The sequence below is a fragment of the Williamsia sp. R60 genome (assembly GCF_054063855.1).
Map to the genome: position 1 here is coordinate 403,009 of NZ_JBSSGR010000004.1, position 424,347 is coordinate 827,355.

Here is a 424,347-nt window from a genome sequence, read left to right on the forward strand (position 1 = left end):
TCAACTTCCGTACGAGGGGATAGGGGGGCACCAGCGCGTAGTCCAGGGGAGTGCCCACGGCCGTGACCGATCGGACGGGCAGGGCGGGATCTGCGGCCACGGTGAGCAGGCTGATCGTTCCGCCAAGACTCCATGCGACCAGGTCCACCTGGCCGGGGCCACCGGTGCGGCTCGAGATGTCCTGATCCGCGGCATAGAAGTCACTCTGCGCGCGGGTGATCGCCTGCGGGACGATGTCGTCGAAGAAGTCCTCGAAACCGAGGTGTCGGTCGCTTCTCCTGATTTCGCCGATGTCGAGCACGTACGGAATGCGTCCGGTCTGGAGCAGATGCTTGACCAACGAGTGATCAGGATCGAGGTCGTAGCAGCTCGCGGGTGCGGCAATCGGCGGAACGAGCACCACCGGCGGGTGCCCGGCGAGGCGGGCGGCACGCAGCTGCTCGGTGTTTCCGAATCGGCGCAGACGGCGGTGTGGTTCGTCGTGCAGCACCACGTTCTCGGTCGACACCTCATCCCGGATCCCGTCACCGAGAGTCAGTGCGTAAAGGTTCCGGAGCCGATCGGGAAGCAGACCCTCTCGTGGAGTCTGTTGGTTGGTCACGATGATGAAACCCCGTCCCGGCTGAGAATTGTCAGTGTGTGCGATCCACATCTAACACGAGGCGCTGAACGCGGTTCACGAGGCCATCAAGGCGGTCGGGTGGGCATTCGCACAGGTCACACGGTCCTCCGACACGCGCGCACCGGCAAAAAACTTCGAAAAATCCCGGCGCGGAACACCCGTCACAGCAGCACCACGGATGTGACCTACGTCATGATGCTCGACATTTCCGTTGTGTGCTTCGAATGCCGTTGTCGGGCAACGCCATTCGCCGGATCAATCAGATACTAGACAGATTTAACTGCCACTGATGCGGGACGGCGGAAAAGCTCGTTCGAAAGGCTTACAACACCCGTTTTAGTGGGGGAATGCCGGGGTCGGGGTCGCAAAAGGCGACGTGCGTGGGTACGGTCGCTTTCGCTGCCTCCCCACAGAGGCGGACGCCCTGACGCCACCGGCGCGGGGCAGAGAATCACACAGACGAAATCGGAGGAACCGTGGCCCTTCCCCAGTTGACCGACGAGCAGCGCGCCGCTGCATTGGAGAAGGCAGCTGCCGCTCGCCGGGCCCGTGCGGAGCTCAAAGAGCGCCTGAAGCGAGGCGGCACCGATCTACAGCAGGTTCTCAAGGATGCTGAAAACGACGAGATCCTTGGCAAGATGAAGGTGTCGGCACTGCTCGAGGCATTGCCGAAGGTGGGCAAGGTCAAGGCGCAGGAGATCATGACCGAGCTCGAGATCGCGCCGACCCGCCGTCTGCGCGGCTTGGGTGATCGCCAGAAGAAAGCGCTTCTGGCCAAGTTCGACTTTGCCTGATCGCTCATCACAGTGAGCCCAGAACAACGGCAGAGGGGCCGGCTTCTCGTATTGGCCGGCCCTTCTGCTGTCGGAAAGTCCAGCGTGGTCCGGCGGCTGCGCGAACTGCTGCCCGACCTGATGTTCAGCGTCTCTGCGACCACCCGCGCCCCGCGCGCCGGTGAGGTCGACGGACGCGACTACTTTTTTGTCACCCCGGGTGAGTTCGATCGGTTGATCGCCGACGGCGAACTGCTGGAGTGGGCCGAGATCCACGGGGGACTGCAACGTTCGGGCACACCCTCGCGGCCGGTGTTCGAAGCGATGGAGCAGGGTAGGCCCACGCTCGTCGAGGTCGATCTGGCCGGAGCCCGCAACATCAGGGCAGCGGTACCCGAGGCCGTGACAGTGTTCCTCGCGCCGCCGAGCTGGGACGAACTGGTGTCCCGGCTACGCGGCCGCGGGACCGAATCCGACGAGGTGATCGAGCGGCGACTGCAAACCGCGAGGGCCGAATTGGACAGTGCCGACGAGTTCGACCACGTCGTGGTGAACGACGAAGTCGACTCGGTGGCCAAGCACTTGGTATCCTTGCTGGTTGAATCCCATTTGAATAATTCGTAGGAGCAATGTGAGCAGCTTGACCACCCCAGACGAGTTCATCGGCGAGGTCGACGCAACCGCGTACGACACACCCCTGGGCATCACGAACCCGCCGATCGACGAGCTGCTGGAACGCGCTTCTTCGAAGTACGCGCTGGTCATCTACGCCGCCAAGCGTGCGCGTCAGATCAACGACTACTACAACCAGCTCGGTGACGGCATCCTCGAGTACGTCGGTCCTCTCGTCGAGCCGGGCCTCCAGGAGAAGCCTCTCTCCATCGCCATGCGTGAGATCCACGCGGACCTTCTCGAGCACACCGAAGGCGAATAGCTTCCCTTTACCCGGTCCGGAGGCGAGAGTTCGTGGGCGAGAACGTCGGTACGACGCGTAAGAACATCGTCATCGGGGTCGGTGGCGGCATAGCCGCGTACAAGGTCGGCTCGGTGGTGCGTCACTTCACCGAGGCCGGCCATCACGTGCGTGTCATCCCCACCGAATCGGCGTTGAAGTTCGTCGGTGCGGCAACATTCGAGGCGCTCAGCGGTAACCCCGTCAGCACCGAGGTGTTCGCCGATGTGCCGCGCGTGCCTCACGTCCGTCTCGGTCAGGAAGCGGACTTGGTGTTGATCGCGCCGGCGACCGCCGATCTGATGGCTCGCGCTGCGAGTGGGCGCGCCGACGATCTGTTGACGTCGACGTTGTTGACCGCGCGATGCCCGGTCCTGTTCGTCCCGGCGATGCACACCGAGATGTGGGAGCACCCGGCCACGCAAGCGAATGTGAGCACCCTCCGGGAGCACGGCGCCACCGTGATGACTCCCGCATCGGGCCGTTTGACCGGTGTCGACACCGGGGCCGGACGTCTGCCCGATCCGCAGGAGATATCGCTGCTGGGTGAGCTGCTGCTCGATCGCCCCGACGCCCTCCCGTACGACCTCGCCGGGGTCAAATTCCTGATCAGTGCCGGCGGCACGCGCGAACCCCTCGATCCCGTCCGCTACCTCGGTAATCGCAGCTCCGGGAAGCAGGGGTACGCCCTCGCCCGTGCCGCTGCCCAGCGAGGGGCTCAGGTGACCATGGTCGCCGGTGCCACCTCCAACCTGCCCGATCCCGCGGGAGTGGAGATCATCCGCATCGCCACCGCAGCGCAGCTGGCCGACGAGATTGGAAAGCGAGCCCCCGAGACCGACGTGGTGATCATGGCCGCGGCCGTCGCCGATTTTCGGCCCGTGCAGGTCTCCGACGCCAAGATCAAGAAGTCGGACAGCGGACCGGCCCCCATCGAATTGACCACCAATCCGGACATCCTCGCCGGTCTGGTCGCCGCTCGCCGCAGCGGCTCGGTCCCACGGTCGACGGCCATCGTCGGCTTCGCTGCCGAAACCGGCGACCTCCAGCACGGGGTTCTCGACCACGGCCGGGCAAAACTGGCCCGCAAAGGATGCGACCTCTTGGTCGTCAACGCGGTGGGCGAGGGCAAGGCATTCGGCATGGACCACAACACCGGTTGGATCCTGGCCGCAGGGGGCGAAGAAACTGCCCTGCCACTCGGGTCGAAAACACTCATGGCGACCCGAATACTTGACGCGATCAACGCTGTACGCACAGATGGTGTTGGCGCAGAAGGTCGATGTCCGTAGCTCGACCCACGTGTGTAATTTGAGGTCCGCGGGTAGTCGCGCACCGTACCGAACTCTTCAGGACCACCGCCTCCGAGAGGAAAACATGACCGATACCCGTTTGTTCACCAGCGAGTCCGTCACCGAGGGTCATCCCGACAAGATCTGTGACGCGATCAGCGACTCGATCCTCGACGCCCTGCTGACCGAGGATCCGCGTGCCCGGGTTGCGGTGGAGACTTTGGTCACCACCGGTCAGGTCCATGTGGCGGGTGAGGTGAACACGACGGCGTACGCCGACATCCCCAAAATCGTGCGCGAGAAGGTCCTGGAGATCGGCTACGACTCGTCGGCCAAGGGATTCGATGGCAACTCCTGCGGTGTCAACGTCGCCATCGGCGCGCAGTCCCCGGAGATCGCCCAGGGTGTCGACAACGCGTACGAGTCGCGCGTGGAAGGCATCACCGAGGACGAGATCGCTCGCCAGGGTGCCGGCGACCAGGGCCTGATGTTCGGATACGCGACCAACGAGACCCCTGAGTTCATGCCGGTTCCGATCGCGCTTGCGCACCGTCTCGCCCGTCGCCTCACCGAGGTACGTAAAGAAGGTGTGCTCCCATACCTGCGGCCGGACGGTAAGACCCAGGTCACCATCGAATACAACGGTGACAAGCCGGTCCGCCTCGACACCGTGGTGGTCTCCACGCAGCACGCCGCCGACATCGACCTCGAGAACCTCCTCACCCCCGACATCCGCAGCAAGGTCTTGGATTCGGTGTTCGCCGATCTCGATCTGCCGTTCCTCAACACCGATGATGTCCGTCTGCTGGTCAACCCGACCGGCAAGTTCGTCCTCGGCGGGCCCATGGGCGACGCCGGACTCACCGGGCGCAAGATCATCGTCGACACCTACGGCGGCATGGCCCGTCACGGTGGCGGCGCCTTCTCGGGCAAGGACCCGTCGAAGGTCGACCGCAGTGCTGCATACGCCATGCGCTGGGTCGCCAAGAATGCAATCGCGGCAGGTCTGGCCGGTCGCATCGAGGTTCAGGTCGCCTACGCCATCGGCAAGGCTGCCCCCGTGGGCTTGTTCGTCGAGACCTTCGGCACAGAGACCGTCGACCCTGCCAAGATCCAGTCGGCCATCTCCGAGGTCTTCGACCTGCGTCCGGGCGCGATCATCCGCGACCTCGACCTGCTTCGGCCGATCTACGCCCCGACGGCCGCCTACGGACATTTCGGTCGCACCGACATCGATCTGCCGTGGGAGCACACCGACCGGGCAGACAAGCTGAAGGCTGCTGCCGGCGCGTGAAACCAGAGCGGCAGCTCGCACCTGAACTGCCGGTCGCGCGTGTTCTGCCGATGCTCGGGCTGGCCCATCTGGACCGGCCGTTCGACTACCAGGTACAAGATGCCCAGCACCTGGACGCCCAGCCGGGTGTCCGGGTGCGGGTGCGTTTTTCCGGCCGTCTCGTCGACGGGTACATACTCGACCGCATCGAGGCCAGCGACCATCCCGGCAAGCTCGGGTGGCTCGAGAGGGTGGTCTCGCCGGAACCGGTCCTGACCTCGGAGTTGGCCACGCTGGCGCGGGCGGTCGCCGATCGGTACGCGGGCACCATGACAGATGTCCTGCGGCTGGCCATCCCGCCCCGCCATGCGCGCACCGAGCAGACCGTGGGTGCCCCGCCAGGCACCCCCAGGCCCCCGACCGTCGATGTAGACGGATGGGAACCATACGAGCATGCAGAGTCGTACCTTGCTGCTGTCGCTGATGGCAAAGCCGCGCGGGCGGCATGGCAGGCGGTGCCCGGGGAGGACTGGCCCCGGCGACTGGCCGAACTCGCATGCCACACGGTGGTCGCCGGCCGCAGCGCCATCATCGTGGTGCCCGACCAGCGCGATCTGGTACGGCTCGAAGCAGCGTGCGAACCGATCTTGGGTGACCGGGTGGTGTCCTTGTCCGCGGGATTGGGCCCTTCGGCACGGTATCGGCGGTGGTTGCGAGCACTGCGCGGGCAAGCCTCGGTGGTGATCGGCACCCGGAGCGCAGTGTTCACGCCGATTCCCGACCTCGGACTGATCTGTGTGTGGGACGACGGGGACGACAGCCTGTGCGATCCCCGTGCGCCGTACCCACATACCCGCGAAGTGGCGGTCCTGCGGTCGCACAGCGACAAATGCGCACTGGTCCTCGGTGGTGTCGCTCGTACGGCCGAGACCCAAGCCCTCGTCGATGCCGGCTGGGCTCACGACCTCACCGCGTCACGTTCGGTGGTCCGTGAACGATCCCCTCGCATCTCGGCGCTCTCCGACGAGGACAACCGGGTGGTCCGTGATCCGCTTGCTCGCTCGGCCCGAATCCCGGCCGTCGCGTTCGATGCGGCCCGCGCCGCCTTGTCCGCCGACGCCCCCGTGCTCTTCAGCGTGCCCAGGCGCGGTTATCTACCGTCGCTGGCCTGTGAACGGTGCCGTTCGCACGTACGTTGCCGTCGATGCCACGGACCGATGCAGGCAGACGGCCCGGTGCCGACCGATGGTGCCGGGCCCGACAGCAACTCGGTGGGTTTGTTGAGCTGCCGGTGGTGTGGTCATCCCGACGCCGACTTCCGCTGCACCGAATGCGGTTTCACCAAGGTGAGGGCGCTGACGACGGGGGCTCGCCGGACGGCCGAGGAGCTGGGCCGCGCATTCCCGGGGGTTCCCGTCCTGACCTCGGGCGGAGACAAGATCGTCGACAGCATCGGCAGCGGTCCCCGTGTTGTGGTCAGTACCCCGGGCGCCGAGCCCGTTGCCGAAGACGGTTACGGCGCCGCCATCCTGCTGGACACGTGGGCGCAGCTCGATCGCACCGAACTGCGAGCCAGCGAAGAGGCGGTTCGCCGCTGGCTGTCCGCCGCCATGCTCGTACGTCCCCACGGACGTGGGGGAGCAGTGGTGATCGTCGCCGACGCGGGACTCGGCCCGGTGCAGTCGGTGATCCGTTGGGACCCCGTCGGCTTCGCCGAGAACGAGGTGGCGCAGCGGACCGAACTCGGGTTCCCGCCTGCGGTCACGATGGCCTCGATCGACGGCGCCGGTCCGGCCATCGTCGCCTTTGCCGAAACCGTCCACCTCCCGCCGGGTGGTGAGGTGCTCGGTCCGGTGGAACTACCCGCCGGCGTGCGGTTGCCCTCTGGCCTCAATCGCGACGAGATCTCCGATCCGCAGCGAATACTGCTGCGGTGTAGAAGATCTCAAGGTCGAGAACTGGCTGCGGCGCTCCATGCAGCGCAGGTCGGCCGGAATGCACAACACGATTCACAGCCGATCAGGGTGCAGATGGATCCGCCCACCATCGGCTGAGGCTTCTGGGTGGCTAGGCTGTTGGTCGGCCGCGAACACGCGGACAGAACTCGGAGATTGGGGTACTACATGCGGGTGGTGTTCGCAGGCACGCCCGAACCCGCGGTTGCGTCTCTCGAGGCGTTGATCGAGTCGCCCCGCCATGAGGTCGTGGGCGTGATCAGTCGGCCCGACGCAGCAGCGGGCCGGGGACGGAAGATCACCCGGTCACCGGTGGCTGCCCTCGCCGACGAGCACGCCATCCCCGTGATCACTCCGAGAAGGCTCAATGATCCCGATGCTGTCGAGCAATTACGAGAGTGGGCGCCCGACTGCGCCCCGGTGGTGGCCTACGGCGGACTGGTACCGCCGGAGCTGCTGGATCTTCCCACCCACGGCTGGGTCAATCTGCATTTCTCGTTGTTGCCGTCATGGCGCGGCGCTGCACCGGTGCAGGCGGCGATCGCTGCGGGCGACGAGATGACCGGCGCCAGTACCTTCCGGCTCGAAGCAGGTCTCGACACCGGCCCGGTCTTCGGCGTGGTCACCGAACGGATCCGCGACACCGATACCGCCGGCGACCTGCTGGGTCGGCTGTCCGAGACAGGGGCGCACCTGCTGGTGACCACCCTCGACGGCATCGAGGACGGCTACCTGGAAGCCAAACCGCAACCGGCCGACGGCATCAGCACGGCTCCGAAGATCACCATCGACGACGCACGCATTCGCTGGGACCTACCGGCGCACCTGATCGATCGGCACATCCGGGCGATGACACCCCACCCAGGTGCCTGGACCACGCTGGATGATCTGCGGGTCAAGGTGTTACGTGCGTCGATGGTCACCGAACCGGTCGATGTGACGCCGGCTCCGGGCGAGCTGGCCGTGACGAAGAAGGCCCTGTACGTGGGTACCAAGACGGTGCCGATTCGACTCGATTCAGTTCAGCCGCAAGGCAAAAAAGCAATGGCCGGTCCCGACTGGGCGCGCGGGGCCAGGCTCACCGATGGACAGGCACTCACATGAACCGCCCCGTTGACGATCAGGAACACACCCCGATAGATCCGGCCCGGCAGGCTGCCGTGGAGGTGCTGGCCGCTGTGCGTGAGCGGGACGCCTACGCCAACCTGGTACTGCCGAAGATGTTGCGGGACCGCAAGATCACCGGCCGCGACGCTGCCCTGGCCACCGAACTGACCTACGGCACCAGCCGTGCGGTGGGGTTGCTCGACCAGATCATCTCCGACGTCGCGAAAAGGCCCGTCGAGGAGATCGACGGGGCAGTCCTCGATGTGCTGCGGTTGGGTGCATACCAACTGTTGCGGACGCGGATCGGCGCGCATGCCGCCGTCTCGACGTCGGTGGACCTCGTCCGTTCCCGCGCCGGTCACGGACCTGTGGGTTTCGCAAACGCAGTGTTGCGCAAGATCTCCCAGCGCACCGAAGAGCTGTGGGTGGACGCGCTCGCACCGCCGATCAGTGAGGACCTCATCGGTCATCTGGCATTTCAGTACGCTCATCCGCGCTGGATCGCCGAGGTGTTCGACAACGCGCTCGGTGGTTCGGCGGGTGCTCTGCAGGCCGCACTGGCGGCGGACGACGAACGCCCGTCGACCCATCTGGTCGCCCGGCCGGGCATGATCACCGCCGACGAACTCGCCGCCGTCACCGGAGGTGACGTGGGCCGCTACTCGCCCTACTGCGTGTACCTCGACAGCGGCGATCCAGGCGACATCGAACCGATCCGTGAAGGTCTGGCCGGCGTCCAGGACGAAGGCAGTCAGTTGGTGGCCCGCGCACTCGCGATCGCTCCTCTCGACGGCGACGACGCCGGTCGATGGCTCGACCTGTGCGCCGGTCCTGGTGGCAAGGCGGCCCTGCTCGGCGCTCTTGCCGACATAGACGGTGCGCGGGTCACCGCGGTCGAGAAAGCCCCGCACCGCGCCGAATTGATCCGTAAGGCGACCCGGGAGCTACCCGTCGACGTGATCGTCGGCGACGGGCGTGACCCAGGCCTGGAGCCAGGGTTCGACCGTGTGCTGGTGGACGCCCCGTGCACCGGCCTCGGTGCCCTCCGGCGCCGGCCAGAGGCCCGGTGGCGACGCAACCCAGATGACGTTCCCGATCTCGTCGCGCTGCAGAAGCAGTTGCTCGCGTCGGCGGTGGACCAGCTCCGGCCGGGTGGCGTGGTGGTCTACTCCACGTGCTCACCACACCCGGCCGAAACCCGCGAGGTGGCGGATTGGGCGATCGCCGAGTTGCCGGTGACCGCACTGGACACCCGTGACCTGGTACCCGTGGACGATCTGACCGGAGGGCCGTATGTGCAGCTCTGGCCTCACCTGCACGGCACCGACGCCATGTTCTTCGCGGCGCTCCGCAAGAACTGATCGGCGGCGGGATACGACACGCCAAAACGCGTGTGCAGCAGTCCGGACCGGTCCGTTGGGTTGGGTCTAGCCCCGACATTAGGATGACTGCATGTCGAATCAGCCGATGATCGCGCCGTCCATCCTGTCCGCCGACTTCGCCAGGCTCGGAGCCGAAGCAGATGCGGTCACCGGTGCCGATTGGCTACACGTCGATGTGATGGACGGTCACTTCGTCCCGAACCTCACTCTCGGCCTACCGGTGGTGCAAAGCCTGCTCAAGAGCACGGATATCCCGATCGACTGCCACCTGATGATCGAGGACCCGAAGCGGTGGGCCCCGGGTTATGCCGAGGCGGGGGCACACAACGTCACGTTTCACGCGGAGGCCACCGACGATCCCGTGGCCGTGGGGCGCGACATCCGGGCCGCCGGCGCGAAGGCGGGTCTGAGTATCAAACCCGGCACGTCCCTCGACCCGTACCTCGAGATCCTCAGAGAGTTCGACACGTTGCTGGTGATGAGTGTGGAACCCGGTTTCGGCGGGCAGTCGTTCATCCCTGACGTGCTCGACAAGGTCCGGCGCATCCGCAAGCTCGTCGATTCCGGTGAATTGCGTGTACTCGTCGAGATCGACGGGGGCATCAACGCGGACACCATCGAACAAGCGGCCGCGGCCGGTGTCGATTGTTTTGTTGCGGGATCGGCGGTCTACGGGGCCGATGACCCCGCGCAAGCCGTCGAATCGCTTCGCGCACAGGCGCTCAGCGCTCGACAGTGACGAGCGCCGCGACTCCCGTGACCGGACCTGTCTCGGCGGCGATGCACCGCGCGATGAGCGAATCGATCGGTGCGCGCGGACTGAGCACCCCGAATCCGCCAGTCGGCGCGGTGATCCTCGACGCCGACGGAAACGTCGCCGGGGTCGGACACACCAGGGAGGCCGGGGGCCCGCACGCCGAGGTGGTCGCTCTCGGGCAGGCAGGAGACAGAGCTGCGGGTGGGACCGCAGTGGTGACCCTCGAGCCGTGCAACCACACCGGGCGAACCGGGCCGTGTTCTGAGGCACTGATCGCGGCCGGAATCAGAGTTGTCCACTACGCGGTCGCCGACCCCAACCCCGTTGCCACGGGAGGACATCAGCGACTCGAGGCTGCGGGACTCCAGGTGCACGGCGGCGTGTGCGCCGACACGGTTGCCGCCGGCCCACTTCGCGAATGGTTGTTCCGTCAGGAGCACGGCCGTCCGATGGTGACCGCCAAGTTCGCCGCATCCGTCGACGGACGGGTCGCTGCGCCCGACGGCTCGAGCCAGTGGATCACGGGTCCGGCCGCACGTGAGCGTGTGCACGACGAACGTGCGCAGATCGACGCGATCGTCGTCGGCACGGGCACCGTACTGGCCGACGACCCGAGCCTCACCGCGAGGTACCCCGACGGCTCACTCCGGGAACACCAGCCACTGCGAGTTGTCGTCGGATCGTCGGCCATCCCGTCGGAGGCCAAGGTGTTCGACGGTCGAGCGCGCACCATCCGCATTCGTGAGCACGAACCGGCAGCCGTGGTGGAGGCCCTCGCCGAGCTGAGCAATGTGCAGATCGAGGGCGGATCACGATTGCTCGGTGCGTTCTTCGCGGCGGGTTTGGTCGACCGGGTGCAGGCGTATGTCGCCCCGCTGGTGATCGGCGGGGGACTCGCGGCGATCACGGACGACACGGTCACCACCCTGCAGCAGGCGAGGCGATTTTCGACCGATCGTGTGGAGACACTCGGTGACGACGTTCTGCTCACCCTGACCGCAACCCGCTGACCGGCCATTTCATGGCCTTCTCGCTGGTCAGCGGGATCGATGGATGTGCTAACTTCGTAGGTGGAAGTTCTCGGGGCGGGGTGTAATTCCCCACCGGCGGTAATCGTGGGCGACAGTTCGTCCGCGGAGCCCGCGAGCGCCCGCATCACGCGATGCGGGGTCAGCAGATTCCGGTGAGATTCCGGAGCCGACGGTGATAGTCCGGATGAAAGAGAACACCACAGCCGGTCCGACGGATCGGCACGTGCTACGCCGCCCTGAGATCGCAGCAGCGATGTGAGGAGTTGGCGATGTTCACCGGAATCGTCGAAGAACGCGGCAGTATCGTCGCGCGTGAAGACCTGTCCGACGCGGCGCGGTTCACCGTCCGTGGGCCCCTGGTCACCAGCGATGCCGGTCACGGTGACTCGATCGCCGTCAACGGCGTCTGCCTGACCGTGGTGGAACTGCGGCCCGGCGGTGAGTTCACCGTCGACGTGATGGCCGAGACCCTCACCCGCAGCTCACTGGCCACCGTCAGTCCCGGCAGCCCGGTCAACCTCGAGCGTGCGATGCCCGCCGGTGGCCGTTTCGGCGGACACATCGTGCAGGGGCATGTCGACGGTGTCGGCACCGTCCAGACCGTGAACCAGGCGGAGAACTGGACCGTCGTGCGGATCGGTACCACGACGGCGGTTGCGCGCTACATCGTCGAGAAGGGCTCGATCACCGTCGACGGTGTGTCACTGACCGTTTCGGCCATCGGACCCGATTGGTTCGAGATCTCGCTCATCCCAACCACTCTCGATCTGACGACGCTGGGTGCGGCCGTCCCGGGGGTGGTCGTTAACCTGGAGGTAGACGTGATCGCCAAATACGTCGAACGGCTAGCCGCGATCGGAGTACAGCGATGAACAGTCCAACGGACGAGGTCGACGGCCTGCGCCAGACCACCAGGTTCGACACGGTGGAGCGGGCCATCGCCGACATCGCTGCCGGAAAAGCCGTTGTCGTCGTGGACGACGAGGACCGGGAGAACGAGGGCGACCTGATCTTCGCGGCCGAGAAGGCCACCCCTGAACTCGTGGCCTTCATGGTCCGCTACACCTCGGGATACCTGTGTGTGCCACTCGACGGTGCCGACTGTGACCGCCTCGGGCTTCCGCCGATGTACTCGGTGAACCAGGACAAGCACGGCACCGCCTACACCGTGACGGTTGATGCCCGCGAGGGAATCGGAACAGGCATCAGCGCATCGGACCGCGCCGCCACCATGCGCCTGCTGGCCGACCCGGCGAGCACGGCGGGGGACTTCACCAGGCCCGGCCACGTCGTTCCCCTGCGCGCCAAGGAGGGCGGTGTACTTCGCCGCCCCGGCCACACCGAGGCCGCGGTCGATCTGGCTCGGATGGCCGATCTGTCGCCTGCCGGGGTCATCTGCGAGATCGTCAGCCAGAAGGACGAGGGCGCGATGGCCCAGACCCCGGAACTGCGGGTGTTCGCCGACGAACACGACCTCGCGCTGATCTCCATCGCCGAGCTGATCGCCTGGCGACGTCGCCATGAGAAGCATGTGGTGCGGGTGGCCGATGCCAGGATCCCGACGGCGCACGGCACGTTCCGGGCTGTCGGTTACACCAGCATCTACGACGATGTCGAACACGTCGCGCTGGTACTGGGCGACATCGCCGGCGCAGACGGCGAGGGCAACGACGTGCTGGTTCGCGTCCACTCCGAGTGTCTGACCGGCGATGTCTTCGGGTCGCTGCGTTGTGATTGCGGTCCCCAGCTCGACGCCGCCCTGGAGATGGTGGCCGACGAAGGCCGCGGGATCGTCCTCTACATGCGGGGCCACGAGGGCCGCGGCATCGGCCTGCTGCACAAGCTGCAGGCCTATCAGCTGCAGGATGCCGGGTCGGACACGGTCGACGCTAACCTGGAGCTGGGTCTGCCTGCCGACTCCCGCGACTACGGTCTGGGGGCACAGATCCTCGTCGATCTGGGTGTGTCGTCGATGCGGTTGCTGACGAACAACCCGGCCAAGCGGGTGGGCCTCGACGGTTACGGCCTGCACGTCACCGAACGAGTGCCGATGCCCGTGCGTCCCAACGCCGAGAACCTGCGTTATCTGCGGACCAAGCGCGACCGGATGGGTCACGACCTGGTCGGACTCGAAGACGACCCGGGCCACCCCTTCAACGTGAGCGGAGGCAACCCCGCATGAGCGGCGCCGGAGAACCCGAACTCGAGCTCGGTGACGCGAGCAGTCTGCGACTGGCGATCGTTGCCTCGCAATGGCATTCGACCATTTGCGAATCGCTGCTGCGCGGCGCCACCACCGCCGCGGCCAAGGCCGGGATCGATGCGCCTACGGTGATCCGCGTGGCCGGTGCCATCGAACTGCCCGTCATCGTGCAGGCGCTGGCCCGGACCCATGACGCCGTCGTTGCCCTCGGAGTGGTGATCAAGGGCGAGACGCCTCACTTCGAATACGTCTGCGATGCGGTCACCGCAGGTCTGACCCGGGTGTCGCTCGACGAGTCGACCCCCGTCGGCAACGGGGTGCTGACCACGCTGGACGAACAGCAGGCGCTCGACCGTGCCGGACTTCCCGAGTCGAAAGAAGACAAGGGCGCCCAGGCTGCCACCGCGGCGATCGCGTCGGCGCTGATCTTGCGGACACTCGCCCGAGACGACAACCCAGCCGAGGTCCGATGAGACTGCGTTCGACCGTGACCGCGAACACCTCCGGCAGCCGGGACGAGGACCGATGGCAGCTGGAGTACAAACCACGGAAGTCGCCGCGCTACGCGATCGTCGCAGGGGCGGCCATCATCATCGTCTTCATCGTGATCGCAGCGCTGTTGCGCGTCTCGGACACCGGAGCGTACTTCCGCACCTCGGACCAGGTCGCCATGGCACTGATCGGGTGCCTGATCGGTGGGTCGCTCCTCACCCTCACCCGCGCCCGCATCAGGGTCGGGGCGGAGGGTGTCGCGGTCCGGAACCTGTTGCAGGAGCGCATCTTCGACTGGAGCATCGTGCGTGGGCTCAGGTATCCGGACAGCGCGAACTGGGCGCGCCTGGAACTCCCGGAGGACGAACATGTCCCGGTACTGGCCATCCAGGCGAACGACGGCGAGAGGGCGATCGCGGCCATGAACGAGTTCCGCGCCCTGCGCGACCGATACACCCACGACCCTGAACGCTGACCTGAGCATCGCGAGTCCTCACCGGGGGCGGCGGCCGCGTGTGCGGCCTTGTCGGCGCGGGGTACTAGCCTGGAATCGTGCCTGACCCGTCTACGTACCGCCCGGCTCCGGGGAGCATTCCCACCGAGCCCGGTGTGTACAAATTCAGGGACATCCACCATCGGGTGATCTACGTGGGCAAGGCGAAAAGTCTTCGTTCGCGGCTGACCTCTTACTTCGCGGACCTGTCCTCGCTGCACCCCCGTACGCGCCAGATGGTGACCACGGCGGCATCCGTCGAGTGGACCGTGGTGTCCACCGAAGTCGAGGCCCTGCAACTCGAATACAACTGGATCAAAGAGTTCGATCCGCGTTTCAACGTCCGCTACCGCGACGACAAGAGCTACCCGATGCTCGCCGTCACGATGGCCGAGGAATACCCGCGGTTGTTCGTCTACCGCGGACCACGTCGCAAGGGGGTCCGCTACTTCGGGCCCTATTCGCATGCCTGGGCGATTCGCGAGACCCTCGATCTGCTCACCCGGGTGTTTCCCGCTCGCACGTGTTCCTCCGGAGTGTTCAAGCGGCACAAGCAGATCGACCGACCGTGTCTGCTGGGTTACATCGACAAGTGCGCGGCCCCGTGCATCGGGCGCGTCAGCGCAGAAGAACACCGGACCATCGTCGAGGACTTCTGCGACTTCCTCGCCGGGCGCACCGATCGCATGATCAACAACCTCCAGGGCCAGATGGAACGCGCATCGGCAGAGCTGGACTTCGAGCGCGCGGCCCGGCTGCGCGACGACATCGGGGCCCTGCGGCGGGCACTCGAACGGCAGGCCGTGGTACTCGGAGACGGCACCGACGCCGATCTCGTGGCCATGGACGGCGACCAGCTCGAGGTGTCGGTGCAGGTCTTCCATGTCCGCGGCGGCCGCGTCCGCGGTCAACGTGGGTGGATCGTGGAGAAGTCCGGCGACGACCAGATGGCCGAGCAGGTCGGACAGTTCCTCACGCAGTTCTACGGCGAGCAGGTCGATCAAGCCGACTCGATCGACGTGGAGGATGGCCACGCGAAGGCCGACCCGGTACCCCGGGAGGTACTGGTACAAACGCTGCCCCCGAACGTCGACGAAGTCCGCGAATGGCTCTCGAGCCTGCGGGGGAGCAATGTGGACCTGCGCATCCCCCAACGCGGTGACAAACGGGCGCTGATGGAGACCCTGGCGCGCAACGCCGCCGACGCCCTCAACCAGCACAAGCTCAAGCGTGCGGGCGACCTGACGACCCGGTCGGCCGCCCTCACCGAGATCCAGGACACCCTCGGCCTCGACACCGCGCCGCTGCGGATCGAATGTATCGACATCTCGCACGTGCAGGGCACGGACGTGGTTGCATCGTTGGTGGTGTTCGAAGACGGCCTGCCACGCAAGTCCGACTATCGGCACTACGCGATCCGTGAGGCCGCCGGGGACGGCCGGTCCGACGATGTCGCCTCGATCGCCGAGGTCACACGCCGCAGGTTCCTGCGCCACCGTGCCGATGTCGCGGCCGCAGCTCCGGTGACAACCGCGGCGATCGGTGGGGGCATAGCGGCTGACGGCGTCGTCGAGGTAGATCCGAACGGGGGAGACATGGCGCCGGAAGCGGCGATCGACCCGAAGACGGGGCGTCCGCGCAAGTTCGCCTACCCACCGAATCTCTTTGTCGTGGACGGCGGCGCGCCACAGGTGCATGCGGCGGCGGCGGTCCTGGACGAGTTGAACATCACCGATGTCGCGGTGATCGGTCTGGCCAAACGACTTGAAGAGGTATGGGTGCCCGGCGACGATGATCCGGTCATCTTCCCCCGGACCAGCGAAGCGCTCTTCCTCCTGCAGCGGGTACGCGATGAGGCGCACCGGTTCGCGATCAGCTTCCATCGCAGCAAGCGCAGCAAACGGATGACCGCCTCGGCACTCGACGGCGTGCCCGGGTTGGGAGCAACCCGGCGTGCGGCTCTTGTCGCGCACTTCGGGTCGGTGGCCAATCTGCGGCAGGCCACCATCGAACAGATCTCCGAGGTACCCGGGATCGGCCAGACCACCGCTCGGGCGGTGCAAGAGGCACTTGTCGAACATAATCAGGGCAGTGAACAGACAGGATCCGCCAGGTGAGTGAATCGCAGGCCGGCACCACAACCGGCGCCCCAGGGCTGACCGAGGTGTTGCTGGTCACCGGACTGTCCGGTGCCGGCAGCAGCACCGTTGCGAACCTGCTCGAAGACGCCGGCTGGTACGTGGTGGACAACGTCCCGCACACCTTGATCAGGTCGATGGTGGACGTGGCCCGCCGCGACGACTCCGCCATCTCCCGGATGGCGATCGTGATGCGTATCCAGATCGACTCCTACGCCTCGGCCCTCGATGCTTTGCGCTCCGAACTGGCCCTGACCGGTGTCGATCCCAAGGTGGTGTTCATCGAGGCGTCGGACCAGGTGCTGGTACAGCGGTTCGAGCAGGTACGTCGCCGACATCCGTTGCAGGGCAACGGCACTCTGATCTCGGCCATCGCGACCGAGCGGGCGATGCTGGCTGCGGTGAAGGAACGGGCGGATCTTGTCATCGACACCTCGAACCTGTCGGTGGCCAGGTTGCGGGTGATCATCGAGGGCGCATATGCGAACGCGTCGGTCGCTGACGTGAGCGTGGTGGTCGAGTCGTTCGGGTTCAAGTACGGACTGCCGATCGACGCGGACATGGTGGCCGACGTTCGTTTCCTGCCCAATCCACACTGGGTGCCGGAGCTCCGCGACCACAACGGTCTCGAGGAGCCGGTGCGTGACTACGTGCTGGGTCAGGAGGGCGCCGATGAGTTCCTGGAGAAATACGAGCAGATCTTGAGACTGGTCGGTGCGGGATACCGGCGCGAGGGCAAGAGGTACATGACGGTTGCCATCGGGTGCACCGGTGGAAAACACCGAAGCGTCGCGATGAGCGAGGCCATCGCCGCCCGATTGTCGTGCCCGGCCGATGGCGCGGCCGCTTTTGCGGTACGGGTGGCCCATCGGGATCTGGGCCGCGAATGACCGGCCGCGACCCCTCGATCGTCGCGCTGGGTGGGGGGCATGGTCTGTACGCCACCCTCACCGCCATGCGCCGGTTGAGCAACAACGTGACCGCCGTGGTGACGGTCGCCGACGACGGCGGATCGTCCGGACGTCTGCGGTCCGAACTCGGCGTCCTGCCGCCCGGTGATCTCCGGATGGCCATTGCCGCCTTGCTCGCTGCCACCGAACCAGAGAGCCGGGATGTCGCCGGGGTCGCCGGTGCACGGCCACCCGAGGAGTGGGCCGCGCTGTTGCAGCACCGCTTCGGCGGGCGCGGAGCCCTGGCAGGCCATCCGGTCGGAAATCTGTTGCTCGCCGGGCTCACCGAGGTCACCGGCGACGCGGTCAAGGCGCTGGAGATGATCACCACATTGTTCGGTGTGCAGGGCAGGGTGTTGCCGATGTCGGCCACCGCCCTCGACATCGAAGCCGATGTGTCCGGGCTCGAAGCCGACCCGCGGATCAGCCATTCGATCCGCGGTCAGGTCGCGGTCGCGACCACGCCGGGCAAGGTGCGCCGGGTCCGGTTGCTGCCGCACCAGCCGCCGGCGTGCCCGGAGGCCGTCGACGCCATCGACGGAGCCGACCTGGTGGTCCTCGGCCCGGGGTCCTGGTTCTCGAGCGTGATCCCGCATGTGTTGGTACCCGAGCAGCTCGCCGCCCTGAAACGGACGGCGGCCCGCAAGATCCTCATCGTCAACCTCGCCCCCGAACCCGGTGAGACAGCCGGTTTTTCGGTTGAACGGCACCTGCACGTCCTGCTCGCCCACGCCGACGATTTCCGGGTCGACCACGTGGTCGTCGACTCGGCGTCGGTGCCCTTCGGACGCGAACGCGAGCATGTGGAACGAGCTGCGGCGAAGTTCGGTGCCACCCTGCACGACGGCGAACTGGCAGTCCCTGGCACCCACACCCACGACCCCGCTCGCGTGGCGGCTCTCATCGCCGGCCTGTGCGATAGTGAAGCCGCCAGTTACAGATCGATAGTTCCAACAACCACAGAGGGAGACGGCGTCCGGTGGCGATGACATCCGCGGTCAAAGACGAACTGAGTCGTCTGGCGGTCACGCAGGTGAGCAGCCGGAAGGCCGAGGTCTCGGCTCTACTGCGTTTCGCGGGCGGACTCCACATCGTCGCGGGACGTGTGGTGGTGGAGGCCGAGGTCGACCTCGGCAACGTCGCGCGGCGGCTGCGCCAGGCGATCTTCGACCTCTACGGGTACAACTCCGAGTTCCACGTCCTCAGTGCCGGCGGCATCCGCAAGAGTGCCCGGTACATCGTCCGCGTCACCAAGGATGGCGAGGCCCTGGCCCGTCAGACCGGCCTGCTGGACATGCGAGGCAGACCCGTGCGTGGCCTACCGGCCCAGGTGGTCGGCGGCACCATCGGTGATGCCGAAGCTGCTTGGCGTGGAGCATTTCTCGCGCACGGATCGTTGACCGAGCCCGGTCGTTCCTCGGCCCTGGAGGTCAGCTGCCCCGGGCCGGAGGCCGCGCTGGCCCTGGTGGGTGCAGCTCGGCGGCTCGGTGTCACCGCCAAGGCCCGTGAGGTCCGCGGCGCCGACCGCGTGGTGATCCGCGACGGCGAGGCCATCGGCGCGTTGCTGACCCGCATGGGAGCGCAGGACACCCGGCTCACCTGGGAAGAGCGTCGGATGCGCCGCGAGGTGCGTGCCACCGCCAACCGCCTGGCGAACTTCGACGACGCCAACCTGCGTCGGTCGGCGCGTGCCGCTGTTGCGGCTGCGGCCCGGGTGGAGCGCGCGCTCGAGATCCTCGGCGACCAGGTGCCGGATCACCTGATCTCGGCGGGACAGCTCCGGATCACCCACCGGCAGGCATCGCTGGAGGAGTTGGGCCAGCTCGCCGATCCGCCGATGACGAAAGACGCTGTGGCGGGCCGTATCCGGCGTCTGCTGTCGATGGCCGATAAAAAGGCGCGGACCGAAGGCATCCCCGACACCGAGTCGGCGGTCACCGCCGACCTGCTCGACGACGACTGACGAGCGCGGCCGGGCGCTTCGGCGTCCCACCACGCCCGGTGCCAGGACCGGGCGTGCCTGGCTGTTCGGGGCCGACTAGGCTGATCACTGCCGCAGAGGCGGGAGCCACACAATGGCCCAGCACACCGCATAGCTAAGGAGCTCACAGTGACCGTTCGGGTAGGCGTCAACGGATTCGGCCGGATCGGCCGCAACTTCTTCCGTGCCGTGGAAGCACAAAAGGCGTTGGGCATCACCGACGTCGAGATCGTCGCCGTCAACGACCTCACCGACAACGCGAGCCTGGCTCATCTGCTCAAGTACGACTCCATCCTGGGCCGCCTGCCGCAGGACGTCTCGCTCGAAGGTGACGACACCATCGTCGTCGGCGATCAGAAGATCAAGGCGCTGTCGCTGCGCGAAGGCCCGTCGGCGCTGCCGTGGGGCGACCTCGGTGTCGACGTCGTCGTCGAGTCCACCGGAATCTTCACCGATGCTGCCAAGGCGAAGGGCCACCTGGACGCCGGCGCCAAGAAGGTCATCATCTCTGCTCCCGCAAAGGGCGAGGACATCACCATCGTGATGGGCGTCAACGACGACAAGTACGACGGCAGCCAGAACATCATCTCCAACGCTTCGTGCACCACCAACTGCCTCGGCCCCATCGCCAAGGTCCTCGACGACGAGTTCGGCATCGTCAAGGGTCTGATGACCACGATTCACGCCTACACGCAGGACCAGAACCTCCAGGACGGACCGCACAGTGACCTCCGTCGTGCGCGCGCTGCCGCTCTGAACGTGGTCCCGACCGGCACCGGTGCCGCCAAGGCGATCGGGCTCGTGCTCCCGCAGCTGCTCGGCAAGCTCGATGGTTACGCACTCCGCGTGCCGATCCCGACCGGCTCGGTCACCGACCTCACCGCGAACCTCAAGAAGTCGGCAAGCGTCGACGAGATCAACGCCGCGATGAAGGCTGCCGCCGAGGGCCCCCTCAAGGGCATCCTGAAGTACAGCACCGACCCGATCGTGTCCTCCGACATCGTCACCGACCCGCACTCGAGCATCTTCGATGCGCCGCTGACCAAGGTGATCGAGGACCAGGTCAAGATCGTGTCGTGGTACGACAACGAGTGGGGCTACTCCAACCGCCTCGTCGACCTCATCGGCCTGGTCGGCAAGTCACTGTAATCCGGTCCTTCCAGCGCCAGGAGACGACGTACCCGTGACCACCTCGGTTCCCACCCTCGCCGATTTGCTCGAGACCGGAGTGGAAGGAAGGACCGTGTTGGTCCGTTCCGACCTCAACGTGCCTCTCGACGGCGGCAAGATCACCGACGCCGGACGCATCGTTGCGTCGGCGCCGACCATCAAGGCTCTGTCCGACGCAGGTGCCAAGGTCATCGTGACCGCACACCTGGGCCGTCCGAAGGGGGCGCCCGACCCGGCGTTCTCCCTCGCGCCGGTCGCCGAGCGTCTCGGCACCGAGCTGGGCCGTAACGTCCAGCTCGCCGGTGACGTGGTCGGCGGGGACGCGTTGGCCCGCTCGGAAGGTCTGACCGACGGCGACGTGCTGTTGGTCGAAAACGTGCGGTTCGACCCGCGCGAGACCTCCAAGGACGCAGCCGAGCGCGAGAAGCTCGCCAAGGCGCTGGTGGAGTTGACCGGTGATGAGGGCGCGTTCGTCTCCGACGGATTCGGTGTGGTGCACCGTGAGCAGGCATCGGTGTACGACGTGGCAAAGCTGTTGCCGCACTACGCAGGTGGCCTCGTCGCAGCCGAGGTCGAGGTTCTGGCCAAGCTGACCACCGACACCGCCCGGCCTTACGCGGTGGTGCTCGGCGGCTCCAAGGTGTCGGACAAGATCGGCGTCATCGAGGCCCTGGCGCCCAAGGTCGACACCCTGGTGATCGGCGGCGGTATGGCGTTCACCTTCCTCGCCGCACGTGGGCTGTCGGTCGGTTCGTCGTTGCTGCAGGAAGACCAGATCGAGGTCTGCAAGTCCTTGCTCGAGCGGTTCGGGGACGTCATCCACCTCCCAGTGGACGTGGTCGTCGCCGACAGGTTCGCGGCCGACGCCGAGGCCAAAACCGTGTCGGCAGAAGAGATCCCGGACGGCTGGATGGGATTGGACATCGGTCCCGAGTCGGTCAAGCGCTTCGCGGCCGTGTTGCACGAGGCCAAGACCGTGTTCTGGAACGGCCCGGCCGGTGTCTTCGAGTTCGAGAAGTTCGCCGCCGGCACCAAGGGCCTGGCCCAGGCGATCATCGAAGCCACCAGCGGGGGAGCGTTCTCCGTGGTCGGCGGCGGCGACAGCGCGGCGGCGGTCCGAACCCTCGGTCTCCCCGAGGACGGGTTCTCGCACATCTCGACCGGCGGCGGTGCGTCTCTGGAGTATCTCGAAGGCAAAGAGTTGCCCGGACTGAAGGTGTTGGAGAACTGAGATGGCCAATCGTAAGCCGCTGATCGCCGGCAACTGGAAGATGAACCTCAATCACCTCGAGGCCATCGGTCTGGTGCAGAAGATCGCATTCGCGTTGCCCGCCAAGTACTTCGACAAGGTCGACGTGACGGTGATCCCCCCGTTCACCGACATCCGAAGCGTGCAGACCGTCGTCGACGGCGACAAGTTGCTGTTGACCTATGGCGCGCAGGACCTCTCGGCGCACGATTCGGGTGCGTACACCGGTGAGATCAGCGGCGCATTCCTGGCCAAGCTCGGGTGCACATTCGTCGTGGTCGGGCATTCCGAGCGGCGCACCATGCACGCGGAGACCGACGACGTGGTGCTGGCGAAGACCAAGGCAGCGCTCAAGTACGAGCTGACCCCCATCGTCTGTGTCGGCGAAGGCCTCGAGGTGCGCGAGGCAGGCAACCACGTCGACTACAACATCGCGCAGCTCAAGGGATCGCTTGCGGGTCTGTCCGCCGACGAGATCAGCAAGGTTGTCATCGCCTACGAACCCGTGTGGGCCATCGGCACCGGCCGCGTTGCCAGTGCCGCCGACGCCCAGGAGGTGTGCGCGGCGCTGCGTGCCACGCTGGCGGAACTGGCCGACGCCAAGGTCGCCGACTCTGTGCGCATCCTCTACGGCGGATCTGTGAATGCCAAGAACGTCGGCGAGATCGTGGGACAGACCGACGTCGACGGTGCCCTGGTGGGTGGCGCGTCGCTCAAGTCCGACGAGTTCGCCACCCTGTCGGCGATCGCCGCCGGGGGACCGCTGCCCTGACCAACCGATTTTGTGCCCTTTTGGCGGTGCTGACCTGCGGGTTTGTTCGCCAAAAGGGCACAATTCTGGGATGGGGGACGCGGCCGGTACAGTTGAAGATCGGCCGTCAGTACAACTCTTTGATAGGAAACGACACGTGAAGCTTGCCCTGGACATCGGACTGGTGGTCACCAGCGTCTTGTTGATCGTGTTGGTCCTGCTGCACCGCGGCAAGGGCGGCGGACTCTCGTCGCTGTTCGGCGGCGGTGTGCAGTCGAGTTTGTCCGGCTCCAGTGTTGTGGAGCGAAATCTCGACCGCCTCACCGTGTTCGTCGGCGTCATCTGGCTGATCTTCATCCTCGGCATCGGTCTGGACATCAAACTCTCGTAACTTCGGCGGACACGGGCCATGTCCGAGATGCGCGAGCACGGACCGGCCAGAGATACTTGACCGGTGACTGACAAGCGCCCCATCGTGCCCCGTCCGGAAGCCGGCAGTACCGACCGCGAGCTCACCGAACCACTCCGCGAGGACATCCGGTTGCTCGGCGGGATCCTCGGGCAGATCGTGTGCAAACATGCAGGCGAAGAGACCTTCGAACTGGTCGAGAAAGCGCGCGTCGAGTCGTTCCGGATCCGCCGCGACGAAATCGACCGCACCGAACTCGAAGAGCTCTTCCGCGACATCGACGTCCAGGACGCGATCTCGGTCATCCGGGCGTTCAGCCACTTCGCCTTGCTCGCCAACCTCGCCGAGGACATTCATCGTGAGCGTCGCCGCGCCATCCACGTGCGCGCCGGCGATCCTCCGCAGGACTCGAGTCTCGCCGCCACATATTCGAAGGTGTCTGCCGCGGGTCTGACCGACGAGCAGGTGGGATCTGCGTTGGCAGATGCGACCGTGGTGCCCGTGATCACCGCCCACCCCACCGAGACCCGACGTCGCACGGTCTTCGAGGTGCAGCGCCGCATCACCGACCTGATGCGCTTCGCCGGACGTACGGAACTGACACCCGCTGAACGCGACGACGTGCACACCGCGTTGAAGCGGCAGATCCTCACGCTGTGGGAAACCGCGTTGATCCGACTCGAGCGTCTCCAGATCCAGGATGAGATCGAGGTTGGTCTGCGGTATTACGATGCCGGGTTCTTCGAGGTCATTCCGCGGGTCAATGCCGAGCTACGGGCGTGGCTCCAAGAGCACTATCCATCTGCGGGCATCGCCGACGATCCGATTCTCCGGATGGGTTCATGGATCGGTGGAGACCGCGACGGCAATCCATTTGTCACCGGTGAGATCGTGGGCATGGCGACCCGGCGTGCCGCGGAAACCGCTGTGGCGCATCATCTGTCCGAATTGACCGTCCTGGCACAGGAATTGAGCCTGACGTCGCGGCTGACCGAGGTCGACGACGAGGTGTTCGCGCTCGGTGGCGTGGAGCGCGGCACCCCCGACGCAGACGAACCCTATCGCCAGGCATTACGGGCCGTTCGGCGTCGATTGGCTGCAACCGCCGGTTCGTTGTTCGACGATCGTTTTGTGGCCGTCAACGACGGGGGCTTCCCCAAAGACGGGGCCGAGACGTACGCCGATGCCGAGCAGTTGCTGGCGGACCTCGACGTCATCGATGCGTCACTGCGCGCGAACGGCGACGACGAACTCGCCGATGACCGATTGCTGACTCTCCGCGAAGCCGTGCGCGCGTTCGGATTCCACCTTTCCGGCCTCGATATGCGGCAGAACTCGGACATGCACGAAGAGGTGGTGGCCGAACTGCTCGCCTGGGCCGGAGTCCATCACGACTACACGTCGTTGTCCGAGCACGAGCGGGTCGATTTGCTGACGGCGGAACTGAGCAACCGTCGACCACTGGTCGGACCCGGCGCCACACTCTCGGAGCTCGCCGACAAGGAACTGGCGATCGTTCGAGCCGCCGCCTCCGCGGTCGCCGCGTTCGGTCCACAGGCCGTTCCGAACTACGTCATCAGCATGTGCACATCGGTCAGCGATCTGTTCGAGGCGATCGTGCTGCTCAAGGAAGCAGGCCTGTTCGACCCCGGTGACGCGAAGACTCCTCCGACATCGACCGTTCGGGTCGTCCCGCTCTTCGAGACCATCGAGGATCTACAGCAGGGTGCGGCCACTCTTCTTGCAGCACTGGATGTCCCGCTGTACCGTGCGTTGGTTGACCAGCAGGAGGGCATGCAGGAGATCATGCTCGGGTACTCGGACTCCAACAAAGACGGCGGGTATCTCGCCGCGAACTGGGCGCTCTACCGTGCCGAACTCGACCTCGTTGAAGCTGCCAAGAAGGCCGGAATCCGTTTGCGGCTCTTCCACGGCCGGGGCGGTACCGTCGGCCGCGGGGGCGGGCCGAGCTACGACGCGATCCTCGCCCAGCCGCCGGGCGCCGTCCAGGGGTCGCTGCGCATCACCGAGCAGGGTGAGGTGATCGCGGCCAAATACGCCGAACCCGTTGTCGCCCGGCGCAATCTCGAGACGTTGCTGGCCGCGACCATCGAGTCGTCGCTCCTGGACACCGAGGGCCTCGGAGACGAAGCGGAAGCGGCGTACGCGGTGCTTGATGAACTCGCTGCGCTGGCTCGCCGGACCTACAGCGAGCTGGTTCACGAGACACCGGGATTTGTCGAGTATTTCGTGAACTCGACACCCCTGTCGGAGATCGGGTCGCTGAACATCGGCAGCCGTCCGGCCTCTCGCAAACAGACCGAGAAGATCTCTGACCTCCGTGCGATCCCGTGGGTACTGTCGTGGTCTCAGGCTCGCGTGATGCTGCCCGGGTGGTACGGCACGGGTTCGGCGTTCGAGCAGTGGGTGGGGGACGACAGCAGCCGGCTGGAGACGTTGTCGGATTACTACGAGCGCTGGCCGTTCTTCCGAACGGTGATGTCGAACATGGCGCAGGTGATGGCCAAGTCGGATCTCGGTCTGGCCGAACGTTATTCGCGACTCGTCCCCGATGAGGACCTGCGTGTCAAAGTCTTCGGGATGATATCTGCCGAGCATGAACGCACAACGGCCATGTACTTCAAGATCACCAAGACCGACGACCTCCTGGCCGACAACCCAGCGCTCAAACGGTCTGTCTTCAACCGTTTTCCGTACCTCGAGCCGCTGAATCACCTCCAGGTGGAGCTTCTGCGGCGCTACCGCGGCGGGGACGACTCCGAGCTGGTCCGCCGCGGCATCCAGCTCACGATGAACGGTCTCGCAACCGCGCTGCGCAACAGCGGCTGACGGCTCGCCGGGCCGGCCGGGCCCGGCGTCCCTCACTCGCGCAGGGCGGCGTTCAATCGTGCCGCCTGGCGCGTGAGGTGGTCACGTTCGGGCAGGCTGGGCGCCAGTCGGGCGGCGTCGGCGTACAGTCGCGCCGCGGTCTTGATGTCGCCATCGCGTTCGTGCAGGTAGGCGCAAACGGCCGTATACCGGGGCAGTGCGGTGTCGAGCCCGGCGAGGGCGGCCAGCCCGGCTCGCGGTCCGTCCGCCTCACCGACTGCCACCGCGCGATTGAGCCGAACGATCGGACTGTCGATGAGTCGCACCAGTTCGTCGTACCACTCCACGATCTGCACCCAGTCGGTTTCCGAGGCCGATCGGGCGTCGGCGTGCAGGGCAGCGATGGCAGCCTGCGCCTGGAACTCACCGAGGTTGTCGCGGGCGAGTGCGTTCTGGAGTACGTCGACTCCCTCGGCGATCATGCCGGTGTCCCAGAGGCTCCGGTCCTGATCGGCGAGCGGCACCAGGCCGCCGTCGGGGCCTATCCGTGCCGGTCGCCGCGCGTGATGGAGCAACATGAGTGCGAGTAGGCCGGAGACCTCCTCCTGCCGCACCATCGCATCGAGCTGACGGGTCAGTCGAATGGCCTCACCGGCCAGGTCGATGTCGCCGGAATATCCTTCGTTGAACACCAGATAGAGCACCCGGAGTACCGTCGCGAGATCACCGGGCTGGTCGAAGCGGACGTCTGACACGGTTCGTTTGGCTCTGCTGATCCGCTGAGCCATCGTTGCCTCGGGGACAAGATAGGCCTGCGCGATCTGCCGGGTACTCAGGCCGCCGATCGCCCGCAGGGTGAGCGCGACGGCCGACGCCGGCGTGAGAGATGGGTGGGCGCAGAGGAAGTACAGGTGGAGTGTGTCGTCGGCAACCTGGCCAGGGCCGGGCGGCGGCTCGTTCTCCGCACGGACCTCACGGTCACGCCGAGCGTTGTCCGACCGCACCGAGTCGAGGAACTTGCGCCAGGCGACAGTGATCAGCCAGCCTGTCGGATCCCGTGGAGGATCAGTCGGCCACAGCTTCATCGCCTCCACCAGTGCGTCCTGCACGGCGTCCTCGGCCGTCGCGAAGTCCACTCCGCGACGTACGAGGACGCCGATCACAGCAGGCGTGAGGTTCCGTAACAGAGCCTCATCCACCGCGTGTCACTCCGTGATCGCGGTGGGTGCGGTGAGGAAGGGGCGCACCTCCAGCCACTCGCGAAGAGGTTCGCCGCCCGCGCCGGGCGCCGCAGACAGTTCGGCAGCGAGCTCGAGCGCACGGTCATAACTGTCGACATCGATCGCCATCCAGCCGGCGATCAGGTCTTTGGTCTCCGCGAACGGGCCGTCGGTGACCGGCGGGCGACCCTCACCGTCGTATCGTACGAACGTTCCCTCCATCGACAGCGCCTGGCCGTCCACGAACTCGCCGTTGCGTTGCAGGCGGGCTGCGAAGTTCGCCATGAACTGCATGTGGGCGGACACCTCCTCGGGCTTCCACTGGTCCATCGGGGTGTCGAACAGCGGTGCCGGACCACCCCGGTAGTGCTTGAGCAACAGGTACTTGGCCATCGTCTTCTCCTTGGTGGGTACGGCCCATTGTGGCCGTTTCACTACGGGGACGGAGTCGCTCGGTGGTTCTCGACATCGGCTTGTCCATGAATTCAGAAAATGTGCCGGACGATGTGAGACGATTATGCAAAACAGTCTCAGCCTGCTTGACCCCGAGGAGAACCTGTGTCCGCGACACTGCCAGACCAGCGTGTACCCGTCCCCGGTTTCCCGACGGCCGTCAAGTACGGCGCGGCTCAGAACAACCGATGGCTCAGGACCGTCCGTCGAGCAGCTGTCAAGACAACTGGTCGCGACCTCTTTCCCACGGACGAACAGATCCGGACCTTCGCCGAAGACATGTTCCGCAGCGACCCGGTGGCCGAACGATTTGTCGACGAGGTGTACGGCGAGCTCGGAGCGCCCGCTGCCCGTGCCCTTCTCGACAAGGCCTTGACCGAGGGGCTTGATTCCATCGAGGATCCTCCCGCGGCGATGAAGGCTTTGTTCGAGGAGTTCGAGACCGTCCCCGAGTGGATGGATCCGGAGATGATCGCCGAAGGAGAGGCCATCTGGCGTCGTTGGGGCACATCGCTGTTCAGTGTGGCGGGCGGCATCACCTTGGAGATGTACACCGAGGCGGCTGTGGCCACACCACTCTCGCTGGCGGGCGGTTACGCCGGGGACAACGCGCTTCGGCGGTTTCTCGAGACGGCCCGTTTCTGGATCGACGTGTCCGAGCCCGACGCTCTGCTCACACCGGGATCCGCGGGGCGGGCCACTGCCATGCGCGTGCGGGTGATGCACGTGTGGGTGCGCCGCAAGGTCGCCGAGCATCCCGAATGGGACACCGAGCGCTGGGGCGTGCCGATCAGCCAGTCGTATCAGCTGCTCACGTTGCTCGGCGGGAGCGTGGTCCCGGCGATGGCTCTCTGGTTGGTGGGGGTGCAGACTTCGCTCCGGGAGATCCGGGTGCTGTTGCACTACCAGCGCTATCTCGGTCACCTCCTGGGCGTTCGCATGCAGTGGTATCCCGAATCGATCGCGGACTCGCTTCGACTCCTGGCGTTGGTCAACGCCACCCGCAGTTACGACGCGGGCCACCACGGCGCCGAACTCATCGAATCGTTCCCCGCCGCGTTCGCGCCCCGCGATGGTCACACCGGTGTGCGGCGCTTGCGTGAGAAGTACAACGCCACAATGTATTCCGCCTATTCGGCGGTTTTCATGATGCCGTGGACGCGCCGCCGGTACAACATGCCGAGTGCGGCGCCCGGGATTGCCTGGATCATCGCGCGACTGCCTGCGGTGGTGCTGATCGAGACCGTCCGCCGGATCTGCCCTCCGTTCGCCCGTCTCCACGAGTCCATCATGCGCAAACACCGGGAGAACTGGCACGACGCGCAGATGGAAGGCCGGTCGGCCGAATTCGACGCCAGCGGGGGATTGCGGCGCTGATCAGGTGAGCTGCGACGCCGCGTCCGGGTCGACGAACCACACGGTTGCGTCCGTGCCGTGCGCCCCGGCACACGGCCAGTCCAGAGGATCGGCCCCACCGACTCCGGCGGCCACCGCCTCGGCCTTCTCGGCGCCGGACACCAGGAACCAGACCTCGCGGGCCCGGGCGACAGCCGGGAACGTCAGCGTGATCCGCTGGGGCGGTGGCTTGGGTGAGTCGGTGACGGCAACCACGGTGGCGTCGGCTTCGGCAGTCGCCGCACTGTGGGGGAACAGAGAGTTGATGTGCCCCTCACCGCCCATCCCGACCAGGTGGACGTCGAACTCCGGTACCAGGTGGCCGTCGCCGGCTTTCGACGACAAAGTCGCCGCGTAATCGGCCGCTGCCGCTTCGATGTCGTCGCCGAACCCGCCATCGGACGCAGCCATGACGAACACCCGATCCGGTTGCACCGGAACGTGATTCAGTAGCGCGTCGTAAGCCTGCCCGGCGTTCCGTTCGGGGTCGTCCGCGGTGACGAACCGTTCGTCACCCCAGTAGATGTCCACCGCGGACCAGTCGATGTCGCCGGAGTCCTTGGCCAGAGCTTCCAGCAGGGCGATTCCATTGCTGCCCCCGGTCAGTACCACCGAGGCGCTGCCGCGTGCCGCCTGCGCCGAGGTGACCGTGGCGATGAACCGCGCGGCCACCGACTCGACGAGCGCGGACTTGTCCGCGCAGTGGATCACCTGCGCATCGGCGTTCATGCGTGCACCTTGTCTTTCGCTCGGGTCAGCCCGTCGACGCCCTGCAGGGCGAGGTGGTAGATCTCGTCCGGATCGAGTCGCCGCAGCTCTTCGGCGAGGCAGTCGCGGATGTCACGACCGGGTAGGGCCACCTTGCCGTCGGGCTTGCCCGGAATGGAGATGATGGCCTGGTTGCTCATACCGACGCACAGCACCAGCGGTCCGGCCTCACGTTCGAGGGTCACCTTGAAGCTGCCGACCGATCGGGTCACCGGCACCTTCAGAACGGCATGCAACCAACCGGCGAGCAGATCGACCGCGGGAGATCCCGCAGGGCCTTCGACCTCGGCGGACACCGCTGCACTGTGCGGCGGTTGATCGAGCGCCGAGGTGAGCAAGGCGCGCCACGGGGTGATCTGGGACCACGCGATGTCCGAGTCGCCGGGGGAGTACGTCCTCAGTCGGTCGGCGAGGGCTGCGGGCACATCGGATGCCTTGTTGGTGTCGGTGATACGGCGCCTTCCGAGCTGCCCCATCGGATCGGCGGCAGGATTCTCGGGTGGCCGGCCCGGCCACCACGTCACCACCGGCGTGTCCGGCAGCATGAACGGGATGACCACGCTCTCACCGTGATTCGCCAATTCGCCGTAGAGGTGCAGAACCACCACCTCCGACGCGCCTGCGTCGCCGCCCACCCGGATCTGTGCGTCCAGCCGCGACTTCATCCGACGGTCGCCGCACGACACCACGATCACCCGGCAAGGATGCTCGCGGCTGGCCTCGTTGGCCGCGTCAATCGCGCCTTCGGTGGGTTCGCCTTCGTCCGAGCAGACGAGCAGGGTCAGCACCCGGCCCGACGTGAAAGCACCGCCGGCATCACGGATCTTGATGAGTTCCTTGCTGATCGCGGTGGTGCTGGTATCGGGCAGTTCGACAATCACGACTGGAACTCCTTCGTCGGCATGACTACAACTCCTTGGTCGCCCTCGCAGCGCTGCTGCTCCATCTGCCCGACACCGATCACGGACGTCGCCAGGTCCGTCCGTGCCGGGCCAGCATCTCCTCGGCCGATTCCGGACCCCAGGTGCCCGATTCATAACCGTCGGGCTTCCCGTTCGCTGCCCAGTGTTCGAGCACCGGGTCGAGGATCTTCCAGGACAGTTCGACCTCGGCATTGACCGGGAACAGCGATGGCTCGCCGAGCAGCACATCGAGGATCAGACGCTCGTACGCCTCGGGGGACGACTCGGTGAAGGCCTGCCCGTAACTGAAGTCCATGTTGACGTCCCGGACCTCCATGGACGACCCCGGCACCTTCGACCCGAAACGCAACGTGATGCCCTCGTCCGGCTGTACCCGGATCACCAGTGCGTTCTGGCTGAGCTCTTCGGTCATCGTCTGATCGAACGGCAGGTGCGGCGCGCGCTTGAACACCAGTGCGATCTCGGTGACCCTGCGGCCCAGGCGTTTTCCCGTCCGTAGGTAGAAGGGCACGCCCGCCCACCGCCTGCTGTCGACCTCGAGTGCGATCGCGGCGAAGGTCTCGGTGGTCGAGTCCGCGGCAAAGCCCTTCTCGTCCTTGAGCCCCGGCACCTCTTCGCTGCCCTGCCAGCCGGCTTCGTACTGTCCGCGTGCGGTGTTCTCGTCGAGCGGCAGGATGTTGCGTGTTGCGGAGAGGACCTTGATCTTCTCGGTCTGCAGTTCGTGCGGTTCGAACGAGATGGGTTCTTCCATCGCGATCAGGGCCATCAGCTGGATCAGGTGGTTCTGGATCACGTCGCGGGCAGCGCCGATGCCGTCGTAGTAACCGGCCCGGCCTCCGAGTCCGATGTCCTCGGCCATCGTGATCTGCACGTGGTCCACATAGTGCGAGCTCCACACCGGATCGAACAGCTGGTTGGCAAAGCGCAGCGCCAAGATGTTCTGGACGGTCTCTTTGCCGAGGTAGTGGTCGATGCGGAACACCGAGTGCTCGGGGAAGACGGTGTTCACCACCGAGTTCAGCTCTTTTGCGCTCTCCAGGTCGTGCCCGAACGGCTTCTCGATGACCACGCGCCGCCAATGGTCGTCGGACTGCTCGGCCAGCCCCGACTTCGACAGCTGCTCGCACACCACCGGGAAGGCCGCCGGCGGGATCGACAGGTAGAAGGCGTGGTTGCCCTCGGTTCCGCGCTTCTCGTCGAGTTCCCCGAGGGTGTCCCGGAGCTTCTCGAAGGCCGTGTCGTCGTCGAAGGTGCCTTGGACGAACCGGAAGCCCTCGCTGAGCCGCTCCCAGACGTCCTCGCGGAACGGCGTACGGGAATGAGCGCGAACGGCGTCGTGCACCACCTCGGAGAAATCCTCGTGGTCCCAGTCCCGGCGGGCGAATCCGACCAGCGCGAAACCGGGGGGAAGAAGCCCCCGGTTCGCGAGGTCGTACACCGCGGGCATCAACTTGCGCTTCGCGAGGTCGCCGGTCACGCCGAAGATGACAAGACTGCTGGGCCCGGCGATGCGGGGCAGACGCTTGTCACGGTCGTCGCGCAGCGGATTTGTCCACTGCCCGGCTGCGTCCTTGGCCAAGGGATCAGGCCTTCGAGCCGGCTGCCAACTGCTCGGCGGTGGCGTCGATCAGTTCCTGCCACGCCACCTCGAACTTCTCCACGCCCTCGTTCTCCAGCGCCAGGAAGACGTCGGTGAGGTCGATCCCGATCGCGGAGAGCTTGTCGAACACCTCCTGCGACGCCGGACCCTGACCGATGATCGAGTTGGGGTTGACCTTCCCGTGGTCGGCGAAGGCATCCATCGTCTTCTCGGGCATGGTGTTCACCGTTCCGGGGGCCACCAGCTCGCCGACGTAGAGGGTGTCCGGCAGGCTCGGATCCTTCACGCCCGTCGAGGCCCACAGCGGGCGTTGGGCATTGGCACCCGCGGCGGCCAGTGCGCGGAAGCGTGGCTGTTCCTCGAACACCTTCTGGTAGGCGACATAGGCGAGCCTGGCGTTGGCCAGTCCGGCCTTTCCCTTGAGTGCCTTCGCCTCGTCGCTGCCGATGGCATCGAGTCGCTTGTCGATCTCGGTGTCCACGCGAGAGACGAAGAACGATGCGACCGAATGGATCTTGGACAGATCGTGTCCGGCTGCCGATGCCTTCTCCAGGCCTTCGATGTAGGCGCCCATGACCAGCTCATAACGTTCGACCGAGAAGATCAGCGTCACGTTCACGCTGATGCCCTCGGCGATGACCTTGGTGATGGCCGGGATGCCCGCTTCGGTTGCCGGGATCTTGATCAGCAGGTTGGGACGGTCGACGATCTTCCACAGCTCCACCGCTTGTGCGACCGTCTGGTCGGAATCGTGGGCGAGCCGGGGATCGACCTCGATCGACACCCGGCCATCGACGCCCTTGGACGACTCGTACTGCGGGGCGAGCACGTCACAGGCGTTGCGCACGTCGTCCGTGGTGACCGTGCGGATGGTGGCATCCACATCGGCGCCGCGGGCGGCCAGCTCGTTGACCTGATCGTCGTAGGCGTTGCCCTTGGACAATGCCGCCTGGAAAATCGACGGGTTGGTGGTGACACCCACCACCGACTTGTTGGCGATCAGTTCGGCGAGGTTGCCGGACTGGATGCGGGTGCGAGAGAGATCGTCGAGCCAGACCGAGACGCCGGCCTGGGAGAGTGCGGCAAGATTGGCGTTCTGTTCGCTCATTTTGCGCTCCAATTCATGTGTTGTGCAGATCTCAGTTGGTTTTTGCGACCGAACGCTCGGCGGCGGCGATGACGGCCTCTGCGGTGATACCGAACTTCTCGTAGAGCACCTTGTAGTCGGCAGAGGCGCCATAGTGCTCGATGGACACGATCTCACCGGCGTCGCCGACCAGGCGGTACCACGGCATCGCGATACCTGCTTCGACAACCACTCGGGCCTTCACCGTGGGCGGCAGCACCGAATCGCGGTAGCTGCTGTCCTGCTCGTCGAACCACTCCACGCATGGCATCGACACGACGCGGGCATTGATTCCCTTGTCCTTCAGGGCCTTTTGCGCCTCGACGGCGAGGTACACCTCGGACCCGGTGCCGATCAGGATGACCTGAGGATCTCCCTCGGGCTCTGACAGGACGTATCCGCCCTTCGCCACACCCTCGGCCGACGTTCCCTCGAGAATCGGGATGTTCTGCCGGGTGAGCGCCAGCCCGACCGGATTGTGCCGCCGGGTCATGATGGCCTGCCAGGCATAGGCCGTCTCGTTGGCGTCGCCGGGGCGCACCACGTCGAGATCGGGGATCGCGCGCAGCGCCGCCAGGTGCTCGATCGGTTGGTGAGTGGGTCCGTCTTCGCCAAGTCCGATCGAGTCGTGGGTCCACACATAGATGGGATCGGTCTTCATCAGCGCGGCCAGTCGTACGGCCGGGCGCATGTAGTCGGCGAACTGGAGGAACGTTCCGCCGTATGCGCGGGTCGGTCCGTGCCGGACGATGCCCGACAAGATCGCACCCATCGCGTGTTCACGGATACCGAAGTGCAGCGTGCGCCCGTACGGGTTCGCGCTCCAGTTCTTGGTGCTGATCCCGGTGGGGCCGAAGGACGCGGCTCCGTCCATGGTGGTGTTGTTGCTGCCCGCGAGGTCAGCGGAGCCACCCCACAATTCGGGCAGAACGGGTCCGAGAGCGGAGAGCACCTTGCCCGACGCCGATCGGGTGGCCACATCCTTGTCGCCGACCTCCCACTTGGGGAGCGCATCGGTCCAGCCGTCGGGCAGGCCGTTCACCACGAGGCGGTCGAGCAGAGCCTTGCGGTCCGGATTCGCCTTGGCCCACTCGTCGAACGACTTCTCCCAGGCCTTGCGCCGTTCGGCACCCCGGTCCACGAGCTGCCGGGTGTGCGCGATGACCTCGTCGGCGACCTCGAACGTCTGGTCGGGGTCGAATCCCAGCAGCTTCTTGGTCTCGGCGACCTCATCATCGCCGAGCGCGCTGCCGTGGGCGCTGCCGGTGTTCATCTTGTTGGGCGCGGGGTAGCCGATGATGGTGCGCAAGACGATGATCGACGGCTTGTCGATCACGGCCTTGGCCTTCTCGACGGCCTCTTCGATCGCGGTGACGTTCTCGCCGCCCTCGACGTGCTGAACGTGCCAGCCGTATGCCTCATAGCGAGCGGCGACGTCCTCGGACAGCGCGATGTCGGTGTCGTCCTCGATCGAGATGTGGTTCTTGTCGTAGAACACGATGAGGTTGCCCAGCTGCTGGGTGCCTGCCAGTGAGCTTGCCTCCGAGGTGACGCCCTCTTCGATGTCGCCGTCGGAAGCGATCACGTAGATGTAATGGTCGAACGCGCTCTGGCCGACCGGTGCGTCCGGATCGAACAGCCCACGCTCGTAGCGTGCGGCAATCGCCATCCCGACCGACGAGGCCAGTCCCTGACCGAGTGGCCCGGTGGTCATCTCGACGCCGCGCGTATGGCGGTACTCAGGATGGCCGGGCGTCTTGGACTCGTAGGTGCGCAGCGCCTTCAGATCGTCGAGTTCGAGGCCGAATCCGCCGAGGTAGAGCTGGATGTACAGCGTCAGGCTCGAGTGTCCGCAGGACAGAATGAAGCGGTCGCGGCCCATCCAGTCCGTATCCGTGGGGTCATGCCGCATCACTCGCTGGAACAGCGTGTAGGCCAGCGGCGCCAAGCTCATGGCTGTGCCGGGGTGTCCACTGCCGCATTTCTGAACCGCGTCTGCGGCCAGAACCCGCACTGTGTCAACGGCTTTGGTGTCCACCTCGCTCCAGTCAGCAGGGTGTGAGGGCTGTGTTAGCGCGCGAATCTCATCTGTTGCTGACACGATCGTGTGAACTCCTCCAAGCTCGACTTTCAGTACATGGCAGGCTGCGAACAGCCCACGTCAAGCCTAGACGTCTCCCGGTCCCATGGCGCGATACGGGACTGAATAACTCTCTGGTTCACCTTCGGGGACCTGACCGGCGAGGTCAGGCGCCGGATCGGACCTCGATTGCCGTTCTGGGGCACCGGCCGTCTACCATTCCCTGTAGTAGATGAGCGAGTCAGGAGATCTAGTGCGGATTGGGGAACGTGTGAGCGGACACGGTTTCGCCTCCTCCCCAGCGTCAGGTGGTGAGGCTCCGCCCATGCAGCGCCCCACCAGCATGCGCGGGAGGATCTCGGGAACGGCATTGGCCTATCTCGCTCTCACCAAGCCACGGGTCATCGAGTTGCTCCTCGTGGCGACCATCCCCGTGATGCTGTTGGCCGACCGCGGTCGGGTGGACCTGGCCCTGATGGCCTGGACCCTGCTGGGCGGCTGGCTCGGCGCGGCGAGCGCCAACACCCTCAACATGGTGGTCGACGCCGACATCGACCAGAAGATGAAGCGCACCGAACGCCGGCCTCTGGCCCGCCACGCGGTGTCCACCAGAAGTGCACTCATCTTCGGGATCGTGCTTGGCGCGGCATCGTTCGCGGTGTTGTCGACGCTGGCAAACCTGCTCAGCGCCCTGTTGGTGATGGCGACGATCGCGTTCTACGTTTTCGTCTACACGATGGTGCTCAAACGCCGTACGTGGCAGAACGTGGTGTGGGGCGGAGCGGCCGGCTGTATGCCGACCCTCGTGGGCTGGGCTGCCGTCACCGGAAGCCTGAGCTGGCAGCCTGTTGTGTTGTTCATGGTGATCTTCTTCTGGACGCCACCGCACACCTGGGCGCTCGCGATGCGTTACAAAGAGGACTACCGCGCGGCGGGTGTGCCCATGCTCCCCGTCATCGCCACCGAGATCCAGGTCACCCGGCAGATGCTCTTTTACACGTGGGCGACGGTGCTCAGCACGCTGGTGTTGTGTCTGGCCACGGGCTGGATCTACACGGCCGTGGCCCTCGCCGCAGGTGGCTGGTTCATCTTCGTGGTCCACAAGCTCTACCGCGCCACCCTGCGCGGTGAGGAAGTCACCCCGCTCAAGGTCTTCTTGCAGTCCAACGAATATCTCGCGATAGTCTTCTGCGGACTGGCGATCGATTCGGTGATCGGATTGCCGACGCTGACAAGCCTGTTCTGACAGGCACCACCGGCCGCTGGCCGGTGCGAGGTGATTTGGGGGAAACATGTCGTACCCACCTGGGCAGGGTCAGGGGCCCGGAAACAACGACTGGCGGCCGTATTCGGAGCCGACCCAGGTCGGCCAACCCCAGTTCGGCCCATCGCAGTACGGTCAGCAGCAGCCGCCGCCCGACAACGGTCAGGGCGGGCAGTTCTACGGCCAGCCCGATCCGGGCTACAACCCCTATCAGCCCTACCCGGCTGCCGGCGGACAGTGGGGCCCGCCCCAGCCCCGCAAATCGCGCACGCCGCTGATCATCGGTCTCGTCGCGGTCGCAGTGCTCGTTGTGGTGGCTGTTGTGGTTGCACTTGTCGTCGCTCTCGGCGGGGGAGGCGCGAGCAGCGATCCGGAGTCGGCTGTGGAGGGGTATCTCACGGCGTTGTCCGACGGCGATGCCGCCAAGGCGCTGGACCTGTCCAAGTCGCCCGCGTCCGAACTCCTGCTTACCGACGACATCCTGAAACAACAGCAGGAGATCGCCAAGATCTCGGACATCTCGATCGTGGATGTCCAGAAGATGGGCGAGATGGCCACGGTCCAGGCCACCTACCAATTCGGAGACCGCAAGGCCGACGAGAGTTTTGTCCTGCACAAGACCGGGGATTCCTGGCGGCTGGACGAGGGCGTCGTCGCAGTGGACATCAGCAGCCTCGGAGGCATTCCAGGGCTCACCGCCTTCGGTGTCCCTGTCGACGGCGAGGCCAAGGTGTATGTGTTCCCCGGGCCCGTGAAGTGGGGCAGTGCCGACGAAAACTTCGCGGTCGTGAACGGCAAAGAAAAGGACTTTCCTGTCGCGGGGACGAGCTACGGGTCGTTCCCGGACCTGACTGCTGAACTCAGCGGCAAAGGACAGAACGCGGTGAACACGGCGGTCCAGGCCCACCTGGACGAGTGTGCGTTGTCGGTCCAGGTCGACGCTGCAACGGACAAGCCGGACTGTGGCCAGCGGACGTACGCCTACAACGCCGAACCGGGCTCGGCGAAATGGACTGCGCCGGCGCAATTGCCTGCCCTCGACTACCGCTTGGGATACGACAACCCCGAGGAAGTGTCGGTCGACGGCGAGATGGAGTGGTCAGTGACCTTCCGCACGACCGCGTCGGGTTCACGACCGGCCGAGACCAAGACGGAGACCGTCACGGACTACCTGTACGGCACCGTCGACCTGGCCCAGAATCCGCCGGTGTTCACACCCGAAGGATGACCGGCCTGCGCCTCAGGTCGACTGCGGCGTGAGGACAACCGACCCGGTGGTCGCGCGGGCGGCCAGATCGATGTGCGCCTGCCTCGCCTCGGCGAGTGGATACGTGTGGGCGACCCGAACGGTGACGCTGCCGTCGGCGATCCCGCTCATCACCTCACCGGCGCGCCACGCCAATTCTTCGGGGTCGGAGATGAAGTGTTTGAGGGTCGGTCGGGTGACCGAGAGAGAGCCCGCGGCGTTGAGTCGTTGTAGGTCGAAGGGTGGGACCGGTCCGCTGGCCGCACCGAAGAGAACAACGATTCCCCGGACCGCGGTCGCGGCGAGACTCTGCTCGAACGTGTCTGCACCCACGCCGTCATAGGCGACGGTCACGCCCGCGCCACCGGTGAGGGAGCGCACCTGTTCGGCCACCTGGTCCCCGTATCGCAGCACTTCGTCGGCCCCGGCCCGCCGGGACAGGTCTTCCTTCGCGTCGTTCGACACGGTGGTGATGACCAGCAGTCCTCTGGCCTTGGCCATCTGGGTGAGCACCAGGCCGACGCCGCCTGCGCCGGCATGGACGAGGACGGTGTCGCCCGGGCGCGGGTGGGCGGCACCATCGAGCAGGTAGTGCGCAGTGATCCCCTGCAGCAGAGCGGACGCCGCGACGTCGTCGGCGATGGTGTCGGGTACGGCCACGGCGCGCGCTGCCGGCACCACGACGAGTTCGGCGTAGCTCGAGGGTGCATCGCACCACGCGACCCGCTGGCCCACCGATATCGAGTCGACACCGGGGCCGACCGCCACGACCTCACCGGCGCCTTCACTGCCCGGGATGAACGGCAGCGTCATCGGATACATGCCGGACCGCTGGTACGTGTCGATGAAGTTCACACCGATCGCCGCGACACGCACCAGGACCTCACCAGGACCGGGCTCGGGGTCGGCGGTCTCGACCACATCCATCACTTCGGGCCCACCGTGCTGACTGACCTGGATCGCATGCATGACTCCAGTTGTACCGAGCCCATCAGAGTGTCCGGTGATCGGCCCCGCCGCGGTGCGCAATATGCTGTGGGCATGAGCGACCACAAGGGTGTCATCTCGGCCATTTCGAAGTTCGTGGCCCGCGAGGGTGGTTCGGCCACCGCGGTCCTGCAGGGGATCGGCGCCTCGGGCGTCCGTATCACGCTGGTGGGCGGGGCGGGCGGAATCCTGGGCGATCAGGTGGTCCGGGACATGGAGACCGCAAGGCAGATCGTGGAACAGGTCGACGGGGTCGAGATCGGCGAGTGGGATCGCGACCTCACGTCGGCGGTCGACGTCCGTCCCGGGCACTACCGCAAGATGGCCGGCTGGGTGGCCAACACCTAGACTGCAGCCGCCCCTCCCGGGGGGGGCGTCAGACCGCTGCGGCCGTTCGTGGCTCGGCCGGCGACGCCGTCAGTGGATTCCCGGTTGATCGGGGACGCATTCCCACCCAGAGTGCTGCTGTTGCGGCAACGCACGCTCCTGCTCCGGCGACGTGCATGACCACCAGCGCCGCGGGGATGTCGGTGAGGTACTGGGTGATCCCGATGACCGCCTGCGCTGCGACCACAGCCACCACCACATAGAGCCGGCGTTTGAGCCTGCTCGGAGCGCCGACCGCGAACAGCGCGAAACCGATCGCCAGGAGCAGCGACAGGTAGGCGATCAGCAGATCGGCGTGTAGGTGCACGAGTGTGGTCACCTCGATCTTCAAGCGGGGAACCGGCTTGTCGATGCTCTTGTCACCGGCGTGCGGGCCGGCTCCGGTCACCATCGTTCCGGCGATCAGAACTCCGGTCATCACCACAGCCGACAGGACGGTGAGCCACCGGAGGGCAGCCGGGACCACCGGGACGGCTTGCACGTCATCTGGCTCGCGGACCTTCTCTAGCAGGAGTACGGACAGCCACACCATGGCCATCGACAGCAGAAGGTGGATGGCGACCGTCCACCACAGCAGTCCGGTGAGCACGGTGATGCCGCCGACAACGGCCTGAACCACGGTGGACGCCGGCATCAGCCAGGCGTACACACGAACCTCGTACCTGCGTCGTGCCCTGGTGACCGCGATGACGATCAACGCAGCGGTGAGCACCACTGCAAACGTCAAGAGCCGGTTGCCGAATTCGACGGCCTGATGGATCGCGGCGACTTCGGGGTGGGCGGTGGGTGTGAAGCTGCCCGGGAAGCACTGGGGCCACGTCGGGCAACCCAGACCTGAGGACGTCACGCGGACCACCGATCCGGTGACCGCGATTCCCGCCTGGGTCAGCACCACCGCCAACGCCAGCAGGGTCTGGACGCGGAGCGAGGGGAGGGGGAGCCGGTCGACTAGCCGGACAAACAGGCGGTACACGCCTTCGATGGTAGGGGCAGGACGAATGTGACCTGGGTCCAGGTGAGGCAATCAGGTGAAGCGGAAATACCGGACGGCGGCGATGCCGGCCGCGGCGCCCCAGATCGCCAGGACGGCGAGTCCGAACACATCGACAGAGCCCGCGGTGGCCTGGTGTAGCGCTTCGCTGAGGGCTCCGGACGGAGTGCATCGCGCAAACCATTCGACGAGGTCGGGAACGCGGTCCCCGATCACCACGATGGATCCGATGCCGATGAACGCGAACCACAGCAGATTGGCCAGGGCCAGCACCACTTCGGCTTTGAGTGTGCCTCCGAGGAGCAGTCCCATCGCGGAGAACGCCAGCGTGCCGATCGCGATCGCGATGATGCCGAGCAACAGCCCGCCGATCGACGGTCGCCAGCCCAGTGCTGCACCGATCAAACCGAGCACGACGGCCTGTCCGCTGACCACGATGGCCACCGCGACGGATTTGCCGACAATGACACCCCATCGTGGGAGGGGTGTGGCGCCCAATCGTTTCAGTGCGCCGTACCGACGGTCGAATCCGACGGCGATCGCCTGGCCGGTGAATGCGGTGGACATCACGGCCACGGTCATGATGGCGGGAACGAAGGTGTCCGTGCGAGATTCGTCGAAGTCACCGATCGGCAGGAGGCACAGCCCGATGAGCAATGTGATCGGGATGAACATCGTGAGGAGTTGCTGCTCGCCGTTGCGCAGCAGCAACATCAGCTCGATCCGGGACTGCGCCACGATCATCTGACGGATGGGGGCGGGTCTCGGACGTGGACTGAAAGTGCCGGCGGCGAAACGGTTCGGCGTGCTCATCCGCGCATGCCCCGGCCGGTCAGCTCGAGGAAGACATCTTCCAGGCTCCTGGTCTCGACCCGCAGGTCGGTGGCGAGGACATTGATCTTGGCGCACCACGACGTCACGGTGACCAGCACTTGCGGCGTCACCTGGCCAGTCACCAGGTAACCGCCGGGGGTCACCTCGGTGCACGAATACTCTTCGGGCAGAACAGTTCTGAGCAAAGTAAGGTCCAGTCCCCGTGGTGCTTGGAATCGCAGCTCGTTCTCGGCCCCGCGGCTGGTCAGTTCGGCGGGTGTGCCTTTGGCCACCTCGACACCGTGGTCGATGATGAGCACCTGGTCGGCCAGTTCCTCGGCTTCGTCCATCAGGTGTGTGGTGATCAGCACCGAGACCCCGTCGGCCCGCAGACGGTCGATCAGCTCCCACACCATGATCCGGGCGTGGGCGTCCATGCCGGCAGTCGGTTCGTCGAGGAACACCACTTCGGGACGACCCACCAGCGCGCAGGCCAGTGCGAGTCGTTGTTGCTGCCCACCGGACAGCCGCCGGTAGGAGGTGCGCTGGGCGTCGACGAGTCCGAGGTTCTCCAGGAGCCAGTCCGTGTCGATGGGGTCAGCGGAGTACGACGCGCACAGGCGCAGCATCTCGCCGGCCCGGGCGCCCGGATACGCTCCGCCACCTTGGAGCATCACACCGATCCGGCTTCGCACTTGATCGTTGTCGGCGAGTGGGTCCAGACCGAGGAGACTCACCTCGCCCTCGTCCGGGGCCTGAAAACCCTCGCAGATCTCGACGGTGGTGGTCTTACCCGCTCCGTTCGGACCGAGGATTGCCAGGATCTCGCCGCGCTGCAGTTCGAGGTCGAGTCCGCCCACGGCAGTGGTGTCACCAAAGCGTTTGACAAGTCCCTTGACCGACAGCGCGGGTCCATCGACGCCGACGCCGGCGATACCGGGGGCGGACGACGGGCTGCTCACAACCACCAAGAGTAAGCGCCCGTCGGCCCGGCTCGGTACACGGGTGAGGCGAAAACGGCGGCGTCGGCGATCAGTCGTCGACCGCGGCCGGTGCCGCCTGGGCGACTTTGGCGCGCCGCCGGCGCTGCCAGGGCATCTCCTCGAAGAACAGGGCTGTGAGAACGGCCACCAACAGGACCGCGGCGACGATTGCCTCGGCCAGCTGGAAGCCGCGGGTGCCCGCCCCGGTGGGCAACACCACGACGGAGATGATCGCCGAGATCGACACCGAGATGATCCGGAACCACCGACCGGTCGCCCATGCGGCGAGCGGGATGATGGCCCACAGCAGGTACCACGGCTGCACAAAGGGGAAGAACAGCACGACGGTTCCCATCGCCAATCCCAGTGCGCCGACCGGGTGCAATCGGCCGGCCAGGGCCGCCAGGAGCCAGCGCACGACGAGGACTGCAGCAACCGCCTGTGCGGCCGGGCGCGCGACATCGAGCATTGCCTGGGTGTGGTCGCCCAGGCCGAGCAAGACCCCGATCCGTCCGGTCGTCACCGACAAGAACGTGGGCATGGACATCCACGAGCGCACCACGTCGCCGGTGGAAAGGGTTTTGGTCCATCCGAAGCCGAGACCGGTGCCCACACAGATCGCCACCATCACCGCGACCAGGATGACGCCGAGGAACGCGGCCGACGCCGACAACGCTCCGAGACTGCGTCTGGACCGCTGCCAGTACTCGCGGGGAGGCGCGTGCCGCAGTGCCGGAAGGGTCGCTCCCCACCGACGGGCCAGCGCGATGCCGACAAATCCGAAGGCCAGGATGGACGCGATCTTGATCATGCAGGAGGCGGCGATCACGACGGCGCCTGCGATCAGCAGCAGCCCGGCCCGGCTGGGCCACACTGAACCGGGTCTTCGGAGCCGTTCGGGTGAGTCGAGTCCCCGGAAGCACAGTTCCATACCCGCGAGCATCAGCCCGAGCATCAGGGCTTCGTTGTGGATGCCGCCCACCAGATGCAGGATGAGCAGGGGATTCATCGCTCCCAGCCACAGCGCGGCCACCGGCGACACCCCGCACCGCTTCGCCAGTCGCGGCAGGGCCCACACGATCAGGCCCACGCCGAACAGGGCAAGCGCCCGATGCGCCACCAGCGCCGCGGGGATGTATTCGCCGGTGACGTGGGTGATGTTGTCGCCGAGCCACAGGAACAGCGGCCCGTAGGGCGCAGGCGTCTCGCGCCACAGGTTGGGGACCGATCTGGTGAAGACGTGGTCGATGCCCAGTCCGGCGGCGGGACTGACGACGTAGGGATCGAGGCCGCGGGCGGCGATCTCGCTCTGCGCGAGGTAGGAGTAGACGTCCTTGCTGAGCATCGGCGGGGCCACGACGAAGGGCATCAGCCAGACCAGCAACGTGCGGTCGGCTTGCCGGCGGGTCATTCGTCTCGGCGGGGCATGCCCTTTCATGACGTCGCCGCCCACTCGGCCGACTGCGAATCGGCCGAGGAGAAGCCACGCGAGGACGAGGATCACGGTGCCCGCGAGAGAGAAGGTCAGCGCTGTGGGCCACATTCGCGACGGCAGCGACAGCACGCGAGCACCGGCAAGTGGGTTCTGCAGCACCGGCAGTGCACCGGTCCCCAGTGAGCCGACCAGAACCAGCACCGCGCCGGTTGCGCCGAACAGGCGAATCCGCAGCAGTCGCTTGGACTCCTCGCGGTTGAGTGGGCCCACCTCGCCCTCGTCGCCGTGCAGTCGCGCAACGGTGAGCCCGTAGTCGCCGGTGGCGTCGCGGTCAGGCGGGCCGTCCCCGTTCCGAAGCCCCAGGTAATCGAGGGATCGGCGGAAACCGGTACGCACAGGGGTCGATCGGGCCGGCGCCGATGCCTTCGGCTCGGGTTCGGTGACTGTGGTTTCCGGCACAGCAGAGACTGTAGTGGTCGCTCATGGGCAGCGGCCCGGGCCTGCATGTTCGTTGATCATCGCCGCCTGGATGGTCGGGAAAAGTGGCCCTGAAAGGGTCGGCCCGACCAGGCAAGGGCACCCTTGGTGGAAATCGTCTCGTAATTCGGTAACACTTGTGTTGTGAAAACGGCTCACGAAATCTCGCATGCCCCGGACGTGGCATCGATCGACGCTGCGCCGGCAATCCACATCGCGGACGACGTGCACAGCCCGGTCCCGGTCACCCACGACGGACAGACCCGGTCCGCGGTGGTCACCCTCATCCTCGAACAGGGCCCGGTGACCGCAGGTCACATCTCAGAAGCACTCGGGATCACTCCCACCGCGGTCCGCCGCCATCTCGACGCCATGATCGCCTCGGGCGACGTCGTCGCGACCGCAGCCCCCCGCTACGCCCAACGGGGCCGGGGTCGTCCCGCCAAGCACTTCCAGCTTACCGCCGCAGGTCGCGGTCGTCTCAAGCACGCCTACGACGACCTCGCAGGCGCGGTGATGCGGCGTCTGCGGCGGATCGGTGGCGACGCAGCGGTCGAGGACTTCGCCCTAGAGCGTGCCGAGCAGATCGTGGCCGATGTGCCGGTGGCAGGGGATTCTGCCGCCGATCGGGAGGGCACCGCGCAAGAAATCGCCGAGGCTTTGACCGAAGCGGGATTTTCTGCGACCACCCGGCGCGTTGGTAATGGTGTGCAGATCTGCCAGCACCACTGCCCGGTCGCACATGTGGCAGCGGAGTTCCCTGAGTTCTGCGAGGCCGAAACAGCGGTCTTCACCAAAGTCCTCGGTACACACGTGCAGCGTCTGGCGACCATCGCCAACGGCGACTGCGCATGCACCACTCATGTGCCGCTTGCGAATCCGCAGGTGGCAAATCAGGTCGACGCCCAGCCCGCGTCGGCACCGGCAGCCTCCGGAAGGAGTCACTCATGACGGTCACAGACCCGACACCCACACAGGCAACTGCCGCTGCGGCAGTGCTGACGCAGGAAGAGACGATCGATTCGTTCGGCGCGTACGGGTACGGCTGGGCGGATTCCGACGTCGCGGGCGCCAGCGCCAAGCGCGGCATCTCCGAAGCCGTGGTCGCCGACATCTCGGCGAAGAAGAGCGAGCCCGAATGGATGCTCGCCGCACGTCTGAAGGCGTTGTCCATCTTCGAGCGCAAGCCCATGCCGAACTGGGGCTCGAACCTCGACGGCATCGACTTCGAGAACATCAAGTACTTCGTCCGCTCCAGCGAGAAGCAGGCAGCCACCTGGGACGACCTGCCCGCGGACATCAAGAACACCTACGACAAGCTCGGCATCCCCGAGGCCGAGAAGCAGCGTCTGGTGTCGGGTGTGGCAGCTCAGTACGAGTCCGAGGTCGTCTACCACTCGATCCGCGAGGATCTCGAGGCCCAGGGTGTGCTGTTCCTCGACACCGACACGGCCCTGCGTGAGCAGCCCGAACTGTTCCAGGAGTACTTCGGAACGGTCATCCCGGCCGGCGACAACAAGTTCTCCGCGTTGAACACCGCCGTCTGGTCCGGTGGATCCTTCATCTACGTCCCCCCGGGTGTGCACGTCGACATCCCGCTGCAGGCCTACTTCCGGATCAACACCGAGAACATGGGCCAGTTCGAGCGCACCCTGATCATCGTCGACGAAGGTGCATACGTGCACTACGTCGAGGGTTGCACCGCGCCGATCTACAAGACCGACTCGCTGCACTCGGCCGTGGTCGAGATCATCGTGAAGAAGGGTGGTCGCTGCCGGTACACCACCATTCAGAACTGGTCGAACAACGTCTACAACCTGGTCACCAAGCGGGCCAAGGCCGAGGCGGGCGCCACCATGGAGTGGGTCGACGGGAACATCGGCTCGAAGGTCACCATGAAGTACCCGGCCGTGTGGATGACCGGCGAGCACGCCAAGGGCGAGGTTCTGTCCGTGGCATTCGCCGGACCGGGCCAGCACCAGGACACCGGCTCCAAGATGGTGCACCTCGCGCCGAACACGTCGTCGAACATCGTCAGCAAGTCGGTTGCCCGTGGCGGTGGCCGGGCCTCCTACCGTGGGCTGGTCCAGATCAACAAGGGCGCGCACGGCAGCCGGTCGACCGTGAAATGCGATGCGTTGCTGGTCGACCAGATCTCGCGCAGTGACACCTACCCGTACGTCGACATCCGCGAGGACGACGTCACGATGGGTCACGAGGCCACCGTCTCCAAGGTCAGCGACGATCAGCTGTTCTACCTGATGAGCCGCGGCCTCACCGAGGACGAGGCCATGGCCATGGTCGTCCGTGGGTTCGTCGAGCCCATCGCCAAGGAATTGCCCATGGAGTACGCCCTCGAGCTGAACCGTCTGATCGAGCTGCAGATGGAGGGTTCGGTCGGATGAGTTCTCCCACTGGTGTGATCGGCGCTGTCTCCGGCGAGAATCAGGGCCCGGCGGTCAACAAGGGTGAGCAGTTCACCTCGTTCGACGTCAACGCATTCGAGATCCCGCGGTCGAAGGACGAGGCCTGGCGCTTCACGCCCTTCCGGCGCCTTCGTGGACTGCACGACGGCTCGGCGCAGCCGACCGGACAGGCCACGGTCACCGTGGACGGTCTGGTGGAGGGAGCTCGCGTCGAGACCGTAGGGCGCGACGACGCCCGGCTGGGACAGGGTGGCGTTCCCTTCGATCGCATTGCTGCACAGGCGTATTCGTCGTTCACCGAAGCCACGGTCGTGACCGTGGACAAGGAGACCGAGATCGCCTCACCGATCACGGTCACCATCGACGGCCCGGGCGAGGGCGAGACCGCGTTCGGTCATGTCCAGGTCCGGCTCGGTGCCTTCGCGAAGGCCGTGGTGGTCATCGACCAGCGGGGCAGCGGCACGTACGCCGAGAACATCGAGTTCGTGATCGGCGACAGCGCGCACCTGACTGTGGTGAACATCCACGACTGGGCCGACGACATGGTCCACGTCGCAGCCCACCATTCCCGGCTCGGACGTGACGCGGTGCTCCGGCACTTCGCGATCAGCCTCGGCGGAGACTTCATCCGGTTGAGCCCGGTGGTGCACTACGACGGTCCCGGCGGCGACGCGGAACTGTGGGGCCTGTACTTCGCCGATGCCGGACAGCATCTCGAACAGCACCTGCTGGTGGACCACTCGCAGCCGCATTGCCGGTCGAACGTCGTCTACAAGGGCGCGTTGCAGGGCGTCGCGGGTGACCGCAGCCGCGAAGCCCATACCGTGTGGGTCGGCGACGTGCTGATCCGAGCCGAGGCCGAGGGCACCGACACCTTCGAACTCAATCGCAATCTGATCCTCACCGACGGCGCCCGCGCCGACTCCGTCCCCAACCTGGAGATCGAGACCGGCGAGATCGTCGGAGCCGGACACGCAAGTGCCACCGGCCGATTCGACGACGAGCAGCTGTTCTACCTCCAGGCTCGTGGCATTCCCGAGGACCAGGCCCGCCGACTGGTGGTCCGCGGGTTCTTCGGTGAGGTCATCGCCAAGATCGGTGTGCCGGAACTGCGCGAGCGTCTCGAGGCGGCTGTGGAAGCCGAACTCGAGGTCGCAGGCGCCTGAGCCGCACCCAGCCCCAACACTTCAGCCCATACCAGCAAGGAATTCGATAACCGTGGCCATTTTGGAAATCCGCGATCTGCACGTCAACGTGAAGCAGACCGACACCGACGCCGAACCGATCTCCATTCTCAAAGGTGTGAACCTGACCGTGGAGTCGGGCAAGACCCACGCCATCATGGGCCCCAACGGGTCGGGCAAGTCGACGCTCTCCTACGCGATCGCCGGTCACCCGAAGTACGAGGTCACCCAGGGTTCGATCACCCTCGACGGTGAGGACGTGCTCGAGATGACCGTCGACGAGCGCGCCCGGGCCGGTCTTTTCCTCGCGATGCAGTACCCGGTCGAGGTTCCCGGTGTGTCGATGTCGAACTTCCTCCGGACCGCTGCCACCGCCGTGCGCGGTGAGGCACCGAAGTTGCGTCACTGGGTCAAAGAGACCAAAGAGGCCATGACCGAACTCGAGATCGATCCGTCGTTCGGCGAGCGCAGCGTGAACGAAGGCTTCTCCGGTGGCGAGAAGAAGCGCCACGAGATCCTGCAGCTCGGGCTGCTGAAGCCGAAGATCGCCATCCTCGACGAGACCGACTCAGGCCTCGACGTCGATGCATTGCGCGTGGTCTCCGAGGGCGTGAACCGCTTCAAGGCGAACGAGAACGGTGGCGTGCTCCTGATCACCCACTACACCCGGATCCTGCGCTACATCCAGCCCGACCACGTGCATGTGTTCGTCGGTGGCCGGATCGTCGAATCCGGTGGACCCGAGCTCGCCGACGAGCTCGAAGAAAACGGATACATCCGATTCACCCAGGCTGCGAACGCCTGAGGTTCGAACTTCCAGGAGGCCAGACGTGACGAGCATCGATCAGGCTGTAGCCCCGACATCGCATGAGGTCACCGCGCTGGACGTGACCGCGGTCCGTGCCGACTTCCCGATCTTGGGACGGACCGTGCGGGACGACAAGCCGCTCGTCTACCTCGACTCGGGGGCCACCAGCCAGCGACCGGTACAGGTCCTCGACGCCGAGCGCGAGTTCTTGGTGACCCGTAACGCTGCGGTTCACCGCGGCGCACACCAGCTGGCCGAAGAGGCCACCGACGCGTACGAGAACGCACGCGCGATCATCGCCGAGTTCGTCGGTGCCCAGTTCGACGAGTTGGTCTTCACCAAGAACGCCACCGAGTCGTTGAATCTGGTGACGTACACCTTGGGTGACGAGCGGAGCGCGGGCGTCCTGGGCGGCAAACCACTCGGACCCGGCGACACCGTGGTGATCACCGAACTCGAACACCACGCGAACCTCGTTCCGTGGCAAGAACTCTGCCGCCGGACCGGGGCAACGCTGCGCTGGTACGGCGTCACCGACGACGGCCGGATCGACCTCGACTCACTGGTGCTCGACGATTCGGTCAAGGTCGTCTCGTTCACCCATCAGTCGAACGTCACCGGCGCCATCGCCGACGTCCCGGAATTGGTTCGTCGCGCTCGCGCTGTCGGTGCCCTCGTGGTTCTCGATGCCTGCCAGTCGGTTCCCCACATGGTGGTGGACTTCACCGAGCTCGACGTGGACTTCGCTGCCTTCTCCGGCCACAAGATGTTCGGTCCCTCCGGTGTCGGTGTGCTGTTCGGCAAGCGTGCGTTGCTCGCCGAGCTACCGCCCTTCATCACGGGCGGCTCCATGATCGAGACCGTCACCATGGAGGTCTCCACCTACGCGCCGGCGCCCCAACGGTTCGAGGCCGGCGTTCCGATGACCTCTCAGGTCATCGGTTTGGGCGCCGCCGTGCGCTACCTGCAGGGACTGGGTATGGCGGCCGTTGCGGCACACGAACATTCGCTGACCGAAGCAGCCTTGAAGGCGCTGGCGGAGATCGACGGAGTACGTATCATCGGGCCGGCCACCGCAGATCGGCGCGGAGGTGCGGTGTCCTTTGTGGTCGACGGCATCCACGCGCACGATCTCGGGCAGATCCTCGATGACGAGGGTGTCGCGATCCGAGTTGGTCACCATTGCGCGTGGCCGCTGCACAAGCGATTCGGGGTCGCCGCGACAGCGCGCGCTTCGTTCGCCGCGTACAACACCCTCGACGAGGTCGAGGCGCTCGCCAAGGCGATCGTCCGTGCCAAGGAGTTCTTCGGGGTCGGTGCCTGATGCGGATGGAGCAGATGTATCAGGAAGTGATCCTCGATCATTACAAGCACCCGCAGGGGCGAGGTCTGCGTGACCCGTTCGGTGCCGAGGTCCACCACGTCAACCCGACGTGCGGGGACGAGGTCACCTTGCGAGTCCAGCTCTCCGACGACGGAGACAAGATCACCGATGTCTCGTACGACGGCCAGGGATGTTCGATCTCACAGGCGTCCACGTCGGTGCTCTTCGAGCAGCTGGTGGGCCAGAACGTCCAAGAAGCCCTGGCGACCGTCGATGCGTTCAACAAGATGATGACGTCGCGGGGCACTGTCGACGGCGACGAAGAGGTCATCGGCGACGGAATCGCCTTCGCCGGAGTGAGCAAGTACCCGGCGCGCGTCAAGTGCGCGCTCCTGGGATGGATGGCATTCAAAGACGCGTTGGCACAGACGGTGGTCAACAGAGAAGCACCGGCCGACAACAACAATTCCGCTAGGGAGTCAGCATGAGCGATCAAGCCCCGCCGACAGAGATCAAGGCGCCTGAGGAAGTTCAGACCTCTCTGCCGAAGATCGAGGACATCGAGGAGGCCATGCGCGATGTGGTCGACCCCGAACTCGGTATCAATGTCGTCGACCTCGGCCTGGTCTACGGACTCGACGTCACCAATGATGCGGTCGCCAAGATTGACATGACACTGACCTCGGCGGCCTGCCCGTTGACCGACGTGATCGAGGATCAGACCCGGTCGGTCCTGGTGACATCCGGGCTGTGCACCGACATCGAACTGAACTGGGTGTGGCTGCCGCCGTGGGGCCCGGACAAGATCACCGACGACGGCCGCGAACAGCTGCGCGCGCTCGGCTTCACCGTCTGACCCTTCTGGGGCAGTGGCAGAAACGTTCGAGACCCGGATCGATCGGTTGATCCGGGAAGCACAAGAACGCGGTGAGTTCGACAACCTGCGCGGTGCCGGCCGCCCTCTTGATCTCAGCGATGCCGACGACCCCGAATGGTGGGCGAAGCGCAAGATCAGGGAAGAGAACCTTGACAGCTCGGCGCTGTTGCCTCCGACGCTTCAGTTACGCCGGGAGGCCCAAGGGTTTCCGGAATCGCTTGCCTCCCTCCGTGAGGAGTCGGCGGTGCGTCATGTCCTCGAAGATTTCAATCGCCGGGTCCGGCGTGATCGGCTCGCGCCGAGTCTCGGGCCGGCGTCCTATGTGATCGCCCGCACCGTGGATGTCGAGGCGATGGTGGAGCGATGGCGCGAACTCCGCCGACGCAGATGACGTCGATCGCCGAGTTCGGATCGTCGTAAATCGGTTGTGGTCACCGATACTGTTCTCAGAGTGTTGCTGACCATCGAAACGACCGGATCATCGTCTGATCACCGCATTCCTGCGACCGATCTCGGGTTCCTGCTGCACAAGCACCCCGACCGGGTCCAGCAATTCGCCACCTCCAGTGGAACCGCAACCGTTTTCTACCCGGTCGCGGACACCTCGCGATGCCGCGCGGTTCTTCACGTCGGGGGTGAAGACCCGTCACGGTCCACGCTGGGGGCTGCTGACCGCTACGTGAACACGCTGCCGTACGCGGGATCGTCTCGACTGATGGTCGCGATGGCCAAGGTGATGTCCGATGCGCTCGGCGGCCGCTGCGCACACCGCCCTGACCTGGTCGACACGGTGTGGCAGCTGCAGGTGACGGTGAGCTCGGTGCCCACCACCGGCGGCGCCAATCTCACCCACGACTTCTTCGAACCGCTTGGCTGGGCGGTGCTTTCCACTGCCACCGTTTTGCAGCCGACTGAGTGGGGCCCGTCCCGGTTTGTGCAGTTGCAGATGAGTGGCGAGTTCACGCTGCGCGATGCGCTGTCACACATATACGTGCTGATCCCGGCGCTCGCATCGGACAAGCACTACTTCATCGGTGACGACGAGGTCGACAAACTGTTGCGCCTGAGTTCGCGCTGGCTGTCGAACCATCCTGCGCGCGAACAGATCACAAGGCGGTACCTGAAGGGATTGCATTCGCTCACCAACGACGCGCTGGCACGGCTGATACCCGACACCGCGTCACACGAACCACTGCCGAAACGCCGCACATCGATGCAGGAGCTGCGCCGTACCGCAGTGGTCGACGCGCTTCGTATGGTCGGCGCGCGGTCGGTCCTCGACGCGGGATGCGGTGAAGGCAGCCTCTTGCGGGAGCTCGTCACCGAGCCGGGTATCGGCCGACTGGCAGGAGTGGATGTGTCGGTTGCCGCCCTTGGCCGGGCCAGTGACTCGTTGTCCAGGTTCGCAGCGGTAGAACTGTGGCAGTCGTCGCTGATGTACTCGGACAACCGGTGCCGAGGATTTGATGCAGTGGTGCTGATGGAGGTGATCGAGCACGTCGAGCCTGATCGCCTCGACACAGTCGAGTCGTCCGTGTTCGAGACCATGGCTCCGTCATCGGTGATCGTCACGACTCCCAACCGCGACTACAACGCTCTCTATGGGCTGGGCGGCAACGAGTTCCGCCATCCTGATCACCGGTTCGAGTTCAGCCGCGCCGAGTTCGAGCACTGGTGTGAACGCGTGGCCGACGAGTACCGGTATTCGGTGACGGTGAGCGCGATCGGAGAGATGGACATGGATGTGGGCTCATCGAGTCAGCTGGCAGTCTTCCGACGGATCGACGCAGAGGCACGGGAGGTCCAGCGATGACGGTACTCGAAATTCCCGAACTGTCTCTCGTGGTGCTCGTCGGTGTCACCGGCGCAGGTAAGTCGACGTTCGCAGCCAACAACTTTCGTGAGACAGAGGTGTTGTCGTCCGATCGGTTCCGAGGCCTGGTCGCCGATGACCCCACGTCACAGGAGGCGACCGGCGACGCGTTCGAGGTGCTCGAGTTGGTTGCGGGCAAACGATTGGCGGCCGGGCGCCTCACCGTGATCGATGCGACCAGCGTCCGCGTCGAGGACCGCAAGCGGCTTGTCGCTCTGGCGAGGGCCCATGACGTCTTACCTGTCGCCATCGTCCTGGACGTCCCTCCGGACGAGCTGCGGGGGCGTGCCTGCGATCGAACAGACATCACGGTCGGTGTTGTCGAACGCCAGTACGCGCACCTGCAGCGCAATCGGAAGGGCTTGCGCAAAGAAGGGTTTCGACACGTCCATCAGCTCGATGGTGTAGCGGACATCGATGCCGCGACCATCGTGCGTACCCCCTTGTTCAGCAACCTCAACGATCGGCACGGCCCGTTCGACATCATCGGTGACGTCCACGGCTGCTTCACCGAGCTGACCACGCTGCTCGGCAAGATCGGGTGGCGTCTGCAGACCGACACGGACGGCACCGTTGTCGGCGCCGTACCGCCCGAGCCCGGACGGACAGCGATCTTCGTCGGGGATCTGGTGGACCGTGGCCCGGACACTCCGGCTGTCCTGCGACTGGTCATGTCGATGGTTCGCCAGGGCAATGCGTTCTGCGTGCGCGGAAATCACGAGGACAAGTTGCTCCGCGTCCTTCGTCAGCGACAGCGGTCGCGCCCGAGACGCGCAGCCGATTGCGCTGACCCACGGTCTTGCGGAGTCCATGACGCAACTCGACGCGCAGCCACCCGAGTTCACCCGGGAGGTTGTCGACTTCCTCGATTCCCTTGTGTCGCACTACGTGTTCGACGACGGCCGGCTCGTCGTCGCCCACGCCGGGCTGGCAGAGAAGTACCACGGGCGGGCATCGGGCCGCGTCCGCGACAAGGCGATGTACGGCGAGACGACCGGGGAGACCGATCGTTGGGGTTTCCCCGTACGGCTCGATTGGGCAGCGGACTATCGAGGTTCGGCACGGGTGGTCTACGGCCACACCCCGGTCCCGGACGCGGCATGGATCAACAACACGATGTGTCTGGACACCGGGTGCGTGTTCGGGGGTCGATTGACGGCGCTGCATTATCCGGAGATGGTCTTGTCGGCCGTCCCTGCCGAGCAGACCTACTTCGACCCCGGCCGACCGATGGGTTTCGGGACCACACGCGCGGACGTCCGCGTGCGAACCACACTGAACCTGTCGGATGTGGTGGGTAAGCGGATCATCGACACCGGATTCGGGCCACCGATCACCGTCCGGGAGGAGAACGCCGCCACCGCATTGGAGGTGATGTCGCGGTACGCGGTTGATCCACGCTGGATCCGGTACCTGCCGCCGACGATGGCCCCGGTTTCTCCCGGGCGGGCCGATCTGCTGGAGGACCCCCGTGCAGCGTTCGAGTCGTACGGACAACGCGGTGTCTCACAGGTTGTCTGCGAGGAAAAGCACATGGGTTCCCGGGCGATCATCGTGGTCGCGAAGGACGAGTCAGCCGCGGCGCGGGCGTTCGGCGTCACACAGGGCAGTGGCGCGATCTACACCCGGACCGGCCGCAGCTTCTTCGATCCGTCGGTCACGGAGCAACTGATTGTCCGAATCCGGCGAGCGTGCGCTGAGTTGTTAGATGAGCTCGACTCCGACTGGCTGATGCTCGATGCCGAGTTGCTGCCATGGAACGTCAAGGGGGAAGGCCTGATCCGCGACCAGTTCGCCTCTGTCTCGGCAGCGGCGCGCCCCGAGCTGCATGCACTCGGCGCAGAACTGGCGAGGGCCGCAGACCGGGGTCTGGATGTCCAGACCATGATCGACGCGAACGCGAAACGGCGTGCGGATGTGGAGGCGTACACCGATGCGTATCTTCGCTACGTCGATGTCGACGCGCGGCCGGACACCGTGTCGCTTGCGCCGTTCGAGGTACTGGCGAGTGCCGCAAGCGAATACGGCGGGTCGTCGCACGGTTGGCACCTCGAGGTGGCCGCGCGGCTCGCTGCGGCCGACCCTGTTCTCTTCCGGCCGACCCGGCACATCGTGGTCGACACCGGCTCGGAGACCTCGTGTCTGGAAGGAGCTCGGTGGTGGGAGGAGCTGACCGCGGCCGGATCCGAAGGGATGGTCGTCAAACCGGCCGGGAACCTCACCCGTGTCGGCGGCAAGCTGATCGATCCTGGTGTGAAGGTTCGCGGTCGCGAGTACCTGCGGATGGTCTACGGACCCAGCTACCTCGATGATCTGCCGACCCTCCGGTCACGTGACCTGCGGCACAAGCGGTCCATGTCGATGCGCGAGTACCAACTGGGACGTGAGGCCCTCGCCCGCCAGGCACGCTCTGAGCCACTCTGGCGCATCCACGAGTGTGTCTTCGCGATCCTGGCGCTGGAGAGTGAGCCGGTGGATCCCCGACTCTGACGTCACCCGGGGATGGAGTGCGGCTGATCTGCCGGGCTCGCAGGGTCAACCGGTTGGACGTCCACCCACGTGACGTCGACGCAGTCGGCCACCGTGATCCGTAGTGACCCGAGCCGGCCGCGGACGGCCTCACGGACCTGCTCGCTCATCGCGCCGATCTGATCGCCGTACCGGGCGACCATCTCCACGCGAATCCTGCGGACGGATCCGTGGTCGGTGGTGATGTGGATCGCGGCGACGTCGCGTCGACATGATCGGTCGATCGCGCGGGCAAGCAGCTGGCGGATCGCGCGCTCGTTGATCTCGATGCCGGGATCGTCGGTGACGATCGGGACACCCAACCGCGTGGCCGACCGAAGCCTGGGTCCGAGCCGTTCCAGGACCACTCCCTCGTCGCCGTGCGCGAGGTGGGCGGCGGCATCGCTGATCCAGGTATCCGCTTCATCGGGGCGCTGGACTGTCATCTCGCCTTCCTTCCGTCGTCGGTCGCGGGATCTGATGCCGGATGCGTCCGGGTGATCGGGCCTCGTGAACATCGGAGCCGTCGGGTCCCCACGCGGCGAGTCGTACAGCCAACTGTGATCGTGCACGCTGCAGATGTCCACGCACCGAGCCGCGCGAGATGGCGAGCGCCGTGGCGATCTCATCGTGCGACAGGCCTTCGACCTCCCGTAGCCACCAGCATGCGCGCGCCTGGTAGCCGAGCCTGCCGAGCTCGGTCTGGAGTGCGACGAGAAACGAGTGTTCAACCGTGCGAGCAGCTGGGCCGGGGGACCGCCCTTCCATCGCCTCGAAGGTGTTGTCGGAAATCACGATCGCGCTCTGCCGTCGCTGGAGATCGACCGTCTTGCGCGAGGCGATGGTGAACAGCCATGTGCGAAAGCTCGACCGGAAGCCGAACCGGTCCAATCCGCGCCACGCGGCGAGGAACGTCTCCTGAGTGATGTCCTCCGCTGTTGTCGGAGATCCGGTCAGTCGGGTCGTGTATCGAAGGACGGGCGTCAGGTGACACCGCATCAGCTGGTCGAACGCCTGGCGATCGCCCAGCGCAGCCGCGCGAATCAATGATTCTTCGGCGGGCGCATCCATTTGTTCAGCGTGCCAGAAAGTCGTGCGTGCAACATGCGGTTCTCAACCCGTCAAAGAGGTGGGAGAGCAGATCACCCGGTCTGCCATCCGGACACCAAACCGACGAGGGAGCACCTTATGACCAGCGCGACGTCCAGGCAGGATGACGAGCCGACCACCGCCAGGGATGAACTCAGTCACACCGACGACGGCCGTGGTCCCGATCAGAGCGATGCGGGAGGCAAGACGTCGATCGCCGATGTCGTGGTGGCCAAGATCGCCGGGATCGCGACGCGTGAGATAGACGGCGTCTACGACCTCGGCGGTGGCGCAGCGCGTGCGGTCGGCAAACTACGCGAAAGTCTGCCGGGGACCGCTGCCGACGTCACCCAGGGCGTGTCGGTGGAAGTCGGCGAGAAGCAGGCCGCAGTCGATGTCGGATTGGTTGCCTACTACGGCGTGGCGATCCACCAGCTTGCCGAATCCATCCGGACCAACGTGATCGAAGCGATCGAGAAGATGACGGGTCTGGAGGTCACCGAGGTGAACGTGACCGTGCACGACGTTCACCTCGACACCGACGATCCGACCACCGCGCTCGACGGCCAGACACCGCGGGTCCAGTGACAGTCACAGCGGCCTCCGCAGTGCTCATCCGTGAACGGGTGCTGTCTGTCGACGGCGTGGCAGACCTGCACGCGGGCACCTTCGGGGAGATCGCCACACATCTGCCCGGCCGGCGGGTGAACGGTGTGCGAGTCGGCCGTTCCGGCGTCGAAATCCATGTGGTCACCTACCTCGATGTCGACGTCGCAGGGGTGGCCCGCAACGTCCGTGCGGCCGCGGTGTCGGCCGCGCCGGGAGCGATCGGCTACACCGTCGTCGTCGAAGATGTTGTTGCGCGCCAGGACTTTCGAGTCGCAGTTGCAGATAGCGGCCGGGGTACATCCACAGAAACGAGTCAATCATGAACAATTCCGTGATCGGGCTTTTCGTCGGCCTGCTGTTCGCCCTGGCGGTCACCACCGGAGGTTTCTCCGGCCTGATGGTCGCGGTGGTGTTCGCGGCCATCGGCGTGGCCGTCGGCGCCCATCGTGACGGCCGCATCGACCTCGGTGCACTGTTACGGAGCAAAGGCCGTGGCTGAGGCGGCAACTGCCGAGCGCGTCGGCGGTTCCCACCTACCGGCCCCCGAGCACCGAGGCTCCCTGCAGATCGAATCGCGCGTGATCTCTCAGATCGCCCGTCAGGCGGCGCTCGAGGTCGACGGCGTGGTGCCGTACTCGGTGACGTTGGGGTCACTCACAGGTCGCAATCTCCCTCGCGCCCTTGCTGATTCCGATCCGCGCCATCCGGCGATCACCGTGGAGATCGCGGTGAGCTGGCCGATGCCGGCAGTTGATGTCGCCGAGCGGGTTCAGCAACACGTCATCGAGGTTGTCACCCGGTTGACCGGACGCCGGCCGGCGCGAGTGGATGTCGAGGTCACCGAGGTCGTCCAATCGAGGATGTTGCTGGGGGAGGAGCTGGCCCAAGTGCCCGCTGCCGAACCCGGCCCGGACACGGGTACAGAGGCGGCGGCGCCGCACGGTCGCACCAGGGCCGAGGGCGGGCCGCCGCGGAGCTTTCCGACTGCGGGATGGCTCGCGCCTGTGCTGGGGCTTGGTCTGCTTGCACTCGCCGTTGTTGCCGGCCGGGAGTATGCCGTTGTCCAGGGCCACTATCGGTCCGAGGCCTGGATCGAACCCTCTGCGCGCTGGATTTCCGGGACCGAGTGGAGACCGTGGATGGTCGTGGTCGCCGTCGTGTGCGTGCTGGTGGGGCTCTACTTCGTGTACGCCGCCGTACGGCCTCGACGTCGCACCCACCGACCACTACGGGCCACGGGCGTGTGGACGCGCGACACCGACGTCGCCCGCCGGCTCAGCGCCATCGCACTCGATGACAACAACACCGTGTCCGCCACCACCAAGGTGACGTCAGGCCGCGCCCATGTACGTGTGTTCGTCACCTCACCGACGGAGAGCGACCTCTCGGACCGCCTCGAGGCATCGACGGCAACGTTGGCCCGACCGCCCCGCGTGAGCGTGGATCTTCGTGGCGTCACCCACCCGAACAAGACCGTGATCGACGAGAGGGAGCCTGATGCGGCGCACCCTGAACGCCCTTGACCGCCTCGCGGTGGGCCTGGTCGGCGTGCTTCTCGCCGCGGCCGGCCTGATCGCCCTGCTCCGCTGGGCGGGCGTGGGACCGGTGACCGATGCGGTAGGCAACGTCGACACCGATCAGATCTACTCAGCGCCGGGACAATCGTGGTGGGACTGGGCACTGCTTTCCGCAACCGTTCTGCTGGGGATCTGTGGTGCGTGGCTGTTGTTGGCGAACATCTCGCCGAATCGCGTGCGGTCGGTGACCGTGCGACCGCAGGGTGAACCGTTTGTCGGCGAGATCGACATCGCCGTGGCCGACGTGACCCGGGCGGCGGCCAGGTCTCTCGAACGACATCGTCATGTTCGCTCCTCGGCAGTCCGGTCTTATGTCGACGGCGTAACCCCTGTCGTCGAGATCACGGTGACGGCTTCTCCGACCGCCGACGACCACGATCTGGGCGCCGCCGTGAGCGGGGTGAGGGAGCTGCTCAAGTCGTCACTCCGGGGCAGCGACGTCCAGATACGCATGCTGCTGCACCGCGAACCCAACCACTGAGAGTCGCTCCCGCCCGTGAAAGCCGTCAGGTCCGCGAAATCACAGCACCCCGCATGATGCGCAGGGCGAGGGTGCGGTCGGTGAGCCCGATCATGCGACTCATCGACAAGGCCACCCCGGCGAGGTCGTCGCGCGAACTGAGATATGTCCGCTGGCGTTCGAGCGACATCTCGAAGAACCCGTCGAAGAACCTGACCACTTCGGTGGGAGCCAATCCGAGGAGTGAGGACAGGCCGCGACGTCGCAACCGATGGACGGCGCGGGCCTGAGCGGTCCACAGTGCGGCCTTCGGATCACGTTCGTTTGCCATGGCGTCGACCACTGCGTCGGCCGCCGACAACGATGCCGCCACGCTGTATCCGGTCGCCGGATGGATCATTCCGCCCGCCGCGCCGAACAGGAGCGGATCGGACCGCCATGGCGGCACTGAGTCGTGACCGCACAACGCGAAATACACCCGCTCGGTCGGCGCGGTGTCGACGGTCGGCCCGGTGATCCCCACGTGTTCGAGGCGGCCCCGTAGCCGATCCTGGAGTTCTGCCAGTGGCACCGGCGGGGCGCCGGCGAGACAGGTCTCCTCCAGCAGCACCCGACCATCGGCCACGGGGATCGCGTAGAGAAACGAGGGGGCTCGACCGGGCTCGACCCCTCGCCAGTCCATCAGCACAGCGTTGTCGGAGCCGAGATAGGACGCCGCGATCTCGCTGTCGACAAAGATCCCGAACGCCGACTGCGCCGGCGCGTGTGGTGCCCGCAAACCGCGCGCATCGATGACTGTGCGTGCCGTCACTTTTCGGCCATCTTGCAGGCTGACGTTGTCGGAGCTCACGGATGTGGCCGTGTCTGCGAAGGTCGTCACGGCCGAGATGTCGAGGCTCTGCTGCAGCGCACGAGTGTCCAGATTGACGTACGCGCGCTCGATCAAGTGGCGGCCCGGGGTGAACACGGCGACCGTGTCCGACTGTGCAGCAATGACTTTCGTGCCGACCCAGCTGGGGAGTTCGTCGGACCACGCCCCGTAGGTGACGTGCCAGGCCCAGTTCGGTGCCGGATCGACCAATGCGGTGTCGAGGCCCGCGGCCGCCGATCGTGCGGCGACCGCCCGACCGGCCGGACCCGCACCGACGACTGCCACGTCATATGTACGACCTTCGTGGTGGTCGTCGCCCGCCTCGCTCATAAGGGCACGGTATCGTTTTGGCGTACACTGGCGCGTCGTGATCACGGCAACCGACCTCGAGGTACGCGCGGGCGTACGCACCCTACTGAGCGCCCCTGGTCCGGCGCTACGGGTGCAACCCGGTGACCGCATCGGATTGGTCGGTCGAAACGGCGCCGGCAAGACCACGACGATGCGAATACTGGCCGGCGAAGGCGAACCCTACGCCGGTTCGGTGACCAACAGCGGCGAGATCGGATATCTCCCTCAGGATCCCCGGGAAGGTGACCTGGAGGTCATCGCCAAGGACCGTGTGCTCTCCGCGCGAGGCCTGGACACGCTGTTGCGCGACCTGGAGAAACAGCAGGCACTGATGGCCGAGGCCGTCGACGACAAGGTGCTCGACAAAGCTGTCAATCGGTACGGACAGCTGGAAGACCGTTTCTCGGCGCTCGGCGGGTACGTCGCAGAATCCGAGGCGGCCCGCATCTGCAACAGCCTCGGCCTTCCCGACCGAGTGCTGGCGCAGCCCCTGAAGACGTTGTCCGGTGGTCAACGGCGAAGGATCGAGTTGGCTCGCATCCTGTTCGCCGCCTCAGACGGCAGCGGCGGCAAATCGGGTACCACCCTATTGCTCGACGAACCGACCAACCACCTCGACGCCGACTCGATCGGCTGGCTGCGCGGTTTCCTGCAGAACCACGACGGTGGACTCATCGTGATCAGTCACGATGTGGAGTTGCTTGCCGACGTGGTGAACCGGGTGTGGTTCCTCGACGCGGTACGTGGCGAGCCCGACATCTACAACATGGGATGGAAGAAGTACCTCGACGCGCGGGCGACCGACGAACAGCGCCGCAAGCGTGAACGTGCAAACGCCGAGAAGAAGGCGGGCGCGCTGCGGGTGCAGGCGGCCAAGATGGGCGCCAAGGCAACCAAAGCCGTTGCGGCCCAGAACATGCTCAAGCGCGCCGAACGCATGCTCGACAATCTCGATGAAGAGCGGGTTGCCGACCGGACCGCGAAGATCCGGTTCCCCGAGCCGGCACCCTGCGGCAAGACGCCGCTGATGGCGTCGGGCCTGACGAAGATGTACGGATCGCTGGAGATCTTCGCCGGTGTGGACCTCGCGATCGACCGCGGGAGCCGGGTGGTGGTGCTCGGGCTCAACGGCGCAGGCAAGACCACGTTGCTGCGTTTGCTGGCGGGCACCGAGAAGGCCGAGCACGGCACACTCGAACCCGGCCACGGACTCAAGATCGGCTATTTCGCGCAGGAGCACGACACCCTCGACGACAACGCGAGCGTGTGGGACAACATCCGTCATGCGGCGCCCGACGCGGGCGAGCAAGATCTGCGAGGCCTGCTCGGCGCGTTCATGTTCACCGGGCCCCAGCTCGATCAGCCCGCGGGGACACTCTCCGGCGGTGAGAAGACCAGGTTGGCACTTGCCGGGCTCGTCTCGTCGGCGGCGAATGTCCTGCTGCTCGACGAACCGACGAACAACCTCGACCCGATCTCGCGGGAACAGGTGCTCGACGCGCTGCGGAGCTACAAGGGCGCGGTGGTGCTGGTCACCCACGACCCGGGTGCAGCGGCAGCGCTCGACCCGCAACGGGTGATCCTGCTGCCCGACGGTACCGAGGACCATTGGTCCGCCGAGTACCAGGAGCTCATCGAACTCGCCTGACCCAAACCCCGAAAGTGGTGGGTTCGGGCGCGCGTGTGCGCAGGTCGCGCCCGCACAAACCCACCACTTCCGGGTCCTTGGTCAGACGTAGTTCTTCTGCAGTTCTCGCTTCACCAGTTTTCCGGTGGGCGTGCGGGGGAGTTCGTCGACGAAGTCGACCGACTTGGGTGCCTTGTAGTGCGCAAGGCGCTCCCGCACGAAGTCGATCATCTCCTGAGCCAGCTCAGGGGACGGGTTCACGCCCGGCTCAAGCTGGACGCATGCCTTGGCGACCTCACCCAGATCTGGGTCGGGCACCCCGATCACGCCGACGTCGAAGACGTCAGGGTGCCCGATGAGGACGTTCTCGGCTTCCTGCGGGTAGATGTTCACTCCGCCGGAGATGATCATGAACGATTTACGGTCGGTGAGGTACAAGAAACCCTCCGCGTCGACGTAACCGACATCGCCGCTTGTCGTCCAGGCCGGGTGCTCGGGGTGCTGCGCAGACTTCGTCTTCTCCGGATCGTTGTGATACTCGAACGGCAGTTCGTCGCGTTCCCAGAAGACCGTGCCGATCTCGCCGGTGGGCAGTTCGTTGCCGTCGTCGTCGCAGATGCGCACCACACCCAGCAGGGGTTTGCCCACCGAACCGGGGTGGGTGAGGGCTTCCTCGCTGTTGATGAACGTGGCGCCGGCACCCTCGGTGGAGGCGTAGTACTCGTGGATCACCGGGCCCCACCACTCGATCATGGCCTGCTTGACCTCGGGAGGACACGGCGCGGCCGCGTGGATTGCGATCTTCATGCTGCTGACGTCGTATTTGGCGCGGACATCCTCGGGCAGTTTGAGCATGCGGATGAACATCGTGGGCACCCACTGGCTGTGGGTGACCCGGTACTCGTCGATCAGGCCGAGCGCACCTTCGGCGTCGAACTTGTCCATCAGCACGATTGTGCCCCCGACGGAGTTGACCATGCCGCAATAACGCAGCGGCGCAGCGTGATACAGCGGAGCGGGGCACAGGTACACACATTCCTGGTCGAACCCGTACAGCAGGGAGAACACCGCCGTGTACGGGTCGGGGATCTCGTTCACCTGCCCGTCCTGCAGCGGTACCTTGATGCCCTTGGGCCTGCCGGTGGTACCGGACGAATACAGCATGTCCTGGCCGCGGGGCTGGTCGGTCAGGGGCTCGTCGGAGGCGTTGGCGAGGATCTCATCGAACGACTCGAAGCCCGGTATGTCGCCACCCCAGGCGATTCGGTGCGTAACTCCGGCCACCTGATCCGCGGCGCTGACCGCATCGGCCACCTCGGCGGAGGCGAACAGGGCGACCGCGCTGCAGTCGCCGAGGATGTAGTTGACCTCGTCGGGTGTGAGGTGATTGTTGATCGCGGTGACGTACATCCCCGAACGCACTGCCGCCCAATAGATCACGAGCACTCGGATGTCGTTGTTGGAGACGATGGAAACGTTGTCGCCGCGGCCGAGGCCGAGGTCGTCACGCAGGTAGTGGGCGACTTGGGTCGATAGCCTGTCGAGCTCGGCGTAGGTGATCGACTCACCGGTCGCCGGTCGCACGACGGCGACCTTGTCAGGGGTGGTGGCGACAAAATTGCCCGGGAACATCAACGACCTCCGGCTCAGCGAATCCACGAGGCGGCCCGAACGGCCGCGATATGTTAACCAGAACTATCACATTCCTCGCGGTTGCCGAGGAGTTATCCGGAGGAGTCATGAGGCCGGCATAACAGATGTCGTGGACGCGGCACGCGAAAGCCCCCGTCCACCGCGCCAGGGGCACGATGAACGGGGGCCAGGGTCGGCGCCGTCAGCGGGTACGGCGGACCGATTCCTCCACGAGGTCCAGAACCGCGTGCAGATCGTCGGTCGCGGCGCCCGATGCCAGCCGGGTGGTGAGCCCGTCGAGGATGAGATCGAGGTAGGCCACCAGAACGCGTGTGGGCAGATCGTCGCGCAACCGTCCGGCCGTCCGCTGCCGCTCGAGGCGAGCCAGTGTCGCCGACTCGAGCTCGGCGGAACGTTCCTTCCAACCAGAACGAAACGCCGCGTCGGTGCGCAACTTACGGGCGATCTCCAGACGCGTTCCTAGCCAATCGAACTCCTCGGGATGGTTGAGCATGTCGCGCATCACCTGGACAAGACCTTCGTTCGCGGCCACGTCGGCCATTCGCTCGGCGTCCTCGTGCGCCAGCGCGAGGAAGAGCGCCTCCTTGTCCCGGAAGTGATGGAAAATCGCTCCCCGGGACAAGGAGGTTGCCTCCTCGAGTCGACGCACGGTGGCGCCGTCGTAACCGAACTCGGCAAAACAACGGCGCGCACCGTCGAGGATCTGACGTCGCCGGGCTTCCAGGTGATCTTGGCTTACCTTGGGCACCCGCGGAGTCCTCTGGTCAGCTCTTGAGCATGCTGCGCAGGACGTACTGCAGGATGCCGCCGTTACGGTAGTACTCCGCCTCACCCGGCGTGTCGATGCGAACCTTGGCATCGAACTCGATGGTGCTGCCGTCGTCCTTGGTGGCCGTCACCTTCACCGTCTGCGGAACGCTGCCGTTGTTGAGCTCTTCGATGCCGCTGATGTCGTACACCTCGGTGCCGTCGAGGCCGAGCGAGCCGTGTGACTCGCCCTCGGGGAACTGCAGCGGGATGACGCCCATACCAATGAGATTCGACCGGTGGATACGTTCGAAGCTCTCGGTGATGACTGCGCGCACACCGAGCAGCGAGGTGCCCTTTGCCGCCCAGTCACGAGACGATCCGGTGCCGTATTCCTTGCCACCGAGCACCACCAGAGGGGTTTTCTGTGCCGCGTAGTTCTGCGCAGCGTCGTAGATGAACGACTGCGGCGCACCGTCCTGGGTGAAGTCCCGGGTGTAGCCGCCGGAGACACCGTCGAGCAGCTGATTCTGCAACCGGATGTTGCCGAACGTCGACCGGATCATCACCTCGTGGTTGCCGCGTCGGGCACCAAGCGAGTTGTAGTCCTTGCGCTCAACACCTTTGGAGTCCAGGTACTGGGCGGCAGGAGTGCCCGGCTTGATGGTGGATGCAGGCGAGATGTGGTCGGTGGTGACCGAATCGCCCAGCTTCGCCAACACACGTGCACCCTTGATGTCGGTGACGGGCTCGGGATCTCGCTGCATGCCCTCGAAGTACGGAGGCTTACGCACGTAGGTGGAGTCCTCGTCCCACTCGAACGTCTTGCCGTCCGGGGTGGGCAGGTTCTGCCAGCGCTCGTCGCCCTTGAAGACATCTGCGTAGTCCGACGCGTACTGCTCGGGCGAGATCGAGTCCGTGATGGTCTGCTCGATCTCCTCACCCGAGGGCCAGATGTCCCTGAGGTAGACGGGGTTTCCGTCGGTGTCGTTGCCGAGGGAATCGGACTCGAAGTCGAAGTCCATCGTGCCCGCAAGTGCGTAGGCGATGACCAACGGCGGCGAGGCAAGGTAGTTCATCTTCACATCGGGGTTGATGCGACCCTCGAAGTTGCGGTTACCCGACAACACCGCGGTGGCGGTCAGGTCGTTCTCGTTGATGGCCTTGGAGATCGCCTCGGGCAGCGGGCCGGAGTTACCGATACACGTGGTGCAGCCGTAGCCGACCAGGAAGAAGCCGAGCTTCTCCAGGTATGGCCACAGGCCGGCCTTCTCGTAGTACCCGGTGACGACCTGCGAACCCGGGGCCATCGACGTCTTCACCCACGGCTTGGACGTCAGACCCTTTTCCACGGCGTTGCGGGCCAGGAGGCCGGCACCGAGCATCACCGAGGGGTTGGAGGTGTTGGTGCAGCTGGTGATCGAGGCGATCGACACGATGCCGTGGTCGAGGACCATCTTGCCGTTCTCGGTCTCCACCTCGACAGGCTTGGTCGGCCGTCCCTCTGCCCCCTTGGCCGCAGAGAGGATCTCCTGTTGGCTGCGCGGCAGATCGGCGCCATCGTCGGCGAACTGCAGAGTGGCCGGGTCAGAAGCCGGGAAGCTCTCTTCCACCGTCTCGTCGAGCTGGGTGTGATGCGCCGAATCACCGTTCTCGACGTAGTTGTAGATGTCCTTGCGGAATGCGGTCTTGGCATCCCACAGACCGATCCGGTCCTGCGGACGCTTCGGTCCCGCAATCGAGGGGACCACCTCGTTGAGGTCGAGTTCGAGGTATTCGGAGAAGACCGGTTCGGTATCCGCGTCGAGCCACATGCCCTGTTCTTTGGCGTAGGCCTCGACGAGCGCGAGCTGCTCCTCGCTGCGGCCGGTGAGCCGCAGGTACTTCATGGTCTCTTCATCGATCGGGAACATCGCGCACGTGGAGCCGAACTCTGGGCTCATGTTGCCGATGGTGGCGCGGTTGGCCAGCGGAACCGCCGAGACACCCTTGCCGTAGAACTCGACGAACTTGCCGACCACGCCGTGCTTGCGGAGCATCTCGGTGATGGTGAGCACCACGTCGGTGGCGGTCACGCCCGGCTTCGTCTCGCCGGTCAGCTTGAAGCCGACCACGCGGGGGATGAGCATCGAGATGGGCTGGCCGAGCATGGCTGCCTCTGCCTCGATGCCACCGACGCCCCAGCCGAGAACGCCGAGGCCGTTCTCCATGGTGGTGTGCGAGTCGGTGCCGACACAGGTGTCGGGGTAGGCCTGCTGTACGCCGTCGGCGTTCGGCCGGACCATGATCGAGCGTGCGAGGTGCTCGATGTTGACCTGGTGCACGATGCCGGTGCCGGGCGGGACGACCTTGAAGTCGTCGAAGGCACCCTGGCCCCAGCGCAGGAACTGGTAACGCTCGCCGTTGCGCTGGTATTCGATGTCCACGTTGCGCTCGAAGGCCTGGGCGTTGCCGAAGGCCTCGATGATCACCGAGTGGTCGATCACCATCTCCGCAGGAGCGAGCGGGTTCACCTTGTTCGGGTCGCCGCCGAGCTCCTTGACCGCCTCACGCATGGTGGCGAGGTCGACGATGCACGGCACGCCGGTGAAGTCCTGCATGATCACGCGCGCAGGCGTGAACTGGATCTCGATGCTGGGGTCGGCGGTGGCGTCCCAGTTCGCGATCGCGGTGATGTGGTCTTTGGTGATATTCGCGCCGTCTTCGGTGCGAAGCAGGTTCTCGGCGAGAACTTTGAGGGAGTAGGGGAGTTTGTCGGTTCCCTCGACAGCGTTCAGACGGAAGATCTCGTACGAGTTCTCACCGACCGTCAGCGTGCCGCGGGCGCCAAAGGAATCGATACTCATCGCTTTACGTCAGCTCCACTCTTCGTGTTGTCGGCCGGCGGGGGCTGTGCCGGTCCGGGTAGTTGTCGGCAGCTTCACCGATCTGGACGCAAGCAGTGGGCTGCACCGCATGCGCTCTACCGTCGATTCTAGCAGTACGAGCGTACTGGTAAAGCCGCCGGGTCGGTTCCGGGCATGTCCGGTGTGTCGGACAGGCGCGGTGATGCTGGGACTCCCCAATTGTGTCGTAATGTGCAGCCGTAGGTTGGCTTCTGCCAGCAATGCCCCCGATCCACAGATTCGGAGAACACGTGGCACCCACGCCGAGCTTGACCATCATCCCGCCGGACGTGAACCTGCCCGAGCTGCAGGCCGGACTGGCCGATGACGGAGTCGTGGCGCCACCGGAGATGACCCCGCGAATCCTGCAGGTTGTCGCCGAGGCGAAGGACAAGGGCTACGACGTGCATTTCGTGGTGACGGACAAGGTGTATCCCCGGATCACCTACTACCGCGACATCGCCACCGAATTGCAGCAGGACACAGGCGGCACCGTCATCGTTCTCGGCGGCAATTACGTCGGTTCGGCAAGTGACGAGTTCAGCCGAGTGCAATTGGAACAGGCCACAGACAATCTGACGATTTCGAATCCGCCCGTCGCAGCCGAGCAGATGTTGGACCGGATGACCGAGCAGACCCAGGTTCCGTGGACCGTTGTCACGCTCGTGCTGATCGCCGTGGTCGCCGTGGGTGCGGTGGTGGCCCGCAAGCTGCAGTTGCGCAAGGGAACTCCCACCGAGACCGATCCGGCGTCGGTGCACACCGCCGCTGAGTCGCAGGCCACGCCGCGCGCCGGCGGCGGCTCTTCTGCCACCGCCGTCTGAATTGACGCCAGAACTACACGATTGTAGTTCTGCGATATCCAATTCGTGACCTTCGGCATTGTCCGAGTTCACGGCGTTTCCGCAGGTAATGACGCTAATGTAATTTGTGACTACTGTTTCCTTCGGGGTTCTTGTGGCGTACGGTTCCGTATGTCATCGGTGGTGCTAATGGGGAAGTTGATCACCATCGTGGCGATGGCCAGGTATGCCGCTGATTCGGCGGCGACCGGCGCAATGTCAGATCTGCGAGGGAGTTCTTTGTGAGGCGACGCACTGCATTCGGCATACGCCGTCGACCTTTTTCCGTGTCCACCCGACGGCGTGGTGGTGCCCGAACATCGGTGGCAGTCGCGTTTGTCGCGGCGGTCGCGGTGGGTTTCGGGCAGTTGTCCGCAGGGACAGCGGTCGCCGAACCACCCAGCAGTGCCGACAAGATCGCCACACTGATCAATCAGATCGCCGATACAAATCAGAACCTGGTCAACCTGGACGGCGACGTCGCGGTCAAACGCGAAGCGGTCAACCGCGCTCTCGTCGACCTCCAGAACGCCAGGGAAGCGCAGCGACTGGCGGCCATCGCCGTGCGTGGTGCCCAAGAGGCGTTACAGGGCGCTGCCGGCGCAATTGCGCTCGCGGAGACCGACTTCGACGGGTTCATCCGGAGTCTGTACACCCAGGGCAACAGCCAGGGATCGATGGCGGCCTATCTCTCGGGTGATCCCGGTGCGGTCCTCGATCGGGCCTCGGTCATCGATCAGCTGAGCAAAGATCAGCAGGAGACGATCACCCGGCTGCAGCAGGCCCGCAACGAAGAGGCCAACCGCGCGGCCACCGCGCAGGCCACCGAACAGCAGGCCTCGTTCGCCGCCACCACCGCCGAGAACCGCCAGGCCGACGCGCAGAGCGCGATCACCGAGGCGATCGAGGCAGTCAAAGCCGAGAACGCCCGACGCCAGAAGCTGCAAGCCGATCGTGACGAGGCGCAGCGGCAGCTCGAGGCGCTCCGAGGACAGCCGACGCCTGTCACCTCACCGGGCGCGCCGGGATCGATCCTGCCCGATCAACAGGCCGCGATCGAGGACCAGGCGCACCAGGCCGCGTTGCGTGCTGCGGCCGATGCGGCAGGCAAGCTGGCGCTGAACACCAGCCAGCAGATGCTCGCTGCGCTGGTCGGATCGCTGACCCCTCCGCACACCGATATCGATGAGCCGACGACCCCGACCACCCCCGTCGACCCGACCGATCCGACCACCCCCGTCGACCCGACCGATCCGACCACCCCCGTCGACCCGACCACCCCGACCGAGCCCACCACGCCGACGACCCCGTCACCGGGGACGGTCGACCCGGGAGCCGAAGGCCCCGCTGCGGTGGAGATCGTGGTCAACCGCGCGATGTCGCAGCTGGGTGTGAGTTATTCGTGGGGTGGTGGTGACGCGAACGGTCCCACCCTCGGTATCCGCGACGGTGGCGTGGCCGACTCGTACGGCGACTACAACAAGGTGGGCTTCGACTGCTCCGGGCTGATGATCTACGCGTTCGCCGGCATCGGGATCTCGCTACCGCACTACACGGGTTACCAGTACACGTCGGGTCCGCAGTTCCCGCTCTCGGAGATGCAGCGCGGCGACATGATCTTCTACGGGCCCAACGCGAGCCAGCACGTCGCCCTCTACCTCGGGGACAACACGATGATCGAGGCCCCGCAGTCGGGTGACGTCGTGAAGATCTCGCCGTTGCGGACCAGCGGAGCGATGCCCTACGTGGTGCGGCTCGCCTGATCTGATCGATCCAGCCCGGGGCCCTATGTCGACCCGCCGCAGATGCCGGACGTGGCTGGCTCCACCGGCGGCCCAGTACCCTCGGTGCAGTCAGTACAAGGATCGAACAGACCCCGGAGGGTATCGGTGACCTCAGCGCAGGACGACAGCAAGACCTCGGCAGAGGAATTCAAGCTCACGCAGTCCGACGTCGCCTTGCTCGAGAAGGCGATGTTCGAGGTCAAGAGGGTCATCGTCGGGCAGGACCGACTGGTCGAACGCATCCTGGTCGGTCTCCTGGCCCGCGGTCACATCTTGCTCGAAGGTGTGCCGGGCGTGGCAAAGACCCTTGCGGTCGAGACGTATGCGACCGTCATCGGTGGCAGCTTCTCGCGAGTGCAGTTCACCCCCGACCTGGTGCCCACCGACCTCATCGGTACGCGTATCTATCGGCAGGGTCGTGAGGAGTTCGACACCGAACTCGGACCCGTGGTGGCCAACTTCCTTCTCGCCGACGAGATCAACCGTGCACCCGCGAAGGTGCAGTCGGCGCTCTTGGAGGTGATGGCCGAGCGGCATGTCTCCATCGGCGGCACCACCTATCCGATGCCCGACCCGTTCTTGGTCATGGCGACGCAGAACCCCATCGAGAACGAGGGCGTGTACCCGCTGCCCGAGGCACAGCGTGACCGGTTCCTGTTCAAGATCCTGGTCGACTACCCGGCGGTGGAGGAAGAACGCGAGATCGTCTACCGGATGGGTAACGTCCCGCCCAAGGCATCCCGCGTTCTCGACGCGGAGACGATGGTCCGCCTGCAGAACACCGCAGCGAATGTCTTCGTGCATCACGCCCTCGTCGACTATGTGGTTCGAGTGATCAACGCGACCCGGCGACCGGCCGAGCTCGGCATGCACGATGTCGCGGGATGGCTGGCATACGGCGCATCCCCACGCGCCACGCTGGGCATCGTCGCGGCTTCGCGCGCGCTCGCGCTGGTTCGTGGCCGCGACTACGTGATTCCCCAGGACGTCGTCGAGCTCATTCCCGACGTGCTCCGCCACCGGTTGGTACTCAGTTACGACGCGCTGGCCGACGAGGTGGATGCAGATGCCGTCATCACCCGGGTGTTGCAGACGGTCGGTCTGCCCCAGGTCAGCGCACAGCCGCTGGCCACCCCGCCCACCGTGGGTGGACAGGCCCCGCCGCAGCAGTCGCCACAGCAAGGCCAGCCGGCGTATTCGCAGGGGCCCGGTCCTCTGACCAAACCTGCTGCCGCGCAAGCCAACCCGGCGCAGGGCAACCAGTCGCACTATGGCGGATAACAGCACGCTCCCGTCGTTCGGCGCCGGTACCCTCGAAGACCCCAAGCTGACCGCAGCACTCAAGACCCTGGAGATCGTGGTTCGCCGCAAGCTCGACGGGGTGCTGCAGGGTGAACACCTCGGGCTCATCCCGGGACCGGGGACCGAGCCGGGGGAGGCCCGCGAGTACCAGCCCGGCGATGACGTCCGCCGGATGGATTGGTCGGTGACGGCCCGCACGACCCATGCTCACGTCCGGCAGATGGTGGCCGATCGCGAACTCGAGACCTGGCTCGTCGTCGACATGTCGGCGAGTCTGGACTTCGGCACCGTCAACACCACCAAACGTGATCTGGCGGTGGCGGCGTGCGCGGCCATCGCCCACCTCACTCTGGGCGGAGGTAACCGATTGGGCGCGGTGGTGTGCACCGGCGATCAGGTGGTGCGAATCCCTGCCCGCGGTGGCCGGGCGCACGCTTTGAGCACCCTCAAGACCATTGCCACCACCACCCGTGCGAACGACGGTGTGCGCGGCGACCTGTTCGCCGGGATCGACGCCCTGCGCAGGCCCGAGCGACGCCGGGGTCTGGCCGTGGTGGTCAGCGACTTCCTCGGGCCGATCAACTGGGACCGCCCTTTGCGGGCTGTGTCCGGTCACCACGATGTCCTCGGTGTCGAGATCCTGGATCCGCGCGACATGGAATTGCCTGCGGTGGGTGAGGTGGTGCTACGCGATGCCGAATCGGGACAGATCCGCGAATTGACGATCACCGACAAGGTGCGGGCCGATTTCGCCAGAGCCGCCGAAGATCACCGGATGGCGGTGCAGCGCGCGTTGAGGCAGTGTGGTGCACCGACATTGGCGCTTCGCACCGACCGCGACTGGATCGCCGACGTCGTGCGATTCATCGCGCAGCGGAGGCGGGGAATGAACGCGGGGGCCACCCGATGAGCTGGTTCGACTTCGCGTCCCCCTGGTGGTTGCTGATCATCCTCGTCGTGGCCGCCTTGGTGGCCGGGTACATCTACATGCAGCGGCGACGGCAGAACCGTGCCCTGAAGTTCGCCAATCTGGACCTGCTGAACACGGTTGCCCCACAGACCCGCAGCCGGACGCAGCACATTCCGATCGTGCTGATGGTGATCGCCCTGCTGGTGCTGACGGTGGCGATGGCCGGTCCTCAGGCCGACCGAAAAGTGCCGCGCAACAAGGCCACCGTGATGCTTGTCATCGACGTGTCCCGATCGATGGACGCAACCGACGTGGCCCCGTCGCGGCTCAAAGCTGCTCAAGAGGCCGGTAAGAAGTTCGCGGACGAACTCACCGAGGGCATCAACCTGGGGTTGATCTCATACGCCGGAACGGCGACCACTCTGGTGTCGCCGACACCCGACCGTGCCGCCACCAAGGACGCGATCGACAAATTGCGCCTCGACGACAAGACCGCGACCGGTGAGGGCATCCTCGCCGCGGTCACGCAGATCAAAACCCTCAATGCCGTACTCGGTGGCGACAAGGGTGCCCCGCCCGCGCAGGTGGTGTTGCTGTCGGACGGCAAGGAAACGGTGCCCGACGACCCCGACGACCCCCGCGGAGCTTTTACCGCGGCCCGTAAGGCGAAAGAGGATCGGATTCCGGTCAACACGATTTCCTTCGGAACCCGCGGTGGGACAGTCGAACTGGAAGGTGACCGGATCCCGGTGCCCGTCGACGACGATTCGCTCCGCAAGATCGCGCAGTTGTCGGAGGGCAAGTTCTTCACCGCCTCGAGCCTTGATGAACTCAACCAGGTCTACGGCAATCTCCAGGATCAGATCGGTTACGAGACCCGGCGCGGCGACGCGTCCCGCCCGTGGCTGATCGCCGGCACGCTGCTCGTACTCCTCGCGGTCGGCAGCGCCGTGGCGATCAACCGGCGCCTGCCCTGATGGGACCACGTACACCTCCACCGACAACAAGGCGATAGGTTGACCGTCATGGCTGACAGCAACGAACAGGTGTCCCGGTCGGTTCTGGTGACCGGGGGCAACCGTGGAATCGGATTGGCGATCGCGCAACGGCTGGCCGCGGACGGGCACAAAGTGGCCGTCACACATCGTGGTTCGGGCGCGCCCGAGGGTTTGTTCGGCGTCGAATGCGACGTCACCGACACCGAATCGATCACCCGGGCCTTCGCGGCGATCGAAGAACACCAGGGCCCGGTGGAGGTGCTGGTCTCCAATGCCGGCGTCACCGACGACACCCTGCTGATGCGGATGACCGAGGAGCAGTTCGAGAGGGTCGTGGACGCCAACCTCACCGGTTCGTTCCGCGTCGCCAAGGCCGCCTGCCGGTCCATGCTGCGCAAGCGATTCGGCCGCTTCATCTTCCTGGGATCCGCGGTGGCGATGATGGGGACCCCCGGCCAGATCAACTACGCGTCGTCCAAGGCGGGACTGATCGGAATGGCTCGATCGCTCACCCGCGAACTCGGATCTCGATCGATCACCGCCAATGTCGTGGCACCCGGACTGATCGACACCGACATGACCGCCGAACTGCCGGACGAATACAAGGAACAAGCCGTGAAGCTGATCCCCGCGGCGCGCGTCGGCAGGCCTGAAGAAGTCGCCGCCGTGGTGAGCTGGCTGGCGTCCGACGATTCGGCATACGTGTCCGGTGCCGTGATCCCTGTCGACGGCGGTCTGGGCATGGGCCACTGACCGTCTGACCTGTAACAGCCCACATCCAAAGCAAGGGAGCACCAGTGAGCGGACTTCTCGACGGCAAGACCATCCTGATCACCGGGATCATCACCGATTCCTCGATCGCGTTCCACGCGGCCGCAATGGCGCAGGAGCAGGGCGCGCGGGTCATCATCACCGGATTCGACCGCCTGCGGCTGATCGACCGGATCGCTCAGCGACTCCCCAAGGAGGTCCCTCCCGCCGTCGAGCTCGACATCACCGACGAGGAGCACCTGGGCACGCTGGCCGACCGGCTCAAAGAGCTTGCGCCCGAGGGTATCGACGGTGTGCTGCACTCGATCGCCTTCGCGCCCAGGACCCTGATGGGCCCCGAGGCCAAGCCGTTCCTGGAAGGTCCCGGGCCCGATGCGGCGCAGTCCTTCCAGGTGTCGGCCTGGAGTTATGCCGCACTTGCGCGAGCAGTGTTGCCTGCGATGAACGAGGGTGGCTCGATCGTGGGGATGGACTTCGATCCGCGCACGGCGATGCCCTACTACAACTGGATGGGTGTGGCCAAGGCCGCCCTCGAATCGGTCAATCGGTATGTGGCGCGTGAGGTGGGCGAGGCCAAGCGGATCCGCTCCAACCTGGTGGCCGCAGGCCCCATCAAAACCCTTGCCGCCAAGGCGATCGCGGGTACGGCCACCGGCGACGCGAAGAAGCTCAATCAGCTCAACGAGTACTGGGATGGTGCGTCCCCGATCGGCTGGGACGTCGATGACGCAACCGTTGTGGCGAAGTCGATCTGCGCGCTGCTGTCGGACTGGCTGCCGGGCACGACCGGGTCGATCGTTTACGTCGACGGCGGGGCCAGCCACAACACCTGGTTCCCGGAAGACATGTAGGTCCACCGGATGAGCGCAGACTTCGATGCTGTTCTGGTGTTGTCCTTCGGCGGGCCCGACAAGCCCGCCGACGTACGGCCGTTCCTCGAGAACGTCACGCGCGGCAGGGGTGTGCCACCGGAACGGCTCGACGAGGTCGCCGAGCACTACTACCACTTCGGTGGTGTCTCGCCGATCAACGCGCTCAACCGCGACCTGATCGCCTCGTTGGAGGCCGAACTCGCACAGTCAGGCATCGATCTACCCGTCTATTTCGGCAACCGCAACTGGCACCCGATGATCGAGGACACGCTCGCGCGCATCCATTCGGACGGGCACCGTCGAGTGCTGGTGTTCCCGACGTCGGCGTGGGGTGGATATTCGGGCTGCCGACAGTACGACGAGGACATCGCCCGTGCCCTGGACTCGTTGGGACCGGATGCGGATTCGATGGTGTTGCGCAAATTGCCACATTTCTGGAATCACCCGGCGATGACATCTGCTTGCGCCGACGCGATCCGCGCTGCTCTCGGACGTCTACCGGAAGACGAACGTGATGACGTACGGCTGATCTTCACCGCCCACTCGATCCCCGACTCAGCCGACAAGGCGGCCGGGCCGCCCGAGGACGGGGGAAGGCTCTACAGCAAGCAGGTCGCCCAGGCGTCCCGATTGGCCGCGGCCGCTGCGGGTTTCGACGTTTTCGACCAGGTCTGGCAGTCACGCTCGGGACCACCGCAGATCCCGTGGCTGGATCCCGATATCTGCGATCATCTCGAAGACGTTGCCGCCCAGGGTGTTCCATCGGTGATCGTATGCCCGATCGGGTTTGTGTCAGATCATCTCGAAGTGCTCTGGGATCTGGACAACGAGGGCAAGGACAAAGCCGACGAACTCGGGCTGACGTACGAGCGAGCCGCCACCGTCGGCACCGATCCGCGGTTCATCTCCATGATCGTCTCGCTGATCAGCGAGCAGCTTGCCGGTGAAGTGCCGTTTCGACCGGGGATGACCGAGAACGGGTCTCCCTGCGCGCAAGGATGTTGCGCGCCGGTGCGACGGCCGGCCTGACCTCAGACCCGGTTGTTCGACAACAACTCTGAGATCACCGCATTGGTCGCACTCATCCGGGCCACCCGCACGGTGCGGGCGAGATCACGGAGGGCTGAATCGCCGGTGTGCTGTTCGCCGACGCTGTAGCCGAAATCCGGGGCCGCCTGCTGCGCCACGGAGAGAATGGCCGCCACGTGTGCCGCCTGTTCGAGGATGCGTTCAGCGCGCGCATTGACCCCTGGAGGCAACTGCTGAGCTGCCAACCGGGTCAGTTCTGCGACCTTCTTGCGGGGGTCGGTCAATGAATCCGTTGCTGTGGATCGCGGCATCCGCAAGCCGTCCAGAAGGTCGGCTGCAGAGCGGATACCCTCCCGTAGGTCGTATTCGACGGCGCCGAGGGAATGGATGACGGGGATCATCGCCGTCTCGACGGTGTGCACACCCCAGCCGATCGTGTACCGGTCGAGCCGGCGCGGGACGAGGGCGTACCTTCCGGGGACGACAAGGAGTTCACCCGACTCGAGTGCTGCGTTGGTGATCGGTCCGCGAGGCGGCAAGCCGAGCATGTCGCCGGGAGCCACGAGCAGAACCGCCAGTCCCTGCGCCGAGCTACCACCTCGAACGAGCCTCAGTAGGGCGTCGCTCTCCTCACCTCGGGGGCTGAGCGAAAGCGATTGCGCCGCAATGGCATCAGCAGCCAGTACGCGATGTCGCGCGCTCCACCAGCCGAGGACATCGAGCACGTCGTCGGGGGAGCATCGGCCGGCCTGCCAGGCTGCACCCCACGCACCCAGAGCGCTGCTCACGCCCTGCGTGTCGGTCGGGTAGTCGAAATCCGCGTCAGTCATCGTGCTTCCTGGTTGCTGTTCTGCGAGCTACGCTCAGCCCGTTCACCCGGCCACTTTAGCGCCGAAAACGGGTACGCGGCGTGCCTGGCGGAATGCACCCGGAACGGGCCCTAACGTGGTGGCGATGAACAGCACTGGACCACATCACCGAGTCCCGGATCGTTACGGTCGCGATGTACTCTCCGAGCCCCGCCGGCCCACTCGCCCGGCGGTTCCCGAGGTGACCGCCGAACGGGACCTGGTCGTCGAGGACGCCGCCAGCGGATTCTGCGGCGCGGTGGTCGGTTTCGAACGCAGTTACGACGGGGAGTTCGTGCGGCTGGAAGACCGGCGAGGATCCACCCGGATCTTTGCATTGCGCCCCGCGGCATTCCTCATCGATGGGTCACCGGTGACCCTGGTCAAACCCGTCCGAAAAGCGCCTGGGGCGCCGGCCCGCACGGCCTCGGGTTCCGTTGCCCCGGTCAGCAGGAGAGCCCGGGTGGCCCGCGCCAGCAGGTTGTTCGTCGAAGGTGTGCACGACGCTGCGTTGATGGAACGCATCTGGGGCGACGACCTGCGGGTGGAAGGTGTGGTGGTTGCCAGCCTCGACGGCCTCGACAATCTGGATGAAGCGCTCGCCGAGTTCGAGCCCGGGCCGACTCGGCGGGCGGGCGTCCTGGTCGACCACCTCGTCGCCGGGTCGAAGGAATCGCGGCTCACCGAACGTGTCGGTCCGCATGTGCTGGTCTGCGGGCATCCCTACATCGATGTGTGGGAGGCAGTGAAACCGGCAGCGGTCGGCATCGGTGCGTGGCCGAAGATCCCGCGCGGGATCGACTGGAAGACAGGGGTGTGCAACGAACTGGGCTGGGGTTCGCCACGTGACGGCTGGCGGAAGGTGAACAGCTCGGTGTCGAGTTTTTGTGACGTCGAGGTGCCGCTCATCCGCGCGGTGGAAGAGCTGATCGACTTCGTCACCGCCATCGAATCCTAGAGCCGCACCGACCGGTCGTGAGCATGGCAGACTGGGGAAATGGGCGCACTCCTGTGGTTGGTCGCCGGATTGATCCTGATCGGCGCCGAGACCCTCAGCGGTGATCTGATCCTGCTCATGCTCGCCGGTGGTGCGCTTTCGGCCGCGGGTGTCAGCGCAGTGTTCGACCCCCCGTTGTGGGTGGACGGGGTCGTTTTCGCGGTGGTGTCCCTGCTCCTGCTCTTCGCCGTACGCCCGGTCGCACGCAGGCACATGTTCACCCGCCCCCGCCTTGCCACCAACACCGAAGCACTCGTGGGCCGACAAGCCCTGGTGATCACACCGGTGGACGAACGTGGTGGACAGGTCAAGTTCGGCGGCGAGGTCTGGTCGGCCCGCGCAGCCACTCCAGGTGACCACTTCGCCGAGGGCGAATCGGTGACGGTACTCGAGATCGACGGTCCGACCGCCGTCGTGTGGAAAGGATGAACGCCGTGATCGTCGGACTCATCATCATCGCCGTCCTCGTGCTGGTGGTCGGGGTGATCCTCGTCAAGTCCATCGCACTCATCCCTCAGGCCGAGGCGGCGGTGATCGAACGCCTTGGCCGCTACACCAAGACGGTGTCCGGTCAGCTGACATTGCTGGTGCCGTTCGTCGACCGCATCCGTGCTCGGATCGATCTGCGAGAACGCGTGGTGTCGTTTGCCCCACAACCCGTCATCACCGAGGACAACCTGACCGTTCTGATCGACACCGTCGTGTATTTCCAGGTCACCGTCCCGCAGGCGGCGGTGTACGAGATCAACGACTACATCGTCGGCGTCGAACAGTTGGCCACCACGACGCTGCGCAACGTCGTCGGTGGGATGACTCTCGAAGAGACCCTGACCTCACGTGACTCCATCAACGCTCAGCTGCGTGGGGTTCTCGACGAGGCCACCAGTCGATGGGGCCTGCGCGTCGCCCGGGTCGAACTCAAGAGCATCCTCCCACCGCCGTCCATCCAGGAGTCGATGGAAAAGCAGATGAAGGCAGATCGTGAGAAGCGGGCAACGATCCTGACCGCGGAAGGTCAGCGGGAATCGGCGATCAAGACCGCCGAGGGCAACAAACAGAGTCAGATCCTCTACGCCGAAGGCGCCAAGGCGGCGGCGATCCTGACCGCGGAGGGCGAACGGCAGTCACGGATCCTGCAGGCGCAAGGCGATCGCGCCGCCACGTACCTCCGTGCCGAAGGTGAAGCCAAGTCGATCCAGAAGGTCTTTGCCGCGATCAAAGCCGCAAAACCGACACCGGAACTGCTGGCCTACCAGTATCTCCAGCAACTACCGGAGATGGCCAAGGGCGAAGCCAGCAAGGTGTGGGTGGTCCCGAGTGACTTCGGATCGGCGCTACAGGGATTCGCGAGATCATTCGGTGTCCAGTCCGATGACGGGGTGTTCCGGTACGAGCCGGCCGCCGACGACGGCAGCGCCCAGCCGGACGACACAGACATGTCCAGCTGGTTCGAAACCGCAGCCGATCCCAAGGTGGCCCAGGCCGTGGCCGAGGCTGAGGCAGTGGCCCGCAAGCCGGTCGATGACGATCCGCTGCTGGCCCGTCCGCGCACGGATCCGGGCATCGATCAGGCCGGTGCCTCGGACCAACCCGGCTGGCAGACGCCGGCGATCGACCCCGGCAGGGTTGAGCAGTAGTTCAAGATCTCAGTGCAGCAGTAGATATCCGGTGCCGGCCACCGCAGCAGCCCACAGCACCGATGCCAACGTCCCGATGATGAACTGTTCGGCGGCACCCGGTTCGCGGAGTTCCGGGTAGCGACCGAGTCCCTTGACCGCCAGCACTATTGCTATCGCCTCGGGCCATCGCAGACCCAGTGCTGCCACCACCGCGATCCGCTCCAGGTATCCGATGACGCGGCCTCCTCGCAGTGGCGTCGGCGCTGGTGGTTCCGGTGCATCTCCGGGGCCGGCCGTCGCCGGTTCCGGTGGCCGGGTGTCCAGTTGCCACGGTTCTATGCCCCCGAGCAGCAAGGCGCCGCGAACCAGCAAGGTGCCGCCGGTGACCGCGGCCAGAACGGTGAGGCAGTGGGTGATCACCGCGGCCGCGCCCGAGGCCCGGTCGGCGAGCAGGGCGAGCACCGCCACCCCACCGAGAGCCAGGGGCGTGGCCACCGCGGCGATGAGGTTCGGACCGGTCCGATGTCCGATCGGCGCTGCGGCAAGGATCAGTGGCAGCACAGCGGTGACCCCGAGTAGGACAAGCGCAGCGATGATCATGAATGTGCCGACTGCAGTAGATGTATGGCCAGCAAACGCGTCTCCTCCTCGATGTACCAGTCCGCGGCACGCAATCGCTGCGACAGCGCCTGCGGGGTGATCCCGAGTGTGGCAGCAGCCACCGACTGAGTCTGTCCCGAGCGCATCTGGCGAGCCGCGGCGTGTCCGGCATCCGACCGTCCGGCGACCGTGCGGACCAGCAACCGAAGCCCGGTCTGGGCGTATGTGCAGGGCATCGGGTCCGGCCCCACGACGGCGACGCTGTAAGGGTTGGTCTTCGCGGCGTTGACCGCGTCGCGTGCGCGTTCGAACGCGGGACCCCGCCCGGCGCGAGTGATGGATGGCAACGGGAGTTCCACGGTGCCGATCCCGACCCCGATACTCCACCCACCTTCTTCGGCGAGGGTGAGCACTGTGTCGATGACTGCGGCGGGGTCGTCGAGTACCGCTTGGAACTCATCTCCCGCGGTTCGATCGAATGGGCGGATGACCGGGATGTGGGTCAGCGACTGCAGCGCGTGGGGTACCCGGTCGGCTTCTCGTCGGCTGTGCCGTTGGTCGATGGTGACGACGTACATCGGGCATCCCGTCCGTTATCAAGTACATAACCTTGATCGGAGGGTATCAAGCCAGCAGCCTTTACTTCAAGGAATTCCGCTCTCAGACTTGTCGGTCGGCGACCCTCGGTGGACTCACCCGTGACGCCGGGGCAACCTTCGCTCAACCAGCACGGTTCGAGAGTTCATCTGCAGGCTTGTCGGTGTTCTCCACATCGCCATCGGTGGGTTCCCTCACCGACAGCCTCGTGTCGAGGATCAGACCGAAGACGCCGAGGCTGAACAGGCCCGCCGACAACGCCAGCATGACCGGATCGCCGTCTCCTGCGAGAGCATTGCCGAGGATCACCACGGCTGCTGTTCCCGGTGCGACACCGATCACCGTGGCGAGCGCATAAGGCACGAACTTGATGGCAGACAGAGCTGCGACGTAGTTGGTGACAGAGAACGGAAACGCGGCGATCAGCCGGAGTGACCCGACCGCAAGCCATCCCCGGCGTTCCATGCGCAGCTCCACCGACCGCGCAACCGGGTGGCGTAGATAAGGCCGGATACGTTCTCGTCCCAGGCGCCTGACCAGCACAAAAGCCATCAAAGCCGCGAATATGGTGGCCAGCATCGCACCGACGAAACCCACCAGCGGACCGAACAGCAAACCGGATGCTGCCGTGAACGCCGAGCGCGGTACGGGCCCGATTGCGATGACGGCATAGCCGATGAAGAAGATCCAGACGAAGTTCGGCCCGAACGAGTCGGCCCAGTCCCGCAGCCTGCCCACCGAGGGCAAGGGGATCAGGTAGGCGCCGAGCAGGACGGCGATCACCACCACCAGTCCGCCGAGCGCCCGGATCACCGCGGTTCGCCCGGTGAGCCGGCCACTGAATTTCACGGACTCAAGGATACGGGCGAAAAAGTCGCAAAGATGTGCGCGACGCCACTGCTCGGGCATCGACTCCCCGTACCGGGCCGAGCGTTCGATCGGATAGTGTCGATTCACCTCAAGATGCGATAGAGATCACGACGTCACAAGCAGATCGAAGGGCTCACGCCGAATGCCGGATACCCGACCAGACCTCCACGACCTGGAGTCCAGTTACCAGCAATGGTCCGACTCCGCCGCACAGGTGCTCGCGAAGTCCAAGCGCGTAGACGTCGCCGATCTGCGCGACACCCCAGAGACGCTCTTGTCGACCACCACCCCGGATGCGTTGACCATCAAGCCGCTCTACACGCGGCGCGACGAACTCGACGAGCCCGGGTTGCCCGGGTCCTACCCGTTCGTCCGAGGCAGCGACCGCGTGCGGGACGTCAACATGGGGTGGCGAGTCACCGAGCGCTTCGGCGACCCGGTCGGCGAGCCCCAGGATCCGGCGGCCCTGAACCAGGCAATTCTGGAGGCACTGAACAACGGGGCCAGCGGGCTGTGGCTGACGGTCGGTGACTCTGCCATCGCCCCGAAGGATCTCGCCGCCGTTCTCGACGGCGTCTACCTCGATCTGGTTCCGGTCACACTCGACGCCGGTGCCGCGGGCATCGAGGCCGCTCAGGTCCTCCAGCCACTCCTCCCGGACGCCGCGACGGTCGGCACGGTCAGCTCCTATGGCCTCGCGCCTCTGACCGCCGCGTTCTCCGGGCGTCCGGCGGTTGCACTCGCCGATGCGATCGCGGTGGCGGCATCGGCCGGCGCGGCCGTGCGGTCCATCCGTGTGGACGGCACCGACTTCGCCCTCGGTGGCGCCACCGACGTGCAGGAACTCGCCTTGGTCACCGCCGCCGGCGTCGAGTACCTGAGGGCCCTCACCGCGGCCGGACTGACTGTAGACAAGGCCCTGAACCAGCTGACGTTCGCACTGTCGGCCACCGACGACCAGTTCGGAACGGTGGCCAAGTTCCGCGCGATCCGCCGCCTCTGGGGACGGGTCGCCGAGGTCAGTGGAGCACCTGAAGCCGGGGGAGCGGTGACCCACGGGGTGACCGCGCTGAGCATGATGAGTCAGCGTGATCCCTGGGTCAACATGCTCCGGGTGACCACGGCCACCTTCGGCGCCGGAGTCGGCGGTGCCGATCAGATCACGGTGCTGCCCTTCGACGTGGCGCTGCCACCGGCAGACCGGACCACCAGCCCGAGCTTCTCCCGCCGGATGGCACGCAACACCCAGCTGCTCCTCATCGAGGAGTCGAACGTGGCCAAGGTGCTCGACCCCGCGGGTGGTGCATGGTTCGTCGAGTCACTCACCGACGACCTCGCTGCATCGGCGTGGGCCCTGTTCCAGGAGATCGAGGCCAAGGGCGGGTACCAGAAGGCCCTCGACGACGGATGGATCGGCGAGCAGGTCTCCATCTCCCTGGCAGCCCGAGACGAGGCCGTCGCCCACCGGACCACCTCGCTCACCGGCATCAACGAATTCCCCAACCTGGCCGAGAAGCCGCTCACCACACCAGGTTCGGCCGACTTCGTCGACCTGCCGACCGCAGCGCCGAATCTGGCCCGCACCGCTCGGCCGTTCGAGCGTCTGCGGGATCGTTCCGATGCGTTTCTCGCATCCCACGGAAAACGGCCGATCGCCATGCTGCTCCCACTCGGGTCGGTCGCCGAACACAACGCCCGTACGACGTTCATCGCGAACCTGCTGGCGGCCGGTGGCATCGAGTCGGTCAATCCGGGACCGCTGACCGCCGACGCCATCGCTGCCGCGAGGGCGACGTCCGGAGATCCGGTTGTCGCGGTCCTGTGCGCGGCCAACCCGCGCTACGAGAGCGACGGCGCAGGCGCCCTCGCAGCCGCTCGCGAGGCCGGATTCCACACCGTCCTGCTCGCCGGGCCGGCCAAGGCGTGGACTGACGAGCAGAACGCGCCGGACGGGTACCTGCAGATCGGGATCGACGCGATCTCGACGCTGACAGAACTGCTGGACACGATCGAGGCGGAGAGCTGACATGACCAGTACTCAGAACAAGGCGACCACCACTCCGGCCGGGCAGTCGGTGCCGAACAGTTTCGCCGACGTCCCGTTGACGGGAGAGGCCGCGGTCGCCGCACCGGGAGACAGCGATCAACTCGTGGCCGATCTCGCTCAGGCACACGGCTATTCGACCGAGCAGGTCACGTGGACCACCCCCGAGCAGATCGACGTCCGCCCGTTGTACACCCGCTCGGACCGTGACGCCATCACCACCGACGGCGAGCATCCCTATCCGCTGGACACCGTGCCCGGCGCCGTTCCGTATCTTCGCGGGCCGTACCCGACGATGTATGTGAACCAGCCGTGGACCATCCGGCAGTACGCGGGATTTTCGACCGCCGCAGAGTCCAATGCCTTCTACCGCCGCAACCTCGCTGCCGGCCAGAAGGGCCTGTCGGTCGCCTTCGACCTGGCCACCCACCGCGGTTACGACTCCGACCACCCACGTGTCGCCGGTGATGTCGGGATGGCGGGCGTCGCGATCGACTCCATCCTCGACATGCGTCAGCTGTTCGACGGTATAGATCTGGGGTCGGTGTCGGTGTCGATGACCATGAACGGCGCCGTACTCCCGATCCTGGCGCTGTACGTGGTGGCCGCGGAGGAACAGGGTGTGCCCCCGGAGAAGCTGGCCGGGACCATCCAGAACGACATCCTCAAAGAGTTCATGGTGCGCAACACCTACATCTATCCGCCGAAACCGTCGATGCGCATCATCTCGAACATCTTCGAGTACACCAGCACCAAGATGCCGCGCTTCAACTCGATCTCCATTTCCGGCTACCACATCCAGGAGGCCGGGGCCACAGCCGATCTCGAGCTGGCATACACCCTCGCCGACGGTGTCGAGTACATCCGGGCGGGCATGGAAGCCGGCCTCGACGTGGACAAGTTCGCACCCCGCCTGTCCTTCTTCTGGGGCATCGGCATGAACTTCTTCATGGAGGTCGCCAAACTCCGGGCCGCCCGCCTGATCTGGAGTGAGCTGGTCGCGAAGTTCGATCCGAAGAACGCCAAATCGCTGTCGCTGCGCACACATTCGCAGACCTCGGGCTGGTCGCTGACGGCACAGGACGCATTCAACAACGTGGCCAGGACGTGTATCGAGGCAATGGCCGCCACGCAGGGCCACACCCAGTCGCTGCACACCAACGCCCTCGACGAGGCCCTCGCGCTGCCCACGGACTTCTCGGCCCGCATCGCGCGTAACACTCAGCTGCTGCTGCAGCAGGAGTCGGGTACCACCCGACCGATCGACCCATGGGCGGGCTCGAATTACGTGGAATGGCTCACGCATGAGCTGGCCAACAAGGCCCGCGCGCACATCGCCGAGGTCGAAGAGGCAGGCGGGATGGCCCAGGCCATCAACGAGGGCATCCCGAAGCTCCGGATCGAGGAGGCGGCTGCCCGCACCCAGGCGCGGATCGATTCGGGTCAGCAGCCCGTCATCGGCATCAACAAATACCAGGTCGACGAGGACCAGGAGGTCGAGGTCCTCAAGGTCGAGAACTCCAAGGTGCGCGGAGAACAGCTCGAGAAGCTGAAGACGCTTCGCGCGAACCGGGATTCCGACGCGGTCGAGGCCGCGCTGGCAAACCTCACCCGCGCCGCCGCCGACGACAAGGGCGGCATGGACAACAACTTGATGGCGCTGGCGATCGAGGCGGCGCGGCATCAGGCGACCGTGGGTGAGATCTCCGAAGCGCTCGAGAAGGTCTACGGCCGCCACCAAGCAGAGATCCGCACGATCAGTGGGGTGTACCGACATGAGGCCGGACAGGTGAGCAACATCGACGCGGCGATCGACATCGTCGAGAAGTTCGCCGAGGCCGAGGGACGCCGTCCCCGCGTGCTGGTGGCGAAAATGGGGCAGGACGGCCACGACCGAGGCCAGAAGGTCATCGCCACCGCATTTGCCGACCTCGGATTCGACGTCGACGTGGGCCCTCTGTTCCAGACCCCCGACGAGGTCGCCCAGCAGGCGGCCGACAACGACGTTCACGTCGTGGGGGTCTCGTCGCTGGCCGCGGGTCACCTGACCCTGGTGCCGGCGCTGCGCGATGCGCTGGCCAAGGTCGGGCGCGGCGACATCATGATCGTGGTCGGTGGAGTGATCCCGCCGGGAGATTTCCAGGAGCTCTATGACGCAGGCGCCGCTGCCATCTTCCCGCCGGGAACGGTCATCGCCGACTCGGCGGTCGAGCTGATCACGAAGCTGGCCGCCGAACTGGGGCACGAGCTGGCGTCTTGAGGCACTCATAGGTATGGCCAGACCACCACTGGATCTGGCGCAGTTGGCTGACGCCATCCGCGCAGACAAACGGCCCGATCTTGCTCGAGCCATCACTCTGGTCGAGTCGACGAGGGCCGATCACCGGGCACAGGCACAAGAGTTGCTCCTGGCGCTGGGCCCCGACTCCGGCGATTCGTATCGTGTCGGCATCACCGGTGTGCCGGGAGTCGGCAAGTCCACCACGATCGAAGCGCTCGGCATGCACCTCATCGAGCAGGGCCACAAGGTTGCGGTCCTGGCGGTCGACCCGTCGTCGACACGCACGGGCGGGTCGATTCTCGGCGACAAGACCAGGATGGGTCGGCTGTCGGTGAACCCGAACGCCTACATTCGGCCGTCACCGACATCGGGAACGCTCGGCGGTGTCGCCAAGGCCACTCGCGAGACCATCGTGCTGCTCGAGGCCGCGGGCTTCGACGTGGTCCTGGTGGAGACCGTCGGTGTCGGACAGTCCGAGGTGACCGTCGCGAACATGGTCGACGTCTTCTGCTTCCTCACCCTCGCCCGCACGGGAGACTCGTTGCAGGGCATCAAGAAAGGCGTGCTCGAACTCGCCGACATCGTGGTGGTGAACAAGGCCGACGGCAAGCACCAACGCGAGGCGCGCAGTGCCGCAAAAGAACTCCAGGGTGCGCTCCGACTGCTGTCGCCACATGACGCCCTCTGGCGGCCTCCGGTGCTCACCATGAGTGCGATGGAGAATGTCGGGGTCCGGGAGTTCTGGGAGACGGTCCTCAAGCACAAGGACGTGCTCGAGCAAGCGGGGGAGTTCCAGGCTCGGCGCAACAAACAGCAGGTCAACTGGATGTGGTCGATGGTCACCGACCAGTTGCTCCGCCGACTGGACTCGAGCGAGGCAGTACGGGGGATCCGCGGCCGTATCGAGGAAGAGGTACGGGGAGGCACCCTGACGCCGGCGCTGGCCGCGAACAGGATCGTCGAGGCGTTCGACGGCTAGTCGTGTAGCTGCTGCACCGTCACCGCAAACGCCGCCACGCGTTCGATGAGCGCGTCGAAGAACAGTTCGGGATCGGTTGCGTCGGCGATGTCCGCGTTGTTCTCCCGACCCCAGAACTGCCGTTCGTCGGCAATGGTCGTCCCACGTGTGAGAGCACCCTCGGTCTCCACGTCCACGCACGCAGGCCGGGTACGCGCAACAGCAGGATCAAGCGCAACAGCGGCCGCGAACGGGTCGTGCATGTGGCAGATGTATCCCTCGGCGTGGGCCTCGTGGAACTCGAAGTAGAACCGGACGGCGTCGACCAGATGCCGGATGACAACATTGCTCGCCACCGACCGGACCCCCTGTTCATCATCGGGGCCTGGCTGTTCGACGGGGCTGGACTCGGCGAGCGCGGCCAGGCGGCCCAGGTGGTCCGGCGTCATCCGGATCGTCTCGGTGAGATCGAGTGGGCAGATGATCGGCCGTGGGGCACCATCAACACCGAACGCCGCGAACACTTCCTTGGCTGCCTCCGGATCGACGGCGATGTTCCATTCGGACGTGGGCGTTGTGTTGCCGGGGTGATGGAACGTCCCACCCATGATGACCAGCCGCCGAAGTCGGGTCGGCAGGGCCGGGTCGCGTCGGATGGCCAGCGCAAGGTTGGTCAGGGGCCCGGTGACGAGTCCGACGAGGTCACCCGAATGTTCTTCGCTGAGTTCGATCCAGGCGTCGGCCGCATCGCGGTGGGAGGGGGACGACGTGGGCGCCGGCAACTGCGCGTAACCGACCCCGAGCGGCCCGTGGGTGTCCTCGGTGGTCATCAGTGAGCCGGTGAGTGGGCCTGACGCTCCGAGACACACCTCGATGTCGTCCCGGCCGCACAGTTCGAGCCACGCCAGGTTGTTCCCACACACCACATCCGTCGGCACATTGCCCCCGGTCGACAGGACAGCCCGCAGATCTGCGGCCGGATGGGCGAGCAGGTAGAGCAAGGCCAGCGAGTCGTCGATACCCGTGTCGCAATCGAAGATAAGGGGGACTGTAACCACCCGATGACCCTAGTGGATGGCCCGAATGTACCCGAGAAAGTGCTGCGGAACTGCCACGTGTTCTCGTTTTGGTGCTAATCTGATCACGAGCGTTTCCCGATGGAAGGTTTCCGATGACGATTGCCGAGTCCGTATCCACCAACACTGCCGCGCCGGCACGTCCCCGAATCGCTGCGCCCGGTGAGGGCGAAGATTCTCTGATCAACAACATCGACGGCGACATCGAGCTGATCCCGCCGGACTCGATCACTGCAGAGTTGACCGGACATTTCACATTCCTGCCGGTCAACGGTGCGGCTTTCGTGATGCAGGTGATGCTCCCGGTGATCGGCGATGTGGTGGACAAGTATTCGGTGTTCCGCACCGACCCGGCCGGGCGTGCGATCCGGTCGGTGGATTCCGTTCTCCGCTGGATCTACGGCGGACAGGAGGCGATCGAAGAGGGCAAGAGACTGCGCCGGATGCACCAGCCGCTGCAGATGAAGAACTCGCAGGGCAAACACATCAGCGCACTCAATCCCGAGGCGTATCAATGGGTCATCGCCACCGCGTATCCCACGACGATCAAGGCCGGACCACTTCTGATCGGCCGGGAGTTCAACGCCGAGGAGAAGCAGGAGATCTTCCGCGACAATCGTCGCATCGCCAAGATCGTGCAGGTGCCGATGAAGGGTTACCCCACCACGATCGAGGAGTTCGGCGAGTACTACGAAGACTTCGTCAACAACAAGCTGGTCGCGCACAAGGTCGCACTGGAGCTCATCGGTCAGATGCGCGAAGCGCCCCCGATTCCCGACTCCGTTCCGGCCGCACTGCGACCGGCGGCGAAGAAGGCCGCCAAGTTCGCCATGTCACCGGTCCAGAACCTCAACTACCTGACCACGGTCGGGGTGATGGATCCCCGCGTTCGCGAGATTCTCGGCCTCACGTGGAGTGACCGCGAGCAGCGGGACCTCGAGCGGATGCACACCGTGATCCGTGGTTCGTACAAGGTTCTGCCCGAGCGACTGACCTACTTCCCGCTGGCGTACCACGCCCGCCGCCACCATGCCGCAATCCAGGCGATGAAGAAGCGCGAAACCGGCGGTGCCGCATACAAAGTGGGTAAGAGTCACGCCTGACGAAGGACGTCGCGTGTGAGTTCGAGCTGGCCGAGGTGCTGGGCCAGCTCGCGCACCACGTGTGTCAACACCCACTCCGGGGTGGCGGTTGCGACCTCCGGACGGGTGGAACCGGTGACGGTTCGATCGCGAATCCCTTCGCGTAGTGCGACATCCACCCACTCGGGCAGACGCGCACGAACATCATCGACCCGTGTGATCAGGTCATCGACCCGCCCGGTGGCAGTGAACTCGGCGGCGCGGTCCCGCGGGATCTTCAGGCCGGCGATCACCGAGCCCGCCCAGTGCTCGATCACGCCGACGCAGTGGAACACGATGGCGTAGGGACTGTTGGCGCCCGGCAGATCCGGCCTGGTGTTGGCCAGCTCGTCTCCCAGGCCCTTCAGGATCTCCGTCATCGACGACAGGCTCTCGCCGGTGATCGTCAAAGTGGCTTCAGCCACACGGGCTTCGGCGTCGTCGTGCCGCGGCGTCACCACGGGTACGGCTCGAAGTCTTTGAGAAAACAGCCGTACAGGTCGATACCGGCTTCGCCCTGCACCACCGGGTCGTACACCCGGGCCGCTCCGTCGACGAGGTCGAGGGGAGCACGGAAGCCCTCCTCTGCCAGTCGGATCTTGCTGGTGTGCGGCCGTTCGTCGGTGATCCACCCGGTGTCGACGGCGGTTACCAGGATCCCGTCCTCGTAGAGGTCGCCGGCACTCGTGCGCGTCAACATGTTCAGCGCCGCCTTCGCCATGTTGGTGTGAGGATGACCGGGTCCCTTGTATCCACGCGAGAAGATGCCCTCCATCGCCGACACGTTGACCACATACTTGCGTCGCGCCGTCGATGCCCGGAGGGCCGGGGTGAGCCGTGACAGCAGGATGAATGGAGCCACGCTGTTGCAGAGCTGGACTTCGAGCAACTCCAGCGGGTCCACCTGGTCGACGGTCTCCACCCAGCTGTTGCTGTCGACCAGGTCGGGCAGCAATCCGCCTGCGTCGATGGCAGTTCCGTCGGCGATGCGTGCGGGAGCCGCAGATCCCGCAGTCATGGCCAGGGAGGCGAGCGCCTTGGCCGCCGAGTCAGAATCGCCGCCTGAGGCGAGCGACTGCGGATGCAGCTCACTGCTGTCTCCCATGGTCAGCACCGGTACCGCTGCCGCGGGGCCGGTGAGCGGTGCTCGTTCGGCGTCGGCGAGCGAACTGTAGGCGCCGGCGGTGCGCCGGACCGTCTGTGCGGCATTGTTGATGAGGATGTCGAGAGGTCCTTGTGCTGCAACCGAATCCGCCAGCGCTGTCACCTGTGCAGGATCGCGGAGGTCGATACCGACGATGCTCAGGCGATGCAGCCATTGGTCGGCGTCCGGCTGCCGGGCGAATCGCCGGGCCGCATCCTTGGGGAACCGGGTGGTGATGGTGAGGTCGGCACCGTCGCGGAGCAGCATCAGCGCGATGTACATGCCGATCTTTGCCCTGCCGCCGGTGAGAAGCGCACGGCGGCCGCTCAGGTCGGTGTGCTGGTTACGTTTGTCGCGGTTGGCGGCCGCGCATCGTGGACAGAGTTGATGGTGGAACGCGTCGACCCGGGTGTAGTCCTGCTTGCAGATGTAGCACGGCTGGGGGCGGATGAGCGTTCCGGCGGTGCTGCCGGGCGCGCCCGTCAGCGGTAGGCCCGCGGTCTCGTCGTCGATGCGGTCCGGCGAACCGGTCGCGGTGGCCGCCAGCACCTTCCGGTCGGCGTCGAGACGGGTCTGATGAGCTTGCTTCTTGCGGCGCCGTTTGGCCCGCTTGAACATCAAGGCCACGGCCCGCTGCACCGTGACCGAATCAGGATGATCTGCGTCGAGTTCGGTCACCTGGTCCAGGACACGGTGGAAGACCGCCAAGTCGGCGGGATCGATGAGGTGGGCGTGCACCCGAGTATTGTAGTGCGCCCGGTCGACCACCCTGACCGCGCGATACGGTCCTCCGCTTGCGGCCGAGCGTCGCAGTCAGCGCCCGGTTGCGTCGGCTCCGGGGACAGTGGTGCCGGTAGGGCCCGCCTCTCCGGCACCGTCGTCGGCCGCCGGCGCCCGTGGAGGCGTCATCGAGACGAACCAGGCTTCCTGGACACCCAGGACCACGATGATCGACAGCAGCAGTCCTTCGGCCTCGATGGGGGACAGGCTCAGGTTCATCGCACCGACCACGTCGGGGAACAGGGCGACGACAAACACCAAGACGTACAGCGGCACACCCGCACACCCGAGCACCCACGGCATCACCTTCGCGTCGGTGCGGGTGCGGAACTGCACCGCGAGCATCGCGATGCCGATTGCACCGATGAGTCCGGCGATCGAGAACCCGGTGCGCCACACAGCAGTGATCTCGGGGGCCACCTGCGCGAACAACGAGACCGCGGCGGCGACAACAAATTGCAGTGAGACGAGATAGGCCAGGTTGCTGCCGCGGCCGTCTCGGCCGGTGAGGTCGTCGCGGTCTTTGACCGCGACCCACCAGAGGCCCAGCAGTGTGAAGTTGGTGGCGGCAACGACGCCGTAAAACGCGGATTGATCCATGCCCAGCACAGTAGGCCGTGCGCGAGTGCGCCGACAGGTGCTTTTCGATCGACAACCAGGTGCAGCATCGCGCTGTACCGGCAAAGTGTGTCCGAGGGGGGACTTGAACCCCCACGCCCGTTAATAGGGCACTAGCACCTCAAGCTAGCGCGTCTGCCATTCCGCCACTCGGACCAGTCACGCCGGCAGTCAACCTGCCAGCGCCGGATAACATTAGCCGACTGCCGGCCTGCAACCCAAATCCCCAGGACACGACCATCTCGAGACGATTCTCGTCTACCGATGCGGGCAAGGTGCTAACAATCTGTCTCATGGACCTGGACACGGTGATCTGCCGTACATGCGCCGTGGAGCACGGCAGCGGGCGACCACAGACATGCCGGATCTGTGCCGACGAGCGCCAATACGTACCGCCAGGCGGGCAACAGTGGGCCTCTCTCGCCGAGTTGACGGCGGACGGTCATCACGTCGAGATCATTGAACTCGAACCCGGGCTCCACGAGCTGCGCGCCGTACCGGGAGTCGGGATCGGTCAGCGGAGCAAGTTGCTGTGCACCCAGGCCGGAAACCTGTTGTGGGACCCCCTCGGTTTCATCGATGAGCGGTCGGTTGCCGCGGTACGTGATCGGGGAGATGTGGTGGCCATCGTGGCCAGTCATCCGCACATGTTCGGTGTCCAGGTGGAGTGGAGCCATGCACTGGGGCGGGTACCGGTCCTGGTGGCCGACGCCGATCTCGAGTGGTTGGCCCGGACGGATCCGGTCATCGAATCGTGGAGCGGTGACCTCGAAGTCCTGCCGGGGGTCACACTTGCGCAACCGGGCGGGCACTTTCCGGGCAGCGCCGTGGCGCATTGGGGCGCCGGAGCGCAGGGGCGCGGTGTGTTGCTTTCCGGAGACACCGTCCTGCCCAATCCCGACCGGGCCACGGTGTCTTTCATGCGGAGCTATCCGAACCGCATCCCATTGTCGGCGGCGGTGGTGGACCGGTTGGCTCGAGACATCGGGAGGTTCCGATTCGATCGCCTGTACGGCAACTTCGCCGAGTTCATCGCCGCGGACGCCGCAGCTGCGGTCCAGCACTCGGCTCAACGCCACATCGGTTGGGTGCGGGGTGATTTCGACCATCTGACCTGACCCTGGAATCGTCGACTCCGCTGAGCGCCCGGTCCGAACGTCGTCAGGATGATAGGAATGAGCAGGTGAGCCCAGACACCGACACTCCCACCGCAACCGATGAAGTTGTCGGCCTGGTCAGCAGGCTGATCCGCTTCGACACCAGCAACACCGGTGAGCTCGAGACCACCAAGGGCGAGGAAGAATGTGCCCGCTGGGTGCAGCAGCAACTCGAGGACGTGGGCTACCGGACCGAGTATGTCGAATCCGGCCAGCCCGGCCGGGGCAACGTCTTCGCAACCCTGCCCGGCAGCGACTCCACCCGGGGCAAGTTGTTGCTGCACACCCATCTTGATGTCGTACCGGCCGAGCCTGCCGACTGGAGCGTCCATCCGTTCTCCGGGTCTGTCGAGGACGGTTACATCTGGGGCAGGGGCGCGGTCGACATGAAGGACATGGTGGGAATGGCGTTGGCCCTTGCCCGGCAGTTCAAACGCGACGGCACCGTTCCCCCTCGCGACATCGTGTTCGCCTTTCTCGCCGACGAAGAGGCCGGCGGCAAGTGGGGTTCGCACTGGCTCGTGGAACACCGGCCCGATCTCTTCGAAGGGGTCACCGAAGCTGTCGGTGAAGTCGGCGGTTTCTCTCTCACCGTCGACCGGCCCGACGGCGGACAAAAACGCCTGTATCTCGTCGAGACTGCGGAAAAGGGCATCGCCTGGATGAGGCTGACGGCAACCGCAACAGCCGGCCACGGATCGTTTCTGCACGACGACAACGCCGTCACAATCTTGTCCGAAGCTGTTGCGAGGTTGGGCAGGCACACGTTCCCGTTGGTGATGACCGAGTCGGTCTCGGAGTTCTTGGCCGCGGTGTCGGAGGAGTCCGGGCTCGAACTGCACCCGGACACACCGGATCTGGAAACCACCCTGTTCAAGATCGGCTCGATCGCCCGGATCATCGGAGCCACCCTGCGGGACACGGCCAACCCCACGATGCTCAATGCCGGGTACAAGGCAAACGTCATTCCGCAGAAAGCCACCGCCGTGGTGGACTGCCGGGTATTGCCTGGACGTCAGGCTGCCTTCGAAGCCGAGGTCGACGCCCTCATCGGGCCACAGGTCACCAGGGAATGGGTCACGAAACTCGACTCGTACGAGACCACGTTCGACGGTGACCTGGTCGATGCGATGAATGACGCGATCTTGGCCCATGACCCCGAGGGCCGCACCGTGCCGTACATGCTGTCCGGCGGCACCGACGCCAAAGCCTTTGCACGCCTGGGCATTCGGTGCTTCGGCTTCGCTCCGCTGAAACTGCCGACCGACCTCGATTTCGCCGCGCTGTTTCATGGAATCGACGAGCGGGTACCGGTGGAATCGGTTCTGTTCGGTACCGATGTGCTCGAGCACTTCTTGCTCCACAGCTGATGGCCGCACGCTTCAAGGATTGACCCCTACGGAAAGGACGCGAACGACATGTCGAGTTACAACCCGTACGACGCACTACCTCACCTGCCCGGTTTCACCCTGACATCCGAGAGCATCACCGACGGCGCACCGCTCGGCAAGGCTCAGGTCTCCGGGATCATGGGAGCCGGCGGCGAGGACATCTCGCCTCAGCTCAGCTGGTCCGGCTTCCCAGAGGACACCAAGAGCTTCGCGGTCACCGTCTACGACCCGGATGCTCCCACCGCCTCGGGATTCTGGCATTGGGCAGTCGCGGACATCCCGGCGTCGGTCACGTCGCTCGACGCCGGCGTCGGTGATGGCGCCGACGGGTCTCTCCCGTCCGGAGCCGTGACCCTCAACAACGACGCCTCGGCGCCGCGGTTCATCGGCGCCGCCCCGCCGCCCGGGCACGGCCCGCACCGGTACTTCGTCGTGGTGCACGCGGTGGATGTCGAGAGTCTTGGGCTGCCCGATGGTGCGACGCCGGCCTACCTCGGATTCAATCTTTTCAGCCATGCGATCGGACGTGCCGTGATCCACGGCACGTACGAGCAGTCGGCCGGAGACTAGTCGGACAAGGGTGCCGCGCTGCCGACCGCCTCGGTGATCGAGGTATACCCGGCAGCGCGCACCCTGTCGGCCAGTCCTTGATGAATGTGCTTGCCCCACAACGGACCGCCGTAGATGAAACCGGTGTAACCCTGGATCAGCGAGGCGCCGGCCCGGATGCGCTCCCAGGCCTGATCCGCGGTCTCGATGCCGCCGACGCTGACCAGCGTCAACCTGCCGCCCACCCGAGCGTGAAGTCGGCGTAGGACCTCGAGCGAGCGGTCTGCGAGCGGGGCGCCCGACAACCCGCCTGCGCCCATCGCCTCGACCTCATGCGCAGGGGTGGCCAACCCGTCCCGGCTGATGGTGGTGTTGGTGCAGACGATGCCCGCCAGCCCCAATTCGACTGCCAGGTCCGCGATTTCGTCGATGTCGTCGTCGGCGAGGTCGGGAGCGATCTTCACCAGTACCGGAATGTCCACCGACTCCTGTACCGCGGCAAGCAACGGACGCAGGGAGGCCACGGCCTGAAGATCCCTCAGGCCCGGCGTGTTCGGCGAACTGACGTTCACGACGAGGAAGTCCGCCAGCGGTCCGAGTAGTCGAGCGCTGATCAGGTAGTCCTCGACCGCATCTTCGGCCGCGACAACCTTGGTCTTGCCGATGTTGGCACCGATGGGCACCATCGTCGTTGTCGTCTTACGTTGTCTGAGCAGGTTGGCTGCCGCGCCCGCCCCATGATTGTTGAAGCCCATCCTGTTGATGAGCGCACGGTCGGCAGGCAGGCGGAACAGCCGCGGTCCGGGGTTTCCGGGCTGAGCGGCACCGGTGACCGTACCGATCTCGGCGAATCCGAAACCGAGTGCACCCCAGGCGTCGATCGCCTCCGCGTTCTTGTCGAAGCCCGCGGCCAGTCCGAGCGGCGCGGGGAAGTCGATCCCGAAGACGCGCGACCGCAGTACCGGATCGTGGGTCACCAAGACGCGGCCGGCAAGGAGGCGAAGCGGCTTGACCCGGCCCACCAAGTTGATGATCGCCGCTGCGACGCGGTGGATCCGCTCTGCCGGTACACGGAACATCAGTGCGAGGAGCAGCGGGTACAGCCGCCGATAGAGCGACTCGATCACGCGCTCAACCCGGTGTCGGGAAGGTCGGTCGGCGCCAGCCGTGGCCTGCGCCTACGGAGCAGGACCTTGCGGCTACCGTCCGAATACAACCGCACCCGCGACAGCTCCCACCCCCCGAACTCCGCCTGGATCGACAGCCGCATCGATGCCGTCACCCGCGTCACGTCGGGCGGGAGGCGCAGGGGGACGTATTCGTAGTCGTCTGCCGACATATCCCATTCCCGCGGAAATCCGCGGTTGCGCTTACCTGCCAATCGAAAGTCACCTCACTGCTGGTCGGGGTTGATGATCTGCAGACCCTCACCACGGGCCGAGAGCAGATACACCGTTCCCGTCTTCGGGTCCACCACCATCGAGTTCGCCTGCCCGACTGTCTGGAACTGGCGTTGCTGAACCGGTGTCCCGGTGGACAACTCGTAGGCGGTGACCTTGTTGTTTCCGGTGGTGCTCACCCACGCCAAGTTGTGGGTGTCGTCGTAGTCTACGGCGTACGGTCCGAAGGCCACCGGATAGCGGAACCTGTTGACCAACGGGTCCCCGTTGAACGCCAGCAACTCGCCACCACGGGTGTCGGTGGTGAGGAAACGCCCGAAGTGATCCACCGTGAGATTTGTCGCACCGTCGCCCGCACGGATAGCGACCCCGAGGTCGTCATCCGCCAAGTCGAGTTCGGTCACCGACGACTGCGCACGGTCGAGAACAACCACCTGGCCGTCGTGTTCGGCGAGCGCATCCGCCCGGACGAGTCCGTCGATCGTCCCCGTGACCGCGCCTTGGGCGTCCACCCGCAGAATCTCACCACCCTCGGTACCGATGAAGGTCTCACCGGTCGAGCTCAGCAACGACGACACCGGGGTTCCCGGCACATCGGTGGTCGTGATCGCGCCGTCTGCCGAATCGACGGTCAACATCGCGTCGGAGACAAGCACCTGCAGCTTCCCACCACTGAACGTCCCGAACCCGGATGCCCTGTCGGGCAATGTGACTGCGCGAGCAGGCACACTCCCGGCTGCCAGACCGGCGGTGGGGTAGAAGAGAACCGTCCGCCCGTCGTCGGACAGCAGCGCGAGCTGGGAAGTGCTCGGGCAGAACGCCAGTGCAGTCCCGGCTCCGGGTACCGGTACGACAACACCGGCGGGCCGATCGGACCCATCTGCCGCGGGTGCGGCGATCGGGGTCTGTGGGGTGATCGTCGGGACGTCCGGGGTCTCTTCCGAATCCGAGCAACCCGTCACCACGAGTGCCGCGACCATCATTGCCACGATCAGGCCTCTGCCGCGCACATTCATGGGAACCATCTTGCTCGTTGACGACCGGGGCATGGACGGCCGGGGGGAGTGCGCGTCGCTCGACAGGGGTGGGGCCGCACGTCCCGTAGCATCGGCTGCCGTGACCGACTCGATGAGCTGGGCCCAGTCGATCGTCCTGGGTGCCGTGCAAGGCCTGACCGAATTTTTGCCCGTATCGTCCTCCGGCCACCTGCGCATCGTCTCGGAGGTGTGGTTCGGCGACGATGCCGGCGCGTCGTTCACTGCGGTGACCCAGCTCGGCACCGAGGCCGCGGTGCTGGTCTATTTCGCCCGGGACATCGTCCGCATCATCGCGGCGTGGTTCCGCGGCCTGCGCCGCCCCGAAGCCCGGGATCTCGACTATCGGATCGGCTGGTATGTGATCATCGCCACCATTCCGATCGGCGTCCTCGGCTTCTTGTTCAAAGATCAGATCCGCACCGGCGCACGCAACCTGTGGCTGATCGCCACCATGCTCATCGTCTTCTCGTTGGTGATTTTTCTGGCCGAACGGTACGGCGCCAAGAAACGACCGATCGAACAACTCACCCGGCGCGACGGCCTTGTCATGGGATTCGCGCAGTGCCTGGCGCTGATTCCCGGTGTCTCGCGTTCCGGTGCCACCTCGAGCGCCGGACTGTTCCTGGGCCTCGAGCGGGAAGCCGCGGTGCGCTTCTCCTTCCTGCTGGCCATCCCGGCCGTGACCGCGTCGGGGCTGTTCAGCCTGCCGGATGCATTCAGCCCGAGCGGCGACGGCATGCAGGCGAGTGGACCACAGCTGCTGGTCGCCACCCTGGTTGCCTTCGTCATCGGCTTCGCCTCGATCGCCTGGCTGCTGAAGTTCGTCGCCAACCACTCCCTGAACTGGTTTGTCGCCTACCGGATCATCCTCGGATTGGTCGTCATGGGCCTGCTCGCCGGTGGGGCGATCAGTGCCACCTGAGTCACCTGAACAGAATCCGTTCCTGTTCGGCGCTGCGTCCACAACCGGGCGCGGTGCCCACGTCCGCCTAAGCTGATTCGTGTGACGGTCATTCTGCTTCGCCATGGTCGATCGACGGCCAACACATCCGGGGTCCTGGCCGGTCGTACCGAAGGTGTGAACCTCGACGACCACGGCCGCACCCAGGCCGCCGCACTGATCGAACGATTGGGCGGGCTCAGCGGACTCGCCGCCGTCGTCCGATCACCCCTGCAGCGGTGTGAACAGACGGTGGCGCCACTCGTCGAGCACTTCGGCTGTCCCGAGATCGTCGAGGACAGGCTCGTGGAGGTCGACTACGGCCAGTGGTCGGGGCGGCCGATCAAGGAACTCTTGTCCGAGCCGCTGTGGCGCGTGGTCCAGCAACAACCGTCCGCGGCCATCTTCCCGGGCGGGGAGGGGCTCGCGCAGGTGCAGTCACGCGCGGTGGCGGCAGTTCGTGAACTGGATGCCAGGTTCGCTGGAGAGGACGGCGCCGGTGTGTGGATCGCATGCACGCACGGCGACGTCATCAAGGCGGTGCTGGCCGACGCGATGGGCATGCATCTCGACGCATTCCAGCGGATCGTGGTCGAACCCGCGTCGGTGAGTGTGATCAGGTACAGCCTCGCCAGGCCGTACGTACACGCGGTGAACTGCACTTCTACGCTGCCGTCGATCCCGAGTGCGCCGAAACCGAGCGAAGCCGCGGAACAGAAACCCTCCGACTCCGGCGAACCACAGTCCGACGAGGCGGTGGTGGGTGGCTCGACGGGCACCTGACCGCCACGGCACGTGGGCCGCGTCCAGCGGCGACCTCGTGTCGTGGGCGAACCGCCATCAAATGGGGATAATCGAACTCGGAAAAGGGAGGTGCCATGGCCAGAGCGATACACGTCTTCCGTAGTCCCGATCGTTTCATCGCCGGAACGGTGGGCCAACCGGGCGACCGGACCTTCTATCTACAGGCTGTCCACGAGACACGCGTGATCAGCGTGATGCTCGAGAAGCAGCAGGTCCAGATACTCGCCGACCGGATCGGCGCGTTGCTCGAAGAAGTGCACCGCCGCTTCGGCACGCCACTGCCCGCGGAATTGTCCCGGGTCGAAGACCTCAGCCCTCTCGTCATGCCGGTCGATGCCGAATTCCGGGTCGGCACGATGGGACTCGGCTGGGACTCGGAATCCGAGGCCGTGGTGGTCGAGCTCCTGGCCATCACCGAGGGTGAGTTCGACGAGAGTGTGGTGCTCGACGACACCGAGGACGGGCCCGATGCCGTCCGCGTGTTCCTCAGCACGGGCGCCGCGCGTGAGTTCGCGACCCGCTCGAGCCGCGTCATCTCTGCCGGCCGCGAACCCTGCCCGCTCTGTGGCGAACCGCTCGACAACGCCGGACACATCTGCGTCCGCACCAACGGGTACCGCCGGGACACCGAGTTCGGCCCCTCGCTCGAGTTCATCGATCCAGACCTCCTCGAGGGCATCGAGGACGACGAACCCGGCGACGAACCCGGGCCCACCTCCGGCGACGAGCCGAGTCGGTAGTCCACGGTGGCAGCACCCAGTGAGAAACCCGTCGATGTAGCAGAGGTGCTCGCCGAGGGCGACCTCGAACTGATCGGGCAGATCCGGTCCGCCAGCAACGCCACCCTCGTGTGCGACGCAGTGGTCGGGGAGACCGCGGTCCGCTGCGTCTACAAGCCGGTGCGGGGCGAACAACCGCTGTGGGACTTCCCCGACGGCACGCTGGCCGGCCGCGAGGTCGCGTCGTATCTGGTGTCCGAGGCGTTGGGATGGTCGGTGATCCCGGTGACGCTGCTGCGCGACGGCCCCTTCGGTCCCGGGATGGTGCAGCGCTGGATCGATACCCCCGAGCCCAGTGACGGACTGCCCACGCGGCTCGACGTGGTCGACCTCTGCTCGCCGGATCTGGTGCCAGAGGGCTGGAAAGTGATCCTGTCGGCCATCGATGCCCGGGGTGAGGACGTGGTGCTCGTGCATGCCGACGACCCGCGCCTGCAACGGATGGCCGTACTCGACGTGCTGATCAACAACGCCGACCGCAAGGGCGGGCACGTCCTCGAGGGCCTCGACGGTCAGGTGTACGGCGTCGATCACGGCATCTGTCTGCACAGCGACGACAAACTCCGCACGGTCCTGTGGGGCTGGGCAGGCGAGAACATCCCGGCGCACCTCCTCGAGGACGTCGGCGGCCTGTTCGACGCGCTGCGAGAGGAAACCTCACCGCTTCGGGAGAAGCTCAGCGGGCTCATCACCGCCGCCGAGATCGAGGCCCTCGCCATGCGTGCGACCATCATGCTCGGTGACCCGGTGATGCCTGACGCGAACAGATCCAGGCCGATTCCCTGGCCGGCGTTCTGAGCGCCGTCGCCGCGCCGAGACCGCTCCGCCCGAGCGGAAGTTCGGCCCTGAAATCGGTTTCCCCCATCCCCGCCCTAAGGTGTTGTCATGCAGTCGTGGTCTGACACCGCCGTTCCGCCAGTACCCGGTAGAGGGCCGGCTCTACGGCTCTATGACACCTCGGACCGTCAGGTGCGGCCGGTGAACCCCGGCCCCACGGCGACCATGTATGTGTGCGGCATCACACCTTATGACGCAACACATCTGGGTCACGCAGCCACCTACCTGACCTTCGATCTCGTCAACCGCGTGTGGCGCGACCTCGGTCATGATGTCCACTACGTCCAGAACATCACCGACGTGGACGACCCCCTGTTCGAACGAGCGAACCGCGACGGGATCGACTGGGTGGATCTCGGTCAACGCGAGATCAACCTGTTCCGAGAAGACATGGCCGCGTTGCGGGTGCTTCCTCCTCGCGACTACATCGGTGCGGTGGAGTCCGTCGGCGAGGTGGTCGAGGTGGTCGACAAGCTGTTGGCCTCAGGCGCCGCCTACATCGTCGATGACCCGCAATACCCGGACATCTACTTCCGGACCGACGCCACCGAGCAATTCGGATACGAATCGGGCTACGACCACGAGACGATGCAACGGTTCTTCGCCGAACGTGGCGGTGACCCCGATCGTCCGGGCAAGCGTGACCCCCTTGACGCCCTGGTGTGGCGTGCCGCCCGCGAGTCCGAGCCGTCGTGGGACTCACCGCATGGCCGAGGCCGTCCGGGTTGGCACATCGAATGTGCTGCAATAGCTTTGAACCGGATTGGTGCCGAGTTCGATGTGCAGGGCGGGGGCAACGACCTGATCTTCCCGCACCACGAGTTCTCCGCGGCGCATGCAGAGGCACTGACCGGTGTGCGCCGATTCGCCAAACACTATGTGCACACGGGAATGATCGGACTCGACGGGGAGAAGATGTCGAAGTCGCGGGGCAATCTCGTCTTCGTGTCCAAACTGCGGGCGGCACAAGTCGATCCGGCCGCGATCAGGCTGGGCCTGCTCGCCGGGCACTACCGCACAGACCGGGCCTGGACCGACGACGTGCTCGCGGAGGCGACGGCGCGCCTGGACCGGTGGCGTCGTGCCGTGCGGCGTGGCGCTGGACCGGACGCCGCCCCGACGATCGAGCGACTACGTCAGCACCTTGCAGATGACCTCGACACCCCCAAGGCTCTAGCTGCAATCGATGCCTGGGCGGCCGACAGTCTCGACGGTCTGGGTAGTGTCGCCTCCGCGCCTGCCGATCTCGGTGCCGCCGTCGACGCCCTCCTCGGGGTCCCACTCACCGACACCGGGGCTGAAGGGTCGCCAATTGTTCTCACCGACAGCGAATCCCGCTGACGGCTTCGGTAAGGTTCCTCTCGTGGCCAACGTTCGAGAGATCGATCCCAGCACCGATGATGGCGTCTGGACCGTGGTGACCCGCACGTCGACCTATCTGCTGGACTTCGGTGAGATGACCCTGCTACGGGCTCCCGGCGTCGGTGGCACCGACGACGAGGACTGGGCCGTGAGTCGATTGCGCCGCGACTCCGAGGACATCCCTCTCCTGGGTGTGAAGTCGTGCCGGGTGGGGGAGTCGGCGCAATTCTGGGTGCGCGCCGCGGACGACCCCGATGTGCGCACCTGGCGTATCACCACACCGGTTGTCTCGATCGAGCGGATCTCCTGACCCGCCCCGACGCCACCCCGACCGTGCCCGGAACGCCTCGTCGGTACCGTCAGCGCTGAGGACCGCGCCTTCGTCCGCACGAGTGGCCCGATCGACGACCATCAGGCCCAGACGTGAATCATCCCGTCTCGGACCTCGGCTCGGTAGTGCGGTAGCGCTTCGATGTCGTCGCTGTTGGTGCATCTGCCGTCCTCGAACGAAAAGGTGTACTGGTGCAACGGGCACATCACCTTCGTCGAGTCGGTCTGGCCGTCGGCGATCGGCCCGCCGCGGTGCGGACAGACCGCGCCCAACGCCCGCACAGTGCCGTCCGACATCCGGAAGACGGCCACCTGGCTGCCTTCCACCACGTACGCGCGGCCCTCTCCGATCGTGAGGTCGCTCAAGGGACCCACCGCCGTGGATGCGGGCGCGCTCATCGGACCGGCACCAGAGGCAGCTTGATGAGCGGCAGGGCCGGAGTGAACTGTGCCGGCGACTTCGGTGCCAACCGCTCCTTCCACGGATCGCTGTAGGCCGCGATGGACATGCCGATACGTTCGAGCAACCCGTCGACGATGCCGTCGCGATCGTCAATCAGGATCGCCCGCAGTTCGTCGATGCCGATTCGGGGCACCCAGGAGTAGGTCCGTTCGAGCCATTTGGCCGTCTCGCGGTAGTACTGGATGAAAACACCGCAGATGCGGATGACCTCCTCGGCGCCGTTTGCGGTCGCGAGCAGATCACCTTTACGGATGTGGGCACCGGCGGCCCCGCCGACATAGATCTCCCATCGGCCATCACCGACAGCCACCACACCGAAGTCCTTACACAGAGCTTCGGCGCAGTTACGTGGGCACCCCGTGACCGCCAGTTTGAGCTTGGCGGGCGACTCGAGCCCTTGGTAGCGCTCCTCGATCGCAATCCCGAGGCCGGTGGAATCGTCGAGACCGAACCGGCAAAAATCGGTTCCCACACAGGTTTTCACCGTCCGGAAGCTCTTCCCGTAGGCGTATCCCGAGGGCATGTCGAGGTCTTCCCAGACCTTGGGCAGGTCTTCTTTGCGAATACCGAGCAGGTCGATCCGCTGACCACCGGTCACCTTGATCATGGGGATGTCGTACTTGTCGGCCACATCGGCGATCTTGCGCAGCTGCGTGGGATTGGTGACGCCGCCCTTCATCTGGGGTACAACCGAGAAGGTGCCGTCGCGCTGGATGTTGGCATGCACGCGGTCATTGATGAACAGCGCGCCGCGTTCGTCCTCCCACTCGTTGCCCCAGATGATCCGGAGCAGAGATGCCAGTGGCATCTTGGCTGTGACGTCTTCGCCGTCGGGTGCGAGTTCGGCGAGAATCGCCGACACCGATCGCAGATTGCGTTCCCGGATCTGTTCGATCAGCTCGGGCTTGCTCAACGGAATGGCGGGTACGTACCAGTCCGCAGACGGGTCTTCGGCCAGCGCTCCGCCCGCGGCACAGGCGACGACATCGGCGACCAGGCCTTTGCACGAGCCGCAACCCTTTCCGGCGCGTGTCTTCGCAACGACTTCGCCGACCGATTTCGCCCCGGCGTGCACGCACGCCACGATGTCGCCTTTGGTGACGCCGTTGCAGTTGCACACCTGCACTTCGTCCGCCAGTTCGGCTGCACCTGTCGCGGCGCTGGGTGTGCCCATGTCGAAGAGCATGCTGATGCGCTCATCGGGTAGCGGCACCTTCTCGTCGAAGGCCTGGGTGAGGAAGCTGACCTTGCTGATGTCGCCGAGCAACATCGCGCCGATCAGCTTGTTGTCTCGCACCACCACGGATTTGTATGTGCCGCTGCGAGGTTCGTAGAACTGGACGAACTCGTCCGTGTCGCGTTCGGGACCCTTCACACCCATGGCCGCGACATCGACTCCGGCCACCTTCAGCTTGGTCGTCAAACGTGAACCGTGGTAAGCCGCTTTGGGATCGGCTCCGGTCAGTACGTCTGCGAGCACACCCGCCTGCTCCCACAGTGGTGCGACGAGACCGTAGACCTCGCCGCGGTGCTGACAGCATTCGCCGACCGCGTAAATGGAACCTTCGTCCTCACAACGCATCTGGTCGTCGACGACGATTCCGCGCTCGACCACCAGCCCGCCGAGGCGAGCGAACTCGACGTTGGGTCTGATGCCGGCAGTCACCACGATCATGTCGGCCGGCAGCGAGGTGTCGTCGTTGAAGCCGACTCCGGTCACCCTGCCCTCGTCGTCGCGCAGTACAGCGGTGGTGCGCTTGGACGTGTAGACGCCGACTCCGAGCTCTTCGATCTTGTTGCGCAGTACCCGGCCGCCGCGTTCGTCCAATTGCTGGTTCATCAGGTGACCGGGGGAATGCACCACGTCGACGTCGATGCCTTGTGTCCGCAGTCCGTAGGCCGCCTCGAGGCCGAGGAGTCCGCCACCGATCACCACTGCCCGCATGTCGTCCCTGGACAACGCCATCTGCAACATGCCGTTGGTGTCCTCGATGGTGCGGAACCCGAACACGCCGCGGGCGAGGTGCCCGTCGGGTGCCCGGAGGCCGTCCATGTTCGGGAAGAAGGTGTTGCTGCCGGTCGCGATCACCAGAGTGTCGTAGTCGATTTCGCGGCCGCTCTCGCAGGTGACGGTCTTGGCGAAGCGATCGAGCGCCACCGCGCGGTCACCGGCGTAGAGCTTGACGTCGTTCTCGCGGTACCAAGCCATCGGATTGAGCATCAGATCGTCGTCGTCGATGGAACTCTCACCGGCGAGTACGTGCGAGAGCATGATCCGGTTGTAGTTGCCGTATGGTTCGTCGCCGATCATCGTGATCTCGAATCGCGTCCCCCCACCCCGCTCGAGTATCTCTTCCACGGTTCGCGCGCCGGCCATCCCGTTGCCGACCACCACCAGGCGTTCCATCAGAACTCCACGAATCCGAAGTCGACGACGATTTCGCCGCTGCACCCCTCGGGCGCGGCGAAGACGAGCTCGAGCAAGCTGTCCGGATCCACGTCCTCCACCACGCGCAATGGAACGTTCACCGATGCCCTCGCTCCCATCGGGAACCATCTCATCGGCTGCTGGTCACGGTGCAATGCCACGTAGACGAGTTCCGAACTGCTGTTCCCTCCCCGGAAATACAGCGGTTGAACGGTCATCCCGGCCGGCACCTGATACGTCAAGGAAGGATCCAACGGCGCTGCCTTGGTCAATCCGGTACCGGTGAACGAGAAGACACCTTGCAAGAACTTCGGAGTACTGGACATGGGGGTCACTAAACGTGAACTCGATGAACCACTACTTGCAGCCGCGTTACATCTCGATTGTCGAGAACTCACCGCATCGCCCGGCGGGCGGTGATCAAGGTCGGTTCTGCGCCCTCAGGCGCCGAAACTGCCGCCGGGACCGCGCCTGCGGAGATAGCGTTCGAACTCGGCGGCCAGCGCATCGCCGTCGATCTTCGACAGTGTCTCGTCCACGCTGACCTCGGCGTCGCCGCGCTCTTCGAGGCCGCGGACGTAATCGGCGATCTCCTCGTCGTCCTCGGTCATCTCGGTGACCGCGCGCTCCCATTCCTCTGCCTGTTCCGGCAGTTCGCCGAGTGGGACCTCGACGTCGAGCACTTCCTCGAGCTGACTGAGCAGTGCTGCCGATGCCTTGGGGTTGGGTGGGGTGGACACATAGTGCGGAACGGCGGCCCAGAAGGAGATGGCCGGGATCCCCGCCTTTACACATTCGTCCTGCAGCACACCGGTGATACCGGTAGGCCCTTCATACCGACTTTCCTCGAGCTTGAACTGCTTGGCCGATTCACTGCTGTAGGCCGCGCCGGTGACCGGGACCGGACGGGTGTGCGGGGTATCGGCGAGCAGTGCCGCCAGGATGACCACGGTGTCCACCTCGAGGTTGCGGGCGATGTCGAGGATCTCGGCGCAGAACCCTCGCCAGCGCATGTTCGGCTCGATACCGCGCAGCAGAACGATGTCCCGGTCCGATCCCGGCGGCGTACAGTACGAGATCGATGTTGTCGGCCAATCGATTCGCCGGGTCACCCCGTCGATCTGTTTGATGGTCGGCCTGTTGACCTGGAAGTCGTAGTAGTCGTCGGAATCGATGTCGGCGAGCGGAACAGCATCCCAGACGAGTTCGAGATGTTCGACCGCTCCGCTGGCCGCATCACCGGCGTCATTCCACCCTTCGAAGGCAGCAACCAGCGTGGGGCGGCGCAATCGTGGAAGGTTTGCGCTCTGCTCAGCGTTCACTGATCCAGCCTACGACCGAACACCGATGGAGAGCGAACTACCCTGTTAACCATGTCTGCCGCAACTTCAGCATCATTCGATACCGAATTGCTCGCCGCGATGAACAAACGCGTCCTGATCGGTGACGGTGCCATGGGAACAATGTTGCAGGCAGCGGACCTGACATTGGACGATTTCCTGGGACTCGAGGGCTGCAACGAAATCCTCAACGACACCCGCCCGGACGTCCTGCGGGAGATCCACCGAGCCTATTTCGAGGCAGGCGCGGATGCGGTCGAGACCAACACGTTCGGTTGCAATCTCTCGAACCTCGGCGACTACGACATCGCGGACCGCATCCGGGAGTTGGCCTTCAAGGGCACCAAGCTCGCCCGGGAGGTCGCCGACGAGGTCGGTCCAAGCGCCGACGGCATCCCTCGCTTTGTTCTCGGTTCGATCGGGCCGGGTACCAAACTCCCCACTCTGGGCCACACCACCTTCGCGGCGATCCGCGATGCTTACCAGGAATGCGCGCTGGGAATGGTCGAGGGCGGTGCCGACGCCATCTTGATCGAGACCTCGCAGGACCTTCTGCAGGTGAAGGCCGCCGTTCTCGGTTCCCAGCAGGCGATGGACGAGCTCGGCCGCCGGATCCCGATCATCACCCACGTCACGGTGGAGACCACCGGCACCATGCTCCTGGGCTCGGAGATCGGGGCCGCACTCACCTCGCTGGAGCCTCTGGGCATCGACATGATCGGTCTGAACTGCGCCACCGGTCCCGCCGAGATGAACGAACACCTCCGGTATCTCACCCGGCATGCCCGGGTGCCCGTGTCCGTGATGCCCAACGCCGGACTGCCGACCCTGGGCAAAGACGGTGCCGAGTACCCGCTCACGCCGGAAGAACTCGCCGAGGCACTCAAAGGTTTCGTCGAGGAGTACGGACTGTCGTTCGTCGGTGGGTGCTGTGGCACCACACCCGAGCACATCCGTCAGGTCGCCGAAGCGGTACGCGGCGCCGACAAGGCCGAACGGCATCCGGAACATGCCGCTGAGATCTCGTCGTTGTACAGCTCGGTGCCGTTCCATCAGGACGCCAGCATCCTGATGATCGGTGAGCGCACCAACTCCAACGGGTCGAAGGCGTTCCGCGACGCGATGCTCGCCGGGGACTACCAGAAGTGCCTCGACATCGCCAAGGATCAGACGCGCGACGGTGCACACATGCTCGACCTCAACGTCGACTACGTCGGTCGCGACGGCGCCGCCGACATGTCCGCGCTCGCCAGCAGACTGGCCACCTCCTCGACGTTGCCGATCATGCTCGACTCCACCGAGCCCGAGGTGCTCGAGGCCGGGCTGGAGCACCTGGGTGGACGCTGCGCGGTGAACTCGGTGAACTACGAGGACGGCGACGGCCCCGAATCGCGGTTCACCCGCACGATGAAGCTGGTCAAGAAGCACGGCGCCGCGGTTGTTGCGCTGACCATCGACGAAGAGGGCCAGGCCCGAACCGCCGATTGGAAGGTGAAGGTCGCCGAGCGCCTCATCACCGACATCACCGAGAACTGGGGTCTGAACGAAGAGGACATCATCATCGATGCCCTCACGTTCCCCATCTCGACAGGTCAAGAAGAGGTCCGACGCGACGGCATCGAAACGATCGAGGCGATCCGCCGGCTGAAGGCGAGTCATCCCGACGTCCACTTCACGCTCGGCATCTCGAATGTGTCCTTCGGACTCAATGCCGCCGCCCGTCAGGTGCTCAACTCGGTGTTCCTGCACGAGTGTGTGGAGGCAGGTCTCGACACGGCCATCGTCCACGCCTCCAAGATCCTGCCGATGGCCCGGATCCCCGACGATCACCGGGAGATCGCCCTCGACCTGGTCTACGACCGGCGCCGGGAAGGCTACGACCCGCTGCAGAAGCTCATGCAGCTGTTCGAGGGCGTCTCGGCGGCGTCGGCGCGGGAGAGCCGCGCGCAGGAACTGGCAAAGCTTCCGCTCTTCGAGCGTCTCGAACGCCGGATCGTCGACGGCGAACGAGCCGGCCTCACCGACGATCTCGACGAGGCCATGACACAGGTGCCACCGCTCGAGATCATCAACGAGACGTTGCTCTCTGGCATGAAGACGGTCGGTGAGCTCTTCGGGTCCGGGCAAATGCAGTTGCCGTTTGTCCTTCAGAGCGCCGAGGTCATGAAAATGGCTGTGGCGCATCTGGAGCCACACATGGAGGCCACGGGAGAAGACGGCAAGGGCCGCATCGTGCTGGCCACGGTCAAGGGCGATGTGCACGACATCGGGAAGAATCTCGTTGACATCATCTTGTCGAACAACGGCTACGAAGTGGTGAACATCGGCATCAAACAGCCGATCGCCAACATCATCGAGGCCGCCGAGGACAAGAACGCCGACGTCATCGGGATGTCCGGCCTGCTGGTGAAGTCCACGGTGGTGATGAAGGACAACCTCAAGGAACTCAACAGCCGGGGTCTGGCCGAGAAGTTCCCCGTGCTGCTCGGCGGTGCGGCACTGACCCGCTCCTATGTGGAGAACGATCTCAGCGAGACCTACGAGGGCGACGTGCATTACGCGCGAGACGCTTTCGAGGGCCTGCGGCTGATGGACGACATCATGCTGACCAAGCGTGGCGGTGCTCCGGCACCCGACAGTCCCGAGGCTCTGGCAGCGGCGGAGAAGACCGCCGAACGCAAGAAGCGCCACGACCGGTCCAAGCGCATCGCCGAAAAGCGTAAGGCCGAGGCAGAACCGGTGGTGGTGCCCGAGCGTTCGGACGTCGCCGCGGGGCTTCCGGTACCCACGCCTCCGTTCTGGGGGTCACGCATCGTCAAGGGTGTGCCGGTGGCTCAGTACCTGTCGTTGCTCGACGAGCGTGCCCTGTTCCTGGGGCAGTGGGGTCTGCGCGGCGCCCGGGCCGGTGAGGGGCCGAGTTACGAAGATCTGGTGGAGACCGACGGGCGTCCTCGTCTGCGGTACTGGATAGACCGGCTGGCGACGGAGAACATCCTGCAGCATGCCGCCGTGGTTTACGGTTTCTACCCGGCCGTCAGCGAAGGCGACGTGGTGCACGTGCTCACCGAGCCGCGCCCGGACGCGCCGATCCGCCACAGCTTCGAGTTCCCGCGGCAGCAGCGAGGGCGTTTTCTCTGCATCGCAGATTTCATCCGGTCGCGCGCCGACGCGATCGAGACCGGCGAGGTGGACGTTCTGCCGTTCCAGCTGGTCACCATGGGGCAGCCGATCGCCGACTTCGCCAACAAGCTGTTCGCCGAGGATGCCTACCGCGACTACCTCGAGGTGCACGGCATCGGTGTTCAGCTGACCGAGGCGCTTGCCGAGTTCTGGCATCAGCGGGTGCGGGAGGAACTGCGTTTCGGTGACACCGCCATGGCCGCGGAGGATCCGGACAACCCGCAGGACTTCTTCGATCTCAAGTACCGGGGCGCGCGCTTCTCGTTCGGTTACGGCGCCTGCCCGAATCTGGAGGATCGGGCCAAGATGATGGACCTGCTCGACCCGGGTCGCATCGGCGTCGAATTGTCGGACGAGTTGCAGCTCCATCCGGAGCAGTCCACGGATGCCTTTGTGCTGCATCACCCCGAAGCGAAGTACTTCAACACGTAGGCGGCAACTCGTCAGGTGGGCGCCAGTTCGATTCAGCGTGAGTCGAACTGGTGCTTCTGGCGCGGTCGTGGCCAACACTTCATGCCATGACATCAACTGTTGCTGCTGCCGGAGCCTTCACCGACACCGAACTCGACGATCGTTTTCGTCCGGCCTTCGAAAGCATCGCCGCCGGTGCGACCGAGCGCGAGGTGGATCGAAGGTTGGCATACGAGGAGGTCGGCCGGTTACGTGAACTGGGTTTCGGAGCACTGCGGGTACCCGCCCAGTTCGGCGGGCTCGGGGCCACTGTGCGCCAACAGTTCCGACTTCTCATCGACCTCGCCGCAGCGGAATCGAATCTTCCACAGGCGTTGCGTGTCCACTTCAGTTTCGTCGAGGATCAGCGGCTCGCCGAGGTGAGCGATGCGCGTGACACCTGGCTTCGTGCGACTGCCGGGGGTGTTCTCGTCGGCAACGCGATCACCGAACCGGGTGTCGGTGCCGTGGACCGGTATCAGACTCGCCTGACCCGTGACGGCGACCAGTGGGTGCTCAACGGCACGAAGTACTACAGCACCGGGTCGCTGTATTCAGACCACATATTGGTCGCCGCGGACCAGGACGGCGAACGTGTGTCGGTGCTCGTCGACGCACACGCCGACGGCGTCACCCAGCATGACGACTGGGATGGCTTCGGACAAAGGCTGACGGCCAGCGGCACAACGGAATTCAACAATGTCGTGGTGAGCCCAGACCGTATCCTGGGACCGGGATACGGCGACGCGGGAAAGACCTACGCCACGTCGTATCTGCAGCTGGTGCAACTGGCCGTGCTGGCGGGCATCGCCCAGCGCGCCACCGACGATGCCGCAGCGTGGGTTCGCGATCGGACTCGCTCGTACACCCATGCCGCCGCGGATCTGCCCAGGGAGGATCCGCTGGTGCAGCAGGTCATCGGAAAGCTGTCGAGTGCCGCGTTCACTGCGCGGGCGGCGGTGCTGGCAGTGGCCGACGTCCTCGACGAGGTACTTGTCGACAGTTCGACCGCTCAGGATCCGGAGTTGCTCGATCGCGCCGAACTCGCTGCGGCACAAGCACAATTGACCGTCATCGATCTGGTCCTGGCCGCGACCACACAGCTCTTCGAGGTCGGCGGGGCGTCCATCACCTCCGAGAGCCTGCGACTGGATCGACACTGGCGCAACGCGCGGACGATCTCCACGCACAATCCATCGATCTTCAAGTCGCAGGCGGTCGGGGCGTACGTCCTCAACGGCACCGAACTGCCCTATGCGTGGAGTGCCGGCAAGCGCTAGTGACAGGCCGCGATTTTCTTCCTGAGCCGGCGTCGGCAAGGATGACGTGGTGAGCGATCTACCCGACGCCGTCTTCTGGGACATGGACGGCACACTGCTCGACTCGGAAAAGCTGTGGGACGTCGCGATGGCCGACCTCGCTGCCGACCTGGGCATCAAGATGGACCATGCACTGCGGCAATCGACGCTCGGCAATTCGATGACCGACGCGTTGACCAAGGTGTTCGTGGCCGCGGGTGTGGCCGACGGCGAACGCGACTATCCCGGCCGGGCCGCGTGGCTCCGCGCGCGGGTGTCGGCGCTGTTCAAGCTCGGGATTCCCTGGATGCCCGGAGCTCGCGAGGCCCTCGACCTCATCGGTGAGCAGGGCATCGCGATGGCGTTGGTGACCAACACCGAACGCGAGTTGACCGACGAGGCGCTCGAGACGATCGGGAGACACCGGTTCGAGGCGACAGTGTGTGGCGACGAGGTACCGCTCGGCAAGCCCCAACCTGACCCCTACCTGAAGGCGGCACGGCTGCTCGGCGTCGACCCGTCGCACTGCCTGGCCATGGAGGATTCGCCGACCGGGTCACAGGCGGCCACCGCTGCCGGCTGCGCAGTGATCGTCATCCCGTCGGAGGCGCCGGTTCCCGGTGGTCCGCGTCGCACATTGCGTGAGAGCCTCGTCGGACTGACCCTCGACGACCTCGCCGCGGCGTCCAATGGAACACTTGAGCACCGTGAAGACCTTCGATGAGCTGTTCGCCGAGTTGACCGATCGGGCCGCCACCCGTCCCGAGGGAAGCGGAACGGTTGCCGCTCTCGACAAGGGAGTACACGCCCTCGGCAAGAAGATCATCGAGGAAGCCGGCGAGGTGTGGCTCGCTGCCGAGCATGAGAGTGCGGAGGCGACCGCCGAAGAGATATCTCAGTTGCTCTATTGGCTTCAGGTGATGATGATCAAACGCGGCCTGACTCTCGACGACGTCTACAAACACCTGTGAGACGGCCCTGCGGCCGTCTTCCCGAATCGCCCGTTCCCCGATAGGACCACCCATGCTGCGCGTTGCCGTTCCCAACAAGGGGGCGCTTTCCGAGTCCGCCGCCGAGATCCTCAGTGAGGCCGGCTACCGGCGCCGCTCGGATGCCAAAGACCTCACCGTTCTCGATCCGGCGAACGAGGTGGAGTTCTTCTTCCTGCGGCCCAAGGACATCGCGATCTACGTCGGGTCGGGGGAGCTGGACCTCGGTCTCACCGGACGGGATCTGGCACTCGACTCCGGTGCGGACGTCGAAGAACGCCTTGCTCTCGGCATCGGTTCGTCGACCTTCCGCTACGCGGCGCCGACCGAGCAGCAGTGGTCGGTCGCCGACCTTGCGGGCAAGCGCATTGCCACCTCGTATCCCAACCTCGTTCGCGGTGACCTCGCGTCGAAGGGCATCGAGGCCACCATCATCCGGCTCGACGGCGCTGTCGAGATCTCTATCCAGCTCGGCGTTGCCGACGCCATCGCGGACGTGGTGGGGTCCGGTCGCACACTCCGCCAGCACGATCTGACCGCGTTCGGTGAGTCACTCTGCGACTCCGAGGGAGTGCTGGTGCAACGGGCGGGCGCCGACCGCTCCAAGGCCGCCGACCGCTTCATCGCCCGCGTGCAGGGCGTCGTGTTCGGCCAGCGATACGTCATGCTCGACTACGACTGCCCGAAAAGCTTGCTCGACTCGGCGATCAAGATCACGCCTGGACTCGAATCGCCCACGGTTGCACCCATGGCCGACGACAAGTGGGTGGCCGTCCGGTCGCTGGTACCACGCAAACAGCACCAAAACCTGATGGACGAGCTGTCCGAACTGGGTGCCAAGGCGATCCTCGCCTCCGACATCCGGTCCTGCCGCTTCTGAGCGAACCCCTACACCGGGCGGATGAGTACGGTCTGCGCAGATCGCCCGACCGGCCCAGCGGTGTCGAAGAGATCGGCGAACGTCGCGCCGTAGCCGTTCGGGCCCACAGCCATCTCGGCCGAGATACCCGTCCAGTCTCCGACCGGCTCGCGGTGGAGGTGGACTGTGGTGTCGGTGTTCATGAACGTCCAATCGCCGATCGCCAGTCGCGATCCGACGCCGTTCGCAACGTCGAGCACGGTGAAGAACTTCTCGAGGTCGGTTGTCTCCTCGCCGGCGACAAGCGGCAGGGTCGGACGGACCCAGGCGCGACTCGGGCCGTGTGCGGCTCGGTCGATCAGACGGTGTTCCAGCGTGCCCACGAACCCGACAGAACCCCAGTCCGCGGCATCGAGTGGCCCGACGCCTGCCAGGCCGATCGTCCCTTCGAGCTCGTCCGGAAGCGGCGTCAGTGCCGGCGTGACGGAATGCTCCACCGTGGCGGTGTCGGCCGTGGCAAGGCGCCATCCGGTGGCTCGCGCGGCAATCCGAAAGCTGCCGTCGGGTTGTTTCACCGACAGTTCTGACGCGAGCAGACTGATCTGTCTACCCGGCCGCAGCACGGTCGTCGACACCCGGTTCTCGGTCATCCCGACCGGACCGAGGATGTCGATTGCTATGCGTGTGAACGAATGTGACGCGTCCGGCTCGTGACGCAGCAGTGCTCGAGTCAGCAATCCGGTCGGTGGGCCGCCGTGTTGCAGATCGGCACCCCACACGCTCACCGTGTGTTCGGTGGGTTCGAAATGATCGAATTCGCCGTCATGGCCCAGAGGGATGAAGTAGGCGGGTTGCGCAGACACAAGGGGTGATTCAACCACCTACTCCGACACGGCCTCCGCATGGCTCGTCTCACCCGGCGACGACGGCCATCCGGGGTAGGGAAGCAGCGTCCCGCCGAACTCCGGGCAGTGGGCCTTGTGGTCGCACCACTGACACATCCGACTGCGCTTCGGTGGGAAGTCCCCTGTTGCACCGGCTTTCAGGATGGCCTTCCAGATCGCCGTGAGCGTCTTGGCGAATCGATCGAGCTCGGCCTTCTCGGGTGTGTAGATCAGGCTCTGGCCATCGGCGAGGTAAAGCAGTTGGAGGCGGGCCGGAACGATCCCGCGGAGCCGGTAGATCGCCAGCGCGTAGAACTTCATCTGGAACAGCGCACGTGATTCGAAACTCTCGCCGGGGGAGCGCCCGGTCTTGTAGTCGACCACTCGTACGCGGCCGTCGGGTGCGACGTCGATCCGGTCGACGAAGCCGCGCAACAACACCCGATCGGGGTCGTCGTCGTCCTCGGTCAGGTCCACCTCCACCCGCAATTCACACGATTCCGGTGTGAAGGCGGTTGGATTCTCCAGCGTGTAGTAAGTCGAGATGAGCTTGTGCGCGTCGGCAAGGAACCGGTCGACCTGGTCATCGGGAACCAGGTCGCGTAGTTCGGGCGTCTCCTCGCATAGCGCACCCCACGCGCCGTCCACGAGAAGCTCGGCCGACTCGGGCACCCGCAGTCCAGCCGGCATGTCGAACAGGTTTTCCAGAGCCGCATGCACCACGGTGCCCTTGACCTGGGCCTGGGTCGGGCTCTCCGGAAGTCGGTCGATCGCCCGGTACCGATAGAGCAACGGACACTGCTTGTAGTCACCTGCACGGCTGGGCGAGAGCGCCGGGGCCCGGACCGCCTTGGCAGCGGTGCCGGTCTGCGTGGGCACTCCTCGAGGCGGCCGGCCGGCTGCACTCGTGTCGGGGCACAATTCGGTACTGAGACTCACACCTGGCAGGGTATGCCTGACCAACGACAACAACGATCATTTCGAGTCCGTGGGTATCCGATGCCGCTCAGGTTCAGATCCGCGCATCGAGGGAAGGCTCACCGCCCCATGTCAACAACAGGTCCGTTTGCCGTCGGCGACCGCGTGCAGCTCTCCGACGCCAAGGGCCGGAAGTTCACCGTCCGGCTCGAAGCCGGCAAGAGCTTCCACACTCACAAGGGCGCCATCGCGCATGACGACCTCATCGGGTCGGACGAGGGAATCGTCGTCAAGTCCACATCGCAGACGCCGTACCTTGCGCTGCGCCCGTTGCTCATCGATTACGTGTTGTCGATGCCTCGCGGTGCCCAGGTCATCTACCCCAAGGACGCGGCACAGATCGTGATGGAGGGCGACGTCCATCCCGGATGCACCGTTCTCGAGGCGGGTGCCGGGTCGGGCGCCCTGACCTGCTCGCTACTACGCGCTGTCGGCGAGCACGGCCGGGTCCTGTCCTACGAGGTGCGCGAGGACCACGCCGAGCATGCGGTCCGCAATGTCAACGAGTTCTTCGGCGGACCACCGCCGAACTGGGATCTGACCCTGGCCGACCTGTCCGACCACCCCGGGACTGCCGACGTCGACCGCGTGGTCCTGGACATGCTGGCGCCGTGGGAAACGCTCGACACGGTGCGTCGAGCCCTGAAGCCGGGCGGGGTGCTGACCGTTTATGTGGCGACGGTGACCCAATTGTCCCGAGTGGTCGAGGCGATCCGTGAGCAACAGTGCTGGACCGAACCGCGCGCCTGGGAATCACTGGTACGCGACTGGAACGTGGTCGGTCTGGCCGTCCGCCCCGGACACAAAATGCAAGGTCACACCGCATTTCTGGTGACCACCCGACGCCTGGCGGAGGGTACCGCACCGCCCAGGCCTCATCGGCGTCCCAGCAAGGGCTGACCTGCTTGGTGTAGCGTCGGAAAACCTTGCGGCGACACACTATTAACACATCTACAACACCACGTGCCGCGGGGCGTGAGGCAAGCCGGTCGATTCGCCGGTAACCTCGGGTAACGAGTCGATCGCTAAAACACCACGTGGTGGTGGCGCAGAGTCGACTCGGGGAGAGGAGTCAGAAATGACGGATTCCAGCAACGACGAGCCTCGGCAGAGTCGCGGTCCACAAGGTTCGGCCGCGACCGATGCCGAGTGGGGATCGTCTTCGCGCCCTGCCACCGGGGCCGTCCCCACACCGGGAGGCGGCTCGTACGGCAAAGTCGGAGACGACGACATGCAGGCACGTGTCGACACGCTCACGACGCGCAACGCCAAGCTGCTCGAGACCCTCAAAGAGGCCCGGGCACAGCTCATCGCCTTGCGCGAAGAGGTGGACCGGCTCGGCCAACCGCCCAGTGGCTACGGCGTCCTCCTCGAGATCTTCGAGGACTCGACGGTGGACGTCTTCACCTCGGGCCGCAAGATGCGACTGACGTGCTCTCCCAACATCGATCTGGACACGCTTCGTCGCGGTCAGACCGTGCGTCTGAACGAGGCCCTGACGATCGTCGAAGCCGGGTCCTACGACTCGGTGGGTGAGATCAGCACCTTGCGCGAGGTCCTCCAGGACGGCCAGCGGGCCCTTGTCGTCGGTCATGCCGACGAGGAACGGGTGGTGTGGCTGGCCGAACCGCTGAGCGAGAGTGTGCTCTCGGAGGTCGAGGGTAATCGCAAACTGCGCCCCGGCGACTCCCTGCTCATCGACACCAAAGCCGGCTTCGCTTTTGAGCGGGTTCCCAAGGCCGAGGTCGAGGACCTGGTTCTGGAAGAGGTGCCCGATGTCGGGTACGAGGACATCGGTGGGCTCGGCCGCCAGATCGAGCAGATCCGCGACGCCGTCGAACTGCCGTTCCTGCACAAAGACCTGTTCCGCGAGTACTCGCTGCGGCCACCGAAGGGCGTGCTGCTCTACGGCCCTCCCGGATGCGGCAAGACCCTCATCGCCAAGGCTGTCGCCAACTCGCTGGCCAAGAAGATCGCGCTGGCGCGTGGTGATGATGCCAAAGAGGCGAAGTCGTACTTCCTGAACATCAAGGGTCCCGAGCTTCTCAACAAGTTCGTCGGCGAGACCGAACGCCACATCCGCCTGATCTTCCAGCGGGCTCGCGAGAAGGCGTCCGAGGGCACCCCGGTCATCGTCTTCTTCGACGAGATGGACTCGATCTTCCGTACCCGCGGTTCCGGCGTCTCTTCTGACGTCGAGACCACAGTCGTGCCTCAGCTGCTCAGTGAGATCGACGGTGTGGAGGGTCTCGAGAACGTCATCGTCATCGGTGCCTCCAACCGCGAGGACATGATCGATCCGGCCATCCTGCGTCCGGGTCGCCTCGATGTGAAGATCAAGATCGAGCGTCCCGATGCCGAATCGGCGATAGACATCTTCTCCAAGTACCTGGTCCCGACACTGCCCGTGCACCCCGACGACATCAACGAGTTCGGCGGGGACCGTGCGGCGTGCGTCAAGGCGATGATCGAGCGGGTCGTCGAGAGAATGTACGCAGAGAGTGACGACAACCGCTTCCTGGAGGTCACCTACGCCAACGGCGACAAAGAGATCATGTACTTCAAGGACTTCAACTCCGGAGCCATGATCCAGAACGTGGTGGACCGCGCCAAGAAGTACGCCATCAAGTCGCAGTTGGAAACGGGCCAGGGAGGCCTTCGGATCCAGCACTTGTTCGATTCCATCCTCGACGAGTTCGCTGAGAACGAAGACCTGCCGAACACCACCAACCCCGACGACTGGGCGAGGATCTCGGGCAAGAAGGGTGAGCGGATCGTCTACATCCGCACACTGGTCACGGGCAAGAGTTCGGGTGCGAGCCGGGCGATCGACACCGAGACCAACACCGGTCAGTACCTGTAACACCTCACGCAGAGTCAGGAGCGGTGGGGACGAAGTCGAGACTTCGTCTCCACCGCTCTTCTGTCTCCGGACGGCGGATGCCCGTTTGCCTGCACGAACCGCGTCGCCGCGGTCGGGGCCGTCTACAGTGATGCGTTAATGAACGCATCGCCTACGCCGCTCCGCATTTGGGTAGACGGCACCGAGCAGCGCCTGAGACAGGCCGGACGCTTCACCATCGGGCGCACCCCGGACAATGACATACCGATCGTCCACCCCATGGTCTCGCGCCACCATCTGGCCATCGAGTGGGCGGGCGACGCCTGGCGAATGGTCGATGTGGGCAGCACCAACGGTTTCTACGCGGACGGCGTGCGGCTGACCGGCATGATGCTGTCGGGCAACCATCGAATTCGTGTGGGCGACAACGTGGCCGGGCCGCTGGTCGACATCGCGGTGGTGCAGCCGGCTTCCGGCGGACATGCTGGGCCGGCCCAGTACCGGTCGGCCCCGATTCCACACCGCGGTGCCCAGCCACCCCCTCGAGCGAATCCGTCGCCCATGCGATCGGCACCCCCAGGATTCAGTGGGGCCTCAGCGGCGCCACACCTGCAGGCACTGCATCAGAACATGTCGGCGGTCTACCAGATCAGTCCGGACGGCCACATCAGCCCCCAGGCCGGCTCCGGGCGGCGAGAGGCCATCGACATCGGGGCTTCGGCACGAATGAGTATCGGCCGCACCCCGGACAACGACATCGTCGTCAGTGACGTTCTCGCTTCGCGTCGCCATGCCCAACTGACCGCGACGCCGCAGGGGCTGGTCATCGAGGACCTCCGATCGGTGAACGGCACCTACGTCGACGGCCGGCGGATCAGCAGGCAGCTGCTCACCGAGGGCAGCGTGGTCACCATCGGGAACAGCGACTTCGTGGTCCAGGGCGGCACGATTGTCCGGGGACAGTCACAAGCCGCGGTCGCAGACGGTCTCCACGTGCAGGCGATCGGGCTGAACATCGACGGCAAACAATTGCTTCACGAGGTCGAGTTCGCGGCCGGGCCCGGGAGCCTCACCGCCGTCATCGGACCTTCTGGGGCGGGTAAGTCGACGGTGTCGAAGATCGTCGCCGGCGGGGCGAACCCGTCCACCGGAACCGTCACCTTCGAAGGCCGCAGTGTGCACGCCGAATACGAGGCGCTGCGCACGCGCATCGGAATGGTGCCACAGGACGATGTGCTGCATCGACGGCTCACCTTGCGACAGGCGCTTCGCTACGCAGCTGAACTCAGATTGCCACCGGACATGAGCACGGCCGACCGCGACAACGTCATTCACGGCGTATTGGCCGAACTGCAGCTCATCGAGCACCTCGACACCAGGGTGGACAAGCTGTCCGGCGGGCAACGGAAACGGGCGTCGGTGGCGATGGAGTTGCTCACCGGCCCATCTCTGCTCATCCTCGACGAGCCGACCTCTGGGCTCGACCCCGCGCTGGACCGTCAGGTCATGTCGACTCTTCGCCGACTGGCCGACGCCGGACGTGTGGTCATCGTGGTGACGCACTCCTTGACGTACCTGTCGATGTGTGACCAGGTGCTGTTGCTCGCTCCGGGCGGCAAGACCGCCTATTGCGGCAGTCCTGGGGCAGTCGGCCCGGCGATGGGCACCGAGGACTGGGCTGAGATCTTCGCATACGTCGCAGAGCAACCGGACGCCGCTCACGAGCGCTATCGGGCCCGGAATCGACGCCCGCCGGCCAGATCACCGAGTCGGCGGGCCGGGTCGCCGATACGCCCGCCCCAGACCAGTGTCACGCGCCAGACGTCGACGGTATCGCGACGACAAGTTCGGCTGATCCTGGCAGACACCGGTTACCTGGTGTTCTTGGCGCTGCTGCCGATCGTGCTCGGGCTCCTGTCGCTGGTGATCCCCGGCACTGCGGGCTTCGATGTGAACAGCAGTGCGAGTCTTGGTGAGACAGTCCAGATCCTGGTCGTGCTGGTGGTCGGGGCGAGTTTCATGGGCGCGGCTCTGACCGTGCGTGACCTGGTCGGGGAGCGGGCCATCTTTGTCCGGGAACGGGCAGTGGGGCTTCGCCCCGGCGCCTACCTGCTGGCCAAAGTCGTGGTCTTTTTTGTCGTCTCCGTGCTGCAGTGTGCGGTGATGGTCGCAATCACGTACGCGGGCAAGGGAACTCCGGGGCCTGGCCTGTTCACCGCCGGTGCCCTCGAGTTGTTCGTCGCCATCGCCTTCTTGGGATGCGTCAGCACGCTGATCGGACTCGCCATCTCGGCGGCGGTCCGGTCGAGTGAACAGACGATGCCACCACTCGTGGTGGTCGTGATGGTGCAACTCGTCTTCTGCGGCGGGTTGTTCCCTCTCGCCGGGCGGGTCGGCCTCGAGCAGTTGTCGTGGATCTTCCCGGCCCGGTGGGGGTACGCCGCTGCCGCGAATGCCGTTGACCTGCGCGCTGTCTCACCGTCCTCGCCGTCCACACAAAAAGAGACCATCTGGGACCAGACGGTTGCCAACGCCGCCCTCGCCTTTGGCGCGATGACGGTGATCGCGTTGATCCTCGCCTGGTTCACCTACCGCCGCCTGGTCTTGAAGAAGAAGTCTCTGTCTTGAAGAAGTAGCCTCTCCGGCCGACGGCGGCCTTGCGGCCTAATTGGCGAATGCCACCTTCGCGAGTTCGGCAGTGTTGGTCAGCAAGGGATGGGTGGGCATCACTCGCACGGTGTATCCCACCGGTCCTGTCATCGGAAGCGGTACGGCGACCTCAAAGATCGTCGAATCGTCGGACAGATTGCCACCGGAGCTCACCGACATCGTCGTGGTGACGACCTGCGACAAGTTCTCCTCCTCATCGACCCGACCCACCACGGCCTGGACCAGCACCTGTTCCGGACTCAGACCGGCGAGGTCGACATGAGCGCTGATCGTCATGGTCGAGCCGAGCAGGGGAGTGTCGGGCAAACCGGCTGTGTCGACGTGGCGCACCCTCACCGAAGGCCAGGCCTCGTCCACCTGCGCACGGAATCCGGACAGTTCGCGGGCTCCGGCGAAGTCGTTGTCCGACACCGCGTGGCCAGAGATGGCCGCCGGCGCGTAGAACTGCTCGGCGTAGTCGCGGACCATTCGCGAGGCCAGGACCTGTGGCCCGAGGGTATGCAACGTGTGGCGAACCATCTCCACCCAGCGGGTGGGGACCCCGTCTGGCCCCCCGTCATAGAACTTGGGCACCACCACGTTCTCGAGCAACTCGTACAGTGCGGCTGCCTCGAGATCGTCGCGCCGGACTTCGTCGGTGACGCCGTCCGCTGTCGGGATGGCCCATCCGTTCTCGTTGTCAGACATCTCATCCCACCATCCGTCGAGGATGGACAGGTTCAACCCACCGTTGAGTGCCGACTTCATGCCAGAGGTACCGCACGCCTCCATCGGCCGTAGCGGATTGTTCAGCCACACATCGCATCCGCCGTACAGGTATCGAGCCATCGACATGTCGTAGTCAGGCAAGAACACGATCCGGTGCCGCACATCGTTGGCGTCGGCGAAGCGAACGATCTTCTGGATGAGTGCCTTGCCGCCCTCGTCGGCCGGATGGGCCTTGCCCGCCACCACCAGTTGCACCGGACGTTCTTTGTCGAGCAACAGCGCTTTGAGGCGATCGGTGTCGCGCAGCATCAGGGTGAGCCGCTTGTATGTCGCCGCCCGTCGAGCGAAACCGATGGTCAACACTCGCGCGGAGAACACGCCGGCAGTCCAGCCCAGCTCGGCGGCCGAGTAGCCGCGCTCGAGGCCCGACTTGCGCAGGCGCCTGCGGACCTCGGCGATCAACTCGGTGCGCAGTTCATTTCTGGTCTTCCAGATCTGCTCTGCCGGAACATCTTTCATCGCGGCAAGCGCGTCGGTCTCGGTGAGACCGCCTGACTCGCCGTCAGTGGCCAATTCCGCCCAACGCCGCGACGACCACGTGGGTGCGTGCACTCCGTTGGTCACCGATCCGATGGGTACCTGGGCCGCGTCGAAGCCTGGCCACAGTGGACCGAACATCTCGCGACTGACCGCCCCGTGGAGTTTGGACACACCGTTGGTGCGCTGGCCCAGCCGTAAACCCATGTGCGCCATGTTGAACACGGTCGGGTCCTTCTCCCGGCCGAGTTCGAGGATCCTCGCCAGTTCGATCCCGGGCAGCAACGTCGACTGCCCGCCGTCGTCGCCGAAGTAGCGGCGCACCATGTCGATCGGGAACCGGTCGATTCCGGCCGGAACCGGTGTGTGCGTGGTGAACACGGTCGATGCCCGCACCGCGGTGAGGGCCGTGTCGAAGTCGAGCCCGGCGCCGGCCGGACTCACCAGCTCGCGAATCCGCTCGGCGCCCAGGAAACCCGCGTGCCCCTCGTTCATGTGGAAGACGTCGGGGTCGGGCAGAGCGTTGATCCGGGTGTACTCCCGTACCGCGCGCACTCCACCGACACCGGCGAGGATCTCCTGGTTGATCCGGTGTTCCTGATCGCCTCCGTAGAGCCGGTCGGTGATCATCCGGAGATCTGTGTCGTTGTCGGGGATGTCGGAATCCAGGAGCAGTAGGGGGATTCGACCCACGTCGGCAATCCAGACCTTGGCGTGCAACACGCGGTTGTCGGGCATGAGAACCCGCACTGTCACCGGATTGCCCTCGGCGTCGAGCACCGCTCGCACAGGTAGGCCTTGGGGATCGAGGTTCGGGTAGCGCTCGGTCTGCCATCCGTCCGACGTCAGCGACTGACGGAAATATCCGTAGCGGTAGAGCAGGCCTACCCCGATCAGCGGCAAGCCCAGGTCAGAGGCGGCTTTGAGGTGGTCGCCCGCGAGGATGCCGAGACCACCGGAGTAGATCGGCAGCACTTCCGACACACCGAACTCCATCGAGAAGTAGGCGATCGAGCGGGGGAAGCGATTGCCCGAGGCCACCTGCTCCTGGAACCAGCGCGGTCGGTTCAGATAGTTCTGCAGATCGGACGCCAACTCGTCCAGGCGACGAAGAAAGCCGTCGTCGGCGGCAAGTGCGGACAGCCGCTGCGGTCCGACATCGGCGAGCAGCCGCACGGGATCTTTGCCGGTCGCCCACAGATCCGCATCGATCGATGCGAACAGATCTTGGGTGGCCGGGTGCCACGACCATCGAAGATTGGTCGACAATTCGGCGAGGGCTGAAAGGGGCTCTGGGAGGTGGGCGCGGACGGTGAAGTGGCGCAGTGCTTTCACCGAGCAAACCCTACCCACGCGACAGCGGGTTCGCGACCCCCGAGAACTTGTGTACATCAGCTCGTCATCAGACGGCCGGACAATTCGACGGGAGCGCTCGGTATGGGCCCGGCGACCCCCGGCTACGCTCGGGGAATGCAGCGAATTATCGGAACCGAAGTCGAGTACGGAATCTCGGCTCCGAACGATCCCGGTGCCAACCCGATCATGACGTCGACGCAGGCGGTCCTCGCCTATGCAGCGGCCGCCGGGGTGCCCCGCGCCAAGCGCACTCGCTGGGACTACGAGGTGGAGTCGCCGCTGCGCGATGCACGCGGCTTCGACCTCGGTCGCAGTTCGGGCCCGGCACCCATCATCGACGCCGACGAGGTCGGCGCGGCGAACATGATCTTGACCAACGGCGCACGGCTCTACGTCGACCATGCCCATCCCGAGTACTCGGCGCCTGAGGTGACCGATCCACTCGACGCCGTCATCTGGGACAAGGCGGGGGAGCGCGTGATGGAAGCGGCCGCGCGGCATGTCGCCAGCGTTCCAGGGGCGCCGAAACTACAGCTCTACAAGAACAACATCGACGGAAAGGGTGCCTCCTACGGCACCCATGAGAACTACCTGATGGCCCGGTCCACGCCGTTCACCTCTGTGATTACCGGACTCACCCCGTTCTTCGCCTCCCGGCAAGTGATCACCGGATCCGGCCGCGTCGGTATCGGCCAGTCCGGTGACGATGCCGGGTTCCAGCTGAGCCAGCGCGCCGACTACATCGAGGTCGAGGTGGGTCTGGAGACGACCCTCAAGCGCGGCATCATCAACACCCGTGACGAACCACACGCCGACCCCGAGCGTTATCGCCGGCTGCACGTCATCATCGGCGACGCGAACCTGGCCGAGACCGCGACGTACCTCAAGGTGGGCACTGCCTCACTCGTGCTGGATCTGATCGAGGCCGGTGTCGAACTGGGTGACCTAGAACTGGCCCGCCCCGTCCACGCCGTACACGTCATCAGCCACGACCCGACGCTGCAGACCACGGTCGCGCTGGCCGATGGGCGAGAGATGACCGCGCTCGCGATCCAGCGGATCTATCACGAGCGCTGTGTCGCCTTCCACGACAAGAACAACAGCGATGACCTCAGGGCCAAAGACGTACTCGACACGTGGGCCGACGTCCTGGACAAGCTCGAACGCGATCCGATGGAGTGCGCAAACCTGCTCGACTGGCCGGCGAAACTGCGCCTGCTGGAGGGTTTCCGCAACCGTGAGGGCCTGGCCTGGTCGGCACCCCGGTTGCAGCTGGTCGATCTGCAGTACTCCGACGTCCGTCTCGACAAAGGCCTCTACAACCGACTGGTGGCGCGCGGTTCGATGAAGCGGCTGACCACCGAGCAACAGGTGATGGACGCCGTCGGCAATCCGCCGGAGAACACCCGCGCGTACTTCCGCGGTGAATGTCTCAGGCGGTTCGGCGCCGACATAGCCGCCGCCAGCTGGGATTCGGTCATCTTCGATCTGGGCGGCGAGTCCCTGGTCCGCATCCCGACCCTGGAGCCGCTACGAGGCAGCCGCGCGCACGTCGGGGAACTGCTCGATTCGGTGAACTCGGCCGCCGAACTCGTGGAGCAGCTCACGAATTGAGGATCTGGCACGACTCGTATATCCCGAGCGGTGTCGGCTTTGAACGGTAGTGTGAATATACGGACGGCCCCGGCGGGGCCGTGTTCTGAAGGAGGCAGCGATGGCGCAGGAGCAAACCAAGCGTTCAGGCGGTAACGACGACGACAACGATGCCGGTTCGGATTCGGGCGCGGGTCAAGAGCGTCGCGAGAAGCTGGCCGACGACACCGACGACCTGCTCGACGAGATCGATGACGTGCTCGAGGAGAACGCCGAAGACTTTGTGCGCGCCTATGTCCAGAAGGGCGGCCAGTGACCGATCGAATCCAGTCACTTGGTCAGGACATCTCGTCGTTCTCCGACTACCTGCGTAACCACGCGCCAGACCTGTTGCCGGTCAACCGGTTTCCCGAGGGGGTAACTGCGAACATCCCGCACGGAACCACCATCGTCGCCATCGCGTATCCGGGTGGCGTGGTGTTGGCCGGCGACCGCCGAGCCACCGCGGGCAACATGATCGCCAGTCGCGACATGCGCAAGGTGTTCATCACCGACGACTACTCGGCGGCGGGCATCGCCGGCACAGCGGGTGTCGCCGTGGAGATGATCCGGCTCTTCGCCGTTGAACTCGAGCACTACGAGAAGATCGAGGGCGTCTCGCTCACCCTCGACGGCAAGGTCAATCGACTTGCCTCGATGGTCCGCTCCAACCTCCAGGCGGCCATGGCCGGACTCGCAGCCATCCCACTGCTTGTCGGTTACGACTCCGATGCGATCGACCCACAGCGGCCGGGTCGCATCTTCTCGTTCGACGTCGCGGGGGACCGCCACGAGGAACACGGTGGGTTCCAGGCGATCGGGTCGGGCTCGGTATTCGCGAAGTCGGCCATCAAGAAGCTGTATCGGCATGACCTGACCGCCTCCCAAGCTCTCGAGATCGCTGTCGAATCGCTGTACGACGCGGCCGACGACGACTCCGCCACCGGTGGTCCCGACATGGTCCGGGGGCTGTACCCGACTGCCGCGGTGGTGACCGCCGAAGGTGCAGCTGAGGTGTCCGCCGCCCAGATCGAAGAGGCGGCCCGATCGGTGATCACCCGTCGCTCCGCCGTCGAAGGGACGCAGTCATGACGTTCCCGTATTACGCCAGCGCCGAACAGATCATGCGTGACCGGTCAGAGCTGGCACGCAAGGGTATTGCCCGGGGCCGCAGCGTCATCGCTTTGACCTACGCCGACGGAGTGCTCTTCGTCGCCGAGAACCCCTCCAACACGCTGCGCAAGGTCAGCGAGATCTATGACCGGATCGGGTTTGCCGCGGTCGGCAAGTACAACGAGTTCGAGAGCCTGCGCAAGGCCGGTATCCAGCACGCCGATATGCGCGGCTACAACTACGACCGTGCCGACGTGAGTGGGTTGTCGCTCGCCAACGCCTACGCCAACACACTCGGTTCGGTGTTCACCGAGCAGCCGAAACCGTTTGAGGTCGAGCTGTGTGTGGCCGAGGTGAGCCGGCCCGGAAAGCCGGGCCCGTCCCAGCTGTACCGGATCACCTATGACGGGTCCATCGTCGACGAGACGCGGTTCCTCGTCATGGGTGGCGCCACCGAGGCGATCTCGGCGTCCATGAAGGACGCCTACGACGGGAACGCCGATCTACGAGGCGCGTTGGCCTCGGCGATCAAGGCGCTCGAAACCCCGCCTGCGCCCAACGGTTCGAGCACCGGATCGGGCTCGAGCACCACAGTCGCCGCCGAACCGCGCAAGCTCGAACCGGGCGACCTCGAGGTGGCAATCCTGGATCACGGACGGCCTCGACGAGCGTTCCGACGGCTGACCGGAACCGCCTTGGTGGACCTGTTGCCAGAACGTCCTTCCACCGACTCCGATGGCGCCGACGGCGCGACCGGTGCCGGTGGCTCCAATGGAACCGAAAGCTGAATCCGTACCCACTCGGACACTCGGCGGTAGGGTTGAAATCGTGCAGCGACGAATTATGGGTATCGAAACCGAATTCGGTGTCACATGTACTTTTCATGGGCACCGCCGGCTCAGTCCCGATGAAGTCGCTCGGTATCTGTTCCGCCGGGTGGTGTCGTGGGGCCGTTCATCGAACGTGTTCCTGCAGAACGGGGCACGGCTCTACCTCGATGTCGGTTCGCACCCCGAGTACGCCACTGCCGAGTGCGACAACCTGCAACAACTGATCGAGCACGACCGTGCGGGCGAACTCGTACTCGAAGATCTGCTCATCGACGCCGAACGTCGATTGGCCGACGAGGGTATCGGTGGGGACATCTACCTGTTCAAGAACAACACCGACTCCGCAGGCAACTCGTACGGCTGCCACGAGAACTATCTGGTGGTGCGTGCCGGTGAGTTCTCGAAGATCTCGGACGTCCTGCTCCCGTTCCTGGTCACCCGGCAATTGATCTGCGGCGCAGGCAAAGTCTTGCAAACGCCCAAGGCGGCCACATTCTGTCTGTCGCAGCGCGCCGAGCACATCTGGGAGGGTGTCTCATCGGCCACCACCCGCAGCCGGCCGATCATCAACACCCGCGACGAACCGCACGCCGACGCCGAGAAGTATCGCCGACTGCACGTGATCGTCGGCGATTCGAACATGGCCGAGACCACCACGATGCTCAAGGTGGGGTCGGCGGCTCTGGTCCTCGAGATGATCGAGGCCGGCGTCGCCTTCCGTGACTTCGCCTTGGACAACCCGATTCGGGCGATTCGCGAGGTGTCCCACGACCTCACGGGACGTCGCCCGGTTCGCCTGGCCGGCGGCCGCCAGGCCAGTGCCCTCGACATCCAGCGGGAGTACCACTCGAGAGCCGTCGAGCACCTGCGCACCCGTAAGCCAGATCAGCAGATGACCCAGGTCGTCGACCTGTGGGGCCGGATGCTCGACGCGGTGGAGCAGCAGGACTACGCCAAGGTGGACACCGAGGTCGACTGGGTCATCAAGCGCAAGCTGTTCCAGCGCTACCAGGACCGCTACTCGATGGATCTGTCCGATCCCAAGATCTCTCAGCTGGACCTGGCGTACCACGACATCAAACGAGGTCGCGGCGTCTTCGATCTGCTTCAGCGCAAGGGCCTGGCCGCGCGCGTCACCACCGACGAGGCCATCGCCGCGGCGGTGGACACCCCGCCTCAGACCACGCGCGCCAAGCTTCGCGGCGACTTCATCGCGGCTGCGCAGAAGGCCGGCCGCGACTTCACCGTCGACTGGGTGCATCTGAAACTGAACGACCAAGCGCAGCGGACGGTGCTCTGCAAGGACCCGTTCCGCAATGTCGATGAGCGCGTCGATCGCCTGATTGCCTCCATGTAGCGAGGCCGACACTAAGCTGTCCGGGTGGCGATCAATAAGGTTGAACGATTGATGAACCTGGTCATCTGTCTGCTGGCCACCCGGCAATACCTCTCGGCCGACCAGATCCGCAGTAGTGTCGCCGGATACCAGGACTCCAAATCCGACGAGGCATTCAATCGGATGTTCGAGCGGGACAAGACCGAGTTGCGTGATCTCGGCATCCCGCTGGAGACGGGACGTAGTTCTGGGTTCTCGCCGGTCGACGGTTACCGAATCAACCGCGAATCCTACGAGCTACCCGACATCGACCTCGACACCGATGAGGCCGCCGCTGTCGCGTTGGCCGCCGCGCTGTGGGACACCCCGGAATTGGCGGCCACCAGCAACAGCGCTCTGATGAAGTTGCGGGCCGCAGGTGTGCAGATGGATTCCGAATCAGCGTTCGATGCGGGCGCCACGGCGATCCACTCGAGTGCCCCTCGTGGGATCGGGTCGCCAGAAGTCCTGGGAACGTTGCTGGCCGCTCTCGAGGAGAGCCGGCCGGTGCGGTTCGAACATCGCTCATCGCGCACCGCGCCCTACGTCACCCGCACGGTCGAACCGTGGGGAGTGGTCACCCATCAAGGTCGGTGGTATCTCGTCGGCCACGACCGCGATCGCGGACAGACCCGCACGTTCCGATTGACCCGTATCGCAACGGTCTCCCCGTTCGGTAAGCCCGGCGACGTCGCACGGCCCGGAGATGTGGATCTGCGAGCCATCGTGGGCGCGGCCGTCGACCGTTCGGGTCCTGCGGTCACGGCCCATGTGTGGGTCGCCGCGGAGCGAGCCGCCGGGCTGCGGCGGATGGCCAAAGGCGAGGAGCCTGGCGATCACAACGGCCGACAGGGGTCCGTCCTCCAGATCGAGATGAGGTCGGTGGACGGATTGACCCGCCAGGTTCTCGCAGCGGGAACCGACGCGGTGGTGATCGATCCCCCCGAACTACGAAACACCGTGGTCGACGGTCTGAAAAGCCTTGCAGGAGTGAGCTCATGAGCTCGGGGACCAGTCGGCTCACCCGCCTGCTCGTGATGGTGCCGTACTTCTTGGCAAACCCTGGGGTCAGCGCTGCGGAAGCGGCTCGCGACCTCGGCACGACGCCGAAGCAGGTGATGGACGACCTCAATCAACTGTGGATGTGCGGACTACCGGGGTACTCACCCGGCGACCTCATCGATCTGTCGTTCACCGAGGACAGCGTCGAGGTGACCTTCTCTGCGGGCATCGACCGACCGCTCAAGCTCACCGCGGCCGAAGCCGCACCTCTGCTGGTGGCCCTGCGCTCGCTGATCGACGCATCGGGCGTGGTGGATGCTGCTGCTGCGCGGCGGGCGATCGCGAAGATCGAGAACGCGATGGGTACACCGATAGGGGAAGCCGTCACCGAGACACCGACCTCTGACTCCGATCCGGCCGAGTCGCCTGCGGTGATCGCCGTGCGGGATGCAGTTCGTCGGCGTCATGCCGTGCGTCTGCGGTACTACTCCGCATCCCGCGACGAGGTCACCGAGCGGGTCGTCGACCCCATCCGCATCCAGGCAGTGGACGGTCGCGGATACCTCGAGGGCTGGTGCCGTTCCAGCGGGGGTATCCGGTTGTTCCGGTTCGACCGGATCGACGAGGCATCGGTACTCGACGAGGTGGCTCGGCCACCGGCGACCGCCGAGTCGGACCAGACGCTTGCGCTCTTCGAATCCGACCCCACGTTGCCGCAGGCGGTGATCGAGATCGATCCGGAGGTGGTCTGGGTTCTCGACTATTACCTCATCGAGCCGGTCGATCCTGACGGGATCGCCGGTTCGGATCAGCCGGTGCTGGCAACGATGACGTACGGGTCAGCCGATTGGCTCACCCGGTTCGTTCTCGGTTTCGGTGGCAAGATCAAGGTGCTCAATGCCGACGAGATGGCCGCGGATATCCAGGCCAGGGCAGCTGCAACGCTGGCGATGTACAGCTGAGCAATTGCCGAGCGTCGGCACTCACACGTCGACTGCCCGGTTTCCGGGTAGCATCGCAGACATACTCGATTGGGAGAGGTAACCGCACCATGAACGCATTACAGCCTTGGCACATCATCCTGGTGGTGGTCGTTTTTCTGATCCTTTTCGGATCAAAGAAGCTTCCTGACGCCGCGCGCGGACTGGGCAGGTCGATGCGCATCTTCAAGAGCGAGGTCAAGGAGATGCAGAACGACGGCAAGTCGGACACGGAGACACCCCCGACGACCGCCGCGACGCCGGACCCACGACAGATCACCACGGGAACGGACGCTGCTTCGGCCACCAGCACCGAATCCGAACGCAGATCTGCCTGAGCGTTTCCACCGCCGTACGGCCGGCACAGGACGACGACCTCTTCATGGACCACACTGCGGACCGGAGAGGTCGCTTTCTGTTCGGCGCACCTCTCACTGACCTGAATAGTTCACACCGTGCGCATTCCTCTTGACCCTCGGCGCCGCAAGCGCAAGGTGAACCCCGACGGAACGATGTCGTTGGTGGACCACCTGCGTGAATTGCGGACCCGGCTGCTGATCTCGGTGGCCGCGATAGCACTCACCACGATCCTCGGTTTCGTGTGGTACTCCCATGGCTTCCTGGGCATCGACTCGCTCGGCGATCTCCTGCGTGAGCCTTATTGCAACCTGCCGGAATCCTCCCGCGCCAACCTCACCGGCGACGATGCCTGCCGTCTTCTCGCGACCGGTCCGTTCGACCAGTTCATGCTGCGATTGAAGGTGGCGTTGACCGCTGGGTTCGTGATGGCGTGCCCGATCTGGTTCTACCAGCTGTGGGAGTTCATCACCCCGGGCATGCATGACAAGGAACGCAAGTACGCGGTCTCGTTCGTCAGCTGCGCGGCCCTGCTGTTCCTCGCCGGAACCGTACTTGCCTACCTCGTCATGACCAAGGCGTTCGAGGTCCTGCTGACCATCGGTGACAACGTGCAGATCACAGCGCTCGCCGGCGACCAGTACTTCAACTTCCTGCTGCATCTACTGATCATCTTCGGCGTGAGTTTTGAACTGCCGTTGTTGATCGTGGCCCTGAACATGATCGGCGTGCTCAGCTACGAGCGACTCAAGGCCTGGCGTCGCGGACTGATCTTCGGCATGTTCGTGTTCGCCGCGTTCTTCACACCGGGCTCTGATCCGTTCACGATGCTCGCCCTGGCAGGTGCGTTGACGATCCTGCTCGAGATGGCCATCCAGATCGCGCATCTCCACGACTACCGCAAGGCCAAACGTCAGGAAGCCGAATGGGGAGACGTCAGTGATGACGAGGCCTCGCCGATCGGCGGCCCGACGGGATCAGTACCCGCTTCCGGCCCGGTCGAGCGCCCCGCGCCGGTGTCGACGGCCCCTTCGATGAGCGGAGCCGATCACTTCGATGACACTCTCTGAGGCGCAACTCGAGCTGGACACGTTTGCGGGGCGTCAGCCATTTGCCCTCGATCCGTTTCAACGTGATGCCTGCTCGGCGCTCGCCGACGGACACGGCGTCCTGGTGTGCGCGCCCACCGGCGCAGGTAAGACGATCGTCGGCGAGTTCGCCGTGCATCTCGCCCTGGCCGCCGGCACCAAGTGCTTCTACACCACCCCCATCAAGGCGCTGAGCAACCAGAAGTACGCGGATCTGGTCCGGGCACACGGTGCGGAGTCCATCGGTCTGCTCACCGGCGATTCGTCGATCAATTCCTCGGCACCCGTGGTGGTCATGACCACCGAGGTGTTGCGGAACATGATCTACGCCAATTCACCCGCGCTCGAACGTCTTTCGCATGTGGTGATGGATGAGGTCCACTTCTTGGCCGACCGCTTTCGCGGCGCGGTGTGGGAAGAGGTCATCCTGCATCTCGCTCCCTCCGTCCGCGTGGTGAGCCTCTCGGCGACGGTCAGCAACGCCGAAGAGTTCGGTGCGTGGATTCAAACCGTCCGTGGGGACACCACGGTGATCGTCGACGAACATCGGCCCGTGCCGCTCAGTCAGCACATGCTGGTCGGTAACCGACTCTTCGACCTGTTCGATCACCGTGATGCCGCTGCACCGAACAAGAAGCCGGCGGTCAATCCAGAGCTCACCCGCTACATCCGGCACCGCGAACTCGCGGCGCGCCGCGACGACGACTTTCCCCCACGCGGACGCGGTCGGCGCGGACCTCAACGTGGTGAGGGGCGCCGCGGGGGCGTTCCGAGACCGGTTTCCCGGCCCGACCTCATCGCGCGTCTCGATCGTGAAGGTCTGCTGCCCGCAATCAGTTTCATCTTCTCGCGAGCAGGATGCGAGGGTGCACTGAGCCAGTGCCTGCGTTCAGGCCTCCGGTTGCTCGAGCCCGACCAGGCCAAGCAGGTCGACGTCATCGTTGACAAGTACGTCGCCGAACTCTCGGCAGCGGACCAGGACATCCTCGGCGTTCACGCGTGGCGCGAAGGTCTCACGCGAGGGTTCGCCGCCCACCACGCCGGACTGCTGCCCGCGTTTCGTCACGCCGTCGAAGAGTTGTTTGTCAAAGGTCTCGTCAAAGCCGTGTTCGCCACCGAGACACTGGCTTTGGGGATCAACATGCCGGCACGATCGGTCGTCTTGGAACGGTTGATCAAGTTCAACGGCGAGGCGCATGTCGACCTGACGCCCGGGGAGTACACCCAGCTGACCGGTCGAGCCGGGCGTCGAGGGATCGACATCGAGGGCCACGCAGTGGTCGTGTGGACCGACGATCTCGAACCGACGCGCGTCGCAGGCCTGGCTGGTGCCCGCACGTTCCCGTTGCGCAGTTCTTTTGCGCCTGAATACAACATGGCCGTTAACCTGATCGGGCGGCTGGGCTTGGCCGGTGCACGAAATCTGCTGGATCGATCGTTCGCACAGTTCCAGGCGGACAAGTCGGTGGTCGGTCAGGCCAGGCAGATCGACACCGCGCGCCGTCAACTGCGCAAGATCGAGGTCGAACTGGAAGGCCGCGCCGAGGGCCGCGGCCTCGACGAAGGCATCGACGGGTTCCTGGGTTACACCAGGTTGCGCGAGCAGATCCGGTCGCGAGAGCGCTCGCTCAAGTTCGAGTCACGGATGGCCTCGCAACAGAGCACGGTCGAAGATCTGTCCGCACTCAAGCGTGGTCAGGTCATCGGCCTGCACGGTGGCCGGCACCGAGGGCTCGCGGTGGTTCTCGAACCGGCGACAGACATTCGCGATCCCAAGCCGCTTGTGATCTGCGAGGACGCCTGGTGTGGCAGGGTCGGTCCCCGCGACTTCCTGAACCCGCCCCAGGTGCTCGGCAACATGCGGCTCGCCAAGCAGATCGACAGGCGTACGGGGCGCGGTCGACGAGACCTCGCGTCCGCGTTGCGGTCGTCGGGCATCGACATGCCCCGCGGTAAACAGGCGAAGCGCGCCCGCGCGGCAGATGATCGTGAATTGAGTCGTTTACGTAGCGAACTGCGCAACCACCCGGCACATCAGATACCTCAAGACGACGAACTCTTTCGGTTGGCCGAACGACGAAACCGGGTTGCGCGTGAGATCTCGGCGCTCGAAGAGTCGGTTGCCCAGCGGACCTCGACGTTGTCGATCAACTTCAACCGCATCGTGGCGGTGCTCGTCGAACTGGGGTACCTCGAGAAGGCGGACTCGGAGGGCGAGCTGAACATCACGTCGGCTGGCGACACCCTGAGCCGCGTGTACAGCGAAAGCGACCTGCTGATCTGTCAGAGCATCAGAGACGGGTTGTGGGATGACCTGGGTCCGTCCGAACTCGCGGCTGTCGCATCGTCGGTGGTCTACGAATCCCGGCGCGACTCGTACGGTGGCGCCGAACTCGTGACCGGAGTGGTCAGTGTGCGCGACGCACTGCACCGGACCCACTCGGCCTGGCACGACCTGACCCGCCTGGAGATGAAGCATCTCGTGGAACCCACCCGCGAGCCGGACGCCGGGTTCGCCACGGCGATTTATCTGTGGGCATCGGGGCGAGGCCTCACCGAGGTGCTCGCGGCGGCCGGGGAGCGCGGCACTTCACTTCCGGCCGGTGACTTCGTCCGATGGAGCCGCCAGGTCATCGACCTGCTCGAACAGATCAGAACCGCCGCAAGCCTGCAGACGTCCGGGCAGTCGCGTCTGACCCGTTCCGCTTCTGCGGCCATCGCCAGCATCCGAAAAGGCGTGGTGGCCGTCGAACTCGGCTGAACCGTGCGCTCCGACCGGTCTACCTCTGCGTTTGCCGGTCGCGTCTGCTGAACCGTTCGATGGGTGTGCGGTATGTTCGGGGTCGGTAATTCTGGCACCGCGAGTTTCCACGGTGCGGACAAGCGGAGGGAACACATGAGCGGGCCCAACGACCCCAACAACCCCGGATCGCCTGAACAATGGCAGCAGGGTCAGCAACCGGGCCCGTGGGGTCAACCGACACAGGGCCCGCCACCGGGGCAGGGGTGGGGTCAGCAGCAGCCGCCGCAGCAGTACCCGCCCCAGCAGAACCCGGGTCAGCAGAACCCGGGTCAGCAGGGGCCCGGCCAGTATCAGCCGCCCAACTACCCGCAGCAGGGCGGCCACTACGGCCAGCCGCAGGGACAGCCGGGCAACTACGGCCAGCCTCAAGGTCAGCAACCCGGTTACGGCCAGCCTCAGGGCCAGTACGGACAATCCGGTCCGTACGGGCAGCCCGGGCAGTACGGACAGCCGGGACCGGGCGGCTCGGACCAGTTCTCGGCGATGGCTCAGCCGAAGTCGGGAAAGAAGCTGCCCCTCATCATCGGGGCGTCCGTGGTGGCGTTGCTCGCAGTGATCTTGGCCGTCACAGCGTTCCTCGCACCCGGATTCGCCGTCACGAAGGTACTCAGCCAGGAGGCGGCCCAGGAGGGTGTCAAAACCGTTCTGGAGAACGACTATCAGGCAGAGGGCGTCGAAAACGTCAAGTGTCCCAAGGACAAAGAGATCAAGAAGGGCGACAGCTTCACCTGCACGGTGACGGTGAGCGGCGCCAAACAGCAGGTCAAGATCACGTTCCTCGACGATGACGGCAAGTACGAGGTGGGTCAGCCGACCGCCGGCTGATGCCTGCGGTCGCTCGCCTGTTGTTACTGATCAGGGGAACTGCCAACCCAGCGCTTTTCCGAGTCGGGAGACCGCGGAGCCGATGCCGAGTTCTTCGATCAGATCGGCCAACGCGGCCGGATCTGCCGGCTCGCTGGGCAACCGGTCGTCCCCGCTGCTGATTATCTCTGCGTCGGTTCGGACAAACACCACCGTGCGAGCGGCGCTCAGATAGTCGGCGGCAGCTTTGAGGGATGTGCGTTGGCGGGTGGAGATCCGCTTGTCGGCGGTCGTGGCAGCGACACGCTCCAGTTCGTCCAGAGTCCCGAACGCCTGCAACAGTTTTGACGCCGTTTTCTCCCCGATTCCGGCCACCCCGGGCAGTCCGTCGGATGGGTCGCCCCGGAGGATCGCCATCTCGGCATACGCCGAACCCGGATCGGAAGTCGGCACGTCATATCGTTCGGCGACTTCGGCAGGCCCGTACATCTCGGCCTTCGCGAGCCCGCGTCCCACATACAGAACCCGGACCGGAACCGGGTCGTCTGCCACCACTTGTAGGAGGTCTCGGTCTCCACTGACCACCACTACCGGATCTACTGCTTCGGTGTGGGCAAGGGTCCCGATCACGTCATCGGCCTCGCAGCCTTCTGCGCCGGCGGTCGAGATCCCGGCTGCTGCGAGAACGTTCATGATCATGTCGACTTGGGGTGTCAGTGTGTCGGGCACCTCTTCCGATCCGTCTCCCGCGGCGTCGGCGACACGGTGCGCCTTGTACGACGGGATGAGGTCCGTGCGAAATGTGGGTCGCCACGAGAGGTCCAGACACACAACCAAGCGATGGGGATGCTCGCGGGTGACCAGGGCGGCGATCATGTCGAGGAATCCGCGGACGGCGTTGACCGGACGTCCGTCAGGAGCGGTCATCTTCTCCGGCAGAGCGTGAAAAGCCCGGAACCACAGACTCGCACCGTCTAGCAGCATCACTGGTTGGTTCATGGCGTAAACCATGCCAGATCCACCGACGGGTGAATGCTCGTCCCGGTGATCCGAGGCGATCCGAACGATGTCCGCGGACGACGGTCGGCGGCAGTTCTACGTCGCGCTCCGTTCGTCGCTGTCTATGGCGTCGAGAACTGCGATTCGCGTATGAGGATTGCCCGTCAGTGGCCTGGGCGGGGGTCCTTGTCGCAGGGCCACTTTCACGTCGTTGCGATTGATCGACGCAGGCTTTGTGGCAGAGACGAATCGGAGGAAGAGTTCGACGAACCGGTCGGGCTCGTCGCGGAACGGAAAATGGCCTGACTTCTCGAATATCTCGAGCTGCGAGTCCGGCATCGCACTGTGCAACATATGGGCATGGCTCACCGGGATCACCTGGTCGTCGGACCCCCACACGATCAAGGTCGGGATGGCGGCGCTGAGGTAGCAGCGGTCCAGCATGGTGACCACCTGACCGCGCCAGTCGACAGCCGATCGTAGAGTCCGCGCGAACACCTCGGCCGAACCTTTTTCGGGCATGCGCTCGAGGACACGGACCACCTCGGTGTTGTCGCGGAACATCGCCATGGGCAACAGGTTCTGCATCGTCCGGGCCACCGTCGAGAAGGTTGGGAACACTCCGGGTACAGAGATCACGCCCAAGGCGAGTTCGGCGAGGGGCAGCGACAGCGCTCGGAGAGCTGGGTTGACACCCTTGGTGACGCCACCGGTGCCCACGAGAACCAGCCGTTCCACCATCTCGGGATATTGATAGGCGAATTGGCCGGCCACGCCCCCGCCCAGCGAGTGTCCGACCACGGTGACGCGTTCGATATCGAGGTACGTGAGCAGATCACGCATCCCGTTCGCGAATGCCGAGACCGAGTAGTCGGCTCGGGGCCGGTCAGACAGTCCATGACCCAGGAGATCGGGAGCTATCACCGTGTATCTTTCGCTCAGCTGCTCGAACACCGGCTCCCAGGCGAGCGAGTTGTCACCGATTCCGTGCAGCAACAAGACGGCCGGACCGCTCCCTGCCATACGAAATGCGCGCTTGTAACCGTGCAGAGTCGCGAACTGCGGGTCGATTTGCGCGCTCGGAACAGCACGGAGTCTGCGCGGCTCGCGTCCACGGTTCACGGTGCCGTCTTTCGATCCCATCTGTACATCTTCCGTCGAACCGGCCGTTTTCGCCCGTTCAGCGACTGCTCACCGGGAGGACGGCCTCTTCGAGGGCCCGTTAGCCTGGGGGACATGGCTCACGAGCGATTCTCAGCAGAGGTGTATCGGTCCCGACTGCAACGTGCGCAGCAGTTGACGGGTTCAGCCGGATTGTCTGCTCTGTTCATCACGCCCGGACCCGATCTGCGCTACCTGACCGGTTCCCGCGCCAGTACGTTCGAGCGTCTCACTGCGCTGGTGATCAGTCCCGATAGGGATCCGCAGGTCGTGGTTCCGAGGCTGGAACTCGCGGCCCTGCGGGAGTCTGCGGTCGGCGAGCTGGGCCTGGTTGTCCACGACTGGGTCGACGGTCAGGACCCGTATGCCATCGCAGTTGAAGCAGCAGGTGTGAGTGCAGGTCGTTATGCCGTCTCTGATGCGGCACCGGCACTTCACACCGTTCCGTTGGCAGCCCGGTTCGGTTCGAGCCCCGAATTGGCCACCGCCGTCCTGCGTCAGTTACGGATGATCAAAGACGACGCCGAGATCGACGCCTTGCGCCGAGCGGGTGCAGCGATTGATCGTGTCCACGCTCGCGTCGGCGAATGGCTCTCGGCGGGAAGGACAGAACGCGAGGTCGCCACCGACATCGAGGCCGCGATCGTCGCCGAGGGTCATACCGGCGCCGAGTTCATCATCGTCGGCTCCGGCCCCAACGGCGCCGACCCCCACCACGAGGTGTCTGACCGGGTGATCGAAGACGGCGATGTGGTGGTCGTCGATATCGGCGGCCCGGTCGAGCCCGGGTACAACTCGGATTGCACCCGAACCTATTGTGTCGGAGAACCTTCCGCGGAGATATCCCGTCAGTACCGGATACTGGAAGAGGCCCAGCGCGCAGCGGTGGCGGCAGTACGGCCGGGTGTCAGTGCCCAACAGATCGATGCAGCGGCTCGCGACGTGCTGGCCGAGGCCGGACTGGCCGACAAGTTCGTCCATCGGACCGGTCATGGAATCGGCCTGTCAGTCCACGAAGAGCCCTACATCGTTGAGGGAAACGACATCGAGCTGCAGGTCGGAATGGCCTTCAGCGTCGAACCCGGGATCTACTTCCCAGGTGGATGGGGTGCACGAATCGAAGACATCGTCGTCGTCACGGCCGACGGATGCGAATCACTCAATCAGCGGCCTCACGAGCTGAAGTCGGTCTGACGGCGCACTTTCGCCCCACTGTGCAGCCAATACTGGCCACCAGCCGACGGAAGGTGGGACGCCTACCCCTTTGGTCGGCTGTGTATAAATCATGTTTTTTCGCAATCTGATTCGCGCACTGTCGTTCTCACCATCGCCCACCGACGCCTCGTTCGATCGGTGTTGTTGCCTCTGCTCCTGGCATCGAACATCTGTTCGACAATGTCGGATTCTGTTGGTAGACTTGGTGAAAGGGGTTCGAGGGCTGGGGGGCTTGTCGATGAGTGATTCGGTGACGGTGGATCCACCGCCAATGCCGGTGTTGGTTGGGTTGTATCGCGATCTTGATGCGGTGCTGCAGCGGATTGCTGGTGCGTCAGCAGCGGATGTTGATGATGTGCAGGTTGCTAAGTTGGTGCGGGTGAACGAGAGAGTGGTTCGGGCACTGACGTTTCAGGGCCTCAGGCGGTTGCAGGAGGTGAATGATCGGGGTTTCGCAAGGCTGGTCATACGACGTTGCACCGGTTTGTGATGAGTGAGCTGCGGGTCTCTCGTGGTGATGCCTCCTCGCGGTTGAAGGCACTTGATGCTGCTGGTGTGTTGTTGTCGATGCAGGGCGAGGCGTTGCCCCCGAGGTGTCCGGCCGCTGCGGAAGCGTTGGCCGAGGGTGCGATTGGGTTGGCGCATATGGATGTGATGCTCAAAGTCCGCGACAAAATCCCGCACAAATCGGCGCCGGAAGTGTATGACGTGGTCGATGCGTGGATGACCGACAACGCCCGCACCCTGGGCCCCGCCGAACTTGAGGTGTGTGGACGGGAAGTGTTGGCGCGGGTCGATCCGGACGGATCACTCGCCGATGACGCTGACCGCAAACGCGACCGGGGTTTATCCGACGGTCCCCAAGGGTTGGACATGATGAGCAAGCTCACCGGAAACCTCGACCCAGCAACGTTGGCGCTGTTTCGCACCGTGATGGACGTGTGGGCAGCACCGGGAATGAACAATCCTGATGACCCGAACTCACCCACCGGCGCCGCAGACGACCCGACCATGGATCCAGCGATCATCGAGGCCGCGGCCGGGCGTGACACCCGTTCGCGTGCCCAACGGCAGCATGATGCGTTCAAAGCGATCCTGCAGACGATTCTGGAGTACAAGTTGTTGGGGACTTCGCATCGTGGCCTGCCGGTGCAGGTCATCATCACGATGACCAAACAGCAGCTTGATGAGGCCGCGGGTATCGCCCACACCGCCTCCGGGGTGGATATCCCGGTCAAGGATGCGTTGGAGTTGGCGGCTCGAGCGGAGTGGTCGTTGGCAGTGTTCGCCAACCACTCCGCCGACGTCCTCTACTTCGCACGGGCCAAGCGCACCGCCCAGCAAGGCCAACGGATGGCGTTGTTCGCCAAAGACCGAGGCTGCACCAGCCCCGGTTGTCGTAACCCGATCTCCTGGACTGAAATTCATCACACCACTGCCTGGGCTGACGGCGGACACACTGACATCGACGAGCTGGCCCCGGCGTGCATTCCTCATCACGCGATAATCGGGCCCGGCGAGGATCAATGGCAGACCATCATGCTCCGCGACGGCCCCGACGCCGGCCGCGTCGCGTGGATCCCACCCACATACATCGACCCCGACCAACAACCACGCATCAACCGGGCCCACCACACCGACCACACCATCGAAACGGCATGGCAGAACATCATCGCCGAACGCCAAGCGGCACTCGACGAACGCGAACAACGCATGCAGCTACAGCAACAAAGTACTGACGAGTCAATGGCCACCGGGGACGACGACGTCAGGAAAACCGGGCCGTCAGACTGATACTTGTTGGCAGCCAATGCGTTCTGGCTGTGCGTTACGAACTAGTCAGTGGTTCCGAGGAGGGTTCGGGACCCGAGTACGCGCTTGACTTCGATTTGAACAACGACGCGTCGCGGGTTGACCTTTGGTTGCTTGTAGCGGTTCGCGTAGCGACGTTCACCTTCGGCGACAGCGTCGGGGTCGCGGTGCACCGACGCCGGGCCCTCGAGGGTCAGCCAGCGCGGGCCATCCACCTGGAAGACCGCCGCATACCCCGCACGCTCTACGTTGAGTACCTTCTGGCTTCCTTCGAAGGTGATCACGCGGACGAGCTCGGCTTCTTCGTCGTAGGTGAAGCCGACCGCAACAACGTGGGGCGTCCCGGCCTGCCGCACGGTGGTCAGGCTGCCCAGATGGCGGGCGCTCAGAAACTCAAGCGCGTCAGGGGTGAGGTCGGCTGCTGTTTTGGACATCTACAGAGAATAGTCAACTTGACCAGCATGCCGCCGGCCACCTGCTCGGACAGGCCGCTGGCAGATTGAACGCAAACGACGGCTGCGGTCGCATGTCCATGGAATAGTTCAACGATGGCCAGCCCTACTTTGGAACTTGTTCGCGGACAGAATGTTCCCCTCGAAGACATTAACAACGGTAACGACCGCCTTGCGATTACGGTCCGCAGCCGTTTTCCGACCGAGTCAGGCGTGCGCCCGGACGTGAGCATCCTGCTACTCGCTGCTGACGGGAAGGTCAGGAGCAATTCTGACTTCGTGTTCTACAACCAGCGGGAAGCGGCCGGCGGTTCCGTCCGTATCTCCGAAGCTTCCGCGCAAGAGGAAGAGGCAACGGAAACCGCGTCCAGTGACGTGCTACTTGTAGATCTCGCGTCCCTTCCTGAGGACATCGCGCGTGTTGTCGTGAGCGCGAGTCTCGACCAGGATTCCGCTACCACCTTCGCGGTGGCCGAGGAACTCGAAATCGTCGTCACGCAGAATGATTCTGCAGGGCCCTCAGCCCTGTTCCGCATATCCATAGACGAGCCCGTTCTGGCACTGTTGTTCGGCGAGGTGTACCGGCGCGGGTTGGAGTGGAAGTTCCGCGCAATAGGTCAGGGCTTTGCAGATGGGTTAGGCGCTCTGGCGACAGAATTCGGCGTGGAAGTCGATCCGCAAGGTGACGAAATGCCAAGCGACGAGGTCGCGGACATGCAACATGAATCGGCTCCGACGACGCAGAACGACCACCCAGCCGACGCCGTGGCATCCAGCAAACAGATGACTATCCGCAAAGTCCTACGACCGCCGAAATTGCCGGATTGGTCGATCTCCGAGCCGGTCGACAAGGGCGAGTGGGACCGCGCTCGCCTGTTCTCTGTTTCCGCCATCGGCTCTGGCGATGAGCGAGAGCGGCGAGCAGTGTCTGCGGTTCTCTCGGTGATGAGTGGAGTGCGTGAGTTCGGAAGAGAGATGGTACGGCGAAGCGGTGGCCCAGTAGGAGCCATAGAAACCTTCATTGAGCCGGAGTTCGACTGGCAAGAAAAGAGATACAGACCAGACGGGCTGCTACGCGTCACTCGTGGGCTGAAGACCTGGACAGCTCTGATCGAAGCGAAGTCATCGACAGCGAAGTTGACGGCAGAACAAGTTCAGATCTATGTCGACATTGCGCGGTCGCTCGGCTTCGACGCGGTCATCACGATCAGCAATCAACTCCCAGGTGCCGACGATGAGCATCCGGTCAAGGTCGACCGGAGGAAACTCAAGAAGGTTGCCCTGCATCACCTCTCGTGGGACGAGATCCGTTCCGTGGCGATCTCGATGTCAATGCACAAGCAGGTCGAGGATTCGTCGCAGGGGTGGGTGCTGAGAGAATTCGTCAGATACCTTCAGCACCCGAAATCGGGTCTACACGGCTTCACCGACATGGGGCCTCAATGGGGACAGATCCGCGAGGCTGTGAAGACAAAGACCCTCAATGCCGACAGCAAGGGCGCGGCCGAGGTCTGCCATATGTTCGATCAGCTGGTTCGCCATATCGGACATGACCTGTCGTGCTTACTCAGTGTCGACGTCCGACCTATTTTTCCCCGCAATCGCGCGGACAGCACGAGCCGGGCACAGCAACTCGCTGACTCAGGCGTCATGTTCGGCTCACTGCGAGTACCCGGCGCTGCTGGGCCCCTCACACTGTCGGTTGACCTCCGATCTGAGCGCGTCGAGTGTTCAATGACCGTGGATGCGCCCAGAGAGGGGAGACCGCTGACCCGGGTGAACTGGCTGACCAAACAACTCGCCGCGGCTCACAAGGACACTCTCGTCGAGGCGGTGTTTGCTGGACGAAATGCGGCGCCGGTCGGAGCATTGCTGGGGACGGTGCGAGAGAAACCGGATGCGCTACTCCCCGCTGATGGCAAACCTCCGAAACAGTTCAAGATAACGCGCGGCAACAGCTTGGAGCGAAACCGCGGAAACGTTGTCGCTTCAGCCAACAAACTCGTCGAGGAGTTCTACCGCAACGTCGTCCAGGTGACACGCCCGCCCAGGATATCCAAGCCCTCAGAGGCCTGACCCACAAGAGCCAGCGTCCGGTTTGGGATACTCGTCCGGTGAGCAATCGTCGAGTGGTGGTTCTGTTCGGAGGACGTAGCGAGATCGGTGTCGAGGTCGCGGCCCGTCTCGCCGGGGGAGCGACAGTGATCCTGGCCGCGCGTCGGTCCGAGGACTTGGCTGATCAGCGCGAACGGATGCTCGGTGAGAACGCCGCTGAGGTACACACCATCGAGTTCGATGCGAATGACACGGCGCAGCACGACGAGCTGATCAGGAAAATAGTCGCCGAGTTCGGCAAGATCGACGTGGCGATCATCGCCTTCGGCATCCTCGGCGACCAGGCCCGCGCCGAGGTTGACACCCAGCACGCCTTGCAGATCGCCCACACCGACTACCTGGCGCACATCAGTGTGATGACCCCTTTGGCCGCAGCGATGAAGACGCAGGGAAACGGCGACCTCATCGTCTTCTCCTCTGTCGCCGGTGTCCGGGTCCGTCGCGCGAACTACGTCTACGGATCGACCAAGGCAGGACTGGACGGGTTCGCTTCCGGTCTCTCGGACGCGTTGCACGGCACCGGTGTTCGTCTACTGCTGGCACGCCCCGGATTCGTCATCGGGAACATGACCAAAGAACTGATGGCGTCGGGCGTCAAACCCGCGCCGATGTCTAAGACAGCTCCTCAGGTGGCTGACGCAGTGGTCAAGGCTCTGCATGCCGGCAAAACGGAGGTATGGATACCGGCTGCCCTACGCCCCATGTTCTTCATCATGCGATTGCTGCCTCGGGCCATCTGGCGTCGGATGCCACGATGACCGACCCGCGGTTTGTCGTGGTGGGGATCGGAGCCGATGGTTGGGACGGTCTCACCGTGGCAGCCCAGCGGGAATTGCAGTCCGCCCACGTCATCTACGGATCAGCCCGCCAGATCGACCTTCTCGCACCGGTTCAGGCTGAATTGCGTCCGTGGGTCAGCCCCATGTCCAGGCATCTTCGCGATGTCCTCGCCGGTGCAGAACCGGAACCGGTCCACATCCTCGCCTCAGGCGACCCGATGTTTCACGGCGTGGGCGCATCCATCGTCAAACAAGTTGGTGCGCAACATGTCCGAATCATCCCGGCGGTGTCCAGCGTCAGTCTCGCCGCCGCAAGACTGGGCTGGGACCTGTCCACGACGGCGATCCGCAGCATCGTCGACCGCCCATTGGACTCGATCCTCTCGGCGGTCACCGACAACGTACGATTGCTCATCCTGAGTCGCGACGAGACATCGCCGGCACACATCGCAGAACTGCTGACCACGCACGGATTCGGCTGGTCGCAGGTCACGGTGCTCGAGCAACTCGGATCAGACCGCGAACGGCATGTCACCGGAATCGCCCGAACGTGGGGAGCACCGGTCGTCGACCGACTCAACCTGGTGGCAGTGCACTGTGTGGGACCTGCGGTGAGCAGTCAGGCAGGACTTCCCGACACCGATTTCTCCAACGATGGGCAACTCACCAAACAGGGCGTTCGTGCCCTGACGGTCACCGCTTTACGCCCGGCGCCGCGTCAGCTGATGTGGGATGTGGGCGCAGGTGCGGGCAGCATCGCCATCGAGTGGTTGCGCACCGATCCCAGTTGCACAGCGATAGCGTTCGAGTCCGACCCAGTGCGGCGCGAGCGAATCGCCCGGAACGCGGCAGACATGGGGGTCAGCGGCAATCTCACCGTACTCGGCAGAGCGCCCGACGATTTCCAACATGCGCCCGACCCGGACACGATCTTCATCGGCGGGGGAGTCACGGCACCAGGCATCATCGATGGCTGCTGGGAAGCGCTTCTCGACGGCGGCCGCATCGTGGCCAACGCCGTGACCATCGAATCAGAGGCAGTGCTCGTGAAATGGCGATCAAAGGTGGGCGGAACGCTACGACGTTTCCACATCGACCATGCCGAACCACTCGGCTCGATGACAACATGGCGTCCCACTTTGCCTGTGACGCAGTGGATCGCAGACAAACCCAGGAGCATCGAGTGACCGTCTACTTCATCGGCGCGGGACCAGGAGCCGCCGATCTCATCACCCTACGTGGTGCGACACTCCTATCGCAGTGCAGCACATGCCTTTACGCGGGCTCACTCGTCCCGGCTGAGATGCTGGAGCACTGCCCACCCGACGCCACCCTGATCAACACGGCGAAGATGCCGTTGTCCCAGATCATCGAGCACATCGTGTCGGCGGACAGGTCCGGTCACGATGTAGCGCGCTTGCACAGCGGCGACCCGAGCTTGTATTCAGCTGTCGCAGAACAGGTGCGGCTCCTCGAGCAACACGGTGTGGCCTACCAGATCGTTCCCGGCGTACCGGCGTTCTCCGCGGCGGCCGCCGCACTGGGTCAGGAACTGACGGTTCCAGGCGTCGGACAGTCTCTGTTGATCACACGCGTGTCGACACTCTCGACGGACATGCCGAAGGGCGAACAACTGGCGGAACTGGCGCGAACAGGTGTCACGATGGCTCTTCACCTGGCAGCGCATCAAGCCGAACAGATCACGGATGCGCTTGGGCCGCACTACGGGTTCGACTGCCCCGTCGCAGTGGTTGCTTATGCCAGCCGCGACAATCAACAGATCATCCGATGCGCTCTACGCGAACTTCCTGGTCGCCTCGCACAGGCGGACATCCGGCGTACCGCAGTGATCTTTGTGGGCAGAGTACTTGCTGCTGAACACTTTCCGGATAGCTACCTGTACTCGTCGGCTCGTATGACCAAGCTCCGTGACGACGACGTGTCGTCGTGAGCGGCCCCGTTCTCATCCTCGGGGGCACCGCGGAAGCACGTGCTCTGGCAGAGGTACTCGATCGGGACGGCATCCCGATCATCACCTCGCTGGCAGGCCGCGTCCAGAACCCGGCACTGCCCAGAGGTGAGGTGCGAATCGGCGGCTTCGGGGGTGTGAACGGGCTACTGACCTGGTTGCGCGAGCAACAGTGCATAGGCGTGGTGGATGCCACGCATCCTTTTGCCCGGAAGATCTCCGCCAACGCGGCGGCAGCGACGATGTCGGCGGGACTGCCGTTGCTGTCGCTTCGTCGGCCCCCATGGCAACCGCAGGCCGGGGACCATTGGCTGGACGTTCCGGACATCGCCGGTGCGGCCGCGAAAGTCGCCGAGCACGCCGACCGCAAGCCGGATCTCCGGGTCTTCCTCACCACAGGTCGCCAGGATGTTGATGTGTTCGCCCACATCGAGAACGCCTGGTTCTTGATCCGTCTTGTCGACCCACCCGAGCGCGAGACTCCGCCGCAAAACCTGATCCTGCGCAACCGTGGGCCGTACACCCTCGAAGGCGAGCGCAAGCTTCTGCGCGAGCACCGTATCGATGTGATCGTCACCAAGAACAGCGGCGGAGATCTGGTTCGGGCGAAACTGGATGCGGCTCGTGAGCTCGAACTGCCGGTCGTCATGGTGCAGCGACCGGTCACCCTCACCGGCACGGCTGTGGAAAGGCCTGAGGACGCGGCCCGCTGGGTCCGTCAGCGGGTGCTGTCGTAACGCCGGTTGGTGAACACCGCCGGACCACCGGCCCGCTCGATCACCGTGGTGGTCGACGACCCCACGATGAGCAGCGTCCGCATGTCGACAGCTGCCGGATCGAAATCGGCGACCGTGCTGATGACAACAGATTGCTCGGGTCCGCCCACGTCTCGCCCCAGGATCACGGGCGTTGAAGGCGATTTATGTTGCAGCAGAATGTCTTTGAGCTCGCCGACTTGCCAGTTCCGGCTGGCCGAACCGGGGTTGTAGATCGCGATCACCAGATCGGCACGTAGCGCTGCGCGCACCCGCTCGACGATGACGTCCCACCCCTTGAGCCTGTCCGACAACGAGATCACCGCATAGTCATGGCCCAATGGTGCGCCGGCGAGACTCGCCACGGCATTGGCTGCGGTGACCCCTGGAACCACCCGGACCGGCACATCGCGCCACTGGTCGTCGGCGGACTCCTCGACAACCGCGGCCGCCATGGCGAACACACCGGGATCGCCCGACGACACCACGACAACGCGCGCGCCGTTCTTGGCCAGATCCAGTGCCAGGCAAGCCCGCTCGGATTCGACTCGGTTGTCGCTGGCATGCATTCGCTGGCCAGGCCGTGGGTTGATGCGGTTCAGGTACGTCTTGTACCCCACCAGATCCGTGGCCTTTGCGAGCTCCGCCCGAACCTCTGGCGTGGTCCAGCGCGCCGCGCCGGGCCCCAGACCGACAACCACCACCTCGCCCTGGATAGCCAGTTCCGATAGAGGTGGGCTGTTGAGCCGGCCCGGTATCACCACCATGGAGAAGTAGGGGACCGAGGTGATGTCCACATCAGATATCGGCAGGACCTTCTGTGCGCCCGTCGAAGCACGTTCCACGTACCAGGCGTGATCGATACGGCCGGACTCCTCGAGGGCCGCGACGACATCTGGGAAGGTGCGGCCGAGTTTCATGATCGCGACGGCGTCGCTGTCCTCGAGGCGCCGCACCAATTCGTCCTTCGGCAACGTCCCCGGCAACACCGTCAACGTCTCGTCGGCCTCCACGAGCGGTAATCCGGTGGCCGCCGCCGATGCGCTGACCGACGTGACACCGGGGATGATCTCGGTCTCGAACCGGCTCGCCAACCGTTTGTGCATGTGCATGTAAGAGCTGTAGAAGAGCGGGTCTCCTTCGGCCAGCAGTGCCACCGAGCGACCGGCCGAAAGGTGCTGCGCGAGAACATCGGCCGCTTCGGTGTAGAAGTCGTCGAGCGCCCCTCGGTACCCACCGGGATGATCGGTCGTCTCCGTGGTCACCGGATACATCAGCTTTTCTTCGAGCTGGGCCGAGCGCAGATACGGTTCGGCCACCGATCGTGCGATCGACCTGCCGTGTCGAGCGCAGTGGTAGGCGACAACGTCTGCTTCACCGATGATGCGGGCTGCTTTCACCGTGACGAGTTCGCTGTCACCCGGGCCGATCCCGACGCCCCAGAGTTTTCCCTGTACTGCCATGTCACTCCACCGTCGATGCCAACGCGTTGATGGCCGCAGCTGTGATGGCGGAGCCGCCGCGGCGGCCGAGCACGGTCAAGAATTCGATGTCGTCGCGCTCGGCCAGTGCTGCACACGACTCGGCGGCGCCGATGAAACCCACCGGGGCCCCGATCACGGCGGCAGGTCGAGGCCCGCCGGCATCGATCAATTCGAGCAGGGCGAACAAGGCCGTGGGCGCGTTCCCGATGGCCACAACCGCCCCTTCCAGCCGAGGCCGCCACAACTCCACCGCCGCAGCGGTTCTGGTGGTCTGCAGGTCCGCCGCCAACTGCGGCGTGGCCGGATCGGTCAACAGGCAGAGCACATCGTTGTCGGCAGGCAGACGTTTGCGGGTGACCCCGGACGCAACCATGTTCGCGTCGCACAGCACGGGAGCGCCTCGGTTCAGCGCGCCGCGCGCCGCCGTGACGAGCCCGGGGGATGCGCGCACATCGTCGGTGAGGTCCACCTGACCGCAGGCATGAATCATCCGCACGACGACCTGGGACAGATCGTCGCCGAACTCGGCCAGATCGGCCTCGGCGCGGATGGTCGCAAACGACTGACGGTATATCTCCGCGCCGTCACGGATGTAGGTGTACATGGTGAAAGCCACCATAGTTGGTCGATCAGAACGCTCGGCGTTCGTACCCCACCGGGGTCGCCTGCACCCGGATGTGAGCAGCGTGCGGCGATCCACAGCCACGTTCGCAGCCCACCCAGTGCTCGCGGCTGTCAACGGACTGGTCGCCGATCGCCAGATATTGCTCGAGATCCCCACGCACATCGGCCTGCGATTTGTCGCATCCCGGCAATCCAGAGCAGGCGCTCACCCGCGTCCACGGCGACGTTGCATCGAAGATCAGACCCATGGGGGCCAGCACCCGCACCACCGTGTCCGCCATTCCGTCCGTCAGATCACAGACGAGGATTTCCTTGCGCGGCGTGAGGTAGATGTCGCGCTCGATGGCAGCAAGGAACTCGGCGATGCGCGCAGACAAGCGACCGTGAGGCACCACCGAACCCAACGAGATGAGGTCGTCGTCCTGCGCGAGCCACCCCACCAGCGGCTCCGACGGCGGGGCAGGCGGGGTATGCGGTCGAGTTCGGGGAAGACCTTCGAGCAATCCTGTGATCGTCGGCGAAGCATCAAGGTCCTGTACTCGCCACTCGTCCGCACGGTCGGTGAGGAACGCGTGAGCCACATCGAGCATGGTCACGGCTGCGCGATCTGCTGTGACCTGCCGGCCGGTGGGGTTTCCGGCGACCACGAGGTCGAAATGCCCACTGTCGACGGCCACGACGCCGACGTCGGGTGCCTCGGCCAGCACGTCGCCGCGCCCGTCGTCGACGCCGAAGAGGAAACGAGCCGGCAGTGCAGCCAACAGGTTGTCTCCGCGAAGGGCGACGTCGAGTCGGTCGAGGACCGGTCGGCCGTCGAGCAGCCCGCCGCGGCGACCACTCAACGCCGACAGTTGCAGATTGCGCACCCGTTCGTGACTCGGCGTCGGGATGAGATCCGCATCGACGATTAGGTCGCCCGCGCCCGCCACGTCCGCTATTCCGCGTAGCTGCAGGTTCCCGCGCGAGGTGAGTTCCATGTGCCCGTCCCCGAACTCGTCCGCCACCACGACCAGAGCCTGCAGTTGGACGGGGGTTATCAGGCCTCCGGGAAGGCGAATACGCGCCAGATGACCGTCGGCTGCAGGATGCGCCGAGAACACTCCCGGACAACGATCGGCGGGACGGGACATGGGTCCACGGTACTGGCCGTGTGTGGGGTGATGCCGGATCGGCAGGTCACCGGCGGCCGGCCCATCGACGACCAGACGTGGTCACTTGACTACCGGCTTCTATAGGCTGAGCCCGACCCGCAACGGGGAAGCCGGTGGAAATCCGGCGCGGTCGCGCCACTGTGTCGGGGAGACCCGGAGTCAGACCCTCGTTGCCGTACCGCCACACCAACCCGCTGGGCGCGAGATCCCGGCAAGGAGGAACCCCGTGATCCTGCTGCTGTCCACCTCGGACACCGATCTGCTGACGGCCAAGGCCAGTGGCGCGGACTTCCGATTGGCCAACCCATCGCGACTACTGGTCAGCGAGGATCTGCCGGTCCTGCTCGACGGCGCCGATCTCGTCGTGGTCCGGATCCTCGGTGGCCGACGGATGTGGGAGGAAGGCCTCGACGCCGTTCTCGCCGCGGGGCTGCCCACCGTGGTGCTCTCGGGCGAGCAACTACCTGATCCTGACCTGATGTCGTTGTCCACGGTCGCCCCCGGTGTTGCCGCCGACGCGCACAACTACCTCGCCCAAGGCGGGCCGGACAACCTCGCCAACCTCCACGCGTTCCTGTCCGACACCGTCCTGTTGACCGGCCACGGGTTCCAGGGGCCCGTCGCGACCGCGCAATGGGGACTGCTCGAGCGTTCGGTGCCATCCGACACCGACGGACGGCCGACCATCGCGGTGCTGTACTACCGGGCTCAGCACCTTGCGGGGAACACGGCGTACATCCATGCCCTGTGTGATGCCATCGAGGACAAGGGCGGCCGTGCCCTGCCCATCTTCTGCGCGTCGCTACGCACTGCTCCCGACGATCTGCTGGCACAACTCGCGGTCGCGGACGCGCTGGTGGTCACCGTCCTCGCGGCCGGCGGCGCCACACCGGCAACGGCGTCCGCCGGTGGCGACGACGACAATTGGAACATCGAGCAGCTCGCACGTCTCGACGTGCCGATCCTGCAGGGCCTGTGCCTGACCTCGTCTCGTGAGAGCTGGGCCGCCAACGACGACGGGATGTCACCGCTCGACGTGGCGACGCAGGTGGCGGTCCCGGAATTCGACGGTCGGATCATCACGGTCCCGTTCTCCTTCAAGGAGATCGGCGACGACGGACTGCCCTGGTACCGACCCGATGCCGAGCGTTGTGCGCGAGTCGCAGGAATCGCAGTGCGGCACGGACGGTTACGGCATATTCCTACCGCGCAACGACGTATCGCGGTGATGCTCTCGGCCTATCCCACCAAGCATGCCCGCATCGGCAATGCAGTCGGCCTGGACACGCCCCAGAGTCTGCTGCGGCTTCTCGAGGCCATGCGTGCCGCCGGGTACGACATCGGACCTGAAGTCGGCGACAGCGCCGTACCCGGTCTGGCAGAGAACGATTCGGACAAGCTGATCCACACGCTGATCGCGGCGGGGGGACAAGATCCCGATTGGCTCACCGAGGAAGCATTGGCAGCCAATCCCATTCGTCTGTCGGCGAGGGACTACCGCGAGTGGTTCGCGACGTTGCCCGCCGACCTGCAAGAATCGATGATCGAACACTGGGGGCCTGCCCCGGGCGAGTTGTTCGTCGACCGATCGGCCAATCCCGAAGGCGATATCGTCATCGCGGCAATGCAATTCGGCAACATCGTCCTGATGGTCCAGCCGCCACGCGGATTCGGCGAGAACCCAGTTGCCATCTATCACGACCCCGATCTGCCGCCCAGCCACCACTACCTGGCCTGCTATCGGTGGGTTGCTGCAGAGAACGGGTTCGGCGCCGACGCAGTGGTGCACGTCGGCAAACACGGCAACCTCGAGTGGCTGCCCGGCAAGACGCTCGGGATGTCGGCGTCATGTGGAACCGACGCGGCACTGGGCGACCTCCCGATGATCTACCCGTTCCTCGTGAACGACCCCGGCGAGGGCACCCAGGCCAAGCGTCGTGCCCATGCGACGCTGGTCGACCACCTGATCCCGCCGATGGCCCGAGCCGAGAGCTACGGAGACATCGCACGTCTGGAGCAGTTGCTGGACGAGCACGCCAACATCTCCGCGCTCGACCCGGGCAAGTTGCCTGCGATTCGACAGCAGATCTGGACGCTGCTGCAGGCGGCGAAGATGGATCACGACCTGGGGCTGTCCGAACGACCAGAGGAAGACGTCTTCGACGACATGTTGCTGCATGTCGATGGCTGGTTGTGCGAGATCAAAGACGTACAGATCCGCGACGGCCTGCACATACTCGGCCAGCCGCCGGCCGATGACGTCGAAGTGGATCTGGTGCTGGCGATGCTGCGCGCACGTCAGCTCTGGGGCGGGAAACAGAGCCTGCCCGGGCTACGGGAGGCACTCGGTCTGGTCGAGGACGGCACCGCAGGCCGCGGTGCCACCGACGACATCGAAGCCCAGGCACGCGAACTCGTGGCCGCATGCGCGAAGAGCAACTGGGATATGACAACCGTCGCGGAGGTGGCTGCCGGGCACCCCAGCGAGGTGGCCCAGATCCTCGAGTTCGCCGGAACGGAGATCGTTCCACGGCTGCGGCAGACCGACCAGGAGTTACCGCGGATACTGCACGCTCTCGACGGCGGTTTCATCCCCGCCGGGCCCAGTGGATCGCCGTTGCGCGGCTTGATCAACGTACTTCCCACCGGTCGCAACTTCTATTCCGTTGACCCCAAGGCTGTTCCGTCCAAGCTCGCGTGGGAGACGGGCCGCGCCATGGCCGACTCACTGCTCGAGCGCTACCTCAAAGACCACGGCGAGTACCCGAAATCGGTCGGATTGTCGGTGTGGGGGACCAGTGCCATGCGCACATCGGGCGACGACATCGCCGAGGTACTCGCCCTTCTCGGGGTGATGCCGATCTGGGACGAGGCCTCGAGACGGGTCACCGCCCTCGACCTGATCGAGCCCGCCGAACTCGGCCGACCGCGTATCGACGTCACCGTGCGCATCTCCGGATTCTTCCGCGACGCCTTCCCCCATGTGGTGACCATCCTCGACGACGCGGTCCGGATGGTGGCCGCTCTTGATGAACCCGACGATGTGAACTTCGTTGCCGCGCACGCCCGGGCCGACATCGCAGAACACGGTGACGTCGACCGGGCCACGACCCGGATCTTCGGCTCCAAGCCCGGTACCTACGGCGCGGGATTGCTGCAGTTGATCGATTCCAAGGATTGGCGCACCGACCAGGATCTGGCGCAGGTGTACACGGCGTGGGGAGGTTACGCGTACGGGCGTGGTCGTGACGGTGTCGCCGCCGTCGAGGACATGCGGTCGGCGTATCGACGAATTGCGGTGGCCGCCAAGAACACCGACACCCGCGAGCACGACATCGCCGATTCGGACGACTACTTCCAGTATCACGGCGGCATGGTCGCAACCGTTCGCGCTCTGACCGGTCGGGACCCGGAGGCGTACATCGGGGACAGCACCACGCCCGACAATGTGCGCACGCGCACTCTGTCCGAGGAGACGACACGAGTTTTTCGTGCGAGAGTCGTCAACCCACGGTGGATCGGTGCGATGCAGCGGCACGGGTACAAGGGCGCCTTCGAGATGGCCGCCACCGTGGACTATCTCTTCGGTTACGACGCCACCACCAACGTGATGGCCGACTGGATGTACGAGCAGCTCACGGAGTCCTATGTCCTCGACGAGGCCAACAAGGACTTCATGACCAAGTCCAACCCCTGGGCGCTGCACGGCATCGCCGAGCGACTGCTGGAAGCGGCCCAACGTCAGATGTGGTCTGCACCGCCACCGGAGATGCTCGACGAGCTGCGCCGCGTGTACCTGGAAACCGAGGGTGACATCGAGGGCGCCTGAGCTCATCGGCGTCGATTCGCGCTGGTGAAGACCGTTGAGATTGTCGATCCCACGCGTCGGGAGAAAATCGGGCATCTCGTTCGTTGTTCCCGTGTACGCACATGCCGATAGTCGGGACGGTTGACATCATGAAGTTCGCACTCTTCTTGCTCTATGTGGCGATCGAGATCGCCGCATTCGTCGGACTCTGTTACGCCATCGGCTTCGGTTGGACACTGCTGTTGGTGGTCGCAACGGTCATCGGCGGGTTCTGGTTGCTGCGTCGTCAGGGCGCCAAGACCCTCGCCAATCTGCGCGACGCCGGACGCAGCGCAGCAGGTGGCAGCCCCGTCGATCCGGCCGACTCAGCAGCACCCGTTGCCGACACCGCACTGCTGGCCGCGGCGACAATCCTCATGATCATCCCCGGCCTGGTGTCGAGTGCGGTCGGTATCCTCTTGCTCCTCAAGCCCATTCGCGTTCTGTTGCGGCCCATGGTCATCGCCGTCGGCACACGCAAGGTGGTCAGCGCCATGGAGAAGAACTACGCACGGTATGGACGCGGCATGGCAGGGGTCACCGTCGTGGACGGCCAGGTCATCGATACCTCCGGTGCGGGAACCACGGGAACCACCGGCTTCGACGCGGCACATCCCCAACTCCGCAAGCCTTACACCGAGCTCTGATCGGCTTGCCCATCGGAACGGATCCGGCCGCGGCGGCAGCTTGTTCACGGACCTGCAGCGACTGACGATCGGTTCGACAGGCAGACTGGACGCTCGTGGAGAGTCAATTGCTGATCGGTGGCCATATCTACACCCCGAGTGCCCCCGACGCGACGGCCATGGCAGTTGCGAACGGCACCATCGTCTGGGTGGGTTCGGATCACGTCGGCCGTACCCTGCATCCCGACGCGCAGGTGATCGATCTCGACGGCGCACTGGTGGCGCCCGCCTTCGTCGACTCGCACGTGCACCTGACGTCGGCCGGTCTGGCTCTACGTGGCCTGGACCTCAGTGACGCCGTGAGCCGGGACGACTGTCTCGAACAGATCCGTCGATACGCTGCCGAACACACCGACACAGACCTGATCTGGGGCCTGGGTTGGGATGAATCAACGTGGCCGGATCTGACCTGCCCTTCGACTGCCGAAGTGGATGCCGTGGTCGGCAATCGACCGGTGTATCTGGCACGCATCGACGAACACTCGGCCGTGGTGTCCACTGCGCTGCGGGCTCGGGCCGACGGTCTGGTGGGAAGTCACGGCTACGACGAGCAGGGACCCCTGACCGCCGACGCCCACCACCGGGTCCGTGCCGCGGCACGGATGTTGTTGAGCGCCAATGGGCGACATCGCGCCCAGCGTGCTGCTCTCGACGATGCAGCCGCACACGGCATCGTGGCGGTCCACGAGAACGGCGGCCCGGACATCAGCGGCCGGGACGACTTCCTGTCACTTGCCCACCTCGACCACCCCGTCGAGATCCGTCGATACTGGGGCGAAGCCGTCACCGACTCCGAGCACGCCCGCGCTTTGCAGGCCGAGACGGCCGCACACGGCCTCGGTGGCGACCTCTTCATCGACGGGGCCATCGGGTCGCACACCGCGCTGCTCCGAGAGCCCTACAGCGACGCCGACACCCACGGCGTCTGCTACCTCGACGAAGACACCGTCACCACTCATCTGCGTGCCTGCACCGCTGCCGGTATCCAGTCGGGCTTCCACGTGATCGGCGATGGCGCGATGGACGTCGTGGTGAATGCGTTCCGCGAAGTGGCGGGGGAGTTCGGCGGTCCGGCGATGGCCCGATTGGGACACCGCATCGAGCACGCGGAGATGATCACCGGTGAGCAGGCCACCACTCTTGCTGCCTGCGGCGTCATCGCCAGTATGCAGCCGTTGTTCGACGCCCTCTGGGGTGGCCCGGGCCAGTTGTACGAGCAGCGGCTCGGTCCTGACCGTGGCCGCTCACTCAACAACTTCGCCCAGTTGGCCAAGGCCGGCGTCGGCCTCGCCTTCAGCTCGGATGCACCGGTGACCTCGATGCGTCCGTGGGAGGCAATCGCTGCGGCCGCGCATCACAACAACCCGGCCAGCGCCATCTCCGTTCGAGCAGCTTTCGCAGCGGTCACGCGGGGGGCGTGGCGGGCCGGTGGTCACCGCGACGGTGTGGCCGGAACCCTCGTTCCCGGCGCGCCCGCCGACTACGCCGTCTGGGATGTGGACAACCTGGTTGTTGCCGGATCGGCTGATCCGGCAGTGGCCCGCTGGTCCACCGACCCCCGGTCGCGCGTACCTGCACTACCCGACCTCAGTGCAGGCAGCCGGCTCCCGGAGTGCATTCGTACTGTGAGGGCAGGCGTGACGATCTACGACCGGGCGGGGCTGTGACGACGGCAATCGCGCCAGGGGAGTCCGAGGGCGGAACGATCGCCCGGCTCCGAGACGCGACGCAGCGGCCATGGGTGATTCGCACCGCGGTCAGTGCGCTCGGAGGCGTGCTCATGTGGGCCGCATTCCCGCCGCGCGATCTCTGGTTCCTGGGCATCCTGTCGCTGGCGTTGCTGGCAGCTGCGCTCAGAGGCGTTGTTCGATTCCGCGAGGGATTTTGGTACGGATTCGTCTTCGGCCTCGGGTTCTTTCTCCCGCTGCTGCCGTGGATCGGGGTGTATGTGGGGCCGCTCCCGTGGGTGGCGCTGGCAGTGGTGATGTCGCTGTACACCGGGTTGTTCGGCGTGATCGCCTGCCGTACCACCACCTGGCCTGCGGCACCGTTGTGGTTCGCGATCATGTGGGTCACCGTCGAGTGGGCACGTTCATCATTCCCATTCGGCGGGTTTCCCTGGGGTCGTACAGCTTTCGGCCAAGTCGGTGGGCCGATGCTGTCGCTCGCCTCGATCGGGGGCGCACCTCTGGTGTCGTTCTCGGTGGCCTTGACGGGGGCAGCGCTGACCGCAGTGATCGGGGCGGTGATCCGACGGCCGGTCAGATGGCAGACCGTGGTGCCGGCCCTGGTGCTCGCGCTCATCACACCGATTGTCGCGGCCGCCCTGTGGCCCTCTGTGGACGGCAGAAACAGTTCCGACGACGAGATCACCGTTGCCGCGATCCAGGGCAACGTCCCCCGGCTGGGCCTCGACTTCAACGATCAGCGTCGGGCGGTCCTGGACAACCACGTACGCGAGACCTTCCGTCTGGCTGCCGCGGTCGACGCCGGTGACGCCGCCCGTCCCGACATCGTGGTGTGGCCCGAGAATGCCTCGGACATCGACCCCACCGCGAATGAGGATGCAGCCGAAGAGATCACAGCCGCCTCAGCAGCTGTCGGCGCCCCGATCCTGGTGGGCACGCTCGTCCGGAACGCTGACGGACGTCCGACGAACACCGTGCTGGTGTGGGACGGACGGCGCGATTCCGGAGACCAGATACGTGGCCGGTATGACAAGCAGATCATCCAGCCATTCGGCGAATACCTGCCGTGGCGAAGCTTCTTCACCCTCTTCTCCTCGTATGCCGAGCAGGCAGGCAATTTCCGCGCGGGCACCGGCCCAGGTGTCGTCGCCGTCGAGACCACCGGTGGGCAGAGCGTGACCGTGGGGGTGTCGACGTGTTGGGAGATCGCGTTCGACCGTTCGGCACGTAAGGCCGTGCAATCGGGGGCCCAGTTCCTCTCGGTACCCACGAACAACGCCACCTTCGGACGCACGCAGATGACCTACCAGCAGTTGGCGATGTCACAGCTTCGGGCGGTCGAGCACGGGCGCGCCGTGGTGGTGGCAGCAACGAGCGGTGTGAGCGCGATCATCGCGCCCGACGGCCATACCAGCTCACGCAGCGGGTTCTTCGAACCCGCGACCCTGCAGGGCACGATTCCCTTGCACACAGGTGAGACCATCGCCACGAAAATCGGGCCGTGGCCCGAGCGATTGGCCGTACTCTTGGGCGTCTGCGCCTTTTTGTTCCTGCTGGCGCCAGGCATTAGGTTCAGGGGATGGTCAAAGGAGGAGCATGGTGACGGAGCCTGAGCACAACTCGCAGGCTGCGCGGCCGGTCGGGGCCGACGGGGCGGGCACCCTGGTGATCATCCCGACGTTCAACGAGATCGAGAATCTGCCGTTGATCGTCAAGCGTGTTCACGCAGCGCAGCCCGCGGTGCACATCCTGATCGTCGACGACAGCAGTCCCGACGGCACCGGCGAACTCGCCGACAAGCTGGCGGCAACCGACGGCGCTGACCGCATCCACGTGATGCACCGCACCGTGAAAGACGGTCTCGGCGCCGCATACATCGCCGGCTTCAAGTGGGGCCTGGCTCGCGACTACACCGTCTTGGTGGAGATGGATGCCGATGGCAGTCATGCTCCGGAGCAGTTGCATCGACTGCTCGACCGCCTCAACGAGGGTGCCGACCTGGTGATCGGGTCTCGGTACGTTCCGGGAGGAACGGTGGTCAATTGGCCGCGGCGGCGCGAGATCCTCTCGCGGGGTGGCAATGTCTACTCGAGGCTGGCGCTCGGGGTCAAGATCAAAGACATCACCGGAGGGTTCCGCGCGTATCGCCGCCATGTGCTGGAGACGCTCGACCTGTCGTCGATCGAATCGCACGGCTACTGCTTCCAGGTGGACCTCGGATGGCGGACGGTCCAGGCCGGGTTCGATGTGGCCGAAGTACCCATCACGTTCACCGAGCGCGAGCTGGGGGAGTCGAAGATGAGCGGAAGCATCGTCCGCGAGGCGGCCTTCAAGGTCCCCCGCTGGGGACTGGCCCACCGGATGGCCAAGCTCCGCCGGAAATGACAAAACGCCGCGGCACCGTGAGGTGCCGCGGCGATGTCGTGAACTGACCGGATCTAGCTGGCGCCCCGGCGACGAGCTTTGAGCAGGTCCAGGCGCTCGGCGAGCAACACCTCGAGCTCCTCTTCGCTTCGACGTTCGAGCAGCATGTCCCAGTGGGTACGCGGCGGCTTGACCCTCTTCTCTTCCGGCTCGGCACCTTCCAGAATGGTGCCTTCCATACCGTTCTTGCACGGCCACGTCGACGGGATCTCGGCGTCATCCGCGAACGGGACGTCGAAGATCTCACCATTGTCGGTGCGGTACTGGACGATGCGCCGGGGAGCAAGGTCATGATCGCGATCGGTCTCGTAGCTCACCGCTCCGAGACGGCTGCCGCGTAGGACTCGATCTGCCATAACTACTGTCCTCTCGTTGGATTACCTATCCATCTTACGCGCGTTGCGGGACCACGTGCGAAATACGTCCTCGAGTCGCCGCGGTCGCTCCGCGAGTTCGGGTCTACCGCCCGGTACCATCATCGTCTATGGATCATTCGTCCACCACGGCGAGACGAAGCCGGACCCGCAATTCCTGCTCATGGTGCGGCCGCGAGGTCATCGAGTCGGAGATGGGCCGTCGTCGTAAGTACTGCAAGCAGTCCTGCCGCCAACGCGCATACGAGCAACGCAGTCTGGTCGCCGGTTCTTCCATCCCGGCCGATGCAGTGGTTCTTAGCGCGGGCGAAGCCGATGAACTGATCGAACGGTTGTTCCGGTTGAGGTGCGCCGCCGAGGACATTGCTACGGCGGTTGCCGAGGGGGCCGACAGATCCGAACTCGCCGAGCTGGGCGTCGAGTTGGTGGCTCTGGCCAAAGAAGCCGAGCGGTGGCGCTGACGGGCCCGACGGCTGGGTTTCGCTACAGCTGTCGCCGTGCCCCGGGCTGCGGCGCCGGGTCGGCGAGGCGGGCGACGATCTGACGCGCTTGCGGCGATTGTGGCTCGATCTGTTCGGGCTTCACCGACCATTGCAGACCCACCCAGGGATCGTGCGCCGTGGCGTCCGCGGACATCGGGAACATCAGCGTGCGGTCGGCGATCATGCTGACCAGCGGGTCGGCGTCATGCTCATCGACCGCGCCTGACAGTACAAACGACCAGCCCAGCCGGCCGCCTCTGTCGATGATGCGCAACAATCGGGCCATCGTTGCCGCATCCCATCCGAACGGCAGGTCCGCGATGACAACAACCCTGTTGTAGACGTCGGCGACGTCCCCGGCTTCCAACGCCATCTGCGCCAGTTCCAGAGACGATTCCAGCGCGCCCAGACGATCGACCATCACGTCCGCGGATGTCACTGCCGCGGAGCCGAGCAGCGGAGTGAGTAGATCCGACAGCGGGGCAAGCGAACCGGTGAGGTCGAACACATCCACCGCCACGGACCTTGCCGCGGTGGTCGAGGAGCTCGGAACGGCCCGCGCAGCGACGACCAGTCGCAACACCAAGGACGTGACTGCGGACAGAGCCGGCAGGTCGCCGTCCAGCACCCAGATCGGGCGCGCGATGGGTGTCGGCACGCAGAAGGGCAGTCGTAGCTCACCACGTTCGGGAGCTGCGAACTCGCCGATGCGCACACCGCTCGCAGGCGGCCCGTTCAATCGTGTCCAGGCCGGCGATGTCCACGACGCCATTGCAGGCGGCAATTGGGGATCGAGGGCTGCCAATTCTGCGATCAGGATCTGTGAATCGGCATCGAATCGCTGTCGTGCAGCGGCGATCAGCTCGTCGCAGCGACGTTGCGCCCGTTCGCGCTGGTGCGAGGCTGCGGGCGAATTACGTTGTGCCGGATCGGAGATCGCGTCGCTCAGCTCGTGGTCGAGACGATCCATCGCAAATGCCTCGGCCTGTACGTATCCCGCTGCCGACCGGGCCGCATCTTCGAAGACCACCTGCGCGCGGGCAATGGCTGCGGTGTAGTCCGATCCCAAGACCACGGATGCTGGATCCAGTTCGCCACGTGAATCGGGTTGTGCGGCAGCAGCACCGGGAATCTGTACTGGCGCAATCGATTCCGCTTCCGGCGGGTCGTCGACGTCCACGCCATGACTCCTGAGCAACTGGGCGAGCCCACCACTGTAACCCTGACCCAGAGCACGAACCCGCCAGCGCCCGGCGCGTTGGTAGAGCTCGAAACAGAGCAACGCCGTCTCGCCGTGCGCCGGCCGGACATCGAAGCCGAACAGGACCTCGCCGTGCGGTAGCTCGGTCAGTTCCGCATGCACCCCCGAGCCCGGGTCCGGCTCCGCGCTGGCGGCGCACAGTACGGTTGCGCCGCTCCGGATGCCGTCCAGGTCGACTGTGAGCTGCGGGCCGTCCAGCCGGACCCCGCCTGTCGCCGGCTGGTTGTAGAACACCACATCACCGGAATCGAGGACTCGGAGGTCGGAATCCACGACAAGGCCCACCAGGTCGACGTCCGCACCGGTGGCCGCCACCCGAAAGCTGATGTGCGACAACTCGATGGGCGCATTTTGGCCGGCGACCAGCTTCTTCATCTCGCCTCGATCCTCGCGGGCTATTTCATGTAGTCGTTGGAGAGGAATCGCTGCAGCTGCGGAAGCGCTTCACCGGCATGACGGGCGGTGATGCCCTCGCCGATCGCCTGCAGCTTCCACGTGCCACCCTCGCGGAACACCTTGGCCATCACCACACCGGTATAAGGCATCCCACCGGCCAGCGTGTACCTGGCCAATTCGGCCTTGTTGGTCTGGTCGACCAGACGACAGAAAGCGTTCTGCACCTGCTCGAAGGTCTGCCCCTGGTACGAGGTGACGATGAAGATAAGGGCATTCACGTGGATCGGAACCCGCGTGAGATCCACCGTGATCACCTCGTCGTCGCCTTCGCCCTCGCCTGTGAGGTTGTCACCGAGATGGCGGATCGAGCCGTCCTTGGATGTGAGCTGACCGTAGTAGGCGACGTCGGCCACCTGTGTATCGGCGAACATGACCACCGACGCGTCCAGATCGATGTCGGCGCTGCGATTGCCGAACATCTTCTTGACGGTGACCGGGTCCCAGCCCAGCCCCATCTGGATGTTCGTCAGTGCCACGCCGCCATCTTTGTTCAGCGACACCCGCTGGCCCTTGGCGAGACTGACCGGGCGGTCTTTGCTTAGACTCACCTCTGGCCTGCCGGCGGGCGCTGCCGGCGCTGCGGGTGCGGCATACCCAGGTTGCTGGTTGTATGCAGGCTGCTGCTGGGGGGCGGCCTGCTGGGGCGGTGGGAAGTTCTGTTGCGGCGGGCTCTGCGGGGCCGGGGTCGGTTGGCGGGTATAGCTCGGGGGTGCGGTGTTCTGAACCGGCTGAGAAGGCGGGGGAGGAGGCGGCGCTGCGGCGGGCGACGGGGCATCGTCGACCGACACACCGTGATCGGTCACGAGTGCGGCGAATCCTCCCGCGTATCCCTGTCCGACCGCGCGAACCTTCCAGTCGCCGCCGCGGCGGTACACCTCGAGCGCGATGACGATGGACTCACTCGACAAGCCGTCGATGCGGTATTCGTACAGCGACTGTCCACCCGCGGAAACCCGCGCGACCGGCGGCGCGACAGCGCCGAATGTGCCGTTCTCCAGCGTGATCACCGCCCGGACCTGGCTGATGTCGGCGGGCACCGCAGCGAGCGAGATCGACAACGTGCCGACCCCAGCCCCCGGCTGCAAGGTGACACCCGGTCCTGCCGGCTGGTTGAAGAACACGAAGTCGGCGTCTGTCCGGACTTTGCCGCTGTCGGTGACGAGCAGAGCGGACAGGTCGCCGGCGGTGGCAAGGTCGACCGTGATCTCCACCGCCGGTGCGGACAGCGGACCGTTTTGTCCTTTGACCAGAGTTGTTGTCATCGCCTGAGCCCTTCGTTGGGTGTGGATTGTTTCGCGATACCGGGGGCCGGGAGCGCGCTCGCGCGGATGTCCGATTCGCCAATGCCCCCCATTGTGCCTGTCTGCTCCAGCATCCAGACCAACATCTCTTCCGACGCGGCCAGACCGCGCCCTGCGGTGACGGCGACATTGGGATGAACCCAGCCGAGTTCTTCCAGTTCGCCGTGACGGGGGCGGATCGCCGCATCCGCTGCGACGAGCATCGGTTGATCGAGCACCCCGTCGCCCGCGGCGAACGTCACGTCAGGGGGCGAGTCGAGTCTCGTCCGAACCTCGTCGATGGCCAGTTGCTTGGTCACGGGGTCGGGCATCACGTACACCTTGCGGCCCTGGCGGGACACATTCCAGCCCAGTTCTGCAGCCCAGCTCGCCCATGCCGGAACAACGTGCGGCGGAAGGAGATCGAGCTCCACCACCACATAACAGAAGAGTCCGTCGGCGATCCGCATGGTCCGCAGCCATGGTGCGTCGGCCGCATCCTGCGCGAGGCGGGCGTACACCTCGTCCACACCCACTGCGAGTCGGCCCAGCAGAGAGGCAACCCGCCTGCTCCATTCCGGGTCGGGGTGGCCTTCGACGAGGATGTTGCCGCCGTTACTGGTGATGGCGAAGCGGGGAACGCCGATCGGTAATCGGATGCGCCGATACTGCTCGATCGTGCGGGTGGTGGTCGGCACCACGTCCGAGGCGGCATGCAGGTCGCCGAGGAGGGTCATCGACATCGTCGACATGAACGACTGCGGGCGGCCCTGGTACATCTCCACACACTGCGCGGCAGACAGCACCGCATCGGCATCTTCCCCCGGGCCGGCACCCTCGGCGATCGCATGGGCCGAGTAGATCAGGGTGCGGTCGAGATCCAGCGTCACCAGAGCACGTCGAGACGCGGTGGTCGATGGCGTGGTGCTTGTGGATGTCACCGGAGTTCTTTCACCAATCCCATGCAGCTGTACGCGAGGTCAGGCACCACTTCGACGGGTACGTCGCGTGCGTCGGCGAGAACTCGGATGTGTTCGTGTTCGGGGTCGTCCGGGGTCCGGACGAGAACACGCCACGGTACCCGGCGGAGAAGGACTCTCGTTGTCTCACCCACCCCTGGTTTGACGAAATTGACCGACGATATCCCGTAGTGCGCGCGTACGGCCTCCACCGATTGCCAGCCCGACCAGGTCGGGGTTCGATCAGATGCCTCGATCGCCGCCCGGCGGGTCGCCGCTTCGTCAGCGGCGGCATCGAACTCGCGGGCAACCGCGTCGAGCAGCACCTCTGAGACGTCCTGATCGGCGAGTTCGGCATAGAACTTCGCCCCGTGGAAGTCGGCGGGACCGATGAGCTGTTCGTTCAGAACGGTGCGCGAAACCAACCCGGAGACCGTGGAATTGAGGCACGCCGAGGCGATGAGGAAGTCGTCTCGCGTTCCGAAGGTGCGCACGCAGGAGCCGGGGTCGGCGAGTACGGCGAGCTCGGGGTCGAACACAGGGCCACCATCGGCGGCCAACTGCGCCAGCGCTTCATCGAGTTCGCGTGCGATCGCCCCTTTCCCTGTCCATCCGTCGACGAACACCACGGACGCAGGGTCATGGTGGGTTGCCAGATATCTCATGGCGTTCGCGTCGATCCCCCGGTCGCGCACGATGGAGACCGCATAGTGGGGGAGCTGCAGACCATGGCGTTGCGCCCAGCGCCGCATGAGTATTCCCACCGGGGTTCCGGCTCTGGCCAACGACACCAGCACGATGTCAGAGCCTCGTTCGGCCAGCACAAGATCGGTCACCGCACCGACCGCTACCGCCAATCGTCGCGCACTGTCGGCCAGGACTCGATGGAACAACTCCTGGTATGCCGCGTCCGGCTGGAACTCCACCGGCAGAGACTCCGCGTAGTGAGCCACGCCCGCTTGAATCCTCTTCTCGCGGAGAGCGACGTCGCCCTCGAGCGGAACGTGCGAGAGGTCTTTGAGCAGCCACCGAACCTCGTCGGCGGCGTAACTGCCGAAATCGGGCCCGACGAGGGGCTCTTGGTACGTCACCGCGCTCTGATCTGTCATCCGTTTGTCCTCGCCGCACGCAGCAACCGGTAGTCGGTCGCGGGGACGACGACGAGGAGCAGGTCGTCGCCGCGTGCGCTCACCACATCCACCAGACCACCGGGCCCGCTCAATGCCGTTGTGTCCGCTGGAGAATCGACGATCATCACGACTCGGGCGCCGTCGTGGTCGTGAGTTGCGTTGTACAGGTACCTGTCTCGAGCGTCATCGGGCTCCGGAGCTTGGAAGTGGTACCCCCGACGCAGGGGGTAGGTGGGGTCGTCGATGACATGGGCCGGTGAACGGGTTGTGGTCTGACTCAAGACCGGGGCTTCGCTCCACACGGACAACTCGGCCGCGATCCGCTGGGGGAGGTACATCAGCTCCTCATGCCCGATGACCACTGTCGGCCGGGTGGCGTCGAGGCGGCCGACAACTCGCTCCGTCACCTCCGTGACCGCGTGATCGAAGTGCAGCCAGTCGGACCTCGAGAACCCGTACCGTCCGCCGTCGGGAATGTGAGTTGGCCATGCCACGTCCAGTCGCTCGACGTGGCCCCTCTCGCGCGCAGCGGCCGGTGAAGGTGCCGGGAGTTGCAACACCCGATCGGTCAGGTCGGGCGGGATCTGCGTCGCCCCTTGCGCAAGGCTGACGAAGTGGACGGATGTCCCGAGCGCGTCGGCGCGCTGCTCACATCGCACGATGTCGTCATTCGTTCGCATGTCGACCAGCGATGCGACGACATACAACGACCGCGGATGAATTTCTTGCATCGAACGGATCGCATCCAAAGCAGTTGCACCGGTGGAGATCTCGTCGTCGACGAGCACAACAGGCAGATCGGTGCTGAGAACCGCAGGATCGGTGGGGACGATGAGATGGTCGGTCGCGTGCGAGTGTCCTTCCTCGAAACGCGCGGCCACCGGCACATCGGCAGCGTTACGTCGCGTCGATTGCAGGTACATCGTCGCGTCGATCCGCCGAGCGACTGCGTGACCGAGCCCGGTGGCCGTCTCCGCGAATCCGAAGACGAGCCCGTCGCGCTGCCCTCGATCCGCGAGTGCCCGTACGGCCAGATCGCCGAGATCGTCTGCCGCGGCGAAGATGGTCGACGGGGCGACCGGTATGTGCTTGCCGAGGACAGTGGACACCCAGAGGTGTGCCCGCCGGGGATTGCGCCGGAGGCCAGGCCGGATCAGATCCTCGACCCGCCACGATCGGTACCCGGACCCGTGGGTGGCGGCCAGGCCGAATCTGGTTGTGGCGTAGGGGGTTGCGACCGTTGTCGAGTTGTGGCCGATTGTCGGGACGTTCATCGGTCGACCACCGAGGTGAGCAGATCCACGACACCGACCTCCGGTTGCAGTACCCCGAAGATCTGGGCTCTGATCAGGGTCTTGACCGCCCAGTTCCGATGGGGCCGCCGCTCGTTCATCTTGTTCCGATACGCCGACGGCTCGACCCCGCCCGCGTCATCGACGCCGAGTACCGCCACCGCATCGACGTACTCTTCGTGCGGCACCGCACTCATCGAGTGGACGACGTTCACATGCGATGGATGGATCACCGTCTTTCCCTGCAATCCGTTGGCCCGATCCAACACCAGCTCACGCAGCAGCCCGTCGAGGTCTCGGCTGACGAGGTGCGTGCGGAATCGGACTGCGTCGATCTGCTCGAAAGGCGTGTGGCGCAACAGTGGCCGGAACATCCTGTCGTGAGTGTTGTAGTACTCCCAGACCGGCCCGGTGATGGTGAACCCGGTGCCATCGGCTCGCCCGAGCACGTTCACGATCGAGCCGATGACCTCGGCGACCGGATGAACGTCATAGATGGTCAGGTCCGGGTCACGCCGGATCCCGAGCGCACCACACATGTCGGTGCCACCGATCCTCACCGCGAGTACCTTGTCACGGTGCTGGGCCAGTACCTGACGGATCGTCTCCAGTGCGTATGCACGCGACTCGAGATGCAGGACCGAGGTCGACTCGATGATCGGCATCGCGTACAGCACACGTCCGATCCGTGTGCTCGCGGCGCCGATCCGGTCCAGGTGGTCACCACCATCGGTTGCGGTGAACTTGGGCAGCACAAAACCGGAGAGCACACCGACGCCTGCAGAGAGTCTGCCGACGAGTTCATCGATCTGCTCGGCGCGGCGCACCCGGACGAACAGCATCGGTACCCGTTCGTCGCGAAGGGCCAGGTCGTCCAACACCGTTGCGAGATTGCTCATCGCGAGTTCCACGTCGTGGTCGGCGATCGCGTCCTCGAGATCGATCACCATGGACGTGGATCCACTTCGTGCCTGGCGGAGGATCAGCTCGGCCAGACGCTCCCGATTCGCCGGGATGTACAGGGTTGCACCGAGGGCCACGCTGAGGAGTTCGGGGGTCGCATCCACATCGATTCGCTCGGGTAACCGATGAAACAGGCGTTCTCGCTCATTCGGGTCGAGATCGGCGAAATGCTCGATCTGTTTGATTGGCCCATCGTGGGCCTGCGCCCCGTCACCAGGGCTGCCGTCTGTCCCGTCGGTGAGTGTTCTCTCGGTCATGAACGCCGCGCCTCGTCCTTCATCTTGTTCACGACTCCGGTCACGAAGTCGGAGATGGCCCGCAGGTCCACCAGATAGCCCCAGTAGTCGGGGTGCCGCCCGGTCAGTGTGGCAACGGCCCGGTCCACGCGCAAGACCTGGGCGTCGAGGACCGAGCCCCACTGTTCGACCAGTCCGAGATTCACCGCCAGGAGTTGGGCGTCTCGGATCTGGAAGCGAACCCTACCGGCCGCAGCCGGCGGATCCTTCTGGACCACACGAAGTTCATTCAATCGATCGGTGACGCCGTCCACCAGTTGCTCGGCGTTTGTCAGAGCCGAGCGGGCGCGGGTGATCGCCGCCAATGCAGCTTCCGGATCGGACTTGATTTCCTCTGCGGCGGTGTCGATTTCAGCTGCTGCCGCGTCGATGTCCCGAGCGCTGCGCTGGTCGTGGCCGATCAGGTCCTTCGAACATGCCGCGCTGAACTCCCGCAGCAGTGCCGAGTACGCCTCGGGCATGCGTGCGCTGCGGTTTCGTACCGCAGACAACCTCGTCCGGACCGAGGCGAGCGCAGCGGTGGCCTCGCCGACCCTCGTCGGAGCACGGTCGACCGCTTGACCCAACTTCTCGGTGGCGGCGATCAGAGCCGCAGCCCTGTTCCTCAAGCCGGCCCGGTCGCCGCCGCCTCCCGACACCTCGAGTTGAGCCGCCTCCAGCTGCAATCGGGCCTGATCGTGTTGTTCGCGAGCTGTTTTGACCGACGAATACGCGAGTTGGTCAGCGGGGAGCGTGCTCAGCCGGGCGACCAATTGATCCGACTGTGTTCGGGCCCTGGCAGCTTCATCGGGGACCGCTGCATAGGAGATCCGGGCGTGTTCGATCTGGGTGGAGTTACGTTCGTAGAACCGGTCGAGAAGCTGGATCGCTTCGACGATCCGGGCCATCGTGCGCTGCACATCGCCGAGTGTGGTGGTGGCCGCATCCTGGCCGCTGACTGTCAGATAGTCGTTGATGGTCTCGTAACAGGACTCGCGAACCGAAGCGAACGCCCGGACCAGTTCGGCCGACATGCCGAGTGCCGCCGCGGCTTCGACCCCGTCGGTGATGATGGACAAGCGCTGATCGAGCTGGAGAAACGCACTGACCATGTCGCTGCGCGCACGGTCGATGGCGTCAGTGGGCCTGCCACCGACGCTTCGGTCCTCTCGTCGAAACCAGCCCCGGGCCACAGCCGCATCCTACTGGGACCGGGGCCCGGTACCCGGTGAGCCGAACGCGATCCCAGGACAGTTGTGCTCACCGGCGTGTCATTCGAACGGCTCCCGTGAATGGTCCTCACACTCCCGCCGATGTCCACTTTCACGTACGGTTACTCACAAGGAGCGGCTCCGGAGGGACCCGCTCATCGTGGTCTGCTTCTACGAAGTTTTGGAACAACCTCACGAAAGGGTTACTGACATGGGCGTCAGCTTGAGCAAGGGTGGAAACGTCTCGTTGACCAAGGAGGCTCCGAACCTGACCGCAGTCGCGGTCGGACTCGGCTGGGACATCCGTTCCACCACCGGCACGGACTTCGACCTCGATGCCAGCGCCATCGGCGCCGGTGGCGACAAGAAGGTCGTCTCGGACCAGCACTTCGTGTTCTTCAACAACCTGCGCTCGCCCGACGGTGCGATCGAGCACACCGGAGACAACACCACCGGTGAGGGTGAGGGTGACGACGAGGTCATCAACGTCGATCTGGCTGCGATGCCCCCGAACATCGAGTCCGTGATCTTCCCCGTCTCCATCTACGATGCCGACGCCCGCTCGCAGTCGTTCGGTCAGGTGCGCAACGCCTACATCCGCGTTGTCGACCGTGCCAACGGAAACGAACTCGCCCGCTACGACCTCTCCGAGGACGCGTCCACCGAGACGGCCATGGTCTTCGGCGAGCTGTACCGCAACGGGGCCGAGTGGAAGTTCCGGGCAATCGGCCAGGGGTACGCCTCCGGTCTGGCCGGAATCGCACGCGACTACGGTGTCAACGTCTAGTTCGACTGGCCAGAACGACGCCAGAATCTGCACGCCAGCGCTATCGCGGAACCCCACGGGTCCGCGATAGCGCTGTTCATACGTAACAAAAGAAGGAGTCCGCGTGGTCATCCGCGTATTCGGGATCTCGATCGTGGTCACGCTCGTCTCGCTTGTCGTGGCGTTCCTGTACGGCGGCTGGACGGCGCTCGCACTGTGCGCGATCCTCGGCATCCTCGAGGTCTCGTTGTCCTTCGACAACGCGGTCATCAATGCCACAGTGCTGGAACGGATGAGCGAGTTCTGGCAGAAGATCTTCCTGACCATCGGCATCCTCATCGCCGTCTTCGGCATGCGCCTGGCATTCCCCCTCGTGATCGTCTGGGTCACCGCCGGGCTCAACCCCATCGATGCATTCGATCTGGCGATGAACGTTCCCGAGGAGGGTTCGGGACAGCAGTCCTACGAAGAGATACTCACCGCCGCGCATCCTCAGATCGCAGCATTCGGCGGCATGTTCCTTTTCATGCTCTTCCTCAACTTCATCCTCGCTGACCGCGAGATCACGTGGCTGTCCTGGCTCGAGAAGCCGCTGGCCACACTCGGCAAGCTCGACCAACTGGCAGTTGTCATCGCCGGAGGCACCCTGGTCCTCGTTGCCGAGTTCCTTGCCGACGACGAGCACCGGTCCACGATCATGGTTGCCGGCGTGCTCGGCATGATCACCTACATCGCGGTCGACGGACTGGGATCGCTGTTCCACACCGAACAGTTCGATGAGGAACATCAAGCGGCAGCAGACGGTGGCCCGTCGCAGCTGGTGAAGGCGACCGGCAAGGCCGGCTTCTTCCTGTTCCTGTACCTCGAGGTCCTCGACGCCTCGTTCTCGTTCGACGGTGTGATCGGTGCGTTCGCCATCACGGCGGATCCGATCATCATTGCCCTGGGCCTCGGTTTCATCGGCGCGATGTTCGTCCGTTCCATCACGGTCTACCTGGTGCGAGCGGGAACACTCTCCGAATACCGTTACCTCGAACACGGCGCTCACTGGGCAATCGGCGCACTGGCGGTCATCCTGTTCGTCAGCATCGAGTACCACATCAATGAGGTCATCACCGGTCTCGTCGGTGTCGCATTCATCGGTGCCGCCGCCATCTCCAGCATTCTCGCCAACAGGCGTGAAGGCGGCAACGGAGGAGCGTCCACAGACGCAGCCGAAAAGAACGCAGTCACCACCACGTAGTCCCGTACACGGCCGTTTCGGATATCTACCGGTATCCGAAACGGCCGTTTGCACGGTGTACATGTGTACACTCGAATCACATTGCACCGTCGCGGCCAATCTCGCTCTCAGCCTCCGCCGCGACACCGTGCCTGCGAACGGAGTGCATGTGGATCTGCTGAAGTGGAGTAAGCGACCGGCGGCCGAGGTCGATGCAACCAAGCCCCAGGTGAACGTTTTGCGGGGGTTGGTGGCGCGCGCCACCACACCGCTGTTGCCCGACGACTACCTGCATCTGCTCAATCCGTTGTGGTCGGCTCGGGAACTGCGTGGTCGAATCGTGGCCGTTCGCAAGGAAACCGACGACACAGCCACCGTCGACATAGAGACCGGCTGGGGTTTCAGTCACCGATACAGCCCCGGGCAGTACGTCGGCATCGGATTGCAGGTCGAGGGCCGTTGGCATTGGCGTTCCTACTCTCTGACCTCGATCGCCGGTGACGCCAAGGTGATCTCGGTGACCATCAAGGCCAATCCTGATGGCTTCCTTTCCAGCCATCTGGTCGATGGAGTCTCGCCTGGCACCGTGATTCGCCTGGCAGCACCCAAAGGTGACTTCTCGCTACCCAATCCGCCGCCGCAGAAGATCCTGTTCGTCACCGCCGGCTCCGGCGTCACACCCGTGATGGCGATGTTGCGGGCGCTACAGCACAGAGGGGACATGCCGGACGTCGTCCACGTTCACTCGGCACCGGACCGCGAGAGTGTCATCTTCCACGACGAACTCGTTGCGCTGCAGGAGAATTCGCCGACCTACAAACTGACGATGCAGTTCACCAGGGAGAACGGCAAGGTTGACCTCGCCGACCTCACTCCGCTGGTTCCCGACTGGCGTGACCGCGAGGTCTGGGCCTGCGGTCCCGTTGCAATGCTCGACGTTGCCGAACAGGTCTGGGAGGAAGCCGGCCGCTCAGACCATCTCCACATCGAGCGTTTTGCGATCGCCCGCACCGACAAGGGCGGCGAGGGCGGTACGGTCACCTTCGCCAAATCCGGGAAGACCGCCGAAATCGACGGCGCGACAACTCTTCTCGAAGCCGGAGAAGGCCTGGACATCCAGATGCCGTTTGGCTGCCGAATGGGCATCTGCCAGTCGTGCGTGGTCCCGCTCAGCGGCGGTTACGTACGGGATCTGCGCTCAGGAGATGAGCGTCGAGAAGGAGACCGGATCCAGACGTGCATCAGCACGGTCTCCGGTGAATGCACGCTCGACCTCTGACCTGCACATCCAGACCAACAGGAGGTATCCCACCAGTGGCGATCACCGATATCGACCGATATGCACACCTGACAGAAGCCGACGTCGACGCGCTCGGCGCGGAGTTGGACGCCATCCGGCGAGACATCGAGGAGTCGCGCGGGGAGGCCGACGCTCGGTACATCCGTCGCGCGATCGCCATCCAGCGAGGACTGGCCGTCGGTGGGCGGGCAATGCTCTTCGCGAGCAACAAGAAGCCGGCGTGGGCCGCGGGCACCGTGATGCTCGGTTTGGCGAAGATCATCGAGAACATGGAACTCGGGCACAACGTGATGCACGGGCAGTGGGACTGGATGAACGACCCGGAAATCCACTCGTCATCGTGGGAATGGGACACCACCTGCCCGAGCAGTCAGTGGAAGCACTCACACAACTTCATCCATCACAAGTACACGAACATCGTGGGGATGGATGACGACGTGGGCTACGGGATCCTGCGGGTCACCCGTGACCAACCGTGGGAGTGGTGGAACATCGGAAACCCGGTGTACAACCTCGTTCTCGGCACATTCTTCGAATACGGTGTCGCGCTACACCATGTCGAGACCGAGAAGGTTCGCAAACGCGAGAAGAGCCTGCGCGAGGTGGGTCGTGACCTCCGGGTGATCGGACGCAAGGTCGGGAAACAAGCGGCCAAGGACTATCTGATCTTCCCGGCGTTGAGCGGACCGAACTGGAAACACACGATCGCGGCCAACGTCACCGCCAACTTCATCCGCAACTACTGGACCTATGCGGTCATCTTCTGTGGTCACTTCCCTGACGGGGCCGAGAAGTTCACCGTGCAGGAGTACGAAAACGAGGACCAGGCGCGGTGGTACCTGCGTCAGATGCTCGGGTCCGCCAACTTCAGGGCGGGAACATTGATGCGATTCATGAGTGGCAATCTCAGTCACCAGATCGAGCACCACCTGTTCCCCGACCTCCCCAGCAATCGGTACGAAGAGATCGGCGTCCGGGTCCGCGAGCTCTGCGACAAATACGACCTGCCGTACACCACCGGGACCTTGTGGCACCAGTACATGCTGACCTTCCGGACCATCGCGAAACTTGCGCTGCCCAATGCTCTGCTGTCTGCCAGCGCGGACGACGCACCGGAAACGGCCTCGGAACTTCGCTTCAACATCCGCGAAGGCATGCAGTCCGGGTTCGCCTCCGATGCCCAGACGGGCTCACGGCGCGGTCTGAGAACCGCTCTGCGTGAATTGCGTGAGTCAAAGGTGAAGGTGGCCTAGGACACCGGTGCACCTAGACTTCGAGCTGTGAGTAAGGCCAACAACCGCGGCAACGACCGCACTGAAGGGCAGCGACCGTCCTTGGGGCGGGTTGCTGACTTCTTGTCTCGCGCCGACAGCAACGACAACGTCCTCCGCGTCGCCCGTGCCGCGCGCCGGGCGGTACCCGGTGCCAGTCCCGACGTGGACCCTGCTCGGCTCAGGCACTCCGAACGAGTTGCCAGTCTGATCGCGCAGGCGCGCGGGGAGCGGGCCAGCGCAACCCGCGAGTTGGCACTGGCCGCCGTCGAGTCGTGGCAGGCGATCGTGACCCGCCGCCGCAGCGGGAAACCACGATCCGATGGCCCGGTCACCATCCTGTTCACCGATCTTGTCGGATTCTCGACGTGGGCGCTGGGTGCGGGTGACGATGCGGTGCTCGAACTCCTGCGTCAGGTCAACGACGCCAGCGCGACAGTCATCAAGCGGCGGGGCGGCATCGTCACAAAGCACCTCGGTGACGGTCTGATGGCGGTGTTCGCCGACGGTGCCGAGGCGATCGAAGCCGCACATGAGGCGGGCCTTGCCGTCAGCGCCATCACGTTGGACGGATATCGCCCGGCGTTGCGCGCCGGTCTGCACACCGGCGAGCCACGCCACGTCGGTGACGACTACTTGGGCGTCGACGTGAACATCGCCGCCCGCGTCGCCGACGCGGCGTCCGGCGGCGAGGTGCTCGCCACAGAGGCAACACTCGCAGCAACCGACCAGTCCAAGTACATCAAGCGGCGCAGACGGTTTCGGGCAAAAGGAACACCAAAAGACTTGGTGGTGTACGAAGTCCTGCCCAGGTACGACGACTCGGCCGACCTGTCGCGTTGACCGCCTGACTACGTAACCGGCGAAAACATTGCGATTGCCCGGCAGCGCCATAGACTCCGAGGGTGCTCTCACCCAAAGACGCAAGGCGTACGGTGATCGCCCCCAGTTGGTCTGACACCGCTCTGCGACAGCTCACCCTGGCGGCCAACCACGGCAAGTTGTGGATGACCATCGCGGTGGTGATGTCGCTGATCGGAAAACGACAGAGGCGCGCAGGTCTGCGCGGCCTCGGCTCACTTGCCGGCGCCAGCCTGGTGTCCAACACCGTTCTCAAGCCGCTGATCGGGCGGCGTAGGCCGACGTTGGACCCCGCCCATCCGCATCCGCTGGTTCGGATGCCGTGGACGTCGTCGTTTCCCAGCGGACACAGCGCTTCGGCCGCAGCGTTCGCCGTCGGCGCAGCACTCGAGCGCCCCAGGACCGCTGCCGTGCTGTTCCCGCTGGCAGCCGCGGTCGGGTACTCGCGTGTGCATGTCGGCGTCCACTACCCGAGTGACGTGATCGCCGGGGCGGCCATCGGTGGCGGTATCGCCCCTTGCCGGTCAGCGTTTGTGGCCGGCGGTCCCCACCACAGCTGCGCAGACGGGTCCCGGGTCGGCTCCTGCGCTCACGCGAGGTGCGGGACTGACCGTTGTCCTCAATTCGGAATCCGGGTCATCGGCAGGCGCCGACACTCGCATCCTCGCTCTCTTACCCGATGCGAAAATCGTGCACTGGGATCCCGATTACCCACTTGACGAACAGATTTCAGACGACTCCCGGGCGCTGGGAGTGGCCGGGGGAGACGGAACGGCCGCCACCGTGGCGCAGATCGCCATCGACAGAGATCTCCCTCTCGCGGTGTTTCCGGCCGGCACCCTGAACCATTTTGCTCGCGCGCTGAGCCTCGAGACGTACGCCGATACCGCAAGGGCAGTGGTCGCCGGCTCGGCAGGCACTGTCGATGTCGGACGAATCAATGGCTGCCTGTTCCTGAACACCGCGGGCCTGGGCGGATATCCAGAGATGGTGCGGCTTCGTGAGCGGTTGGAGCGCCGGATCGGCAAATGGCCCGCCGCCGCCGTGGCCTTGTTTCGGGCATTGCGCGGCCACAAACCGCTTGATCTCGTCATCAACGGCAAGCGCCGTTCGGTCTGGGCGATCTTCATCGGCAACGGGGAATACCGACCCCGCGGACTCACCCCGTCGAATCGATCGAGCCTTGCCGACGGCGTCCTCGACGTCCAATACCTGCGGGCCGACCGCCGTCTCGGCCGGACGACTGCCATCGCCGCATCACTGTTCGGCACTGTCGAGCGGGCTCGCGTGCTCGGCGCGATCCAAGCCGATCATCTGGTGATCGAGTCCCACACGGGACCGATCCTCACCGCCCACGACGGCGAGGTCACCGGACCGGTCGACCACATCGATCTGGACCTGGATCCGCTGGCGCTCACCGTCTACCGCTGACCGGGCTCGACGTACGGACCCGACGGTCCGATCTGCCGTTCAGATGATCGTCGGACCCGGGGAAGGATCGGGATTCGGCGGCTGCGGCGAGGGAGACGGCACCGGGTCCGGCGTCGGAAGCGGGGGTTCTGGCGACGGCACCGGGGGTGTGGGCGGCTCGGTCCCCGGTTCGGGAATCGGTCGGTCCGGGGCGGGAATCGGTTGTCCCATGGTCGGACTCCTCAAGGTTGTTCGATCAGGTCGGACGAACACAACGTTGCTTCGCCCGTTTGTCTCACCCTTCCATCAATACCAGCCCCGTCCATTGCCATCGGGGTATGCACCATTCGGGGAACCGGTACGGTCCGGTAGACATATCCCATGGAGGTACTCAGCGGTCGAGTCATCGTGCAGCCGTCCGACCCCGAAGCGGCTGTCCGCTTCTACCGGGATCAGCTGGGTCTGGCAATCGCACGGGAGTACCCCGGCGGCGTCGTCTTCCACGCGGGTAGCGCCCTCATCGAAGTCGCGGCACACATGAGTGGAGGCGACAAACCGCCACCGGGCTGCGTCCTGTGGTTGCAGGTCCGCGACATCGCCGGCACGAGGTCGGAGTTGGAAGGTCGGGGCGTTGCGATCCTCCGCGAAGCGCGCACCGAGCCGTGGGGGCTGGTGGAGATGCACATCGCCGACCCGGACGGACTGAAGATCATCATCATCGAGGTACCCGCAGACCACCCGTTGAGACGGGATACGCGCGCCGACAAATGAGGTGGCCGGCACCATTCGAGAACTGTTTATGCCCAGTTGCGCGTGGGTAGACCACCCCAATGGACGACCAGCCCTCATCGTGCCATCATTCCTCCGACACCTCGCTCGAAACGATCACCCTGAACGTCAACGGCCGCGATCTCGACGTGCAATGCGATTCGCGCTCAACACTTTTGGATGCACTACGCGACAACCTGTCCCTGACGGGCTCGAAGAAGGGTTGCGATCGTGGTCAATGCGGAGCCTGTACGGTTCTGATCGATGAGCGCCGGGTGGTGAGCTGCCTGATCTTCGCCGTGGCGGCACAGAACCGTCGCATCACCACCATTGAAGGCATCGCCGACCTCGAGTCCGGAACCGATCTACAGCAGGCGTTTGTCGACCACGACGGCTTCCAGTGCGGCTACTGCACTCCCGGGCAGATCTGCTCGGCCGTCGGCATGCTCGACGAAGCCAAACGCGGGTGGCCCAGCGCGGTGACACCGACGTCCGGCGTGGAAGACGGCGTGCTCGACGACGACGAGATCCGCGAGCGGTTGAGCGGCAACATCTGCCGGTGTGGCGCCTACGTCAACATCCTGGCCGCTGTGCGCTCCGTCGCCGGAGACGTTCTCGCCGAGCAGGACGCATCATGAGAACCTTCGCGTACACAGCGCCTCAGAACACAGACGAGGCGATGCTGCGTCTCGGGTCCGATCCCGGCGCACGAATACTCGCCGGTGGCACCAACCTCGTCGACCTCATGAAACTGGGTGTTGTCGCGCCCACCACCTTGGTCGACATCGGGGGACTCTCACTCGACGACGTGACCATCACCGAGACCGGAGCACTCCGCATCGGCGCCAACGTTCCCAACAGTGATCTCGCTGCCCACCCGCTCGTACGGTCGCGGTATCCGGTGCTGTCGCAGGCGCTGCTGGCCGGCGCGTCGGGACAACTCCGCAACATGGCGACCACCGGGGGCAACCTGTTCCAGCGCACCCGGTGCCCCTATTTCATGGACCCGGGAAAGGCGTGTAACAAACGAGAACCGGGTACGGGCTGTTCGGCCGTCAACGGCCTCAACCGCGACATGGCGATCCTGGGTGCGTCCGACAAGTGCGTTGCGACGCATCCCTCGGACATGGCCGTGGCAATGGCGGTCCTGGAGCCGGATCTCGATGTACTCGGTCCGGCCGGACCGCGCTCGGTTCCCTTCGACGACCTCTACCGGCTGCCGGGCGAGCAGCCACAGCTGGACACGACCTTGGACCGAGACGACCTGGTCACCTCGCTGACCATCGCGGACAACCCGGCCGCGCAATTTTCGACCTATCGCAAAGTCCGCGATCGCGCCTCGTTCGCGTTCGCGCTCGTGTCGGTTGCCGCAATTCTCGACGTCGAGGACGGGGTTGTCACCGACGTGCGGATCGCGCTGGGCGGAGTGGCTCACAAGCCCTGGCGCGCTCGGCGAGCGGAAGAGGAGCTGCGGGGGAAGGCCGTCGGCCGCGCCGAGTTCGCCCGCGCTGTGGATTCCGAGCTCTCCGACGCGAAACCGTTGTCTTCCAACGGCTTCAAGATCCCGCTGGTGCGCGCTGTGGTGACCCAGGCCTTGATGGGTCTGGTCGATGAGCAGGAGGCATCGCGATGACCTCACTCGGAACCGCGCACGCTCGGATAGAAGCCCAGGACAAGGTGGGGGGCACGGCGCAATACACCGCCGACCGCGTGCCGCCTGGTCAGCAGGTCGTCCACTGCGTGCACGTCGGCGCGCAGATCAACCTCGGCCGGGTGACAGGCGTGGACGATGGCGCCGCCATGCAGATGCCGGGGGTGTTGGGCGTGATGTGGCATGGGAACGCTCCGCGGCTGGGTGAATCGGAGGACGCCGAGCTCCACGTGCTGCAGGGACCGGACGTGCACTACCGAGGGCAGATCGTGGCGGCAGTCATCGCGATTTCCGTCGAGCAGGCGCGCGCTGCCGCCGAGTCGCTCGACATCGACTACGACCAGGCCGAGGGTTTCGACAACGTCCTGCACGCCACTCACCCGGCGCGGTACACACCCGAAGAGGTCAATGCGGGATTCCCTGCCGAGGCACGCCGCGGTGATCCCGAGGGAGCCGTCGCAGATGCCGACCATGTGGTCGACAACTGGTACTCCACCCCCGCGATGCACAACGCACCGATGGAGCCGCACGCCACCATTGCGAGCTGGGAACAGACCGACGACGGAGAGACCCTGACCGTCTGGGACTCGACGCAGGCGCCTTCGGGTGTGCAGGGCGATCTGGCGACCCTGTTCGGTGTCGAGTCCGACAACGTCCGCGTCATCGCCGAGCATGTCGGGGGAGGGTTCGGCGGCAAGGGGAGCACCAGGCCCAACGCCGTTCTCGCTGTTATGGCCGCCAGGTTCGTCGGCCGGCCGGTCCGGGTTGTGCTTCCCCGATCGGCAACGTTTGCCTTTGTCGGATACCGGACGCCCACGTTCTCCCGGGTCGCTCTGGGCGCCGATGGGAAAGGCAACCTCGAGGTCGTCTGTCATGACACCGTGCAGCAGACCTCGAAGATCGTCGAGTTCGTCGAACAGACCGCCGAGGCTACGCGTCACATCTACGACACCGAGCACATCAGAACCACCCACGAAGTGGCAGCACTGGACGTGTCGACCCCGCGGTGGATGCGCGCACCCGGCGAATCTCCCGGTATCTACGCGCTCGAGTCGGCGGTGGACGAACTCGCTCACGAACTGGGGCTCGACCCGATCGACTTGCGTACCCGCAACGAACCCGACGTCGATCCGGCGACGGGGACCGCTTTCAGTTCCCGGAACGTGGTGTCGGTGTTACGACAAGGCGCGGACCAATTCGGCTGGGAGCGGCGTGATCCCACACCCGGCAGCATTCGGCGGGGACGCACACTGGTGGGGATGGGTGTGGCACTGGCGTCATATCCGACGATGACCTCGCCGAGTACGGCACTAGCGGTCGCTCAACCCGATGGCAGTTTCGACGTGTCGGTGGCCGCGTCAGACATCGGGACCGGCGCTCGTACCGTGCTGACCCAGATCGCTGCAGACGCACTCCAAGTGCAGGGGGACAGGGTGCGACTTCACCTGGGGGACAGTGCACTCCCGAAGGCGCCGGGCGCCGGCGGGTCGGCGGGCACGTCGTCCTGGGGATTCGCTGTCCACAAGGCGTGTGAAGGCCTGCGCGAGAACATCGGGAGCGGGCCGGTCGACCGCCCCGTCGAGCACTTCGCCGACACCACCGCCGACGTCGAAGCCGCCTCGGATCTCCATCGTGAGGCGTTCGGTGCGCACTTCGCGGAGGTCGCGGTCGACGTGGACACCGGCGAGGTGACGGTTGATCGCATGCTCGGCGTGTTCGCGGTCGGCAAGGTGCTGAACCCACGTCTGGCCCGCTCCCAACTCATCGGCGGAATGACCTTCGGCCTGGGGATGGCTCTGATGGAAGAAGGACATCCGGACGCGCAGTACGGCGGTTTCGGGAACGAGAACCTCGCGGACTACCACGTGCCGTCACACGCAGATGTGCGAGACATCGAGGCCGTCTGGATCGAGGAGGTGGACGACAACATCAATCCCATGGGCAGCAAGGGCATCGGTGAGATCGGCAACGTCGGTTCGGCGGCCGCCATCGCCAACGCCGTCTTCAATGCAACAGGAGTACGCGTGCGGGACCTGCCCGTGCGCCCGGACAAGATTGTGGAGCAACTTGACCCGCGATACCGCGACTGAAGCGAACACCGTCGGCAGCGACCAGGACACGACTGCTGAGGGCACCCCGGTGGGCGAGCGGGGACCTGTGAAACCTGGCAGCATCGGCGCGGTGGGTTACCCCGAGCAGTTGAGAACTCTGGCCGATCGTTGTGGCGTTGCCACGTCGTATGAGGGCTGGGACAAAGAACGCCGCGACGTCAGCGACGACACACTGCGGCATATCTTGACCGCCCTGGGTGTGGCGTCGGGCACGGAGAGCGAGATCCGTCGATCCCTTGAGGATCTCGATGAGGCACCGTGGCGTCAGGTCCTGCCGCCTGTAGTCGTCATGGTCGAAGACGAGGTTGTCCCTGTTCTCGTCCACGTGCCCCACGGAGACCCGGTCTCGGTGTGGGTGGTCACCGAGGATGGCGAGCGACTCGACGCTCCACAGCTGGACATCTGGGTGGATCCGAGGGAAATCGACGGCGAAATGATCGGCCGCGCAACGTTTGCCGTGCCGAATGGGTTGCCGACCGGGTGGCACACCCTGCACGCAGAGGTGGGCACCGGCACGCTGGCGCAGACCACGCTCGCGGTGACGCCCAAGCGTCTGACAACGGCCGAGAAGCTCGGACCCCAGCAACGGTGGGGCCTGACGACGCAGCTGTACTCGGTGCGGTCCGAACGGTCGTGGGGAATCGGGGATCTGTCCGATTTGGCCGACATCGCTTACATCGCAGGTTCTGTGCACGGCGCGGACTTCGTCTTGGCCAATCCACTGCACGCTGCACAACCGCAGCCCCCGCTCGAGACGTCCCCGTATCTGCCGACAACCCGGCGGTTCGTCAATCCCATCTACATCAGGGTGGAGGACATCCCGGAAGCAGCGCGCCTCCCCGATGTCGAGTATCAAGCCATGCGGCAGTTCGCCGACAAGTACTCACGGTGGAACCGAGACGCCGGCAAGATCCGCCGCAATTCTGTGTACCGATCCAAACTCGAAGTGCTGGAGACCATTCACGCGGTGCCGCTGAGCCCGCGCAGACGTGGCGAGTTCGACCGCTACCTCGAGGAGGAAGGCGAAGGCCTCCTCGGTTTCGCCACATGGTGCGCGTTCGTCGAGAAATACGGTGCCGACAGTCCGAAATGGGGTAAGTCGCTGAGGGATCCGGCACGGGTTGCCGAGCTCCGCGAAAAACTGACCGACCGGATAGCCTTCTACAGTTGGCTGCAATGGATCTGTGACGAGCAACTCGCCACCGCACAGACAACGGCGGTAGCGGCCGGTATGGACATCGGCATCATCCACGACCTCGCGGTGGGAGTTCAGCACGGCGGCGCCGACGTCTGGGCACTCGGAGACGCTCTGACGCCTCGTGTGTCGGTTGGCGCCCCGCCTGACGCGTTCAATCAGCAGGGCCAGCTGTGGAACCAACCGCCTTGGCACCCATGGAAGTTGGCGGAACAAGGCTACCTCCCGTTCCGCGACATGCTCCGAACAGTCCTGCGGCGTGCCGGGGGTTTGCGCATCGACCACATCCTGGGTTTGTTCCGGCTGTGGTGGATTCCCGAAGGCGAGTCGCCGGCAGCAGGTGCGTACGTGCACTACGACTACGAGGCCCTCATCGGAGTTCTCGTTCTCGAAGCCGAACGGGCCGGAGCGGTGGTGATCGGCGAAGACCTCGGAGTGTTCGAACCAATCGTGCAGGACTACCTGAGTGAGCGTGGCGTCCTCGGCACATCCATTCTCTGGTTCGAACACGGTCCGGATGCACCCGTTCCCCCCGAGGAGTACCGGCGTCTGTGCCTGACCTCGGTCACCACGCACGACCTGCCGCCGACCGCCGGATATCTCGCAGCAGAACACATCAGGCTGCGGTCCGAACTCGGCCTGCTGGAGCAGGACGAGGCGACCGAGCGAGCGAACGATGCCCGCGACCGTGAGGCCATCCTCGACGTCGCCAGAGAGCGGGGGTTGCTGCCAACCGATGCAGATGAGGAGCAGACGGTGGCTGCCCTGCACTCGCTCATCACACGCAGCCCGTCTCTGCTGCTCGGTGTCGCACTCACCGATGCGGTCGGTGAGCGACGCATCCAGAACCAGCCGGGCACCGACTCGAGCCAGTACGCGAACTGGTCGGTTCCGCTGGCCGACGGGGACGGCAAGGCGGTGCTGGTGGATGACTTGGCAGAGCACCCGCGTTTCACCCGTCTCGTGCGGTCCCTGCGCCACACTGCCGCCGACTGAACAGGCGCCGGCCACCGACTCGTCGGTCGGTGGCCGGAGCCGTTGGCGCGTTACTTGATGACGGCGTCGATCGTCTTCTTGAGAGCCGAAGGCTGCGCCGGACTACGCGGTGCCTTCTTCTTGAGCTCGAGTAGATGCTCGCCCAGCTCCTGGAGTTCCTTGCGCCCCAATGCCTCTCGGACCTTGGGAAACCACTCTGATTCCTCTTCGTCGATGTGGTGCACGACGTTCTCGATCAGTACGATTGTCTTGGCATCGAACCGCTCGCTGTCTGGGCTCAGGGCGGCGAGTTCCATCACCAACACGTCCGCGACGTGGTGCTCCTCGTAGGACTCGAGGATGTCGTCTTCGACATCGGGCACGCGCTTGCGCACATCGGGGTACATGCCCTCGTTCTCGATGTACGTGTGAACGGTGAGGGCCTCGATGATCTTGTTGACGATGTCGCCCTTCTTCTTTGTCGCGCCCTCACCGGCGGCGCGGAATTCTCGGAAGAGCTTCTTGATGTCTTTGTGGTCCTGCTTGAGAATGACGATCGCATCTGTGGACATGATCACTCCAGTTGTTGGTCGACGTGGCACGCCGTCCACGGGGCTGCGTGAACGACGTATCGATGAGCGCCCGAAAGCGCTTACTGCACTGGGTCTGCCACGGCACAGCCGAGTCTTCTTCCCGGTGCCCGCCGCCTGAGCTTAGCCGTCGCCGGGCACCGTTTGAGTGGTCTTCGCGATCACCCACCCGGCCAATTCACGCGGACGGAACAGGGCACTGCCCAAGCGCGGCAACAGCAATCGTGGCGGTTGTAGCGGATGTCAGCCACTCGGCTTCCTGGACCCGCCGCGCGTATGAGGGTCAGTCGTCGTTGTCTTCGCCATCGCGATGGACCAGTTCGGGAGTCACCTCGCGCGTTGCCATGCCGCCCGAGCCGCCCTCGTCGACAGGCCCGGGTCGTCCACCCTTGGGCTCCTCGACTTTGCTTTCTTCCGGCTTCTTCTTGTTGTCGGTCATTGTTCGATCCTATGTGTGGGCGGCGGCTTCACGGCTTCGGCGGATGGTCTTTGTGGACCAGATCAGCTGCCAATCGGGCAAGGGGAGTGTTGGTGTCCTGCGACAATTTGCGGAGCAATTCGAAAGCTCGCACGGCATCGATGTCGAAACGCTCCATGATCATGCCCTTTGCCTGGCCGATGATGTCGCGACTGGCCAGAGCGCTCATGAACTGCGAACCGCGCTCGGTCGCGGCCCACGCCACCGCGGCATGTGCTGCATAGACCTGGCCGATTTCTTCGGATTCTTCGGTGAACGCGAGCGGGGCGCGCGAGTAGAGCGTCAACGAACCCAGCGTCTCGCTGTGTGTGTACAGCCGGAAAGACATGAGCGAACGAAAGGGAGTGAGCGCGACCGCGTCTGCCGCGTAGGCCGGCCAGCGAGTCTCAGAAGTGAGGTCGTTGACCCGGACGACGGGCTGGTCCCAGGCGGCAACCAGGCATGGCCCCTGTCCGTGCTTGATCTGAATATCGTTGTGCAGCTCGGCAATCGGGTCCGTCGCTACCTGAGTGGTCAAGGTATCCCGGTTGGTCGTGACGGTGATGCCGGCATACTCCGCACCGGGCACGTTCGACACCGCGCCCTCGGCGACGTTTGCCAGCACGGCCTGCAGATCACGTTGTTCGCTGGCGTGAAGTTGCCGGGCCAACTCGGCAATGGCCGCATGGACACTCCGTGCGCCGTCAGTTTGGTTGGTCATGGTCGCCTCCTTGGGCCATCTGGCCGTCGAGCAGGTGTTTGTTGTACGTCGTCGATCTCTGTCGCCCCGCCGCAGACGGCCCGGTCTGCCGATTCGGCATCGAGTCCTCACCGCCGAAGTCGGGAGATTGCAGGTGTCTAGTCGGAGTTGATGTTTCACTCGAAGCAGGCATCCGCATCGTCTCCCGGGCACCACGCGCGGGCAAGCAACGCCAGGTTTAGACCATGCTCACGATCACTTCACCGTACCGCCGCCGACTCGAAGTAGTCGCATTCTCGGTGTCGGAGATCGGCTGGTTTGACTGCATCTGAAGCCGGGTATCGAGATTGCAGCGGTTGTTCATGTTCGGTTGCGCAGCAGACGGCCGCCAGGTGGTGTTCGACGCAACCCGGAGTCGAGAAACGAGCATGGCCGGGCATCGCCGCAAGGTCGGGTTCACCAGACGCCTCATGCGTTGTGTCGGGGTCGGTACTTCGGTATCGACCCGTGAGACCTGTGCCTTGCAATCAGGAACCCCAGATTCCGATTGAAAGAGGACTCATGTTCAAACACACCGATTACCTGCAATTCGACGTCAAACCAGAGAAGCCGGACCCGGTCTATGCCCACAAACTGCAGGAACTCATCGGCGGCGCGTTCGGTGAGATGACAGTGACCATGCAGTATCTCTTCCAGGGCTGGAACTGTCGCATGGAAGGCAAGTACAAAGACCTCATCATGGACATCGCCACCGAGGAGATCGGCCACGTCGAGATGTTGGCGGTCATGGTCGCGCGCCTTCTCGAAGGCGCGCCGGCCACGGAGTCCAGCAAGGCCGCCGGCGGTGATCCCGTTGTCGCTGCTGTGATGGGCGGAATGGACCCGCAGCAGGCCATAGTCGCCGGCGGCGGAGCACTTCCCGCCGACAGCAACGGTTACCCCTGGAACGGCCGCTACGTGATCGCGAGCGGCAACCTGCTCGCCGACTTCCGTGCCAATGTCACTGCGGAGTCGCAGGGTCGACTGCAGACAGCACGCCTGTACAACATGACTGACGACCCAGGTGTGAAGGCCATGCTCAAGTTCAATCTGGCCCGCGACACACACCATCAGAACCTCTGGCTGGCGGCGATCGAGGAACTGCAGGCTGATGGCCTGGCCAGCGTGGTTGCTCCTGACGCGCTCCTCGATGAAGAGTATGCAGAGCACGCCACCGACATCTGGCATCTGTCCGATGGAGAGTTCTCGTCGACCGGGGGATGGGCGAATCGCACTGCCCCCGACGGTATTCATCAGATGGGCTTCCTCGCAGATCCCCAGCCACTCGGAAACAAGGCCTCCGCTCCGCCGCCGGATCCGAAACTGTATGCGACCTACGACGGTTCGAAGGGCACGCCGCAGAATGCTCAGCTCGGTACCGAGAAGGGCGTCATGGGCAAGCTGAAGGACGCAATCCCGGACTGATCAAGGGGTCGTCTGTCTCGGCAGCTGCCGGCCGGTTCATCCGGCCGGCAGCTGTGTGCTCGATCGGTGCCGACGCAGAATTGCCTCGCGCACCACCGCTCGGTCATCGAAGGGTTGACTTCTCTCACCAGCGACGAGGATGGGGGAGTGACCACGCCCGGCCACCACAACGACGTCGCCTTTCTCCGCGAGACCAATGGCAAGCTCGATTGCTGCGGCGCGACCGGGTTGTTCGACGACATGGGCGTCCCTGGCTGCCCGGGCACCGGCGACCACGGGCGAGCGCAGCTCAGCAGGGTCTTCCGAATGGGGACTCTCGTCGGTGACCACCACGATGTCTGCCATGCTGCCGGCGGTGAAGCCGAGCGGGAACCGCTTGCCGGGATCTCGGTCACCGGTCGCCCCGATCACTGCGATGACCCGCCGCGACGTCAAGGACCGAAGGAATGGAAAAACGGTGCGCTGGCCTGCGGCGTTGTGCATGTAGTCGACGAACGCCAGGAACGGCTGTCCCGCATCGACGGGTTCGAGCCGACCCGGTATGCCGCTGAGTGCCTCGACTCCGCGAATCGCGGAGACGATGTCGTTCCCGGTGGCCGCGACCGCCGCGATCGCCGCCAACGCATTGTCCGCCTGTGCAGATCCCAGCAGCTGCAGATTCACAGCGAAGCGGCCGTAGGGGCTGTGCAGGGTGAAGGAGGTTCCGCGCGCGTGGGCTCGCACCTCCGCCGCGAAGAAGTCGGCTGCTGGATCGGCAGTGGACACACTGACCATCTCGATAGCGATCTGGGCGGCGAGTCGACTGCCGTACGCGTCGTCGATGTTGATCACACCCAACCGGCACCGCTCGGCGCGAAAGAGTGAAGCCTTGACCCTGAAGTACTCGTCCATGTTCGGATGGAAGTCGAGATGGTCCGGGGAGAGGTTGGTGAAGACGCCGGCACGCAGGTATGTGCCATCAACCCTGCCATACGCCAACCCGTGACTCGAGGCCTCGAACGCCACCGCGTCGACGCCTTGGTCACGAAACGATGCGAGCGTCTCCTGCAGTGACGGCGCTTCGGGGGTGGTTCGGAGCCCGGGACAGTTTGTCCGCGGACCTCGGACGACCACACCTGTGATGAGCCCGGTGGTGCGATGGCCCCCGGTGAGTGCGGCATCGAGCAAGTAGGCAACCGACGTCTTACCGTTCGTGCCGGTTACGCCGTAGACGTCCATGTCCCGTGAGGGGTTCCCGTAGACAGCCGAGGCGAGTGGACCGAGCACCGCCCGCGGTCTGTCCACCACCAGCGCGGGCAGTATCGATGTGGGCACATCGCTGACCACCGCGACGGCCCCTCGTCTGACGGCTTCGCCGACGAAGTCCATTCCGTGGAATCGGTCACCGGGCAACGCCACATAGATGTCGCCCGGCCGTACCTGCCTCGAATCGACACTGACGCCAGAGGCGAGGAGCTCTGGCGTCAGTGGGTCGTCGTCGATATTCACGGGCACATGGAGGAATTCCGCCACGTCCCCGATCGTCATGTAGTTGTGAGTGTGCCGGCCGTTGCGGCCGGGTTCGGGCTCACGCGCCTCGATCATCTACTCGGTGACCTGCACCGTGAGCCCGGACCGCACTCAGTTCTTGTTGTTGGCGCGCTCGGCCTGCCGCTTCGACTTCTCGGCGTCGGCCAATTTCTCGACTCGATCAGCCTGCGCACGCTTGCTCTCGGCGTCATCACGCTTGGCGGCGGCGTCCTGCGCCTTCGCCTTCGCAGCTGAGGTCGCCTTGTCTTCGGCGGCCTTGATCTTGGCTTGCTCATCGCGTTTCGCGGCCTCGGCTGCCTGCTTGCGTTTGGCGGCCAGCTCGTCGGCCTGCTGCTTCGCCTTGGCAGTTCTTTCCTGGGCGGCCTCTTCTGCGGCCTGCTTGCGCTCGGCGGCTGTTTGCTCGGCCTCTTCGATCTCGCGCTGCTTGTTCTCGCGGGCCTGCTTCTGCTCGTCGATCGCGTTGTCGCGCTTGGCCTTCAGCTCGGCGTCGGCCTGCTGACGCTTGCGTGCCGCCTCTTCTTCGAGCTGCGCCGCCCGACCCAGCTTCTCACTGCGCTCGGTCAGGGCCGAACCGCGCTTCTCGATGGCCGGATCACCGAGCAGACCGCCGACCGTGGAATCGAGCACTCCGAGCGAACGCTCGTAGAGCAGGCGTGCGGGTGCTTCGGAGTCGAGCCGTGAGAAGACTCGGTCCTCGATCAACTGCAACGGGAATCGGGCGATCTTGTACTGCACGCGTAGTACTGCGAACGGAACTTGGATGACGTTCATGGTTGTACTCCTGGGTCTGATGAGCGCGTTGCTCTAAGAAAGGTCTGCCTGATCGGTGAGGCTGTCGGCCTGACGGCGGATTCGATCGGCCTCTGCCTGTGCGTCAGATGCCTCCTTGACCGACTCCTGATGCTCATCGGCCGCCTCGACCACATCATCGGCAGCATCGGCGAGCTCGGCGCGCTCCTCGGCCCTTGCCTGCTGCTCCTTGGCACGGGCGTCGAGCTCGGCCTGGGTCTGTTCGACCGCCACCTTCTTTTGCTCCTGCTGTTCTGCAGCACGCTTCTGAGACTGCTGCGCCTCTTGAGCAGCGCGCTCCGCTGCCGCCGTATCCGCGCTCACCTCGATGCGCTCTTCGGCGCTCTCGGCCCGGGCTTTCTGGGCCTGAGCCCGCGCCTGCTCGGCCTCGGCATCCGCAACGGCCTCGACACTGTTGGCTTCTTTGCGTTCCTGGGCCTGGGTCTGCTCGAGTTGGCCTTCGGCAGTCAGCGAGTCGTTGCCGGTCACGGCACCGGCAACCTCTTTGGCCTTGCCCTTGACCGAGTCGAAGAGGCCCTTGCGGGCCTGGTCGGCCTTGCTGTCCTCATTCATCTGAAAAGACTCCTTCTGGTGACATCTAGTCGAGTACTCGGTGTGAGTCTCGGTGGGTGTCTGCGGACAAGTGGTTCCCCGCGCCGGGCTGTTTGAACCGGATATGGCCCGCCATTGTGACCGGGACCACAGAATGGTTGCGCTGGTCAGGGCTTCTCTTCGTGGTGGCGCCGGCCGTGGGTGCGCCGACGCTGCTTCATCTCCGCCTCGAACACATGTCGGACACCGCCTTGCAGTTCATCCCTGATCTGTTGGTCGTGCTGTCGGAACGGCGACCAGTAGTTGTCGTCGAAGTCTTCGACGATCTGGAAGGTCCACCTGTCTTCGATCACATTCCGGCCGACCATGTCTTCCTGCAGTCGGTCGGCCTGCTCATGGTGGCCGGCGTCGCGTAGTGCTTCGACCGCCTCACCGAGCAGGAGGTCGGCGTGACCCATGAGCTGATGGAAGGAGTAAAGGTGCCCACGCGCACGATCGGCGCATTCGAGAGCTTCGGACACTTTGCCGACGGCCGACACGGTTGCATCGGTGACCCCTTCGGGCCGGCGCTGATCAAGGGGTGCGGATTCACTATTTTTCGACACGTGCGATCTGTACCCAGGTGCGAACGAAATATCCCACGCCCAGCTGCCGCCGCAGGTGACCGGGCACACACTGATTTCTAGGTCCCGCGTCGGCTTGGTTCCTTCGACACCGAGGGGGCACCTGACGTTTCACCGTGGGTCACCCGGCCTCGCTAGTCTTCCGAGCGAGTCCAGGTAAGGGGGCGCAATGGATTTTCGACATCTCAAGTCATTCATCACCCTCGCTGAAGAATTGCATTTCGGCCGGGCCGCCGCACGTCTGCATCTGTCACAGCCGTCGCTCAGTGCACAACTGCAGAAGCTGGAGAAGTCACTGGGTGTCACGCTGGTGGTCCGCACGTCGCACGAGGTCCAGTTGACGTCGTCGGGTGTCGAGTTCGCCAAGCAAGCCAGAGTGGTGGTCGCACAGATGGAAAAGGCTGTCGATGTCGCGAAGTCGACAGCCGCCGGCCAGGTCGGATCCCTGAACATCGGTTACAACTTCCCGGCGAGCAGACACGTCCTGCCCGCAGCGTTGACCAGGCTCAACGAGCGGCACCCCAGGATGGCGGTGTCTCTGTGGGAAAAGCGCACGGGACCACAACTCGGCGGGCTCCAGGACGGTTCGCTCGACGTCGCCCTGGTCTATGGTCGGCCGCAGCTGCCGGGATTGCGGGCCAGGTTGCTGTTGTCCAAGGTTCCCATCGTGGCCGTGGTCGGTCGCTCGCATCCGTGGGCCGGCCGGTCGAGCGTGCAATGCGCGGAGCTGGCCGCCGAACGATGCGTGCTGTTCGCCCGCGAACAGTGCCCCGCGATGTATGACGTGATCGTCGCGGCAGCTACCGAGGCAGGGGTCTCACTGACGATCGCGCAGACCTCGGACGACCCGAGCGGGACAGCGCACATGGTTGCGGTGAAACCGTATGTCGCATTCGCATCGCTGTCGCGGGCGGCGGCAGTGGGTATGGGCACCGCGGGTGCGTCCTCCGTGGCGGTCAAACTCATCGACCCGATTCCCACCATCGACCTGTACATGGTGTGGTCGGCTTCCACGGTGAACAGCGCGGTGGATGCCTTCGTCGAATGCGTCGACGAGATATGTGACGAAGACGAAACAGCCAGGCGCGCCGGTACGTTGGCAGCTCAGTCACAGAACAATCCTCCAGATGCGAAGTCGCAGAACGTGTTGTCCAGGACCTCGTCGTCGCGGGTTCCGGCACAATCTCCGGCCGGCCCGGGCCACCGGATTGCTGTCGTTCACTGACTGCCATAGGCAAAACCTCTGGCACGGTCGGAAAGTGACGCTCGTACTGCCCTGCCGGAAGGCCACGAACAACCATTGTTCTCATGAAGCAGATATCGCACGGCGGTACCGGCCTTGACCTCCTGGCCGACGAGAACCTGTACGACCGGGTTCGAAAAGTGTTCGGAAGCAATTCTTTACGGCAGATACTCGTCGCGGGTGCGGACGGAACCGCACTGTCCGGCGCCCAGGCCGACGACGAGGTGCGCCAGCGTGCTGGGATCCTTTCCGAGCGTGGTGTGCGCCGGGGTGATCGGGTCGCGATCCTGTCGACGACCAGCCTCGACTGGGTGCTGACCGACCTTGCTGTTCTCGCGCTCGGAGCCGTGGTGGTTCCGGTGTACCCGACCTCTTCCGCCCAGCAGATCGCGCACATTCTGGCCGATTCAGGGGCGGTACTGGGCATTGCCGACACCGACACGGACAGTGATCGACTCGTCGAAGGGGGAGTACCGGCGATCACATTCGACGATCTGATCGACGCGTCGGCGGCCGCACTCGACATCGAGGACACCTTGGCAGCGTGTGTGGCCGACGACGTCGCGATGATCGTATACACGAGCGGCACAACGGGTCCAGCAAAGGGCTGTGTCATCTCCCACCGCAACATGTTCGCAGCGGCGTCGAACACCGTGCTGCGAACCGGTGACATGTTCGTCGATCCAACCGCGGTGACAGCTCTGGCTTTGCCACTGTCGCACGTGTTCGGTCAGACGATCTTGTTCGCCGGTTTGCTGGGCGGCATCAAGACCCACTTCATCAGCAGCATCCCGGAGCTGATCCCGCAACTTCCGTCGATCTCACCGAGCTTTCTCGCCCTGGTGCCTTACGCACTGGAGAAGATCCGCAAGATCGCCCGGCAGGGCCTCACCCCGGCAGACGAGGCCGAAGCGATCGCGCGTGGTCACACGGCGTTGACGTCGACCGAACTCGAAGCCACCGAACCCGTTGCCGGATTGCTCGGCGGTCGCCTGACCAACGTGATCTCGGGTGGTGCATCGCTCGATGCGACGACAGTTGCGTTCTATGCGGGGTTCGGTGTGCGACTCCTCAACTGCTACGGCATGACAGAGACCGCCACCGCAGTGACGGTCAACGAGCCCATGACCAACCGGGTCGGCACTGTGGGACGCCCTATTCCGGGGACGACGGTCGCGATCGCCGACGACGGCGAAGTGCTTGTGGGAGGAGCCAACGTCAGCCGTGGGTACTGGGGCGCCGCCGCGGACAAGACCGCCGTGGACGCGGAGGGATGGCTCCACACCGGCGACATCGGCGAGCTGGACGCCGACGGGTACCTCGTCATCACGGGCCGCAAGAAGGAGATCCTGGTGACCAGCGGGGGAAAGAACGTCGCCCCCACGCCACTCGAGGACAGGATCCGCCTGCACCCGCTGGTGAGCAATTGCATCGTCATCGGCGACGGCCGACCATTTGTCACCGCACTGGTGACGCTGGATCAGGCCCAGTACGCCCGATGGCGAAAAGAAACGACCGACGCCACCGACGACCTCACGGATACGCGGTTGACCCGCGCTGTGCAGCAGGCGATCGACGATGCCAACAGCCTGGTGTCGCGGGCCGAGTCCATTCGCGAGTTCCGAATCGTCGAAGGTGACTTCACGGTGCAGGAAGGCCTTTTGACCTCATCGTTGAAACTCAAGCGCAGCAACATCATCGACACACACCGGCATCTTGTCGATGAGCTGTACGCAATCCGGGTGTAACCAGTCTGTAGCAGCATGAACGCGCGATGAATTCTGAAAGCTGTTAGCTGGCAATAGCTTACGTCGATAGACCGATGAGACTACGCATGACGGCCTGGAGCCCTCATCCGTTCCGCAGAAGACTGAAGTCATCACACATCAGATCGCACTGATCGCAGGGAGAATCGCATGTACGACGTAATCGTGGTCGGCACCCGGGTTTCGGGATCGTCGGTGGCAATGCTGTTGGCACGCAGTGGGCTCAAGGTACTCGCGGTCGACGGGGCAACATTCCCGAGCGACACGGTCTCCACCCATTACATCCACCAGGCCGGGCTGTCCCGACTGCAGGATTGGGGATTGCTCGACCGGGTGATCGCCAGCGGCTGCCCGCCCATTCGGCACCTGAACTTCTCTTACACCGACATCGCACTGAGCGGAATGGCAGACCCGATCGACGGAATCGATGCCGTGTACTGCCCTCGCCGGACTGTGCTCGACTCCATTCTCGTCGACGCCGCACGCGAAGCCGGCGCCGAGATGATCGAGGGATTCACTGTGCGCGACCTGATCTTCGAAGGTGATCAGGTGGTGGGTATCCGCGGCAGCCGCGCCGGTGGATCCATCGAAGAGTTCAGAGCCACCTTCGTGGTCGGAGCCGACGGCGCGAACTCCACTGTGGCCAAGCGTGTCGACGCCCAGAAGTACGACCAATCAGCCGGCGCATGCTTCGTCTACTACTCGTACTACTCCGGCCTCGACTGGGGCATGCAACATCGCACCGGTTTCGGGGAACAGCAGTTCGCCGCATGGCCGACGAACGACGATCTCTACCTTGTTGCCGTGATGCGCAAGCGCGACCGTCTCAAGGAGTTCCGTAAGGACCCCGATGCGAACATCCAGGAGATCGTGGACGCCATCGACCCGAAGTACGGAGAGAGCCTCCGCGACAACGGCACCCGGGTGGAGCGGTTGCGGCCGATGACCTACCCGGACAACTACCGCCGAACCTCCTTCGGTCCGGGGTGGGCCTTGGTGGGCGACGCCGGCTATCACAAGGACCCGTTCACGGGCTGGGGCATCACCGACGCCTTCAAGTACGGCGAGATGCTCGCGCATCGCCTGGTGGAAGGCCTGGGAGGCCAGCGCCCGTTGTACGACGCCCTCGCCTCCTACCAAGCCGACCGGGACGCCCAGAGTGCCGGGACGTACGAACTCACCAAGAGCATCTCGGAGCTCTCCTTGACCCCGTACTACGACTCGGTCTTCCGGGCTGCGAGCAAGAGCCCTGAGTACACGACGAAGTTCTTCGGTCTCATTGCCGGTGGGTACCCGGGTGAAGAGTTCTTCGCTCCTGACAATCTCGCAGAGTTGTACGCGACCGTCGATCTGCCGGTCGGCGATCGGCACCTGGTCCAGGCATGAGCGGCTACGGGCTATGTGCCATCGGCGACAGTTTCGTCGAAGGCCGGGGTGATGAGAATGCCGGTGGCGGCTTCCGCGGATGGGTTCCGCGACTTGCCGGCCAACTCGGCCTCCGCTCGGCCAAGGTCTGCAACCTCGGCGCGCACGGCGCCACCAGCTCCGTTGTGGTCAGCGACCAACTAGAGCGGGCAGTCAGTGCGCGGGCACCGTTGACCGGAGTCATCGTGGGTGTCAACGATCTTGTCAGCGACTTCGATCGAAATCGTTTCAGCGACAACGTGAACACCATCTTCGAGACATTGAGCGCTGTATCACCGACCGTGTTCACGGCCACCTACCCCGATATCCCGGCTCGTCTGCCGGTTCCCGCATCGTTCGCCGATCTGCTCCGCGAACGCTTCCAGTACGCGAACACCGTACTGGCCGACGTGTGCGACCGGACCGGAACAGTACTGCTCGACATCGCTGCCGACCGGCAGTGGGCGCGCAGTGACCTCTGGTCGGCAGACGGATTGCACCCCAATGCGTTGGGACACAGCACTTTTGCGCAATCCATCGCGGCAACCATCGCACGGCGTGCGGACACGGACCTCGCGGCCTGACCCGATCGATCCTCGCACCACCAACTCCAGTGGAGACAGACGTGACACTCGCATCACCCCACGACACGGCGGGCCACGGCCCCGAATCGAGCAATCCCAGAAACGATTCGACGCCGTCCGATGTACCCGACACCGAATATGTGAACCGGCGGTTGGCCGACACCCCGATCGCGATCGTCGGCATGTCAGCACTGCTACCCGGCGCCAAGAACATCCGAGACTACTGGCAGAACATCGTCGACGGGACGGATTGCACCACCGAGGTGCCGCAGTCTCGATGGGACCTGGAGGACTACTACGACGCCGACAGGACTGCGCCCGACAAGACCTATTCCAATCGGGGTGCGTTCATCCCGGACGTCGAGTTCGATCCTGTCGAGTTCGGTATGCCACCGAATCAGCTCGAGGTGACCAGCACCATGCAGACTCTGAGTCTCGGTGTTGTCCGTGACCTCCTCGGCGACGCCGGCGCCAAGGATTCTTCCTGGTACGACCCTTCCCGCACCGGCGTTGTCATCGGCACCACCGGTCCGGTGCCGCTGATGCACCCTCTTGCCGCCCGGCTGTCGACACCGGTCCTCAAGGCGGCCGCTCGTAGCTGTGGTCTCAGCGAGGCCGACACCGAGGCCGTTGCCGAAAAGTACGTGGCCGCCTTCGCACCGTGGGAGGAGAACTCGTTTCCCGGCCTCCTCGCCAACGTCGTCGCAGGGAGGATCGCGAACAGGTTCGGCCTCGGCGGTATGAACTGCACCGTCGATGCCGCCTGTGCCGCCTCGCTCGCAGCCATTCGTACCGCGATCGCGGAGCTGGTCGACGGCAGAGCAGACACGATGATCACCGGTGGTGTCGACACCGAGAACTCGATCTTCATCTACCTCTGTTTCTCCAAGGTGGGCGCGCTGTCGCCTACCGGGCAGATCAGCCCCTTCTCCGACAACGCCGACGGCACGCTGCTCGGTGAAGGCATCTGCATGCTTGCCCTGCGTCGACTGTCGGACGCACGTCGGGACGGCAACAAGGTCTATGCGGTCATCAAGGGAATCGGGTCATCGAGTGACGGACGATCCAACAGCATCTACGCTCCCCACGCCGATGGCCAGCGAGTGGCGCTCCAACGTGCGTACGACGATGCCCGCTGCGAGCCTTCGTCGGTCGAACTGTTCGAGGCACACGCCACCGGTACAGCAGTCGGTGACAAGACCGAACTCACAGCACTCGGAAAGATGCTGCGTGCCAACACCGATGAGGAGGCGTTTGCTGCGCTCGGTAGTGTCAAATCGCAGATCGGGCACACCAAGGGCGCAGCCGGTACAGCCAGCCTGATCAAACTGGCGCTGGGTCTGCATCACAAGATCCTGCCGGGCACCATCAACGTGAGTCGTCCCAACCCGGTCATCACAGATGGCGCGCCTTACTACGTCAACAGTCTCACCCGTCCATGGGTGCTCGATCCACATCGCCCGGTGCGCAGGGCGGCGGTCTCGGCAATGGGATTCGGCGGCACGAACTTTCACATGGTTCTCGAGGAAGCCGATACGGACCGAAGTGGGGTGCGGACCTGGCACCAGACGCCGACGGCTTCGCTCTGGCACGCGCAGGACGTGCCGGCGCTCATCGAGGAACTCCAGAGCGGTTCGCCGGTCGACGGGGGCGACATCCCGGCAACCGACGCCAGAATCGGCTTCGTGTGGGTCGACGAGGAGCAGCGCAGCCGGCTCATCGAGGTCGCGTTGGAGACATTGGCGCGCGACGCTGACTCACCGGCCTGGAATCACCCAGAGGGCATATACTTTCGCCGACAGGCGCAGGCCGACCTCAAGGTGGGCGCACTGTTCTCGGGGCAGGGCAGCCAGTACGTCAACATGGCGGCCTCCTCGGCCATGAACCTACCGCCGGTAGCAGGGGCCTTTGATGACGCCAATGCCGCTTTCGAAGGTGTGGAGCGCCGACTCGGCTCCATCGTGTTCCCGCCTCCGGCCTTCGACGACGATGAACGGGCCGAGCAGGAGGAGCTCCTCAAACTCACCGAGCACGCGCAACCGGCGATCGGTGCGGTATCGGTCGGTCAGTATCGATTCCTGTCAGAACTGGGCTTCACCGCGGAAGCGTTCGGCGGACACAGTTTCGGGGAGCTCGGCGCGCTCTGGGCGTCCGGCGCACTGGAGACCGGGGACTACTTCCGGCTGGCGCGCGCTCGCGGCGCCGCGATGGCCAAAGAATCGGGCTCAGACCGGGGGGCGATGCTGGCCGTCCGCGCTTCGCGCTCCGACGTCGACGACCTGGTCGACCGCACCGACGACGTTTACGTGTGCAATCACAACGCCCCTGACCAAGTGGTGGTCGGTGGTGGCAGTGACGCCGTGGCGGATTTCGCCGAACAATGCGCTGAGCTCGGCTGGAACACAAGGACATTGCCGGTGTCGGCAGCGTTCCATACGCCGTACGTCGCACACGCCACCGGCACGTTCCGCGAGGCGGTGGACTCGGTCACCATCGGTGCCCCCCAGGGCGCGGTGTACGGAAACGATCCCGAACGTGTCTACGGACCCGATGCTGCAGGCAACGCCGACATCCTCGTCGACCAGTTGATGCACCCCGTCGAGTTCGTGGCGGTGCTCCGAGGTATGCGCGACGCGGGCTGCACGACCTTCGTCGAGTTCGGACCCAAACAGGTGCTCACGTCTCTGGTTCGGCGCACGCTGGGTGATGAGGTCATCGCGATTCCCACCGACATCGGACCGATGGGAGACGGGGACCTCGGGCTCAAACGGGCCGCGGTCGCTCTGGCGGTTTTGGGGATGCCGTTGTCCGGCATCAATCGGTATCAGGCCGACCCGCCGGCCCCACCGCGCACGTCGGCGATGGCGGTCACCATCTCAGCACCGGAATACGTTCCGGAAACCCGTCGTAAGGCGTACGCCGACGTACTGGCCAACGGCTATCGGATCAAGACGGTCGGCGCCGACGACATCGATGATCCCGTTCGACCCGATCCGGTCCAGCCCAATCCGCTCGGTGCCGCCGAACACCCGACGACCACACCACACACACCCGCAGAACGTCCTGAGGAGTTCACAGTGACACAACACCTTTCCCGCGCCGGGGACCCGAATGACGGTCACCTGAACTCGGCATTGAACCAGCACCTCGACACCCACCGCGAGTTCCTGGGGGCCCAACTCGGAATCGCTCGCGACCTCGCCGACGCGCTGCGTCGCGGCAACCTCGACGACGGATCGATCCGGGCGATCGAAGCGGTCAGCAACCAGTCGGTGGCGTTGAGCGACAGCCATTCCCAAGCAGCACACGTGTTGGTCGGGCTCGCCGAACTCGAAGCAGGGCTGTCGCCCGAGACAACTGCGGTCCCGGCCCGCGCTCGGCGGTCTGTCACCGTTCAGTCGTCGCCGGCGCCCGCCATCTCCGCACCAGTTGACACGGAGCCGGCACGGTCCGATCAGACGTCGAACGCCCCGGCCGCGCACACTGCTCGTCAGGACAATGCCGCACCGGTCAGCACCACCTCGACGCCTCCGGCCGAGCCCTCGATACCCGGTTCAGATCTGTCGGAGCCGGCCGCCGAGCCCTCCGCGGCCCCAAGCGTGCCGGCAGTGGACGGACACGAGGCTGCTGCCGACGATCTCCACACCGCCCTTCGGGAGGTCATCGCCGAAAAGACCGGGTATCCGGTCGAGATGATCGGCAGCACGATGGATCTGGAGTCCGACCTGGGCGTCGACTCGATAAAACGGGTTCAGGTGCTCGGAGCGGTACAGGAGCGGTTCCCGCACCTCCCGAGTCTGGGCCCCGAGCAACTCGGTGAGCTTCGAACGATCGACCAAATCGTCGAGGTCATCTCCGAGGGGAGTGATGCTTACCCAAAAGCGCCGGCCGCGGTGGCGCCGCGGCTCACTGATCACGCCCTGACCTCAGAGCAGACTGATCCGATCGACGTACTTCCATCGGCCGAACGAACACCGGTCGAACTCGTCGCCCTGCCTCGGATCGACCGCGCTGTCGACGTTTTCACCACTGATCCGACCGCATCCCTGTTCATCGTCGGGAACGTCAGCTCCCGGCTCGTCGACGCGCTGTCCGAAGCACTGCGGGCACAGCGCTGGCGGGTGACGGGCTCACAAGCGCACTTCGGCTCCACCGGTTCGTCCGAGACTGCAACGGATCAGTCGACGGACTCGCGGGCTGACCTCTGCGTGGTGATCCTGGGTGAGCCGACAACGATCTCAGAGGCTCAACAAGTTCTCTCCGACTCTATCCTCGCCATCAAGGCAGCCTCCAAAGCACTGATTCCGACGGGGCGGCGGGCCGCGTTGCTGGCAGTAACCAACGTCGACGGTGCCCTCGGCTTCGGCGACCTCGATGTCGACCCGGTGGCGGCCATGGCCGCCGGCATCGGCGGTGCAGTGAAGACACTGGCTGCGGAACGCCCCGAACTGTTCTGCCGCGCAGTGGATGTCAATCCTCTGGTCGATCCGGACCAGTTCGCCCGGACGATCATCGACGAGTCACACGATTCGGCGGTCGACACCCTCGAGGTGGGTGTCGGTGAGCTGGGGGAGCGGCACACCCTGGTTCCCAGCGGACACGGGGCCCCGGCCACAGAGTTGTCTGCGGTCGGTGAGGGCCCGCTCCACGACATGTCGGTAGGCGCGAACGATCTCCTGGTGGTGTCCGGCGGAGCCCGTGGCGTGACCGCCCTCTGTGTTCGTGAACTGGCCGCCCGCACCGAAGCCCGCTTCATCCTTCTGGGGCGCACCGATCCTTCACCGGACCCAGATTGGGCGCAAGGAGTCGACGACGCCTCGCTACAGGGTGCGGCGATCAGGGCGTTGGCCGGAAGTGGACTGACGCCCCGCGACATCAACTCTCGCTGCGCCGGTGTACGGGCGGGACGCGAGATCCGGGAAACGTTGGACGCGCTGGAAGAACGTGGGCAATACCTGAGCGTCGATGTGACCGACGCCGACGCATTGCGCACTGCGCTTGCGCCCTACAATCAGTCGGTCACGGGCATCATCCACGGTGCAGGTGTCCTTGCCGACTCACTGATCGCGTCGAAAGAAGATTCAGAGATCGCGCGGGTCCTCACCCCGAAACTGCGTGGGATCGACGCACTGATGGACTCCTTGGACTCATCCGCCGACGACTCGCCCGTCGAACACCTGGTGTTGTTCACGTCCGTGGCCGGACTCTTCGGCAATCGGGGCCAGAGTGATTACGCCACCGCCAACGAAGCCCTTGCGCGATTCGCGGTTGCCACGAAGCGTCGGCACCCGGAACGTCACGTCACCGCCATCGACTGGGGAGCGTGGGACGCCGGCATGGTCGATGACGTCCTACGGGCGCACTTCCGCGACAACGGGGTCGAGTTACTCCACCCACGGACCGGCGCAGTGGCTTTCGCAGAGCAGTTCTCGGTAGAACGCAGGGACGATGTAGTGGTCTTGATCGGGCCGACGCGTCCGTTGGCTTCCGGATCCGCCCCGGATCCGGTTGCCTTCACCGCACGCCGCGTCATCGAGGATCTGGCGCGCCACCCGATCATCGAGGCGCACCGGATCGGCGAGAAGGTGGTACTCCCTGCCACTTTCGCACTCGGCGCGATGATCAACGTGGCGGAGAGAGCGTTGCCGGGTCGATGCGTCCGAGGGGTCAGAGACTTCCGTGTACTCAATGGCGTCTTCTTTCCGTCGGGTTCGACGGTCCCGCAGCTGCTGGTACATGCCGAGCCGACACGCGACGCGACCACGTTGTCGGTCCGGGTCACGAGTGTTGACGGCGAACGCCTCATCCCTCATTACGTCGCCCAACTCCTGTTGGCCGACAACGAGCCGCCGATGGTCACAATTGATCCCGATTGGGGCCACGTCGGCAAGAACGCTCAGTTCATCTACGACGAGGGGCGGCAGTTCCACGGACCAGCCCTTCGTGGGCTCGCGGAGGTCTTGGAGTTGTCCGAATCGCGATTGGTGGTCACCGCCTCGCTACCCGAAGCGGTTGTAGCGCTTGGTGCGTACCAGGGAATGTTGCACAATCCGGTGCAAGCCGACCTGATCCTGCAGGTGCCACCGGTACTCGCACACAGCGCGCTGGGAGCGGCGTGCCTGCCGATGGGCGTGGGTTCCATTGACTTCTACCACCAACTGCCGACCGGCGAGGCATTCACCGTCGTCGCCGACAATCTCAGGCGCGATGCGTTGTCGGCCACTGTTGATGCGGTGGCGATCGCGCAAGACAACACCGTCTTGCAACGCTGGAACGACGTTTCGGTGGTCACCGCGCCTGACCTTTCAGCAATGTTCCTTGAGTCGGCCCGACAGTGGAACTGACCACCCGGAACCACGCATCGAAGACAGGAAGATCCATGGCACACATCCGCTTTGACGGCATTGTGTTCAATCCCATACCTGCCAGACCCGCGGCCGTGGTGGAGGCCGCGCCGAGATCCGCCGGCAACCGGACCCGCGAATCGCTCGCACCGCGTGAAACTGTGCCGGTGGGGGCGATGGCACCGCTGGCCGCAGTCCGAGACAGTGTTGTCCGTGCTCACCAAGCCACCATTGCTGCCGCGTCGGCTGTCGCACGGGCGACACTGCGCGATGGCCTCAACCCGGCACCGAGACAACTGGGGGAAAAGACGTGGCCCGAGACCGTAGACACGTTCTCCACCACTCGCGCTGCCGAACTCGCTGCTGTGCGCTGTTTTCGACCTCTGGCCCGATCTGCCAAACGGGAGCTGTCCTCTGAAGACATCGATGTACTCACCCGCGGCGGGATCGAGCAGGTGTTCGGTCCGACGCACCGCCAAACCGCCACCGATCATGCGACCGGCCGAACCATCGCCGCGAACAGCATGTTGACGGTCGCGTCCCACGGACAGGTAGAGAGCATCGAAGGTCTCGAGTCGTCGCCACGCGGGGCCGACTTCGGCGGCCTCACAGTGAGGTACAACGGTGACCCCGTTGCGGCCGCACGGTCCGCGGCCGAGGTTTTCGGTGTGTTCGTTGGTCTGCATCTGTGTATGTCCGATTGCGTGACCGAATCGCAGGCACACGGCACCGCACCGAATCCACCTTCGTCACAACGATTGTCATTGCGCGTGGTGGAGATCGATCTCGTCCCGATTCCGCATCTACGGGCGCGCGTGAGTATTGATGGGTCAGAGCCGTCCCGGGACAACGGTTTCGATGTCACCGTTGACTTCATACCTCGCAATGGTGTCGCATTGGGCCCCGGTACCAACGGTCACCTGCAGGACTGGACCGGACGCGTGGCGACAACCGGCCGGCAGGCACTGTTGAGCGAGTTCCACATGGCGCATCTGGCCCGTGGTGATCAGGGGATCGCGTTCGGACCCGAGTTCTCGCGCTACACCGGCAACCGGGCCACCCGGCTGCCCACGGGAGGGCTGTTGCTGGTCGACCGGGTCACAGAGTTCTCCGGCACACGAGGCAATTGGGACGCCGGTGCGGACTATCGCACCGAATACGACGTGCCTGCCGACGCGTGGTACCTGGAGGACACTGCAAACGGATCTGTGCCGCACTTCGTCTACATGGAGACCTCGTTGCAGGCCGCTCTGCTGATGGGCTACTACCTCGGCCCCACGCTCGGGTCCACAGAGACCTTGCGACTCCGAAACCTCGGCGGAACCGCCACCGTCAGTCGCAGACTCGACCTCCGGGGAAAGACGGTCGATCAGAGTTCGACGCTCGTGTCGACGACGCTGATGCCCGGGTCATCGCTGCAGAGTTTCGACTACTCCCTTCGGGTGGATGGAGATGAGTTCTACAGCGGCACGACGATGTTCGGGTATTTCAGCGATTCGGCCCTGGACAATCAAACCGGGCTCGACGCAGGACGCCATCGACCGAACTGGCTCGAGACACTGGAGTCTGCACCGCAGATACGCACCATCGATGTGGCGGCACGTAGGGACCGGCGCGAACCGCTGTGCTCCACGGGGGCGTTGGCTCTGGTCGACCACGTCGATGTGGTCGACGGAGGTGGCCAGTACGGCAAGGGGTATCTGCACATGACCCGCGACATCGAGGCAGACGAGTGGTTCTTCGACTGCCACTTCTACCTTGATCCGGTGATACCGGGTTCGCTCGGCGTCGAGTCGGTGATCCAGTGCATCCAAGAGTGGATGGTGGATGCCGGGATGCACCGGCAATGGCGTGACCCGCAGTTCCACATTCCCGAGAACGTGCCCTTCAACTGGAAGTACCGCGGTCAGTTCGTCCCAGACGACGGTCATTGTGAACTGGAAGTCCACGTGAAAGACATTCGTACCCAGGCGGACTCGGTTGTTGTCGTCGCAGACGCGTCGCTGTGGAAACCGGGTTTGCGGATCTACGAACTCATCGACATCTCGGTTGAACTCAGGGAAGGGATCTGACATGGTTGCGCCCTCCACAACATCCGGGACCGATGAGATCGCCCAGACGACAGCAACATTGTCAGACCTCTCGCGACCATGCTGGGTGATCCGGGACAAAGAAGACATCCGGGTGACGTCCGACGAGGCAGTCGCTGCGCGGTCAGAAGTGCTCGCTGCCGTCGGGCCGTTGACCCCTGACCGTCTCGGCGATCGATCCTTCCAGCATTTTCACGGTGTGCGATACGGATACATGGCCGGCGCGATGGCCAATGGAATCGCGTCGCCCGATCTGGTCAGCGCCCTTGCCAAGGCCGGATACCTTGCCTCCTACGGCGCTGCAGGCGTCGTACCGGCGAAGGTCGATGCGGCGCTGGCCGAGCTGACGGCAACATTGCGCGATACCCCGTTCGCCTGCAACGTCATCCACAGTCCGAGCGAACCCGCTCTCGAGCGCGCCATCGTGGATGCGTGCCTGCGCCATCGGGTGACCTGCGTCGAGGCGTCCGCCTTCATGTCCATGACGGCGGAACTTGTCCGCTATCGAGTTCTCGGGCTCAGATCCGCTCCCGACGGGGAAATCGTCCGGGGGCACAGGGTGGTGGCCAAGGTGTCCCGGCTCGAGGTGGCAGAGGCCTTCTTACGGCCGGCACCCGCTGCGTTGCTGCGCCAGCTCATGGAATCGGGTGACATCACCGCGGAGTCGGCCCACCTGGCCGCATCGGTACCGATGGCCGATGACGTCACCGTCGAGGCGGACTCGGGAGGTCACACCGATCGCCGGCCATTGCTGGTGGCATTACCTGAGATCATCGCGCTGCGCGACCGCATCGCCGGGGAATCACCTCTCGCCGCGAATGTTCGAATCGGGGCGGCGGGCGGCATCGGGACGCCTGCGGCAGCCGCGGCGGCTTTCGGACTGGGAGCGGCGTACGTCGTCACAGGGTCGATCAATCAGGCAAGCGTGGAGGCGGGTACCTCCGCGGCCACGAAAGAGCTATTGGCCACCGCTGGTTCAGCCGATTGCGTGATGGCGCCGTCCTCGGACATGTTCGAGATGGGGGTGCAGGTGCAGGTACTGCGGCGAGGAACCATGTTCGCCGGCCGCGCCGCTCAGCTGTACGACGCGTACCGCGCTTACGACTCGATCGACGCGATCCCGCAGAAGGTGCGCGACGGGCTCGAACGCGACATCTTCCGCCGGCCGCTGGAATCGGTCTGGGACGAGTGCGTGCGTTACTTCACCGAACGTGACCCGAACCAGATCGCGGCTGCCCAGAACAACCCGCGTCGCCGGATGGCGCTGGTGTTCCGCTGGTACCTCGGCCTCTCGTCAGGATGGAGCATCGGTGGGGACGAGACCCGAACAGCGGACTACCAAGTGTGGTGCGGCCCGGCCATGGGAGCGTTCAATTCCTGGGCGGCCGGAACGCATCTGGCGTCCGCCCGCAACCGTCGCGCCGCGGACATCGCGCATCACGTCATGACCGGTGCCGCATTCCACACCCGGGTGGGCATCCTGCGCGGTGCGGGTGTGCACTTCCCGCCGCAGTGTGCGACCTACTGGCCGTCCCTGTAGTGCGTTCGACGAGGGAGTAGGCATGCCCGAGGTGGTGGTGGGCGGTACAACCATCGGATACCACGACACGGGCGTGCCGGCGGGCGTGCCCTGCGCGCAGACAGTCGTGTTTGCGCACGGATTGTTGTTCGACAGCACGATGTTCGAGGCGCAGGTCGAGGTGCTGCGGGGACGTTACAGGTGTGTTGCCTTCGATTGGCGAGGGCAGGGAACTTCACCCCCGACAGTCGACGGGTACGACATCGAAACCCTCACCAGGGATGCGCTGGGCCTGCTCTGGGCTCTCGACATCGGGCCCGTGCACTGGGTGGGGCTCTCGATGGGGGGATTTGTCGGTTTGCGCCTCGGCGCCCGCCACGCCGAGATGATTCGGTCCCTCACTCTGCTGGACACCAGCGCCCGCGCCGAAACGCCCGGCACTGTCCGGGAGTACAAGCGACTGGCGTGGACGCAGCAATTGATCGGATTCGGACCGATCGCATCGATGGTCGCGCCTCACATGTTCGGCCCGTCGTATCGGCGAGATCCGCGGAACAAAGCATCGCTCGATCGCTGGCGACAAGCGGTGGGACAACGGAAACGCAGTAGCGTGCGCAAGGCGGTGTACGGGGTTGCCGAACGCGCCTCGGTAGATCACGAGATCGGCGCGATCGCCGTACCGACGCTTGTGCTCGTCGGTGCGGATGACGCCGCCACGCCACCGTCGGAGTCCGAACACATCGCATCGTCGATACCGACGGCCCGACTGCAGGTGATCGACAACTGCGGTCACAGCAGCACCGTGGAACAGCCGGGGGCGATTTCAGCTCATCTTGCGGACTTCCTCGCCGAGGTGTCCCGAACTCAGTGACCGACCCGCCGCCGTCGACAGCTGAATCGCTCGCGTCAGCTCTTCATCAGTCGGATGTTGCGCATGGTCACCAGCCCGGTGGCACATAACGTGTCACCGACCGCCGATGAAGTGAACACGTCTGCGGCAGCCACCGTGATGGTGCTGCCTGCCTTGAGTACTCGACCATGAACCACCAGCTTGTCGCCCTTTGCCGGTGCCAAGATCTTGATCGTGTAATCGACCGTCATGTTGATCCAGCCCGGTGGAAGCAAGGTTCCGGCGGCCGAACCGCCGGCGAAGTCTGCCAGTGAGCCGATGACGCCACCCTGAAAGAATCCGTTGTGTTGGGTCAGCTCCTGGCGGTAGGGCGCCATGAGTTCGACATCCCCGGGTTCGATGCGGGTGAAATCGAAACCCAGATGTTTGGCCGCGGGCATGCTGAGGACGACGTCCCTCACCGCTTGTTCGAAATCAGGGTTTAAAGCTTCCATGTCTACCGTCCTTTACTGGGACTACTGAGTCCGAGTCGATGCGCTGCGGATCCGGCGTTGAGGTCTGTGTCTGCACACAATCGAAATCCCCTGCGAGATAACGACGTCGAGCTGAGGCTCGCATGATCTTCCCGCTGGTGGTCTTGTGGAGTTGTCCCGGCGTCACCAAGAGCACATCGCTGACGGTCACCTGGTGTTCGCGCGTGATCGCGCCTCGAATTGCGAACGAGATGTCGTGACACCGCGACTCGGCAAGTGGCTCTTCGCCTCTGATCTCCGCTACCACCACCAGGGCCTCCACACGGTCTCGTAGCGTGGAGAACGCAGCGCAACCACCAGGCCGGACCGACGGATGTGCCGACTGTACTGTGTGCTCGATGTCGTGAGGGTAGTAGTTCGTCCCGCGGATGATGACCATGTCTTTGAGGCGTCCCACAACGAAGAGTTCATCATCAATGAATGCGCCGAGATCGCCGGTGCGTAAGTACCTCGATCCGGGCGAGCCGTCGATGCCGGCACCGAAGGTTTCCGCCGACTCGTCCGGTCGACGCCAGTAACCCTGTGCCACATGGTCTCCGGCCACCCAGATCTCACCGATCTGATCGGCGCGGCATGGCCGTCGGGTATCTGGATCGATGATGCGAACATCCTCTCGCAGCAGGACCGTTCCCGATCCGACGATGGTGGGCGAAGATGGCTCGGGACTGTGGTTCGTCTCCGGCACAAGGCGTTTACGACCGCGCTCCGCGGGATCGACCACGATGTGGCGAGAGCCCCTGCCTTTTCTCGCGGCCGTCACCAGGAGCGTCGCCTCGGCCAGGCCGTAGCAAGGCATGAACGCGGCCTCGCTGAACCCTGCGGGTTCGAATCGTTCGGCGAACCGTCGCACGGTGTCGTCGCGGATCGGCTCGGCTCCGTTGAACGCAACTTTCCAGTGGCTCAGGTCGAGTCCGGCGACCGTGGCGTCCGTAGCCCGCGCAACACACAGGTCGAAGGCAAAGTTCGGGCCTCCACTCGTGTGCGCGCGGTAACGCGAGATCGCCGACAGCCACATCAGGGGCCGCCGGATGAACGCGGACGGTGACATCAGGACGCTGGTGGCACCGACGTAGAGCGGCTGCAGGACATTGCCGATCAGCCCCTGGTCGTGAAAGAAGGGCGCCCACCCCACCACGGTCGATTGACTGTCATGGCCGAAAGCCGCCTGGATCATCCGTTGATTGGCGACAAGATTGCCGTGCGTGACCATCACCCCTTTGGGGTCCGAGGTCGAGCCAGAGGTGTACTGCAGAAAGGCGATGTCGCCGATCGCGGGGCGCCGCGCCTCCAGTTCCGCATCCATCTGGTCGGTGAAGTCGGTGCCTGTAGGTGGCATCTGGTCGACGACGATCCAGCTGATCGTCTGCACGGTCAGCGCCGGCAGCGCCTGTGCCGGCTCCAGCATCGAGCTCACGGTGAGGACAGTCGTGGGTTCACAGTCCCGCACGATGTTCGCTGTGGTGGTCCGCTGCCCATGTGCTCCCGGCGGTACAACCGGCACGGCGACAACTCCTGCGTACAGGCACCCGAAGTAGGCGACGATGAAGTCCGGACCCTGAGGGAACATCAGAACCGCGCGATCGCCGGGTCGGCAGCACGACAGCAGTCGCCACGCCACATCCGCGGCCTGCCGGTACAGTGCCCCGTAGGTCAGCGTCACCGTCTCGACACCCGAATCATCCAGGAAGACATACGCTTTCCTGTCCGGATCAGAGTCTGCACGTTCACGCAGCAACTGCGGCAACGTCGACATCGTCGATTCGGTAAGGGACCGTTGCGCCACGTTCACGTCGCCGGCACCACGTTGTCGAGCGCGTGGACCATGTGGGCAGCGATGGCGTCGCGGTGCTGCTGGTGGAAGAAGTGGTCCCCTGTGAACTCATGCGATCGAAATGCGTTGTGTGAGTGTGCTGCCCAAGCTCGAACTTCCTCGGGGTCAACCACCGGATCTCCTGTCGCGTAGAAGGCCGTGATCGGACACGGCAGTGTTGTTGTGCGCCCGAACGTGTACTTCTCGGACAGTTCCAGGTCGGCTCTGATCAGAGCCAGCACGTACTGGCGGAACTCGGGGCTCGTTGCCTCGATATCACCCATGCCCCCCATCGTCCGCAGCGCTGTGATCAAGTCCGGTTCTGAGGCGTCGTGTATCGGGGTCCTACTCGGCGAACGATGAGGTGCACGCCGTCCCGACACAAACAGGTGAACAGGTGCGGCACCGGCAGCACACAGCTCGTGCGCCAGTTCGAACGCCACCAGTGCCCCCATGCTGTGGCCGTACAGCGCAACCCGTGAGTCGAGAAGACAGATGTCGGAGACCAATGCACTGACCGCCTCGCCAACCCGGCGAAAGTGCGGCTCGGACGCTCGATCCTCTCGGCCAGGGAGTTGGGTTCGCACCACTGCGATGGTGGTGGGGAACAGGCCGAGCCATCGATTGAAGGACGCCGCGCCTCCGCCGGCGTGCGGGACGCATATCAAATGGACAGGGGAGTCGTCGGCGCCCCTCAACAGCACGGACGTGGTCATGCCGCCTCATCGATCAGTCGAACCGGGAGCTGGGAGAGCCCGCGGACGATCAAACTGTCTGTCTGCCAGTCGACGTGCTCGGTCACCAGTTCCAGGCGCCGTCCGGAATCGCCGAAGAGAACGCCGATCGCAACCTCCGCCTGTAGCCGCGCGAGGAGGCCGCCGAGACAGCCGTGCATGCCGTGACCGAACGCGAGGTGCCGCTGACCGGTGCGGGTCAAGTCGAACTCATCTGGCTTCTCGAACACAGAGGGGTCTCTGTTCGCAGCCCCGATACAGAGCAGTATCTGGTCGCCGGCTTCCACCTCGCTCCCGCTGATCTCGACTCCGCGGGTGGCGACTCGTTTGGTCATCTGTAGCGGGCTCTGGAAGCGCAGGGTCTCTGCCACCGCAGCGGTTGCCAGGGACCGGTCCGACGTCAGCAGGTTTCGTTGCTCGGGGTGCTGCAACAGGGCCAGCACAGCGTTCCCGATCAGTGACTTGGTGGTCTCATTGCCGGCGACAAAACACATGATGCACAGAAAGACGATCTCCTCGGATGCGAAGGCGTCGCCCCCTGAGGTCTTCGCGGCCAGTAGATTGCTGATCAGGTCCGTGCCGGGATGCGCTTTGCGGTGAGCCACCAGGTCGTCGAACGCAGTGGTGAATTCCTCCACCACGTCGCACACGCGACTGAAGACCGCGGCACTCATCAGGCCTGGTTCCAGCAGGAACCGGATATCCCGAGTCCACGGCCCGACCTGTGCACGAATGCTCTCTGGAACGTCCATCCAGTCACACATCACGGTCACGGGCAAAGGTGCGGCGTAGTCACCGATGATGTCCATGCCGTCGTGCCGCGTCTGCTCGAACAATCTCTGCGCGACACCGACAATTCGCGGCCGCAGCGAGGCGACAGCTTTACTGCTGAACGCCTGATTGATCAGGCCGCGTAACCGCGCGTGGTCCGGATTGTCGGTGAACACCAGCGACTTCTCGCCCAGCCGCTCGATCCGCGCAACGTTGCTCTGCGACAGACGATCTGCTTGCCGATTCACCAATTGTGGTATCACCGCTGAGCTGAACGTCCGGTCCATCAACACCGATTCGACATCTGCATGTCGGGTTAGCACCCACATACCCAGGGTCCTGTGCGGTGCCGCTTGCTGTTGAAGGGTGCGGTACTGACGATATGGATCGTCGCGAAACGCGGCGCTGAACGGGTTGAACCGTGGTACGGCCCGAACGGCGCCGGGGGGAGTGACGGAGGTCGGACCTCCGCCAGCTACCGATGATGTGGTGCCGGTCATCTCGACACCCCGCCGAAGTGGCCGTCGGCATACGGCCGTAGAACCAGGCGCAGGAGACAGATCTTGTTCATCCGGAAGCCGATTGCGGACATCTTCAGGTACCGCTCGTACCGAGCAACCACATCCTCACCGACGAGGGCAGTGGCTTCCTCGCGACGGGCGCGAAGCCGCTGAGCCCACTGTTCGCAGGTCCAGGCGTAGTCGAGTCGGCCGTTGGCAACCGACTGCACCTCGAACAATCCGTCGGCGGCGCTGACTATCTCAGTCAACGTCGGAAGGTCGGCGTCGGGAAAGATCTCCTGTTGCATGAACGAATTGGCATCGCTCCGGGACATGTTCGCGTATGCGATGGTCTGCAGCGACAACGTCCCGTCTGTGTTGAGCCAGGTGCGGCACCGGGAGAAGAACTCGCGGTATATCCCGATCTTCTCCGTCGGGGTGTCGTCTGGCCGGGCGAAATGCTCGAAAGCACCTATGGAGATGATTCCGTCGAAACGATCATCGGGCGCGAAGTCCATCCAGTTCGTGGTGCGCACTTCCACGCCGCGTAGGGCGAGCTCCCGAATGTGTTGAGTTTGCGTCGCACTCAACGTCAGGCCCACCGCACGCGTCACGCCGTACTCCACCGACGCCTGCTCGAGTATCGCGCCCCATCCGCATCCCACATCGAGGATCGAACGCGCAGTGTCGGCCCGCACCGCCTCGAGGTGGAATCGGAGTTTGCGTTGCTGCGCGACATCGAGTGTGTCCGTTGCGGCAGTGGGCATGGCGCACGAGTACGACAGCGACGAATCCAGCCAGAGCCCGTAGAAATCGTTGCCGACGTCGTAGTGATGACGAATGGCGCGCGTGGCGGCGGACTTCCGCTCCTCTTCGGCGATCTCGTCGACCCGGGCGATCACAGTCGCACAGACCTCTCGTGGACGTATCCGGCCACTGCCCGGAGTGTCGGATTGTCGAACAGGGCCTCTGGCGGAACCTCGACCCCGAAATGTCCTTCGACGTCGATGAGTAGAGACACCGCCAGGGCCGAGTCGATGCCAAGCCGGTCGAAGGTCGCGTCGGGATTCACTCTGTCACCCGGCACTCCCAAGATGTTGCCGACGTAGTCCTGGCACCAACTGACAATCTCGTCGTTGCGAGGGTTCGAACTCTTGTCACTCATGCCGGCACTCCACTCGTCGAGGTGTCACAGGTGTTGTCGGGGATGCGTTTTGCTGCCTTACGTTCGTCGGACGGTAGGCCGACATCCCAGACGAGTCCGCACGCTGCCAGCAACCTGATGAGCCAGTAACCCGGGTCCAACCGGTACCAGTCCAATCCGAACGAAGCCGACTCGGGGAAAGCGTGGTGGTTGTTGTGCCAGGATTCGCCCAGAGTCACAAGGGCGAACACCCCGCCGTTGCGGCTGTTCTCCCTCGACGCGTAAGGCCGCGTACCGAACATGTGCAGGAAGGAGTTGATGGCCCAGACGATGTGCTCGAGGACGAACATCCGGACCAACCCACCCCACAGGAGCCCACTGATCACCCCGGTCCAGCTCTGGTACACCAAACCGCCGATCACGGCGGGCAGGACGAGACCCAAGGCAACCCAGTAGTAGTACTGGCGCGCGACGCGGACAAGGGCACGATTCTTGATGAGGTCCGGTGCGTAGTGGACGACATTCGGATATTCGTGTCGACGCATCCACAGGAAGTGTGAGTGCATCAGACCTCGGAGACGTCCCTTGACGTCGGAACCATAAAGGTTGGGGGAGTGGGGGTCTCCGTCCCGGTCACTGCATTCATGGTGTCGGCGATGCAGGGCGACCCACGAGACCACTCCTCCTTGACCCGCCATGGATCCGAGGATCACCAGCGCGGTGATCACCGACTGCTTCGCCTTGAAGGTGCGATGAGTGAAGAGCCGGTGGTAACCAACGGTGATTCCCAGGCCCGTCAGCAACCAGAGCGAGAAGAACAAGACGAGCTCGGTGAGTCCGAGGGGGTGTACGAAGAGGAACGCCAGCGCCGCTAGGGTTCCGACGATCGGGAGGATGTCGAACAGCAGAAAGTGCCGACGTTGCAGCCGGTGCAGATACGCATTGCTCACCGTCTTGGTTCGCGGGGCCTGCGGGGCGCGGGGACTGTCGGTCATCTGGTTCCCTGCCTACGCGGACCGAAAGATGGGATACAGGCTGGGACCGCCGGGAAGTGTGATCTCGCCGCCGATTCGCTTCGATCCGAGACGTTCCCATAGCCGGAGGCTGCGCAGCGACGAAGCCTCGGCGTACACCCCGAAACCGTGCGTGACACGGAGTTCACGGAAGGCTCCGATCAACATCTCGCGCGCTCCGGTGCCGCGGGTTTCCGGTCGGATCGCCGCGTACAACGCGTGAACGTGCAGCGGCAGATCAGAGGGGTGGTGCGCATCGAGAGTCTGCATGAGCGTGCTGACCTTGGGACCGCACGGTCCGCATGCCTGTTCCAACTCGGCCAGGACCGCGATGTCGTCCTCTTCGCTCGATGCCTCTGTCCCCGACCAGACGAGCACGCCGTCATAGGACGCCGTCGCCGCGACGGCACCCCCGTTGTCGAGCAGCTGCCGTGTGGTGATGTCGAAGAACGCATCCAGGTAACGCGCCCGCTCCGGGACATCCTCCGGGATGGCCCATTTGATGACCGGGTCGTCGGCGAAGGCGCACGACAGCGTGGCGACGACTGCCTCGAGGTCGGGGTCCGAGGTGACTATGGGATCAGTTGATGAAGGTTGAGCAATGGTCATGGAACCAGAGGCCTTTCGGTGGTGTCGGTGTATGCCGTGATGATTGCCGCTGCGCAGGCGTCTATGTCCTCGGCAGTGGTCTGCCAGTTGCACACCGACAGCCGCAACGTGGGGGTGCCACGCCAGACGGTGGGACTTGCCCAGCCCGTGCCACCGCGTTGCAGGGCTTCGACGATGTGGTCGAGACGAATCGAAGGATCATGAGGGTCGTCGGTGTCGAATACGACCAGCACCTGATTCAGTACCACGTCGTTGACTATCGAGATCCCATCGACGAGTACCAACTGATCGGCCAATCGCCTTGCCAGCGAACAGCATCGATCGATCAACTCGGCAACACCACGTGTTCCGAGGTGCCGCAACGTGGACCACAACACCAATCCACGGGCACGGCGAGACAGATCAGGTGTGTAGTCGGCGGGATCGCGGGCACCATCGGGTGCGACGGTGAGATAGTCGGCAGTCGTGCGCAGCGCGGCGCGATGGGCCTCGGGATCGGCGCAGAAGACCAAACCGCAGTCGTAGGGCACGTTGAGCCACTTGTGAGCGTCTGTGGCCCACGAATCGGCCGACGCCAAACCCTCGACATGTTGTCGCGCAGTAGCACTCGCGGCCGCCCACATTCCGAAGGCGGCATCGAGATGCACCCATCCGTCCCGTGCATGCGCGAGTTCGGTGATGATGTTTAACCGGTCGACCGATCCGGAGTCGACGTTCCCCACCTGACCGCAGACGATCAAGGGCCCGGTTGTGTTCGCGAGAGTCGCTTCCAGTGCCGGAATCGACATCCGGCCCTGATCGTCCACATCCACGGGGTGAATCTGCCCGGCCATGCCGAGAAGCCGAAGCGCCCGATAGACGGTCGTGTGGCAGCCGCGGCTGACCAGCACCCGGGGCACCGGAGCGCCGAACAGACCGTGGCGCTCCACATCCCACCCGGCCCTGGCCAGCACGGCGTGGCGGGCGGCGGCCAAGCCGCTGAGGTTGGCCATGGCGCAACCGGAGGTGATACCGGTCGATGTGCCCTCCGGTAGGCCGAACATGTCGACCAGCCACCGCGCCACCGTCTCCTCGACAACTGACGCTGTCGGACTGGTTGCGTAGAGCGCGCCGCACTGATCCCACACAGAGGTGACCCATTCGGTGGCTATGGCCACCGGGTATGCGCCTCCCATGACAAAGCCGAGAAATGTCGGAGCACCTGAATGCAGCAGTCCGGGTTCACCCTTGGTGAACAGCTCGCCGAGCACGGACCACGGGTCCAGACCCTGGTCCGGTAGTGGCCCGGCGAAGGAGGCCTCCAGCTCGGCGCGGGCCGTCACACGCTCGGAGTTGTCGTCGGCCAGATAGTTGATGCTGTAGTCGCACACTGCGCGCAGCAAGTTGTCGATGTCGGTGGCAGAAGCGCTCTGTAGTGTCCTCATCTCGCGTTCCAGTCTTCTGCGGGCCCGCCGCCGGCAGGGGGTGACGGGGCTCTTTGTCATGGACCGATCGGGCAGTGCTATCGCCGGAGCTGATTCACTTGAGACCGCTTCGCACGAAGGCGTTGACGATGTGGCGCTGCAGGATGACATAGAGAACGAAGATCGGCAGGCAGGCCAGACCGGCCAGAGCCATCATCGGCCCCCACTGATCGCCTTCGGTGCCCATGAAACTCCGCAGGCCGAGTTGTAAGACGTCGTTGCTGGATTGGAGTACCACTGCGGGCCAGAAGTACTCGTTCCAGGAGTTGATGAACAACAAGATGGCCAGCGCCGCCAACGCCGGGCGCAGGTTCGGAACCACGACTGTCCACAGGATCGACCACGAGGACCGTCCGTCCATCCGTGCCGCTTCGATCAGTTCCTTCGGGAACCCGGACATGTGCGTGCGCATCATCAGGACGGCGAGCGCTGAACTGAGAGTTGGGACAACCACCCCGGACAGTGTGTTGAGCAGCCCCAACTGGTTCAGCAGAACGTAATTCGGCAGCATGGTGACCTGGTAAGGCACCAACCACGTGCCGACGAACGCCAGGTACAGCAGGCCCTGGAACTTGAACCGGTAGACCGCAAACGCGTACGACGCGAGGATCGCGATGAGAAGCTGGCCGCAGGTAGATGCAAGCGCAACACCAAAAGTGTTGAGCATCAACCTCGTCACATCGACTTTGTCGGCAGCGTCGAAATAGTTCTCGACCGACAGCGGCCACGGCAGTGGCGTCAAAGAGCTGACGTCGCCGGGCCGTCGGAGCGACGTCGCGACCAGCCAGTAGATCGGGAACATACACGCGAGTGCGATGACCGCCAGTGTGAGGTGTCCCCAGATGCGCGCGAGCACACCACGTCCCGCGCCCGCGGTCGAGGCGGGCAATGCCGGCAGGGGAGGACGGACAGGCTCCGCCGTGTCCTCTGCCTTCAACATGCTGTCAGTTGTCATGGAAGGTGATCCGTTCCGACAGCCAGACCAAGAAGCCGGCGACAACGCCGAATCCGAGGAACAGGACGATGCCTGCCGCCGCGCTCAGGCCGGCATTGAATGAGTGGAATCCGTAGTCCCAGAGGAGGTAATAGATGTTTGTGGTCGCACCGGCCGGCCCACCCTGGGTCAGGGTGTCGATCAGCGGGAAACTCCACTGGGCGCTGAGCAGGATGGTCATGAGAGTGAGGAACACGAGAGTCGGCGACAGCAGTGGCAGGGTGATCCGCCGGCCGATCTGGAGCCGGGTTGCTCCGTCGAGCTGTGCAGCCTCGTCGTAGTCCGAGCTGATGCCGGCGAGACCGGCGGCCACTGCCAGCACCGCGAATCCGATCAGGTGCCATCCGGTGATGACGATGATCGCCAGTTGCGCCGTGTTCTTGTCGTAGATCCAGTTGTGATCGGTTCCCAAGACCCTGTTGACGATCCCGCCACTGGGATCGAGCAACCAACGCCACACCGCTGCCCCTGCTACCGGCGCCACCAGGAAGGGCGCGAAGATGAACCCCTGGTAGATCCGCGAGCTTCGTACCGAGACACCCCGCATCGCGAACCCGATCACCACCGGAACCACCACGGTGAACGGCAGCAGACCGATGATGAGTCCAACCGTCAGCCACACGGCATCACCGAGTGCCGGCAGTTCGAACAACTGCTCGTAGTTGTCGGTGCCCACCGACTTCATGGGACTTGCCGGAAGAAGGTTCCATGACACGGTGGACAACTGCACCGCTTGGACAAGCGGACGGTAGGTCCACACCACCAAGAGGATCAACGCCGGGGTGAGGTACAGATAGGGCACGACGCCCCGCGTGAGCCGCGACCACCGCCGGGACCGCACAGGCGGTACCGGGGTGGTCGTCGAACTGTGTACGGGCGTCGGTGTCTCGACCGGAACGAACATCGTGGATCAGTTCGCGTTCGGGGTGAGCGACCACAGTCGTTCGAGGGCCACCGACTGCGGTTCGCTGTACACATCCTCCACGCCGACGACGTCGACGGATGTGGCAACCGCAGATTCACCGAACAGATCGATCCGGCTGAACCCGAAACCGACACCCGCCCGGTGCCTTCCCTGTGGCGGTACCGGATCGGTGCGGTACGACAGCGGCGGCCCGATCCAGACCGGGATGCCCGATATCGCCGAGGCGCCCGTGTAGTGCGCGTGGCCGCAGAGGATCATTCGCACATCGGAGCCGGCGATGACCGACTCGAGCGCGCTCGGATCCGTCAGCCGGAGAAAGTCGACCGTGGCGACCGGCGACCGAACCGGCGGATGGTGCATCACCAGCAGTGTTCCGCGCGGGGCCCTGTCCTCCAATACCTTTGCCAGCCAGTCCAGCTGGACATCCTCGAGACTGCCGTCATGACGCCCCGGCGTGGTGCTGTCGAGTACCACAATGCGCAGTCCACCGATGTGATGGACCGCATCGTACGGCGCGCCGAGGTCGGTCGACCCATTGCGACTCAGGTCCAGGCCGATGCGGAACCCGGCGCGGTCATCGTGATTTCCCATCGCGTAACAGAGCGTTGCGCCGAGTCTCGCAGCGGTGGGCTCCAACATCGTTCGCAGCGTTCGGTAAGCCTCGGGGGACCCTGCGTCGGCGAGATCGCCGGACACGATGATCGCGTCCACCGACCCTTCCCACGCGTCCAGGTGGTCGAGAACCTTACGCAGATTCCGTGTTGTGTCCATCATCCCGTGCATCAGATCGCCGCCGCCGCTCAAGTGCGTGTCGGTGAGCTGGATGACGGTGTGGTCGGGCCCGGTCATGACACCGGCAGAAGCGTGTTCGCCTGCTCCTGCGCGGCCGTCAAGGCAGTCGCCGGATCGGCACCCTGGAATACCGCGGACTCCACGGCAGACATCATGCCGTCGCGAATCTGCAGATATTCATTGCCGGGCATCGAGATCCACGGTTCCATCGACTTCAGCTGCTCCAGGTTCGGCTCGAGGAGCGGGTTCTGGGCCGCCCACTCCTGCAGTCCGGCCGGGTCGTCCATCAAACCGGTGCGCAGCGGGAGATAGCCGATGCCACTGGAGATCTTGACGTAGGCCTGTTCGCTGGTGAGGAACTTGATCAGCTCCCACGAAGCACGCTGTTTGGCGGGGTCCTGCGAGAAGATGAACAGCGAGGCACCGGAGTTGGTCGGCACGACGGGCTTGTCGCCGAAGCTCGGCATCGTCGTGGATCGCAGGTCCCATTTGTCTTTGGCGCCCTTGACGAACTGGTCCTGAATGGCGCTCGTCTCCAAGAGCATTCCCATCTCGCCGCGAGCGAATGCTTCATAGCCCTGCTTTTGTGTCAGCTTCGGAGTGGCTCCCGAGTTGACCATCTGCTGTGCCATGCTGACCACCTCGACCGCCGCCGGATCGGCGAACGTCAGCGTGTCCCGGTTCTCGGAGATCACCCGGCCACCATTCGAGCGCACGAGGCTCTGGAAGCACCAGTCCTTGGCGGTCTTGGTCAGGCAGTCGATGTAGGCGCCGCCCTTGCCCGTCTTGTCCGCAATGGTCTTGGCAGCGACCGCAACTTCGTCCCAGGTACGCGGCGGGTTGTTCGGGTCCAGGCCGGCTTGCTGGAAAAGTGTTGCGTTGTAGTAGAACACCGGCGTCGAGAAGACGAACGGAACGCCGTATGTCTGGCCGTCCCAGTCGCTCAACGTTCGGGCAGTCGGAGCGAACGGATGCGTGGTGCCCTCGAAGTTCTTGTCCACTGCCTCTTCGCCGACCAATTGATCCAGCGACTTTGCCTGGAGTTGATTCACCGTGAAGTCGAGATCGGAGAATCCCAGCTGTGCAACGTCAGGGGGATTGCCGGCGGTCATCTGATTGCGGATGCTGGAAATGGTGTCGGTGGCCGGGTTGGGACTGTTTCCAGCCGGCTTCTGCGGGGTGACGGTGATGTTCGGATGCTCTTTCGAGAAGTCTGCGAGCAAGCTGTTGAACGTGTCCGTCCACGCACCCGCCAGTCCATAGTTGTAGCTCTCGAAGACGATCGAGACCTTTTGGTCGTCCGCCAATTCGGGAATGGCTGAGGTTTCTGTTTCGTCCGAGGTACTCGACAAACAGCCGGTGAGCGTCAACAGTGACGCGATCAACGGCACGGCGATCTTGAGTCTGGCCTTCACGGCAGTGCTCCTACGTAAAAGAGAGTTGAGGATGGACGGGTCGTGCCGCCGGGTGCTGCCACTGCAGCCGCCGGCCGTTTTCGGGATCGAAGAGATGAAGATCGGAGCTGTCCGCGACGAGAGTGATCTCCGATTCGATGGTGATGTCGCGGACACCGCCGACCCGGGACACCCGGGCGCACAACGCGACCGAGTTGACCGAGCAGTGCAGCAGGACATCGCCACCGAGGTTTTCGGTGAGCGTCACCACGGCAGGAAGTCGCACCACGTTGCTGGTCGGGTCCTGGACGCGTTCCTCGAAGCGGTCGTCCAGTCGGAGACGCTCGGGCCGGACACCGAGGGTCAAGCGAGCGGTGTTCACCTCTGCCTGCGTGGCCTCGATGCCGAGGGGTACAACCGAGTTCCCGACATGTGCGACCAGTCGACCGGCTTGGACCACGATGTCGACGTCTATGAGGTTCATCGGTGGGGCGCCGAGAAAGGCCGCGACGAACACCGACTGGGGGGTGTCGTACAGCTCCTCCGGAGTACCGACCTGCTCGACGCGCCCCTTGTTCAGCAGCGCAATTCGGTCAGCCATCGTCATTGCCTCGACCTGGTCATGGGTGACGTACAGGAAGGTCTTGTTGACGCGCTTGTGCAGTTCGATCAGTTCGGTGCGGGTGACCGCACGCAGTCGTGCGTCCAGATTCGACAGTGGTTCATCCATCAGGAACGCGCCGGGATCGCGAACCATGGCCCGCGCCAGTGCGACACGCTGTCGCTGACCGCCCGACAACTGTCCCGGTCGCCGGTCGAGTAGTTCCGTCAGGCCCAGCGAAGCGGCCACACGTTCGACCGTCTTTTTTGCCTCTTGCTTGGCTACTTTTGCGGTACGCAAGGGGAAAGCAATGTTCTTTGCCACCGTCAGATGTGGGTACAGCGCGTAACTCTGGAACACCATCGCCAGATTGCGCTCTCGGGGTGGTACTTCCGTGACATCGGTGCCATCGATCACCACGCTTCCCTCGGTCGGTGTCTCCAGACCGGCGATGATGCGCAGCAGAGTCGATTTGCCGCATCCGCTCGGTCCCAGGAGCACCATGAACTCGCCGCTCGGTACGGTCAGATCAATCGACTCGAGTACCGTCGTCCCGTCGAATCGCTTGGTCACCCCATCGAGGAACAGTTCGCTCATTCGACGGGCCCGGGTGTGGCGAGCTCGCCGGTCTCGATCCACTGTCGCACCACGGGCGCCAGCAGTCGCGAATCGGCCAGCCAATCGACGTGACCGCGATGGGTGATCGAAGAGTCGCCTTCGATGTGCCAGCGAGTTACTTTGGCAGAAGACAGCTTCCGAACCAGGAAGTCAACGTTCGATTTCGGCCCGAGGGTGTCGTCGTCCAGCGAGATGGCCAGCACCGGCAGGTCGAGCTTGCTGATGAGTTCGTCATAGTTCAGCTTGGTGCCCTTCGGCCTGTAACGGGCGGTCAGCGAATGCCGCGACCAGTCGATCATCACTCCGCCGGCCATCGCACCAGGTATCAGGATCCCGCCCGGCCAGGATCCCTTGACTCGAGCCACCAGCCCGATCCACTGGATGGTCGACAGCGCCTCGATCCAGCGTCGAGGCCCGAATGCGCGCCAGAAGACGGTGCCGGTCCCGATGATCGTGACAGAGGCGACCGGGCCTTGCGTGCCCTGTGCGGCGGTTCGCAGCAGCGCCAGCTGGCCACCGAGGCTGTGTCCGAAGAGGTGTATCCGGGTCGCCTCAAATCGTTGACAGACAGCGTCGATGATCGCGGGGAGATCTTCTTCGAGCATCTCTCGGTAACCGAAGTCGGGACAGTCCGCGAGTGCCGGCCGCGCTTCACCTTGCGCACGGAGGTCACAGGTGGCCACCTGCACGCCAGATTTGTTGAGTGCTTTGATCAAGGGCGCATAGTGCTTGGCCTTCATCGCCATCGCGGGGAGGATCAGGACAACGGGTGCCTGGGCGTCGGTCGTGGGCCAGACACGCACGGTGATCGTGATGCCCGGTGCCGACTCGACGACGATCGACTCTTGCTGTTTGAACGCGTCCGGACGCCCGGTTGTCTGCGTCATCAGACGACCTCTCCGTGCACCACATCGCACACGTACTCGAACGTGAACTTCGCAACGGTCACGTCGTCGGCGTTCAAGACCACCGCTTTGGCCGAGATCTCGTGACGGCCGGTGCTGACCGACGACGTGATGACCCTGAGTTCGCGCTCGTCGACCGTCGCGACGGTTCGCAGGACACCCATCGCAGGCTTGCGGTACGACGCCGTGGCGGACTTGAGCACGAGACGTTCGATTGTGTTCAGCTTGGTCGCCGCGGCGCCGACAAATGCGGCCGCGCCTGCGATATCCGCCGCCGTGTAGATCGCGCCCGCATGCACGGTACCCATGTGGTTCAAACCCGATGCCTCGCCACCTATTTCGACGATGGCGTGTTCTGGGGTCAGTACGGTGATCGTGGTGCCCACATGCTTGCCGAAGGGCACGATCTCGTCAGAGCGTGATCGGAGCGCTTCGAAGTCGGGATCGGCGTAGTCGATGTTGCCGAAAGCCGCGCCGAAGCTGCCGACAGGAACTGTGGTGCTGGTTGACATGATTCTCCTGGAGTTGATGTTGGTCAGTTGGGTAGCCGGCGTAGTGCACGCCGGGCAATCGACCAGCGCAGCACCTCCGTCGGCCCCTCGTAGATCCGAAATGCCCTGGCCTCCACCAGAAACCTGGCCACGAGATGGTCCTCGCAGACGCCGAGCCCGCCGTGCAGCTGGACAGCACGATCGAGGATCCGCCACACCGCTTCTGCCACAAACGCTTTGGCCACCGACGCGGCGTGGCGTGCGTCAGAGGCAGCGGGCCCTTGAGCATCGATCACTTCCGCCGCCCGCCGGATCAGCCCCTGGCTCGCCGCAATGTCGACTTCGGTGTCCGCGATCATTGCCTGTGCAAAGCCGCTCTCCGCAATCGGTGATCCGAATGAGGTCCTTGTGGTCACATGTCGGCAGGCCAGGTGATGGGCCCGGATCGCGACGCCCAGCCAATTGACGCAGAAGATGACACGGGAGGGAGCAAGTCGGGCCTGCGCGTAGACCATCGCGCTGCCCACCTCACCGAGGCGCGCATCATCACCGACCTCGCAGTCGGCGAACCGAACAATGCAGTGTCCGCCGGGTACACATCGGTCGAGCGTGGTCATCCGTTCCACGACCTCGACACCGGGGTTGTCGGCATCGACGATGAACATCGTGGCGCCGTGCGCAGTGTCGGCAATACAGATGAAAAACGCCGCACCATCGGCTCCGGTGGTGAAGTGCTTGTCTCCGTTGATGATCCATCCGGTCGGCGTCTGTAGCGCAGAAGTCATGAGCATCGACGGATCAGAGCCTGCGCCGGGCGCAGGTTCTGTCATCGCAATCGACGATCGAACCGTGCCGGACGCCAGGGGAGCGAGGTACTGCTTCTTCTGCTCCGGTGTTCCGGCGTGCTCCAAGAGATGGATGTTGCCGTCGTCCGGTGCCGAGCAGTTCACCGAGATCGGACCGAGGAGGCTGGTGCCCGCCACCTCCATCACGTCGATCAGTTCAGTCAAACTCAGATCCAACCCACCATGTTCACGCGAGGACAGCGGGCCGAAAACTCCTGCAGCTCGCGCTTTTTCCTGGAGGTCGAGACGCATGTCGTCGGTTACCCGCAGGTTGTTGCGGATGACGTCGATCTCGACCGGGATCACTTCGTCCGTGATGAACGTCTGCATCCGCGCCTTCAGTGACGCTGGTGCCTGTGGTGGCGTCGTGGTGGCGGTCATCGAAGCACTCCGTCCTTCGGAACGGGCCAGAACTGTCAGGACCCGCTCGTGGCTGCCTCGTACCGAGGCGGTCTGGAGTCAGTTTCTCCGAGCAGACGAGCCGGAGCGATGGCGATAGGGAGCGTCGATTGCGCGAGTGAGACGTACCGGCCGCGAGTACACCGGCCCGGGACGTGCCGCGCTTTTAGAAGCGGTGAGGGCGCGCCTCACGTTCAGCTCGAAGAACGGCAGTGTCTACCACCGTGCCGCCGCATAGTCGGCGGTCAGCCGGCTCGCCGCCGGCATCGGTGGACGTTCCGCGGGCTCGTCTGCCCACGCACGAAAACTCTGGCTATCTGCTGTCTCGAGGAGCAGTGACTGGGAGTCTGGAGGTCTAAGTCACGCAGGCTGGAACAGCTCGACCAGATTGCCTGAGGGGTCAGAGACAAGAATTTGCTGGCCTCCTGGGCCGCTCACGATGTCACTGCGAAATGGGACGTCGGCAGCTCGAAGTCTGTCGATTTCCGCGGCCAGATCTTCGACGATCAGATGGATCCGGTTCCAGCCGCCCGCGGTAGGCACTGCACCGTCCGGCTGGGTGCGCGCGCCGGAGCTCGTCGGTCCGGAGAGCAACAGACGCAGTGGACCTCGAACCACATCGGCGAATGCAGGAGCTGCGCTGTAACGCAGAGTGAAGCCGAAGTGTTCTGTATAGAAGGCGATCGCAGCATCCACGTCAGTGACGATGTATCGCACATTTGCGAGACTCGGATCGATAGATGTCATCACAACGCCTCTCCGGTAGAACGGGTCTTCCGCCATCGGGATTTTAGCGGACGTGCACCGTCGATTTGCCGGCCCATCGGTCATGTCGCCTGAGGACCACCGGCCGATGACCTGAAAACCTGACGTCGACCCCACTGCCATCCTCGGTGCGGCGGTTATGCGTAGGGTTTGCGCAGACCGACCGCACAGTCAGCACTGACCGTTACTGTGGCCGAATGCACTGTGTGGTGGTGGGCGGAGGACTGGCGGGGCTGGCTTCGACGGTGTGGCTCGTCGAGGCGGGTCACCAAGTCACGTTGCTGGAGCGGCGCGGATCTCTTGGTGGACGGACTATCGCGATGCCGGTCGCCGCCGTCGACGATGTGCCCGACAACGGGCAACACGTGTTCGCCAGTGGCTATCAGCATCTGATGCGTTACCTCGACAGTGTGGGGACGCGGGACCACGTCGAGTTCCCGGGCCACATGACGATACGGATGCCAGGCGGCGGAAGCCGCGTGTCTGCGTTCGGCGGGTTGCCCGGACTTCGCGCTGCGCTGGGCGACCTGCCGGGCGTCACCGGGTTGGATCGGCTTCGCACCGCACGGGCACAGGTGACACTGATTCGCCAAGCCCTGCGGCAGCCGACCTGGCTGGACGACATCACAGCAGACGAGTGGTTTCGTAGGATCGGTATGCCACAGAAGGCCCGTGACGCCCTCTGGGATGGCATCGTGATCGGTCTGACCGGCGACAAGCCCGAGATCTCGTCGGCGAAGGTGCCCGCTGATCTACTCGTGACCGGCTTCAGGCGTGCGCGTGAATCGAAGACACCGATCTCCATCGGCTATCCCACAGTCGATCTCGACACATTGTTCGTTGACGGAGCGGAGAAGATCTTCGCGGACAAAGGGGTGCAGGTCCGGCATCGAGCCGTGGTGGCTGCCGTTGATGTGTCCGACGGCGTTGTCGCCGGCGTGACGCTCGCCGATGGCGAGCGCATCGCTGCGGACGCAGTCATCTGCGCGGTACCTGTGTGGAGCGTGAAGGGGTTGCTCGATCAGGTTCCCGGTCACGAGAAGATCTGCGAAGCAATCGAACAGTTGACGCCCGTACCGATCGTCAGCGTCAATCTCTACTTGGACCGATCCATCGGCATGACCGACTGGGGCGAGATCCTTTACGGCGGAACAGGTGTGCTCGAGCAAGTCTGGGATCGACAGCGGATGCATGAGCGCGACCCATCACGTCATCATCTGTACTCGACAACCGTCTCAGCGGCTTACGAGCTCATCAAGAAATCGAACGACGAGATCACCCGGATACAGATGGACATGCTCCGTCGGTTTTACCCCGAGGCCAGTGATGCCCAGGTGTCCACAGTCACGTGGTGCGCATGCCGCGATCGACGTTCGCCCAGCGGCCAGGCACGGCCGGCATCAGGCCCGACCAGCGAACCAGTGTTCGCGGGTTGGCACTCGCGGGGGACTGGACTCGGACGGACTGGACAACCACCATGGAGGGCGCCTGCCAGAGCGCAGCCCGTGCAGTTCGCGTCATCTTGGACGACGCGAGGCGAGGATTCACTACCGAGGCGTCGGGCTCTTGAGGAACACCGCACTCGTGACGTTTTCCGGAGCGGGACCCCGCTCGATCACCATGGTCGCGTTATTCGCACACATGTGCGAATATGGTCACGATGAACGCACGCGGAAAGACCGGACTGAGTACCGATGACCTGGCATCGCTGACCACGGCGCTGGATGCCGGCAAGCGGGCCACCGTTTATCTCCGTGATCCGATGCCGTCGCTTGATCTGCCCGCGGGAGCATCAGCGCGTGTGATATCCGTCGATGGGTCAACGGTGACAGTGCGGCCGAAAGGTGTCGACGACCAATTGCCATTCGAGGCCGACGAACTACTGAAGACCCGGACGGCAGCAACACCAACACCAGCGCGCCCGCGGCCGGTCAAGGCGACACCCTCACCATCAGCACCATCAGGTGCGTCGTCCGCACCGAAACCCATTGCGCCGGAAACAAAGCCGACATCTGAACCTGCGAAACCAACATCGATGGAACCGAAACCCGCGCCGCCAAAACCGGCGCGACGCCCTAAACCTGCCACCGCAGTGAGTGTCACCATCACGTCGGTTGGCGACACCGCGTGGACGGTGTCGTTGGCACACGGAACCAAGAAGCAGGGCAAGGCCACCGAGGTCACCTCAGACCGGGTGGCGCGAGCGATGCAAATGCTCGGTGACGACGCCGCAATCCAAGCCGTCAATGCAGTGATCGAGTCGGCACGGGCAGCGGCCCAGAAAAGGATTGACGAGTTGAGCCAGGAGCTCGAAGCAGCGAAAGCCACGCTCGCACATCTCGAGGTACAGGCTGAGGGCTCTGGCGACGAGTAGCTCGGCCCGTCGCACCCTAGTGTTTCGTCACATGTGACGAAATGAGCAGGGGGGTGGGTGTCACCCAGTGTGCCGCCAGGACCGTGCCGCCTCGGCGAGCACACACGCGTTGTCGGGACACGCAGCCTTGGGCGGCTGCGTCGCCACAGAATATTGGGCAGTTCGCACGGCCAACGAGATTCCCAAGACTCGGCCAAACGAATTCAGCACGCCGCGGCGGTTCGTATCGAGCCTGGGCTGTAAACCGTGAGCGCGAGTTCGAAGCGAAGCCAGGTCGTAGGCGCGCCGTGGCGCACAGGTTCGTGCGTGCAGCAAACCGACGTCACGATCGGTCTGAAGCGGTCTTACACCAACGCCGATAAGAAACATTATGTCAAGTAAACTCGCGCACTCAGAGCCGACAGGCCGGCCACTCTACCCGCGGCCAGTTGCGGCCGCGTCTGGCAGGCTTGACCCATTGCCAATTTTGGGTTGGCTTGACGGCCACTGGAGTCGCTTCGATTAGTGAATCCACTGCCAGGTCGGCATCGGTGAGGTCGACGCTCGCACGACACGAACTCGAGAGCGAGGATAGTTTCAATGGATCAGCATTCCGCCCCGGTTGGAACCGACGACGTGTACGCGGCTCTGCCAAGGGCGTTGGAACTGGCGACCGAATACCTGCAGGGACTGCCACACCGGCCGGTCGATGCGAGTACGAGCCATGACGAGGTCGTCGACGCACTGAGCGGGCCGTTGCCCGACCAAGGTACGAATGCGGTCGCGGTAGTCGAGCGATTGGCCGCCACTCTCGGTCCGGCAACCATTGCGTGCGCCGGCCCTCGCTACTTCGGCCTCGTCGTCGGAGGAACGCTACCCGCGGCCCTGGCTGCCGACTGGCTGGTATCGACCTGGGACCAGACCGCGTACAGCCGGATGTCGTCGCCGGCCGGCGCTGCGATCGATGCCGTCACCGAGCGCTGGGTTCTCGACGCTCTTGGGTTGCCCACGCGCGCGGCGGTCGGGTTCGTCACCGGAGCCACGGCGGGAAACGTCGTTGGGTTGCTTTCCGCACGGCACGTTCTCTTGGCGCGGCAAGGTTGGGACGTTGAGGCCGATGGGCTCGCCCAGGCGCCCCGTGTTCGCGTACTCGTGGGCGACGAGGTCCATCCCTCCGTACTGCAGGCGTTGCAGATGATCGGTCTTGGATCGCGCCGCGTCGAGCGCGTGGCGGTCGACGCACAAGGAGCGATGAGAGCCGACGCGCTCGCCGCCGCGCTCGCCGCCGACTCCGACCCCGCCATCGTGTGCGCGCAGGTCGGCAACGTGAACTCCGGAGCGTGCGACCCAATGTCAGAGATCGTCGCGGCGACCCACAAGCACGGCGGCTGGGTTCACGTCGACGGCGCATTCGGACTTTGGGCTAGCGCATCGCCGCGACTGTCGGCACTCGTCCGAGGTGTCGAGTTGGCCGATTCGTGGTCGACCGACGCACACAAGTGGCTCAACGTCCCCTACGACTGCGGCCTGGCCATTGTCGCCGACCCCCAAGCTGCTCGCTCCGCACTAGGTGCCAACACCAGCTATCTGCCCACGAGTAGCGAGCGCGAGCCCGGCGTCCTGGTGCCCGAGATGTCCCGGCGTGCACGCGCGGTACCTGTCTACGCAGCGCTCGCCTCGCTAGGCAGGCTGGGGTTGCGACAACTGATCGAACGCTGCTGCGAGCATGCCCGCCGCCTGGCCGAGACGATGCAAGCCACCGACGGCTTCTCCGTATGCAACGACGTGGTGCTCAACCAGGTCCTGATCCGTGCTGACGACAGCGACGAGCGCACCTGGCGTGTGGCAGAACTCGTGCGCCGCAGCGGAGAGGCGTGGGTCGCGGGAACCGAATGGCACGGTCGAGCGGCGATACGCGTGTCCTTCTCCAATTGGACGACAGCGGATAACGACCTCGACCGTCTCGCTGAAGCGCTGCGGCAATCGCTGGCGGCGGCGCGTAAGGCTCAACAGGCGTAAGGCCAAGGCTGCGGCTCAGCGGCGCCGCCAGCAGGGGACGGCATTCCTGGACGTTTGCGCAGAGAAGCGCCAAGTCTGAACTTGATCGTGTTTTCTCCGGCGGTCTCGGGTTCGTCGTCGTCGATGTTCCCCGGTGCGGATTTCGCGTGGCTCCCGCTGTCGAGTCCCGGTCTCGTGTCGATCCCCCTGGCCTTTGTCCTGGGCGTCGTCGGCACGTTCGTCGGCCGAGGCAACCCAGAGGACCCGTGTATGCAGGCCGAGATAGAGGATCATCGGCGAACCCAAATCGACTGCGCCGCAATGAAGCAACCGCTAACAATGATTATGTCAAGTACCACTTCGTATTTAACAGATGACCTCATGATCGAGGTCCCTACTGTCGTTCGGCGTTCTGTTCGCATCGGGTCTGCTCTCATAACCGAGCGAATACGACAATGCTCGATGTAGTGTTCGCCAAATGGAGACCTCTATCCCCCGGGACGTGCTCGCAGATTTCGGGGCCGCACTGTCTGACCCGGTGCGGGCAGAAATACTGTTGGCACTCCGATTTGGACCCAGTAACCCAAGCGAGCTTGCGCGGCGGCTCAGCGTTACCCGCCAATCCGTGACCAAACATCTCGCCCGCCTCAGCCAATCCGGCGTCGTCGTTGCCAGCTCCCACAGTGGTCAGCACCAGCACGCACTGGCCGATCCACACTTCGGGCGTCTGTTGAACGATTTGGCCGACATGATGGTCGCAGTGAGGCCCCCCGACACCCAGGTATAGCTGGACGGTTCGACACAGTCCAATAGCGCCGTCCTCACAGACGGCGGCGATCGCGCCGTCGAACCGTCTCCGCGAAGCGTCGAGCTGCTTGCACGTCATTGTCATCTGGGCGGCCCTTGTTCAGTCCGCCAATCAGTTTGAACGGTCCCCATGTATCGACACCCCGGCACGTAAAGGAATCCACAACCTCGAACCCACGACTCTCGAGATTGCTCCCCAGCCGTTGCGTGTACCGACGAAAAGGCGGCTCCGGCATTCCGCTGGTACCAAACACGAATGCCTCACGGCCAGTCATGTCCGAAAGTTCTTGAATGCAGCGCAGTAGCCGCTCGTCGAAGCCCATCCAGTAGATCCCCGAGCCAAACCCGACTCGATCGGCTTCGCGAAGGACGGCAGGAGATGCTTCTTCGGGAGCCAGCACGCGGGCACCTAGTACCTCGCCGATGGCGTCGGCAATTCGACGGGTGTTGAGATGCTCCGACCGAGATGATGTCACCAATACGGTTTTCACGAGACAACCTTCCTGTTGTGGAGCTTGCGGATATCTCTATAGACCGTGGCGACAGGTGATTCGTGACAGCAGATGGGAACGACGGCCGGCACGTAAGTGTCCGGAACAAACCGAAGGGTCAGGCTTCCACGACTATGGAACTGCAAGAACATCGGCGGCGCTGTTCTCAACTATATTGTGGCTCAACGTATTACATATGCAACCTGCAATATTTCAAGCCGTCCCGACGACGGGCTGAGCAGGCCGCTCTATTGTGCCGCCCCGTATTTGCTGACCTCGCCGATCTACCGCCCGTCATGATCGTGATCGGCACCGAAGACATCCTCCTTGACGACAACTTGGTTTTGGCAACAAGGCTCGCAGCCGCCGGCGTCGAGGTCGATCTACGCGTCTACCCTGCGTCACCACATGCCTTCAGCGGACACGCGACCTCGATGGCTCGGGCGGCTTTGAACGACATCGACGAATGGTTGCGCGATCGCCTCGGTGTGCTCGGCTGAGCGCCGCCGCGGAAGCAGCTGAGCGCGCCTAAAAAGTTCTGCCGTACTGGGAATTTCGCCAACTCAGTGACGGACACGCCGTTCAGGATTTCTGCGCGAACGGCGAGGCCGGACGATCGGAGCACTCAACCCAAGCCGTGGCGACGTCGGCGGTTTTCGCTGGCGATGCGCTTCGGTCGGGCGTTCTAGAATTTTCGTGAAGTTGGGGTGTTCGGCGATATGTTGGGCTGCGCGCCTCCAGCTTGGCACGCGCGCGTTCGCACTGTTCCACACCCCGAACACCGCTTCGCTGGCCCACGTTTCGGCAAGTGGTATCACCGTGGCATGAACACCGCTGTCGCGGAATCTGGTCATCGTCTGACCGCCAGTCCATACCGTAACCGTCCAGAAAGCTCCATCGGCGCTCACGCGTAGACGCCCACCCAGAAACCCCTGGCTACGGCGGGCCTGCACGGCAATCACCAGGCTGGCCCAGACAAACCTTGGCACATCCCGCAGACGACCGATTTTCATCCGAGTAGCAACTACGACTGGCATCTAGCCCCCAAAAGTCCGAATCGTATGGCTCGGAGCGTACTGCGCGTCGTCCGCAGAGGACAGGGTGTTAACCGATTCCGGAGTTTGGTTCGACAACCGCACATGGCGCTGGACGATGCGAAGCCTCATCGAGAGCGTTGAGTACAAATGCTGCGACCCGGCGTGTTGCCGCAAGGCCTCGGTGCGCTGTTCGGTCGATCGCGCACCCATCTTGGACCACGATGTTGTGCACTGCTGTGCCTGCGGGCCCCGGCGTCAAGCCCGCCGTGTACGGAATCACGAGCTCGTCGTATTTCGTCGCGATGTTCGTGTATTTCACGCCTGACACGTAGGGCGAGCCATCGGCATTCAGTGTCGTGATGAAGTCAGATCCCTCTACTGCCTGCAAACAGGCCGGGCACAACGGAATCGAGAGCTCACCTGATAGTCCGAGCTGTTCCTGCATCTCCTGGAGATAGTCGTCCCCCGCGGGCCCAGCAGTGCCGTTCCAGAGCGCGCCAAGGGCGACCAGGTTGGAAGCAATGTCTTTGCCTCCCAGGAACTTCGCGTAATATCCCGACACCAAGCTTCCCTGCGAATGGGAGATGATGTCGACTTCCGAAGCCTGTGTTGACGTGCGAACGCGTTCGACGAATGCCGAGAGTTCGGCGGCATCGTCTTCCAAGGGATCAAGAGCACCTATTGCGGACAGAGGCCAGGGCGCATTGTCGATTTGGCCATACGTCAACCCGTAGACGCAGTAGCCCTCGTTCTTCAGCAGCGGACCGTACACTCCCCAATTGACCTGCTGGCTCGCAAATCCTCCGTGTACCAACACCACAGGTCGCGGGTGCGCCGGGCTTGGCCGGCACGACCAATCGTTGGTACCGGGCAATGAGCCGTTCGGGTTGGTCAACTCGGCGACGATCCCCGTGTTGAAGTCGTAGCTGACTGGCAGCGGCGCGGCGGTAGCCGTAGCGGGCGACGTAGCGACAAAGCAGATTGCCAACATCAAAATAGCAACCAAGCGTAGACGTTTCATCATCAACCCCCTAGTGCGCGACGAATACGACGCATCGTCCACACACAGATCCCCGAATTTCGTCGAATGCTACTGGCTGTGCAGTGCCTTGGGGTCCATATCGACGGCTTTGGTCGCGAGCAGCTCCGCTAACCGTGTGGGCTCCTTTGGATGAGCGCCGATAGTTGTTCTGTCGCGTAGCCCGGTGGGCACTGATGGCGTCGACACGCAGTTCGGTTGGTCCCGCAGGGATCGCGCTATTCGCCGACGGCGTCGCGCCTGCTCAACATCATGATTGCCAGCCGCCAGTCGAAGCCGACTGCGGCGTCTTGTTCGATGGCGGCTGTCAGCCGGTCGGTGAACAACTCGTGCTCGATCGCCGCGCGGTCCTCGTGCGGTATGGCCGCAAGCAAAGACGGGCCGAACGACACCCGAATGGCCTCGGCAACGTCGCGGGCGTACTGCCCACGGTCGGCGTCCAGGTTCTGCTCGGCGATCGGATCACCAAGGACTACCTCTTCGAAATGGTCAAGCGTGAATGCGGCGTGCGGGAACGGCGCATGCCACTCGGCTGTGGTGCGGTACCACGCCGGGATGGGGGTGATCGACGTCGTGGACAGACGTCCTGTTTCGGCCATGTCGCCGGCGACCCGCCTGAGTGTTGCCCCGCTGTTGCCGGCCGCATCAGCCGACCCGACCACGATGATGAGACGTGCACCCGGCAACAACTCACGACCTCTGGCGTCGAGAAACCGGGCCCAGTCATCGCCCGCTTGCCGGGCCCATCGGTCACGCTGGGACTGCGTCCCGTCGGTGTACCACATGCCGTCGAGCGGCCCCGGAGCTGCGCTGAGCCAATGCAGCGCAATCGAACTCCACCCCAGAGAAACAGATCGGGGCGGAAGTACCTGTTGGTAAAACGACCGCCCGACCGCGCTGGTGTAGACGGCGGTATCAGCGTAGGTGCCCGGATCGTCTGCGACAGTGGCAAACAACGAGCTGAAATCGTTCAGCGGGAGGTCGGTGTGGACCACACTGATCGGCGTATCCGCCGGGCGAACGCGGCGCATTTCCTCGATCGCGGCGCGCATGGGGGCCAAGGAATTGCGTCCCTCTGAACATCCATAATCCGCGATCGTCAGCGATCCGTCGGAGGTCGGTGGCACTACCGCGGCTGCCTGGCGAAGCAGCGGTAAGGCGCGTGCCGCAGCACTCAACTGCGCCGTCGAGTGCTCGTTGTACTGCCCGCCGCCCGCCATCGCTTCTGGTTGCGTCATGAGTAATTTCTCCATCGATCGGCGGGCTCCGATTTCTGCTCGCTCCTCCTTACCTCCGAACTCCGGATGTCAGGCGGCGAATCGCGAAACCTGAACCCGGTCGCCGGCCCACTGCGAGTCCGATGAGTTTCGGTCCTTGTGGTGGTCTAACTCGCATGGGCAAACTCACTTACGGCATGAATATCTCAGTGGACGGCTACATCGCCGACCGGAACGGCGATATCGGGTGGAGCGACCCGGATGCCGAACTGCACCAGTACTGGAACGACCAGGTCCGCAACACGGCGGTGTCGTTGTACGGGCGAAAGCTGTACGAGCTGATGGCCGCCCACTGGCCGACCGCCGACGAGGCCCCCGACGTGTCGCCGGTGGAGGCCGAGTACGCCCGGCTGTGGCGTGCGATGCCGAAGGTGGTGTTCTCGAACACCCTCGGATCGGTTGGCTGGAACTCACGACTGGAGCGGGGCGATGTCGTCGACTTTGCCACCAGACTCAAGGCCGACACCGACGGGGTGATCGATGTTGCCGGTGCCACGCTTGCCGCGCCGCTGGTTCGGGCCGGTCTCGTTGACGAGTTCCACATGGTGGTCACCCCCGCCGCGGTGGGCGGCGGGCTGCCGTTCTTTCCAGCCTTGGACAGCTGGATCTCGTTGGAGCTGAACGAGAACCGTACGTTTCCGTCCGGCGCGGTGCTCCTCCGGTATACAGCCAAGAAGTAGGAGCCGGTCACGCCAGTGCGTCACTGCGTGTGGAGACGTGGGACTGCCGATCCCCCAGCCACCGCCCGGCCCGCCTCAACGAACACCGCGAGATGACTCTCACAAGAGAGTCAGGCCGCGTTGTCGTCAACCAGCGTCAGTGTCCGTAGGTATAGCGGAGACCGGCGTTGATGAGCTCCCCGATGCGTTGACACATGTGCCGGAACAGTGGGTCATCTGGAGCGGGCCGCTCGACCAGCAGAGTCCACCGAAGTGCCGTCTCGCTGCCGCTTCCCGTCAGGTCGAACTCGATATTTGCGTCGGGTCGCTTCACCCAGATCGATGACCACACAACAAGTGTCGGGCGCTGGGTGGCAAGAATGCGCGGTGGCGTCTCGTCGTCGAGCAGATGCAACCACGGCCGCTGGGGAGCGCGGCCTGGATCGGCCAGGTCCTCGAACACCACCCACGGCGGGGGCGGCTGAGTGCGCTGCCGAGTCGCGACCGCTTGCATACACGAACCGTACGAGACCGGATGCCGGCAGTCCACCAACTACCCGCTGCGTTCTCGTCGCGATGACGCGTCGGCAAATTGGGATGCAACAACCGCTGAGAAACCGGTACGGTGTTTCGGTGTTCCGTCGAGTCGAAGCAGGTACTGGCGCCGCGCGCGCCTCTATGAGATGACTGCGCCCCGCAGCCGACCGTGATGGTCGGCAGCTCAGTCATGTCCTGGCCCCGATGTTTCGGGGAATCGACTCACCGCGTCCCGGACGCGGTCTCACTGCAGGTCTCCGATAGGCGACCTGCACGGATGGATCCACCATGAAACCTCTTACCCATCAGCAGATCATCGACTCATTTCGCGGCGCGACGCGCAGCGAGATCAAGCGAGTCACGCTCCCGGCCGACTTCGACAACACCGATTTCGATGCGCTCGACTTCTACGGATGGCGGGATCGCAAGATCCCCCGTCGTGGCTACATCTGCGTCCCACATCAGGGCGACGTCATCACCTTGCTGTTGACGCAGGCTGAAGCCGTCCCCAAGCGACGGGCCATGTGTACATGGTGTCGCGACGTCAATCTGAGGAGCGCAGCGGTCATGTTCTCCACGCGCCGGATGGGTTCTGCTGGGCGCCGCGGCGACACGATCGGTGTCCTTGCCTGCGAGGACTTCAGCTGTTCACGCAACGTCCGCCGGCTCCCACCCGCCTTCCACCGGCAGACCGATCTCGACGCGATACGGGCCGAGGCGGTGGCAGGGCTGCGCGTTCGCGTCGAGGCCTTCGTGGCCAACGTGCTGTCGTCAGCAGACGCCTGACGTCGCGCCGCGGCGCCGGCGAGAGATGCCGGCGCCGCGGCGTTCACTGCTCCCAATACGCAACATTGACGCGAGGTTTCACTCAGACCTACGCAGGTCACTCTCCTACAACGGGGTCATGAGGCTGATCGTCGGTGAGGCCTTCGCGCTCGCGCGCACCTGACCGATCCGATGAGCTCTTGACTTGTGAAATCGACCAGCTGGCAAGAACATTGAGGGCCTGCTGCGAGCGACTGCCGGGTTCGGTGGTGTATACGTACAGTGTCTGCTCCGGATCGTCCGGCAGGGTGAGGGTTTCGTATTCGACCGTCAACTCGCCGACCACTGAATGCCGAAGGCGTTTCGAGCCGTGCGTGCGCTGATAGACCCGGTGTTGCGACCACCACCGACGGAAATCATGGCTCTTGTCGGTCAATTCGTCGACGAGAGCTCGGGTGATCCGATCGTCCGGATCGTTTCCGGCCTCTAACCGAAGACTTTCCACGGCCGCGCGAGCCTGTATCTCCCACTCGAGGAACAGATTCCGCGGTTCGTCGCCGAGAAAAATCCATTTGGCGTAGTTGCGGTCTCGCGGAAGAAACTGATCGAAATCGGCGAACAACGCGCGCGCCATCCGGTTGGTGGCGAGTACATCCGACCGCTTGCCGAGAATCAGAGCCGGCTGACTTTCGAGGGCATCAAGAAACTGGTAAAGCCCTGGCCGAACCCGCTGCACAGCCGCGGCACGACGCGGCGCTACGGCCGACCGGCGCCCGATCAGATTGCCCAGGTGAGTCCGACCGGCGGCATCAAGGTCGAGCGCCAAAGCGATCGCATCGACAACCCCTGTCGATGGAGTGATGCGCCTGCCTTGCTCCAGGCGCGTGTAGTAGTCGGTCGACACCCCTGCCAACAACGCGACCTCCTCCCGACGCAGACCCGGAACACGCCGTACCCGACCGTCGGCAGGTAGGCCCGCGCGCGACGGGTCGACCTGACTCCTCGCCCGCCGCAAGAAATCAGCAAGTTCGCGATTGACCTCACTCACACCATCATCATCACCCACCGGGTTCATCTCCACCTGGGTCGCGCAGTCCTATGTTCGCCTATCCCAGGTCAGCCAGGACTGGATATGCGCTGCTCAAACGTCTCGTAGGCGCCAAGACTGGAGACACCAACGAACACCATCGTTTCGCACCGGCCCTCACACAAGGAGTGACATGACTGCCACCACCCCCACCACCTGGTTTGTAACCGGCACTTCCCGCGGACTCGGACTGGAACTGGTCAAACAACTTCTCGAACGTGGCGACAACGTGGCCGCCACGACCCGTTCCACCGATCGGCTCCTCCGCGCCCTGGACGGCGTAAACACGGACCGGCTCCTCGCGGTTGCCCTCGATCTCACTGCCGCGGACGCCGTCGATTCGGCAGTTCGCCGAACCATCGATCGCTTCGACGGACTCGACGTCGTCGTGAACAATGCCGGATACGGCTACCTCGCCGCCGTGGAAGAGACGACAGACCACGCCGCACGCCAGATGTTCGACGTACAGGTCTTCGGAGTGTGGAACGTCCTGCGATCGGTCTTGCCGGTCTTCCGTTCCCGACACGGCGGACACATAATCAACGTTTCCTCGGTGCTCGGTCTGACCGCGATGCCGGGCTGGGGGCTCTACTGCGCCGGAAAGTTCGCGCTCGAGGGACTGAGTGAGTCTTTGGCAGCGGAGGTTTCGGAGTTCGGGGGTAAGGTCACGATCGTCGAACCCGGCTACTTCCGTACCGACTTCCTGACAACCGATTCGCTGGCTCTGCCCGAAACCACCACGCAGGGCTACGAATCGATCCGGGAGATGACGCACAACCACCTCGAGCTCCAGGGCAGCCAACTCGGCGACCCGGTCAAGGGGGCGGCCGCCATCATCGCAATTGCGGCTTCGAAGGAGGGGCCCTTGCGTCAACTGCTCGGTTCCGACTCCTACGCCTACGCAACCGCCAAAGTCGATGCCCTCACCACTGACTTCGAGGCCGGCAGAGAACTCGCCTTCACCACTGACCACCACCAAGCATGAGACAGCCGGCTACTGCCCAAACCGTCAGGTGCGGACGCGAGCCGCTCCGGTCAAGAGCCAATGCTTGTCGGCGTCAGTGAACCAATCCCTCGTCTTTACTGCCGTATGCTGCGCGGAGCTTGGGTTTGACTACCTTGCCCCCGGGATTGCGTGGCAGTTCGTCGACAACAATGAGGTCTTTCGGGTGTTTGAAGCGCGCCAGGTTCTCGGCGAGGTGAGGTCCTAGCTCATCGAGGGTGAGCGACTCCGTACCTGCGGCCAGGACCACGACTGCTACCGGGACCTCACCCCACTTCGCGTCTGCCCGGCCGATGATGGCGGCTTCGGCGATTGCGGGATGACTATAGAGTGCGTTCTCGACCTCGGCGCAGTAAATGTTCTCGCCACCAGAGATGATCATGTCTTTGGCTCGGTCGACGACATAGAGAAAACCCTCGTCATCCTGCCGGACCAGATCGCCGGAGTGGAACCACCCACCCCGGAACGCCTCTGCCGTAGCCTCAGGATTCTGCCAGTAACCCTTCATCAAATTGGGTCCGCGATAGACAATTTCGCCGACTTCGCCCTGTTTGACGTCTTGCATCAGTGGGTCAACGATCCGAGCCGTCACCGCCGGCACGACTTTGCCAACCGACCCGATCTTCCGGATGGCGTCTTGACCTTCGAGAAGCGTTGTGACCGGGGACATCTCGGTCTGACCGAACGCGGTCATGTTCAGTGCCTCGGGAAACAGCTCATTCATCTCCCGAAGCACGGTATCGGGAGCGGGGGCCGCTCCCCAGCTGATCGCCCGCAGTGTGAGGTTGCGGGGTTTGGCTCGCTGCGCGGCGCAAACTGCCTGCCACTGGGCCGGCACCATGAACACCGAAGTGATGCCTTCGCGCTCCAAGGTGTCGAGCATCTCGTTTGGATCAAACGCGCCGAGCGGATGGATCACTGCCTGGATGCCCCGATAAAAGACCGGGGCGAAAGCCGCGATGCCTGCGATATGGAAGATCGGAGGCACGACCGAGGCTATGTCGCCCGGTTGGCCATCGGACGCATTGATGGTGGTCATCGCCTGGGATTGCAGGTTCGCGTGGGTCAACATGGCGCCTTTTGGCTTTCCAGTTGTTCCCGAGGTGTACATGATGAGTGCGACGGTATCTTCGGGGACGTCGACCTCGACGAGATCCGTAGGATCCTGTGCGAGCAGTTCTTCGTAGTCAAGGTGATCGACGCTGTCGGCGGCAGCGTCGACGACGATGGTGGTGTCGATGGTTCCGGTGGACGCGCGGACCGCATCAGCGAGCGGCACGAGCAGGTTCTCGGTGAGAAGTACTGTGGCGCCACTATTCTGGACCAGAAAACCCACCTCGGCCGGGCTCATACGAATGTTGACCGGTACCGGGATAGCGCCGATCAGATTTGCCCCTAGGACAGCTTCGACATACTCGGTGCGGTTGAGCAGCGCCATCAGGATGCGGTCGCCGAATTGGACGCCGTGGCGCTGCAACGCTGCGGCGAACCGACGCGACCGGTCGTTGAGTTCACCCCAGGTGGTCGCGGTGTCGAGATACTTCACGGCAACGTGGTCTGGTGTCATGTGAGCGTGTCGTCGCACCTGGTTGTTCCAGGTGTTGCGGCTGGAACGCAATGGTTCGTCGAGAAGCTTGCTGGTCGATTCTGCAGCAACTGTCATTGCGTATCCCTGGTGTTGTTGGGCGTGGGGTGCGGTCAACAGCCCACTACTGTGCGCTACGTCTCACTGTAGAGGTTGAGACGATCGTGGGCCGACGAATCAAGGCAGCAAGTGAAATACCTTCTGTGAGTTGAAGAAGCGGTGTTCGGTATGTCGTGGCGCGTTCGCTTCGCATGTAGTCGGAGTCAGGCCTGGTCCAGTCGCGTCACTACCCCTCGGTCTCCATCCACGCGAACACGGTCACCGGTCTTCAACGACTGAGTGGCCACCAAGGTGTTGACGACGCACGGTAAACCGTATTCGCGCGCCACCACAGCCCCATGGGACACGGAGCTGCCGATATCGGTGACAAGTGCAGCGATCACGGTGAAGTACGGTGTCCAACCGACGTCGGTGACCGGTGCGACCAAGATCTCTCCGCGTTGCACGTCGCGCGCGTCGATGATTGATTTAGCTACGCGCACAACACCTTCGACAGTCCCGCGACTCGCCGGGCGGCCGATGATCTCGTCGTCGGTGACACCTCGCTGAGGCCGGACGATGAGCGGTGTCGGCCGCCCGACTGAGACGTCGTCGAACTCCAGCGAGTCCTGGAACGCCAGCGCCTCCCGGCGCTTGACCGCTCGATGCACAAGGTCGGTGATGTCGACGGAACCGACGATGCGGTTCAGTTCTGCCCGGTCGAAGAAGAACACGAGATCCGAGTCAGGGAGTCGTCCGGCCCCGGCCAGCACCTCGCCCAGATGCCGGTAGCCCAGCTTGAGCGAATGAGCCATCAGCGCCATCTTCGATTTGGTCTCCTCGCGCCCTCGTGCGCCTCCTTGCGCCAACCTGGCGAGAAGTCTGATGGACGCTGCGCTGGGCACTTCGGGCCGGCTCTTGGCCGACCCGCGGTCGGACGGATCAAGCGCGGACCGCACCATCACCTGCATCATCGCGCCCAGCCCTTCCGGGTCCTCGGCCCACGACGCATCGCGCATGCACAGCTCGCGGTATCCACGGTGGCCGTGGCGCTCCAGGAACTTCTCCAACGCCATCCCGGCCGCGTTGCCGGTGGCACGCAGCTCCCCGACCGCGGTACCCGGCTCCCCCGCCAAGAACTTCGTGGCAGCCACGTCGTCGGCCGCGATGGTGTGTACCACCGAGTCGAGCTCTTCCAGCATGAGCGCGCTCTCGACATCGGACGCGCCGGCCATGAGCCTGGTCGCCTCGGCGCGACCCTCGTCTTCGCTACGTCCTTCTTTGACTGCTTGTCTCATCAAGACGCTCTCGAGGACGTTCGCGGCGACCGCTGCGCGCGACGACGATCGCACATGGGTCAAGGTGATGTCGCAGTACTGTTCCACCCCGGATTCGAGCTGCCGCAACACCTGCCGAGGGTCATCACCGGTCGGCACCTCGAACTCGGCGATCTGATCCTTCAATCGCCGGATCGCGGGCCCGGCAGACAACGCGTACGTGGTGAGCCGCACGGTGTTGGCCAGTCTGTGCAAGAACGGCTTTGGTGGTTTCGGTTTCAACTCGTCGACCATCCGACCGCAGATCGAGGTGGAGAATTGTTCGAGCGAATTGCCCAGTATCCCCGAGCTCAGACCGGTGCCCTCGGTCAGGTTCAAGAACATGTGGCCCTGAAAATAGCCGACCTGCAGCCACGGCTTCTCGTACTTCGGCTGCGCTCGCGCCACCACCTGCGTCATCTGCATCGCGTAGTCGATGGCAAAACCGGAGACCGAAGCAGTCAACGGGCAGAACGCCCCGGGCATCATCTCGCCGATGTTGCAGCGGGTGTACACATGGTCTGCACCCGCGAGTGGCGAATCCATCTCGCCCAGATCGCCGGGCAGAGTGGTGATAGGACGAGCCTGAAGCCACCAGAGCTTCCCCGATCGGTCGATGGCCCACTCGAGATCCATCGGTTTGACCCAATGTTCGACAGCGCGCAGGGCACCCGCCCGGATGTCCGAGATTTCGTCGGACGACAGGACCGGCGTCTCACCAACCTCACGAACGGCGGGGTTGCCCCCGGAATCCAAAACGATGTGGTCTGGGGACGCCGACCCGTCGACAAGCGCCTCGCCGAGCCCGGCGATGGCATCGATCACCATGAGGTCGCGTCGGCCGGTGGTCGGATCTGCGGTGAACACGACGCCTGCGGCTCGCGCATCGACCATGTGCTGCACGACCAGATGCATTGTGGCCGTGGTCTGTCCACTGTAGGAAGACGCGCGTCCGGAATGAACCGACGCCGCACACGTGTGAACAGCCGCAGCAAAAGCATCGACGGAGTCGACACCCAGCACGGTGTCGTACTGTCCTGCAAAGGATTGGTCGTCGCCGTCTTCGCCGACTGCCGAGGACCTCACGGCCACCGGAGTCGCACCTGCCGATGCCATCTGCGAAAAGCGTTCGGCCACATCATCGACGGCGATCTGCTCGGAAGCGTCAGCGATGACAAATCCTACCGGCACAGCAAGTCCCAGCCGGCGCAACTGCGCGAGACCGGCCGCTTTTCCGCCGTAACGACCGTCAAAGACCTCGTCGAACTCGACCGCGGTCAACGTCATGACGATCCTCCCAATTCGTCCACGATCTCCGCGAGCGCGGCGACCTCGATGGGGCCCGGTTGGTAGAGGCAGATCCGGTCGGAGACACCGTCGACCCGGTCGCGGATGTGCGCAGCCACCTCGGATGGGCTGCCACACGCGGCAATGGTGTGCAGTATCTCGTCGTCGATCAGCGTGGCCATCTCTTGCCAGCGGCCCTGCTTGGACATCGCATTCAGTTCTGGCTGCAGATCGCCCCATCCGTGGGCGTCGAGAACCGGCCGGTACGCCGGGGTGGAACCGTAGAACGCCAGCAACATCCGAGTGGAGGCATGATCGTCGTCGCGCCCGGTATCCACCGACACGATGATCTCGGGTACCACCTCGAATTCGCTCTCTCTGCGGTCTGCAGCAGCCAATCCCTCACGTACTGCAGGCAGTGTCGACTCGTGGAGGAACCGCTTCGACCCGAAAGGCATCACCAACAAACCATCGGCCACTTCTGCAGTGGCCCTGGTCAACCGGGGTCCGAGCGCGCCGAGATAGATCGGCGGCGGACCGAACGGGTTCGGGCCGGGTACAAAGGTCGGCGTCATCAAGGTGTGCCGGTAGTACTCGCCGCGGAAGTCGAGTCGTTCACCCTCGTTCCACGTGGCAAAAATGGCTCGCAGCGCCCCCACCAATTCCTTCATCCGTGCAACCGGATGATCGAACTCGACTCCGTAACGCTTCTCGATCTGCGCGCGAACCTGCGTGCCCAGACCCAGGATGAACCGCCCTTCGCTGATCAGCTGTAGGTCATTGGCCTGATGGGCGAGCTGAATCGGATTGCGAGGGAATGCAATCGCAACATTCGACATGACGTCGAGATTCTTCACCGACGATGCCAGCACCAGCGGGGTGAAGACGTCGAACGGTCCTTCGAAGGTGAACACGCCTGATGCGCCGGCTTCCTTTAGCACTTGCGCCCGTTCGAGTGCATCGGTTGGCCCGAACAGCGCTGTCATGATCTTCATACCTGGCGCCTAGCTCGCCGCGTCGGTCCAGTCGGAGAACCCCGACGGGTGGTGCGGCCCGATGACGCCGTGCTCGAACAGACCCGCGCCCTCGCGAACCGATCCATCAGCTTCGGTACACACGGCCTTGCCGACATGGTCGATGAGACTGAACGGCGCCCGGGCCATCACCTCTGGATCCGTCAGGTCGAAGTCGACGCGTTCAGCGAATGGTGCACCCTTCCAGGTGCCGTGGGCCCACGAGGAGTCGCCACCGTAGCCCGACCCGAAAGCGATGGGAGCAAACAGCTTTGACTCGACGTCCAACTCGATCTTGTCTCCGGCGCGGTTCATGAACTCCACATGGGCGCTCCGAGGAATTCTTGTGCCGGGCTGGTAGTCGACTCTCACCCGAACTCCGTCGAGCTGCTCGACGCGGCCGTCTCGCCACCTGCGTGTGCAGTCGTACAGGCTGCGGTGGCCATCGGGATCTTCCTGCAGGATCAGGAACAGCTGGTAGTCGTCGAACGCCAACGGCAGGTACAGCCACCACATCCCACGGAACGAAGGGTCTGGCCGACCGGCCGGCTCGGCCTCGCCGACAGGTCGGATGCCCCACGAGCGGTCACGGCTCGCCACACTGCTGTCGTGACTGACTTCCAATCGTTCGCCATCGACATCGATCCAGCCCTGCCACGAGCCGACCTGCGCAAAGCGAGACGCCTGCAAGGTCACCCGCCTATCGGTGAGCATCTGGTGCGGCTCCTCCAACGCGGCGGGAAACAGCCCGCGCCAGGTGAGGTCGGCGGAAATACCCTCGGTCTGCGCCAATGTCAGATGCACCTGCTGTAGCGGCTCGATGACATCGAGGCGGTAACCGTTGACGTTCTGATGAAGGCGATCGTCGTCGATGGCGTCGCTGAGGTGCACCGCGGTCTGGGTGTCGCCGCGACGAACGACGAAGTAGGCGTCCTTCACGCCGAGGCGTGGGTAATAGCCGATACCAGTCAGGGCCATGAAACGGCCCTCCCGGTCGAGCACGTTGAAGTACGACCGGTCGTAGAAGTTTCGATCGGACGTAGCCGGCCAGGTCAGAGGCGCGGGCGTTTGGTGAATGGGGAACTCGTCGAGCGGGCTCAGATGCACTAGCTCTCCTCAAATACGATACGTACCGTATTGGAACTATGGTGAAGTCATGACAGCAGAAAGCCGCAGTGAAAACAAGAGCTCTGCGCAGCCCAACCCCGGGCGGCCGCGTGACGGCAGGATCGATGCCGCGATCATCGCTGCCACACGGGAGCTGATCCTCCAGACCGGCTACTCCGCGTTGTCACTCTCGGCGATCGCTGCGCGTGCCGGAACCACCACCGCTGCCATCTACCGCCGGTGGTCGGGCAAGGCGCAGCTCGTTCACGAAGCCGTGTTGTACGCCGAATCAATACCCGTGCCAGATGGTTCCGGCGACATCCGCGCCGAGATCCGGGGTCTGGTCGAGACGGTCCGAGTCATCTTCGACAGACCGGAGGTGCGGTTGGCGCTGCCGGGCCTGATCGCGGACACCGTTGCCGATCCTGAGCTGCACGCCATGATGATCGCGCGATTGGGCGGCAATCTCACGGCATTCGAATCTCGGTTCGGACAAGAGCGCCGCGACGACGACCATCTGCCCATGCTCGCCGAGGTGGTCGCGGGCACTGCGATCTTTCGCATTCTCATCCGAAGCGACGCAGCCCTCGACGACACCTGGGTGGACGAGATGACCAGGATGATCACCGACCGTTGGCCCCCTGAGAAGTCGCTGGATCACTCCTGAAAATCGCTTTCCTGCCCACCCCGACCGGCTTTGATGGCGGGGAACTATCGTTCGCTGTATGCGCTTTGACGAGTACCAGAACTTCGATGCACTCGGACTCGCTCAACTCGTCAAAGACGGTGACGTGACGGCCGGCGAGCTCCTCGATATCGCGCAGCAGCGGGCACATGAGGTGAACCCTCAGATCAACGCAATCGTCCGCTTCATGAACTCACAGGCCAAAGATCACGTTGCCGGCGAACGGGTGGGCCCATTCAGCGGCGTCCCGTTCCTGATCAAAGACCTGGCTCAGGACTACGGCGGCCTGCCCAGTAGCAGCGGTTCGCGATCACTCGTCAATGTCCTCGCGGGTGAGCATTCCACCGTGGTTCAGCGATGGCTCGATGCAGGATTGGTGATATTCGGCAAGACGAACACCCCCGAGTTCGGCGCCAAGGGGATCACCGAGCCCGAACTGTTCGGGCCCGCGCGCAACCCGTGGGATCTGACTCGGACACCTGGAGGTTCGTCGGGCGGATCCGCCGCGGCTGTTGCCGCCGGTATTGTTCCGGTCGCCGGCGCCAACGACGGCGGTGGCTCCATCCGGATCCCGGCCGCCTGCTGCGGACTGGTCGGTCTAAAGCCGGGCCGCGGGCTCCTCCCCATGGGTCCAGCCATCGGTGAGGCGATGCACGGCGCCGCCGCGCAAGGGGTTGTCTCTCGCTCGGTACGGGATACCGCGGCGATGCTCGATGTGCTCGCCGGGGGCGAGCCGAGCGGCCCGTTCCTGCCTTCCGTCCCGCCTGACATCTACCGCTCACAGGTGGGTGCCGATCCCGGACGGCTACGTATCGGTGTCTGCTCCACATCGGGCATCAATCCCGATCCCCATACAGAAGCGGTGGTGGCAGTCGACGGCACCGCGAAGGCTCTTGCCGACCTCGGACACGAAGTGGAGATCCTGGACCAGCAGCCGTTCGACGACCTGGCGCTGGCCCGCGACTTCTTGCTGACCTGGTTCGTGTACCTGGCCTGGGAAATGGACGACGCCAAACGCCGATCAGGTTGCGACGACTCTGATTTCGAGATGGACACGCGGGTGATGGCCGCACTGGGGCGAGCCCATGGCGGTGTCGAGTACGTCGATGCGGTCATGCGCCGACACGAACATGTACGACAACTGACAGCGTATTTCGAGAAGTATGACCTGCTGATGACGCCAACGCTGGCCGAGCCTCCGCCACGCATCGGCGCGTTCGACACTCCCCGCCCTGCCCGCATGGCAGCGTCCGCTCTTCTGAGAACTCGTACAGCCGGCCTTCTGCGGCATGCCCCGTTGGTGGACAACATGATCCAGGACAACCTCAGTTGGGTGCCCTACACACAGTTGGCGAACCTGACCGGGCGTCCCGCGCTGTCGTTGCCACTCCACTGGACCCCGGAAGGCATTCCGATGGGTGTGCAGTTCACCGCTCAGCTTGGTGGTGAAGCCATGCTCCTGCGCCTCGCAGGACAACTCGAACAAGCCATGCCCTGGGGACAGCGCTGGGCCGACCTCTCCCCCAAGAGCTGACCTCCGTGTGAGAGATTCGGTGTAGCAACGCTTTCCGACAGTCGCCTGACAACTGCCACGTCAGCCGCCACCAGATGTCCGCCGGAACTCGTCCGGCGTTGAAATGGACTTGAGGGCGCCTGCGTCGATCGCTCGTGCAAACGTGGCGATCGCTCTGCCCGTGACATCCGGCTGGATGAGCGGGAACAAATGACTGGCGCGAGGTATCACGGTCAGATGAGCACGGGGCGAAATCGCTTCGAAGCGGCGTTCATTGACGCGAAACTGGTCCCAGCCGCCATTGATGAACTCGATCGGACCTGGATACCGCGCGAGTTCGCCGAGGGCATCGAAACGGGAGACCTCGGCGACAACATCTTTGATCGATGCCAATGCGAGGCCACCGACTTCCATGTCCTCAGCGACTCGGCGCCCGACCGATGCTCGGGTGAGCCACCTGCTGATGGCCGCTGCCTGCTCGGGCAGGTACGCGGTCGTCGCCCCGAACGCCCGAAACGGGGCTGCATAGAACGGGCTGGGTTGTGCGGTCGCGCACATCGCCACCAACCCACTGACCAGATCTGGACGCCTGCCCGCGACGGCCATCGAGACATAACCGCCCATCGACATGCCTGCAACGATGGCGGGTGACCCGAGCTCCTCGATGGCCTTGACCACCGTGTCAACGGCACATGCGAGCGTGAACGTCTCCCCCACCCGTCTGCCATGACCGGGCAGATCCGGGAACACCACTTCGCGGCCGGGGATCGCGGCAGCGATTCGGTGCAACGACGCCCCGCTGACACGAATCCCGTGGACGAGAACAACCGGTGCGGGAACGGGCGCAGACACGGGAGTCAGTATGCCCTCAATCCTCGATGGGCCCACAGGTCCAGCTGCCCCCCTGCGCCAAACCGTCACACGAAATTCTCGAAAGAGTTGCGCAGCAACACTCGAGTTGAACGGCCGGGAAACGGTCAGCTCTCTGACGCAGTCCGATCCTGCGTCCACTTCGGCGGGCGACTTCCCCGACGGCTCATCCCAGGCGACGTAACCTGCTCCAGACAGGTCCATGCTCGAGCCACACGTAGTCCGGATTCGGACGCACCGGACGACCGCGTAGCCGATTCAGCCGTGGCGATTCGTCGATCAGTGACGTGAGTATCTCGAGTTGCCGCAGCGTCCATGCCCGCCGGGGACGAACAGCTATCTGGTAGGCGCCGAGGTAGTCGGTGATTTCTTCACTGAACGCGGTCTTGAACTGGCCTACCCCGTGGCGGGGATGAGATGGATCGGAAATGGTCGACGTCGACGGTGTCCCGTCGAGGTCGTATCGCTCGCATCCCTGCTCCCGCGCCCACTGCATGATCTCCCACTGCAGCGCGTACGCCGCGCGGCTACCTCCCAGTCCACACAGGAACGGGTCGCCAGGGCGCTTGCGAATCGAGCCCGCCCCCAGGTAGAGCGCATTCTTGCCCAATTTCGAGACGAACGCGCCGACCACCACCTCGCCCTGGTGCCGAGCCAGGAACAGCTGACCGTCGCCGGACGCTTCGTACTGCTGGAACAGCGCAGTCGACGTCTCGAGGCCGGGGATCCTGAACCGGCCACCGCTGGTGGCGTCGAGCATCTCGTACAGGATGCGGCAGTTCTCGTCGGTGGCCGGGACCCGTTCGACCGTCACACCTTCCTGCGCTGCACGACGGATCGACTTTCGCGCTCGCTTCTTGAAGCGAGCCTGCACGTCGAGTTCGCTGCCGCGCAGATCCACGATGACCGTGCTGTCGTCCAACCACGTCGGCACCCGCGTAAAACCCTGGGCACGAAGGAGTTTGGCGTCGTCTGCATTCGCCTTCAGTTGGGAACGCACCCGAACCGCGGTGATCCCGTTCTCTGCCCCGAACGCAGCCACTGCGCGGCCGGACCGGAGCAGATCGTGAACGTCGAGGACAGGCGGTCCGAAAAGCACCCAGAGCGCTCCCACAAGCGGCACGTCCACCTGGAACGCCGTCACTGCGTAACCGCCCACGATGAGATAGACGGGCCTGGCACCCTGTAAGGCCATGCCATCGATGTTGGCGCGACCGCGATAGACGGTGCCCTCGTCTGGGCTCAGCAGGATCAGTTCGTCCCACCGCGCGATTTCGTCCTCGCCCGCGAATCGTACGTGCGTTGCTTCAGCCGCAGGCTGATGACGTGCATCCTCACGTTGTCCGAATCGCCGACCTGAGCGGACAGTTCTGCCCACCGCCTTTACTGCGCTCATCTGGCAGAGCTCCCGGCTAACGCGGCGCCGTAGCGCTGCTCGATTTTGTCGGCCTTCGGCGGGTGAACGTTCACCCTGGAGAGGTCGCCGTTGTAGTGGCCGAGCACGCGGGGATCCATCACCTTGCGCCACAGCGGCGGGATGAACGCCAGAACCACCATCATGGCGTAGCCCGCAGGAAATTGTGGGGCCTCGCTGCAACTACGAAGGGCCTGGTACCGCCGTCCGGCGCGCGCGTGGTGATCGGAGTGCCGTTGCAAGTTGAGCAAGACGACGTTGCTGACGAGGTGGTCACCATTCCAACTGTGCTCAGGACGCACCTTTCCCAATCTTCCGTCCGGAGTGGGCATTCGCAGCAAACCGTAGTGCTCGATGTAGTTCACCGCTTCGAGTACAAGCATGCCGATGACCGCCTGCAGCGCGAAATATGGCAGCATCGCCCACCCGAAGGCAGCGACGATGACGACGACAATCGCGACACTCACCGACCAGGACTGCAGAATTGTGTTGCGCCAGTTCCAGAATCGGTGGCCCTGACGATGTAGACGAGCGGTTTCGAGCTCGATACCCGAGACAAGTCCTCCATAGAGCGCGCGGGGATAGAACGCGAACAAGGACTCGCCGAATCGCGCGCTCGCCGGATCTGCAGGGGTTGCGACCTTCACGTGGTGGCCGACGTTGTGTTCGACGTAGAAGTGCCCGTACACCGACTGCGCCAACGCGATCTTGGCCAGGCCCTGTTCCAATTTCTCGCGCTTGTGGCCCAATTCGTGAGCGGCGTTGATTCCGATCGCGGCACTCATGCCCAGAGTGATCGAAAGACCTACCCGCTCACCCCTGGTCATGTCCGCGAAGGCAAGGCACCAGAAGCCGAAGAACAGGCCCGCGTACTGGAGCGGGACGAAGATGTAGGTGCACCACCGGTAGTACCGGTCCGCCGACAACGTCCGCACCGCATCATCCGGCGGTCCGGCGCGGTCGGGCCCTCGGATCAGGTCGAGGAGAGGGACGACCACGAGGAGCAGGTAACCACCGAAACCCCAGAGCAACCCCGACACACTGTTCGCCAGCAGGCACGCGATGAACGGCCCGGCAGGCACGAGTAGACAAAGCGGCCACAGGTGACGTTTGGGGTCCTTCCAAGTGCGAGTATCCGACATACCCCGGTCCTCGACTTCAGCTCTGAGCTGGGTGTGGTGCATCAGCACAGCCACCTCGCCCGCAATCTTCACGCGTCTTCATACTCACGGATCCCTTCCGTGGCACTGCATACCCCAAAACCCGGTTGTTCGACGTCAGGACTGGTTCGCCCGCAATGGCCGCTTTCAGTCCGTCTCGCCGTTCACCAAATGCAATTCCCCACTAATCGTCTGATGCGCAATTTAAACACAGAAAGTCCGTTACCAGATCGCCAATTCGGTCATGCTGGTCGAACTGTGATTTACCGAACCTCTTCGCGCGTGTTCGCTGGCTCGGAAACATGGTTCTGGTAATGAGCTGTGCTAGCAACTTGGTCGGGGAACCAGCTCGTCTAGCTCGTGACTCCGCCGCAGAAATACAGCGATGAGCCAGGGTTCAACACAACGACGCGGACGGCTTCTCGACCACTGGGATGACAGTTGAGTCGAGCATGTCCACGAGAGTCCCTGTGAGCCACCGAAGCTCACGTTTAATCGTCTCGCCGATCGACCAGCAACGGTGGTACCCGTCCACGAATCCAGTTTCGCGATCATTGATCTGCATTCGCAATGCCTCGGCGATTGCCGGGAATGCAGGCTGCGGCGAATCAAGCAGCTGGGGTCACAGCTTCGGGGGTTACCGGCTCGGCGTCCGGGGAGCGTTTCCTGCACTGAGTAGGTGTCTTCGCCGCGCGTTCGCGGCGTGAATACAAAAAGGCAGCCCGGTTCACTCGCGCTGGAAATCGCGTGACGAAGCAGCCGGTTCAACGCCGCCCGACTGCACGCAGCCGTCCAGAGAAGCGACGGATACGCCGCCGCGAGCACCGGGCCTCCCGGTGTCTCATCCATGCCATCGAACAATCCAGCGCAGGAATTTGCAGATCGACGACCTACGTCGCGTGCGGGGCCCTATAGTGGGCCAATCTCCAGTGTCGAGCGACGGCACTGGCGGCACCAGAAGAGATTTTCGTTCGACGGGTAACGCGGCACCGCCCGAAGACGACATCTCCTACAGTGCCTTAGTCGTCGGGGACCGAGATCAAGGAGCCAGTCCCCGCATGCCCTCACCTGCAATCCCCAGCGGCAATCTCGTTCCAGCTTGGAGAATCGACTCGCCCGACAAGCAGCCCCGCAGGTCCAGTGGTCGGCGCAGGCCCCGGATCCTGGTCATGAGTGCTGTTGTGGCCGTGCTCAGTATCGGGTTGACGGCCGCGAGTTCGTTCCTGTTCACATTCACGTCCGCATCCGCGCTGACCGGCCATCCGGAGGTGCTGCGAGATGGTTGTTCGTGGGACTCATCCGGCAGCTACGTACAGAACTGCCCGGTCTGGTCCCCGTCGCAGAACAAGTGGGTGACGGTACAGATTCGCGCGTCGCAGGGCAGTGACCAAGGCGTGTATCTCCTCGACGGCATGCGAGCCCGCGAGGATCGTTCGGCGTGGACAACCGATGTGAGGGCCGCGGACGTCTACGACCACACCACCGACACCACGCTGGTGATGCCCGTGGGCGGCGCATCCTCCTTCTACACCGACTGGAACGGCGGCGCGGGCGACCAGAACAGCACCATCAAGCAGGAGACGTTCCTGACCGACGAATTGCCCGCATATCTCGCACAGAACTTCGGCGTGAGCCCGTCCAACAACGCCATCATCGGCTTGTCGATGTCGGCCGGCCCCGCGGTCACCCTGGCCGAACGTCACCCCGAGCAGTTCAAAGTCGTACAGGCGATGTCGGGGTACTACCAAACCGACAACCCGCTGGGCGCTCTCGGCGTCTTCGCGTCTCAGACGTTGGTCTCCAACTACACAAACGGCATCCTCAACATGTGGGGTCCCCCCGGCAGTGCGCAGTGGACCGAGAACGACCCCTCGAAGAACGTCAGCAAGTTGAAGGACAACGGGCAGGTCCTGATCATCTCCTCGGGTAACGGCTTGCTGACACCCGGTGAACTCGCCCATCTGGCCCCGCAGGATCAGATCAGCGCCATCGCCTTGGAGATGTTGTCGGCAGTATCGACCATCTTGATGCAGATGCAGGCCAGACAAAGCGGCGCCAACGTGGTCGTCCTTCCCAATTACGGCGGGCACACCTGGGAGAACTGGGGCCGCGGACTCCGCGATGGGCGAGAAGAAGTGACGCAGGCGCTACGCAGCACCCCGCCTGTCACCGCCAAGACCCAGGTGGTCACTGCCTCGGGATCACCGGTGCCCGACGGATCGGCGAAGGTCACCGACGCCGCATTGCTCGCGGCGCAAACTCCCTCGGTGCTTCCGTCCGACATCCCGGAGACAGCAACCGCGCCCAATAGCGTTGATCCGAGCGCCGACCCATCGGCGACGGAGTCCGCGCCCAGCGGGCCAACGTCCGGAACGGAACCGGCAGCGACTGGGACCGTCGCGCCCACCGACACCCCCGCAACCACCACGCCCACTGCAGAACAGTCACAGGTGAACACCGAGGTACCTGCGTTGGACACTCCTTCGGCGACGACCACACCCCCGGTTACGAGTGGAGCGTCTTCGGCACCGTCAGCTCCATAGCCGGGCTTCAGCGGGCGGGTGACAGCGATCGCTGACGGATCGACGGTCCACCGTCGGACGTGGGCGAGCTACGAGGGGTGACCCGCCCGCTGCCGGCGAAGCGCCGACCACGCCCCGGTCGACCAGAGCGCCCATGCGATCAACACCGGCTGGAAGAGCAATCGGGTGGCCCGGGCCTGGTCGGTGTTGAGCCCGAACGCATCACGGTGGTTGATCAGCTGCGCCAGGTTGCCCGGAAACACCGCGACGAAGAACGCGGCCAACACGAGACCGATAGCGGCTCGGCGGCGTTTGAGGAAGACGGTCGAAGTTCCCAGCGCGATCTCGACCACACCTGAAGCGAGAACGGTCACGTCCGGGCCGAATGGCACGAAGTCCGGAACCTGTGCTTGGAAGTCCTGTCGCGCAAACGTCAGGTGCCCGATACCCGCGAACACCAAGGCCGATCCGAGCGCAATGCGTGCGACAGCGCGCGCCGGCTCCTCGGCTGAAGGAGAGTCGGCGAGAAACACCGTCAGAGGGTTTGGCCGATTCGTCATTGGTTTCACCTTGGAGTCGAGGTAGCCGAAGTGGCGTGCTCAACCAGCGTAGGCAACCGCTCTGCACCATGCAGCTCATGTGAACACATCCGTTGTCCGACGCTTATCGCTGCGCCGTGCGGTTGATCGGTTGTCGCGACCATCAGGCAGTCGACCTGGGGTCGTGGTTTACTGTCGCGGGGTCGGGAGCCCAGAATCGACGGCGCGGGGGAATCAGTAAGTGAGACGGCGGTTTTCGGCCATTGTGGCCATTGTGATCTTCTGTGTCATAAGTGAGCTTGCGGCAACGCCTGCGGCGAGGGCGGCTCCTATGACTGACGGCCTTGCGGCGCCTGCACGCATCGAGATGTTGGTGATGGTGACGCCTCAGCGAGCAAAGCTCACCGTCTACTCGCCGATGATGCGCCGGACCGTTCGTGTTGATGTGTTGTTGCCGGCGCGGCCAAGAGTCGCTACCCCACGCCCGGCGCTCTACATGCTCGACGGCATCGACGCCGGTGTCTATTCGGGCTACAGCCAGAGCGGATGGACTCAGTACACGGACATCGTCGAGTTCATGGCAGACAAGAACGTCAACGTCGTGCTTCCCATCGGCGGCACCGGCAGTTACTACACCGACTGGAAACATGACGATCCCGCGTTGGGCAGGAACAAGTGGGAAACATTCCTCACCCGCGAACTCCCCCCGCTCATCGACTCGACGTTCGAGGGCAACGGCCGCAATGCCATCGAAGGGTTGTCGATGGGTGCCACCGGCGCATTGATGCTGGCCGTGCGGAACCCTGATCTCTACAGCGGCGCTGCGCTTTTCAGCGGCTGCCTCGACCTCGGAGACCAGACCGCCCAGAATGCCACCACCGCAAGCGTGATGACTCGCGGCGGGGATCCGGCCAACATGTGGGGTCCGGCCTACAACGAGGCGTGGCTTGCGCACGATCCAGGCGCGAATATCGGTGCCCTGCGCGGCAAACCGCTGTACGTCGCGGTCGGAAGCGGTGTGCCGGACTGGTCGATGGGCGTGGCGGGGCTTGCCTCACCCGTCGGCGGAGCTCTCGAGGCCGCAGCGTTGGCCTGCACCCGGACCTTCGAGACCAAGGCCGAGGCAGCGGGCGTAGACATCGAGTTCGACTACCGAGAAGGCCTGCATTCCTGGGGCTATTGGAACGACGATCTGCATCGTTCGTGGCCGACGATCCACAAGGCACTCGGCCTGTGACTCCCCTGTCGCCGACCCCGTCTGTGCAGGGAGCACGCACGCCCTGATCGCTGACCGTCTCGACAGCGATCCGGGTAGCCGCGCGTCAGGCCGTCGCCACTGCAAGCCTGGCAAGTGCCACCACGGTGACGTCATCAGGATTGTTCGTCCGGGATGCCATGCCAGAGATCGCGTCCACGATCTCGCTGGCGGATGATGCTCCCACGGCGATGGCTGCGACGTGGTCGACAGCGGCCATCGATCCGTCGTACAGGTCCAGAACACCGTCGCTGAAGCACACCACCATGTCCCCCGGTTGGAGGAACAGTTCCTGCATCGTCCAGTCGTCGTCGAGTCCGAGCCCCAGCGGTAGGTCTTTCGATCCGAGTCGCTCCCACGATCCGTCGGCGCGAGCGACCACTGTCAGTCCGTGCCCGGCGTCGGCGTAGAGCATCCGGCCGTCCTCGGCGCGAATCCTGGCGTGGAAAAGCGTCGCGAACGATTCTGTGTCTCCCAAATCGGTTGCGAGGCAGTCTGCGGTCCGCGTGAAAGCGACAACCGGGTCCTCATCGTTGCGGGCGCTTCGCACCACAGCGCGAGCTGTCGCCGCGATGATGCCCGCACCGACACCCTTGCCCATCACGTCTCCGAGGGTGAAACCCAGACCTCCGCGGATGGGATACCAGTCGAAGAAATCGCCGCCGATCGCGGTTGACGGAATGCATGCGCCGGCAACCTGATAGCTCGGCAGCGGTGTTCCACTCTTCGGCAACAGTGCCCGCTGAACCCGCGAAGCCTGGTCGAGTTCACTGGTCGTCGCACGCTCTCGGCGTTGGATGACAGACAGTTTCTTTCTCGACAGCCGCGACAATTCGTTCACCACGGTCGCTGCGAATGTGAATGCACACGCGCTGAACAATCCGCGCCACAACTCGTTGGGATTGTCGGACACACTCGTGCCCAGTGCAAATGGCACAAGAAGGGCCGCACACACACCGAGGAACGAATAGAAGATGAACCGGCGGCCTTCTGAACTGGCAAACCAGATCACCGGGAGTATCAGCAGGGACGCAAAGATCGACCTGCTCTCTCCGGTGGCGAAGCGAAGCGCGCCACACGCGAAGAGATCGAGCGTGGGAACGATGAAGCCATACCGATACAACGATTCGTCACGGGAGAAGAAAACCGCAAGAACGGTTGCGATCACGGTGACCACCACTGCGCTCACCAGCACCCGCGCATCACTGACGACCAGCGTCGGGATGGTCCCACTGAGGACTACCGCCACCGAGAAGAGCGCGACGAACGGAAGTTGTTTGAGCAGAGGCGAAGGTCGATCCACACCCAATCGGTGACGAAGCGAGCCCTGCGGCATGAACTCCCTTTCCCGAAATAACGAATGTCTGATTCGACACTAGTGGACTGATCGAAGATGAGCTCGGGGGCATTCGGCGTCGTGTCGATGTCAGTTCCCGAAAAACAGTGGTGTGAACCATCAGCCCGCTTCATGACCATCAGGTGACCGGGCCGGACCGCGAGGAATACCTCTCAGATTAGGTGTTCAGGTGCGATCGAATGCGGCGAGCAACATTCGCGCGCCGGTCGAGATCAGATTCTGTCGGTCAGAATGTTCAGGTCGTAGTAGAGCAATGCGCAGACAAAGGCTTGCGGTCGCGCCCATCGTGAGGAAGACGAGGTCGTCGAGCGCCGCGCCCTCCAGGTCGGGGCGCAGACGGGCGGGGAGAACGCGGGCCAGCGGTACCAAAGGGCCCTCGACCTCGCGCCAGGCGTCACCGAACTCCGCCTCATCCGAGGCAAATGAAGCGCGGAGCACAGGGGCGTGTTTCTCGAATGCAGAAGTGAGGGTTTCCACCACGATCACCATGGCGTCCATCGGATCCTTGTCCATGGCGCTGCCGACGCCGGTTGCCAGTTCGGTGGTGATCTCGTGAACCGCGGTGGTCCGCAGGTCGTCGATGATGGCGTCCATATCAGCGAAGTAGCGATACACCGTACCGATGCTGACGTGTGCAAACTGGGCCAGTTGCTGGGTTGTCGGTCGCCGCGAGGGTTCGCGCCGGAGAAGCTCCACGGTTCCCTCCAACAGCGCCTCACGCATCTCGACTCCGCGTTTCTGTCGCGGTGTCACGCGTCGATGTGGTGGGGTCGTACGGGTTTTCTGGGTGGTCACAAAAGTGAATAGTAAGTGAGGATTCCTCGTGTTTGACTGAGATCATGACTACAGCGCCACCGAATGACCTGGTGAATACCGATGTAGCGGTCGCCCGATTCGGCGACGCCGGTCGGGTATGGCTCGAGGCCATGTGGCTGGGCGACGACCTGGCGGATGCCGTCGTGAACGACGACTTCTCCGAGACGTCGGCCTCCTCGGCAACCGAAGCCGTGTGGACTGCGCTCGCCGACGGTGTTCAGGCGGTGTCAGACGCTCCGCAATCTCTGCAGGATCTCTTCAAGTTTCTGGACACCGAACCCGACTGGGTAGACCATGAGCGGCTCGACCGCGCCGCCGATGCACTGATTCGCCACACCGCCGCGCTGGGAATCGTGCTGGGGGCGGCGTCGCTGGTGCGGGGTGCAGGCAACACCATCGCCGGGAAGCCGCTGGCACTGACAGGCCGGTACGTATCCCAGCCGGCCATTCGATCGGTTGAGGTCGGCGAGTGGCTGCGCAGTGTGATCACACCCGGGGGGATGCGTCGTGGCGGCGACGGCTTCGCGTACACCGTGCGGGTTCGGATGATCCATGCGCACGTGCGCCGCGCCCTTCGGGATCTGGAGGTGTGGGAAGAGGCAGCATGGGGAGTGCCCATCCCCCAGCCCTACATGGCGTTCACGCTGGCCGAGTTCGGCCACATCGCCATCGACGCGATGCACAAGTTGGGCGTTCGGTTCACAGACCGCGAACTCGCAGACATCTACCATCTGTGGAGATACGTCGGACATGTCGTCGGCATGGACGAGCAGCTCAACCCGGTCAGCGAATCCGATCAGATCCGGATCGAGGAACTGTACCGGTTGACCTCACCCGGGCCCGGTGAAGACGACCGCGACTTCGTCGTGGCACTCACCGACGACTATCTAATCCCCGAACTCGCCAATGCGTTGCCTGGACCGCAACGGATCCGCCACGCGGCCGCCTCCACACTGATGCGATCGCTGCAGAGGGTGTTCATCGGCGACGATGCGGCCGACGAGTTGCACATTCCCGACGGTCGACTCAAGCACATCGTGGGTCGCGTCGGTCCGCTCCTGGCTGTCGCCGCGCGTGTCCGGCTGGCCGTGGCCGGGGACCCTGAGCGGCTGACCCGCAGTGCCTATCTCGCGCGCGACGAGGACATGGATCGGATGCGGGCGGCATATCGGGTCACACATGATCTCGTGGACAACGCCCCGCCCACCCCGTTGCGGGCTGCAGCCGGACGGGGCTGACCGCCTCGGGCGTCTCGGATGCAGTCAGACGTCTGCGACAATTCGAACGATGACGTCCCCGATCACCGCCTCCCGCTCTGATTGTCTCGCCGAGCATTCATGACGCGGTTTCTTGTTTTCGCACTACTGCTCGCGCTGGTGTCTTACTGGCTCCACCGGCGACTTGTCCGAGCCACCGGCGTTGCCCGCCCGTGGTCGATCATCGTCGACATCCTCCTCGGACTGCTGTGGGTACTGGCGATCATCGGTGTCGGCAGCGGGGAGCTGCTCGACCCGTCGTGGGCTCGCATCCCCGGATTCGCCGGATGGGTGTGGCTGGGAACAGTCTTTTACCTCGTACTCGGACTTGCGGTCACTGCCTTGGCATCCCTTCTCGCGCGGATGGTTCGGCGTCTTCGGGGCTCGCGGAGCGAGTCGTTCGATTCGTCCCGTCGCCGCGCGATCCGGACTGCCACCGTGGGGGTGGTGATAGCTGCCGTTGCTACGACGAGCTACGGAGTGGTCGAAGCGGCACGACCTGAGGTCGTCCGTGTCACCGTGCCGCTCGCGGCGCTTCCCGACGAGTTCGACGGATTGCGGGTGGCTCTGATCTCCGATCTCCACGTGGGGCCCACTCGCGGCGGCGAGTTCACCGCACGCGTGGTGGAAACAGTGAATGCCGAACGCCCCGACCTCGTTGCCATCGCGGGCGATCTCGTCGACGGAACGGTCGAGAAGGTGGCCGGCGACCTGCAACCACTCGAACGGCTGGCGGCGCCACTCGGGGTGTACGGCGTCAGCGGCAACCACGAGTTCTATGCCGACGACGGAGGCCGGTGGCTCGACGTGTGGGACAGGCTCGGCATCCGGACGCTTCGCAACGAGCACGCCGTGGTCGAACGAGGGGGCGCAAGCATCGACATCATCGGCATCCACGACTACTCGTCTCCGAAGCCCTACGAGCCCGACCTCGGCCGAGCACTCGACGGGCTGCACCGCGAACGCTTCGGTTTGCTCCTGGCCCACGAACCGCGCCAGGCGTTCGACGCCTCCGACATGGGTGTCGATCTCCAGCTCTCCGGTCACACCCACGGAGGTCAGATGTGGCCGATCCGCTACCTCGTGCCGCTGCAACAGCCATCTGTAGAAGGCCTGGACCGAGTGGGCGAGACCACCTTGTACACAACACGGGGTGCCGGAGCGTGGGGTCCTCCGACCCGTGTCGGCGCGGCGCCAGAGATCACCATCTTGGAGCTGGTGCGTTCTCGGTGAATGGTTTTCGCCAGGGACACGCGGGAAACATGCGGACGCCGCGCCGACCCACCGGCGTGTCGACGGGGCAGCGGTCGCGCGTCCCGGGGACTCTTGCTTAGATGTGTCCTATGAGTACCTACACGTCGCTCGACGCTGCCATCGACAACTTCCTCAACACCAACCCTTGGGCCATCGATGTCCTCCAGTTCTTCTTGAACGGCCTGCCCTGATCAGTCGCTGAACGGGCTTCGTACCGGCAGCGCAATGGTTGACCGAATCGGCCCGTCGCCTCACGGCAACGGGCCGATTTGCTGTATGCAACATGGCCATTCATGACTTGACCCCGGAACTCTCGGAGTCACGATTCCTCACTCCCCCGTAGATTCCCCGCCTGACTATCCACGGTTGCAGCACCCGGTCGATCGACCAGGCCGGAAAGCGAAACGGGCGGCCCGAGGGTGTGAACACCTCGAGGCCGTCCGGTTGGACGCCTAGGACTGACCCCCACCTCCGATTGCGCGGACGGTAAGCCCGTAATGAACGCCCGGCCAATTCCGCACGAACGTTGCGAGCGACGAGGCGGTCGGCCCTGTTCCGAGCCGACCCACGCAAGGGATCGCTCGCAGCCACATCCCCCAGAGCGAAAACACCCGGGTGCCCCGGTACTTGCAGCTGATCGTTCACGCGAACGAATCCCTCTGCGTCGAGCACGTTTTCGGGCAGCCAGCCGGTGTTCGGACGTACGCGGCCGACCGCCCACAACACAGCATCGGCAGACACCGCAGCCTGCCCGGTGGTCCACGTGACGGATCCTGTTGTGATCTCATCGCCGACGAACCCGTCGTCCAAGGCGGCACGATGGCCCGGGTGGAGCTGAACTCCGAGGTCCATCAAACGGCCACGAACACGGCGCCAGGTTCGGATGTGGTGTTGGGGAAGAGCTCTCTCGCCGGGGTACCACAGGCTGACCTTCTTGTCCGGCCACGTGCCTGCCACGTTGGCCGCGCTGCTGACAGCTGCCGCGCCGCCTCCGATCACCATCACAGATGGTGCCGCAGCGAGCCGTTCATGCGCTGCGAGTAGACCGGCCCTGACCTCATCGGGCGACTGCATCGTGGGTGTGCGCCAGAATCCGTTGCTGACTCCTGTCGAGATGACCAGGGCGTCATAGGATTCGATCGACGTCGAGTCGTCCGCACTCCTCACGGCCAGGGTTCGTGCCACCAGGTCGACGTCGGTGATCGTGCCGTGGACCGTGCGAACGCCATCGAGGCCCCGAAAGCGGTCGAAGGAGACCCAGTAGTCACGAGACCAGTCGTCCGGTCGGCTCAACCGCGTTCCCAATTCCTGCCCGCTGACCAGACCAGGTTTGACCGAGATACCCACGACATCGACGTGGCCCGCCAAGTGAATCGCTGTCAGCACCCCACTGTCGCCGAGGCCGGCCACGACAACTCGCTTGCGTGTCACACGGTCACCCGTCGCGGACGCCATGGGACAAACCTCGGTACGCGGTCGATCACGTCCTGGTATCCCGCGCGGCGTTCCAGGCTGCGCTTCTCCATCATCGGGATGCTGGCACCCAAGAACATCCCGAGCATGGCCGCTGCGCCCAGGAACAACCACCACGCGTCAGATGGCGACACAGCGAGCCCGAACAGCGCCAAGGCAAACCAGAAACCGAACTCCCCGAAATAGTTCGGGTGTCTCGACCAGCCCCACAGACCCCTGTCCATCACCTCTCCAGGTCTTCTGTCCCGAACGAATCGATGTAGCTGAGCGTCGGCGACGAGCTCGAGCCCTACCGCGGCCAATCCGAGGACGAACGCAATTGCGGTGAGCCCGACGATGTCGTCGCCCGGGCGGGTGACGGCGATGTAGACCGGGAGCATCCCCGCGAAGACCTGCAAGGTGGGGATCACGTGGATGGCAAGAAGATCGGTGACGAACTCGAATCGGCCTGCCTGACCGCGCAGCATCCCGTACCGCCAGTCCTCGTGGTGCAGGCCGGGAAAACCGCGGATCCAGTTCGCCGTCAGCCGTACTGCCCAGAGCGTCACCACGATCGCGACCAACCAGCAATGCAGCTCATCGATACCGAGGTCGCCGCCGACCCACCAATAGATCATCAGGAGCGGCGGAACGACACTCCAGTAGGCGTCGTAAAAACTGGAGTTGCGATAGAACCGGCTGAACCCGAAGATGACCACGGTCGCCAGAACGTCGGCAATCAACGTGTCCAGCCACAGCCACGCCGTCTTCGGGCCCCATCCCAACCAGAGGACGGCCACCAGGATGGCGATGGAGTATGCCACTACGATGCGTACGAGTGATGCTGTCTTCGTCACGAGGTCTGATGATGCCAGTACCGATCCCACCGGTGCCGTAAATCGACCATCATGGCCTCTTGCCGATCCCGCCGAAGCGGGCTCAGGCCAGGACGATCACCGCGCACATCGTGAGCGCCACGTGGACGAGGCTGTACAACTTGTAGGCCAGACGATTCCGCGCCTGAGTGTTGCGGATCGCGGTGAGTACGGCCGTCGGCCAACACAACAACGCCATCAGCCCTGAGGCGATCGCGACTGCGACATCGGATCCACCGCTGGTGCGGAACAGCACCAGATAACCGACCGCCGGCCAGATCACCATCATCACCACGAACCAGGTGCGCACAGCGGTGGCGCCGAAGAGCAGCGGCTGGGTCACCCGTCCGATGATCCGGTCGCCGCCCATGTCCCGGACATCTTCAATCGAGAGAGGGATGATGAACATCGTGGCCAGCGCGACGATCCAGAACCAGGTTGTGGCGTCCAGCGAATGCGCTATCGCCCACGAACCCCCGAGCTGTGCGATCACACCTACCCACGTCGTGACCGGCTTCCACAAGATGTAGAACCGGGGCTTGAGGAAACGGTGCGTGGTCTGCACCGTCACGATCCAGACGAGGGCGGCAACAAAGGTGGTGAGACCGAGCGTTGCTGACAGGCCGACAAAGATGGCCGAGCCGACGTAGTTCCTGCGCCACATCCCGGCCGGCGTGACCAGGCCTGACGGAATCGGGCGGTAGGGCTTGTTCGCATGGTCTTCTTCAGAGCCGCCCGCTTGATTGGCGGTGTCGAAGACATAGATGAAGAGCATCGACCACAGCACACTCGCGACCATCGCGACGGCCAGATCGATCGTATCGAGGTCGAATCGCAGGGCAGCGGTCAACGTGAAGAGCACCGGCGGCAGGCTTGCGACCCAGACGTTGTCGGCGTTGAGCCTGGCGGTGACGACAAGTTCACGGCGCAAACTCCACCGCGGCGTCACCGCTCGTGGAGACTTCTCCTCGACGTGCACGACTTCCCCGTCTTCCTCAACCATCGGTCGGCACAATTGCCGAATGCCAATACGCTACTGAACACGCGTTCACAGTTCGAACCGAACCTCGGTCAACTGCTCATCGTCAGAATCCGCCTCGGGGCGGGACAACCGTTTTGTACCGGCCGGCCGGCGCCGGCGATGACCTGAAAGGAGCCCACCAATTGAATCAGCTCCTGCTCGATGAGGGATTCCCCCACCGGCCTCGCCGGGAGCTCGCACCCGGCGCGGTCCACATCCCGGCCTGGTTGACGCTCGAGCAGCAGCGGTGGCTCGTGGCGCAGTTCAACGAGTGGGCGACCGGACCGGTACCCATCCGCGCGGCGCGGGTGCGCGGGCGTGAGATGTCGGTGCAAATGGTGTGTCTCGGGTGGCATTGGCAGCCGTATAGGTACAGCCGGACGGCCACCGATGTCAACGGTGCGCGAGTCCTCGACTTCCCGGACTGGATGGCCCGACTCGGTCGTAAGGCAGTCGCAGACGCTGTCGAGCACACGCCGTCCGGGGAGGCCTATGCGCCGGACGTCGCCCTCGTCAATTACTACGACGACTCTGCACGCATGGGGATGCACCAGGACAAGGACGAGCTCTCCAGAGCGCCTGTTGTCTCCCTGTCGATCGGTGACACATGCCGATTCCGATTCGGGAACACCGAGAGCCGCAATCGCCCGTACACCGACATCGACCTCGAATCCGGCGATCTGTTCGTCTTCGGCGGGCCTTCGCGGCTGGCCTACCACGGGGTCACGAAGATATACCCGGGGACCGCACCATCCAGTTGTGGTCTGGCTCAGGGCCGGATCAACATCACCATTCGGATGACAGGGATGGACGGGTGACCGGTCACCAGTAGATTCCGGGGACGAGGCGGGCAATCCGCTTCGCGGACTTGGGGATCGGCGGGGTGGCCGGCAGGCTCGACCGCGTCTGACGATCCGCCGACGGCTCGGGTGAAGTGGCTCCGTCGTCCGCCGGCGCACCCTTGGCCGCGGCGGAGTCCGGGAACAGGCGGTAGGCCTGATGCAACAAAAGGTGTTTGAAGCGGGGCGCGAACAACCCGGTGAACTCGGCTGCGGTACCGACTGGAGTGTCGATCCTGTCGGGACGTTTCTCGAGCGCGCGGACCACCATCTTCGCCGCGTCGTCGGGTGAGGCCACAGGAAGCGATTGATAGATCGTCGTGGGCGCGATCATCGGAGTCCGCACCAACGGCATCCGGATCGAGGTGAACGTGATCCCGTCGTCCAGGGTTTCCGACGCGATCACGTCGCTGAACGCATCGAGCGCGGCTTTGCTCGCGACGTACGCCGAGAACCGCGGCACCTTGCTCTGCACCCCGATGGACGAGATGTTCACGATGTGGCCGAAACGACGCTCGCGCATCGATGGCAGCAGCGCGAGGACCAACCGAACGGCCCCGAAGTAGTTGACCGCCATGGTTCTTTCGAAGTCATGCATCCGGTCCGTCGACTGCGCGATGCTCCGCCGGATGGAACGACCGGCATTGTTGACGAGGTAGTCGACGTGGTCGTGTTCGTCGAGGGCCGTCTTGACCATGGTCTCCACCGATTCGTGATCGGTGATGTCGCACGGGTAGCCGAACGCCGAACCCCCCTCTGCCCGAATGTCTTCCACGGCCGCCTGTAGGTCCTCTGCGCCGCGAGCGATGAGCAGGACCGTCGCTCCACGCTGGGCGATCTTGTGCGCAGAGGCCAGACCGATTCCCGACGATGCACCCGTGATCATCACAACCCGGTCTGCGAGTTCTCCTGCGGGACTGGGCCTTCGGGCCAGATCGGGATCCAGATGGTCGTACCAGTACCGCCAGAGCTTGTCGGCATACGATCCGAACTTCGGTACTGCCAGACCACTGTCGGCCAGTGCCGCTCTTGTGGTCGCCGAGGCGAACAGGGAGGGGAACGTGAGATGTTCGATGACCACGGGTGGTATCCCGATCTGGTCGAGCACGAGATCGCGCGCGATCTTCACGCCCGGTAGATCGCCGAGCCCGAGAAGCGGACGTGCGATCGGCGCCGGTACGGAGCCCACTGCCATCGGCGCACCTGCGGCACGCGCCAGTGCTCCGTAGACCTCGCGGACCGACTGGGGCTTCGGGTTGACCAGATGGAAGGCCCGCCCGTCGAGGCCGGGCTGCAACATGAGCTCCACGAGCGCCGCGGCCACGTAGTCGACAGGCACCATGTTGGTGGTACCGATGTCAGGTACCGCGGTGGGCAGAAACGACGGCAGTCGGCTGAGCATTCTCAGTGCGGTGAAGAAGTAGTAAGGGCCGTCGATCTTGTCCATCTCGCCGGTCTCTGAGTTACCGACGACGATTGCAGGCCTATACACCCGCCACTTCAGTCCCGGTGATTGACGAACCAACTGCTCGGCGATGAACTTCGTCTCGTGGTAAGGCGAGGGAAGGCCTTGCCCCAGATCGAAATCGTCCTCGGTGAAGACGCCGGCGTGGTCACCCGCCACCGCCACTGAGGACACGTGGTGGAACGTGGCGTCGAGTTCGTGAGCCAGGTCGATCATCGATCGGGTGCCGTCGACGTTGGCCGCCTTCGACTCCTCGGCGCTTGCGGTCATGTCGTACACCGCACCGAGATGCAGGACGTGATCTGCTGCCGGCGGCGGCTTCTCGAGGCCCAGTCCCGGCGCAGTGAGGTCCCCGACGATCGGAACCACTCGATCGCCGCCCACCCAGGTGGCTGCCAGCCGCTCCATCCGCTCGACGGATGCTTTGCGCACCAGCACATAGACCTGAGAGTCGGGATCTCGTTCGAGAAGTTTCGGCAATACGTTCCGACCAAGGAAGCCGGTTCCACCGCTCACCATGTATGCCATCAGACCTCGACCTCCACGCTCATCGTTCGCACTCGGCTGTCGGCGCGCGTTACTCGTCGGTAATGAGGGTAGGTCAACAGATCGCCCAGCAACTCCCGGTTCTGTATATTCCAAGCGACCTACCCGCCGGGCGATCACCGGCGAGTCACATGCTCGTACCGACGATCCGGCCGCCGCCTGCGTTCTTGGCCCGGTACATCGCCGCGTCGGCATTACCGACCATCACATCGACAATGTCGCCGTCCTCCGGGGGCCACGAGGGGACAAACGTCGTGACCGTCCCGATGCTGACGGAGACGAAATCGGTGCCTTCTCCCCCCGCCAGACTCTGCCTGATCCGTTCGGCAAAGGCCTGGGCCTGCTTGGCATCGAGGTGCGCGAAGATCGCGAACTCGTCGCCTCCGATTCTCGCGAGAGCGTCGGCTCCCCGGCACAAATCGGCAAGGCAGTTCGCTGTGCGGATCAGAACGGCATCCCCGGTGATGTGGCCGTGCGCGTCGTTGATCGATTTGAACTTGTCGATGTCGACGACAAACGCGGTGAGTGGTGACCACGGCGGATAAACAGCATGGGACTGCTGCAACGCCTCGGCCAGACCACGCCTGTTCAACACGCCGGTGAGTGCGTCCGTGAACGACTCTTTCGCATCGCGACGCAGGAATGTGAGCGCGATCTGCGCGAGGATGTTCGTCGAGAGTCCGGCGCACATTGCGGTGAGTGCGAGCGTAGAGGCCACCAGGACGGACGTGCCGGGCGACATCACCGAGTACGTGTACGTGGCAACTATGACGACAAACAGGTAGGCCAGCTGCGCCGACATCAATCGGGGCCCGTGAACAAAGGTCACGTACATCCCCGGGACAACAAACAGATTCAGTAGGGCAAGGGCCACGAGTGGCTCCCCGACGAACAAATAGGTGGTGATGGCCGCGTCGACGTAAGCGACAAACCATGCCGAGGTCTTCTCGCGGGGCCACGGACGAAACCACCAGGCGGCCGAACAGACCGCGAAGCCCATCGCTGCCGCCACCACGAGACCGTTGGGCAACAGGCACCTGCAGGGGTTGACCAAGATGACGAGTACCCCGAACAACGCGTACACGAGGCAGCAGATCATCGCGCAAACACGGGTGACCAACAGCCACGTGCGCGACTCACCGTATGTGTGCGCCCATTCGTAGTCGTAGGGCTGGGTGTACCACCAGCGCAACAGGCGAAAAACAACAGCCCAACGGTGTTTGCGAGATGGCTGTGGCAGGCGAGGCTGTCCACGCTCGGTCTCGCGGAGAAGCCTCATTCACCTTCTATCGTGACGGATGGTCAAAGCGTTAGATCCTGTTCGCGATCGAGCACGGACTGGCATGGGTGTCGACGTTGGACACCTACCTCAGACGACAGAACTCCGGCCACGGTTTCACCTCGAAGAGTTGGCGCGACACAGCGATTCCGTCGATATTGCATTTCGGATAGATGATTGACGCTCGCAAATATGGGTACATCGATCCTTAGGTTGGAGCCGACGGCCTATCTCTGCAGCTACTTACTAGAGAGAACGCGAGACATACAATGACATCTTCAAGTGGTATTCCCATCCACGATCAGATGACGCCGAGCTCTGGGCCATCGCCGACTTCTGGTGAGACGTCAACCGCAGACGTCGCCAAGCAGCAAGCAGGCGATGTTGCCAGCGGCGCTACAGATGCCGGTAAGCACGTTGCTTCGGTTGCAGGCGATCAGGCGTCGCAGGTTGCCGGCGAGGCCAAGACCCAGGCAAAAGACCTGCTGCACCAGACCAAGGGCGAACTGACAACGCAGGCCTCAGAGCAGCAGAAGCGTGTTGCCGGTGGTCTACGGGCACTTTCCGACGAGTTCGGATCGATGGCCGACAAATCCGAAAATCAGGGTATGGCAACCGATCTCACGCGTCAGGCCGCCCAGCACGCGCAGACGGTCGCATCGTGGCTCGACGACCGGGAGCCCGGACAGATCCTGGACGAGGTGACCCGATTTGCCCGGCGCAAGCCCGGCATGTTCCTGGCTTTGGCTGCAGGTGCCGGCCTGGTGGCCGGGAGGCTCGGCCGAGGACTGACCGCAGCCAACAGCAGTGACAGCGGCTCCAGTTCGGGTGGAACTTCCAGTGCGGCGAATCTCCCCGACAACACGCAAACTGCGCCCATCCCGCCGATCCAGGCTGCTCCCCCGGTCGCCGGGTACGGCAGCGGACAGCATGCGGCTGCGCCTGCGCAGCCCGGTTACGTACCCGAGCCTCCCCCGTACACCGTTGCGCCGGGGTATCAGTCGCAGCCCGGTTACCAGGCACAGCCGGGTTACCAGCAGCAGCCCGGCTACCAGCAGCCGCCGGCCCCGGGCGTGAACCCATGAGCGCCCCGTACGGCGCACACGCCGGAGAGGGAGCCGAGACCAACCCGCCGTCGATAGGCGAGCTGCTCTCGAATGTGAGCGAAGACCTGTCCATTCTCGTCCGACAGGAACTCGCACTCGCGAAAGCCGAAGCCACTCAGACCGCCAGCCGGGTGGGCAAGGGCTCAGGAATGCTGGCAGGCGCTGCGGTGGCCGGCTACTTCGTACTCCTGTTCCTGTCCATCGCCCTGTGGTGGGGGCTCGGCAACGCGATCGGGCACGCATGGTCGGCTCTTGTCGTCATGTTGATCTGGGCCATCATCGCCGGCGTTCTGGCCGTCCTCGGTCGGACAGCACTGCGCAAGGCCAAAGGACTCCCGCAAACCACCGACACAGTCAAGAACATTCCCGGCGCACTGACGCCCCATCCCCAGGAGAGATCATGACCAGCAGCTCAGACCCCGATCAGATTCGTGCCGAGATCGAGCGCACCCGCGCGGCGCTCAGCTCAGACGTGGATACCCTTGCGTACGAGGCCAATCCGGCCACCATGGCCAAGCGAAAGGTCGGTCGCGTGACCGGTCGGCTCAGTGGCGTCCGTGAGCGCGTGATGGGTTCGGCTCAGGACACCGCCCAGAATGCCTCGGCCACAACCAGTTCGGCAACATCCTCGGTCACGGGTGCGGTTCAGTCCGCGTCCGGCACCGTTCAGGATGCCGTGCAGTCTGCACCCGGTGCGGCAAAGGCACAGACCCAAGGCAACCCGTTGGCCGCCGGCTTGATCGCCTTTGGCGCGGGCCTGCTGGTGTCTGCGCTCATCCCCGCCAGCGAGAAGGAGCAGCAGGCGGCAGTGGCCCTACAGGAGAAGGCTCAGCCCCTCAAAGACGAGGTCACCGAGGTGGCCAAGCAGGCTGCGCAGAATCTGCAGGGCCCGGCGCAAGACGCGGCCGCAGCGGTCAAGGAGACAGCCACCGACGCTGCTGACACCGTCAAGCAGGAGGGCACCTCTGCGGCCCAGGGCGTGCAGGAGCACGCGAAGGACGCGACAAACAAGGTTGCCGACCAGCAGAAGTGACGTGGGGTGCCGCGCGGTGGGTCTCCCATCGCGCGGCCACGCGTGCGTCCGCGAGCCGTTCGGGACTGGCCCCTCCCCCCGATCCTCTATCGTTCTTGCACCACCCACAACGGAAAAATGAGGCAGACATGAAGAAGTTCGCAGCACTGGTGGCATTCATCGGTTGCATGTTGTTCGCCGGCGCATGCAGCAGCGACGATGTGCAGGAAGCCACCGATCGAGCTACGGACAGTGCGAAGCAGGTGGCCGGTGACGTCTCGGACGCCACGGGGGATCTACGGGACAACGGCTACATCGAAGCTCTGAAGACTCAGGACGTGACGTTTGGTGATCGCACCAAACAGATCGAGACCGGCAAACTGGCCTGCACGGAACTGTCCAACGGGTCGAGCATCGCCGACACCACAAAGAAGGTGGCCGAGGATGCCGGCATCAGCGAAGACAAGGCTCGAACATTGATCAACATCGCCGTTCCCGCGTACTGCACGCAGAACTCCGCGAAACTCGCCGGCAACTGAGCGTCTTCCATACCCCACTTCCGGCCCTGATCGAGACAGGGCCGGAAGTTCGCCCTAGCTGGGTTCATAGTCTAGACTTTGAACCATGATCGATAGCGTCGCAGCCGTCCTCGGAACCGTAGGTGATCGTTGGGCTCTGCTCATCGTCCGTGAGGTCTCCCTCGGCCTGCGACGTTTCGACGAGATCCAGCGCGCCACCACCGCACCCCGGCAGGTCGTCTCCGATCGACTTCGCCGGTTGACCGAAGCCGGCATCCTCGCAACTCGGCCCTACTCGGTACCGCGGCGGCGATCTCGCGATGAGTACGTGTTGACGGACGCAGGGCTCGATTTGTTGCCCGTCCTGTCCGCACTGTCCGATTGGGGCGAGCGTCACCTCGGGTCCGGCGCACTCCCCGACGTCGTCTACCGACACAGCGGCTGCGGTGGCCGGATCACCGCAGTCCTGCGCTGCGAATGTGGCGACCACGCCGATCCGCGCCACCGCCTCGTAGCCGAGGTCAACCGGCTGTGACCACAGCCCTGCGTCAACCGTCTGCACCTTTGGAGGACTGATCATGCCCCTCGTCCACGTATCGGACTCTTCGTTCGACAGCGACGTCTTGAGTGGTGGCCGCCCTGTGCTCGTCGAGTTCACCGCCCACTGGTGCCCACCCTGTCGGATGATCGCGCCGGTACTCGACCAGATCGCCGTCGACGAAGCGGACGTCGTGGACGTTGTGGCGATCGATGTAGACGAAAACCCGGCCACGACAGCGCGTTACCGGGTCATGAGCATGCCAACGCTCGTGTTGTTCCACAGCGGCCAAGAACGGGCGCGCATCGTGGGTGCGAAGTCGCGGCAGGCGATCATGCGTGAGCTCCGGCCACACCTGCCGCAAGCTGTACCTGCACATCAATAAGTTGCGACCCGCCCATCGCCGGGCTGAGGCATTTACGCTTTTCAGGTGCCGAAGCCTGATGGGAACGCCTGATGACGCCGTCGATTCTCATCGCGATGGCGGTCATCATCGGCTGGTCGCTTTTGGCCGGCCGGCTCGAACGGTGGCGGATACCCGGTCCCCTGCTGATGGTCATCGCCGGCATCGCCATCGGTTTCAGTACTCGCAACGAGATCGGCAACACACTCAACACTGTGATCGCCGAACGAGCCGTGGAACTCATCCTGGCCCTGCTCCTGTTCGTCGATGCCACCGAGGTCAAAGGCGGTTACTTCGGAGGTGAGCGTGCCATCACCGCGCGATTGCTCTGTGTTGCCCTGCCTCTCTCGCTCATTCTCGCCACCGTGCTCGGAGTCTTTCTCCTGCCAGATCTATCGGTTGCCGTTGTACTCATCGTGGCGTGCGTGGTGGTACCCACAGACTTCTCGCCGGCATCCTCGATCTTGCGCGACAAACGCCTTCCGGCGCGCGTTCGCCACGTGATCAATGTGGAGAGCGGGTACAACGACGGCATCGTCGCACCGGTCTTCGTCTTCGCTCTCACGCTCGCCGGCGACCACGAGCACGCCGCCACGCCCATCGAAGCGCTCGAGTCGGCGTTTCCTGCGGCAGCGTTCGCCATCCTGGCGGGCGCGGCCGTAGGTCTGATCAGCGCCTGGCTGACCAATTCGGCTGTGCGCCACCACCTCACCACAGCTCAGTCACTCAGGATCGGGATCGTGATGATCCCACTGCTCGCCTATGGATGCTCGGTCATTCTGGGCGGCAATGGTTTTGTGGCCGCATTCATCAGCGGCATCGCCTACCGGGCGGCCCGCAATCAGCAAGAACTGGGCGACGAACAATTGGGCCTGCTCGACGAAGTGGGCATTCTGGCCGGCCTGGTGATGTGGTTTGTCTTCGGGAGCACGTCGGTGCTGTTGCTGTCGCTCGGGGTCGAGTGGTCGATCGTCCTGTACGTGCTGCTCGCGTTGACCCTCGTACGAATCGTGCCCGTCTTCATCGCACTCACCGGGTCCGACCTCTCGCGGTCGGACCGGTTGCTCCTCGGGGCAATCGGCCCCCGCGGGACAGCGTCGATCGTGTTCGGACTTCTCGCCTTCAACGCTCTCGACGACGATTTCGCCGGGGAGACCCTTTACGCGATGACCCTCACCATCATCGGCAGCCTGGTCATCCACGGTGTGGGGTCGTCGCTGATCGCTCAGCGAATGGCTTCAGATGCACGTCCAGCGGCCGGAAAGTCAGTGCGCTGACAACCGATCAGATGTCGGCGAGCTTCTTGCGTGCGGCCTCGAGTCGCGCTTGTGCGTGTTCGGCCTTGTGTTCTGCCGCAGTCACATTCGACGCGGCGGTACGTTCGGACTTGTGCGCGAACTGCCTTTCCTGCTCCGCTTGTGACAGCTGGTTGCGCAGGTCCTCTATTCGCGAATCCAATTCGGCAACCCGGTCGGCGGCTTCTCGCGCGTCGGCCTGGGCGGTGTCGACGGCTTCTCGAGCTTCGAGCTCAGCACGTTCGGCTGCATCCACTTCGGCTTGTGCGTCGGCTCTCAGCTTCGTGGTGTCCGGCTTCTTCCCCGACGTCGTCGGCTTCGATCTACCGCCCACCACCGTCAGGCCCGAAGGACCCATACCGCTGTAGCTCGCTGCGGTGACAAGGCGCCCGGCCCGTACCAGATCGGCGATCTCCGGGTCTGCCAGTGCGGCGTGCAGCGACTGCCCGACCTCACGGGCCGCCGTCTCACTCACCTGCTGCCCACGTGCCGCCGCCAACTCACCCGCGCGGCGCGCCATCGCCCGGATCACGCGCTGTCGTTGAGTGGTCAGTGCGCGTAGGTCGTCACCCGACAGGTGCCGTTGTGCGTCACGGAGAGCCTCGCCCAGTTCGAGTAGTTCTTCCACTTGCTCGGGTTCTTCTCGAGCGAAGTTGTTCACCACCCAGGCGACCAGAGTCGGCTTGCGCATTTTGCCTATCGCGGTTGCGAGTTCGCGATCACCTTCTTTGCGCGCCTGTGTCACGCGGGCCTTGCGCGCTTCCACGAACTCGGCCGGGTCGAGCCCGTACAGCTCGTCGGCGACCTCGTCGATGTCCACCGGTCGACTTCCTGTGCCCTGCCCCTAGGAGCCGGAGGCGATCGGCGAGAGGAAGAAGACGGGAATCGTCCGCTCTGTGCGCTTCTCATAGACGGCAAAGTTCGGCCACACCGCGAGCATCCGCTGCCAGGCCTGTTCGCGTTCGGATCCGGTCACCTCGCGCCACGAGACCTCGACGGTCTTGCGTCGGTAGATGATCTCCGCCTTCTCACAGGCACGGAGGTTCAGAACCCAGACCGGCATTCGTTTGTCCCCGAAGTACGAGCCGGCGATCAGCCAGCCGCCGTCCTGGGGCACGCACAGAAGCGGCGTGGATCGTGGGACTCCCGACTTCCGGCCCGGCACGGTCAACGTGATGTTGGGTAGGCCGGCGATGTCGAGCGCACTGAGCCGCCCATTGCTGACCCGTTGCAACCGGGTGTCCCACTTCTCGATCTGCGGCAGCAATTTCGGCATCCACGAGACCGCACCTATTTTAATCGCCACCGGCGTCAGAATCCCCACCGGAACAAGGCTACTCACAACAGCATCACCTCATGGGAGAAGCGGCATCGCAGCCGTCATGTCTCGGTTGTGTCCATGTTGCTCCTGCGCCGCCGGACGATCCCGGTGACCACCGCGACGATCGCGCCGACGGCCAGGACGATGGCCGACGCGAAGGGAAGGGCGTTGTCGACGAACCCGACGATGATGACGGCAGGGATGGCCAGTGCCGGCCACGGGAAGATGGTTTTCCAGTTGCTCGAACTCCAGCCGACGATGCAGCAGACACCGCTGATGAACAGCGCCAGGCCACCGCACAGCACCCACCGCCCGGTCGCCGTCAATTCACCTACCGGGTGCAAGACGTACTGTTCGATACCGACCCCGAGAAGTGCAGCGCCGAGGGTGAGCGGCAGGTGCCCGTAGATGTACCCGTCGGCGCGGCCGCTGCCGACCGCACTCTCGTCGTCCTGCAGCAGCGTCTTCGCCTCTGCGCCACCGATGTCGAAGTACATCCACCACACGGCAGCCGCGATGGTGAAGCCGAGAGCAGCAACACTGAGCGACGACCACGCCCAATGGGTCTCGTGCATTCCGAGCACGATGGCCGAGATCGATTCACCGAGAACCAGGATCACGAACAAACCGAAGCGTTCCGGCAGATGTTCGAGGTGCAGTGGGACATCAGGACCCCACCGGGTGGCTGCGAACGGCGCCATCGCTTCAATCGCTATCCCCAACGCCCAGAGCCAGTACGTGATCGGCGACGGGGTCAGCAGCGAGACCGTCCAGATCAGTGCGCTGACCACCGTCGCGGCGAAGTACAGGTTGATCGTGACGCGGACTTCGCTGATGTGTCGCCATGCCCGCAGGTAGAGGCCGGCGAGGATCACGCGCGTGGCGATGTACCCGACCGCGAAAGCCACCGTGCCGTCGCCACCGACGGCCGCGGACGCGCTCGCCGCCATGACCGCGACCGCAAACGTGGCAGCGAGCTTCAACACTCGGTAGAGGACGTCGTTCGTGTCGAATCTGTTCGCATACAAGGTGGTGGTAACCCACGACCACCATGTGACCGCGAACAGGCCGGCGAAGACACCGACACCGTGCCAGCCGAGATCGTCTTTCAGCGCCAGCGCGAGCTGGTGGATGACCAAGACGTACGCAAGGTCGAAGAACAGCTCGAGTCGTGTCGCAGCTCGATCATCTTCGGTGCGCAGACGAGGCGGCGCCATGAGCGGGGTGCGTTGGTCTCCCCCGCTGTCCGCACTGTCACCGTCGGATCGATCGCCCCCGATCTCAGATGTGCGGTCAGCCATTATGTGGATGGTCCTAACTGTTGGCCCCGACGAGGGGACGCGCGGCCTGAGCCGGCACGACGCATCCTCCGTCAGTACCCCGTGCCACGTAAACGCAAACCGGACATCTCACCACCCGTTTTGGTGGGTGCCGCGATCAGTTCGACGCGGCCACGAAGTTGCGTGGCTGTGACGACCCTGCAGCCAGCCATCGAACACGCGGCGCCAGCAGGGCATCCACGCTGAGACCACCCGCGCCGACCACTGCCAGGAGCAGCGATCCCATCCCCAGCGACAGCACCAGTTCGTATCCGCCGTCGGCCACCCAGAGGCCCATGTCGATGTGCGCGAAGAAGTAGGCGCCGAGCATGTCGAGCGCGAACAGGGCACCGACGATCGGGGTGAGCACACCGACGATGAGGGCGATTCCGCCGAGGATCTCGAGCCACGTGACCACAAATGCGGACACCGACGCCATGGGCACATCCATACCCTGGAAGCTGGCCTTGGTGCCGGCGTACCCATAGGTGTTCAGTTTCTGGAGCCCGTGCGCCAAGAACACCGACCCAATACCGATGCGCGCCAGCAGAATTCCGACACTCCGCACGATGGAATAGTTCATATCACCCTCGATCGACTCGTGAATCACTTGATGTTTCAAGTGAACCTTAGAGGGGTAATAATTGAAGCGTCAACTGAAGCATCAAGTACGCAACGCGGGTTTACACTCGTTTCATGACTGGCCGACCGCCGACAAGATGGCTCGATGAGCAGGAGATGGAGGCCTGGCTGCAGGTGGCGGTTCTGCTGTCCAGACTTCCGCATGCACTCGACGCCCAGCTCTTACGTGATGCCCAGTTGACCCATTTCGAGTACGAGGTCCTGGCTGCGCTGTCAGAAGCACCCGAACGAACACTCCGGATGAGCGCCCTGGCCGAGTTGGCGAACGGATCCCTTTCCCGCCTGTCCCATGTCGTCAAACGGCTTGAACAACGCGAGTGGGTGTACCGCTCCGCCTGCCCCGAAGACGGTCGGTTCACCAACGCCGTCCTGACCGACGCCGGGTGGGAAAAGGTGGTGCAGACAGCACCGGGCTACGCCGAGAATGTCCGCAGACTGGTCATCGACCCGCTCACTCGCGCCCAGCTACGACAACTCGCCGCAATCGGCCGGCGGATCAACGATGGCGGCCCACCCTCCCGGTGAGGCCGACAAACCCCACGGCGAACGGTCACGGAGCCACGGAAAACCAGTCGGCAAAGCCCGACCGGTCGTGTCGCCCGAGAGCTCCGTGCTCGAACAAGCCGAAACCCTCGGAGCCGTCAGCCCCGGGGCCGTGACATACCGCCCGCCCGACGTGATCGATCACCCCGAACATGATTCGTCCCGCGACGCTTTCGTCGGTGACGTCGTAGGTGCGGCGTTCGGTGAACTGTTCCCCTTTCCACATCCCGTGGGTCCAGTCGGGGTCACCGCCGTATCCACCGCCGAGGTGGATCGGTACCGCCAGCCGTGATTCGATCTCGAGCCGTAACTGCTGTCCATCTGGGGTGGTGCACATGATGGTTGCGCCGGTGGGAGTTCGGGTTCCCGACTCGTACCGGATATCGACCTGCGGCCAGCCCAGTTGCTCGACTCGGCCGTCCTTCCACACCCGCGTGCAGTCGTTGAGAATCCGGTAACCGTCCGGGTTCTCCTGGATGATGAGAACAATGGCGAAGTCGTCGAAACGCATCGGCACGTACAGCCACCACATTCCATCGAAGGGCGGGTCGGCCGGTTTACCGGCGGGTTCGGCTTCTCCGACCGGACGTATGCCCCACGAGCGGTCACGGGTCCCGACCCATTTCTCCGGGTCCACCGCAATGTCCTCTCCGTCGATGGTCAGAGTTCCGCTCCACGTGCCGACCTGAGCAAAACGCTGAGCCTGCAACGTGATCCGACTGCCGGTGCGCATGATGTGAGGCTGCTCCTGCAGGACATCAAATGACCCTTCCCAGGTCATGTCCATCGCGATTCCCTCGGTCTCCTCCAAGATCAGACGCAATCTCCGAAGTGGCTCCACGACCTCGATCCGATAGTTGCCGACGCGCTGGTTGAGCCGGTCGGAGTCGATGGCATCACCGAGGTGGACCGCGGTCTGTACGTCACCGCGCCGCACGAGGACAAAGGCATCCTTGGTGCCGAGGTTGGGGTAATACCCGGCCCCGGTGATCACGAAGATGTCGCCGGTCCTGTCGTGCGCGTTCAGATAGCACCGGTCGTAGAAGTTGCGATCACTCGCGTCCACCAACCCGATCGGCAGCGGCGCCTGATGGATGGGGTACTCGTCCAGCGGCCCGATCACAGTGCATCCTCCGTGTTGTCGCCGATGAGGTCGGCGAGCAGTTGCCGATGATGGAACAGACCGTCGACTTCTTCCGGCATCTCGATCTCCCCGAAGTGGACCTGCCGAGCTCCCGTTCTCATGAACACACACCCCCAGATGACTGCGGAATACGTGTAGAACCAGGTCAAGTCACCCACCTCGACCCCGGTGAGCTCTGTGTACGTGCTCAACACATCTTCTTCGCGCAACGTCGTCGGCATTCCCGGCAATCCGAGAGACGTTGTTATGTGCTGAAACACCTTGTGTGCGAATATCATCCATGCCAAGTCGAGCTCACGTGGGCCGAGTGCTGTCATCTCCCAATCCAGTACGGCCACGGGCTCGAAGTCTCGGTACACCGTGTTCCCCAACCGGGCGTCGCCCCACAGCAAGACCGGTTCGGCCGCATCGGCTTGTACCGGCCAGTTCTCTTCGAGCCAGACGAATGCACGATCGAGCAACGACGAGCGCCCGATGCCAGGGACAGCGAACTCGTACCAGGACTTGCACCAATTGACGTTGCGCCGCAACGCGGTATCGCCCGCCAACCCGTCGCCGAGGAACGCGAAGGTCTCCACAGGCTGAGGAATCGAGTGCAGTTTCGCCAGAACCGCGACGGTCGCATCCTGCAGGTGCCGTTGGCGTTCGACCGGGGCGTCATGAAACCAGTTGTCGCCGAACGTATAGGGCATCACATCCGGGGGCACCACGCCTTCCACGTGATCCATCAGGAAGAAGGGCGTTCCGAGTACGTCCCCCGTCGCCTCCATCCAATGCACCTCGGGCACGGGAACGTCCGTCAATTCACCCACCAGACGCATGACCTCGAACTGATGGTCAAGGCGATAGCTGGGGAACACCGGGATGTCCTCGTCCGACGGCGTCACCCGGGCCACCCACCGCTGCTTCTTCTGCTCGGCGCCGTCGGTCCACACCGCGTTCAACACGATGGTCTCCGACGACATCCCATTCGAATCGATCCCGCTCTCCACCGTGATCTGCGGCTTCGCACCACCGGGAACCACGGTGCACAGCCAGGACGCCAGCCGATCTGGAAGAGTGGTGACATCACGACTCGAGCGTTGGAGTTTCATGTCTGCAAGTGGTTGTTCAGCGGCCAAGGTGCCCCTCCGGAAACTCGTACGCCCCACCAGAAGTGTGACGCAGATTACGGTACGGTCGGTTGCGTAATGAAAGCAGACGAGACACTGGAAGACAAGACCGCCGGCGCCGGACGGCCGCGTGACCCCCGCATCGACGAATCGATTCTGGCCGCCACCGCAGAACTGCTCGTCACCATCGGTTACCCCGCCCTGACCCTTGCCGCGGTTGCCGAGAGAGCCGGTACCACCAAGACCGCCCTGTACCGGCGTTGGTCGGGCAAGGCACACCTGGTCCACGAGGCCGCGTTTCCCGCGACGTGGACAACCCTCATCTCGGAATCCGGGGATCTCGCGACGGACATCCGGGCGATGATCGACGGTTCACGGAGGATGTTCACCGACCCGGTGGCACGGGCCGCTCTGCCAGGACTTCTCGCCGAGATCGGGGCCGACCCGCAACTCAACGAACTCGTCATGCGGCGGTTCGAAGACGGTGTGTTCGCCGCCATGCGTACGCGCCTCGCGCAAGCGGTGGCTCGTGGTGAGGTCCGAGCGGGCGCGGATCCCGACCGATTACTCGAAGTCGTCGGCGGGACAACGATCATCCGGTTGATCATGCGACCAGGCGACGACCTCGACGATGAGTGGGTCGATCAGACCACCGATCTGATCCTGCATGGCATTGCGCCCCCGGCGATCACCCCAGGCGGCCAGAAGGTGGCAGACAGTGCCACGTGAGGGCGAACCACTCCACAAGATGGGTTTCCTGACCATCGGGCGATTCGATCCGGCCGATCCAGGAACCGGCCACGAGGAATTGCTGCGAACCATCGAACTCGCAGAAGAACTCGGCTTCGACAGCGTGTGGCTTCGGCATCGGCACCTGCAGTTCGGCATCTCCTCCCCTGTCGCGGTACTGGCTGCAGCAAGCCAGCGCACGAGCCGGATCGAACTCGGTACGGCGGTGATCCCACTCGGACTCGAGAATCCCTTGCGACTCGCCGAAGACCTGGCGACGGTGGATCTGTTGTCCGGGGGTCGGTTGAATCCTGGGGTCTCGGTGGGAACCCCGATGCGGTACGAGGACTTCAAACACAAGCTCTATCCCGAAACCCACGCGCAGGAGAACTTCAGCAAAGACCGGGTGATCCGGCTGATGGACAACATCCGCGGGAATCCGGTGAGTGACTTCGAGGGCACAGTCGGCATCGAGCAGTACTCGAGAATCGTCCAGCCACATTCCCCGGGGCTGATCGACCGCCTGTGGTACGGCGGAATGATGTCGTCGGCGATCTGGGCCGGACAGCAAGGATTGAATTACCTGACCAGCTCGGTGGTGACCACCGAGGGCACATCCTCCACCGACTTCGCCTCGATACAGGGCGCGCACATCGACGCCTACCGCGCGCATCACCCGAACCCCGAAAAAGCACGGGTGTCACAGGGATTGGTTGTCATTCCGACCGATTCGGCGACCCCGGAGCAGCGACGCAGATACCGCGACTACGCCGATGCCCGGTTCGACCGGACTCTCTCCCCTCAGGGCCCGCGCCGAATGCTCTTCGCCCCTGACATCGTCGGAACCTCGGACGAGATAGCGGAACGGTTGTTCGCCCACGCCGGCTTCCAGAGAGCCGGCGAGGTGGCGTTCGCGTTGCCCTTCTCGTTCGACGCGACCGACTATCTACAGATCATCACCGACATGGCCACGCACCTGGGCCCGAAGATCGGCTGGTCACCCAGAGTCTGAACGGCAGAGTCTGAACGGCCACCTGAGAACGTCGGCAGGCCTTGCATCCAGACGAACCCGACAACGAGAGCCCTCGGCTCCCCACCACAACGTCAAGTGCCCTTCGTGTCGGCGTCACCTCGGGGACCTCGGACAGACAGCTGATGCTGGTCGAGTATTCCTGTGGCGTCACCCGAGCTGTCGATCGACCGAGACAAAATTCTGCGGGCTGGTACCACCCGTCGCAGGTTCTTGACCTGGGCAGGCGTGGCCGGTGCCCTGGCCTTCACCCCCGGTTTGATCAGCTCTCCCACCGCATTCCCCTCGCCCGCTGCTCGCGGCGATCACGTGTTCACCCTCGGCGTCGCTTCTGGCGATCCACTCGCCGACGCGGTGATCCTGTGGACCAGGTTGGCTCCCAATCCCTTGGCCCCGCGCGGCGGGATGTCCGAGTCCGATGTGCCGGTCGACTGGGAGATGGCCTTGGACAACAAGTTCACAAACGTCGTTCGACGCGGCACCGTGAACGCAACCGCACGCGACGCGCACAGTGTGCACGTGGATGTTCGTGGCCTCGAGCCATCCACCGAGTACTACTACCGTTTCCGGTCCGGCGGTCACATCTCCGACGTGGGAAGGACACGGACCGCACCGGCGGCGAGTGCCGATGTGGCCAGCATGACGTTTGCCTGGGCATCGTGCCAGGCCTGGGCAGATGGATTCTTCAACGCCTATGGGGACATGGCGTCGGCTGCACCAGATGTCGTCTTTCACCTCGGGGACTACATCTACGAGAAGCCGATACCGGCGGACGGTGGGCGACGCGGATCGTCTGCCATGCCGAGCTCGTGCCACTCCGAGGCGCACAGCCTCGATGACTATCGCGATCGATACGCCCTGTACAAACTCGACCCTCATCTGCAAGCGGCACACCGCACGTCCCCGTTCATCATCACGCCCGACGACCACGAGATCGAGAACAACTGGGCCGCAGGTATTTCCGAGGACAGCGCACCTCTGCCGGAGTTCTTGACACGGCGGGCGGGCGCACTCAAGGCGTGGTGGGAGAACACACCCGTCCGGGCGACCATTCATCCCACGCGCGGTGACATCCGTATCTATCGCCGATTCACGTTCGGCAACCTCGCCGAGTTCAGCGTGCTCGACACCCGCCAATACCGAAGCGATCAGGTCAACGGAGACACCGACGGCCCGCTGAACAGACTGACCGCAGACCCCGCTCGCACCATCACCGGAGATGTCCAGGAGCGGTGGATACTCGACGGCCTCGGCTCCAGCACAGCGCGATGGAACGTACTGGCCCACCAGACGCCCATGGCAGACCTCGCCCGCTCGCGGCGGGGATCCCGTGCTGTGAGCATGGACGCCTGGAGCGGATACGAGGCATCCCGCAAGCGCGTCCTCGACGGAGTGAGAGCCCGGGGCGTCGAGAATCTCGTGTCGATCGTCGGCGACATCCATCGGTCTGTGGTGTCCGAACTCAAGACCACCTATACAAGGCCCGCGCCCACGGTCGGCGTCGAGATCGCAGGCACGTCAATCGCATCCGGAGCCGACGGCTCTGATAGTGACGAGGGAGATCGCGAGTTGAAGGCGGCATCCCCGCACGTCAAGTTCGGCAACTCTCAACGCGGATATGTTCTGAACACACTCTCGAGATCGAGCTGGGAAGCCACGTTCCGGGTGGCCGAATCGATCGCCGATCCCGGCAACACCCTGCATACGCGGGCCACGATCACCATTCCGTCCGCCAGGTCAGAGGTCTTGGTGACCTGATCACATCGGGGTGATGGATTCAGCCAGCTCGCAGGCCTCATCCACGTCCACAGCACTCTTGTTGCTCAACCAGGTCATCCACCATCGCTCGCCCGCCTTTTCGACGACAGCTGAGAACACTTCGGCATCTGATCGAGACCGGTCATCGAACTCGACGCGGTAGAACTCGAAGGCCCCGGTGGTCTCGGCACCGCTCAGCGTTCCGCCCTCGCGGTCCACACGGGTACCCGAATCAGGGAAAAAGAACTCCCCCATGCCCGAACCGAGTTCCTGTGCGGCAACGCGATTGTCGGCCCGCGCGGACGCAAAGATGGACCCGTCGAGCACTCCGATGAGAATCATCGACGCATCGTCGCCCTTCTTCGTGAGCGCGACATCCCCATAGATGAGTTCGTCGGAATCTTCTCGAACCGTCCAGCCCGGCGGCGCGGTGATGCTGAACCCGGCGTCCGCGAACTCGATGAAACCGACCGGTCTGGGATCAGCGACCGGCACCGCTCGACCATCAACACCCCTGGCACATCCGCCGACCATCATCATGCATATCCACGCCGCGACAACAGTTGCGGTCACCATCCCCCGAGTGGTCACGCCCGCGACTCTAGTACATCCTCGGCCGGGCCGATCCGCCCCGGAAGTCCGTTCAGGCCCGGGCAGGCCATTCGGGCCGACTCGACCCACGAGGCACCAGAACAGTTTTGTACCGGCCCGGGGTGTGCGACATCGAGACCTGTTCGGTCACTCCTTGATAGAAACCGAGTGGGGTGTCCGCGGTGAAAGTCTCCGGATCTCGGTACATGTGTTCGTCACAGGATCCGGGCGCCGTTGTCGCGTATGCCTTGTCGAACACCCCCATGGACAGGATCCACAGTGCGGCCCGCGTCAGGGAAACATGCACCTTGTAGCTGCCACCGTGGACAGCTCGGCGATGCAACGCCTCGACGATGCCCGCGGTCATCAGCCAGGACACGATGTAGTCGTTGACCACCAAGATCGGCGGCAGCCGCGGCGGGCCGTCGCCACCCTCCAGCGTCATCATGCCCACAAGGGACCCGGCCGTCTGGTCGAACCCCACGCGGTCGGCCCATGGCCCTGATTCGCCGTTGAGAGAGGCTGTGGCATAGATGATTCCGGGTCTTCGCCGCGCAGCCTCGCGTGGACTGACGCCGATGCTGTCCAGGTAACCGGGCCGTCGATTGGCGTAGAAGACGTCTGCGCTGCTCAGCAGTTCGCCGATCCTGGCGGCCCCCTCAGGCCGATATGGATCGATCGTCGCCGACCGACAGCCCACGTTCGCCGTGATGTAGGTGACGTCGTGTTCGAGTTCGTCCGGTCGCCACAGATTCAGGATGTCCGCACCGTGCAGAGCCAACGTCCGCCCCACGCCTGCGCCGGCGATGACATGGCCCATACCGAGAGCCCTGACTCCGGATAGAGGCTGATCGTCAGACCCGCCCCTCCCGTTGGCGGAAGACAGCGGTTCCGGAGGGCTGTCGCCGATCTTGGTGATCTCGACCAGGGGCATATCCGCCAGGACGTCGCGGTAGTGCGGCTCGTCGAGCAGCTCCTCGGTGGTCCGCAGCATGGGCATCACCACACCGGCGTCAGCGCCTGCTTGTTCGAGCTCGGCGCCTGTCCAACCGGCGACGGCGCGGGCAACGGCGTCAGGATCGTCGGGCACGCCAAGCAGTTTCTGCGCACCGGCCTTGATTTTCGGATATGGGTTGAGCGGCATCATCCACCGATCGTCGGCCGTGCGGTAGAACCGAAATCCCAACGCCTGCGAGGGATTCGACGGCGCGGTTGCCGGATAGCCGTTGAGCAGTTCCCATCGTCTGTCGTAGAACGGGCACAGCCGGTGAGGGGTCACGCGAAGGTCGACAGCGATGTCTTGGCCTGGAAATCCGCGTGATCGACCGAGTTTGGCGATGGCGATCGACTTGGCGGCCAGCGCGATGGCCGATGCACCACCGAGCCGGAGCGTGCTGGGGACCACCGGGTCGGCGCCCGTGAAGGACGTGGATCCACCCGAGTCGCCCGCGGTCATCCCGAGACCGGCGAGCACGTCGGACAACTCCGCATCGACATCGAACTCATCGTTGGAAGCAGGGTGGGTGACAGCCTGTGTGAGTCTGCCGGTGAGCGTCATGACTGCTTTCGGACTTGATCGAGGACGGCGTCGGGTATCACCACGTGTTTGGCGCGCAGGTATTCACCCACAGCCTTGCCGACCTGATCGATCCGAACGTTGGATGAGCCGCCCGTCCCCAGCAGGCCGCGCACCACAAAGTGCACCGCCCGCAGTTCCGGGAACTCATGGCGGACGATGTCGAGATCCTTTGTCTCGGGCATCAACCGGTGCAGTTCCTCGGTTGAGAGGAACCGCCGTAGCCACGGCCAGACCTTCGGGTAAGGGGTCCAGATCCCGACGTTGCTGTTCCCGCCCTTGTCCCCACTGCGTGCGTGCGCGACCACCCCGAGCTCAACGGTGGTCGCGGCCCCCGAATACTCCGGATCGGCCGGCTCGGGATGCTCGGGCTGGCCCGGCGTCCGGGTGACGGCGGACGGGGCGATTTCCACGGTTACGTCGTCGAGCACTGCGCGGTGGCCGATCGCGGCCAACGGCAGCAGAGCAGGCCAATAGTCCACGCGTGGTTTGGGTGTGGAGTGCAGACCGGCGGCGCCGTCATGAAAGTACCCTGGGATGCCCTGCAGGTAGAGGGCGCCGAGGCGACGTGACATGTCAGCCGATGCCAGCACCTCGGCGTCGGCTGACATCGCCATCACCCGCACCGCGATGGTTGCGTCCCATTGCGTGTTGGGGTCGGATGCCGCCGTCCCGATCCGAGTGCAATGGACTTGCACCCCGTCAGGCATATCCCGGTCAATCTGGCTGCGTAGCAGCGACACCTTCTCGTCCACATCCGGCGCCGTCACGAATACCGTGTTGACCACGCTGTATCCGACAAGCCCGAAAACCGCGACCTTGGTGGTGGCGGGTGGCGGCGAACCCGTGACACCGGTGACCCGGATCCGGTCTGTGCCTTCGGGCTGCAGCCGGACGTTGCTAAGGTCAACGGTCACATCGGGGTTGAGGTACTGCGGCCCCTGTATCTCGTAGACGATCTGGGCGGTGACCGTGTCGGCTGTCACCACACCGTCGTCGGTGCTGTGCTTGGTGATGACCGAACTGCCATCGGCCTCGATCTCCGCGATCGGGAACCCCGGCGTCAACGTCGGCCGCAGGGCCGTGAAACCAGAGAAATTGCCACCTGTCGCGTGAGGCCCGCATTCGATGATGTGTCCTGCCATCACTGCGCCGGCCAGGCGGTCCCAGTCGTCGGGTGCCCAGCGGTGCCACCACGCCGCCGGGCCGACGGTCAACGATGCATCGGTGACTCGTCCGCACACCACGATGTCCGCCCCTGCATCCAGCGCTGCCGCGATACCCCAGCCGCCCAGATAGGCGTTGGCGGCAATGGGCTTGACACCCCACTCGGACAGGCCCCGTCCGGTGTCCATGTTCTCGAAACGATGACCGGCCCGTTGCAGGTCGTCGAGTTCGGCGAATACGTTGTCCCCCTCGACATGTGCCACCCTCAGCGACAACCCCAAGGTGTTGATCTCTGCCCGCAACGTCGCGGCGAGGGCAGCCGGGTTGAATCCACCGGCGTTGGTGACCACCCGCAGGCCCCGGTCGGCCAACGCGGGCAGGTGGGGCCGAACCTGGTCCACGAAGTACTCGACGTAGCCTTTGCTCGCATCACGCGCATACCGCGCGGCCAGCGCAGCGAGCGTGATCTCAGCCAGATAGTCGCCCATCAAGACGTCCACCGGGTCGCCGCGCATCACTTCGTCGAGCGCGGTGTACCGATCTCCGAGGTAGCCCGAGAAGTTTGCTATCCGGATCGGAGGAACAGACATTCATGAACTCCTAGCGCCGTGCCCGATGTCGTCTTCTGGGAGACTATGACGCGCATGGCCGGAGGACCATGACCAAGTTCAGTGGGCCAAGATGACCGCAACGGTCCGATCCGCGACTAGCCTGATCCGGGTGGACATGTTGCACCTGCGCTACTTTGTCGCCGTTGCCGAGGAAGGCACCTTCGCGCGCGCCGCGCAGCGACTGCACATGGCGGCATCACCGCTGAGCCAACGGATCAAGTATCTCGAAAACAGCCTTGGTACAGCGCTTTTCGTGCGGGCCCACCACCACGTCGATCTCACTGCCGCGGGCCACGCCCTGTTGCCACAGGCGCGCGATCTGGTCGAACGATTCGACGCCATCCCACGGCTCATCGAACTCGCCACCGCCGATCTCTCCCCCACTCTCGATGTCGGTGTGGCCTCCGACGTCACCAGCGAACTGAGGACCCGCGTACACGATGAGTTCGCCCGAAGCCACCCCGAACTCGTCGTCACCTTCCATCCCGGCGCCACCGAACCACTGCTGCAGTCGTTGCAGGCCGGACGCCTCGACGCCGCGCTCCTACACGGCCCGATCGTGGCGCGAGGTATCGAGACGGTGCGCCTGCACACCGCAGTGGTGAAGGTTGCCGTCGGGCGCGGCAACGGATTCGACGGCCGATCGAGCGTGCGGCTCGATGAATTGGCGCACCTCGCGTTTGTATCGATCGAGCACGACGCGGCTCCGGCCATCTACCGAGGGATCGATGAGCTACTCCGCCGTCACGGAGTTCACAAGCGAATCATCCTGCCCGACCACAACTTCGGAGGTCTGGCGCATGTGGTGGCCGGCGGCAGGGCGTTCTCGCTCGTCGGATCTCCCACGGGCGCCATGGCAAAAGCGTTTGTCGGCGAGCCGATCGACGTGCTCGACGTGGAGGGTACCCGGCTCAGACTCCCCACCCTCGCCGCCTGGCGCTACGACACCGACGGCGCGATACCGACGGGCGCGCTGGCCGACGTCTTCCGGACACTCGCACGCAGGACAGGTCGAAACACCGAGCCCCCTGTCTGATTCGTCGATCAGCTCTTGGACATCTGCGGACTGTCGATGTCGTCGGCATCCATGGGCCCGACGAACTGACTGTTGTACAGCCGGTAGTACGCCCCCTGCGCCGCGAGGAGTTCGTCGTGCGAGCCCTGTTCGACGATCTGTCCCTGTTCCATCACCAGGATGGTGTCGGCATCGCGGACCGTGGAAAGTCGGTGCGCGATCACGAAACTGGTGCGGTCGGAGCGCAACGCGGCCATCGCCTTCTGGATCAGCAATTCGGTCCTGGTGTCCACCGAACTGGTCGCCTCGTCGAGGATGAGCAGGGTCGGCCGCGCCAGGAACGCACGCGCAATGGTGATCAGCTGCTTTTCGCCTGCGCTGACACCGCCACCCTCCTCATCGATGACCGTGTCGTATCCGTCCGGCAAGATCCGCACGAAATGGTCGACGTGGCTGACCCGCGCCGCCTCCATGATCGCCTCGTCGTCGGCCTCGGGATCGCCATACGCGATGTTGTCGCGAATCGTTCCGCCGAACAGCCAGGAATCCTGCAGCACCATCCCGGTTCGTTCGCGAAGGTCATCCCGGGTCATCAACGATGTGTCCACGCCGTCGAGACTGATCGTTCCCGAATTGACGTCATAGAACCGCATGATCAGATTCACCAGAGTGGTCTTGCCCGCTCCGGTCGGCCCCACGATCGCGACCATGTGCCCGGGTTCGGCCACCAGCGACAGTTGCTCGATCAGCGGCCGATCCGGGGCGTAGCGGAAGGAGACGTCGTCGAACGTGATGCGGCCCTTGCTCGTTCCGGGGCTGATCGGGTCGGAGGGATCGGGTACCTGCTCGTCCGCGTCGAGGATGTCGAAGATGCGTTCGGCAGACGCGACACCACTCTGCATGAGATTGAACATCGACCCGATCTGGGTCAGTGGCTGGGTGAACTGTCGCGAGTACTGGATGAAGGCCTGGACATCACCAAGGCTCAGCGAACCCGAGGCCACCCGCAGGCCGCCGACCACTGCGACTGCCACGTAGTTCAGATTTCCCAGGAACATGATCGCCGGCATGATGATCCCGGAGATGAACTGGGCCCGCCAGCTCGACTCGTAGAGCTTCTCGTTCCGGTCGTCGAATCTTGCCTCGACGTCGTCCTGCATGCCGAAGGCCTTGATCACCTCGTGTCCGGTGAACGCTTCCTCGACCTGACCGTTGAGGCGTCCGGTGCTCGACCACTGCGCCAAGAAGTGCGGTTTGGAGCGTTTTGCCACAAGTGTTGTCACCATCACCGCGGCGGGGATCGTGACGATGGCGATCAGCGACAGCAGCGGTGAGATCCACAGCATCATCACGAGGATGGCGAGCACCATCAACACCGAGTTGAGCAACTGGGCGATTGTCTGCTGGAGACTTTGCGAGACGTTGTCGAGGTCGTTGGTCACCCGGCTCAGTAGGTCACCCCGCTGATTACCGTCGAAGTAGCTCAGCGGCAGGCGATGGATCTTGTTCTCGACATCCGAGCGCATCCCCTGCACGGTGCGCTGGGTGACGACGTTGAGCAGACGCCCCATCAGCCAGCTGAGCAACGAGGAACCCGCGTAGAGCCCCAGAACCAGTATCAGCACCCGGCCGACGGCGTCGAAATCGATTCCGACACCCGGCGTCAGGTCCATCGCCGCGACCATGTCGGCGAATGTCCCGTCGCCGTCTTGTCGTAGCGCCTCCACGGCCTCGGCCTTCGTTTCGCCTGCGGGCAGGCGGTCAGCGATCACCCCGGAGAAGATCAGATCTGTTGCATGGCCGAGCAACAACGGGCCCACGGCATTGAGGACCACCGACGCCACAGCGCAGAAGAGCACGGCCCACAACGCGATGCGATGGGCGGACAGCACTGCGATCAGCCGCTTCACCGAGGGACCGAAATCGCGTGCCTTCTCAGCGGGCATCGCACCCATCGACGGCCCGCCTCCGCCACCGGGGCGGGTCATCTCCGTCCCTCCACGGAGAGCTGGGATTCCGCGATCTCGATGTACGTGGGACAGTCGGCGAGCAGTTGCTCGTGTGTACCGATGCCGGCGACGGTTCCGCGATCGAGTACCACGATCTGGTCCGCGTCGGCGATGGTGGTGATGCGCTGGGCCACGATGATGACACAGGCGTCGCCGGTGGCAGGTTTGAGCGCTGCCCTCAGGCGTGCGTCCGTGGTCAGGTCCAACGCCGAGAACGAGTCGTCGAACAGATAGATGCTCGGCTTCCGGATGAGGGCGCGCGCGATCGCCAGCCGCTGACGCTGCCCTCCGGAGACCGTCGTCCCGCCCTGCGCAACCTTGGTCTCGAGCTGATCCGGCATGTCTCGCACGAAGTCTGCGGCCTGTGCAACGGTCAACGCCTCCCACATCTCGGCTTCGGTCGCGTCCTTCTTGCCGTACCGCAGGTTGGACGCGATGGTTCCCGAGAACAGATAGGGCTTCTGTGGAACGAGGCCGATCGATTCGCGCAAGACAGCGGGGTCGAGCTCACGTATGTCGGTCCCCCCGATGAGCACGGCACCATCGGTGACGTCGATCAGACGAGGCAGCAGCGCCACCAATGTGGTCTTACCCGAGCCGGTCGACCCGACCACAGCGGTGGTGGTGCCCGGCGCGGTTCGGAAGCTGATGTCGCGCAACACCGATTCGTCTGCCCCTGGGTATCTGAAGCACGCGGAGCGCACCTCGACGATGCCCGCCGAGGTGCGGAGCGGCTTCGGGTCGGTGGGCGGGACCACCGATGTCTCGGTGTCGAGAACCTCGTATATGCGCTCGGCACACACCGATGCCCGCGGCGCCATCATCGCGAGGAAGGAGGCCATCATGACCGCCATCAGGATCTGCATCACGTAGGCGATCATCGCGGTGAGTGCGCCAATCTGGACGTCGCCGTCTTCGATGAGGTGACCGCCGAACCAGATGATGAAGACAATGGTGACGTTGCTGATCAGCATCACCGACGGGAACATCAGTGCCATCAGACGCCCGACCCGCAGTGCGGCATCGGTCAGGTCGTCGTTCGCGGCGGCGAATCGCCTGCGTTCGTGGGGTTCCCGCACGAAGGCGCGAACCACCCGGATCCCGGTGATCTGCTCGCGCAGGACGCGGTTGACCGTGTCGATGCGCTCCTGCATGGCACGGAAACCAGGCATCATCCGATAGATGATCACCGCCATGGTCACCCCGAGTATGGGGACCGCCACCACGAGAACCCACGCGAGTTGGCCCCCGACCCCGATGCCGAGGACGATGCCGCCGATGCACATGATGGGGGCGGTGACCAAGATGGTGCAGGCCATCACGCCGAGCATCTGGACCTGCTGAACATCGTTGGTCGTCCGCGTGATCAACGACGGCGCCCCGAATGCGCCGACCTCGCGCGCGGAGAAGCCGTCCACACGGTGCAGCAGGTCGTGCCGGATGTCGCGGCCGGCACCGAGTGACGCGCGTGCACCGAAGTACATCGACACGATCGATCCCAGGATTTGAATCAGCGAGACGACCACCATCACCGCCCCCACCCGCAGGATGTAGCCGGTATCGCCTTGCGCCACACCGTTGTCGATGATGTCGGCATTGAGGGTCGGCAGGTAGAGCATTGCCGCGGTGGCCACGAATTGGAGGATCACCACCGCACTCAGTTCGCGACGGTAGGCGCCCATGTAGGTACGCAGAAGGCGGGTCAGCATGGGGCAGTCACAGGCTCGACGGTATCAACTCCAGCTCAGCCCGGTCACACCATTAAGCAGCGGTGTAGGTCCGAGTCCGATTTGCGAACTCTGCTCAACTCGTCAGATATCGAGGCCCGAGTACATCGTGCGCGCGGGGTCGTATTTGGTACGGACAGAGCGCAGCCGCGGCAGATTGGCACCGAAGTAACGCGACGGTGCGACCCCGGATTCGATGTAGTTGACATAGGCACCCGCCGACGCCGCGCCGATCGTGCTGTGTGCACTTTTCACCCACGACGTCGGCGACAGATATGAAGCACCGGGGGCGACGTCGGTGAACCACTGCAGGCTCGCCGCGTGCGTACGCCACGGGAAGGCTGTGGCACCGGCAGCGATCCCGCTGATCGCACCGTCGAGCGGGTCGATGATCACCAGCCCGGGGCCGCCGGCCCTGGAACGGTTCCGCACCGCGGTGACGATCGCTGCAGCGATAGGGTCGGTGACCTGGGCGAGGATGTCGGACCCGGCGACAAATCCATGTCGCGGCGCGGTCGCGCCACCCGACAGCCGCAGGAACGTCGCCATCGGATCAAGCGTCGAGTAGTCGCTTCCACTCGGCACCACCCCGACGGCCGCCGAGATGTCGGCCGCGATGCGGCGGCCCGCGCCGGTTGCGCAGACAAGCAACACCGAACAGGTGACGCCACCCCGTCGATCGGAACCGATGTTGACGTTCGCCCACGCCGACGGTTCGGCGACCGAAAGCCAGCGCCGCCAACCCGATATCACCGTGGCCGCCGACGCGGGTGGAAAGTTCATGGTCACAACATCTTTGCCAACCGATGGTGTGGTGCGGAAGGTCAGCGACGTGACGATCCCGATGTTCCCGCCACCTCCGCCGCGCAGCGCCCAGTAGAGGTCGTCCCGCTCTCCTGGCGCAACGGTGACGGCTTCCCCGTTCGGCAACACCATCGTCGCCGCCACGAGGGAATCACAGGTGAGCCCGTGTAGCCGCGAGTCGACCCCGAGCCCTCCGCCGAGCGTGAGGCCGGCGACACCGACCGTTGCGCATGTTCCGACGGGAACCGACCGGCCTTGCTGGGCAAGACTGCCGGCCACGGCATACAGGGTGCTCGCCGGCGTGACGGTGGCCAGGCCACTTCCACCGTCATAGCCGATTCCTCCGTCGAGCCTGCGCAGATCCACCACCAACAACCCACTCGCTGCTGACGCACCGGTGTAGGAGTGCCCGCCGCTGCGCGTGGCCACTCGCAGCCTGTGCTTCACGGCAAAAGCCATACACCGCTGAACGTCGGCGACAGTTTTCGGCGCCACGACGGCCACCGGGGTCGATCCGTCGTAACGAGTGTTGAAGATCTGTTTGGCCTGCATGAATGCGGCGCGTTGCGCGGGCAGGATCACCTGGCCACTGATCGAAGCCGCGAGCGCCGCCCAGTCCGACGACCGTGGGGCGGCCCAGGCTGTCCCGGTGCCACCCGCGACGGCAACTGCCAGACCGCCCACCAGAGTTCCCTGCAGCAGCCGCCGACGTGTGAGGTGCCAGGGGGCTGGTGATGGTTCGTCGAACGTCATGACAGGTGGTGCCTCTCGATCGCCCGACGACTGCGCCACAGACTATCCGCGATCGTGGGTTCACGTCGCAGAACCATCAACCGGGACGTCTGAGGAGTAGGGCCACAACGATCGTCAAGCATTTGGCGTCTCATTGGGCCCAGGGCGGTGTGATGACCGCGCCGTCGGCGGTGGTCGCCTGCAGACCGGGCGTGGTGGTCACCCATGCTGTCGATTCGGTGGCGCCACCATCGATCCGCACCTCGGCCCCGGCCGGAACCACGATGACCGTGCCGGCGCCGGCCGGCTCCTGCGCGCCGTCCAAACCGACCGTCAGTTCTCCGTCGAGCACGAGAAGGACCTCTTCCCGACTGGGTCTGTGCGCCACTCCGATCTGGCCGGCGGGAACCGTCAGCCTCCAGGCGCAGAGCTCTTTGCTCCCTCGCCGCGAACTGACATACGAGTGGAAGGTGCTCCCGTGTGCCGGGAACACCTCGGCGTCGTCGGGTTGAATGACCGGCATGCTCTCCTCCTGAGTATTGATAGACAAGCCACTTGACCATATAGACAAGCGTCTTGTCTGTCTATCCTCGGCGCAGTGGGTCATACTTCGACTGTGACCGATTCCGACTGGGCAACTGCGACGGCCGTGCTGCGAGTGTCCGCACAACTCGTGGATGACATCTCGGCCGGACTGGCCGAGCGGGGCTACCCCGACGTGCGACCCGTTCATGGGTTCGTGTTCGCGGAGTTGTCCGACAATGCCTCCACAGCAGCCGATCTCGCCACGGCGTTGCAGATCACAAAGCAGGCCGCGGCCCAACTGATCGTCTATCTGGTCGAGCGTGGTTATCTCGACAAACACCCGGACCCGAACGACCGTCGCGCTCAACTGGTGACACTGACACAACGCGGTCACGAGTGCATGGTCGCAGCCCGCGAATCCGCGGAGCGATGCGTTCAGGTATGGCGAGATGAGCTGCCGGACAGGGACTTCAAGGCACTGACCCGAGCCTTGGACGTCATTGCGGTACCGGGCAGACTCAAACCGAGCTGGTGATCAGCTGGTCGTGCGTGTCCGGGCCTCCGGCACGGCGAGGAAGTCTTCGAGGATGGCGACGACCTGATCGGGGCTTTCTGCGTGAGGGTAGTGACCGACGCCGCTGAGAACCTCGAGCCGACTGCCCGGAATCGCTTCGTGGGCCGCGTAGCCGTGCGACACCGGGATGATCTTGTCTGCATCGCCCCAGATGAGGAGCGTGGGCAGGGCGGAGTTCAGGTACAACCGGTTCAGGGCGCTAACCGCCTGACCGCGGTAGTCCACCACCGACCGCAAAGTCCTCAGGAACGCCTGCCGCGTCTCGCGATCGCCGAGCGAAGAGTATGCGCGCCACGTTTCGTCCGCCCGCGGCGAGTGCACGCCGGCTGACGCGAACCACGAGCGAATCTTGTTGCCTGCCCGAAGAACTGGTTGCGGCGCAATCACCGGGAGCACGAACTCGGCCCCAGGAGCCGAGAGCACCCGCAGGGTCCAGTTCACGTCAGGTCCCAGTCCACCGCTGCCGATCAAGACCAGGCGCTCGCAATACTCCGGATGTTGATAGGTGAACTGCATGGCCACCCCACCACCGAGCGACTGCCCGACCACCGTCACCCGATCGATCCCCAATTCCCGCAGCAGGTCACGGAGGAACGCGGCGAACGCACCCAGCGAGTAGTCGCCGCGCGGTTTCGACGATTGCCCATGACCGGGCAGATCCGGTGCGATGACCCGGTGTCTCGCGGCAAGGGACGGAAGTACCGCATTCCACGTCTCCGAACTCCCCGCCATCCCGTGGATCAGCAGGAGAACCTCCGAACCGCTCCCCTCGTCCCGATATGCGACATGGTCGCCGTGCAGATCCACGTATTTCAGTGCAGTCATTGAAGGATTTCCTGTCGCGATAGAGCCAGGGACTCGAAGCGATCGGCGTCGATCGACGTGCCGATACCGTTCGGCAGTACGCGCGGCATCGTGCCGCAACCCATCACCACGATGATGCCCCCTGACAGAGGCCCAATCTACGCGCTGGGGGTCCACTCCCGCTTGTGATCACCGATCACGGACGCATACTGCGCCCGTCACCGATCGCGCCTGCCGACCCCCTGCGAGAGTTCCGCGATCCTCCGGGCAGGCCCGTCCGGCGCCAATGGTTCGGTATCCATACCCGAACCCTCCCGGACTCCTTCGATGAACTCCTCCAACGCATCCTTCGCGGTGTAGCGCGGGGACCAGCCGAGCTCTCGTCGTGCGCGAGTGATGTCCATCAGGGGAATTCGTAAGACGGTGTCGAACAGGCCAGGTGAGGCGGGGATGACATGGGCGTGCCACGCTGCCCATACCCCCGCACGCAGCAACGACGCCGGCGCAGGGATCGAACGCGCCCCGAGCATCTTCGCCAGGTATTTGGCGTCCACCTTCTCGTCAGTCGCGAGATTGAATGCCCCGCGGACCGGCCGGACGGTCGCCTCGGCAAATGCCTCGCCCACATCCGCGCTGTGCAACGCCTGGAACGACAGCCCCGGCGTCCTCGGAACCACGGGGATCAAGGCGCTGCGGACCAGCTGCCGCGGAACGAACGGCCCGACGAAGAGGCGCCGTTGGGCCGTGGACGCCTCGCGTTTGAAGATGAACCCAGGCCGCATCCTCACGACCCGCATCTCGGGGTTGTTGTGCTCGAAGCCGTCCAGCCATCGCTCGAGATACGCCTTCTCCCGCGGATAGGCAGCGCCCGGCCAGCCGTTGGTCGGCCAGCTCTCGTCGACGGGGGTGTCTTTCGGGCCAGGCGAGTAGGCGGCGACCGAGGATGAGTACACAACAGCCGGCACATCCTCGGCCGCGGCGGCCTCGAACACTCGGATCGCGCCGCCGACGTTGTTCTCCCATGTCGACACGGGGTCATGGGTGGGTTGAAAGATCCACGCGAGATGGACGACAACGTCTGCCCCACGAAAAAGAGGCCGCAGATCGTCCTGTCCCGTATCGGCAACGAGGAACTCGGTTTTCGGGTACCTGCGATCGGTCGGGCGGCGTGCGATGGCGCGGATGGACGTCACCTCCGACCGGGAACCCAGGGCTTCGATGACGCTCGTGCCCACATTTCCCGTCGCTCCGGTGACCACCACGGTCAGTGGTTGTGTCTCGCTCATCTGCTCCGGGTACCCAGGGGTCCCCGGCTCGACACCATCAGACGGCGGAACCCCGCGCACGGCATCGTGCACGGGGTCCCTCGGCCCAGACCGGGTAGGTGCATCAGACCTTGACGGCGGCCCGGGTGTTGTCGTTCCGATCGGGCGACTCGGAGTCGCCGAACGTTTCGGGTTCGGTCCCGTCGGGTGTCGAGTCGAGATCGATCGTCCGGCGCAGCGGCCGGTTGGGCAGGAACGACACCGCAATCAGCGCAACCACCGCTGCCGCAGCTGCGATCAGGAAGATCCGCCCTGTTGCGTCACCGTAGGCGGCGCGGACGATTGATTCGACCGGGCCCGGCAGCGAGTCGAGGTCGAGGTTGCCGCCGGAGGCGCCGCCTGTGATCCCGAGCCGAGCAAGGCCGCCCGACGAGAGATCCGCCACGCGAGTGGCCAGTACCGACCCGAGGACCGAGACGCCGATTGCGCCGCCGAAGGTCCGGAAGAACGCCACATTGCTCGAGGCGGCCCCGATGTCGTGAACGCTGACCGTGTTCTGGACCACCAGCACGAGGTTCTGCATCAGCATGCCCGTGCCGAGCCCGACGATCAGGGTGAAGATGCTCACCCACCAGAGGTTGGTCGCGTGGTCGATCGTCCCCAGCAGAGCGAAGCCGACGATGAGCAGGGCCGAACCGGTCACCATGAACACCTTCCACTTGCCGAACCGGCTGATCAGTTGACCCGATCCCACCGACGCGATCAGCATTCCGATGACAAGCGGAATCGAGAGCATGCCGGCGATGGTCGGCGAGAAACCGCGCGCGGTCTGGAAGTACTGGCCCAGGAACGTCGTCGAACCGAACATCCCCAGTCCCACTGCGATGGACGCGATGATGGCGAGTCCGGTGGTGCGCTCGGTCACGATCTTGAGCGGGATGATCGGCGCTTTGACACGCGATTCCACCAGCACGGTGGCCACCAGCAGAAGCAGTCCGCCACCGACATACATCGCGGACTCTCGGGAGATCCAGTCGTAGTACCCGGCTTTGCCCGCGAAGGAGACCCAGATCAACAGCACGGAAACGCCTGCGGTCAGCAAGGTGGCTCCCAGCCAGTCGATGGAGATGTTCTCGGCGCGCTCGGTCTTGATCCGGAGGGTCTTCTGCAGCAGGAACAGGGCGATCACTGCCAGTGGCACGCAGACGAAGAAGCACCAGCGCCAGCCGAGTGGGCTGTCGACGATGACGCCGCCCAGGATGGGCCCGCCGGACATCGAGACGGCCATGGTGGCGCCCATGTATCCGGAGTACCGGCCGCGCTCACGGGGAGACACGATGCTGCCGATGATTGCGACGACCAGCGCGGTGAGACCACCCATTCCGATTCCCTGGACAACTCGGGCCGCGAGGAGAATCGGCACGTTGTGCGCCAAGCCGGCGATGATCGAGCCGACCACGAAGATGATGATCGCGCTCTGGACAAGCATTTTCTTGCTGAAGATGTCGGCCAGCTTGCCCCAGATCGGCGTCGACGCCGCGTTGGCGAGCAGGGCGGTGGTGATCACCCAGGCGTAGGCCGTCTGCGACCCCTTCAGATCGCCGATGATCGTCGGCAGGGCGGTGGCGACGATCGTTGTGCTCAGCAAAGCGGTGAACAACGCTGCGAGCAGCCCGATCATCGCCTCGAGGATTTCGCGGTGGGACATCGCGTATGGATCGTGCTTCGCCACCGCCTCGGTTGAACTTGACATCTACTTCCCGTCTTTCCCTGTAATCGTTTTCTGCGCCGGCCGATCGGCCCGGTGCGCGTGTCTGGTCAATGAACCTCTGAGTTTGCGAAAGGCGCTGCCGGCCGCTTGCGCGTCCGCTTCGTCCCAGTCGTCGAGTGCGGTCTGTAACGACTCGGCACGCGCAGCCCTCGTTCGACCGAGGAGCTCGCGACCCGCACTCGTCGTCAGCAACTGCGTGGCCCGCCCGTCACCGGGGTCCGGACGGCGAGCGACGTATCCCTCGGCGACCAACTCGGCCACGTGCCGACTCAACGCGGACTGACTGATGCACAGATCCGACGCCAACTCGTTCTGGCGACACTGCCCTCGTGCCTCCAGGGCCATGAGCACACCGAGACCACCTGGTAATGTCGGCCCTTCGTCCGTGGACGCGACAGCGCCGCGAAAAGCGCGACCCATCAGGTACAGCTCCTCGATCAATTCGCTCGCTGTTCCTGACGACACCGACACGACGACTTCTCCCTCATATAATTGATTGCACTACACAACTTATATAAGTTACATGCGGCAATCAACTATTCCCGGCACGCAGAATCCGCACTCCACGGCTGGGACGCGGCCGGGCGGCGTGGCGGGAACCCCTAGAACGACAAGTGCTATTTCGGCGAGGCCAGCGGGTATCCGCGGCGCACAGTCCTGTCGAGAATGCCGAGCGTACTGCGCAACGCCGTGGCGGAGATCACCGGGAAGATGCCCTTGGCGCGCCAGTCGGGGTGGATGTTCGACCAGTCGTAGAACGACACAACCCGCGTGCCACGCTCGCCATCAGGGTGCAACTCATATCCGTAGATATGCCCGATCTGCGGTCGCAGCCGGCCCTTGATGGTCCAGGAGATCTGCCGACCGGGCTCGAACGTCTCGATGATGACCGAGACGTCGTACTCCCCCATAGGTACATCACCCAAGGCTTCGCGGTCCATGTGGACGACAAACGTGTCCCCTGTCGCCGTCACACGCTCACCGGTTGCACTCATCAGCATCCCGGACGCGTCGATCGCGACATGACCCTGCGGATCGGTGAGCACCGCGAAGATGTCGTCAACATGAGCCGGGATGACCCGTTCGGCCTGCAGTCGTTCATTCATCGACGCACGGTATCGCGTTATGCGTGCCACATGGTCAGGGTCCGACCGTGTTGAGTTCGGCGACCAGGTCGAAAGCGGGGTCGTCTGGCCCGATGTCGAACGTGCATTGCTGCTCGCGCGGATCTGGCACGAACGCCCAGAACAGCGCTCCCGCAGTACCGGCGGCGCGCTGGCCGTCGATTTTGGTCTCGAAGTCGTCCACCCGATCCTCACGGGTGCCGCACGACCCGGCGTTCTGCCCGATCTCGGCGACGACCAGCGGCTTGCCGACCACCTGGGCCTGCACGATGTGGGTGGCGAGGCCATTCCACACGTCGCCGGGCAGCGGCACGCCGTCAGCGCCGTAGTCGTGGTACTCGAGCACGTCGACGTGGGGTGAAGCCCCCAGCAGCTGATAGTCACCGCCGGCCGACCCACATTGCCCGCCACCGAGCAGGCCTGCCCAGATCGGGGTGGACGGGTCCGCCGCCCGAACCTTGGCTCCGGCTTGGTCGAAGAAGTTCCGCAGGATCTGACCCGAGTCGGACGGGCACGTCCGGTTCTGCCAACTGCACGCAGAATCGCCGCACAGACTCGTCTCGGGTTCGCCGACCAATTCCCAACCGGCCAGCGCAGGCGACGACTTCCACCGGTTGACCGCTGTGGTCACCCATTGATCGAACCGTAGGGGCGCCCCTGCCGGGACCAGGGTCTTCCAGCCGGACGTGTACCAGCTCCGACCCTTGAACAACTCGTCTTCGCAGGCACCGTCGCCACCGGTGAAGACCGGCACGAGCATCTGATCATGAGCTTCGGCCGCGGCGAACACCGCGTCCATCGGACCGAAATCGAGCTCGCCCGTGAACTTGTTTACTGCCAGGCGCTGGAAAGCGTTGAAGCGCGTGAGGGAGTTGGGCTCGAGCGACGAGAAGTAGGAGTCGAGGTCGACCATCGCGCCGCAACCCTGGTTCACCGACCAATCGGTCGCGAGCTGGTAGGCGTTGAAACCGCTCGGCCACCATGGCGATCCATCGAGCTCGAGACCGTCCGCCGTCGCCTCCACCCTGTTCGGCCCTGCCGCTTCTGCGGACCCGGCCTGCGCCCACTGGGTCGACCCGACACCGACCAGCAGGATCATGGCCAAAGCGAAGAAGTAGTACGTACGATGCGTGGTGCGTTGCATGTGATGGAGAGCCTGTCCTCGTTTTGACCGTGACGCTCATAGTTGCACAGCTTCGTGAACGAGGAAACTGCTTCGCAAAGGAAACAGCGAGAACGCGACCGTCCCTCAAAAGACACGGTGACCTGCGCGATCGCCGCCGGCACCACCGAAGAGGACCGATGACCCTGTCAGATCACATAGATGTCTTGATCATCGGAGCGGGACTCTCAGGAGTCGGCGCCGCCTGCCACGTGCGGGAGAAGTTCCCCGACCGGAGCATCGCGATCCTGGAGAGCCGGCCCCGCATCGGCGGTACATGGGACCTGTTCAAGTACCCCGGGATCCGGTCCGATTCGGACATGTTCACCCTCGGATACAAGTTCCGGCCCTGGGTGGGCGACAACGCGATCGCAGACGGCCCCTCCATCCTCGAATACGTCCGGGCAACAGCCGCCGAATACGGGATCGATGAGACGATCCGGTTCAACCGCCGGGCCGTGCGTGCGGAATGGTCGAGCAGCGAACAGCTCTGGAGGGTTCACATCGAGCGCACCGACGTAGGCGCCGAAACCCAGACCGAGACCATCTCCGCCAACTTCCTGATGTCCTGTAGCGGCTACTACCGCTACGACGAGGGCTACACACCAGACTTCCCCGCGATCGAGAAGTTCGCCGGGACCATCGTGCATCCGCAGCATTGGCCAACCGACCTCGACTACACCGACAAGCGGGTGGTGATCATCGGCAGCGGGGCCACCGCAGTCACCTTGGCGCCGTCGATGGCCCCCGAAGCCGCCCACGTCACCATGCTCCAGCGCTCGCCGTCCTACGTCATCTCCATTCCCAAGCAGGATGCCATTGCGAACAGACTGCGCAAACTACTTCCCGCGAAATGGGCCTACGCTGCCGCGCGCGGCAAGGGAATCGCCGTCTCCACTGCCATCTATCAACTGTGTCAACGTTATCCACAGTTCATGAAGAAGCAGATCCGGTCATGGCAAGAGCGGCAACTGCCAGATTTCGACATCGACACCCACTTCGCCCCGCGCTACAACCCCTGGGATCAGCGCTTGTGCCTTGTGCCCGACAGCGACCTGTTCCGCGCCATCAGAAAAGGGTCGGTGTCCATGGCCACCGACCGGATCGCCACGTTCACCGAAAGCGGCATCGAGCTGGAATCCGGCGACCATCTCGACGCCGACATCATCGTCACGGCCACCGGCCTCAATCTGCTCGCCCTGGGCGGGCTCACATTCGTGGTCGACGGGGAGGAAGTCGACCTCACCGACACGATGACCTACAAGGGCATGATGCTCAGCGGCATCCCCAACTTCTTCTACGTTGTCGGGTACACGAACGCATCGTGGACCCTGAAGGCAGACCTGGTGTGCGAGTACATGTGTCGCCTGCTCCAACACATGGACGCCAACGGATACGGCGAAAGCGTGCCGGTGAAGGACCCGTCCGTACAGGAGGAACCGTTCCTCGATTTCGCTGCCGGATACGTTCTGCGTTCGGTCGACTCGTTTCCACACCAGGGTTCACGTGCTCCCTGGAGGCTGCGGATGAACTACTACCGTGATGTCCTCACCTTGCGCCACGGCACGGTTGCGGACGCCCCGATGAGGTTCCGGGAGCGCAGCGCTTCCCTGACGTCGGCCGGCTGATCAGCCGACCGGTGTCGACTTCTCCCGCAGCCGCGTCGCCAGCCACTCGTAGACGGCTTCGTTGTTGAGCAGGGTGAAGTGGTGGGCCGATCCGAGATGCATCCCGTCGTCGTCACGAAAACCGATGTCGCGCAGCTTGTCCCGGCCACGGGCACTGACATGCAACACCAAACCGTCACCGAGGTAGCGACCGAGCAGGTGTTCTGGGTCTCGGGTGATCGAGGCCGAGACAAAACTGTGCTCGGCATCGGCGAGCAACGGAACCTCCGCGATGGCTGCCTGGCGCAAGGCATCGAGGTCTCGGCCCGTCCAGTCCTCGTCCACCAGCGAACCGGCGTACAGGTCCCGGATCCCGGCGCTGCGCCTGTGTAGCAGCCGGCCGATCGGACGGGATTCGGGCAGCAGCTGCAACAGCGCGGTGGCGGTGTGTACGGTCCTCGCCAACGGGGCCCCCAGGTGCGGAGATCCGAGACAGACGATGTGGCGGACCTTTCCGGCCCACTCAGCCCCGACGAGGGAGGCCCCGTGACAGGCGCTACGTGCCACGAGACCACCCATCGAGTGGCCGACCAGCACGATCTCCTCCACGGGTACAGGCCAGTTCCTCACCACGTCCTCGATGAGCGCGGCGAATTCACGGCCGTTCTCGGAGATGTGCCTACCCGTGTTGTAACGCACCTGCAGTTCGCTGAAGCCGAGCTCCGCGGACAATCTGGCCCCATACGTCGGCCTGCCGCCGATACCCCAGGCGACTTCGGTCTCCATCAGTCCGTGCGTGAAGAAGACCACCTTGGGCGTCGCATGAGGATACGCTTTCGACAGGGATTCCTTGTCCGCGTGTTGAATTCGCCCGTCGACGCGAAGCGACATCGGCGTGGCCAGTGGCGAATCCTGTTCGGCGAGCGCGTCGCCGATCAAACCGGTCAACGCACCGAGCGCGATCGCACCGCGTCTCGTCTCCGAGGGCACCCGCCCACGTCCGTCGACCGCCCGTGATGCCACCTGCGCTGCCACCTCACAGGCAACGGCGATGGATCGATACGTTCCATCGGCGATTGCATTGTGGATGATTCGCGACGGTGCCGCCCAGGGGCCGACACCGAGCTGCACCCCCGAGAACACGCGGTCAGAGATCGCCCGGTGCACGGTGCCCACGCCGGTCACCGCTTTCCCGACCTCCTCGAAGGCCAATTCCGCCAGCGCGCGAACCTCGTCTTGCCGCGGGCCATCCACATCGATCATGAATTCAGTGTACAACCGTGCACTGAGGCGCGCGTCTGCGGCGACTGCTTCCTGACAGCGCAGTCCACACCGGCTACCGTCCGACCATGGGATTGCACCGCTCCGCACCGACTGGAGGGTGGCGATGGAGGTGAGCGCCGCCACGCCCACCTCCGCGCCCACGCCCGGTCCCGTCCTGGTTGTCGCGATCCTCGCGTCTTTTGTCGCGTTCCTCGACGGATCGGTGGTGAACCTCGCCCTTCCCGCCATCTCGGAAGACCTGGGAGGTGGGCTGAGCACACAGCAGTGGGTGGTCGACTCATACCTCCTCACCCTGGGCGCACTGATACTGGTGGCCGGCGCGATCTCTGATGCGTTCGGGCGCTTGCCGATGCTCCGGATCGGGCTCGTGATCTTCGGCCTGGCATCCGTCGCGTGCGCGGCTGCGCCGACCGACCTCGTCCTGATCATCGCCCGCGGGCTGCAAGGTGTGGGCGCGGCCCTGCTGGTGCCCAGTTCGCTCGCATTGATCAACTCGGCGTTCACCCCGGACGACCAGCCCAAGGCGATCGGTACATGGACCGCATGGACGGGCACGGCCTTTGTGATCGGTCCACTACTCGGTGGTGTACTCGTCGACACGTTGAACTGGCGGTGGATCTTTGCCGTCAACGTCGTGCCGGTGGCGATCACCCTGGTGCTGTCGATGCGGCTCGTCGAACCGGCTCGGACGACGCAGCGCGAACGCATCGACGTACCAGGCGCAGTGCTGACGGCCGGCGGTCTCGCCGGAACCGTCTACGCCCTCATCGAGCAGCAACGTCTCGGTCTGAGCAACCCCGCCGTGGCTGCAGCCTTGGCACTCGGACTGTTGTGCCTGGCCGGGCTGGGCTGGCGCGAAACGCACACCGACCATCCAATGATCCCAGCGAAAATGTTCGCGGTCAGGAACTTCGGTATCGGCAATCTCTCGACGACGTTCATCTACGCCGGATTGTCGATGGGCACGCTGGTGACGGCCCTGTTCCTGCAAGAGGTCGCGGGCTTCTCGGCACTGATGGCCGGGCTCGCGACGTTGCCGGTCCCGCTGCTCTCGTTCTTCATCGCCCGGCCGGTGGGAGCGCTGTCGGCACGATACGGGCCCCGCGTGTTCATGGCGTCCGGACCGATCGTCGCCGGATGCGGTTACCTGCTCATGCTCACCACTGTCGACGACTTCGATTTCTGGACACAGATGCTCCCCGGGCTCGTGCTCTTCGGGCTCGGCCTGTCGATCACCGTCACGCCGCTGACCTCGGCCGTCCTCGCATCGATCGATCGGCAACACAGCGGGATCGGCTCGGCGTTGAACAACGCGATCTCACGGATCGCCGGACTGATCGCTGTTGCCTGCACCGGGATCATCGTGGGCGGCACGCTGGACACCGCGTCATTCCACCGTGTTCTGGTGGTGACCGCGGCCCTGTTCATCGTCGGCGGCGTAGTGGCAGGCATCGGTATCCGCAATCACGGCCACCATCCCGAACAGGTCGCGGTGACAGCGGCCGCACAGTGCTGTGATCGCTCGACCACTCCCCCTGACGTCCGGCCGGTCGTCGGCCAGTGACCGGCGATTATCCACCGATGCGCCGATGACGATTGAAGCGAAGGCCTGATGGTGGGAACATCGGGACGATGACCGCATTGCTGACGGAATCCAACATCACCGCCGCACTCGCCGATCTACCCAAATGGCAACGTAAGGGCCAATCGTTGACTCAGACGATCGATTGCCCGGACTTTCCGGCGGCGATCGCATTGGTCAATCGGGTGGCCGAGGCCGCGGAAGAGGCCAACCATCACCCCGATATGGATATCCGTTGGCGCACAGTGACTTTTACCCTCAGCACGCATTCGGCGGGCGGAATCACAAGCCTCGACGTGATGTTGGCGCAGCGAATAGACAACCTGGCTCCCTGACCCGGTCGGCGGTCCCGACGAGCGAGTCGGTATCGAAGACACCGCCGGGCGAGCCTGCGCGGCCCGCCCGGCGGGTGTTGCGCCCCCGTGCGGATGAGAACAGTGATGCGGTGTCAGGCCTTGGTGAGCGCCGCGTATCGCGCTATGTGCATGTCCGCAGAACCGAACTCGTACTCAATGGCCGTGAGCCGTTTGAAGTAGTGACCGATCGCAAGTTCCTCGGTCATGCCCATCCCGCCGTGCAACTGAACGGCGTTCTGCCCGATGAATCGCGCCGCCCGACCGATGGTCGCCTTCGCCGCCGACACCGCCAGCGCGCGTTCGGTGGGCTCGGCCTCCAGATTCAACATGGCGAGGTACACCGCGGCAATCGACTGTTCGAGCTCCATGTACATGTCGACCATCCGATGCTGCAACGCCTGAAAACTGCCGATCGCCTGACCGAACTGCTGACGCTGCTTGGCGTATTCGACAGTGTCTCCCAACACTTTTCGCATCAGCCCGACAGCCTCGGACGCCACCGCCGCCGTGGCCTCGTCCACTGCACGGTCGATCGACGCCCATGCATCGCCTTCGCCGCCCAGAAGGGCATCGGCGGGTAGGCGCACCCCGGAGAACACGAGATCCGCCGCACGACGGTCATCGATGGTGCGGTAGGCGTGAACGGCCAAACCTTCAGGAGGGTTGTCGACATCGACATCGACCAGGAACAACGAGATCCCCGAGGTGTCGCGTCGCCCGCCCGCAGTCCGGGCCGTGACAAGCAGATGACCGGCGAGGGGCGCACTGCTGACAACCACTTTCGTGCCGTCGAGCACCCACTCGTCGCCGTGTCTACGGGCGATCGTCGACACGTCATAGAAGTCAGGACCCGATGTGGGTTCGGTGGCAGCGAACGCCGTGATCGCATCGCCCGCGACGAGTTTCTCGAGAACGGCCGTGGCGCGCTCCCCGCCCGCCCGTTGCAACAGACCGCCGCCGAAGACAACGGTGTCCACGAAGGGCTCGACAACAAGCGCCTGGCCGAGTGCTTCGGTGACGATCATCAATTCGACCGGCCCACCGCCGATTCCACCGGCTTCCTCCGGAAGGGTCGCACCGAGGATTCCGAGTTCGTCGGCGAAGGCTCGCCAGATCGACGGCTGCCATCCTGCCCCAGTCTTGGCGGCCGCCCGACTCTTTTCAAGGTCGTAACGGTTGGCCAAGAACTTGACGAGGCCATCGCGGAGCAGTTCTTGCTCTTTGGTCAAGTTGAAGTCCATCAGAGCCCCAATGCTGCTTTTGCGAGAATGTTTCGCTGAATTTCGTTGCTACCGGCGTAGATCGAGCCTGCCCGGTCGTTGAAGTAACGCAGTGGCGCGACTGCCTCCCACGGTTCACCGCTGACGTAACCGTCCGCAGGCTCGGTGAACTCGGAGATCGGACCACCAGGCTTGGTCGCGTGCGGTTGGTAGACCCGTCCGCGTGTACCGGTGGCCTCCAGGGTGAGTTCGGTGAGCTTCTGGCTGAGCTCGGTCGCAAGCACTTTGAGCATCGACGAGGCAGGGCCCGGATCTTTGCCCGACGCCATCGCCGACAACGTTCGGTATTCCAGGATCTCGAGGACCTTTGTGCGAATGCGGGCTTCGGCCAGCTTGGCAGAGAACGCGGGATCGTCGATGAGCGGGCGTCCGCCGGGCCCAGGCTGCGACGCCGCCGAGGTGGCCAGCGACTCCGCCATCACCTGCAACGCCGGGGCGGCGGCACCCCCGCCTCGTTCGAACACGAGGAGATACTTCGCCACGGTCCAGCCGTCATCGATCTTTCCGAGCACGTTTGCCTTGGGCACTCGCACATTGTCGAAGAACACCTGGTTCTGGACCTGCTCGCCCGATGTCATCACGAGCGGCCGTACTTCGATGCCCGGCGAGTTCATGTCGATCAACACGAAGGTGATGCCCTGCTGCTTCTTCTGCTGCCGGGATGTGCGAACGAGGCAGAACATCCAGTTCGCCTCGGTGGCATGGGTTGTCCAGATCTTGCTACCGGTGCAGACCAGGTCATCGCCGTCGTCCTTCGCCGCCATCGAGAGGGACGCAAGATCCGAACCGGCCTCGGGTTCGGAATATCCCTGGCAGAAGAAGACCTCGCCGGTGAGGATCCCTGGCAGATAGTAGTCCTTCTGTTCCTGGGTGCCGAAGGCGATGATGGCGTGGGCAACCATTCGAATCCCCATGGGAGACAACGACGGTGCCCCGGCGATGATGGACTCGCGACTGAAGATGTAGTGCTGGGTGAGGGTCCAGTCGCAACCGCCGTACTCGACCGGCCACGCAGGCGCCGCCCAGCCCCGCTCGTGCAAGATGCGCTGCCACTCCATGCTCGCCTCGTGATCGGAGTAGACGCTGGTCATCAGACGACCGGCCCGGCGCAGGTCCGGGGTCAACTTCGCGTCGAGGAAAGCGCGCACCTCGTCTCGAAACTCCGAATCGGCGGCCGACCATTGCAAATCCATGTGCGCTCCTGAAGCGGTGTGCTGATTGACCGGAGGACCGGTCGGAGACAAAATCTACTTATGTCTCACCAGGCCGTCAACAGCCGGTCACCCCGACCGTCGCGCGTCCACCGCGACGACGTGATCGACCTCGCTCACGACTGGTTCCTCGCCGGCAGGCGGGTCGACATACAGGCGCTGTCCCGCGAACTGAAGATCGGCCGCGCGACGATCTACCGATGGTTCGCGGGCCGGGAAGTGGTTCTCGGCGAAGTGGTGTGGCGAATACTCATCGACGCCATCGAACGAGTCGAGGCGCGAGGTGGAGAGCTCGATGCCAACAAGTTCGTCAGCAACTTCGGTTTCCTCGCCGAGACCGTTCGAAACTACCAACCGCTCGAACGGTTCGTCGCGGATGACCCGGAATATGCGCTGCGGGTCCTCACCTCGCGGTACAGCGTGGTGCAGGGCAGGTTGATCGAATGGACTGTCAGCAAGCTGGCCGCCATGCCCGAGCTCTCGCGGTACCCGGACACTTCCGGTCTCGCGTATGCAGTCGTCCGCCTGGGTGAATCGTTCATCTGGAGTGACATGATCACCGGCGACCCTCCGCAACCCGACAAGGCCACCGAGATGGTGGGCATGTTGATCGCGGGCGCATGCGCGAACTCTTCTGGTCGAGCCTGATCTGCGCCGTGGCCGTACAGCTTGCACGGATACTGGTCCGGCTGCACCCGACCCCGGCAGCGACGCGCGGATAACATTCCCTCATGCCGTCGCGAACACACCATCGAGCTACCGGCCATGACTGACATCCGCTGGGCGACGTTCGACTGTTACGGCACGTTGATCGACTGGCGTCACGGGATCTCGACCGGGATGGAGCTGGTCTTTCCGGGCCGCGGCGCGGACCTCCTCGACACATTCAACCGGCACGAACCGCAGGTCCAGGCACAGTACCCGGAGATGCGCTACCGCGATGTGTTGACCGAGGCGTTTCGTCGGACCGCCGACGAAGCCGAACTTGTCCTCAGGGCCGACGACGCCGACGTGCTGGCCACGGGTATCGCCTACTGGCCGCCCTTTCACGACACAGCTTCCGAGCTGGCCCGCCTGCGGGCGTCGGGGTGGCGCCTGGCCCTGCTGACCAATTGCGACCGCGACATCATCGGCGCAGCGCAGCGCCGCCTCGGGACTCCTGTCGATACGGTCATCACCGCCGAGGACGTGGGTTCGTACAAGCCGGCCCATCCGCACTTCGAAAGGTTCGCCCAGACCTTCGCCCCCGGACCCGGTCAGTGGGTCCACGTCGCGCAGGGCTACTTCCACGACATCATCCCGGCTCATGCTCTCGGTATCCCCCGGGTGTGGATCAACAGGCTCGGCCAGAGGGACGACCCGTCGATCGCCGATGCGGTGATCCCCGACCTGAGCCGGCTGACCGAGGTCGTCGCCGCAGTCGGTACCGCCGCCGCGGCGCGCTCGTGAGGAGTCGAACGTCACGCACCGCGATGTGTAGCGCTGCGAACTGGCGGGTATCCGGCTGACGGCCCGGGCAGCAGCCTCGGGCGAGTACGGCGACGAGAGGGAGACATGGCGGAGTATCGAGTTCTCAATCCAGACGAGGATGTTGTCGACAAGGTCGAATTCAACAACGCCGAAGACGCCTACGAGTGGTTCAAGAATCGCGAGGTGCCATCAGGACAGCTCGGTTTCCGTATGGAGGTCAACGTCGACGGAGACTGGCGATTCTTCGACCAGACCGACGGGACCAGGTCACGCGACTGACCTCGCGCGGCCGAAACGGCCGGCGGACCTTGCTGCATCCAACGGACACACCGTTGGATGCAGCTTTTTTCTGCTACTCCGCCGTTCGCGACCGCTCGGCGAGCAACGCCAGACGCCGCAGAGCTTCCGAGTTCCTCGGATGAACCGCCACGTGCTGGATCTGGTCGGGCATCAGTGACCACGGCGGGTTCGCCGCGTGCTCGATCATCTCGATGCGGCATCCTTGCGGGATCTCGTGCAGGCGCAGGATGATCTCGGCCTTGCCGAAGGGCAGAGCCCGCGCGATCAATCGCAGCTCGCGCCCTTCCTCCATACCCACCGACTCCGTCCGGTCGTTGAGCAGGACGGGCCACAGCCCAACCGAATGAGCGATGTTGCTTCCCGGTTGCGGCCAGTTCGCATCGACGGCACGTATCCGTGACGACCCGACAACCCAATTGGCATACGACCAGCCGTCTGCGAGTACACGCCACACATCTTCCGTCGACGCGGTTGTTTCATGCGTTGTAGCCACGAACCCCTCCAGTGCTCTCGGCAGGCCTGCGGGTCGGGACTCGACCCGCGCGAAGCGGCAGTGCCGCTGTCTCGGCCGGTTGTCGATCTTACGGATCCGATGTACCCACCGGCGGCGATCTCACACGTGACCATGGTTTCCGGGGTACGGACGCCGCTGCGGCCGACGGCGATTCGCCAGGCCGTTGACCTGCCGAACTGTTAAGCTCCGCGCGAGTCAAGGCAGCGCTCGGGCGGCCGATGGCCGCGCGAAAGGTGAATACGTTGCAGTTGCGACGCATAGAGCATCACGTCCGTCGATCACTCTCTCTGGCTGTCGCCGCTGTGATCCTGGCCGCCTGTGGAACCGGGGATGACGGTGACGGGCCCGCAAGTGTCACAGTGCGACCGGTCGACTCCACCTCCGAACCCGTCTCGACGCCTCCGCCCGCTCCGGCTCGACTCGAGAGCAACGTTGCGATGGAACGACTTTCGCCGAACGCCAAACCGCCCCAGTTCGTGTTGTTTTCCTTCGACGGTGTCGGCGTATCAGAAAACTGGGATCTGTTCCTGGACACCGCGAGCGAGGTCGATGCACGCTTCACGGCCTTGATGACCGGCTTGTACTTCCTCACCGACAGGAACAAGAAGAAATACACCGGCCCCGGTTACGCGGCCGGAGAGTCGTCGTTGGCTTTCGGAGGCACCGAGAAGGAAGTCATCGAACAGGTCGATTATCTCAATCGCACGTGGTTCGCCGGTCATGAGATGGGCACTCATTACGTCGGCCATTTCTGTGCCGGCACAAAGAACCCCGGCCGCGATTGGACCACCGCGGAATGGAACCACGAACTCGATCAGTTCTTCCGGCTGATGACCGAGTGGAAGTCGCTCAACAACATCCGGAACACCCCCGATCTCGCTTTCGGGCCCGACGCCGTCAAAGGCGGGCGTACGCCCTGCCTCGAAGGCGGTATGGGGCAACTGTTCCCGGCCTTGGGAGCGCACGACATGACGTGGGATTCGTCCAAGGCGGCCCGGCAACCGGGCATCTACTGGCCGACGAAGGTCGGCAGCATCTGGGAGTTCCCCATCCCGTACACGTGGTCACCACCGCTCAATCACAGACAGACCGCGCTCGACTACAACTACTGGTTCACGTTCAACCAGGCCAAGGACAGCCCCGCCAGCGCACCGAAGATCCGCCGTATCGTCAAGGAGTCCTACGACTACATGTTCCGGCGCGCCTATGAAGGCAACCGGGCCCCGTTGGTCATCGCCAATCACTTCAATGATTGGAGCGGGAACGCGTTCAACCCCGCAACAGCTGATTTCATGCGCGAGGCATGTGTGAAACCCGAAACGATCTGTGCCACCTATCAAGACGTGATCGCGTGGATGGAACTGCAGGATCCGGCAGTGTTGGCGCCATGGCGAAAGATGGCACCGGTTGCCGTCGACGCCGACAGTTGACTGCACCCCACTGCCTGAACACCATGGAAGGTCTTCCGATGCGACGACACCGCATTTTTGCCCTGCTCGGTTCACTGGCCGCCTTGACCGGCCTGATCGCCGGCTGTTCGGACGATGGGGGCGACGCCGGACCAGTGGTTGCCCAGTCGTCCGCCGCGAGCGCCGGGCCCTCGGTCTCCGACGAGGTCACGGTGACCCGGATCGACTACCCGACGCTGGACGGAACGGACCCGGAGCAGAACTGGGGTGATCTCTATCTGCCCGCCGGACCGCAGGCGGTGGATTCGACCCGGCTGGTCGTCTTGATCCATGGCGGCGCATGGCAGTCCCAACTGGGTGCTGATCTCTTTGATCCCTTCGCCCGTGACCTCGCTGCACGGGGGATGGCGGTGTACAACATCGAATATCGCCGGCTGGGTTCAGGCGGGGGCTGGCCGACCACATTCGAGGACGTTTCGCAGGCCCTCGACAATGTCATCGCGATCGACAAGAGGTTCCCCCAATTAGAGACCACCGACGCACTGGTGGTCGGACACAGCGCCGGAGCCCAGCTGGCGGTCTGGGGCGGGACACGACACAAACTGGATCCCACCGAGGTCGGTGGCAATCCGAAGTTCCGGCCCACCAGGGTGGTCTCCTTGGCCGGTCCGCTGGACATGGTGCAGGCAGTTCGCAACGGCGACGACCGGATCGTCGCGGCCCTCGGCGGAACTCCCGGGCAGGTACCGGAGCGTTACGCGTCGGTGGACCCGATCCAGAATCTGGATCCCGGAACTCCGGTGATCGCGGTCCACGGCACCCGGGACACAGTGGTACTCCCCTCGCTGTCGCAGCGGTACGTCACTGCGCTGAAGAACGAGAACGGCAGTGGTCGTGTGGTGTTGATCGACGGCGAGGATCACGGTTCGATCGTGAGCTCGAACTCCGCCGCCTATCGCCAGATACTCGACATCATCACCGAGGGATCAACCAAGACTGTCGACCAACTGAGCGAGTGACCAACGGTCATCTCACAGTTGCTGTGACCAACAGGTATTCCCACTCCATCACGCCGTCGTGGTTCATCGCAGCGCGGGCGAGATCGTCCAGACCGTCGTCGAGTGCTGCGACTGCCGCGGGGTCCCCCGCGTTCGCGTTGTACACCGCGATGGTGGGTCCGTACGTCGTCTTGAAGAAGCGGCGGAACTCTTCAGGACTCTGAAAGCGGTCGACGGTGAGTGTCCGCCGCTCGGCAGTGATGTCGGCATGGTCGCCGAACAGTTCGCGGACGTGGGTTTCGTCGCCCCACAGCGGTGGAGGCTGCGCCCCCGGTTGTGGCGCGGGTGCGTACGGCTTCATGGTCGCGAACATCCGGCCGACGAACCCGCCGGGCGTCCAGCTGATCAACCCGATACGCCCTCCCGAGCGGCAGACCCGGATCAGTTCAGCGGCAGATCGCAGGTGATCAGGAGCGAACATCACGCCCACGCACGACATCACCACGTCAAAACTATTGTCGGCAAAGGGAAGAGCCTCGGCGTCGGCTTCCTGCCAGGTCAGCTGTACGCCCTGCTCGGCGGCAAACGCACGACCGGCGTCGAACAGCTCGGGGGCAAGATCCACCGCGATCACATCGGCTCCGGTCCGGGCTGCCGGTACGGACGCGTTGCCCGAGCCTGCCGCTACGTCGAGCACACGGTCGCCGCGCTGCAGGTGGAGTTCGGCCACCAGGATCTCGCCGAGAGCGGCGATCACCTCCGTGGCGACCGCCGGGTAGTCACCCGAGGCCCACATTGCGCGGTGCCGCATCTTGAGTTCATTCGTGTGGTGACCTGCTGTGGTGGTTGTGGTGTCGGTGGCCATGGCATGTTCCCATCTCTTGCGTGATCGGTTCATCTCAGAATCCGACCGTGGCCCGCCCGCAGTCCAGTGCTGGATCTGAACCGGTCCAGTACAGAGTTTGTACTGGTCCGTGCCCGGGACGAGGTGTGTACTGACTGGAGTGGTCCAAAGGAGGGTTGATGTCCGGATACGGCCAGTTCTGTCCTGTCGCGAAGGCGATGGAAGTACTCGACGAACGATGGACTCTGCTCGTTGTCCGTGAGTTACTCGCCGGCAGTACACATTTCAATGAATTGCGGCGCGGTGTACCGCGGATGTCACCTGCACTGCTCTCCAAGCGGTTGCGTACGCTCGAGCACGCGGGCGTCGTCGAACGCCACGTTGCCGGCGGGCGGACGAGCTACGCGATGACTGCAAGCGGCAGCGAGCTGTCTTCGGTGGTCGAGGCCCTGGGCGCCTGGGGCATCCGCTGGATCGGCGAGCTCGGAGACGAGGACCTCGACCCCCACCTGCTGATGTGGGACATGCGCCGGACAGTACCCCCAGACGTGTGGCCGACGAGCCGCACGGTGATAGCCTTCCGGCTCGGCGGCGTGGCTGCCAACGCCCACCGCTGGTGGCTGGTCGTGACGCAGGGCCAGGTGGACATCTGCGACTACGACCCCGGCTTCGAAACCACCGCCACGGTCGTGGCCGAGCTCCGTGACCTCACCGCCGTCTGGCGGGGCGACCGCTCCTGGGAGACAGCGTGTTCCATCGGCACAGTCCAGATCGTCGGTCCCGCCGACGTCCGCCGTCGTGTGCCCGGCTGGATCGGGCAGGGGCAGATGGCCGCGATCCCCAGGCCTGTCACGGCAGACCGGACATGATCATCGCGTGCCGGAGATGAGTCCTTCGGTGGCGTCCCATAGCCGGGCGGCCAGCTCGGTGTCCTGAGCCTCCTTGCTGGGCTCGATCTGCTTGCCGCCTTTGACGTAGCGGCCGGTGAAGGTACCCGCCTCGGGTGCGGATGCCGCCCACACCGCTGACCGAGCACCTTTGTCGACCGCCGCCATGAACGGCGTGAGCAACACGCCGATCACCTGATATCCGAACGGCAGATCACGCCCGAGAGTGGTGCCCTTGACGAATCCCGGATCGGCACAATTCGCCACCAATCGAGCTGGGTCGTTGCGGCGCGCGAGTTCGGCCGTGAACAGCGTCAGCGCCAACTTCGAATTGTTGTACACGCGTTGACCACTGAACTTACGGCCCTTCTCCTGCAAATCCTCGATGTCGATGTGACCGCCACGGTGTCCCGACGAACTGATGTTCACTATCCGCGACGGCTCCCCGGCAGCGGATGCTTCCGCCATGACGGGCGCCAGCGACGTACTGAGTACAAACGGCGCCAGGTAGTTGACCGCAAAGGTGAGTTCGAACCCGTCCTTGGACTCACGCGGCTCGCCGATGTCGATGCCGGCGTTGTTGATCAGCACATCGATCCGCTCGAATCGCTGTTGCAGATCGGTCGCCAGCGCACGCACATCCGCCAGATCGGACAAGTCTGCCAATGCTGTACTGACACTGCCGGTCGGCGTTTGACCCGGTGATCCTGAACCGAGCTCGCCGGCCACCTCTGCGGCCTTCACCTCGTCTCGGGCCACGAGGACGACGTCGGCGCCCTGTGCGTACAACCGCCGTGCGGTTTCCTTGCCCAGCCCCGATGTGGCCCCCGTGACGACAACAGTCTTACCCGCGAGCTCATGCCTCTGCGTCATGGTTCCCTCCCTGTCGGCCGGTGGCCGGGTTCGTCTCTGCCATCACAGGATTCCGGATTCGCGCCCCACCTGCACAGTGCGGACAACAAGATCGTCGATGACCTTGTTCGTGGGTCCGCCGTCGCGCGAAGCATTGCGCGGATCGTTGATCAGTCGTCGGCGAACGCCCTCGGCGATGATGGTCAACCGCCACAGGGCAAGGGTGTGCCAGTAGCCGACATCGGTCACGTCCCGACCCGTCGCCTTGGCATAGCCGGCGATCAGCTCGGCCCGCCGCGGGAACCCCGGAAGTGTCGGCGCGGTGAAGGGCCCGGCCACCCCATCTCCGGCTTCCGGCCAGAACGCCAACAGGTTGCCCAGGTCGGCGAGCGGTTCACCGAGCGTGCACAGCTCCCAGTCCACGATGCCGATCACTTCACCGTTGTCGGCCCCGGTGATCACGTTGCTCATGTAGTAGTCGCCGTGCACCAGTGTCACCTCGGACTGATCAGGGGCTTGCGCGGCAAGCGCCTGGGCGACCTCGGTGATCTCGGCGATGTCCTGGGTCTTGGAGTGTTCCCATTGCGCCGACCAGCGCTTGAGTTGTCGGGCCGCAAACGGCTTCTTGCTCGCCAAATCGTCGAGACCGACCTTGGCGAGGTCGACCGAATGAACGGTGCCCAGTGCCCGCGGCAGACTCAACCCGATGGCTCGCCGCCGTTCGGGCGACAGTTCCGAAGCCACCGCCACATCGTCGACCACAACCCCGTTGACATAACCCATCAACACAAGCGGGGCGTCTGTGACAGCCGGATCACTGGTGGTGGCGATCATCTTCGGCACCGGCACCGGGGTGTCCTGCAGTGCGGACATGATCCGGTGTTCGCGCAGCACGTCATGTGCCGATGCCAGCAGCGCTCCCAGCGGCGGGCGGCGGAGAACCCAGTGGCGGCCACCGGCGTCCCCGACGCGGTACGTCAGATTCGATTGACCATTGCCGATACGCGAAAACGACAGCGGGGCAACAGCTCCGATGTCGAGACCGACGATCCATTCGGTGACGAGATCGGTGTCGATCCCGACGGCCGTACTCATGCCTTCACCTCCGTCTTACGGTAAGGCCCGAGCTCCTGGCGCGCGATGGTCCGCTTGTGCACCTCGTCGGGACCGTCGGCCAGACGAAGCGCGCGCAGGTGCGCGTACATGCTGGCGAGTGGGAAGTCGTCGGACACCCCTCCCCCTCCGTGGACCTGTATCGCCCGGTCGACGATCTTGAGCGCCATGTTTGGTGCGGCGACCTTGATGGCAGCGATCTCGGTGCGCGCTTGTTTGTTCCCCACCGTGTCCATCAACCACGCCGCTTTGAGTGTGAGCAAACGATTCATCTCGATGTCGATGCGTGCCTCGGCGATCCAATCCTGGATGTTCGCCTGGGCGGCGAGCGGCTTACCGAATGCGATACGCGAGGAAGCGCGCTCACACATCAACTCCAGGGCGCGTTCGGCCATCCCGATCGCTCGCATGCAGTGGTGTATCCGTCCCGGACCGAGGCGGGCCTGCCCGATCATGAAACCTGCGCCGGCCCCGGCCAGGACATCGCTGTCGGGCACGCGCACGTCCTCGAAGAGAACTTCGGCGTGTCCCTCCCTGTCCTGGTAACCGAACACCGGCAGGTTGCGGATCACGCTGACACCTGGAGCGTCGATCGGGACCACCATCATCGACTGCTGCGCGTGAGCTGCCGCGTCGGGATCGGTCTTCCCCATCACGATCAGGACCTTGCAGTTGGGATGTAATGCGTTCGACGTCCACCACTTTCGGCCGTTGAGGATCCACTCGTCCCCCGACCCGGTCATGCTCATCTGGATGTTTGTCGCGTCGGAGCTGGCGACCGCCGGTTCGGTCATCGCAAACGCGGACCGGATCGTGCCCTCGAGGAGTGGCGTCAGCCAGCGCTCTTTGTGTTCATCACTGCCGAACAGTGACAGCACTTCCATGTTCCCGGTGTCCGGAGCCGAACAGTTGGTTGCCTCCGGTGCCAGTGCAGCACTTCGACCCATGATCTCGGCGAGTGGCGCGTACTCCGAGTTGGTCAGACCTGCGCCGTAGCGGGGATCGGGATGGAAGAGATTCCACAGCCCGCGCTCTTTCGCCTCGGTCTTGAGTTCTTCGATGATCGGCGGGTCGAAATGCGGATTGCCGGATTCGGCCATTTGCCTGGCGTAGATCTCCTCCGCCGGATACACGTGCCCCGTCATGAAATCGAGAAGGCGATCTCGGTATTCGAGGCATCGGTCGGAGTAAGCGAAATCCATGTGATGAGTCCTGTATCGAGTGAGATGTCTCGGGCGGACCTGATCGCCCGAGTCGAAGGCCGGCTGGTTCGGAACGTCAGGAATCCGAGAGCAGATGCCGCTGATAACGACGCATCCCGGAAATCCAACGGTCGTAATCCGACCCCTTGTTACGGTAGAAGTCCAGTACTTCCGGATGCGGGAGAATCAAAAATTTTTCCTGTTCGACCGCGGCGAGAACCTGGACCGCCACGTCTGCCGGTTGAAGTACCGCACCCGCGCCGGTCACCGCGCTGGCGGCGACCGAAGCGCCCGGCTGGTCGGTCTCGAACCCGGAGCGGAGCAACTCGGTCTCCACTCCCATGGGACACAGACAACTCACTTTCACACCCTGGTCGCCGTAGGTGACCGAGAGCCACTCGGCAAAGCCCACTGCAGCGTGCTTGGAGACCGAATACGTGGCCGAACCGATCTGTGTCAGCAGACCTGCCGCAGACGCCGTCGACACGAAATATCCACCGCCACGCTCGATCCACCGCGGAACGAGTATCCGCGCGGCACGGACGTGGGCCATGACGTTCACCTGGAGGGCGATGTTCCACAGGTCGTCTGGAGTGTCCAGGCCCAGTCCGGCGGTGGTGCCGGCGTTCGCGAAGAAGATGTCCACCGGCCCGAACTCACTCTCGGCGCGGTCGACAATCCGCTGGAGCACACCTTCATCCGCGACATCTCCGCCCTCCGCGACAGCACGACCATCATGCGAAGCGTTGATCTCGTCGGCAACGGCCTCTGCCTTGCCCGCGTTGAGGTCTGCAACCACAACCCGGCTGCCGGCCTCTGCCAGAGCACGACTGAGGGCCGCGCCGATTCCGGCTCCACCGCCGGTGACAACAGCAACTTTCTGGGCTACGTCCATCTCTGCGATCGTAGGCGAGTCACCCGGCGGCGACGTCACACGCGGGGGCGGGCGCGTCCTCGAAGAGCGGGTCACCCAAGGGCTCCAGATAGGCGACGTACAGGACCACGGGAACAGTGCCGAGGTTACGTCCGACGTGGGTGTTGGCGACCCCGCTCGGTTCGTTGATGAAATCGCCCGTACGGAAGATGTGGGGAACACAATCGGGACCCGGATGGGTCAGGGTGCCCGCACCGACGAATCCGACAACCGGTCCATCGTGGTAGTGCCACCCGGTGGTCCCGCCCGGAGCGATGGTGATCTCACGCGCCACCACGTGGACACCGGCCGGGATGAACGGGATCAATTCGGCGGGAATCTCGAAATCGGCGAAAGTCTTCGCCGAAATGTCTTTGCTGGGCGTCGCCGTGGCAGTGGCCGTGCCGACGAACAATGCCGCCGTCACCAGCAGAACTGCGGTCACAGACCGGATGAGTTGTTTCATTTGCTGAGAGTAACGGCGATCGAGCCGCCTCACGCGGTGTTCGATACGAACCCGATCGTTCGAGAACCGGCCGCCGTACAATTCTTGCGCACAGCCGGATTGCCCGGTTTCACCACGAGGAGCGACGTGACACGTTCATCCAACCGATCGTCCCGCCTCGGCTTCTTCACTCGGAACGCCGTGGGTTTCAGTTCGGCAGAGGCGTTCATGATCATCGCGATCACCACCATTCTTCTCACCCGGGGTTACTTGTGGATCACCGACTATCCGCAAGTCGGGGGCGGAAACCTACACATCGCCCACGCGCTCTACGGCGGAGCGTTCATGATGCTGTCGCTGCTGATCAGTTGGTGGCTGCTGGGGTTCGGCGCCCGATTGTTCTGTGTTGTCCTCGGCGGTATCGGTTTCGGTCTGTTCCTCGACGAGGTGGGCAAGTTCGTCACCAAGGACAACGACTACTTCTACGGACCTTCCGCCGAGATCATGTATGTACTGGTCGTTTTCGTTCTGATCGTCGGTCGGGTCCTACGAGAGGTTCGACCTCTGAGCGCTCACGAGAAGGTGTCGTCAGCAGCTTCCATCGCGGCCGACGGGGTTGCCCGAGGTCTGGCCCCGCACCGGCGGGAGCTCGCGCTGCGCCTGGTCGAGGAAGCCGAGGAGATGGGCTACGACAAGGTTGCGGCGGAACACATTCGTAGCCTTCTGCTGACATCGGGCATCGCATCTGCGCGGTTGTATGCGCTGTCGCAGTGGGCTCCCCGCTTGATCCCATCGTGGTTCCGAAGTCCGCGATGGCTGCCGATCGTCGGTTGGCTGATGACCGTGACCGCGGCGCTGGCGTTCGGCTTCGGGCTTCTCGGCATCGCGATGAACGGGATCTACCTGGACGACGACAACGTGACGTTCGAGTTGGCGGGCATGAGCATGGCCACCGCCATCCTTCTCCTGAGTTCGACCGTCACGCTTGCTTTTTCACTCCCGGCGATGGTGATGCTGCGTAGAACCGACAAGATGTGGCCGCTGCATTTCCTGCGGTACGGCGCACTCTCCTTCACGATGCTCAATGCGCTGGTCGATTTTGCAACCGAAGGATTCGCCGCTCTCGTGAACCTGTCTGTCGGGCTGTTCACCCTGGCCATCATCTCTTACCGGATCGATGTCCGTGCCAGAGTGGCCCGGCCTCGGGCACACGAGGAAGCGCTGGCGGCAAGCACTCCCGTCCGCGACTGAGCCGCTCGGTACTCCGCCTCAACCGAGGTAGTGGGGCCTCAGCCGAGGTCGCGGGCGAGTGCGCGTCCGGCCGCCCGGCCGGAGAAGATGCAGCCACCGAGGAAAGTGCCCTCCAGCGCGTTGTAGCCGTGTACCCCGCCGCCACCGAAACCCGCGACCTCGCCGGCCGCATACAGACCTTCGAACGGCTCACCGGACGGCCGGATCACCTTCGCATCGAGATCGGTCTCCAGCCCACCCAGCGTCTTTCGGGTCACCAGATGCAGGCGGACGGCAATCATCGGGCCGTATTTCGGGTCTTGCAACTTGTGAGGCCGTGCCACCCGGATGATCTTGTCACTGAGGTAGTTTCGGGCATTGCGGATCGCCATGATCTGCATGTCCTTGGTGTATTTGTTGTCCAGTTCGCGGTCGCGGGCCACCACTTCGGCTTCGATGGTCGCGAAGTCGAGCTGCGGACCTGTGGTGATCTCGTTCATCCCGGCCACCAGATCGCGGAGATTGTCGCGGACGACAAAGTCGATGCCGTGCTCCTTGAAGGCCTCGACCGGACCCGTTGCGCCTTTGCGGACGCGCTGAAGCAGAAGCTTGATGTCTTTTCCGGTGAAGTCCGGGTTCTGCTCCGAACCCGAGAGGGCGAACTCTTTTTCGATGATCGCCTGGGTCAGGATGAACCAGGTGAAGTCGTGGCCGCCACGAGTGATCGTTCCCAGTGTGCCCAAAGAGTCGAAACCGGGGAAGTTCGGAACCGATAGCCGTTTGCCGGTGGCGTCGAGCCACAGTGACGACGGGCCCGGGATGATCCGGATGGCGTGGTTGGGCCAGATCGGGTCCCAGTTCTTGATTCCCTCGGGGTAGTGCCACATGCGGTCGCTGTTGACGATGTTGCCGCCGGCGTTCTGGGTGATCTCGAGCATTCGACCGTCCACGTGCGCGGGTACGCCGGTGATCATGTGTGCTGGGGCAGGCCCGAGACGGTCTACCGGCCAGTTCTTCTTCACGAGGTCGAAGTTGCCGCCGATGCCTCCTGAAGTGACGACCACAGCTTCGGCACGGAGTTCGAACTCGGCGGCGACTTCACGACTCGACGACACCCCTCGCCGCTGGGTCGAGGGCACCAGGACAGATCCCCGGACGCCGACTGCCGCCCCGTTCTCCACGATGAGCTCGTCCACCTGATGCCGGTACTTGATGGTGACCAGACCCTTGGCAGCACCGTCGAGAACCGGCTCGCGGAACACCCGGACCACCTCCGGGCCCGTCCCCCAGGTGATGTGGAATCGCGGGACAGAGTTGCCGTGGCCGGCAGCGAGACCGGAGCCACGCTCGGCCCAACCGACTGTCGCCATCACCCGCAGGCCCAGTTCGTGCAGATACGAACGCTTTTCGCCGGCGGCGAAGTTCACGTAGGCCTCGGCCCATTGCCGCGGCCAGTGGTCCTCACGGTCACGATCGAATCCGGCGGAACCGAACCAGTCCTGCCGGGCCAGTTCGACCGAATCCTTGATGCCGAGTCTGCGCTGCTCGGGGGAATCGACGAAGAACAGACCACCCAGAGACCAGAAAGCCTGCCCACCCAGGTTCTGTTCGTTCTCTTGTTCCAGCACGGCCACGCGCTTGCCGGCCTTCACCAATTCATGGGTTGCGACCAGCCCGGCCAGCCCGCCCCCGGCCACAATGACGTCAAACCTGTCGGCCATCACGGCGCCTCCTCGCGTCCAATACCCGGCATGACGTTCACCCGGCGCATCCGAACAGAGCATAAAGAACTACGCGGGCGGCAGTCCGAGCTACGGCGGCTTTGCGAATTGCCCGCACCGTCGAGGCGCAGAGAAGATACTTGGGGCGTGGTGACAACGGACAGTGGAGAAGACGGCCACGAACGGCAGCGTTTCCGGAAGCTGGCGCAAGCGGCGATGAACGCAGACGTCACTGTCGGGCAACTGGACACGATCATCGGCGACCTCGGCGGGGCCCTCACCGACTTCGACAGGGCGATGGGCGAATTCGACAGGACCCTTGGCAGTTTCGGCGCAGCCATGGACGACTTCTCGGCGACCCTTGCGCGGGTGGACAGCACTGTCACGAAAATGGTTGCGGTGGTCGAACGGATCGAACGTGTTGTCGGACGGGTGGAGAACATCGTCGACATCACCGAAAGGCTGATCGCACCGGTGGCATCTGCCGAGGCGATGGTGCGTGACCTGCTGGGAATCGGACGGCGGCGCTGACGGGCACCGCGACCTCATTCCCGCCGGGCGGCAGACCGCACGTAGTCGCTGGGTGTCCAACCGACAACAGCCTTGAACTCGCGGGCCAGGTGCGCCTGATCGGAGTATCCGAGTGACGCTGCCACATCCGCTACCGACATCTGGCCTTCACGCAGCGCGAGTGCAGCGTCTTGCAACCGGCGACGTTGGATCAACCACTTGGGGCTCAGTCCCGTGCGATGGACACACAGCCGCTGAAGGGCGCGCGTGGACACGTTCACCGCATCTGCGAGTTCCGCGACGCGGCGCGGCCCGCCATCGTCTTCGACCACATCGACGACCCGGTTGATCAACTCGCCTTCGTCATCGATCTCCCACTCTGTGGCCCAGGCGAGGTATAGGGACAGGACCTCCTCGTAGGCGCGCTGATCCGATTCCGAACGTGAGCGCATCGCCGACCGCACTGCTCCCGCGACATCACCCCGGCCGGGGATGGGCAGAGGCTCACCGATCGGCAACACCGGTCCGCCGGCCGTCGCACCCGCCATCGATCTGCCGGTCATCAGAGTGATCGCAGCGGGTCGCAGCAGAACTGCCGCGGCCCAGCTCATTCCTTCGAGCTTCTGCTCACTGGTCCCCTGACTGACGCAGTACAGCGCCGCCTTGTCCGGCTCGACGACCACGTTCCCGCCGGGGTGTTCGAGGACCGGTTGAACGATCGGTGCCGACAGGTCCCAGGATGCGATCCAGACGTGTCGTAGAAGGCTCCCGGCCCGATGTCCGGGAGGGACCGGGAGGCGTGAGATGTGTACGCCACCGGCGCCTGGACGCAGGTCGCCACGAGGCCCGGCGGGCCCATGGTGGGAACTGTCGCGTTTCTTCAAGCGCTCACACCCTGCGTCGGTGGATTATCGCCTTCATGAGTATCCACGCTGCCAACGGGCAATTCACCGATCACGGAATCCCCCACGGCTATACCTCCCTCACACCATTCATCGTCGTCACGCCTGCTGCCAAGGCAATCGAGTTCTACAGCAACGTCTTCGGGGCACGCGTTGAACAGCGCACCGACTTCCCCGGTCCCGACGGTCAACCGATTGTCGCGCATGCCGACCTCGACTTCGGGACGGGGCGGCTGCAACTGGGCGACCCCAACCCTCAGTATGGACTGGTGCCGAGGCCAGACGGGGACTCCGACTGTTACTCGATGGCCATCTACGTCACCGACGTGGATGCCGTGGTGCAGCGGGCAGTCGATGCGGGTGCGATCATCCGCGAGGAGGTACAGACCTTTGTCTCCGGTGATCGCTTCGGCTCGGTGCGCGACCCTTTCGGGGTCCGATGGTCGGTGATGACCCGGATCGAAGACCTCTCCCCCGCCGAGAGCGCCTCGAGAATCGAGGAGTGGGCCAAGCAGCAGGGCTGACGATGTGCCCAGCCAGTGACCGGCACTCAATTGCCTTGCCCGGTCTCGTGCCCGCCTGAGAGCATCACCGAATGCTCGATGACGTGTTCTTCGCCGCTCACCAGGGACTGCCCCGCGAGGCACCGGGGTCGGTCGCGACGACTCAATTGCTGTTCAGGTTGGCCGACGTGAAGACACCCGTTCCTCACGTCCTCGATGTCGGCGCCGGAACGGGTCCTGCCACAATCGTTTTGGCGAAGCTGGGGGCTCGGGTCACGGCCGTGGACACTCATCGGCCCTTTTTGGACGACCTGCTGTCCAACGCGATCACCGCAGGGGTGGCGGATTCGATCTCCGTCGATGAGGTCACGATGGAGGCACTCGACTATCCCGACCACCGTTTCGACCTCATCTGGGCGGAGGGTTCGGCGTACATCATGGGCGTCGACAACGCGCTCAGGCGGTGGCGACGGCTGCTTGCACCCGGTGGTGCGGTCGTACTGACCGACGCCAACTGGCTGACCACCGCTCCGAGTCGCGAAGCGGCCGATTTTTGGCTATCCGCTGCTCCCGAAATGCGGACCGTCGCCCAGAGCATCGATGCGGCCCAGGCGCTGGGCTGGGTGGTGGCAGCGACATACCTGCTACCCGACAGCGACTGGGACGAGCTGTACGGCCCTCTGGCGGCAAGCATCAACCGCCTGCGCCATGAACAGCGCGCCGACGACGAAGCCCTCGACATCGTCGAGAAGGAAATACACATCCGTCGCCGGTTCGGTGCAGAGTACGGCTACGTCGGGTACGTGCTGCGTCCCGCGCAGACGATCACCGATGCGTAGCGTGGGCCCATGGGCATCACGCATTCGAGTACCGTCCCCACTCCTGTAGACGAGGTGTTCGCCTGGCACGGACGGCCGGGCGCCTTCACGCGGCTGGCCCCACCGTGGGGACCACCGTCGTTGATCAAAGAAGCCGAGTCGCTCAGTGACGGAACTGCGGTGTTGGGGTTCCCAGGTGGACTGAAATGGGTCGCGCAGCATCAGCCATCGAGGTACCACCCACCAAATCAGTTCGTGGACAAGTTGGACTCGTGGCCTCTGAAGTCCGTGCTGACGTGGACGCACCACCACGGATTCTCTGCCGTCGACGCGAACTCCACAATGGTCACCGACACTGTCGACACACCCGTCCCGACTGCGTTGCTACGGCCGATGTTTCGCTACCGGCATCGCCAGCTCGCCGACGACCTGGCGGCCCACGCATGGGCGAGCGAGTTGGGGCGCGGACCGATGACCATTGCGATGACCGGATCCTCCGGCCTGGTGGGTACCGCCCTCAAGGCCTTCTTGACCACCGGCGGGCACCGAGTGATCTCACTCGTGCGCCGCGATCCCTCCCACGCAGACGAGCGACGCTGGGATCCGGACAATCCGGCACCAGACCTGGTGGACGGCGTCGACGCAGTGGTCCATCTGGCCGGCGAATCCATCGCGGGCCGATTCAGTGACAGCCACAAACGAGCGGTCCGCGACAGCCGCATCGACCCGACGGCGAAGTTGTCGTCGGTGATCGCGGCCACCACACCCCAGCCCGCGCTCATCTGCGCTTCGGCCGTGGGCTTCTACGGCTATGACCGCGGCGACGAGCAGCTCGACGAAAATGCCTCGCGTGGCGAGGGATTCCTTGCCGACGTTGTCGCCGACTGGGAGGCGGCGACCGAAGCCGCAGGCGACTCCGGCGTCCGGGTCGTCAACGTCCGCACCGGCATAGTGCAGGCTGCGGCCGGTGGCACACTACGGCTGTTACGCCCACTGTTCACCGTGGGGTTCGGCGGGCGAATCGGGGACGGCAGGCAGTGGCTGCCGTGGATCGCGATCGACGATCTGGTGGACATCTACCATCGCGCCATCGTCGACGAGACATTGCAGGGACCGATCAATGCGGTGGCACCGAATGCCGTGCGGAACAGCGACTACACCGCAGCCTTGGCCAGGGCGGTGCACCGGCCGGCGATCGTGCCCGTGCCCAGTCTGGGTCCACAACTGATCCTCGGCGCGCAAGGCGCTCGCGAACTCGCGTTGGCCAACCAGCATGTGGTGCCGTCCCGGCTCACCGCGATCGGGCATCGCTTCCGGTGGCCAGAAGTATCGGACGCACTGCGCCATCAACTCGGCGGTGCCACCGGCCGGACGTAGGACGGGCAGCGCATACGATCAGCGTGCGAGCTCTCTTTTGACGGTCTCGATGAAGCGGTCCACGTCGTCGTCGGTGGTGTCGAACGAACACATCCATCGCACCGTTCCGCCCGACTCATCCCAGTCGTAGAAACGCCACGACTCACGGACCCGTTCGGCGGCTGCTCGATCGAGGACGGCGAACACGGCGTTCGACTCGGTGGACTGCGCGAAACGAAGCCCCGGAACACCTTCGAGACCGGCTCGTAGACGCGCGGCCATCGCGTTGGCGTGCGCGGCAGCGCGGATACCGTTGCCGTCCTCGAACAGTGCCAGCAACTGTGCCGAGATGAAGCGCATCTTGCTGGCCAGCTGCATGCTCAGTTTGCGTAGATAGATCAAACCGTCGACCCGGTCAGGATCGATCACCACGATCGCCTCGGCGCCGAGCGCACCGACCTTGGTGGCGCCAAGACTGACGATGTCCACACCGACGTCGGTGGTGAACCGCCCCATCGGCATCTGCAGGGCCGCAGCCGCATTCCACAACCTGGCTCCGTCGACATGCAACGCCATGTTGTTCCGGTGAGCGAAGTCGGCGTTGGCCGCGATCTCTGCCGGGGTGTAGAGCGTCCCGAGCTCGGTGACCTGGGTCAGGCTGACCGCAGCAGGCTGTGCCCGATGCTCGAATCCCCAGCCATAGGCCTCCGTCGCGATCAGTTCCGGCGTCAGCTTGCCGTCCGGGGTGGGCACCGTCAGCAGCTTGATACCACTGACGCGTTCGGGCGCACCGCCTTCGTCGGTGTGGACGTGCGCAGACTCCGTGACAATCGCAGCGCCCCAACGCGGCATGAGCGATGTCAACGCCACCACATTGGCGCCGGTACCGTTGAAAACAGGAAAAACCTCGGCGCGAGAACCGAATTCGTTGCGGATGACCGCCCGCAGCGCGTCGGTGTAGTCGTCTTCGCCATAAGAGACCTGATGGCCACCATTCGCCTCGGCGATGGCAGTCAACACCTCTGGCAACACTCCGGCGTAGTTGTCGGACGCGAAGGCACGCCACTCGGGGTCATGTCGTCTCAAGGATTTCGCTTTCCATGTGGGGTCTCACCCTCCGAAACGCTCGGTACGGATGTTCGCAGCGGGATAACCCAGATCGAGTAGCCACTGCGCATACTGTTCGACGAAAGCCGTTGGCCCGCAGACTCGTACCTGCGGGTCGAGGTCCACCGGGATCAGTGCTGACCTGAACTCGTCGATGTCCGGCCGACCAGCCGGTCGCGTCGACAGTTCAGGCGCCTGCCGGGTATACACGTAGTCCACACGCAGTCGTTCAGAGGCGACCAGGCTTTCCAGTTCCTGCGCGTAGTAGCGACTTGCGGGTGTGCGCAGCGAATAGAAGAGCCGGAAAGGCGCCTGGGAGGACGCGTGTTCGTGTTCCCGGATCATCGACATGAGTGGCACCACGCCTGAACCACCTGCGATCAGCTGCACAGGGTTCTGTTCGTTCGGCCTCCAAACGAACCAGCGACCGATCGGCCCGCGGACCTCCACCTGGTCACCCACCTGCAGGTCGTACACCAGGTAAGGCGAGACCTCTCCGTCCTCGAGCTCCTCGACGGTGGTCTCGAGCAGGTCGTCACCGGTGGTCGCGGCAATCGAGTAGGACCTCACCGCCTGATACCCATCCTCGGCGGTCAGGCGGATGTCGATGTGTTGACCCGGTAGCACCCGACCGCGATCAGGTAGCCGTAAGCGCAGGGTGCGTGCGGTTTGTGTCTCCATCTCGGCCGCGACCACTGTCGCGGGCCGCCAGCCGTTCACCAATACCGCTCTTCTTTCCACGGGTCTCCGTGGTTGTGGTATCCGTTGGTCTCCCAGAAGCCCGGCACGTCGTCGTCCATGATCGTCAGACCGTGGACCCACTTGGCTGACTTCCAGAAGTACAGGTGCGGGATCAACAGTCGTGCCGGCCCACCGTGTTCGGCCGCAAGTGGCTCACCGTCGTAGGTGTGCGCAACCCACGCCTTGCCGTCGAGGACATCTTCCAGCGGCACATTGGTGGTGTACCCGCCGTAACAGTGGGCCAGGATGAAACCGTCGGGATCGACGTCGTCGCCGAGGAGCACATCCAGCGAAACCCCGCGCCACGTCGTGTCGAGCTTCGACCATGCCGTCACGCAATGGATATCGACGGTGACGTCCTCCTGGGGCAGCGCCATGAACTCGTCCCACGTCCAGCTCTGCAGCTCACCGTCTCGCCCTTTGACGTCGAAGCCCCACTGCTCTTGTCGGATCGCCGGGGTGGGTCCGGCGGTCAAGACTGGGAAGTCGCGGGTCAGGTATTGCCCTGGCGGTAGCCGATCGTCCTTCTGCCGGCGGCGGGCCCCGAAGCCCTTGTTGATGATGGCCATGGGTGCAATTGTGCGCTGTGCTCACCGATCGTGCATCGACAGGCCCGGACTCGCTCGTCGCAGCGCCTCGTGAGCTGTCTCGCGGTCGGGTTCGCAGCTACGCCGATACTCGACCACCATCTCGGTCCGCACCAGGGATGGCGCGGACTACGCTGAACCCGTGTCGCATCCGAGCCTGCTCTGCATCCACGCGCATCCCGATGACGAAGCGCTCTGGACAGGGGGTGTCCTCCTCCGATGCGCAGAACTCGGCGGTCGCACGTCGGTTGTGACGTGTACGTGGCCGCCGGGCTCCGAACGGGCCGGCGAACTACAGCAATCCCTTCAGATATTGAATGCCGGTGCCCCGAGGCTGTTGGGGTATGCAGATCTCGGTGTCACCGACACCACAGAGGACTATCGCTCGTTCTGCGATGCCCCTTTTGATGAATTGGTCGAGTCGGTGGTCGCCCACATCCGCGCATTCCGGCCGGACACCGTGCTGACGTATGACCCGATGGGCGTGTACGGGCACCCCGACCACATCCAGACACATCGCGTTGCGGTTGCTGCGATCGGAGCAGCCGGATACCCGCAGCTGTACCCCGAGGCGGGCCCACCCTGGCGGCCGAAACTTCTCTACCAGGCCACCATGCCGTTCTCGGCTGCCCAGCTTCTCTGGCCTGCGGTGAGAAAACAGGCGAACCGCCCGGTGGGGCCGCTGCCCGGGGTGCCCGACGAGGAGATAGATCTCTTCGTCGACGTGACCGCGTGGCTGCAGACCAAGTGGGACGCCTTGTCCGCCCACAAGAGCGAGATCGCCAGAGGTGGCGCGATGACCATGCTCGCTGCCCTGCCAGAAGAAGTTCGCTGGGATGTCCTGCGAACCGAGTGGTTTCAGCGAATGGCGCTCCAGCCCGACGCGGAAGCGTTCGACGCCCTACGCTTTCCGGCCTAGCTCACTCGAGCCTGGTCCGTAAGCCGCTTGCGCGCAGCACTTTCCGATTCACACCGGCCCTGATGGCCTCTTCGGTGCCGACGAGCCGCACGCGAGCACTGGCCCGGGTGATGGCCGTGTAGAGCAGTTCGCGTGTCAGCAGGGACGACCGTTCCGGAGGGATCACCACGGACACGGACTCGTACTGTGAGCCTTGGCTGCGGTGAATTGTCATGGCATACACCGACGTTGCCGACACCAGCTGAGACGGATGCAGCATCTTGATCGACTGGCCGCGCGCGAACGCCACCATCGGCCTGCCGTCGATGTTCACCACCACCCCGGTATCTCCGTTGTAGATGCCTGTGTCGTAATCGTTTGCGGTCACCAGCAGTGGTTGTCCGGCGAACCACCGGCCCGTGTCGAAAGCCTCCTCCGGTGCGTCGATCCACTCGGTCGCCAATCGCGACCAGTATTCGACGCCCGACATACCTTCCCGATGAGCACACAGCAGTCGATGCGAGCTCAGACCGGCCAGGGCCGCCGCAGCATCCCCGGCCTCCGCGGCCACCCGCACTGCGGTGGCGGAGTCGACGACGTCGCGCCGCACCGATTCAAGAGCGTCGAACCCGACGAGTTCGAACTCGTCATGGCCGGCACCGAGGAGATCGATCACCTCATCGGCGTCGCCCCGGCGCACAGCCGCCGCCAACTGTTCGATCCTCTCCCCGAACCGGCGCACCCGCGTGAGACGGATCACCCCTCCACCCAACTGTTCACGCTCCTCGACCGACAGCGCGTCGACGTTGTCGGCGTCGGGTTCGAGGTCCTCGGCGACCAGACTGCTCAGCACCGGATTGGTCTGCTCGGTGACGGGCCTCGCGACCAGATCGGCGAGCACAGCCCCGGCATCCACAGAGGCCAATTGATCGGGATCCCCCACCAGGACAAGCCTGGATTGGGGGCGCAACGCATCGAGCAGTCGCGACATCATCGTCAGTGACACCATCGACGTCTCATCGATGACCACCAGCTCGTGAGGCAGCCGGTTCGTGCTGTCGTGTGCGAATCTGCTGCGGTTTCCCGGCCGCCATCCGAGTAACCGGTGAAGGGTGGTCGCCGTCAGATGCTCCGGGAGCCCGAGTTCGGGCGCCTGAGCGCGCACCGATGCCTCGAGTTGGGCCGCTGCCCGGCCCGTCGGGGCAGCCAGAGCAACGCGAAGACCCGGTCCGTACTCGTCGAACATGAGGGCCAGTACCCGCGCAACGGTGTGCGTTTTACCGGTGCCCGGCCCCCCTGCGATGACCGTTGTCCACCCGGCTGTCGCCAGGGCAGCAGCAATCCGCTGTCGGTCGGGGCCGGCGTCGGGGAAATGCCGGTGAAGCCCCTCCGACAATCGCCCGGCGTCGAGATCCGGGTGCGTGCGGGCCCTGTTGTCGAGGAGCTCACGGATCCGCTGTTCCTGCTGGAAGTAGCGACGGAGGTAGAGCAGTGGACCCTCGGGCGTGTGTGCGAGATGGAGCGGCCTCAACGGTCCCGATGCCGCACCCGTCAGCAGAGGACTCGACTCGAGCGCTCTGACGACGTCGGCCGGGTCCGGCCACGGCAACGTGTCCGGATCGATCCCCGACTCCTCGTCGTCGATGGCGATCTCGGAGAGCCGGTTGACCTCCACACAGACCGACCCCAACCGGACCGCGCGCACTGCCAGCGCGGTGGCGATCAACACCGCCGGCTCGATGTCGGTCTTGGACAGTGCAGCAAGTCGTTGAGCCACATGGACATCGGCGGCGCTGAGCACGCCTGCCTGATTGAAGGGCACCAGTGGCGCAGCGGCGTTCAGCACGATCCGTGCGTCGACATCGGCGGTCACGCGGCCACCGTCCTTCCGGCGATGAGGTCGGACACGGCAGCGATGAGGGGCGCCGACGGCGTCCACTCGAACACGCCGCAGCCCGTTGGCGTCTGCGGCCCGATCATTGCGCGGACGAAATGGTACTGAACGCCACCGAGGTGCACCGACGGGTCGTAACCCGGCAATCGCCATCGTAGATAGCGGTGCAACGCAACCGAATACAGCAACGCCTGCAGAGGATAGTGCGAGTGCATCATCTCCCGCGCCATCGACTCCGGTGTGTAGTCCAGGCAGGTGAGGTCGCCGCGCGCGGTCCGGTTCGTCTTGTAGTCCACCACCACGAATCGGTCCCCCGGAATCCGCAGAACCGCGTCGATGCTGCCGGTGAGGAATCCGCGCAGCGGCGGTGCGGGCACCCGCCGCAGCAGGGCGGGATAGTCGGCGAGCAGATCATCGGGCGACAGATGATCCGCCATCAGGTCGCTGATGTCTCGCAGGGTCGGATCGGTCTGCGATCCGAGCGGGAACTCGAAGGTCAGCTCTGACAAGCGATCCTTCGAAGGTATGCGCGCGAGGGTGAGTTCGCGATCGGAACCCAGAGGTGTGTGCATCACCGCGGTCAGCGCCTCGGCGAGCACATCGATGTCGACCTCGGCCATCCTGGCCAGCGCGGCCTCGACACAGCGGCGACGCACTTCGCCTGCCAGATCGGTGACATCGGTGTCGACGGTCTCGAGTACCTCGTGGACAAGCGTTCCGAAGGCCGCCCCGAAAGGCAGCGAGTTCATCAGCGACACGTGTTTGAGTTCAGCAGGACCTTCCGTGGTCGCTTCGGCAAGAGGTTCCACCGTCTGCTCGTCTGTCTTGTCCGTGACCTCGGGCTCGCTCGCCACGCCCGGCTGATGTGTGCCCGCCACCAGCGCCGAATAGGAGGTGCGCCGCCACGTGCGGTCGATGACGCGGGTGAAGGACGCTGACCCCAGGTCGCCTGCCGACGGCTTCGGTTGCTGCCAACGGGGACTGCCCATTGGCGCAAACGTCGCCGGCTGCACGGTGACCACGCCGCCTGCCGCCTCACCCCATTCGGTGAAGAAGCGGGCCACCCGTGCATCGTCGGGTACCACCGGACGTGGTTCGGGGCTTATTTTGTCGCGGCTGAACAGCAGCCTGTGAAGCGGCGACGAGCGGGTGGCAGTCGCAGGCGCCCACCACAGCACCACGGCGGAGGCAGCGCGTGTGAGCGCCACGTACAACAATCGCAACTCTTCCCCGTCTTCCTCGGCAGCGGCGGTGTCCCGGCGGGCCCGGTACCCGGGTGCGTCCTTGCCTCCGACGTCAAGGATGCGCTCTCCTGAGTCGTTGTGCAGCAACAGAGTTGCGGGGTTCGGATGGCGCGCCGCGTCCCAGCCGTAGGGCACGTAGACGATCGGGAACTCGAGTCCCTTGCTGCGATGCACGGTCAGGAGTTGGACCGCCGCGGCGTCGCTGTCGAGACGGCGGCTCTGCTCGCCCTGATTGCCTGCGACCGGATCCTTGATCAACTCGGCGAGTCGGCGCACGAGCGCGGTGAGACCCAGCCCCTGCTCCACCACGGCACGGTTGCACAACTGGGCGACGTGGGTGAGGTCGGTGAGTCGACGTTCGCCGCCGGTGATACCCAGCAGACGACCGGCGATGTCGCGGCGTCCGGACAGATGCTCGTACACCGCCGCGAACCCGGCGTCCTGATAGACCGCCACGAGCTCGCGGATCATCGCGCTGATGTCCGCTGTCAGCTCGTCTCCGCCTGCATCGAGTTCAGTGGCAGTCCACCCCAGAAGCGGGGTGAGTGCAGCCAACCGGATTCGGGCCGTACGACTCGGCTGCTCCATGGCCTGCAACAACCACAGCCAGTCGAGCGCTCCCTGGGTGCTGTAGACACTGGTGCCTCCCGCCAGCACCGACGGTATCCCCGCAGCGTCCAGGGCACCTTGAATCATGCTCAGGTGCTTGTGATTTCGAACCAGGACTGCGACGTCTCCCGGCTCGACCGGCCTCGTTTTCCCACCGGTGACGTGGTCGGTGCCGGAGTTGAGCAGGTCGGTGAGGTCCGCGGCGACGTCGTCGGCCACCGCCCGGCGCAGCCGGTCGAGCACTGGAAACCCTGACTTGTTCAGCGGCCCGTGTCCCTTGCGGTTCAGATGGCGCAACCGCAGCGGGACCAGACCGGGAAGCCGGGATCCGTCGTTGTTCGCGGTCACCTGGTGCACAACGATGTCCGGGCTACCGAGAGCTGCTCCGGCGTAGATCCGGTCCAGCGCATCGATCAGACCGGCGTCACTTCGCCAGTTCGTCGGAAGAGCCTGATGGTTGTCTGCGGCGCGTACGGCATCGAGGTAACTGAACACCTCTGCGCCTCGGAAGGCGTAGATCGATTGCTTCGGGTCGCCGACGAGCACCAACGTCGTGTGCCCGTGGAACGCGAGGCGAAAGATCTCCCACTGCACCGGATCGGTGTCCTGGAACTCGTCGACGAGCACCACCCGAAAACGGCTACGAATCCGTCGGCAGGCCGCCGGCCCGTGTGCGGGGTCGGCCAATGTGTCGCGCAGCAACATCTGAAGGTCGTCATAGTCACGCACATTGGTGAGGCGTTTACGCCGTTCCACCTCTTTGCGTACCTGGGTGGCGAACTCCACCCGCATGTACTCGTCCGCCCCGGGTTCGGCGTCAGGCCCCAGCCGCGCCTGCCGCCCGAACACCGCCGCCCGCGAGAAGGCATGGGCGTCACGAAGACTGAACGGCACCGCGTCGGTACCACTGAAGCGCCGCAGGTACAGGTCGTCGGTGACTTCGGTGATGAGATCGCCTACGTCCTCCACCAGAGTGATGTCGTTCTCGAAGTCGCCGGCAAGACCGAGCCCGTCCAGCATGCGGCTGCAGAATGTGTGTGTGGTCGCGATGGTCGCCGCATCGAAGTCCGACAACGCAGCGGTCAACCGTTCGCGACGAACACCCACCTCCTCGCCGCTGCCGCGGGCGAGCATTGCCACGAGAGGGTCATCGGATTGCGCCGCACGTTGCGGATCGGCAAGTGCCCGTGCGAGATCGGCCAGTCGCAGCCGGGTTCGTTCTCGAAGTTCAGCTGTGGCGAATCGGCTGAAGGTGACCAGGAGTAGTTCGGACAACGGCACCCCGGACGCCACGTACCGAGCGGCCAGACCGACGATCGCGTACGTCTTCCCGGTGCCGGCACTGGCCTCCAATACCGTTGTGCCGCCGGGCAGCGGTCCGGTGATGTCGAAGGTGACGGGAGAAAGACTGCTCTGGGTCATCTCAGCGCACCGTCTCGGCATCGAGCAGCGGAGCCCACAGGCCGGTCGCCAAGGCGCCGAACCTGGACGGTTCGGTGAGAACCGCCGTATCCGGTGCCGGCGGCTCGGACAGAATCGCCGCGAACTCGGTGCCGTACAGATACTTCACGTACAGGTCTTGGCCCTCTCCCCCGAAGTCACTCTTGAAGCTCACCTCGGCAGCCTCGACGGCGAGTTCGACACCGTCGCCCCGGTTGCGACGGGTCGCATATTCACAGGCCGCGGTGGTCGGCAGCGGCAGTGGCGCACGCAGGCCGGCGTCGCGCATCGCGACCAGGTCACGGAGCGTCGCCGCGGGATCGGGAGGACTCTTGATGTCCGATCGCGCAAGGCGGCCCCCGTACTTTCCACGACCCAGCACCACAGCCGACCGATTACCCGACTCACTCGCCGCCAGCGCCAGCAACGCCACCCAGGCCGCCACCCGGTGTTTCGGAGCCACTCGCGAGAAGATCGTGCGCACGACAACACCTTCGTGCACGCCGGGCACCGTACCGGTCAGACGTCGACCACCGCCGAGCTCCACCGTGACATCCCTTGCTTCCGAGGGATTTTCGTGCAGCGGGGCAGCAGCTGTCACCAGGGACTCGACGTCGCCGGCAATACGTTGGAACACCTGACCACCGAGCCGGAACGGTGGAAGCGAACCCCGCCGCAGTTCGGCTGCGCGTAGAGCGGACCGCTCGACACCTGCCAGTCGGGACTGCAGCATCCGGTCGCCGATGGCCCACCGGTCGAGACCGTCGAGGTCCGCGCTGAACACATCGCTCAGTTCTTCGTCGTCGCCGGGCAGATACATACCCAGCCGCTGGCGACAGAACGCCCGCATCGGATGTTCCACGAACGCGATGAGGTCGGCCAACTCGACGTCGCCGAGCTTCTCCGGCAATGGTTCCGGAAGGAACTCGGGCTCGCTGATCTGGATCGCTTGGGCAGAGAGCGCACCGGCCAACGCAGAATCATCGAAGCTGAACGGGGCACCGGCATCGAAGTTGACGGGATCGAACGCGTGCAGCGGGTGCGCACGCACCACCGTCGACCCGTCGGCCAGCATTGCGTCGGCCGAGTCGATCAACTCCCCCACCGGAACGGCGGGCGGGCGACGAAGCCCGGTGACCGGATCGTTCCCCGTGAACAGAATGACCAGGCGGTCGATGGCGGACATGGTGGCGTCGAGGAGCAGCTGACGGTCCTCACTACGGATGTCCCGTTCTCCCACACAGGGATTGCGGCCCATGATGTCGTCCCCGTTGACACTTCCGACCCGCGGGAAGCTCTCGTCATCGAGCCCGAGCAGGATCACCACCCGGTGTGGCACGGCCCGCATGGGCACCATGGTGCAGACGGTCAGCTCTCCGGTACGAAAGTTCGCCCTGGTCGGCCGACCGGCCAGACGGTGCGCGAGCATCGCGCGGACGTCGGCCAACCGGACGACGGCCTGGCCGCCGTGTTCGGTCGCGGCAGCCAGCTCGCGGTGCGCCTGACTGCGCTGCCAGCTATCTGCCGACTTCACCGCCGTGAGCAGATCCATTGCCCTGGAGAGATTTTGGGACCACTCGACTGCCGGCCGCGGGCCCCGAAGGGTGGCGAGTGAGTCGTCGAGTCGACTGATGAACTCTGCGAAGCGTCCGGCGAGGTCGACGTCTGCGCTGTCGACGTCGTCGAGGGGCAGCGCGGTGTCGAGCCAGCCGAGTTCACTTTCGTCGGCCGCCACCCCGAGCAGGATCCGGTCCAGCCCTGCGCCGAAGGTGTTCTGCCCGAATCCGCCGAGCCCGAACGGCTTGCGCTGGTTGTCGTTGATACCCCAGCGCGCACCTGATTCGGCGGTCCACTGCCGCAGTCGTTCCAGGTCGTCGTCGCTGAAATCGAACCTGGTGCGCACCGGTTCGCTCTCCGCCAGCCCCAGAACCTCGCTGGCCTTGACGCGCCCCCCTGCGAGCTCGAGCAGATCCGACATGACCTCGAGCAGTGGATTGGTCTGCCGCAGAGCCCTATCCGCGAGTCGCACACGCAGTTGATGACCAGGGTGCACATTGATCGATTGCCCGAATGACGCACGGATCAACGGGGCGTAGGTCTCCACGTCGGGGCACATGACGATGACGTCACGCGGGTCCAGATCCGGATCTTCCTGGAACATGTGCAAGACCAGTTCGCGGAGTACCTCCACCTGCCGGGCCGGCCCGTGACACGAATGGACCTCGACGCTGCCATCGGCCACACCGACGGCGGGCAGGACCGCATCGGTGCGCATCGCGTGCTGCAGCCGCCGCAGGTGCGTGTCGACTGGCTCGTCAGCGCGGTGGTGGACATCTTCGTCCGCGACGTCGCTCAGCCGGACCTGGAGTTCACGCACTTCTCGCGAGAGCGATGCCACCAGGGGGTGCTCGATGAACCGGGCGTCGATGTCGCTGCGGCGCACTTGCCCGCCGAATCGCGGCATCTTCTCCCACAGAGCCGGACTCGCATGCGGCAGAAAGAGGTTGACGTCGCGGTGGACGCCAAGTGCTGACAAGATCGCCAGCTGCTGGGTGGTGAGGCGGGTGGCCCCGAAGAGGGCGATACGCTCAGGCAGGTCGACCGCGGAGGCCCGTTGCCGCAGTGCCGTGCAGACGTCATCGAGACGTTCCGGCGGGCTGGGTGCGTCGATGCGCTCACGCAACATCCGCCAGAGATGCGGCTGCCACCGCACGTCTTCGTCGAGCTGATCGCCCACTCCGTCGGTGTCCGAACCGGCGACCCAGTCGAGGATCATCTGGGGCCGGTGGGTGGCGTAGCTGCGGAACAGTTGCGTCAGGTGCTCTGCTGTCCCGAACCGGCGTCCGACGCGGAAACCGGGTGCTGGTGACGTGGTCCCCGCACCCGAGGTTGCGCCCTGGCCGGTCCCGACGGTGCTCCGATGCCCGAGATGCCGGGCGAGGATTGCGCACGCGGGGTCGTCGACGGCATCGTCGATCACCCCGAGCAGCGTCCACTGCATGCGCGCGGGCGCCCATGGATCGTCGTCGGGCCTGCCTGCAGCGGCGGTACCACTGACCTGCGCGACAACATCGTCGACCAGCGCCGACGGCGAGGGGAACGCGATGTTCGCCGCAATTCCGTCGCCTTGATGGTCGCCACCCGGAGCCCGGCTCGTTCCGAGGGTCAACGACAACTGCTGGGTCAGCCAGCGCTCGACACCCTGCGCAGGCACCGCGACCACCTCACCGGCGAAGGGGTCGCCGGGCGGCTCCGCGAGGATGCCTGCCAACGCCGCGACCAGCGTGCTGGTGCGTTCGGCACGATGAAGTCTCAGCACTGCACGCCCCCTCGTCCGCGGTTGTCAGGCCGGTATATCACCGCTCGCCGACATCGATCGTCACAGTGCGTTCAAGCGCGGCGCCGGAAAGGAACCGGATCTGCCATCTTTGCCTCGAGGAGATCACGTACGGCGTCGGGCACAGGTCTGGTGCCGCCGGTCTCGGGGTCGATCATCACCCCGGTCGTCTCGCACAGTCCCACCAGGTTGCCTTTCCCATCACGCAATTCGCTGCCGAAGTCGAAGGACGATGTGCCGATACGACTGATCCAGACCTTGGCCGTCACGGGCTCGGGGCCGTAATACAGCGGCGCCACGAACTCGATCTCCTGCCGGGCGAGATGGAAGGCGCCGGTACTGCGACCCTGGGTGGCGAACCAGCGGGTGACAGTGCGGACCCGGGCTTCTTCGAACAACCGCGCAAACTGCACGTTGTTCACGTGGTGGTTGGTGTCCAAGTCGCCCCAACGCAACTGCAGCTCGACCGTGTCCAGGTCGGTGGGGATTGAACCGGAGGAGGTGTCTTTCACCGGTGCCAGCGTAGTGGCAGGGCCGAAGAGATCCGGGGACGGGTCCATCGCCGCGATGCCGACAACGACGACTCGTGACTTGTGCACTCACCGAACGGATTTCACGCAACTCCGCTCACCCGCATGTCTTGGCCACCCAGGCGCCCGGGCGGGTCGGCCGACCGCCACCACCAGCGGAGATCCTCGCCGACTCGCGATTTGACGATCGCCACCCACCCGCAAGCTGTCGCAAGCGCGAACTCTCACGTCTCACCAGCACCGATGCCCTGGTTGAATGGTCTGCTCCGACACTCTCCGGCGAGGTCTACCACTTGCGTCGCACGAGACCGTAGGATGCCGACATCACGTCAGTGGAATGGGGAATGAAGAGTTGATCATCGAGACCGATCGCCTGGTTTTGCGGCCGGTGTCGATTGCCGATACCGACCACCTCGTCGAACTCGACAGCGACCCGGCCGTGATGCGTTATGTCACCGGTGGGACCGCCACCCCTCGGGAGGTCATCGAGGACTGGGTGATCCCGCGAGCGCTGGCCGAGGCGGGCCACCGCGGCGGTGCCGGCGTCTGGGTTGCACTCGATCGGCTCGACGTCGTCGCAGCGCGCTCCGTCGGCGACCCCCACGCAGAAACAAGCGGGTTCGTCGGCTGGTTCGGTTTGCGGGCGCCTCGCCATTCGTCGGAATCGGAGTTCGAACTGAGCTACCGACTGCGCCGCCGAGCCTGGGGACGCGGGTTGGCCACCGAGGGAGCTCGGGCGCTGGTGCAGCTGTCTTTCACCGAGCTGAGCATCAGCCGCATCTTCGCGGGCACCATGGCAGTCAACGCTGCTTCGCGTCGCGTGATGGAGAAGTCGGGTCTGCGCCTGGCCCGGTTGCACGACTGCGCCGACACCTCGATCGCAGGTTCCGAACGCGGCGAAGTCGAGTACGAGATACTCAAAACACATTGGGAATCAAGCAGTTTCCCGTGGGCGCAATCCGCCCGAATCGCAACGAGCATGATCGCCTGAACCGCTCACCTGCACACCTTCGGGTGAATCCGGCCCTTGCCGCGACCAACGCGACCTCATTGACTACCGTTAGCCAATGAGCGGGTTTCGACCAGCCCTGAGATCCCGCCGCACACCGCCAACCGACAGGAGATGGTCATGAGCGACGAGACTGCAGGTTCGACCCGGCACCGGGTAGTGGTCATCGGTTCCGGCTTCGGGGGGCTGTTCGCGACCCAGCGCCTGCGAAAAGCCGACGTCGATGTCACCTTGATCGCACGGACCACGCACCACCTCTTCCAGCCGATGCTCTACCAGGTGGCCACCGGCATCATCTCCGAAGGTGAGATCGCTCCCGCGACCCGCGTCATCCTGCGCAAGCAGGCCAACGCTCAGGTCTTGATGGGCAATGTGGAGGGCATCGACATCGAGAAGAAGATCGTGACGTCACGACTCCTCGAGCGCATCACCGAAACCCCCTACGACAGCCTGATCATCGCCGCGGGTGCCGATCAGTCCTACTTCGGCAACGACCACTTCTCGCAGTTCGCGCCCGGCATGAAGACCATCGACGACGCGCTGGAGTTGCGTGGTCGCATCCTTGGAGCGTTCGAACAGGCCGAGTTGTCCGAAGACCACGAAGAACGGGCCCGACTGCTCACCTTCGTGGTCGTCGGCGCCGGCCCTACCGGCGTCGAACTGGCAGGTCAGATCGCCGAGATGAGCGACAAGACCCTCAAGGGCACCTTCCGCAACATCGATCCCACCGAGTCCCGCGTGATCCTGCTCGACGCGGCGCCTGCGGTTCTTCCGCCGATGGGCAAGAATCTCGGCACCAAGGCAGCAAAGCGTCTCGAGGAGATGGGCGTCGAGATCCAGCTCAACGCGATGGTCGTCGACCTCGACTACGACGGCCTCGTGGTGAAGGACAAGGACGGCAGCACCAGACGCATCGAATCGCAGTGCAAGGTGTGGTCGGCAGGTGTGGCCGCCAGCCCGCTCGGCAAGCAACTCGCCGAGCAGAGCGGAGTGGAACTCGACCGCGCCGGACGCGTCAAGGTGGAACCCGATCTGTCCATCCCCGGCCACCCCAATGTGTTTGTCGTCGGCGACATGATGTCGGTCGAAAACGTGCCGGGCCAGGCCCAGGGTGCAATCCAGGGTGGGCGCTACGCTGCCGACGCGATCAAGGCCGAGCTCAAAGGTGGCAAGCCCGAAGATCGTGAGCCGTTCAAGTACTGGGACAAGGGCTCGATGGCCACCATCTCCAAGTTCAGTGCCGTCATGTCGGTGCCGGTGCCGGGCCTGAAGAAGAACTTCGAGACCGAGGGCTTCTTCGCGTGGCTCGGATGGTTGCTGCTGCACCTGGTGTACATCGTCGGGTTCAGGAACCGTCTCACCACGATCGTCGACTGGTCGTTCGCATTCCTCACCCGAGGTCGCTCGCAGCTCACCATCACCGAGCAGCAGGTGTTGGCCCGCAACGCCATGGACCAGTTGGCTCAGATCGAGCTCGACAGACTCAAGGACGGTGGCGGCGACGCCGTGCCTGCGGACCGCGACCAGACCCCCGGCGACAAGCCGGTTCTCTCCGACCCCGCCAAGTCGTTCACATCAGAGCGAAGCTCGGATCAGTCCAAGCCGGCCGCCAGCTGATCCGACCTCAGCCGACCAGTTCGGCTGCCGTCCGGTCCGCCGCGGTCAGCGTGTTCGCCAGAACGGTGGTCATGCTGCCGCCGGCCACCAGCCCCAGCCGTGCCGCTGTCGCGGTCGGGTGCACGGTGTCGGGCCGGTTGTCCGGGTAGCGGTACTCGCTCAGGAGTACCGAAGGTGAGCTGAGGCTGTCGGTGTCGGGCAGGCCGAGGCGCAGTTGATGACGCAACGCAGCCGTGCCGGCGATGTCGACGCTCATACGACCCCACCACCGTCCGGCATCCTCGCCGCGACGGCCGACCTGCACCCGTTCACAGAACCGGAACTCCCCCGACCCGGCGATCTCCACCGTGCACCGCGTGTGATGCACCGCGTCGCCCGCGACGATCGTGGGCTGTGGATCGACGATCAAAGTGGCCCCGTCGGCAACGGTGATGTGCCATGACATGTCCGAGACGGTGTCGCTGCGGCCCGGCAGCGCGATGGCGGCAGCGACACTGCGCAGCGTCAGTGCAGCACCGGATCTCACATCGACATGGATGTCGATCCGGTCTCCACCGAGGGGGGTCGCTGCGCTGGAGATCAAATGCAGGACGTCGCGGCCGGTCTGACGAACCGCCAGACCGCCGCTTGCCCGGACCCGAGGTGATCGCCCCTTGTGCGCCTCGAGATACAGCTCGGTGTGCATGTGGTGTGCCGGCTCGTCACACCGTGTTCAGCGGTTGCGTCCGCGCTGCCGCGAGTTGGTCTCGCACCCAGCTCAGCACGTCGGTAGCCGCGGGGTCGTCGGTCAGAGAGATCAGCACGGTCGGACGACCCTCGCGCACCTTCTCCGCATCGCTTCGCATGACGTGGAGGTCCGCGCCCACCATCGGCGCCAGATCCGTCTTGTTCACCACGAGCAGGTCGGAAAAGGTCACTCCGGGGCCTCCCTTGCGCGGCACCTTGTCGCCGCCTGCCACATCGACCACGAAGATCTGCGCATCGATCAACCCCGTCGAGAACGTTGCTGTGAGGTTGTCTCCGCCCGACTCCACCAGGATCAGGTCGAGCGGCGGATTGGCCTCCACGAGGTCGTCGATGGCATCGAGGTTCGCGGTGATGTCGTCGCGGATAGCGGTGTGGGGGCACCCGCCCGTCTGGACGGCGGTGATGCGCTCATCCGGCAAGACGGCGTTGCGGCGCAAGAAGTCGGCATCCTCGGTGGTGTAGATGTCGTTCGTCAGCACGGCGACCGACAGTTCATCACGGAGCTGGCGGCACAGTGCGGCCACTAACGCGGTCTTACCAGAGCCGACGGGACCACCGATTCCGATGCGGAGTGCTTCACCGGCGACTCGTTCGCGCTTGGGCCGCGAGTGATCATGCGTGTGCGGCTGTCCGTCGATGAGGTGCGGGGGCATGTTGTTCTCCTTCGGTTGTGCGGGACGTGTTGTGGCAACGCCCGTGTCGACGTCGACCCTGAGTTGTCAGGACGCGAACAGTGGCATGGCGCGCAGCTCGTGCCGCTGCGCGAACACATCGAGCAGCGGATCGGAATAGTCGGCGAGTTCGGTACAGGCGATCGCCGCGGTCTCTTCGCACAGCTCGGTCATCTGAACCCCGAGCAGAGCGACGTCGCCAGGGTCCAACGCCAGTAGCCGCTGGCCGGCAGTGGCTGATCCGGTCATGGTCGTGTAGATGAGCACCAGTGCGCTCTGAAACCCGTCGAGGCCGGCGGCACGTGCCACCGAACCGGTCACGACGGGTAGGTGTGGCCTGGCCGAGTGCTCGGTCCAATCATGGTGCGGCCAGATCTTTTTCCCCAGGCGCAGCATACCTCGGCCTTGCGATCGGGACGCCGAGCGAGCCGCGGCCGACGGAGTTCGCGCGTCGGCCTGGACGTCGGCAGCCGGCACCTCGAGCCGGCGGTCGACCAGTGCGGCCGTGATCGACGCGGCGACCAGACCCGTCGTGCGTACCCGCCTGATGAGAAACGCTCGCAGCGACGGGACGTCTCGGACCACACCGGAGGTGATCGCCTCCTCCAGTCCCCCAGAGTGGACATGAGCACCCACCGGCAGCCGAGAGTCCGCCAAAGTCAGCAACATTGCGAGGTTCTTGGCGGCTGACCCACCGATCGGTGGCGATGCCTCCCCTGTCGAGATCACGGTCATCAGAACAGGAAGTACCGCTGGGCCATGGGCAGTGATGCGGCCGGCTGCTGGTCCCAGACCTGGCCGTCGATGGTGACCGTGAAGGTGTCGGGGTCCACCCGGATCTCCGGCTGCGCGTCATTGTTCGTCATGTCCGCCTTGCCGACCCGACGCACGTCCTTCACCACCGCCAGGCGTCGATCGAGTCCCAACCGGTCGGGCAGACCGTCCTCGATGGCTTGCGGCGCAACAAAACTCAGCGATGTCGCCGCGGCGAGCTTGGGCGCCGCGCCGAACATCGGTCGGGGCAGCACCGGCTGCGGGGTCGGGATGGACGCGTTGGCGTCGCCCATGGCCGCCCACGCGATCGCCCCACCCTTGATGACGGCGTGCGCGCGGACGCCGAAGAACGCCGGGTCCCACAGCACGAGGTCAGCGAGCTTGCCCACCTCGACCGATCCGATCTCGTCGTCCAGACCGTGAGCGATCGCAGGACAGATGGTGTATTTCGCCACATACCTCTGCGCGCGAGTGTTGTCGGCGGCTCCGTCGCCGGGAAGGGCACCTCGACGTTCCTTCATCACATGCGCGGTCTGCCACGTTCGCAGTACCACTTCGCCGATGCGACCCATCGCCTGCGAGTCCGAGCCGATCATCGAGATCGCGCCCATGTCGTGCAGCAAGTCTTCGGCGGCAATGGTCGACGGTCGAATGCGGCTCTCGGCGAACGCAAGATCCTCGGGCACACTGGGATTGAGGTGATGACAGACCATCAGCATGTCGAGGTGTTCGTCCAACGTGTTCACCGTGTGCGGCCGGGTCGGGTTGGTGGAGCTCGGCAGCACATTCGGGTACGCCGCAACCGTGATGATGTCGGGTGCGTGCCCGCCGCCTGCGCCTTCGGTGTGGTACGCGTGGATGCCACGCCCGGCGATGGCTCCGAGTGTCTGTTCGACGAATCCGGCCTCGTTCAGGGTGTCCGAGTGCAACGCCACCTGCACCCCAGACTCATCGGCGATCCGCAGACACGCATCGATAGCTGCCGGTGTACTGCCCCAGTCCTCATGAAGTTTGAATCCCGAAGCGCCGGCGCGTAATTGCTCGCGCATCGAGTCGGCGCTGACCGTGTTGCCCTTGCCCAGCAGGGCGATGTTCATCGGCCAGTGGTCGGTGGCCTGCAGCATCGAGGCGAGGTGCCAGGCACCGGGTGTGACCGTGGTCGCCTTGCTGCCCTCCGCCGGACCCGTCCCCCCGCCGATGAGCGTGGTGATCCCGTTTCCCAGTGCCTCGTCCATGATCTGCGGACAGATGAAATGCACATGGCAATCGATGCCGCCCGCCGTGACGATCTTGCCGTTGCCCGCGACTATCTCGGTGGACGGGCCGATCACGAGATCCGGATGTACCCCGTCCATCGTGTCCGGGTTGCCGGCCTTCCCGAGGGCTACGATCCGGCCGTCACGAATACCCAGGTCCGCCTTGATGATCCCCCAGTGATCGAGCACCACGACACCGGTGATGATGGTATCGGGAGAACCGTCGGCCCGGGTTGCGCGGCCTTGCCCCATCGATTCGCGGATGACCTTGCCACCGCCGAAGACAGCCTCCTCACCCGCGAGACCCGGTCCGCCCGACCTGTCCTCGGTGACCTCGATCAGCAGGTTGGTGTCTGCCAGACGGATCCGGTCCCCTACGGTGGGACCGAACAGATCGGCGTAACGCGCACGGCTCAACGATGCCATCTACGAATCCAACTTTCCGGGTGGGTTCAGCGAAATACCGTGCACCTCACGGGTACCGGCGATCGGCACCAGCTCCACGGTGGCCTCGATGCCTGGTTCGAACCGAACGGCGGTGCCCGCCGGGATGTTCAGGCGCTTTCCGTGTGCGGCCTGACGGTCGAAGTCGAGGGCAGCATTCGATTGGGGAAAATGCACGTGGCTGCCCACCTGAACGGGGCGGTCGCCGGCATTGGTCACCACGACCTCGGTGATCTCGGCACCCTCGTTGATGACGATTTCTCCTGGCGCACAAAGTACCTCGCCAGGGATGAGAGCACGCTCTGCCATCGTGACTCCTCTAGGAGATCGGGTTGTGCACGGTCACAAGCTTGGTGCCGTCCGGAAAGGTTGCCTCCACCTGCACGTCGTGCAACATCTCGGGGACCCCGTCCATGACCTGTTCGCGGCTGAGCACTTCGCGCCCCGTGGACATCAGTTCGGCCACGTTCCGTCCGTCGCGTGCCCCCTCGAGGATGTGGTCGGTGATGACCGCGACGGCCTCGGGGTGATTGAGCAGCAAGCCACGCGCCTGCCGACGACGTGCCAATTCCGCAGCGTACGAGATCATCAGTCGCTCTTGCTCATGCGGCGACAGATGCACGATGTCCTCCTCGGTGTGAACAGCCGATGAACACGCATCGACCGACTCATACTGCCACGCACAGCCCGCGTCGGCGCGGTGGAAGACGCCATCGACCCGCGGGGTCAGCCGAGCACGCCCCCACTCGCGCGCAGTTCACCCAGGGCCGCTGCCGAACACCGAGGTCCGACGGCCAGCACATCCGCCTCGGCGAACGCACCCACCGACAGTCCACGCAGCACCACGAGGGCCAGTGATTGAGCGGTCGCGGGCTCGTCCACGAACTCCGAACTCTGGCGGTCGAAGTACGACTGCAACCGCGTCACGGCCGGTGACATAGCCGACCGGAAGAAGCCGTACACCGCCAGCCATCGAGTCACGAGATGACCCGGGTGCATGTCCCACCCCTGATAGAAGCCACGCTCCAGGCTGCGGGTGACGAGTCGGTGATGACGGCGTAGCGCCGCTTCGATCACTTCGACGGAACCGACCGGGGACACCTGGGTGGACCCGTCCGACACCCAGACCCCGGTCTGCGCTGCCGCGACGAGCATCACCGACTTGGCGTGGTCGGCGACCGGATGTTCCAGCGACTGCTGGGACGACACGATGCCGCAGGCGGCACTGTAATCGTATGTCCCGTAATGCAATCCGGTCAGACGCGGCCCGCCACGATGGATCGCTTCGGCTACCGTGGCCCGCCCGTCGGCACCGAGCACCGCCTGGGGACTCTCGATCTGCAGTTCGAAACGTAACGCGCCTTCGGGCACGCCGTGCGCGCGTTCGAGCTCCTCACAGATCATCACCACCGCATCCACCTGGGCTGCCGCGCGCAGTTTGGGGACGGTGAACACAAACCCGTCCGGCACCCCGCCGGCAGCATCGAGCACAAGCTCCAGTGACCGCAAGCCGCGCGCCCGTTCAGTGGCACCAAGACCCTTGCAGCGAACACCGAAGGCACTGGGCGCATACTCCGGTTGAGCAGACCATGTGGCGATCGTGCGACCGGCCGATCGAGCGTCGCGGTCCTCGACCACATCTGGTCGCCAGCCGTAACCGTCTTCGAGGTCTATCCGGAGATCTTCGATCGGTTGACTGTGCAACCGCGCCCGGACCAGAGAGGCGATCCCTGTGCGATCGAGATCAGCAACCACACCGGAAGCTTCGTCTGCGATCGCCGACGCCCGTTGCCCCCAGTCGCTGGGGGTGTCCGCGTCCACGTCGGCGGCACTCACATAGACGGTGTGGGCAGGCTGCTTCTCGGCGCGATCGCCGGGATAGGCCCGGTCGAGTTCAACATCGACGGCCGAGAGGACCGCATCGATGCGGGCTCGCGCCGGGTCGGACAACCGTGTCGCGGCCGGTGCCGCATCGTGACCCATGACGTGGCAGGTCAGTTCTCAGCGGCGATGTTCTGCAGCCGCACCCGACCCTGCGCGATCAACGTGCCCGACTGGTCGGTGATGTCGACCTCCCACAGCTGCTGACGGCGGCCCCGATGAATCGGCTTCGAACGAGCAGTCATGGTCCCCGTGCTCACGGCCCGGAGGAAATCGGTGCTGTTGTTCACCCCGACCACGTGGGAGTCGGTGATCCCCTTGCTGTTCAGCCAGACCTGACCTGACATGCTCGCGACCGATTCGATCACCGAGCAGTACACACCGCCGTGGACGATGCCCCAGGGTTGCAGCAGTTTGGGAGTGATCTCGAACGTCGCGGTGAGCTCGTCAGCTGTTGCCGATTGCGGCTGTAAACCGAGCTCGTTGTCGAAGCCCTTGGGCAACGTGCCCATCGTCTCGGCCAGATCGATGTTGTCTGTCACCGTGGTTCTCCTTGCCTGAGGCCGCGCTCTGGGACTACGCGCCGCGTGACCGACAGTCTGTCAAAACCCAGATGACGGGTCCGCCCGCGGTGACCCTCTCGACCGGATGGGCACGACAAAAGAATCAGCAGGCCCCACCTTTCGGTGGGGCCTGCTGTGGCGCGGACCGGGGGTCTCTGCAGCCCTCAGGACACTCGCTCGGTCCCACGTAAGAATGAATGTAGGCTAGCCTTACCAACCTGTCAACCGCGACGGAAGAAAATTGATGGCACCACGCGTTGAGCTGTTTGATGAGAAGAAACGTAAAGTGAAAAGAATGAACGGGTTGGGTGAGCTCGAGCGGGCAGTCATGGACAACTTGTGGTCGTCCGCCGAACCGCAGACGGTGCGTCAGGTACACGCAGCTTTGTCGGCGGATCGCGAACTCGCGTACACGACTGTGATGACAGTGCTCCAGCGACTGGCGAAGAAGAATCTCGTCACGCAACTGCGCGATGACCGCGCCCACCGCTACTCGGCCACCCATCCGCGTGAGCACCTCGTGGCGAGCTTGATGGTTGACGCGCTGAGCGAAGCGGACGAGGCTGGATCACGGCAGGCCGCCCTGGTTTCCTTTGTGGGCCGGGTCGGCGCCGACGAGGCGGAAGCGCTTCGACGTGCACTGGATGAACTGGAATCGGCCCGCGGAGTCCACGGCGAGTCATATCGATCTTCTGAGCCCTAGGACCTATTTTGACCGCGTTGGTGTTCGGGATCGTGGCTCTCGTTCTCGTGGGCCCGGCCCCGTCGTGGCTCGCGCGCGCGCAGTGGCCACTCCGCGCCCCGCGTGCGGCCATGGCACTGTGGCAGTCGATCGCCATCGCGGCAGTGCTCTCCGCGTTCAGCTGCGGCCTCGCCATCGCCGCAAATCTACTTGTCCCCGACGCGCAGGGACGACCCACGACGAACCCGTTCGACGAGATCGAAAGCCTCGGCTTGGTGCTCTGGACGGTCTACGTCAGCGTGTTCTTGATCACACTCCTCATCGGTGCGCGGCTGTTCTACACCGTGATCCGGGTCGCCATGCGTACCAGGGCGCGCCGGTCGGCCCACCGTGAACTCATCGATCTGCTCGACCGGATGGATCGCACCATCCCCGGCGATCCGCTCAGTGCGCGCGACGTGCGCATGCTCGAGGTCGATCAGCCCATGGCGTACTGCCTCCCCGGCCTGCGACAGCGTGTCGTCGTCAGCGAGGGCACCGTTGCCCGATTGCGCCGGGATGAACTCGACGCCGTGATCAGTCACGAGCGTGCACATCTACGCGCCCGACACGACCTGATACTCGAAGCCTTCATCGCCGTTCATGAAGCCTTTCCCCGCTTCGTCCGGAGCCGTTCAGCGCTGGGTGCCGTGCAGTTGCTCGTCGAACTGCTCGCCGACGACACCGCCATCCGCTGTGCCGGGCGCAAGCAACTCGGCCGTGCCCTGGTCGCGTGCGCCGATTCGGTGGCGCCCCGCGGCGCGATGGCCATCGGCGGACCCAGCACCCTCACCCGAGTTCAGCGGCTCGTCGACACCCGTCCGGCCACAGCCATCTCGGCGTTCGCCTACGTCGCCGCCGCCGCGATCCTGGTGATCCCGACGGTCGCCGTAGCCGTTCCCTGGCTCACCGAGCTGCACCGCCTGATCGACAACTGATCTCGACGCGAGGTCCGGTGAGCTTAGTCATAGGGTGTACGCATGACTGAAACAGCTGCCCGCGCCCAGATCGGTGTCACCGGCTTGGCGGTGATGGGCTCCAACATCGCCCGAAACTTCGCCCGTCACGGCCACACCGTCGCACTGCACAACCGCAGTATCGCGAAGACCGACGCACTGATCGAAAAGCACGGCCACGAGGGAGACTTCGTGCGAACCGCGACAGTCGCCGAATTCGTCGCGGCGCTCGAGAAGCCCCGTCGTGTCCTGATCATGGTGAAAGCCGGCGCCCCGACCGACGCGGTGATCGAGGAGCTCGCCGCCGAGATGGAGGAAGGCGACATCATCATCGACGGCGGCAATTCGCTCTACACGGACACCATCCGCCGCGAAGCCGCGATGTCCGAGCGTGGCCTGAACTTCGTCGGCGCGGGTATCTCCGGCGGCGAAGAGGGTGCGCTCAACGGACCGTCGATCATGCCGGGCGGACCGGCCAAGTCCTACGAGTCCCTCGGCCCGTTGCTCGAGTCGATCTCGGCCCACGTCGACGGGGAGCCCTGCTGCACCCACATCGGCCCCAACGGTGCCGGACACTTCGTCAAGATGGTCCACAACGGCATCGAGTACGCCGACATGCAGCTCATCGGCGAGGCGTACGACCTGATGCGCAAGGCCCTGGACCTCCCTGTCGCCGAGATCGCCGACGTCTTCCGCGAATGGAACTCGGGAGACCTCGACAGCTACCTCGTCGAGATCACCGCCGAGGTCCTGAGCCAGGTGGATGCCGAGACAGGCAAGCCACTCGTCGACGTCATCGTCGATGCCGCGGGCCAGAAGGGCACCGGCCGCTGGACCGTGAAGTCCGCTCTCGATCTGGGCATCCCCACCACCGGCATCGCCGAGGCGGTCTTCGCCCGGGCCTTGTCGAGCGCAACCGATCAGCGAAAGCAGGCACAAGGCCTGGCGTCGGGCACGCTGGCGGCGGCACCATCGGACAAGGCGACCTTCATCGACGACATCAACAAGGCGCTCTACGCGTCCAAGGTGGTCGCGTACGCACAGGGCTTCGACCAGATCGCGGCCGGCAGCAAGGAATACGACTGGAACCTGCATCCCGGCGACCTCGCCACCATCTGGCGGGGCGGCTGCATCATCCGGGCCAAGTTCCTCAACCGCATCCGGGACGCCTACTCGGAGAACCCGGAGCTGCCCAGCCTGCTCCTCGCTCCGTACTTCCGCGACGCGGTCGAGAACGCTGTGGACAGCTGGCGCCGCGTCGTCGCCACCGCGACCACGATGGGTATCCCCGTTCCGGCGTTCGCGTCGTCGCTCTCGTACTACGACGCCCTGCGCGCCGAGCGACTGCCGGCTGCTCTGACCCAGGGGTTGCGTGACTTCTTCGGCGCGCACACCTACCAGCGCGTCGACAAAGAAGGCACGTTCCACACGCTGTGGAGTGAAGACCGCACGGAGATCGAAGCCTGATCCCCGATTGGACGACCGGCCCCCGGTCTTGTGTTGCTGTGACACCTCCCACCTGCAGGTTGGTCTGTCACAACGGCACAAGGTCGGGGGTTTCGGGCTTCCCGGGTAGAATTGCCTCACGTGCGCTTCCTTGACGATCATTTCCCGAGCCATGACCTGACCTACGACGATGTCTTCCTCGTCCCCGGTCGAACCGACGTCACCTCCCGATTCGATGTCGACCTGTCCACCTCGGACGGCTCGGGAACCACCATTCCCCTGGTCGTCGCCAACATGACCGCTGTCGCAGGACGACGGATGGCCGAGACCGTGGCGCGGCGTGGTGGACTCGTGGTGCTACCGCAGGACCTTCCCATCAGCGCGGCCGCCGACATGATCTCGTTCGTCAAGGGACGGCGCCTTGTCGCCGACACCCCTGTGGTCCTCGGTGGTGACGCAGCTGTGTCAGATGCCCTGGCGCTTCTGCCCAAGCGTGCCCACGGCGCGGTGGTCGTCCTCGACACCGATGCGGCGACGCCCATCGGAGTGGTGACCGAGCGGGCCTGTGTCGACGTGGACCGGTTCGCGCGGCTCACCGAAGTCCTCGACACCGACTTCGTCACCGCCCCCGCCGGAACGCCGCCGCGAGAGATCTTCGAGCTGCTCGAGGGAGCCCACACCGACCTGGCCGTGCTCACCGAGCCGGACGGAAGCCTGGCGGGAGTGTTGACCCGTGTGGGTGCTCTGCGCGCGGGCATATACCAACCCAACGTCGACGGCGCCGGACGACTGCGCGTCGCCGCTGCGGTGGGCATCAACGGCGACGTGACGGCCAGGGCGACTGCGCTGGTCGAGGCCGGTGCCGATCTACTCGTCGTCGACACCGCGCACGGTCACCAAGAACGCATGCTGGCGGTGTTGGGGCAGATCGCCGACGCCGATCTCGGCGTGCCCCTGTGCGCCGGCAACGTGGTCTCGGCGCAGGGCACCAAGGACCTGATCTCCGCGGGCGCCTCGATCGTCAAGGTCGGGGTGGGGCCGGGCGCCATGTGCACCACTCGGATGATGACCGGCGTGGGTCGGCCCCAGTTCTCCGCTGTTGCCGAATGCGCCTCGGCGGCAAGGGGTTCGGGCGCCCACGTCTGGGCAGACGGTGGCGTGAGGCATCCCCGCGACGTGGCCCTGGCCGTTGCCGCGGGCGCCTCGAACGTGATGATCGGTTCCTGGTTCGCCGGAACGTACGAGAGTCCGGGTGACCTGAAGTGGGACCGCGACGGCAAACCGTACAAGGAGAGCTTCGGCATGGCCTCCAAACGAGCGGTCGCGGCACGGACAGCCACCGACAGTGCGTTCGACCGCGCACGCAAGGCGCTGTTCGAGGAAGGGATCTCGAGCTCGCGGATCGCCCTGGACCCCGAGCGTCCCGGCGTCGAAGACCTCATCGACCACATCTGCGCAGGAGTTCGCTCGACGGCGACGTACGCGGGTGCGCGGTCGCTCGACGAATTGCACGACAAAGCTGTCCTGGGGGTGCAGTCGGCAGCGGGCTTCGCGGAGGGACGGCCATTACCGACGGGTTGGTGACCCGTTAAGATCGTTGATATTCCGGCATCACATTTCACTGCCCTACATCTGGAGGCTGGATTGTTGCGCCTCCACCGGGAGCGGAGCGAAGTTCTCTTGTCTCGACAGTCACCGCGCGAACTCCGCCTCGCTGTGTCATCGGAACCCGTAGACGGCCGTGGTGATCGTTGATGCAAGCGCTCATCCTGGCCGGCAGCCTTCTCGGTTTCCTCGCACTGACCTTGGGAACGGCTCTGTTCGTCGCGGCCGAATTTTCCCTGACCGCTCTCGAGCGGTCCACGGTCGAGAACGACGTACGGACTCGGGGTGATCTGCGGGCGAGGCAGGTCAGCAAGGCGCACCGATCGCTCTCGTTCCAGCTGTCCGGTGCCCAACTCGGCATCACGATCACCACGCTTGTCACCGGTTACATCGCCGAACCGGTCTTGGCCCAGCTCTTCGAGCCGGCCTTCGAAGCGGTAGGGATCCCGGACGGCGCGACAACGGCCGTCTCGCTCATCCTCGCCCTTGTCATCGCCACATCGTTGTCGATGGTTCTGGGTGAGTTGATCCCGAAGAACCTGGCGATCTCCAAGCCACTGCCCACAGCCCGGGCCACCGCCGGCCCGATGAGTTTGTTCTCGGCAACCTTCCGGTGGCTGATCAACGCTCTCAACGGCACAGCGAACTGGGTGGTCAGGCGCCTCGGCGTCGAGCCCGCCGAGGAACTACGGTCGGCGCGTTCCCCCCAGGAACTCGGCAGCCTGGTTCGCAATTCGGCCCGGCAAGGCGCCCTGGACCCCGGCACCGCTGCTCTCGTCGACCGCTCCCTGCAGTTCGGAGAGCGTACGGCCGAGGAACTGATGACCCCGCGGGTGACCGTGGAGTCGCTCGACATCCACGACACCGTTCGCGACCTGATCCTCGCCTCATCCCGTACCGGCTACTCCCGTTTCCCGATACTCGATGGCGGCGACCTCGACAACATCATCGGCATCGTCCACATCAAGCAGGCGTTCACCGTCCCTCTGACTGCGCGCGCGACCACGCAACTGGGCACCCTCGCGCGGGACGTCCCCGTGGTTCCGGCAAGTCTCGACGGTGACGCACTGATGCAGCAGATCCGGGCAGACGGATTCCAGGTGGCCGTGGTCGTCGACGAGTACGGCGGCACAGCCGGGATCGTCACCACCGAAGACCTGATCGAAGAGATCGTCGGCGACGTCACCGACGAACACGACGACGAGCAAGCCGACGTCCAGCGCGATGGGGACGGATACATCTGCAATGGACTGCTGCGTATCGACGAGTTGCTGGATGCGATCGGATACCGGGCACCGGACGGCCAATACGACACCTTGGGCGGGCTGTTGATGTTCCAGCTCGGCCGCATCGCCAGAGAAGGTGACGTGATCGATCTCCCCGTCCGTTCAACCGCATCCGAGGACGACGAGGATTCGTCACAGACGGAGTCGGATCAACGGTGGCAGGCGCGCGTGGTCCGGATGGAAGGTCGCCGGATCGACGTCGTCGCATTGACGCCGCTGTCCGGGTCAGATGTGGAGCATTCCGATGGGTGATCTCTTCGGTGTTGTCCTGACTGTCTTCCTCCTGGGCGGCAACGCCTTTTTCGTCGCCGCCGAGTTCTCACTGATCTCTGCTCGTCGCGACCGCCTCGAAGCACTCGAGGAGCAAGGCAAGCGCCGGGCGCGCACGGTCATCGAGGCAGGCGAACATCTGTCGCTGATGTTGGCCGCAGCCCAGCTCGGCATCACGATCTGTTCGATCCTGCTCGGACGGGTCGGTGAACCGGCGATCGCGCACCTCATCGAAAAGCCATTGGAACTCGTCCACGTACCGCACGGCCTTCTGCACCCGATCGCCTTTGCGCTCGCGTTGTCGCTGGTGGTCGTCCTGCACATCCTCCTCGGCGAGATGGTCCCGAAGAACATCGCGCTTGCCGGCCCCGAACGTTCGGCGATGCTCCTGGTGCCGGTGCACCTGCTGTTCATCAAGATCGCCCGACCGCTGATCGCGTTCTACAACTGGTCGGCCAACGTCTCGCTGCGCATCATGCGCGTGGAGCCGAAAGACGAACTGGACTCGACCGTCTCGGCCAACGAGCTGTCGCAGATGTTGGGCGAGTCACGGCAAGAAGGCCTCATCGACGAGGAAGAGCACGACAGGCTCACGCGTGCACTCCAGACCTCTGGTCGGACGGTACTCGAAGTGGCGATCCCGCTCAGTGAACTGCGCAGTGTGCAGGTCACCAAGGACGCCGAGACCGGCCGTGTCGGGCCAACTCTCGGCTCGATCGAGCAAGCAGTCACTGACACCGGCTTCTCGCGTTACCCGGTGCGCGGCACCGACGGCACCTACACCGGCTACCTTCACCTCAAGGATGTCCTCAACGAGATCCTCGACGAATCGGTGGGTCCCGACAGCATCATCGGTGTCGACAAGATCCATCCCCTGCCGGTGCTGGCGGACCGCACAGCGCTCGACGAGGCCACCTCGGCCATGCGGCGCACCAGTTCACATCTCGCCGCCGTGGTCGACGACAACGGTCGCACGGTTGCGGTGGTTGCCCTGGAGGACCTCGTCGAGGAGTTCGTGGGAACGGTGCGCGACGAAACGCACCGCGTGTGAGTGGGTTCGTGGCCGTCCAGTCCCCTGTCGCCCAGGACTGGCAGGCCGCCGCACAGGCACATCGAGAGCGAGTCGATTCCCTGCTGAGCAGGCACCCGGCACGACTTCACGACGCCACCGGGAGCGAGGTCGTTCATCCCGTGTGGGGATTCTTGTTCACCTACTACAGCTATCGCCCCGCTCAATTGCGCCGCTGGCACCCCGGTTTCGGACACCCGATCAGCGGTCCCGCCGCCCGCCGCTACCTCGACTACACCGGATACGCAGAGGTCAACGGGGTGGTCACCGTGGATCCACGCCACCTCGCCAAGCGACGCGAGACCGTCGAATACGTGCATGACCTGCTGTCGGCAACCCGCAAACGCCCCGCCCGGCTGAACTGCTTCGGTCTACATGAATGGGCGATGGTGTACGCCGCACCGTCCGAGCAGATCAGGCACGCGGGCGTTCCTCTGCGACTGTCATCCGCCGACACCGACGCAGTGGTCCGTTCCCTGCCGCTTCGATGCACCCACTACGACGCGTACCGGTTCTTCACCGAACCTGCTCGGCCACTGAACCTGACGGTGCTCGACCGGACGACTCAACAGGACGCAGAACAACCAGGGTGCATCCATGCCGGAATGGATCTGTACAAGTGGGCGTTCAAGCTGTCGCCGCTTTTACCTTCCGAGCTCGTGGTGGATGCATTCGAGATGGCACTGCGCTTTCGCGAGCTCGACATGCGGGCAAGCCCCTATGACCTGACGGCGTTCGGATTCGAACCCATCGCCATCGAAGAGGCCGCCGGCCGTAGCGAATACGTCCGGGCGCAGTCGGTCCTGACCCATCACGCCCAGATTGTCCGTGCCCGGCTCATCGACCGATGCAGTGCGCTGCTGACCGGCCAAGAGCCTCTTCCTACCCATGAGTAACATAGAGGTCGAAATTGACCTGGATCGAAAGAAAGTGAGGCCGGTTATGGCTCAGCGCGTCACCGTCGACGGCGGCTTGCAGGTTGCGTCCGTTCTTTACGACTTCATCAACAACGAGGCGTTGCCCGGCACCGGCGTAGACCAGGATGCGTTCTGGGCAGGCGCTGCGGCGGTCATCACCGACCTCACCCCACGCAACCGTGAGCTGCTCGCCATCCGCGACGACCTTCAGGCCAAGGTCGACCAGTGGCACCGCGACAACCCGGTGTCGGACCCCGCTTCGTTCGATTCCGACGCCTACAAGGCGTTCCTGACCGACATCGGTTACCTCGCCCCGGTCCCCGACGATTTCCAGATCACCACCTCAGGTGTGGATGACGAGATCACCAGCACCGCCGGACCCCAGCTGGTGGTGCCCATCCTCAACGCCCGGTTCGCCCTGAACGCGTCGAACGCCCGTTGGGGATCGCTCTACGACGCGCTGTACGGGACCGATGTCATCCCCGAGTTCGACGGCGCCGAGAAGGGCAAGTCGTACAACAAGGTTCGCGGCGACAAGGTCATCGCGTTCGCCAAGGACTTCCTCGACACTGCCGCACCCCTGGAGTCCGGCAAGCACGCCGACGCCACCGGTTACGCCGTCGTCGACCAGCAGGTGCAGGTCACCCTCGCCGGTGGTTCCACCACCGGCTTCGCCGATCCCGCCGCGTTCGCCGGATACTCCGGTGACGCAGGTGCCCCCAGCGGTATCCTCGTGCGCCACAACGGACTTCATCTGGAGATCCAGATCGACGCGGACTCCCCCATCGGGTCGACAGACCCGGCCGGGGTCAAAGATGTGCTGGTCGAGTCTGCGGTCACCACGATCATGGACTTCGAGGATTCTGTCGCCGCCGTCGACGCCGAGGACAAGGTCACCGGCTACCGCAACTGGCTCGGCCTGAACAAGGGCGACCTGGCCGAAGAGGTCACCAAGGGCGGTAAGACCTTCACCCGCGTGCTCAATCCCGACCGCACCTACACCGCCCCTGACGGGTCGGAATTGACCCTGCACGGGCGGTCGCTGTTGTTCGTGCGCAACGTCGGCCACCTGATGACCAACGACGCGATCATCGCCGCGGACGGCAGCGAGGTCCCCGAGGGCATCCTCGATGCGCTGTTCACCTCGTTGATCGGTAGCCACGGCCTCAATGCCGACGGGCTGCAGAACTCGCGGACCGGTTCGATCTACATCGTGAAGCCGAAGATGCACGGCCCGGACGAGGTCGCCTTCACGGTCGAGTTGTTCGGCCGGGTCGAGCAGGTCCTGGGGTTGCCCACCGGCACGCTCAAGGTCGGGATCATGGACGAGGAACGCCGCACCACGGTGAACCTCATGGCCTGCATCAAAGCAGCTGCCGACCGCGTTGTGTTCATCAATACCGGTTTCCTCGACCGCACCGGCGACGAAATCCACACCTCGATGGAAGCCGGAGCCGTCGTCCGCAAGGCAGAGATGAAGGCGCAGACCTGGATCAAGGCCTACGAAGACTTCAACGTCGACACCGGCCTGCACGCGGGCCTGCAGCACAAAGCGCAGATCGGCAAGGGGATGTGGGCCATGCCCGACCTGATGGCCGACATGCTCGAGCAGAAGATCGGTCACCCCAAGGCCGGCGCGAACACCGCATGGGTGCCCTCTCCCACCGCCGCGACCCTGCACGCGCTGCACTACCACCAGATCGACGTGTTCGAACGCCAGAACGAGATCGCCAAACGCGATCCGGCGTCGGTCGAGGACATCCTCACCATCCCCCTCGCTCCCCGCACCGACTGGAGCGACGAGGAAAAGCGTGAAGAACTCGACAACAACTGCCAGTCCATCCTCGGGTACGTGGTGCGGTGGATCGATCACGGCGTCGGCTGCTCCAAGGTGCCCGACATCCACGACGTCGCACTGATGGAAGACCGCGCGACACTTCGGATCTCGAGCCAACTACTGGCCAACTGGCTCCGCCACGGCATCGTGTCCGAAGCAGACGTCATTGCAGCTCTCGAGCGGATGGCACCGGTGGTCGACAAGCAGAACGCCGGCGACCCGACCTACCGGCCGATGGCCGCCGACTTCGAGGCATCCATCGCCTTCCAGGCAGCCAAGGAACTCATCCTCGAAGGCGGCCGGCAACCCAACGGCTACACCGAGCCGATCCTGCACCGGCGTCGGCGCGAGTTCAAGGCCGCCAACGCCTGACCTCCGAAGCGCGGCGCAGGGCGTCGTCGTCTGATAATTTCCTTGTGGCCCGAGCACTGTGCTCGGGCCACAAGGCATTTCTCACCGAAAGTCGAGCACCGTGCTTTCTGACGTCCGTAAACTCGCCCTGCTGGCCGTTGCCGCGGCAGCCCTCACCTTCTCGGCCGCGGGCTGCACCAGCGACGAGACCGGCACAGCCACAACTGCTTCCAGTTCTGCGGTTGTGTCCACCGCAGACCCTTCGGACACGTCCGAGGCCCCCTCCACCACTTCGGAGGACAGCGGTGAGATCACCGAGATCGACGCCGAGGTCGGTGACTGCGTGAACCTCACGGGCACGATGCTCGACGCGAAGATCGCCCCGGCAACCTGCGGTGCCGTCGACTCCCACTACACCGTCGTGGCGAAGGTCGCCGATGAGAACAGCTGCCCGTCGGACGTCGATCAGACGTACTACGAGGAGCTGAACGGCTCCACGACCGGGGTGCTCTGCCTCGACATCGACTGGGTTGTCGGCAAGTGCTTCGAGATGGGCACCGCGTCGGACAGCACCGTCCAGGTGCCCTGTACCGGGTCCACCGGCGAACGCATCCTCGCGGTCCTGCCCAACACCGTGGACGAGACCGACTGCCCCGCAGAGACAGAGACCTATTACACCTACGACGAGCGCAAGAAGATCGTCTGCACCGTCGCACTGTCCTGACCCGGCTTCGTGCCGATGCCTTCGGCGCGGGCGGCTCCACCACCAGGAGATACGACCGCATAGACTGCGCAGCACAAGTCAGTCGGCAACCCGGTGGAGCTGTGACCAGCCGGTCGCCGAAGCTGTAGGTTGCGGTGGACATGAACTTCGTGGATTGAGGTGTGCGTGGGCGAGCATCGCAGGGCCGGTGGCAGACGCGGTGTCAGCCGTGGCCTTCTTGTACTGGCCATCGCAGTGGTCGTCGTCGTCGCGCTCGGATTCCTATGGGTTCTCTTGGGCGACCGGATCAACGAACAGGGCAAGGATGCGGCCGCCCGCTGCGTAGAGGGCGACCTCTCGGTGTCGATCGTCAGCGACCCCGGTCTCGCGGTCCCCCTCAAGGCCGTCGCGGACAAGTACAACAAGACGCGTCCAACCGAACGCGACCGTTGCATCACGATCGAGGTTCGCCCAGGCGATGCCAAGGTGACACTGGACGGCCTCACCGGGGACTGGGACACCGCGTCGCGTGGCCAATTCCCGGCCGCATGGATTCCGCAGTCGTCCGTGTGGAGTTCACAACTCATCGCGGCCCGGCCGGATGTGGTCGACGGATCCCCGTCGTCACTCGTGACCAGTCCGGTGGTCCTGGCGATACCGGTTGCAGCGGCCGAGGCCATGGACGGCGATGTCGGCTGGATCGAGTTGCCGACCCTACAACGCTCGGCCAAGGCGATGGACGATCTCGGACTCCGCGGCTGGGGCGAACTCAAGATGGCGATGCCCGTGGGCCCGCAATCGGACGCGACGATGCTGGCGGCCCAGGCCATCGCCACCGAGGTGTCGCGCACACCCAGCGGACCGTTGTCTCCGGAAGACGCTGCCTCCCCGCTTGTCTCGTCAACGCTCCGCGCGATGCTCGCCTCAGCGCCGGCGACGGATCTGGGATCGTCCGAGAGCGGGGTGCGGACACTGCAGCAGCAAGCCGATCCCGCGACAGGCAGTATCCATGCCGTACCGATCACCGAACAGCAGTTGTATGCGATCACCAAGGACGACGCCAACTCTGCTGTGGTGGCACTGTTCCCGTCCGGGCCGACCCCCATGGCCGACTTCCCGGTGGTCGAGATGACCGGTGATCAGGTGAACGCGGCACAACGAGATGCCGTCGGCGCCTTCATCGACTACGTCCACGACCCCGAACAGATCTCGACCATCACCTCACTGGGTTTCCGCGGCGCAGGTCAGCTGCCGCCGGCAACCTCGACCGTGACGTTCCCCGTGACGCCGACACCCATGCCGATGCCGTCGCCCGAGGCACAGAACGCGATCACCGAGGTGCTCACTCGGCGCAGCTGAACCCCGCCCGGTTTCAGGCGAACGCCTCGATCGGCGGGCAACTGCAGACCAGATTCCGGTCGCCGAACGCGCCGTCGATACGCCGCACCGCGGGCCACACCTTCGCTCGTGCACCCGCGGACGGCAGTCCGTTCGGGTACACGGCGACCAGTCGGTCATAGCTGTGCTCCCAGTCCCCGACGAGACACTCGGCGGTGTGCGGTGCACCTCGCAGTGGGTTGTCGTCGGCCGGCCACTGACCGTCCGCCACTTTGTCGATCTCCGCGCGAATAGAGATCATCGCGTCGCAGAATGCCTCGATCTCGTCGAGGTTCTCGCTCTCGGTGGGCTCGATCATCAGCGTTCCGGCGACCGGGAAACTCATCGTCGGAGCGTGGAAGCCGTAATCGGCCAGACGTTTTGCGACGTCGTCCACTGTCACGCCGGTGCTCTTGGTGATCGGTCGCAGGTCGATGATGCACTCGTGCGCCACCCGGTTGCCCGCGCCGGTGTACAGCACGGGGTACGAGTCGTTCAGCCGGGCAGCGATGTAGTTGGCGGAGGCGATCGCCGTCAGCGTTGCCTCCCGCAAGCCCTCGGCTCCCATCATCCGGATGTATGCGTAGGTGATCGGCAGGATCGACGCCGAGCCGTAGGGCGCACCCGAGATGGTGAGATCGCCAGGCAGCTCATCAGCCAGTGGATGTCCCGGCAGGAACGGCGCGAGGTGCTCTCGCACTCCGATCGGGCCGACGCCGGGACCGCCGCCACCGTGCGGGATGCAGAACGTCTTGTGCAGGTTCAGATGGCTGACGTCTCCACCGAAGCGCCCCGGGCGAGCCACTCCCACCAGTGCGTTGAGATTGGCACCGTCGACGTAGACCTGGCCGCCTGCGTCGTGCACCGCGGCGCAGATGTCACCGACCTCGTCCTCGAAGACACCGTGGGTCGAGGGATAGGTGAGCATGATCGCTGCCAGATCGGCCGCGTTGGCGTCCACCTTTGCGCGTAGGTCGTCGACGTCCACGTCGCCGTTGTCGCGGCAGGACACCACGACCACCCGCATGCCCGCCATGACCGCGGATGCTGCGTTGGTCCCGTGGGCACTCGACGGGATGAGGCAGACCGTGCGGTTCGAGTCACCACGGCTGCGGTGGTATTCGCGAATGGCCAACAGCCCGGCATATTCGCCCTGCGACCCCGCGTTGGGCTGGACGCTGACCCGGTCGTAGCCGGTGATCGCGACGAGCCAGTCCTCGAGCGAAGCGATGATCTTGCGCATGCCGGGTACGTCACCTGCCGGAGCAAAGGGATGCAGCCGGGAGATGGTCGGCCAGGTGATGGCTTCCATCTCGGCGGCGGCGTTCAACTTCATCGTGCACGAGCCGAGTGGGATCATGCTCCGATCCAGTGCGATGTCCTTGTCGGCAAGACTCCGCAGGTACCGCATCATCGCGGTTTCGGTGCGATACCTGTTGAACGCCGGATGGGTCAAGTATTCGCTTGTGCGGCTGTCGATCTCAGGCCAGTCCTTGGCGGCGTTCGAGGCGTCGACCCCAAACGCGTCGCGGACCGCGGACACGTGGTCCGCGGTGGTGGCCTCATCGCAGGCGATCGCGACATGGTCGTCGTCCACCAGTCGGAGGTTGATGCCACGTTTCTTGGCTGCGGCGACGACGCCGGCGGCCCGTCCCGGCACGGAGGTCAGCACGGTGTCGAAGAAGTTGTCGTGCACCACCTCGACACCACCCGACCGCAGCGCCGCCGCAAGTGTGCGGGCATGCCCGTGCACCCGGCTCGCGATGGCGCGGAGGCCGTCGGCGCCGTGGTAACTGGCGTACATTGCGGCGATGATCGCGAGCAGCACCTGCGCGGTGCAGATGTTGCTGGTCGCCTTCTCTCGCCGGATGTGCTGCTCACGGGTCTGCAGCGACAACCGGTAGGCGAGGTTGCCGTCGGCGTCCTTCGAGACACCGACGAGGCGACCCGGCAATTGCCGGGCGTGTTTGGCGTGGACTGCCAGGTAACCGGCATGGGGTCCACCGAAGCCCATGGGCACCCCGAAGCGTTGGGTGGTCCCGAAACACACGTCGGCGCCCAGCTCGCCGGGCGCAGCGATCAGCGTGAGGGCCAGCAGGTCGGCGCCGACGGCGACCAGCGCACCGCGCTCGTGTGCCGCCTCGATGAGCGGCGTGCAGTCGATGACGCGGCCTGACGCTGCCGGGGTCTGCAGAAGGACGCCGAAGAAGTCTCCGTCGGGAAGTCCTTGCGCGAGATCGGTGGTGACGATCTCGATCCCCAGCGGTTCGGCGCGGGTCGCGATCACCGCTGCCGTTTGCGGGAAGACGTCACTGTCGACGACAAAACGGGGCGACTTGCTCTTGCCGGCCCGGCGCAGCAGGGTCATGGCCTCGGCGGCCGCAGTCGACTCGTCGAGCATCGACGCATTGGCCACCTCCATGCCGGTCAGGTCCGACACCATCGTCTGGAAGTTGAGCAGGGCTTCGAGGCGGCCTTGACTGATCTCGGGCTGGTAAGGGGTGTAGGCGGTGTACCACGCCGGGTTCTCGAGGATGTTGCGGACAAGGACAGGCGGGGTGAGGGTGTCGTAGTAGCCGAGGCCGATCATCGACGTCGCGACGGTGTTCTCGGCTGCGAGTGCGGCGAGTTCGGCGAGCACTTCGTGTTCGGATGCCGCCGGCGGCAGTGCTTCTAGACCGTTGTCCTGTGGGCCGTCGAGAATGCCCGCAGGCACCACTTGCCGGGCCAGGTCGTCGAGCGAGTCGGCGCCGATGAGCGAGAGGATTCGGCCGAGCTCGCTGTTGTCAGGACCGATGTGGCGATGAGTGAAGGAAGAGCCGGTCATGGTGGGACCTCCGCAGCGGTCACCGATGGGGCGACCACAGGTTGTGCCGACCGAAGCCGGACGCCGGTCCTCCCCCTCTGTCCTATCCACACTGCCCGAGGGACCGGTGGACGCCTGAGAGATTCAGCCGCAGTTGATGCGGCCTTTCACCATGGGCGGACGGCTGATGCCGCCACTCTCCAGAGACGCCGACGACGACACGGTCCTGGGTGCCTGAGAGTTTGACGGAGAGGTGTTGCTCCTTCGGCGGTCACACTGCTGTGACGCTCTCCCGGGTCGCTGCGACGCGGGTTCAGTCTAGACCGACGCCGGGAGACATTGCCGGAGGGGCGATGTTCTAGCCGGTGCGGCGAGCCCGGCTCTTGCGGCGCGAGGCCAGCTCATCCTCGGGAGCGGCTTCGGTGACACCGCCGTCGGCACGCTCGGCCGGGAAGTCGGCGATGGTGCCGCTCAGTTCACGCATGGCGCCGCTGACCGCGATGCCGAAAACACCCTGACCGCCCTGCAGGAGGTCGACGACTTCCTCGGCGGACGTGCACTCGTACACCGTCGTCCCGTCGGAGAACAGGGTGATGCGCGCCAGGTCTTCGACCCCGCGCTTGCGGAGGTGATCGACGGCCACGCGGATGTTCTGCAGCGAGATGCCCGTGTCCAGAAGTCGCTTGACGATCTTCAGGACCAGGATGTCCTTGAAGGAATAGAGCCGCTGGCTGCCGGAGCCTGCGGCGCCGCGGATGGACGGGACGACCAGCGAGGTGCGGGCCCAGTAGTCGAGCTGGCGGTAGGTGATACCCGCGATCTGGCACGCGCTGGGCACTCGGTAGCCGACGAGTTCGTCGGGCACGGTGTCGTTGGGGAACAGTCCCGGGATGATGTCGTCCAGCGACCCCTGCGACGGTCGGTCGATCCGGTGGGCATTCTCCCCTTGGGCAGTCTCCCCCACATGGGCAGTTTCACCGTCGTGTGGCTGATCGCCCACTGGGATCTCCTCGCGTGCTCTGTCGGTGACCGTCCGAGCGACGTCTTGGCGCCGACGGGCCCAAGTTTACGCGCTCTGACTGGTCAAAATCACATCACCGCAATTTTCACGGCCTGGGAATGACCGTAGGTCCAGGAGGGGCGCCGATCAACGCGACTCGCCCTAACCCTGAACCTAAACTCGAGCTTTAGACGATTCGTGACCCCACGGTTTCCGTTCTGTGATCCAAGCCGGTTGCATCACCGCCAAAACGGAAGGCTCATGCGCCTCCGGTGGCCTTGAAGTCATCCGGAGACACCGAGTCGAGGAACTCCTTGAACTTCTCCACCTCGTCCTCTTTGACCTCGCCTGCCGGTTCGTCGTCGGCGTCGTCGCTGTCGTCATCGGGCATCAGCAACCCGGCTTCGGCGAGTACGGACTCCTCGGCGTAGATCGGCACCTCTGCCCGCATCGCGATCGCAATGGAATCCGAGGGCCGGGCGGAGATGCGCAGATCGCCGGCGAACACCAGGTCTGCGTAGAAGGTGCCCTCTTGCATGTCGACGATGCGGACTTCGACGAGTTCATGACCGAGCGCATTGATCAGGTTGACGATCAAGTCGTGCGTCAGCGGTCGGGGCGGCTCGATACCCTTCTGTCGCAAGGCAATCGAGGCTGCTTCGCTCTGCCCGATCCAGATGGGCAGGAAGCGCTCACCACTGGTCTCCTGCAGGAGCAGGACCGGCTGGCTCTGCGGCGGTTCGACCCGGATACCTACAACGCGCATTTCACTCATGCGATCGGCCCTCCCAACGCTTGTGTGGGCGAATGCTGCACCGCCATCAATCCTATGGCAAGTGAGGCCGTGCGACGACCGAGAAAGCCAAGAGTGGCTCAGTCGAGCACTTCGCGGACGGCCTGCTTGACCAACTGGGTGTGCAGTGTCACCGACAGGGCGGCGATCTCTCGCACCATCTCCTCGGCCCGGTCGCGGGCCCCGGTGCCCTTGCCCTTGGCGATGGGCCCGGCGATCTGCGCGACCAGACCCGCTTCGCGTTCCGCCGAGACCTTGAATGCCCGCAGATGCCGAGCTTGGAGACCGAAGTTCGCAAGGGCTGCAGCTGCAGCGACCAGCCTCACCGCATCCTCATCGAAGAAACCGCGAGGACCCGGCACGAGCAGACCGTTGTCGCACAGTTCGGTGACAAAAGCCGAGTCGACCCCGGTGCGCTCGAGGAGAGTGTCACGGCTGAGTCGGCCACCCCCGCCCTGCGAGAAGTCCGTCGCCGGCGCCACCCAGTTCTTCGCGGACGACAGCAGTCGGGGCCCGGCTTGTGTATCGGACTGAGCGCCACGATCGATCTCGTCGAGTTGTTCCTTGATCACCTTGAGCGGAAGGTAACGATCGCGCTGAGCGGTCAGCACGAACCGCAACCGCTCGCAGTCCGCCCGGCTGAATCGCCGGTAACCCGATGGCGACCGCTCGGGTGTGATCAGACCTTCCGACTCGAGAAACCGGATCTTCGAGATGGTGACATCCGGGAATTCGCCGCGCAGCTGATCGAGGACCGAGCCGATTGACATCGATCCTTCAGATTGCTGCCCCGCCGACGGAGAGGTCACGCGTTCGAGGAACCTTCGTCACCACTGGGGCCGGTCAGGAAGACGAGGCGGAACTTGCCGATCTGCACCTCGTCGCCGTTGGCGAGAACGGCGGAATCGACCGGCTCGCGGTTGACGTAGGTGCCGTTGAGGCTGCCCACATCCACCACCTGGAAGTCGTTGTCGCCCAAGCGGAACTCAGCGTGACGGCGACTGACCGTCACGTCGTCGAGGAAGATGTCGCTGTCGGGGTGCCGACCGGCCGATGTGGTGGCCTGGTCGAGCAGAAAACGAGAACCGGCGTTGGGGCCGCGTTTGACGACGAGCAGCGCGGTGCCTGCGGAGAGCCGCTCGACGCCGCTGTCGGCCGATACGGTGGCGGATCCTCCGGTCGACTCCATCTCTTTGATGAAATCGGCCCGGAAGACCGAAGTGGTCTCTACCGGAGCCTCGATGTCCTTCTCGTTGTCGCTCACCAATTCTCCTTCTTCGTAATTGTCCCCGGGGCCCGGAAGGGGGCCAAGTCGTTCCACGGCATTTCGGCGGTCGATCGCTCACACGCCGGATTCGTCCTCATCAAGTGGTTTGGGGAATTACCCGTGACCTAGACCGTACCCTGCCATCGGCCGCAGATGCATAAAGCTGCTGCATACAGTTCCCAAACCGACCCGTCACGGGTTGCCCTATCCGGCAGTGACTTCGCGATATCCGGACGCATCGAGCATCTCACCCAACACGGCGTCGAGATCTGCGTCGTCACCCACGTTGATCTCCACCAACCAGCCCATGCCGTAGGGCTCGGAGTTGACCAGGTCAGGACTTTCCTCGAGCCGGTCGTTCACATTGGTCACGACTCCGGCGAGTGGACCGAAGATGTCCGACACGCTCTTCGTCGACTCGACCTCGGCGAACGACTCCCCCACGACCACCTCGTCATCCACCGCGGGCAACTGAACGAAGACGACGTCGCCGAGCTGGTCCTGCGCGTAATCGGTGATCCCGACCCGAACGGTCGTGTCGGACACCTTTTTCACCCACTCGTGCTCGGTGGTGTAACGCAGATCGTCGGGAGTCTGCTTGTCGGTCACGTGTGACGCCTTCCGGTTAAGCATTCGCTTCGGGGGTTGAAGGGAGAATTTAGCGCACCATCGTTGTTCATCTCACCGGGGCGAGTTGTCTGGGGAGCTTTTCGCGTGATGCACGGGCGGCATCGTGCGCATCACCTGCACCACCTGTATCCAGTAGAGGACAAACGACCACAGGTACATGCCCGTGCCCCAGATCATGAAGGCCCATCCACAGGGATAGAAGATGTCGCCTATGACCGAATCGAGTTGCCCGGCAAGGATCATCGGGAACCCGTACATCAGCGCGAACGTCGCTGCCTTGCCGATGTAGATCACGGGCAGGGCCGTGAGGCCGCGGCTGCGTAGCAGGGGCGCGCTCGCCAGCAAGAGGACGTCGCGGCCGATGAGTACACCGATCAGCCACCACGGCATGATCCCGCGGATCGCCAGGCCGATCGGTATGACCAGCATGTAGAGCCGATCGGCTGCGGGATCGAGGAGGGCGCCCAACCTGGACGATTGGTTCATCAGTCGGGCTATCTTGCCGTCCGCCCAGTCGGACAGCCCCGCGAAGAACAAGATCGCGAACGCCCAGCCGTCGGCTTCCTTCGCCAGCAGAACCCAGAGGAACACCGGCACCATCACGAGCCGAACGGCGCTGAGCAAGTTCGGAACGGTGAATATCCGATTCGTTTCCACAACCGGTTCCGGGCCGATCTCCTCCATGCGAACTACCCTGTCACATCCGCCGCATTCGGCGTTTCGCGGTTGTCCAGCGCCTCGGTGCCTGCGCTCGTTGTCGTCAGCGCCCGGTCTGACCGTCGATCAGCTCGCGCAAGATGTCGGCGTGACCCGCGTGGCGTCCCGTCTCCTCGATCATGTGGGTCAGAGCCCAACGAACGCTTGGCGCAGGACGTCCCGGCGCGGAACGTGGCAGACGCGCGGCGAGATCGGCACAACCGTCGAGGACATCGTTCGCCGACTCGACGGCCTGCCGGTACCTGGCGATCACGTCATCGACGCTGTCCGATGCCTCGGCGGTGAAGGTCGACTGCCACCTGGTGACCGTCTCGCCGAGGAATGTCGCCCGTTCCACATGGACGAGATGGTTGAGCAGGCCGAGCAGGTTCGTTCCGGAAGGTACCGCGGCCGCCCGCACCTGCGGTTCAGGAGCGCCTTCCACCTTCGCGATCATCGAGGCCCTCAAGTAGTCGAGGAATCCTCTGAGTACCTCGACTTCGCTGCTACCGGTTCGGGGCGGCGGCGTGTCCCGACGACGCCTGACGCGACCGGACGAGCTCATGGTCCCCATGGCCGATTCCTCCGTTCGTCCGGCCATCCGCGACGTAGGAACAGCCTGCCTGGCCAGCCTCGCCCAGACAGTTCCGTCTGTCACGAAAACTTGCCGCATCGGCAAGAACGGCCCGGCACTCCGAACACGAACCCACGGGCCACCTTGCGCAGGCCCGCCCTCGACCGCTAGCGGAAGATGCCGATGATGCCTTGTAGCGCCTTTGCGCCACCGGAGCTGAACGGGCTGTCGTGCACCATGTACGTCCATGTGGTGGTCGAGCGGCGGAGGTCGGCCTGTTCCAGGTCGACACCGTCAGCAGTGATGACAGCTTCACGGAATGTCTTGCGAGCGTTGTCGACTGCTTCCCCGGGCAATCTGCCGAACTCATCGAGGATCAGCTTGTGGAATTCGTCGAGGGGGGACTCACGACCGAGTGAACGCAGGTGGATGCTGGCCCGGACGTCTGACACGAATGCGAGATGGTCGGCCCATGCGCGATCGAGATGGAACAGCATGATCTCGCGTGCGGCCTGCTCGAGGACGGCGACGGGGACGGGCTCGGCTTTCTCGACCGGTTCCGACGAATCGGACTCGACAGAGGTCTCAGCAGGTTCGTCGCCCGCCGACTTCGTATCAGGAGCTTTATCCGAATCGGCTGTCTCGGCCGGCTCGGAGGCCTCTCCGGTCAGTTCGCGGTACCGATCGTTTTCCAGGTCCTTCAGCTCTGTGAGAGCGGTGTCGGTCGTCAGCAGCTTCATGCGCCGCGCGATCACGATGTCGCGTTGCTGGTTCACCAGTTGGTTGTAACGCCAGGTGTTCGCATGCAATTCGAGCATGACGCCTTCGGCGACCCGCTGGGCTTGCTCGATCAGGTCGACACCCTTGGAGCCCAGCGACCCGTCCTCCGACGAACTGACCGGGTCGCGTTTGAGGGTGAGGTTGCGCGTGACAACCGGATCCTCCACGCTCGAGAAGAACACCGAGCGGCCCGGATCCCCTTGTCGCCCAGCCCGGCCGCGCAACTGGTTGTCGAGTCGTTCGGTGTCGTGGCGACCGGTACCGACCACGCAGAGCCCGCCGAGTTCGACCACTTCGTCCCGCTCGGACGTCGATTCGCCGTCCTTCTGGCCTGCGGAGCCGCCGAGCTTGATGTCGGTGCCTCGCCCGGCCATCTGAGTCGACACGGTGACGGCATTCTTGGCACCGGCCTCAGCGATGATCTTGGCTTCTTGGGCATCGTTCTTGGCGTTGAGGACCACGCTCTGCACACCGGCCCGGCCGAGGAGGTGGGCGAGCTCTTCGGACTCCGCGACGTCGTGCGTACCGATCAGGATCGGCTGCCCGGTTTCGTGGATCTCCTTGACGAACTCGACGACGGCTTCGGCCTTGTTGGCCTTCGTGTCGTAGACCCGGTCGACCTCGTCGACACGGATGTTCTTCGTGTTGGGTGGGATCTGCGACACGGCCAGGTGATAGAACTGCCGGAATTGCTCACCGGCCGCCAGCGCCGTACCGGTCATTCCGCACACCTTCGGGTAACGCCCGATCAGCGCCTGAACGGTGATGGTGTCGATCACCTCGCCCGAATCGGTCTGCGCCAGGCCTTCTTTCAGCTCGACGGCTGCCTGCAGGCCATCAGGCCATCGCTGCAGCTGGGCTACTCGCCCCCGCGAGGCGTTGATGAGGTGGACTCCCCCGTCGCGCACGATGTAGTGCACGTCGCGTTCGAGCAGGATGTGTGCGTGCATCGCCACGTTGACGTGCACGAGCGTGGTACCCACATGCTCTTCGTCGTACAGGTTGATGCCACCGAGTTCTTGTTCGATGAACGCCGCACCCTCGTCGGTCAGGTAGACGTTCCTACCCTCGGCGTCGATCTCGTAGTGCGTCTTCTTCAACTTGCCGACGGCATCGTGAATGGGTTTGTCGGGCACTTCGCCGGTGGTCGCACCGGCGAGGATCAGCGGCACCAGCGCCTCGTCGACGAGCACCGAGTCGGCCTCGTCGATGATCGCCACGTCCGGTTTGGGTGACACGAGGTCCTCCGCCCGGGTGGCGAGCTGGTCACGTAGGACGTCGAAACCCACCTCGTTGACCGAACCGTAGGTGATGTCGGTGTCGTAGGCGGCCTTGCGCTCCTCGCGCGTGGAGTTCTCCGACACCGCCGACGACGAGATGGCGAACTGGTCGAACAGAGGCTTCATCCACTCCGCGTCACGAGTGGCGAGGTAGTCGTTCACCGAGACCACGTGAACCCGATGTCCCTGCAGCACATAGCCGATCGCGGCGATTGCACCGGCCAACGTCTTGCCTTCACCGGTGGCCATCTCGATGATGTCGCCCTCGAGCAGCCGAAGCGCACCCTGCAGCTGTACGTCGAACGGCCGCATGTCCAGCGCCCGATCTCCGGCTTCACGGACCAGCGCCAGGAAACGGGCCCGGTCCTCTCCTTCGGGGTCGGTGATGTCGAGCTTCTCCGCCTCGGTGGCGAAGTTCTCGTCGCTCAGCTCCGCCGCCCATGAGTCATGGTCACCGGACTTCTTGATCAAGGTCAGAGACTTCGACTGGTTGCGCGAAGACTGCGCTCCCAGCAGTCGCCACATGTTGTTCGTGAGCTTTCCCACCGAGCCGTACTCCCGTCCATCTGCAAAAGTGCCGTGCTCCACCGTACGCGGAGTGCGTCCGCGGGATACCGTACGCGGCAGGCTTCGGCGAGCGATCAGACTCTGCCACTTTCGCGCTGGTCACGGGAGCAATATGATTCCGTCCCGGAGGTGGCCAATGAGCTCGGATCGCGGTTCCGATCGGTCCAGACCGCCGGCAGTCAGGTTCGCGGTTCGCGCAGCGGTCGCCGGCGCGGTGCTGGGATGCGCGGTCGGTCTCGGCGCGTACAACAGCTGGCTCGTCTCGCTCTTGGTGGGCGTTCCGTTGGTGGTCACTGCGCTCGTCATCTCGCCGCGTCCCCGCCGGATCGACGGAATGCTGAAGGCAGGGCAGTCCCGCAAACAGATCCCGGTGACGATCGAGGCACTGACCAGATCAAGCCTCGACGCGTCGGATGTGCAGCCCACGCTTGTGACGGCAACGATCTCACCGCCCAATGACACCGACTATCGCGCGCGTTGGCTCACGGCGATGCCCAAGCCGGTGGCTGCAACCGTCCTGCAGGACGCCGACACCACACTTCCCTCTGCCCTGATCCCGCCTCGTCCCGACACCTCGCTGTCCTACGACGTAGGTATCGCGCCAGGTAAGGACACAGAGTTCGGTAATCACCCGCCGAAGTCCACGCTGCTGCAACCTCTGATCACCCTCCTCGTGGCGATAGCACTGTTCGTCGGTGTCGGCGATGGTTGGCACATCTCGGTGTCGCTGCCGGACGCGGGACTCTCTTCATCGTCAGAAGACAGTGATCCGACCTACGACCCGCAGAAGCAGGTGGCCAATCTATTGAGCCACATTCAAACTCTGGGGCCAGGTGCCGAGAACAGCATCCTGGATCTGAACATCACGAAAGACGGATATGACAATGCCTCCGTCCTCGACCGGGCGACTGGGCAGAGTCTAGACATCAGCTATTCGGCGTCGAGCGGGAAGTGGACCGGACCGGACCCAAACCCGACGGATTCGCGAGACCCGAGGACGTTCCGGGCCAATGACCTGGAGAAGATGCAGTTCACTGTGATCCGCGACCAGATGAACATGGCGATACCCGAGGAATCTCGCCAATTCCAGTCGATGACCATCCAGCGATCCGACGACAATGAACCCGTACTTGCTTCAGCGGCATTCGGCGAAGAGATCGAAAACAGGGTCGAGATTCAGGCGAACACCGAGGGCGTTGTCGCCACGTGGTTCAACCCCGGGGACTTCCAGTCTTCGATAACTCTTGCTGCGGAGATGATGGCCGAGGCCGGTATCCCTGCGAACGAACCGATCGTCAATCGGTTCGAGATCCGTGGGGGCCCGGACTCCCCAAACATCAGCGCGGGCGACATCCAGTCTTCAGGTGGAGTGCTCGTTGAGTACACCGATCTCGAAACAAGCGCGTCGCTGAGCCGGGCACCCGGGCACTTCCCCACGCTGCGCAAATACGGCGACAACAAGACGGGGCGACTTCGCACCGGGTCTATTGCTTTCACCGACGTGCCCGCGTCAACATTTGAGCAGGTGCGCAATGACGCCATGAGGCGTGGGAATGTCGACACATTCGACCGCGATCTTGTCGACATCGAAGCCTCGTATCGTTATGTACTGGATGACTATCAGACCGTCATCACGATCGAGGTCGGCCCGGATTCGACCGAAGAAATCTATTCGCTCGACGGCCAGTACATCGCACCGAAGTAGCCCGGCGACACTGCATTTGCCACCGTCTAGTCCGCCTCCAGAGCCCTTCGCCGTCCCGCATCGATTTCCTCCATCGCCTGCGGCTGCGGATGAAGGCTGCCGCGGTCGGTCAGGTCGGTGACGATCTGCTTGATCTGGTTCAGGTACTCGGCCTGCTGCTCGCCCTGGACGTTTCGCGCATTCTCCAGCAGCGACAACGCGACGGTGAGTTCTTTCTGGTCGTTCGCCTCGAGTAACCCGGTACCCACCGCGCGCCCATATTTCTCACATTCAACCCACGCCTTACGCAGGTCGATGACTGCCTGCTGATACTCGTCGGCACGGTCGATGTTGACCGGGAACGTATCGGTGCGCAGCTCTTGCGCGCGGTTCAACGTCGTGTGGAAGATCTCCACGGTGTCGACCGACACGTCGGTGACGGCCGGGAACCGGATGAGCAGTTCGGGCTCGAGTTCGTACTGGGCGTAGTCCGCAAGCACATCATCGTGTTGTTTGATTGCCGCCTGCCACAACCGTTGTGCGGCTTCCTCGCTGTCGGCGTTCGCGATGCGAGGGATCAACCGGCCGGGCGGGGGCTGTGCAGGTTGATAACCCGGCTCTGCCGCTGCGGGTTTGGCGAGGTCACCTGTGGCCTTACCCACCCTGACCATGCGCTTGGCGGGCTGATGGGCGCGGAGGCGGGCGATCACCTCCGCCGCGGCCGGGTCCGACTCGATCGCCGCGATCTGCCACTCCTGATCCGGGTTGCTCTCGAACCGCAGACGCAGGTACCGGGAGCCTCGGACGTGGAACTGATCAGCGCGCGACGACCGGCTGACGGAAGTGTCGGTTGCCAGCTCCGAACTCTGTTTGACCGACAGCAGCGAGTCGAGCGGAAAGGAGTGCAGTGCAGAGTCGGCATTGCCGAAGTGAACCATCTCATCGTCCACGGTGATCGTCACGGCCGGCAGGTCACGGATGCGGCCCAACGCCGCCAGCAGCAGGCCCAGCCCCAATGTCACGATGACGATGAGACCGGTTGTCATGGGCGGGGCATCGACGATCGTCAGTGCGACCAACTCCAGCAGCGAGGCGATCACGAGCGCGCTCGCAGCTGTTGCGAGCCGTTCGTGAGTCGTACTGCGGTACTCGGTTCGGCACGTGACCGATGCGGGGCCGGAACTGCTCGCCACGTCTCGCCTCCTACGGTGCGCCGCACTGCTCGCGACGCTTACACCGCGGGACTTTACCTCTGATCGGACAGCGCCTCGCGAACAATCGGGGCGACCTTCTCGCCGTACAGTTCGATGCTTCGCATCTTGGCTTCATGGGACAGGGTGCCGTTGCCGTACTTCATGTCGAAACGGGTGACCTTCAGTGCCCGCACATTCTGAATGATCTTCGCAGCAACGGTGTCCGGAGAACCCACATACAACGAACCGTCCGGGCCTGCCGCCTGTTCGAACTGACCGCGTGTCGTCGCCGGCCATCCTCGTTCCCGGCCGATCCGGTTCATCTGATCGCGGTAATGGGGCCACAATTCTTCACGGGCCTGTTCGTCACTGTCGGAGACATGACCCGGCGAGTGCATTGCCACCGGCAGCTCGGCATGCCCGAACTCGGTCAGCGCGCGATGGTAGAGGTCGACGAACGGTTCGAACCGGGCCGGTTCACCGCCGATGATGGCCAGCACCAACGGTATTCCGTATCGCGCCGCGCGTACCACCGACTCCGGCGAGCCACCGACACCGATCCAGGTGGTCAACCCTCCCTTCGCGGTTTTCGGGAACACCTCCTGGCCGGTCAAGGGCGCCCGGTGACCACCAGTCCAGGTGATCTGGCCCTCGGATCGCAGCTCGGCGAACAGGTCCAGCTTCTCGGAGAACAACTCCTCGTACTGCGCGAGGTCGTAGCCGAACAACGGGAACGATTCGGTGAACGAGCCGCGCCCCAGGATGACCTCCGCCCGGCCATCAGAGATCGCGTCGAGGGTAGCGAAGCGCTGGTACACGCGGATCGGGTCATCTGAGCTCAGTACGGTCACAGCTGTTCCCAGACGGATGGACTCTGTCTGAGCCGCAATCGCGGCCAGGACCACCTCAGGCGCTGAGACGGCAAAATCCTCGCGGTGATGCTCACCGACACCGAAGAAGTCCAAGCCCACACTGTCGGCGAGAACCCCTTCTGCAACGACATCACGGATGACCTGGTCATACGAGAGTGGCTCACCATCCGGACCGGCAGTGCGATCGCCGAATGTGTCCAGGCCGAGTTCCACAGCCGACAGTTTTGGTATGGGCATCGAGGTGTCCTTCTTCCTTCGCGGTCACGTGGGCAACCACATCAAGGCTCCGAAGATTCCCGCGGCCGTCTGAACGCCGGTGGGTTCGTCTGAATGCGACCGCCGACGGGTTGACATCGGTGGTTCAGTGAAACGATGGTTCCTCTACCCAATCTGCTCGCGTTCGTCGTCGCCGCAGTTGTGCTGATAGCCGTTCCGGGGCCCAGTGTGCTGTTTGTGGTCGGACGTTCGATCGCATACGGCAGGCGAGTCGGGCTCCTGAGCGTGCTCGGCAACACCATGGGCCTGATCCCTCAGATCGTCGCTGTCGCCCTGGGCATCGGCGCCGTGGTGTCCGCGTCGGCAACCATGTTCACGGTCATCAAAGCAGCCGGTGCGGTGTACCTGGTCTATCTAGGAATCCAAGCGATCCGTCATCGCCACCGCATCCACGCGGGCGCCGGTCCCGGCGATGAAGTGACGACGAGGCGCGTTGTGACACAGGGCTTCACGGTTGGCTTCACGAACCCCAAGGCATTGGTGTTCCTGGCAGCCGTCCTCCCCCAATTCGTCGAACCCGCCTCAGGCGCCCCGGGATTTCAGATGTTTGTCCTAGGGGCGGTCTTTGTCGTGATCGGGTTGATCTGCGACAGCGCGTGGGCGATGGTCGCATCGGTCACCCGCTCATGGTTCACCGATTCACCCCGGCGGGAGGCACAGTTGAGCGCAACCGGCGGATTGATGATGATCGGGTTGGGCGGCACGCTCGCGTTGTCCGGCAACAAGGCCTGAGGCGGATCGTCCAGCCCGGTGGTTCACAATCGCTGACGATGCGCTTGCAACCCAGTAGGCTCCCTCCATGGGAAAGAAGGACAGCGGTAAGAAGAGTAAGGCCCAGAAGATCCCCAAAGATGTCTACGAGGCCGAGCTCTTCCGCTTGCAATCCGAGTTCGTGAAGTTGCAAGAGTGGGTGAAGGACACCGGTACCCGGGTCGTCGTGATCTTCGAGGGCCGTGACGCAGCCGGCAAGGGCGGCACGATCAAGCGCATCACCGAATATCTGTCGCCCCGAGTTGTCCGCGTGACCGCATTGCCCGCACCCACCGACCGCGAGCGCGGCCAGTGGTACTACCAGCGATACATCGCCCACCTGCCGGCGCCCGGCGAGATCACCATCTTCGACCGATCCTGGTACAACCGGGCAGGCGTGGAAAAAGTGATGGGCTTCTGCACACCCACAGAGCACTCCCTGTTCCTGCGTCAGACCCCGATCTTCGAACAGATGCTCCTCGACGACGGGATCATCCTTCGCAAGTACTGGTTCTCGGTGTCCGACGACGAGCAACTCCGACGTTTCCGGTCACGACTCAATGATCCTGTGCGGCAATGGAAACTGAGTCCAATGGACCTGGAATCGGTGTACCGGTGGGAGGATTATTCTCGCGCGAAGGACGAGATGATGGTGCACACAGACACCCCGAACAGTCCCTGGTATGTGGTCGAATCGGACGTCAAGAAGCACGCTCGCCTGAACATGATGTCGCATCTGCTGTCCACGATCGACTATCACGAGGTGAAGAAACCGAAAGTCGACTTGCCCGAGAAGCCGATCGACACCGGAACCTATCAACGACCTCCTCGCGAACTGACGACCTACGTCCCCGACCATGTGTCCGAACTGGTCGGCGACGTCGAGACCTGATGCGCCAGAGGCCGCCTATGTCGCGTAGGCCTCGGTCGGCTGGGTCAACCGGATGCTGTTCCCGGATGGGTCTCTGAACCCGGCGTCGATCCCATATGGCCTTTGCTCGGGTACCTCGGTGAACTCGACCCCGCGAGCTGTGAGCTTCTCGTATTCCGACTGACAATCGTCAGTGGTGAGAAATACCGTGCCGGCGAAACCTTTGGTGACGAGCGAGAGGATCTCGTCGTGCGTGGACTCGCTCACCATCGGTGGTGCCGGGATGGCCATCAGGATGACGGTCACATCGTCTTGCCCGGGCGGCGCCACGGTCAGCCAACGGAATCCACCCAACTCCGGCACAGTCGCGTCGGACCGCACCTCCATGCCCAACTGCTCGGTGTAGAACTTCAGCGCAATGTCTTGATCGTGAACCCAGATCTGCGCTCCGGCGATTCTCATGATGAACTCCTGTGCTCGAGTGGTGTTTACGCAGTCGACGCTAACGCCGCTTTGCCGGTCGAGTCTTCTCCCTGTGTGCTGTTCGTCGACTTGCCCGATCTCCAGGATTCGGTTTCTACAGCCGACTGTCGGGCGCGGGACGACTGAACGTACGAACCACGCACGCGGGCACCATTGCTCGGTCGGCTGCGGCAGGCAGACTGGCCCGATAACGGGCCGGCGTGAGTCCGTAGGTTCGCTTGAAGCTCGTGGTGAAAGACCCGACACTGCGCAAACCGACGGCCACACATACATCTGCCACCGAATAGTCGGTGTTACGCAACAGGGCCGCAGCACGTTCGAGCCGACGCGTCTGCAGGTAGGTGTGCGGCGTTTCACCGAAAGCACGCGTGAACGCGCGGCTGAAATGTGCACGGGACAACATCGCGGCCGCAGCCATCTGATCGACAGTCAGTTCGCAGGCGTACTGCGTGTCGATCAGATCTCTGGCGCGGAGCAGATACCGCGACGGGGGAAGACTGCCCACGTGGCCACTATCGCACGCCCAACCGACGCAGACCATCACCCGGAGGTGGCGCTCCGAAGGCCGAACGGCCCCAGACGGGCCGTGCCCTTTTATCACCCAGCTTTCACGGCGATCACCGCATGGCCGGCGTCCTCCGAATACGTTGCCGTCACGGTGAAATGGGCGTCGCGGAGGTGCTGTGTGATCTTCGCCTGCCGATCGTCTACAGAGCCCGGACCTTGGCCGTAGACCAGCACCAAACGACCCTTGGGCCGGAGCGCGCCACGTAACACTGCCAGCTCATCCTCTGCGGACGACGTCCAGAAGACGTTGACGTTGATCGCGAGCGCTGCGTCGAAAGAAGCGGTGTCGACGCGTAGTGCGCTGAGATCGCTCTGTTCCACTCGCAGTCGTCCATCGGCGACGAAGTCGGCACAGCGTCTGGTCGTTCGACTGACTGCTGTGGCCGATCTGTCGATTGCCAGCATGTCGCCGCCGGACAATGTGGCGCACAACAACTGCGCCGCCACACCGTTTCCACAGCCGATTTCGAGCAGCCTCTCCCGGGGCCGTGGCGCCAGGAGTTCAGCCGCCCACAGCACACGTGCAGGTGTATCCGCTGCACGCACCTCGACTACCCGACAGAGCGGTCGCTGTCGCTCCAGTACTGCTTGCGCAGCGCCTTCTTGTCCGGTTTGCCCAAAGCGGTCAAAGGCAGAGCGTCGGCAACGATGATCTGCTTCGGCGATTGGACCGCGCCCTTGCGCTCTTTGACCGCGTCCTGGATCTCGGTGGTCATCCGCGCGATCGACGATTCGTCCGTGGGCGCGTCGGACCGCAGCACCACGATCGCGGTCACCGCTTCACCCCACTTCTCGTCGGGAACTCCGATCACGCCGACCTGCGCGACCGAAGGATGTTCGGCGACAACATCTTCGACTTCGCGGGGGAAAACATTGAACCCGCCGGTGACGATCATGTCCTTGGTGCGGTCGACGATGAACCAGAAGCCGTCCTCGTCTTCTCTGGCGACATCCCCGGTGCGAAGCCAGCCGTCTCGAAATGCTTCTGCCGTTGCTTCGGGTAGCCCCCAATAGCCTCCCGCCAACAGCGGACCGGCCACGCAGATCTCCCCGGGCTCACCTACCGCGACCGGCTTGTCGTCTTCACCCAGGAGGGCGGTGCGCAAGAACGCGGACGGACGCCCGCAACTGGACAGCCGCTTGTCATCGTGGGCGTCCTTGGGAAGGTAGCTGATCACCATCGGTGCTTCGGACTGTCCGTAGTACTGCGCGAAGATCGGACCGAACCGTTCGATGGCCTCGGCCAGCCGAACGGGGTTGATCGCGGAGGCTCCGTAGTAGACGGTCTCCAGCGACGACAGGTCGCGCGTGTGCGAGTCGGGATGGTCCATCAAGGCGTACAGCATCGATGGCACCAGCATGGTGGCGGTGATCTTCTGTTCTTCGATGGTGCGCAGCACCTCGGCCGGATCGAACTTCGGCAACACCACCATCGAGCCGCCCTTCATCAGGGTCGGTACGAAGAACGCAGCCCCAGCATGCGACAGCGGCGTGCACATCAGGAATTTCGGGTGCTCCGGCCATTCCCATTCCGATAGCTGAATCTGCGTCATCGTGGACATTGCCGAAGCAGTCCCGATGACTCCCTTCGGCTTTCCGGTTGTACCACCGGTGTAGGTGATCGACACGATGTGATCGGGGGGAAGATCAGCTGCCTTGAGAGGCTTGGCCTCGAATCGCTGCGATTCCGCGATCACATCGCGGGCGACCTCCGAGAGTTCAGATGGAACCGGGCCCAGCGTGAGCACCTGTTTGAGACTGTCGACACGCTCGAGGAGTGCGGCCGCGCGCTCGACGAACATCGGCACCGGGTCGATGACCAGGGTGGTGATCTGTGCGTCGCTCAGCACATATGCATGGTCGTCGAGCGATCCGAGCGGATGCAGAGCACTGCGTCGCCAACCCTGGGTTTGTCCCGCTCCGATGACCAACAGGACCTCTGGCCGGTTGAGAGCCAACAGGCCGACCGCACTGCCCGATCCGGCACCAAGTGATTCGAACGCCTGGGTGTACTTGCTGATCTGCTCGGCCATCTGCCCCCCGGTGAGGGTGGTGTCGCCGAGGAACAGAACCGGCTCGTTCGCATGGCGGCGCAGCGCCGCGACCATGAGGTGGCCCAGGTGGGTGCCGCCGCGCAGATGGTCGAAATCGGTGGGGGTATCCGCAGAAACTGTCATGTCGTCAGACTAGAACGTGTTACAGATTTGGGGAAGTTCTTCACCAAAACCGCCGGTGATCGGCGTCGTGGTAATAAAGCGCGGTGCGTGAATCGGACCAGCAGACCTTGACCGTGGCGGCCGTGTGTTTTTCCGACGACCACCAGAGGATTCTCACCGTGCGCAAGTCGGACACACGGATGTTCATGTTCCCGGGCGGCAAACTCGAAGCCGGCGAGGACGCGACCGCTGCCGCGATCCGCGAGGTGGACGAGGAGATCGGGATTCGGCTCACTGCTGACGACCTGATGCTCGTGGGCACCTTCCGGGCACCCGCGGCCAACGAGACCGACACCATGATCTCCGCCACGGTCTTCAGCTCACGACTTCCCGCAATCCCCATCGCCTCGGCGGAAATCGCCGAACTGCGGTGGGTGCACCGCACTGATACCGGCGCAGATTTGGCACCGCTATTGCGCGATCACGTCTTCCCGGTGATGAACGCTCGCTGAGATGTTGTGCAGGCACCACAACCCGGCCTGTCCAGCGCGCGTTCGACCGCTCTCCGGCGGCCGCTAATTCGTTTGACCGCCCCTCGTGTTGCGCACATGCTGGACGAGTGCGGTTCCGCCCGATCGAGCGTCACGATCTACCTCTGATCCAGCGATGGCTGGAACAGCCGCATGTGGCGAGATTCTGGAACCACGACACGTCCGACGCGGCCGTAGAGCGGGACTTCGGTGGAAGCATTACGGGAACAGAACCGTGTGAGGTCTTCATCGCGATACACGATGGCGCGCCGATCGGTCTGATCCAGCGGTATCTGTTCTCCGCCTATCCCGAGGATCTCGTCGAGATGCAAACCCTGGTCTCCGTACCTCCGAACGCTTTGTCTGTCGACTACTTCATAGGTGTCCCTGATCTCACCGGCCAGGGATTGGGCACTGCCATGATCCGCGAGATGGTCGACAAGTCATGGGTCGATCATCCTTCGTCCGACACGATCATCGTTCCGGTTGCGGTGGCCAACCCCGCTTCCTGGCGAGCTTTGCTCGCTGCCGGCTTCACCCAGATCGCGACCGGGTATCTCACACCGGACAATCCCATCGACGACGGTCGACACCACGTGTTCCGAGCGGACCGGCCATAGTCGGGCACTTCTCATCGTCACAGCGACGAAATGAGCCCGTTATAGATCATTCGTAGGGTTCGCAGGTCAGGGCTTTCCCAGAACAAGGTGGAGAGTCCGTGCCTGAAGGGTCTAACACATGAGTGGAAACAACATCCGGCTAGCCGCGATCACTGCGGTCGAGGCGTACACGCCGCCTCCCCCCAGCTTCGACACCGCCGAGGCTCCCGGGGACATCTTCGGCGAGAACGTGTTCAACAAATCGGTCATGCTCAAACGCCTACCGAAGAATGTCTACAAGTCCGTCATGGCGACGATCGAAAAAGGGACCACATTGGATCCCGCAATCGCCGACGCCGTCGCGTCAGCGATGAAGGATTGGGCACTGGAGAAGGGCGCGACCCATTACGCTCACGTCTTCTATCCCCTGACTGGCCTGACCGCGGAGAAGCACGACAGCTTCCTCGAGCCGGCGAGCGACGGTTCGACACTCGCAGAGTTCCAGGGTAAGACGCTCATCCAGGGTGAGCCCGATGCGTCGAGCTTCCCCAACGGCGGACTTCGCAACACCTTCGAGGCACGCGGGTACACCGGCTGGGATGTGACCAGTCCGGCATACGTACTGGAGAACCCGAACGGCAACACTCTCTGCATCCCAACGGTTTTCGTCTCGATGACGGGCGAGGCCCTGGATCACAAGACCCCGCTCTTACGCTCACAGCAGGCGATGGGCAAGCACGCCGAGCGTGTGCTCCGGCTGTTCGGCCACTCGAACCCGGGCCACATCGTGGCCTTCTGCGGGCCCGAGCAGGAGTACTTCCTGGTGGATCGACACTTCTTTCTCGCGCGTCCCGACCTGATCAATGCCGGCCGCACTTTGTTCGGCACCAAGCCGCCGAAGGGCCAGGAGTTCGACGACCACTATTTCGGTGCCATCCCCGAACGGGTCCTCGGATTCATGATGGACACCGAACGTGAACTGTTCAAACTCGGGATCCCTGCCAAGACCCGGCACAACGAGGTGGCGCCAGGGCAATTCGAGATCGCGCCGATGTTCGAACGGGGCAACATCGCGGCCGACCATCAGCAGCTCCTCATGACAACCTTCAAGACCGTTGCCAAGAAGCACGGCATGGAGTGCCTGTTCCACGAGAAGCCATTCGAAGGCGTGAACGGTTCGGGCAAGCATGTGAACTTCTCGCTCGGCAACGACAAGTTCGGCAGCCTCCTGGTTCCAGGGGACACTCCTCATGAGAACGCACAATTCCTGGTCTTCTGTGCGGCTGTCATCCGCGCCGTACACCTGCACGCAGGGCTCCTTCGGGTCTCGGTCGCCTCGGCCACCAACGACCATCGTCTCGGCGCCAACGAGGCGCCACCGGCCATCGTCTCGATCTTCCTCGGTGAGCAGCTGGCCGATGTGTTCGAGCAGATCGCCAAGGGCGAAGCCACCTCGTCAAAGGGCAAGGGCACCATGATCATCGGCGTGGACACCCTCCCGGTGCTGCCGACCGATCCGGGCGATCGAAACCGCACCAGCTCCTTCGCCTTCACCGGGAATCGCTTCGAGTTCAGGGCGCCGGGCTCGATGCAGACGATCAGCGAACCCATGGTCGTCCTGAACACCATCATGGCCGACTCGCTGGACCACTGCGCGACCGTTCTCGAGGAAGCGGTCAAGGAAGGTGTCCAGTTCGACACCGCCGTCCAGAAGCTGCTCACCGACATCATCACCGAACACGGCGCCGTGGTGTTCAACGGCGATGGCTATTCCGACACGTGGCCGATCGAAGCGGAGTCGCGCGGCCTGCCGAACCTGAAGACCACCGTCGACGCATTGCCAGAACTGATCTCTCCCAAGTCGATCGAACTCTTCTCCAAGTACGGCGTGTTCAACGAGCGCGAGATGCACAGCCGCTACGAGATCGGTTTGGAGCATTACACCCTGACGATCGGGGTCGAGGCCAAGCTCACCCTCGAGATCGGGTCGACCCTGGTGCTACCGGCGGCGGTCAGGTACCAGACAGAATTGGCGACCAACGTCGGAGCGTTAAAAGCGGCAGGCGTGGAAGCAGATCTCACACTCCTCAACGCACTGTCCGAACCGCTTGCAGCATTGACGAGCGGTTTGACGCAACTCAAGGAAGCTCTGGCGACACACGTCGAGGGAAGCTACGAAGAAGCGGTGCACGCCAAGGACGCACTGCTACCCGCCATGGACGCCGTGCGCGAAGCCGCCGACCAGATCGAAGCGCAGATCGCAGATGATCTCTGGCCGCTGCCGACCTACCAGGAGATGCTCTACATCCTGTAGATCAATCAGCTCTCGGTAACCGGGAACATGCTGTCGAACAGAATCGTCGCCCCCATTCGGGGCGACGATTCTGTCTTTCAAGGCGCTCAGCTCCAGCGGTTTTCGGTGACGAACTCCGAGATCGGCCGACCGTGTGCCCAATCATCGATCTCCAGGGCAGGCCGGTCGGGAAAATCGGGAACAGGTCCGAGGCAGAGCACTGCGACCGGCTCGGCGCCGGGCGGCAGGTCGAGCAGATCACTGAGGACCTCAGGATCGAACAGCGACACCCAGCCCATCCCGAGGCCTTCCGCCCTGGCGGCCAACCACATGTTCTGGATGGCACAGGACACCGAGGCGAGGTCCATTCTCGGCATCGTTCGACGCCCGAAAATGTGCCGGTCGCGGTCGTCGCCGAGTGCCACGACCAGCAGTTCGGCACAATCGAGAACACCTTCGACCTTCAGCTGAAGGAACTCGTCCGACCGCTCCCCCAACGCCTCCGCAGTCCGACACCGTTCTTCGTCGACGATGTCGCGGATCTTCCGGCGCAGCATGTTGTCGGTGATGCGCAGGAATCGCCAGGGCTGCATCAGCCCCACACTCGGGGCCGCATGGGCAGCCTGCAGGAGCCGCGTCAGGACTTCCTCGGGCACCACCGAATCGGGAACGAACCGCCGCATGTCTCGTCGTTCGCCGATGGCCCGGTACACGGCTGCTCGTTCGGAGTCGGCGAAAGCGTGCGGATTCACAGCGCGAATGCCTCCTCGAGTTCGGGCACCAGCGCACGAACGGCCGGGCCGGCGGACTCGGGCCAGACGACAGCCAGCAGTGCGGGATCAGGTAGACCGGCAAGGGGAACGGCGGTGAGTCGATCACGATGATCGTCCGCCATCGACATGCTCAGTATGCCGATTCCGAGTCCTCTGGCTGCCAGTTCCACGATGGCATCCGGAGCACTTGCTTCCAGCGCGATCACCGGTTCCACACCGTGAGCACGACATGCTCGGTCGAATGCTGTTCTCAGACCGGTCCCCGCAGGCATGGCGATGATGCGTTGGTCGGCGATGTCGTTCACGCTCAGGCTTTTCCGCCTGTCCAATGAGTGGCCCGCAGGCACCATCGCACACAGACCTTCACTGACGATCGTCATCGAGTTGAGCCCGGACGGAAGACTACCGGCCGCACCGATCAGAGCGAGATCGATTGTTCCACTGCGTACTTCACCGACCATCAGGTCCGATGAGCTCTCGCGCAACATCACCTCCACCCCGGGATGCGATCGATGGAACTTCTCCAAGGCGGCAAACAACGGCGTGATGGTGCAACCGGTCACCATGCCGATGGTGAGGTGGCCGCGCAGCAAACCCGCCACCTCGTCGACAGCCTGTTCCACTCCCGCAGCCGCAGCCAGCGCATGCCGAGCAGGTTCGAGTGCCGCACGCCCAGCCGGCGTCAGCCGCACCACCCGACTGGAGCGGTCGAACAGTTCGCAGTCCAGTTCCTTCTCCAGCTGCCTGATCTGTGCGCTCACCCCGGATTGACTGATGTGAACCCGTTCTGCCGCACGCGTGAAGTTCGATTCGTCAGCGACCGCGACGAAGTACTCGAGTTGACGTAGCTCCATATCCAGTAATTCTAGTTTGCAGAAGAACAATCTGTTGGACTTCTTGAATGGCGGACGTGAGGCTGAAATCAGTCACAGACCGACCAACGAGGAGACATCGTGCCGAATCGAGAACGGGCACTGCGCCCTGAGGACCTGACCCGACTGTTCGTCGAACGCTGCAACGCAGGCGACGCGGAGGGGGTGGCATTGCTCTACGAAGACGACGCTGTCATGGCCTATCCCCCGGGCGCGCAGACCGTCGGTCGCGCGGCCATCCAGGCGTTGTGGGAGAAGGTGCTGACCTCGCGGCCACAGTTCGAACCAGAGGCGCCGCTGCCGACTCTCATCAGCGGAGACATCGCCTTGACGTCAACACCACCCCGAGACGGATCAGGCGCACGAGCACAGGTGGTGCGGCGTCAACCCGACGGCAGCTGGCTCAGGCTGCTCGACCAGCCGGAGTTTGTCCCGCCGTCTGCCGATTGACCTCTAACCGGTCAGCGGACCGTGTGGATCGACGAGCAGTGTCACCTGAGCAGCAAACCAGCGACACCACAGATCACCGCTCCATCGCTGTTCGTCGACCAACATCAGCCACACCCGCCGGGACGCCATCGTCCACACCGCATCGACGATGAGCGTCTCGGGTTCGGCGTCAAGGATCAGCGACAGCGCAAATCGGACTTCGTTGTGACGGGTGCGTTCGCGCTCGGCGAGCCGCGCAGCCGCCTCGGCATCGGTGACGGCCGCCTGATCGAGCACGGCCTGGATGACCGCTGACCGTTCGTGCGCACCGCAGAGCCATCGTGCCCCGGCCGCTACTCGCGCGCGCCGATCGCCGACGCCCATCGCGCGATACTCGGGCATCTCTCGAACTGGGATGGCCCGACCATCAGAGAGCGCACCATCGATACAGGCGTCGAGCAGCGCCAACTTCGATTCGAATTGGGAGTAGACCGTCTGACGCGTGACTCCCGCGGCGGCAGCGACTTTCGCCATCGTGGTGGGCACCCACCCTTCCTCGACGAACATCGCGTGCGCTGCTGCCACGACTGCGCGTCGTTTTTCCTGAGCTCGTTCTGCGCGGACCTCCGACGAGTATGTGCGGACCATTCGATCAGCCTATATTCATTTGACTTTACTCGCTGTAATCTCAATTGGACCGATCGATGAGGAGCTTCCCATGGCCATTGCCGAAATCACGTCAACTGTCCCCACCAGCCTGGGTGGCCTGCACGTCCGCGCAGTGGGCAATGGTCCACCCGCGGTGTTGTGGCACAGCATGTTCGTGGACTCGTCGAGCTGGGACCGGGTGCTGCCCACCCTCGCCGAACACCGGCGTCTTTTCCTCGTCGACGCCCCCTCGTCGGGTAAGAGCGACGCCCTGGTTCGGCCCGCCGACATCGCAGCCTGCGCCTCTGCAGCAGCTGAGCTGATGACGTCGCTGGCCGAAGACCTCGGCGGACCGGTTGACTGGCTCGGCAACGCATGGGGAGGGCATGTCGGAATGCACTTGGCCGCAACACGTCCTGACCTGGTCCGCACTCTCACCGCGATCAGCGCACCGACGAATCCGATCAGCAAGCCGTTGCGTCTTAAGGTCCGCGCCCTCGCCCCGCTGTACCGCGTGTTCGGTCCTCGGGGGTTACCGCGCAAGGCGATCGAGGAGACACTGTTCACCGACCGGACACGGGCGACCGATACAGAAGCGGTCGCCTTGCTGAGGTCTTCGATGCGTCGAGTGACGAACGCGGCGATGGTGAATGCGATCTCCACAGCGATTCTCAATCGAACAGACCTGACGTGGGCGGTGGAGAGAATCGACTGTCCGACTCTGTTCGTCACCACTGATGACCGAGGCGAATGGACGCCTGCGGAGGCCAGAGCGGTCGCGGCGACGATGACCGATGCGCGCGAGGTCACCGTCGCCGATGCCCGCGTGATCCCGGCGATCGAACAGCCCGCGGCTCTGTCGACGGCAGTAATCCAGTTCTGGAATGAGGAGGGCGACAACGTCGTCTGACGCTCGCGGCGTGTTCTGGCCCGGGGGGCGGTAGCGTTCTCCGGATGCTGCCCTTGACGGGAATGACTTCGTGACGAGGCCGACCGTGCCTGTGGCATCGCGCGGGATCGTCGCAATCCTGTTGATGGTCATTCCGCTGAGCCAGATTCCGCTGGATGCATACACTCCTGCGCTCCCCGACATGGCGGCCGAGCTCGGGTCGACAAGCACGACCATGCAGAACACGGTCACCGCCTACATGTTGGGTATGGCGTCGGCCTTCATCCCGGTGGGCGTGATCTCGGACGCGGTCGGGCGCAAACCGGTGTTGCTGGTGTGCCTTTCGATCGTCGTCGCAACGAGCCTGGGTTGTTCGGTCGCGGACGACGTGATCACCCTGCTCGTCCTACGCTTTCTCCAGGGTTGCGGGGCCTGCGCTTGCCTGGTCCTGGCCTACGCCATCGCCGCCGATTGCTTCGCCGGTACTCGACTGATCGCCGTCTCGGGCCTGCTCGGCGCGGCGTGGGGCGTGGCTCCGGTCTTGGCTCCGGCGGTCGGCGGACTGCTGGTGCAGTTCATCTCGTGGCGGTGGATCTTCGCTCTCATCGCGCTTCTCGCTGCCTCGGTCGCTGTCCTGGTCACGTTCGCACTACCGGAAACACTCGCAGCCGATGACCGTGATCGGGTGGACTTTCGGGTCACCGCACGTGTCCTGGCCGCCGCGTTACGCCACCGCGTGTTCGTGGTGCTGATCGTCGTATTCGGCCTGATGGCATCAGCGCAATTGGTGTTCGGTGTGGTCGGCCCATTTCTCTATCAAGAAGAACTGGACTTCTCACCGGCCGCGTACGGCGCGATGGCGTTGATCGTCGGCGGTGCGAACCTACTGGGCGAACTCGCGTGCGGGACACTTGCGACCCGCATCCGCACCCGGCCTCTGGCCTTCGGAGCACTGGGCGTCTTCTTCTGCGGGGCAATCGTTCTCGTCGCCTCCGCAGCGCTGATGGGCGTGAACGCACCGGCCATCACGATCGGCGCCTGTCTCGCATTGGCCGGGTGCGGTGTCTTGTGCCCGCAGATGTACGGGCTTGCCCTGGGCCTGTTCGACCGCAACCTCGGCCTGATCGGCGGGGTGGTGAGTGCAGGGTGTTACCTCATCGTCAGTGCCGCGATGACCACCGCGGGGGTCCTGCCCGAGACCTCGCAAGCACCTTTGGGCTGGCTGTACCTCGGGATCGGAATTGCCGTCGGTGTGCTGCTCCTGTGGGCCACGGCACCAAAACGGGTAGGCGTCCAGTAGCACGCGGAGACACTCATCTGACCCGTCTGCCAGGGGTGGGCAGAATGAGACCATGCCTCACCTACTTCACCTCGATTCGTCCGCCGATGTCCACACATCCCGCTCTCGCGAGCTGACCCAGCTGTTCGCGCAGACATGGCTCGCCGCCGACTCGACGAGAACGGTCAACTACCGCGATCTCCATCGCGACCCCATCCCGCACCTTTCCGACGCAGGGCTGCATTACGCCACCAGGCTGCGGTCCGCCACCGAGAAGCCCAGTGCCGAGTCGGAGGCCCTGCAGTGGCAACTGATCAACGAAGTGATTGCCGCCGACGTGGTGGTTGTCGGTGCACCTATGTACAACTGGTCGCTGCCCTCCACCCTGAAGGCCTGGATCGACCACATTCACGTACTGGGTACCACAGCCCCTTTCGACACTCCCGACCAACCGTTCGCAGGTAAGCCGGTGGTGGTCATCTCCTCTCGAGGCCTTGTGTACACGCCCGGCACGGCCGAGGAGTCGCTGGACCACACCATTCCGCCACTGACCCAGGTTCTCGGAAAAGCACTGGGGATGCGGGTCGAAATTGTCACCGACGACCTCACATTGGTAGGTCGCATCCCGGATCTGGATTCGAAATCGACACAGGCCGCCGAGGCCAGGCGCACCTCCGAGGCGCGCGTCCTTCAACTCGCCGCGCAGCCGTTGAGCTAACTCCCGTCTCCAGGCAACATCGCCCGAACCGCCTCGATGGTGTCGGCCATCGCGGCGGTCTTGTCCGGCCGGTACCTCAAGACGCGTGCGAAACGCAACGCGACACCGCCGCGATATCGAGTGCTCACCTGCACACCATCCAACTCGATCTCCACCACGATCTGCGGATACACATATACCGTGTGCTGGTCCCGGTTTCGCTCCACCTTCGGGAACTCTTCTGTCTGCCAACGCAACAGCTCATCGGTGAGCCCCTTGAAAGTCTTACCCACCATGATCGGTTCCCCGCCATCCGGATCGCGAGCGCCGAGGTGCAGATTGGAGAGGTAGCCCGTCCGACGGCCGTAGCCCCATTCGGCACCCAGCACGATGAGATCGAGCGTGTGCTCCGGCTTGACCTTCTGCCACGACTTGCCCCGCCGGCCCGCCGCGTACGTCGAGTCGAGGGCCTTGATCATGATGCCTTCATGACCGGCGGCGAGCGCAGCATCGAGATGGGCCTCGGTCTCCTCGACAGTCGGAGATCGTAGCGCCGGAATCCGATGCTGGGGCGCAAGACGATCGAGTACACCTATCCGGTCGGACAGCGGCCGGTCGAGCAGGTCTTCACCGTCGAGATGCAGGCAGTCGAAGAAATACGGCTGCAGCAACAAATCGCGCTGCGAACTGGCACCGAACCTGCTCATCGTCTCCTGGAACGGCCGGGGTCGGCCCGAGTCGGCGAGCGCCAGTGTCTCCCCGTCCAGAACCACCGACTCACACGGCAGGTCACGCACCAACTGCACGAGCTCGGGTACCCGTTCGGTGATGTCGTTGAGTGTTCGCGTGAAGATCGCCACGTCATCGCCGTTGCGATGTACCTGGATTCGAGCACCATCGAGCTTGTACTCCACGCTCACGTTCCCACCTAGCGCCGAATGCGCCTCGCCGAGCGACTTCGCGGGCGAGGCAAGCATCGGCCGCACCGGCCGTCCGACCTCCAAACCGAATGACTGCAGGGCGGCTGCGCCGCCGCCCATTGCCGCAGCGGCGGTCTCGGCAAGGCTGCCCGACAGCATGAACGCGCGCCTCACCACGTCAACCGGAAGATCGGAAGCCGTCGCGATCGCCTCGGTCATCACGCCTTCCAGCGCACCCTGGCGTACCTCCCCGGTGAGCAACCGGATGAGGAACTCTTGTTCGCCTGATGTCGCCTTCTCGAACAGGCTGCCCAGCAACTCCTTTCGAAGTTTGACCGAGCCGGCACCGGAGGTCGCGGCCAACTCGTCGAGCAGGTTGTCGACTTCTGCCACCGTCCACGTCGGGGCTGCGGCCGCGTGCGCCCGGGCTCCCGAGAGCGTGCGCCAACCGATGCCGAGTCGGCCTTGCAGTGTCTCGCCTGACAGCCAGGCGACCACAGCGCGTACGTCCTGCGGCGCGGCGCCGCGCAACAGATCTGCGATGGCGAGGGTCTTCGCTTTCCGCGAACGGGTTGCGGCGACCGCCGCGCTGGTGGTCACAACGTCATCGAGGTGCATCCGTCAACGGTATCGATCGCTTCGGACAGGACCGTTCAACCTTGCCAGGGAGGGGCCATACCCCAGCCCCAACGTGGCACCGGGGCATGGGGCATCGGCGTGGCGCCGGGCTGGGAGTTCTCCACCGCGATGCGGGTGCCCCACTCGAGGTAGGCGACAAAGGCCGACCTGAACTCCGGATCGCCGGGCAGGCCCACTTCGTCCGCTGCGTCGAGCAGTAGGTCCACCCAGCGCCGGCGTTGCGTGGGCGTGATGGCCTTACCGACGTGATGGGCGAGCATGTTCTCGTAGCCGCCGCCGTGCGCGGTGTATTCGGCAGGGCCACCGAATACCTCGCCCACCCACGAGGCGACATGTTGCGCGTGGTGCGCATCCATCCCGGCGAACAACGGTGCCAGCAACTCGTCTTGCGGGACCAGTTCGTAGAAACGAGTGAAAAGCTTGTCGAACGCTTCTGCGCCGCCCGCCCATTCGAACAGGGTGGGCGGGACGTCGGCGCCCGAGCCGGTACCGGTCACGCCGGTCAGTTCGTAGTGCTGCATCTCGTCGATGGCGCCCACGTAGTTCTTGATCTCGGCAAAAAACGACCGGAACAGTTCACTGCCACGAAAGCCTGTCAGATGCCCATCCAGCGAGTCCCACGTGATGCGCAGGATGTAGTGGTCGGGCTTTTCGACTGCTCGCGACAACTCGAAGTCGATGCAGTGCTCGGACTTGCGCAGGGCGTCGGCGGCGCGGGCGTACGCAGCCTCGAACTCGGCAGCTGATGATTCGTCGATGCGGTAGCGAATGTACTCCAGGATCATGGCGGGCCTCCAGCGCAGACGTTACAGCGGGCAGAGGGCGCGCACCGCCAAACGGTGTCGGAGATGCTCCATTTTGAATTGGCCGCAGCACCGGGCTACGACCTGTCCAACTGCCTAAACCGCCATCTCGTGCACCGGGCCGCACCACCGCTTGGCATCATGCTCGTGTGAGTATCCGGCTGCTGGCAACCGACCTCGACGGCACCTTGCTGACGTCTCGACGAACGATCAGTGAACGGTCGGCGGCGGCCATGGCCGCCGCTGCTACAGCAGGTATCCGAGTGGTATGGGCGACCGCGAGAGCGCAACATTCGGTCCGCAACCTTGCTGTCGACAGTGGCTTTCGCGGTTATGCCGTTGCTGCGAACGGCGCCGTGTTGATCGACCTCACCGATGGCGAGGCCACCATCTTCGACGTACAGGCGATGGCAACGAACGTCGCCGGTACGGCAATCGAACAGGTGCGGGCCCTGTTTCCCGGCACCGTGTTCGCCGTGGTCGGCCCGACTCGTTTCATCGCCGACCCGGCCTACGCCGCGCTCTGTATCTACGCCGACCACCATCGAGATCCGCTGACCATGGAGATGAGCGACACGGCCTCATTGGACGACGAACCGATCGTCAAAGTCGTTGCGCGCCATGCCCACATTCCGAGCGTCGACCTCTTCCGGCAAGTGGCGCAGGCCGGGATCCCCGGCGTGACCCCGACCCATTCCGGCGCGCCCTACCTGGAGATGGCCGCCGAAGGCGTCTCCAAGGCCAGTGGACTCGCCCGGCTGTGTGACGCGTGGGACATCGATCCGACCGAGGTCGCGGCCTGTGGAGACGCGATCAACGATCTGCCGATGCTCGAATGGGCCGGCCTGGCGCTGTGTCCGGCGAACGGCTCACCCGATGCGCTCGCAGCTGCCGATCACATCCTGGCGACCAACGACGACGACGGGGTGGCCAAGTATCTCGAAGTCCTCGTCGATGCCGCCGGTGATGCCGGTTAGAGGAAGTTGAGCACCTCGGTACCCCACGCCGCACGCAGATCCCGGTCGAGGTCATCGACCACTTTGTCTTGCCTGTCGATCACCAGGGTCGCACGCTGATCCGGTACGTAGGGAGGCCATTCCGGGTCGCCCGGTAGTCCGCCGGGGTGACCGTCCACGGCGAAGTTCACCCATCGATTCTGGAGACGGGCAGAGAGCGCCTTCCCCACTTTCAGGCCACCGAGTTTGAACGTGATGTCCTTGCGGCCGGCCACCAGGTTGCCCCAGACATACGGCAATTCGGTGGCATGGGTGGCCCCGACCCGCAGGGCCCGCAGCATCGGTGTGGCCCAGTCGAACCGGTAGAGATACACCGGCGCGACGGCACTGTGCGCTTCGGCGAGCCAGATGGTCGGCATCCGAAAACCGACGTCGCGGGCGACAGCGAGCCCGGCTGCCTTCATCTTCAAACCTGAGTAGGCCGAGCCGATCTCGGCCTCACTCGGCAGTTTGAGTTCCGGCTGCTCTGCCGCGATCTCGGCGAACATGGCGCGAATCGCATCCGGGGTGATCGGCATCAACGGCGACTTCATCCACTTGAACAGCGCCGCCTCGTCTTTGTTGGTACCGATGATCAGAGGAACGGGGTTCGAGCGGCCGGCTCGGGCCGCCGCCAGCGGGTAGTCGGGCAGCAGATCCTTGTCGACCACCGGCGCGAACGCCAGTGTGCCGGGTGTCGCGGCGGGCACATCGCTGAACAGTTCGAGTCCTGCCGACACGAGGCGGTCGACCGGCATGTCGTACAGTGTCGCAACCGAATCCGGTTCGACCCCGACCTTCTGGAGAAAGATGTCGGCGGCGCGTTTCGCCCTTGCGCTGTCGTACACCGAGGTCGCCGGCGAGCTCTGCGCGATCGCACGGGAGAACAGTCCTGACGCAGCCGGAACGGTCAGGAGTGTTGTGACGATGCCCCCGCCCGCTGATTCCCCGAAAAGGGTCACCCGTTCCGGGTCTCCCCCGAAGCCGGCGATGTTGTCTTGAACCCATTGCAACGCGAGGATCACGTCTCGCAGCGCGAGGTTGGTGTCGAAGACCCGCTCAGCGGTACTGAACGACGACAGATCCAGAAATCCCAGCGCGCCGAGTCTGTAATTCACCGTCACCAGCACGACGTCGCCATCAGAGACAAGTGCACGCCCGTCGTACAACGGCTGACTCGACGTGCCGAAAATGTATGCGCCCCCGTGGATCCAGACCATGACCGGCCGTGGGTCGTCCGGAGTGACCACTGACGCCGACCAGACGTTGAGGCTCAGGCAATCCTCGTCCTTGACGGCGCCGGGTCCGAGCGTGATCACCGGATTGTTCGGTTGCGGCGCCACCGGACCGAACGTGGTCGCGTCGACGACGTCGACCCAAGGTTCTGGTGGCACCGGCGCCCGCCAACGCCGCTCGCCCGTGGGTGGCGCCGCGTAGCGGATACCCCGCCACGACTTGGTGATCCCGTCGTCCAGGCCCCGAACCGGCCCACTGGTGGTTGTCACCACGTTCTCGTCGTCTGCCATGTCTGAGCTCCTACCGAGGAAGGCAATGTCGCTCACACTACGCAAACGGTCGCTTACGCGAATGCGGACAACATCATCCGTCCACGTCGCGCATTGAATCTGAGCCGACGCGGAGAGAACTCACTGCTCGTGCGTCAGTTGTGAGCCGCGTTGAATGCCTCGACGATGGCGTTGGGAATACGGCCGCGGTCGGAGACCTCGTAACCGTTCTCGCGTGCCCATTCACGGATGGCGGCCAGTTGCGACTTGTCGCTGCGCACTTCGGAGGTGGCCGGCGCCTGCTTGGCAGTGGCCCTCCTCTGACGGCCACCGATCTTGGTGGCCTTGTCGATCCACTTCTGCATGTCTTTGTCGAACTTCTCGGCCGACTTGGGGCCGAGATCGAGGGAGTACTCGACACCGTTGACGGTGAACGTTTCCACGATCACGTCCGAAGGGTCGAGATCGGAACCGTCGAGGTCGTCGGTGATCTGTTCGATGGTTCTGCGTGCCATGTTCTGCGCCCTCTTCGTCGGGGAGGCGGTCCAGCGCCTGATGGGTGGTGACGTCTCGTGTTCGCCCGAACATACCTTTGTCCGCCGCTGTACACCGAACTGGGGATAGCGCTCCCCTGGCGAGTCTGCAGTCGCGCCGCGTCGAGTTGCCATGCCACATCTCGACAGCGGTCAGGCGGTGTTGATGAAGCGCCGTCTCCCATGCCGAAAAGGGCTGCGCGCCGAGTCGGCGCCGAAGTTCCGGAGTGATTCCTGCCGAGCAGGTTTCAAACCCCACTACCAAGGGCCAGCAGGACAAACCGGATTCGATGATGTCTCGTTCGATCTGATCTCGGTGCAGTACCACTCACTGAAAGCCGGGCACGACTACGGCCAGTACGTGCGTGATGCCCGCAACGCCGGCCGCGACGACATCGCAGACTTCTTCGAGCAGGTGATGGCTCAGGACTCCGAACGCGCTGAAAAGTGCCACCGCTTCCTGCGCGAACTCCAAAGCTGAATGCGGCAGGTTCAGACCTGTCGCCGACCTTGTCGGCGGGGACGACAACCCCAGAATCGGGCCGTCCCCCACCAATCCCTCAACACTCGACCCGCCGCCCGGCGGGTCGTTTTCGTTGGGCACATCGAGGCTATTTGCGTCTTGACTTATATAAGCGTTCAGTGAAATATAGCTGTGGTGCACGCACTCGACATCCTCGGCGACCCGGTCAGAAGAAGACTGCTCGAGCTGCTCGCGGACGGGGAACGGTCGGCGGGCGAGCTGTCGCAAACGATCGGCAGCGAGTTCGGAATCAGCCAACCGGCGGTGTCCCAGCACCTCCGCGTCCTGCGCGACAACGGTTACGCGACCGTACGTCCCGACGGGGCACGTCGGCTCTACGCGGTCGATGCCGATCCGTTGCGCGCTGTCGATGAATGGCTTGCAGCATTCCGCGGCTTCTGGACGCCGAGACTTGCCGCGCTGGACACCGAGATCGCCCGCGGTAAGCGCGCACGGCAAGGAACAATCCACCGAGAGGACCTGACATGACCGACGGCCAATTCCCCGATACGGCAAAGCAACTCAGCAGTGTGGACAGGGCGGTCACCGCAGAGGACAACGGCTCGGCGATCAGCACATCAGCCCGCCTGACTCAGGTGTACAACACCTCTGTGGCCGACCTCTGGGAAGCCTGCACCACGGCAGACCGCTTGGCCCGGTGGTTCGGCAATGTCACTGGCGACCTGGTACTGGGAGGCGAATACCACATCGAAGGAAATGCCAGTGGCACCGTCGAAACCTGCGATCCGCCGACGAGCTTCACCCTCACCTGGAAATTCGGCGAAGAGATCACCTACCTGACCGTCCGGCTAGAAGAAGTCGCCGATGAGCAGTCGCGACTTGTCATCGAGCACTCCGGCGACATCGACCCCGATCGGTGGAGGCAGTACGGGCCGGGCGCGGTCGGGATCGGCTGGGACCTCGGTCTGCTCGGTCTCGCGCTGCACCTCGAGACCGGGGCCGATGCGCCGGCCGAGACCAGCGAGTGGGCCCAGACCGATGCCGCCCGGCAGTTCATGTCCGAGAGCAGTCGTCGTTGGGCAGACGCGCATATTGCTGCGGGTGCATCGCAGGATGCCGCGCGTTCAGCCGAGATGCGAACCACGGCCTTCTATCTGGGCACAGAGGCCCCCGAGTCGTGACTCGATGACGTTCTCTCACGCGAGCGCGGGCAAGACCTCCTTCTCGAAGAGTTCGATTCCCGAAAGATCGTATGCAGCTTCAGGAAAATAGAAGATGCCGTAGGAGAGACCATGGCTCTTGAGTACGGTCAGCTTCTCGATGATCTGCTCGGGGGTCCCCACCCCTGGTAGTCCGCGAAACGCTCCGAGGGCGCCCTCGGCCGCATCCGCGCCGACGTGCGGGGTAAGTCGATCTTTCAGCGTGCTCAACCGCTGTTCCACCTCGGCCTCGGTGGAACCGATCGCGACGTTGTAGTTGGCAGACCGGACGATGGAGTCGAAGTCAGAGCCGACGGCTTCGCAGTGCGTCCGCAGGATGTCGGACTTTCGTACAAATCCCTCGGGAGTGCCGTCGAAGTTCGTGTACTGCGCGTACTTCGCGGCAATCTTCAAGGTGACCTTTTCGCCCCCACCCGCGATCCACAGAGGAATGCCGCCCTCCTGCAGAGGAAGTGGACGGACGATTGCACCATCGACTTGATAGTGCTTCCCATCGAGCGATGCCGAGCCTGTGCTCCACGCTTGCCGCATGATCTGCACACCCTCGTCGAGCCGGCCCAGTCGCTCCCCCGCCGACGGGAAGCCATAGCCGTAGGCCCGCCACTCGTGCTCGTACCAGCCGCCGCCGATCCCCATCTCGACCCGTCCGCCCGAGATGAGATCGGTCGTGGCGGCCACCTTGGCAAGATATGCCGGATTTCGGTAGCTCATCGCCGTGCACATCTGGCCCAGTCGGACACGTGACGTGGACGCTGCGAGCGCCGACATCAACGTCCACGCCTCGTGGGTGGCCTCTTCGGTGGGAGCTGGAACCGTGTGGAAGTGGTCGTAGACCCACACCGAGTCCCACGGACCGTTGTCGGCGCGCACCGCAAAATCACGCATCACCGGCCATTGGTCGGCGGGGTCGATCCCGACGAGGTCCAGACGCCATCCCTGCGGCACAAACAATCCAAATCGCATGACCTCGATCGTAGTGGGAACCGCTTTGTGAATTGGTGGGTCCATGGACAATGACGAGATGGCTGCCACCTCCTCTGTGAACCTCGAACCGGTGGTGATCGTGGACGCCGCCAACGTGGTGGGTTCCAGGCCCGACGGCTGGTGGCGAGACCGTCGTGCGGCGAACATCCGTCTGCGCGATGAGCTCAGAGAAGTCGCACTCTTGGGGTTCGACAGCGAGCCGCCACCGTGCGAGGTGGTGATGGTGGTCGAAGGCCAGGCTCGGGGAATCGACTCCACGTCCACGGTGGCGGTGGTGTCGGCGCCCGCCTCGGGCGACGACACAATTGTGGAAATTGTTGCAACACAACCACACAGAAAACGAATCGTGGTCACGTCCGACCGCGAGCTGATCGGCCGCGTGCATGCATTGGGCGCGCAAACGGTGGGTCCCAGGACTGTCTACTGAGAACGGAGTTGCTGCACGCGCCGCGCAGAACCGCCGATCCCAGGGACTGTCGCAGCGCTTTTCGGCAGACGCTCGCCGACTACACCGGTTCGTAGACGCCCGTCACCGGTGCACCGACGGTCTTGTATTCATGAATGGCAAGACCGCCCGGTGTCTTCTCGTGGCGGCTGAGTTGAAGACCCGCGGGTGTTCCCCCGGCAATGAACAACCGTCGTCCTGAACCCACCACCACCGGCGCGATCACCAGCCGGATCTCGTCCCGTCAGTGGCGTCTTCGTCGGGAGACCCGGGGCCCTGGCAGACCCCATCGAGTGACACGAACTGCATGAGCGTCAGTTTTATCAGCTGGGCTCGCCTTCGACGAGATCCGCGAGCTGCCGCGTGACAGTTCCCCAACCGTCATGAAAGCCCATGCGCTCGTGGCTGTCTCGATCCGCAGCGGAACGGTGCATGGCCCTGGCCTCATATTCGGTGCCTTCAGGGTGGTCGGCAACAGTGATGATTGCAGTCATGAACGCGTCCGCCGATGGGCGCCAGCCGGCTATGAGGCTGTCGGTGAACACAATCCGCCGGAACGGGTCTACCGCCAGGAAACAGCCGGTGATGTGTGGTTCGAACTCACCCCCGTCTTCGCTGATCTCTGTACGAAGAGAACCGCCGGCCTGCACATCCATCTCGCGCACCCTGCATACCGTCGGATGGGGAACCCACCACTTCTCGAACTTGGCAGGATTTGTCCAGGCGTCCCATACCGCGGCTGCCGAAGCCTTGATGACCCTGGAGATGACGAGGTCGAGCTCGGGGTTGAGCTGTGTTGTCATGTCATTTCTCCTGATGTTGTTGCGTCGCTATCTCATTGACGACAAAGCTCTCGAGTCGATCGGTGCGTTGTTGCCACAGGGCACGCTGGCTTTCCAGCCAATCCTGCGCGATATCGAACTGCCGTTGCTCGATGACGCAGGTGCGAACCCGGCCGACCTTCATCGTGCGTATCCAGCCACTGTCCTCGAGTTGCCGGATGTGTTTCATGAAGGAGGGCAAGGCCATGTCGAATGGCTGGGCGAGCTCGCTGATACTCGCCGGCCCCTCCCCCAGGCGCCCGATCACCGCCCTGCGGGTGGGATCAGCGAGGGCTTGGAAAACCCCGTTCAATTGCTCTGAATACTGAGCCACAAGGCAAACTATCAGCGGCCGGATACTTAGCGCAAGGGCTAAGTGTCACCGGGTTGCGCGGCAACCCGGGTGTGCCTACCCCTGGGCAGGCGAAGGGGTCAAGATGATCGAGTCAGCGCCGCGATGGTTCGCCGTAACCGGTGACCGTGGTCAGGATGAAAACCGAGTCCTCGATCGCGGTCACGCTGTGCCGATGATGCGTGAGCCCGCGAAGTTCACCTACGTTGAGGACGACCTCACCCTCATCCGCGGTCACCTTCACCCTGCCGCTGAGTACAAGCATGCTCGCCGCCGGCGGCGAATTGTGTTCGCCGAGTTCGGTACCGGCAACCATCGCCATCAACGTCTGGCGTAGCGGACCGTCATGGACAAGGATGTCGGCACTGCGGCCATGCGAATCGTCGCGTGCGATGTCCAGGTGCTTGCGAGACAGATCTTCCAAGGTGGAGCTCGTATCGACCACGTCGTCCTCGCTTCATGATGTGCGCTCAAAGTTCTCTGCCCACGCTATCGCGTCACGGCTCACCGAGGCGACCACACGCCCGATCCGGCCTCCGCGCGACCCGAGTTGCAGAATTGACCGCAGCGGTCGGGAATTGATAGAACCTCACTCATGTTAATTGAGTCAGATTCACTCAACTCTTAACAAGGAGGCTCCGCGAATGCCCGCATTCTTCGGCCCCGAGGGCCCGCGTCGCATCGACATCAGCCGGCTGATGAGCAGGTCCACCCAGGACCTCATCGCCGAGTCCGCCAGGTTCGCCGCCGGTCGGGGCGACACAGAACTCGACGCTCTACATGTTCTGCGAGTCATGACCGCCACGGAGCCCACAAAAACGCTGATGGAGCGCGCCGGGGCCGACACGACGGCGGTGGCGGACACCATCGAACAGCGCCTTCCTCAGGGAACGCCGACCAATGGCTTCACCACCACGTCACTGAGCGCTGCACTGAAAACCGCTGTGTTCGAGGCTCACCAACTCGCCCAGACCTTGGGCTCGACGTACATCGACCCAGAACATCTGTTCCTCGCCCTCGCTGCCGACCATGACAGGGCTGCGGGTCGTCTGCTCGCCGCTGCCGGCATCACACCCGAACACCTGCAGACCGCACTTCAGGGCGGCTCGGTCGCTGCTGAGTCCACGACAGCCACCCCGACGCTGGACAAGTTCGGATTCGACCTGACCGAGAAAGCCCGAGGTGGGGGCGTCGACCCGGTCATCGGCCGTGCCGACGAGATCGAACAGACCATCGAGATCCTGTCTCGACGTACGAAGAACAACCCGGTGCTGGTAGGCGAGGCCGGTGTCGGCAAGACCGCCATCGTCGAAGGTCTCGCTCAACGGATCGTCGACGGTGACGTGCCTGATCGTCTCGCAGGCAAGCGCATCGTGCAGCTTGACCTGTCGAGCATGGTCTCGGGGACCAGGTACCGCGGCGACTTCGAAGAGCGGTTGACAAAGGTGATCGATGAGATCGCAGCGAACAAGGACGAACTCATCGTCTTCATCGACGAAGTGCACACCATCGCCGGTGCCGGTGCCGGAGCCGAGGGGTCGATGGATGCCGGAAACATCCTCAAGCCCAAGCTCGCTCGCGGTGAACTTCACATCGTCGGTGCTACGACTCTCGACGAGTACCGGAAGAACATCGAAAAAGATCCCGCGCTCGAGCGTCGATTCCAACCGGTGACGGTGCCCGAACCCAGCGTCGAGGACGCGGTGGCGATCCTCGACGGACTACGCGGGCGGTACGAGGAACACCACGGGATCCGGTACTCCGATGAGGCGATCCGCGCAGCCGTCGAGCTGTCCGCCCGTTACATCGGGGACAGGTTCCTGCCGGACAAGGCGATCGATCTGATCGACCAAGCCGGTGCGCGGATGCAACTGGCTTCACCGTCCACCGACGTGGAGGCGATCCAGAAGCAACTGACCCAACTCGAGGCGGCCAAAGAGCAGGCGGTTGCGGCGGAGGACTACGAAAAGGCCTCCGCATTGCGTGACGAGACCGCCCGGCTCCAGGCACGTCTGTCGGGCGGGCCGTCCGAGGCAGGCGAAACACCTGAGGTGACCGCCGAACACATCGCCGAAGTGGTCGCCCGTGCCACCGGGATCCCGGCAAGCCAGATGACCGAGCAGGAACGGGAGCGTCTACGCCGCCTCGAGGATGAGCTACATCAGCGTGTTGTCGGCCAAGAGGATGCGGTGAAGGCCATCGCGCGAGCGGTTCGCCGGAGCCGTACCGGGATGAGCGATCCGGATCGGCCCGTGGGCAGTTTCTTGTTCCTCGGACCGACAGGCGTCGGAAAGACCGAATTGGCAAAGGCGCTGGCAGCCTCGCTCTTCGGCGACGAGAAGAAGATGCTCCGACTCGACATGAGCGAGTTCGGAGAACGTCACACGGTCAGCCGCCTGATCGGGGCTCCCCCCGGGTACGTCGGGTACGGCGAGGCGGGGCAGCTCACCGAACAGGTGCGCCGGAACCCGTATTCGGTGGTCCTCCTCGACGAGATCGAGAAGGCGCACCCGGACGTGTTCAACACGCTGCTGCAGGTGCTCGACGACGGTCGTCTCACCGACGGGCAGGGTCGCACCGTCGACTTCAAGAACACCGTGCTGATCATGACCAGCAACCTGGGATCGGACATCATCTCCAGCAAGTCCGGTGGACTCGGGTTCAGCTCCGGTGACGCCGAAGCCGCGGAACGGCCGGTGCGTGAGCGGGTGATGGCCCGACTGCGGGAGTCGATGCGACCGGAGTTCCTCAACCGGATCGACGAAATCGTGGTCTTCCGCAAGCTCGACACCGAGCAGCTGCACAAGATCACCGACCTGCTCCTGGCCGACAGCCGCAAGCGGTTGGGCGCCAAGGGAATCGACATCGAGTTCTCTGATGCTGCTGTCGACTGGATCGCAGAGCACGGGCACCAGCCCGAGTTCGGCGCACGACCACTGCGTCGTTCGATTCAGCGTGCAGTCGATGACCGGATTGCAGACCTGCTGTTGGACGAGGTGCTCCTCGACGGTGGCAAGGTCTCCGTCCAGGTCACCGACGACCAACTGGACCTGTTGGTCATCTAGGCCGCGGCGTCGATGCCCCGTCCGGTACGCCGGGCGGGGCATCACCGCGTTCGGACCCAGAATGATCGGCTTCGAGCATAAGATCGACCACCACCGGCGCGTGGTCACTGGCCTGCACTTCGCCGGCCGACGGCAGCACCTTGCGAGCATCGGCTCGGCCGAAATGCGCCGAGGCATAGATCCGGTCGCTGTTCGCGGGTGCACCTGCCGTGGCCTCGAGTAGGCCGACCGACGCAAAGATCTGGTGCTCACGCCGGAACTCCGGCGATCCGTCTCGCACATTGAAGTCGGCGCCCATGATGGTGGGTGCCGACCAGGTGTGGGCCGTTGCCACGATCGGGTCGACCTGACGCCGCTGCTCGTCGATACCGTGATGAGGCGGGCTGAAATGTCCTGAGAGCACGCGGATCTCGCGCCCCGCACGGGTTCGCACCAACGCGTCCGTGGCCACCCGCGGTTGGTACTCGATCACTCCTCCGAACGGCACCCACGACCGGTGAACTCTTCCACTCACCATTCCCGCGTACGCGTCGGACGCTGCCCGAAAACGGCGGAGAGCGCTGTCCCCCATCGCATCCCCGACCCGAAGTCCTCGAGCATCGGTGATGTCGAAACCGTTGAAGGTGAGAATCCCGGTCCCCTCACGACGGCCGTTCACCTTCTCGATTGCCGGAGTCATCACGGCGCCCGTCGGTGTCAATCGCTGCGCCAGCTGCTTCAACGTGTCCGTGTAATTCGACCGGGTCGCGAAATGGTCCAACTCCTGCAGGAGCACGATATCCGGGTGCTCGCGCCGGATGGTCGCGGCGAGGTGGTCCAGACGACCAGGCGTGGCGAAGAATTGACCAGGCCCGCCCATGCCGCCATGCACGTTGTATTCCATGACACGTACGTGTTCGGTTGGGCCGGAATCCTGGACGCGCGCACGGGCGTTGGGGGCGTCGCCGACCTCGTGAACTCTGATCTCGCTCACCAGTAACCCTGTCGCCGCGCCCGCCGAGGTGCCTGCTCCTGCCCCGAGGCTGGTCATCGCGCCCACGAGACACCCGACGGCAGCCCCGGCGAGAACCGATGGCCCTCGAGAACGAACGTGTCGTCCGGCCATGTCGATCGCGCCCGGTGCGTAGGCCGGCGCATCCAGTGGCGGCAGACTGCCACCCGCTGCAAGCGGATGATCTCGCAGCACGTGGATCTCTGTGTCGACTACAAGTGTCACCGGAATCCCCCGCGGCTCGTGCCGGTCAGGCCGCGAGTGAGAACACGGCAACCAGGAAGTCGGAGTCGTCAGTGAACGGACGCAGGTCCCAGGTGGACAAGAGAACGTCAACCGAGAGTCCGCTGCTGGTTGCGTCATCGAGGAAATCAGCAAACGGGTAGTCGCGGCCTGCACCGAACCCGACGACAACCCGGCCGGCAGGTGCGACGTGCCGGGCGAACCCGGCGAGGACGTCGCGGCGGGTCGATGGCGCAACAAAAGTCACCACATTGCCCGCACAGACGATGACATCGAAGTCGGCTGCCACCCCTTGGGACGGCAGATCAAGGTCCGCGAGGTCGCCGACAAGCCAGGTCGGGCCCGGATGATCGTGCTCTGCAGCGTCGATGAGGACAGGGTCCACATCCACGCCGACGACCTCATGGCCGGCGTCGTGGAGGTGGCCGCCCACCCGGCCCGGGCCGCAGCCGGCGTCGAGAACACGACTACCGCGGGCCAGCATCGCGTCGATCAGCCGCGCCTCTCCGACGATGTCCTGGCCGCGGGCCGCCATCGTGCGAAACCGCTCGACATAACGTGTGGAGTGCGCCGGATCGGCCTCGACGATCTTCTCCCACTGGCTGGGCGTGCGTTCGCTCATTCGGGCTCCTGACTCAGATCGTCCACGCGGTGTTCCGTCCCCAACCGTATGTGGCCTGGTGAAGGAGCCGTCGCGCGAGCGGCGGTTTCCTACCGTCCGAAACCTGCGTCTCGCAGAGCCTGTGCCAGTGAACCGTTCGACGGCGCCGCCGCCGGCTTTCCGGTTGTGTTGTCGCGCTTCGGCTTTCTCGGCTGACCGGCGTTCTTGGGCCGTCGTTGCCCCTGCCCACCCGGGCGATTGTCGGACGTACCGCCGGAACGAGGCGTGTCGTCGTCGAGTCGGAGGGTCAGTCCGATCCGCTGGCGTTCGACGTCGACCTCCAACACCTTCACCCTCACCACCTGTCCCGACTTCACGACCTCGTGCGGATCGGAGACGAACCGGTTGGCCATCGCCGACACATGCACCAATCCGTCCTGGTGCACGCCGACGTCGACGAAAGCCCCGAATGCAGCGACGTTGGTCACCACACCTTCGAGGACCATCCCCGGTTTGAGGTCGGCAACCTTCTCGACACCCGCGGCAAACGTCGCAGTGGTGAATGCCGGTCGCGGGTCGCGGCCGGGCTTCTCGAGTTCGGCGAGAATGTCCGAGATCGTCGGTATCCCGAATCGTTCGTCGGCGAAGTCTGCCGGCCGGATCGATCGGAGGGTGCGCTCGTTGCCGATGAGTTCGGCCAAGGTCACACCTGATCGGTCCAGGATGCTCCGGACCACCGGGTAGGCCTCGGGGTGGACACCCGACGCATCGAGAGGGTCGTCCCCATCGCGGATCCGAAGAAAACCAGCACACTGCTCAAAAGCCTTGGGACCCAAGCGAGGAACCTTCAGCAATGACTTACGACTACGAAAAGGGCCAGTGGTGTCGCGGTGAGCGACGATTGCCTCGGCCAGAGTCGTCGTCACCCCGGAAACGCGCGAGAGCAACGGCACGGATGCGGTGTTCAGATCAACGCCGACAGCGTTCACGGCGTCTTCCACCACCGCATTGAGGCTGCGCGCCAGTGTCCCCGGCGTGACGTCGTGCTGGTACTGGCCGACGCCGATCGACTTCGGTTCGATCTTGACCAGTTCGGCCAGTGGGTCTTGCAGTCGCCGCGCGATCGACACTGCACCGCGCAGCGATACATCCATATCCGGCAGTTCGTGTGAGGCGTATTCGGAGGCGGAATACACCGAGGCGCCCGCCTCGCTCACCATCGCCTTGGCCGGGACGTCAGCTCCCGAAGCCCGGATATCGGTGATCAACTCGGCGGCGAGGGCATCTGTTTCTCGTGAGGCAGTGCCGTTGCCCACTGCGATCAGTTCCACTTTGTGTCGTGCAACCAATGCGGCGAGTGTCGCCTTGGCGACGTCCCACTGCTTCTGGGGTTGATGTGGGTAGATCGCGCAGGTGTCGAGAACCTTGCCGGTTCCGTCGACCACCGCGACCTTCACGCCGGTACGAAAACCCGGATCAAGTCCCAACGTCGTGCGTGCTCCGGCCGGTGCGGCGAGCAGCAGGTCGCCGAGATTTCGGGCGAACACAGCGACGGCGTCTTCTTCGGCGCGTGCACGCAGACGCACACGCGCGTCGACCATTGCGGTGATCATCAACTTGGTGCGCCACGCCAACCGCGCGGTGCTCAGCAGCCACTGGGTCGCCGGGCCGGTGTTGGCTGTGTCGACGCCCAGGGCCGCCGCGGCGAGCGCCTGATAGCTCTCGTCGTCCCCACCGTCGAGGGTGAGCGACAGCGCCTCTTCCTTCTCGCCGCGCATCACGGCCAGCACGCGGTGGGAAGGCACCTTATCCAGCGGCTCAGAGAAGTCGAAGTAGTCCCGGAACTTCTGCGCGGCAGCACTTTTCGCCACCTCCTCAGTTCTCGCCGTGGTGCGTAGCGATCCTTCCGCCCAAAATTTCTCGCGAATCGTGCCCACGAGTTCGGCATCCTCTGAGATGCGCTCGGTGAGGATGTGACGGGCGCCCTCGAGAGCAGCCGCGACGTCGGCGACAGTCTCTGAGATATACCCGGCGGCAGCATCCTCTGGCACAACGCTCGGATCGGAGACCAGTCGATCCGCGAGTGGTTCGAGCCCGTTCTCCCGCGCTATCTGCGCCTTCGTCCGACGCTTGGGCTTGTACGGGAGGTAGATGTCTTCGACGCGGGACTTGGTCTCGGCGGCATTGAGCGCAGCCTTCAACTCGTCGGTGAGCTTGCCCTGCTCGGCGATGGATGACAACACCGCGGCCCGACGCTCGTCCAGTTCGCGCAAGTAGCGTAGGCGCTCTTCGAGCGTGCGCAGCTGGGCGTCATCGAGGCTGCCGGTCACCTCTTTGCGATAGCGAGCGATGAACGGCACTGTAGAGCCTTCGTCGAGCAGCCGGACAGCGGCCGCCACCTGCGCTTCCCGGACCGCCAGTTCTTCGGCGATGCGGGTGTTCACGGACTTCACGGGTTGGCTCGAATTCACTAGCAGAACCCTACCCAACGATCAGCCGAGTCCGATCTCGATGGTCGGTGTGTCGGGCTGGGGGTGGGACGTATGGCCACTGTCGCGTGGCGACACCTCGGTGGCTCACCCAGTCGAGAACATGTCCGTCGAACTCAGTACCGCACAGACCACAGCGGGGAGTCTTGCAGTCGTCGGGTGGGGGTCGCGGTGAGCAGGTCGAATCGGTGCGGGTCGGAGGTGACGGCTGCGGCGGCCCCCTCGACAGCCGATCTCGTTCCACTCGGGCCCGAGGTGAACACCAGATACGCATTGCCCGCTCGTGCAGTGTGCACCTCGGCGACCACTTCTCCTGTCTGAACAGGCGCCAGACGACTGCGCAGCAAGCTCAACCAGTGAGCGGAGGACATGGTCGTGTCGACGACCCGAGCATGCACGATCACGGGTTCGCCGCGACCATCACGGTTGCCGGCGTTGTTGTCCACCGGCCACCTCCGTGCTCGCCTCAACGACCCGACCCCTCGACGGATCGCTGAGGATGTTCTCTCCACCTCGTCCCTCAGCCCACGTGCCTCAGACAACTCCTCCCCCTGCCAGTTTGAGAAATCACCTGTCCCTGCGCACCCGCGGTTCGTGCATTCTTGCGATTCCCTGTCGGCAAGAACCCGGCACCATATGATCGGCACCCACGCGCATCAATGCAGTCAACCTGTCGGGAAACGCCCGCTGAACTACGCCATGCATTCCTTGCGATCGAACTCGGAACCCCAGAGTTCGAGAAAATCCTCCCGGCTGGGAGCGCAAAAGTGATCTTAAGGGACATTGTTGAGGGGCTGCAACAAAATTAACTATCTGTCTTTTGTTCGCTGATAGAGCGGAGGATATGCAATCGCTGAATTCACGAGTCACCACGGAAGGTGCAGACGGAAGTGACGGACAACTGCGGTTTGCACCGCACCTGCATCCGGGCCCAGCCACGCGGAAAGGTGGCTCCCCACGTCAATTGTCATCAATCGACTGTTGGGCAGCGAATCGGTTGCGTGAACGGATTGTTCAAACGGGACATCCGCATCGGCTCGGGCATGCACCAGTAGCACAGGTGCGGTGACGGCGTCCAAGGGTAGGTCGAGTGTGCGAAACTGCTCGAAGTCGTTGTTGAATCCCGCTTTCCGGTTCCCGGTCACCGTGCTGAACAGTTGCGTCGCAAATTGCCGCTGCCCGGGGTCCGACATGATCTGAGCAGTCAGCTGTTTCGCTTGCGAGCGAGTCATGTCACCTTCGCCGGCAATCAGCGTCGAGATCGCGGTGGCGGCCGCCTTGTCGACGAGAGCGTTCGCGAACCACGTACCGAGCCGGGTGAAAAGCATTCTCTCCTCGCCCATCTCGAGCCGGCCACGTAACGTTCGAGCAGGATCGAACGTCGTACTGACGCCGGCGATGACCGCGACGGCTGCCACACGGCCAGGATGGGCGGCCGCCAGCTCATAGCTGACCGGCCCGCCGCCCGACCAGCACATGACACCGAACCGGTCGATACCCAATGTCGACATGAGCTCGGCCACCTGGTCCGCTTGCGCTGACGGAGTCCGATTGCGTTCTGCCAGTGGAGTGTTCAGATACCCGGGCCGCGAGATGGCGATGATTCGATGATGACCTGCCAGGAACCTGCTCATGAGGACACCTTGATCGCAGCCGCCAGGCGAGCCGTGCAGAAACAGCATTGGCGGGCCGGCGCCTGTATCGGTGTACTCGATCGGCCCCTGCGAGGTGTCTGCAACGGCAGCTGCCACGTCCGCCTTGTCCTGACCGTGTCGCGCCATGTCGCGGCTCCTTCACCGAGTCAGCACTTGCAAGGACAGTAACGCGCTCCAGCACTCGTAGGGCGCCGAACCGGCGTGCCCGTACGGCTCGTCGTATCCCGTGGCGTCAGACCCACATCGGATGAGAGGCTGTGAATCACTTCCAGGAGGTGAGTCCCATCGACCGGCCACATCAGAATGATCAGACCCGGCGTCTGATGCACGCGTTGCATGACGCTGACTCGTCGACTCGCTTGCGAACGGCGCTCGCAGCGGGCACCGAGCCGCACGCTGAGTTTGTCAGCGTTCTGGTGGAGTGCTGCGCGTTCGAGTCGGACTTCTACGTCCGGGACATGCTGACGTGGGCACTGACCCGCCATCCTGCTGAGATCGTCGTCCCGCTCCTGCTGGCCGAGCTGCATTCCACGACGGCGCAGGCCCGCAGTCAGGCCTTGCACACCTTGTCGAAGATCGGCGATCGCGCGACATGGGCTGACATACCCCTCGACCTCGTGCACGATGCCGACGACGAGGTGGCCCGAGCGGCGTGGCGTGCCGTTGTTGTCCTGATTCCCGACGGGCACGAACACACCGTGGCGCTTGAGCTCGCCGCGGAACTCGGTCGCGGCGACCGTGAAACTCAACGGAGTCTCAGCCGGGCGCTGATCGAACTCGGCGACACAGTTCCCGGCATCCTCGAGACCGCAAGCGAGAGCAGCAATCCCGCGGTACGCGCTCACGCCAGGGCGACCCAACGCCTCTGGGATGACCCTGACAGCGCATTCACTGTGACAGTCGAGGATGCCAAGAAAATCGCCAACGCCGGACCGCTGCCGGACCAGGACGCATAGCCCGACCCGGGGGCCGCCACGCAGCTACCACCGGCGCAGCCCGATGAGACCATGACAGGGCTTGAGCACTTGAGGAGATCGTGCCGGAAGGGTAGACCGAACAGGTGCCGGAACTGCCAGAGGTCGAAAACGCGAGACAGGTCGTCGAGAAGGCGCTGAATCGCGTCATTGTCGACATCGACGACACCGACACGTTCGAGTGCCGTCCGCATCGGCCGGGCGAGATCGCGGGGGCACTGAAGGGCGGCAAGCTGACCGATGCCCGTCGCCGGGGCAAGGCCATGTGGTGCGAGACGGCGATCGCCGACGGCTCCGCTGGTCCGACGCTTGGTATTCACCTCGGCATGGGCGGGCGAATCATCGTCACCGCACCCGACGGCGACCACACCTCACGGTACGGCGGCGGGGACCCGCACGTCGGTGAACGCGACACCGACAAGCCTGAATGGACGCGCTTCGCCATGACGTTCGAAGACGGAGGTCAACTCAGGCTCTTCGACAAACGCCGCCTCGGCAGGGTTCGCCTCGAGCCGGACATCGACGCGCTCGGGCCTGATGCCGCTGAGATCTCGCGGGAGGATTTTCGTCTCCGAATCGGTTCCAGCGGAGCACCTCTCAAGGCACGGCTACTCGATCAGACCGCGATCGCCGGCGTCGGCAATCTCCTCGCCGATGAAGTCCTGTGGCAGAGCGCGCAGTCACCGGCGCGGCGTTGCAAAACCCTCACAACCGACGAACTCGACGAGCTACGTGTCGTCCTGCGCCGCGCCATCCGATCCGCGATCAAGAAGGGTGGTGTCCACACCGGCGAGATCATCCCGTATCGCAAGTCCGGCGCCGGGTGCCCGCGATGCGGTGCACCGATGTCGCGGGGCACGGTGGGCGGACGCACGACGTGGTGGTGTTCGAAGGAACAGTCGTGACGTCCGGATCCACATGGCGATAGATCGGAATATGCAGTGACAGACATTGACACGCTGGTCGTCGGTGCCGGGATAGCCGGACTGACCGTCGCCCGAATCCTCTCGGGAGAGGGCGGGCGCGTGGTGATCCTGGAAGCTCGCGATCGGGTGGGCGGACGCGTCTGGACGTCGCGTGCCGACGGCGACGTCATCGACTACGGCGCATCGTGGATACATGGGGTCGACAACAACCCGGTTGCCGACGCAGTCGACGCTTTCGGCATGCGCACCGTCGAGTTCACCGTGGGCAGCTTTCAACCAGGCGGGCGGCCAATCGCCTACTACTCCCCCGCCGGCACCCGAATGAATGCCGAGGACACGGAGCGTTTTGTGTCCGACATCCATCGGTTCGACGAACAGTTCAGACTCACCGTCGCCGCTTCGGAGCCGGGTACGTCATACGGCAGTGCAGTCGAAGCCGCTCTGGCGCAACTTGATTGGAGCAACCAACGCTCGATGCGCGTCCGCGAGTTCATGCGGCATCGGACCGAGGAACAACTCGGTGTGTGGCTCGACGACCTCGACGCACATGGGCTCGACGACGATGCGATCGAGGGAGCGGAAGTCGTCTTCCCCGACGGATATGACGTACTCGCCACCCGCCTCGCCGAGGGACTCGACGTTCGACTCGAGCACGAGGTCACGCGGGTCCAGTGGGGGCAGGCCGGTGCCTCCGTCGACACCAGCCGCGGTCGCTTCTCTGCCGACCGGGTGGTGGTCACGGTGCCGCTCGGTGTGCTGAAGTCGCCGGAGTTCGTCTTTGATCCCCCGCTACCCGAGGCACACAAAAAGGCTCTCGCCAGGCTCGGGATGAACGCTTTCGAGAAGGTGTTCTTGCGGTTCCCGCGCAAGTTCTGGGATGAAGACGTCTATGCGATACGCCAACAAGGGGAAGCCGGCCGCTGGTGGCATTCCTGGTACGACGTTAGCTCGACGGCGGGTTCTCCGACCCTCCTGACCTTCGCCGCCGGCCCGTGTGCGCGAGAGACTCGCAAATGGTCGGACGCGCAGATCGCCGACTCCGTCCTCGAGGCTCTCCGAAAGCTGTACGGCGACCGCGTCGTCGAACCCGAGCGGGTACACGTCACGCGGTGGCAGGACGACCCGTACTCGCGGGGTTCGTACTCCTACATGGCAGTGGGCTCGGACCGCGTGGATCACGACGATCTGGCCATCCCGATCGACGATGTGCTGCATCTGGCGGGCGAGGCAACCTGGACCGACGATCCATCGACGGTGACCGGTGCATTGAAGTCAGGCCATCGTGCGGCGGAGCAGATCCTGGGTCGTGCTGTCCCGTTCGAGAAGATCTGGGCCGAGCCCGGGCACTGAAAAGGCGGCTCCGGATTTCTCCGGAACCGCCTTGACCCTTGCATCACTGTCGGGCTGACAGGATTTGAACCTGCGACCACTTGACCCCCAGTCAAGTGCGCTACCAAACTGCGCCACAGCCCGTTGCTGATCCGTGAGGAGCAGCGTCAGAAAGACTATCTGACGGGCGGCCTCCGATGCCAATCGGTTCCCGGAGTGCCGCCCATCAGCTACTTCTTGCGCTCTCGCTTTTCGCGAACGCGCACGTTCACCCGGACAGGTGAGCCGTCGAAGTTGAAGGCTTCCCGCAGCTTGCGCTCGAGGAACCGGCGATAGCCGGCCTCCAGGAACCCCGTGGTGAAGAACACGAACGTCGGCGGCCTGGTGGCCGCCTGGGTGGCGAACATGACCCTGGGGAGGCGGCCTCCCCGCATGGGCGGCGGCGTCTCGGCGATCACGGCCTTGAGCCAGGTATTGAGTTGCCCGGTGGATACTCGCTTGTCCCATGACTCCAGCGCGGTCTCCAACGCCGGCACAAGCTTCTGGACGGCGCGTCCCGTGTGCGCGGAGATGTTGACCGTCCGTGCCCAGGGCACGCGCGACAGGTCGCGGTCGATTTCTTTCTCCAACTGGGTCCGGCGATCCTCGTCGACCAGGTCCCACTTGTTGAAGGCGATCACCAGAGCGCGGCCGGCCTCGATGATCATCGTGAGCACCCGCTGGTCTTGCTCGGTGATCGGTTCGGACGCGTCGATGAGCAACACGGCGACTTCTGCTGCCTCGATGGCCGAACGGGTACGCAGCGAGGCGTAGAACTCGTGTCCGCTCGACTGCTGCACCTTTTTGCGCAGGCCGGCAGTGTCGACGAAGTTCCAGATCTTGCCGCCCAGCTCGACCAACTCGTCGACCGGGTCGACGGTGGTTCCGGCAACGTTGTCGACAACCGCCCGATCTTCCCCGGTCAGTTTGTTCATCAGAGAACTCTTGCCCACGTTGGGCTTGCCCACCAACGCAACTCGGCGCGGACCACCGGTGAGAACGGATTCTCGGGGGGTCTCGGGCAGCGCTTCCAGGATCCGGTCGAGCAGATCGCCGGTGCCACGACCGTGAGCTGCAGACACCGTGAACGGCTCCCCCAGACCCAGCGACCACAACGACGCGGCTTCCGATTCGAGGCGTTCGTCATCAACCTTGTTGGCTGCCAGCAGCACTGGGGTCTTCGACCGGCGCAGCACCTTGGCAACCGCTTCGTCGGTGCTGGTGGCACCGACCGTGGCATCCACAACGAGAACAATCGCGTCGGCCGTCTTCATCGCGACCTCGGCCTGGCGGGCCACCGACTGTGCCATCCCTTTGGCGTCCGGTTCCCAACCGCCGGTGTCTTGCACCAGGAACCGTCGACCGGCCCAGGAGGCGTCGTACGACACGCGGTCGCGTGTCACCCCGGGCACATCCTCCACAACCGCCTCGCGGCGACCGAGGATGCGGTTGACGAGTGAAGACTTACCCACGTTCGGGCGTCCGACGATGGCGACCGTCGGAACGGCAAGTGGGGCGCCGTCGTCGTCCACATCGGCGAACTCACTCAGGTCCCATTCGGCTTCATCTGTCCATATGCCGTCAGACGACGGCGCGGCCCCATCAAAAGTGTCACTCATGCTTTTACCTCAATCCGGTTACGCGCCAACTCGACCAGCTTGGCGATAACCTCTTCGATGCCCAGATCGGTGGTGTCGACCCGGACCGCATCCTCCGCGGGCCGCAACGGCGACGTCGCTCGTGTGGAATCCAGATGATCCCGACGGATCACGTCGTCCAGAACCGTTTGGTAGTCGCTTTTCATTCCTGCAGCGGTGTTCTGATCATGTCGGCGCTGCGCCCTCGCCTCCGGCGACGCCGTGAGAAAGATCTTCAACGTGGCGTCTGGGAACACCACGGTGCCGATGTCGCGGCCTTCCAGAACGCTGAGCCCACTCTGCGCGAGGTCACGTTGTGCCTGAACCAGCCGCGTTCGTACTGCGGGTACCGCCGACACCGCAGACACTGCACGCGTCACCGCGTCGGTCCGGATCTCGTCGGTCACATCCTCGCCGTCCATCATGACGATCTGCGCTTGCGGATCGTTGGTGACGGAGATGGTGAGGTCGTCGGTGGCCTTGTCGATCGATTCCGGGTCATCCAGCGACGCGCCGGCGCGAAGGGCCTTGAGCGTTGCCACCCGGTACATGGCCCCGGTGTCGATGTAGTTGCCGCCCAGCGCTGTTGCCACTCGACGGGAGACGCTCGACTTGCCGGTTCCGGCGGGGCCGTCGATCGCTATCACGGCTCGTTCGGTTCCGGTCACATCCCCACCGCCTTGTACAGGGCACCGATCTCGTTGTTGCCCAGCACCCGCAACGTTCCCGGACGCTGCTCTCCGACGTTGACTGCGCCGATGTCGGTGCGTACCAAGCGGATCACCGGGTAACCGGCTTCGTCGAGGAGGCGACGCACAATCCGCTTGCGCCCTTCGTGCAGGGTCAGCTGCAGCAAGGAGATTCCCTGGTTCACGTCGAGCAGCGAGAACTTGTCGACCTTGGCCGGGCCGTCATCGAGCTCGATACCGTCGCGCAATATCTTGCCCAGCGTGCGGTGCGCCTCACCGCGAACGGTGGCCAGGTACGTCTTCGGCACCTCGAAGGACGGGTGCATCAACCGATGGGCAAGTTCACCGTCGTTGGTCAGCAAGATGAGACCCTCGGTGTCCGCGTCCAGTCGGCCCACGTGAAAAAGCCTCTGCCCGGCCATGACTCGCTCGGCAACCAGATCACCGATGCAGGGACGACCGAAGTCATCTGCCATCGTCGACTGCCAGCCCTTGGGCTTGTTCAGCGCCAGGTACTGGTGTTCTTCGTTGACGACCACGCGCGCGCCATCCACTCGAACGACGGCTGTCTTGGGATCGATGCGAAGGCCCTGCTCCAGGACGATTTCTCCGTCGACCTCGACCCGACCTGCGGCAATCAGCTCTTCGGCACCGCGTCGCGAGGCGACCCCGGACTGCGCGAGGACCTTTTGCAGCCGCATGCCGCCTTCGACGTACGTCGCACCATCGCCGCCGACATCCAACGGGTTCTGCTCGCGCGCCGGTTTCGCGTTGTTGAGCCTCACCTGGCCGCTCTTCACATCGGGTGCCGACCGCGGTTTGCCCTCGGGCCCAGCACCTTTGCGATGACTCTTCCGGAATCGTTCGACGGCCGCACCCTGTCCGCGATGAGCGGGCTTACCGCCGCGCTCCCCCGCGGGCTTCCCACTGCGCTCAGCGCCGGGCCCACCCGCGCGCTCGCCCGCGACACGGCCTCGTTCTCCGGTGGGCCGTCCGCTGCGTTCGTCTGACTGCCTGCCGGCACGGTCGGCACCGGGGCGTCCGCCTCGCTCGCCACGCTCTCCAGCCGGCCTACCGCCACGCTCTCCGGCCGGCCGACCGCCACGATCGGCCGTCGGCCTGCCGCCTCGTTCACCTGCGGGGCGCTCTCGACGATCTCTCGATGGGCGCGCGCCGCGCTCGGCTGCGGGTTTACCGCCACGCTCGGATGACGGGCGTCCTCCGCGGTCGGGCTCGGCCGAGTCCTCGAACCTCGAAGCGCGCCTCTTGCCCTTGTCTTTGTTTCTGTCCGGTCTGCCGTCTCGGCTAGCGGGTGCCATGCTTTTGTCCCTAATTCCCGTTGTCGTCAGTCGTCGTCAACGGTGATGTTGTTGGTCTTGTCCCTCAAGTCTGCCCTGCCACCTGCCAACTTGGCGAATCTCGGGTCGCTGTTGATCTCGTCACCAAGGGCATCGATCACATCCACATCGGGCAGCAGCGGCGCCAGATCCGGCAGCTCACCGAGCGAAGCGAGACCCAGACGCTCCAGGAACAGCTCCGTGGTGCGATACATCACCGCGCCCGAATCGACGTCGGTCCCCGCCTCACTGATCAGACCACGAGCGATCAACGTGCGGATGACCCCGTCGACGTTGACACCACGAACAGCACTGACACGAGATCGTGTGACCGGCTGTCGATAGGCGATGACGGCAAGCGTCTCCAACGCCGCCCGGGTCAGTTTTGAACGTGCGCCATCGAGGAGGAGCCGTTCAACGTACGGCGCGAAGTCGTTGCGGGTGTAGTACCGCCAACCGTCTCCGGCAAACCGCAGGTCCATGCCACTGCGTCGCTCGGTCAGCTCTCGGCTCATCTGACGAAGAAGGGCATCCACCCGAGCGCTGGTCTCATCGAGCGCCGATGCCAGCTGCTCACTCGTGGCGGGTGTGTCGACCACAAGCAACATGGCTTCGAGCGCCGCCCGCATCTCGGGTTCGTCGAGGGTCTCCGCCTCAAAGAGTGCGTCCGATTCCACGGCCGAAACGCCGCCGTCTGGCTCATCCATAGTCTTCCGCCTTCACCACGATCGCCGCAGGATCTGAGATCTCCCCGGTCCAACTGACCCGCAAAGTACCGAGCGCCTCAGGTTGTTCGAATGCGACTGCACGTTCCCGGAACAATTCGAGCAGGGCCAGGAAACGGGCCACAACTCCGAGCCCTGAGTCACACTCGGCCACCAGATCGGTGAAACTCACCCACGCTCCCGCGCCGGCATTGCGCAAGATCTCACCGACTCGGGCCGCCTGTTCAGGAACCGAGATCTGTGAGACGTGTAGGTGCCCGAGACCCACCTGCGGAACCGGTTTGGGCGTCATGGCCGCAACAGCCACCTCGGCGAACACCGCTGGACTGACGCCGATCGTCACCTCGGGCAGTAACGACTCGAACTGCGGCTCCAGCGATACCGCACGCGGATAACGTTGCAGCGCAGCAGCTTCCAGCTCGGCAAAAAGTGCAGCCACCTGTTTGTAAGCCCGATACTGCAGCAAGCGCGCGAAAAGTAGATCCCGCGCTTCGAGCAGTGCGAGGTCTTCGTCGTTCTCCACCTCACCAGACGGCAGCAGTCGTGCCGCCTTGAGATCGAGCAAGGTGGCAGCCACCACGAGGAACTGGGTGGTCTGATCCAAGCCCATCTCGGTACCGAGCTGCTTGGTGTAGGCGATGAAGTCGTCGGTGACCTCGTGGAGCGCCACCTCGGTGACATCCATCCGGTGCTGGCCGATGAGGTTGAGGAGCAGGTCGAATGGGCCCTCGAAGTTGGTCAGTTTGACCTGGAAACCCGTTTTCTCCGGTGGTGCTTCTGTCATCACGACTAGCGGGTGCGGGCGATGACTTCGCGGGCCAGCGCTCGGTATGCGCGCGCACCCGCGGACTTCGGTGCCCATGACGTGATGGGTTCGCCCGCAACGCTGGTCTCGGGGAAGCGCACGGTGCGCGCGATCACGGTGTCGTACACCTTGTCCCCGAACACCTCGACAACGCGGGCCATCACCTCGCGTGAATGCAGGGTGCGCGCATCGAACATGGTCACGAGGATGCCGCCGAGCTTGAGGCGCGGGTTGAGCCGATCACGCACTTTTTCGATGGTGTCGTTGAGCAACGCCAGCCCACGAAGACTGAAGTACTCGCATTCCATCGGGATGATCACGGTGTCGGCGCACGAGAGCGCATTGACGGTGAGCAAACCGAGTGACGGCTGGCAGTCGATGAGCACGTAGTCATAGCGGTCGAGCAGGGGGTGCAAAGCGCGGCCCAGCGTGTGTTCACGACCGACTTCTGTGACCAACTGGATCTCGGCCGCGGACAGGTCGATGTTCGACGGGAGCAGGTCGAGGTTCTCGACCCGCGTGCGCATGAGCACCTCGTCCGCCGACACCTGCGGCGGGACCAGCATGTTGTGGACGGTCAGGTCGAGTTCGTGATGGGGTACGCCGAGCCCCGCCGACAACGCGCCCTGAGGGTCCAGGTCCACGAGCAACACGCGACGCCCGCACTCGGCGAGAGCGGCGCCCAGGTTGATGGTGGAGGTGGTCTTGCCGACCCCACCCTTCTGGTTGCAGACGGCAACCACCGTCGCCGGGCCGTGATGGTCGAGCGGCGCCGGTTCGGGCACCTCACGCACGGGGCGTCCGGTCGGACCCAATTCACTCGTTGGGCTGGGCTTCTCGCGATCGTGATCCCAGCCGCTCGGCGTCGTCTCGTCGTCGTTGTCGCCGCGCGAAGGCGTGGAGATCATCAATTGATGCGCGTCACGCCCGTGGCCTCGATCTGGTGGCTGTGGCGTTGTCACATCACGAGCCTAGTGGGTCGGCGCGACACGGCTGTGGAGGCTCACCGTCGCGGGCACAGCGGGACGTCCTCACCGGGCCCGCGGATGAGCCAAGGCATACACCTCACGCATAGTGCCGACCGTGACCAGGGTGTACACCTGCGTGGTGGTCACCGATGCGTGACCCAAGAGTTCCTGCACGACGCGTACGTCGGCGCCGCCGTCCAGCAGGTGGGTCGCAAAACTGTGTCGCAACGTATGTGGCGAGACCGATTTGTCCAGTCCTGCACGCGCCGCAGCGTCGACGAGCACCTGCCACGCACTCTGCCGACTCAAACGCCCCCCTCGGGTGTTGAGGAACAACGCCGGGTTGAACCGCGAGACCAGCGCGGGGCGCCCCCGCACCAGGTAGGCATCGAGTGCGGCGATGGCCGGCCTCCCGACCGGCACCACCCGCTCCTTGCCACCTTTGCCGCGGAGCAGAACGGACCGGGACTCGGTATCGATGTCGTCGACATCCAGAGTGACGGCCTCGGAGATCCGGGCCCCGCAGCTGTACAAGAGCTCCAGCAGTGCCCGGTCACGCAGCGGTCGCGGCCCGTCGGAGACGTCGTCTCCCCCGCTGGCGGCGAGGATCGCGAGCACTTCGTCCACCGGCAGGCTTTTGGGCAGTCGGCGCGGCGCCTTGGGTGGCGCGACGGCATGCGCGACGTTGACCTGCACAAGCCCTTCGCCGGCGGCGAACTTGTGAAATCCTCTGGTGGCCACCAGGGTTCGAGCGATCGAGCTGTCCGCGAGTGGCGGTCGTTCCTTGTCCGGATCTCCACGACGCAACGCAACCAGGAACTCCCGGATGTCGGATTCGGTGACCTCGGCGAGCGAATCGATCCCCCGCTCGGCCAGATACTCCTGGTACCGCCGCAGATCTCTGGCATACGACTGCAAGGTGTTGGCGGCCGAGCCGCGCTCGACCTCCAGGTGATCCAGATACATCTGCACCTGGTCGGCGAGGGTCATGGCGCGGCCGGGCTCATGAGTTCTCGAGAACGTCGAAGGCCCGGCCGCCGCTCATGCCTGTGCAGCCTTGCGCTGAGCGAACGCGACAGGCCGGTCGGCCCAGGGCGCATCGGTGCCGCGCAGCGAAACAGAGCGCGCTCGGGCCGCAACCAGTGACAGGATGCCGCTCACGGCCGTCGAGTTGACTATTTCGCCCGAGAGCACCTTCTCCACTGCATCATCGAGGCCGACCCACTGCATCTCCATGTCGGCTTCTTCGTCTTCGGGGTGTGGCCGCGGGACCTCCCGGATCCCCGTCGCGAGATATACGCGCAACGCCTCATCGGTGAATCCCGGCGAGACCGCCACATCGACCAACACGTGCCAGTTGTCGGCAGCCAAGCCGGTCTCTTCGACCAGTTCCCGCTTGGCCGCTTCCAACGGTGACTCATCCGGCCCGGCGTCGAGCAGACCTGCGGGCAGTTCGAGCAGCCGACGACCGAGCGGATGCCGGTACTGCAAGACCAATGCGATCTCGTCTTTGTCGTTCACCGCGGCGATGGCGACCGCACCGTGGTGTTCGACCACCTCACGCTTCGCTGTGCGGCCTCCCGGCATCTGGACCTCGTCGACCCGAAGGGCCACGATGGCGCCGCTGTACTGCAATTCGCTTCCAACGGTGCCGAACTCATGTGGCGACTGGCTCAAGCCCCGGCCTCCAGCACACCGGCCTCGGCAGCGGTGACGTCATCGAGATCGGCGGGATCCACGTCGTCATCGGGATGGATGTTCACCGGCAGTCGTTCGGCTGCCTTGTACCGCAGCGATGCCCGCACGAAAGCACTAAACAATGGATGGGGGCGAGTGGGGCGGCTCTTGAGCTCCGGGTGCGCCTGCGTGCCCACCATGAACGGGTGCACCTCGCGCGGGTACTCGACGAACTCCACCAGGTGCCGGTCCGGTGAGGTACCCGAGAACACGAGGCCACTCTCGGCGATCTTGTCCCGGTAGGAATTGTTCACCTCGAACCGGTGGCGATGGCGTTCGGAGACCTCGACTGCGTTGTAGGCCGTGGCCACCACGGAACCGCGATCCAGCTTGGCGGGATAGGCGCCCAGCCGCATGGTTCCGCCGAGGTCGGCTTCGCCGGCGACAGCCTGCTCCTGGTCAGCCATCGTCGAGATCACGGGGAACGGAGTCTCGGGGTCGAACTCGGTGGAACTCGCCTCATCGAGCCCAGCGGCTCGTGCGGCCTCGATCACGATGCACTGCAGACCGAGGCACAGACCCAGCAGCGGGACGCCGTGGGTGCGCGCGAACCGCACAGCGCCCACCTTGCCCTCGATGCCCCGGATCCCGAACCCTCCGGGGATGAGGATGCCGTCCGCTCGGGCCAGCGCCGTCTTCGCGCCGTCATCCTCGGCACATTCGTCCGATTGCACCCAGACGAGGTTGACCTTCGCGCGGTGGGCGAATCCGCCGGCCCGGATGGCCTCGGTCACCGACAGGTAGGCGTCGGGCAGCTCGACATACTTACCGACCAGCGCGATCGTCACCTCTTCGCGCGGCTCATGAACACGCTTGAGGAGTTCGCCCCACACCGTCCAGTCGACGTCGCGGAACGGCAGACCGAGCTTGCGCACCACATACGCGTCGAGTTGCTCGGAGTGGAGCACCTTGGGGATGTCGTAGATGGACGGGGCGTCAGGTGTCGAGATGACGCCTTCGACCTCCACGTCGCACATGAGGGCGATCTTGTTCTTGAGGGGCTCGGGCACGTCGCGGTCGCAGCGCAGGATCAACGCGTCGGGCTGGATACCGATGTTGCGCAAGGCGGCTACCGAGTGCTGGGTGGGCTTGGTCTTGAGCTCACCCGACGGCGCCAGGTACGGCACCAGGGACACGTGCAGGAAGAACACGTTGTCGCGGCCGACATCGTGGCGGATCTGGCGAGCGGCCTCGATGAAAGGCTGCGACTCGATGTCACCGACGGTGCCCCCGATCTCGGTGATGACGACATCGGGGATCTCACCGTCGGCGTCGGCCTGGCTCATCGCCCGGACGCGGTTCTTGATCTCGTCGGTGATGTGCGGGATCACCTGAACCGTGTCGCCGAGGTATTCACCGCGACGTTCTTTCGCGATGACAGTCGAATAAACCTGTCCGGTGGTCACATTCGCGAAACCGGAGAGATCGCGGTCGAGGAATCGTTCGTAGTGACCGACGTCGAGGTCGGTCTCGGCGCCGTCTTCTGTGACGAACACCTCACCGTGCTGAAAAGGATTCATCGTGCCCGGATCCACGTTCAGGTAAGGATCGAGCTTCTGCATCGTGACGCGAAGGCCGCGAGCTGTGAGCAACTGGCCGAGGCTCGAAGCCGTCAGGCCCTTGCCGAGTGACGACGCGACGCCCCCGGTGACAAAGATGTGCTTTGTGCCTGAGCGCGCATGGCGTAGTGGTCGCAACGCTTCTTCCGTTCGGCTGGAGACGAAGCCGAGGGCGGGGCTTGACCATCGGCTAGGCGGCAAGAAAACCTTGCCTACCTACGGGACTCCACGGTAACACCAATGCGCACTTTTCTTCACCGCCGCGACACGGACGGCACGCTCGCCACCATCGGTATCCCGACCGCGGTGGCGAGCGCCCGTAGAGCGTCTGTCATTCCGGGGCGATGGCGGTGGCCCCTGGGCCGGTGCCGAATGCTCCCTGCTTGTTGCCGAGCTCGTCGGTGAGGGCCAGCACCGTGGTGATGCGTCCAGTGGCCTGATCGACGTTGTCGACGGTCGAGATCTTCGAGTTGAGCGATGGATCGGCCCGGACCACAGCGATGGGCGAGGAGCCTTCCGCCGACCCCGTTCGTCCGACCAGGACGGTGCCCGATCCCCGCTGGGCGAACGCCACGGCGAAGCGCCCGATCACTTGTCCGCGCGCTCCGGAGTCGTCCGCGAACTTGTTGCCTGTCACAACAATCGACAGCTGGGCGGGCTTCACCGCGCCGTTGGCGTAGTCGACGAAACCGCCCTGCTTGAGCGCTGCCAGACCGGCGGTGGTGTCGCTCGACGAGACCTGCGGTTCGGCGTCCTCCGGCGACAGGTTCAGCAGCAGCCCGAGAAGATCACCTGCGCGCCCGCCGGAGTCTGTCAGTTCGGTCCGGAGTTCACTGCCGGGCGGAATGGACTGGTCGATGATCGACCGCATCTTCTCGGCATTCTGGTCACTGATGAACGCCTCTGTCAGAGCCAGCTGGCCGTTGAAGATCGCACCGGACTTGTTCAGGTTGTCTTTGACGGCCGCGATGTCACCCTCATCGGCGTTCGGAGTGGTGATGATGAGCACAGGGCGGTCCTTGAGGCTCCCGCCGAGCAGCCGGCCCGCGATGGCGGCGTCAAAATTGTTCGCCGCGTTGAGATTACTGCTGAGTTGCTGATTCTCGTCTCGCAGTTGCTGCTCACGTTCATCCTGCGCATCGCTGGACGACCCGAAGGTGTCGGCGACGAAACCGGAGCCCAACACCACACCCACAGCCAGCGCCAGGAACACCGCGACCAGCGAAATGGCATGCTGGCGAAGCGAAATCACAGATCCCTCTTTCTCCCCGAGGTGCCGCACCCGAGTAGGGGGCGGTACCGCGGACACATCGTGTCAATCATCGCCGGCAGCGGGTTCGACGTTGCCTTGCGGGCACTGGACTGAGGTGAGGCGTCACTCATTCCAGACCCGGGTGACCCAATCGGCCAGCCGGTCCCACTGATCTGCTGCCCAGTCGATCACCTCGGTGCCGGCGCTCGACATCAGTACCGCAACGATCAACGCCGTCAGTGCGGCCAGGATCAGCAGGGCCACCGCCGCGCCGGAGACCCGTGAGCGGTACAGGGTGGCAACAGCTTTCGAGTCGACCAGCTTGGGACCGACCTTGAGCCGCGTCAGGAACGTGGACGGGTTCGATTCCCGCAGGCTGCGGTCGAAGAACTCGTCGATCGATGCCGCGTGGCCGACGGTGACGATGAGGGCCGCTTCGTGATGGTTGACAAGCAGCAGGGCCAAGTCAGCGGCCGAGCCCGCCGCAGGGAAGGTCATGGCCCCGATACCGAGGTCCTGAATGCGCTCGAGCCCGGGGGCATGTCCGTCGGGGTCGGCCGGAAGCACCACCTGCGCGCCCGATTTGAGCGTTGCGGACTTCATACCTTCGGGGTCGCCGACCACGAGATCAGGACGGTAACCCATCTCCATCAACGTGTCGGCGCCACCTTCGACACCAACCATGAGCGGCTGGTATTCCTTGATGAACGGCTTGAGGCGCTTGAGGTCCGCGACGTGGTCGGGCCCGTCCGCGACCACCACGACGTGGCGGCCCTCGATGCGGATGTCGACATCCGGCACGCCCACTCCGTCGATGATCAACGGTGACTCGCTGCGGATGAACTCGATCGTGTTGCCGGAGAACGCCTCTAGATGATCGACCAGGCCTGTCTTGGCATCGATCATCAGGTCCGCGATCTCGCGCTCGCCCAGTTCGGTGCCCTTGGCGAGCCGACGCTCACCGCTGTAGAGCCCGCCTTCGTCGATCCGGATCTTCGCGCCATCCTTGATGCGTTTGAACACCTCGACGCCCACGTCGTCGATCAGGGTGATGCCGGAAGCCGCCAGCAGCTCGGGACCGAGGTTGGGGAACCGACCGGAGATGGACGGCGAGGCATTGACCACCGCCACCACGTCGGCGGCCACCAGGGCGTCCGCGGTGACGCGATCGAGGTCGACCTCGTCGAGGATCACGATGTCCCCGGGGCCGACTCTCGAGAGCAGTCGTTTGGTGTTCTTGTCGATCCTGGCGATACCGCTGATCCCAGGCAGAGTTTCGGTTGTGCGTGACAGCAGGGCAGGCATCTTCATGCAAGAAACACTGAACCACTACTCGACAGTTTTGGCGGAGGCGCGCCGTAACACACGCCACTTTTGTCACACGAGTAACAACGGTGTCATTCCGCGAATGCGGTCTTCTCCTGCTCGGCGGTCCCGAGAAGTTCCTCGGCATGAGCACGCCCGGTGTCCGAGTCACCGAGGCCGGCAAGCATGCGAGCCAGTTCGGCGATGCGTTCGTCGCGGTCGAGCACCTCGACCGAGCTGGTGACCCGGCCGGCCTTTCCGCCGCGCGATTGCGCACTGGTCTGCTTGCCGATCAGTAGATGATTGTCGGCGAAAGCCGCGACCTGCGGGAGATGCGTGACGACGATGACTTGATGGGCTCGGGCAAGTCGCGCCAGCCTGCGGCCGATCTCCACCGCTGCCCGCCCACCGACGCCGGCATCGACCTCGTCGAACACCATCGTCGATCCTCTGCCCTGACCTGCCAGCACCACTTCGAGTGCCAGCATCACTCGCGACAGTTCACCGCCAGATGCCGACTTCGCGATGGGACGAGCAGGCGCGCCCGCGTGTGCACTCAGGCCGAACTCCACTCTGTCCACACCATGTGATCCGGCATGCACCTGCTGTCCGGAGACCTCGATGGACCGGCGATCGCCGTCGGTGGCCACGTCGGATCCCACCGAGACCTCTAGTTGCGCATCCCCCATCGCCAACCCGGACAGCTCTGAACTGACCTTGCTGGCAAGCGATTTGGCCGCCTTCACCCTCACCTTGGTCAACTTGACCGCCGCAGCGGCGACGTCGTCTCTCGCGGCGGACACCCGGGCGGCGAGCTCGTCGAGCGACTCCGAGGAGTCGCCGATCTCGGCCAGCCGCGACCGGGCGGCCTCGGCCCATCCGATGACGCCGTCGATATCCGGTGCGTACTTGCGGACCAGCGACTTGAGTTCGGCCTGCCGTTGGAGCAACTGCTCGAGTTCGGCAGCGTCTGTGGGCAGACCGGAGACGAACGAACTGAGCTCTTCCCCGATGTCACCGACCACGGTCAACGCTTCTTCGACGCGCGGCAGCAGGGTCCGCAGTGTGTCGTCGTTGATCGCTGCCAGCGTCGTCCGGACTGCACCCAACCCGTCGAGTACCGACGATCCGGTCCCCGCGTCGATCTCCGAACCTGCGCCCGTCACCACGTCCAGTGCCGTCACCGCAGCGTTGCGGATGGTCTCCAGATCACTGAGCTGACGGACGGTCGTGGCGATCTCTTCGTCTTCCCGCGGTTGCGGAGCGACCTTGTCGATCTCGTCGAGTCCGAACCGCAATCGGTCTGCTTCCTGGGCAATCTCTCGCGAATTGGCCTGTCGATCGCGTAGCTGGTCGGCGAGGGTGATCCACCGTTCGCGCGCCTCGCGATAGGCCTTGAGCGGTTTGGTGACCGCCTCGGCCGCGAACCGATCGAGTGCGTCGCGCTGGTGCTCGGCCCGCAGGAGCCGCAACTGGTCGTTCTGCCCGTGAATGGCAAGCTGTCCGCTGGTGAACTGCCCCAGCAGCCCGACCGGGACCGACCGTCCACCCAGATGTGCCCGCGAGCGGCCGTCGGCGTTGACGGTACGGACGGCAATGACGGTGCCATCCTCGTCGAGTTCTGCCCCTGACGAGTCGAGCACCTCCGCTGCGTCCGGGCCCGTCGCCCGGAACCGGCCTTCGACAACCGCACGTGCTTGCCCCGATCGCACGCGCCCCGCATCGGCCCTGGCACCCGACAACAGATGCAGGCTGGTGACAACCATCGTCTTGCCTGCACCCGTCTCACCGGTCAGCACCGTCAAACCCTCGTGGAACTCGGCACCGGCCTTGTCGATGACACCGAGGCCACTGATCGAGATCTCTTCGAGCACTACAGCTGCCTCCCCCGCCACCCGGTGACCGGTAGCTGGAACTTACGGACCAGACGATCGGCGAACGGGTCCGAATCGATGCGCACCCAATGCACCGGTCGCTCACCACGAACGACCTCGATCCGACCTCCAGCCGGCACGTCGATGTTGCGGCGACCGTCGCACGACAAGAGCGCATCCTGCCCACGGGCCAGTACCTCCACCGCGACCCGCGACTGAGGGCTGGTGATCATCGGCCGGGCGAAGAGTGCGTGCGCATTGGACGGCACCAGCAGGATCGCCTCGAGGTCCGGCCACATCACGGGTCCGCCCGCCGAGAACGCGTAGGCGGTCGATCCGGTCGGCGTGGACACCAAGATGCCGTCCGCCCCGAACGCCGAGACCGGTCGTCCGTCGACCTCGGTGATTAATTCCAAAACCCCTTGCCGCGAAAGGTTCTGGATGCTCGCCTCGTTCAGTGCCCAGCTCTTCGCGATCACCTCACCGTCGACGTGGACGCAGACGTCCAACGTCATCCGGTCTTCGATCTCATAGTCGCGGCGAATCAGTTTGCCGATCACTTCATCGACCCGGTTGGCCTCCGCCTCGGCCAGGAAACCGATGTGCCCGAGATTGATTCCGAGTACCGGCGCCCCGACGGGGTGGGCGAGTTCGGCAGCTCGCAGGAACGTGCCGTCGCCGCCGAGCACGATGACCACCTCGCAACCCGCCGCGGACTGCTCGTTGCCCGCGGTCACCGCGACGTCGGCGCCGATCTCGCGGAGCTCGGCGGGATCGAGTGGATAGACCGTGCCGAGATATTGGGGGCCAGGATGGCTGGGCATGGTGTCGTGGTCGATCACCCGCAGTCCGACGCCCGCCTCGGCGCATCGTTTGGCGATGACGGCCATGGTCTCGTGGACGTTGTCGCGTCCGGTGTGGGCGACCACCAAGAACTCTCGTCCCGATGCCGCCGGTGCGGCGTCGTTGTGGTCTGTCACTGGGGCCCTTCCTCGATTGCCTGGGCTATCGCCGCGCGTACCTCGTCGTCCACCGTCACCGGTTCCGACTCGCTCGCTGCAGTCGACTCTTTTCGCAGCCACAGGAAGTATTCAACATTGCCCGACGGTCCTGGCAGCGGGCTGGCGACCGCACCGAGCGTGCGAAGCCCATGCCCCGCTGCTGTCTGGGCCACGGCAGTCACCGCTTCTGTACGTAGAGCGCGATCGCGCACGACTCCCCCTGATCCCACCCGGTCTTTGCCGACCTCGAACTGCGGTTTGACCATCGGAAGCAGGTCCGCTCCCTCCTGAGCGCAGTCGGCGAACGCTGCGAGCACCAGGTTAAGGGAGATGAATGACAAGTCGGCGACGACGACCTCCACCGGACCGCCGATCTGCTCGGCGGACAGGCTCCGAACGTTGGTGCGGTCACGGACGTCGACGCGCGGATCGTTCTGTATCCGCCAGATGAGCTGGCCGTACCCGACGTCGACCGCAACCACTTCGGTAGCTCCACGTCGCAGCAACACGTCGGTGAAGCCGCCGGTGGACGCACCGGCATCCAGGCAGCGTTTGCCCGCTACCGATAGTCCGAGCGGTTCGAAGGCGTCAAGTGCACCCAGGAGCTTGTGGGCGCCCCGTGAGGCCCAGCCTTCGTCGTCGGAGTCGGCTACGACGATCGGGGCACCGAGGTCGACATTGGTGGCCGGCTTGGAGGCGACCGTTCCGTTGACCTTGACGCGGCCGGCTTCGATGAGTGCTCGGGCGTGGTCACGAGACCGCGCTTCACCTCGCCTGACCAGCTCGGCGTCCAGCCGGGCTCTACGCGCCATGAGAACGGCACTCAGACACGATCGACCTTTTCGAGGGCCTCGGTGAGTACTGTGTGCGCTCTGTCCAGCAGCTCGGCCTGCCGGGCGAGCTGGTTCAGACCCATGCCTTCGGCGTCGTCATCGACCGCGACTTGATCGGCCTGCTCGAGCAGGTCTGTCACCCGCTCCCGGATCTCACCGAGGTCGACGTTGGATGCAGGTTCGACAGGAGCCGGCCCAGGTCTGGGGCCGGGCCTGGGACCTGGGATGGGGCCGGGGCGGGGATGGTTCATCGCCTGCCAAGGCTAGTCGATTGTTAGCGTCGAGTGATGACGTCCACCACTGACGGATCGCCGTCCCACGCACCTGATGCCCGTGTCCTCCGCCGTGAGACGCAATTGTGTATCTCCCTGTCGGGGCGGCCGAGCAACATCGGCACCAAGTTTCACAACTATCTGTACAACGAGATCGGGCTCGACTACGTCTACAAGGCGTTCACGACAACCGATCTGCCCACTGCCATCGGAGGTCTACGAGCCCTCGGCATCCGCGGTGCCGGAATCTCGATGCCCTTCAAGGAGGAAGTCATCGAGCTGGTCGACGTGATGCATGATTCGGCCGCCGCCATCGCGTCGGTGAACACGATCGTCAACGAGGACGGTGTCCTCCATGCCTACAACACCGACTATCAGGCAGCAGCAAATCTGTTGCGCGACAGCGCTATACCGAAAGATTATTCAGTAGCGATCGCCGGTAGCGGAGGGATGGCCAAAGCGGTGGTCGCCGCTCTCCGCGATGAGGGATACCAGAACACCGTCGTGGTGGCCCGCAACCGTGACGCCGGTTCCGCGCTGGCAGAACAATATGGCTTCACCTGGCAACCCGACCTCGGCGCGGACCGCCCACAGCTACTGGTCAATGCGACCCCGATCGGCATGGCAGGCGGCCCTGACGCTCACGGCCTGCCCTTCCCCACCGAGGTTGTCGAGGCAGCACAGACCGCGTTCGATGTGGTCGCGATGCCGTCGCGCACCCCACTCATCGCGGCGTTCGAGAACCGACCCACCATTACCGGCGCACAGGTGATCGCTCTGCAGGCGGCCGAGCAATTCGTGCTGTACACCGGTGTGCGCCCGAGCGATGAACAGATCGCGGCCGCATCCGAGTTCTCTCGGAGCTGACCGGTCCGCATTCAGCTCAGGAGACCGGCACCCATCAGAGCGGCTTGCGCTTCTTCTTCGGCGGCCTCGACGGTCCAGCGAGCGCGCGGCTCCTGTGACCACGCGGCATGGAGCACCGCGTAGAGAACCGCGCTAGCGTCCGCACCGTCTTGAGCGACCACGGTCAACGTGGCGTCCAGGACACTGACGTGCCAGCCGAGGCGCGGGCCGACGACAACATCGTCCGCCGCGGCGTTGAGTCCGCTGAGATCCGCCGACACGAACGTGGGGCGCTGCGCCTCCGGAGCATTCAGGGCATCAACGGCGGTGCTGACCCCGGTGAGGACAAGCAAGCTGTCCGCCTCGATGGCGTTGGCGCCTTCGATGTCGGTGTCGAGTCGGTCGCCGACCACCAGCGGCGTCTTGGAACCGCTGCGGTTGACCGCGTCGATCATCAGCGGTGCCGCAGGCTTTCCGGCGACCTGCGGTTGCTGCCCGGTTGCGTTCGCCACGGCGGCCACCATCGAACCGTTGCCGACGAGGAGTCCGCGGTCGGTCGGAAGCGTGGCGTCGACGTTGCAGGCAACCCAGCGGGCGCCGGCCCGGATCGCCAAGGCAGCCTCGGAGAGATTGGACCAGTCGGTGTCCGGCGAATGTCCTTGCACAACAGCGGCCGGACGATCGTCGGCGCTTCGTGTCACCCCGAGGCCTGCAGATCGGACCTCGTGGACGAGTGCGTCGGTTCCCACGACCAGGACCCGCGATCCCATCGGCAACTGTTCGGCGAGCAGCCGAGCGGCTGTCTGGGCACTGGTGACGACCTCATCGGGTTCCGCGACGAAACCCAGATCGCGCAGGTGCGCGGCGACATCGTCGGGAGAACGGCTGGCGTTGTTCGTGACGTAGAAGTTGCGCTGGTCGCCGACGCCCAATGCTTCTCTTGCGCCGGGGATCTCGTCTTTTCCGGCGTAGACGGTACCGTCGAGATCCAGGAGCAGGACGTCGTAGCCATCGCGCAGGCGCGCACCCGGCTCGGCGGGCTCAGCCGGGACGAGTTTCGGGACAATGGGAGCGGGCACCTGAACAGGCTCGGCAACCACAGGAACCGACCGTGTCGTCGGAGCGGACTGGGCAAGTGTTGTCGGTGTGGAAGTCTCGTCCTCGCCGGCCAAGCCACCTTCTTCGAACTCGGTGTCGACGCCCTCGGGGTTGCTCAGCTCCATGAGCCGTTCCTCGGCGTCGGTCGCATCGTCGTCGTCGGCGGCAGCGGCGTTCATGAACCAGGTGATCGCCTCGTCACGACGGCCGGCGGCCAGCAATGCCGCAGCATAGGCGTAGAAGTAGCGCGCGGCCTCGGTACCGACCCGAGATGGGTCGAGGTCTTTGGTCTGCAGGGTGACGATGGCCTTGTCGAAATCGCCGAGATCGAGGCGTGCGCCCGACTCGACGATGCGCATCTCGGCAGCCTCTTCGCCGGTGAGTGCCCGGGCTTCTTCGCTTCGGGCGACATCGATTGCGCGTTCGGGCCGCCCCAGACCACGCTCGCAGTCGGCGATCATGGGCAGCAGGGCATTCCCACCTGACATCCGGCGGGCTGCGCGCAGTTCGGACAGCGCCTCCGCCCACTCCTGGGCGTTATAGGCCGCGAGCCCGGCTGCCTCCCTGACCATCGCAATCCGGCCGGCGCGACGACGCGCAGCGCGTGCGTGTTCCAGGGCGAGCTGAGGATCCTCGTCGAGCAGCCGGAACGTCATGATCAGGTGCCGCGACACGGTATCGGCATTGGTGCGGTCGAGACTCAAGAGGTCGCGGCGTACAGCGGTATCCAGATCCTGCGGCACCACGTCTTCAGGAATGAGCGGTTCGGGCGGCCGATTGGCCGAGCCGGTTCCGCGGCGTGCATCCGAGTCGTTGCGGAAGTTGCGTCCGCGGTCTGCGCCCGAGCGATTCGATCCCCCCTGACGGTCGGATGACCGGCCACCGGGTTGATTGCCACGTCCACTGCCGCCGGTATTTCCGCCACTGCCACGGTTCATTCTGTCGTTCACGTCTGCCTCTTCGTCACGATCTCACCGCAGCGGACGGGCCGCCGAATCGATGGATTCACGCTATGTAGTTGCCTGTTGATGGCCGATCGGCCGCACACCAGGGTAGTCGCTGGGGGCCCTCCACGACGAATTGCCGGTGACGCGCCCTCTACAGAGCAGCGATGACCTCACGGGCGGCACGTTCCCCGGACCTCACTGCGCCGTCCATGTACCCGGTCCAGTAGTCGGACGTCTCCGTACCAGCCCAGTGGACCGGGCCCACGGGCGCTCGCAAGGAACGGCCATACCGTGTCAGCGTTCCGGGTCTGCTGACGGCCACCGGGCCACCTTGCGACCACGGTTCGAGATCCCACTTGAAAACGCCGTGATCTAAGTGGTTGCGGGCCTCCGGACCGAAATAGTCGACGAAGTTCTTGATGCACTCGTCGACCAGCTGTTCCTGCGGTGCGTTGTCCAACCGCCGCATCGCGTCGGCCGAGATGAACCCCATCAGGACGTGATTGCCTTCGGCATAGTTCTCGAAGCAAACGTCGATCGGGTCGCCGTTTCCGATGACCTGACCCGACAACCCCTTCGCACGCCAGAACGGCTCGGCGTACACGGCTGCGAACTTGCTGATGGCACCCATCCGGTAGCCGTCATGTAAGCCGGTGCGCCCTGCCGGCAGCCCAGGGCTGAACTGGATGCGACCGGTGATCGCGGGCGACATGGCAACGATGACCTTCCTAGCCCGCAACGCCCCCGCATCACTCTGTACGGTCGCGAACCCACCGCCCCACGAGATGTGACGGACTGCGGCGTTGTACAGCATGCGATCACCCAGAGCTGCAGCCATTCGAAGCGGAATCAGCGCAGCACCGCCTACAAAGAGCCGCTCCTGGGCGCCACCGGAGGTACTCAGTAGTCGGATGAGGCTACCGGGGTTGGCCTCGTCTCCTGCCGCGGCAACATAATTGAAGAAGTACAGCGCCGACACCTCGTCTGGTTCGACCGACAAGGCCGCAGAACAGGCAAGGGAGAGCAACATCCTCGCGGTCGGAGACATCGACCGTGCTTCCAGCCATTGCTTCCAGGTGATCGAGTCCAGGTAGGACGCATCAGGGTGCTTCCATGGTTCACCCACAGGGAATTGAAGCAGACCTTGCACCTCGAGCTGAGCGAGTGCGAACGCCGCCTCAGGGCTGGCCGGGTCGATCGGCACTCCCAGCGCACTCGGCATGGTGGAACGCCGGCCGCTGTTCCAGAAGACGCTGTCGCCCTCGTTGTAGGTGGGCACTGAAAGAACACCGTACTCACGTGCCAACGCGGCAATATGGGTCTGTGTCGGACCCACGAACTCCGCTCCGGCATCGAGAGTGACACCTAGTTTCGGTGTCGTGATGTTGTGGACACGTCCGCCGGCGCGTTCGCGGGCCTCGAGAACCCGCACCGACTTTCCGGCTCTTGCAACAGATCTCGCAGCAGCAAGACCCGACAGACCGCCCCCGACGATGACAACGTCGAGAAGCTCATCGGGGTTCATTCCCGCGTTGGATGTCCCGGCTCCGAGAACAATGGCTCCGACGGAGACACCGATCGCCCCTGCCACCGCCGCGCCCAACAACTGTCTGCGGGTCATCCCGGCAACACTCAGAACAGGGCGCAAATCTTCGGTGTAGGACATGGCCAGAAGTGTAGGACGCCGAATCCGGCAGTGGGTCGTTTGACCCAGTTTTGATGTAGGCAGCCGTGCGCGAGTCCGATTTAAGACCACAACTCGCCAATCGCAAATGCGTCGGAATAGCAAAACGCCCCGCGTCAAACATCTTTCGATGTCAGACGCGAGGCGCTCGCGAGTTGTGTTCGGCGGTGTCCTACTCTCCCACACTGATTAGGGTGCAGTACCATTGGCGCTGGAGGGCTTAGCTTCCGGGTTCGGAATGGGGCCGG

Annotated in this window: 386 protein-coding genes, 2 tRNA genes, 1 rRNA gene, 2 pseudogenes and 3 riboswitches (1 of these 394 only partly in view); of the genes and pseudogenes, 197 read left to right on the forward strand and 194 right to left on the reverse strand. The window is 64.5% G+C overall.

Annotation, left to right across the window (positions count from 1 at the left end):
* On the reverse strand, positions 1-601 hold the 5' portion of the coding sequence (locus ACVWY6_RS20830) for an alpha/beta hydrolase (protein WP_457540653.1). Its footprint begins 593 nt before the window's first position; only the first 601 of its 1,194 coding nucleotides appear in the window; its start codon is at positions 599-601; its stop codon lies beyond the left edge, outside the window.
* 497 nt (positions 602-1,098) lie between these two features.
* On the opposite strand from ACVWY6_RS20830, the gene mihF reads away from it, so the two are divergent.
* From mihF to ppc, 23 genes are all read left to right on the forward strand, one after another.
* Positions 1,099-1,416 carry an integration host factor, actinobacterial type gene (gene mihF, locus ACVWY6_RS20835; protein ID WP_023959453.1) on the forward strand — a complete coding sequence of 106 codons (318 nt, stop codon included), beginning with the start codon at positions 1,099-1,101 and terminating at the stop codon, positions 1,414-1,416.
* A gap of 12 nt (positions 1,417-1,428) precedes the next feature.
* Complete coding sequence (gene gmk / locus ACVWY6_RS20840) at positions 1,429-2,019, forward strand: guanylate kinase (RefSeq protein WP_031332553.1); 591 nt, start codon at positions 1,429-1,431, stop codon at positions 2,017-2,019.
* A complete protein-coding gene (gene rpoZ, locus ACVWY6_RS20845) occupies positions 2,012-2,329 on the forward strand; it encodes a DNA-directed RNA polymerase subunit omega (RefSeq protein WP_369792635.1) in 318 nt (105 codons plus the stop codon). Before gmk ends, rpoZ begins: the two co-directional genes overlap by 8 nt.
* Positions 2,330-2,361: 32 nt before the next feature.
* The gene (gene coaBC, locus ACVWY6_RS20850) at positions 2,362-3,639 is read left to right on the forward strand and encodes a bifunctional phosphopantothenoylcysteine decarboxylase/phosphopantothenate--cysteine ligase CoaBC (protein ID WP_023959447.1); all 1,278 of its coding nucleotides are present in this window, start codon (positions 2,362-2,364) and stop codon (positions 3,637-3,639) included.
* Positions 3,640-3,724: 85 nt separating this feature from the next.
* Positions 3,725-4,933: a methionine adenosyltransferase gene (gene metK / locus ACVWY6_RS20855; protein ID WP_023959445.1), complete on the forward strand. Its 1,209-nt coding sequence runs from the start codon at positions 3,725-3,727 to the stop codon at positions 4,931-4,933.
* Between the two features lie 50 nt (positions 4,934-4,983).
* Positions 4,984-6,966, forward strand: coding sequence for a primosomal protein N' (locus ACVWY6_RS20860; protein ID WP_457541174.1), 1,983 nt, complete (start codon positions 4,984-4,986; stop codon positions 6,964-6,966).
* 69 nt (positions 6,967-7,035) lie between these two features.
* Positions 7,036-7,971 carry a methionyl-tRNA formyltransferase gene (gene fmt, locus ACVWY6_RS20865; protein WP_457541176.1) on the forward strand — a complete coding sequence of 312 codons (936 nt, stop codon included), beginning with the start codon at positions 7,036-7,038 and terminating at the stop codon, positions 7,969-7,971.
* A complete protein-coding gene (locus ACVWY6_RS20870; RefSeq protein WP_457540657.1) occupies positions 7,968-9,335 on the forward strand; it encodes an RsmB/NOP family class I SAM-dependent RNA methyltransferase in 1,368 nt (455 codons plus the stop codon). The genes fmt and ACVWY6_RS20870 overlap by 4 nt, the downstream gene beginning before the upstream one ends.
* Positions 9,336-9,426: 91 nt before the next feature.
* Positions 9,427-10,095 carry a ribulose-phosphate 3-epimerase gene (rpe, locus tag ACVWY6_RS20875; RefSeq protein ID WP_023959437.1) on the forward strand — a complete coding sequence of 223 codons (669 nt, stop codon included), beginning with the start codon at positions 9,427-9,429 and terminating at the stop codon, positions 10,093-10,095.
* A gap of 41 nt (positions 10,096-10,136) precedes the next feature.
* Positions 10,137-11,123, forward strand: a complete 987-nt coding sequence (ribD, locus tag ACVWY6_RS20880; RefSeq protein WP_457541178.1) for a bifunctional diaminohydroxyphosphoribosylaminopyrimidine deaminase/5-amino-6-(5-phosphoribosylamino)uracil reductase RibD — start codon at positions 10,137-10,139, stop codon at positions 11,121-11,123.
* A gap of 62 nt (positions 11,124-11,185) precedes the next feature.
* Positions 11,186-11,344, forward strand: a riboswitch (FMN riboswitch).
* A gap of 69 nt (positions 11,345-11,413) precedes the next feature.
* Positions 11,414-12,016, forward strand: a complete 603-nt coding sequence (locus ACVWY6_RS20885; RefSeq protein ID WP_023959433.1) for a riboflavin synthase — start codon at positions 11,414-11,416, stop codon at positions 12,014-12,016.
* Positions 12,013-13,326 carry a bifunctional 3,4-dihydroxy-2-butanone-4-phosphate synthase/GTP cyclohydrolase II gene (locus ACVWY6_RS20890; RefSeq protein WP_457540659.1) on the forward strand — a complete coding sequence of 438 codons (1,314 nt, stop codon included), beginning with the start codon at positions 12,013-12,015 and terminating at the stop codon, positions 13,324-13,326. Before ACVWY6_RS20885 ends, ACVWY6_RS20890 begins: the two co-directional genes overlap by 4 nt.
* Positions 13,323-13,820 (forward strand): 6,7-dimethyl-8-ribityllumazine synthase, encoded by a 498-nt coding sequence (gene ribH / locus ACVWY6_RS20895; RefSeq protein WP_457540660.1) that lies wholly within the window; start codon positions 13,323-13,325, stop codon positions 13,818-13,820. Before ACVWY6_RS20890 ends, ribH begins: the two co-directional genes overlap by 4 nt.
* A 14-nt stretch (positions 13,821-13,834) precedes the next feature.
* Positions 13,835-14,314, forward strand: coding sequence for a PH domain-containing protein (locus tag ACVWY6_RS20900; protein WP_457540662.1), 480 nt, complete (start codon positions 13,835-13,837; stop codon positions 14,312-14,314).
* 77 nt (positions 14,315-14,391) lie between these two features.
* Positions 14,392-16,449 (forward strand): excinuclease ABC subunit UvrC, encoded by a 2,058-nt coding sequence (gene uvrC / locus ACVWY6_RS20905; protein WP_400730250.1) that lies wholly within the window; start codon positions 14,392-14,394, stop codon positions 16,447-16,449.
* The gene (gene rapZ, locus ACVWY6_RS20910; protein ID WP_051406560.1) at positions 16,437-17,360 is read left to right on the forward strand and encodes an RNase adapter RapZ; all 924 of its coding nucleotides are present in this window, start codon (positions 16,437-16,439) and stop codon (positions 17,358-17,360) included. The genes uvrC and rapZ overlap by 13 nt, the downstream gene beginning before the upstream one ends.
* Complete coding sequence (locus ACVWY6_RS20915; protein ID WP_457540664.1) at positions 17,357-18,409, forward strand: gluconeogenesis factor YvcK family protein; 1,053 nt, start codon at positions 17,357-17,359, stop codon at positions 18,407-18,409. The genes rapZ and ACVWY6_RS20915 overlap by 4 nt, the downstream gene beginning before the upstream one ends.
* The gene (gene whiA, locus ACVWY6_RS20920) at positions 18,400-19,383 is read left to right on the forward strand and encodes a DNA-binding protein WhiA (RefSeq protein ID WP_023959419.1); all 984 of its coding nucleotides are present in this window, start codon (positions 18,400-18,402) and stop codon (positions 19,381-19,383) included. The genes ACVWY6_RS20915 and whiA overlap by 10 nt, the downstream gene beginning before the upstream one ends.
* Before the next feature lie 147 nt (positions 19,384-19,530).
* Positions 19,531-20,550 carry a type I glyceraldehyde-3-phosphate dehydrogenase gene (gene gap / locus ACVWY6_RS20925; protein WP_457540666.1) on the forward strand — a complete coding sequence of 340 codons (1,020 nt, stop codon included), beginning with the start codon at positions 19,531-19,533 and terminating at the stop codon, positions 20,548-20,550.
* 34 nt (positions 20,551-20,584) lie between these two features.
* Complete coding sequence (locus tag ACVWY6_RS20930; protein WP_457540668.1) at positions 20,585-21,802, forward strand: phosphoglycerate kinase; 1,218 nt, start codon at positions 20,585-20,587, stop codon at positions 21,800-21,802.
* A 1-nt stretch (position 21,803) separates the two neighbouring features.
* Entirely contained in the window at positions 21,804-22,592 is a 789-nt protein-coding gene (tpiA, locus tag ACVWY6_RS20935) for a triose-phosphate isomerase (protein ID WP_400730237.1), read from the forward strand.
* A 136-nt stretch (positions 22,593-22,728) separates the two neighbouring features.
* Complete coding sequence (gene secG / locus ACVWY6_RS20940) at positions 22,729-22,962, forward strand: preprotein translocase subunit SecG (RefSeq protein WP_023959413.1); 234 nt, start codon at positions 22,729-22,731, stop codon at positions 22,960-22,962.
* Between the two features lie 63 nt (positions 22,963-23,025).
* Positions 23,026-25,830 (forward strand): phosphoenolpyruvate carboxylase, encoded by a 2,805-nt coding sequence (ppc, locus tag ACVWY6_RS20945; RefSeq protein ID WP_457540671.1) that lies wholly within the window; start codon positions 23,026-23,028, stop codon positions 25,828-25,830.
* Between the two features lie 32 nt (positions 25,831-25,862).
* On the opposite strand, the gene ACVWY6_RS20950 is transcribed toward ppc, so the two are convergent.
* Together ACVWY6_RS20950 and ACVWY6_RS20955 are read right to left on the reverse strand one after the other, a co-directional pair.
* Positions 25,863-27,008 (reverse strand): RNA polymerase sigma factor, encoded by a 1,146-nt coding sequence (locus ACVWY6_RS20950; RefSeq protein ID WP_457540673.1) that lies wholly within the window; start codon positions 27,006-27,008, stop codon positions 25,863-25,865.
* A 6-nt stretch (positions 27,009-27,014) separates the two neighbouring features.
* Positions 27,015-27,422, reverse strand: coding sequence for a YciI family protein (locus ACVWY6_RS20955; protein WP_457541180.1), 408 nt, complete (start codon positions 27,420-27,422; stop codon positions 27,015-27,017).
* Positions 27,423-27,587: 165 nt separating this feature from the next.
* On the opposite strand from ACVWY6_RS20955, the gene ACVWY6_RS20960 reads away from it, so the two are divergent.
* Entirely contained in the window at positions 27,588-28,859 is a 1,272-nt protein-coding gene (locus tag ACVWY6_RS20960; protein WP_457540674.1) for an oxygenase MpaB family protein, read from the forward strand.
* On the opposite strand, the gene pgl is transcribed toward ACVWY6_RS20960, so the two are convergent.
* From pgl to tkt, 5 genes are all read right to left on the reverse strand, one after another.
* Positions 28,860-29,606, reverse strand: a complete 747-nt coding sequence (gene pgl, locus ACVWY6_RS20965) for a 6-phosphogluconolactonase (protein WP_457540676.1) — start codon at positions 29,604-29,606, stop codon at positions 28,860-28,862.
* Complete coding sequence (locus ACVWY6_RS20970) at positions 29,603-30,526, reverse strand: glucose-6-phosphate dehydrogenase assembly protein OpcA (protein WP_023959403.1); 924 nt, start codon at positions 30,524-30,526, stop codon at positions 29,603-29,605. The genes pgl and ACVWY6_RS20970 overlap by 4 nt, the downstream gene beginning before the upstream one ends.
* A gap of 79 nt (positions 30,527-30,605) precedes the next feature.
* Entirely contained in the window at positions 30,606-32,147 is a 1,542-nt protein-coding gene (gene zwf / locus ACVWY6_RS20975) for a glucose-6-phosphate dehydrogenase (RefSeq protein ID WP_457540678.1), read from the reverse strand.
* A 4-nt stretch (positions 32,148-32,151) separates the two neighbouring features.
* Positions 32,152-33,276, reverse strand: coding sequence for a transaldolase (gene tal / locus ACVWY6_RS20980; RefSeq protein WP_457540680.1), 1,125 nt, complete (start codon positions 33,274-33,276; stop codon positions 32,152-32,154).
* Positions 33,277-33,307: 31 nt separating this feature from the next.
* A complete protein-coding gene (tkt, locus tag ACVWY6_RS20985; protein ID WP_457540682.1) occupies positions 33,308-35,395 on the reverse strand; it encodes a transketolase in 2,088 nt (695 codons plus the stop codon).
* Between the two features lie 304 nt (positions 35,396-35,699).
* Between tkt and ACVWY6_RS20990 the strand changes: the two genes are divergently transcribed.
* Both ACVWY6_RS20990 and ACVWY6_RS20995 read left to right on the forward strand, forming a co-directional pair.
* Positions 35,700-36,620, forward strand: coding sequence for a heme o synthase (locus ACVWY6_RS20990; RefSeq protein ID WP_023959395.1), 921 nt, complete (start codon positions 35,700-35,702; stop codon positions 36,618-36,620).
* 46 nt (positions 36,621-36,666) lie between these two features.
* Positions 36,667-37,866, forward strand: coding sequence for an Rv0361 family membrane protein (locus ACVWY6_RS20995; RefSeq protein WP_457540684.1), 1,200 nt, complete (start codon positions 36,667-36,669; stop codon positions 37,864-37,866).
* A 12-nt stretch (positions 37,867-37,878) separates the two neighbouring features.
* On the opposite strand, the gene ACVWY6_RS21000 is transcribed toward ACVWY6_RS20995, so the two are convergent.
* On the reverse strand, positions 37,879-38,853 hold the full coding sequence (locus tag ACVWY6_RS21000) for a quinone oxidoreductase family protein (RefSeq protein WP_457540686.1): 975 nt from the start codon (positions 38,851-38,853) through the stop codon (positions 37,879-37,881).
* Between the two features lie 72 nt (positions 38,854-38,925).
* Between ACVWY6_RS21000 and ACVWY6_RS21005 the strand changes: the two genes are divergently transcribed.
* Complete coding sequence (locus ACVWY6_RS21005; RefSeq protein ID WP_023959388.1) at positions 38,926-39,219, forward strand: hypothetical protein; 294 nt, start codon at positions 38,926-38,928, stop codon at positions 39,217-39,219.
* Positions 39,220-39,247: 28 nt separating this feature from the next.
* On the opposite strand, the gene ACVWY6_RS21010 is transcribed toward ACVWY6_RS21005, so the two are convergent.
* The 4 genes from ACVWY6_RS21010 to mptB all read right to left on the reverse strand — a co-directional run bounded on the left by ACVWY6_RS21010 (position 39,248) and on the right by mptB (position 43,876).
* Entirely contained in the window at positions 39,248-40,231 is a 984-nt protein-coding gene (locus ACVWY6_RS21010; RefSeq protein WP_247208694.1) for a COX15/CtaA family protein, read from the reverse strand.
* A 51-nt stretch (positions 40,232-40,282) separates the two neighbouring features.
* Positions 40,283-41,062 (reverse strand): ABC transporter permease, encoded by a 780-nt coding sequence (locus tag ACVWY6_RS21015; protein WP_023959384.1) that lies wholly within the window; start codon positions 41,060-41,062, stop codon positions 40,283-40,285.
* A complete protein-coding gene (locus ACVWY6_RS21020; protein ID WP_062798047.1) occupies positions 41,059-42,024 on the reverse strand; it encodes an ABC transporter ATP-binding protein in 966 nt (321 codons plus the stop codon). Before ACVWY6_RS21020 ends, ACVWY6_RS21015 begins: the two co-directional genes overlap by 4 nt.
* A 70-nt stretch (positions 42,025-42,094) precedes the next feature.
* The gene (gene mptB / locus ACVWY6_RS21025) at positions 42,095-43,876 is read right to left on the reverse strand and encodes a polyprenol phosphomannose-dependent alpha 1,6 mannosyltransferase MptB (RefSeq protein WP_457541182.1); all 1,782 of its coding nucleotides are present in this window, start codon (positions 43,874-43,876) and stop codon (positions 42,095-42,097) included.
* Between the two features lie 225 nt (positions 43,877-44,101).
* On the opposite strand from mptB, the gene ACVWY6_RS21030 reads away from it, so the two are divergent.
* From ACVWY6_RS21030 to ACVWY6_RS21075, 10 genes and pseudogenes are all read left to right on the forward strand, one after another.
* Positions 44,102-44,908 (forward strand): helix-turn-helix transcriptional regulator, encoded by an 807-nt coding sequence (locus ACVWY6_RS21030; RefSeq protein ID WP_165842441.1) that lies wholly within the window; start codon positions 44,102-44,104, stop codon positions 44,906-44,908.
* Positions 44,905-46,362: a Fe-S cluster assembly protein SufB gene (gene sufB / locus ACVWY6_RS21035; RefSeq protein ID WP_023959376.1), complete on the forward strand. Its 1,458-nt coding sequence runs from the start codon at positions 44,905-44,907 to the stop codon at positions 46,360-46,362. The genes ACVWY6_RS21030 and sufB overlap by 4 nt, the downstream gene beginning before the upstream one ends.
* Entirely contained in the window at positions 46,359-47,549 is a 1,191-nt protein-coding gene (gene sufD, locus ACVWY6_RS21040; RefSeq protein ID WP_457540689.1) for a Fe-S cluster assembly protein SufD, read from the forward strand. The genes sufB and sufD overlap by 4 nt, the downstream gene beginning before the upstream one ends.
* A gap of 52 nt (positions 47,550-47,601) precedes the next feature.
* Positions 47,602-48,372: a Fe-S cluster assembly ATPase SufC gene (gene sufC / locus ACVWY6_RS21045; protein WP_116915389.1), complete on the forward strand. Its 771-nt coding sequence runs from the start codon at positions 47,602-47,604 to the stop codon at positions 48,370-48,372.
* A gap of 25 nt (positions 48,373-48,397) precedes the next feature.
* Positions 48,398-49,699, forward strand: a complete 1,302-nt coding sequence (locus ACVWY6_RS21050) for a SufS family cysteine desulfurase (RefSeq protein WP_399511089.1) — start codon at positions 48,398-48,400, stop codon at positions 49,697-49,699.
* Positions 49,699-50,187 (forward strand): Fe-S cluster assembly sulfur transfer protein SufU, encoded by a 489-nt coding sequence (gene sufU / locus ACVWY6_RS21055; protein ID WP_457540692.1) that lies wholly within the window; start codon positions 49,699-49,701, stop codon positions 50,185-50,187. Before ACVWY6_RS21050 ends, sufU begins: the two co-directional genes overlap by 1 nt.
* Entirely contained in the window at positions 50,184-50,555 is a 372-nt protein-coding gene (locus tag ACVWY6_RS21060) for a metal-sulfur cluster assembly factor (protein WP_023959366.1), read from the forward strand. Before sufU ends, ACVWY6_RS21060 begins: the two co-directional genes overlap by 4 nt.
* Before the next feature lie 13 nt (positions 50,556-50,568).
* Entirely contained in the window at positions 50,569-50,967 is a 399-nt protein-coding gene (locus ACVWY6_RS21065; RefSeq protein WP_457540695.1) for a DnaJ family domain-containing protein, read from the forward strand.
* 60 nt (positions 50,968-51,027) lie between these two features.
* Positions 51,028-52,389: a 3' terminal RNA ribose 2'-O-methyltransferase Hen1 gene (locus ACVWY6_RS21070; protein WP_457540697.1), complete on the forward strand. Its 1,362-nt coding sequence runs from the start codon at positions 51,028-51,030 to the stop codon at positions 52,387-52,389.
* Positions 52,386-54,939 (forward strand): annotated as a pseudogene (locus ACVWY6_RS21075) (polynucleotide kinase-phosphatase). The gene ACVWY6_RS21070 and the pseudogene ACVWY6_RS21075 overlap by 4 nt, the downstream one beginning before the upstream one ends.
* A 2-nt stretch (positions 54,940-54,941) precedes the next feature.
* Here ACVWY6_RS21075 and ACVWY6_RS21080 read toward each other — a convergent pair.
* Together ACVWY6_RS21080 and ACVWY6_RS21085 are read right to left on the reverse strand one after the other, a co-directional pair.
* Complete coding sequence (locus ACVWY6_RS21080) at positions 54,942-55,403, reverse strand: hypothetical protein (protein ID WP_457540699.1); 462 nt, start codon at positions 55,401-55,403, stop codon at positions 54,942-54,944.
* Complete coding sequence (locus ACVWY6_RS21085) at positions 55,381-56,028, reverse strand: RNA polymerase sigma factor (protein ID WP_457540701.1); 648 nt, start codon at positions 56,026-56,028, stop codon at positions 55,381-55,383. The genes ACVWY6_RS21080 and ACVWY6_RS21085 overlap by 23 nt, the downstream gene beginning before the upstream one ends.
* Positions 56,029-56,145: 117 nt before the next feature.
* On the opposite strand from ACVWY6_RS21085, the gene ACVWY6_RS21090 reads away from it, so the two are divergent.
* The 5 genes from ACVWY6_RS21090 to ACVWY6_RS21110 are packed head-to-tail and all read left to right on the forward strand — an operon-like array spanning position 56,146 to position 58,713.
* On the forward strand, positions 56,146-56,634 hold the full coding sequence (locus ACVWY6_RS21090; protein ID WP_116915383.1) for an Asp23/Gls24 family envelope stress response protein: 489 nt from the start codon (positions 56,146-56,148) through the stop codon (positions 56,632-56,634).
* Positions 56,631-56,978 (forward strand): hypothetical protein, encoded by a 348-nt coding sequence (locus ACVWY6_RS21095; protein WP_116915382.1) that lies wholly within the window; start codon positions 56,631-56,633, stop codon positions 56,976-56,978. Before ACVWY6_RS21090 ends, ACVWY6_RS21095 begins: the two co-directional genes overlap by 4 nt.
* A complete protein-coding gene (locus tag ACVWY6_RS21100; protein ID WP_030163059.1) occupies positions 56,975-57,154 on the forward strand; it encodes a DUF2273 domain-containing protein in 180 nt (59 codons plus the stop codon). Before ACVWY6_RS21095 ends, ACVWY6_RS21100 begins: the two co-directional genes overlap by 4 nt.
* The gene (locus tag ACVWY6_RS21105) at positions 57,147-58,178 is read left to right on the forward strand and encodes an Asp23/Gls24 family envelope stress response protein (RefSeq protein ID WP_457540704.1); all 1,032 of its coding nucleotides are present in this window, start codon (positions 57,147-57,149) and stop codon (positions 58,176-58,178) included. Before ACVWY6_RS21100 ends, ACVWY6_RS21105 begins: the two co-directional genes overlap by 8 nt.
* Positions 58,153-58,713 (forward strand): hypothetical protein, encoded by a 561-nt coding sequence (locus ACVWY6_RS21110; RefSeq protein ID WP_457540706.1) that lies wholly within the window; start codon positions 58,153-58,155, stop codon positions 58,711-58,713. Before ACVWY6_RS21105 ends, ACVWY6_RS21110 begins: the two co-directional genes overlap by 26 nt.
* 25 nt (positions 58,714-58,738) lie before the next feature.
* On the opposite strand, the gene ACVWY6_RS21115 is transcribed toward ACVWY6_RS21110, so the two are convergent.
* A complete protein-coding gene (locus ACVWY6_RS21115; RefSeq protein ID WP_457540708.1) occupies positions 58,739-59,893 on the reverse strand; it encodes a lycopene cyclase family protein in 1,155 nt (384 codons plus the stop codon).
* A 37-nt stretch (positions 59,894-59,930) separates the two neighbouring features.
* On the opposite strand from ACVWY6_RS21115, the gene ACVWY6_RS21120 reads away from it, so the two are divergent.
* On the forward strand, positions 59,931-61,562 hold the full coding sequence (locus ACVWY6_RS21120; protein WP_030163052.1) for an ABC-F family ATP-binding cassette domain-containing protein: 1,632 nt from the start codon (positions 59,931-59,933) through the stop codon (positions 61,560-61,562).
* Between the two features lie 81 nt (positions 61,563-61,643).
* On the opposite strand, the gene ACVWY6_RS21125 is transcribed toward ACVWY6_RS21120, so the two are convergent.
* The 3 genes from ACVWY6_RS21125 to acnA all read right to left on the reverse strand — a co-directional run bounded on the left by ACVWY6_RS21125 (position 61,644) and on the right by acnA (position 66,787).
* Entirely contained in the window at positions 61,644-63,173 is a 1,530-nt protein-coding gene (locus ACVWY6_RS21125) for an AMP-binding protein (RefSeq protein WP_457540710.1), read from the reverse strand.
* A 202-nt stretch (positions 63,174-63,375) separates the two neighbouring features.
* Positions 63,376-63,942, reverse strand: a complete 567-nt coding sequence (locus ACVWY6_RS21130; RefSeq protein ID WP_023959339.1) for a TetR/AcrR family transcriptional regulator — start codon at positions 63,940-63,942, stop codon at positions 63,376-63,378.
* 16 nt (positions 63,943-63,958) lie between these two features.
* Positions 63,959-66,787 carry an aconitate hydratase AcnA gene (acnA, locus tag ACVWY6_RS21135; protein ID WP_023959337.1) on the reverse strand — a complete coding sequence of 943 codons (2,829 nt, stop codon included), beginning with the start codon at positions 66,785-66,787 and terminating at the stop codon, positions 63,959-63,961.
* 290 nt (positions 66,788-67,077) lie between these two features.
* Here acnA and ACVWY6_RS21140 point away from each other — a divergent pair, with 290 nt between their 5' ends.
* From ACVWY6_RS21140 to ACVWY6_RS21175, 8 genes are all read left to right on the forward strand, one after another.
* Positions 67,078-67,650 (forward strand): Rv1476 family membrane protein, encoded by a 573-nt coding sequence (locus ACVWY6_RS21140; protein ID WP_457540713.1) that lies wholly within the window; start codon positions 67,078-67,080, stop codon positions 67,648-67,650.
* A gap of 341 nt (positions 67,651-67,991) precedes the next feature.
* Complete coding sequence (locus ACVWY6_RS21145) at positions 67,992-69,431, forward strand: NlpC/P60 family protein (RefSeq protein WP_245969022.1); 1,440 nt, start codon at positions 67,992-67,994, stop codon at positions 69,429-69,431.
* Positions 69,432-69,473: 42 nt separating this feature from the next.
* Positions 69,474-70,733, forward strand: coding sequence for an AAA family ATPase (locus ACVWY6_RS21150; protein ID WP_457540716.1), 1,260 nt, complete (start codon positions 69,474-69,476; stop codon positions 70,731-70,733).
* Positions 70,723-71,664, forward strand: a complete 942-nt coding sequence (locus tag ACVWY6_RS21155; protein ID WP_023959329.1) for a DUF58 domain-containing protein — start codon at positions 70,723-70,725, stop codon at positions 71,662-71,664. The genes ACVWY6_RS21150 and ACVWY6_RS21155 overlap by 11 nt, the downstream gene beginning before the upstream one ends.
* On the forward strand, positions 71,661-72,641 hold the full coding sequence (locus tag ACVWY6_RS21160) for a VWA domain-containing protein (RefSeq protein WP_023959327.1): 981 nt from the start codon (positions 71,661-71,663) through the stop codon (positions 72,639-72,641). Before ACVWY6_RS21155 ends, ACVWY6_RS21160 begins: the two co-directional genes overlap by 4 nt.
* Positions 72,642-72,689: 48 nt before the next feature.
* Positions 72,690-73,415 (forward strand): 3-oxoacyl-ACP reductase FabG1, encoded by a 726-nt coding sequence (fabG1, locus tag ACVWY6_RS21165; protein ID WP_023959325.1) that lies wholly within the window; start codon positions 72,690-72,692, stop codon positions 73,413-73,415.
* Positions 73,416-73,459: 44 nt separating this feature from the next.
* Positions 73,460-74,284, forward strand: a complete 825-nt coding sequence (inhA, locus tag ACVWY6_RS21170) for an NADH-dependent enoyl-ACP reductase InhA (protein WP_030163033.1) — start codon at positions 73,460-73,462, stop codon at positions 74,282-74,284.
* A gap of 9 nt (positions 74,285-74,293) precedes the next feature.
* The gene (locus ACVWY6_RS21175) at positions 74,294-75,334 is read left to right on the forward strand and encodes a ferrochelatase (RefSeq protein ID WP_457540719.1); all 1,041 of its coding nucleotides are present in this window, start codon (positions 74,294-74,296) and stop codon (positions 75,332-75,334) included.
* Positions 75,335-75,336: 2 nt separating this feature from the next.
* Here the strand turns inward: ACVWY6_RS21175 and ACVWY6_RS21180 are convergent, their stop codons facing one another.
* Complete coding sequence (locus ACVWY6_RS21180) at positions 75,337-76,164, reverse strand: hypothetical protein (protein ID WP_116915372.1); 828 nt, start codon at positions 76,162-76,164, stop codon at positions 75,337-75,339.
* A 124-nt stretch (positions 76,165-76,288) separates the two neighbouring features.
* Between ACVWY6_RS21180 and ACVWY6_RS21185 the strand changes: the two genes are divergently transcribed.
* From ACVWY6_RS21185 to ACVWY6_RS21195, 3 genes are read left to right on the forward strand one after another with little or no spacing between them, the layout of a single operon-like run.
* Positions 76,289-77,140, forward strand: coding sequence for a DUF3097 domain-containing protein (locus tag ACVWY6_RS21185; protein WP_457540722.1), 852 nt, complete (start codon positions 76,289-76,291; stop codon positions 77,138-77,140).
* A gap of 39 nt (positions 77,141-77,179) precedes the next feature.
* A complete protein-coding gene (locus tag ACVWY6_RS21190; RefSeq protein ID WP_023959315.1) occupies positions 77,180-77,608 on the forward strand; it encodes an NfeD family protein in 429 nt (142 codons plus the stop codon).
* A complete protein-coding gene (locus ACVWY6_RS21195; protein WP_062798090.1) occupies positions 77,605-78,816 on the forward strand; it encodes an SPFH domain-containing protein in 1,212 nt (403 codons plus the stop codon). The genes ACVWY6_RS21190 and ACVWY6_RS21195 overlap by 4 nt, the downstream gene beginning before the upstream one ends.
* Before the next feature lie 9 nt (positions 78,817-78,825).
* Here the strand turns inward: ACVWY6_RS21195 and ACVWY6_RS21200 are convergent, their stop codons facing one another.
* The 3 genes from ACVWY6_RS21200 to ACVWY6_RS21210 all read right to left on the reverse strand — a co-directional run bounded on the left by ACVWY6_RS21200 (position 78,826) and on the right by ACVWY6_RS21210 (position 80,844).
* The gene (locus ACVWY6_RS21200) at positions 78,826-79,398 is read right to left on the reverse strand and encodes a hypothetical protein (RefSeq protein WP_457540724.1); all 573 of its coding nucleotides are present in this window, start codon (positions 79,396-79,398) and stop codon (positions 78,826-78,828) included.
* A complete protein-coding gene (locus ACVWY6_RS21205) occupies positions 79,395-79,976 on the reverse strand; it encodes a hypothetical protein (protein WP_116915369.1) in 582 nt (193 codons plus the stop codon). Before ACVWY6_RS21205 ends, ACVWY6_RS21200 begins: the two co-directional genes overlap by 4 nt.
* A 142-nt stretch (positions 79,977-80,118) precedes the next feature.
* Positions 80,119-80,844: a TVP38/TMEM64 family protein gene (locus tag ACVWY6_RS21210; protein ID WP_243404303.1), complete on the reverse strand. Its 726-nt coding sequence runs from the start codon at positions 80,842-80,844 to the stop codon at positions 80,119-80,121.
* Positions 80,845-81,007: 163 nt separating this feature from the next.
* Between ACVWY6_RS21210 and ACVWY6_RS21215 the strand changes: the two genes are divergently transcribed.
* Genes ACVWY6_RS21215 through meaB form a run of 3 tightly spaced genes read left to right on the forward strand, consistent with a single transcriptional unit; the run spans position 81,008 to position 86,169 of the window.
* Positions 81,008-82,891 (forward strand): methylmalonyl-CoA mutase subunit beta, encoded by a 1,884-nt coding sequence (locus ACVWY6_RS21215; RefSeq protein ID WP_457540727.1) that lies wholly within the window; start codon positions 81,008-81,010, stop codon positions 82,889-82,891.
* 1 nt (position 82,892) lies between these two features.
* Positions 82,893-85,169, forward strand: a complete 2,277-nt coding sequence (scpA, locus tag ACVWY6_RS21220) for a methylmalonyl-CoA mutase (RefSeq protein WP_062798099.1) — start codon at positions 82,893-82,895, stop codon at positions 85,167-85,169.
* 13 nt (positions 85,170-85,182) lie between these two features.
* Positions 85,183-86,169 (forward strand): methylmalonyl Co-A mutase-associated GTPase MeaB, encoded by a 987-nt coding sequence (gene meaB, locus ACVWY6_RS21225; RefSeq protein ID WP_457540729.1) that lies wholly within the window; start codon positions 85,183-85,185, stop codon positions 86,167-86,169.
* Here meaB and ACVWY6_RS21230 read toward each other — a convergent pair.
* Positions 86,166-87,206, reverse strand: coding sequence for a nucleoside hydrolase (locus tag ACVWY6_RS21230; RefSeq protein WP_062798103.1), 1,041 nt, complete (start codon positions 87,204-87,206; stop codon positions 86,166-86,168). The two genes, meaB and ACVWY6_RS21230, sit on opposite strands and share 4 nt — an antisense overlap.
* 113 nt (positions 87,207-87,319) lie before the next feature.
* On the opposite strand from ACVWY6_RS21230, the gene ACVWY6_RS21235 reads away from it, so the two are divergent.
* Positions 87,320-88,327, forward strand: a complete 1,008-nt coding sequence (locus tag ACVWY6_RS21235; protein ID WP_400730118.1) for an oxygenase MpaB family protein — start codon at positions 87,320-87,322, stop codon at positions 88,325-88,327.
* On the opposite strand, the gene ACVWY6_RS21240 is transcribed toward ACVWY6_RS21235, so the two are convergent.
* The 4 genes from ACVWY6_RS21240 to ACVWY6_RS21255 all read right to left on the reverse strand — a co-directional run bounded on the left by ACVWY6_RS21240 (position 88,318) and on the right by ACVWY6_RS21255 (position 91,043).
* A complete protein-coding gene (locus tag ACVWY6_RS21240; protein WP_457540732.1) occupies positions 88,318-88,806 on the reverse strand; it encodes a DinB family protein in 489 nt (162 codons plus the stop codon). The two genes, ACVWY6_RS21235 and ACVWY6_RS21240, sit on opposite strands and share 10 nt — an antisense overlap.
* Positions 88,800-90,227: an SDR family oxidoreductase gene (locus tag ACVWY6_RS21245; protein WP_023959297.1), complete on the reverse strand. Its 1,428-nt coding sequence runs from the start codon at positions 90,225-90,227 to the stop codon at positions 88,800-88,802. The genes ACVWY6_RS21240 and ACVWY6_RS21245 overlap by 7 nt, the downstream gene beginning before the upstream one ends.
* A gap of 75 nt (positions 90,228-90,302) precedes the next feature.
* Positions 90,303-90,869, reverse strand: coding sequence for a hypothetical protein (locus ACVWY6_RS21250; RefSeq protein WP_457540734.1), 567 nt, complete (start codon positions 90,867-90,869; stop codon positions 90,303-90,305).
* Positions 90,870-90,957: 88 nt separating this feature from the next.
* Positions 90,958-91,043: transfer RNA gene (locus ACVWY6_RS21255), tRNA-Leu, on the reverse strand.
* A gap of 137 nt (positions 91,044-91,180) precedes the next feature.
* Between ACVWY6_RS21255 and ACVWY6_RS21260 the strand changes: the two genes are divergently transcribed.
* The 3 genes from ACVWY6_RS21260 to ACVWY6_RS21270 all read left to right on the forward strand — a co-directional run bounded on the left by ACVWY6_RS21260 (position 91,181) and on the right by ACVWY6_RS21270 (position 94,005).
* Positions 91,181-92,005, forward strand: a complete 825-nt coding sequence (locus tag ACVWY6_RS21260) for a hydrolase (RefSeq protein WP_457540735.1) — start codon at positions 91,181-91,183, stop codon at positions 92,003-92,005.
* Between the two features lie 65 nt (positions 92,006-92,070).
* Complete coding sequence (locus ACVWY6_RS21265) at positions 92,071-93,414, forward strand: M20/M25/M40 family metallo-hydrolase (RefSeq protein WP_457540737.1); 1,344 nt, start codon at positions 92,071-92,073, stop codon at positions 93,412-93,414.
* Positions 93,415-93,462: 48 nt separating this feature from the next.
* Positions 93,463-94,005: a YbhB/YbcL family Raf kinase inhibitor-like protein gene (locus ACVWY6_RS21270; protein WP_116915361.1), complete on the forward strand. Its 543-nt coding sequence runs from the start codon at positions 93,463-93,465 to the stop codon at positions 94,003-94,005.
* Here the strand turns inward: ACVWY6_RS21270 and ACVWY6_RS21275 are convergent.
* Genes ACVWY6_RS21275 through ACVWY6_RS21285 form a run of 3 tightly spaced genes read right to left on the reverse strand, consistent with a single transcriptional unit; the run spans position 94,002 to position 96,409 of the window.
* The gene (locus tag ACVWY6_RS21275) at positions 94,002-95,087 is read right to left on the reverse strand and encodes a quinone-dependent dihydroorotate dehydrogenase (RefSeq protein ID WP_457541184.1); all 1,086 of its coding nucleotides are present in this window, start codon (positions 95,085-95,087) and stop codon (positions 94,002-94,004) included. The genes ACVWY6_RS21270 and ACVWY6_RS21275 overlap by 4 nt on opposite strands.
* A 20-nt stretch (positions 95,088-95,107) precedes the next feature.
* Entirely contained in the window at positions 95,108-95,323 is a 216-nt protein-coding gene (locus ACVWY6_RS21280) for a DUF5703 family protein (protein ID WP_051406572.1), read from the reverse strand.
* 54 nt (positions 95,324-95,377) lie between these two features.
* A complete protein-coding gene (locus tag ACVWY6_RS21285; RefSeq protein WP_457540740.1) occupies positions 95,378-96,409 on the reverse strand; it encodes a YncE family protein in 1,032 nt (343 codons plus the stop codon).
* Between the two features lie 91 nt (positions 96,410-96,500).
* Here ACVWY6_RS21285 and ACVWY6_RS21290 point away from each other — a divergent pair, with 91 nt between their 5' ends.
* The 6 genes from ACVWY6_RS21290 (at position 96,501) to ACVWY6_RS21315 (ending at position 101,453) form a co-directional block, all read left to right on the forward strand.
* On the forward strand, positions 96,501-97,343 hold the full coding sequence (locus tag ACVWY6_RS21290; protein WP_062798600.1) for an undecaprenyl-diphosphate phosphatase: 843 nt from the start codon (positions 96,501-96,503) through the stop codon (positions 97,341-97,343).
* 81 nt (positions 97,344-97,424) lie between these two features.
* Positions 97,425-98,144 carry a histidine phosphatase family protein gene (locus ACVWY6_RS21295; RefSeq protein WP_062798117.1) on the forward strand — a complete coding sequence of 240 codons (720 nt, stop codon included), beginning with the start codon at positions 97,425-97,427 and terminating at the stop codon, positions 98,142-98,144.
* Positions 98,145-98,239: 95 nt separating this feature from the next.
* Positions 98,240-98,905 (forward strand): DUF3090 domain-containing protein, encoded by a 666-nt coding sequence (locus ACVWY6_RS21300; RefSeq protein WP_457540742.1) that lies wholly within the window; start codon positions 98,240-98,242, stop codon positions 98,903-98,905.
* A 6-nt stretch (positions 98,906-98,911) separates the two neighbouring features.
* Entirely contained in the window at positions 98,912-99,742 is an 831-nt protein-coding gene (locus tag ACVWY6_RS21305) for an SCO1664 family protein (protein ID WP_457540744.1), read from the forward strand.
* Positions 99,743-99,829: 87 nt separating this feature from the next.
* Positions 99,830-101,122, forward strand: coding sequence for a cysteine--1-D-myo-inosityl 2-amino-2-deoxy-alpha-D-glucopyranoside ligase (gene mshC / locus ACVWY6_RS21310; RefSeq protein WP_457540746.1), 1,293 nt, complete (start codon positions 99,830-99,832; stop codon positions 101,120-101,122).
* Positions 101,123-101,144: 22 nt separating this feature from the next.
* Entirely contained in the window at positions 101,145-101,453 is a 309-nt protein-coding gene (locus ACVWY6_RS21315) for a hypothetical protein (protein WP_030162983.1), read from the forward strand.
* Between the two features lie 101 nt (positions 101,454-101,554).
* On the opposite strand, the gene ACVWY6_RS21320 is transcribed toward ACVWY6_RS21315, so the two are convergent.
* The 4 genes from ACVWY6_RS21320 to ACVWY6_RS21335 all read right to left on the reverse strand — a co-directional run bounded on the left by ACVWY6_RS21320 (position 101,555) and on the right by ACVWY6_RS21335 (position 105,686).
* Positions 101,555-101,872 carry a Rieske (2Fe-2S) protein gene (locus tag ACVWY6_RS21320; RefSeq protein WP_457540748.1) on the reverse strand — a complete coding sequence of 106 codons (318 nt, stop codon included), beginning with the start codon at positions 101,870-101,872 and terminating at the stop codon, positions 101,555-101,557.
* Positions 101,869-104,343 (reverse strand): nitrite reductase large subunit NirB, encoded by a 2,475-nt coding sequence (gene nirB / locus ACVWY6_RS21325; RefSeq protein WP_457540750.1) that lies wholly within the window; start codon positions 104,341-104,343, stop codon positions 101,869-101,871. Before nirB ends, ACVWY6_RS21320 begins: the two co-directional genes overlap by 4 nt.
* A complete protein-coding gene (locus ACVWY6_RS21330) occupies positions 104,343-104,690 on the reverse strand; it encodes a hypothetical protein (protein ID WP_030162977.1) in 348 nt (115 codons plus the stop codon). The genes nirB and ACVWY6_RS21330 overlap by 1 nt, the downstream gene beginning before the upstream one ends.
* Before the next feature lie 114 nt (positions 104,691-104,804).
* On the reverse strand, positions 104,805-105,686 hold the full coding sequence (locus ACVWY6_RS21335; protein WP_023959262.1) for a PAC2 family protein: 882 nt from the start codon (positions 105,684-105,686) through the stop codon (positions 104,805-104,807).
* Between the two features lie 51 nt (positions 105,687-105,737).
* Here ACVWY6_RS21335 and metH point away from each other — a divergent pair, with 51 nt between their 5' ends.
* The 5 genes from metH (at position 105,738) to hisG (ending at position 112,501) form a co-directional block, all read left to right on the forward strand.
* Positions 105,738-109,316 carry a methionine synthase gene (metH, locus tag ACVWY6_RS21340; RefSeq protein ID WP_457540753.1) on the forward strand — a complete coding sequence of 1,193 codons (3,579 nt, stop codon included), beginning with the start codon at positions 105,738-105,740 and terminating at the stop codon, positions 109,314-109,316.
* An 86-nt stretch (positions 109,317-109,402) separates the two neighbouring features.
* Complete coding sequence (locus ACVWY6_RS21345) at positions 109,403-110,614, forward strand: acyl-CoA dehydrogenase family protein (protein WP_457540755.1); 1,212 nt, start codon at positions 109,403-109,405, stop codon at positions 110,612-110,614.
* A 49-nt stretch (positions 110,615-110,663) separates the two neighbouring features.
* Positions 110,664-111,356, forward strand: a complete 693-nt coding sequence (locus ACVWY6_RS21350; protein WP_457540757.1) for an HAD family hydrolase — start codon at positions 110,664-110,666, stop codon at positions 111,354-111,356.
* Entirely contained in the window at positions 111,340-111,603 is a 264-nt protein-coding gene (locus ACVWY6_RS21355) for a phosphoribosyl-ATP diphosphatase (RefSeq protein WP_030162968.1), read from the forward strand. Before ACVWY6_RS21350 ends, ACVWY6_RS21355 begins: the two co-directional genes overlap by 17 nt.
* Positions 111,604-111,655: 52 nt before the next feature.
* Positions 111,656-112,501, forward strand: coding sequence for an ATP phosphoribosyltransferase (hisG, locus tag ACVWY6_RS21360; protein ID WP_023959250.1), 846 nt, complete (start codon positions 111,656-111,658; stop codon positions 112,499-112,501).
* A gap of 8 nt (positions 112,502-112,509) precedes the next feature.
* On the opposite strand, the gene ACVWY6_RS21365 is transcribed toward hisG, so the two are convergent.
* Both ACVWY6_RS21365 and ACVWY6_RS21370 read right to left on the reverse strand, forming a co-directional pair.
* Positions 112,510-113,343 carry a thioesterase family protein gene (locus ACVWY6_RS21365; RefSeq protein WP_457540759.1) on the reverse strand — a complete coding sequence of 278 codons (834 nt, stop codon included), beginning with the start codon at positions 113,341-113,343 and terminating at the stop codon, positions 112,510-112,512.
* Between the two features lie 18 nt (positions 113,344-113,361).
* Positions 113,362-114,303, reverse strand: a complete 942-nt coding sequence (locus ACVWY6_RS21370; protein ID WP_370623659.1) for a RecB family exonuclease — start codon at positions 114,301-114,303, stop codon at positions 113,362-113,364.
* Between the two features lie 108 nt (positions 114,304-114,411).
* Between ACVWY6_RS21370 and ACVWY6_RS21375 the strand changes: the two genes are divergently transcribed.
* From ACVWY6_RS21375 to ACVWY6_RS21385, 3 genes are all read left to right on the forward strand, one after another.
* Positions 114,412-115,242 carry a tRNA (adenine-N1)-methyltransferase gene (locus ACVWY6_RS21375; protein WP_030162962.1) on the forward strand — a complete coding sequence of 277 codons (831 nt, stop codon included), beginning with the start codon at positions 114,412-114,414 and terminating at the stop codon, positions 115,240-115,242.
* A 178-nt stretch (positions 115,243-115,420) separates the two neighbouring features.
* Positions 115,421-117,205: a proteasome ATPase gene (arc, locus tag ACVWY6_RS21380; protein WP_457540761.1), complete on the forward strand. Its 1,785-nt coding sequence runs from the start codon at positions 115,421-115,423 to the stop codon at positions 117,203-117,205.
* Between the two features lie 138 nt (positions 117,206-117,343).
* Complete coding sequence (locus ACVWY6_RS21385; RefSeq protein WP_457540763.1) at positions 117,344-119,812, forward strand: FHA domain-containing protein; 2,469 nt, start codon at positions 117,344-117,346, stop codon at positions 119,810-119,812.
* Between the two features lie 36 nt (positions 119,813-119,848).
* Here the strand turns inward: ACVWY6_RS21385 and glgP are convergent, their stop codons facing one another.
* Entirely contained in the window at positions 119,849-122,434 is a 2,586-nt protein-coding gene (gene glgP / locus ACVWY6_RS21390) for an alpha-glucan family phosphorylase (RefSeq protein ID WP_457540764.1), read from the reverse strand.
* Between the two features lie 135 nt (positions 122,435-122,569).
* On the opposite strand from glgP, the gene dop reads away from it, so the two are divergent.
* The 11 genes from dop to ACVWY6_RS21445 all read left to right on the forward strand — a co-directional run bounded on the left by dop (position 122,570) and on the right by ACVWY6_RS21445 (position 134,460).
* Entirely contained in the window at positions 122,570-124,069 is a 1,500-nt protein-coding gene (gene dop, locus ACVWY6_RS21395) for a depupylase/deamidase Dop (protein ID WP_030162955.1), read from the forward strand.
* A gap of 100 nt (positions 124,070-124,169) precedes the next feature.
* Positions 124,170-124,364, forward strand: coding sequence for a ubiquitin-like protein Pup (locus tag ACVWY6_RS21400; RefSeq protein ID WP_023959236.1), 195 nt, complete (start codon positions 124,170-124,172; stop codon positions 124,362-124,364).
* Positions 124,361-125,179, forward strand: a complete 819-nt coding sequence (gene prcB / locus ACVWY6_RS21405) for a proteasome subunit beta (protein WP_023959234.1) — start codon at positions 124,361-124,363, stop codon at positions 125,177-125,179. Before ACVWY6_RS21400 ends, prcB begins: the two co-directional genes overlap by 4 nt.
* Complete coding sequence (gene prcA / locus ACVWY6_RS21410; protein WP_062798144.1) at positions 125,176-125,988, forward strand: proteasome subunit alpha; 813 nt, start codon at positions 125,176-125,178, stop codon at positions 125,986-125,988. Before prcB ends, prcA begins: the two co-directional genes overlap by 4 nt.
* A gap of 40 nt (positions 125,989-126,028) precedes the next feature.
* Positions 126,029-127,387, forward strand: a complete 1,359-nt coding sequence (gene pafA / locus ACVWY6_RS21415) for a Pup--protein ligase (RefSeq protein WP_457540767.1) — start codon at positions 126,029-126,031, stop codon at positions 127,385-127,387.
* 24 nt (positions 127,388-127,411) lie between these two features.
* A complete protein-coding gene (locus ACVWY6_RS21420; protein WP_062798145.1) occupies positions 127,412-128,407 on the forward strand; it encodes a helix-turn-helix transcriptional regulator in 996 nt (331 codons plus the stop codon).
* Positions 128,404-129,369, forward strand: a complete 966-nt coding sequence (locus tag ACVWY6_RS21425) for a helix-turn-helix transcriptional regulator (protein WP_457540769.1) — start codon at positions 128,404-128,406, stop codon at positions 129,367-129,369. The genes ACVWY6_RS21420 and ACVWY6_RS21425 overlap by 4 nt, the downstream gene beginning before the upstream one ends.
* 89 nt (positions 129,370-129,458) lie before the next feature.
* Positions 129,459-129,725: a Sec-independent protein translocase subunit TatA gene (tatA, locus tag ACVWY6_RS21430; RefSeq protein ID WP_023959224.1), complete on the forward strand. Its 267-nt coding sequence runs from the start codon at positions 129,459-129,461 to the stop codon at positions 129,723-129,725.
* Positions 129,726-129,842: 117 nt separating this feature from the next.
* Complete coding sequence (gene tatC / locus ACVWY6_RS21435; protein WP_023959222.1) at positions 129,843-130,814, forward strand: twin-arginine translocase subunit TatC; 972 nt, start codon at positions 129,843-129,845, stop codon at positions 130,812-130,814.
* Positions 130,801-133,593 (forward strand): DEAD/DEAH box helicase, encoded by a 2,793-nt coding sequence (locus ACVWY6_RS21440; RefSeq protein WP_457540771.1) that lies wholly within the window; start codon positions 130,801-130,803, stop codon positions 133,591-133,593. The genes tatC and ACVWY6_RS21440 overlap by 14 nt, the downstream gene beginning before the upstream one ends.
* Before the next feature lie 135 nt (positions 133,594-133,728).
* The gene (locus tag ACVWY6_RS21445; RefSeq protein ID WP_457540773.1) at positions 133,729-134,460 is read left to right on the forward strand and encodes a DUF4333 domain-containing protein; all 732 of its coding nucleotides are present in this window, start codon (positions 133,729-133,731) and stop codon (positions 134,458-134,460) included.
* A 30-nt stretch (positions 134,461-134,490) separates the two neighbouring features.
* Here ACVWY6_RS21445 and ACVWY6_RS21450 read toward each other — a convergent pair whose 3' ends face one another.
* Complete coding sequence (locus tag ACVWY6_RS21450) at positions 134,491-135,423, reverse strand: 5'-3' exonuclease (RefSeq protein ID WP_247210858.1); 933 nt, start codon at positions 135,421-135,423, stop codon at positions 134,491-134,493.
* 111 nt (positions 135,424-135,534) lie between these two features.
* Positions 135,535-136,581 (reverse strand): alpha/beta fold hydrolase, encoded by a 1,047-nt coding sequence (locus ACVWY6_RS21455; RefSeq protein ID WP_457540775.1) that lies wholly within the window; start codon positions 136,579-136,581, stop codon positions 135,535-135,537.
* Positions 136,582-136,674: 93 nt separating this feature from the next.
* Here ACVWY6_RS21455 and ACVWY6_RS21460 point away from each other — a divergent pair, with 93 nt between their 5' ends.
* The 3 genes from ACVWY6_RS21460 (at position 136,675) to ACVWY6_RS21470 (ending at position 139,608) form a co-directional block, all read left to right on the forward strand.
* Positions 136,675-137,793 (forward strand): M24 family metallopeptidase, encoded by a 1,119-nt coding sequence (locus ACVWY6_RS21460; protein ID WP_457540776.1) that lies wholly within the window; start codon positions 136,675-136,677, stop codon positions 137,791-137,793.
* A gap of 259 nt (positions 137,794-138,052) precedes the next feature.
* Positions 138,053-138,304, forward strand: coding sequence for a hypothetical protein (locus ACVWY6_RS21465; protein WP_457540778.1), 252 nt, complete (start codon positions 138,053-138,055; stop codon positions 138,302-138,304).
* Positions 138,304-139,608 (forward strand): DUF222 domain-containing protein, encoded by a 1,305-nt coding sequence (locus ACVWY6_RS21470; RefSeq protein WP_457540780.1) that lies wholly within the window; start codon positions 138,304-138,306, stop codon positions 139,606-139,608. The genes ACVWY6_RS21465 and ACVWY6_RS21470 overlap by 1 nt, the downstream gene beginning before the upstream one ends.
* A gap of 41 nt (positions 139,609-139,649) precedes the next feature.
* On the opposite strand, the gene ACVWY6_RS21475 is transcribed toward ACVWY6_RS21470, so the two are convergent.
* On the reverse strand, positions 139,650-140,060 hold the full coding sequence (locus ACVWY6_RS21475) for a TIGR03618 family F420-dependent PPOX class oxidoreductase (protein WP_116915340.1): 411 nt from the start codon (positions 140,058-140,060) through the stop codon (positions 139,650-139,652).
* A gap of 114 nt (positions 140,061-140,174) precedes the next feature.
* Here ACVWY6_RS21475 and ACVWY6_RS21480 point away from each other — a divergent pair, with 114 nt between their 5' ends.
* Genes ACVWY6_RS21480 through ACVWY6_RS21500 form a run of 5 tightly spaced genes read left to right on the forward strand, consistent with a single transcriptional unit; the run spans position 140,175 to position 145,678 of the window.
* Positions 140,175-142,154 (forward strand): TerD family protein, encoded by a 1,980-nt coding sequence (locus tag ACVWY6_RS21480; protein WP_457540782.1) that lies wholly within the window; start codon positions 140,175-140,177, stop codon positions 142,152-142,154.
* 38 nt (positions 142,155-142,192) lie between these two features.
* Positions 142,193-142,951 (forward strand): SDR family NAD(P)-dependent oxidoreductase, encoded by a 759-nt coding sequence (locus tag ACVWY6_RS21485; RefSeq protein WP_457540784.1) that lies wholly within the window; start codon positions 142,193-142,195, stop codon positions 142,949-142,951.
* Positions 142,948-144,159 (forward strand): precorrin-6y C5,15-methyltransferase (decarboxylating) subunit CbiE, encoded by a 1,212-nt coding sequence (gene cbiE / locus ACVWY6_RS21490; RefSeq protein ID WP_457540786.1) that lies wholly within the window; start codon positions 142,948-142,950, stop codon positions 144,157-144,159. The genes ACVWY6_RS21485 and cbiE overlap by 4 nt, the downstream gene beginning before the upstream one ends.
* Positions 144,156-144,923 (forward strand): precorrin-4 C(11)-methyltransferase, encoded by a 768-nt coding sequence (gene cobM, locus ACVWY6_RS21495; RefSeq protein ID WP_457540788.1) that lies wholly within the window; start codon positions 144,156-144,158, stop codon positions 144,921-144,923. The genes cbiE and cobM overlap by 4 nt, the downstream gene beginning before the upstream one ends.
* A complete protein-coding gene (locus ACVWY6_RS21500) occupies positions 144,920-145,678 on the forward strand; it encodes a cobalt-precorrin-6A reductase (protein WP_457540790.1) in 759 nt (252 codons plus the stop codon). The genes cobM and ACVWY6_RS21500 overlap by 4 nt, the downstream gene beginning before the upstream one ends.
* On the opposite strand, the gene ACVWY6_RS21505 is transcribed toward ACVWY6_RS21500, so the two are convergent.
* From ACVWY6_RS21505 to cobG, 3 genes are read right to left on the reverse strand one after another with little or no spacing between them, the layout of a single operon-like run.
* Positions 145,660-147,159, reverse strand: coding sequence for a precorrin-2 C(20)-methyltransferase (locus ACVWY6_RS21505; RefSeq protein WP_457540791.1), 1,500 nt, complete (start codon positions 147,157-147,159; stop codon positions 145,660-145,662). The genes ACVWY6_RS21500 and ACVWY6_RS21505 overlap by 19 nt on opposite strands.
* Position 147,160: 1 nt before the next feature.
* Entirely contained in the window at positions 147,161-147,784 is a 624-nt protein-coding gene (locus ACVWY6_RS21510; RefSeq protein ID WP_457540793.1) for a precorrin-8X methylmutase, read from the reverse strand.
* A gap of 25 nt (positions 147,785-147,809) precedes the next feature.
* A complete protein-coding gene (gene cobG / locus ACVWY6_RS21515; protein WP_457540795.1) occupies positions 147,810-148,934 on the reverse strand; it encodes a precorrin-3B synthase in 1,125 nt (374 codons plus the stop codon).
* 83 nt (positions 148,935-149,017) lie between these two features.
* Positions 149,018-149,126: riboswitch (cobalamin riboswitch) on the forward strand.
* A gap of 55 nt (positions 149,127-149,181) precedes the next feature.
* Between cobG and cobN the strand changes: the two genes are divergently transcribed.
* The 5 genes from cobN to ACVWY6_RS21540 all read left to right on the forward strand — a co-directional run bounded on the left by cobN (position 149,182) and on the right by ACVWY6_RS21540 (position 157,561).
* Complete coding sequence (gene cobN, locus ACVWY6_RS21520) at positions 149,182-152,784, forward strand: cobaltochelatase subunit CobN (protein WP_457540797.1); 3,603 nt, start codon at positions 149,182-149,184, stop codon at positions 152,782-152,784.
* Between the two features lie 128 nt (positions 152,785-152,912).
* Positions 152,913-153,449, forward strand: coding sequence for an FxsA family protein (locus tag ACVWY6_RS21525; RefSeq protein WP_165842437.1), 537 nt, complete (start codon positions 152,913-152,915; stop codon positions 153,447-153,449).
* Positions 153,450-153,544: 95 nt separating this feature from the next.
* The gene (locus tag ACVWY6_RS21530) at positions 153,545-155,155 is read left to right on the forward strand and encodes an amidohydrolase (protein WP_116915331.1); all 1,611 of its coding nucleotides are present in this window, start codon (positions 153,545-153,547) and stop codon (positions 155,153-155,155) included.
* Positions 155,152-156,789 (forward strand): apolipoprotein N-acyltransferase, encoded by a 1,638-nt coding sequence (lnt, locus tag ACVWY6_RS21535; protein WP_457540799.1) that lies wholly within the window; start codon positions 155,152-155,154, stop codon positions 156,787-156,789. The genes ACVWY6_RS21530 and lnt overlap by 4 nt, the downstream gene beginning before the upstream one ends.
* The gene (locus ACVWY6_RS21540) at positions 156,773-157,561 is read left to right on the forward strand and encodes a polyprenol monophosphomannose synthase (RefSeq protein ID WP_247208790.1); all 789 of its coding nucleotides are present in this window, start codon (positions 156,773-156,775) and stop codon (positions 157,559-157,561) included. The genes lnt and ACVWY6_RS21540 overlap by 17 nt, the downstream gene beginning before the upstream one ends.
* A gap of 53 nt (positions 157,562-157,614) precedes the next feature.
* On the opposite strand, the gene ACVWY6_RS21545 is transcribed toward ACVWY6_RS21540, so the two are convergent.
* A complete protein-coding gene (locus ACVWY6_RS21545) occupies positions 157,615-157,956 on the reverse strand; it encodes an RNA polymerase-binding protein RbpA (protein WP_457540801.1) in 342 nt (113 codons plus the stop codon).
* 128 nt (positions 157,957-158,084) lie between these two features.
* Between ACVWY6_RS21545 and ACVWY6_RS21550 the strand changes: the two genes are divergently transcribed.
* Entirely contained in the window at positions 158,085-158,435 is a 351-nt protein-coding gene (locus ACVWY6_RS21550) for a hypothetical protein (RefSeq protein WP_457540803.1), read from the forward strand.
* A 22-nt stretch (positions 158,436-158,457) separates the two neighbouring features.
* Here ACVWY6_RS21550 and ACVWY6_RS21555 read toward each other — a convergent pair whose 3' ends face one another.
* The 7 genes from ACVWY6_RS21555 to ACVWY6_RS21585 are packed head-to-tail and all read right to left on the reverse strand — an operon-like array spanning position 158,458 to position 167,265.
* Entirely contained in the window at positions 158,458-160,092 is a 1,635-nt protein-coding gene (locus ACVWY6_RS21555) for a TerD family protein (RefSeq protein ID WP_457540805.1), read from the reverse strand.
* A gap of 20 nt (positions 160,093-160,112) precedes the next feature.
* On the reverse strand, positions 160,113-161,435 hold the full coding sequence (locus ACVWY6_RS21560) for a TerD family protein (protein ID WP_457540806.1): 1,323 nt from the start codon (positions 161,433-161,435) through the stop codon (positions 160,113-160,115).
* Positions 161,432-162,394 (reverse strand): HAD family hydrolase, encoded by a 963-nt coding sequence (locus ACVWY6_RS21565; RefSeq protein ID WP_457540807.1) that lies wholly within the window; start codon positions 162,392-162,394, stop codon positions 161,432-161,434. The genes ACVWY6_RS21560 and ACVWY6_RS21565 overlap by 4 nt, the downstream gene beginning before the upstream one ends.
* A complete protein-coding gene (locus tag ACVWY6_RS21570) occupies positions 162,391-163,521 on the reverse strand; it encodes a cysteine protease StiP family protein (RefSeq protein ID WP_457540809.1) in 1,131 nt (376 codons plus the stop codon). The genes ACVWY6_RS21565 and ACVWY6_RS21570 overlap by 4 nt, the downstream gene beginning before the upstream one ends.
* Positions 163,518-164,816 (reverse strand): phosphoribosyltransferase family protein, encoded by a 1,299-nt coding sequence (locus tag ACVWY6_RS21575; protein ID WP_457540811.1) that lies wholly within the window; start codon positions 164,814-164,816, stop codon positions 163,518-163,520. The genes ACVWY6_RS21570 and ACVWY6_RS21575 overlap by 4 nt, the downstream gene beginning before the upstream one ends.
* Positions 164,813-166,054, reverse strand: a complete 1,242-nt coding sequence (locus ACVWY6_RS21580; RefSeq protein WP_457540813.1) for an HpcH/HpaI aldolase/citrate lyase family protein — start codon at positions 166,052-166,054, stop codon at positions 164,813-164,815. The genes ACVWY6_RS21575 and ACVWY6_RS21580 overlap by 4 nt, the downstream gene beginning before the upstream one ends.
* The gene (locus ACVWY6_RS21585) at positions 166,051-167,265 is read right to left on the reverse strand and encodes a hypothetical protein (protein ID WP_457540815.1); all 1,215 of its coding nucleotides are present in this window, start codon (positions 167,263-167,265) and stop codon (positions 166,051-166,053) included. The genes ACVWY6_RS21580 and ACVWY6_RS21585 overlap by 4 nt, the downstream gene beginning before the upstream one ends.
* A 229-nt stretch (positions 167,266-167,494) precedes the next feature.
* Between ACVWY6_RS21585 and ACVWY6_RS21590 the strand changes: the two genes are divergently transcribed.
* From ACVWY6_RS21590 to malQ, 12 genes are all read left to right on the forward strand, one after another.
* Positions 167,495-168,070 carry a TerD family protein gene (locus ACVWY6_RS21590; protein ID WP_023959173.1) on the forward strand — a complete coding sequence of 192 codons (576 nt, stop codon included), beginning with the start codon at positions 167,495-167,497 and terminating at the stop codon, positions 168,068-168,070.
* Between the two features lie 103 nt (positions 168,071-168,173).
* The gene (locus tag ACVWY6_RS21595; RefSeq protein ID WP_457540817.1) at positions 168,174-169,292 is read left to right on the forward strand and encodes a DUF475 domain-containing protein; all 1,119 of its coding nucleotides are present in this window, start codon (positions 168,174-168,176) and stop codon (positions 169,290-169,292) included.
* Positions 169,293-169,440: 148 nt separating this feature from the next.
* A complete protein-coding gene (locus ACVWY6_RS21600; RefSeq protein WP_031332510.1) occupies positions 169,441-170,550 on the forward strand; it encodes a ferredoxin reductase in 1,110 nt (369 codons plus the stop codon).
* A gap of 35 nt (positions 170,551-170,585) precedes the next feature.
* On the forward strand, positions 170,586-171,824 hold the full coding sequence (locus ACVWY6_RS21605) for a fatty acid desaturase family protein (RefSeq protein ID WP_062798195.1): 1,239 nt from the start codon (positions 170,586-170,588) through the stop codon (positions 171,822-171,824).
* 27 nt (positions 171,825-171,851) lie between these two features.
* Positions 171,852-172,685, forward strand: coding sequence for an adenylate/guanylate cyclase domain-containing protein (locus ACVWY6_RS21610; RefSeq protein ID WP_457540820.1), 834 nt, complete (start codon positions 171,852-171,854; stop codon positions 172,683-172,685).
* A 62-nt stretch (positions 172,686-172,747) separates the two neighbouring features.
* Positions 172,748-173,422 carry a phosphatase PAP2 family protein gene (locus ACVWY6_RS21615; protein ID WP_457540821.1) on the forward strand — a complete coding sequence of 225 codons (675 nt, stop codon included), beginning with the start codon at positions 172,748-172,750 and terminating at the stop codon, positions 173,420-173,422.
* Positions 173,394-174,134 (forward strand): diacylglycerol/lipid kinase family protein, encoded by a 741-nt coding sequence (locus tag ACVWY6_RS21620; protein ID WP_457540823.1) that lies wholly within the window; start codon positions 173,394-173,396, stop codon positions 174,132-174,134. The genes ACVWY6_RS21615 and ACVWY6_RS21620 overlap by 29 nt, the downstream gene beginning before the upstream one ends.
* A 360-nt stretch (positions 174,135-174,494) precedes the next feature.
* Positions 174,495-174,884, forward strand: a complete 390-nt coding sequence (locus ACVWY6_RS21625; RefSeq protein WP_457540825.1) for a VOC family protein — start codon at positions 174,495-174,497, stop codon at positions 174,882-174,884.
* Positions 174,885-174,943: 59 nt separating this feature from the next.
* Positions 174,944-175,519, forward strand: coding sequence for a (2Fe-2S)-binding protein (locus ACVWY6_RS21630; RefSeq protein ID WP_116915323.1), 576 nt, complete (start codon positions 174,944-174,946; stop codon positions 175,517-175,519).
* Positions 175,516-176,514, forward strand: coding sequence for an FAD binding domain-containing protein (locus ACVWY6_RS21635; RefSeq protein WP_457540828.1), 999 nt, complete (start codon positions 175,516-175,518; stop codon positions 176,512-176,514). Before ACVWY6_RS21630 ends, ACVWY6_RS21635 begins: the two co-directional genes overlap by 4 nt.
* Complete coding sequence (locus ACVWY6_RS21640; protein WP_457540830.1) at positions 176,511-178,622, forward strand: xanthine dehydrogenase family protein molybdopterin-binding subunit; 2,112 nt, start codon at positions 176,511-176,513, stop codon at positions 178,620-178,622. The genes ACVWY6_RS21635 and ACVWY6_RS21640 overlap by 4 nt, the downstream gene beginning before the upstream one ends.
* A 91-nt stretch (positions 178,623-178,713) precedes the next feature.
* Positions 178,714-180,834, forward strand: a complete 2,121-nt coding sequence (gene malQ, locus ACVWY6_RS21645; protein ID WP_457541187.1) for a 4-alpha-glucanotransferase — start codon at positions 178,714-178,716, stop codon at positions 180,832-180,834.
* Between the two features lie 50 nt (positions 180,835-180,884).
* Here malQ and ACVWY6_RS21650 read toward each other — a convergent pair whose 3' ends face one another.
* From ACVWY6_RS21650 to ACVWY6_RS21660, 3 genes are all read right to left on the reverse strand, one after another.
* Positions 180,885-181,385, reverse strand: coding sequence for a hemerythrin domain-containing protein (locus ACVWY6_RS21650; RefSeq protein ID WP_457540831.1), 501 nt, complete (start codon positions 181,383-181,385; stop codon positions 180,885-180,887).
* 301 nt (positions 181,386-181,686) lie between these two features.
* Positions 181,687-181,842, reverse strand: a complete 156-nt coding sequence (locus ACVWY6_RS21655) for a hypothetical protein (protein WP_023959149.1) — start codon at positions 181,840-181,842, stop codon at positions 181,687-181,689.
* Positions 181,843-181,870: 28 nt separating this feature from the next.
* A complete protein-coding gene (locus tag ACVWY6_RS21660) occupies positions 181,871-182,581 on the reverse strand; it encodes a GAF and ANTAR domain-containing protein (RefSeq protein WP_400729954.1) in 711 nt (236 codons plus the stop codon).
* Positions 182,582-183,121: 540 nt separating this feature from the next.
* On the opposite strand from ACVWY6_RS21660, the gene ACVWY6_RS21665 reads away from it, so the two are divergent.
* Positions 183,122-184,024, forward strand: a complete 903-nt coding sequence (locus tag ACVWY6_RS21665; protein ID WP_062798205.1) for a manganese catalase — start codon at positions 183,122-183,124, stop codon at positions 184,022-184,024.
* Between the two features lie 36 nt (positions 184,025-184,060).
* Here the strand turns inward: ACVWY6_RS21665 and ACVWY6_RS21670 are convergent, their stop codons facing one another.
* From ACVWY6_RS21670 to ACVWY6_RS21685, 4 genes are all read right to left on the reverse strand, one after another.
* A complete protein-coding gene (locus ACVWY6_RS21670) occupies positions 184,061-185,608 on the reverse strand; it encodes a UDP-N-acetylmuramoyl-L-alanyl-D-glutamate--2,6-diaminopimelate ligase (protein ID WP_457540835.1) in 1,548 nt (515 codons plus the stop codon).
* A gap of 36 nt (positions 185,609-185,644) precedes the next feature.
* Positions 185,645-186,325 (reverse strand): IF2 family translation initiation factor, encoded by a 681-nt coding sequence (locus tag ACVWY6_RS21675; RefSeq protein ID WP_116915317.1) that lies wholly within the window; start codon positions 186,323-186,325, stop codon positions 185,645-185,647.
* 33 nt (positions 186,326-186,358) lie between these two features.
* A complete protein-coding gene (locus tag ACVWY6_RS21680) occupies positions 186,359-186,916 on the reverse strand; it encodes a CsbD family protein (RefSeq protein ID WP_457540838.1) in 558 nt (185 codons plus the stop codon).
* 146 nt (positions 186,917-187,062) lie between these two features.
* Positions 187,063-187,500: a hypothetical protein gene (locus tag ACVWY6_RS21685; RefSeq protein ID WP_062798209.1), complete on the reverse strand. Its 438-nt coding sequence runs from the start codon at positions 187,498-187,500 to the stop codon at positions 187,063-187,065.
* Between the two features lie 187 nt (positions 187,501-187,687).
* Here ACVWY6_RS21685 and ACVWY6_RS21690 point away from each other — a divergent pair, with 187 nt between their 5' ends.
* The 8 genes from ACVWY6_RS21690 to ACVWY6_RS21725 all read left to right on the forward strand — a co-directional run bounded on the left by ACVWY6_RS21690 (position 187,688) and on the right by ACVWY6_RS21725 (position 203,339).
* Complete coding sequence (locus ACVWY6_RS21690; protein ID WP_247208823.1) at positions 187,688-188,743, forward strand: LysR family transcriptional regulator; 1,056 nt, start codon at positions 187,688-187,690, stop codon at positions 188,741-188,743.
* A gap of 83 nt (positions 188,744-188,826) precedes the next feature.
* Entirely contained in the window at positions 188,827-190,509 is a 1,683-nt protein-coding gene (locus ACVWY6_RS21695) for an AMP-dependent synthetase/ligase (protein ID WP_457540841.1), read from the forward strand.
* 168 nt (positions 190,510-190,677) lie between these two features.
* Positions 190,678-191,913, forward strand: coding sequence for an NAD(P)/FAD-dependent oxidoreductase (locus ACVWY6_RS21700; protein ID WP_457540843.1), 1,236 nt, complete (start codon positions 190,678-190,680; stop codon positions 191,911-191,913).
* Positions 191,910-192,515: an SGNH/GDSL hydrolase family protein gene (locus tag ACVWY6_RS21705; RefSeq protein ID WP_317714112.1), complete on the forward strand. Its 606-nt coding sequence runs from the start codon at positions 191,910-191,912 to the stop codon at positions 192,513-192,515. Before ACVWY6_RS21700 ends, ACVWY6_RS21705 begins: the two co-directional genes overlap by 4 nt.
* A 41-nt stretch (positions 192,516-192,556) precedes the next feature.
* Positions 192,557-198,859 (forward strand): beta-ketoacyl synthase N-terminal-like domain-containing protein, encoded by a 6,303-nt coding sequence (locus tag ACVWY6_RS21710; RefSeq protein WP_457540845.1) that lies wholly within the window; start codon positions 192,557-192,559, stop codon positions 198,857-198,859.
* A gap of 35 nt (positions 198,860-198,894) precedes the next feature.
* Positions 198,895-200,931 carry a beta-ketoacyl synthase gene (locus ACVWY6_RS21715; RefSeq protein ID WP_457540847.1) on the forward strand — a complete coding sequence of 679 codons (2,037 nt, stop codon included), beginning with the start codon at positions 198,895-198,897 and terminating at the stop codon, positions 200,929-200,931.
* Between the two features lies 1 nt (position 200,932).
* The gene (locus ACVWY6_RS21720) at positions 200,933-202,489 is read left to right on the forward strand and encodes a PfaD family polyunsaturated fatty acid/polyketide biosynthesis protein (protein WP_457540849.1); all 1,557 of its coding nucleotides are present in this window, start codon (positions 200,933-200,935) and stop codon (positions 202,487-202,489) included.
* A gap of 22 nt (positions 202,490-202,511) precedes the next feature.
* A complete protein-coding gene (locus ACVWY6_RS21725; RefSeq protein WP_457540851.1) occupies positions 202,512-203,339 on the forward strand; it encodes an alpha/beta fold hydrolase in 828 nt (275 codons plus the stop codon).
* A gap of 35 nt (positions 203,340-203,374) precedes the next feature.
* On the opposite strand, the gene ACVWY6_RS21730 is transcribed toward ACVWY6_RS21725, so the two are convergent.
* From ACVWY6_RS21730 to ACVWY6_RS21815, 18 genes are all read right to left on the reverse strand, one after another.
* On the reverse strand, positions 203,375-203,812 hold the full coding sequence (locus tag ACVWY6_RS21730) for a PaaI family thioesterase (protein WP_457540853.1): 438 nt from the start codon (positions 203,810-203,812) through the stop codon (positions 203,375-203,377).
* Positions 203,793-205,640, reverse strand: coding sequence for a fatty acyl-AMP ligase (locus ACVWY6_RS21735; RefSeq protein WP_457540855.1), 1,848 nt, complete (start codon positions 205,638-205,640; stop codon positions 203,793-203,795). Before ACVWY6_RS21735 ends, ACVWY6_RS21730 begins: the two co-directional genes overlap by 20 nt.
* A complete protein-coding gene (locus ACVWY6_RS21740) occupies positions 205,637-206,377 on the reverse strand; it encodes a thioesterase II family protein (RefSeq protein ID WP_457540857.1) in 741 nt (246 codons plus the stop codon). The genes ACVWY6_RS21735 and ACVWY6_RS21740 overlap by 4 nt, the downstream gene beginning before the upstream one ends.
* Entirely contained in the window at positions 206,374-207,495 is a 1,122-nt protein-coding gene (locus tag ACVWY6_RS21745; RefSeq protein ID WP_457540859.1) for a cytochrome P450, read from the reverse strand. Before ACVWY6_RS21745 ends, ACVWY6_RS21740 begins: the two co-directional genes overlap by 4 nt.
* Before the next feature lie 167 nt (positions 207,496-207,662).
* A complete protein-coding gene (locus ACVWY6_RS21750) occupies positions 207,663-208,568 on the reverse strand; it encodes a class I SAM-dependent methyltransferase (protein WP_457540860.1) in 906 nt (301 codons plus the stop codon).
* Entirely contained in the window at positions 208,565-208,831 is a 267-nt protein-coding gene (locus tag ACVWY6_RS21755) for an acyl carrier protein (RefSeq protein WP_457540862.1), read from the reverse strand. The genes ACVWY6_RS21750 and ACVWY6_RS21755 overlap by 4 nt, the downstream gene beginning before the upstream one ends.
* The gene (locus tag ACVWY6_RS21760) at positions 208,828-209,805 is read right to left on the reverse strand and encodes an acyl-CoA desaturase (protein ID WP_062798227.1); all 978 of its coding nucleotides are present in this window, start codon (positions 209,803-209,805) and stop codon (positions 208,828-208,830) included. Before ACVWY6_RS21760 ends, ACVWY6_RS21755 begins: the two co-directional genes overlap by 4 nt.
* A 12-nt stretch (positions 209,806-209,817) precedes the next feature.
* A complete protein-coding gene (locus ACVWY6_RS21765) occupies positions 209,818-210,432 on the reverse strand; it encodes a GNAT family N-acetyltransferase (RefSeq protein WP_116915302.1) in 615 nt (204 codons plus the stop codon).
* On the reverse strand, positions 210,429-211,856 hold the full coding sequence (locus ACVWY6_RS21770; protein WP_457540864.1) for a pyridoxal phosphate-dependent decarboxylase family protein: 1,428 nt from the start codon (positions 211,854-211,856) through the stop codon (positions 210,429-210,431). Before ACVWY6_RS21770 ends, ACVWY6_RS21765 begins: the two co-directional genes overlap by 4 nt.
* A gap of 94 nt (positions 211,857-211,950) precedes the next feature.
* Positions 211,951-212,697 carry a carbohydrate ABC transporter permease gene (locus ACVWY6_RS21775; RefSeq protein ID WP_038253562.1) on the reverse strand — a complete coding sequence of 249 codons (747 nt, stop codon included), beginning with the start codon at positions 212,695-212,697 and terminating at the stop codon, positions 211,951-211,953.
* Positions 212,698-212,839: 142 nt separating this feature from the next.
* On the reverse strand, positions 212,840-213,793 hold the full coding sequence (locus ACVWY6_RS21780; protein WP_457540866.1) for a carbohydrate ABC transporter permease: 954 nt from the start codon (positions 213,791-213,793) through the stop codon (positions 212,840-212,842).
* A gap of 6 nt (positions 213,794-213,799) precedes the next feature.
* On the reverse strand, positions 213,800-214,663 hold the full coding sequence (locus ACVWY6_RS21785; protein ID WP_062798230.1) for a metallophosphoesterase: 864 nt from the start codon (positions 214,661-214,663) through the stop codon (positions 213,800-213,802).
* Complete coding sequence (locus ACVWY6_RS21790) at positions 214,660-216,021, reverse strand: ABC transporter substrate-binding protein (protein ID WP_062798232.1); 1,362 nt, start codon at positions 216,019-216,021, stop codon at positions 214,660-214,662. The genes ACVWY6_RS21785 and ACVWY6_RS21790 overlap by 4 nt, the downstream gene beginning before the upstream one ends.
* 10 nt (positions 216,022-216,031) lie before the next feature.
* Positions 216,032-217,198: an ABC transporter ATP-binding protein gene (locus ACVWY6_RS21795; protein WP_457540868.1), complete on the reverse strand. Its 1,167-nt coding sequence runs from the start codon at positions 217,196-217,198 to the stop codon at positions 216,032-216,034.
* Positions 217,195-218,106 (reverse strand): alpha/beta hydrolase family protein, encoded by a 912-nt coding sequence (locus ACVWY6_RS21800; protein WP_457540870.1) that lies wholly within the window; start codon positions 218,104-218,106, stop codon positions 217,195-217,197. Before ACVWY6_RS21800 ends, ACVWY6_RS21795 begins: the two co-directional genes overlap by 4 nt.
* Complete coding sequence (locus ACVWY6_RS21805) at positions 218,106-218,636, reverse strand: YiiD C-terminal domain-containing protein (RefSeq protein ID WP_062798237.1); 531 nt, start codon at positions 218,634-218,636, stop codon at positions 218,106-218,108. Before ACVWY6_RS21805 ends, ACVWY6_RS21800 begins: the two co-directional genes overlap by 1 nt.
* A gap of 23 nt (positions 218,637-218,659) precedes the next feature.
* Positions 218,660-219,841, reverse strand: coding sequence for an acyl-CoA dehydrogenase family protein (locus tag ACVWY6_RS21810; RefSeq protein WP_457540872.1), 1,182 nt, complete (start codon positions 219,839-219,841; stop codon positions 218,660-218,662).
* Positions 219,842-220,219: 378 nt separating this feature from the next.
* On the reverse strand, positions 220,220-220,606 hold the full coding sequence (locus ACVWY6_RS21815) for a VOC family protein (RefSeq protein WP_023959116.1): 387 nt from the start codon (positions 220,604-220,606) through the stop codon (positions 220,220-220,222).
* A 215-nt stretch (positions 220,607-220,821) separates the two neighbouring features.
* Here ACVWY6_RS21815 and ACVWY6_RS21820 point away from each other — a divergent pair, with 215 nt between their 5' ends.
* From ACVWY6_RS21820 to ACVWY6_RS21840, 5 genes and pseudogenes are all read left to right on the forward strand, one after another.
* Entirely contained in the window at positions 220,822-222,288 is a 1,467-nt protein-coding gene (locus ACVWY6_RS21820) for a hydroxysqualene dehydroxylase (RefSeq protein WP_457540874.1), read from the forward strand.
* A complete protein-coding gene (locus ACVWY6_RS21825) occupies positions 222,276-222,998 on the forward strand; it encodes a DUF6319 family protein (RefSeq protein ID WP_457540876.1) in 723 nt (240 codons plus the stop codon). The genes ACVWY6_RS21820 and ACVWY6_RS21825 overlap by 13 nt, the downstream gene beginning before the upstream one ends.
* A gap of 579 nt (positions 222,999-223,577) precedes the next feature.
* Positions 223,578-224,996 (forward strand): pyridoxal phosphate-dependent decarboxylase family protein, encoded by a 1,419-nt coding sequence (locus ACVWY6_RS21830; protein ID WP_457540878.1) that lies wholly within the window; start codon positions 223,578-223,580, stop codon positions 224,994-224,996.
* A gap of 75 nt (positions 224,997-225,071) precedes the next feature.
* Positions 225,072-225,263, forward strand: a pseudogene (locus tag ACVWY6_RS21835) (cation acetate symporter); the annotation flags it as partial.
* Between the two features lie 190 nt (positions 225,264-225,453).
* Positions 225,454-225,762 (forward strand): ArsR/SmtB family transcription factor, encoded by a 309-nt coding sequence (locus tag ACVWY6_RS21840; protein WP_457540880.1) that lies wholly within the window; start codon positions 225,454-225,456, stop codon positions 225,760-225,762.
* Positions 225,763-225,796: 34 nt separating this feature from the next.
* Here ACVWY6_RS21840 and ACVWY6_RS21845 read toward each other — a convergent pair whose 3' ends face one another.
* Complete coding sequence (locus ACVWY6_RS21845; RefSeq protein ID WP_457540882.1) at positions 225,797-226,273, reverse strand: flavodoxin family protein; 477 nt, start codon at positions 226,271-226,273, stop codon at positions 225,797-225,799.
* A 134-nt stretch (positions 226,274-226,407) separates the two neighbouring features.
* Between ACVWY6_RS21845 and ACVWY6_RS21850 the strand changes: the two genes are divergently transcribed.
* On the forward strand, positions 226,408-226,773 hold the full coding sequence (locus ACVWY6_RS21850) for an alpha/beta hydrolase (protein WP_457540884.1): 366 nt from the start codon (positions 226,408-226,410) through the stop codon (positions 226,771-226,773).
* Between the two features lie 604 nt (positions 226,774-227,377).
* On the opposite strand, the gene ACVWY6_RS21855 is transcribed toward ACVWY6_RS21850, so the two are convergent.
* Positions 227,378-228,331, reverse strand: coding sequence for an esterase/lipase family protein (locus ACVWY6_RS21855; protein WP_457541189.1), 954 nt, complete (start codon positions 228,329-228,331; stop codon positions 227,378-227,380).
* A 236-nt stretch (positions 228,332-228,567) separates the two neighbouring features.
* Positions 228,568-229,587: a hypothetical protein gene (locus tag ACVWY6_RS21860; RefSeq protein ID WP_457540886.1), complete on the reverse strand. Its 1,020-nt coding sequence runs from the start codon at positions 229,585-229,587 to the stop codon at positions 228,568-228,570.
* A 155-nt stretch (positions 229,588-229,742) separates the two neighbouring features.
* Between ACVWY6_RS21860 and ACVWY6_RS21865 the strand changes: the two genes are divergently transcribed.
* The gene (locus ACVWY6_RS21865; protein ID WP_457540888.1) at positions 229,743-230,306 is read left to right on the forward strand and encodes a dihydrofolate reductase family protein; all 564 of its coding nucleotides are present in this window, start codon (positions 229,743-229,745) and stop codon (positions 230,304-230,306) included.
* A 136-nt stretch (positions 230,307-230,442) separates the two neighbouring features.
* Here the strand turns inward: ACVWY6_RS21865 and ACVWY6_RS21870 are convergent, their stop codons facing one another.
* Positions 230,443-230,799 (reverse strand): hypothetical protein, encoded by a 357-nt coding sequence (locus tag ACVWY6_RS21870; RefSeq protein WP_457540890.1) that lies wholly within the window; start codon positions 230,797-230,799, stop codon positions 230,443-230,445.
* Between the two features lie 311 nt (positions 230,800-231,110).
* On the opposite strand from ACVWY6_RS21870, the gene ACVWY6_RS21875 reads away from it, so the two are divergent.
* On the forward strand, positions 231,111-231,608 hold the full coding sequence (locus ACVWY6_RS21875) for an FBP domain-containing protein (protein ID WP_457540892.1): 498 nt from the start codon (positions 231,111-231,113) through the stop codon (positions 231,606-231,608).
* Between the two features lie 97 nt (positions 231,609-231,705).
* Here the strand turns inward: ACVWY6_RS21875 and ACVWY6_RS21880 are convergent, their stop codons facing one another.
* Positions 231,706-232,635 (reverse strand): helix-turn-helix domain-containing protein, encoded by a 930-nt coding sequence (locus ACVWY6_RS21880; protein ID WP_457540894.1) that lies wholly within the window; start codon positions 232,633-232,635, stop codon positions 231,706-231,708.
* Between the two features lie 172 nt (positions 232,636-232,807).
* Between ACVWY6_RS21880 and ACVWY6_RS21885 the strand changes: the two genes are divergently transcribed.
* Positions 232,808-233,659 carry an SDR family NAD(P)-dependent oxidoreductase gene (locus tag ACVWY6_RS21885; RefSeq protein ID WP_457540896.1) on the forward strand — a complete coding sequence of 284 codons (852 nt, stop codon included), beginning with the start codon at positions 232,808-232,810 and terminating at the stop codon, positions 233,657-233,659.
* 73 nt (positions 233,660-233,732) lie between these two features.
* Here ACVWY6_RS21885 and fadD5 read toward each other — a convergent pair whose 3' ends face one another.
* The 4 genes from fadD5 to ACVWY6_RS21905 form a co-directional block, all read right to left on the reverse strand.
* Positions 233,733-235,340 (reverse strand): fatty-acid--CoA ligase FadD5, encoded by a 1,608-nt coding sequence (gene fadD5 / locus ACVWY6_RS21890; RefSeq protein WP_457540898.1) that lies wholly within the window; start codon positions 235,338-235,340, stop codon positions 233,733-233,735.
* A gap of 185 nt (positions 235,341-235,525) precedes the next feature.
* Positions 235,526-237,904, reverse strand: a complete 2,379-nt coding sequence (locus tag ACVWY6_RS21895) for a PEP/pyruvate-binding domain-containing protein (protein WP_457540900.1) — start codon at positions 237,902-237,904, stop codon at positions 235,526-235,528.
* A complete protein-coding gene (locus tag ACVWY6_RS21900) occupies positions 237,901-238,899 on the reverse strand; it encodes a TIGR03617 family F420-dependent LLM class oxidoreductase (protein WP_457540902.1) in 999 nt (332 codons plus the stop codon). The genes ACVWY6_RS21895 and ACVWY6_RS21900 overlap by 4 nt, the downstream gene beginning before the upstream one ends.
* 9 nt (positions 238,900-238,908) lie before the next feature.
* A complete protein-coding gene (locus ACVWY6_RS21905; RefSeq protein WP_457540904.1) occupies positions 238,909-240,024 on the reverse strand; it encodes a hypothetical protein in 1,116 nt (371 codons plus the stop codon).
* Positions 240,025-240,073: 49 nt separating this feature from the next.
* Here ACVWY6_RS21905 and ACVWY6_RS21910 point away from each other — a divergent pair, with 49 nt between their 5' ends.
* Entirely contained in the window at positions 240,074-240,691 is a 618-nt protein-coding gene (locus tag ACVWY6_RS21910; protein WP_400729821.1) for a TetR-like C-terminal domain-containing protein, read from the forward strand.
* 58 nt (positions 240,692-240,749) lie between these two features.
* Complete coding sequence (locus ACVWY6_RS21915; RefSeq protein ID WP_457540906.1) at positions 240,750-242,243, forward strand: amidase; 1,494 nt, start codon at positions 240,750-240,752, stop codon at positions 242,241-242,243.
* A gap of 60 nt (positions 242,244-242,303) precedes the next feature.
* Here ACVWY6_RS21915 and ACVWY6_RS21920 read toward each other — a convergent pair whose 3' ends face one another.
* The 3 genes from ACVWY6_RS21920 to ACVWY6_RS21930 form a co-directional block, all read right to left on the reverse strand.
* The gene (locus ACVWY6_RS21920; RefSeq protein ID WP_457540908.1) at positions 242,304-243,074 is read right to left on the reverse strand and encodes an alpha/beta fold hydrolase; all 771 of its coding nucleotides are present in this window, start codon (positions 243,072-243,074) and stop codon (positions 242,304-242,306) included.
* 184 nt (positions 243,075-243,258) lie between these two features.
* Complete coding sequence (locus ACVWY6_RS21925) at positions 243,259-244,488, reverse strand: lipid II:glycine glycyltransferase FemX (RefSeq protein WP_457540910.1); 1,230 nt, start codon at positions 244,486-244,488, stop codon at positions 243,259-243,261.
* On the reverse strand, positions 244,485-245,690 hold the full coding sequence (locus tag ACVWY6_RS21930) for an alkane 1-monooxygenase (RefSeq protein WP_062798628.1): 1,206 nt from the start codon (positions 245,688-245,690) through the stop codon (positions 244,485-244,487). Before ACVWY6_RS21930 ends, ACVWY6_RS21925 begins: the two co-directional genes overlap by 4 nt.
* 1,145 nt (positions 245,691-246,835) lie before the next feature.
* Here ACVWY6_RS21930 and ACVWY6_RS21935 point away from each other — a divergent pair.
* On the forward strand, positions 246,836-248,209 hold the full coding sequence (locus ACVWY6_RS21935; RefSeq protein ID WP_457540912.1) for an alpha/beta hydrolase-fold protein: 1,374 nt from the start codon (positions 246,836-246,838) through the stop codon (positions 248,207-248,209).
* A 68-nt stretch (positions 248,210-248,277) separates the two neighbouring features.
* Here ACVWY6_RS21935 and ACVWY6_RS21940 read toward each other — a convergent pair whose 3' ends face one another.
* Complete coding sequence (locus tag ACVWY6_RS21940) at positions 248,278-248,748, reverse strand: DoxX family protein (RefSeq protein ID WP_023958242.1); 471 nt, start codon at positions 248,746-248,748, stop codon at positions 248,278-248,280.
* 310 nt (positions 248,749-249,058) lie between these two features.
* On the opposite strand from ACVWY6_RS21940, the gene ACVWY6_RS21945 reads away from it, so the two are divergent.
* Entirely contained in the window at positions 249,059-249,964 is a 906-nt protein-coding gene (locus tag ACVWY6_RS21945) for an alpha/beta hydrolase (RefSeq protein WP_457540915.1), read from the forward strand.
* Positions 249,965-250,049: 85 nt separating this feature from the next.
* On the opposite strand, the gene ACVWY6_RS21950 is transcribed toward ACVWY6_RS21945, so the two are convergent.
* Positions 250,050-251,285, reverse strand: a complete 1,236-nt coding sequence (locus ACVWY6_RS21950) for a PP2C family protein-serine/threonine phosphatase (protein ID WP_457540917.1) — start codon at positions 251,283-251,285, stop codon at positions 250,050-250,052.
* Between the two features lie 219 nt (positions 251,286-251,504).
* On the reverse strand, positions 251,505-252,062 hold the full coding sequence (locus ACVWY6_RS21955) for a TetR/AcrR family transcriptional regulator (protein ID WP_062798634.1): 558 nt from the start codon (positions 252,060-252,062) through the stop codon (positions 251,505-251,507).
* Positions 252,063-252,178: 116 nt separating this feature from the next.
* Between ACVWY6_RS21955 and ACVWY6_RS21960 the strand changes: the two genes are divergently transcribed.
* Positions 252,179-253,393, forward strand: a complete 1,215-nt coding sequence (locus tag ACVWY6_RS21960) for an oxygenase MpaB family protein (protein WP_457540919.1) — start codon at positions 252,179-252,181, stop codon at positions 253,391-253,393.
* Positions 253,394-253,492: 99 nt separating this feature from the next.
* Positions 253,493-254,644 carry a metallophosphoesterase gene (locus tag ACVWY6_RS21965; protein ID WP_457540921.1) on the forward strand — a complete coding sequence of 384 codons (1,152 nt, stop codon included), beginning with the start codon at positions 253,493-253,495 and terminating at the stop codon, positions 254,642-254,644.
* Positions 254,645-254,956: 312 nt separating this feature from the next.
* Here ACVWY6_RS21965 and ACVWY6_RS21970 read toward each other — a convergent pair whose 3' ends face one another.
* From ACVWY6_RS21970 to ACVWY6_RS21980, 3 genes are all read right to left on the reverse strand, one after another.
* A complete protein-coding gene (locus ACVWY6_RS21970; RefSeq protein WP_457541192.1) occupies positions 254,957-256,096 on the reverse strand; it encodes an FAD-dependent oxidoreductase in 1,140 nt (379 codons plus the stop codon).
* Positions 256,093-256,974, reverse strand: a complete 882-nt coding sequence (locus tag ACVWY6_RS21975; protein ID WP_457540922.1) for a DUF1295 domain-containing protein — start codon at positions 256,972-256,974, stop codon at positions 256,093-256,095. Before ACVWY6_RS21975 ends, ACVWY6_RS21970 begins: the two co-directional genes overlap by 4 nt.
* A gap of 82 nt (positions 256,975-257,056) precedes the next feature.
* The gene (locus ACVWY6_RS21980; protein WP_457540924.1) at positions 257,057-257,995 is read right to left on the reverse strand and encodes a UbiA family prenyltransferase; all 939 of its coding nucleotides are present in this window, start codon (positions 257,993-257,995) and stop codon (positions 257,057-257,059) included.
* 161 nt (positions 257,996-258,156) lie between these two features.
* Here ACVWY6_RS21980 and ACVWY6_RS21985 point away from each other — a divergent pair, with 161 nt between their 5' ends.
* Positions 258,157-258,831: an alpha-ketoglutarate-dependent dioxygenase AlkB family protein gene (locus ACVWY6_RS21985; protein ID WP_457540926.1), complete on the forward strand. Its 675-nt coding sequence runs from the start codon at positions 258,157-258,159 to the stop codon at positions 258,829-258,831.
* 4 nt (positions 258,832-258,835) lie between these two features.
* Here the strand turns inward: ACVWY6_RS21985 and ACVWY6_RS21990 are convergent, their stop codons facing one another.
* Together ACVWY6_RS21990 and ACVWY6_RS21995 are read right to left on the reverse strand one after the other, a co-directional pair.
* Positions 258,836-260,848, reverse strand: coding sequence for an SDR family oxidoreductase (locus ACVWY6_RS21990; protein WP_400730752.1), 2,013 nt, complete (start codon positions 260,846-260,848; stop codon positions 258,836-258,838).
* Between the two features lie 142 nt (positions 260,849-260,990).
* Positions 260,991-262,142, reverse strand: a complete 1,152-nt coding sequence (locus ACVWY6_RS21995; RefSeq protein WP_457540928.1) for a GGDEF domain-containing protein — start codon at positions 262,140-262,142, stop codon at positions 260,991-260,993.
* 269 nt (positions 262,143-262,411) lie between these two features.
* On the opposite strand from ACVWY6_RS21995, the gene ACVWY6_RS22000 reads away from it, so the two are divergent.
* The 7 genes from ACVWY6_RS22000 to ACVWY6_RS22030 all read left to right on the forward strand — a co-directional run bounded on the left by ACVWY6_RS22000 (position 262,412) and on the right by ACVWY6_RS22030 (position 266,996).
* Positions 262,412-263,227 carry a hypothetical protein gene (locus ACVWY6_RS22000; protein WP_457540930.1) on the forward strand — a complete coding sequence of 272 codons (816 nt, stop codon included), beginning with the start codon at positions 262,412-262,414 and terminating at the stop codon, positions 263,225-263,227.
* Positions 263,224-263,652: a phage holin family protein gene (locus tag ACVWY6_RS22005; protein WP_023958217.1), complete on the forward strand. Its 429-nt coding sequence runs from the start codon at positions 263,224-263,226 to the stop codon at positions 263,650-263,652. The genes ACVWY6_RS22000 and ACVWY6_RS22005 overlap by 4 nt, the downstream gene beginning before the upstream one ends.
* The gene (locus ACVWY6_RS22010) at positions 263,649-264,281 is read left to right on the forward strand and encodes a DUF3618 domain-containing protein (RefSeq protein ID WP_062798274.1); all 633 of its coding nucleotides are present in this window, start codon (positions 263,649-263,651) and stop codon (positions 264,279-264,281) included. Before ACVWY6_RS22005 ends, ACVWY6_RS22010 begins: the two co-directional genes overlap by 4 nt.
* A 128-nt stretch (positions 264,282-264,409) precedes the next feature.
* Complete coding sequence (locus tag ACVWY6_RS22015; protein ID WP_062798276.1) at positions 264,410-264,799, forward strand: DUF732 domain-containing protein; 390 nt, start codon at positions 264,410-264,412, stop codon at positions 264,797-264,799.
* An 85-nt stretch (positions 264,800-264,884) separates the two neighbouring features.
* Positions 264,885-265,313: a winged helix-turn-helix transcriptional regulator gene (locus ACVWY6_RS22020; protein WP_457540932.1), complete on the forward strand. Its 429-nt coding sequence runs from the start codon at positions 264,885-264,887 to the stop codon at positions 265,311-265,313.
* 43 nt (positions 265,314-265,356) lie between these two features.
* Positions 265,357-265,701 carry a thioredoxin gene (gene trxA / locus ACVWY6_RS22025; RefSeq protein ID WP_457540934.1) on the forward strand — a complete coding sequence of 115 codons (345 nt, stop codon included), beginning with the start codon at positions 265,357-265,359 and terminating at the stop codon, positions 265,699-265,701.
* Positions 265,702-265,772: 71 nt separating this feature from the next.
* Positions 265,773-266,996, forward strand: a complete 1,224-nt coding sequence (locus tag ACVWY6_RS22030) for a cation:proton antiporter (protein WP_457540935.1) — start codon at positions 265,773-265,775, stop codon at positions 266,994-266,996.
* Positions 266,997-267,003: 7 nt separating this feature from the next.
* On the opposite strand, the gene ACVWY6_RS22035 is transcribed toward ACVWY6_RS22030, so the two are convergent.
* From ACVWY6_RS22035 to ACVWY6_RS22050, 4 genes are all read right to left on the reverse strand, one after another.
* On the reverse strand, positions 267,004-267,834 hold the full coding sequence (locus ACVWY6_RS22035; protein WP_457540936.1) for a hypothetical protein: 831 nt from the start codon (positions 267,832-267,834) through the stop codon (positions 267,004-267,006).
* A gap of 24 nt (positions 267,835-267,858) precedes the next feature.
* A complete protein-coding gene (locus ACVWY6_RS22040) occupies positions 267,859-268,338 on the reverse strand; it encodes a nitroreductase family deazaflavin-dependent oxidoreductase (protein ID WP_457540938.1) in 480 nt (159 codons plus the stop codon).
* A 56-nt stretch (positions 268,339-268,394) separates the two neighbouring features.
* Positions 268,395-269,636 (reverse strand): low temperature requirement protein A, encoded by a 1,242-nt coding sequence (locus tag ACVWY6_RS22045; RefSeq protein ID WP_457540940.1) that lies wholly within the window; start codon positions 269,634-269,636, stop codon positions 268,395-268,397.
* Positions 269,637-269,772: 136 nt separating this feature from the next.
* Positions 269,773-270,237 carry a DoxX family protein gene (locus tag ACVWY6_RS22050; RefSeq protein WP_457540942.1) on the reverse strand — a complete coding sequence of 155 codons (465 nt, stop codon included), beginning with the start codon at positions 270,235-270,237 and terminating at the stop codon, positions 269,773-269,775.
* 113 nt (positions 270,238-270,350) lie between these two features.
* Here ACVWY6_RS22050 and ACVWY6_RS22055 point away from each other — a divergent pair, with 113 nt between their 5' ends.
* Positions 270,351-270,821 (forward strand): MarR family winged helix-turn-helix transcriptional regulator, encoded by a 471-nt coding sequence (locus ACVWY6_RS22055; protein ID WP_062798287.1) that lies wholly within the window; start codon positions 270,351-270,353, stop codon positions 270,819-270,821.
* Between the two features lie 25 nt (positions 270,822-270,846).
* Here ACVWY6_RS22055 and ACVWY6_RS22060 read toward each other — a convergent pair whose 3' ends face one another.
* Positions 270,847-271,962, reverse strand: a complete 1,116-nt coding sequence (locus ACVWY6_RS22060; protein ID WP_457540944.1) for a hypothetical protein — start codon at positions 271,960-271,962, stop codon at positions 270,847-270,849.
* On the reverse strand, positions 271,959-273,077 hold the full coding sequence (locus ACVWY6_RS22065; RefSeq protein ID WP_457540946.1) for a phosphotransferase family protein: 1,119 nt from the start codon (positions 273,075-273,077) through the stop codon (positions 271,959-271,961). Before ACVWY6_RS22065 ends, ACVWY6_RS22060 begins: the two co-directional genes overlap by 4 nt.
* Positions 273,078-273,173: 96 nt before the next feature.
* On the opposite strand from ACVWY6_RS22065, the gene ACVWY6_RS22070 reads away from it, so the two are divergent.
* From ACVWY6_RS22070 to ACVWY6_RS22080, 3 genes are all read left to right on the forward strand, one after another.
* Positions 273,174-273,824, forward strand: a complete 651-nt coding sequence (locus ACVWY6_RS22070) for a TetR/AcrR family transcriptional regulator (RefSeq protein ID WP_457540948.1) — start codon at positions 273,174-273,176, stop codon at positions 273,822-273,824.
* Entirely contained in the window at positions 273,814-274,836 is a 1,023-nt protein-coding gene (locus tag ACVWY6_RS22075) for an LLM class flavin-dependent oxidoreductase (protein ID WP_457540950.1), read from the forward strand. Before ACVWY6_RS22070 ends, ACVWY6_RS22075 begins: the two co-directional genes overlap by 11 nt.
* Positions 274,837-274,998: 162 nt before the next feature.
* Entirely contained in the window at positions 274,999-276,612 is a 1,614-nt protein-coding gene (locus tag ACVWY6_RS22080; RefSeq protein ID WP_457540952.1) for an alkaline phosphatase D family protein, read from the forward strand.
* Here ACVWY6_RS22080 and ACVWY6_RS22085 read toward each other — a convergent pair whose 3' ends face one another.
* From ACVWY6_RS22085 to ACVWY6_RS22095, 3 genes are read right to left on the reverse strand one after another with little or no spacing between them, the layout of a single operon-like run.
* Positions 276,613-277,203, reverse strand: a complete 591-nt coding sequence (locus tag ACVWY6_RS22085) for an APA family fibronectin-binding glycoprotein (protein WP_457540954.1) — start codon at positions 277,201-277,203, stop codon at positions 276,613-276,615.
* A 52-nt stretch (positions 277,204-277,255) separates the two neighbouring features.
* Complete coding sequence (locus tag ACVWY6_RS22090) at positions 277,256-278,761, reverse strand: CoA transferase (protein ID WP_457540956.1); 1,506 nt, start codon at positions 278,759-278,761, stop codon at positions 277,256-277,258.
* The gene (locus ACVWY6_RS22095) at positions 278,758-280,536 is read right to left on the reverse strand and encodes an acyclic terpene utilization AtuA family protein (RefSeq protein ID WP_457540958.1); all 1,779 of its coding nucleotides are present in this window, start codon (positions 280,534-280,536) and stop codon (positions 278,758-278,760) included. The genes ACVWY6_RS22090 and ACVWY6_RS22095 overlap by 4 nt, the downstream gene beginning before the upstream one ends.
* A 91-nt stretch (positions 280,537-280,627) precedes the next feature.
* Between ACVWY6_RS22095 and ACVWY6_RS22100 the strand changes: the two genes are divergently transcribed.
* Complete coding sequence (locus ACVWY6_RS22100) at positions 280,628-281,593, forward strand: LysR family transcriptional regulator (protein ID WP_062798311.1); 966 nt, start codon at positions 280,628-280,630, stop codon at positions 281,591-281,593.
* Between the two features lie 8 nt (positions 281,594-281,601).
* On the opposite strand, the gene ACVWY6_RS22105 is transcribed toward ACVWY6_RS22100, so the two are convergent.
* The 4 genes from ACVWY6_RS22105 to ACVWY6_RS22120 form a co-directional block, all read right to left on the reverse strand.
* Positions 281,602-283,560, reverse strand: coding sequence for an ABC transporter ATP-binding protein (locus tag ACVWY6_RS22105; RefSeq protein WP_457540960.1), 1,959 nt, complete (start codon positions 283,558-283,560; stop codon positions 281,602-281,604).
* Entirely contained in the window at positions 283,557-285,290 is a 1,734-nt protein-coding gene (locus ACVWY6_RS22110) for an ABC transporter ATP-binding protein (protein ID WP_457540961.1), read from the reverse strand. The genes ACVWY6_RS22105 and ACVWY6_RS22110 overlap by 4 nt, the downstream gene beginning before the upstream one ends.
* A 102-nt stretch (positions 285,291-285,392) precedes the next feature.
* Positions 285,393-286,865 (reverse strand): FAD-binding protein, encoded by a 1,473-nt coding sequence (locus ACVWY6_RS22115; protein WP_457540963.1) that lies wholly within the window; start codon positions 286,863-286,865, stop codon positions 285,393-285,395.
* A gap of 130 nt (positions 286,866-286,995) precedes the next feature.
* Positions 286,996-287,367 carry a cupin domain-containing protein gene (locus ACVWY6_RS22120; protein ID WP_457540965.1) on the reverse strand — a complete coding sequence of 124 codons (372 nt, stop codon included), beginning with the start codon at positions 287,365-287,367 and terminating at the stop codon, positions 286,996-286,998.
* Between the two features lie 93 nt (positions 287,368-287,460).
* Here ACVWY6_RS22120 and ACVWY6_RS22125 point away from each other — a divergent pair, with 93 nt between their 5' ends.
* Complete coding sequence (locus ACVWY6_RS22125) at positions 287,461-287,904, forward strand: MarR family winged helix-turn-helix transcriptional regulator (protein ID WP_031332289.1); 444 nt, start codon at positions 287,461-287,463, stop codon at positions 287,902-287,904.
* Here the strand turns inward: ACVWY6_RS22125 and ACVWY6_RS22130 are convergent, their stop codons facing one another.
* The 6 genes from ACVWY6_RS22130 to ACVWY6_RS22155 all read right to left on the reverse strand — a co-directional run bounded on the left by ACVWY6_RS22130 (position 287,905) and on the right by ACVWY6_RS22155 (position 294,051).
* Positions 287,905-288,768, reverse strand: a complete 864-nt coding sequence (locus ACVWY6_RS22130; protein WP_062798323.1) for an alpha/beta fold hydrolase — start codon at positions 288,766-288,768, stop codon at positions 287,905-287,907. It lies immediately after the preceding gene.
* A gap of 197 nt (positions 288,769-288,965) precedes the next feature.
* Positions 288,966-290,033 carry an NAD-dependent epimerase/dehydratase family protein gene (locus tag ACVWY6_RS22135; RefSeq protein WP_457540968.1) on the reverse strand — a complete coding sequence of 356 codons (1,068 nt, stop codon included), beginning with the start codon at positions 290,031-290,033 and terminating at the stop codon, positions 288,966-288,968.
* A 103-nt stretch (positions 290,034-290,136) separates the two neighbouring features.
* Positions 290,137-291,720: an MDR family MFS transporter gene (locus tag ACVWY6_RS22140; protein ID WP_457541194.1), complete on the reverse strand. Its 1,584-nt coding sequence runs from the start codon at positions 291,718-291,720 to the stop codon at positions 290,137-290,139.
* Positions 291,721-291,765: 45 nt separating this feature from the next.
* Positions 291,766-292,254, reverse strand: a complete 489-nt coding sequence (locus ACVWY6_RS22145) for a MarR family winged helix-turn-helix transcriptional regulator (RefSeq protein WP_457540970.1) — start codon at positions 292,252-292,254, stop codon at positions 291,766-291,768.
* 146 nt (positions 292,255-292,400) lie between these two features.
* Positions 292,401-292,889, reverse strand: a complete 489-nt coding sequence (locus ACVWY6_RS22150) for a polyketide cyclase (protein WP_457540972.1) — start codon at positions 292,887-292,889, stop codon at positions 292,401-292,403.
* A 34-nt stretch (positions 292,890-292,923) separates the two neighbouring features.
* Positions 292,924-294,051, reverse strand: coding sequence for a beta-mannosidase (locus ACVWY6_RS22155; RefSeq protein WP_400729703.1), 1,128 nt, complete (start codon positions 294,049-294,051; stop codon positions 292,924-292,926).
* Positions 294,052-294,209: 158 nt separating this feature from the next.
* Between ACVWY6_RS22155 and ACVWY6_RS22160 the strand changes: the two genes are divergently transcribed.
* On the forward strand, positions 294,210-295,697 hold the full coding sequence (locus tag ACVWY6_RS22160; protein ID WP_023958153.1) for a flavin-containing monooxygenase: 1,488 nt from the start codon (positions 294,210-294,212) through the stop codon (positions 295,695-295,697).
* On the opposite strand, the gene ACVWY6_RS22165 is transcribed toward ACVWY6_RS22160, so the two are convergent.
* Positions 295,698-296,939, reverse strand: coding sequence for a lipase family alpha/beta hydrolase (locus ACVWY6_RS22165; protein ID WP_457540974.1), 1,242 nt, complete (start codon positions 296,937-296,939; stop codon positions 295,698-295,700). It abuts the gene before it with no gap.
* 130 nt (positions 296,940-297,069) lie between these two features.
* On the opposite strand from ACVWY6_RS22165, the gene ACVWY6_RS22170 reads away from it, so the two are divergent.
* Together ACVWY6_RS22170 and ACVWY6_RS22175 are read left to right on the forward strand one after the other, a co-directional pair.
* Positions 297,070-298,524: an MFS transporter gene (locus ACVWY6_RS22170; protein ID WP_457540976.1), complete on the forward strand. Its 1,455-nt coding sequence runs from the start codon at positions 297,070-297,072 to the stop codon at positions 298,522-298,524.
* A gap of 68 nt (positions 298,525-298,592) precedes the next feature.
* The gene (locus tag ACVWY6_RS22175) at positions 298,593-298,877 is read left to right on the forward strand and encodes a 4a-hydroxytetrahydrobiopterin dehydratase (protein WP_023958147.1); all 285 of its coding nucleotides are present in this window, start codon (positions 298,593-298,595) and stop codon (positions 298,875-298,877) included.
* 113 nt (positions 298,878-298,990) lie between these two features.
* On the opposite strand, the gene ACVWY6_RS22180 is transcribed toward ACVWY6_RS22175, so the two are convergent.
* Positions 298,991-300,139, reverse strand: a complete 1,149-nt coding sequence (locus tag ACVWY6_RS22180) for an acyl-CoA dehydrogenase family protein (protein WP_457540978.1) — start codon at positions 300,137-300,139, stop codon at positions 298,991-298,993.
* Positions 300,139-301,371, reverse strand: coding sequence for an acyl-CoA dehydrogenase family protein (locus tag ACVWY6_RS22185; RefSeq protein ID WP_457540980.1), 1,233 nt, complete (start codon positions 301,369-301,371; stop codon positions 300,139-300,141). The genes ACVWY6_RS22180 and ACVWY6_RS22185 overlap by 1 nt, the downstream gene beginning before the upstream one ends.
* A gap of 60 nt (positions 301,372-301,431) precedes the next feature.
* On the opposite strand from ACVWY6_RS22185, the gene ACVWY6_RS22190 reads away from it, so the two are divergent.
* The 3 genes from ACVWY6_RS22190 (at position 301,432) to ACVWY6_RS22200 (ending at position 303,138) form a co-directional block, all read left to right on the forward strand.
* Positions 301,432-302,037 carry a QsdR family transcriptional regulator gene (locus ACVWY6_RS22190; protein WP_457540981.1) on the forward strand — a complete coding sequence of 202 codons (606 nt, stop codon included), beginning with the start codon at positions 301,432-301,434 and terminating at the stop codon, positions 302,035-302,037.
* A 117-nt stretch (positions 302,038-302,154) separates the two neighbouring features.
* Positions 302,155-302,838, forward strand: a complete 684-nt coding sequence (locus ACVWY6_RS22195; RefSeq protein ID WP_457540983.1) for an HAD family hydrolase — start codon at positions 302,155-302,157, stop codon at positions 302,836-302,838.
* Between the two features lie 105 nt (positions 302,839-302,943).
* Positions 302,944-303,138: a hypothetical protein gene (locus ACVWY6_RS22200; protein WP_023958137.1), complete on the forward strand. Its 195-nt coding sequence runs from the start codon at positions 302,944-302,946 to the stop codon at positions 303,136-303,138.
* Between the two features lie 73 nt (positions 303,139-303,211).
* Here ACVWY6_RS22200 and ACVWY6_RS22205 read toward each other — a convergent pair whose 3' ends face one another.
* On the reverse strand, positions 303,212-303,652 hold the full coding sequence (locus ACVWY6_RS22205) for an SRPBCC family protein (RefSeq protein WP_457540985.1): 441 nt from the start codon (positions 303,650-303,652) through the stop codon (positions 303,212-303,214).
* A gap of 263 nt (positions 303,653-303,915) precedes the next feature.
* Here ACVWY6_RS22205 and ACVWY6_RS22210 point away from each other — a divergent pair, with 263 nt between their 5' ends.
* Together ACVWY6_RS22210 and ACVWY6_RS22215 are read left to right on the forward strand one after the other, a co-directional pair.
* The gene (locus tag ACVWY6_RS22210) at positions 303,916-305,103 is read left to right on the forward strand and encodes a polysaccharide deacetylase (protein WP_457540987.1); all 1,188 of its coding nucleotides are present in this window, start codon (positions 303,916-303,918) and stop codon (positions 305,101-305,103) included.
* Positions 305,104-305,141: 38 nt separating this feature from the next.
* Complete coding sequence (locus ACVWY6_RS22215; protein WP_023958133.1) at positions 305,142-306,101, forward strand: alpha/beta hydrolase family protein; 960 nt, start codon at positions 305,142-305,144, stop codon at positions 306,099-306,101.
* A 7-nt stretch (positions 306,102-306,108) separates the two neighbouring features.
* On the opposite strand, the gene ACVWY6_RS22220 is transcribed toward ACVWY6_RS22215, so the two are convergent.
* Positions 306,109-306,945 carry a class I SAM-dependent methyltransferase gene (locus ACVWY6_RS22220; protein ID WP_457540988.1) on the reverse strand — a complete coding sequence of 279 codons (837 nt, stop codon included), beginning with the start codon at positions 306,943-306,945 and terminating at the stop codon, positions 306,109-306,111.
* A 158-nt stretch (positions 306,946-307,103) separates the two neighbouring features.
* On the opposite strand from ACVWY6_RS22220, the gene ACVWY6_RS22225 reads away from it, so the two are divergent.
* The gene (locus ACVWY6_RS22225) at positions 307,104-307,793 is read left to right on the forward strand and encodes a winged helix-turn-helix transcriptional regulator (protein WP_457540989.1); all 690 of its coding nucleotides are present in this window, start codon (positions 307,104-307,106) and stop codon (positions 307,791-307,793) included.
* Here ACVWY6_RS22225 and ACVWY6_RS22230 read toward each other — a convergent pair whose 3' ends face one another.
* The 5 genes from ACVWY6_RS22230 to ACVWY6_RS22250 form a co-directional block, all read right to left on the reverse strand.
* Positions 307,794-308,684 (reverse strand): SDR family oxidoreductase, encoded by an 891-nt coding sequence (locus ACVWY6_RS22230; RefSeq protein ID WP_457540991.1) that lies wholly within the window; start codon positions 308,682-308,684, stop codon positions 307,794-307,796.
* A 42-nt stretch (positions 308,685-308,726) separates the two neighbouring features.
* Positions 308,727-309,758: a phosphotransferase family protein gene (locus ACVWY6_RS22235; RefSeq protein ID WP_457540993.1), complete on the reverse strand. Its 1,032-nt coding sequence runs from the start codon at positions 309,756-309,758 to the stop codon at positions 308,727-308,729.
* Complete coding sequence (locus tag ACVWY6_RS22240) at positions 309,755-310,978, reverse strand: acyl-CoA dehydrogenase family protein (protein WP_457540995.1); 1,224 nt, start codon at positions 310,976-310,978, stop codon at positions 309,755-309,757. The genes ACVWY6_RS22235 and ACVWY6_RS22240 overlap by 4 nt, the downstream gene beginning before the upstream one ends.
* Before the next feature lie 76 nt (positions 310,979-311,054).
* The gene (locus ACVWY6_RS22245; protein WP_457540997.1) at positions 311,055-311,873 is read right to left on the reverse strand and encodes an SDR family oxidoreductase; all 819 of its coding nucleotides are present in this window, start codon (positions 311,871-311,873) and stop codon (positions 311,055-311,057) included.
* A gap of 19 nt (positions 311,874-311,892) precedes the next feature.
* A complete protein-coding gene (locus ACVWY6_RS22250) occupies positions 311,893-312,357 on the reverse strand; it encodes a cupin domain-containing protein (protein WP_317714183.1) in 465 nt (154 codons plus the stop codon).
* Between the two features lie 126 nt (positions 312,358-312,483).
* On the opposite strand from ACVWY6_RS22250, the gene ACVWY6_RS22255 reads away from it, so the two are divergent.
* On the forward strand, positions 312,484-313,587 hold the full coding sequence (locus ACVWY6_RS22255) for a hypothetical protein (RefSeq protein WP_457540999.1): 1,104 nt from the start codon (positions 312,484-312,486) through the stop codon (positions 313,585-313,587).
* A 38-nt stretch (positions 313,588-313,625) separates the two neighbouring features.
* Here ACVWY6_RS22255 and ACVWY6_RS22260 read toward each other — a convergent pair whose 3' ends face one another.
* On the reverse strand, positions 313,626-315,287 hold the full coding sequence (locus ACVWY6_RS22260) for an FAD-binding dehydrogenase (protein WP_457541001.1): 1,662 nt from the start codon (positions 315,285-315,287) through the stop codon (positions 313,626-313,628).
* 147 nt (positions 315,288-315,434) lie between these two features.
* Between ACVWY6_RS22260 and ACVWY6_RS22265 the strand changes: the two genes are divergently transcribed.
* Complete coding sequence (locus ACVWY6_RS22265; protein ID WP_023958113.1) at positions 315,435-315,818, forward strand: hypothetical protein; 384 nt, start codon at positions 315,435-315,437, stop codon at positions 315,816-315,818.
* A gap of 14 nt (positions 315,819-315,832) precedes the next feature.
* Here ACVWY6_RS22265 and ACVWY6_RS22270 read toward each other — a convergent pair whose 3' ends face one another.
* On the reverse strand, positions 315,833-316,681 hold the full coding sequence (locus ACVWY6_RS22270) for a helix-turn-helix domain-containing protein (RefSeq protein ID WP_457541003.1): 849 nt from the start codon (positions 316,679-316,681) through the stop codon (positions 315,833-315,835).
* Positions 316,682-316,716: 35 nt separating this feature from the next.
* Here ACVWY6_RS22270 and ACVWY6_RS22275 point away from each other — a divergent pair, with 35 nt between their 5' ends.
* From ACVWY6_RS22275 to ACVWY6_RS22285, 3 genes are all read left to right on the forward strand, one after another.
* Positions 316,717-317,223, forward strand: coding sequence for a VOC family protein (locus ACVWY6_RS22275; protein ID WP_457541004.1), 507 nt, complete (start codon positions 316,717-316,719; stop codon positions 317,221-317,223).
* Between the two features lie 71 nt (positions 317,224-317,294).
* Entirely contained in the window at positions 317,295-318,041 is a 747-nt protein-coding gene (locus ACVWY6_RS22280; RefSeq protein WP_457541006.1) for a class I SAM-dependent methyltransferase, read from the forward strand.
* Positions 318,042-318,050: 9 nt separating this feature from the next.
* Positions 318,051-319,397: a TIGR01777 family oxidoreductase gene (locus ACVWY6_RS22285; RefSeq protein ID WP_457541008.1), complete on the forward strand. Its 1,347-nt coding sequence runs from the start codon at positions 318,051-318,053 to the stop codon at positions 319,395-319,397.
* Positions 319,398-319,415: 18 nt separating this feature from the next.
* On the opposite strand, the gene ACVWY6_RS22290 is transcribed toward ACVWY6_RS22285, so the two are convergent.
* From ACVWY6_RS22290 to ACVWY6_RS22300, 3 genes are read right to left on the reverse strand one after another with little or no spacing between them, the layout of a single operon-like run.
* Entirely contained in the window at positions 319,416-320,462 is a 1,047-nt protein-coding gene (locus tag ACVWY6_RS22290) for a threonine aldolase family protein (protein ID WP_457541009.1), read from the reverse strand.
* A gap of 24 nt (positions 320,463-320,486) precedes the next feature.
* Positions 320,487-321,224: a ferredoxin reductase gene (locus tag ACVWY6_RS22295; RefSeq protein ID WP_457541011.1), complete on the reverse strand. Its 738-nt coding sequence runs from the start codon at positions 321,222-321,224 to the stop codon at positions 320,487-320,489.
* Positions 321,200-321,793, reverse strand: a complete 594-nt coding sequence (locus tag ACVWY6_RS22300; RefSeq protein WP_457541013.1) for a sulfite oxidase-like oxidoreductase — start codon at positions 321,791-321,793, stop codon at positions 321,200-321,202. The genes ACVWY6_RS22295 and ACVWY6_RS22300 overlap by 25 nt, the downstream gene beginning before the upstream one ends.
* Positions 321,794-321,953: 160 nt before the next feature.
* Between ACVWY6_RS22300 and ACVWY6_RS22305 the strand changes: the two genes are divergently transcribed.
* On the forward strand, positions 321,954-322,730 hold the full coding sequence (locus ACVWY6_RS22305; protein ID WP_457541015.1) for a PIG-L family deacetylase: 777 nt from the start codon (positions 321,954-321,956) through the stop codon (positions 322,728-322,730).
* A gap of 1 nt (position 322,731) precedes the next feature.
* On the opposite strand, the gene recD is transcribed toward ACVWY6_RS22305, so the two are convergent.
* From recD to ACVWY6_RS22325, 4 genes are all read right to left on the reverse strand, one after another.
* On the reverse strand, positions 322,732-324,582 hold the full coding sequence (gene recD, locus ACVWY6_RS22310; RefSeq protein ID WP_084248302.1) for an exodeoxyribonuclease V subunit alpha: 1,851 nt from the start codon (positions 324,580-324,582) through the stop codon (positions 322,732-322,734).
* Positions 324,579-327,878, reverse strand: a complete 3,300-nt coding sequence (locus ACVWY6_RS22315) for a UvrD-helicase domain-containing protein (protein WP_457541016.1) — start codon at positions 327,876-327,878, stop codon at positions 324,579-324,581. The genes recD and ACVWY6_RS22315 overlap by 4 nt, the downstream gene beginning before the upstream one ends.
* 1 nt (position 327,879) lies before the next feature.
* On the reverse strand, positions 327,880-331,215 hold the full coding sequence (gene recC / locus ACVWY6_RS22320) for an exodeoxyribonuclease V subunit gamma (RefSeq protein ID WP_457541018.1): 3,336 nt from the start codon (positions 331,213-331,215) through the stop codon (positions 327,880-327,882).
* A 71-nt stretch (positions 331,216-331,286) separates the two neighbouring features.
* The gene (locus ACVWY6_RS22325) at positions 331,287-331,745 is read right to left on the reverse strand and encodes an acyl-CoA thioesterase (protein WP_243404284.1); all 459 of its coding nucleotides are present in this window, start codon (positions 331,743-331,745) and stop codon (positions 331,287-331,289) included.
* 355 nt (positions 331,746-332,100) lie between these two features.
* Between ACVWY6_RS22325 and ACVWY6_RS22330 the strand changes: the two genes are divergently transcribed.
* Together ACVWY6_RS22330 and ACVWY6_RS22335 are read left to right on the forward strand one after the other, a co-directional pair.
* A complete protein-coding gene (locus ACVWY6_RS22330; RefSeq protein ID WP_062798382.1) occupies positions 332,101-332,754 on the forward strand; it encodes a GNAT family N-acetyltransferase in 654 nt (217 codons plus the stop codon).
* A 132-nt stretch (positions 332,755-332,886) separates the two neighbouring features.
* Positions 332,887-334,389, forward strand: a complete 1,503-nt coding sequence (locus ACVWY6_RS22335) for an NAD(P)/FAD-dependent oxidoreductase (protein WP_457541021.1) — start codon at positions 332,887-332,889, stop codon at positions 334,387-334,389.
* Positions 334,390-334,396: 7 nt separating this feature from the next.
* Here the strand turns inward: ACVWY6_RS22335 and ACVWY6_RS22340 are convergent, their stop codons facing one another.
* From ACVWY6_RS22340 to ACVWY6_RS22375, 8 genes are all read right to left on the reverse strand, one after another.
* The gene (locus ACVWY6_RS22340; protein WP_457541023.1) at positions 334,397-335,074 is read right to left on the reverse strand and encodes an urease accessory protein UreD; all 678 of its coding nucleotides are present in this window, start codon (positions 335,072-335,074) and stop codon (positions 334,397-334,399) included.
* 16 nt (positions 335,075-335,090) lie between these two features.
* Positions 335,091-335,789: an urease accessory protein UreG gene (ureG, locus tag ACVWY6_RS22345; protein ID WP_023958086.1), complete on the reverse strand. Its 699-nt coding sequence runs from the start codon at positions 335,787-335,789 to the stop codon at positions 335,091-335,093.
* A gap of 66 nt (positions 335,790-335,855) precedes the next feature.
* Positions 335,856-336,542 (reverse strand): urease accessory protein UreF, encoded by a 687-nt coding sequence (locus ACVWY6_RS22350; RefSeq protein ID WP_457541025.1) that lies wholly within the window; start codon positions 336,540-336,542, stop codon positions 335,856-335,858.
* Positions 336,542-338,263 carry an urease subunit alpha gene (locus tag ACVWY6_RS22355; protein ID WP_457541027.1) on the reverse strand — a complete coding sequence of 574 codons (1,722 nt, stop codon included), beginning with the start codon at positions 338,261-338,263 and terminating at the stop codon, positions 336,542-336,544. The genes ACVWY6_RS22350 and ACVWY6_RS22355 overlap by 1 nt, the downstream gene beginning before the upstream one ends.
* On the reverse strand, positions 338,264-338,590 hold the full coding sequence (locus ACVWY6_RS22360) for an urease subunit beta (protein ID WP_457541029.1): 327 nt from the start codon (positions 338,588-338,590) through the stop codon (positions 338,264-338,266).
* Positions 338,591-338,600: 10 nt separating this feature from the next.
* Complete coding sequence (locus tag ACVWY6_RS22365; protein WP_030162630.1) at positions 338,601-338,903, reverse strand: urease subunit gamma; 303 nt, start codon at positions 338,901-338,903, stop codon at positions 338,601-338,603.
* 104 nt (positions 338,904-339,007) lie between these two features.
* A complete protein-coding gene (locus ACVWY6_RS22370) occupies positions 339,008-340,264 on the reverse strand; it encodes a DUF6986 family protein (protein ID WP_457541031.1) in 1,257 nt (418 codons plus the stop codon).
* 11 nt (positions 340,265-340,275) lie between these two features.
* Entirely contained in the window at positions 340,276-340,674 is a 399-nt protein-coding gene (locus ACVWY6_RS22375) for a PaaI family thioesterase (RefSeq protein WP_457541196.1), read from the reverse strand.
* 337 nt (positions 340,675-341,011) lie between these two features.
* Between ACVWY6_RS22375 and ACVWY6_RS22380 the strand changes: the two genes are divergently transcribed.
* The 10 genes from ACVWY6_RS22380 to ACVWY6_RS22425 all read left to right on the forward strand — a co-directional run bounded on the left by ACVWY6_RS22380 (position 341,012) and on the right by ACVWY6_RS22425 (position 353,245).
* Positions 341,012-341,428 carry a BlaI/MecI/CopY family transcriptional regulator gene (locus ACVWY6_RS22380; protein ID WP_457541033.1) on the forward strand — a complete coding sequence of 139 codons (417 nt, stop codon included), beginning with the start codon at positions 341,012-341,014 and terminating at the stop codon, positions 341,426-341,428.
* Positions 341,429-341,436: 8 nt separating this feature from the next.
* Entirely contained in the window at positions 341,437-342,384 is a 948-nt protein-coding gene (locus ACVWY6_RS22385; protein ID WP_457541035.1) for a M56 family metallopeptidase, read from the forward strand.
* A gap of 42 nt (positions 342,385-342,426) precedes the next feature.
* Positions 342,427-343,869, forward strand: a complete 1,443-nt coding sequence (gene gndA / locus ACVWY6_RS22390) for an NADP-dependent phosphogluconate dehydrogenase (protein WP_457541037.1) — start codon at positions 342,427-342,429, stop codon at positions 343,867-343,869.
* A gap of 120 nt (positions 343,870-343,989) precedes the next feature.
* Entirely contained in the window at positions 343,990-345,432 is a 1,443-nt protein-coding gene (gene guaB1 / locus ACVWY6_RS22395; protein ID WP_457541039.1) for a GMP reductase, read from the forward strand.
* 170 nt (positions 345,433-345,602) lie between these two features.
* The gene (locus tag ACVWY6_RS22400) at positions 345,603-346,991 is read left to right on the forward strand and encodes a hemolysin family protein (protein WP_457541041.1); all 1,389 of its coding nucleotides are present in this window, start codon (positions 345,603-345,605) and stop codon (positions 346,989-346,991) included.
* Positions 346,984-348,060, forward strand: coding sequence for a hemolysin family protein (locus ACVWY6_RS22405; RefSeq protein ID WP_457541043.1), 1,077 nt, complete (start codon positions 346,984-346,986; stop codon positions 348,058-348,060). The genes ACVWY6_RS22400 and ACVWY6_RS22405 overlap by 8 nt, the downstream gene beginning before the upstream one ends.
* Positions 348,057-348,974 (forward strand): 3-methyladenine DNA glycosylase, encoded by a 918-nt coding sequence (locus ACVWY6_RS22410; RefSeq protein ID WP_457541045.1) that lies wholly within the window; start codon positions 348,057-348,059, stop codon positions 348,972-348,974. The genes ACVWY6_RS22405 and ACVWY6_RS22410 overlap by 4 nt, the downstream gene beginning before the upstream one ends.
* Positions 348,975-349,020: 46 nt before the next feature.
* A complete protein-coding gene (locus ACVWY6_RS22415) occupies positions 349,021-351,204 on the forward strand; it encodes a malate synthase G (protein WP_457541046.1) in 2,184 nt (727 codons plus the stop codon).
* Between the two features lie 100 nt (positions 351,205-351,304).
* Positions 351,305-351,907 (forward strand): LppU family putative lipoprotein, encoded by a 603-nt coding sequence (gene lppU / locus ACVWY6_RS22420; RefSeq protein ID WP_457541048.1) that lies wholly within the window; start codon positions 351,305-351,307, stop codon positions 351,905-351,907.
* Positions 351,908-352,072: 165 nt separating this feature from the next.
* The gene (locus ACVWY6_RS22425; protein ID WP_457541050.1) at positions 352,073-353,245 is read left to right on the forward strand and encodes a substrate-binding domain-containing protein; all 1,173 of its coding nucleotides are present in this window, start codon (positions 352,073-352,075) and stop codon (positions 353,243-353,245) included.
* 13 nt (positions 353,246-353,258) lie between these two features.
* On the opposite strand, the gene gcvP is transcribed toward ACVWY6_RS22425, so the two are convergent.
* From gcvP to secA2, 9 genes are all read right to left on the reverse strand, one after another.
* Positions 353,259-356,090: an aminomethyl-transferring glycine dehydrogenase gene (gene gcvP, locus ACVWY6_RS22430; RefSeq protein WP_457541052.1), complete on the reverse strand. Its 2,832-nt coding sequence runs from the start codon at positions 356,088-356,090 to the stop codon at positions 353,259-353,261.
* 190 nt (positions 356,091-356,280) lie between these two features.
* Positions 356,281-356,374: riboswitch (glycine riboswitch) on the reverse strand.
* A 53-nt stretch (positions 356,375-356,427) separates the two neighbouring features.
* Positions 356,428-357,069, reverse strand: coding sequence for a MerR family transcriptional regulator (locus tag ACVWY6_RS22435; RefSeq protein WP_023958051.1), 642 nt, complete (start codon positions 357,067-357,069; stop codon positions 356,428-356,430).
* A gap of 259 nt (positions 357,070-357,328) precedes the next feature.
* A complete protein-coding gene (locus ACVWY6_RS22440) occupies positions 357,329-357,844 on the reverse strand; it encodes a bifunctional nuclease family protein (protein ID WP_062798404.1) in 516 nt (171 codons plus the stop codon).
* Between the two features lie 98 nt (positions 357,845-357,942).
* Entirely contained in the window at positions 357,943-358,632 is a 690-nt protein-coding gene (gene ftsR, locus ACVWY6_RS22445) for a transcriptional regulator FtsR (protein WP_062798665.1), read from the reverse strand.
* A 35-nt stretch (positions 358,633-358,667) separates the two neighbouring features.
* Entirely contained in the window at positions 358,668-359,126 is a 459-nt protein-coding gene (garA, locus tag ACVWY6_RS22450) for a glycogen accumulation regulator GarA (protein ID WP_030162599.1), read from the reverse strand.
* A 207-nt stretch (positions 359,127-359,333) separates the two neighbouring features.
* Positions 359,334-359,738: a glycine cleavage system protein GcvH gene (gene gcvH, locus ACVWY6_RS22455; RefSeq protein WP_023958043.1), complete on the reverse strand. Its 405-nt coding sequence runs from the start codon at positions 359,736-359,738 to the stop codon at positions 359,334-359,336.
* Positions 359,739-359,810: 72 nt separating this feature from the next.
* On the reverse strand, positions 359,811-360,443 hold the full coding sequence (locus tag ACVWY6_RS22460) for a CDP-alcohol phosphatidyltransferase family protein (RefSeq protein ID WP_023958041.1): 633 nt from the start codon (positions 360,441-360,443) through the stop codon (positions 359,811-359,813).
* 76 nt (positions 360,444-360,519) lie between these two features.
* On the reverse strand, positions 360,520-361,029 hold the full coding sequence (locus tag ACVWY6_RS22465; RefSeq protein ID WP_457541056.1) for a DinB family protein: 510 nt from the start codon (positions 361,027-361,029) through the stop codon (positions 360,520-360,522).
* 167 nt (positions 361,030-361,196) lie between these two features.
* Positions 361,197-363,635, reverse strand: coding sequence for an accessory Sec system translocase SecA2 (secA2, locus tag ACVWY6_RS22470; RefSeq protein ID WP_457541058.1), 2,439 nt, complete (start codon positions 363,633-363,635; stop codon positions 361,197-361,199).
* A gap of 157 nt (positions 363,636-363,792) precedes the next feature.
* Here secA2 and ACVWY6_RS22475 point away from each other — a divergent pair, with 157 nt between their 5' ends.
* Positions 363,793-365,361, forward strand: a complete 1,569-nt coding sequence (locus ACVWY6_RS22475) for a hypothetical protein (RefSeq protein ID WP_457541060.1) — start codon at positions 363,793-363,795, stop codon at positions 365,359-365,361.
* Between the two features lie 26 nt (positions 365,362-365,387).
* On the opposite strand, the gene ACVWY6_RS22480 is transcribed toward ACVWY6_RS22475, so the two are convergent.
* Both ACVWY6_RS22480 and ACVWY6_RS22485 read right to left on the reverse strand, forming a co-directional pair.
* Positions 365,388-366,533 (reverse strand): hypothetical protein, encoded by a 1,146-nt coding sequence (locus ACVWY6_RS22480; RefSeq protein ID WP_457541062.1) that lies wholly within the window; start codon positions 366,531-366,533, stop codon positions 365,388-365,390.
* Positions 366,534-366,586: 53 nt separating this feature from the next.
* Positions 366,587-367,642, reverse strand: coding sequence for an LLM class flavin-dependent oxidoreductase (locus tag ACVWY6_RS22485; protein WP_457541064.1), 1,056 nt, complete (start codon positions 367,640-367,642; stop codon positions 366,587-366,589).
* Between the two features lie 135 nt (positions 367,643-367,777).
* On the opposite strand from ACVWY6_RS22485, the gene ACVWY6_RS22490 reads away from it, so the two are divergent.
* The gene (locus tag ACVWY6_RS22490; RefSeq protein WP_457541066.1) at positions 367,778-368,413 is read left to right on the forward strand and encodes a LysE family translocator; all 636 of its coding nucleotides are present in this window, start codon (positions 367,778-367,780) and stop codon (positions 368,411-368,413) included.
* Positions 368,414-368,480: 67 nt separating this feature from the next.
* Positions 368,481-369,323: a polyphosphate kinase 2 gene (ppk2, locus tag ACVWY6_RS22495; RefSeq protein WP_023958027.1), complete on the forward strand. Its 843-nt coding sequence runs from the start codon at positions 368,481-368,483 to the stop codon at positions 369,321-369,323.
* A 15-nt stretch (positions 369,324-369,338) separates the two neighbouring features.
* On the opposite strand, the gene ACVWY6_RS22500 is transcribed toward ppk2, so the two are convergent.
* The 4 genes from ACVWY6_RS22500 to fadD8 form a co-directional block, all read right to left on the reverse strand.
* Entirely contained in the window at positions 369,339-369,767 is a 429-nt protein-coding gene (locus ACVWY6_RS22500) for a VOC family protein (RefSeq protein ID WP_031332249.1), read from the reverse strand.
* A gap of 112 nt (positions 369,768-369,879) precedes the next feature.
* Positions 369,880-370,290, reverse strand: coding sequence for a helix-turn-helix domain-containing protein (locus ACVWY6_RS22505; RefSeq protein WP_116915219.1), 411 nt, complete (start codon positions 370,288-370,290; stop codon positions 369,880-369,882).
* Positions 370,291-370,382: 92 nt separating this feature from the next.
* Entirely contained in the window at positions 370,383-370,898 is a 516-nt protein-coding gene (locus ACVWY6_RS22510) for a class I SAM-dependent methyltransferase (protein WP_457541069.1), read from the reverse strand.
* A gap of 5 nt (positions 370,899-370,903) precedes the next feature.
* Positions 370,904-372,529: a fatty-acid--CoA ligase FadD8 gene (gene fadD8 / locus ACVWY6_RS22515; protein ID WP_457541071.1), complete on the reverse strand. Its 1,626-nt coding sequence runs from the start codon at positions 372,527-372,529 to the stop codon at positions 370,904-370,906.
* A gap of 83 nt (positions 372,530-372,612) precedes the next feature.
* Between fadD8 and ACVWY6_RS22520 the strand changes: the two genes are divergently transcribed.
* The 3 genes from ACVWY6_RS22520 (at position 372,613) to ACVWY6_RS22530 (ending at position 375,951) form a co-directional block, all read left to right on the forward strand.
* Positions 372,613-373,020 carry an NUDIX hydrolase gene (locus tag ACVWY6_RS22520; protein WP_400729551.1) on the forward strand — a complete coding sequence of 136 codons (408 nt, stop codon included), beginning with the start codon at positions 372,613-372,615 and terminating at the stop codon, positions 373,018-373,020.
* 107 nt (positions 373,021-373,127) lie between these two features.
* Positions 373,128-373,658 (forward strand): GNAT family N-acetyltransferase, encoded by a 531-nt coding sequence (locus ACVWY6_RS22525; protein WP_457541073.1) that lies wholly within the window; start codon positions 373,128-373,130, stop codon positions 373,656-373,658.
* A gap of 118 nt (positions 373,659-373,776) precedes the next feature.
* Complete coding sequence (locus ACVWY6_RS22530; protein ID WP_457541075.1) at positions 373,777-375,951, forward strand: glutamine synthetase III family protein; 2,175 nt, start codon at positions 373,777-373,779, stop codon at positions 375,949-375,951.
* A gap of 86 nt (positions 375,952-376,037) precedes the next feature.
* On the opposite strand, the gene bluB is transcribed toward ACVWY6_RS22530, so the two are convergent.
* Positions 376,038-376,682: a 5,6-dimethylbenzimidazole synthase gene (bluB, locus tag ACVWY6_RS22535; protein WP_116915207.1), complete on the reverse strand. Its 645-nt coding sequence runs from the start codon at positions 376,680-376,682 to the stop codon at positions 376,038-376,040.
* Positions 376,679-377,557: a LysR family transcriptional regulator gene (locus ACVWY6_RS22540; protein ID WP_457541077.1), complete on the reverse strand. Its 879-nt coding sequence runs from the start codon at positions 377,555-377,557 to the stop codon at positions 376,679-376,681. Before ACVWY6_RS22540 ends, bluB begins: the two co-directional genes overlap by 4 nt.
* A 99-nt stretch (positions 377,558-377,656) precedes the next feature.
* Between ACVWY6_RS22540 and ACVWY6_RS22545 the strand changes: the two genes are divergently transcribed.
* Positions 377,657-378,025 carry a YybH family protein gene (locus ACVWY6_RS22545; RefSeq protein WP_457541079.1) on the forward strand — a complete coding sequence of 123 codons (369 nt, stop codon included), beginning with the start codon at positions 377,657-377,659 and terminating at the stop codon, positions 378,023-378,025.
* Positions 378,026-378,028: 3 nt separating this feature from the next.
* Here the strand turns inward: ACVWY6_RS22545 and ACVWY6_RS22550 are convergent, their stop codons facing one another.
* Positions 378,029-378,652 carry a TetR/AcrR family transcriptional regulator gene (locus ACVWY6_RS22550; RefSeq protein ID WP_457541081.1) on the reverse strand — a complete coding sequence of 208 codons (624 nt, stop codon included), beginning with the start codon at positions 378,650-378,652 and terminating at the stop codon, positions 378,029-378,031.
* A gap of 70 nt (positions 378,653-378,722) precedes the next feature.
* Here ACVWY6_RS22550 and ACVWY6_RS22555 point away from each other — a divergent pair, with 70 nt between their 5' ends.
* The 3 genes from ACVWY6_RS22555 to ACVWY6_RS22565 all read left to right on the forward strand — a co-directional run bounded on the left by ACVWY6_RS22555 (position 378,723) and on the right by ACVWY6_RS22565 (position 381,538).
* Positions 378,723-379,562, forward strand: a complete 840-nt coding sequence (locus tag ACVWY6_RS22555; RefSeq protein ID WP_457541083.1) for an alpha/beta fold hydrolase — start codon at positions 378,723-378,725, stop codon at positions 379,560-379,562.
* Between the two features lie 85 nt (positions 379,563-379,647).
* The gene (locus tag ACVWY6_RS22560) at positions 379,648-380,841 is read left to right on the forward strand and encodes a multidrug effflux MFS transporter (RefSeq protein ID WP_457541085.1); all 1,194 of its coding nucleotides are present in this window, start codon (positions 379,648-379,650) and stop codon (positions 380,839-380,841) included.
* A 52-nt stretch (positions 380,842-380,893) separates the two neighbouring features.
* Positions 380,894-381,538, forward strand: a complete 645-nt coding sequence (locus ACVWY6_RS22565; protein WP_457541087.1) for an FMN-dependent NADH-azoreductase — start codon at positions 380,894-380,896, stop codon at positions 381,536-381,538.
* Here ACVWY6_RS22565 and ACVWY6_RS22570 read toward each other — a convergent pair.
* Entirely contained in the window at positions 381,535-383,055 is a 1,521-nt protein-coding gene (locus ACVWY6_RS22570; protein WP_457541089.1) for an ATP-dependent DNA ligase, read from the reverse strand. The two genes, ACVWY6_RS22565 and ACVWY6_RS22570, sit on opposite strands and share 4 nt — an antisense overlap.
* A gap of 35 nt (positions 383,056-383,090) precedes the next feature.
* Entirely contained in the window at positions 383,091-383,861 is a 771-nt protein-coding gene (locus ACVWY6_RS22575; RefSeq protein WP_457541092.1) for a globin domain-containing protein, read from the reverse strand.
* Between the two features lie 167 nt (positions 383,862-384,028).
* On the opposite strand from ACVWY6_RS22575, the gene ACVWY6_RS22580 reads away from it, so the two are divergent.
* Positions 384,029-384,856 carry an HAD family hydrolase gene (locus ACVWY6_RS22580; protein ID WP_457541094.1) on the forward strand — a complete coding sequence of 276 codons (828 nt, stop codon included), beginning with the start codon at positions 384,029-384,031 and terminating at the stop codon, positions 384,854-384,856.
* Here ACVWY6_RS22580 and ACVWY6_RS22585 read toward each other — a convergent pair.
* Positions 384,853-386,400: a carboxylesterase/lipase family protein gene (locus tag ACVWY6_RS22585; RefSeq protein WP_457541096.1), complete on the reverse strand. Its 1,548-nt coding sequence runs from the start codon at positions 386,398-386,400 to the stop codon at positions 384,853-384,855. The genes ACVWY6_RS22580 and ACVWY6_RS22585 overlap by 4 nt on opposite strands.
* Positions 386,401-386,534: 134 nt before the next feature.
* On the reverse strand, positions 386,535-386,894 hold the full coding sequence (locus tag ACVWY6_RS22590; protein WP_317714925.1) for a histone-like nucleoid-structuring protein Lsr2: 360 nt from the start codon (positions 386,892-386,894) through the stop codon (positions 386,535-386,537).
* Positions 386,895-387,219: 325 nt separating this feature from the next.
* Here ACVWY6_RS22590 and ACVWY6_RS22595 point away from each other — a divergent pair, with 325 nt between their 5' ends.
* The 3 genes from ACVWY6_RS22595 to ACVWY6_RS22605 all read left to right on the forward strand — a co-directional run bounded on the left by ACVWY6_RS22595 (position 387,220) and on the right by ACVWY6_RS22605 (position 388,577).
* A complete protein-coding gene (locus tag ACVWY6_RS22595) occupies positions 387,220-387,393 on the forward strand; it encodes a hypothetical protein (protein ID WP_051406510.1) in 174 nt (57 codons plus the stop codon).
* A 177-nt stretch (positions 387,394-387,570) separates the two neighbouring features.
* The gene (locus ACVWY6_RS22600; protein ID WP_400730740.1) at positions 387,571-387,924 is read left to right on the forward strand and encodes an ArsR/SmtB family transcription factor; all 354 of its coding nucleotides are present in this window, start codon (positions 387,571-387,573) and stop codon (positions 387,922-387,924) included.
* A complete protein-coding gene (locus ACVWY6_RS22605; protein ID WP_457541098.1) occupies positions 387,921-388,577 on the forward strand; it encodes an SRPBCC domain-containing protein in 657 nt (218 codons plus the stop codon). Before ACVWY6_RS22600 ends, ACVWY6_RS22605 begins: the two co-directional genes overlap by 4 nt.
* 15 nt (positions 388,578-388,592) lie before the next feature.
* Here ACVWY6_RS22605 and ACVWY6_RS22610 read toward each other — a convergent pair whose 3' ends face one another.
* The gene (locus tag ACVWY6_RS22610) at positions 388,593-389,579 is read right to left on the reverse strand and encodes an LLM class F420-dependent oxidoreductase (protein WP_457541100.1); all 987 of its coding nucleotides are present in this window, start codon (positions 389,577-389,579) and stop codon (positions 388,593-388,595) included.
* A gap of 43 nt (positions 389,580-389,622) precedes the next feature.
* Here ACVWY6_RS22610 and ACVWY6_RS22615 point away from each other — a divergent pair, with 43 nt between their 5' ends.
* A complete protein-coding gene (locus ACVWY6_RS22615; RefSeq protein WP_457541102.1) occupies positions 389,623-390,027 on the forward strand; it encodes a hypothetical protein in 405 nt (134 codons plus the stop codon).
* 79 nt (positions 390,028-390,106) lie between these two features.
* Here ACVWY6_RS22615 and ACVWY6_RS22620 read toward each other — a convergent pair whose 3' ends face one another.
* The 4 genes from ACVWY6_RS22620 to ACVWY6_RS22635 form a co-directional block, all read right to left on the reverse strand.
* Positions 390,107-390,271, reverse strand: a complete 165-nt coding sequence (locus tag ACVWY6_RS22620; RefSeq protein ID WP_457541104.1) for a hypothetical protein — start codon at positions 390,269-390,271, stop codon at positions 390,107-390,109.
* A 97-nt stretch (positions 390,272-390,368) separates the two neighbouring features.
* Positions 390,369-390,848: an SRPBCC family protein gene (locus ACVWY6_RS22625; protein ID WP_457541106.1), complete on the reverse strand. Its 480-nt coding sequence runs from the start codon at positions 390,846-390,848 to the stop codon at positions 390,369-390,371.
* Position 390,849: 1 nt separating this feature from the next.
* Entirely contained in the window at positions 390,850-391,200 is a 351-nt protein-coding gene (locus ACVWY6_RS22630) for an ArsR/SmtB family transcription factor (protein ID WP_457541108.1), read from the reverse strand.
* 112 nt (positions 391,201-391,312) lie between these two features.
* Complete coding sequence (locus ACVWY6_RS22635) at positions 391,313-391,663, reverse strand: cupin domain-containing protein (RefSeq protein WP_062798454.1); 351 nt, start codon at positions 391,661-391,663, stop codon at positions 391,313-391,315.
* A 199-nt stretch (positions 391,664-391,862) separates the two neighbouring features.
* On the opposite strand from ACVWY6_RS22635, the gene ACVWY6_RS22640 reads away from it, so the two are divergent.
* The gene (locus ACVWY6_RS22640; protein ID WP_457541109.1) at positions 391,863-394,283 is read left to right on the forward strand and encodes an ATP-dependent Clp protease ATP-binding subunit; all 2,421 of its coding nucleotides are present in this window, start codon (positions 391,863-391,865) and stop codon (positions 394,281-394,283) included.
* Here the strand turns inward: ACVWY6_RS22640 and ACVWY6_RS22645 are convergent.
* The 5 genes from ACVWY6_RS22645 to ACVWY6_RS22665 form a co-directional block, all read right to left on the reverse strand.
* Positions 394,276-395,499: an endonuclease/exonuclease/phosphatase family protein gene (locus tag ACVWY6_RS22645; RefSeq protein WP_457541111.1), complete on the reverse strand. Its 1,224-nt coding sequence runs from the start codon at positions 395,497-395,499 to the stop codon at positions 394,276-394,278. The genes ACVWY6_RS22640 and ACVWY6_RS22645 overlap by 8 nt on opposite strands.
* Positions 395,500-395,524: 25 nt before the next feature.
* The gene (locus ACVWY6_RS22650; protein WP_457541113.1) at positions 395,525-396,139 is read right to left on the reverse strand and encodes a class I SAM-dependent methyltransferase; all 615 of its coding nucleotides are present in this window, start codon (positions 396,137-396,139) and stop codon (positions 395,525-395,527) included.
* An 89-nt stretch (positions 396,140-396,228) separates the two neighbouring features.
* On the reverse strand, positions 396,229-398,571 hold the full coding sequence (locus ACVWY6_RS22655; RefSeq protein WP_457541199.1) for a Tex family protein: 2,343 nt from the start codon (positions 398,569-398,571) through the stop codon (positions 396,229-396,231).
* 152 nt (positions 398,572-398,723) lie between these two features.
* Complete coding sequence (locus ACVWY6_RS22660) at positions 398,724-399,053, reverse strand: hypothetical protein (RefSeq protein WP_023957968.1); 330 nt, start codon at positions 399,051-399,053, stop codon at positions 398,724-398,726.
* A 420-nt stretch (positions 399,054-399,473) separates the two neighbouring features.
* The gene (locus ACVWY6_RS22665; RefSeq protein ID WP_457541115.1) at positions 399,474-400,388 is read right to left on the reverse strand and encodes an alpha/beta fold hydrolase; all 915 of its coding nucleotides are present in this window, start codon (positions 400,386-400,388) and stop codon (positions 399,474-399,476) included.
* 197 nt (positions 400,389-400,585) lie between these two features.
* Between ACVWY6_RS22665 and ACVWY6_RS22670 the strand changes: the two genes are divergently transcribed.
* From ACVWY6_RS22670 to ACVWY6_RS22680, 3 genes are all read left to right on the forward strand, one after another.
* Complete coding sequence (locus tag ACVWY6_RS22670) at positions 400,586-401,218, forward strand: HEAT repeat domain-containing protein (RefSeq protein WP_457541201.1); 633 nt, start codon at positions 400,586-400,588, stop codon at positions 401,216-401,218.
* A 104-nt stretch (positions 401,219-401,322) separates the two neighbouring features.
* Positions 401,323-402,141: a DNA-formamidopyrimidine glycosylase family protein gene (locus ACVWY6_RS22675; RefSeq protein ID WP_457541117.1), complete on the forward strand. Its 819-nt coding sequence runs from the start codon at positions 401,323-401,325 to the stop codon at positions 402,139-402,141.
* Between the two features lie 36 nt (positions 402,142-402,177).
* Complete coding sequence (locus ACVWY6_RS22680) at positions 402,178-403,512, forward strand: flavin monoamine oxidase family protein (protein ID WP_457541119.1); 1,335 nt, start codon at positions 402,178-402,180, stop codon at positions 403,510-403,512.
* A gap of 49 nt (positions 403,513-403,561) precedes the next feature.
* On the opposite strand, the gene ACVWY6_RS22685 is transcribed toward ACVWY6_RS22680, so the two are convergent.
* The 16 genes from ACVWY6_RS22685 to ACVWY6_RS22760 all read right to left on the reverse strand — a co-directional run bounded on the left by ACVWY6_RS22685 (position 403,562) and on the right by ACVWY6_RS22760 (position 419,503).
* A tRNA-Pro gene (locus tag ACVWY6_RS22685) sits at positions 403,562-403,635 on the reverse strand.
* 86 nt (positions 403,636-403,721) lie between these two features.
* Positions 403,722-405,149 carry a ribosome biogenesis GTPase Der gene (der, locus tag ACVWY6_RS22690; protein WP_030162491.1) on the reverse strand — a complete coding sequence of 476 codons (1,428 nt, stop codon included), beginning with the start codon at positions 405,147-405,149 and terminating at the stop codon, positions 403,722-403,724.
* Positions 405,146-405,814: a (d)CMP kinase gene (cmk, locus tag ACVWY6_RS22695; RefSeq protein WP_457541203.1), complete on the reverse strand. Its 669-nt coding sequence runs from the start codon at positions 405,812-405,814 to the stop codon at positions 405,146-405,148. The genes der and cmk overlap by 4 nt, the downstream gene beginning before the upstream one ends.
* A gap of 17 nt (positions 405,815-405,831) precedes the next feature.
* On the reverse strand, positions 405,832-407,175 hold the full coding sequence (locus ACVWY6_RS22700; RefSeq protein ID WP_457541121.1) for a pseudouridine synthase: 1,344 nt from the start codon (positions 407,173-407,175) through the stop codon (positions 405,832-405,834).
* Between the two features lie 26 nt (positions 407,176-407,201).
* Positions 407,202-407,900 carry an SMC-Scp complex subunit ScpB gene (gene scpB / locus ACVWY6_RS22705; protein ID WP_457541123.1) on the reverse strand — a complete coding sequence of 233 codons (699 nt, stop codon included), beginning with the start codon at positions 407,898-407,900 and terminating at the stop codon, positions 407,202-407,204.
* The gene (locus ACVWY6_RS22710; RefSeq protein WP_062798673.1) at positions 407,893-408,702 is read right to left on the reverse strand and encodes a segregation and condensation protein A; all 810 of its coding nucleotides are present in this window, start codon (positions 408,700-408,702) and stop codon (positions 407,893-407,895) included. The genes scpB and ACVWY6_RS22710 overlap by 8 nt, the downstream gene beginning before the upstream one ends.
* Before the next feature lie 5 nt (positions 408,703-408,707).
* Positions 408,708-409,631 (reverse strand): ParA family protein, encoded by a 924-nt coding sequence (locus ACVWY6_RS22715; protein WP_023957947.1) that lies wholly within the window; start codon positions 409,629-409,631, stop codon positions 408,708-408,710.
* A 123-nt stretch (positions 409,632-409,754) separates the two neighbouring features.
* Positions 409,755-410,681, reverse strand: a complete 927-nt coding sequence (gene xerD, locus ACVWY6_RS22720) for a site-specific tyrosine recombinase XerD (protein WP_457541125.1) — start codon at positions 410,679-410,681, stop codon at positions 409,755-409,757.
* 51 nt (positions 410,682-410,732) lie between these two features.
* Positions 410,733-411,368, reverse strand: coding sequence for an NUDIX domain-containing protein (locus ACVWY6_RS22725; protein ID WP_457541127.1), 636 nt, complete (start codon positions 411,366-411,368; stop codon positions 410,733-410,735).
* The gene (locus tag ACVWY6_RS22730; protein ID WP_457541129.1) at positions 411,365-413,125 is read right to left on the reverse strand and encodes a CTP synthase; all 1,761 of its coding nucleotides are present in this window, start codon (positions 413,123-413,125) and stop codon (positions 411,365-411,367) included. The genes ACVWY6_RS22725 and ACVWY6_RS22730 overlap by 4 nt, the downstream gene beginning before the upstream one ends.
* A gap of 193 nt (positions 413,126-413,318) precedes the next feature.
* Positions 413,319-414,239, reverse strand: coding sequence for a copper transporter (locus ACVWY6_RS22735; RefSeq protein ID WP_030162450.1), 921 nt, complete (start codon positions 414,237-414,239; stop codon positions 413,319-413,321).
* A gap of 123 nt (positions 414,240-414,362) precedes the next feature.
* On the reverse strand, positions 414,363-415,550 hold the full coding sequence (steA, locus tag ACVWY6_RS22740; protein WP_023957939.1) for a putative cytokinetic ring protein SteA: 1,188 nt from the start codon (positions 415,548-415,550) through the stop codon (positions 414,363-414,365).
* Positions 415,551-415,636: 86 nt separating this feature from the next.
* Entirely contained in the window at positions 415,637-417,418 is a 1,782-nt protein-coding gene (gene recN / locus ACVWY6_RS22745) for a DNA repair protein RecN (RefSeq protein WP_023957937.1), read from the reverse strand.
* Positions 417,418-418,398 (reverse strand): NAD kinase, encoded by a 981-nt coding sequence (locus ACVWY6_RS22750; protein ID WP_023957935.1) that lies wholly within the window; start codon positions 418,396-418,398, stop codon positions 417,418-417,420. The genes recN and ACVWY6_RS22750 overlap by 1 nt, the downstream gene beginning before the upstream one ends.
* Entirely contained in the window at positions 418,395-419,231 is an 837-nt protein-coding gene (locus ACVWY6_RS22755) for a TlyA family RNA methyltransferase (protein ID WP_457541132.1), read from the reverse strand. Before ACVWY6_RS22755 ends, ACVWY6_RS22750 begins: the two co-directional genes overlap by 4 nt.
* Before the next feature lie 11 nt (positions 419,232-419,242).
* Positions 419,243-419,503 (reverse strand): hypothetical protein, encoded by a 261-nt coding sequence (locus ACVWY6_RS22760; RefSeq protein WP_457541134.1) that lies wholly within the window; start codon positions 419,501-419,503, stop codon positions 419,243-419,245.
* A 36-nt stretch (positions 419,504-419,539) separates the two neighbouring features.
* On the opposite strand from ACVWY6_RS22760, the gene ACVWY6_RS22765 reads away from it, so the two are divergent.
* On the forward strand, positions 419,540-420,391 hold the full coding sequence (locus tag ACVWY6_RS22765) for a shikimate 5-dehydrogenase (RefSeq protein ID WP_457541136.1): 852 nt from the start codon (positions 419,540-419,542) through the stop codon (positions 420,389-420,391).
* A gap of 11 nt (positions 420,392-420,402) precedes the next feature.
* Here ACVWY6_RS22765 and ACVWY6_RS22770 read toward each other — a convergent pair whose 3' ends face one another.
* The 3 genes from ACVWY6_RS22770 to rrf form a co-directional block, all read right to left on the reverse strand.
* Entirely contained in the window at positions 420,403-422,406 is a 2,004-nt protein-coding gene (locus ACVWY6_RS22770) for an HAD-IIA family hydrolase (RefSeq protein ID WP_457541205.1), read from the reverse strand.
* A gap of 160 nt (positions 422,407-422,566) precedes the next feature.
* Positions 422,567-424,081, reverse strand: coding sequence for a flavin monoamine oxidase family protein (locus ACVWY6_RS22775; RefSeq protein ID WP_457541138.1), 1,515 nt, complete (start codon positions 424,079-424,081; stop codon positions 422,567-422,569).
* 177 nt (positions 424,082-424,258) lie between these two features.
* Positions 424,259-424,347, reverse strand: a 5S ribosomal RNA gene (rrf, locus tag ACVWY6_RS22780); the annotation flags it as partial.

Excerpts from the sequence above, each read along its gene's own strand:
- ACVWY6_RS21235 (WP_400730118.1), top strand. The coding sequence starts at position 87,320 with ATGACGATTGCCGAGTCCGTATCCACCAACACTGCCGCGCCGGCACGT.
- ACVWY6_RS21150 (WP_457540716.1), top strand. The coding sequence starts at position 69,474 with ATGCCGGACGTGGCTGGCTCCACCGGCGGCCCAGTACCCTCGGTGCAG.
- ACVWY6_RS22355 (WP_457541027.1), bottom strand. The coding sequence starts at position 338,263 with ATGGCATCGTTGAGCCGTGCGCGTTACGCCGATCTGTTCGGTCCCACC.
- metH (WP_457540753.1), top strand. The coding sequence starts at position 105,738 with ATGTCTGCCGCAACTTCAGCATCATTCGATACCGAATTGCTCGCCGCG.
- ACVWY6_RS21915 (WP_457540906.1), top strand. The coding sequence starts at position 240,750 with ATGCGCTTTGACGAGTACCAGAACTTCGATGCACTCGGACTCGCTCAA.
- ACVWY6_RS22115 (WP_457540963.1), bottom strand. The coding sequence starts at position 286,865 with ATGACGTTCGACGAACCATCACCAGCCCCCTGGCACCTCACACGTCGG.
- hisG (WP_023959250.1), top strand. The coding sequence starts at position 111,656 with ATGCTGCGCGTTGCCGTTCCCAACAAGGGGGCGCTTTCCGAGTCCGCC.
- ACVWY6_RS22285 (WP_457541008.1), top strand. The coding sequence starts at position 318,051 with ATGGGCATCACGCATTCGAGTACCGTCCCCACTCCTGTAGACGAGGTG.
- ACVWY6_RS22130 (WP_062798323.1), bottom strand. The coding sequence starts at position 288,768 with ATGACTGCACTGAAATACGTGGATCTGCACGGCGACCATGTCGCATAT.
- ACVWY6_RS22160 (WP_023958153.1), top strand. The coding sequence starts at position 294,210 with ATGACCCTGTCAGATCACATAGATGTCTTGATCATCGGAGCGGGACTC.
- ACVWY6_RS21475 (WP_116915340.1), bottom strand. The coding sequence starts at position 140,060 with ATGTCCAAAACAGCAGCCGACCTCACCCCTGACGCGCTTGAGTTTCTG.
- sufB (WP_023959376.1), top strand. The coding sequence starts at position 44,905 with ATGACGGTCACAGACCCGACACCCACACAGGCAACTGCCGCTGCGGCA.
- xerD (WP_457541125.1), bottom strand. The coding sequence starts at position 410,681 with ATGACCCTCGCCGACCAGGTGCAGATGTATCTGGATCACCTGGAGGTC.
- ACVWY6_RS22055 (WP_062798287.1), top strand. The coding sequence starts at position 270,351 with ATGACTGGCCGACCGCCGACAAGATGGCTCGATGAGCAGGAGATGGAG.
- ACVWY6_RS21175 (WP_457540719.1), top strand. The coding sequence starts at position 74,294 with ATGAGCGCAGACTTCGATGCTGTTCTGGTGTTGTCCTTCGGCGGGCCC.
- sufU (WP_457540692.1), top strand. The coding sequence starts at position 49,699 with ATGCGGATGGAGCAGATGTATCAGGAAGTGATCCTCGATCATTACAAG.
- ACVWY6_RS22110 (WP_457540961.1), bottom strand. The coding sequence starts at position 285,290 with ATGCTGACCCGCCTTCTGCGTACCTACATGGGCGCCTACCGTCGCGAA.
- acnA (WP_023959337.1), bottom strand. The coding sequence starts at position 66,787 with ATGAGTATCGATTCCTTTGGCGCCCGCGGCACGCTGACGGTCGGTGAG.
- ACVWY6_RS21820 (WP_457540874.1), top strand. The coding sequence starts at position 220,822 with ATGCACTGTGTGGTGGTGGGCGGAGGACTGGCGGGGCTGGCTTCGACG.
- ACVWY6_RS21550 (WP_457540803.1), top strand. The coding sequence starts at position 158,085 with ATGGATCATTCGTCCACCACGGCGAGACGAAGCCGGACCCGCAATTCC.
- ACVWY6_RS21650 (WP_457540831.1), bottom strand. The coding sequence starts at position 181,385 with ATGTCCACAGATGCGATCGTCATTCTCAAGCAGGACCACAAAGACATC.
- ACVWY6_RS22765 (WP_457541136.1), top strand. The coding sequence starts at position 419,540 with ATGACGTCCACCACTGACGGATCGCCGTCCCACGCACCTGATGCCCGT.
- ACVWY6_RS22020 (WP_457540932.1), top strand. The coding sequence starts at position 264,885 with ATGATCGATAGCGTCGCAGCCGTCCTCGGAACCGTAGGTGATCGTTGG.
- ACVWY6_RS21720 (WP_457540849.1), top strand. The coding sequence starts at position 200,933 with ATGGTTGCGCCCTCCACAACATCCGGGACCGATGAGATCGCCCAGACG.
- ACVWY6_RS21540 (WP_247208790.1), top strand. The coding sequence starts at position 156,773 with ATGGTGACGGAGCCTGAGCACAACTCGCAGGCTGCGCGGCCGGTCGGG.
- ACVWY6_RS21005 (WP_023959388.1), top strand. The coding sequence starts at position 38,926 with ATGAGCGACCACAAGGGTGTCATCTCGGCCATTTCGAAGTTCGTGGCC.
- ACVWY6_RS21505 (WP_457540791.1), bottom strand. The coding sequence starts at position 147,159 with ATGGCAGTACAGGGAAAACTCTGGGGCGTCGGGATCGGCCCGGGTGAC.
- ACVWY6_RS21865 (WP_457540888.1), top strand. The coding sequence starts at position 229,743 with ATGGGCAAACTCACTTACGGCATGAATATCTCAGTGGACGGCTACATC.
- ACVWY6_RS21660 (WP_400729954.1), bottom strand. The coding sequence starts at position 182,581 with ATGACCAACCAAACTGACGGCGCACGGAGTGTCCATGCGGCCATTGCC.
- ACVWY6_RS21965 (WP_457540921.1), top strand. The coding sequence starts at position 253,493 with ATGACGCGGTTTCTTGTTTTCGCACTACTGCTCGCGCTGGTGTCTTAC.
- gndA (WP_457541037.1), top strand. The coding sequence starts at position 342,427 with ATGACTGAAACAGCTGCCCGCGCCCAGATCGGTGTCACCGGCTTGGCG.
- ACVWY6_RS21320 (WP_457540748.1), bottom strand. The coding sequence starts at position 101,872 with ATGAGCGCGCCCGCATCCACGGCGGTGGGTCCCTTGAGCGACCTCACG.
- ACVWY6_RS22550 (WP_457541081.1), bottom strand. The coding sequence starts at position 378,652 with ATGGTCCGCACATACTCGTCGGAGGTCCGCGCAGAACGAGCTCAGGAA.
- ACVWY6_RS22615 (WP_457541102.1), top strand. The coding sequence starts at position 389,623 with ATGGACAATGACGAGATGGCTGCCACCTCCTCTGTGAACCTCGAACCG.
- ACVWY6_RS21945 (WP_457540915.1), top strand. The coding sequence starts at position 249,059 with ATGACTGACGGCCTTGCGGCGCCTGCACGCATCGAGATGTTGGTGATG.
- tpiA (WP_400730237.1), top strand. The coding sequence starts at position 21,804 with ATGGCCAATCGTAAGCCGCTGATCGCCGGCAACTGGAAGATGAACCTC.
- ACVWY6_RS21705 (WP_317714112.1), top strand. The coding sequence starts at position 191,910 with ATGAGCGGCTACGGGCTATGTGCCATCGGCGACAGTTTCGTCGAAGGC.
- ACVWY6_RS20990 (WP_023959395.1), top strand. The coding sequence starts at position 35,700 with ATGCAGCGCCCCACCAGCATGCGCGGGAGGATCTCGGGAACGGCATTG.
- ACVWY6_RS22415 (WP_457541046.1), top strand. The coding sequence starts at position 349,021 with ATGGCTCAGCGCGTCACCGTCGACGGCGGCTTGCAGGTTGCGTCCGTT.
- ACVWY6_RS22360 (WP_457541029.1), bottom strand. The coding sequence starts at position 338,590 with ATGGCAGAGCGTGCTCTCATCCCTGGCGAGGTACTTTGTGCGCCAGGA.
- ACVWY6_RS22185 (WP_457540980.1), bottom strand. The coding sequence starts at position 301,371 with ATGGATTTGCAATGGTCGGCCGCCGATTCGGAGTTTCGAGACGAGGTG.
- ACVWY6_RS21455 (WP_457540775.1), bottom strand. The coding sequence starts at position 136,581 with ATGGGATCGAAAGACGGCACCGTGAACCGTGGACGCGAGCCGCGCAGA.
- ACVWY6_RS21445 (WP_457540773.1), top strand. The coding sequence starts at position 133,729 with ATGAGCGGGCCCAACGACCCCAACAACCCCGGATCGCCTGAACAATGG.
- ACVWY6_RS21940 (WP_023958242.1), bottom strand. The coding sequence starts at position 248,748 with ATGACGAATCGGCCAAACCCTCTGACGGTGTTTCTCGCCGACTCTCCT.
- ACVWY6_RS21955 (WP_062798634.1), bottom strand. The coding sequence starts at position 252,062 with ATGCGTGAGGCGCTGTTGGAGGGAACCGTGGAGCTTCTCCGGCGCGAA.
- ACVWY6_RS22540 (WP_457541077.1), bottom strand. The coding sequence starts at position 377,557 with ATGGAGCTACGTCAACTCGAGTACTTCGTCGCGGTCGCTGACGAATCG.
- ACVWY6_RS21425 (WP_457540769.1), top strand. The coding sequence starts at position 128,404 with ATGAGCTCGGGGACCAGTCGGCTCACCCGCCTGCTCGTGATGGTGCCG.
- ACVWY6_RS20915 (WP_457540664.1), top strand. The coding sequence starts at position 17,357 with ATGACCGGCCGCGACCCCTCGATCGTCGCGCTGGGTGGGGGGCATGGT.
- ACVWY6_RS21460 (WP_457540776.1), top strand. The coding sequence starts at position 136,675 with ATGGCTCACGAGCGATTCTCAGCAGAGGTGTATCGGTCCCGACTGCAA.
- ACVWY6_RS21740 (WP_457540857.1), bottom strand. The coding sequence starts at position 206,377 with ATGACCACGTCCGTGCTGTTGAGGGGCGCCGACGACTCCCCTGTCCAT.
- dop (WP_030162955.1), top strand. The coding sequence starts at position 122,570 with ATGCAGCGAATTATCGGAACCGAAGTCGAGTACGGAATCTCGGCTCCG.
- ACVWY6_RS22195 (WP_457540983.1), top strand. The coding sequence starts at position 302,155 with ATGACTGACATCCGCTGGGCGACGTTCGACTGTTACGGCACGTTGATC.
- ACVWY6_RS22300 (WP_457541013.1), bottom strand. The coding sequence starts at position 321,793 with ATGGCCATCATCAACAAGGGCTTCGGGGCCCGCCGCCGGCAGAAGGAC.
- fadD5 (WP_457540898.1), bottom strand. The coding sequence starts at position 235,340 with ATGACAGTTGCTGCAGAATCGACCAGCAAGCTTCTCGACGAACCATTG.
- ACVWY6_RS22050 (WP_457540942.1), bottom strand. The coding sequence starts at position 270,237 with ATGAACTATTCCATCGTGCGGAGTGTCGGAATTCTGCTGGCGCGCATC.
- cbiE (WP_457540786.1), top strand. The coding sequence starts at position 142,948 with ATGACCGACCCGCGGTTTGTCGTGGTGGGGATCGGAGCCGATGGTTGG.
- ACVWY6_RS22405 (WP_457541043.1), top strand. The coding sequence starts at position 346,984 with ATGGGTGATCTCTTCGGTGTTGTCCTGACTGTCTTCCTCCTGGGCGGC.
- ACVWY6_RS21200 (WP_457540724.1), bottom strand. The coding sequence starts at position 79,398 with ATGATCATCGCTGCGCTTGTCCTACTCGGGGTCACCGCTGTGCTGCCA.
- ACVWY6_RS22175 (WP_023958147.1), top strand. The coding sequence starts at position 298,593 with ATGACCGCATTGCTGACGGAATCCAACATCACCGCCGCACTCGCCGAT.
- ACVWY6_RS22485 (WP_457541064.1), bottom strand. The coding sequence starts at position 367,642 with ATGCCCATACCAAAACTGTCGGCTGTGGAACTCGGCCTGGACACATTC.
- ribD (WP_457541178.1), top strand. The coding sequence starts at position 10,137 with ATGCACCGCGCGATGAGCGAATCGATCGGTGCGCGCGGACTGAGCACC.
- ACVWY6_RS22340 (WP_457541023.1), bottom strand. The coding sequence starts at position 335,074 with ATGCACACCGAGCTGTATCTCGAGGCGCACAAGGGGCGATCACCTCGG.
- ACVWY6_RS22605 (WP_457541098.1), top strand. The coding sequence starts at position 387,921 with ATGACCGACGGCCAATTCCCCGATACGGCAAAGCAACTCAGCAGTGTG.
- ACVWY6_RS21765 (WP_116915302.1), bottom strand. The coding sequence starts at position 210,432 with ATGACCATTGCTCAACCTTCATCAACTGATCCCATAGTCACCTCGGAC.
- ACVWY6_RS21640 (WP_457540830.1), top strand. The coding sequence starts at position 176,511 with ATGACCTCACTCGGAACCGCGCACGCTCGGATAGAAGCCCAGGACAAG.
- pgl (WP_457540676.1), bottom strand. The coding sequence starts at position 29,606 with ATGAACGCCGATGCGCAGGTGATCCACTGCGCGGACAAGTCCGCGCTC.
- ACVWY6_RS21465 (WP_457540778.1), top strand. The coding sequence starts at position 138,053 with ATGAGTGATTCGGTGACGGTGGATCCACCGCCAATGCCGGTGTTGGTT.
- ACVWY6_RS22715 (WP_023957947.1), bottom strand. The coding sequence starts at position 409,631 with ATGATCTCCACGCCTTCGCGCGGCGACAACGACGACGAGACGACGCCG.
- metK (WP_023959445.1), top strand. The coding sequence starts at position 3,725 with ATGACCGATACCCGTTTGTTCACCAGCGAGTCCGTCACCGAGGGTCAT.
- ACVWY6_RS21015 (WP_023959384.1), bottom strand. The coding sequence starts at position 41,062 with ATGAGCACGCCGAACCGTTTCGCCGCCGGCACTTTCAGTCCACGTCCG.
- ACVWY6_RS21155 (WP_023959329.1), top strand. The coding sequence starts at position 70,723 with ATGGCGGATAACAGCACGCTCCCGTCGTTCGGCGCCGGTACCCTCGAA.
- ACVWY6_RS22565 (WP_457541087.1), top strand. The coding sequence starts at position 380,894 with ATGCCTCACCTACTTCACCTCGATTCGTCCGCCGATGTCCACACATCC.
- ACVWY6_RS21000 (WP_457540686.1), bottom strand. The coding sequence starts at position 38,853 with ATGCATGCGATCCAGGTCAGTCAGCACGGTGGGCCCGAAGTGATGGAT.
- ACVWY6_RS22475 (WP_457541060.1), top strand. The coding sequence starts at position 363,793 with ATGAGCTCGGATCGCGGTTCCGATCGGTCCAGACCGCCGGCAGTCAGG.
- ACVWY6_RS22065 (WP_457540946.1), bottom strand. The coding sequence starts at position 273,077 with ATGAAACTCCAACGCTCGAGTCGTGATGTCACCACTCTTCCAGATCGG.
- ACVWY6_RS22005 (WP_023958217.1), top strand. The coding sequence starts at position 263,224 with ATGAGCGCCCCGTACGGCGCACACGCCGGAGAGGGAGCCGAGACCAAC.
- ACVWY6_RS21840 (WP_457540880.1), top strand. The coding sequence starts at position 225,454 with ATGGAGACCTCTATCCCCCGGGACGTGCTCGCAGATTTCGGGGCCGCA.
- ACVWY6_RS21860 (WP_457540886.1), bottom strand. The coding sequence starts at position 229,587 with ATGACGCAACCAGAAGCGATGGCGGGCGGCGGGCAGTACAACGAGCAC.
- ACVWY6_RS22045 (WP_457540940.1), bottom strand. The coding sequence starts at position 269,636 with ATGGCTGACCGCACATCTGAGATCGGGGGCGATCGATCCGACGGTGAC.
- ACVWY6_RS22180 (WP_457540978.1), bottom strand. The coding sequence starts at position 300,139 with ATGGACTTCAACTTGACCAAAGAGCAAGAACTGCTCCGCGATGGCCTC.
- ACVWY6_RS21910 (WP_400729821.1), top strand. The coding sequence starts at position 240,074 with ATGACAGCAGAAAGCCGCAGTGAAAACAAGAGCTCTGCGCAGCCCAAC.
- ACVWY6_RS21885 (WP_457540896.1), top strand. The coding sequence starts at position 232,808 with ATGACTGCCACCACCCCCACCACCTGGTTTGTAACCGGCACTTCCCGC.
- ACVWY6_RS21630 (WP_116915323.1), top strand. The coding sequence starts at position 174,944 with ATGGACGACCAGCCCTCATCGTGCCATCATTCCTCCGACACCTCGCTC.
- der (WP_030162491.1), bottom strand. The coding sequence starts at position 405,149 with ATGAGTGACACTTTTGATGGGGCCGCGCCGTCGTCTGACGGCATATGG.
- ACVWY6_RS22030 (WP_457540935.1), top strand. The coding sequence starts at position 265,773 with ATGACGCCGTCGATTCTCATCGCGATGGCGGTCATCATCGGCTGGTCG.
- ACVWY6_RS21090 (WP_116915383.1), top strand. The coding sequence starts at position 56,146 with ATGACCAGCGCGACGTCCAGGCAGGATGACGAGCCGACCACCGCCAGG.
- ACVWY6_RS22530 (WP_457541075.1), top strand. The coding sequence starts at position 373,777 with ATGAGTGGAAACAACATCCGGCTAGCCGCGATCACTGCGGTCGAGGCG.
- ACVWY6_RS22140 (WP_457541194.1), bottom strand. The coding sequence starts at position 291,720 with ATGTCCCACCGCGAAATCCTCGAGGCGATGATCGGGCTGCTCGCAGCG.
- ACVWY6_RS21270 (WP_116915361.1), top strand. The coding sequence starts at position 93,463 with ATGTCGAGTTACAACCCGTACGACGCACTACCTCACCTGCCCGGTTTC.
- ACVWY6_RS22200 (WP_023958137.1), top strand. The coding sequence starts at position 302,944 with ATGGCGGAGTATCGAGTTCTCAATCCAGACGAGGATGTTGTCGACAAG.
- ACVWY6_RS21185 (WP_457540722.1), top strand. The coding sequence starts at position 76,289 with ATGAACAGCACTGGACCACATCACCGAGTCCCGGATCGTTACGGTCGC.
- ACVWY6_RS22155 (WP_400729703.1), bottom strand. The coding sequence starts at position 294,051 with ATGCAACGCACCACGCATCGTACGTACTACTTCTTCGCTTTGGCCATG.
- ureG (WP_023958086.1), bottom strand. The coding sequence starts at position 335,789 with ATGCCCCCGCACCTCATCGACGGACAGCCGCACACGCATGATCACTCG.
- meaB (WP_457540729.1), top strand. The coding sequence starts at position 85,183 with ATGGCCAGACCACCACTGGATCTGGCGCAGTTGGCTGACGCCATCCGC.
- ACVWY6_RS21815 (WP_023959116.1), bottom strand. The coding sequence starts at position 220,606 with ATGACATCTATCGATCCGAGTCTCGCAAATGTGCGATACATCGTCACT.
- ACVWY6_RS22150 (WP_457540972.1), bottom strand. The coding sequence starts at position 292,889 with ATGAATGAACGACTGCAGGCCGAACGGGTCATCCCGGCTCATGTTGAC.
- ACVWY6_RS21800 (WP_457540870.1), bottom strand. The coding sequence starts at position 218,106 with ATGACGCAGACAACCGGGCGTCCGGACGCGTTCAAACAGCAAGAGTCG.
- ACVWY6_RS21900 (WP_457540902.1), bottom strand. The coding sequence starts at position 238,899 with ATGAAGATCATGACAGCGCTGTTCGGGCCAACCGATGCACTCGAACGG.
- ACVWY6_RS22570 (WP_457541089.1), bottom strand. The coding sequence starts at position 383,055 with ATGCACCTCGATGACGTTGTGACCACCAGCGCGGCGGTCGCCGCAACC.
- ACVWY6_RS22100 (WP_062798311.1), top strand. The coding sequence starts at position 280,628 with ATGACCGCAACGGTCCGATCCGCGACTAGCCTGATCCGGGTGGACATG.
- ACVWY6_RS22665 (WP_457541115.1), bottom strand. The coding sequence starts at position 400,388 with ATGGCGCGACACGGTCAGGACAAGGCGGACGTGGCAGCTGCCGTTGCA.
- ACVWY6_RS21725 (WP_457540851.1), top strand. The coding sequence starts at position 202,512 with ATGCCCGAGGTGGTGGTGGGCGGTACAACCATCGGATACCACGACACG.
- ACVWY6_RS21810 (WP_457540872.1), bottom strand. The coding sequence starts at position 219,841 with ATGACCGCCACCACGACGCCACCACAGGCACCAGCGTCACTGAAGGCG.
- ACVWY6_RS21795 (WP_457540868.1), bottom strand. The coding sequence starts at position 217,198 with ATGAGCGAACTGTTCCTCGATGGGGTGACCAAGCGATTCGACGGGACG.
- ACVWY6_RS22555 (WP_457541083.1), top strand. The coding sequence starts at position 378,723 with ATGGCCATTGCCGAAATCACGTCAACTGTCCCCACCAGCCTGGGTGGC.
- ACVWY6_RS21730 (WP_457540853.1), bottom strand. The coding sequence starts at position 203,812 with ATGGAAGCTTTAAACCCTGATTTCGAACAAGCGGTGAGGGACGTCGTC.
- ACVWY6_RS21080 (WP_457540699.1), bottom strand. The coding sequence starts at position 55,403 with ATGACAGTCCAGCGCCCCGATGAAGCGGATACCTGGATCAGCGATGCC.
- ACVWY6_RS21345 (WP_457540755.1), top strand. The coding sequence starts at position 109,403 with ATGACATCAACTGTTGCTGCTGCCGGAGCCTTCACCGACACCGAACTC.
- ACVWY6_RS21160 (WP_023959327.1), top strand. The coding sequence starts at position 71,661 with ATGAGCTGGTTCGACTTCGCGTCCCCCTGGTGGTTGCTGATCATCCTC.
- ACVWY6_RS21635 (WP_457540828.1), top strand. The coding sequence starts at position 175,516 with ATGAGAACCTTCGCGTACACAGCGCCTCAGAACACAGACGAGGCGATG.
- scpB (WP_457541123.1), bottom strand. The coding sequence starts at position 407,900 with ATGGATGAGCCAGACGGCGGCGTTTCGGCCGTGGAATCGGACGCACTC.
- ACVWY6_RS22770 (WP_457541205.1), bottom strand. The coding sequence starts at position 422,406 with ATGAACCGTGGCAGTGGCGGAAATACCGGCGGCAGTGGACGTGGCAAT.
- ACVWY6_RS22375 (WP_457541196.1), bottom strand. The coding sequence starts at position 340,674 with ATGGGCACGTTGCCCAAGGGCTTCGACAACGAGCTCGGTTTACAGCCG.
- ACVWY6_RS22775 (WP_457541138.1), bottom strand. The coding sequence starts at position 424,081 with ATGTCCTACACCGAAGATTTGCGCCCTGTTCTGAGTGTTGCCGGGATG.
- ACVWY6_RS22335 (WP_457541021.1), top strand. The coding sequence starts at position 332,887 with ATGGTCATGAGCGACGAGACTGCAGGTTCGACCCGGCACCGGGTAGTG.
- ACVWY6_RS21895 (WP_457540900.1), bottom strand. The coding sequence starts at position 237,904 with ATGACGTTGACCGCGGTCGAGTTCGACGAGGTCTTTGACGGTCGTTAC.
- ACVWY6_RS21935 (WP_457540912.1), top strand. The coding sequence starts at position 246,836 with ATGAGTGCTGTTGTGGCCGTGCTCAGTATCGGGTTGACGGCCGCGAGT.
- ACVWY6_RS22105 (WP_457540960.1), bottom strand. The coding sequence starts at position 283,560 with ATGACCCGCCCCGGTGGCGGAGGCGGGCCGTCGATGGGTGCGATGCCC.
- arc (WP_457540761.1), top strand. The coding sequence starts at position 115,421 with ATGACGGATTCCAGCAACGACGAGCCTCGGCAGAGTCGCGGTCCACAA.
- ACVWY6_RS20870 (WP_457540657.1), top strand. The coding sequence starts at position 7,968 with ATGAACCGCCCCGTTGACGATCAGGAACACACCCCGATAGATCCGGCC.
- ACVWY6_RS21785 (WP_062798230.1), bottom strand. The coding sequence starts at position 214,663 with ATGACCGGGCCCGACCACACCGTCATCCAGCTCACCGACACGCACTTG.
- tal (WP_457540680.1), bottom strand. The coding sequence starts at position 33,276 with ATGAGCGAACAGAACGCCAATCTTGCCGCACTCTCCCAGGCCGGCGTC.
- ppk2 (WP_023958027.1), top strand. The coding sequence starts at position 368,481 with ATGGGAAAGAAGGACAGCGGTAAGAAGAGTAAGGCCCAGAAGATCCCC.
- ACVWY6_RS21775 (WP_038253562.1), bottom strand. The coding sequence starts at position 212,697 with ATGTTCCCGATCTACTGGCTGGTCGCGACGTCGCTCCGACGGCCCGGC.
- ACVWY6_RS22330 (WP_062798382.1), top strand. The coding sequence starts at position 332,101 with ATGGGGAATGAAGAGTTGATCATCGAGACCGATCGCCTGGTTTTGCGG.
- ACVWY6_RS20955 (WP_457541180.1), bottom strand. The coding sequence starts at position 27,422 with ATGGCCAAGTACCTGTTGCTCAAGCACTACCGGGGTGGTCCGGCACCG.
- ACVWY6_RS21480 (WP_457540782.1), top strand. The coding sequence starts at position 140,175 with ATGGCCAGCCCTACTTTGGAACTTGTTCGCGGACAGAATGTTCCCCTC.
- scpA (WP_062798099.1), top strand. The coding sequence starts at position 82,893 with ATGACCAGTACTCAGAACAAGGCGACCACCACTCCGGCCGGGCAGTCG.
- ACVWY6_RS21180 (WP_116915372.1), bottom strand. The coding sequence starts at position 76,164 with ATGACTGACGCGGATTTCGACTACCCGACCGACACGCAGGGCGTGAGC.
- ACVWY6_RS21780 (WP_457540866.1), bottom strand. The coding sequence starts at position 213,793 with ATGTTCGTTCCGGTCGAGACACCGACGCCCGTACACAGTTCGACGACC.
- ACVWY6_RS21190 (WP_023959315.1), top strand. The coding sequence starts at position 77,180 with ATGGGCGCACTCCTGTGGTTGGTCGCCGGATTGATCCTGATCGGCGCC.
- mshC (WP_457540746.1), top strand. The coding sequence starts at position 99,830 with ATGCAGTCGTGGTCTGACACCGCCGTTCCGCCAGTACCCGGTAGAGGG.
- ACVWY6_RS21205 (WP_116915369.1), bottom strand. The coding sequence starts at position 79,976 with ATGTACGTCGTCACCATCGACCAACGGCACAGCCGACGAGAAGCCGAC.
- ACVWY6_RS22610 (WP_457541100.1), bottom strand. The coding sequence starts at position 389,579 with ATGCGATTTGGATTGTTTGTGCCGCAGGGATGGCGTCTGGACCTCGTC.
- ACVWY6_RS21655 (WP_023959149.1), bottom strand. The coding sequence starts at position 181,842 with ATGACCGACAACAAGAAGAAGCCGGAAGAAAGCAAAGTCGAGGAGCCC.
- ACVWY6_RS22215 (WP_023958133.1), top strand. The coding sequence starts at position 305,142 with ATGCGACGACACCGCATTTTTGCCCTGCTCGGTTCACTGGCCGCCTTG.
- ACVWY6_RS21625 (WP_457540825.1), top strand. The coding sequence starts at position 174,495 with ATGGAGGTACTCAGCGGTCGAGTCATCGTGCAGCCGTCCGACCCCGAA.
- ACVWY6_RS22070 (WP_457540948.1), top strand. The coding sequence starts at position 273,174 with ATGAAAGCAGACGAGACACTGGAAGACAAGACCGCCGGCGCCGGACGG.
- steA (WP_023957939.1), bottom strand. The coding sequence starts at position 415,550 with ATGAAGATGCCTGCCCTGCTGTCACGCACAACCGAAACTCTGCCTGGG.
- ACVWY6_RS22225 (WP_457540989.1), top strand. The coding sequence starts at position 307,104 with ATGTCCGGATACGGCCAGTTCTGTCCTGTCGCGAAGGCGATGGAAGTA.
- ACVWY6_RS22350 (WP_457541025.1), bottom strand. The coding sequence starts at position 336,542 with ATGACCGTGATCTCGACAGGGGAGGCATCGCCACCGATCGGTGGGTCA.
- ACVWY6_RS21555 (WP_457540805.1), bottom strand. The coding sequence starts at position 160,092 with ATGAAGAAGCTGGTCGCCGGCCAAAATGCGCCCATCGAGTTGTCGCAC.
- ACVWY6_RS21830 (WP_457540878.1), top strand. The coding sequence starts at position 223,578 with ATGGATCAGCATTCCGCCCCGGTTGGAACCGACGACGTGTACGCGGCT.
- ACVWY6_RS21525 (WP_165842437.1), top strand. The coding sequence starts at position 152,913 with ATGAAGTTCGCACTCTTCTTGCTCTATGTGGCGATCGAGATCGCCGCA.
- ACVWY6_RS21450 (WP_247210858.1), bottom strand. The coding sequence starts at position 135,423 with ATGCTGCTAGACGGTGCGAGTCTGTGGTTCCGGGCTTTTCACGCTCTG.
- ACVWY6_RS22755 (WP_457541132.1), bottom strand. The coding sequence starts at position 419,231 with ATGGCGCGTAGAGCCCGGCTGGACGCCGAGCTGGTCAGGCGAGGTGAA.
- ACVWY6_RS22240 (WP_457540995.1), bottom strand. The coding sequence starts at position 310,978 with ATGGATTTCGCTTACTCCGACCGATGCCTCGAATACCGAGATCGCCTT.
- ACVWY6_RS21250 (WP_457540734.1), bottom strand. The coding sequence starts at position 90,869 with ATGGATCAATCCGCGTTTTACGGCGTCGTTGCCGCCACCAACTTCACA.
- ACVWY6_RS21665 (WP_062798205.1), top strand. The coding sequence starts at position 183,122 with ATGTTCAAACACACCGATTACCTGCAATTCGACGTCAAACCAGAGAAG.
- ACVWY6_RS21115 (WP_457540708.1), bottom strand. The coding sequence starts at position 59,893 with ATGAGCGAGGCGGGCGACGACCACCACGAAGGTCGTACATATGACGTG.
- ACVWY6_RS21400 (WP_023959236.1), top strand. The coding sequence starts at position 124,170 with ATGGCGCAGGAGCAAACCAAGCGTTCAGGCGGTAACGACGACGACAAC.
- sufD (WP_457540689.1), top strand. The coding sequence starts at position 46,359 with ATGAGTTCTCCCACTGGTGTGATCGGCGCTGTCTCCGGCGAGAATCAG.
- ACVWY6_RS22460 (WP_023958041.1), bottom strand. The coding sequence starts at position 360,443 with ATGGAGGAGATCGGCCCGGAACCGGTTGTGGAAACGAATCGGATATTC.
- ACVWY6_RS20860 (WP_457541174.1), top strand. The coding sequence starts at position 4,984 with ATGCTCGGGCTGGCCCATCTGGACCGGCCGTTCGACTACCAGGTACAA.
- ACVWY6_RS22670 (WP_457541201.1), top strand. The coding sequence starts at position 400,586 with ATGCACGCGTTGCATGACGCTGACTCGTCGACTCGCTTGCGAACGGCG.
- ACVWY6_RS22090 (WP_457540956.1), bottom strand. The coding sequence starts at position 278,761 with ATGACGCTCACCGGCAGACTCACACAGGCTGTCACCCACCCTGCTTCC.
- ACVWY6_RS22135 (WP_457540968.1), bottom strand. The coding sequence starts at position 290,033 with ATGAGCGAGACACAACCACTGACCGTGGTGGTCACCGGAGCGACGGGA.
- ACVWY6_RS21700 (WP_457540843.1), top strand. The coding sequence starts at position 190,678 with ATGTACGACGTAATCGTGGTCGGCACCCGGGTTTCGGGATCGTCGGTG.
- ACVWY6_RS21980 (WP_457540924.1), bottom strand. The coding sequence starts at position 257,995 with ATGGTTGAGGAAGACGGGGAAGTCGTGCACGTCGAGGAGAAGTCTCCA.
- ACVWY6_RS21690 (WP_247208823.1), top strand. The coding sequence starts at position 187,688 with ATGGATTTTCGACATCTCAAGTCATTCATCACCCTCGCTGAAGAATTG.
- ACVWY6_RS21085 (WP_457540701.1), bottom strand. The coding sequence starts at position 56,028 with ATGGATGCGCCCGCCGAAGAATCATTGATTCGCGCGGCTGCGCTGGGC.
- ACVWY6_RS22120 (WP_457540965.1), bottom strand. The coding sequence starts at position 287,367 with ATGCCGGTCATTCAACCCGACGACGCCGAGGTGTTCCCGGCACACGGG.
- ribH (WP_457540660.1), top strand. The coding sequence starts at position 13,323 with ATGAGCGGCGCCGGAGAACCCGAACTCGAGCTCGGTGACGCGAGCAGT.
- ACVWY6_RS22220 (WP_457540988.1), bottom strand. The coding sequence starts at position 306,945 with ATGGCCACCGACACCACAACCACCACAGCAGGTCACCACACGAATGAA.
- ACVWY6_RS21060 (WP_023959366.1), top strand. The coding sequence starts at position 50,184 with ATGAGCGATCAAGCCCCGCCGACAGAGATCAAGGCGCCTGAGGAAGTT.
- ACVWY6_RS21875 (WP_457540892.1), top strand. The coding sequence starts at position 231,111 with ATGAAACCTCTTACCCATCAGCAGATCATCGACTCATTTCGCGGCGCG.
- ACVWY6_RS22095 (WP_457540958.1), bottom strand. The coding sequence starts at position 280,536 with ATGTCTGTTCCTCCGATCCGGATAGCAAACTTCTCGGGCTACCTCGGA.
- ACVWY6_RS21195 (WP_062798090.1), top strand. The coding sequence starts at position 77,605 with ATGAACGCCGTGATCGTCGGACTCATCATCATCGCCGTCCTCGTGCTG.
- ACVWY6_RS21440 (WP_457540771.1), top strand. The coding sequence starts at position 130,801 with ATGACACTCTCTGAGGCGCAACTCGAGCTGGACACGTTTGCGGGGCGT.
- ACVWY6_RS22015 (WP_062798276.1), top strand. The coding sequence starts at position 264,410 with ATGAAGAAGTTCGCAGCACTGGTGGCATTCATCGGTTGCATGTTGTTC.
- ACVWY6_RS21960 (WP_457540919.1), top strand. The coding sequence starts at position 252,179 with ATGACTACAGCGCCACCGAATGACCTGGTGAATACCGATGTAGCGGTC.
- ACVWY6_RS21770 (WP_457540864.1), bottom strand. The coding sequence starts at position 211,856 with ATGAGGACACTACAGAGCGCTTCTGCCACCGACATCGACAACTTGCTG.
- fabG1 (WP_023959325.1), top strand. The coding sequence starts at position 72,690 with ATGGCTGACAGCAACGAACAGGTGTCCCGGTCGGTTCTGGTGACCGGG.
- ACVWY6_RS22400 (WP_457541041.1), top strand. The coding sequence starts at position 345,603 with ATGCAAGCGCTCATCCTGGCCGGCAGCCTTCTCGGTTTCCTCGCACTG.
- ACVWY6_RS21930 (WP_062798628.1), bottom strand. The coding sequence starts at position 245,690 with ATGCACCACACCCAGCTCAGAGCTGAAGTCGAGGACCGGGGTATGTCG.
- ACVWY6_RS22585 (WP_457541096.1), bottom strand. The coding sequence starts at position 386,400 with ATGGCAGACGACGAGAACGTGGTGACAACCACCAGTGGGCCGGTTCGG.
- ACVWY6_RS22250 (WP_317714183.1), bottom strand. The coding sequence starts at position 312,357 with ATGAAACAACTCATCCGGTCTGTGACCGCAGTTCTGCTGGTGACGGCG.
- ACVWY6_RS21850 (WP_457540884.1), top strand. The coding sequence starts at position 226,408 with ATGGAACTGCAAGAACATCGGCGGCGCTGTTCTCAACTATATTGTGGC.
- fmt (WP_457541176.1), top strand. The coding sequence starts at position 7,036 with ATGCGGGTGGTGTTCGCAGGCACGCCCGAACCCGCGGTTGCGTCTCTC.
- ACVWY6_RS22440 (WP_062798404.1), bottom strand. The coding sequence starts at position 357,844 with ATGAGTGAAATGCGCGTTGTAGGTATCCGGGTCGAACCGCCGCAGAGC.
- ACVWY6_RS20885 (WP_023959433.1), top strand. The coding sequence starts at position 11,414 with ATGTTCACCGGAATCGTCGAAGAACGCGGCAGTATCGTCGCGCGTGAA.
- ACVWY6_RS21855 (WP_457541189.1), bottom strand. The coding sequence starts at position 228,331 with ATGAAACGTCTACGCTTGGTTGCTATTTTGATGTTGGCAATCTGCTTT.
- fadD8 (WP_457541071.1), bottom strand. The coding sequence starts at position 372,529 with ATGACAGTTTCTGCGGATACCCCCACCGATTTCGACCATCTGCGCGGC.
- prcA (WP_062798144.1), top strand. The coding sequence starts at position 125,176 with ATGACGTTCCCGTATTACGCCAGCGCCGAACAGATCATGCGTGACCGG.
- ACVWY6_RS22370 (WP_457541031.1), bottom strand. The coding sequence starts at position 340,264 with ATGGGTCACGATGCGGCACCGGCCGCGACACGGTTGTCCGACCCGGCG.
- ACVWY6_RS21385 (WP_457540763.1), top strand. The coding sequence starts at position 117,344 with ATGAACGCATCGCCTACGCCGCTCCGCATTTGGGTAGACGGCACCGAG.
- ACVWY6_RS21280 (WP_051406572.1), bottom strand. The coding sequence starts at position 95,323 with ATGTCGGCAGACGACTACGAATACGTCCCCCTGCGCCTCCCGCCCGAC.
- ACVWY6_RS21545 (WP_457540801.1), bottom strand. The coding sequence starts at position 157,956 with ATGGCAGATCGAGTCCTACGCGGCAGCCGTCTCGGAGCGGTGAGCTAC.
- ACVWY6_RS22625 (WP_457541106.1), bottom strand. The coding sequence starts at position 390,848 with ATGACAACACAGCTCAACCCCGAGCTCGACCTCGTCATCTCCAGGGTC.
- ACVWY6_RS21760 (WP_062798227.1), bottom strand. The coding sequence starts at position 209,805 with ATGACCGACAGTCCCCGCGCCCCGCAGGCCCCGCGAACCAAGACGGTG.
- ACVWY6_RS21300 (WP_457540742.1), top strand. The coding sequence starts at position 98,240 with ATGGCCAGAGCGATACACGTCTTCCGTAGTCCCGATCGTTTCATCGCC.
- ACVWY6_RS22010 (WP_062798274.1), top strand. The coding sequence starts at position 263,649 with ATGACCAGCAGCTCAGACCCCGATCAGATTCGTGCCGAGATCGAGCGC.
- ACVWY6_RS21925 (WP_457540910.1), bottom strand. The coding sequence starts at position 244,488 with ATGAGCGCAGTAAAGGCGGTGGGCAGAACTGTCCGCTCAGGTCGGCGA.
- ACVWY6_RS22230 (WP_457540991.1), bottom strand. The coding sequence starts at position 308,684 with ATGACGCAGAGGCATGAGCTCGCGGGTAAGACTGTTGTCGTCACGGGG.
- ACVWY6_RS22245 (WP_457540997.1), bottom strand. The coding sequence starts at position 311,873 with ATGGACGTAGCCCAGAAAGTTGCTGTTGTCACCGGCGGTGGAGCCGGA.
- ACVWY6_RS21470 (WP_457540780.1), top strand. The coding sequence starts at position 138,304 with ATGAGTGAGCTGCGGGTCTCTCGTGGTGATGCCTCCTCGCGGTTGAAG.
- ACVWY6_RS21695 (WP_457540841.1), top strand. The coding sequence starts at position 188,827 with ATGAAGCAGATATCGCACGGCGGTACCGGCCTTGACCTCCTGGCCGAC.
- ACVWY6_RS21510 (WP_457540793.1), bottom strand. The coding sequence starts at position 147,784 with ATGTACACCTACATCCGTGACGGCGCGGAGATATACCGTCAGTCGTTT.
- ACVWY6_RS21560 (WP_457540806.1), bottom strand. The coding sequence starts at position 161,435 with ATGACAACAACTCTGGTCAAAGGACAAAACGGTCCGCTGTCCGCACCG.
- ACVWY6_RS21715 (WP_457540847.1), top strand. The coding sequence starts at position 198,895 with ATGGCACACATCCGCTTTGACGGCATTGTGTTCAATCCCATACCTGCC.
- ACVWY6_RS21825 (WP_457540876.1), top strand. The coding sequence starts at position 222,276 with ATGGTCACGATGAACGCACGCGGAAAGACCGGACTGAGTACCGATGAC.
- ACVWY6_RS22465 (WP_457541056.1), bottom strand. The coding sequence starts at position 361,029 with ATGGGGACCATGAGCTCGTCCGGTCGCGTCAGGCGTCGTCGGGACACG.
- ACVWY6_RS22710 (WP_062798673.1), bottom strand. The coding sequence starts at position 408,702 with ATGACAGAAGCACCACCGGAGAAAACGGGTTTCCAGGTCAAACTGACC.
- cobG (WP_457540795.1), bottom strand. The coding sequence starts at position 148,934 with ATGTCCCGTCCCGCCGATCGTTGTCCGGGAGTGTTCTCGGCGCATCCT.
- ACVWY6_RS21745 (WP_457540859.1), bottom strand. The coding sequence starts at position 207,495 with ATGTGGGTGCTAACCCGACATGCAGATGTCGAATCGGTGTTGATGGAC.
- ACVWY6_RS22590 (WP_317714925.1), bottom strand. The coding sequence starts at position 386,894 with ATGGCACGCAGAACCATCGAACAGATCACCGACGACCTCGACGGTTCC.
- gcvP (WP_457541052.1), bottom strand. The coding sequence starts at position 356,090 with ATGACCGGCTCTTCCTTCACTCATCGCCACATCGGTCCTGACAACAGC.
- ACVWY6_RS22640 (WP_457541109.1), top strand. The coding sequence starts at position 391,863 with ATGCCCGCATTCTTCGGCCCCGAGGGCCCGCGTCGCATCGACATCAGC.
- ACVWY6_RS21870 (WP_457540890.1), bottom strand. The coding sequence starts at position 230,799 with ATGCAAGCGGTCGCGACTCGGCAGCGCACTCAGCCGCCCCCGCCGTGG.
- ACVWY6_RS20995 (WP_457540684.1), top strand. The coding sequence starts at position 36,667 with ATGTCGTACCCACCTGGGCAGGGTCAGGGGCCCGGAAACAACGACTGG.
- ACVWY6_RS22490 (WP_457541066.1), top strand. The coding sequence starts at position 367,778 with ATGGTTCCTCTACCCAATCTGCTCGCGTTCGTCGTCGCCGCAGTTGTG.
- ACVWY6_RS21125 (WP_457540710.1), bottom strand. The coding sequence starts at position 63,173 with ATGTTCCCGGGCAATTTTGTCGCCACCACCCCTGACAAGGTCGCCGTC.
- ACVWY6_RS21330 (WP_030162977.1), bottom strand. The coding sequence starts at position 104,690 with ATGTCCAGTACTCCGAAGTTCTTGCAAGGTGTCTTCTCGTTCACCGGT.
- ACVWY6_RS21580 (WP_457540813.1), bottom strand. The coding sequence starts at position 166,054 with ATGACCGAGAGAACACTCACCGACGGGACAGACGGCAGCCCTGGTGAC.
- ACVWY6_RS22275 (WP_457541004.1), top strand. The coding sequence starts at position 316,717 with ATGAGTATCCACGCTGCCAACGGGCAATTCACCGATCACGGAATCCCC.
- ACVWY6_RS22260 (WP_457541001.1), bottom strand. The coding sequence starts at position 315,287 with ATGGCCGACAGGTTTGACGTCATTGTGGCCGGGGGCGGGCTGGCCGGG.
- ACVWY6_RS22190 (WP_457540981.1), top strand. The coding sequence starts at position 301,432 with ATGTCTCACCAGGCCGTCAACAGCCGGTCACCCCGACCGTCGCGCGTC.
- ACVWY6_RS22280 (WP_457541006.1), top strand. The coding sequence starts at position 317,295 with ATGCTCGATGACGTGTTCTTCGCCGCTCACCAGGGACTGCCCCGCGAG.
- ACVWY6_RS21110 (WP_457540706.1), top strand. The coding sequence starts at position 58,153 with ATGCGGCGCACCCTGAACGCCCTTGACCGCCTCGCGGTGGGCCTGGTC.
- ACVWY6_RS21680 (WP_457540838.1), bottom strand. The coding sequence starts at position 186,916 with ATGAATGAGGACAGCAAGGCCGACCAGGCCCGCAAGGGCCTCTTCGAC.
- ACVWY6_RS22575 (WP_457541092.1), bottom strand. The coding sequence starts at position 383,861 with ATGATCCTGGAGTACATTCGCTACCGCATCGACGAATCATCAGCTGCC.
- ACVWY6_RS22650 (WP_457541113.1), bottom strand. The coding sequence starts at position 396,139 with ATGAGCGAACGCACGCCCAGCCAGTGGGAGAAGATCGTCGAGGCCGAT.
- ACVWY6_RS21805 (WP_062798237.1), bottom strand. The coding sequence starts at position 218,636 with ATGTCAACCAGCACCACAGTTCCTGTCGGCAGCTTCGGCGCGGCTTTC.
- nirB (WP_457540750.1), bottom strand. The coding sequence starts at position 104,343 with ATGGAACGCCTGGTGGTGGTCGGCAACGGGATGGCCGGCGCGCGAACC.
- ACVWY6_RS21995 (WP_457540928.1), bottom strand. The coding sequence starts at position 262,142 with ATGAGGCTTCTCCGCGAGACCGAGCGTGGACAGCCTCGCCTGCCACAG.
- ACVWY6_RS21570 (WP_457540809.1), bottom strand. The coding sequence starts at position 163,521 with ATGACAGATCAGAGCGCGGTGACGTACCAAGAGCCCCTCGTCGGGCCC.
- ACVWY6_RS21375 (WP_030162962.1), top strand. The coding sequence starts at position 114,412 with ATGTCAACAACAGGTCCGTTTGCCGTCGGCGACCGCGTGCAGCTCTCC.
- ACVWY6_RS21670 (WP_457540835.1), bottom strand. The coding sequence starts at position 185,608 with ATGATCGAGGCGCGTGAGCCCGAACCCGGCCGCAACGGCCGGCACACT.
- ACVWY6_RS20890 (WP_457540659.1), top strand. The coding sequence starts at position 12,013 with ATGAACAGTCCAACGGACGAGGTCGACGGCCTGCGCCAGACCACCAGG.
- trxA (WP_457540934.1), top strand. The coding sequence starts at position 265,357 with ATGCCCCTCGTCCACGTATCGGACTCTTCGTTCGACAGCGACGTCTTG.
- ftsR (WP_062798665.1), bottom strand. The coding sequence starts at position 358,632 with ATGTCAATCGGCTCGGTCCTCGATCAGCTGCGCGGCGAATTCCCGGAT.
- ACVWY6_RS22760 (WP_457541134.1), bottom strand. The coding sequence starts at position 419,503 with ATGAACCATCCCCGCCCCGGCCCCATCCCAGGTCCCAGGCCCGGCCCC.
- ACVWY6_RS22315 (WP_457541016.1), bottom strand. The coding sequence starts at position 327,878 with ATGACCCAGAGCAGTCTTTCTCCCGTCACCTTCGACATCACCGGACCG.
- ACVWY6_RS21590 (WP_023959173.1), top strand. The coding sequence starts at position 167,495 with ATGGGCGTCAGCTTGAGCAAGGGTGGAAACGTCTCGTTGACCAAGGAG.
- ACVWY6_RS21755 (WP_457540862.1), bottom strand. The coding sequence starts at position 208,831 with ATGAGTGACAAGAGTTCGAACCCTCGCAACGACGAGATTGTCAGTTGG.
- ACVWY6_RS21285 (WP_457540740.1), bottom strand. The coding sequence starts at position 96,409 with ATGGTTCCCATGAATGTGCGCGGCAGAGGCCTGATCGTGGCAATGATG.
- ACVWY6_RS21575 (WP_457540811.1), bottom strand. The coding sequence starts at position 164,816 with ATGAACGTCCCGACAATCGGCCACAACTCGACAACGGTCGCAACCCCC.
- ACVWY6_RS21675 (WP_116915317.1), bottom strand. The coding sequence starts at position 186,325 with ATGAACGTCATCCAAGTTCCGTTCGCAGTACTACGCGTGCAGTACAAG.
- ACVWY6_RS22700 (WP_457541121.1), bottom strand. The coding sequence starts at position 407,175 with ATGGCACCCGCTAGCCGAGACGGCAGACCGGACAGAAACAAAGACAAG.
- ACVWY6_RS21260 (WP_457540735.1), top strand. The coding sequence starts at position 91,181 with ATGGACCTGGACACGGTGATCTGCCGTACATGCGCCGTGGAGCACGGC.
- ACVWY6_RS22000 (WP_457540930.1), top strand. The coding sequence starts at position 262,412 with ATGACATCTTCAAGTGGTATTCCCATCCACGATCAGATGACGCCGAGC.
- ACVWY6_RS22165 (WP_457540974.1), bottom strand. The coding sequence starts at position 296,939 with ATGATCGATGTGGATGGCCCGCGGCAAGACGAGGTTCGCGCGCTGGCG.
- ACVWY6_RS22235 (WP_457540993.1), bottom strand. The coding sequence starts at position 309,758 with ATGAGTACGGCCGTCGGGATCGACACCGATCTCGTCACCGAATGGATC.
- ACVWY6_RS21100 (WP_030163059.1), top strand. The coding sequence starts at position 56,975 with ATGAACAATTCCGTGATCGGGCTTTTCGTCGGCCTGCTGTTCGCCCTG.
- ACVWY6_RS21215 (WP_457540727.1), top strand. The coding sequence starts at position 81,008 with ATGCCGGATACCCGACCAGACCTCCACGACCTGGAGTCCAGTTACCAG.
- tatA (WP_023959224.1), top strand. The coding sequence starts at position 129,459 with ATGAACGCATTACAGCCTTGGCACATCATCCTGGTGGTGGTCGTTTTT.
- rpe (WP_023959437.1), top strand. The coding sequence starts at position 9,427 with ATGTCGAATCAGCCGATGATCGCGCCGTCCATCCTGTCCGCCGACTTC.